Genomic DNA, 461,373 nt, shown 5'->3' with positions numbered 1-461,373 from the left:
ATGCACGTGCCAAATCACCTAAACTGATTGATTTTCAGTGGTTTATGTATTACTCAAATCAGCAGTTTGTACGAATTCGCAGCATTATTGAACACTTTTTATGTGCTCTTACCTTATAATAGATTCAAAAAACTATCAGAGGTTGCTTTCAGGTAAAAGAAAACGCCCACCAGATTAGAAGAAACTGAAGCGGAAGACGCAAAGCCAACACCCAAATCATCTTCTTTTTACGGTAACCTTTCATGAAGTGATAGATGTTTGCAGGATATACGGCAATTAGAAGAGCCACGATTCCCCAGGCAGCAAGCGATGTGAATGTAGGTATTAAAAGAAGTACACCTAAGATGATTTCTGCCAGGCCACTTATCCAATTGATCCATTTGGGATACGGCAATATTGGCGGAATGATGCTTTCATAGAATCGAGGCATCAAGAAATGATTGACACCTGCGATGACATATAGGATTGCCATAATCCAAAGGTTTATTGTTTCAATTGTCATAATGAGTAGGGTCATTCTGAATTTATTTCAGAATCTTTTCCGAAAAGTACGTAGATCCTGAAACAAGTTCAGGATGACCAAAAATATATTGGTCGTATTTGTTAATATATTTGATAAACATCAAATTCAACCCATTTAACCTATGTACAGAATTCTCACCCTCCTTTTCATTTTATTTATTGCCTGCACCCCTGAAACTTCAAACCCGGAAGTTGAAAAATGGGAAGCACAAGCCGAAAATATCACCATCATCCGAGACGATTTTGGTGTTCCACATATATATGGAAAGACCGATGCAGATGCCATTTTTGGTTTGCTTTATGCACAATGTGAAGATGACTTTAGAAGGGTTGAGCGAAACTTCACCTGGGCAATTGGCAGGCTTGCCGAAGATGAAGGTGAGGAAGCACTTTACAGCGATCTGCGCTCTCGACTATTCATGACCGAAGAAGAGGCTAAAGAAAATTATGCCAGCACGCCTGATTGGCTCAAAGATCTTTGTCAGGCCTGGGCTGATGGAATCAATTATTATTTAGAAACACATCCTGAGGTTCAACCAAAGGTTATCAAAAAATATGAGCCTTGGATGACCATGTATTTTACCGAAGGATCGATCGGGGGAGATATCGAGCGTGTGTCAACTCGGAAGATCAAGGCGTTTTATGAGAGTATGTCCCCCTCTGGAGGGGGCGAAGGGGGAGGTTTTCAACAAGTTTCACTTAATTCTGAGGACTATGTCCTTGAAGAACCACAAGGATCTAATGGTTTTGCCATTTCCGGCGATCTAACCGAGTCAGGAAATGCGATGCTGCTTATTAATCCACACACTTCATTTTATTTCAGAGGTGAAGTTCATGTAATCAGTGAAGAAGGCCTTAATGCCTATGGAGCAGTAACATGGGGACAATTCTTTGTCTACCAGGGGTTCAATGAAAATACCGGATGGATGCATACCTCCACCTACACAGATGTAATTGATGAATTCAAAGAAACGATCATCGAAAAAGAAGATGGCTTGTATTATCAATATGGTGAAGAAGAACGGCAGGTAGAAATGAAGGAAGTCACACTCAAATACAAAGACGGTAATGAACTGAAAGAAAAAACATTCCCAATCTACCGAACACATCATGGACCAATCACTCATACGGTAGATGATCAATGGACTGCCACTGCTCTGATGTGGGAGCCGGTAAAAGCTTTAGAGCAGTCATACACACGTACAAAAAAGAAAAACCTGGAAGAATTTCATGACATGATGAATATCAGAACCAATTCTTCCAATAACACAGTTTTTGCTGATTCTGAAGGGAATATTGCCTATTACCATGGAAACTTCATACCCATTAGGAATACAGAGTTTGATTATTCACAGCCGGTAAATGGCAGCAATCCAGCTACCGATTGGCAGGGTCTTCATGAGGTAGATGATGCAATTACCGTTTTTAATCCATCGAACGGATGGATACAGAATTGTAATTCCACTCCTTTCACTTCAGCCGCAGAAAACAGCCCTAAAAAGGAGAATTATTCGCGGTACATGTACAATGCACCAGAAAATTTTAGAGGTGTAAATGCAATCAGGTTGTTATCCGAAATTAGTAGCATCGACCTGGATGGGTTGATCAGCCTTGGTTATAATCCTTATCTCCCGGCATTTGAAAAAGTAGTACCCGGTCTGGTTGAGGCTTATGATGCTTTGGGAGATGAGTCTTTAAATGAGGAAATTGATCTACTAAGAAATTGGGATTTTGAGACAAGTGCAGAATCTAAAGCCATGAGTTTGGCCCATTTTTATGGTATGCTGCTCTATCGTCATGGCGAAATTCCTAATAATTTGAGTGGAGTAGAGCGTTTCGAATATTTTGGAACTGATATGCCAATGGGAGAAAGAATTGGGATATTTCAATTAGCCCTTGAGGAAATGAAGGAACGCTACGGAAAAACAATTATTCCATGGGGTGAGATCAATCGCTTTCAGCGTATTTCTGGTACAATAGATGCCACTTTTGATGACGATGCTCCAAGTATACCGGTAGGGTTTACGACTGCTAGATGGGGGCATCTGGCAGCCTATGGAATGAGGGGCAACCATGATGTGAAAAAAATCTACGGCACAAGAGGAAACAGCTTTGTTGCCGCCGTTGAATTTGGTGAAAAAGTGCGGGCTAAAACAATTCTTGCTGGAGGACAAAGTAGCGATCCAAACTCACCACATTTTAATGATCAGGCACAAATGTATGCTAACGGTCAATTCAAGGATGCAGCCTACTATCGAGAAGACGTTGAAGCTAGAGCAGAAGAAACGTATAAGCCAGGAAAAAGATAAGAAATATGAAGGTGAGAAATAACTAATAGACACATAACGTGCTATGAACTACTAAAGATGACGGTTCGTCTAAAATGAAATTGAAATACGACAGGATTACTTAGTTTAACCATACAGAAACAATCATCAAACCATCATGAACAACGAAAAAACCTTTCCTTCTCGCGCCAAAATGCTAAAAGCGACCAAAATAGAAATTTTCAGTTCACTCTCTGAGAAATTTGGTTCCGCTTACGGAATTCCTCAGAATGATGCTACCAAAGATCATACGATGAATTTTCAACTAGACCGGCTATTTACAATTATGCATGATAATTGAGTTCAGAGAATAAAAAAACCAGGGGGGTGCCCTGGTTTTGATTTGATAAATAAAGTCTGAAATTATGCCTCTGACCAGTTTTTAGCCATCGCATACATTTGGTCAAATAGGTGATTGACAACCGGAATCATTTCTGCTTTTAATTCCTCTGGTAATTGAGTTACCAGTTCTTCAATTTCATCATCACTAATTCCAGTTGAATGATTTTCTTCTGTTTCCTGATGCATTTTACCAAAATAATCCAATTGGTCATAAAGGTCTGCTCGCTTTAATGCCGGGTGAATGACTTCCTTGAATTTATCAAATGTGATTTCCAAAACTTCAATCATAAGCATACGAGCCACAGGATCGGTATATTGTTTTATGTACCTTGAAAAGGTATATATCGTGTCACGTACTGCCATTGATTCGTCAGTCCATACTTTCGAAATCAAATCAACGGATGAATCATTCTTGAATTCGCCACTCATAAAAGCAAGGTCGTTTAAGTACCATTCCCAATGATTAGAATCTTCATCACTGTGTGTATTTACGCTTTTTTCTAAATCATTGGTTGGATTTTCGTATCGCACCAATTGCATAAGGTCCTTGAACCCCATCACGAAGAATAGCATTTTAGGAACAAAGTTCAATTGCTTTCTAATTTCCAAGTTCTTTCCAAGCTTTTGATGCAAGGGGCTATTAGCAAATTTTTCAGCCCCAAGCTTAAATTCTTCTAAGAGCTTAAAGTTTAAATCAACTTCTTGTTGTTTTTCAATTGTTTTTTGAATGTGAGTAATCATAGCTAACTGTTTTAATGTTAAAAAATAAAATACGTTATAAGAGAATATATAAATAAACTCTATGATAACGCTGTTTGTTATTTATTATTGAAAATAATTTTGAATTACGTGTTTATCACCAGGTAATCCTAAATGTGCAGCGTTCTCCTCCTTCTCTTCGCGTTTCTTTGGTGGTATCTAATTGCACTTTAAGGAAAGAGCCTTCAGGCTTAAATTTTCTCGCAACTTGAACAATGAGGCCTTCTTCGAATTTACTAGGATAGGGGGTGTGACAAACAAGCAATGCTTCTTGATTTGCATCATCAAACCTCACAAGCTCATAATGACCTATTCCTTCAGTCATTTGTCCGGTATTTGGATCAAACATAGGCTTTCCATTCTTTCTATGATTCATATGATATGCTATGTCTATTGACTTTAATGCACTTTCGAGCCCATCCATTGGAGGAAATTTTGCGCCCTCCATTAGCTCTTTGCCTATCATAAAAAGATTCATTTCACCAATGGTATCAGCGATTTCTTTCATTGCATCCAGCAACGATTGTAAATCATTCCAAGCACCCTCTTGGGTATTCAATCCATACTTGTCAATGATCTCCTTCTTTCGTTGCTTACTCAATGTTCCAAGTGCTACGATAGGTAACTCATTACCTCCGGCTTCAATGCCGGACTCAAAGGTTTTATATTCAGCCATATTATAGTTTTTTGCCCAAAAAATACGGCATGATTTTCAGTAATACAAAATAACTGAAACCATTATTTATCGCTTATCAAATGATAACGGCCTGGAGCAATAATACCATTCGGATCAAGGTGTTTTTTAATATTTTCTTTAAGTGTAATGAGGGGATCATTCACATTTGATAAGTAAGGAATCATGTTTTCAATATCCAGTCGATAAGGATATATGCCTTCTTTCTTAAGCTCCTCGTAAAGACCTGATGCCCAGTTTCCGGCAAGATTTATTTCATCTTTATTATTTCTATCAAAATAAATTCGAGCAAAGACTTCTAGTGCATAATTATCTAATCCAATGATAGAAATGACCGGATCAAATTTGGTGCCTTTTGAAAACCCATAGATCAAGTCGATGATTTCCGCTCCTGATTGAGCAAATGGAATAACAGGTAAAACACACCTGAAACCTGGCAGCATTTTATGCATATCTATATCAGGATTATCAGTAGGTAAGTCAACTCCAAACGCTTTTGCTGTTGAAATCAGTGAATGATCGTTGGGAATACCACTGTATCGACTAATTCTTACTTGCACGGGTGCTGGAGTTGTGGAATGATTTTCATTCGATGGATACTTTTTGAGATCAGCTTTTCCTCCTAATTCTTTTGTAATGACAAAATCCTTTGCTTCAAGGATTTCATCCGTTCCGTAAATTGCAAACCAACAAATCCAATTACCCTCATTCTCCTTCTGGCTTTCAAACAACTCGAATATTTTTGGATCATTCTGACTATCTATTTCTAAAGTGTTTCCAACAACTCCATTTCTAACTAAGTTGGAAAAAGAGTGTAGAAAATCACCCAAGTCGTTTTTTGAAATAGTCCCTAAATAAAGATTAAAAGCTTGCTTTGGTAGCAAATTGATAACTGCTTCAGTGACAATACCCATATTTGATTGTGTAAAAAGATGCGTCAAATCAGGGCCTAAACCATACTTGTAAAATGAGCCTTTTGACTTGTTTGGAAATGACCCAAATCCTGTTGTGAATTCATCGCCAACACCATTCATTACTGTGAGTTCGCGAATGTCATTCGCTCTCTGCCCATTCTTTCCACTTCCTCTATCAATGGAGTTACCAAGTATTGAGGAATGCGCATCACTACCCGTAACATTTAATATTAACTGAGGGTGATGTTCTTGCAGGTATTTGGCAAGTTGAATTTGTGTAACTCCTGGCTGAATTCTGGCATATGCTAATGACTCATTTACTTCAATTATTTTGTTCAGCTTTTTTAAGTCAATGATGTCAGCATCGACAATAGGTAATTTTGACCCTAAACCCCAATTATGACCTGTGGAAATTGGGTAGACGGGAGTTCCTTTTTGATTGGCTGACAGAATGATCTCCTTAAGTTCTTGGATCGAGGAAGGGTTCCAGATTTTATTAATTTTTCGAATGGGAAACTCAGTCACATTGAGCGAGTACTCTGATGGTATGTTCATATAGCTTGGTTGAAATATTAAAGATAATGTTTTGAGTTTTTAAAACAACTTATTACATAAAATGGTATTGCACTATTTATATCCGAATCAGCGTTCTTACGTAAATTAGAGGAGGGATATGTCTCTACTTCCATAAAAATTCCAATATGAAGCGGCTTAAAGCACTTTCGTTTTTATTTATCATTTTATTACTGGTGAGCTGTAGTAATGAAACAGAGCTTATTCCAATCTCTGAAATGCATACTTATGATGTCATTCAGACTCAGGTTTGGGACACACAATGTGTAAGTTGTCACACTTCCGGCTCCACATTCGCAAGACAATCTGATCTTGTTTTAACGACAGGTGAATCCTATGATCAACTGGTAGGTAGACCCCCAAATAATAAAGCAGCTCTAGAGGATGGACTTGAGCTATTGGGAACTGAAGGTTTGCCAAGTTTATTTAAAAGTTTCTTGTGGGAAAAACTAAATGCCAATGATCTTGAGCACTTCTATTCAGATCATCCGTTGTATGGAGCCATTATGCCATTAGGTGCTGATTTTTTAACCAACGGCGAGTTAGAGTTTATTAGAGAATGGATCATAAACGGGGCACCTAAGACCGGCCAAGTGGCAGATGTTGCACTCCTTGACGATGAGACAAGATTTGAGGCCTTGCCTTTTGAACTGCTTGCAGAACCTGAAAGCGGATTTCAATTCCACTTGGGCCCATTTGAAATTGAGCCACAAACAGATCGCGAGTTTTTCTATTATGAACCGCCAGTCTCTGATGAGGATATCTACATCAATCAAATCGAAATAACAATGAGACAGGGTAGTCATCATTTTATTTTTTATGCCTTTGAAGATGCCATTCCTTCTGTTGCTATTCCGGAACCATTGGTCATTCGAGATTTATACGATGAAAACCAGCAGCCAATTACAAAAAATCTTATCCCTCTTTTATATCATGAATTCATTGCGGGTACCCAGTGGCCAAGAATGAACTATCATTATCCTGAAGGGGTGGCGCTAAAGTTTGATGCTGGAAAAGGGTTAGACTTAAATGCACATTATGCAAACAGAACTGATGATGTGATGATTGGTGAAGTATACGGGAATTTACACACCATTCCATCCTCAGAAGTGGAGCATGTGGCAGAAATTCTCAACCTAAACAACCAAAATTTTACACTTCCGGCAGGAAAAGTAACAACCATTAACAAAGATTATTTTTTCAATGAACGAATAAATATTTTCCAGCTTTTCTCTCATGCACACGAGCACATGACTGAATTTAAAGTATATCATGTCGGTGGACCAAGGGACGGTGAACTCATCTATATTTCCTATGATTGGGAGCACCCACCAATCTTGGAGTTCGACCCGCCCCATGTATTGGAACCAGGCGAAGCGTTAAGACTGGAAGCAACCTATGATAATTGGGAAAATAGAGATCTCAAATTCGGTTTGAGAAGCAGCGACGAAATGATGATTTTGTTCGGTGCGTATTATGTAGATTAACCTAAGAAAATATGAAAACCTTCGTTGCAATTTTTACAATCCTCTCCAGCCTTGCAGGATGGTCTCAATCACTCATTGGTGCCTGGCAATGGACAGAAACTGATGATAATGGAAGAGAGATAAAAGCTGTTGTGACTTTTACAGACGGCTTTCAAAGTGTTGCCTGGTTTGATGCTGAGACTGGAGCATTCATCGAAACAAATGGCGGAAGTTGGGCACTTGATGGAAACACCATGACAGAGGTACCAGAGTTTCATACCAGAGACACGTCCATGATTGGAAAGTCCGCTTCATTCGAAATTGAATTTGATGGAAATGACAAACTGCGAAAAGTAGGGCAAGAAACCTGGGCTACCCGTGTAGACGCTGGGGAGCCTGGAGACCTTGCTGGTGCCTGGTTAATGTCAGGGAGGAAACGGAATGGAGAGATCCAGGAAAGAGATACCAGCAGACCAAGAAAAACCATGAAGATCCTTTCTGGGACCAGATTTCAATGGATTGCTTACAATACAGAAACCAAGCAGTTCATGGGAACGGGTGGTGGAACCTACTCTACAGTAAATGGAAAGTACACGGAGAATATTGAGTTCTTTTCAAGGGACGATAGTCGTGTAGGTGCTAGCCTGGAATTCACTTATGAGCTCAAAGACGGCAAGTGGCACCACTCAGGTAAAAGCAGTAAGGGAGATCCCTTATATGAGATTTGGAGTGTGAGGAATTAGTGGTTTTGTTAATCGGGTTATTAGTTGATTTTCAATAGAAAATAATCTCATCCTCTACCTTAATCTTCCCCTTCTCAAGTGCCAGTGTATTCACTCCGAAAATGACTTCTTTTCCTTCTCTTCGATAAGTTGCAAGTGTCCTCAATGGCTCTGCCCCTTTTTTCCCTGTTTCCTGATCGATGGTCGTAAAGACACAACGCTTACATGGGTGGGTGACGTGGAATTTCACATTTCCAATTTGAATGTCCTTCCAATGATCCTCTTCATACGGCTCACTCCCTTCTACCACTATGTTTGGTCGGAACCTGCTCATCGGTAGATCCTCATCCATTCGTGAATTGAGATCATCAAGGGAAGCTTGACCAATGATCAGGTATGGATAGGCATCCGCAAAACTTACATTTTCTCCTTTGATTGCACGTTCTGCACTAACGGGTCTTGATGCGTTTTCAGGCATGTAAACCAGCTTGCATGGCTCACCAGCTATTTTTGAGAACCACTCATTGATAATTGATGGGGCTTGAATTGCTCTCACTTGATCATCCCAAACCATGACCTCAACATAATTTCCATTATCCAAAGTCAAAGGGATTTCTAAATCAGATAACCCTTTATGAGAAACCTTGATCTTCTTATCGCTCAACGTAAGGGCTATTTGAGAAAGTTGTGGGTGAGTGCGTTGAGTGATCCCAATATCATCCTTGTTTACCAGCATCCATCTACGATCATTTTTAAATCCGCGCTCTAATACCTCTGCTTCATTTAATGAAATACCTGCTAGAGATTTTATCGGGTATATAAAGATGCCTGATACTTTCATTTTAGAAAGTTAAACATGATAAAAGAAATCACTTTAGCCGAAAACTGTTGAGCATTCCCTGCCCATACTTTTTGAAATCTTCAAAAGCGCTCTCTTCTGCTGTAAATGTGATGACGTATACTTTCTGGTTACGAAAACGGTAATGCTGTATCAATTTCAGTTTCATCCCATTGATTTCTCCACTATATGCCATCTTGTGGAGCTCAAGGCTTCCAGACTTTAGTCGCTTACTTTGGGTGATTTCCACATTATCCACTCGGTCTACTATCTGCTCTTGAGAAAGTTGGATATAGCTATCCAAATTGAGATTGGTGCCTTCCAGGTCATGTATGACAAGGTTTACATACTCGTTGAACTCATCCTGATCATCCGTTTTAGGTGCAAGAATAAATAAGGAAGCTCCCATTTTATTTTCAGTTACACTCCATGATTCAGGATATTTTATGGAGTATTCATCCGTGATAAATTTTCCAGTAAGATCCTGTCCATGAAGCTGAAATGAAATCAGCAATACACTTATAATCAGAGCTGCATTCATTTTTTTGTCCAATTGTCTCTTAAAGTAATGGTTCGATTGAATACCAATTGATCAGGCGCTGAGTCCTCATCAACTCTGAAATAACCTATCCGCTCAAACTGCATCTGATCTCCAACTTTGGCATCCTTTAGAGATGGTTCAACCACTGCATTTTTGTTGATGCTTAGAGAATCGGGATTTAAGTGATTTTTGAAATCATCTTCAATGGTATTTAGGTTTTCCGTTTTGAAAAGACGATCATATTCACGCACCTCAACATTTACAGCATTTGGAACAGAAACCCATCCAAGTGTTCCCTTTACTTTTTTGCCACTGGTGTCCTGACCGCTACGAGTATCTGGATCATACTCCGCATAGAGTTCTTCAATACTTCCATCATTTGCTTTTTTGAAACCTGTGCATTTAATGATGTAGGCAAATTTCAACCTTACTTCTCGGTCTGGTCCCAAACGGTACCACTTCTTTGGGCTTGGAGGATCTTCAAGGAAATCAGTCTGGTCTACATAAACCTCTCGTGTAAAGGGCATTTCTCTGGTACCTGCTGACTCATCTCCGGGATTATTTACACCAGTCATCATCTCTACTTTATCTTCCGGCCAATTAGTGATGATCACCTTCAAAGGATTCATGATGCCAAATACGCGATTTGTATTCGCATTCAAATCTTCTCTAACTGCATGCTCCAGCACCGCAATATCTGTGATTCCATTTCGTCGTGCCACACCTATGGTGTCCGCAAATTTTCTGATTGATGCAGGAGTAAACCCTCTCCTTCGAATGCCAGATATTGTAGGCATACGCGGATCGTCCCAACCACTGACATGACCAAGCTCTACCAATTCCCTAAGGTTCCTTTTACTCACTATGGTATAGCTGAGGTTAAGTCGGGCAAACTCCGTCTGTTTGGATGGAAATATTTCTAGCTCTTCAATCAGCCATTCATACAGCGGTCTATGCACCTCAAATTCCAGTGTGCATAGTGAATGCGTCACTTTTTCAATTGAGTCAGACTGACCGTGAGCAAAGTCATAAGTAGGATAAATGCACCATTGATAGCCTGTTCGATGATGAGGTACCTGCTTGATCCTATAGAGAATTGGATCTCTCATGTGCATGTTTGGAGAACTCATATTGATCTTTGCGCGAAGTACCTTTTCCCCATTTTTAAATTCACCTGCCCGCATTCGAGCAAAAAGATCAAGATTTTCCTCTATCGATCTATTTCTAAACGGACTATGCGTTCCATTTTTTGTTGGAGTGCCTTTTATTTCATTGAACTCATCTTGAGAGAGATCACATACATAAGCCTTCTCCTTTTTGATCAGCCTGACAGCCATCTCATAGAGTTGCTCAAAATAATCTGATGCATAGAATTCACGATCTTCCCAATCAAATCCAAGCCATTTAATATTTGATTTGATAGAGTCAACATATTCTGTTTCTTCTTTTTCCGGATTTGTATCATCAAAGCGTAGATTACACTTTCCTCCATACTTTTCAGCCAGTCCAAAATTTAGGCAGATGGACTTGGCGTGACCGATGTGAAGATATCCGTTTGGTTCTGGTGGAAAACGAGTGACGATCGAATCATGTTTTCCTTCCTGCAGATCCTTCTCGATCATCTGTTCAATAAAATTCAGCGATACCACGCCGGATGATTTTTTAGCCTCCTCCATTCAAAAAAATTTTGGCGCAAAGCTAGGATGAATCGAGGTAATCTCTCAATCCATTTTCGCATGAATTGAGAGATCTGCTACAAAATCAATTCCCAATAACCCACATTTATCCATCGATCAAACTTATATCCGACTTCTTTGAATTCTCCGATTTTCTGAAATCCAAGTTTTTCATGCAAAGTGCAACTGGCTTCATTTGGTAATGCCATGCCGCCGATAATTGCATGATATCCAAAATCCTTAAGTTCTTTCATGAGTCGATAGTAAAGTGGCATCCCAAGACCCTTGCCCCCATGATCTTTGTTTAGATAGATGGATGATTCTGCGGTTTTAGCATAAGCAACTCTTGGCTTCCATTGAGAGGCATATGCGTATCCAATTACCTGGTCTTCCAATTCTGTTACCAACCAGGGAAGTTTGAAATCAACTTGAACTCTTCGAATCCTGTTAATCATTTCTTCAGTCGAAATAGTAGTCATTTCGAAAGTAGCATGAGAATATTCAATGTAGTGATTGTATATATCTACAATAGCTTTTGCATCATCGGGAACAGCTGAGCGAATCATGATTGAAAACTTAAATCAATGAAATTAGTTGATAATTTAAATGAATATAAAAATTTCTACACTTGTCGGTGCTGATTTAAATCAAGTGAAGGAGGGGTTTACTGAAGATCTGTTTCTAAAGCTTAATCCACCATTCCCACCAGTTGAGCTCCTTCGATTCGATGGTTGTAAGAAAAACGATGTGGTTGCTTTAGAACTTAATTTCTTTGTTTTCAAGCAGTATTGGATCAGCCTAATTACAAAAGATTTCTCTAATGAGAATGAATGGTATTTTGTAGATAAAGGTGTGAAACTTCCCTTCTTTCTAAAAAGATGGAAGCATCATCACGGCGTTAAATCATCTGAGAAGGGAGCTTTGATTGTTGATGATATTACCTACAGCACTGGAATAATTATATCAGACTTGTTGATTTATCCATTACTCTACTTCCAATTTCTATATCGGAAACCCTTCTATAAAAAGATATTTAGATAGCTCAATTATATTTTCTTCCATTCAGGAATTGTCCGATAAAAGTAGCTCTCACCATATAGTGATAGGTAACATAGCATAAGGTGGTAGTTCCTGTTAATACAAGAGCAAATTTTAATCCTACATGAATGTTTAAATCACCAATAAGTGCTGGAATAATTAATGTAAACGGCAAATGAACCAGGTATACCCAGTATGAAGAATCAGAAAGATATCTACCAAAGTCGGAATGAGTATTAAAATACCTCAAAAAAAGACCCATAAACCCAAAAACAAAACACCAACATATGATAGTGTTTAATCCTCCGTAAATGATGTCATCTATATGATCCGAAAAAATGAACTTCAAGGTGAACAATGCAGTAGCAAAGAGCAAAAAGGGTCGATCATACTTCATGAAAACTCCTAATATATTCTTTGACTTAAATAACACCCAGCCAAATAGATAAAACACAGAATAGAAAATGATAATCTTGATATTTGGCATAAAGGTTAATGGAGTAGATGCCCAATAATCCCACATCCACACGAGTAGAATAAATATCACTATGCTTAACAAGCAAATAAAAAGTAGCTGTCTTTCGAGAAGCCACTTGAATGACTTGTTTATTACTGAATTTATGTGTGAAGTATGCCTTAGTAAAGTTGCGACTAATACTGTAGTTGCTGTAATCATGATTAAATAATATAAAAACCAAAGATGATAGGTGATATTTGGAAACCACCTGAAAGGAATATCAGCAAACGCTTCCAACTCAAATGAGTCTATCATAAACTCGTAAGAATGGTAAATCACAGGGTGTAGTATTAGCAGAAAAATTACAAAAGGGAGTACAATGCGTTTTAATCGTTGTTTAATCATGACACGAGGAGACCTTTCATAGAAAAGCATTGCGCCAAAAAACCCACTTATCAGAAAAAAGGTGGGCATTCTGAAAATATGAATCATTGCAGATAGATATGTGAAAAAATGGCTGGTGGAATTTGGGTCTTTGGGCCACAATAAGTCAACTCCAATAGAATATGTTTCTGATGAGTGAAGCACGATACCTAACAACATCATGATGGCACGTAAAGCATCTAGAGAGTGTATTCTTTTTGAGTTACTAATATTGGTCATGTTGTAATATTTTGTCTAATGACAATGTTCTCTTCCATTGGTTTCAATAAGGAATGAAAACTAAAAATAAGATTTATTGCTCTCTGGACATACCCCTTCTGCTAATCTCACATTTAGATTAGTTTGGGTACTTTAGAAGATATGAAAATCTTAAAGTTTATCATTCCAGTTCTTGTTTTCGGTGGGTGTAACAAGCCTCGAGAACAGCAGCCAATCTTAATTGATCCTGTTGCTCCCGAACAATCCTTCAATGCTGCCTTCCTCATGATCGATGGTGTCTATAATTCGGAGCTCATGGCACCTTATGATATTTTTCAGCATACGATCTTTCACACAGAAGGAGGAATAAAAGTATTTACTGTCTCACAAACCATGGATACGGTTACCACTTTTGAGGGGCTTAGGATACTGCCCGATTATTCGTTTGATAGTGAAGATTTACCCGAAATCGACATCCTAGTGGTTCCGAGTGCTGAACACAACATGGACTCAGATCTGGAGAATGAACCATTGATCAATTGGGTTTCAAAAGTTGGAAACAAAGCAGACTATGTAATGTCACTTTGTGATGGAGCTTTTGTTTTGGCCAAGGCTGGCTTGGTAGATGGTAAAGAGTCAACAACCTTTCCAACTGACATTGACCGATATCGAAAAACTTTTCCCTTGTTGACTGTTCATGAAGGGGTCACATTTGTTCATCATGACAACCTTTTAACTTCTGCAGGAGGAGCTAAATCATACGATGTTGCTCTGTACCTTGTCCATCATCTATATGGTGATGATGTGGCAAAAGGTGTAGGAAGGGGATTAGTCATTGATTGGGATATCAACGATTATTCTTTTGTAAGAGTAGAATAACTGCCCAGACACAAGGTTTTTTTACAACGACTCAACCGTATTTATTTCTCACGGGTCTTAGCATAAATTTTATTATGAAAAGACTACTCCTTCTTAGTATTCCAATACTAATTCTAATTGGTTGCAGTGAAACAGAATGTGCACGTGCCTCATGTCTAGCGCCACCATCAGGCACGTTCAATAGGTCTGAATACAATATTGCCATCTATGAGGTTATGACTGAAGGGGATGAAAGAATCACGATCGATTCTGTATCAATAAATGGCAGCCTAATGGTAAAAGATTTCTATACATGGATTGCAATCGAAAATCCTGATCAGGTAACCACTTTTACACTTTATTCTGGAGATACTCAATATGTGGCTAATGATATGCTTGCGGATATAACGGGTGATCTCAAAGGGTTCATTTTTGGATTTGTTAAAAACGGTGATTCAATTGTGATAGAAGGCGGAGAAGCTTCTGAAGACCTAATCAATGGCGTTTGCAATGACGTGATCCATTGTTAATCACCAATCAATGATCCTTTTGTCTCTTAGGAATTTTCCATTTGGGACATCCCTTTCAGTGGCCAACCAGACTGCTGTTTCGGCTCCTTTTGCTACAGGTCTGGCAGCTCCAGATCCACCCATGTCGGTACGCACCCAACCCGGACACATGGCATTTACTTTTACACTGGAGCCAAGCTTGCCATGAATAATTAGTGTAAGCGCATTTAGGGCGGTTTTCGAAATTCGGTAGGCCGGATGGTTGGATGTCAAATCATCAATTACCCCCATTTCACTTGAAATGTTGATGATTCTGCCATCTTCTGATTTTTCTAATAATTGTGCCAGTTCCTGAATCAGGAGCCAAGGACCATAAACATTAGTATCGATAGTCTTCCGAACAACCTCAAGATCAATGTTGAGTACGTCTGTGCCATCACTAATCATTATCGCTGCGTTATTGATCAACACATCCAGTTCACCTACCTCTTCCTTGTATTTATAAACAAAGGCCTTGATGTTCTCCTGATTCGAAACATCCAATTCCCTGAATTTAGCTCCAACTTCAAGAGCTGCCTCTTCACCTTTCTCAATGGATCTGGCCGTCAAAACAACATCATGACCCAATTCAACAAGTTGTCTGCATATCTCTTTACCTATCCCCCTGTTTCCTCCGGTGACAATTATTGTTTTTCTCATCTCAAAAGTTTAAAAGCATGTGACCATTTGTTGTTCTTAAATCCTGGAATGCACCAAAGCATACAAAGTGGTTCAATGGCTCTTGCAGCTTCTGCTGTCCCCATGTCTTCGGTTTCCCAACCAAATTGATCTAGTATAGTTTTGACTTCATTTTTTGCGGATTCATCATTACCAGCAATAAACATCGAGGGCTTCATGCCTCCTGCCAGAATCGGATGCACCATTAAATGAGCACCGACTGAATTGAAGCATTTTACAAATTGGGCCTTGGGATATGAGTCCTGAAGGTCTTCCATTAGCGATCTGTTGATCTCTGTGAAAAACTGAAGGACGCCATTTACTGGCCCTGCTTTTTCATCAATCGGATTGGTAGCGTCCAAGATTGGTTTATCATTTATTCCTGTACCAGTCATCTTCAGAACATCAGCTGCTGCATGTCCTTTTACTGCCAATACCAGTACCTCCCCAAATTCTGCGGCGGCTTCAAAAGTCCCTGTACTGCCATTTTTCCCAGCTTCTTTGAGCCAGTCAGCTAGTTTACTTTCATCACGAGTTCCAATTTTTACTTGATACCCATTCTCAATAAATCCATCGGCCAGAGTGCGTCCAACAACCCCTGAACCTAAAATTCCAATTTTCTTCATGCTAGATTAGTGTTTTATTTGCCAAAAATTTGTGTAGATGCGCACCATTGAAGTTAAGGATAAAAAGTCAGCAAAGGAATTTTTACAGTTCCCAGTTAGGTTATACAAAGACGAAAAAAATTGGATTCGTCCGCTCGACAAAGACGTAGAAGGAGTATTTGATCCGAATGTTAACAAATACTTTCGCCATGGGGAATGTACACGATGGATTCTAGTTAATGATGAAGGTCATACCATTGGAAGAATTGCTGCTTTCATCAACAAAAAAACCATGGATAAGGATAATGATCAGTCAACAGGCGGAGTAGGTTTTTTTGAGTGCATCAATGATCAGGATGCTGCTAACCTGTTATTAGACACAGGAAAAAAATGGCTGGAGGAAAAAGGAATGGGGGCCATGGATGGCCCAATTAATTTTGGAGATCGAGATAAATGGTGGGGACTTCTCATCGACGGGTTTGACCGTCCTCCTAATTATCAATGCAACTACAATTTTTCATATTATCAGCAACTTTTTGAGAACTATGGATTCCAGGTTTATTTCAAGCAATTCACCTTCGGAAGGGAAGTCATGGATCCACTAAGTGATCGGCTGTATGAAAAGGCGGCTGTCGCACAGGCTGATAAGGACTATACATTCAAGCATATTGAAAAGAAGCATCTAAAAAAATACGCTGAGGATTTCAGGACCATTTACAATGATGCGTGGGCGAGACATCCGGGTGTAGCAGAAATGTCTTCTGTCCAAGCCAATGCCATTATTAAAAAGATGAAACCAATCATGGATGAGAAGATCATGTGGTTTGGTTATCACAAGGATCAACCCGTTGGTTTTTACATCAATATTCCTGAATTAAATCAGGTTTTCAAACATGTAAATGGGAAGTTGGATCTAATCGGAAAACTCAAGTTTCTCTATCATAAATTGATGAAAACCAATAAAAAAATGATTGGTTTGGTATTTGGTATATCGCCAGAACATCAGGGTAAAGGGGTAGATGGGGCACTAATATTGGCTATCCGTGATGTGGTCCAGGAAACCTACACCAGGTATGAGCAACTTGAAATGAATTGGATTGGTGATTTTAATCCAAAGATGATTAAGGTGGTAGAGCAAGTTGGAGGTGATGTTGTGAAAACTCACCATACCTATCGTTATCTGTTTGATCGAACAAAAGAGTTTAAGCGCATGCCTATTAAGACTTAGATCTTGTCTTCTTCTTTTGCTTATAAAACTCTTTATCGGCAATGTAAATCACTTTTTCAATTTCGCAGAAAAGCGTTCCTTCTTTGCTTTTTAAATGAACAGATTTAAAAAGTTCAATCTCATGTTTCTGCGATACTTCTGATTTGAGATCCTCAATTTCCTCCTCTGAAAACTCGAAGACTGTGTACGCATCGGCGTTGGCTGGTCGCTTGAATTTTATGGTGGAAGATTTATCCCAAACCACATAATCTCTCCCCAATATTTGTATGAGTTGTACCATATATAAAGGGTCGGTAGCGGCAAAAAGGCTGCCACCGAAAATGGTTCCAACGTAGTTTTTATTCTTATAAGAAATTGGAATTTTCACATCTATCCGTAAGAAGTCTGGAGTCACACGTGTGATTTTTCCTGTGGTTCTCCGATACATAGGAGAAAGATTAAAAAACCATTTAAAGAGTTTATGGCCATACTTACTAAAGTATTTATTTGATATACGTGAAAGAAATTGATACATATTGACAAGTTAAACTCTCTCTTACAATTCATCCGCTGAGATCGACAGTTCAGTCAATCAATTTTTTAAATTGAGCCATTTCGTTGTTGAATTGCTTAAAAAGTAAATGGAAAAGTTTCTCCTCTTCTCCCATGTCTTTTGTGGCGGCACGGTCCTCCTCCTGGGACTTATTCAAATACTAAACCGAAAGGGTAGTAAAAATCATCGCGCACTAGGTAAGGTTTATGTTGGAGCAATGTGGTGGATTTGTTTGAGTGCTTGGAGTATCATTCTTTTCTATCGATTTAGTGCCTTCTTGATGGTAATTGCCGTGTTGACTTTTTATGCTTCATTTACAGGTGTTCGTGTGTTGAAACGCAAACAGACTGGCAGTGAAAAATGGTATGATTGGGCGGTTGCAATAGTAACCATACTCTTTGGTGCGGGGCTCGTGATATATGCCGGGTACCTGTTGTATTTCAAGGAGAATTATATTCTGGCGTTTCTTTGTGGACTTTTCGGACTTTTTACGCTCCATGCTAGTTATCAGGATTTGCGGTTTTTTATGGTAAAACCAGATGTAGAAAAATCCTGGTGGATTAAACAACATATTGGAGCGATGGGTGGTAGTTATATAGCCGCTATCACGGCGTTTGCGGTTCAGAATCCTAATTTATTCATGCCTAATAGCTCATATCAATGGCTTTTATGGCTTTTGCCAGCTGCTATCGGAAGCCCGTTATTTTCATTGCTTTCCAAAAAGTGGGTGAAACGAATTGGCTGATTAGAATATAATGGAGGATGAATGTCCCTCGCTGACACAATGCTTGTAAATAAAAAGCCCTTCCTGACGAGGCAGACCTGTCAGGACAGGGTACGAGGACAAGCCTGTCAGGGCAAAAATTTGTTCCAAATTTTTGGGTTTATCAAGGCCCTGCGCCTTGATGAAAGAGCTTTAGGAGTATTTTTTAATAAATTCTTCGAGCCGTGACCTATTCAAATTTTTTAACTTTCTTTCTAATCTAACCGCTTCTGCTCGCGTATCTTTTGATGTCTGCCAGACCAACTCCCAAGGCCTGCATTTTGTAGTCGCATTTTCATATCCGGCATTGTGTCTCTTCAGTCTATCTTCAAGATCGTTGGTTTGGCCTTTATAGTACTTATCACACGAATTGGAGTATAGGATATAAACAAAGTACATTATGTTAAAATAAAAAGCCCTGACGAGGACGAGCCTGTCAGGGCAAAAATTTGTTCCAAATTTTTGGGTTTATCAAGGCCCTGCGCCTTGATGAAAGAGCTTTAGGAGTATTTTTTAATAAATTCTTCGAGCCGTGACCTATTCAAATTTTTTAACTTTCTTTCTAATCTAACCGCTTCTGCTCGCGTATCTTTTGATGTCTGCCAGACCAACTCCCAAGGCCTGCATTTTGTAGTCGCATTTTCATAACCTGCATTGTGTCTCTTCAGTCTATCTTCAAGATCGTTGGTTTGGCCTTTATAGTACTTATCACACGAATTGGAGTATAGGATATAAACAAAGTACATTATGTTAAAATAAAAAGCCCTGACGAGGACGAGCCTGTCAGGGCAAAAATTTGTTCCAAATTTTTGGGTGAAAGACCGGACTCGAACCGGCGACCTCCTGAACCACAATCAGGCGTTCTAACCAACTGAACTACAATCACCATATTTTTCCAGATTTCTCTGAAAAGGAGTGCAAAGGTAATACCTCTGAATAAATCTACAAACGTTTATTTTCGATCAAAAGTAAGACGCTGGCCCATCTTACGCTCATCCAATTTTCCATCGCTGTAAGCCAGATGCCCTGATACAAATGTTTTCTCAATAGATGATTTAAACGTATGTCCTTCAAACGGAGACCAGCCACATTTAGCACGAATGTTCTCTCTTTGAACAGTCCACGGTTTATTTAAATCTACTAATACTAAATCCGCCTTATACCCTTCACGGACATAGCCTCTATCCTTGACTTCAAAGCATTCCGCAACCGCGTGGCTCATTTTTTCAGCTATCCGCTCAAGCGTAATTTTTCCCTCATGATAAAAATCCAGCATAGCAGTTAGTGTATGCTGAATCAAAGGTCCTCCTGAAGGAGCCTTCATATATGGGTTTTGTTTTTCCTCTAATGTATGGGGCGCATGATCTGTTGCTATCACGTCAATGCGATTATCCAGTAAGGCTTTCCAAATTTGGTCTCGATCATTTTTCGTTTTTACAGCTGGATTCCATTTTATAAAAGCCCCTTTTTCATCGTAATCCTGATCTGAAAACCATAAGTGGTGAATGCATGCTTCAGAGGTTATTCGCTTCTCTCCAAGAGGTATTTCATTAGTAAATAATCCTGTTTCCTTACCTGTTGAAATGTGGAGAATGTGTAAACGTGTATTGTTCTTTTTTGCCAACTCGATGGCTTTCGATGAAGAAAGGTAACATGCCTCCTCGCTTCGAATAACTGGATGATATTTGAAAGGGATCTCATCTCCATATTTTTGTACAAATTCTTGCGTGTTGGCTCGAATCGTTGCTTCATCTTCACAATGAGTGGCAATAAGAATGGGGGCATTCCTAAAAATGTTTTTTAAAGTGTCCGGGTCATCGACCAGCATGTTCCCTGTAGATGAGCCCATAAAGATTTTAATCCCGCAGACAGTATTAGGGTCAGTTTTAAGTACCTCCTCCAAATTATCATTGGTACTCCCCATATAGAAAGAATAGTTAGCCAGTGAATTGGCCTTGCCTATTTGATACTTTGATTCTAATAATTCCTGAGTGGTCGTTTGAGGAATCACATTGGGCATTTCCATAAAGGAAGTAACCCCTCCGGCCACTGCAGCACGAGACTCAGTGAAAATATCTCCCTTATGTGTGAGCCCTGGCTCTCTGAAATGTACCTGGTCATCAATTACTCCTGGGAATAAGTGTAACCCACCTCCATCAATTTCTTGAAAGTTGCCATCAACGGACAAACCAGAACCAATTTTTACAATTTGATCATTGCTTATTAGGACATCTTCTGTTTTTACCTTCCCCTCATTTACAATATTAACTTCCTTAATTAAAATCATTTGTACTATTCTTATATTCTATATTGATAAACCGGAAACTTGATCGAATTTTTAAATTGAAATACGTCAAAATTACACATCATCTCCAATGATGGTGGGAATTGCTGAAATTAAAAATGAGCTCTTAATAAGCTCATTATCAGCATTTTTTAATTCTCCAATTTTCAAACAACCAGTTTTAGCAATTATTTTAAAGTAAAACTTTTAAGGAAACCACTTTAAATAATTATACTTGTATTAGAAAGATGGATTTTTAAGTCTTTCTTTCCATAGCTGGTTGAAAAGATCTTGTGGGGCGAATGCCCCACAATGATCAATTTCCTTCTCAACTAATCTTCATCAACTGATTTCTTATCTACTTTTATTCTCTCGTCTCTATTTGCAATTTCCCATGCCGTATGAAAAACCAGCTTCGCTCTTTTTTCCATGGTATCAAAAGCGATTTTTTCTACCGTATCTGTTGGTCGATGATAATCTGGATGTGTTCCGTTGAAATAGAAAATGATAGGAACATTGTTTTTAGCGAAATTGTAATGATCTGACCGATAGTAGAATCTGTTCGGATCATTCTCATCGTTGTAAGTATAGTCTAGATCAAGATTTGTATACGTCTTATTCACCTCTTCCGAAAGCTCGTGTAGCTCAGTCGATAATTTATCAGAACCAATGACATAGATATATTCTGGGCTCTCAGAATGTGCATCATCCACTCTGCCCACCATATCTATATTAAGGTTAGCAACGGTGTTCTCCAGGGGAAATATCGGGGCTGTATCCGTGTAGTATCTTGATCCTAGCAATCCTTTTTCTTCGCCTGTCACTGTCATAAATAGGATACTCCTTTTCGGACCTTTTTTCTTCTTCGCTGCTTCTGCAAATGCTTCTGCTATTTCTAAAACAGTGACCGTTCCGGAACCATCGTCATCTGCACCATTATTTATTTCTCCATTGGTAATTCCAATGTGGTCATAATGAGAGGTAACTATAAGTATTTCATCTGGTTTTTCAGTCCCTTTTAAAAAGCCCAGAACATTTTCTGTACCAATTGGCTTGTCCAGGTAATCCGCATTGAAAATAACTGTCGACGACTCGCCTGCTTTAATTTCTTCAAATGCTTTACCGAATATCCATGCAGTAAGGTCTTTATTGCCAAGAATTAACTTAGTTGAAGAATTATCTCTCTCCTCCAGACTGAGCGATGGGCGTTTCAAAAATGGGCCAAACCGAGTTAGCATGGATTTAAACTCTTCCTCATTTTCCAATGCAAAATAGACGCCAGCTGCACCGGACTCATTTGCTTTTTCAGCCTTTTCCTGAAGACCTCCTAGTTGATCGGCAACATATACGATGTATTTACCCTCGTAATCAATGTCTCCATCATCTTTTCCAGCAAAGACCAGTTGAATATATTCTTCACCAGAAGTTTCGGCATTGGAGTAATAAACGAAATCTTCATATCCGATTTTCTTATCATCGTCCTTACGGAAGTAAACGTTACCGATAGATGATTCTGTCAAATTGAATTGTTGTAAATAAGACCCATTGACTGGAGCTTCAAATCCTAATGACTGAAAATGATTGGCAATATATTCTGCAGCCATTTTCTGTCCCTTTTGACCTGTCTCTCGCCCTTCATACTCATCAGATGCGAGTACTGAAAGGTGTTCTTTTAAGTCTTCAGCCGTGATTGTCTTGGAAAACTTGAGGGCAGTTTTATCCTGAGCTAATAGTCCAAATGCTATAATTAAGCCCAAAGCGTAAGTTATCTTTCTCATTTTTGTATAACGGATTAAAAATCAGGCCTAAAACTACAGAATTTTAATTCCGGCAAACCATTTAATTACACTAATGGTTACCTCTAAAAATACTTTTTACCCTGACGGTCCTGACGTAAATTTGCGGCCTCTTAAAAGTACCCTTGATGAAATTGAATTTAAACGATCGCGTAGAATTTGAAAGACGGCATAATGGTCCTTCTGCTGAAGAAGTATCTAATATGCTGGAAACCATAGGATTAAAGTCCGTCGATGAACTTATATCAGAGGCTATCCCAGCTCCTATATTGAAGAAATCCCCCATGGATCTACCGCCATCTCTCAACGAGTTTGAATATCTCAACCGAATGCAAAAGGTGGCGGACAAGAACAAGGTGTTTAAATCATTTATCGGTCAGGGATACTATAACTGTGTGGTTCCAACAGTGATCCAACGAAACATTATGGAGAACCCCGGTTGGTATACAGCCTATACTCCTTATCAGGCAGAGATAGCCCAAGGCAGACTTGAAGCTCTTATTAATTTCCAAACCATGGTCATTGACCTAACTGGAATGGAAATCGCCAATGCCTCCTTATTAGATGAGGCAACTGCTGCCGCTGAAGCTATGAGTATGCTTTACGGGTTAAGGAAGGGGGAGAAAAAATCATCAAACAAATTCTTAGTTGATGAAGAGGTCTTTCCTCAAACATTGGAGGTCCTTAAAACTCGAGCGTTACCGTTTGGTATCGAGCTTGAAATTGTGGACCTGGCAAATTCAGACATTTCCGGCCCTGAAGTATTCGGGATTTTCTTTCAGTACCCAAATAATTCCGGAGCTGTTAAGGATTGGTCAGCAATCGTGGCTGCAGCCCAAGAGAATAATGTGTTTACAGCCTGCGCAACCGACTTATTGGCATTAACGCTTCTAACCGCACCTGGTGAGTGGGGAACGGATGTGGTTATCGGGACAACTCAGCGATTTGGTGTTCCAATGGGATATGGTGGACCACATGCAGCATTTTTTGCTACACGAGAAGCATTCAAACGATCAATTCCCGGAAGAATCATTGGAGCATCCAAGGATGCACATGGCAACAATGCCTATCGAATGGCTCTCCAGACCAGGGAGCAACACATCAAAAGAGAGCGTGCAACATCAAACATTTGTACCGCACAGGTTCTGTTAGCAGTTATGGCTGGGATGTATGCTGTTTATCATGGATCAAAAGGACTTAAGCAGATTGGTGCTCGGACACATGGATTGGCAAAAGAAACAGCAAATACGATTGCTCAGTACGGATTTGAAAATCAGAATACGTACTTCTTTGATACGCTTAGAATTCCATTAGAAGCAGAGCAAATCATTCACTTGAAAAAATTAAGTCATAGAAGTGAAATCAACTTCCGTTATTTTGAAGATGGTGTTGGGATCTCCTTCGATGAATCACATACGGTCGCGGATGCTAACGAGGTAGTAAAGCTTTTTGCACGATTGGGCAATGCTTTCGAAGCTCCAATAGTTGAAGATTTTGAAGTTGAATTTCCTTCATCGCTCAAAAGAAAAACTCCATATCTGCAGCATCCAATCTTCAATCAGTATCATTCTGAGCATGAGTTGCTCAGGTATATGAAGCATCTTGAAAACAAAGATCTTTCATTGGTTCATTCGATGATTTCGCTAGGTTCATGCACCATGAAACTCAACGCTACCTCAGAGATGATTCCGGTGACCTGGCCAGAATTTGCAAATATTCATCCCTTTGCACCAAAAGAGCAGGCGGAGGGTTATGGCATTCTTATCAATGAGCTTCACGATTGGCTTGTTGAGATTACAGGATTTCACTCAGTCTCATTCCAGCCTAACTCAGGCGCTCAAGGAGAATACGCTGGGCTAATGGTGATTAAATCTTATCTGGAAGGAACGGGTCAGCCAAACAGAAATGTGGCTTTAATTCCTTCATCAGCCCACGGAACAAACCCAGCAAGTGCAGTAATGGCAGGTATGCGAGTGGTCATTGTCAAGTGCGATGAGAATGGCAACATAGATGTGGAAGACTTAAGAGAAAAAGCAGAGGCTCACAAAGATGAACTGGCGGCTCTCATGGTTACTTATCCATCTACCCATGGAGTATTTGAAGAAGCCATTATTGAGATTTGTAACATCATTCATGAAAATGGAGGGCAGGTGTATATGGACGGTGCTAACATGAATGCGCAAGTGGGGCTAACCTCTCCTGGAATTATTGGTGCGGATGTTTGTCACCTGAATCTGCACAAAACATTCTGTATTCCTCATGGCGGTGGAGGTCCGGGCATGGGACCAATTGGTGTTGCTGAACACTTGACTCCATATTTGCCCGGCCATGTAACGGAGCACAATAGCAACCCGGCAGTTTCAGCAGCGCCCTATGGAAGTGCCAGCATTCTTCCAATCTCACATGCCTATATTGCCATGATGGGACCACATGGTCTGGCTAATGCTACGAAAATGGCGATTCTCAATGCGAACTACATTGCTGCAAGACTGCAAGATCATTATCCAGTGCTTTACGCAAATGACAAAGGCAGAAATGCTCACGAATTGATCATTGATTGTCGTGATTTTAAAAAATTCGGAATAGAGGTAGAAGATATTGCTAAAAGACTCATCGATTATGGGTTCCATGCACCCACCGTTTCATTCCCAGTACCTGGTACAATGATGATTGAACCAACAGAAAGTGAAGTACAAGATGAGCTGGATCGATTCTGTGATGCAATGATTGCTATTCGGAAAGAAGTTCAGGAAGTGATCGACGGAGTAGCTGATGCAAAAGACAACCCATTAAAAAATGCGCCTCACTCTTACAAAGTGTTAGTAGCAGATGAGTGGAATTATCCTTACTCAAGGGAGAAGGCAGCATTCCCAGCTCCATATGTGAAAGAAAATAAATTCTGGCCAGCAGTGAGCCGAGTGGACAGTGCTTATGGCGATAGAAACCTGATGTGCAGCTGCTTGCCTTTAAGTGAGTATGAGGAGGAGGAAGCTGTAGAGGCTTAAGAAAATGAAAGGGAGCAATTGCTCCCTTTTTTATTTTAAAGAGGAGAGATTGGGAATCTCATTATTTCTAAAAACATCAACAACTTTTCCGTTTTTATCCACAATTACTGTAAAAGGCATAGTGGTTACATTGTATCGATCATGAAAATTACCTCCATTCAGCAAGTAATGGAATTTTGTTCCCTTGGTTTCTAAAGGTTCTAGTTCATTATTAAGCCCAAGGAAGAAAATCACTCCAACAACTTCTTCTTCGAATTCTTCTGCTTCTTTTTGGAGGGATAATAAATGATCATTTTCGAAATCATATCCATCTGCAAACATCTCGAATCTAATTATCAAATGATTTCCTAGTAATTCATCGTAAAGAAGTTCCTCTCCATTCTCTGTGATGATATTGAAAGGCGGCAGATCCTCACCTATTTTCAGTTTTTCCTCTCTTTTTACAATAAATTTGGCACCTGTTGTATCATACAAAAACTTCGCAATTCTTCCATAGCTGTCAATTTTTCTACCAATTGTGAAAGATTCTTGGCCTACCATTGAAATGAATTTTTCTGCAGGAATCTTCTTTCCGGTATGATAATTATAAACTCGATTAGGATCTAATTCAAAAGTCTGCCTTACTAAAACATCTTCATTCCTTCTGTCTGTATCTGATGATTGCGCCAGAGCTGAAAGATTTATTAAAATAAGTGCTATTTGAAGGATTCTTAAAGTCATTCCTCTTACTGATCTATTCAGATTTATGTTATCAATCTAACCTAGCAGCTAGTTCTTCAGATTCGATTTTGGCCACAAACTCTTTCATTTTCTCAGTCTGTCCTTCGCATTTATAGCAGTAGGCTAAAATGAAATTCTTCATGTCATTCTCCTCCATTTTCTGGACTTTCTTCATCGCCTTCGCAGTTGCTCCTCGGTAAGCCTGGTTCAAAATCAAATTGAACTCTGCTTCTTTGGCCATTAATTCATTGTCTGATTTCCTGATTTGCTTGAAGTAGCTATCACTTTCAGTGATGAATGCCCTCGATACCGTCGGGTTTTCAATGCTTTTACCCGATTCCTGATACCATTGACCAAGTGCGTACAAAGCATTGTCGTCATCTTCAGCAACTTTTTTCAGTTGCTCTGCCGGCATTCGGTCTGAAGGGAAGCTTTTGAATGCCTCCATATAGGGTGATTCATTTGAAAACCCTGTACGCTCCCAAATGGAATTACCCAACGCATCCACGATGACTACCATTGGAATGGTTCTGGCGCTGTACTTCATGGCTAGTGTAGGATTAGAATCAACATCAACTTTCAGAAATACAAACTTGTCATTGTAGGCGTTCATGGACTCTTCGTTCCACATTTTTCTATCCATCACTTTACAAGGACCACACCAGATGGCCCAAAAGTCCATGACAATAAATTTGCCTTCGGCTGTGGCTTTTGCTTGTGCAAGCTCAAAATTGTTCATCCATTGCACCTGCCCAAAAGAATTAAAACCGATAAATAGGGTGATTAGTAATAGAAATTTTCTCATGATAATTTGTGATTAGGATCGCAATTATAAGCAATTTCAAATAACGTGCCAGCGTAAGTCGCTTTTCAATTACACAGCCGGATTTCGAAGGAGCCTTCCACTGTATTGTCATCATCCAGCACGGCTTGTAAGTATCCAATAATCACTTGATTATCGATCGCGTAGATTTCCATAAAACCACTCGTGGCTACCAGGTTCTGAGAAGTAGATAATTCAAAAGAGACTTGTACTTGATTGTTATCTATTGCCTGGGGGGTTACAAAATAGCTTCTTTCCGCCGGTCTAAATATTGCCTTTACGTGTGCACGTGTAGGAGAAGGAAGTGTGCATGGATCTGAAACATTCTCATCAGAAGAAAGAAAACGTACTTGATAGCGAAGGTCAGAGGACACTAAGTATCCGTTGGCAGATTTATAATTCCAATCCTTCCCATCAATGGATCCTTCCAACAAGTTATCAGGCAATTGGATTTCGTCTCCCGAACAACCAATGGTTATAAGTATCAGCGAACTGAAAATCAGATGGAAAGATTTTCTACTTTTATGGATTACATACTTAATCACTATGAAACAATTCTTGATAGTTCTTTTGGTCATTGTAGCTCTCGTAGCTGCATTCGTGTATTATACGTTTTCATCAACCGGCTTCTTCCGCGAAGTTAATAACACTGAAAGCTATGAGGTTATTGCAGAGATTCCGATGAAAGGAGCTGAGGACTTCACAATTAACTACGAAGAAGGGTTTATGATTATTTCTCAGGATGATCGAATGGGGCGGAGAGATGGAGATCCTTCGCAAGGACACCTTTATTACCTAGATCTAGATTCCGGTGATTTCAAACCCATAAAATTGACCGCTGATTATGATCTTCCGTTCTATCCTCATGGAATAAGTTTGCTAAAACTGGATTCAGCACGTTATCAAATCCTAGTGGTCAACCATGCCAGGGGTCACACCATTGAGAAGTTTGAGCTATTTGGGGAAGATAGCCTGGTATACATGGCTACATATCGAGATAATATCATGATCAGTCCCAATGACGTAGTGGCACTTGATGAGGATTCTTTCTATTTCACCAATGATCATGGATATACCAGTTATTGGGGAAAACTGGCTGAGAACTATTTAGGGCTAGGAGTTTCCAATGTGGTGTTTTATGATGGAAACTATCGTGAAGTTGCCAGTGGGATTAAATATGCAAATGGTATCAATATCTCAAAGGATCGATCTCAATTATTAGTGGCGTCTCCAAGAAGCTTTACGCTCAAATATTACAATATTGAAGAGACGGGTGCATTAAGCCATGATACCGACCTGTATGTAGGAACTGGTATTGACAATATTGAGTTGGATGAAAATGGAGACTTATGGATAGGTTCACACCCTAATCTCTTGGCTTTTACCGCCTATGCCGGTGGCAAAAATGAGATGGCTCCATCGGAGGTCATCCAGGTTAGCAATGGAACAGAACTAGAAAGCTTATTTGAAAATGATGGATCACTGGTCGCTGCAAGTAGTGTGGCTGCTCCATACAAAGACTTATTGTTCATAGGTACAGTAATGGATGATCGGTTGGTAGTGTTGAGGAAAAAGTGAGGGTGAGTCAAAACCCACCCCCACCCCTCCAAGGAGGGGATTTAGCCTTTTCTTAAATAAATATTTCCACTAATGGTTTCAAATGAAGACTCTACCCCTCCATCACTTACTCTGCCTCGTACATCCTGACCGACAATCTGTCTAAGTCCTTCTTTTCCGTAGGGATACTCTATTTTAATATCCGAATAGATCTCTCCGGAGATCGTCTTTGCTTTAAAGTCCATCCCTTTTCTTTCCGGAATCGTGGCATCTATATCTCCAGAGATCGTCTTAAGATTCATTTCTGATCCGAAATATTCAAAAGCAAAATCCCCTGAAATAGTCTCTGCACGCACATCTAAATTTTTTGGAAGATAAACGGTGTAGTTTATGGTGGAAGAGTAACTACAGTTATCCCACTTGCCATTTTTCTCCTTGCTGATTTTTTTCCACATATCCTCATCCATTTCGATGTAAATAGTATTAGTCGATTTGGATGAATTGAGTGTGAAAATATCATTATCCTCACCGTTGTTTATTTCCACCATCACTTCAACAAACACTTCGTTTTTGTCCCAGGTTTTAAAAGTGATGTCATCCGCAAAAGCAAATTCCAAATCCAGCATTTCCTGCCCGGTAACCGTTACAGATTCTGTTACTTTTTTAGGCTGAGCTGACAACCCGAAGGTTGCCAGGCAAAGCAAAATTGTTAGTCCTTTTAGTCCATTCATCTTATTCTGCTTTTCTAATGTAGATGTCTCCACTTATGGTCTTCAAAGACACTTCCACTCCACCACCATTTAGCTTACCAGTAGCGTTCTGGCCTCCTACTCTGCTCATCTTAGCATCTTCACCAAAGTCAAAATCAAAGCCTGTATACACTCCCCCTGAAATAGTCGACATTTTAAACGTTCCTTTTACAGAAGGTGGGAATGTGACATCAATATCACCACTGGTAGAGCTTAATGATGTAGGCGATGTACTTGAAAGTGACGAAAATGTCACTTCTAAGTCTGAGCTTAATGTGTGTGCTACAATCGGTCCGGTCACATCGATGAATTCCAAATCTCCAACCTGGCTCTTAGCCTCCACTTCTCCAGCCATCTTCTTTATGACAACATCTCCCGCCTGCCAGCTGTTGTAATCGATCTTTAACTTCATGTTCTTCGGTAAGTAAATGACATAGTCTGCGTTATCTGCCTCTCTATGAGCTCCAGAAAGTGATATGATATTGCCTTCTTGCTTTATGCTTAGCCCTATTCCAGTATTTTCTGGTCCTGATGCTGAAAGAGGTTTTAGTCCTTTCGCCTTTTCAGGAAGGCCTTTGTAGTTCTTGCTTTCAATCTTAATTTCTGTGCCAGAGGTTCCCTCAATGACTATGTCTGAAGATAAGTTTTCAATTGAAAGCCACGTTTCTGCTGCATTTCCCTTGATGGGATAGTTGAATGCTTTTTCCTGTGCCGTTACTTGAAGGCATGTCAAAAGTATTAGTCCTGCTATTATCGTTTTCATTTTATATTGATTTTGAATTTTGATTTAATATTTAATTAGTACCGGTATTTTTATGTTAAGACCTGAATGGCAACTTCTGCCTGTTGTTTTACTTCAGGTACTATTTCTTCATTTTCCATCATTTCTCGTAGTGGGGCAATCGCACTTCGCTCTTCAGCCTCCACCAAAATGGTGATCAATGAAATTTGAATGAGTGGATCAGACTGTGCCTCTAATGATTTTACCAACTCAGCTCTCACATCCTCATTATTTATGAATTTCTCCAAAGCCTTTAATGCTGCGTATCTCACATTAGGACTCTCATCCGCATTTAATGTGGTTATCAAGGTGGAAATCAACTCCCTGTTAAAAGTTCCTCTCTCCTCTATTCTGTTCACAGCCATGATTCGCTCGCTGGCTGAATGTCGCTGAAGGGTGTTTGTCAAAGTCACTTCTTTCAATGATTGTACTTCCTCTTTCAATGCTACCAACTCACTGGAAGCGTCTACTCCTGAAAACTTCCCTGCTCCAAAGCCAATGATGAGTAAGGCTACAGCTGCCGCGATTTGCATCCATGGTAACTGAACATTTTTGTTTTTCTCTTTTTCAAGTGCTGCTAGAAATCCTGCTTCCACATGGTATGGGACCTCAACTTCGTTTGAGTTCTCGATTGCTTCAACAACTTCCTTCAATTCATCATATCTCTTTTTCAATGTAGAATCTTCTGCAATCTGAGATTCCAGCACTTTGTTTTGTTCACCCTCGATGAGTGAGATCAATTGTTCATCTGTGATATTATTTTCCATCACTTTATTATTTAGGTTTCCTCTAATTGGAAATACACTTCCTTCAATTCCTTAATGGTGCGATGCACCTGTACTTTAATGTTGCTTACCGTAGTGTCTCTCAGCTTGGCTATTTGCTCGTATTTCATTCCCTGAAATTTGCTCAGAACCAACAGTTCCCGTTTTTCATCCGACAATTCATTCATCGCCTGATGCAGCTTCTTTTCTCTTTCGAAAAGTTCATCATCGCACGCATCCTCTGCCTCCGGCATTACATCCACAGGATTGAATTGATCTTTATGGATTTTCATTTTTCTGAAATGATCCTTGATCATATTCCTGGCTATTTGAAAGATCCAGAACTGAACGGAATGGCCTTCTTTATAGGAGTTTCTGTATTTCATCACCCGGATGAAAAGCTCCTGTGTTAAGTCGTCACTGTCGGCTCGTTCCAGTGTGGATTTAAGAAAGTAATTGTAGATGCGCTTACTATAGCGACTAAACAATTCATTCAAATAATCCAGCTGTCCAGCTTTTACCCAGGACATCAATTGTTCGTCTGTTATCTCCAAATTCAACCAGGTTGTGTCGGTAATGCAGATAAGTTACAAGGAAATGAAAGGAAGGTTACAGAATGAAAATAAAATTATTTTAAGCCTATTCTATTGAGCAGAGCTTTAAATCGAGGTGTGTCTCGTAAAGGCTTCCAAATGGGACTAATATGGATAAGTAATACCGCACCGATTTTTTGCTCAACTACTTTTTCCAGATAGTCCAAGGCCTTTTCATGATCACCAAGGCCTGTATATAGTGTGGCAAAGTTTAAATCATTGGCGCTCTCAGGGTGTGCTTTAGTGTCTTCAATCAACTGTGCTAAATACGAATGAGCTACATCCATTTCCCCTTTTAAAGCATATGCATAGCCTAACTGTACGAATGGTTTCATCGAGTGGGCTACTTGTCCATCTTCGAATGATTTAAAAATTTGAATGGCCTCATTGAATTGGTTATTCATTAAATAAGCCCAGGCTTTAAAATCGAGAGCAGATATAAACTCTGGATCTTGCTGAAGTAACCAATCATAGAGTTCAATGGCCATTTCATAATCACCTCTTAGGTAATAAATGTCCGCCAAGGTTCTATTAGTCAAAAGCGAAAGCGGATCAATATCTCTGGCGTTTTGAATGGCTTCAAGGCTCTTAGCGAGATCTCCAATTATTAAATAATAGAAAGATTTTGCTTGATTAGCTTCTGGTGATCTTGGATTAATTTCAAGTGCTTTTTCCAAAAACTCTTTCCCTGCTTCAAAATCCCAACGCTGAAAAAATTCTACAAATCCATGTGAAATATATCCGGTCTCAATTTCAGGGTTTAATTCGATGGTTTTTTTAGCTGCTTGCTCAGTAAGCTCATATCCTTTCTTTGTATCAATGAATCCTGTAAATGACATTAGAGAATAGGAGAGTGCAAGTCCACCATATGCTTGTGCATATTCCGGCTCCAGCTTAATGGCTTTATTAAAGGATTCCACAGCTTTCTGAGCGTTAGCTGGCGTCCACTTGTTATAATAAAATAGCCCTTGTAGGTAGGCATTGTATGCCTCGATGTTAATTGGGTTCGTTTTAGCTGTTTCTTCCAATGCGCTTTTTGATAGTCTTTCTTTCAGCTGTTGAGCGATCTTCAATGAGATCTCATCTTGCACATCGAAAATATCTTTCAACTCTCGATCGTAAGTCTCTGTCCAAAGTTGATATCCATCAAATGTGCTGCTTAGTTGTGCGACTATTCTCACCCTGTTTCCTGACTTTCGAACACTCCCATCCAAGATAGACTGTACCTCCAGTTGTTTTCCAATGGTTCTGGCATCTACATTTTTTCCTTTGAAAGAAAATGAAGAGGTACGGGAAATAACCCTCAAGCCTTCAACTTTCGCCAGGGCAGTAATAATCTCTTCGCTGATTCCATCACTGAAGTATTCGTTTTCCGGATCGGAACTCCGATTAACAAATGGCAGCACAGCAATACTCTTGATTCGTTCTTTCACCTTGCCCTTTAATTCCGTTCTCTGAGGTACCACCAGTCCATCATTGGTTAGTGCATAAACCTCCACTGGCTTCTTGACATTTTTAAGCTCAAACTCTCCCATTAAAATGGGTTGGAATGTTTGATGGTTTTTGATGTCATCAAATACTTTGTCCGAAATCATGACCGATCCCGGAACAGAAAATGATTCTATTCTGGATGCAATGTTTACCCCGTCACCGTATACCCCTGCCTCCTCTACTACCACATCACCACTATGGATGCCAACTCGAAGGGGTATTTTGTTTTGAATTGATGAAAGCTGAATCGAAAGTGCAGAATTGGTTGCTGAAATGGTACTATTAAAAATGGATAATGCGCCATCGCCATAATACTGCAATATTTCACCATCATGGTTTTTAATCTCCCGCTCCAGAATTTGTCGATGCTGATCCCGTATTCCTTTTGCATTGAATTCATCCTCCTGCATCATGGCAGTATAGCCTGCAAGATCTGTAAACATGATTGCGCTAAGCTGTCGTCGTGTTGCCCTCATACTTTTTTACTCTCTACCATCACATATGCAATAGCTGCGGACATAAAGGCCAGTCCGGCACTTATCCAGCACACCATTTTATAAATAGAAATAAATCCCTGATCGAAAATAGTATTCACTTGTTCTTTAATCTCATTTGATAAAATCCCAGGAGCACTCGCTTCACCCAGTTTGGATGCTTCTTGCATCACCTGATTTCTTAGTGGTTCTGACAATGCTATTCCCTCCATCGCTTCTATTACGTAATTCCCGAATATTAGTACAACAACAGCACCCAGAATGGCATTCATGAAGGTGCCGGATATTCGGGTCACACTGTTATTTATACCTGACGCGATCCCACTTTTACTGTCATCCACGCATTCCATTACCGCTGTTGTAAGCGGTACTACAGTGATTGCTATTCCTAAAGCAAATACCAAAAACGGCGGGAAATAAGTGGTCCAATATTCAGATGGGCCAGTTGTCATTTCAATGAATGAAAACCAAACCATTCCAATACCGGTTATTGTGGGTCCCAGTATCAAAAATCTTCTTGCACCATACTTACTGGTAAGTTCCCCCATTTTACGAGCAGCAAGCACCATGATTAATGAGAAGGGCAAAAAGGTGAGCCCTGCTTGAAGTTGAGAGTAGCCTTGAATCTGGATAATGTTGAGCGAAAGAAATAACATTACCGCTCCCATTCCTGCATAAAGAAAGAAGCTCAGAAGGTTTACTCCAGAAAACGTCTTATTCTTAAACATCTTCAATGGAACCATTGGCTGATTTACCCTGCTTTCAATGATGACGAATGCAACAAGGAAAATTGTACCAATTGCCAGACTAGCAATTACGACTGGGTGATCAAATCCCCATTCCGGCATTTCTAAAAACCCAAATGTCAAAGCTGCCAAACTCACTGTTAATGTAATAGCTCCTTTCCAATCGATGGAATTGCTGCCTGGTTCTTTACTTTCTGGCACTTTAAAATGAAGCGCTAAAATCGATAAGAGACCTAATGGTAAATTGATGAAGAATATCAGTCTCCACAGGCCCATGTCTGCTAACGCACCTCCCAATACCGGCCCACAAATCGTAACGATGGTGGTTGCCGCTGACCATGTCCCAATCGCTTTTCCTTTTTCTTCTTTGCTAAATACTGCAGAGATAATAGACAAACTTCCAGGGATCATGAATGCCCCTCCAATACCCTGTATCGTTCTGAAGATAATGAGCTGTTTGATGTCCTGAGATAGTCCACACAATGCTGATCCAACAGTAAAAATCAAAATGCCTGCCTTGAAAACATTGACCCTCCCAAGCTTATCTCCCAAGCTACCACCTACAATAATTAGAGCAGCCAGCATTAAAAGGTAACTGTTTAGCACCCAGAACAGGTCCACTCCATCCGCAGATAAGTCTTGTTGCAACGAGGGAAGGATGACATTGAGTGCGCTTCCATCAATAAATGCCATACTGGTTGCAAGTATGGTAGAAAACATGGTCCACCTACCCGTGGGACAATTGAGCGGATATTGATGTTGAGCTTGAGCAGACATCTACTCAAGATAATGCTAAAATCAGAGATAAAAGATCAGTGCACCAGCGAGGCTAAAAATGATCATTGCTGAAATAACGTAGAAGATATTTAATAGAAAAAGCTTGAGAATGGTCGTTAAAACTTTTTGTTCATACACTTTGCGAAGGGCAATCAGCAAATAAACTTCTAGTAAGAATATGGTGATCATAAAAGACCATTGACTAAGAAAGACACTCGAAGGAAAAATATAATCGATCATTATCACCATGATGGTCAGCAGCACAAACGCGAATGCATGAAAATGAATGGAAAAAATGAAATGAGTCAGATAAAAACGACCGGGTTTTCGAAAAAGGATGAAAAGGAAGAGTGCAAAGAGTGGGAGTAAAAGAAAGAAAAGTCTAGGAAACCAAATACTGAAAAAAGAATCAAGAAATTCAGCTTCCTCAGACTTTTCCAATCCTGCAGACTGATCCACAGGTCCAAGAAATAGAAAGAAAATGATACTAATGAAAATAAACATCCTCAATGGTGGAATGTATCGTACTCTTCTGCCGGCTATGAACTCCTTGGTCAGAAATCCAGGACTAAAAAGTAGCGGACGTACACTGCGAATGATCAATGAATCAAAGGTGAAATAGTCACCAAGAAAATCAAGGATAAACTGCTTGAAATGGACCACTTTGTCTTTGTGCTCCTGGCCACAGTTTGGGCAGAACTTGAACGTGTTTTCAAGTTTTGTTTCGCAGTTTTTACAAATCCTTTCCAATAATTACTTGTTTACGTTAATATTGATGATCATCGAAAATACTTCGTTGCATTGATTAACAAACTATTCATCACCAGTCTTTTGATCATTGGCCTTGGACTTTGTGCCAATGGCCAGCGTATTGTGGTGGATAGCTCTTCCACGCAGAAGTATTTAATTAAGCCATCGACACAAAATCAAGCTGCGGAACCTATTCAAACAGAAAATATGGAAGATGACCTGTCCTTTGGAGACCGTGCCATTTCAATAGGTTTGGGGATTGTCAATAGGTTAAAAGCACGACTAAACCTTGATGAAGCTGCAGAAAGTCTTAAAGAAAAGAAAGAAAAACTCTTGGGAAAAAGCGAAAATGAAGAAGAGGGTGACTAAGCAGCTCCATTAAGGTGTCTTTCTATCTCTGCTCGATCAAATGGCTTGGTAAAAAACTTTTGAATGGTGTTTTTTTTTATTGCATCGTCAATTTCATCATCGAATGCATAACCACTTAAGATGAAGTACGGTATATCCCCGGAGGTCTCTTTAGCTTTTTTGATGAATTGGACACCATTCATTTCAGGCATATGCATGTCGCTAATAACCGCTCGAATTCGCTCTTTGTTTTCTAATAGTTTTTTCAACCCTTCTTCCGGTGAGTTCGCTACCAATACTTCTCTTTCACCTTCGAAAGAAACTCTAAAAATAAGGAGATTAGCTTCCTCATCGTCAACATACAATATTGCCGGCTTCTCACTCATTCCATAAAGGTAACTTAATAATAAACTTTGAGCCCTCGTTCAAATTGGATTTTACATCTATACTTCCTCCATGTTCTTCAACAATTGAAAATGTAATGAAAAGGCCAAGCCCTGTGCCTTCACCCGGTGGCTTTGTTGTAAAAAATGGATCACTGATCTTTAGTAGGTTTTCTTCTGGTATTCCTTCTCCATCATCTTCAATCCATATTTCCATGTAGTCCCCAACCTTTTTCGTATTGATTTCAATCGTGCCTTCATCTTTGATTGCTTGTTCCGCATTGGCGATGATGTTCATCATCGCTTGATGAAGTCTTCCCTCATTTCCTCTCAGTTCAGTTGCTTCGCTTGTAAAGTTGGTCACTACACGAATCTTGTTTCTGATTTTGTTATGAAGAATTAGCAAGCAGTTTTCAATGATCTCATGAATATTGCATGGTTCATCCGTACTTGGACTTCTTCGGCTAAAATGGCTTAAGCTTTTAACGATATTTGTTGCTCGTTCAACTCCTTCATTGACAATTCTAAAATACGTTTTCATTTCATCGTCTGTCTTACCTTCCATTTTCTTAGAAAGGGCCTCTATGCCATTCTTAATGAAATTCAATGGGTTATTGATTTCATGACCAACACCAGCAGCAAGCACACCTAGTGATGCCATTTTTTCGGACGTAATAAGAAGCTTTTGCGTTTTTTTGAGTTCTTCATTATTCTTTTGAAGCTCCTTCTTCTTTTTTTCGTTCTTTCGAAAAAGAACAATCATTACTACTAATAAGGGGACCGTAATGATTATTATGGCTGTGAATAGCTGGTTTCGTATGACTTGATCCTTAAATTTTATCTGTTGCTCAGACATTAAATACCGATCCTGTTCTTCTTTAATTTTAATCGGGATCAAGCTTAGGTTACGTGAAATTACATCCTGAAACAAAGAGTCTCTTAACTGAATATATTGCTTCAGGTATTCATTTACTTTTTCAGTATCTCCCATCCTTTCGTAAATGTCAGCGTAGAGATGAAGGTTATCTAGTTGCTGTTGCCGTATTTGAATTTGATTCGCCCACCCTTCACATTTTGAAAGATGTGCTAAGGCATCCACAAATTCTTCATTGGATAGGGAGTTTTTTGCTAGTAGAAAATAGCCCTCAGCCAATCCTTTTTTATCATCAATAGATTCACTCGCTTTTATTGATTTTTCCAGAAAATATTGAATTGAATCTTTTACACCACTTAGCATCAATACTTCTCCAATGCCTCTTGCAGATACCGCTCCCCAGTTAATGTTTGCAATGTCCTCTCCAAGTATCAGCCCCCTTCTAAAATATTTAATCGCCACATCTAGGTTACCCTCTCTGAGATAAGTGATCCCAATATTATTGATACTGTATAATTCATTGTCTGTATTTTGAGTTTCAATTGCAACATCATACGCTTCTTCAAAATATTTCCTTGCTGTAGCATAATCATGAATCCTTTCGAAAACCAGACCTATGTTATTAAGTGTAGTAGATAGTCCATAAACCTCACCAATACGAGCTTTCATATCCTTAGACTTGAGTAAATATTCAAGTGCTGTTTGGTAGCTTCCGAGATTATAATACAGCAATCCTATGTTGTTGTATCCATTGTTTATCAGCGAAGAATCGTTCAAAGACAAAGCAATCTCTAGTGCTTTTAGATTGTATTCAAGTGAATGATCATAGTCCCCTTTGTAGTAATGAACCCCTGCAATAAGTCTTAAAGACTTAGATATAAGTGCAGAGTCACCGATTTGTCTGGAAACTTCAAAAGCCTCCTCTCCATATCCCATGGCCTGCTTAGGATAATTAAGCCAAACATTAATGATTATGTTGTGTAGAATTTCAACCCTCTCTCTTCCCTCAGCCTGATCCAGTTTCCTGAGAAGACTATCCTCTTGCCCATGGCACAAGAAGAAAGTCATAAATAACAATATGTATGTTAAGCCCTTCAAATCTCACAGTGGTTGATTATTTAAGTTAGCAATAAAAAGTTAAGCATATCTTCTTTTGATATGTCTCTATTCCTTATCAAAGCGCTCATATGCACCAATATCTGGAATATTATCCCGCTTTCTACCTGTCAGGTCTATTTCAACACCAATATCAAGTCCTTTGTTTCGGGCAAAGGCTAGTGAGTCTAATTGATAGTTATTTGAAAATGATTCCAGAAAGCCAGGAAAATTGAATTCTGTTGAAGTGAAGTTGTTTGGAATTTCTTGAACTGAACGTATTATATTTTTTTCTAACTGGAGGCTAATTTGCTCTCCTCCTCCATTATTAATTAACAGCTCTTCTTCAGCAGTCCCCCAGATAATGGTATTTATAACAGTGAGTGATAATTCATCCGTTAATAGATTATTTTCACTTATAACAATATTATCAGAAAACTGAACTGTTGGCTCATCCTGAACAAACAATGCTGGTTCATTAGAAAATGTGCAATGCCTAAAATCGTAGTTTCCACCGGCAAACCCTCCCACGAGGTAATTGCCGCAATTATAGATTAATGTATTCGTCGCAGAAACGTCTGAGGTAAAAGCCAAAATCCCAGCAACACTCATATTATAAATAGTCGTATTATTCACCACTAAATCGGGAATATCATCATCGTCAGGCGTTCCTACTCGCAATCCAATTTGGCCATTGAATATTTCAGTGTAATTAACCTCATTATTGGTGCTTCCTTCGAGGAAGTAAATCCCGTTCCACTGTCCCGGGACTTGATCAAAGACTCCATCGAATCGGGCATTTCTGAAAATAATATGATTTGCTGAGTCTCCATTCGCTTTTAATGTCCCTGCAATAAACATGACAGCATCATTTTCATAAAAGACTTGAGTGCCTGGGTCGATTAACAACTGACAATTTTGCTGAACCAAAACTGTATCAGAAATAATATATGGCCTGGAATTAGTCCACGTTTCATCACAAATAATCTGGCTTGAAATCGCTCTGGCATCTTGGCCATAAGATACCAGCTTAACATGCTCCTGATTTGAATTCCAACTGAAAATGATTGAGTCTTTTACTAGGTATGGAAGGTCTTCATTCCTTGACGTTACATTAACCTCCACAAGTATGAGCATACTATCTCCACCAAATATGCGCTCATTTGATACAGTATTCGTCTCTCTTCCATTAATGATTAGGGAATAATCAGAGTTTTGTTTCCCCAAACTAATTTCATCCAATCGAATGGCCTCTGCATTTGGATTATAGACAGTAAGTCTCCTGGTATTACTTCTTCTCTCTGATAATAGTGTGTCAAAGTTTACCGTGTCATTGCTAAAAAGAAGCTCCAAATCTGGATCAAAGGATACAGACTCTTCACGTGTAGAGCATCCAAGCCAGAAGAGTATGATTATTAGAAAGAGTAGTTTACTTCGCATGGGACATGTCAATGAAACGGACTACTCCTGAGTTTCTTTCATGATTTCAGCATTTTCTGCTATCCTCAGTTGTTCAATAAATTCTTCAATATCTCCATTCATCACATTTGGAAGATTGAAAACGGATACCCCAATTCTGTGATCAGTAACTCTTCCTTGAGGGTAGTTATATGTCCTTATTTTGTCAGACCTATCTCCGGAACCTACCATGCTCTTTCTTTGACTACTTATTTCTGCATTATGCTTTTGCAGTTCAATTTCATAGAGCCTGGATCTCAGTACTTTTAGCGCTTTATCATAATTGGCATGCTGGGAACGACCGTCCTGGCACTCAACAACTAACCCAGATGGTGCATGAGTTAATCTTACTGCAGATTCTGTTTTGTTTATGTGCTGACCTCCTGCGCCTGATGCACGAAAAGTATCTTTTCTGATATCTCCCATATTCAACTCTACATCAACCTCTTCTGCTTCCGGCAAAACCGCAACAGTGGCTGCAGATGTGTGGACCCGTCCTTGAGACTCAGTGGCTGGAACCCGCTGAACCCTGTGAACTCCTGATTCAAATTTTAGCTTCGCATAAACATCCTCTCCCTCTACAGATGCTACAATCTCCTTATACCCACCAGCACTCCCTTCATTAAAATTCAGAACCGAAAATCTCCAGTTTTGATCCTCAGCATAGGATTTGTACATCCTGAACAAATCCCCTGCAAAAATTGAGGCTTCATCCCCTCCTGTTCCTGCTCTGATTTCCAAAATCACGTTTTTACTATCATTTGGATCTTTAGGAATAAGCATGACTTTTAGCTCTTCTTCCAGTTCGTTGATCAATGGCTCGAGCTCATCTATTTCAGCTTTGGCCATTTCCCTGAATTCAGGATCTTTCTCATTGCCAAGCACTTCTTTGGCACTGTCAAGATTACTCTTTGCCTCTGAATATTCTTTATACTTAACTACAATCTTCTCAAGATCCTTATATTCTTTATTAAGCTTTCCATACTTGTCCATATCTGATACGATATCAGGCTGAACAATCAGCTGACCTACTTCCTCAAATCGGTGCTTTATTTCCTCGAGTTTGTCAATCATCCCTTTCTTATTAAAGGGGTAAAGTTAGCTTCATTAAAAGGATATGGTAAAAGCTATTGCTTGATGATTTTGAATGTTTTGCTTTTCCCAGTACTCCTCTCACTTTTAACCACATAAATTCCACGATTTAAATGAGATAAACTGATCGACTGATTTTCAACCTGAGGCGAAAACAAGAGTTTTCCTCCAAGAGAATAAATATCCACTTTACTAACTGGTTGGCTAAAGAATAGTCTGTCTGTGGTAGGGTTTGGGTAGACTGAAATAGCATCATTGGCATTTATAGACAAAGGATCATCAATCAATTCTCCCTGGTTGAATTTTCCAAGAAATGCACCTCGACCATGAGTGGCTACTGCCACTACGCTATCTGAAGCTCTAGCTTTTAACATGTCTACACGCACATTTGGAAATCCAGAATTATATGATTTCCATTGCTCCGTTTCATCAAGGATATTTTCTAGACCCCATACTCCCATTTCAGTCGCTAAAAGAATTTTCAGATCATCCAATGGATTAAATACGCCATACCTGACCGGAATATCTGGGAGGTTTCTTTCTAAATTGATCCATTCACCTCCTCTATTTGGCGTGTACCAAACAGACTCCACTCCGTAATTTGAAAGCGTTACCAAAATATCATTATTGGTATCACCAATATCTACTGAAGAAATGTATCCAACAGGTAAATCATCATTATCAATTTTAGTTGCCTGTGGGCTAAATGGTAGGCCCGTTACGAAATAAACATCCCCTAGCTGATTACCTAAAACCATGGATGCATCGAGCGCATCATCATGTGGTGAAACTTTTAATGCTGAAAAAGCTGCCGTGCTATTTGTGCCCAATCTTATTTCTGAATACTCCGGTAAGCCCAGTAAATCTTTGTTTAAGTAAGCATTGACATTGATAATGGCAAGGGTGTCTAAAAACCTACCAGCTAAACTTGGAATTAAAACTTCAAATCCTCCATCCACAGCCATATTGGTATAAAGCAGGTTTGATCTATCGTCGTATTCGGCAGGATTGATAAATGAGCCTGTGTTCGTTCCAAAAAATGATCCAATCCCATCTATGAAAAAGTTATAATTATTTACTTGAGATGAGGTAATTCGTAATGATGGATCATCTCTATCAAAGAAGCAGTAAGCCCCATCACCTCCTCCTATCATACTTCCATAGGTTATTTCGCCTGTTTCACTGGTATGTGTACTGTTGTCCTGAGAACCTACCAAAATTTCATTGTTGCCCTTATCCGGATGTAACGCAATTGTGTAATACTGAGTAGTCGCCAATGAATTATTAATGTGACCTAAAAGTGGATACTCTGTGAGCCTTTCTTCATTGAGCGGGTCGAAGGCTTTTGAAAAATCTGAAGAATAATAAACTCCACCGTCTGTTGCGGATAGAAGCTCATCCGTGGAGCCATTAACAAATTGAAAGTCATGAATATCCGCATGAATGAAATGGTTCTTAACACTGTCTACGTTTTGCAATCCATAATAGGGTATCAGATAATCGGAGAAATAGTACATCGAAGACCAATCACTTACACGCGCCCAGCTAAGAGTTCCTGCTGACTTTGCATTTGAAAGTGCATATCCATCAAGCCCTCCAGCAACTATTCGTTCATTGTTAGCAGGATCTATATCAAAGGCCAGCGCATGCCACGGTATGGAGGCCCAGGTTTCTGTTGGTCCGTCAAAGTTTATCCAATTTCCGCCCTCCTCATACATAAGTTGAGTTAGGTTTGGACTATCTCTAATCTGATTAAAGCTATTTAGCCATCCCCCTGTGCCTGCCGCATAAATCATATCTCCCTGAGCCGTCAGTTTTACTCTTCCTGGAAGTACATTCAACCCATTATCGTTTCCTATTTCGATGATTTCATCAGCAAAACTTGTGTTTATATTCCAGTTTAAGCCGTCACTTGACTGAAGGATTATTCCTCCTCCTTTTAATTCCAGGTTTCTCATGCTACCAACATATAACTGACCAGCATCAGTCACCTCAATATCAGATACTGCATACGGAACCGATGACCCTTCGATATTTGGTAAAACTTGCGTCCATGATTGACCTCCATCTGTGGATCTATAAAGTCCATCCGTAGGGTTGGAATCAAAAATGCCTCCCTGGTAAACGCCAGATGCTACTCCTGCATAAATCACGCTAGAACCATTTTCCTCTCTTACAACAATGTCATTTACATAGTCGAAATCTGTAGTAGATGAAAGTAATGACCAGGTGCTACCCCCATCCAATGATTGATAAATCCCCACACCAGCTGAGGATGACTCTCGGTAGATATTGACCGATGTAAACGATTCACCAGTGCCAACATAAAAAATGTTTGTATTAAGTGGATCATGTGAGATGCAGGCTATTGACATACTTTCCCAATCATCCGATACCGGAACCCACGCAGCGTTGTTTCGAAAATCTGGATTGAACCATAATCCACCTGTAACTGCCCCTGCCCATAGTTTATTTCCATCATTAGGATCTATCATTAGGGATCGTGTACGACCAGCAATTTCAGAATTGACTTGTTGCCATTTAAAGTCACGCGCTGAATTTACTCTTCCTTTACTCTCCCGTATTGCATGATGAAGATTTTTCCGAGGAACCTTTCCCGTCTTTGGATCCATCGTCATAATAACATCTCGGTAAGCTGATTTTTCAGGACCGTCAAGTTTAGTTATCCCTAAGCTCTTGATGTTCTCTAAGTAGAGGGATTCTTCTGAAGGGGTTTCTATTAGAAGTATTGAAATAGCCGATAAAACAGCAATTCCAAAAATTGTCAAAATATAATTTTTCATAGCAATGTGATTAGTGAGTATTATGATAACATTAATGAGGTAGAAGATCCTTATATCGGAAACAATCCGTTGTATGATCGTTGACCAACCCAATCGCCTGCATATGGGCATAAATGGTCGTGGAGCCCACAAACTTGAATCCTCTTTTCTTTAGGTCCTTGGATAGGGCGTCTGATTCTTTGGTAGTAACTGGAACCTCTTCCATACTTTTCCAGGCATTGATAATTGGCTTTCCATCAACAAACTGCCATATATAATTATCAAAACTTCCAAACTCATCCTTGATTTTTAAGAATTGCCTGGCATTATTTACCGTTGCTTCAATTTTTTGTCTATTTCGAATAATGGATGAATCCTGAATTAAATCCTCAATCATTCCTTGCTCATATGTAGCAACAGTGTCAGGATCAAAATCAGCAAATGCTCTTCGATAGCCTTCCCTCTTTTTAAGTATAGTTGCCCAACTCAATCCTGCCTGTGCACTTTCAAGTACGAGGAACTCAAAGTGTTTTTTATCATCATGTACAGGTACGCCCCATTCTTCATCATGATATCTTACATATTCTTCAAAAGAATTCTCACACCAAGTGCATCTTGTTTTCATACTTAATCACTTATACTAAATTGGGTCGTTATTGAGTTGAGGTTTATAAATTTAAATAATTCACATTCATTGTTTTATGAAGAGATTGATCTTCGTGCTTTTTTGCGGTTTTACTTTAACCGCTTTCTCACAGCGACCAATATATGATTTTGTTTCTTTTGAAAAGACAACAATCGTTCCCGAAGGGATAAATAATTCACGAAGCGCGGTTATATTTTCCTTTCCAGTTAAGACTAATGGGGAATTTGAAGAGGTTGAGAGCTATGAAAAAGTAATATCACAAGTTCACAAAGGACTTAGGACTATGGGAATTGATGCCATTCTCTACCTGAACGACATCAATCTACTGGCAAGTCAAAGTGCAAGAAAATCTTATGTAGACATCTTCAATAAGCGAAAAATTAACAACATCATTTTTCTAACCAAAACGAAAAATGGTTTTGAGCTGATAATTGCACGCTATAACGAATCCCCTGAAATGATAGCCGGTGGATCAAAGGTTTTCTATATGGCTTCAAAAGATTTGTACTCTCTCTTGTTGAATGTAGGTAAGGAAGTGAGAAGGGCAGATAATCAAATTACGAACTTTCTAATTCCGGAGCGACCTAATTACATTCAAGGGATGTCCATAGTAGAAAAGACTCTTCTAAAGAATTACCCTGGTATTTTGAGGAGAAGTGAGTTAGCCGTTGAGCGCTTCACCCCTTTGGATACTACAAACATTTCTGAAGATGGAATTCGCAAAAAAGTGCTAAGCTATAATTCCGATATCGCTAAAAAGAATCAAGAACTGGAAGAGATTATGAAGTCATATCCTTACAAGTATCTGATGATAGATCCTATGTCTGATGATGAGCTTAAAAGGAATCGTTATCAGTTTTTGCTGAGGTCTGCTTGTGCTCCTGCCCAAGTAGTGAAGCAAATGTTGGACTATGAAGTACTACCCAGCGAAACTGGGTTCGTATCAATTATTCCGATTATGCCTGATCAAACAAAGGTTAAGACCATTCCAAGGGAAGCGTTGGTGTGTAAGTTTTATATCCGCCAAAATATTTCTAAAAATGTACATGTCGGCGAATGGGATGCTGATGTGTCGTGGCAGGATGCGCTTAGAAATATGATCGGTAACCTTATACAAGAACATAACGTGGGAAATTGAAAAAGCTCAATGTTTTGCAAACTCGGTCAAAAGCAATACCGATTGATATTCGCACGTATCTCAATCGAATCGGAGTTAATCAAAAAGCTCCATCACTCAAGTATCTTAAAGAATTACAAAAAGCACATCTTTTAACGATCCCATTCGAGAATCTAGACATTCACTACAAAAACAAAATTATTCTTGATTATCAAAAAGTTTTCAACAAAATAGTAACGTCTGGACGTGGTGGCTTTTGCTATGAGTTAAACGGACTTTTTTATCACCTCCTTTATCATTTGGGCTTCAACTGTTACGTTATTTCAGGACGGGTTTGGAGCGATGAGAAAAAAGAATTTGGTAAGCCTTTCGACCACATGTTAATAGTTGTTGATTTTGAAGACGATAAATATCTGGTGGACGTTGGGTTTGGAGATGGTTTAATCTCTCCATTGAAGATTGAGGTTGCAAAACCTCAAATGGATTACACCAAGTATTGGCGGTTGGATCATGATCCTGATGAAAACTTCATACTCAAGGTATCTCATGACAATAGCTACTTCGAGCCCAAACTATTATTCACCCTTGATTCAAAGCAACTCATTCAATTTATGGAAATGTGTGATTATCATCAGACTTCTGCTGAATCAGCATTCACACAAAAAAAGCTGGTCACACAACTAACTTTCAATGGTAGGGTAACCCTAACCGATAGGTGTCTAAAAATTCAAGATATGGGACAAATCGCAGAGAAAGATATCATGCATGAGGATGATTTTCTTTCTAAGCTAAAGCATCATTTTGACATATCATTTCAACAACTGCTTCCAAGAAATGAATAAAAAAAATCCCGATGGAAACATCGGGATATTAAATCAGTTTCTGTGTTTTCTGACTTCCCGTTTTAGGGAAGCTACATCAGAAGCAATTGCAGGATCACTATATATCCTTGCTGAAAGCTCCGAAATAACATTTCTTTTGAAGCCTAGTTTTTCGGCCAGTTCCTCACAAAATTTTATTTCAGATAGATATACTTGACTATCAATTTTCATTAATTGAACTAAATGAAATAAATATTCAAACTTGTCTTCTTCTGACATTGTGCTAAGTGGAGGAAGTGGTTCTGGGTTCTCAACCATGTTATTAATTTCATCCGCACTAATGCCATTTGCTTTGCCTATCATGTAGATCAAATCTCTTTCTTCACCAGCAAAGTCGCCATCGATATTTGCCAACTGAACCAGCACACTAAGTTTTGCCTTGATGCTCATAATTTACGTTTACGTTACTTTAAAAATTTATTGGCCTCCTTCATTAAAGCCTCTCTGTTTCCGGTGATTGAAGGATCTCCATATATTCTGGAAGACATCTTTTTAACAACTTTTTTATCATAGCCAAGTTTTTCTGCAACCTCCTCACAATATCTGATTTCCGTTAAAAAAACTTCCCCATCGATTTTCATCAACTGAACTATGTCATATAGGTAGTCAAATCTTTCTTCTGATAGAAGCCCTTGAAAATTTACATCACTATTGTCTTTCGAGTTCAAAACTTCCTGTACTAGGTCATCGATTTCCTTTTCTTGAACACGGTTAGCTTTACCTATTGTATAGACGTATGACTTTTCCGGCTGACCAAAATCTCGATCAATAATTGAAAGCTGAATCAAGGCCCTAAGATGATTTTTAATATTGTCTTCCATTGGCTGTTTTGTATTTTGTCCTTCTAATTTAGGAATTAATCCATAAATAGAAACTCATTAATGTAAATAGCTACCCGCATTAATGTCAAAGGTGGCCCCAGTTGCATGATCGGCCATTCCACTCGCTATAAAAGTAACGAGTGGAGCAATGTCCTTCGGTTCGGTCAGTCTCTCAAGAGCCAAATCCCCTTTAGCATGATCCTCACCATATTGTTGCATAAATTCCTGAGACATGTCCGTCCTTACAAATCCCGGTGCAATAACAAATGCTTTCACTCCTTCTTTGCCGTATGACCTTGCGATCGATCGAGTTAAAGATACTAGTCCAGCTTTTGAAGCCGCGTAAGCGAAATACTCAGCTTCTTCACCGCGAAAGGCTGCTCGTGAAGCGATATTGATTATTCTGCCTGCGGCTTTACGACTCACAAAATGCTGTACCGCTTTTTTACAAATGATTGCTGCTGAATTCAAATTCACCATCATTGTTTCATTCCATGATTTCATCCATTCATCATCCTTTGAATCAAGCGTTGCAGGTTTTGCCAAGCCAGCATTGTTGATTACAATTTCTACACTCCCCATTTCAAGACTTACCCGTTCAAACAGTTTTGCCGCATCATCAGGCTTGGAAAAATCTGCTTGAAATGCTTTTGATTCGTTTCCAAGTATATGTGCGAGGTTCTCCGCCTCTCTCACATTTTTGTTGTAATGTACCGCTATTGTAGCCCCTGCCTCTGCGAGTTTGGTGGCTAAGGCTTTACCAATTCCTCTACTTGATCCGGTAACCAAAATATTGAGTCCTGACAGATTTATGTACATACAAGTAATTTTACAGTCGAAAAATTAGACAAATCCATTTTCAAGTTGACTTAATCTTATAAATAAAGATACCAGATGTTGTTTTCCTGAAGGAAAACTTTGTTAATTTAGGCCATTCCAGCAAAGTGGTCACCGCAAAATACACTTGAACGTAACTATAAATTCATGGGCATTATTATCCCCCTACTGCTAATAACGTTTTGTTGCATAATAATTTGGAGGGCAGGTGATGGTTTTATGACCGCATCAGAATATATTGGAAGGAACCTTTCTGAGGGTGTGAGAGGGGCAACAATCAATGCAATAGCTAGCTCAATGCCAGAGGTTTTTACCTCTTTATTTTTCTTGTTTGTTTTATCTGACGCTGAAGGTTTTTCCGGTGGAATAGGAACTACGGCTGGAAGTGCAATTTTTAATGGGATGGTTATTCCAGCTGTTGCTGTACTGGCAGTAATTGGTATGAAAATGACCAAAAAAGTTCAGGTTTCACGTAAAGTCTTATTAAGAGATGGAATCGCCTTAATAATCGCTGAATTAATATTTTTGATTCTTATCAGTGGTTCAACCTTACACTGGTATCACGGAATGCTTCTCATGCTAGTTTATGTAGTCTACATAGTCTACATGTTTGGTACCATGAAAAAATCTGAACGAGAAGAGTTGTTGGAAGATGGTCAACTTGATGAAGAAGATATTTTTGAAAGTGATGAAGAACCACAAGGACCTTTTGTGAAAGGCCTAATCACTTTTGACCTTGAAAGGGTATTCATAGGAAATAATAGAATTAGTAATATTCGTGCTTGGTCATTACTGGTATTTTCTACCGTTGCAATCGCATTGGTTTGTTATTTTCTTGTTCTTGCCTGTGAGTGGATAGGCTCAGAAACATACTCTGTGGCAGGAATGGGTGAGTTTGATGGGCTTAATATTCCTGTAATGTTTGTTGCTTTGATATTAGCTTCTGCGGCCTCAAGTTTTCCAGACACCATCATTTCAATAAAGGATGCAAAAAGAGGTCAGTATGATGATGCGATCTCAAATGCACTGGGAAGCAATATTTTTGACATTTGCTTTGCTCTGGGTTTTCCACTTTTCATTTTTACTATCATGAATGGGCCCATTCACATGCCTCCTGAGCTCGTGGATTTGAGTAGTGAGCTCCGATTCTTACTTTGGTTACTAACCGTACTTGCGGTGATAATTTTCACAAGCGGAAATTATTTCGGCAAACGAAAGTCCTATCTTTTGCTAAGCATATATGTGCTATTCGTTGTGTATATCGTTGGAAGAGGGTCTGGTAGTGAAATTGCACAGTACATAGCTGATTGGCTAGTTTCAGTTGTGAAGTTCTTCCGAATAGGATAATTACATTTCTATGAATATTCCATCTGTTGCACGGTGAATGGAATAGGTTTTTAACGCAGAACATCGATTTTCTGCCTCCTCGCCCGTTTTCATATTGAAACGATAGGTATGCAAAGGACAAACAATTTCCATAAGAAAATTAGTGTTTCCTTTATGCAGGCTTTCCCCCATATGTGCACATGCGTTTTGAAAAGCAAATAGTTCTTCTCCACACCTTACAATACAGATTTCCTTGTCCGAGGCAATAATTAATCTTGGGTGGCTATCCTCTAAGACCTCTTTTGCTTTATCTTCCGATTCAAATAATTTGATTCTCATTTAAGAGTAATTTTAGTTATGAAATGTCAACGACAAAAATTTTTTCTGCAGCGTAAGAATGCCTATTTAAACTGTGGGTACATGTCTCCACTGATGAAAAAAGTTGAAAAGGCTGGCAGAGAGGGGATTACAAGGAAGAGGAATCCTGCAAAAATTGGAGCTGATGACTTTTTTGATGAAACAGATCATCTCAGATTGAGTTTTTCGAAACTAATAGATTGTGATCAACCGAACAGAACCGTTTTGATCCCATCGGCATCATATGGCTTGGCCAATGTGGCCTATAACCTACCCTTTAATGATGGTAAAATTATCCTCGCTCATGAGCAATTTCCTAGCAATGTCTATCCCTGGTTGGCGCTTCAGGAAAAGGGGATGACTGTTGAAAATGTTAGCGCTCCAGATAGTCAACAAAGAGGTGACGCATGGAATAATGAGATATTGAACGCAATTGATAACAAAACTCGTGTGGTGGCTATTGGTCACATTCATTGGTCCGATGGAACACTTTTTCAACTCAAAAAAATAAGAGAGAAACTAGATGCTGTTGGTGGCTTGCTTATAATTGATGGGACCCAATCAGTTGGTGCTCTTCCATTTAGTATAAAGAATATTCAACCTGATGCACTTATATGTGCTGGCTATAAATGGCTAATGGGGCCTTACTCCATTGGTTTGGCATACTACGGGCCAGCATTTGATCAGGGGAGACCTGTTGAAGAGAATTGGATAAATAGGTTGGACAGCAACAACTTCAGTGCCCTTGTTAACTATCAAAATGATTATCGAGAACAAGCATTAAGATATGAAGTGGGAGAGCACAGTAATTTCATTCTCGTTCCGATGCTGAAAAAGGCGATTGATCAAATTAATAAATGGAATCCTCAGAACATCCAAGACTATACGAAGCACTTAATGTCTGATGCCATAGAGCAAATGAAAGAATGGGGGTATTTAATAGAAGATGAACAATCACGTGCCAGTCACCTTTTCGGAGCAAGGCTTCCTAAAAAGGTATCGCCGGATATGTTAAAAAATGTGCTTAAAAAGCATCGAGTAAGCATTAGTTTCAGAGGGGATGCCATTCGAATTTCTCCACATGTATATAATGATGAAATGGATGTAAGAAAATTGCTGAAAGCAATGAAAGAACCTATCTTCGCATAATCATTCAATTCTAAAAAGAAAACAGATGAATTTGACGAATCCAGCAGTAACAGACGGAGTGAATATTTTTATAAATATTGTGATCTTTCTAGTGGCTTTTGTTCACGCCCTTGCATTCGTGAACGCCAGAAAAGAAAATCAAAAGAAGGATTAAGACACCTCTTACTCAACGTGATCTCTTTCGTGCTTACTAACCGCTTTGTTCGGTAAGATGAATGGACAAATAATTGCCAATACAAACAGTCCGATAATTATTCCCAGCATTGCCATATTCTGATCATTTTTGAAGTGGACAGCAAATATAAATTGCTTCTTTCTACTTTGATCTAATTTCCTTCATTTGAATTCAAATTACTCCAGGTAAACTACCCACTTTAGGGTATTTTTCATTGGTTTTAATTCCATCACCTTTGATTAAAAAGAAGGCAAGAGTACCATTGTACCCAAACCAACTAAACCTTTATAGATATGGCAAAAAATAATGTCAGAAAAATCGGCAAGAAGATGAAAAGTTCTCAGGCCAAAAAATGGGTAAAACGATATCAAAAAGAAAATCCAGATGCTGAGGTAAATGGGTGGCTTTTTGGTGATGATATCATTGAAGCAATCCTGAAATATAAAGGGTGTGAAGGGATCTGGTTCTTCAAAGGAATCAATGATAATGGAGAAGAAAAATTGGTAATGTATCCCGCTGATGCTGATGGGAACATCCTGGCAAGCGGTGAAAATGATGATGCATCCAAAATGGCTCTTTTAAATGATGGAGGAATCGAGCCAGCAAACGAAAGTAGAATGTGCCCACCCATGTGCCCAAAAGAACTTTAATGAAAGGATAAACTATTTGATTTGATAGAAAACTTTATTCTAATAAGTGAATACTCTGCAGTCCCTGCGCTAGCACTCTTTTGTATTAACATTCGAAAGATGGATAGGATTGCTATGATTATTTTCTTTATCCTATTGGCAAGCTTTTTATCGGATCTTATAAGTAAAATCTATATCACACAATTTGAAGAAAACTCATACCGGATTTCTAATATCTGGTACGTAATAAGCTACTTCCTTTCAATTTGGCTTGCCTACCAATTGGTCCCTCAATTCAAAAAGTGGGTGGTCGCCTTATTGATTTTTTTTATTGTTGGAGGAGTTATAAGTTTTTTCTTCTATTCATTAAATGAATCGAATACTTTCATTAGAGTATACTCGAGTCTAACTCTCATCATCATTCCACTTATGATATACATGGGACTGCTTCGTCTCCCCAGTGGTCCACTATTTAGAAATCCTGTTTTTTGGATTGCAACTGCATTTTTTATCTATGGATGCATTACTCTTCTGAAAAACCTTTTCACTCAACTTTTAGTGTTTGATCTTAAGGTTTCCTATGAAGCTTTCTATGCTGTTGCAGTAGTCAACATCATTGCTAATATTACAAAGAATGTATTGCTTCTATATTCCCTCCTTTTAATAAAAAAAGAACACTCAACTGGAATAAAAACTTCCATGACAGATGATTGAGATAATTGTAAATATTGTCGTTTATGGTACAGCGTTAATTCTTGGATGTGTTCTTTGGTTCCTATATAATTTTTCAAAAGCGTATCATTCAAAAACCAATAGTCATTGAGCGCATCATATATTTCTTGGGTCTTTGACAAAAAAGATCGGATTCCCTCATGCCGTTTTTTATTGATCATTTATTGTATAATTTTTGCAATATTTGAGTGCACTTCTGTAATCCTTCGCTATTCGTTTTTTGAATCAAACCCAATCACCAATGTGTTTTTATCAACATCTTTTTTGCTTTTTGTTTTAGTACTTTTAGAAAAAGATGTCTTTGAGCCTTTTCTAATTCCTAATAGCTCACGAAATGGAAGGTAAAGTCATATTACTTGTCATAATTGGCACAATTGGAGTCATGCTAATGGCTTTTTCTGTTGTGTTCTTCGTGTTCCTATACAGGCGAAAGACTTTGGAAAGTAAACTTGAAATCCAGGAAGTGAAAACTAAGCACCAAGAGGAAATGCTTGCTGCTACCTTAAAATCACAGGAAAAAGAAAGAAACAGATTAGGAACAGAGTTACACGATAGCGTAGGAGCTATGCTTTCATCCATCAAAGTAAATCTTCAAGTTGCTAAAAGGAAGAAGGACGTTAACGTGCTAGGTGAGGTACTTAGCCATCTTGATGATACAATCGGTCAAGTGAGATCCATATCACATCAAATGATGCCTGTTATTTTGAAAAAGTATGGATTGAAAAAAGCGATTGAAGATCATTTTGATAAAATCTCGTCTAATAATTTAACTGCCTCTATTGAAGAATGGCAAGATTTTTCTCTCAATGATGATCATGAACTAATGCTTTTCAGAATCTTGCAGGAGCTTACCAATAACACTATTAAACATAGTAATGCTACCATCATTAGTGTCTCATTTGAGAAATCAAATGCAAAAAAAGTAATTTGTTATAGGGATAATGGCAATGGTTTCCCTGATGATATGCTTTTGGATACAGACGGAATGGGCCTATTAAATATTATGAATCGGGCCCAATCAATAGGAGCAACTGCAGAATTTTCGAATCTTGAAACGGGTGGAGCACAAGTTAATTTGGTTATAGACACATCAATTGATTAATTTGATCTCTCAACCTAGTGAGATGATTCAACCAGATAAGCTAAATATTCTCGTCACTGACGATCATACACTTTTTCGGCGTGGAACAATGATGCTCTTAGAGTCCTTTGGTGAAGTGGGGCAGATTGGAGAGGCTGAAAATGGAAAAGAAGCACTGGAAAAATTATCAGAAGATACATTTGATTTGATATTGCTTGATCTCGAGATGCCTGTTATGGACGGATGGGAAACGGCAAAGAAAATCACTTCTAAACACCCGGATGTCAAGATCATAATGATCTCAATGCATGACTCACTTCAGATAATTTCTGATTTAATTGAGATTGGCGTTCACAGTTACCTATTAAAAAATGCTGACCCAGAAGAAGTCCACAAGGCTATTCTGTCAGTAATCAACAACGATTTCTACTACAATCAACTCGTTTCCAAAGCACTTCATAAAAAGGTTCAAAAAGATGGGTTGGATAAAGGTCTTGCCAGAAGAGCAGATATCAGCCCAAGGGAAATCGAAGTTCTTCAATTGATCTGTCAAGAGCTTACAATGAAAGAAATAGGAGAAAAGCTTTTCTTGAGCGAACAGACAATTCATACCCATAGAAAGAATCTCATGAAAAAAACCAAAGCGAAAAACGCAGTAGGTTTAGTAAAGTTTGCCTTTCAAAATGGAATAGCCGCATTTTAGGCACTACCCCTTTTTGGGTATTCTACTCCCTTCTTTCTGGTAAAATACTCAACACTTGTAAAATATAAGTTGTTGATTAACAGTTGTTTACCTTTTCCACTTGTTTGATCACCGCTAGACTCTAAAATTTTTTAGTGTGTCAAATACCTAATTTCATAATGTCATTTATTTAACCAAATAGATGATATGCTCTTAGGTTGATGGTTAATCTATGAAGATACCGGGAGTCCAAGGTTTTCGCTTAATCCTTTGGTTTGCCAACTATCTCACTCACATAGTGGGCTCCCTGGTATTTTCAATTAAAAAAATTATTTGAAACCCCGAACTCACCACTAATCCTCTATTCAAAGTAAAAAGGCCCTTTCCGGGCCTTTTTATTTTTAATCTTTATAAAGTTCTTTCCCTGAGTCGTAGTATTTATCTCCTTTGATCCAAAAAGGTGCATTCTTGGAATTGCCAATCATTCGGCAAGCATATACATAACTCTTGAAGAATTTCTCCAGATAGACATAGTCTAATGTGTTGGGATTGTCTCCTGCCTGATGATAATATTTTGTTATCTCCTCATCAAAAGCGGTAAATCCTAAACTGAATGTTGGTGCTGGAATACCCTTGGAAGCAAAACGCACGTTATCGGACCTGTCAAACAACCCTTGCTCAGGCGCCTGATCTTCAATTGCTTCAAGGCCAAATGTTTTGCAAGCTTCGATGATCATTTCTTCTGCTGTTGTTCGTGTCAAACCGATAATCGTGGCTTTGGAAGTGTCATTGTAACCCCCATTGTCTGAGTTAAAACAATAAACAATCTCATCTAAAGGCACTGGTGAATTATCAACAAAGTATTTACTTCCAAGAAGGCCTTTTTCTTCAGCAGTAAAAAGAACAAATAGCCCAGATCTCTTGGTTGGGGTTTTTGCCAAGCTTTGCGCTGCTGACAATACAGTTACTGTTCCAACTGCATTATCTCTCGATCCATTATAAATGCTATCTCCATTTGCATCTGCCTGACCAATTCCAACATGATCATAATGTGCAGAATAAACAATAATCTCTTCTTTCAACTTTGGATCAGAGCCTTCAACATACCCAACCACATTCTGAGAATTAAACTTATCGTTGACCGCCCCAGCTATTGTTATGCTGGCATTTGTTTTTTCAGAGTTAAAGTCCTGTGCAGACCTGTTCATCCATAAGTGCGTTAGAGATTCTTCATCTTTGGATTCATCAAGTACAACCTGATCGCCAGAAAAGTATCTTACCAAAAAATTCCATGGAATTACCGGGGAATTATACAGCTCCACCAAGGCAATACCGCCCATTGAGGCAACTTTAAGTCGTTTTTCTATAGATTGGCTAAACCACTGTTGGGGGTTATCGGCTACTCCATCACCACATATCGCCACAACAATTTTACCCTCGACATCTACCCCGTCAAAGTCGTCTTCCAAACCATAATTTACGTATATGAACTCACCAGTCAACTCAGTATTCTCTCCTTCAAGCATTATAAAATCATCTTGAAAGTTATACTTTGAATCACCCAGAGTTAAAGTTCCTTCGTTAGGTGGACTTACTTTCTTCATCGGTACCTGCTGGATGTAGCTTTCCATTCCGGGTGCAACCTGCACACCATATTCTACAAACCTGCTTTCAATATATTTAGCTGCAATCTTTAACCCTTCTGAAGGAGTGTCTCTTCCCTTTAATTCATCAGAAGCCAAAAATCCAATATGGCTTTTTATCAAGTTTTGATCCACTGATTGTTCCGCTAACTCCTGGTCTGTTTGAGAGAGTGCTATTACGGAGAGGAATAGTAGTGTAAGTGATAGTGTATTTCTCATTCGAATAAAATTTGGTAACAAGTTAATCGAACTAACGGCATAATCATTTATGGTTGCCGATCAAAATAGGGAGTGGTAAGCTATTTATGCTAAACGGCAATAAAAAAGGCCACCAACGAAATGTTGATGACCTGATTATTTATTTAACCAAAAGGTTTTACTAGTTCAGAAACTCATAAATACCGGCAACTCCCTGGCCTCCTCCCACACATGCTGTCACCATACCATATTTGCTCTTTCTTCTCCTCATCTCATTGAATAGTGAAATGGATAGCTTGGCTCCAGTACATCCAAGCGGATGACCCAATGCAATTGCTCCTCCATTTACATTGAGCTTGCTCGTATCTAAATCCAAACCTCTGATCACTCCAAGAGATTGAGCCGCAAATGCTTCATTCAACTCGATAAGATCCAAATCATCTTGCTTCAAGCCTGCTTGCTTAAGTGCCTTTGGTACCGCTTCTACCGGGCCAATACCCATAATTCTCGGATCTACACCTGCTGCTGTATAGCTAATCATTTGAGCAATCGGTTCAAGATTGTGCTCTTTCACCATTTTTTCACTCATCACCATAACAAACGCTGCACCATCTGAAGTTGGAGAAGCGTTTCCTGCAGTCACCTGCCCTCCGTTCTTAAATGCCGGGCGAAGTTTTGCGAGTGTCTCCATGTTCGTTTCTTCTCTTACACACTCATCGGTATCTACTACGAATTCTTTCTTATGGCGCTTACCATCTTCACCAACAAAAGTTTCTTCAACCGTTATCGGCACAATTTCATCTTTGAACTTTCCATCTTTGATAGCTTTTGCAGCTTTCTGATGAGACTCCATGGCAAACTTGTTGGAATCCTCTGCTGAAATGTTGAAATCTTTGGCAACTTCCTCAGCCGTAAGACCCATGTTCAAATAGTATTCCGGGTGCTCTTCTGCAATCTTCCAGTTCAATGCCGCTTTGTATCCCATCATTGGTACCAAACTCATTGATTCTGTTCCTCCAGCAATAATACAATCAGCTGTACCTGAATGAATTCGAGCACATGCCAAATGAATTGCCTCTAATCCTGATCCACAGTATCGGTTGATAATCATACCCGGAACTGAGATTGGTAATGAAAGAAGGGAAATATACCTTCCCATTTGTAATCCTTGCTCAGCCTCAGGAATAGCGTTCCCAACAATCAGGTCGTCTACTCTTGTTGCGTCAAAATCTTTAATCGATCCAACAAGATGCTTGATAACATCCGCTGCTAAATCATCCGGACGATAAAAACGGAAGCCTCCTTTTTTGGCTCTCCCTACCGCCGATCTGTATCCTGCTACTATATATGCATTCATAATTTTTTATTTAATCTCTAACAAATCTTAGTTTCTCAAAGGCTTTCCTTTAAACAATATGCTTTGGATACGTTCCAAAGTTTTCGGTTCCCCACAAAGGCTCAAGAAAGCTTCTCTTTCCAAGTCCAATAAATACTGCTCTGAAACTTCTGTCGGTGCGGACAAGTCTCCTCCTGCCATAATCCAGGCAAGCTTCTGACCAATCTTCTGGTCGTGCTCAGAAATGTAGCTGCCATATTTCATTCCACTGATTCCCGCGTGGAACATTGCCAGTGCAGATTTGCCCTGAACTTTTATGTTATCCCTTGGAACTGGTTGTGTGTACCCAGCATCTGCTAGTGCTAACACTTTCTCTTTAGCATCAGTCAGAAGTCTTTTCCTATTGAGAGTAATTTCATCCGCTCCTCTCAGGATATTCATTTTTCTGGCTTCCGCCGCAGAAGTTGCTACTTTGGCAGTTGCAATATTCATAAAGTATTCCTGAAGTGTATTCAATTCAGGATCTCCTGGAGTAAAATCATCTGACGCTCGCAAAGTCATTTCTTTAGTTCCTCCTCCTCCTGGAATTAGACCTACACCAACTTCAACTAACCCAACGTACGATTCAGCATGTGCCTGGATGGCATCACAGTGAAGTGACAATTCACAGCCACCACCAAGTACCAGCCCAGAAGTTGCAGCAACTACCGGCACGCTTGAGAATCTTGCTTTCGTCATCGTGTTTTGGAAGGTTCGTACCATCAGGTCAATTTCATCAAATTCCTGATCTACCGCGTACATGAAAAGCATGGCCAGGTTTGCACCCGCTGAGAATTGTTGACCTTCATTTCCAATCACCACTCCACGATAGTCTTTTTCAGCCATGGTTATGGCCGTGTTGATTCCTTCGATTACATCTGCATCCACTGAGTTCATCTTCGTATGGAACTCAAGGTTTAGTACACCATCACCAATATCATAAATGGTAGCTCCTGGCTTTTGCCAAACCACATTGTTTTCTTTAAATGCATCCAGGAAGATGAGTCCTTCTGTACCCGGAATTACTTTGTATGATTTCGACGGGATATCATAGTAATGCTTCTTGCCATTTTCAAATTTGTAGAAAGATTTGTTTCCTGCATCAAGCATTTCTTGAATCCAGCTTGCCGGCTCGAAACCTGCTTCTTTCATTTTGGCCGCTGTTTCTTCCACTCCAAGCACATCCCACGATTCGAATGGCCCAACCTCCCAGGCAAAACCTGCTGCTACCGCCTGATCAATTCTGTAAAGCTCATCGGCTATTTCAGGAATTCGGTTTGAACAGTATCTAAAAAGATCATAAAATGTCTTTCTATAAAATTCTCCTGCTTTGCCTTCATCTTTAAGAAGAATAGGAAGTCTACCTCGTACATCTTCGACGTTTTTGGTTTTATCCATCACATCAAACTTCGCCTTGGATTTTGGCTCGTATTCAAATGTCTGAAGGTTCAGTTCCAAAATCTCTGACTTTCCATCCTTCTTAACTTTTTTGTAAAATCCCTGACCGGTTTTATCACCGAGCCATTTTTCATCAGAAAGTTTTTGAACCACACGAGGAAGTTTGAATTTATCTCTCGATTCGTCTTTCTCTAGGGCTGCATAAAGGTTATTTGAAACATTGACCAAGGTATCAAGTCCTACCACATCAGAGGTTCGGAAGGTAGCGGACTTTGCGTGACCAATGACTGGTCCGGTTAATTTATCTACCTCATTGACAGTAAGACCAAGCTCATCTGTCACATGGATGGTGGACATCATTCCATAAACCCCAATTCGATTGGCAATAAACGCTGGTGTGTCTTTACAAAGAACCGTCTCTTTACCCAAATAAAGGTCTCCGTACTGCATGAAAAACTCCGTTATCTCTGGATCCGTTTTTGCAGTCGGTATTATTTCTAATAACCTCAAATATCTTGGTGGGTTGAAAAAGTGCGTTCCACAGAAGTGTTTTTGAAAATCATCACTTCTTCCATCCAACATCAGGTGAATCGGAATACCTGAAGTATTTGATGTAATTAGTGTTCCGGGTTTTCTGTGTTTTTCGACTTTCTCAAAAAGTGATTTTTTAATTTCCAGATTCTCAACAACAACCTCAATGATCCAATCGACTTCTGCGATGCGCTTCAAGTCATCATCAAAGTTCCCGGTTTCAATCAATCGCGCCTTATCCTTATCATAAAGAGGTGATGGGTTTGATTTTATTGCTGTCTGCAATGCATCATTTACCAACTTGTTTTTTGCTGCTGGATTATTTTTTTGTTTTTCATCCAGATCCCTTGGAACAATGTCAAGCAATATCACTTCCACTCCGATATTTGCGAAGTGACAAGCGATTCTTGATCCCATAATTCCGGATCCTAAAACGGCTGCTTTCTTAATGGTTCGTTTCATTATTATTGGTTTCTGTATTCGTTTATTTCTATTGATTATGTACAAGTCCTGAATTAGCAAATTCCTCTGATATTTGATCTGCTATTTTATTGAACAACTTTGGGTCGTCAACAATTTCATTAATTTGTTGAGCAACCATAAAAAATGTATTTAGTTTTTCCTGATCGATTAGTGATCGTATTTTGGAATTGAACTCTCGTACAGCTCGCCTGGACAACTCCCTTTTCTCTTTTCCTAGTTCGGTTAGAAAAATTCTAACTGACCTTCCATCCGTCGGGTCCTTTTCACGGTATACCCATCTTTTTTCTTCCATGGATTTAAGCATTCGGGTAAGGCTTCTTGATTCCATGCCCAAAAGAGGAGCTATCTTAGTAGCTGGTGTTCCGTTTTCAACATCAATGTTTAGCATGACAAACCCAGTAGATGCAGTAATATCATATTGCGATCCAAACTGATTGTACATTCTGGATATGCTGTGCCAAAGCCCTTTGATGTTGTAATCGACTGTTTCTTCTCTTTTCATAGGCGGATACTGTTCTTCAAATATAGCAAAATTTGTTATGCATGCATACTATTTTTCGTGACTCCCTCTTTTAATTTTAGATTTGAAACATGAGTGAACACAACATTCCCAAAGATTTCTATTCTTTTGAAACCAATGCTCCATTTGAGCGATGCATAGAGTGTGAGAAATTTCTCTTGGATGATGAGACAGAGTATATCATCGAGAAAGCTGTGAAAAATTATGAGGGATACTCAGCCAAGGATGTGGTGTTTGATTATGCCATTTGTATGGATTGTGCAGAACGAATGAGAAAAGAAATATCAAAGGACTCTTGGCAAAAAATGATGCAATACTTTCAGGAAAACATGAACGTGCAAAACCGATTGGAGATGCAGGAGAATGACCCAAGAGAAAATTTGAAAAAATGCATGATCAAGAATACGGAGGTTGATCATTGTAGGGAGTATCAGATCTATGCCCATTGTAAAGGAGGAAAACTCAATATGCAAAACCCTCCCTATATGATTTCCGGAGAAGTGATCGAGGAATTGCTTCCGTTACTCTCTGATAAGACCATAGATGAAATGAATGGGTTTATGAATAAGCATTTCTCTCCGGATCCATCATTGATGGAGCCTACCCCGCCGAGACTGATACTGCTTTAAGCCTCCAGTGCTTGCTTGATATCCCAAATCAAATCATCGGCATTTTCCACTCCAACTGAAAGTCTAACCAGGTTATCTGAAATACCGTATTTTTTTCTATCCTCAGGGTCTACTCCGGCGTGAGTCATAGTGGCAGGGTGTTGTGCCAATGATTCAGTACTTCCTAAACTTACTGCTAGCTTGATCAATTTGAGATTATTCAAAAATTTGAAGCTTTCTTTTTCTCCTCCTTCCAGAATAATGGAAAGCATTGCTCCTGCCGAACTGTATTGTTTTTCGAAAATTTCGTATTGCCTCGTTCCTGGTTTAAGAGCTCCCAGGTAATGAATGGTTTTAACTTTAGGATGATCCTTAATTTGCTCGTAAACAATTTTAGCATTCCTTGCTTGCTGTTCCATTCGGACTTTTAATGTTTCCAAACTTCTAAGTAATAACCACCCGGTCCAAGGTCCAGCCATGTTTCCAAGAAACGTTCGCATTTCCTTGATCATAGCAATGTGTTCCTTACCTCCCAAACATGCTCCGGCAATCACATCACTATGTCCACCGATATATTTTGTGGCAGAGTACAAAACCAAATCGGCTCCATGTTTTAATGGATGCTGCCAAAGTGGGCCCATGTATGTATTGTCAACAGCTACCACCGGTCGCTCTTCTCCCTTTTGAAATTTGTCTGCGATCGCTCTACACATTTCAAGGTCAACCAATTGGTTTGTTGGATTAGCAGGCGTTTCTACGTAAACCATTTTCAGGCGATCAGCGTATCCAGAATCTTGAATCAATTTTTCAATTTCACTCTGACTGTCCATTGGGTCAAAACCCAGAATATTAATTCCAAATTTTGGGAGAACGTGTTTCACAAAATGATCTGTGCCACCATAGATCGGATTACTATGCACAAGTAAGTCCCCCGGCTCTAAAAATCTGAGCAGTGTGGTGGTAATCGCTCCCATTCCACTTTCGAAAACAGCTGCGTCTTCCGATTGATCCCAAAGTGTAAGTCTGTTTTCTAATATTTCAAGGTCCGGATTATTTAGCCTGCTGTAGATAAGTCCAAGCTCTTCTCCTTCATCTTTCTCTCTAAGTCCATATGCTTGCTCAAAAAATGCTTTCCCGTGCTCAGCGCTTCTGAAAACAAAAGTTGATGTTTGAAAAATCGGCGGTTTGATCGCTCCTTCTGATAGTTCCGGTTTAAAACCATATGACATCATCAAACTTTCAGGACTCATCTTCTTCATAGCAAAATCAATTATGAAACTAAGGTGGTTGATTTATCCATAAATTAAAATTGAAACAGAAAATTCATCTATATAAATATTAATATTTAGATTAATTTTCTATAATTATTGGAAATACAGGAGAGTAACAGAAAAACCATGGATGACATTGACAAACAATTGGTGCTTATGCTTCAGCAGAATGGCAAATTGACAATGAAAGAGCTAAGTGCAGAACTTGGCCTGAGTATCACACCAATCTACGAGCGGTTACGAAGATTAGAAGCCAAGGGACTTATTACCGGATATCATGCTTCTGTTGATCATAAGAAAGCCGGATTCGGATTTGAGGTTTTTTCATCTGTTACTCTGGAATCTCACAAGTCTGAGTATTTACGAGAATTCGAAATTGAGATTGCAAAGTTTAGTGAAGTTATGGAATGCTACCACCTGGCTGGAACGTTTGATTTTTTGGTTAAAGTGCTGGTTAGGGATATGGACGAATATGCAGATTTTGTAAACCGGAAGCTTGCTAAGCTCAACAACATTCGATTGGTTCAAAGTATGATGGTTCTCAAAAAAATTAAGCAGACTTCAGTTTTACCCTTAGTTGATAAAATCCCCTCTTAATCTTCGGAATCTTTTCCGAGCTTCTGCTGCATACATACTTCCGGGATAGTCTATTAAGAATTGCTGATATTGAGACTTGGCCTGTTCAATATCTTTGACATGCATATCAAATATTTCTGCTTTTTTGAATGCAGCATCATCTGCCAAAATATCATATGAATAAGAAGCCAAGATTTGGTCGAGGTAATTTATAGCCATTTCCGTATTTCCCGACTCAAGCTCTAGTTTAGATTTCAGCCAGTAAATTTCATCGGTGATCGAATGATGGTTGTACATCTCTAGCATGGTTGTCAATCTTTGATTGGCCTCACCTTTCTTATTTTGAAAAATGAGTAATTCAATATTTGCAAATTCTTGCATCACTGCATCGGTTGTATCAAGAGCGGTATTATCAGTAATAAGCATCCCTAGCGAAATCGCATCATTGGAAATTTCTCTTGTAGTATTCTTTTTTAGAATATCCAGGTGACCTTTGGCCAACGCAAAGTTACCAGTGAAATAGTGCAGACGAGCATTTCTTAATTTGGCATCATATCCTAAAGGGTGACTTTTATAAGCCTTTTCAACTTGAGAATAAAGGAGTGTAGCCTCCCATGGTTCTCCTTTCAGCAAATAGATATCGCCAAGATCCAATTTACTTTTGGAAATCAATTGTATCCCAGCTCTTGGATTTTGTACCAGCTTGTTCAGCAGCTGTGCCGCAAAATCAATTTCATTTAAATAAAAAGCATGAAGCAATGCTTTGCTTCGAAGTGCATCAAATGAAGTTTGTGATGGATAAAGCTCATCATAAAGCAATTGGTATTGACCTGCCAGCTCACGAATTTCTTCACGATTGATTGGATAAGTATTCTTTAGTTTTTCCTCTTTTGATTCCATCCATAATTTTCTTGCAAATTGATAGTTTCGAGAGTTAGGATAGGATTTCGCCACGTATTCAAAAATTTCTTCAGCATCCTCATAGGCTTTATTCTCCAGAGCAATCCGACCAATATCCATTGTTCGATCTCCTGGTCTTTGGTTTCTTTTGTCGATTGCCTTTGCCTGAACGAACGCCCCGTAAAAATTTTTCCGCTGTAACTCTACCCATAAGAGTAGCTCCGCAAATTTTGTGTCTTGCGGATTCTCTTGCATCTTTCTTATCAATGTAGATTCTAACTCATCAAGATCTTCTTCTTGCTGAATAAAGTTTTGGAGCAGATTTTTAATATAGCTTAATCTATTGGGGCTGTCTGAAGCATAATTGAGATACTCCTCAATCATGGAAGACTTATCATTTACCATTCGATAAATGGTCGCTAACTCCAGCGCATGAACCGAAGGATTGTTTCTGATTTCTCTGGAATCATTGAAGAATTTTATCGCCTCATAATAAAGCTGCTCGCTTGCTAGATATTGAGCAAGAATACCCAATTGGAACGGATTGGATTTTGATTCTTTTCGTAATTCTTTAATGTAGTTATCTAGTTTATCAATATCTCCGGATTCGTGATATACTGCAGCAAGGCTGGCTTGAAATTGCAAGTTAGATGGATAAGTCTTTATTGCTTTCTTTAAGAATTTTTCAGCTTCGTCAAATTCAGCAGTGGATTTAAGTAGAGTCAAATAATTACTTGCTATCAATTGAAGATTATATGGATTCTCAGCAAGCTCTTGATAACTCAGCTTAGCCTTTTCCAAATCTCCTTGCTGATAGTATTCATTGGCAATTTGAATCTGTGAATGATCCTGCGCCATTATAATTTGAAGGGGAAGTAAAATGAAGATTAAAAAGTTTCGAAGCATACGAAATGAAGTTCACTTATATACATACCTATATTATATATATAAAGTTTAATTAAATATTATTCTTATTATTAGAGCTGTGGATTCGTGGATAAGATTCTTGATTTTTATTTGTTATAGTAGAATGTTTATAAGGCTTAGGTTTGGGCAAGTTAAACTAACGGATAATTAACAATTAATTTACTGATTTATAATGTGTTATGATTTTTGTGGATAATGTAGTGTTTACTAATTGTTGGAAAATAATTGTCATAGCCTATTGTATAGATTGTAGATAATCTAATAAATATTAAAGTTATAAAATTGGCTTTGGTAATTTGATCAGTCAAGAGTCTATTGTAAGGAGTTTATTAACAATGTGAGTAGGAGTTATAAACAGTGTTTAGAAACTTATCCCCAATTCTATGACCCAATTTTCTCTAACTGAAGTTGACTCAGGATATAGATAGACTTGTTCAGGTTCCTGATTTTTAAGAAGATTTCCGTAAGACCAACTTCCATTATTGTCTTCATCTATAAGTACTCGAATATTATAAGTATCAGGTTTTATGTCGATGAATTGAAATTTCTTCTTATTCTTAAAAGCATATTTGACATCTCCAGATTCACTGATTAATTGAAATGTAAATGAATTGTAGTCGGTATTAATTGTGAGATCTATGGTTCCGCCAAGCTGTTTTTTCTTTGATTGAAGAGGAATTTCCACTTGCTTGGATGAATCATTTTCAACGGATATAAAAGCTGCAGGGTCAATTACTAATTTTAAATTATTTCCGGAGCTTCTCTTAAGTCCTGCACTCTTTGCTGCTTTAGTGGAATCTTGTGTTAAAGTATCTTTAGGTAATGATTGAGTATATTTTGCTAACAGCGAGTCTTTATCAATTTGAATAGTTGCTGTCAAAGAAGTTTTATTCAAATTCCAGATCTGTTTTAAATGCTTGATTGAATATGTGAATGTTGAATCTGCAATTATGTTGAAGGCTGCAGAATCGAATTCCTTGATGGGTTTATTAAATTGAAATTTAACTTTAATAGAATCTTGAAGTTCAAGCTTAGTAGGATTCGGGGATATACTAAACTTAGATGGTTTCCTATTAGATTCTAGAAACACAAATTTAATTGTATCTGATAATTGATTCCCCAAACTGTCCCTTACAGTAATGTACGATTCAATGCTGTCATTATAATTAAGCCGTTCTGATTTATATATTCTAATTACATCCTTATTGTCTCCTGTAATGTTATGATATAGATACTCTGGTAGTATGGTATATTGATCTGGTTTCTTATTGAATTTTATTTCAACATATGGTCCTGCAGGTCTTGCATTGATAAGCTCAATAGGTTTAACATTTTGTAGAATGCAACGAATGGGAGGCAATGCTATAGCAGTATCTAGTTGAATGGTTTGTTCTAAAAATCCATGTTGTTCAGTTTCCGGATCTAGTAGAAGATTTCCATTGTCATCTTCAAACGCTAGTATTTTGTATGTACCTGTTTTAATATATTCAATCGAGTATTCACCCGCTTCATTTGAACTAGTAAAGTACATGGGATTTTGAGTGAAATAATTAAGGGTATCTGTCAATGGATAAAGGCCTACGATAAATCCTTCGCCTGCTTCTTTTGTCATCAGTTCTTCTACTGATCCATTTATGGAGAGACTATCTATGAATGGCCCTGTGCTAAATGCCACTGATAAGTTAACAGCTGGGTTCTTCTCCGTAATATCTGTTACTCCTTCAGAGAAATTGAAATTATATGTTGTAGAATCAGGTAAAGGTTCTTCCAGTTTAATGTAGAGTTTGTTACGTTTTGCTATTGATTTGTATGTAATATCTGTTTTAGGAGTGATAATTAGTTCTTGTCTGAGTTTATCTGCATTTACAAATTCTGAGAATTCCAGTATTATTTCCTGACTATTGAAATTCGTTGTTCCTGATTTGGGAATGGAATTAATTAATATCGGAGGAATAGTATCTTTTGGACCACCAGTTGGGTTTCCTGGATTTGCACATCTTTGAAATGAAAGATCAATGCAAATGAATATAAATATTAAATAAACTAATTTCTTCATTTGCGAAGGATGTAAATCAGACTAGAGTATTGATTATTATTTTTTGCTTTTTGATTTGACTTGTAACCTATCTTCAGCGCGTTCATAAATCCATGATGTCCTTTATATTTCTCACTAAGTAGTGAAACGTAATATGAGTCGAATTTCTGTGGATGCACTTTTACCAATTTAAGTTTGTGCTTAGAAGCAAGGTTACTTAAAGATTCTTGATCGAAATGATACAGATGTCTAGGCACATCATACCCGGCCCAATATTCCTTATAGTATTCACTATCATATGATTTATGATTTGGAAGTGCTAAAATCATATGGCCCCCATCTTTAAGTTTCTTTTTTAAGCTTTTGATTGTCTGACTCAAATCTGATACATGCTCTATTACATGCCATGCTGTAATAATATCTACAGGTTGCTTTATTTCAGAAAGCCTTTCTATTATCGTATTATTTTTTGATTGTGCAATACTTCTTGCAATATCATCTGGTTCATATCCAAAAGCTTGCCATTTATTTTGGTTACAAAGCTTTATAAAATCACCAGTACCACAACCATAATCTAAAAGCAGTTTACTTTTTTTAGTGAGTGAATTGACCAGCGATAGTTTTTGCCTTAGTGTGTATTTCCTAACAAGCTTGTAGATAAGGTTGATAAGATTATTGGCCTTGTCAGTATGAGATATGTAGTTGTCGCTATTGTAATATTTATGTAAATGTTTCTCCTCTGGTCTTGGATTTGTAAATACCAGATTACATTTTGTACATTCCACTAATGCAAAGCTCTCTTTTGAGACAGAATGATCATCACAGATAATATGATTTTGAAACTGGGTATTCTTGCAAATTGGGCAAGCTTCTAGTTTTTCGTACATTATCTCCCTAGATATACCATGAGAACAGAAACATCTGATGGTGACACACCACTTATTCTGGATGCCTGACCAAGTGTCTCAGGTTTGATTTTTAATAGTTTTTCTTTTGCCTCGGCAGATAGTGAGGATAGGTTATTATAGTCAAAGGATTTTTTGATTTTCAAATTTTCTAAGTTGCTCATTTTCTCTGAGTTCTGTTGCTCTCTCTCAATGTACGTTTGATACTTAATTTGAATCTCTGTTTGCTCAATTACCTCAGCTGAGTAATTGTTAAGTGCTTTTTCTATTTCCTCCGAAAAAATCTTAAAGTCATATATGGTTATTTCTGGACGCTTTAAAATTGTTGCCAAAGAAGACTTATCTTTTATTGGAGCTGATGATAATGAGGCTAGATTTTCTTCAACATCATTCGGCTTGAACTGAAGTTTGTGTAACAGGTTAATCAGTTCATCAGTTTCTTGTCTTTTCTTATTTACAAGCTCTAGTCTTTTATTTGATGCCAATCCTAATTTATTACTGATTTCAGTGAGTCTTAAGTCGGCATTATCTTGTCTGAGCAAGAGCCTGAACTCAGCCCTGGAAGTAAACATTCGATAAGGTTCATCTGTGCCTTTATTGATTAGATCGTCTATTAGAACACCAATATATGCTTCATTTCTTTTAAGAATGAACGGTTGCTCTTCAGATATTTTGAGGTGCGCATTGATTCCTGCCATCATTCCCTGGCAAGCTGCTTCCTCATACCCGGTGGTTCCATTTATCTGTCCAGCAAAATAAAGGTTATCAATAAGGTTCGTTTCCAGTGTATTAGACAATTGAGTTGGAGGAAAGAAATCATACTCAATGGCATATCCAGGCCTAAACATTTTTACATTCTCAAAACCAGGAACTTTTCTTAGAGCTTTGAACTGAACATCTTCCGGAAGTGAGGTTGAAAATCCGTTGACGTAGATTTCAACGGTGTTCCATCCTTCTGGCTCTACAAATATTTGATGTCTATTTCGATTAGCAAATCGATTAATCTTGTCTTCTATGGATGGGCAATACCTTGGGCCAAGTCCCTGAATTCTGCCATTAAACATGGGAGATTTTTCAAATCCTGTCTGCAGTATCTCATGAACCTCCGGGTTGGTATATGTTATATGGCAACTTCTTTGTTGTGACAAAGGCCTAGTTGAGTCCAAATAAGAAAACTTACCTGGCAGTTCATCGCCCTCCTGTTCTTCCATTTTAGTATAGTCGAGTGATCTTCCATCAACTCTAGGCGGGGTTCCTGTTTTCATACGGCCTGCCTCAAAACCCAACTCTACCAATTGTTCGGTAATTCCTGTAGCAGCACGTTCACCAGATCTCCCTCCTCCAAATTGTTTTTCTCCAATATGGATAAGGCCATTTAAAAACGTTCCATTGGTAAGGATTACAGCCTTTGATTTAATTTCTAGGCCAATACCGGTTTTTACACCTACAACTCTACCATCTTTTACAATCAGGCCATTGACCATTTCTTGCCAGAAGTCAAGGTTTTCAATTTTTTCTAATGACAACCTCCATTCTTCAGCAAATCTCATACGATCAGATTGAGCACGCGGACTCCACATGGCAGGACCTTTGGATCTATTAAGCATGCGAAATTGAATCATTGATTTATCGGTGACTATTCCTGAATACCCACCAAGCGCATCAATTTCTCTGATTATCTGACCTTTTGCTATCCCTCCCATTGCAGGATTGCATGACATATGGGCAATGGTGTTCATATTCATGGTTACTAACAGAACCTTAGAACCCATATTGGCAGCAGCAGCGGCCGCCTCGCACCCGGCATGTCCAGCGCCAACCACTATAATATCGTACTCTTGTAGCATACTTTTGTAATGTTTCACGTGGAACCTTTCACCAGACCCCACAATTATGTTTCACGTGGAACTTATAATTTGAGCAAAGATAAACAGGCGTCTTCTTTTTCTCTCATCAATTCTTTTTCTTCGGGTGATTTGTCATCAAAACCAAGGAGGTGTAAAACACCATGAATCATGACTCGACACAGTTCTTTATCGAAAGGATGACCTTCGTTTTCTGCATTGTCTCTAACACGATCAATACTTATAAATATATCCGATTCAATTTTCCTGTCCTCTTCTGAGTTGTCGAAGGTGATGATGTCAGTGTAATAATCGTGATCTAAATGTTGCTTGTTGATGGACAAAAGATATTCGTCGGAACAAAATATATAATTAAGTTCCTCTAAATCGTAATGATGATCTGCAATGACAGAGCTTATCCACTTCGATTTCTCGTCGGTGTTTTCCAGTGAAAATTCTATTCCCTCAGAAAAGTAATGGATGTTCATTAAGATAGATAGAAGCTCAACTCTGCCACTCTTCCTTCCTTTTTAAAGGAGACTTCATCACATAGATTCTTCATAAGAAATATTCCTCGACCACCAGGTTTACTTAAGTTTTCGGGAAGAGTGGGATCAGGGAGGTTGCTATAGTCAAAACCAGTTCCTTCATCTTCTACAATAAATTTGATGAGAGACTCTTCCAAGGCGAGCTGAAGATGAACGTTCTTTTTACTATTTGATTGATTCCCATGTACAATTGCATTGTTTACAGACTCTGTAACAGCAATCATAATATTACCATAGATGTCATCATTAAGTTTGTATTGATCTTTTGCATTGTCAATAAAGCTTTCTACAATCCTTATGTTTTCAGGAAGTGATGGTATCTGTATCTGAATATTGTCAATCATTCTCTTGATCTGAACTTAAGCGTCTAAAATAGTCGTTTACTTCTTTTTTATAAAATGGATTTAACTCAACAGGAATAGTTTTTAATAATTCTATCTCTTTTTTCTTCAACTCCAGGTATTTTTCGAATCCTGGCGGGATTTCTCTTGTGATAACTGAAGGTTGTTGAGACTCTCTTTCTTCATCCATTTCTTGGTTACGTTGGGCTTTTTCTGCTTCCAGCATTCGAGTGGTAATTTGCTTCTGCCTGCTGATAAGTTGTTGTGTTAGTCGCTTATTAACAAGATCAACTTCATTTTGTTCCATCATGTCAATGGCGCGTTTAAGCTCATCTCCTCCTAATCCTCCACCAGGTTTTCCGTCCTGAGCTTCTTTTAACATTTCAAGTTGCCTTCTTATCAATTCCTGTTCCGCTGCAAGCCTGGCTAATTCTTCAGATAGTTCACGGCCTGACTTACCGGAACCTTTCAATTCATTTATTTTCTCACCTAGTTGATTTTGTAACTCCTGCAGATCAGGAAGGCCTTGTGATTGCTGTTTCTGATCTTGACTGGAATTTCCCATAGCTTCGGACATAGCCATTTGCATCTGTTGCATGGTATCATCCAATAGCAAGGCGAGATTATTGATGGAGGTCATGGCAAATTGCTGACTGGAAAGCGCTCTACCTCTATTTCTATCCTTTAAATAATCCAGAGTCTCGTCAATATTGTCGTTGATGGATCCAACCTCTCGTGTAATGAACGAAGAAATTTGAACCACCTTGGAAGCCAATGAAAGCAAGCTGTCCTGAATCACTTTGGCATCATCTTTAAGTTTAAGCTGATCTTGAGAAAGTTCGAGAAACCGAGGATCCGACTGACTTACTTCACGCATTTCTAACATAATCTCCTCTTGATTGAAGGATAGTTTTACAAGATTATCCAAGATATCTCTAAGTTGATCCAGGTTGGCCTGCATCATCTCCATTTGCATTCCGCCCTGCATATTATTGAGCTTTTTGCTCAAGTTTTTCATTCGCTGAGCTGCATTTTGTTGTTTCTGCTTAGTACTTTTAGATTGTTGCTGCTTCTGATCACTATTTGATTTGTCATCGCCTTCTTGACTGTCCTGACCATCTTGCTCTTCTCCTTGTTCGCGGTTCTCTTGATTTTGTTCGCCTTGATTTTTAGAGCCATCTTCCGAATCAGCTTCATTCTCTTTTTTCATTTGCTCCATAATTTCACGAAGTTCTTTAGCAATTTGCCGCTCTTCCAATTCAAAGTCTTCGAGAGCTTCCGGCCTTTTCAGCTCTTGATTCATCTCTTGAACCTCATCCATTTTTTCCCGAAACTTGTCAAACTCCTCATTTATTTGTTCTTGCTGCTCTTCACTAGAAGGATTTTCAGCTGCTCTCTCCTGTTGACTTCCTAAAGAGTCAAGTTTTTGTAGGTTTTGCTCTAATGCACTTTCCATTTTAAGACGTTTGAATAATTCGAGAGCTCTCTCCAGGTCACGCTCCAGATTTTGTTCATTTTTCTTCAAATTTTCTACCTCTTGACTGATTTGGTCAGTAGGAGCATTTTCCCTCATTAATTCTTTTAGCTTCTCATATAGCTTCTGAGTTTCTTCATCCATTAGCTGATCTAACAGCTCTTGCATTTTTTGGCTTTTATCTTGAAGTTGACTGCTTTGTTTTTTGAAACGATTGCTGGATTTCATTAAATCCTCATGTTTCTTCTTCAGCTCTTCTATCTGTTCAGTTAATTTTTCTCGATCTTCCATGACATCCTCGAGCAACTTTTTCTCTTGCCAATCAAAGTTTTGCTCTGATTTCAAACGCTTTTCGATTTCTTCAAGTCTCTGAGCAATTTCTTCAGCTCTCATCTCTGTTTCACCCAACTGATCTTCTACTCCACTTTGCTTATCAGAAATGATAGAATCAATTTCATCATCCGTTGGAATTCTCAAAATGAATGTTTTGGCTCTGGACTCCTTTGGCCCGTTGACACCATCATTATCACGAACACTAACAAAAACTTCAAGTGTTTCTCCAGCATTGATATTTAAAGTATCCAGGTTCCAGCTGGCATAATAGCTTTGATTTCCTGCTTTACGATTGATTTCCAATTGGATTCGAGTAAACGAACGTTTCCCTTCTTTTTTATAATTGATATTTAAAGAAGTGAATCCATAATCATCCGAAATAGAACCTGCTACCGTCAGAAATTGATAACCAATTGAATCAGGGAAATATTCTGCAATAATTTCCGGATATTGGTCCTTAATGACGTCTATTGAATAAGACAACTCTGATTTGTTTTGACTGTATTCGTTAAAGAGGTCAATTCGATAAGTTCCACCATTGGTTAGCCTTTCCTGTAAAGAATAGCTGTTTTCACCCATGCGAGGGAACTTTAACTTATCATTTTTTAATAGTAAATGAGCACTATCTGAAGCAATTGTATTTATTTCCCATAAAACTGTAGAACCTTCTAAGATTGTCAAATTTCCTGTATTTTCAATGGTTCTTCTTTGCCCTCCTGTGTATGCTGGTTCTTCTACCCGAATAAGCATGGAAACAAGGTCTGGACGGTCATTCACATTAATAGCATAGGTTTTTGATCTAAAACCGGCTGCTTCTAACAGAACCTTTTTATCAGATTGGATTTTCTCGAAATTATATTCAATTCCTTCATCAGTGACTTGGAGTCTAGAACCATTCTTTTTTCCATCTATAATCAATTGAACGAATTCTGGAATTTGGTCACCATCAATACCAATTTTTAAGCTGTAATCTTCACCTCTGAATGCGGTTAAGTCATCATTTATAATTGTGAAACTAAATGGAGCTTCTGGAACATACTCTTTCTTAAAATTTACAATTCTTGTTGGGCTATCTGTAATAATGGATGGATTGATGAATGAGACGAGAAGAAAAGCAGAAGCAACTAACAAAAGAGTAAACCCATATTTTTTAGCTACGCGAAAGTCTACAGCTTGAATAAATCTAATTTTTTTAAAATCGCTAGACTTTTTATTAATAGCAGCAATTAGGAATTCATTGTTTTCAAGCTTGCTTAACTGAAGCGTATTTATCAGTTTATCTTCAATTTCAGGAAAGTATTTGGATATTTCTACAGCGGCCTTCTCATCACTCAACCCTCGCTTCAAATGTGCCAGTTTTAAAATCGGTTGAACGATGAATGAATAAATGGAGATGAGCAGTAAAGAAAGGAATGTAAAAAACAGAATCGCCCTCCCCATAACCCCTAACCAGAATTGACTTTCAAGGCTATTGATTGCTAAAAAAGCAATGGAATTAATGATTAGAAAGCTTAGAATACCTATAATCAATTGTCTGATATGGTACCTTCGCTTAAAAGACTCAAGTTTAGATTTTACTTCTTCTAGACCACTCATATTGGAGTGTAAACGGACAATAAGAACCAAAGGTGCATGTTACCAACCAATTTCTTTCTTGAAATATTCTAAAATTTGAATTTTTAACAATTTTTCTTGCTCCAGAAGATCAAATCGAGGAAGTTTTTTGATGAGTTTCCAATGTGGCCAACCGTCCTTATCGTGTCCTTCTAAAATATAAAACCCTGCCAAGGAAAGAACTTTACAAATTGCAATATGCATAATGTCTTGCTTTTCCTCTTTAGAAAAATTTTTGGTTCCTTTTCCGAGCTCTTGAACTCCAATTAGGAAAAGAACGGCATTAAGATCTGCCGGTCGTTTTCCGGTTAGTTCCTTAAGCTTATAGAGTAAGCCAACCCATTCTTTTTGAAGATCTAGATCTTTTTTATAAACCATTATATATCATTGCTTTTAAATGATACGTGACTTTATATCTCTTATTTTCCCTGTAAGCTGTGTCGGGTGCAATCAATCGCTAATATCAGAAGAAAAAATTGTTTGTACTGCCTGCAAGGTTGATCTTCCTCGTACAAATGATCATCAAAATAAATCAAACGATCTTCTGAAAAAATTTGCCTTTGAACCAAAGATAAAATCGGCATCATCATTCTTGCATTTTAACCATAGAGGAATTGCTCAAACTTTACTTCACAACTTAAAATACAAGGGAAGAGGAGAGATTGGAAACTTACTTGGAGAATGGATGTCCGAAACATTAAATGATCTAGATATTGATGAAATTATTCCTGTTCCGCTACATCATCAGAAATTGCAAAGAAGAGGATATAATCAAAGCGAAAAAATAGCCGAAGGAATATCTGATCAACTGAAAATTTCAATAAACACCAATTGTATTTCAAGGTTAGTAAACACACAAAGTCAGACTCGAAAAAGCAAGGTAAGTAGATGGTCTAATATGAATAACGTATTTTCTAAGCCTCAAGTAAGCCTTTCTGGCAAATCGATTTTAGTAGTTGATGATGTCATTACAACAGGGGCCACTGTGGGAATGCTCTGTGAACGACTAGTCGAGGGAGACGTTAAAGAGATTCACATTACTTCTGTAGCAAGAGGAAAATAAAGTCAATAAAAAAAGGCCACTCCATTGGAGCGGCCTAAAATTATGTGAGAATTTTTCTTTAGAAATTAGATCCTGCCCGAATCATCGCGCATCTAAATCCAATTGTCGATGTTGCAGAATCTTCGAAAAGGAATCTTCTTGTTCCAGGAGATAACCAGTATGCAACATCAGCCCAAGACCCTCCTTTGTATACTCTTACTCTTCTGACCGGAGGGTTATCTGCATTATATGATTTCTGTAATCCAGAGGTTCTAACCCACTCATCTTCAGAGTATGAAGTTTCATTACCAATAAAAGAGAAATTAGCATCATATCCGCTTTCAGAGTCTAAAACTGCATCTCTTCTAGCAGGGTTTAAATCATCCATATCCTGGAAAGAAAGTGGACGATAAACGTCTTGTACCCACTCATTTACATTTCCAGCCATATTATAAAGGCCAAAATCATTTGGTGGATAATCGTAAATGTAAGTAGTGATCATGGCACCATCATTAAGCTTACCAGCTATACCGGCGTAATCACCTTTTCCTCTTTTAAAGTTTGCAAGGAAATAACCCATGCTTTTTCCATAAGGATTTCTTAAAGCATGACCATCCCATGGGTAAAGTCTTTTGTGTGTTTGATTTTCATCTAGCCACTGTGTTCCAATAAGAGCTTGAGCAGCGTATTCCCATTCAGCTTCAGTAGGCAATCTGTAACCAGGTAAAACAACTCCAGAAGATAATCCTGGTGCTGTTCCGGCTGATGCGGATAAGTCTCCTCCTTCTGCTCCCGCAAAAGCGTCATCACCAGAAGCAATTGGGTCTAAATAACCTGCTTCTTCAGCAAGTTTAAGATTAACTACAGTGGTTCTCCACTTGCAATAGTTTACTGCTTGTCTCCAGTTTACTCCTACAACAGGGAAATATCTAAAACCTGGATATCTGTAATAACTGTTTACATATGGATCATTATATGCAAGATCTTTTGCCCAAACGGTAGTATCAGGAAGGTTATTTCTCCAATAGTATTCGTCTGAGTCTTGCTTAATATAAAATTCGTACTCAAGCCAGTGGATGTTCGCAACTTCTGTTTCATCCATATAAAATGAAGCAACAGTTACAGCTCTTTCCACATTGTCATGAGCATAAATAACATCTTCTTCAAAAGAGCCTAGTACAGTTCTTCCACCTTCAATAAAGATTAGGTTGGGGCCATCTGGTTGACCTTGGAATTCATTGACGGAAAATCCACCTTCTTCGTTGAATTCCAAACCTGTAGCTGAGCTAGCATATCCGGGATTTTCGGCAGTAGGGACTCCTCCGCCTCCCCCAATTAGGTTACACGCGCTTATAAAAGCTGTAGCAATTGCAAAGTAGCCAACGCTCTTTGCTGCTCTCACATAATTTTTCATAACACCGTTTGAATTTGTCTTGAAACGTTTCAACGTACTAATAAACACAAATATTTCAAAAAACCCATCGTAAGTTCATGGATTTTAGACTAAACCTATTGATCTAATGCTTTTATTTCAACTTTTATTGTGCTGAAAGGCTAAAAAGTTCATGCCGGAGTTAGTGGTGAATGCATTTGGTCAATGACTATTCTTGCATTTTCTATAGAGCCTACATTGTCAATGCTGATCAAGAGTTTATTCTTTACTTCCTTCATTCTACTATCATGAGGATTGGATTTTATGAAACCTAAAACATTGCCAAAACGAGGTGATTGAAAATATTCCTGAGGCTTTTTGTCAGAAATGTAGCAACGCATTTTATTGCTCTTAATCGTTACTTTCTCAAAACCAATTTGTATCGCCTTCCATCTCAATCGAACGGTTTCAGTTAGGTTTTTCACACCATTTGGAAGTGGTCCAAAACGATCAATCAACATTTTAATAAAATCTATAAGTTCTACCTCTGACTTTAAATCATCCAATTGTGTATAAAGGCCAAGTCTTTCCGAGATGTTGCTCACATAATTCTCAGGAATAAGTGCCTCAAAGTCGGTTTCGATGTTACAATCTTCCACCATTTTATCTAAGGCCTCCTTGTTTTTCATTAGATCATTTTCAAAGAGCTGCTTATACTCACCTTCTTTTAGCTCTTGAATGGCTTCATCCAGAATTTTGTGATACATATCAAAGCCTATATCATTGATAAAACCGCTTTGCTCTGCACCTAATAAATTGCCGGCCCCTCTAATATCAAGGTCTCGCATAGCAACTTTGAAACCATCACCTAAATCAGAAAACTCTTCTAATGTATTTAAGCGTTTACGAGCATCACTGGTTAGTGCCGAAACTGGAGGGGTAAGCATGAAGCAATATGCTTTAGTATTTGACCTACCTACACGCCCCCTCATTTGGTGAAGATCAGATAAACCAAACATGTGCGCATTATTGATAATGATTGTATTTGCATTTGGGATGTCAAGACCACTTTCAATAATATTTGTAGAGACAAGCACATCATAATCTCCCTCAATGAATTTCAACATTGCTTTCTCTAACTGATGCCCTTCCATTTGGCCATGGGCAATACCTATTCTTGCATCTGGGACCAATTTAAAAATCAGATTGCCAACCTGCTCAATATCACTTACTCTATTGTGAACCATAAAAACCTGACCTCCTCTATGTAACTCATGACTTACTGAGTCACGAATTACTTCTTCATTAAACTCATGGAGTTCTGTTGTTACCGGTCTCCTGTTTGGTGGTGGAGTTGAAATGATGGAAAGGTCTCGGGCGCCCATCAAAGAAAAGTGAAGTGTTCGAGGAATTGGTGTAGCCGTTAAGGTGAGTGCGTCCACATTTACACGCATGTCTTTGAGCTTTTCCTTAACCTTGACTCCAAACTTCTGCTCTTCGTCAATGATCATTAGGCCTAAATCTTTAAACTCAATGTCTTTGTTGACAATTCTATGAGTTCCAATCAAGATGTCGATTTTGCCTTCCTTAACTCTTTTCTTAATGTCGGTAATTTGTTTTGAAGTCTTAAACCTGTTGATATAATCGATTGTGACCGGCATGTTTTCCAGTCTTGAAGAAAAAGTTCGATGATGCTGCATTGCCAAAATGGTTGTTGGAACCAAGACAGCAACTTGCTTTCCTGAATTAACAGCCTTAAAAGCGGCTCTTATTGCTATTTCTGTTTTGCCAAAACCGACATCTCCACAAACCAGACGATCCATCGGGTGCTCTTGTTCCATGTCGGCTTTTACATCAGCAGTTGCTAAAGATTGATCCGGTGTGTCCTGATACATGAATGAAGATTCAAGCTCTGCTTGCAAATAGTCATCTTCCGGAAATGCGAATCCTCGTGCAGCTTTCCTCTTGGCATAAAGATCAATCAGGTCTTTGGCAATATCCTTGACCTTTCGCTTGATTTTCTTCTTCTTATTCTCCCAGTCGGGAGAACCTAACTTATTAATCGACGGTGGCTCTCCTTCTTTGCCGGAATATTTTGAAATTTTGTGAAGAGCGTGAAGGCTGACATAAAGCAAATCATCATCACGATAGACCAAACGAATAGCTTCTTGCTTGTTTGATCCTACATCAACGGTATCCAAACCAGCAAAACGACCAACCCCATAGTCGATATGGGTCACGAAATCTCCAGGCTGAAGCGTTTTTAATTCTTTAAGCGTAAGCGCCTTGGTTTTAGTAAATTTTTCTTTGCCTTTGTATCTATGAAACCGATCAAAGATTTGATGATCTGTATAAATGGCTATTTCCTCCTGATCATCGATGAACCCTTCTCTTAAAGATGCAGTAATGCCTTTAAATGATAGATTAGGATCCACTTCTTCAAAAATGGTTTCTAATCTTTCGATCTGTTTAAATGCTTCTGCAGCAATTAACTTTTGAAAATTTGCTTGTTGTAGTTCTCTGAGATTATCTGCAAGTAATGAGAAATTCTTATGAAAAGAGGGCTGTGGACGTGTAGCCATAGTCAACTCCTCATCTGGAGGTAAGTAAAATCGTTTGCCAAACTCTACAATAGTGAATTTCTCTAATGATTCTGTAAATGAACTTTGAGTTTCGAAGAGTTGATCAGGAGAGGTTATAAGCGATGAACCACCACTCATTTCTTTTATTACCTGGAATTGTTCTTCTACTTTATGAAATGATTTATCAATAATGTCTAACGCCTGCTGGTAATCCTTCACCCATATGCACGTTTCTTTTGGGATATAATCCAGAAAAGATTGGCGTTCTTCGCTGACGAGCTTGGTTTGGACATTAGGTATTAGAGAAATATGATCCAACTCCTTGGTTGATAGTTGGCTTTCCGGATCAAACTCACGAATCGTTTCAATTTCATCTCCGAAAAGCTCCAATCGATAAGGTCTTTCGTGTGCATAAGAAAATACATCGATAATACCACCTCTCACTGAAAACTGACCGGGCTCATAAACAAAATCAGTTTTTTCGAAATCATAAGTAACTAATAAGTCTGATAGAAACTCAACATCAAGCTGTTCTCCGGGTTTGGCTGTAAACGTATTAGAAATAAGAGATCGTTTGTTGATCACCTTTTCAGATAAGGCCTCTGGATAGGAGATAATAACCACATTTTCACGATCATTGAGATGATTAAGAACTTCTGCTCTTTGAAGAATATTAGCATTTTCTATTTCCTCAAACTGGTAAGGCTTCTTATATGACGAAGGAAATGCGACATATTCATTTTCTAAAAAATTTGCTAAGTCATTTTGAAAATAGGAGGCTTCTTCGAAATCATGCAGAATGACAAGATGTACTCCCCCAGTAGATTTAAAGGAGGCGGCAAACATTAAGGCATCATAACTTCCTGAAATACCTTTTAGTCTGAGGCGCTTCTTGTTTTCAATAGAATCTACAATAGCTCTAATGTGAGAACTTTCTTCGTAATGCTTTAGTAATGTTTTAGTATCCAATCCCTCTAGTCAAAATTTAAATCGCAAAAGTAACCTTAATACTACATGCCTTTGATTAAAAAGGTTTTAGACAAGAGCAAGAATGTCTCATTGATAGATGTAACCAGCCAGTTCATCTAAAAAATGAACTATTTCAAGATACGATTGCAACATTTTGTGTGTTTGTAGTGTATTAATGACAAAGACATCATAATAAAATAAACTTCAAACGTTTATTAAGGACTTTCTTTTAGGTTAGGTTGGTGATTAGGCGTGTACTGTTTTACAGTCACGCCTTCTCTTTTTTTGTATGATTGATTGAAGTCAAATTCTCTTTCACCTTAACTTTAACCTATGAAAAAAATTATTCTTCCATTCCTCTCTCTAATTATTTGCTTGCAATCTTTTGGATGGGGCGCTACGGGTCATCGCATTGTTGGGCTGATTGCTGAGCGTCATTTATCAAAAAAGGCAAAAAAGAATATTGAAAAAGTGCTTGACTTTGAAACATTGGCCGAAGTAAGTAACTACATGGACTTTATTAAGTCCGACGCAACATATAGACATATGTCTTCATGGCATTATGCAACAGTTCCTGACGGAAAATCCTATGAAGAAGCAGGAACACCTGAAGAAGGGGATATAATTGTAACCATTCAGCGGTTGATGGGAGAACTTGAGACAAAAAACTTTACAGACATGGATGAAGCCTTTGCATTAAAATGTTTGGTGCACTTAATTGGTGACATCCACCAACCTCTTCATGTGGGTAATGGGGAAGACAGAGGAGGAAATGATGTGAAGCTTCAATACTTCTGGGAGAATTCCAATTTGCACAGAGTATGGGATAGTGAAATGATTGATGGGCAAAAATATAGCTACTCTGAATATGTCGATTGGATTGACCATCCTTCAGACCAACAACTTCTAGATTGGTCTTCCTTAGAGGTTTTACAATGGGCAAATGAATCAAAAGAAGTCAGAAGTCAGTGTTATGACACCATGCCAGACGACTTAAAGCTTAGCTATCGATATAACTTTGACAATGTGGATTTACTTAATCAAAGATTACTTCAGGCAGGCATTCGATTAGCCAATGTATTGAATGCCATTTACGGTTAAAGAATCGTCATTCTAAGTTTATTGGCTGCTTGTTCCATTTCAACAAGCGCTTCTATCGCCATGACAGTGTCCATCGGGACTTTTAAAATATTGGCAGCATGGTGTACTTGCTCTCTTTCGTCTTGTGCATAATCATCGTCAGCACTTGACATTCTGATTGCATCGTAAATAAGCAGCTTATTAAAGTTGGCGAATGATCGAGAATTGAAATTGTGAAATATTTCTTCAAGATCACCTTCTTCAAAATCATATTCTTCCCAGTCAGCCACAATATCCTCATCAACCCCAACAGCATCGGCACATTCAATGGTTAGCCATTCAAGTTCTGGATCAGAAACCTCACCATCCGAACCGGCTATTGTTAAAAGTGCATAACCATACTCACGCCAACTCTCTTTAGGTACCATGATGATACCATAAAAAGAAGAAGTAATTTTTATAATGTCTGAGCTCATAGTCAGATGATTTATTAAATGTAAACTTAAATTAAAGCGTTTTTAATTGAAATAGAACAACTTCGCTATTGATTAAATATTTAGAACAGATGAACTCTTTATCAGCAGAAGATATAAAACTCATTAACCAGAGAGGTCAAAACATTGAGGAAATTGAGAATCAGTTCATTCGGTTCCAAACAGGATTCCCTAATACAAAGCTAGACACGGCGGCTATTGTTAGTTCTGGAATTCTGAGATTATCCAAAGATCAAATTGAATTGTACCAAACTAAATATGAGCAAGCGAAAGTTGGTGTTATGAAATTTGTGCCGGCTTCAGGTGCAGCTTCCCGAATGTTTAAAGCCCTTTATGCATTTTTAGATAAATATGATGGAACGACACAAAGTTTTGAAAGCATTTCGAGAGAGGATAAAAAGATCGGAAAATTTTTTAGTGATCTAGATGAGTTCGCCTTTTACGACGATTTGAATGAAACTCTTCAAAAATCAATTGGCATTTCTATTCACGAAGCAATCTCCTCAAACAAACACAATGAGATAGTAAAGCATCTACTTAGTGAAATAGGGCTTAACTATGGGAATCTCCCAAAAGGGTTGCTTAAATTTCACAAAGAGCAAGGAGAGAAAAAGACCGCTGCTCAAGAGCATCTACACGAGGGAATAGCTTACGCAAGTAAAAGTGGTAAGTTAAAGATTCATTTTACCGTCTCGCCAGAACACCTGTTAGCCTTTAAGACTCACATATTAAAATCAATTGAATCGTTACAGAAAGACCTGAATACCTCCGTCACTTTTAGCACTCAGCATGCTGCCACTGACACAATCGCTGTAACAAGTGACTATAAACCCTTCAGGGATAAAAGCAAACAACTTTTATTCAGACCTGCAGGCCATGGTGCATTGCTTCAAAATCTCAATGATTTAGATTCTGATTTAATTTTTATCAAGAATATTGATAATGTCGTTCCTGATAGACTGAAAAAGGAAACCATACTTTTCAAAAAAGTTTTGGCAGGCGTATTGCTTTCATATCAGGAAAAAACATTTGACTTATTGAAGAAGAATGAGGAAGGCATAGATATCATTCAAGATGCAACGAATCTTCTTTATGAAATGGGAATACGGAATTTTAGTGAGAAGGAAATCGCCAACCTGCTCAACCGACCCATTAGAGTGTGTGGCATGGTTAAAAATGAAGGGGAACCTGGGGGTGGTCCATTTTGGGTAAAGTCTGAGGGTAAATCATCCTTGCAAATTGTAGAATCGGCACAGATTGATATGAAGGATGTCGAACAGAAAAAGATTTTCAAATCCGGTACTCACTTTAATCCTGTGGATCTTGTGTGTGGAGTAAAAAACCATAAAGGAGAGAAATTCGACTTGCTGAAATACAGAGATGATGAAGCGGGATTTATTTCCGAAAAATCATTTGGTGGGCAAAAGCTTCTGGCCATGGAACTTCCAGGATTGTGGAATGGAAGCATGGCAAATTGGAATACGATTTTTGTTGAGGTTCCTTTGATTACTTTTAATCCAGTTAAGACAGTCACGGATCTTTTAAAACCCGCACACCGTTAGAGAGTGTCCTTTAAAACAGAATCAATTTCATTGTAGTCAAACGGTTTTTTAAACATATAAACTACTTTTTTTGATGAAATGGCACCTTCAATTTGTTCATTTCTCTCGTATCCAGTAAGCAAAAAGCAGGGGATATCAATCAAACTGGGTTTGATTTTATCAATAAGTTGGAGCCCATCCATTCCTGGCATTCTTAAATCTGAAATTAAAGCGCTTATATTCTCCTTGTTTTCCTCAATCTTTTTTAAAGCTTCTTCACCAGATTCTGCAGTAAGGACATTGTAATCACCTTCGAACCTTTTTTCCAGAACGAATAGGTTTATGATTTCATCATCTACGAAAAGAATTGTTGGTCTCACTGCACGCTAAATGTAATTGTAAATTTAGAACCTTTCCCAAGCTTTGAAGAAACGTTAATCGAACCATTATGATCTTCGATTATTTTATATGTTATAGATAAGCCCAGCCCCGTTCCTTTTCCTACTGGCTTGGTGGTAAAAAACGGATCACTAATTTTCTTCATGTCTTCCTTGCTGATCCCGACTCCATCATCCGTGATTTCCACATCAACATACCCATCACTCTTTTTAGTTTTTACGCTAATTGTACCACCTTCCTCTATTGCTTGTACAGCATTAGCGATAATATTTAAAAATGCCTGATGAAGCTTTCCTTCATTTCCTGGGATGATAACCTTATCCTTCTCAAATTGTTTAATCACCGTTCCCTTATACTTTAGCTTTGGTTGGAGCATTACAAGACTGTTATCAATTATTTCATGCAAATCGCAACGTTCATCCATAGACTCTGTGTTTCTGCTAAAATGATTGAGGCTGTTTACAATAACAGATGCTCTATTAAGCCCCTCTTTGATGACATTAATACTTGGAGATGCTTCCAAGAGCAATTCCTTTTCTTCCTTCAAGCCATTCTCTAATATTTCAATACCTCCTTTGATAAAATTTAATGGGTTATTTATCTCATGAGCGACACCAGCAGAAAGCATACCTAATGATGCCATTTTTTCAGATTGAATCAATTTGTGTGTTGTATCCTTCAGCTGTTTCATTGATTCTCCAATTTGCTGGTTCTTGATGACGAGTGCATTTCTGAAAAGAAAAGTGTAAATCGAGACGATTGAAAAGACAAATACTGAACAAAGGACTCCATGTGCAGCTGTGAGGTTTGTTGGTATTAAGTTTTGCGTTAGTCCCAACTTAGTTAGTGGGTACATTGCGATCATACAAACGGCAGAAACAGCCATGAAAAAGTAGCGGTCTTTTAAAGGCCGATAGAAAAAAGCTAACAAAGGAGGGATCAAAAACTCTATTAATCCTGAGGAAACAATACCTCCGGTATAAAACACCTGATAGAAGAAAATAGCAATTGCAGTTAATATTGAAAGCCGAAAAAGTGTAATGAGGCTAACAGAGAAATTGGATAATATGCCATAAACAGCAAATAGTACGAATGAGCCAAAAATAGGAATGTACAACTTCGGGATATCAGCTATGTAATAAAAAACTCCAAATACCAGCGTCGAAACATAAGCCGAGATCATGAGAAAAAGGTAGAACCCTTGTTCTCGTTTGAGGTATTTGAGACTTTTCAAGGTGGTGACAGGATTATAAATCTAAATTAGAGACGAAAAATCAATTCTGCGTGTTCAAAATCAAACCTTCGATTAAATGGATATTTTAACCCTTGAATGACATTCAATCATCACCGGGACATCTCTATGCAGCCTTTGCTTCTTTTACAGAATTTTCAAGCAATGCATATACTTCGTTAATTTCTTCGCTCGGTTCAGCTTGTTCTGACTTAAACTGAAAAAGGGTAAGTTCTACTTTATTGATGAGTTGAACTCGAATTGAAATCAAATGTTCCTCTACAGAATTTCTCGCTGCGGTGGTATACTCATCTATAAACTGTGAGTGTAACGTAATAGAAGAGATCATTTTAAGTGGCTGATCTTCTTGATGATAAGTATCTATTATCGCGGTAAATGTTTTCTTATTAAGGTTTATCGCAAGACTGGATTTTTTTGAGAAGTAGATTCTACGAATAACAATTACTCCAATAACGCCACCAATCAATGCCACACCGTAAATCGCTCCTGCAGAAAAAACGGGAATAGAAAGAAAGACCGTAACGAACAAAAGGACGAGCGCTCCCATGACACCTGCTTTACGCTTAATGGTAATTGTTCCATCCTTGTATTTATAGGAATAACTATTTTCTTCAAGAAGGTCAATCGCCTTCCTGCTGAGATTGGGTGATTTCATATGTAATTCGTTAAGACCTATTTTATATAGCTGGCCTTAATTCTGATGATTAAGGTAAGAAAAAAATATTAGGAATCACTTGCCCTTCGACGAATTTGAAATTAAGGGCGCATTAGTTTAGGCTGCCGAGTACGCTTTTTCTTTTGATATTACAGAACTCAAGTAATCATAAACCTCGTTCATTTCTTTGGAAGGTTTAGCATAATCTGAAATGAGTTTGAACAATGGAATCTGATTTTCATTTTCATCTTCTAGTCCGATGGTTACTTGATGTTCTTCGCTAGTACTTTTAAACGCACTGGAGTATTCATCCACAAATTTTGAATGAATGTAAACACCTTTGATTTGTTCAAAGGAGAATGACTTGCTTCGATCATCTAATTCAAGTGTTTGTTTTTCCGGGTCAATAGCCAGTTTTAAGCTTCCGGGAATTCGTCTTACCAATGGTCTAAAAATCAGAAATGCTACAATGAGGGCACCAAGCCCTGCCAACCACTGGAGAGCAAAAAATAAGGCAATAAAGACTGCACTTATGATCATAACAATGATTAACCCTACTCGATCTGTTCCGGCTTTTTTGAAAAGTATCTGATCATTTTTTGATTTATATGAGTACCCGTTGTACTCAAGCATGTCAATTGCTTTGTTGCTTAGCATATGTATCATTACGTAACTGTCAAGCTAACTAAATTACTCATTCACCAATTCTAAATCAATGGTTCTTCGATCAATATCAGTCTTGGCAACTATCACTTTAAGTTTATCACCCAAAGTAATGATGCGTTTATTGTTTCTTCCAATTACTCGCATCTGCTTCTCGTCAAATTCATAGAAGTCATCATCCAGATCACTCATTCGGATCATACCTTCACATTTAGTTTGTATAATTTCTACAAATATTCCCCACTCTGTAACTCCCGAAACAATTCCTTCAAATTCTTGTCCGAGCATGGTTTCCATAAACTCTACCTGCTTGTATTTGATGGATGCACGCTCTGCATCGGCAGCTCGCTTCTCACGTTCGGAAGAATGCATACATAATGGCTCATATTCTTCATCTCCTACATTTTTACCACCTTGCAGGTAATGCTCGAGGAGACGATGCACCATCACGTCCGGATACCGCCTAATAGGTGAAGTAAAGTGTGTGTAGTGATCAAAAGCCAATCCAAAGTGACCCCTTGGATCGGTAGTATACTTGGCTTTTGCCATTGAACGTATGGCAAGAGATTCCAAAACGTTCTGTTCGGGCTTTCCTTGAATATCGTCCATTAGCTTATTCAATCCACCAGATAGGTTTTTACCAAGATCCATTTTGTGACCAAACTTCGCTGCAAAAGAGGCGAATGTGCTAAGCTTCTCAGGATCCGGATCATCATGCACCCTATAGACAAATGTTTTACTTCCTTCTTCCTTGCCTTTTTCCTTCCATTTGAAAATGTGGGTCGCCACTTCTTTATTAGCGAGCAGCATAAATTCTTCAATCATTTTATGCGCGTCTTTTCGCTCTTTTGGGATCACCTCAAGTGGTTTGCCATCTTCATCTAGTCGGAACTTTACTTCTACTGTTTCAAAATTTACAGCCCCATGCTGGAACCTCTTCTTTTTTAATTGCTTGGCAATGTTGTTGAGTGTGACAATCTCTTTTGTAAAGTCACTGTCCAGCCCTTCAATCCGTTCCTGTGCTTCTTCGTAGGTAAATCTTCGATCAGAATTAATTACGGTACGCCCAAACCATTTTTTGGAGATTGCTCCTTTTACGTCCATTTCGAAAACAGCTGAGAAGGTTAGCTTTTCTTCGTTTGGCCTTAACGAACAAAGACCATTTGATAGCCTCTCAGGAAGCATCGGTATGGTTCGATCTACCAGATAAACCGAAGTGGCCCTGTCAATGGCCTCTTTGTCCAATTCCGTTCCTTCATCCACATAATGAGAAACATCTGCGATGTGAATACCAATTTCATATATCCCTTTTTCTAATTCCTTAATGGAAAGGGCATCATCAAAGTCTTTTGCGTCATGCGGGTCTATCGTGAAAGTGGTGACGTCACGAAAATCATGGCGCTTTTTTATTTCTTCATCTGTGATAAGATCAGAGATTTCGTCAGCAGCTTTTTCGATTTTCTTTGGAAACCTAAACGGCAAACCAAATTCTGCCATAATCGAATGAATTTCAGCCTCATTTTCGCCGGCTTGTCCAAGTACTTCGGTGACAGTTCCTAGCGGACTTCTGTTTTTTCTGTCATGCCATTTGTCGATTTTAACCATCACCTTATCGTTCGGCTTGGCTTTCCCGATCTTTTCAGGATATACCATAATGTCGAAATGGATATTTCGACTATCCGGAACGACAAAGGAGAATTTCTGTGAAACTTCAATTCGTCCCACAAACTCGTCACGATTGCGTTTTAAAATGTTGACCACTTTTCCTTCTGGTCGGTAGCCTTTTCCGGATTGCTTAGTGATGACAACACTGACTAAATCCCCATGGATTGCAAAATTTAAGTCATCCGTTTTTACCCAGATATCCTCTTCTGAATCTGGTGTGACGACATATCCAAAATTTGGGTTGACATGATCAACGGTTCCCTGGATGTGTTCGCTTTCGGTATTGCTGACGAATCGTCCATCGCTGAGCCGTCTGATTTTTTCTTTACTCTCAAGACTGAAAAGCTGGCTTTTTAAATAGTCTTTAGATTTTTTATCTCGGAGTTGAAGCTTTCTGATTAAATCTCTGTAGCCATAAGACTTTCCGTCGTTTAGAGAGAAGATCTCATGGAGCTTAGTTTTTATTTGTTTTACGTGATTAGGTTGTTGTTTGGATCGTGATCCTAATTTCTTTTTTCGTTTTTTACTCATGTTAATTTTTTTGACCGTGCGGTCATTTTACGATGTTTATCTGATCTGGATCGATCAGAGGTAAATTATTGAGGCGGAGGTAGAGCTGTGCCGTAGCGATTACATCTTTCTTGCAATATTCCTCAATTTTTGTTAACCCATCTTTTTCTTCATAATATGTTTTTGTCACCATTGAGCCATCCAGGTCTGTTTTACTGGAAGGTATCCCAAAGATGTTGGTCAGTAAATCCAGTGAAGTGAAGCTTTTCCAGTCGCCAAACTTCCATAGTTCCATCGTGTCGATGTGGTTTACCTCCCAGGGTTTTTTTCCGGTCATATTTAGTGACCAAGGTATTTTAATGTCATTAATCAGCATACGCCTGCACACGTAGGGGAAATCAAATTCTTTTCCATTATGAGCGCAGAGTTTTAAGTTATCCTGATCAAATTTTGATTCTATAAAGTTTTTAAAGTCTATTAATAATTCTTTTTCGTTATCTGAGGCAAGCGTTTTAATTCTTAATGCAGGCTTTCCTCTTTGTTCATGATAGAAGCCCATTCCTATCACAATGATTTTTCCGAATTCCGCGTAAATAGCTGCCCGATCTTCGTAAAGCTCTTCTGGTGATTTTTCATCAGGATTACGAATAAATCCGGCTTTTCGTTCCCAATGTTTCTTTAAAGCTGGAGAAAGGTGCTCGATGTTCTCGTTTCCCGAGACCGTTTCAATATCTACGATAAGGAAGTCTTGAAAGTGATTTAGCAAACTTCAGAAGGTTTGATTAGGTATTAATCATGCAAGATACCTTTCATTTCCAATTCTTCAATGAAGATGAGATTTTCTTCAACGATGGAATCAGGCACAAATATAAATTTTTTGTCATACACCTGCCCGTCAATGAAATAGCTGACCCAATATTCATTATTTAAATGGAATACGGAATCATCGATAGGTTCAATCAATGCATACTCACTTGGATCAACAAAAGGAATCATGTGACGCAGGGTAGAGGTTTTTTGCTTTTCTGTCTTCGTTTCTCCATAGCCTCTTGAAGTCACCATTATATTTTCAAGTTTTTGATTGTTTCTGTTAATCAAAAACACTTTCCACCCTTCTTCATCTTTTGCGACTACCACATGCACATCTTTGACAGGAGAAAAATCAATGTCTTTTCGCATATTGCAAAATTGGTATCATTTCAGGATAAAATATGCTATCCACTTTCCTAATTCTTTCGGCTTGGTTTAGTTTGCTGCTTTATTTTCAATGAGCAACCTCGAAAACAATCGTATTTTTCCTTTTGTTTGGCCCTGGAAAGGATTTAACAATCAATCGTTAACGGTAAATCAAATTTTAAGTCAAAAATCCTTTTCGATATTATACCTGATTATCATTTGGTCTATAATAGGAATTTTAGGTTTTGCATCGACACGAAATTGTGAGGATACATGGCAATTGGCAATTCAATGTGATTATGCCTTCTGGGTAAAAAATCTTCGCGAAGATCCACTCATTTTTGTTAGGAACCTCTTCACCACACTGTTTCTACATAATAGCATTGATCATATTTTATTCGTTTCAGTCCTTGGATTTTTATTGATCGTACAATCCCATGAAGCAATATTTGGGTCAAAGACAACTGCACTAATATTTCTATCCGCTTATCTGACAGTTGCTCCATTTTTCGGAGTATTCTATTCAGTTGGATTAGATTTATTCCCAGACAGTAGATTCATTCAGTTTGCATTTGAACGGAACTGGATGGGAGGTTCAATAGGAATGTTCCAGGTTTATGGCGCTTTAGCAACCAAAAGTCGAAAGCCATGGGTGTTGCTAATTATCCCATTTATTTTTGAGGCGTTCAATTTGTCAGTCCTGGGAATTGATCTGCACATTTCATTGATGCATTTAATGGCCACTTTCCTTGGCTATGGTATTTCACTCTGGTTGGTGAAAAAGTAGCTATCCATCCAGATCCATTTCAAAAATAATGGCCAGATGGTGCTTTAGTTTTTCCTCCACTTCCTTTATGTCCATTTTCCGACCCAATTCTTTTTGTAGTGATGTCACTGCTTTGTCTTGAATACCACAGGGAACGATGTAATTAAAATATTCCAGGTTCGTATTCACATTGAAAGCAAATCCATGCATAGTGACCCATCGACTGCTTTTAACACCAAGGGCACAAATTTTTCTGGCTTTCTTATTATCATCACCATCCAGCCACACACCAGTAAGTCCTTCTACTCTGCCGGACTCAATGCCATATTCTCTTAAGGTGAGAATAACCGCTTCTTCCAGAAACCGCAGATACTTATGGATGTCCGTAAAAAAATGATCCAAATCTAAGATTGGATAACCAACAATTTGGCCAGGACCATGGTAAGTGATGTCGCCACCCCGGTTGATTTTGTAAAAAGTCGCTTCCTTTTCTTTCAGGAAGGCATCATTGGCGAGGAGGTGATTTTCATCGCCACTTTTACCAAGAGTGTATACATGTGGGTGCTCACAGAAAATCAGGTAGTTTTTGGTTTCTACTTGACTTGCTTCAGGAAGCTTTCGATTGGCAATTTTTTGATCAACTGTTTCCTTAAAAAGCTGCTCCTGATAATCCCAGGCTTCCTGATAGTCTTTGAGACCTAGATGAATGAATTGTGTTTTTTTATTCACTAGCTACAGTTCTATGTAGGTCTCCAACAATTCAAGTTCACCATCTGGTTCAATAGTAAACTTTTTCATGCAGGCTGGTACTAACATTACTTCACCAAACTTGATGGACACCCCTTCAATTTTTCCAGACCCTCCAACGGCAATATAGATTTTAAAGCAATCGAGCTCTGAACGGTTGATGGTTTTAGTTTGATTAAGAATTAGCTTATTCGTTGAGAAATAAGGAGATGAAACGATTGGGTTCGCCTGGTTTGGAACAGTTTCATATTGGCTTTTCAAGTTTTCAGGTTTTGAAAAATCGATTGCGTCTAAAGCTTGTTCTACATGTAATTCTCTCTGGTTTCCATGCTTATCTACCCGATCAAAATCGTAAATTCTATAAGTGATGTCTGAAGTCTGCTGGATTTCAGCAATCATAATGCCTTTACCTATCGTATGTACTCTACCTGCAGGCAAATAATAAACATCTCCGTCACCAACGTTTTCTGAATGTAACAAATCCAGGATTTTTCCACTGTTGAAATACTCCTGGTACTCCTCTCGATTTGTATCTTTCACAAATCCATTAATTAAGCTTGCTCCTTCATCAGCTTGAAGGATGTACCACATCTCAGTTTTTCCGGGACAGTTATGTCTTTCTTGAGCAAGCTCATCATCCGGGTGAACCTGAACAGACAAATCCTGATCCGCATCTATAAACTTTATTAAGAGAGGAAACTCATCTCCAAAATGCTGATAAACAGAACGACCAACCAAATCAGCCTTATTTCTCTTTATTAGATCAGTGAGTAACTGGCCTTTTAATGCTCCATTAGCTATCTCTGAAATATTTCCAGGGACACCTGATAGCTCCCACGTTTCACCGCAGTTGTCCAGCTCGCCAAAGTCCTTTCCAAGGATTGTTTTGATTTTCTGTCCGCCCCAAAGTTTTTCTTTGAAGATCGGATTAAACTTTAATGGATATAATTGTGACATTGAAATATAAAATGGCCAATGGCCTCACACATGGATCGCAAAACTAAAGGTATTCAGGGTGAAGAAATAGCAAAACAACACTATGAAAAGAATGGATGTGAAATTTTGGAATCAAATTATCGCTATAAACGAGCCGAAATTGATTTGATAGCCCTATTAAATGAAGAGCTTTTGATTTTTATCGAAGTAAAAAACCGAAGCAGAAAGGATTTCGGTGATCCTGAATCATTTGTCTCTGATGCCCAACAGGAACGAATCAAAGAAGCAGCTGAAGATTACATTTTTGCCATCAATTGGAAGAAAGACGTCCGATTCGATATCGTTTGTGTTGAATCCAATGATGTCATTGAGGTATTTGAAGACGCCTTCTAATTAGTTTTGTGTCCAATGAATAAGCAAATCAACCTGGCAATCTTCGCTTCTGGAAGTGGGACCAATGCAGAAAACATCGCAAAATATTTTGAAAACCATGAGCGCATTCAGGTCAAAGAAATCCTTTCGAATAAAAAGGACGCTTTTATGCATAAGCGCGCGGATGATCTAGACATTCCTTCCTGGACATTTTCAAAAGATCAGTTTCTGGACCCCTCATTTATCAAACGATTGGTAGATATTGATTACATCATTTTGGCTGGTTTCCTTTGGTTGATTCCTAAATTTTTAATTCAATCTTACCGTAACCGAATCATTAATATCCATCCAGCTTTACTTCCAAAGTTTGGTGGTAAGGGCATGTACGGAGATCGGGTGCATAAAGCAGTGATGGAATCAGAGGAAAAAGAATCCGGAATTACGATTCATTTAGTCAACGAAGAATATGACAAAGGAGAAATTCTTCACCAGGCTAAATGTGAGGTAGTGAAAGGAGAATCTCCAGACTCTCTTGCGAAAAAAATCCATGCGCTTGAATACGATCATTACCCCAGGGTTATTGAAGAGTATATTTTATCAGGTTCTAAATAAAAACCATCTACGATGGTACCTTTGCACTCCTTGAAATAAACCAACCCACATTCATGTCTAAGAAGAAGATTCAATCTGCACTTATCTCTGTTTTTCATAAAGATGGCCTTGAACCAATTGTTCGCAAATTAGATGAACAAGGAGTAAAAATTTATAGTACTGGAGGTACAGAAAAATTCATCAAAGAATTAGGGATTGATGTTATTCCAGTAGAAAGCCTGACAGATTATCCGTCCATTTTTGGCGGACGGGTAAAAACACTACACCCGAAGATTTTTGGTGGTATTCTTCATAGAAGGGATAATGAATCAGATTTGGCAGAGGCCAAGAAGTTTGAGATCCCTCCGATTGATTTGGTGATTGTAGATCTGTACCCTTTTGAAGAAACTGTAGCCAGCGATGCAGGTGAAGATGACATCATAGAAAAAATTGATATCGGAGGTATTGCGTTGATCAGGGCAGGAGCAAAAAACTACAAGGATGTTGTGATGGTAAGTTCTCGGGAATACTATCAGGACCTGCAGGATATTCTGGACAATCAAAACGGTGAGACTACTGAGGAGGAGCGTAAATTATTTGCCGCTAAGGCTTTTGCAACATCCAGCCATTATGATTCTGCTATCTTCAACTGGATGAATAGTGAAAAGCAAGTGCCAGCTTTCAGGGTTTCATCTGCGCCGGGCAGAGTACTTCGCTATGGTGAAAACCCACATCAGAAAGGGTATTTCTATGGAGATTTTCATGCATACTTTGACCAAATTAATGGAAAAGAGATTTCGTATAACAATCTGGTTGACATAGAAGCTGCTGTACAATTGATGGCGGAGTTTCGAGATAAAACTGCTTTTGGAATCTTGAAACATAACAATGCATGTGGCATAGCTACAGGGCATTCAGTGAAAGAAGCCTATCAAAGAGCGTTTGCTGCGGATTCAGTTTCCGCATTTGGAGGTATTTTAATTACCAATCAGGAAGTTGATAAAGCAGCTGCGGAAGAAATGAGCAGCCTGTTTTTTGAAATCCTGATTGCACCAACATTTGCGGTGGATGCCTTAGAGATACTTAAGAAGAAGAAAAACCGAATCTTGTTGATACAGAAAAAACCATGGCATCAGGAGGTTCAATACAAAAGCTTGTTGAATGGTACAATCGTTCAAGATTATGATTTGAAATCTGAATCAAAAGATGATTTGGAAGTAAAAACGCATAAAGCACCTTCTGCTGATGAGGTCGAGGATTTGATCTTCGCTTCTAAAGTTTGTAAGCAATCGAAATCAAACACCATTGTGCTTGCAAAAGAGGGACAACTACTTGCAAGTGGTGTAGGACAAACTTCAAGAGTGGATGCGTTAAATCAAGCAATTGAAAAAGCGGGCAAGTTTGGTTTTGACCTAAATGGTGCTGTAATGGCGTCCGATGCATTTTTTCCGTTTCCAGATTGTGTGGAGATTGCACACAAGGCAGGTATTACTGCTGTGATCCAGCCGGGTGGCTCCATAAAGGATCAGGATTCCATTGATTATTGTAATGCAAATGGCCTAGCTATGGTCATGACGGGGACAAGGCATTTTAAGCACTGATTTTTTAGTATTAACCACAAAGCACAATAACTTACACAAAGTACTTAGAGAGAGTTCGTAATATAGATTGCTCTGTGTCCATTGTGTCTACTCCGTGTCCTTTGTGGTTAAATTCTTAAGAAGTCAACTTCATCAACAACTCTACTAGTTCTCCTTTTTTCATATCACTAAAGTATTTTTTTCGCTCTGAATCACTCATATTTTGCATTTTTTTTACAAAATCACTTCCTAAAACTTCTACTGCATGATTCTCTGGAGCTCCAAAGATCTCAATTTCATCAATGGCTGTATTCAAAACTTCTCTGCCTTTGAGTTTTGCCGTTTCAACGGGTTTGTACTTAGAGCTAGAGTCTCGCAATGCCCAGCTACTGTAATCGATCTTTAGATTATCAATCTGCTTGGCACGGGGGTCGTTTTCTCCAAAAATGCGTTCAAGGACGGTGATCGCACTCGTTTTCCAGGCTTCCAGATCGAAGCTATCATTATCCAGCTTGCTGATCTGTTTTTTGAGGAGCTTTATATATTGAGATTTCATGAACTATCGACATGTATTTGGTTGAAACCTTCAAGATAATGACATTTCTAATCGGATCATATCCTTGGCTCGTTTTGTAACAAGTAGTGGAAGTTCAACCGGAATTGGATACTTACCTGTTTCTGTGCCAAAAACATCTTTCATGCTATGATATTTTATTATTACGGTATCCTGAAGAAATGGTCAAACATCCGGTTAATTTGCACTTTTAATTCAAATTATGGAGTCCTTCTTAAAGCTTTTAAAACGTTTTGATCAAAAGGGTCTGATCCTTATGATCTCCTGCTTATATGTTTTAGTGAGTCTTTACCTGTTCAATAAATATGGGGTCAAAATCATGAATGACTCTCCACGCTACCTTAATTATGCAGACAACCTTACGTCACAGGGAATATATTTCGATCCACTAAACTTTTGGTATATCAGTTATGTGTTTTTTGTCTATCTAAGCCAGTTGATAGAAAACAACCATTGGATTATAATTTTGAATCAATACGTGTTGGGTTATTTAGCTACTCTTGCGATATTTCTTACAACCAAGAGGCTTACCAATAGCTTGCTTGCAGCCACTCTTGCGGCAACTGTTTTCATTGTTTTTCCTGACAATTTGAACTGGCACTCTTACGTGCTCACAGAATCCTTCTATTGCAGCATTTTGTCCATCACTTTTTACATGCTCGTGAAGACATACCAGGAAAGAGGTTTGTCAAGCTACATCATGACAGGTTTGCTGCTTGTCGTCTGCTTTTTTGTAAAACCAACTTCACCAGCGCTATTTATTGCGCTTTCTTTTCCATTTGTTTGGAAGTGGTTGAATAAACCACCACACCAGATATTAAAATTTGCTTCATTAATGGTGATTGGAACCTTGTTTTTGTTTCTGGCCAACAAAATGATTAGTTCACACCAGGTAATGCTCATTTATGAAAATGGAGACATCATTTTTGCTATGCATGAGTTTCCATCCCACCCACACCATGACTGGATGACGGTGGACATACCGGAAGATCTGGTTAAATCATCCCCTGACCAACCGTTAATTCAGCAAATGGCCGGCTTTGTGATATCCAACCCTGTATACTTCGCCAAACTATTTTTTGGTAAAATGATCATGTTTGTAACGCATATAAGAACATACTGGTCCTGGTCTCACAATGTTGCCATGATTGTAATCCTTTGGCCACTATACTTTTTTGGTTTACGTGCGATTAGAAAAAGACTTGTTTCCAATTACCTAGGTACTTTCAGTATCGTATATTTTATCATCCATACTTAGTAGTAAGTAGCACCTGGGCAGATTGGGATGGCAGATTTTTTGTGCCACTAATTCCATTGATAGTTGTTCTAGGTTGTGTTGGAATCAACGATAAGTTTTTGAAAAGTCGAGGGACAAAGAGTTTTTTAGAACTCAATTAGCTATGTGGCATCCATTTTCATTCAACTAATCCTTCCCCAATTCACAGCATTCTTGCTAAATGAATCGATATGAGATTTAATCATTCGATGTTCTGCCTTCTGGAGATTAGGGTCAGATTTCAACAAATCCTGGGCAGCTATACGAGCAGTCTTTAAAATTTCCCCGTCTTCAACCAAGTCAGAGACTAGCAAATCTAAAACACCACTCTGTCGAGTGCCCATAAGGTCACCTGGTCCACGCAATTCAAGGTCCACCTCTGCGATCTTAAATCCATCAGTTGTATCAACCATAGTGCGCAAACGTTTCTTTCCTTCAGTACTCAGCTTCACTCCAGACATCAAAATGCAATAAGACTGATCTGCACCTCTTCCCACACGTCCTCTAAGTTGGTGCAATTGTGAAAGCCCAAAACGCTCAGCATTTTCAATGACCATAATCGAAGCATTGGGGACGTTAACCCCAACTTCAATCACTGTAGTAGCCACCATGATTTGAGTTTCCCCTTTCACGAAACGCTGCATCTCCCATTCTTTATCTTCAGCTTTCATGCGTCCATGGACAATGGATATCTGGTATTTTGGGAAACGGCGAGTGATGCTCTCATACCCATCCATCAGATCTTTATAGTCCAGTGAGGCTGACTCTTCTATAAGTGGATAAACGATATAGGCCTGCCTGCCTTTTTCAATTTCCTGCTCAACAAAGCCAAACATCTCCAAACGCTTAGTTTCGAAAAAATGCTTGGTCCCTACGGGTTTCCTTCCGGCCGGCAATTCATCGATTACTGATACATCCAGATCTCCATACAGGGTCATTGCTAAAGTTCTTGGAATAGGTGTTGCTGTCATTACAAGCACATGCGGATAAACGTCCTTCGTTTTCGTCCAGAGTTTAGCTCGCTGAGCTACTCCAAAACGGTGTTGCTCATCAATGACGGCTAGCCCTAGATTTTTGAACTTTACTTTATCCTCCAGCAAAGCATGTGTGCCAACTAATATGGTGACCACTCCAGACATCAGCCCTTCATGTATAAGTTTTCGTTCCGATTTTGGCGTAGAACCTGTAAGTCTTGCCATATGAATACCTAATGGCTTGGTCCATTCCTGCAACCCTTTGAAATGCTGCTCTGCCAAAATTTCTGTTGGAGCCATGAAAGCACATTGAAATCCAGATCCGATTGCAATGAGCATGGATAAAAAAGCGACCATCGTTTTGCCACTTCCCACATCCCCCTGAACCAAACGGTTCATTTGCTGACCTGACCTAAAGTCAGCGTAAACTTCTTTGACCACTCTTTTTTGAGCTCCTGTCAATTCGAAAGGCATGTGATTTTCATAAAACTGGTTGAGAAGATCACTTGTATTAATGATGGCACCTTTGTACTTCTCGGTTCGAGTAATTTTTAGCTTAATCAACCTGAGCTGAACGAAGAACAGCTCCTCAAACTTCATTCGATTTTGAGCAATGGCTAATTCTTCTGCATTGCGAGGGAAATGCATCGCCACGACCGCTGTTTTTTTATCAATCAAGTTAAACTGCTGAAGGAGCTTGTCTGGTAGTGTCTCCATAATATGGTTGACTGACTCAACCAGCAAGACTTTCATAGCTTTTGTGAGGAACTTACTATCCAGCCCCTTCTTTTTCATTTTTTCAGTGGTATGATAAACGGGAATCAGATAACCCCCTCGCGCATTTTTTTCGGTAAGCACTTCTACCTCTGGATGCGCAATGTTCATTTTACCACTGAATACGGTTGCTTTTCCAAAAGCCACATACCTTACACCGATCGAAAGACTTTTTTGTATCCATTGCACACCCTTGAACCACACCATCTCTATAGTCCCGGTATCATCCGCAAACACGCCAACAAGCCTGGACTTACGCCCGATACCGATTGTTTTGAAAGATTTAAACTCTCCAATAATCTGCACATACGGAAGGTCCGGCTGTAATTCATTGATTTTGTAAAACTTACTTCGATCCTCGTGCCGAAATGGGTAATGCTGGAGAAGGTCTCCAAAGTTGAAGATGCCCAATTCTTTATTAAGTGTTTCGGCCCTTTGCGGTCCTACTCCCTTTAGAAACTCAATGGATCGATCGAAGAATGGGTGCATGTCGCTAAGATAATTCGAAGCACAAAAAGAAAGGGAGCATTACGCTCCCTTTGGTTCACCATATCATCTTCTCATAATAAAGTGATGGTTAATCAACTTCGCAATATAATATTTTGTTGGCAAATGAAAGCACAAAAAAAGGGAGCAGTTATTCTGCTCCCTTCGGTACCCTTATTTGGTTTAGTTTTTTTGGTTAGTCAACCATTAGTATAGGTAATTCAATGCTGTTTTATCATCATTGTTGAATGGACGGTCGCCACCATCAGTACAAGCTAACATCCAAGACTTTTTAGATGCAGTAGCTCCTGTTGGAGTTCCTGGGATGTGGTTTGCCCCTACGCCTGCAGTACCTTCATTTGATGTACCACCACCGCAAGAAATGCTTCTGTCAAAGTAATCTGTGTGACGGAAGCCAACACAGTGACCCATTTCATGAGCAATAATGGTAGCAATACCGTTTGTGCTCAGGCCATAAGAAGACTCAAGGACTCCACTCATCTTGATTTCACCATAAGGATCACCACTGTTTGTTGGGAAGCCAGCTGATCCTAGAACACCTCTTCTCTCATCTCTTTTGCTAAGTCTTGTCATAACAATGTCAGCTCCTCCTGAGGAAGTTACTCTTTGGAAAGAAATGGAAAGGTTTTCAGAGTTGTATCGAGAGATAGCTTCATCAAGTCCGGCAATCATAGCAGGGCTGTAGCCTCCGCCACCGCCTCCACCTTTCTTACCTTTTCCGCCACCACCTCCAGAGCCTTCTTCCGGGGCATAAATGGTAATGACTCTTCCACCCCCTGCATTTACAAGGTTGTTGGTGCTGTACTGCTCAACTTCAGCAAGGGTATTTGGTCGCCCCATCTCTGCAATGGATTGGTCAGTCAGATAGATATCTCCTTCTACCAGGTATCCAGCTTCAAATATTTCTACTGTGAAATTCTCAACATCGAAACCTAACGCAGCAATTTGTGCTACTACATCATCTGGAGCAGAAAGATCTTCTGCAACAGGATCTTGTTCAGAACATGAAAAAAGAGTTACGCTTGTGATTAGTGCAAGCGATAAAATGTTATTAATTCTCCTCATAATAATTATTTTTTTGGTAGGGTACTTTTTACAACTTTGCAATATAACAGAATTTTCTATTGCAGAAGAAGTTCAAATCAAAATTCGATTAAATGTTTTGAATTTAATCCAAAATAAATAAACATAAGAGTATTATTAGGAAAAGAAGCTGAAATTCAATCTAATATTTGGTTGTTTACGCAAGCTTTTTTCTATTGCCACTTGAGGCTTGTCAGTAGACGAAGCATGTCTGCTTTTAAATAATCTATTACTGGAGCTAGGGAATCATTTTTTGTGGCTGTACGAAAATACAAAGCGCCTCTTAAAAAATGATTGGTGCTGTCTCTGTCGGTAATGTGGAATTGAGCTGGAGTGGGCACTTCACCTTCAAGCTCAGTAAAAGAAGCGTATAATCCGTTTGGCATCTCCAGGATGCTTTCCTCTATGGCGTAGGCTTTTACATTATGCTGAGATGTAAGCTTATATGAATCGCTTAGGTATTCACGAATGATTGAGTCGGTCACCGGCTTGTAGGTAATTTGAATAGTTGCCCCCATTTTAGGGTAGTGCAGGTTGATCCAAAACCGTTCGGTTATCCAACTGGAATCTCGTAATAGTTTGGCATGTTTGGAATATTCAAACGAATAGGGGAAGGAATCTGGAAGGAGCTGATACGCTGCTGTAGGAAGATCAATTCTATTATATCCCTTGGGCTTTGGGAGGTAATCACTCCCACATGCTAGGAATAAGAAGGCAACAATTATCAGCGAATATTTCATAGCTCACAAAGCAACCATTAATCTTCAAACCCTGCAACGTTGCTCTTGTCATTATTTATATAAACTCTGAGCCTTTTAATTCTGCGTTGATCCACCGCCACTACTGTGAAAACAAAATGACGAAAACGAATTTTTTCACCAGAACTTGGCAGTTTTGAATTGATCTCTAGAAGGAGACCACCTAGAGATTCGCTCTCACCTTTGACGGAATCAAATAATTGAATATCAGAATTAGTGATTTTACAAAAATCATTAAGTGATGTCTTGCCTTCGAAAATAAAAGTTTGATTGTCGAGCTTGTTATACGCAACATCGCTTTCATCATCAAACTCATCATTGATTTCTCCTACGATTTCTTCGATCACATCTTCCATAGTGATTATTCCGGCCGTACCACCATATTCATCAATGACCACAGCAATGTGAACCTGTTTCTCCTGAAAATCTTTAAAGAGATCATCAATTTTTTTACTCTCTGGGACAAAGAATGCAGGTCGTAAAAGATTCTGCCATTCAAAATCTTCTTCTTCACCAATGTGAGGGAGTAAATCCTTGATGTATAGGATGCCATCAATTTTATCAACAGTCTCTGTAAAAATCGGTATCCTGGAATAACCGGTTTTATTGATCTGATTCATGAGCTCATGAAAATGAGTTTCCCGATCGATAGCAGTAATATCCATTCTTGACTTCATGACTTGCTTTACCGACAAAGTTCCGAAGTTCACAATGCCTTTTAATATTCCTTTTTCCTCATCAGTTACTTCCTCTTTCTCCACAGAAATTTCCAAAGCTTGATTGATTTCTTCAACAGATAGGTTATATCCCTTCTTCTCCATTCTCCTTTCAATGAGTCCTGTAATACTCATGAGAAACCAGGAAATAGGTTTGAATACTTTATAGGAAAGTAGCAGCATCCTTGATGTCAGTTTAGCGAACGCTGTTCCATTATGGTTGGCATAAACTTTTGGAATGATCTCACCGAAGAAAATGATCAAAAGGGTAATGATCGAAGTGAGAATTATGATCGTTAACCCTTGCTTACCATCATCCCCGACGATCTGCCAGGTAGCAAAAGTGGAGATTGTAACGATAAAAATATTAACAAGATTATTTAGTATCAGAATAGTTGCAAGCAGCCTCTTCGGATGGTGTAGAAGGTGACTAATTCGCTGTTCTTTTACATCAGAGGAGGCATTAAATTCCTTGATCTGATTATGACTAAATGAAAAAAAGGCAACTTCAGATCCAGAGATCAACCCCGAAAGGCCAAGCAATATCAACACCACTATTCCATTTATCAGATAAAATGAAATGGGCATTTCTGCCATCATGTTTAATAAGATCGTGGGGAATGGATCGTCTAAAGATGTTTCCAAGTACTGTTATTTTAAATTAAAATGGCAAGTCATCTGTAGCGTCGCTACCTGCATCGGTGGATGGAGATGCTTCTTGCATAGGTTGACTTTGGTTGTAGTCAGACTGCTGATTGGAGCCACCACCTCCGCCACCACCGAGCATGGTCATGTTGTCACCCACTACTTCAGTAGTGTATCGGGTAACTCCATCTTTTTCCCATGAGCGAGTTCTAAGCTTTCCTTCTATATAAATCATGTCACCCTTCTTCACATATTTTTCAGCAACTTCTGCCAAACCTCTCCAAAGTACAACGTTGTGCCATTCTGTTTGCTCACGTTTTTCACCGGTTTGTCTGTCCTTGTATGTTTCAGATGTAGCCATTGAAAAATTAGCTACAGTTGCACCATTTTCAAGGTGTCGTACTTCCGGATCTTTACCAAGACGACCAACTAATATTACTTTATTTACTCCTGACATATTGATTTATTTGATACCTACTTTATGTAAGTAGTTAACGATTAGTTTAGGTTTTGGCAAATTTAGCATTTCCTCAATTGAATACGAGTTTAACGAACTGTTTTCTAATACGTTACTTCGGTCTTTATCAGAAATTATTATCTGATAAAATGATGCGCTGATTTTCTGATGACTAAGAATGTGCTTCATTGGTCCAGTGACCTCATCAAGAATCGGACAATCCATTTGGAAACTTTCTGAAGTTTTCTCAAGAATATTTTCAATTGAATGATCACCTTCCAACAGGAAAAAATCAAAAAGTCCTCCCCAGACATCTTTATCGATTCTTTGATTGAGCAAAAAATTGTTGCCGGATTTAAAAACCAAATAATGAAAGCGTCTTTCTCTGACTTTGGTTTTTCCAGTTTTCAATGGCAATGATTTTTGAAGATCGTTTTGGTATGCAAAGCAATCACTATGAAATTCACAGTTGCTGCATTGAGCTTTAGGAGTGCAAATTGTAGCACCATATTCCATCATTGCCTGATTGAATGTGCCAGGAGCCGTTTTTGAGATTTCATTTGAAAGGATTTCTTCAAATACTTTCCGGCTTTTTGCCTTTGAAATATCTTCTCGGATTCCAAAGTATCGGGATGCAAAACGAAACACATTACCATCCACGACAGGTTTGGGTTCATCATAACAAATTGAGGCAAGTGCCGCAGCGGTGTATGGCCCGACTCCTTTGAGGTCTAGTATTTCTGAATATGTGTTGGGAAAAATACCTTTTAGTTCGACTGCAATATGTTTTGCTGTTGCATGCAGGTTTCTTGCTCGTGAGTAATATCCGAGCCCTTGCCATAATCTAAGGACTTGGTCTTCCTTCGCATTGGCTAAATCTGAAATCGTAGGAAATGTTTCAATGAATCGTTCCCAATATGGCAAACCCTGATCTACACGTGTTTGTTGAAGAATAATCTCCGAAAGCCAAACAGGATATGGATCTTTTGTTTTTCTCCAGGGAAGATCACGCTTTCTCTCTGTATACCAATTAATTAGCCTTTCGGCAAATGTTTTCCCCTCGATGACTTAATAATTTAGAAATCCTTTTTTTATGTGAAGGTGCAAATTTAATTTTGGCCTCCCAATTTTTACACCCACCTATAAACCAGACAGTTGTGACTAAAGCTGATGTGATTAACGAGATATCCGACAAAACAGGCATTGACAAAGCAGATGTTCAAGCTTCCGTAGAAGCTTTCTTTACCGTAGTGAAGAATAACATGGCCAATGGAGAGAATGTTTATGTACGGGGCTTTGGAAGTTTTGTGAATAAAAAACGTGCAAAGAAAATTGCACGGAATATCTCTAAAAACACTGCCATAGTGATTGATGAGCACTACATTCCATCTTTCAAACCATCTAAGATTTTTGTTGAGAAAATCAAAAACTCTCCTAAGATCAAGTGACTAGAACCCAGTTGATTCTTGTGTTAGGAGCAGCGGCACTTGTTGTTGTTCTCTTTCAGCTCCCACGGAGTGTTGTAGAAAATGAGCAGCTCCAGGAGGTGACTGAGACTGAAAGTCACTCCATGGAAATTCCTCAAGAAGTTGAAAATCAGATCAATGAGTTAAGAAGATTAGTTGAAGAGGAAGAAAATATTGATAAAAAAGCTAACTTTGCGCACTCTTTGGCGAGACGCTATCTAGATTATGGGATAGTTGACAGTGCAGCGAGGTATGCCGAACAGATTCAAGGGTGGAAAGAAGGCCCATCAAATCTAGCGGCAGACATATATTTTACCGCTTATGAAAGATCCTCGGGACCTGAGCAAGCAAAGAAATATGCACAAGCAGCCAGAGAGATTTTACAAAATCTTCTGGATAAAGATCCGGAAAATCTGGTGGTGAAGAACCGATTAGCCATGACAATGGTTGTTTCGGAAAACCCGATGGCCGGGATCAGCATGCTTCGAGAAATTCTGGTTGCTGATGAGACGAACAGGCAAGCGATCCTTAACCTGGGACTCTTAGCCATTCAAAGTGGTCAGTTTGATCGAGCCAGAGAGCGTTTTGAAAATCTTATATCATTGAACCCTGCGGATCATGAAGCCAAGCTTTATCTCGCAGTTTCATTGATGGAAATAAATCAACAATCGCAGGCACGCCTGCTATTGGAGGAAATTTTGGCAACTCAGGATTCCATTCCAGCCATAAAAATGATGGCCGGGGATTATCTGAATAGCCTTTAAAACATTTTAAAATTTTAAAAAACAGAAATTATGCCTTGCGGTAAAAAAAGAAAGAGACATAAGATCTCCACTCACAAGAGAAAAAAGAGACTTAGAAAAAATAGACATAAGAAGAAGTAATTAGGGCACCTATAATCAATCGCTATGAGTAATGAACTAATCATTAACTCAACTCGCGAAGGATGTCGAATTGCTTTACTAAAGGATAAAAGGCTTGTAGAGTTTCACCAGGACGGAGGAGGACAAACCTTCAATGTAGGTGATATTTATCTTGGATCGGTGAAGAAAGTAGTTCAAGGATTGAACGCAGCTTTCATTGATCTTGGGTATGAAAAAGATGCCTTTTTACACTATCTTGATTTAGGACCACAAGTCCAATCACTTAATAAGTTCACCAAGCTAACACTGGCGAAGAAGCTTAACAGCACAAGGCTGGCAGGTTTCAAAACAGAGCCAGACATCAATAAGCTTGGGAAAATGAACCAAGTCCTTACCAAAGGACAGAAAATATTGGTGCAGGTAGTAAAGGAGCCTATTTCTACAAAAGGCCCACGACTTTCATGCGAGTTGTCATTAGCAGGTAGATACCTGGTAATGGTGCCGTTTTCAAATACGGTAAACGTATCAAAAAAAATAACTGATGGTCAGGAGCGTAAGCGCTTACAAAGACTAATCAGCTCAATTAAACCTGAAGGGTTTGGTGTGATCATTCGCACAGTGGCTCAAGGTAAAGATGTCAAGGAGCTTGATACCGATCTAAGGAATCTTGTTGATCGCTGGGATGAAGGCATGAAGATCTTGCCAAAAGCGAAAGTTCGGGATAAGATTATCGGTGAAATGAATCGCGCCAACTCCATTTTGCGCGATGTTTTAAACGAAAGTTTTGATAGTATTCAGGTTGATGATAAAGACCTGTATCAAGAGATAAAAACTTTTGTTAAAGGGATCGCTCCTGATAAGGAGAAGATTCTAAAACAATACACCGGAAAAGCTAAGATTTTTGAAGCTACCGGAGTAGAAAAGCAGATGAAGACCTCATTTGGACAATCTGTAAGTATGCTTAATGGTGGCTACATAATCATCGAGCATACGGAAGCGCTTCATGTCATTGATGTAAATAGTGGCAATAAATCTAATAAAGAAGATAATCAGGAAGACACTGCGCTGAAAGTAAATCTAGACGCTGCAGAAGAGATTGCCCGTCAGCTTCGGCTAAGAGACATGGGAGGTATCATAGTGGTTGACTTCATCGATATGCGTAAAATCGATAACAAGAAAAAACTTTACGCTAAGATGAAGGAGGCAATGAAAGACGATCGTTCTAAACATACCATACTGCCACTTTCAAAGTTTGGTTTATTGGAGATCACGCGTCAGCGAGTAAGGCCAGAGCTTTCCATTACTACTAAGGAAGTTTGTCCTACATGTAGCGGAACAGGGAAAATCTCAGCGTCCATACAGGTTGCAGATCAAGTGGAGAATACGATCAAGTACTTCTTTGAGTCGCAAAACGAGAAAAAGATCACGGTTGCCTTGCACCCATATTTGTATACCTATTTTACAGCGGGAGTTTTTTCACGACGTGTTAAATGGTTTTTCAAATATTTTCGTTGGGTTAATATGGTGGAGGATAGCTCTAAGGCACTCACCGAATTTCAAGTGCTCAACGCACAGGGAGAGCCTATTCAGATCTAGGTCTGATTGATCGATTCGACCAAATCGTTGAGATTATCACCTAAATTACTAACCTTTGGGTGGTACCGATTTGATGAAGAAGTTTCTAATCATAGCATTTTTAATTGGCACGGCGGTTTATACCGCCGATGCTCAATTAATAGAAGACTCTGATAGAAGACTAAAATCCCAAAAAGTAGAGCGTAAAGGGTTTTTGTTTTTTAGAAGCAAAAAGAAACCAAAAAACAGCACAGGCATTCAAGGAGCAGACGGTAGAACATCATCTCCACGCTATTCAAGTGCAGCATCACCATTTAAATTTTCCGGATCCGTTTCTCCTCGTTACTCACCAACAAGAGATCGAAGAAGAAGATATGCAACATCTCAGCCTCGTTATTCAGGAGGTAGTCCTTTTAAGGGAAGAGAGTATAAGGTAACTCCCAGGTATTCCTTTGGCAATCCTTTTCGAGGTAGTCAGTATAAAGTCTCACCTCGCTACTCAGGTGGGAACCCTTTCCGTGGGAGAGATTATAAAGTTACTCCTCGTTATTCACCGTCTAATCCGTTTAGAGGCAAAGATTATAAAGTTGCTGTGCGGTATTCTCCCGGAAACCCGTTTAGAGGACGTGATTATCGGGTAAGTCCACGGTACTCTCCCGGAAACCCGTTTAGAGGACATGATTATCGGGTAAATCCACGTTATTCTCGAGGCATGCCATTTAAGGCAAAAGATCATAAAATTTCTCCTCGATATTCTACTGGAAATCCATTTAGTGGCCAACGCTACCGTGTAAACCCTAGGTACTCTCAGGGGATGCCATTTAGCGGAAAGGATTTTAAAGTCAACCCGAGATATTCAGCAGGCAATCCTTTCAGGGGAGTCAACTTTAAAATACGCCCTAGATATACAGGAACAAAATTCGGCATTTTCAGAGATCGAGCGGAATGGGGTAATTCAAAGTATTTTCAGGAATCATCTATGTGGGAAGGTGATTTGAAAGTAAAGCGTAATAAAATAGGGGATCAACACCCAAGCAGCAATTATCATACTGCCATGAAGTTCAATAATCCCAAGGTGAGAAAGATGTTTAGAAAATGGAATGTTTATTGGACACGAATAAACGGGAACAAGCAGAACTCAAATGGGGTTAAAGAACCAGTTAAGAAACCGAAGTTTGATAAGAAGGAGCGAGTAATCTGGAATTAAGCAAACTTCCCAAAGTTTAAGATTAATATATGTTATCCGGTTTATTTTCAAAATCAGAAAAAACAGAGATCCCGTGGAAACAATTGAATAATGTTTCAGAGCTAATCGAAGTGGATGAAGTTTCAAAGCATAAACCTGTGTTGCTTTTCAAACATAGTACCAGATGCTCCATCAGCTCGATGGCACTCTCTAGATTTGAAAGATCGTATTCAGAAAATCCTCCATTTGAACTATATTTTGTTGATTTAATTGCATTTAGAGATATTTCCAATGCAATAGCAGAAAGATACGGAGTGAAGCATGAATCTCCTCAGACAGTGTTAGTAAAGGATGGAAAAGCTATCTTTAATTCCTCTCATATGGGAATTAATTATGATGAACTAAATAAAGTAGCTCAAAATCTTTAGGGGCTTGCGCATTATTTTTGTTATGGAATAACCAACATGAAGAAGGCATACATATTCATCTTACTTCTACTTCCATTTATTGGAAGCGCTCAGCTATTTGAGGGTGAGGATTTTGAATACACTTCTGAATGGATTTGGGGTATAAATAAAAATACAAATGGCGGCCTTATCGGAGGGCTTATGCTTAGGCATAGTCGTAAAAAAGCGAATGATGTTTATCAGACATTCGGAATTGAACTATCAAATGTAAAACACCCAAGTGAAGCCAGATATATCGGATTAAGTGGAGCCGGGTTTATATACGGGAAGTCAAATTATCTGTACGCTATCAGAACGAATTATGGCTTGGAAAAGCTGATGTTTAGAAAAGCAAATCAGCAAGGAGTTCAGATTAGCTTTGCTGCTGCTGGCGGCCCAACATTTGGCTTGGTTACGCCTTATTATGTGCTTAGTTCGGATCAACGATATTCCCAATTTGATTTGATAAAGCACCCCTCCCCTCAAAGTATAGCTGGGCCAGGTAAATTGTTTCAAGGCTTGGGAGAATCATCATTTGCACCAGGATTACATGCAAAAGGATCTATATTTTTTGAATTTGGAACTTACAGAAGCAATGTAGCTGGAGTGGAAGTTGGTGTAATGGCTGAGGCATTTACCAAAAAAATAATTCTGGTTCCTAGCCAGCCGAACAAATCTCTTTTTACTTCTGTTTTCTTCACATTATTCTGGGGGACTCGTAAATAAGAGTAATCAACCAGTCCTGATTAAATTTGCATTCTTATTACTGAATAGAAGCGTATGATAGATTTACCAGTTGTTGAAAAGCCGGAGAGAAAGAAGAAGCCAAATTGGTTACGGGTGAAATTACCCGTGGGAGAGAATTATGCAAAGGTTAGAAAGCTGGTAGATCAGCATAAACTTCACACCATTTGTGAAAGCGGCAACTGCCCAAACATGGGTGAGTGCTGGGGCGAAGGAACTGCCACATTTATGATCTTAGGAAATGTCTGCACCAGAAGTTGTACATTTTGTGCGGTTGCAACTGGGAGACCTCCAGAGTATGATGAAGAAGAGCCAAAACGAGTGGCTGAAGCAATCAAACTAATGGGTGTAAAGCATGCAGTATTAACATCTGTAAACAGAGATGAGCTCAAAGACAGAGGTGCAGAGATTTGGTTTCAAACTGTGGTGGAAACGAAGAAAGCCTCACCTGAGACAACCATTGAAACGTTGATTCCTGATGTAAAAGGAAACTGGGATGCATTGTATCGTATGATAGATGGCGGACAAGAGGTCGTTTCTCACAACATGGAAACGGTAGAAAGCTTGTACAGAAGGGTAAGGCCGCAAGCAAAATATAACAGAAGCCTTGAGCAGATTAAACTGACTTATGAGGCCGGTAAGCGAACCAAGTCCGGCATCATGCTGGGATTAGGAGAAACGGATGAGGAGGTATACAAAGCGATGGATGACTTGGTTGAGAATGGACTTCATATTTTAACGCTTGGGCAATACCTTCAACCGACAAAAAGACATATCGAAGTTGCCGAATTTGTTCATCCCGATAAATTTGATCATTTCCGGGAAGAAGGTTTGAAAAGAGGCCTTAAGTATGTAGAGTCCGGTCCTTTGGTAAGATCGTCGTACCATGCTGAAAGGCATGTGAACGTGCCTATTTAAGCTTTTCCCCCTCGAATAAGCTTTCTTAACCAATCGAAGTAAACAGCGATAAACAAAATGATAGTCATTACCCAAATGACAATCACATTAAAAACTTTGGTATCGATATACTGACCAGCAAAGTACTTTTCAGGATAATAAAAATTTGTTCTAAAATCCAATGCGTGATCCGGATGTTCATTTTTAGCAAAAATTGGATATAATTTTTGTACAAGCTCATTGCCTGAACGAACGACCCTTCGTTTGGTTTGAATGTTTTTAACCATCATCGTTAACCTTTCGTTTTCATATTGCAATCGCTTCTGATCAAAGGCCTTTTTTAGTTCTTCTGTTTTTGTATTTTGTTCGATATAGGCATCAAGTTCATCTTTTGCATTCTTTCTCCTTGTATTATAAACGGATCTAATTGCCGACAGAAAATCAGCCGTTTGTTCATAAACCGAATTATTTAAGCCATCAGCAGTTATCTGATCTGAAACAGACAGCTTATCCTGACCAAAAATGCTAAGCTGTTTTTTTACCTCATTTCTGATAAGGCTTAATTCACTCGCCCTTCCTTTAAAGTCTTTGTTTTGATAGCAATAATCTAGTCTTTCTTGCAAGTACTTTGTATAATAGACAGACTTATAGGTATTAATTCCTACTTCTTTATCCAAGGGATAGACTTCTTTGTTGTAAGGGTTGTCCCTGAATTGAGTGACTGCTAGTGCTTCATAAGCCCATCTTGATGCCATAGTCTCTCCAATGAATGGCACCTTTTCTCGGTTAGAAAACGACGAGTTAAGCTTATCAAAATCGACAACAACACCGCTCAGAATCAGTTGGGGAATAATTAACAATGGGATCAGGATATATACCGTAATGACTGAGTTAAATCCTGCAGAAATATTAAGACCCAGAATGTTGGCAAAACATGAAACTGAGAAAAGAATAATCCAGTACCATAATGTCATGCCCTGTATCTCCAGAATGACTGAACCAACCAATACAAAGAGGAGGGTTTGAATAGCGGAAAGCCCAAACAGTAAAAGTGTCTTGGAGGACAAATAACTCATTTTACTTAAGTGAAGAAATGCTTCCCTTTTAAGAATTTTTCTGTCTTTGATAATTTCTTCTGCACTGACAGTAAGCCCCATAAATAGTGCTACGATAATACTCATGAAGAAAAACACCGGCATGTTTTCATTCTTGTAGAACGTATAGGATGCTCCAGGGGGAGAATATTTAGTGATTAAGGCAAGTAGTAATGCCAGAGCAGGAGCTTCTAGCAGATTAATTAATACGTACTGTCTATTACTAATTTTTGACAGCAAATCTCTTTGAAGGAAAATTTTAGCCTGCTTAATTTTATTCGGTAAGTCAAGGGATTTTTCCGGTTTATCTTCCGTTTCTTCAGCTTTTTCAATCTCAATATTATTTTGAAATTGTTCATGCCATTGTTCAGGTGTATATTTTCTTTTATTGGTAAATCTTCCATATTCATCAACCACCTTCATTTCGATGATATTGAAGATCTGTTCAGGGTTTACATTGCCACACTCGATACATGAGCTCTGATCCCTATCGATCATATCCACAATGTTCTTAAAGTAAGTGACTGCTTTAACCGGATTTCCATAATAGATTTGATGACCTCCTGTATCCAGGATTAGCAACCGGTCAAACATTTTGAAAATCTCAGAAGATGGCTGGTGGATAACAACGAAAACCATTTTGCCGCGTAAAGACAATTCTTTTAGCAGATCCATGATGTTCTCAGAATCACGGGAGGACAATCCACTGGTTGGTTCATCGACGAAAAGTACTGATGGTTCCCGTAACAACTCCAATCCAATATTGAGTCGTTTTCTTTGACCTCCGCTGATGGTTTTTTGAAGAGGGTTGCCTACTTTGAGGTCTTTCGCCTCTGTAAGACCCAATGAGTCTAACGTTTTTGCTACTAAGTCGTGTAGTTCTGATTTTTCAGCATTATCAAAACACAACTTTGCTGCGTAATAGAGATTCTGATAAACTGTGAGATCTTCTATGAGAAGGTCATCTTGAGGGACATTACCTATGATTCCTTCAACTTCTTTTGAGTTGGTGTAAATGTCAATGCCGTTGATTCGAACGGACCCACTTGCTGGTGTTGAGGTGCCATTTAATACATTGAACAATGTAGACTTTCCGGCCCCACTGCCTCCCATTATGGCAAAGAGCTTTCCGCTTGGTTCTGCGATATTGATGTCAACCAAACCTGTTTCACCATTAGGAAACTTGTAAATTATATCTTCAGCAACAAAGGAAACACTGGTCTCTGTTACCTCATCTCTGAAGACGCTTATAATATCACTGTAGTATAATCGCTCAGTCTTTTTTCCCTTAATCGAGCTGCCTGTTGAAAACACTTTGATTTTACCGGGGGAAACCATCAAGCCATTCAATTGAAGAATATCCCCTCCGTAGTATTTAAAGAAGCAAGTATCAATTTTAGGAAGTTTAAAGAATGCGATGTGTCCTTTTAGACTTTCTAGATGAATTTGTCGGACTTTGTCTGGCTCATCAGCACCAGAAACTACGATTGATTGTAAGTCTGGGTAATTATTCGGATCACGATTGATCACAAAGTGAGTGATTGCATTTACCGTATCATGATCAAATTTAAAATGCTCACCAATTAAATTTAAAAGTTCCGTTTCTCTTTCAGTTATAATACCATCCGCTATGATCAACTCTAACAACCTGACCATTACAACCAACTTTTGCTGTTGAGTTAATTCGTTGTTTATGTTGGTAGTGATTTCTTCAATCTGGGCATAGTCATCCATCCCATTTCCAGTATCTATTTCCTTAACATAATCATCAAGAATTTTTAGATAATAGCGTGTATCATCCCGACTTACATTTTCATACAAAAAATCTCGGACACTGTCTTTTTCACTTTCATCGACTTCTCCTTCCTCTTTTGCAACAATTACGAGTAAGCGGATGATGGCTTTCAGAAGTTCTTCACTCATGGTGAGAGTTTGGTTAGTTGGTTGCGGATGTTAAAGTTAGGTTATTCTGGCTTCTGTAAACGAAAAAAAGCCGTTAGTAGAACTAACGGCCTTCAATTATTTTTTACACAATGTTATTCAACAATAGAACCTCTTATTCTTGCTACTTCCGCAGTGAGGTTGTTTAAAGTACTTGGTTTTAGTACAAAATCACCAGTATTTTCTGCTATTTGCTTTTCAACTTCTGCTAGTTCGCCATCATAAATAGCCTTTACTTTCTCAAGTTCAGCAATCATATCGGTTACATCTTTTGTACCCGGAACATCATTCATTACTTTAAGCAAATCGGTAAGAGAAGTTTTTTGATCCATCACAATCTTTACCAATGGCTCAAGAATTAGAGTTCTGGACTCTTCCGGCAGATCATCCGGATATGTATTTACGATGGTAGATGAAATGTAAACACCTTCTATCCAGCTTCCAGCAAGCAAAAGTGCTGCGCTATTCAGTTCATCCAGCTCACTGAGTCGTGCACCAGATTTTTTCATTACATCGTTGACAACTGCAGCTAGGCTATCCTTATTTTCCATGTTAGACTCAAAACGAGCAATCATACCATAGTCTATAGCTTCTGCAACACCTACAGGTGCAGCTAGCTTTTGACACTCGCCCATGTAATCAAGTGCTAACTCAGCTTTTTCGTAGGAAGCAAGGTATCCAATGTCAGTTGCATATACACCCAGGTTGAGTGCTGCTTTGGAATCACTAGATTGATACGATTGAATTTTGTCAAGAGAGTTTATAAGATCAGGATTGAAATCAGCTCCTGCACTCATTAACATGTAAGGAACCTCTGACGGAGGTGGTAAATCTTCCAATACTTTGGAAACATCTGCTGCTACCTGCTCTTTGGCGGCATCAAACTCTGATGAAGCATCAGAATCAGAAGACTTTTCTTGTCCCCCACCGCCACAGGATGAAATTAGGACTGCTGCCGAAAGCAATAAAGAGGCAAGTTTTAGTTGATTGAATTTCATTTTATTAGGTTTTAAGATTGCCAAGTTAGTTATTGTTAAAAATTTCTATAATGTTCTTTTTGATTTTTACACAAAGTTCGTCCAAAGGAAGGTCATTGATATCCTTACCAAAGGGGTCTTCAATTTCTTCCGAAATGAGCTCTACACTCATCAGAAAGTAAAAAGCAACGACCACTAATATAATAGACCAATACCCAAATTCCCCAATAAATGTCATGGGTAAAGTTATACAGTATATAAAGAGAAACTTCTTTATGAACATACTGTACGAGTAAGGAATGGGTGTAGATTTGATCCGTTCACATGCACCTATAATATCGGTAAAGCCTTTGATTTCTTTATCCAAAATGAAGAGCTTGTCAGCGGATATCAATCCACGTTTATTCATATCCATCACTCGCTCCATCAGAATCTTGTTAATTATGTTCGGGCGGTGTGAACTATTGATAATTCGCTCTTTGGCTTTCTCATCGTAGAAATCCATTTCACCCACAAGAATGCTGTTTCTCAAATGGTGTTTCATAGCAAAGGTGATATTTGGGATCATTTTTTTGAAAAACAATCGGTCCTCCTTGGCATCTTCTGGAATAAAAGTGGAGATTTTAATAGCTAACTGGCGTGTATCATTTACAAGTTGCCCCCAGAGTTTACGACCTTCCCACCATCTGTCATATGCTGTATTGGTTCTTAATACAAGGAATAATCCAAGTATTACCCCCAATATCGAGTGAAATGCTTTTGTGTCAATAATTGTGACGTGTAAAACGTCAATAAAGAGAAAACAGAGTACAGTGGTGAAGACTCCAGCAAATAATATGAGTGGAAACAAAGCTCTAATGACATACCTACTGTATACATCAAAGATTAATGAGAACCAAGATTTTGGATTGTATTGGATCATGGACTGGTGAAGATAGTAAAATCAGGTTTTATTCTGTCTTTAGTTGTGGGCTCTAAGCTTATTTTTCAATGAGCGGTAATAGTCTTCATCACACAATCCTGTTTCAGCTTTGAGCTTCATAATTCGATTATAGGAGTTGTAGATCCTATCACGAGTTATGATTCCTTCAAACAATAGATCCTTAATGATAGCATGCACGGTGCTAGCAGAGATCATATTATAGTCTTGCACATTGTTGGCAAACATGAGCATATCCACACCTGCTTCGAGTGAAAGTTTAATGGCTTCTCTTAACCCATATTCATTATTTATGGCTCCCATCTGCATATCATCAGAGATGATAACGCCATCAAACTGCAGGAATTCTCTGAGCATATTTGTGACAATTTTCTTGGATAGCGTTGCTGGATTTTTTGATTTATCAAGCGTTTTATTGACAATATGAGCAGTCATTATTGCTTTTACCACACCACTATCAATAAGTGCACGGTAAGGATACATTTCTTCTAGCTGCCATGACTCTGTGACATCAGTAAGGCCTAGGTGGGTATCACTCCTGCTACTTCCATGACCGGGAAAATGTTTTAAGACCGGAACTACTCCACGACGATTGTGAATTTTAATAACCTCAAATGCTTGTCTAATTACTTCATTGTAATCGGAAGAGTAACTTCTCTCAATTTTTCCGATAACCGGATTCTTAAGGTTGAGATTTACGTCAACTACCGGAGCATAGTTCATATTGATACCGAAGCTGCTAAGAAGTGATGCAGTTTGATTTGCATAATATCTCGTGGAATCTATGTTATTCATGTCACCCAAATACTGTGCGGATACATTTTTTGGGAAGCCATACCGTGTTTTCATTCGTGACACTCGTCCCCCTTCTTCATCAATACTTATAAAAAGGGGAATTGAAGCATTTTTTTGAAGGGTTTCTACTAGAAGAGCTAACTCTGACTTAGGACTTTCAAACAAAATGTTCTTTTCATATAAGACCACTCCGCCAACTTTCCCATTTCTAATTTCTTTGAAAACAGGTTCGTTTTCATCTACGATATCAAAATCACCTATACCGATCATGATCATCTGACCGATCATTGCATCAATGGTATCTTTTGGTGGATCGGTTTTGGCAAAAACTGAAGTGGCGAGAATTATAAGAAGCAGTGAAAGTGTTTTTTGCATTTATTGTTTGGTCATCTTTTCTATTCGATCTCCTGTAGTAGAGAGGTAATGTCCTTGTAAATCAGCAGTAAGGCACGAATGTACAGGAAGAATCCCAATTGTATCACCCACTTTTACATGAGCGATCTCTTCATCAGATAATTTAATGATGCCGTGTTCCTGAGATAAACGCTCAACATTGCCAAACACTTTGGTTTGCCACCCGGATTCAGTTAGCCTCACCATTTTACCAAAGCATTTATGTTCTCGGCCAACAATGTCTTTTTCAAGTACCATTTCCTTAGAGAGGTGAACTGCACCACCATAGACAACAATTTCATTTCGATCTTTGTGTATAGCAACTATTGGACAAGCTAGGCATACTGCTATTTGGTCTGTTGTGCAAGAACCAATTTGGTGTTGCATCCAGTCGTAAAACACAAAATTTCCCGGCCGCATCTCATCGCAGAAAGAAAAATCATCGATTAAACTGGCCGTAGGAGTATCACCATAGGAAATAATGCCTCCAAATTTGCTTTTTAGCTCACTCAAAACCTTTACCGACCCGTCAAATATCCATTGAATGCTATCCAGATCTCTGCAGCCATAAGTATGTCCGGCATGTGATAAGTAGCCTTTAAACCTGATGATATCATTTGAACCTTTGACTAAATCACTAATGAGGTCCTCCTTTCTGGGATCAATGCCTGTTCGGTGCGTTCCTACATCGATCTTAATGAAATAACCTATTTCGCTTTTGATATGCTCTTTGAGATGACCAAGACTTTCGATTGACTCGATAAGTACATTAAGGCTCACCTGATTTGCCAGCCGATTTATTTCTTCGTGCTCCAGAAGATTATATGGAAATGCAATGGTGATATCGTCCCATCCTTGGTTGGCAAAGTAATTTGCCATTGACACTGAACTGACAGTGCATTTTTTGATACCCAAATCTCTGAACCAATTTCCAATTTCAGTTGAAAAATGTGTTTTGAAATGAGGCCTTAGCTGGGCATTAGACTTTTGAGCCTTATCCAACATTCCTTGAATATTCCCAATAGCCTTTTCTTTGTCTACAAGGAGGGTGGGTGTCTTAATTTCCATAGCTGAAAGTTGTTGACTAGTGAAAAGATAAAAAGCAATCTTTGAAACTACTATTGATATATTAAATACATCCGATAGTCAAATGCATCGAAAGTGTTCAAGAGCTTTTGAACAAACTCAGGATCTGCAAGGTAAAAGTTGAGGAAATTATCCCTTCGCTCCTGGAGACTACCTCCCGGGAAAAGCACATCTTTTACGGATTCAATTTGTCTTCTTCGGTCTTCGTGTAGCCGTTTTTCTGCTCTTACTAATTTTTTCTCTGCTTTTCCGATTCGCTTTGAAAATGTAGCATGCAGTGCTTCAATATGCTGAGCCAAAGTAGGGTCTACCTCTCCGGCTTTGCCCTTGAGTGAACTTTCCAAATCTTTCAATTTTTTAAGTTCCTCATCATAAGAAATCTCATGATCGCAATTTGCCTTCACCCATTTTTCAAAGGCTTTTTCATTGCTAAGAAATAGCTCAGACTGTTCAAGTCCTGTTTTCTCCCATTTTGTAGCGGCTGTTTCTGGCACAACCAGTGCAAAATTTCTAGGCATTAATAATGGGAAGGCTGTTTCGAAGTGATCAAAAACACCTTTGAGCTGAAGCCAATAAACAGCCTCAGACGGACCACCGACATATGCCAGGTTGGGAAGAATGGTTTCCTGATATAGTGGACGAAGAATAACATTTGGACTAAAACGCTCCGGATGATCATTGATTAGTGACCGCATTTCCTCGTCGCTAAAGCTGAGGTCCGTTTCTAAAACCTGAAATCCACTCTCTGTTTTTTCTATCCGCTCCCGAACACCTTTATCCAGGTAGAAGAAGTTGATCAGACGAGCGTGAACCTGTGTTTTATAACCTATTTCATTTAATGAAGAAGAAGTTTTAGTTACCAGTTTTTCAGGGTTATGGTTAAAAAGATCATCCTCAATTACATGACTGAATATTGTTTTTAGTTTGGCGTGATCTGCATCAACAACCACCAGGCCCTCACCGCCAAAAAGATGATTGACGTATGCCCTCCCAGCATCTGCTAATGTTTTATGAGAATACGCCTCTTTGAAAAACTCAGCTCCTTTGGGAAGTTTAGTTGCGATTTCTTTTAGTCCACTCGGATCGAAATGACCAACAGCCCCCGTTTGATCTGTATGCCATTCATATTTTTTTCCTTCAAAATAGAAATGATTGATTTCTTCAAAATCGTGATCTTCACTGGCCATCCAGTAGACAGGGACAAAATTGTATGCCGGATATGTATGCTTCAGTGTTTTACATGCATTGATCACCGTCACGACTTTATAAATAAAGTAAAGAGGTCCGGTAAAAATATTGAGCTGGTGACCAGTCGTTATGGTGAAGGTATTTGAGTCAGCAAGCGCATCAATGTTTAGTGAAACGGTGTTGCTGATCTCAAGATCTTGATATTGTTCTTTAAGAACTTCAACTAAAACGCTTCTTCTATCATCTTTAAACTGACGGTTTTTGATGATTTTCTCAAAATCCCTGACCGTTGGGTAATCATTGTAGAAAGGAACCAGCTCCTTCTTTTGATTGATGTAGTCAATGAAAAAAGGGGAAAAACAGTCAGTCTCGTCTAAAGGGATGGTTTCGGTGCGCACGCTTATGTAAATGTATTAAGGCTTAATTGGTTCGCCGTACAGGTCAAATGCTGTAGCGTCGGTAATTTTTACCTGAGTAAAATCTCCAATTCGCAAGTATGAGTGGTCAGCTTGAATGATTACCTCATTATCCACTTCAGGGGAATCATGCTCGGTACGCCCGATGAATGTTCCGCTCTCCATTCGGTCGATCAGCACCTTGTATTCCTTTCCAACCTTACCTTCATTTATGCTCAATGAAATTTCTTCCTGCAAATCCATTACGGCATTCGCGCGCTCTTGTTTGGTTTCATCTGGCACATCATCTTCAAAATTGTATGAATGGGTGTTTTCTTCATGTGAGTAGGTGAAGATCCCCAATCGCTCAAATCGATTTTTTTCTACGAAATCCAGCATCTCCTCAAAATCCTCCTGGGTTTCTCCAGGATGACCGGCTATCAAGGTTGTACGGATGGCAATATCAGGAACTTTGGTTCGCATCTTGTCCAAAAGTGCTTCTGTCTTTTCTCTTGTTGTTCCTCTTCTCATCATCTTCAGCATGTTTGTGGAGGCATGCTGAAGGGGGATGTCCAGGTAATTACAAATGTTGGAGCGCTTGGCCATCACATCCAATACATCTTCTGGGAAACCTGTTGGAAATGCATAGTGCAAACGGATCCAATCCAATCCTTCCACATCAGCTAATCGATCCATTAGCTCCGCTAAATTTCTTTTTTTATAAAGATCTAACCCGTAATAAGTGGAGTCTTGTGCAATGAGTAAAATTTCTTTGGTTCCCTGTCTTACCAATGATTCTGCCTCTGCGATTACCTGCTCCATTGGTTTTGATACATGCTTCCCACGCATCAAAGGGATAGCACAAAAACTACAAGGACGGTCACATCCTTCTGCAATTTTTAGATAGGCGTAATGGTTGCTTGTGGTTAGAATTCGTTCTCCCAGTAATTCTTTTTTATAGTCAGCTTTGAATTTCTTCAAAAGCGCAGGGAGGTCGCCAGTACCAAACCAGGCATCTACATCAGGAATTTCATCTTTCAGCTCATCTTTATATCGTTGTGAAAGACATCCTGAAACATAAACCTTCTCTACTAATCCTTCTTGCTTAGCGTCCACATACCGGAGAATTGTGTCGATGGACTCTTGCTTGGCATTGTCAATGAATCCACATGTATTTACGACCACCACATTTGCATCATCTTTCGTTGATTCATGCGTGGCATCAATATTGTTTCCCCTCAGCTGTGTCAGCATCACTTCAGAATCCACCAGGTTTTTGGAGCACCCAAGTGTGACGATGTTGACTTTTGTTTTCTTTAACCCCTTCGTTTTCATGACTTTAATAAAGCAACACGATCATTTTTTAGTTCACATTCGAGTTGCAACCACAAAGCTAATGGAATATGAAGTGCTTTGTCGTTTAGTTAAGCTCCTTTTGTCTCCCTTTGGAGGGAGGAAGAGGGAGGAAACATTTAAAATGCTTAGCTAAACGACATTGAATGCTAAAGCTTAATTTTGCCAGCCTGTGAAAAAACTCGTAATCATATTACTCGGACTAATAATTATTTCCTGCCAGGATATAGAAAACTGTCGTACGGATGATAACCTCGACTATATGATATTGGAATTTCATGACCTGGAATCTCAATCAACCAAAAAGGTTGGATTTGTAATAACGGCTCTAGAATCACCTTATCGATATGCTCTTTCGGACGATTCAACCTTTGTTGCGCTCCCGCTAAATCCAGAAGATACCGTCACCACTTTCTTGTTTGACTCGGATACTTCGCATTTTGAAGTCGAAATGCGTTATGATCCTGAATTTTCAATCTTCGATCCCGCATGTGATCCATCAATTACTTTCCTGAATCTTGATACTGTTCGATATACTTTTGATTCATTGTCTATACCAGGAACTGTAACTAACAGACAAATAAGCACCAATGTTGAAGTATATTTTTAGCATATCATTGTTTGTTATAGGTGCCAGTGTTTTCTGTCAGTCAGAGAATCCTCAAGAGATAAAAGGGCCTAGTAAATTTAAACCCCATGAATTGAAAATTGGTCTAAACGCGATTCGAAGCGGAAGAACATTCAGCGCGAATGACCTAACCACCCACGAAATAGAAGCTGCCTTGGCGATGGGTCAATTTATCCTGATAATGGACTATGGGATTGAGGAACGTCAACGTGGTGAGTCATTTAATTATCAAAACAAAGGGAGTTTCTATCGACTGGGATTTGATCGCAATTTTACAAAAGATAAAGAGAGTGGAAACGCGCTAACACTGGGGTTACGATACGCACGGGCAAGTTTTGAAGACCAAATGTCATTCACAGCAGATCAGGGGTTTGGAGAGCAAACATATGTGCTAGAAAATAACGAACTGAGTGCAAGGTGGTTGGAGGTTGCATTCGGTATTCGCGGACGAGTTGTTTCAAATCTGTACATGGGCTTCACGCTTCGCTGGCAGTTTGCAAGGAAGATTAACGGAGAAGGCGAACTGAAAACGTACGATATCCCGGGATTTGGAAAAACAAGACGGCAGAACTCTACTGCTTTTGATTACTATTTGATGTGGAGGATACCGTTTCGGAATTAAAGAAACCTCACATCCTCTACCTCTCCTTTGCCGATCTCCTTTTCAATGAGTTCGATAATCTGAGTTTTAGAGTTTTGCATTTCATTTTTTAGTGGGGCGGAGGAAAGCTTGACAAAAAGGGTTTTTTGATTGAAAAACATTTTGGTAGTTCGTGAAGCGATGGTCTTACCCATGATTCGTTCCCAATCAGCAATTACTTGCTTTTGTTTGTAGGTATGCTCCAGGTTTTCCTCTTTAAGAAATCCCTGAAAGGCATTGCGGAAACTTTTAATGGGGTCTTCTTTCATTTAACTGCAAGTTCAATAAAATTCACCTCTTTCTGGCCCTTAAACAATTCTTTGCTTCGATCTTTCCTGGCATCTGTGATAAATATCTGCTGGAAACGATCATTATCTAGAAGCAATGAAACCAATAGTTGAATTCTAGAATCATCCAGTTTATCAAATATGTCATCTAACAAAAGGAGCGGTTTATTTTCTGTTTTTTCCATTAGGAAGTCGTAAAGTGCCAACTTCAATGCAATGATGAATGTCTTTTGCTGTCCCTGAGAACCAAATTTTTTGATTAGCTCTCCATCTAGCAAAAACTCAAAGTCATCTTTATGACTACCCATCAAGGTTCGTTGCATGATCTGATCCTTTTGACTGTTGGACTTGAATCGGTCTGCAAACTCCTCAGTAACATGTGTCTTGAAATTCAAACCAGGAACTTCGTCACCTTCATGCAGATCAGCATAATTCTTTTGTAAGAAGGGTAAAAAAACCTCTTTCATTTGCTTCCTCTTATCGGAAATATCCATTGCTAGTGGAATCAACTGATCATCGTATGTTTCCAAAAGTTTTTTATTGAGTCGTCTTCCTTCTTCGATTTTAAGGAGACTGTTTCGCTGTTTAAGTACTTTATTATACTTAAGTAATGCTTTTAAATACGCTGAATCAAATTGTGACAATGCACCGTCAAAAAACTTTCTGCGTTCATCACTTCCTTCTTTGATCATAGATGTATCGTCCGGAAGGACAATGACAAGTGGGGCTTTTCCAATTACATCACTTAGCCTCTCTGGTTCTTGCCCATCAATTTTGATGGTCTTCACTTTACCTTTTTCAAATTGGAGAGCAATGGTCTGGTTATCATACGTTCCAAAAAGTGTAAACGCTTGTGTTTCATGAGTGATGGCTAGCTTGTCTTGCGATCCAACCGCGCTCTTAGTGAATGACAAATAATAGATGGCATCAAGCAAATTGGTCTTACCTATACCATTTTTACCCAATACACAATTGATCCTTTCACTGAATTCAAAGGCTGAATCCGGGTGGTTCTTGAAGGACGTAAGCTTTAAGCTCTTTAGGATCATCGTTTTTTGAAGTAATTTCGCTATCCGTTTAGCAAAGTAAATCAAACAATTGGGTCATATGGCGGCTAAAAAGACAACAAAAAAATCTAGTGAGTTTTCAAAAGAGCAATACATGGAGTGGTTTCGCTCTATGCAGCTCATGAGGAGGTTTGAAGAGAAGGCAGGCCAGCTGTATGGCCAACAGAAAATTCGTGGATTTTGTCACCTATATATTGGTCAGGAGGCATGTGCTGCCGGTGCAGTTTCAGCATTAGAAAAAGATGACAAATGGATAACAGCCTATCGAGACCATGGTCATCCGCTTGCATTAGGAACAGATCCTGGAAAGGTGATGGCAGAACTTTTTGGCAAAGCCACAGGCGTCTCCAAAGGGAAAGGCGGTTCCATGCACATGTTTGATAAAGAGGTAAACTTTATAGGTGGTCATGGGATTGTCGGAGCACAGATTCCTTTGGGGGCAGGCATTGGATTTGCTGAACAGTATAAAGGCACTAAAAATCTATGCATTTGCTATATGGGTGATGGTGCAGTAAGGCAAGGTGCACTGCATGAAGCTTTCAATATGGCTATGACCATGAGAATGCCAGTAATTTTTGTAGTGGAGAACAATGGCTATGCTATGGGAACTTCCGTTCAACGAACTTCGAATGTCACTGAATTGCACACCCTTGCAGAAGCGTATGATATGCCTTCAGAGCCAGTTGATGCCATGAAAGTTGAGGATGTTCACCATGCGGTGGCAAGAGCAGCTGAGCGAGCTAGAAAGGGAGATGGACCTACATTCCTGGAATTCAGAACCTATCGATACAAAGGTCACTCCATGTCTGACCCAGCGAAATACCGTACCAAGGAAGAACTGGAAGATTACAAGAAGCAAGATCCGATTGAACAAGTGAAGGATGTAATTCTTAAAAAGAAATGGGCCACAGAGGATGATTTGAAAGAAATTGATAAAGAAATCAAGGCAGAGGTTCAAAAGGCAGTTGATTTTGCAGAGGAATCACCATGGCCAGACCCTAAAGAAGCATATACAGAGAATTATGTGGAGGATGATTATCCATTTGTGAACACATAATTCGCTGAGAGTCTTACACATCTGAACAAAAAATATATCTTTGCGACCGCATTTTTTATCGGCAATTATGAATTATGTCGAGTTCGGAGAAAATGCAATAGAAAAAATTAAGATTTTAGAATAAAATGGCAAAAGGAAAAAAGCAAGATGATGGTATTGAGATCCTTGAGGATCCGAATGCAATTGTTGAAAAAGCCAATGAATTTTTTAGCAGCAAAAGAAACAAAGCAATGGTCTTCGGTATTGGAGGAGTAATTGCATTGTTGATTGTAAGTTTTGCTGGATACAATTATTATATCACTAACCAGAATCAAACCGCACAAGAGGAGATTTTCCAGGCGCAATTTTATTTTGATGCAGACAGTCTTGGGCTTGCACTGAATGGCGATGGAAACAGCTATGGTTTTCTTGAAATCATGGATGAGTTTCCCGGAACAAAAGCTGCAAATCTTGCAAGCTTCTATGCAGGCGCTTCATATCTGAAACTAGGAGATTTTGATGGAGCAATCAGATATCTGAAAGAATTTAGTAGTGATGATTACTTGTTACAAGGAAGAGCGTATTCTCTAATTGGTGACGCTTACATGGAGATGGATGATTTTACTAACGCCATTTCATATTATAAGCAAGCGGTGGATTACAAGGAGAATGAATCATTTACTCCAATCTACCTTAAAAAATTAGCTATTGCTCAAGAACAAAATGGAGATTTAGCTGCTGCAGCTTCAACATATGGAATGATTATATCAGATTACCCAGCGGCCTCAGAAATCCACGATGCTAAAAAGCAGAAAGCGAGATTGGAAGCGTTGGCACAATAATATTTAGATGTGCTGAAATTGTTTCGGCATCTTTAATAAAGGAAGTTATCCATCGACATGCTCAGGATGACTTCCTTTTTTATTTTTACACCATGTCATCATCAGATAAAAACCTCAGCGACGTTAAAATCAGCTCATCCATTGACGTAAGCAAATTCAAATTTGGAATTGTAGTAGCAGAATGGAATGAGCAGGTAACCGAGTCCCTTTATTCAGGAGCCTATCAAACCCTCATAGGAGTAGGAGCCAAAAGAGACAATATTGAGCGTATTAATGTGCCCGGTACTTTTGAACTTAGTCTTGGAGGCCAATGGATGGCGGAGCGCAAAGATATTGATGCGGTGATATGTCTTGGTTGCGTGATCCAGGGAGAAACCCGGCACTTTGATTTTATCTGCGATGCAGTTGCCAATGGCATCACGAATGTTTCATTGAAGTTCAATAAGCCGGTCATTTTTGGTGTTCTCACACCAGACACCATGAAACAAGCCCTTGATAGAGCAGGAGGAAAACACGGTAACAAGGGAGATGAAGCAGCAGCTACAGCAATAAAGATGCTAGCGGTATTATCCTAATTCACAACCAGCTTTACCCCAAACCTAACCGTATCCTTAAACATCATTTTTTGATACCCATTGATCAGAAGTGAATTTAATACCCCTTCTTTGAAATCCATTTCTATGTCTCTGTGGTGGACATATACGTCCTTATCTTCATGGAAGGTGATCTGAATGAGCTGATAAGACCCGTTACGTTGTAAATACTTCACTTTTTTCAGTGGGCCACTTTCCTCCTCTTTCAATTCCAATACCTGAAAATCATATTCTATAGATTTTTCAAAGGCTCCCACATATTCCGGTTGGTTTGGGTTCACCTCTTTTAGAAAGAATAATTCATCTGCCCACATTATCGAATCCATCTCCAATGCCTGAACTTCATTCTTTCCCTCCAACCACACTTCTTTTTGGATGCTTGATTCAGCCAAAGCTTCTACTTGCTGATTCATCAGCTCTTTGAAGTCTGGATATTCAGGAATTAGAACATCTTCGGGTTGGAGCTTTTGACAGCTGCATATTACCAGTAGAATAACTATTATCTTTTTCACTAATCAACTAATTAACCAAAACCTCTCCAGTCATCTCTTCAGGGCTATCAAGACCCATAAATTTCAAGATGGTAGGAGCCAAATCCCCCAGTTTTCCATTTTTGAGATCACCTTTAAACTCATTGTCAACTACAATGAAGGGCACAAGGTTCGTCGTGTGAGCAGTATTTGGTGTTCCATCCGGGTTGATCATCATGTCTGAGTTGCCATGGTCTGCAATGATAATGGACAAATACTCATTTTCTAGTGCTGTATTCACCACAGCTTCTGTACACTGATCCACTGTCTCGCATGCCTTGACTGCAGCTTCAAAATCGCCAGTATGCCCAACCATATCCGGGTTGGCAAAATTGAGACAAATGAAATCTGCTGATTTTTCATTTAGTTCAGGAATAATCTTATCGCGGATGTCAAAAGCACTCATCTCAGGCTGTAAATCATAAGTAGCCACTTTGGGAGATGGACAAAGTATTCTTTTTTCACCATCAAATGGCTCTTCTCGTCCACCGGAAAAGAAGAATGTAACATGAGGGTATTTCTCAGTTTCGGCAATACGGATTTGTTTTTTGTTATTCTTTTCTAGGACCTCACCAAGGGTCATCGTTAGATTTTCTTTTCCGTACATGACATTGACTCCTTGAAAGGAATCGTCATAGTTGGTTAAGGTCACATAGTGAAGGTTCATTTTCTTCATCTCTTGCTCTGGAAAATCCTGTTGTGTCAATGCCTGGGTTATTTGTCGTCCCCTATCTGTTCGAAAATTGAAACAAAGCACAACATCTCCTTCCTGGATCTTAGCCTCTGCGCAGATAATTGGTTGAATAAATTCATCCGTTACATTATCCATATATGATTCTTCCATGGCTCTCAACGGATCTTGGACCTTTTTACCTTCACCATTCACCAGTGCATCATATGCCAGTTTCACGCGCTCCCAACGCTTATCTCGATCCATTGCATAATACCTTCCGGTAATCGTAGCTAATGAGCCAGTCGTTTCAGACATATGTTGTTGAAGGTCTCTTAAGTATTCGATTCCCCCCTTTGGGTCTGTATCACGCCCGTCGGTAAATGCATGAACATATACTTCATGAAGATCATTTTCATCTAGTGTGGTAAGCAGGCCTTTAAGATGATTTATGTGAGAGTGTACACCACCATCTGATACCAAACCAATCAAATGGATGGGTTTGTTGTTGGTTTTGGCATAATTCATTGCGTTTTGTAACGTATCATTATTAGCGATAGATCCATCTTCAACGGCGCTACTAATTTTTACAAGGTCCTGGTATACAACCCTACCTGCACCGATATTCATGTGTCCTACTTCCGAGTTCCCCATTTGGCCCTCTGGTAATCCTACAGCTAAACCGGACGCTTCAAGCGTATTATACGGATACTCATTGAACATTCTATCCATGAAGGGCGTTCTTGCCTTATCTATTGCAGAAACAGCTTTGTCTTTGGCAATGCCCCAGCCATCGAGAATGAGGAGGATAACTTTCTTATTCATATGGCAAATATAGAAGCGTCATTTTTTGAATGTGGGTTCTCTAATGAATAAATTGAGCATGGTTTTTACTACATTATGTACAAAGATTTGAGAAGGTGATGAAAATGGTACTAATAATAATTTCTTTTATGCTTCTGCCACAACAGGATGAAACCATGAAAGATATTGGAACAGCTATGAAGGCTGGGAGCTCTAAGGAGTTGATCAAGTTTTGTAATCAAACAGTAGAAATCAAAATAAATGGAGAAAGCTCCAACTATAGTAAAGCTCAAGCTGAGGTGATTTTAAAGAATTTTTTCTCTAAAAATGCTCCTAAATCTTTCGACTACATACATCAGGGTTCTTCTCCTGAGGGACTCAAATACACAATTGGAAGATATACGCATGAGAATGGTGCTTTCCGTGTTGTTATGGTAATAAAGAAGATAGGCGACAATTACCTAATTGATACTTTGAATTTCAGTAAGGAGTAGCTTATTTCGCTATTCACTCGCCTACTATTTTAAATCCGCCATGTTATGCAACTACCATATTTAACCACAAAAAATATCAATGCCTTTATAAAGGCAGCCCTTGCTGAAGACATAGGAGATGGTGATCACTCTTCATTAGGATCAATTCCTGAAAATGCTAAAAGCAAAGCTCACCTTATCATAAAAGGCGATGGGATAATAGCAGGGATTGAACTTGCGGAAAAGATATTTAATTACGTGGATAAGGACTTGATCCTTGATTTCAATAAACAAGATGGTGATCCCATTGAGAATGGGGAAATAGGTTTTTCTGTAGAAGGAAGCTCAAGGTCAATTTTATCTTCCGAACGATTGGTGTTGAATTGTTTGCAGCGTATGAGTGCAATAGCCACATACACTCATCATATGAACCTATTGATTAAAGGATCAAAAGCCCGCTTGCTGGATACGCGAAAAACCACTCCATTATTCAGGCTTGCTGAAAAATGGGCAGTGGTTATCGGAGGAGGTGTAAATCACAGATTTGGTCTTTATGACATGGTAATGCTCAAGGATAATCACATTGATTTTGCTGGAGGCGTAAAGAATGCAATCAACCAAACGGTTGAATATCTCAACAAGAATAATTTAAAATTGAATATCGAAGTTGAAGTGAGGAGTCTGCGAGAATTAGAGGAGGTTTTAGAAGTTGGCCAGGTTCACCGTGTGATGTTAGACAATATGCTTCCATCCGATATTAAGCAGGCAATCAAGATGATCGGGGGCCGATTTGAAACAGAAGCCTCTGGAGGAATTACTGAAAAGACGATCAGCGAAATTGCGGAAACGGGCGTGGATTATATATCCGTCGGAGCGCTTACGCACTCATACAAAAGTCTGGATATGAGTCTCAAAGCTATTTAAATTCTATATTCGCGGTAGAATATTTACGAAGAAGAAACGAGAGCGATTAGAGTCATGATAGTACGCACAAAAAAATATCAACTACCTACCAAAAAGTACATTGGAATTGCATTTAACTCAACATTAAAGCAGCAATGGTGGGTGTTCCTTATTTATGCTGCAATTTGTTCAGGCTACTTCTTAGCGCCCAGTCACTGGTGGATTACCGGAGCGTCAATCGCGCTGGCATTATATTTTTTATTTTGGTTGATTCAATTCGCTGGAATTACTCAGCTAGAGCAGGGAAAATTTATGTTCCAAAAGCTCTCTTATGAGATATCTTCACAACAGATCCTAATTAAAATGAATGCTAAACAAGGCATGCCAATGAAGTGGGATCAAATCAAGAGAGCGAAAAAAGGGAAAGACGCGTTCATCCTTTTTGCCAGCAAAGCACAGTTGGTGCATTTACCATTCAAGATTTTCAATAACGATAATGAAATTCGATTTCTTGAGACGGTACTAAAACGCAAAGGATACATCACTGAAAAATAATCATGCCTCGTAAAATCGGTGTAAAAGAAGCAAAACAGCGTGCAGGCAGGTTTTGTGCTTTTCGCGAACGATCACCGAATGAGCTTTTAGAAAAACTCCAAAGCTGGGGTATCTCTGAATTAGAATCTGTTGAAATTGTTGCAGAACTTTCGAAGGAAGGGTTTATTGATGAGCAGCGTTTTGCAAATGCGTTTTGTAATGACAAATTCCAGTTTAGTTCTTGGGGAAAGCAAAAAATCCGGGCACATATTTATTCTCATAAACTACCTGAAAACATAGTGGTCAACGCACTAGATCGAATCGATCCACAAGCTTATGAAGATCGCCTTTTTGAGTTAGCAAAATCGAAATGGCAAAAGCTGGAAGGAGAAGAAACAATGAAACGAAAGCAAAAAGTGGTTAGCTACATGGTTTCTAAAGGATTTGAGATGGACTTGATTTGGAGTGCTATTAATACTCTTGAAAAAAGTCTTTAAAACTACTTTTTCCTTGGATTTTAAAATCGGAAAGGAATAAAATCCGTAAGTTTATTTTTGGATAAATCTATTCTATGCTTCATTCATCAGCTAAGGACCTACTTTCTCAATTAGATCAGATCATTGAATCGTGCAAAGAGGAGGATTTTGCTCGCCCATTGGAAGAGCTTAACGGATCCACTTTTGGTCAACATATTCGTCATACCCTTGAATTCTTTATTTGCTTATTTGATGCAAAAAATGAGAGGATAGTCAATTATGATCGACGCAAACATGATTCGCTAATTGAGACAGATAAGAAGCTAGCCAGAAGTGTCATTCAATCCATTCAGCATTTCTTAGATAGAAATCAGGAGGACTTTGAACTAACCTTCGAAGCTAATTATAGTGAAAACGAAGGACAGGATCATGTGATGAAAAGCAGTTTTTATCGTGAACTAGCCTATAATATTGAACATGCCATTCACCACATGGCGCTATTGAAAGTAGCGGTGAATCAGACACTGAATTATATTTCTTTACCTCGCCATTTTGGAATTGCCAGCTCTACCGTGAGGTTCAGAGCAAGCACTAAATCTAGCTAGTGTGATCAAGAGGTTTTTAATCCGATTGACCAATTGGGAATATTGGCCTTTCTCAATTCTGTATTTTCCAGTTTTCTTTTATTACGGGTGGTTAATTATTAAGCATCGTTCATTTTTCTTTTTCACCGCCTCCAACCCAAGCATTGAATTTGGGGGTATGTTCGGTGAAAAAAAGTCAGATATTTTTAAGCTAATCCCAGAGCAGTATCTTCCTGAAACAGTTTTGATTGAGAAAGGAGACATAGAGCGGGCTTCTATTATTGCAGAGAAAATTGGGTTTCCGATAATAGCAAAACCAGATGTTGGGGAGCGTGGCAGTTGGGTTGAGAAATTGGAAGATCAAAGCCAGCTAAAGAAGTATGTTAAAGAATGTCCGGTGAATTTCCTGCTACAGGAACTCATTGATTATCCGATCGAGTTGGGTGTTTTTTATGTAAAGAATCCAGGACAAAAAGGGAGGATAACATCCATAGTAAGAAAGGACTTCTTAAGAATTACTGGAAATGGTATTAGTACGCTGATGGAGCTGCTAGAGAAGAATGACCGAGCCATTTTGACGGCAAATATGGACAGTGATTTTGTCAGGAAGAATGCCACCAGAGTTTTAAATGAAGGAGAGACTGCTTTGGTGGAACCGATTGGTAATCATTGCCGAGGAACAAAATTTTTGAATGATAATCAAGAAATAGACGAAGAACTAAATACTGTATTTAACAGTCTGGCAGACCAGATACCTGATTTTTATTTCGGAAGATTTGATTTGAAGTGCACTTCTTATGAAGATTTAAAACAACTTAAAAACTTTAAAATTCTAGAGTTAAATGGTGCAGGAGCTGAGCCAGGGCACATTTATCAACCTGGATATCCACTCTGGAGAGCATACAAAGACATTCTTTGGCATCTCAGTGTTTTATCAGATATTAGTGCTCTGAATCGAAAAAATGGTCATTCTTACTGGAGTTTTCGTTCGGGTTATCAAATGTGGAAGTCCCATCGTCATTATAATCGTTTGCTATCTAATTCATGATCGTCCAAACACTTATTGTTGCTTTTGTAGTGAGCTATGTTGGTTCTATCCCACCTGGGACAATCAATGTATCGGTGATGCAGTTGGCGATTCTCAATAAAAGAAGGGCAGCTGTATTTTTTGCATTGGCAGCTTCAGCTGTTGAGTTTATCTATGCTGGAATTACGGTTCAGTTTCATATTTTTCTCAACAACAATGAAGTGATTTCTGATTATTTCAAAATCATTACTTCACTGGCACTAATTGTCTTAGGCTTCTGGAACATTTTTTCAAAATCGACTTCCTCATCCGTTAAGGTAGATACTAAGCTGACCGGAAGACATGGTTTTGCACGAGGGTTAATATTGGGTTTTTTAAACCCTATGACCATTCCGTTTTGGCTGGCAATTACTACTTACTTGGAGAACGACGAATGGATCAATGTTGATGAGTATGGGTTTTGGATGTACTTAGTCGGGTTGTCATTGGGTACCTTTTGCTTACTTCTCACCGTCAATGCAGCGGGCAAACAGTTCACTAAAATTGCTGACAACACCTTTTTGGTTCACAAGGTACCTGGGTTAATGCTGTTTGGATTGGGTATTTATTTTTTATTGAAATTGGTGGTTTAATCACAAAAAAACCAGCTAAAAAGCTGGTTTTTAAGGGAGCACATTAATTGATCGGGATTTTGAAAGATATTGGTTCAGCTAAAGTTGTTTTCTCAACCACATCTTGGGCGTCCTTGGTCATGTATTCTTGCACTTCTATTAGAAGAATAGAACCCTTTTCAGCACCAGATAAGTTTGAGCCAAAATCAAACATTTCTTTGGCTTCAAGTGACCATCTACCAAGTCCGCCTGATACCAAAGTCGCTTGAGTTTTGTTTATCCTAAATGCAATATTCGGAGTTTCATCTTTTGGTAGCATTCTTACAAAAAGCTTATCCGTTGATTTTGGTATACCCTTTTTTAAATCAACTTCACCATTTGCTGTGTAGAATCGGATGTCAGGACCTTGATCGTTCAGCGCGTTTTCGATAATTGAAAATGAAGTCATTGATGCAACCAGCACCATAGCTACCAGAACTATTCCGGCAGGTAATAAACTAGTTCGAGTGTGAGTTTTCTTTTTTTCCATCATATTAAATCGTTGTTTTAAACTTGTTTGATTGCTGAGATAATTCACGGACTTAATAGAAATACCAGTTCGAGCCTCGAAGAGCAAATTCTGATAAGTCAACTTATCAAATCCTTTGGTTGATATCACATGGCTATCCGCCAAATATTCATGGCTGTCCTTTACATCTTTTTGAAGTAGCCAAATGAAAGGATTGAACCAAAAAATGATAGTAAGTATTTCAAACAGAATAGCATCAATCGAATGAAGTTGATCCCTATGGTACTGTTCGTGCACGATAATTGGAGCAAGTTCTATTTTATCTGAATCTCCTTTTTGAATGAATAGTAAATTGAAGAACGAAAATGGCGATGTGGGTGTGTCAGTTTCAACTAAAATGAATCCCCATCTTTTACTTACTTGTGAGTTGAAAACAAGCCGAGTTAGCTTAATTAAACCCACGAAAAATCGAATAGAGAAAAGGCACACTCCAATGATATAAATGACCATTAATGGATTCATTCCATTGGAAGGCACATAGGTGAGTGAGGATTGAACTGTGTTAGCTTGTTCTATTGCGCCAGTTATTACAAATGGGAGACTGTCAGATGAGTCAAATTGGAATGAAGGTAATAGGAGAAATGTTGAACAGAAAAGGGCAAGTGCAAGCCCAATAAACCTTTTAACTTGCTGATTATTTTCATACACAATGATTACTCGATATAGTATGTAAAATATTGTAAGTGCTATGCTGGATTGTAAAAGATAGGTCTCCATTATTCAGAATTTTTCTTTTCAATTTCTTTCTTGAAATGTTCAATCAAGTCTTCCATGTCCTCTGTACTCAATTGTTCAGTGGTTCCAAATGCGGATACCATACTTTTAAATGAGTCAGAGAAGTAACGCTTGATAAATGATTTCATGTATTTCTTTGTGTAGTCTTCCTCCTTTATCAAAGGATAGTATTCATAAGTATTAGCGATTGGACGTCTTCCTACAAAGCCTTTTTTCTCAAGAATTTTAAAAATGGTGGCAATAGTTGTATAGGCTGGTTTGGGGTCTTTGTATTTATTCACCACATCTCTGATTAATCCATTGTCAATGGACCATAAAATTTTCATTGCTTTCTCTTCTGCTTTGGTCAGTGTATCCATAAATATTACCTTCTAAAATCAAAACTACTAAATAATTAGTAAAACTACTATAAAATTAGTAGATAAAATATTTTGGTTTTATAAAACTCCATTTAACCGCCCGTATACTTTTACTAAGCTTCAATGCTTTTTTTCATTAGTATTAAATTTCTAGAGCCCTTCGTGCCTTACTTAACTAACCGAAAATTCATTTTATCATGAAACACTTCATTCTGATTCTATTAGCAATTCCACTATTTGGAATTTCGCAAACCAAAAAAGAACTTGATCATAATGCATACAATGAATGGCGCAGTGTCGAAAAGCAACTTGTCAGCAACGATGGAACCCTTATCGCCTATTCGTTAAAGCCGAATGGCTATGGAAATGAATCCTTGATGTTGCATCAATTTGATGGGGAATTGGTACTCCGGCATGATCGATCTTATAATCCCTCTTTCACCAATAATTCTCAGTTTTTAGTTTTTAAGGTTTCTCCTGACTTTAATGAGTTAAGAGACTTGAAAAGGAAGAAAACAAAGGAAGAGGATCTACCGGGAGATACATTAGCTATCTACAATATAGCATCAGGGAATCTTGAAAAGATCGCTGGATTAAAGTCATTCAAAGTACCAAAGAAATGGGATGACTATGTGGTTTATTTATTTGAACCGGCTCCTGATACGACAAAGAAGAAAGAGAAAAAGCGAAGTGAAAAGAATGGTTATGATCTTGTGTTGAAGAACCTTCAGGATCAATTAGAATATACGTTTTCTTATGTGCTGGATTTCGAAATCAGTGAAGAGGGCAAAAGTTTGGCGCTTACCACAACAGGAAACGACAGCACTATAAATGAGGGGGTGTATCGATTTGATTTTGAAGAAAAATCATTTGATCCAATTTATCGATCAAAAGGAAAGTATAGTCAGCTGGCATGGGATAAGATAGGTAGTCAGCTTTCATTTATTTCGGATACCGACACAACCAAGGCCTTAAGAAGAGACTATAACCTTCATTATTATAAAACAGACTGGGACAGTAGCAAAACCATAGTGAATAATGAAACATTGGATAAGCTGATGGTAAACAACGATTTCAATCCTTACTTTTCAGAATCAGGGAAACGATTATTTTATGAGGTCAAAGAGTTTCCGGTCTTACAAGACACATCACTACTCGAGGAGGAGATAGTGAATGTAGAAGTGTGGAACTATCAGGATCAAAGGCTCTATACTCATCAGGAAAATGAAAAAAATGATGACCTGAAGTTTGGTTATCTAAGCTACTATGATACCGTGAAAGATCAACGAATACATCTAGGAGGAATTGATTATTCCAGAGTTATAGTAAGTGATGAGGGAGATGGAAGTACCGCAATTGCAATGAGTGACTATAATTACCGAAAGCTTATAACCTGGGAAGGATATACATTGAATGATTTATACAGGATCGACCTCAATTCTGGAAATAAGACCAAAATTGCTGAGGGGGTTCGAGGTAATGTTTCACTTTCTCCAAAAGGAAAGTACGCATACTGGTACAATAACAGTGACTCTTCTTGGTTCGCGTATTCATTTAATGATGATGAGATAAGACAAATCACCACCAATCAGGAAGTTCCATTTTACAACGAAATTCATGATACACCATCCGATCCATGGCCATATGGAGTGATGAGTTGGACAGAAAATGATGAGCGTGTTCTCGTCTATGACCGATACGATATTTGGGAAGTTGACCCTTCGGGCAAATCAGCACCAAAAAGAATCACTCAAAATGGGAGGGTAGAAAAGCTCTCTTACAGATATGTTAAGTTAGATGAGGAGGAAAGATTCATTAAAAAGAATCAAAAGTTGCTGCTTTCAGGATTTTATGAGGAAGATAAAAGCGAAGCACTGTTTTCATTTGTTTATGGGAAAAACAAACCGGAGAAACTTGCCTCAGGAAATTATCACTATGATTCTTTTACCAAGGCAAGGGATGAAAATAATCTGATTTTTACTAAGGAAAATTTTCAGGTCTTCCCTGATATTCTGGCATCAGGCGTAGACTTTAAGTCAATAAATAGGATATCTGACATCAATCCACAGCAAAAAGAATATCAGTGGGGCACTATTGAGTTGGTGTATTGGACCTCTCTAGATGGCCAAAAAATGGAGGGAATGTTGGTGAAGCCTGAAGGGTTTGACCCTAACAAAAAGTATCCGATGATTGTCAATTTCTATGAGAAAAGCTCTGATGGACTTAATCGTCATCGAGATCCGTATCCTGGCAGGTCAACTATAACATATAGTTTTTATGCTTCTAGAGGATATCTGATCTTTAACCCGAACGTGAATTATAAAACAGGTTACCCTGGAGAAGATGCTTTCAATTGTGTGATTCCGGGTGTTACATCATTGATAGAAAAAGGATTTGTAGATGAAAATAATATTGGAGTACAAGGTCATAGCTGGGGAGGATATCAAATCGCTCATTTAATTAATGAAACCAACATTTTTAAGTGTGCTGAATCCGGCGCACCTGTTGTCAACATGATTAGTGCCTATGGAGGTATACGATGGGGTTCAGGTCTTAGTAGGATGTTTCAATATGAGCATTCGCAAAGTAGAATTGGAGGTTCATTGTGGGAGTATCCGCTTCGTTATATTGAAAACTCACCGATTTTCTTTGTTGACAAGGTCCAAACACCTGTGTTGATTATGCACAATGATGAAGATGGCGCTGTTCCATGGTACCAGGGCATTGAATACTTCGGAGCTTTAAGGAGATTGGGAAAACCCACATGGATGCTGAATTATCGAGGTGAACCACATTGGCCTGTCAAAGTTCAGAACCGAATCGACTTCAATATCCGCCTGGCGCAATTTTTTGATTATTACCTCAAAGGAGCACCAATGCCTAAATGGATGCGGGACGGAGTTCCCCCAACTGAATTGGGGATCAATCAAGGATATGAATTGCTAGAGGTTAAGGAGTAAAATGTAATAAGACCTGAGTTGATCCTCAGGTCTTTCAGTTTATTAGTTCTTTAATTCTCCTCCACCAAACATGGTAAAACCTTTGATATGAACTGTAGCTGAAGGTGTTTCGCTAACGTTTTTTCTAGCGTCACTGAAACCACCAAATATGGCTGTGGCATTCATATTGACTTTCCAATCTTCGGGAAGGGTAAGTTCTACTCCGCCAAACATGCAAAATACTTCTATGACAGCACCATCCTGAGCTTTGGATCCTCTCAGGTCAATTTCAGATCCACCAAAAAGACATGTAATTTTTCCACCCTGGAATTTTTCAGAAACGAATTTCTTCTCCGTTCCTCCGAATATGGCTACTTCATCAATAATGTCATCATTGCTTTCGGAGATGTTCCTTGCCTGACCTCTGCGTCTGAAAATGAATGATAGACCTATGATGATAAGAACGACAGGCCATATTTCTCCAATCCTGACCACATTGTAGTGATGGAGATAGAAAATAGCGGCTAAACCAAAGAAGATTAGTGAGGATCTACTATTGCCGGAGAGAAGATTAATAATTCCTAAAACCACAAAAACTGCAGGCCAGGAGAAAAGGTAGTAGGGCAGGTACATATCATATCCCATGTTGTCCAGGAGAAAAATAGTACCAAGTGCGATCAATATAATGCCAATAATGGCTCGTTTGCTGTTAGGTGAAGACATAGGTTTATTTAGTTTAGGTTTTATTAACGTGCTTGATTAATAGGGTGGAATGATAGCTAAGATTAACGGGAATTTAGTCCATTTTTCGGTTAATTAAACCATCCGAAAAGCAGGGAAATCCCAAAAGTTGGTCCATCATAATCTCCTGGATCAAAGTATGGTGAGTCTACCCCAATCGTTTTTTGGAAACCGACTCCTGCATTGATTTTAAACCAATAGGCAATGTTTGCCTCTCCAAAAAATTGTGGGTTGAAGACAAACACATCATCCTCATTTACTTCCTCGTTTGTTGCCTTGGATTTTGTGGTGATACCACCCCATCCCAGTTTTGTTTCTATACCAAAGTGTAGCAATTCATCAGATTTTATGTTGTAGCCAAGCCAAAAACCTCCATGACCAAAGCTTGAAGTGAAGTCTGTACCATCAAGTGAAGTTTCTTTATTGCTTGTTAGTCCTAATCCATATCCACCGATATAAAAAGTATTGTCAAAAAGCACCGCACCACCACCACCTGTTAGTGTGGAAAGCTGACCATCAATAGGCATAAAGGAAAAAAGCACCGCTCCAAAACCAGAAATTTCTTCAGGGTCATTTCCAATCAATGTTTTGGGTCTATCGCTTTGACTAGTGGCTAAAAATGAGATTGAGATAAATAAAATGAATAATGTCCTTTTCATTGTCTTATTATTTGAGTGTGAATTTATGTTCTCAGAATATTTCAAGGACAGATAAAAAGATGGAATGTTTCCTTTGTGGGATGAGTTGTCGAATATTGTGAACCAGCCATTAAGGCTTGAGGAATGTTCAAACTAAGACATACTGACATATGTTAAGGATTACATACATTGTGGAACAGCTTTTGACAAACTGAAGAAATATAATTGGAAGAGATGAGAGTAGATAGAGAAATAGCAAAGCGACTGGCGGAAACGGTTAATATTGTGAATACAATCAATGGAGGAGCAATCTTCCCAACGTTTAAGACCACCACAGAAAAAGACCACTATAGACTTGAGGTGAGCATTCCTTCAGTAAATCCGGATGATATCAAAGTAGAAGTCAATGGAACCAACCTCATGGTGTATCAAAACATTCATACGAATGCCTACACCTTACCAAATGTGATTGGTGAGGTTAAAATTTCTGCAGACGTAGAGTTGGAGAATATTTATGCAGAATTTGATGATGAGGTTTTGGTTGTCATCATGCCATTTGATGAATTATCAGGCGGATATCAAAAAGAAATTGATATCCGCAAACACTAATTTATTCATCATGTAAAGTTTCTGCAGGGTTTAGTCTGGCAGTTTTGGATGTATGAAATGCAACAGTGAAAACTGCAATAGCAACTATTACCAGTGCAGGGATCAGAAATATACCAACTCCCAACTTAATTCTGTTTTCGAAGCTTGACAACCAGTTTTTCATTAACCACCAGCTGAATGGAGCAGCGATGACAATGGAAATGGTTACCAGTTTTATAAAATCCCATGTAAGCAGTGTGAGCAGTTGTTGAAGAGATGCTCCAAGCACTTTTCTTATGCCAACCTCCTTCGAGCGAAGACTCGTGATAAATGATGCTAGGCCAAAAAGACCCAGACAAGCTACGAAAATGGCTAGCGCAGAAAACAAACCAAATATGGCTCCAAATTTTACTTCAGCCTGGTATTGGTCGTTGTAATAGTCATCTAAAAAGAAGAAATCAAAAACTTTGTTTTCAAATGCTGCTTCCCAATGAGATTGGATGTTATCAACAACCTCACCCATATTACCGGAACTCACTTTAAGTGAATAAAACCCTGAGGTCGAAGAAGAATACCTGAAAATTAGTGGGTCATAGGATTGCTTTGGAGACTCCTGACGATAGTTTTTCACCACACCTACGATATTGAAGGTATCTCCCCAAAAATAGATTTTTCGATTTAAAGCCTCAGTAGCTTCCTTAAATCCAATTTGCTTGATAGCAGCCTCATTAAAAAGGACATTCTCCTCTTCTGCGCCGAAAGAATCATCAAAGTTTCGACCTGTTACAATTTCCAGATCGAAAAAATCTACGTAATTGGCATTGGCAGCAATGATCCTGTACTGATTTGAAAGTGATTCATCTTGTGATAGAAGCCGAATCCCTCCGGCATTCCAATCTGGTGTTCTTCCCGGCACAGCAGATGAAGAAGTAAACCCAACTACTGATGGATCCGATTCAATTAGATTTTTGAATACAGCATCCTTAATATTCATAACAGAATCGCTGCTAAAATTTGGTGTTTTAATGACCATTGTTTGATCTATACTCACACCCAGATCCTGCGATTGTAGGTAATTCATTTGCTTATAGACTACAAATGTCCCGGTAATAAGAACTACCGAAGCTAAGAACTGGAAGGTCACTAATCCCTTTCTTAAATTATTGCCGCTGGAACTTGATGCGAACTTTCCTTTCAGCACGGAGATAGGCTTAAAGTTTGAAAGAACGAATGCTGGATAAAAGCCTGAGAGAATAAACCCAACAACAAATACTACAGCAAGGCCAAGCCAGAAAATAGGAGAATCTGGCCAGGTGTACAAAACATCTTTTCCCACGAAAGAATTGAATGAGGGAAATATAAGAATCACCAATATTGCTGCTACCGCAAGCGATATTAGATTAAGGAATAAAGATTCGAATAAAAATTGACCGATCAGCTGAGACTTGTATCCTCCCATTACTTTTCTAATTCCAACTTCTTTAGCTCGGCTCAGCGCTCTTGCAGTTGTTAGGTTTATGTAATTGATCCATGCAATGAACAAAACAAAAAGGCCTATTATCAACAAAAAGTAAGTCGTCTTTTCATCACCTGTGGGTTTTATTTCCATTCTGTAATTGGAAGTCAGATGAATTTTAGGAAGTGGTTGAAGAATAAACTCCATTCTAAAGTTGGATTGATCCTCCTCCCCTCTTAATTCAGTTAACCAAGGATCAAATTTTTCTGAAAGTACATTTGGATCCACATCCGGATGTAGTTTAACGTAGTTCAGAAATCCATCCCAGTCCCATTCGGTTCGGGAATTTTCACTTGTAAATGAAACATAAGTTTCAAATGAATAAAGAAGGTCAAACTTCATATGGGAGCGATCTGGAAAATCAGGAAAAACTCCTGTCACCTTAAAATCAGTTGCGTCATTCATCTTGATAATTTTACCCATTGGGTCTTCATCGCCAAAAATTTTATTGGACAAAGATTCGCTTAGAACAACTGTAAAAGGATCCTTTAAGGCGGTACTATCTACACCTCTTAGAAGTGGGTATGAAAAGAACTCGAAGAAGTTCTTGCCAGCATAATATGGGTGCGTTAATTCAAAATATTTCTGATCGTAAGATATCTGAGCTCTACTTGAGGTAAGGTTAACATAATCCAAAATCTCAGGAAAATCTCTATTCATAAGGTTTCCAGCACCGGCTGCCCCGGCAGCCCATTGGGTTGATAGCTCACCCTGATTATACCGATTGGTCTGAATTCGATAGATGTTTTCTTTATTCTCAATGAATGAATCATAAGTAAGTTCATGGTATACATATTGTAAAATGATGAACCCGGCAGCCATACCAATGGCCAGGCCTAAAATATTGATTGAGGCATAGAACTTATTTTTACTAAGATTCCGAATGGTTGCGGTTAAATAATTACGTAGCATAGCTTCTAAGTTTGAGTGTTTTGATCTTTTTCTAAATCTCGGTACTCAAGAAACCAATCACCTGAAATAGGTGAATTACTTTGGCTCTAAAGAGTCCTTTTTGATCCTTATTTTCATAAAAAGCTTCTTCCAAGTCACCAATGATCCCCTCTACGATGGAGGGTTTGCAAAATCTTTCTAAAAATTTGCTGGTAGTTGAAAGTAGCTTGGGTTTTTTATCCATTTGCAAGTGCTATATCTGGAATTGCCTCCCACATACTTTGACGCATTTCACGCATTTTCACAATCGCTGCTTGACCCGCCATCGTAAGTCTAAAAAGTCGCTTCCTCCTTCCACCACGTTCTGGAGTAGCCCCATCGTACCTTGCGTTTAGATACCCCTTTTCTTCAAGACGACTTGTCACAGAGTGAACGGTGCTAATGGTAATTGATCTTTTACATCGATTCTTAATCTCCTTTTGGATTGCTAATCCATACGCCTCATCATACAATATGCCCACAGAGAGCATCACTAGTTCTTCTAATTCGCCTAGGTTTGTTCCTTTCATTTACAGACTTACTACAAGTATTTAAAGAGGTTACACATTTGTTTCGATTTTGTCGGATTTGATTCGTTTCTTGATTATTATTTTACAGTATGACTTTTGATGAGATCAATAACTTTTTTGGGGACATGGATCTTTTCCTTATGGATTTGTTGCTTAAAGGAATGGTTCCTGTAAAGGCGAAAGTGTTGGATGTTGGATGTGGTGAGGGACGTAATGGTATTTTTTTTATCCGGAATGGGTACGAATACCATGGGTGGGATACAGATCAATCAAAGATTAAACTCATCGAATACCTTTCTAAATCAATCAAGGGAACAAATGCACGATTTGAAGTTCAAGATTTATTGTCTGTCATATCCGAAGAGCAATTTGATTTCATTATTTGCAGCAGAGTATTACACTTTGCTGACTCAAGAGAATCTTTTATCAACATGTGGAAGAAGCTAACTTCTTTTTTGAATCCTGAAGGTCTAATTTATTTCACTATGGATTCGGTTGTGGATAATTCTGTTGGAAAGCCGATTAGGAATGGTCAATATGAATTTCCGAACTCAAAAATTCGATTTGCTTTGACTACTGAACTCTATGATGATATAAAAAAAGGGTTCGAAGAAGTCGAACCCCTGAGAACGTTAGTGCACCACAATGAGCGGGCACAAAGTTTTATTGTTTTGAAAAAGAAGGATTAGACACAACCTTGTGCTAACATGGCATCAGCCACTTTCACAAAACCTGCAATGTTGGCGCCCTTAACATAGTCTACATAGTCTTTGCTAACCTGACCGTGATTGACACAATTTTCATGGATATCCTTCATGATGCCTCTTAGCTTCTGATCAACTTCCTCTCTTGTCCATGACAACCGTAGCGAGTTTTGCGACATTTCTAAACCAGAAGTAGCAACTCCTCCAGCATTGGATGCTTTTCCAGGGCTGAACATCATTTTGTTTTCTTTGAATAATTCTATTGCATCAGCTGTACACGGCATGTTGGCTCCTTCAAATACGCCAATACATCCATTGGAAATCAATGTTTTTGCATCATCAATTGGAAGTTCGTTTTGAGTGGCACACGGAAAAGCCAGGTCACATGAAATATTCCATGGAGCTTGATCTGCTCTAAATTTTGCGTTGCTGAACTTATCAGCATATTCACTGATTCTACCTCTTTTAACGTTTTTCAGTTCTTTTATGTAATCAAGCTTTTCTTCATCAATTCCATCCTTATCATAAATACTTCCACCAGAATCTGATACACTGACGACTTTAACTCCGCTTTGTATCAATTTTTCAATTGCAAACTGAGCAACATTCCCAGAACCAGAAACGGTAGCTACCTTTCCGTCTAATGAATCTCCCCGGTGATTTAATATCTCTTGGCTAAAGTAGACACAACCATATCCTGTTGCTTCAGGCCTAATTAAAGAACCACCATATTGAATTCCTTTCCCTGTAAGGACCCCTGTAAATTCACCTCGTACTCTTTTATACTGACCAAATAAGTATCCGATCTCTCTGCCCCCTACTCCTATGTCACCTGCAGGAACATCGGTAAACTGGCCAATGTATTTACTTAGTTCTGTCATGAAACTTTGACAGAATCGCATCACTTCATTATCACTCTTTCCTTTTGGATTAAAATCAGATCCGCCTTTTCCACCACCCATCGGAAGGGTGGTTAAACTATTTTTGAAGGTTTGCTCAAAAGCTAAAAACTTAAGAATACTAAGGTTTACAGTCGGGTGAAATCGCAAGCCTCCTTTATATGGACCGATAGCAGAATTCATTTGCACGCGATATCCCCTGTTCACCTGAATATTTCCCTTATCGTCCATCCAGGGCACCCGGAACATAAATACACGTTCAGGCTCACACATAGTTTCCAGAAGGTTTGTCTCCTTATATTTAGGCTTATCAGCAATGAAAGGAATAATTGTTTCTGCTACCTCTTCTACAGCTTGCAGAAATTCAGTTTCATGAGGGTTTTTGCTCGCAACCTTATCAATGAATTGAGAAATCTCTTTAGAGTGATCAGACATGGGTTAGTTTATTTAATGAGTTGAATTTAGGTGTTTTTTATGTATTAAACTCGCCTAAAAACATCGAATATTACAATCTGTTGATACTTATTGGAGTTCAATTTAATCGAAATACAATATTAGCCTAAAACCAAGGTAACATCTAACCCGTAAATTAGTTTAGATATAAACCACACGTACTATGAATTATTTAAAGCTAGAAAGCGAAATTATTTCTTCTGTACAGCATCTGAATGGTCATCAAAAGCATGATGTGCTTGATTACATCAAAAACATCAAGCCGACCAGTCACAATTCCAAGCTTTATAGAAGAAGAGCTATGAAGGAAATAAGAGAAGCGCTAATGAATTATTAATCCTCTGATAGAACGATTACCATATCGTTCTCTTCCAGGACAAATTCTTCGGACTTCTTAGGGTTGAGCACTACGCCATATTGTTCATCCGCAAGTTTCGCTTTCGCAATATTTCGGTAGCCGATAGCCACCTCATTTTTTCTTGCCGCTGATTCCAAAATCGTATAGAAATTCATAGAAACACCAGTCTGAACATACTCTTTTGCAGGCTTGATATAAATTTCAGATCCGTCAGCATCGAATAAATCCTCAAATACTCGCATCAAATCTTTATTTTCAGAAACCTGACTCATTAATAAACTGATTAACTTATCACTTACAATGAAGTCATCAGCACTGGTAATATCAGCAAGTTGTCGGTTTCTAATATCAAGCATCTCACTTACAATCTTATACTTACTTCCTTTAATCTCAGTAAAGTTTCTTAAGTGAAGTAGTGTAATAAGTGTTTGTGCATCAGCCTCTTGAATTGGAAAATAATTCTGGTAGCAAAGGAGTATGATGTAATCGTAGCTTTCAAGCCCCATAGACTCAAGCGTTTCTCTTCCTGTTGTATCCTTTACCTCAAATCTGATATTAATATTTTGAACCCTGTTTTTCAGAGCGTTTACTGTCTTTTCTGCATCAGGAAATTTTGATACTATTATTACCTCAGAGCCATGCGGAACATAATTATCTAACTCTTGAATGATGTATCGAGCTCTGTTATTCCAGCCCACAATTAGAAGTTTTTCAGGAGCTTGTGGTTCTGGCTCAGTGTATACAATCTTAGCTTCATGAGGATCAACCTCATTAAACAAGTTGGGGATAAGGGTATCATCATCTTCTGTAATTCCAATAACCTTGTCACCAGCGTTGAACACAGTTTCCATTGGAGGGTTTATTGCCACATGGCCATCTTCAAACTGAATGCCCATGATAGCAGAATCTTCGTATGCAAATAAGACTTCCCTGAATGTCTTTCCGGCAAGGGTAGGAGCAGATTCAAAATAAATTTCATCCCCATCAAAATCCATCAAATCCTGATAAACAACACTCAAACCAGACTGACGACTGGTTTGCACCATTATTTTGGAGATGATTTCATCCGAGAGAATTAATTCTACTTCATCTTTACCCACCATTTTGGCCACATCGAAGTTCTTTTTATCCTCCATTTCTGCAGTCACATGGTATGGACGTTCATCGGCAAGTCCTCGAAGTTTTTCCCTTTTTGGATCGGTTACTATCGCTACAATTGTCTTAATGATCTGGCTATCAGAATTTTCATTTTCCTTATCCAGGATAATGATTGACTTGGTATCGAATGGATTGGCAATTTTAAGGTCATGAACATCAATCGGATTCCCTGTTCTACAAATTACGTGAGTATTTCCGGTATTCCCCACCTTGTCTTTAATCTCATCTTCCATGAGCACCTTGTCCATATCGGCAAGGATGACGATTACTCCACGTTTTTGATTTTCGTTAGCTTCTACTATTTCTGGGATAATCGTAAAAATCTTTGATGACCATCCTAGAATAAGGACATGATCTTTTTCAATAACGAACGAACGTCCTTTTCTAAGGATTTCCAGTTTAGTAAGAATACCGTTCGATACCAGTCCAATCAGCGTTGATATAATAACCAGACCAATGACGGTGGTCAGGAGCATAAATAGTCTAAAAGGCCAGTTCTCATCATGATTACCAAGGACACCTGGATCCAGGGCATGCGTGAGGTTTACCCAGAAAGATTCGAAAATGTTGAAGTTGGCTTCATGGTCAGGATGCAAGCCAAGGGCAAGTAATGAAGCACCGAAAAGCACAATGACCACCAAGGTAATTATACCAAGGCCTTTAATCATTGACATAGTGCCCTGTGAAACAAAGCTGTCAAACCGGTAACTGAGCCTATCCTTAAAGGAAATGTTTTTCATGTGTCTATCAGTATTTTTTGCAGACGCAATTTTTAGGGTTATTTCTTATGGGTGATGACTTGCTTTCATTCAATAAATCATCACTCTTCTCCATAGGCAGCAAAACTACTCCTAAAATAATGCAAAATAATGACTGAAACTCATTTAGGTACAAAATGGCATGTGTCAACAAGCAGACATAAAAAATTAGCGGTATTTTTAATGTATGCGTAATATGCAGTTATGAAGAAGGTCATTCAAGTTTTAGGGGTCATTTTTTTGCTGACTTCATGCAATCCAACACTAAACAGTTTCACTTTTATATATAATAATGAAGGTCCTAACGAAGAAATTGCTCTGCGGATGGAGCAGCTATTGGAAAGTCAATTCTATAATGTGGATATTCAACTCATAGAGGGAATAAGCACAGAGGCGAATCTTGATAGTATTGCCTCAGGAAGTATAGATATAGGTCTGGTTGAAAATTACGTTAACTATCGTCCGGGTCTTAGTTCTGCCTTTTCAGTTTACTCGGAAGTACTTCACATCTTTCATCGAGAGGATATCGAAGGAAGCTCTTTTGAATCCATGGTTTACGCTGGGCCAATATATATAGGTAGGCCAGAATCCCCAACGTATAATATGATGATGGATTTATTTGATTTTTATGGATTGGATCCCGATCGAATCAATGTGACTTTTGCAATGGGTGAAGCTGTTGTTATTGTTGAATTTACCAATTTGTTCACTCTTGAGAAATTGAGAAATTATGAGGGTTTTAAGCTTTTTTCATTTGATGATATTCAAAATATTGGTAATGCATCGGTTGTAGAGGGGATCTCACTAAAATACCCAAGGTTATCACCTTTTATTATCCCCCAAAATTCTTATTGGGGATTTACAAAAGAACCAGTTGTGACTTTGTCTGTAGATCTGATTATGATCGTTAGGTCAGACTTATTGGAAGTTACAGTCAATGACTTTTCCAAAACGATGCTTAGAAACAGGCAAGTTTTTACTTCTATTGATCCATTACTTTTTAATGGATTACGTGAAGACTTTAATCAAGGAATTTTAAATATCCCACTTCATGAAGGAGCCCGAACTTTTTTAGATCGTGATGAACCAAGTTTTCTGGAGCGGTATGCTGAACTGGGGGGAGTTATCCTTTCCATTGTGATTGCTATTTTTAGTGGAATTGTATCGTTAACCAAATGGCAGGCTCAAGCTAAAAAGGATAAAATTGATGAGTTCTATGAGGATCTCATGCACATTAAAAACCTCATACCAAAAATTAATCAAATTCCAACGGCAGTAGAAAATGTCAAAAGGGTGCAAGCCGCACAGAATAAAGCATTTGAGATGTTGATAGCTGAAAAACTTGTGGCGAATGACAGTTTTAGAATTTATATGGAATTGTCAAAAGAGACCATCAATGAGCTACGTGGAAAAATGCGCTTTTTGAAAGCAAAAATGGACCGCACAACTTCTTAAAAATGAAAGTTTTATCACATTTTGTTGATGCTTTAGTTTTTATGCAAAATCGAACCTAAATTCGTGCTCAAATTCGAGTGAGCATTCATGGGTCTTTTTGATTTTTTCCAGAGCGACATAGCTATTGATTTAGGTACTGCCAATACACTGATTATCAGTAAGGATAAGGTAGTTGTAGATGAACCATCCATCATCGCGATTGACAAAAACACAAATAAAGTGTTGGCAATCGGGAGAGAGGCGATGCAGATGCATGAAAAAACCCACGAAAACATCAAAACGATAAGGCCTCTGAAAGATGGGGTAATTGCTGACTTCCATGCAGCAGAGCATATGATCAGAGGAATGATCAAAATGATGGATAAAGGCAAGAAAAGTTTTTTCCCTGCTTCTCATAGAATGATTATTTGTATTCCTTCAGGGATTACAGAAGTTGAAAAAAGAGCAGTTAGAGATTCCGCAGAGCATGCTGGTGCTAAAGAAGTTTATATGATTCACGAACCAATTGCAGCGGCAATTGGAATAGGAATAGACATTGATCAGCCAGTTGGTAGTATGGTGGTGGATATTGGAGGAGGTACAACTGAAATTGCGGTAATTGCTTTGAGTGGAATTGTATGTGATCAGTCGATACGAGTTGCCGGCGATTCATTTAATAAGGACATTTTAGATTACATGAGAAGACAACATAATCTTCTCATTGGTGAGCGCACAGCGGAGAAAGTAAAGATCGAGGTGGGATCGGCATTGACAGAATTAGATGAGGATGCGCCTGAAGATTTTGAAATTCGGGGCAGGGATTTAATGACTGGAATTCCAAAAGTTATTAAAATCTCTTATTCAGAGATCGCATTTGCAATAGATAAGTCTGTATCCAAAATTGAGGAAGCGGTTCTCAAAGCTTTAGAGATTTCACCTCCTGAACTTTCAGCGGATATTTATGACAATGGGATTTACTTGACTGGCGGTGGAGCGATGCTTCGTGGGTTGGACAAACGACTTGCTATGAAGACCAAGCTTCCGATACACATCGCCGAAGACCCTTTAAGAGCAGTTGTAAGAGGAACTGGTGCAGCTCTTAAAAACGTAAACCAATTCAAGGCAGTATTGATGACCTAAGAAGTGAATGCAAAGGCTTTTAGATTTCCTCTATCAACAACGAGAGATAGCCGTTTTTCTAGGCTTGGAAATTCTAAGTGTGTGGCTTCTCATCAATTTCAACAATCGGCAAAATGCCGCTTTCTTAAATTCAAGTAACGAAGTAGTAGCTTCTGTCTCTCAAACATCTGAAAATGTTGGCAATTATTTTCAGCTGACAGAAATTAATAAACAGCTCATGCAGGAGAATGAAATGCTGCAGCAAGAGCTAAGAATGCTACAGAATAAAAAAGGGGCAAGTACTGATACAATCAATCAGTATCTTGTAATCGGAGCGCGTGTTATCAATAATACTTTTGATAGGAGTACCAACTTTATCACCATCTCTGCAGGGAAAAAGGATAGTGTTCAGGTTGGCATGGGAGTCATTGGATCCTTTGGAGTAGTGGGCCAAGTAAAATCTGTGACCAATAACTTTTCGACCATTTACTCGCTTCTTCATCCTAAACTCATGATTTCTTCTAAAGTGAAGCGAACCGAAACAAATTGTACGGTTCAGTGGGACCAGGAAGCATTCGATCGTGCGGGCTTGAAGTATATTCCCAGGCATATTGACTTACAAGTTGGAGATTCGATTGTCACTTCTGGCTTTAACTCTGTTTTTCCAGAAAACATCTTGGTTGGAATTGTAGATGACTTAAACCTTGAAGATCATATGACATTTTATGAAGCGAAGATTAAGTTGGCGACTGATTTTTCTAGTCTTTACCATGTCTTTGTGATCAAAGATTTGTTGAAAGAAGAAAAAGATTCTTTAAAAGCCTTATGACAAGAGTTAATATAAAAGAGCAAATTGTTAATCTAATCCTGCTTTTGTTGGTGCAACTTCCTCTTGTTCATCGTATTACACTATTTAATCAAGCTTACTCTTTTTTTTATGTTGGTTTTCTTTTGCTTCTACCCCGGACTCTTGGAAGAAGCTACCTCATGGTGATTGGTTTTTTTTCTGGGCTTCTTGTTGACGCGTTTACAGATACTCCAGGAATTCATGCATCGGCATCTGTATTTATCATGTTCATTAGATCCTTCTGGCTAAATATTATCAATGACGATTTAGATGAACTTACCAATCTAAATATTGAAAGTTTAAAGAAAGCAGGCTTTGTTTTTTATATTTTTCCATTGGTCTTTATTCACCATTTTATCATCTTTTTCGTTGAAAATGGAGGGTTTCATTTATTCGGAATGGTAATTGGCAAAGTATTCTTTAGCGCTATTTTTAGTTCGGTAGTAATTTTTGCAATCAACTTTGCGATAACCCCAAAGAGAAGACGCATATGAGTGGTCGTGGGATTATCATACGAGGATTAATTGTTTTAGTAGCTATTACGTTTGCTGCTCGACTTTTTTACATTCAGTTGTTAGAAGAGGACTACAAGGTAGCGGCTGAAAATAATGTAGTACAAAAAATCACTCAATACCCGTTTCGCGGCTTGGTATATGATAGTAATGACAGTCTGGTCATTTACAATTCACCTGTTTATGATTTGATGGTGGTACCAAAAGAGGCAGAAATTTCGGATACCACGACATTTTGCCAATTACTTGAAATTGATAGAGAGGAATTGGATGCTCGCTTGCAGGAGGCTAAAAAATACTCACCCATTTTGGCATCAAAACTTGTGGAACAGCTGTCGGATGATCTATTTGCCAAGCTCCAGGATCAACTTATCAATTATCCAGGATTTTATGTTTTACCGCGTACAGTAAGATCATATAATACAGCATCACTAGCCAATGTGGTAGGATATGTTGGGGAAGTGAGTGGCAAGGACTTAAACAGAGATACCGCGAACTACTATCGATCTGGAGACTATATTGGAATAGGAGGAATAGAAAAATCTTATGAAAGATACTTAAGAGGAAAAAGAGGGGCCACTTATAAAGTAGTGAATGTACAGGGTATCATTAAGGATGATTATCGAGATGGGGAATATGATACCTTACCAAAGCCAGGTGAGAGCATTCACCTAACCATTGATTTGGAGCTACAGCAGTATGCTGAAAAGTTAATGGAAGGAAAGGTTGGGAGTGTAGTTGCTATCGAGCCTAAAACCGGAAGAATATTAGCGTTTGTATCAGCGCCATCATATGATCCTCAACTTTTAAGCGGTAAGAATCTAAGTAAAAATTTTCCTGAGCTTAATAGCAATGAAGATAAACCATTGTTTAATCGTCCGCTTCAGGCAATGTATCCTCCAGGATCCATGTTTAAAACCATCCAAGGGATAATTGCGATGCATGAAGGGGTAGTAAGACAAGATGAAATCATACGTACGGACGGATCCAACATTGGAGATTTAGCTCCTCCTGGGCCATATAATATGATTAAAGCAATTACTAAATCTTCCAATAATTATTTCTACTTGATTATGAAAAGAGTCGTAGAACAAGGCGAAGATGAAAGTCAATTTCTGGATTCAAGAATAGGATATGAAAAATGGAGGGAGCATGTGAAGCAATTTGGCCTTGGCAGAACTTTGGGTGTGGATCTTCCTAATGAGAAGCCAGGAAATGTTCCAAGTATAGAATGGTACGATAGAGTATATGGGAAAAACAGGTGGAAGTACTCAAACATTGCATCATTAAGTATTGGTCAGGGGGAACTATTAGTTACCCCACTACAGATGGCCAACTTAGCAGCTATTTTAGCTAATAAAGGATATTTTATCACTCCACATGTAGTTGATAAAATTGAAGGATGGCCAAATCCAAATATTGAAAAAGAGATATTACCCTATGATGAGAAACTATTCGATCCAATTATTCTTGGAATGGAGCAGGTGGTAAAAGCAGGCTCTGGCATTAGGGGGTACATGGATGCTTTAAAATTGGCGGGGAAAACGAGTACGGTTCAGAATCCACATGGAGAAGATCATTCAGGTTTTATGGGATTTGCACCAATGGATGATCCAAGAATCTCAATTGCATCTTATGTAGAAAATGCTGGTCAAGGTGGAAGAGCCGCAGTTTCTGTGGCAAGTTTGCTTGCTGAAAAGTATATACTTGGCAAAGTATCCCGGCCATGGCTGGAAGATTATGTGTTAGAAGAAAGATATTTACCTCAAAATGCGCCAAGACCCACTCTCGCAGAAAACTGACTGGCTCTCAGTCCTTTTATTTGGGTTGCTTGTGATCGCAGGCTGGCTGAATATCTATGCGGCAGAATATGACCCAGATCTTAACCAAAGCATATTTGATTTTAGCACAAGTGCTGGGAAGCAGCTAATTTGGATTGTAACATCCGTTGTTATAGCACTTACAATCTTCTTCTTTGATTATAAATTTTTTGATTCGTTCGCTTACTTGATTTATGGCGTGATTATGGCGCTGTTGTTGTTCATTTTAATAGGAGGCAAGGAAGTTGCTGGCTCAAAGTCATGGGTAGGGATTGGTGGTTTTGGACTTCAACCTTCTGAATTCGCAAAATTTGCAACGGCCTTTGCTTTGGCAAAATACCTGAATCATTCCACCAGGAAGCTTGCAAATCTTAATACACTCGCTGTTGCTTTTGCAATTATAATATTGCCGATGGCAATGACGGTCCTTCAAGGAGATACGGGGACTGCATTGGTATTTGCTGCTCTAGTAATACCGATGTTTAGAGAGGGAATGCCTCCATTACTCCTGATTGTTGGAATATCAATTTTTTTGGTTTTTGTATTAACACTTTTGTTGAGTCAGACGGTCTTGCTTGCAGGAATTGCCATACTAACACTTTTGGCATTGGGAATAAATGCAAGAAAACCAAAAAGGCTTCTTTACATTGTGGCTTCAGCTATTGTGGTGGTATTTTCTGTAAGAAGTGTTGACTTCATTCTTACTGATGTACTAAAGCCACATCAACAAAAAAGGGTTCTTTCACTAGTAAACCCTAACATAGACCCATTAGGTGCCGGCTGGAATGTGACTCAATCAAAGATTGCAATTGGCTCAGGAGGATTTGCTGGGAAAGGATACCTTGAAGGAACTCAAACCAAGTTTGATTTTGTACCGGAGCAAACAACCGACTTTATTTTCTGCACCATTGGAGAAGAACAGGGGTGGCTCGGTAGCATATTCGTTTTGGCCCTATTTACAACTTTATTAATAAGATTAACGCATCTAGCTGAACGTCAAAAATCCACATTCTCTAGAATTTATGGCTATAGTGTAGTGGGGATCATATTTTTCCACTTTAGTGTAAACATTGCAATGACAATTGGTCTCTTCCCTGTAATAGGAATACCTCTTCCATTTTTTAGTTACGGAGGCTCCTCATTATGGGCGTTTACTATTTTACTATTTAGCTTTCTTAAGTTAGACGCCCATAGAATGCAGGTTCTGCAGAGGTGGTAAGCCAATTAAATTTTAGAGGCTTTGTCTTGGGCCTCACTGATTAATTGATCTGCTTTTTGGTTTGCTTCCGCTTCAACAGCATTTGCCTTTTTATCTGCTTCTGATCTTAACTTCTTTGCTGTTTCTTCTGCAACTTTCTTTTTGATAGGATTTGAACCTGCTTCAGCCAGGACTTTATCAGCAGCAGCATATCCTTCTTGTCTAATCTTCTCAGCACTGGCCTTTCCTTGAGATCTTATTTGTTCGGCTTTAGTTTGTGCTTCGGACATGATTTTTTGTCTTTGTTCTTCTTTCTTTGCCACCAATTCGGCCTCTGCTTTTTCCTTCTCACCATCAACTTTTGATGTCAATTCCTGCTTGAAAGACTCTGTTGCACTTGTGCTTTTACCACCTGAAGCATCACTAGTACCAAGAAGTTTTACTGCAACATCATCGTAGGTCCCTCCAATTCCAAGGTTAAGATTAATCTTATCTGAGACCAGCTTTTTACCACCTGTTAAAGAACTCAAAGCGCTGTTTAGTGCATTACCGATTTGGCCGGTTGGGATATCTTTCAAAAGCATGGAATAATCAAGTTGACCATCAAGTGTGTTGTTGCCACCAACTAAGGCATTTTGACCACCTACATTCAACTCAAACGGCTCTATGAATAATCGGCCATCCTTTATTTCAGTTTGAATCAGCACATCTTTAAGAGAGATCGGATCCGCTTCTCCATCTGCAGATTTAGCTCCTGGCTTAAGTGATGTAACAGCTGATAGTTTTTGAACGAATTGACCTTTTTCTAATGATGCCTGAGCAATATTGACTAGACCTTGGAGATAAATTTCATCCATTAGAGGCATCATGTCATCACCAAGCAGTCCTTCAGTACTAAAGTCAGCTGAAAATTTGCCAGTCACCTGCTCTGCAATAGGCACATAATTTCGAACGGTTTCAAAGGTGTTAAACGCACTGGCAATTGATAGCCCTTGAATTTTAAATCCAAGATCATATTTAGGTTGATCAAGATCTTTGGTAACGTAAGAACCGGTCATTTCAAAGTTCCCGTCCAGCATGCTGAAAGTATTTTTTTCAAGTAAGATTGCACCATCCCGTATAACAATCTTGCCTTTAAAATCAGTGATAGGCATATTAGAGTATGCGATTTTGTCAATCGAGGAAGCTAGAGTAAAATCAATATTTTCAGGGATCCTAACAACTTCCAGCGGCTCGTCTGTAGTTTCTTCTTCTTCCAAACTCTCTTCTGGCATTAATTCATCAAGATCTATGAGTGATGATGAAAAATCTAAACTCCCAGCTAAAACACCATTTTCGGATAAAGCAAATGCTAAGAAATTGGTCACCTTCCCAGTTAGACTAAAATCAGAATTTCCAGATTTAGCAGAGAATTCAGAAAGACTAATTTCTGATGGGTTGAAAGAGAGATTCGCTTTAGAAATTTCAAAACCTTGAGGTAAATCGGCACTCCTGAACAAAAAGTCATTTATACTAAGATTACCTGAAGTAGGTAGGTTTTCATATCTACCAGCCTCAATTTCTGACATCATACCAGAACTTTTCAACTTTGCATTAATCTTGCCCATGAGAGTCACTCCTTCCAGTGGAACAACCTTTGTTATCTTTTCTAAATCTGCATTTCCTTCAAAGCCAAAATCCCATTGATAGTTTTCTAAGTTCTTGAATTTTAAGTAAGATGAAACTGATTCACCGTCAACCAACATCGAAAAATTATCAATGTTGAAGCTTGTTTCACTCAAATCTGCTGAGGGATAATCAAAGCTCGATTTTAGATTTATGTTTTCAATTGGGATATTAAAATCAGCATACTTGACACCACCATCGTCAATGGATAAATTGGCGGCAATTGCAGGCATTGAAGTTTCATTAAATGTACCTTTTACATATCCATTAAAACCAATATTGCCACTGGCATCTACTCCATCAAGATATTCTTGATAAACACCAGGAATTAATGATAATATACTAGTGAGACTAATATCACTACCACCAAAATTGATATCCATTTCAATATCATCACCAGGCATGCTGACAAACCCATCAATATTCATAGCGAATTGATTGACAGCAATTCGATTTTCCTTAAAGGTAAATTTCATTTGGCCGAGATCCATATTTAGAATGACAGCCAGATCTAGCGTTTTATTAGAAACATATTCCACACCTTCAAAGCCCAAAGAAGCGGCATCAACGGTTGTATTGGTAGACATGTCAAAAACATCAAGATTAAAATCACCGGATCCTTCATGATTTAAACCAATGAGTGTTGTATAGAAATTCAGTGACTGATCCAAGTACTTTAGACTAGCATTAGTTATGCTCCATTTATTAATACCAATGCTAACATTTCCTTCACTAGAGGTATCTATATTTTCTTCAACAGATTCTTCTTCAGTGCTTTTTGCTATGTCATAGTTTGCGGTACCATCTGGTAATACCTTCACCATTATTTTGGGTTGATCCAATGCTATTTCCTCAATGATGATCTGATCACCACTGATGACTGACATTAGATCTACAGTGACAAGAAAATTATTGACGCCCACGAGGGTGTCTTGTTCAAAGGCTCCTTTACCCACGATCCCAAAATCACTCATACTGACAGTGACGTCTGGAAAGTTTTTAATCAGGGATAAGCTAAAGCCATCTATATCATAGTATACATTGGCATCAATGCTTTCAGCCATAGAATCATCGATTGCTTTTCTAACATCATCTTTAAAAATGATTGGAAGTATGATGATTGCTGCTATCAGTATGACAACAACAACACCTAGAATGATCAAAACTTTTTTCATGGCACTATTAATTTACCACCAAATTAATGAGAAAGATGCCCATCTAATAAGTCAGGCTAAATATTTAATGAAATGAAACCTACTTTGAGAGGGTAACAAATATGTCATCCATAAGCTGTAGCTGGATTCTATTTTCAGATTTGGAAGCAACACGGTATGTCATTCCTGGGTTTTCAGGCTCATTAATCAGAAACAGCGTGTCATTGGAAACGTACCAGGACTGTGTATGTGATAAAGTATCTACAGCAAAAATGCAGCCCGGGTAACCATAAACAATTTTTGTAAGGCTGTCCTCGGTAAAGACAAATCGTCCTTCCATATAAAACTCCATGTCCTCTATTCCAGGATATGACTCTGGTGGTGTCTCCCATTCAGCTACCCATGTACCTTGCCATTCTAAAGGTCTCATATTGCCTTTCTCATCTGAATTTGTACCGCATGAGAAAGCAAGAACTAAAACAATTAATTGTAGTTTTTTCACAATCTCAAAAATACTTAACCATGAAGTCAATCATAAATTTTTTGAATGCAGAGTATGGAGGATATACACTTTTGGCCATGGTCCATCCAATTCGCTGTTTTACCACCGCTTTTTCATTGGAGAAAGCAATAAAGCCTGCATGACCATGGGCTTTACCTATCCCACTGTTGTTTACTCCACCGATCGGTAAATTTGGATGTGCGAATTGAAGAACCACATCATTAATTGTCATCATACCTGAACTAGTCTCTTTCTTCACCTTTTCGATCACTGAAGATTTTCTCGAAAATACATAAAGAGCCAATGGTTTAGGTTTTTGATTAATAAAGTCTATTACTTCATTCAATTCTTTGTACACCATTAGCGGCAGTATTGGTCCAAATATTTCTTCCTCCAACACGCGAGATTCGCTTGAAACATTCGAAAGTAGAGTTGGTGTAAAACGAAGATTAGCTCTATCAGATTTGCCACCGAATTCGATATCTGCACCTTTTTCTATGGCATCTGCCATTAAGTCGTTTATTCGATTATGATGATGCCTGTTTATTATTCCTCCATAAGTATCACTAGAACCATAGATTTTGTTGGATTGAACAACTAGTTCTTCTACCAACTTATCCTTAACATCTTCATGAACAAACAGATAATCTGGAGCGATGCAAACTTGACCAGCGTTTTGCCATTTGCCCCAGGCAATTTTTTGTGCAGCATCTTTTATGTTGGCACTTTTATCAACGATTGTTGGAGATTTACCACCTAGCTCTAAAGTAATAGAGGAGAGGTGCTTGGAAGCTGCTTCCATTACTATTTTTCCTACTTGAGGACTGCCAGTAAAGAAGATGTGATCGAAAGGGAGACTAAGAAGCTCTTGGGATTCATCAACGGCTCCCAACACCACAGAAACTTCTTCCGGTTTGAAAATCTCATTACACATCTTATGAATGATTTCGGAAGTATTTTCAGAGAATTCGGAAGGTTTAATAATTGCCGTATTTCCAGCAGCTATAGCAGAAACTAAAGGGCCAATAGCTAATTGAAAAGGATAATTCCAAGGTGCAACTATCAAGCATGCGCCTTTCGGCTCATAGAATGTTTCTGCTCGTGTCCCAAGATAGGTTATGCTGGTTGCCGCTGGCTTTGGCATAATCCATGACTTTAGATTCTTGCGAGCTTTTCTAATTTCTGAAAGGACTACAAAAACTTCCGTAAGTTCAGTTTCAAGAGGAGGCTTTTGGAGGTCTTTATGAACGGCTTCATGAATTTCAGTCTTATTCGACATAATCCAATCCTCCATTTTCTTTAAAAGTGCATTTCTTTCTTGAGCAGAGCTGGTTCGCAGTTCAATAGAATGCCTTTTTACTTGGTAAAAAAGGTCTCGAATGTGGGATTTTGTAGCTGTATCCATGGATTAAAAATAAAAAAAGTCAGCTTGGAAAAGCTGACTAATTTTCAAGTCTTTAATATTTCTATTGAATCTGAAATTCTACACGTCGATTCTTTTGTCTATTCTCAGGCGTATCATTAGCAACTTTTGGCTGTGATTCTCCAAATGCTTTAAACGATAATCTTTCTCTTGAAATACCATTTCTAATGAAGTAATCCATGACAGATTTAGCACGTTTACCAGAAAGTGTCATATTGTAATTTTCAGGTCCTACATTATCTGTATGGCCAGTTATATGAATTTTTTCAATGGTTCCTTCTTTGAGATAATCAAGTATACGATTCAATTCAGGATATGAGGCCGTTTTAAGCTCTGCCTTGTCAAAGTCAAAGAAAATGTTCTTTAACTCAATGGTTTCTCCTTTCTGAATCGGGAAGATTCGAATGTCTTGTTCAACCGTATCTGATTTTTCTAGCTTCACGAAATCTAGTCTTTCAGTTTCTGAGATGTAACCCTCTGCCTCACCAATTAATCCATACTGCCAACCTCCTTGTACTGAAAACCTGAAAGCACCCGCAGAGTCAGTTGCAGCATGTCCAATATCAAGACCGTCTGGAAGTCTTTCAATAAGTAAAGTGGCTCCTTGAACAGGCTTATTGGTATTAGCATCCAAGACAGAACCGGAAACTGTAGCAATTATTTCTTTTGGCGGCAGCAAATGGTCTACTGAGGTAGCCAATGGTGATTCAACCTGATCTGAAAACAGGTCTTCTACTTTAAAGCTAAATATGTCTGTGTCCTCACCCTTAGCGCCTCTTGTAAAATATAAATTTTGGCCAGTTGAAGGGATGCTAAAATATTCGTCATTTCCTTCTTTATTAATTCCAGGGCCAAGATTTTCTGGCTCAGACCATCTTTTCCAGCTATCATCAAGCTTAAATGATACATAAATATCAGCTCCGCCATATCCTGTATATCCATCAGATGAAAAATACAATGTTCTTCCATCATCAGCCATAAATGGGGATTCCTCTTCGCCAATGCTATTAATATCATTACCAAGATTCATTGGCTCAGACCATGAACCATCCTCCTTTTTGAAACATACATAAAGGTCACGATCACCATAGGTATCATCTCGCTCTGCTGACATGATCATAGCCTCGCCTCCAGAAACCAAAAAGAAATCTGCATTGGGTGAATAATTATATTCGTTTTCTATTTCAACGGACGTAGGCTGTGTAAACGAATCACCTTCTCTGAAAGCCATTGAAACACCCGTGTACATTCTACCTTTTTTACCATATCTATTGCCAAGAATCAGCACTTCTTTGTCACCCACTTTGGTGATAGAGCTGATAAAGTTTGGTCCTTGAGTGTTAAGAGGGGGTCCAACGTTTTTAGCCGGAAGCCATTCTCCGGTTTCAGGATCCATTTCAGAAACCCAGATATCTTCTGCATCATTAACGCCACCTACATTGTCTGGGTGAAACTGACGGCTGAAGTACAGCTTTTTGCCATCTGGAGAAATGATCGGGCTATGCTCTACATAGTCGCTATTGACATTAGTGCTTAATTTTTCTGCATCTACTTCGCTATTAACACCTTTGGCAAGATTGAGAAGGACATTTATCGGAATATTGGAAGCTGAAATCCCAATTGCGTCGATGGCATTATATCCCTCCGATATGCTGCAATCCAAAACGACACGAATAGCCTCTATTTTATACGGCGTTTCTTCAAAAAAGAGATTCAATAGCCTTGATTCTATGGGTAGATCCCTTGGTGTGAGTTCAAACAAGGTATATTCATTGTACTCGCTATCATATCCATAAACCGCCTTAACAGCACCCGGATTTTCAGATTCAGCGATGGCTACCTGTTTTGCTTTAATTGGGGTTTGAAAGGAGACCATAATGAACTCCTCTTTATTTGTACTCTTAGGCCTCCATGCATTTGGGTTTTCACCTCCGCTAGGTAACACATTCGGTCTGTGAAGTACCTGAATTGCGGAATATTCATATGGCGAATATTCAGACGAGACGTCTACTACCTGTGTGCCCCATGCAACAGTTTCTTGTGCATTGGCATATCCTATAAGGAGTAGTCCAATTATGATTGAGTGAATCTTTTTCATTTGCATCAATTTAGCGGCGGATGAAGCGAACTTCCACTCTTCTATTGAGTGCTTTGGCTTCATCGGTACGTTCTTGTGTTACAGGTTGAGTTCCTCCAAAGGCCTTGGTGAAAATTCTATTTTTTTTAACTTTTTTAGCGATAAGGTAATCTTTCACAGCCAAAACCCTGGCTTCTGAAAGGCGCATGTTAGCATCAGGGTTTCCGGCAAAATCCGTATGCCCTTCTAGTTGGATAATTAAAGTCGGGTTTTCATTTAGATACAGCGCTAACTCATCTAATTCCTGAAAGGAGCTGGATGAAATTTGATCACTACCTCGGGAAAAAATGAGGTTCTCAAGTTTCATTAATTCGACAATGTCTTCTATCAGATAGATATTAAATGTTTGATCTCCTTCGACTTTAATTTCCTGAGTAAATTTTTTGAACCCATTCTTAGTAACGGAAAGATTGTAACTTTCCCCTTTCACTAGATTCATCTCGAAGCTTCCGTCCGACTTAGCAGAAGTCATTCCCATGTCATCATAATATGGAAGCTTCTCATAAAGGATATTTCCCTCAAGAGTTGTCGAATCAGTAGCCTTCAGCATCTTACCTTTTACAATCACTAGCGTTTCATTGCTCTCCTGGGCTTTTGTGATAGTAAAAAAGACGAGCGAAAAAAAGGCTAATAGGTATATTTTTCGCATGTGTTTTTTGGATGATTTAAGCCAAAATAAGGTAAATAAATGCAAAATCTAAAGAATAGTTAGTCGGATTTAATTCTGACTAAGGATTATCCACTTGTTTCGAAGGTATTTTCGCCAGCATTGATCCTGGATCTTCAAATTCAATATTGTCTAATACTGACCGAATTGAGTCGGCAACCACCTTAAATTGTTGCAACTCTTCTTTAGCAATACCACTTGAAGAGGGGATGTCAACTTTGAGTGCATCAACCTGCCGTCCGTTCTTCCAAAACCGATAACATAAATGTGGACCATTTGCCAACCCAGTACTTCCTACGTAACCAATGGTTTGTCCTTGTTTTACAGTTACGCCTGGGCGCACTCCTTTAGCAATTTTGGACATATGCAGGTATTGGGTCGTATAATTACTGTTGTGCTTAATTTTCACATAGTTGCCATTGCCACCATGATATTTAGCTTCTAAAACTACCCCATCACCCACTGTTCTTATGGGCGTTCCTCTAGGGGCTGCATAATCTGTGCCCAAGTGCGCCTTATATCTTTTTTGAACCGGATGAAACCTCCGAAGAGAAAATCGAGAACTAATACGCGTAAAATCAAGCGGGGCTTTTAGGAGTGTTTTTCTTAAGCTGTTGCCCGCTTCATCAAAGAAGTCAAGCTTCTCCTCGGTTTCAAAAGGAATGGCATAGTACGATTTGCCCCAATGTTCAAAATATGCTCCTTTTATATTTCGGATTCCTATTACTTCTCCGTCTACTGTCTCCTCTTCAAAAACTAATTTGAATTTGTCTCCTTTGGCAATTCTAAAGAAGTCTACTTGCCATGCGAAAACATCTACCATACGATGTACTAATAGTGGAGAAGCACCGAGATCCATCAATGAATTATAAAGTGAAGACTCGATCTCAGCAGCCAGGGTGCGCTCAGCCACATTAATCGGCTTTTTTTCTAATCGAGCAAAGATGGAATCGGTAAGATTGTAAACAACATACTCAGATGGGGAGGGCTCGAAAATGAATTGACGAGCTGTTCTCAAAGAATCTCGGTTTAGGATTAATGAGTAATTAGAACCCGCTTTCAGTTTCCTTACATCATAAACGTCCTTTGCATTTTGTGCAAGCGTATGAATGTCCTTAAAGGAAATGTTGTATTTAGATAGAATTTCTGATAGGTTTTGGTTCCATTTTACGCGACCCTCTACCACTTCAAAAGAATCAATGGCATATCCATAATAAAGTGTTGGTAAGTGAAAGAAGGAAGAATCTATTTCAATTTCTTCAACAATATCAATCTGATCTTGCTTCGGAACAATAAAATAAATGCCTGAAATTAAAGCGATGGTTAGTCCGGTTATTACCAACCAATTTCTCGATTTTCTCATGCAAATGGTTTGATGACGCTACAAAACTGCGTGTTTTCGGTGGTTTTCCAATGCAATATCCAGAAAATCAACAAATTCAGAAATGTTCAGATTGTATGCTCGTGGTTCAATGATAAGATCTTCATCTTCATTGAGAATTACATAAAAAGGTTGTGCGTTATTATTGAATCGAGTGATTTGAAAATCAGCATTTTGCTGACCAATGGTTTTTTTTGTTTTACCATCATAAGATGAGGTATACCATGAATCATTCGAAAGAATGGTACGGTCATCCACATATAAGGCAACTAACACAAAATCTTCGCTTAGCCTTTTTAGCACCGCCGGATCCGACCAGACGCGTTGTTCCATCTCTCTGCAGTTCACACAACCATGTCCTGTAAAATCAATAAAGAGTGGCTTGTTTTGCTCTTGTGCACAGGACAAAGCTTGTTCATAATCAAAGTAGCCTTCTAATCCGTGGGGCCATTCTAATATGTTATCATATAAGGGTTCCTCACAAGTATTTCCACCAGCTTCTTCTTGCAATAGATTGAAATTATGAGTGGCCATAGGAGGCAAGAAACCCGACAATGACTTGAGTGGGGCACCCCATAAACCTGGAATGAGAGATATAGTAAATGAAAAAGTTATAACTGCCAGAATCAGCCTGAATACTGAAATCTTATCGGTATCAGGGTCACTCTTTAATTTGAGCTTACCAATTAGGTAAAGCCCAAGCAACCCGAAAATTGCTATCCAAAGTGCAATGAACACTTCACGATCTAAAATTCCCCAGTGATAAGCCAGATCTGCGACACTTAAAAATTTCAATGCTAATGCAAGTTCAAGAAATCCTAAAACAACCTTAACGGCATTGAGCCAGCCACCAGACTCAGGCATTGATTTGAGCCAAGCTGGAAAAACGGCAAATCCAGTGAAGGGTATAGCAAAAGCCAATGAGAAGCCGAACATTGCTGTAGTCCCTTCAATGATACTACCCCCACTTAAAGTGTTGATAAGGGCTGTTCCCACAATAGGGAATGTGCAAGAGAAACTGACCAACACTAAAGTGATGGCCATAAAGAAAATACCTATAAGTCCACCTCTATCTGCTTGATGGTCAATTTTTGTGACAAGACCTGACGGAAGAGTGATCTCAAAGAGTCCGAAAAATGAAAGTGCGAAAAGAATAAAAACAGAAAAAATAATCAGATTGAAAAGCCAGTGCGTACTAAGCTCATTTAATGCGGTGAATCCCCAAATAAATGAGATAAGAAACCCTAAGAGACTAAAAAAGATGATGATAGATAAGCCATAAATGAGTGCCTTACCCACTCCTTCCTTCCTTGACTTGCTTTGTTTCAAGAAAATTGAAACCGTAATAGGAATCATTGGATATACACAGGGAGTTAGAAGGGCAACTAGACCTGCTAGAAATGCTGTAATTAGAATTGACCAAAGGCTTCCTTCCTCTGGTTCATTCTTTTTTTTTAAATCTCCACCATTATTTGAGGTGTCACCAAGAGTGAATTCATCTTCAAACGGAATACACTTACCGTCAATATCAGAACAGACTTGATAAAAATATCCACCTGTTATTTTGAAGTCTTCTTTTAGAATTTTGACCTTCTGAATAAAAAGTCCTTTTTTCTTAAAGTAGGTGTATTCACCTTCCCATAGAGAGTCGTACTTTTTCTTCGGATTAACTGGGGTCAGTTCTCCAACTAATTCATAGGTGTCATTCTCATCAAAAGAAAACTCTGTTATTAAAGGACCCAGATCCGGATCAAAATCTGATGAGTATAAGTACCAGTCTTTCTCTATAGTTGCTTTAAACTTAATCTCAACCTCATCCCCAATTTCAGGGTTGGTTTTAGAAAACTCTATCTTCCACTCAATCGGTTTTAAAACCTGACTAAATGCCGAGAGTGTTAATAGAAGGAATGAAGTAAAAAAGAGTACTTTCTTCATCAATTATGATTTTGACATGTCAGTGAAAAACTGATAGAAATGAGAAATCGTTTCAATCCCTCTATAATAATTAAAAAGGCCGTAGCTCTCATTGGGTGAATGGATGGCATCCTCATTTAGTCCAAAGCCCATCAAAATCGAATCCAATGCTAATACTTCCTGAAAAAGCGCTACAATTGGGATACTTCCTCCTTCTCTCGTTGGAATTGGTTCTTTACCCCACGTTTTTTCCATAGCCTTTGCTGCCGCCTTATAACCGATTGAATCTGTTGGGATAACAGATGGCTCACCTCCGTGATGCGGAGTGATTTTCACAGAGACATGATCGGGTGCAATACTCTCGAAATGCTTAGTGAAAAGCTCTGTAATCTCATGACTATTTTGGTGTGGTACTAATCTCATGGAGATTTTAGCGTAAGCTTTTGATGGCAATACGGTTTTTGCACCTTCACCGATGTACCCACCCCAGATGCCATTCACATCTAATGTCGGTCGGATTCCTGTTCTTTCAATGGTGGAATACCCCTCTTCTCCCTTTACCGCTTTGATATCTAGATGCTTTTTGTATGCATCCAGATCAAAAGGTGCTTGATTCATTTTTTCACGATACTCATCAGATAGTTTCTCAACCTTGTCATAAAATCCAGGAATGGTTATTTCGCCTTTTTCATTGTGAAGTGAACCAATCATCTGACACAAAGTATTTATTGGGTTGCCAACTGCTCCTCCATATGTTCCAGAGTGTAAATCTCTATTCGGTCCGGTTACTTCAATTTCTAAATAGCTCAACCCTCTAAGGCCAACCGTGATTGATGGTGTATCATTACTGAGAATTGCCGTGTCTGAAATCAGAATGACATCTGCAGCTAGTTTTTCTTTATTGGCTCTGACAAATATTTCAAGGTTTTCAGAACCCACTTCCTCTTCTCCCTCGATCATGAATTTCACATTGCATGGAAGGCTGTCTGTTTTGAGAAGTGCTTCATACGCTTTTACATGCATATAAACTTGCCCTTTATCATCGGCTGAACCACGGGCATAGATCTTTTCATTTTTAATTACGGGTTCAAATGGGGGAGAGTCCCACAACTCATATGGGTCAGCAGGCTGCACATCATAATGCCCATAAACTAAAACAGTTGGTAAAGAAGGGTCTTTGATGTGTTCGGCATAGACAATAGGATACCCGGCGGTTTCACAAATTTCTACATGCGTGTCAAGCTCTTGGAACCTCGTTTTTAAAAATTCTGCAGCGTTTCTCACGTCACCGGCAAATTTCTTATCAGCACTAACTGAAGGTATTTTGAGAAGCTCTAAGAGCTCATTTAGAAATTGTTCTTTGTGTTCTTCGATGTAGTTAATGGCACTCATAAGATATTATTTTGAGGAGCAAACTTAATTCAGGAGAAGGAGCATTCCATATGAATGGGTCAGAAGGGTCCTTAAAATGATTTTACTAATCATTAGCTTTATTTAAGCATCATTTTAATAATGAAAAATTTATCGACTTTATCTATAAGGTAATCTCATGTGATTATGAAAGTACAGGATTTGAATAATCAGCAAACATGTTTTGGAAATCAAAAACAAACGGAATGTAAGGCAATAAGTGCCGATAAAAATAATCTTGTTTGGAAATTTGAAGAAGGTCTTGTTTGTTCTCCTCTGTTATCTGAAAATTGAACTAGTCAAACCCAAACCCATCGTCTTCATCTTTTTCGATGGTCTCAAAGTTTTCATCTTCCACATTGATTTCATCAGGTGAGACCAAATTGTAAGGTTCTTTAATTCCAAAATACTTTTCTCTAAAGTCATTAATAAAACCCAATGTCTCATTTGTGTCACCAACTGCTATTATCAATTCACCCGGTTTTGAGTTTTCTACATTGGACTTTTGTTTAATCAAATCATTAAACTCTGAATTGGAAGAATACAGAATCAGTTGGTTGAATGTATAACCGATGTAGTACCAAATGCCAGGAGCAGCCTGTATAAAAAGATTGACAACTTCTGCGCCTGATTCATCTTTTTTTATTTCTAAGAATCCATCAAGCTTTGCATTGAGATCATTTTCATAAATATTTGAGATAGCCAGTTTAGTGGTGTTGTGCCATGCTTTTTCATCTTTATTCCATTTCATTTTGACACCAGATATAAGCAGGGGTCGAATAAGATCTTTTGAAACAGAGGAAAGAGCCGTGTAATCTTTTAAACTGGACTGCTCATAAAGCTTGGCAGTTTCGTCATTGGTGAGATTAGCCAATTTGAATAGCAGCTCAAGCGAAATGTCATTAGCAAGAGGTGGGCCTATTCGTTCTATGATCTCAATCAGGTCTTCAGCCATAATCTCGAAAGCGCCAGCTGGTGCCGGAAATTCCATGTCTAGCATTGCGTTTGCAGTATATTCATTGGATTCTTTATTGCCAACTCCAAGTATGGACGCATTGATTTTTATTTGATCATTCAAAGGATTTATGAAGTTGGCTTTACCTTCAAATACAATTGACTTGGAGCTATCAGTGTATATCATAGTATGTCCTTGATAGGATTCACCTCTGGTTTTGGATGGCGTCTCAATGCGATACGTTTGAATAGTGTCTGTATAAAAGAGATCTCCGCTGGCGGTGAAAAAATCTAAATCTGACCCACTGGCCTTTGTTTCTGCAAAAGTTGTATAAAGCTCATCCCTTACATTCATATGAATGCCTGAATAAACCCTTTCACTGTTTTCAGTTAGTGCGTTATCGAAAGGCAGGTATACATCACGATCTCCTTCTACCCTTTTAAATTGAATCCAATGATTATAATCTGGATCTGCTAAATCTAGCTTGATATATCCGTCCAATTCAAGTGCAGGCTTGGATGCATACATAGTAACAGATCCTTTATAAAAGAATCCGGAAGAGATGACAAGGTTTTGATTTTCTAATACTTCACCACCGGAAACTGTCATGAGTCTGGTTTCAAAATTTCCTCGTTTGTCTTCGGTTCCAACAGGGACTTCTCTAAGTTCAAAACTATCGAAACGGATGTCGAAGGTGTCCTTATCTACTATTTGTTGATAGTATGCATTTCCTTCAAATTTTAATCTTGAAATGACTCTTATGTTTGCTCGATCCAGGTAATGATACCCATTAAGGGTGTCGATAATGATTTCAGCATTTTTAAACTCTTGTAAGACAGAATTTGCAAGGATGGTTGTTTCATTACCTTCAGGAATGATTTTGGAATCAGCTACTGTTATGTATGGAATCCCTTGAACAAGCAGCTCTTGTGTATTGATGTCATATTCAGCTCTTTCAGCATTAAAAGCAAGTGAGTCAAGGTCCTCACGTGTGGTATAAAAGTATGAGTCTTCAATTGAGATATTTTCAGGTTTTGTCATTACTACAACTGAATCCTCTAAATCCCACACAGCCTCTGTTATCGATGTTTTCATTTGAGCATATGGAAAGGAAATAGCCGCCACTCCTACTCGTTCTGGCCTTATAGTTGCCGTATTACTTGTTAAGTCAAAATCAAGCCTAATATCGTCTCCTTCCATTGCAGGCTTTTCAGGGTCGTCTGTCAAAACCTCAAATCGTGCATGCCTTGCTCCATATTCTAACTCTTTAAAGGTAAGATCTGATGAGACGGATTTTGAACCACGAGTCAACATCGTACCTCCACCATAAACCCCATTTGTTGTAATGTTAGCAAAACCTTCGAGCTCAGCAGTTGAATTATAAAACTTGAAAGGCTCACCAACGGATCTTAGGTACATACTGTCTTTTCTTGGAAGCCAATACATATCATAAGCACCTAATACAGCTTCAGGATAGCTGGCACCTTTATAATTTCCAGGAGAAATGACTCCACCCGTTCCGTCTGTTGTAACAGAATCTGGGTAGTAAATAAAATCATCTGAATAGATTGTAGTTGTCAGAAAGTCTATTTGTCCATATCCTCTCATTCCTTTATTACTCAATCGAATCTCTTCGTATGTTTTGGCTTCTGTGCCATAAAGATTGTATCCCTCATCTGGTATCTGGTGCGTAAATCCAAGTGATCTATCAGGCTGGATTTTTAATGTTTCGGGAAACGTTGGAAATATGCCACCAGAGTTGAATGTCCCTTCAAATGAAATACTTTCTCCATCTTCACGCTCAATGCTGTCCATCTCAAAAGGTGGTACTATAAATCTAACTGACTTATCATAAGCACCATTCAAAATTTCTTTACCGTCAAAATAAAAAACTGCATCACTGTCTGAATTGAAGTAGGGATATCTTCTATTTTCTTTTACTCCGGAATGGTTGTCACTGCTATTTATATGAAGAACTCCTGAAGTTCCTGTCATCTGATTATCAAGAGCAACCTTCTCGACATTTCCATCCGTACTTGTTGTGTCAACTAAAGGAATTGTTATCCTGACAGAATCAATTTGAGGCATATTGACTATGAATTCCTGGTAATCAAATTCATGGCCACTTCCTTTATATTGAAAATCTCCTGCATGGATCATTCCATCAAACTCGAGGTTTCTACCTTTAAGGATCGTTAGTGTACTGTCTTCAGGCTCAGCATAAATTTTGAAATCAGTAGTAAAATAAAACCTGCTAACTCCTCTTACCTTCAATTGACCACTATCTAGTACTAAATGGGCGTTAGAGCCATTTTTGATTTTTGAAGGCACCATTAAATTATCAAAATCAACTTTTTCAGCAGTTGCGTCATAATAGTGAAAAGCCTTAGGGTAGAGCTTCAATAAACCACTTGTAGCATTATAATCGGCAAAACCATATTGAGAAAGAATTTTACCTGCTCCTTGAGCGAAGCGCTCATCAATTCCGTATTCCATGGCTAGTTCTCCGACATAAAACTCTTGGGTATTGTACTTGCGAGAATAAAAAACAGCAGCATTGATGGGGTGAAAATCCAGAAATCGCCCAAGTTTTTGATACCGGACCAGATCAAAGAAATCTTCTGATTCGAACGTAGCAGGGATCATATCCTTTGCATTCATAATCTCTAAAGCAATAGAGTCCTGATCCATTTGCCATGAAATCATATCTACATTAATGTTTATGTCAAAGTATGAGGATTTATATGGAGTTAATGTTGAGTTTCTAAGTATGGTCAGCGTCTTATTTGGAATATCATATTTTGCTTTTACGGCCTTATGGAATATGGAGTCACTCCCATGCAATAAAACCATTGATCCGCTATTCATAGAGACCAGTGAATCTCCTATAAAAAATTCTTTGGAGGTTAATACTACTTCATTGCCTTTGCCATCTTTGATTTTAAGGGTTCCGGGTTTCCGAGAAACAGCTTTACCAAAAAGTTGATTTCCTTTTAGCTGAATACCTCCTGTGTAGCTAAGCTTATCATCTGATAGCTTAACAGTTACATCGGCATTATTGGATGTAAAGATTGGATATTTACTTTTAGCTCTTTTTGGTCGAGGAATACTTTTGAACTCAAATACTCCTTCGACTTGACCAGCACCAGTTAATCCTTCAAATTGTAAAGAGGCGTTTGGTGTCCAGAAGTCGGAACGATCTTTTTTAAGATGGAATTCTTTCAGTTGTATCGTTGCGCCTCTAAATTTTTCATTTTGACCTGGCCATTCCATTGACCCTTGACTTGCTGTTATCGTTCTGTTTTTTAAAATGAATGTGCCATTGATGCTTTTCATTTTGAGTGAATCATACGGTGTAGCAACGACTAATCGCGCGTTTTTAAGTTCAATGACGGGTCCTTCTGGTTCCGGGTGCAAGTATTGATATTGCTTTAAGGTTAAATAATCGGGGACTGTTGGTGTGTAACTAGGCCTCACGGCTTTAGGAGCTTCATAAACTGGTTCTTCTTCCTCTTCTGCGGAACCCCAAGAATCATTCCCCCAACTATCATTTGAGTCGCCCCAGGAATCGTCACTATCTCCCCAGGAGTCATTTCCCCAAGAATCGTCACTATCACCCCAGGAATCATTAGAGTTACCCCAGCTATCATCGGAGTTACCCCAGCTGTCGTTACTATTTCCCCAGGCATCATCTGCCGTATCTTCAATGATTTCCGGCATTTCATCTTCAGTAATTAAAGGAATAGAGTCTTCATCAACCACCTCTTCTAACTCTTCTACCTGCTGAATAGCGATGTATTCATCCAGAAGTTTAAACTCATAGCTGCCTTCAGGAGCTTGAATTACAAGATTTTTGTCTAAGCTGAGGTATCTACGGGCAAAATAGATATTCAAACCAAAAAGAAAGTCTTTGTATTCAGATTTAGGGAGTGTATGAACTACTTGTTCATTAATTTCCAATAACTTATCTAATTGATCTCTTTGAAGGTTTTCCTGAGCTACCGAATAAGCGAGGTAAGTAAAGAAATGGTAGAAATAAGGATAAAACTTATATCCCTTCTTTTGCATTGTAAGGGCTATCTGATGCGCTTTAGTCTGTTGTGCATCAGTAAATTTTCCATCCCATGCATTTTGAAAATCAAATGCGATCTTATTTCCTGATTCAGTCCCTATGGATTTCAATTTGGCAATAACCTGGGTTCGGAACGCTGTTTTATCATCAGAATACCGCTGTGCCTGAACTGAATTAAAGGCCAGAATGATTACAAGAATTGATAGTAGAAGCGAGCGCATCAAGCGTTAAAGATATTTATAAGTCCCCACTGTACCGTAAATAAACGATTCTTTTAGACGGAGCGTTTTTCAAAGGCGAGCATTGCCCAATTATCTCGGGTGGTTGAATGAATCAAATGCAACTTGAACTTGTTGGCCTCATTTTCTAAATCGCTGATATCTTCTTTATAAAAGCCACTTAGAATTAATTGTCCATTTTCTATTGTTTTGCTTGCATAATCCTTCATTTGATCCAATAGCACATTTTTGTTAATGTTGGCTATTACAATGTCAAAATCATTATCAATCACTTCATCAATTTGTCCTTTGATCAGCTTTACATCTTTCACATTATTCAACGCAAAATTCTCCTCACTATTTTCAATGCACCAATCGTCTATGTCTGAAGCTACTAGTTCATTAGCATCACGCTTTGAAGCCATGATTGCCAAAATCCCGGTTCCAGTACCAACATCAAGGACCTTCTTGCCTTTATGATCCAGATCCATTTGGTATGCAAGCACCTGATAGGTAGTGGCATGATGCCCTGTTCCAAACGACATCTTAGGGGTTACTATGATTTCATACTCGAAATTAGGCTGTGACTGATGAAATGATGCTCGTACGATGCATCGGTTACCCACGATGATGGGATCGTAGTTTTTTTCCCACTCTTCATTCCAGTTGATTTTCTCTTGCTCTTTCACTTCAAAAGTGACATTGGGAAATTGTGAAAAAACGATTTTAACTTTTTCTTCATCAAATTCAGATTGCTCACAACTTCCTTCGAATCCATCATCCAACTCTTGAAAGGAATCAAAACCAGTTTCAAAAAGTTCTGCAATTAATACATCAATGAGCTGAGGATCACAAGTCGCTTTGATGGTGACAAATCCCATCAATCAAAGGCCTTTACAATGTTTGTAAAGTCTCGGGACTTCAAGCTCGCTCCACCGATTAACCCACCATCTACATCTTGCTGCGAAAATATTTCTTTGGCATTGTCTGGCTTAACACTACCACCATATAATATTGGAATACTATCTGCTGTATCCTGTGAATATTTTGCTGCGATTTGATTACGGATAAATGCATGCATTTCTTGCGCTTGCTCCGCACTTGCCGTCACACCCGTACCAATGGCCCAAACGGGCTCATAGGCAATGACCACTTTTCTAATTTGATCTTCCGATAAATCAAACAATGCCTTTTCAACTTGAGTACCTACCAGTGATTCATGATCTCGCGCTTCTCTTACCTCAAGCTTCTCTCCACAACAAAAAATTGGAGTTAGCCCATTCTCTAAAGTGAAATTTACTTTTTCAGAAAGAAGCTCATCTGTTTCTCCAAAATATTCTCGGCGCTCACTATGACCTAGGATGACGTGAGTAACTCCACATGAAACAAGCATGGAAGCCGACACCTCCCCGGTAAATGCTCCACTTTGATTTTGATGACAGTTTTGAGCTCCAAGAAAAATTTTGTTTGAGGAACCTATTAAACTTTGAATTCCTGTCAGATGAATAAATGGAGGGATGAGAACTACCTCAGCCTCATTATTGACCTCATCTTCCACCATATGTATAACCTCAGAAGCAAGTTTTTTGCCTTCCGGTAATGTGCAATTCATCTTCCAGTTTCCAGCTACAATTTTTTTTCTCATGCCCGATGTAAGTTTTTAGATTGCAATGATACTAACTGACATGCATTATCGCCCCAAAACCTTATCTGAATGAATTTTTTCTACCTGAGGCATCACTATCAGTCGATTATCAGAAGTACCTCCTTTGATGGTGAAGTATTTGCTTTTTTTGTGTTAGCCATATTATTTGGTAGCACTATCTCACTTTCCTACGATCAGCTAGATTATTACGTTGAAACAACCACTAGACTTTTTGATCTAAAAGGAAAAAATTACTCTCTTTTTTTGGTGATCTATCTTTTTCTAGATCTGTTTATTCGACTGGTTTTCAGAAGACCTCTTCCAAAGCTGAAGTATTACGTTTTATGGAGCAATGCATCTAAAGAAATAGCTAGTCAATACCTAATTACTTCTTTCTTTGGAATTATTCCCTTTCTGTTAGTCATCTCAATGCTAATGGTAGCATTAAAAGCCTATGCCTGGCTTGGAGCTCCTGCTATGATCGGTGTGATCACCTGGTGGCTGGCTAATCATTTCATTGGACTGATCTCACAGTTTGCACATAAGAGGCTGAAGCTGATAATTGTTCTTCTTTTAGTGCTTTTGCTAGTAGTTCAATGGCTACTACCAGGACCAGATGTATCAATACATCTTATAAATCCAATTTTTACAATTGGATTATTGGTCGTAAGTGCTTGGACTGCTTATGCTAGGGTGAGACGGGCAATTGAAGAACGTGCTGTTAATGAAGAGGGGAGCAAAACAGGAATACTTGAATCACTGCCAGTTTTAAGCTTTAAAAATCCTGTTTTTCAGCTTGAGTGGGCATTATTGGTTCGAAACAAAAGAACACGAAGTAATTTATTAATGGGATTGGTTAGCGTGTTAATACTCCCATTTTTAATAGATGGCGAGACAGAATGGATGATAAGAACGCTAATATTTTTTATTACCACTGGGTTCTTTATCATTCAGCACGGAGTTTACTCGCTTGGTTGGGAGGGAAGTTATTTTGATTTTTTGATAACGAATATTTCTCCGAAAGTCTTTATTAAAACAAGGTTTCTGTTTTACGCAGGCACATGTGTCATTGGATTGTTGCTGGGGTCTATTGCAGTTCTTATAAATGGGTTAAGCTGGGGAAATTTATTTTTACTTTTTTTATACAATGTCGGAGTAACAATACCACTGGTATTGTACAGATCTACATTGAATAGTACCAAAATAGTGTTAACTGAAAATTCATTCATGAATTATAATGGAATGATGACGGGACCAATTTTTGTAACCAGCTTTTTGGTGACTCTACTACCTCTTTTTATTTATGGACTTGGACAATCTTTTCTAGGACAAAATGCAATATTTCTACTTGGTGCAATGGGAGTGGTGGGATTGCTATTATTTAATCCATTGACCAATATGATTGCAAATAAATTTCATATACGAAAGTATCATTTATCTCAAAGCTTTAAAGCATGATTAAGATTCAAAACTTAAGAAAATCATTCAATGGCGTGCCTGCGCTTAATATTGATAACCTGGAAATTAATCCGGGAGAATGTGTTGGAATTGTAGGTAATAACGGAGCAGGTAAAACGACATTTTTTAAATCTGTCCTAGATCTGCTGAAGCCGGATACCGGGTTTGTCTCTGTAGAAAATGTTCATGTAAACCTTTCAGCGAACTGGCAAAATCATTTGAATGCATTCATAGATGAGTCGTTTCTGATTGAGTTTTTGAAGCCGAAGGAATACCTCAGTTTTATATTGAAAATGAAAAATTCATCATTTGATGTTGAGCAGCTGTTGTCAGAATATTCTGAGTTTTCAAATAAAGACATTGATGAGAATAAGAAATACATTCGAGATTTATCCACTGGCACAAAGGTTAGAATAGGTGTTTTGTCCTTGCTTGCCGGAGACCCAAAATACATTATCATGGATGAGCCATTTGCACATTTAGATCCAACATCTCAAGCCAAACTGAGAAAGCTTGTCAGGTCTCAAAAAGAAAAAGGGAGATGTGTGATTGTCTCAAGTCACAACCTTCAAAACATAGCTGAGTCTTGTGATAGAGTGATTCTAATTGAGGCAGGGAAGGTCAAATATGATGTTGAAGTAAATGAGGAAAGCATGAAGATGTTAGGCACCTATTTTGAAAACTAAAATGCTGCAATCAGAGTAGTCAAAAAACTTATGGACTTTTGATACTAACCACAATTCTATGTGTCATTTAATTGAAGTCTTTTTGCTGAAATACAGAGAAGAACTTTCAAATGAATAAAACAGAAAAATTTCGTGCCCTTATTAGAATGGCATTGATTGATAACAGATTCGAAGAACAGGAACTGGAGCTATTGCGAGAGCTGGCCAAAGACAATCAAATTGATGAGCCTGTTCTGGAAAAATTAATCAAGGAAGAGCTGGAAAACAAAGACAACAAAAAACCGATTGAATTCAATTTAGATTTTGATGGTAAGATTGAAATTTTAGCAGATTTGATTAAGATTATGAAGGCAGATGGGAAAGTCTTTCTTAGCGAAATTAAGTTCTGTGAGATGATGGCTAAGATGTTTGGATTTGACGAAAAATCTATTGGATTCTTATCTGAGATGGTTCATAAGGATAAAAGTGTTCCTCCCAATTGGGAATTCATTCAAGCGAAAATGAAAGAATTCGCTAGTTAATCTCAAGTTATATTTAATTATTCTTTGGAGAGCATTTGACAAAATGCTTATGGCTCAATCGATGTACAAAGGGAACTCATCTATTAGTCGTTTAACTCTGGGAGTAAAATGACTATTTCTTATCATATTGTGGAATTCATAAAAGCTATAGATGTATGAAAGATGTTGTAAAATTCAGAGCTCTGGTGGGGATCGCTCAAGCGGATGGTGTATTTGATAATACCGAAAAGGAATTTATTCGCCATTTAGCTAGTCTTGAAGGTCTTTCCATGAGTGAGCTAAAAGAGCAACTGAAGGGTCCTGAAAAGACTGGCACCTTAATTAAAGATTTAAAATTTGATGATAAGGTGGATATTCTCATCTATATGGTGAAACTTATGAAGATTGACGGGAAGGTATTGTTAAGCGAAATTAAGTTTAGTGAAAAGGTTGCTAAAGCTCTGGGGTTTGAAGAAAAAGCCATTGGCTTTTTGTCTGGAATTATTGAAAGCAATCCCAATGACACCCCGAATATCGGAAGCATCAACCACCGAATGAGAAAATACATAATTGAATAAATTATACGCTACAACTTCTCTTTGAGATAATGTGCAGTATAGTTATCCTCTAATTTGATCATTTCTTCAGGGGTTCCTGCAAAGCAAACATTTCCACCTTCTTCGCCTCCTTCCGGACCAAGATCAATTATCCAATCAGCATTTTTGATCACTTCCGTATTGTGTTCAATGATCACCACCGAGTTACCTCCATCAACCAACGCATTGATTGCGTCTAATAATTTTTTGATATCATGAAAGTGGAGGCCAGTTGTAGGCTCATCAAAAATGAAAAGAATGTGATCAGTGTTATTCGCCTTACTCCCTTTTGAAAGGAATGATGCCAGCTTGACTCGTTGAGCTTCCCCTCCACTCAGAGAGTTTGACCCTTGGCCAAGTTTAACATATCCTAGCCCAACATCAAACAGGGGTTGAAGCTTGTTGGTAATTGCATTATGACCTTCAAAAAATCCCAAAGCTTCTCCTACTGAAAGGTTTAGCACATCAGCGATGTTCTTATCGTTGTATTTGACTTCCAAAATTTCCTTTTTGAATCGCTTACCCCCACAATTTTCGCAAGTGAGGTGAAGGTCTGCCATGAACTGCATCTCAATCTTTACAGTGCCTTCCCCCTCACACACCTCACATCGTCCACCATCTACATTAAAGGAGAAATGTGCCGGCTTGAAATTATTGGTTTTGGAAAGGGGCTGATCAGAGAATAATTGGCGTATAGCATCATATGCTTTTACATAGGTTACCGGGTTTGATCGTGAGCTTTTTCCGATTGGGTTCTGGTCTACAAATTCTACTTGTGAGATTTTCTTATAGTTACCGGTAAGGTTAGTAAATTTTCCGGAGGCCTCTCCCAATTGACCAAGTTGTTTTCCTATTGCTGGGTGTAGGATTTTACGCACTAAAGTTGATTTTCCAGATCCACTTACACCCGTAACAACCGTAAGCACACCAAGTGGTACTTCAACATCAATATTCTTCAAGTTATTTTCTCTAGCTCCTTCGATTTGAATGGAACTACGCCATGGCCTTCTTCTTTCCGGAACCGGAATGGTTTCCTTACCCTGAAGGTATTTGGATGTATAGGAATTAGTTTCTCCATTCATATCTGAGGTCTTGCCCTGGAAGACAAGCTCTCCACCAAATACTCCTGCATCCGGACCAATATCAATGATCTGGTCTGCTGCCTCCATCACTTTTTCCTCATGTTCGACTACTATTACGGTATTGCCAACATCCCGCAATGTTTTCAACACATCGATCAATCGGTCAGTGTCCCGTGGATGCAATCCGATACTTGGCTCATCCAAAATGTACATGGAACCTACTAAGGCACTACCTAATGAAGTGGCAAGTTTAATCCGTTGAAACTCCCCTCCGGATAGCGTATTTGTAAGCCGATTCAGCGTCAGGTATCCAAGCCCAACCTGCTCAAGGTAGGAAAGGCGGTTTTTGATTTCTTCAAGAATGCGCTTAGCTATTTTTTCATCATGTTTACCAAGCTTGATGCTATCAAAGAACGGGCGAAGTTTCTTTACTGGCATCAGCACCAGATCCGTAATTGATTTTTTGGCAACCTTAACATAACTCGCATCTTTTCTCAACTTGGTTCCTCGGCAATCCGGACACGTAGTTTTACCCCTGTATCTGGATAACATCACTCGATACTGAATTTTGTGAAGCTTCGATTCTAAATGTGCAAAGAACTTGTCTAGACCATCAAAATATTCATTGCCAGTCCAGAGGAGGTCGTATTGTTCTTGTGTAAGCTCAGCTATGGGTCTGTGAATTGGAAAGTCAAATCGTATACCATCTCTTAGCAAAGGCTCTGCCCACTTTTTCATGGTCTCACCTTTCCATGGTGCAATTGCTCCCTCGTAGACTGAGAGGTTCCTGTCCGGGATTACTAAATCAGGATCGATACCAAGTACTCTTCCAAATCCCTCGCACCTTCTACAGGCTCCATAGGGATTATTGAAGCTGAAGAAATTAACTGAAGGTTCTTCAAAGACCATTCCATCTAATTCGAATCGGTCGGTGAATTTCTTTTTCCCCTTCCCAACAATTGTGACAAAACAATCTCCTTCTCCTTCAAAGAATGCCGTTTGAACCGAGTCTGCCAATCTAAACTGAGTGGCTTCATCATTTTGAACGACTGCCCGGTCTATCAAAATTTCAATGATCTCTTTGGGGTTCTCCTTGTTCTTCAGAACGTCTTCAATGAAGGCCACCTCATCTCCAATCATGATACGAGTGTAGCCCTTACTCATCAGGATTTCCAGTTCCTTAGAAAGCGATCGTTTTTCTTTTTTCTTAAGGGGGGTTGTAACCATAAGTTTCGCACCCTCTTCGTGAGACAAGATGTAATCAACAACGTCCGTCACCGTATCTTTTTTCACCTCTTTGCCTGAGACAGGTGAGATGGTTTTTCCAATTCTGGCAAAAAGAAGTTTGAGGTAATCATAGATTTCAGTGGTGGTACCGACTGTTGATCGAGGATTCCTTGAAGAAACTTTTTGTTCTATGGCGATGGCTGGAGCGACTCCTTTGATGTAGTCCACTTCAGGTTTTTCCATTCGACCTAAAAACTGTCTGGCATAAGAACTCAGACTTTCCACATATTTTCTTTGTCCTTCAGCAAAGAGCGTATCAAAGGCAAGCGAGGACTTCCCTGAGCCAGACAGACCTGTGATAACCACAAGTTGATCTCTGGGAATAGCAACATCTAAATTTTTGAGGTTATTCACCCGAGCACCTTTGATAAGGATGTATTCTTTGGGATCTAATTTGTCGATATTTCCAACCATTTTAGGGGTACGCCTGTCTATGAAACACTAACTAAGGAATTCAGTTCGAGTGGCGCAAAAATAAGGTGCAGACTTTTCCAAGTTGTTGAATTTTTATATTCTTGTCCGCTTAAAATTATTTCAAACCCTAAACAGCACAATATGATATAGACCTCTACGTTAACAAACAGGTGAATTACATGAATAAGACAAGTTTGAACGATAGCGAATTGCTATCCCTCTACATTGGAGGAAACGAAGAGGCATTTGAGGAACTCCTCAATCGTCATAAAGACAGGGTTTTTACCACTATTTATTTAATCGTAAAAGACAGGTACACTGCGGAAGATCTCATGCAAGAGGCCTTTATTAAAGCAATTCGTACCATCAAATCCGGCAGGTATAATGAGGAGGGAAAATTTCTTCCATGGATTCTAAGAATCGCTCACAACCTGTCCATAGACCACTTTAGAAAAGCCAAGCGATATCCTATGATCGTAATGGAGGATGGCAGCAGCGTGTTTAATACGCTTGATTTCTCAGAGTCGTCAATTGAAGAAGAACATATCAAACAAGATACCTACAACCTTCTAAAAGCCTTCATCAAAGATTTACCGGACTCACAACGTGAGGTGTTGGTTATGCGACACTACATGAAGATGAGCTTCCAGGAAATTGCTGATGCAACAGATGTAAGTATCAATACGGCGCTAGGAAGGATGAGGTATGCTTTGATAAACTTGAGAAAAAAGTTTGAGCAAACCCAAAACGCGTATGACAAAAACCTTTACAGAAAATGATTTAGTAAGATTTCTATATGACGAGCTAAATGAGGACGAGCGATTAGAGATGAAAGAATCGCTGTGTGCTGACATGGAACTCCGAGCAAGACTGGATGAAATGGAAGAAGCAAAATCTGCTTTGGATGCTGTTACATTTAAGGCGCCAAATGCTGTTGTTTCAAGGATTCTTTATGCATCGAAAAACCTTTCGGTAAGTAGCTGAAAATTAAGAGACTTCCGAGGTTTCCAAAACCTCGGAAGTCTGCCTAATTTTAGGCGATGACCAAGAAAGAACGGTACGAAGCATTCGTCAAATACTTTTCAGAATCTTATCCCCAACCGGAAACCGAGTTGCAATACTCCAATCCGTTTGAGCTACTTGTAGCAGTGGTGCTGAGTGCCCAATGCACAGATGCAAGGATCAATAAAGTAACGCCTGCTCTATTCCGAGATTTCCCCACACCGGAGCACATGGCAGCCAGTCATTTTGATGAATTGTTTCCATACATCCGAAGTGTGTCGTATCCTAACAATAAAACGAAGCACTTGCTTTCACTAAGCAAAAAGCTTGTTGAAGAATTCAATTCTGAAATCCCCACAACGATAAAGGAACTCACCTCACTTCAAGGTGTTGGGAGAAAGACCGCCAATGTGATTGTATCCGTACTTTACAATCAACCGGCAATGGCAGTTGATACACATGTATTTCGAGTGTCAAAAAGATTAGGATTGGTAACTCAAACAGCGAAGACTCCTTTAGAAGTTGAGAAACAGTTAGTCAAGCATATTCCTGAGGAATACATCTCCCGAGCACATCACTGGTTGATTCTACATGGCAGGTATGTCTGCCTCGCCAGAAAACCGCAATGCGAGAAATGCGAGATCACTCAGTTTTGCAAATATTTTGAGAAGAACTACCTATGATTTTCCTTCTTTTTTTGAAGGTTGCCGATGCTTAAGTTGTTTTCTTCGAAATCTCCATTGATTTTTAAATAGAACCTTACAACTTTAAGGCGAGGTGAAAATACTCTACGTCCACCAATATTTTAAGACTCCTGAAGAAGGAGGTTCCATCCGATCCTACTACCTGGCTAAAGGACTAGTAGAAGCAGGTCATGAAGTTACCATGATTACTGCTCACAATGCTCCTTATGAAGTGAAAAAGATCGATGGAATTGATGTGCATTATTTACCAGTTCCCTACGATAACAGTTTCGGATTTGCACAACGATTATGGGCATTTTGGAGTTTTGTAAAACTTGCAAAAAGAGAAGCAAGAATTCTACAAAAACATGACTTGGCCTATGTGATGACGACTCCATTGACGACAGGCTTCATTGCGACATTCTTAAAGAAGGAACTAAACCTACCGTATTATTTTGAAGTTGGAGACTTATGGCCGGAAGCACCAGTCAGATTAGGCGTCATTAAAAACAAGTGGGTGAAAAAGTGGTTGTATTCACTCGAAAAGAAATTTTATTTTGAGGCAGATAAAGTAATAGCTCTTTCACCGGCTATCAGAAACTACATTGAAAAAGTTAGCCCAAACACAAAAGTGTACGTAATTCCGAATATGGCTGATTGTACATTTTTTGAGGCGGAATACAGTGTGGGGGATTTTAGTGAGCACAATAAATTTCAAATCACCTATTGTGGAGCTATTGGAAAGGCCAATCAATTGGAGTTTCTTATAAATGCTGCTGAGCAATCTAAAGCTGCTGATTTGCCCGTTCACTTCAACATCATTGGTTATGGCTCAGAATTAAAAAGATTGAAAAATGTAGCTAAAAGATTAAAAAACGTATCGTTCTATCCACATTCCAGTAAGAAGTGTGTAAAAAATCTTTTGGATAAAAGTGATGCAGTATATGTTTCTTTTAAGGATGTCAAAGTTCTTGGTACAGGAAGCCCAAATAAGTTCTTCGATTCATTGGCTGCAGGAAAACTTACCATTATAAATTTTGACGGGTGGATTAGAAATCTCATTACCAAAAATAAGTGTGGCTTTCACCATGATCCACATTCAAAATCCGGATTTGTACGGAAATTAAAAGTGTTCTTGGAATCTCCTGAGTTACTTGCTAAGTATCAGCGAAATGGAAGAAAGCTGGCAGAACTCTACTATGATAAGGACATTCAGATAACAAAGCTCCTAAAGATCCTCAATAACGAATACAAATTTGAAGTCACTGATTCTGAGGTGTATATATTGACAGCCTGATCAAAAGATCAGCTACCTGAAGGTTTGTATTTCGATTGCGAAAAGATTTTATTGAAATCAGTCTCTCTCATGATATCCTGAACGGATGCACCTGATTCCTCAGCATAGGCATTAACAATTTCCCAACCAATCCACCTTCCGATTCGTCCCGGGCATTTCTCTCCTATTTCATACACGTTAGGTCGTTCACCCAAAAAGCGTTGCTTCATGGAGTGCTCGGTTTCAAATAACCACTCATTTTGAATGAAGTTCGCCCAAATAATTTTCTCGTTTTCATAGATGTCGTTCCATTCTTCATTGGTGTATCCGATGAGAACATTACCTGGAGTACAAGGAAGAAGCTTACTCAATAAATAGTATGATTTTCCGTAGTTGATCATCTCAGCAAGTAATGCATCACTTTTGCTTGTATCTATAAACTGGCTTGAAATGAACTGGAGGATGCTAGCAGCAAGGTGATCAGTGGTGTATCGCTGAAGGATATATTGTGGGATTTGTTGTGGTTTATATGAAGCATTTGGTCCAATGAAAAAGTCCATACCGATCATAACATGTTCATTGGAAATGAAAAGGTCATTATATAAGCCAGTGACGCACGTCTGAATATATGGTGATGGGGCTTGAGGATAGTATACTTTAAGTCTGCCTAGTCCTCCCTCTAGTGTTTGAACCACCTTATCAAAATCTTGAAATGCTTTAACAGATTCCTGATACAGGGTATCTATGGATGGGTTTTGAATCAATCCAAACATGCGATTTGCAAGGATAGAATCTTGAGGATATTGGTCTGAATGGAGAAAAAACCTAGCAAAGTCAGGATGAGACTTTAAGAATTCTTCAACTTCTGCCGCGGACTCACTTTGGAAAAGTTCTTGTTCTAATCTATCTACTCTTAATACGACTGATTCCGGCTCCACGGAATCTCTGCATTGCTGGTTTGCACATGAGGACAAGAAAACAATACAAATCATTAGGAGGACTGCTCGCATACTATCTATTTTTGAGGTCAAATTTAGACAGGCAAAGCCTGTTTTTTTGGTCGACTCTCTTTTTTGTCTGATAAACGAATTGAAAAAACTAAAACGTAAATGAAGAAGATTATTTTTTCACTCCTCATTCTAACTTCGATTGGATCTCTTGCACAAGTAAAGCTAGGCTTAAAGCTGGCACCTGTTATCACTGCGAATCGTGCGAAGAATGATGCTCAGACTATTGAGAACGACGGATCAAAAATGAAATTTTCAGTTGGGCTAATCGCTGATAAATCATTTTCAGAAACTTACTTTTTAAGTACAGGACTGATTTATTTGCCAAAGCACGCAGCTTTTCGCTCTGCAGACAATACAGTAGAGGAAGAATATAAACTTCAATATCTTCAAATCCCATTAGGACTTAAGCTCTTTACCAATGAGATCGCACCTGATGTTCGTCCTTATATTCAAATTGGATCCGGATTGGAAATCAAAGTGTTTGATGAACCGGAAGACCCTTCTTATGTGACCATTGAAGAATTTACACCGGTTGATGTGCCGGTGATTCTAGGAGCAGGAATTGAATACCGGGCGGGTATCAACACTACTTTGTTTGGAGGCTTCTCTTACCAAAGAGGTCTAATTAATACGGTAAATGAGGCAGCAGCAGGTTTTGAAGATTTACAAATCAGAAATACGGTACTGTCTATTGATTTAGGAGTTAAGTTTTGATTTGTTGTTTGGAAAAGCAAGTGAAGCATCTTTTTGTAGAAGGATTATCTGCTAAAAATTAGTTTTACCCTATTTCATTTGGGATCTATCGAAATCATAGCGATTGATGTGGGTCTGTCAGATTTTATTTTTATCTTGATAGACTAACACATCCACTCACGCTTATGAAATCTCTACTTACACTCTGCTGTGCACTTATCCTTATTTTCAATTTGCAAGCCCAAAATATCTGGATTGCTGATAACCGTCCAACAGCCCCCACTGGAACCCACATCTTTGCAAACGTGACCGATGCAATCACTGCTGCGAGTCCCGGAGATATTATTCATGTGATTCCCAGTCAGTTCACTTATCCAAACTTCACTGTGAATAAGGATAGCTTGACCTTTTTTGGTATTGGATATAATCCTAATAAAGAGCAACCAAGTGTTACCTCTGTGAATACTGTAACAATCGACTTGGGAACCTTTGGAACTAGATTATCAGGGATCAATATTACTACATTAAATATTGGGACTAGTTCGACCGGTTCACTAGGAAATATTTTTATAGAGAATGCACGAATAGATCAAATAGAAGGTAGTTTCTGTTGTGGTCAGACAACAGTGAGTAGTATCATCATAAGGAATTGTATTCTAGGACTGAACCTTACAAGCACCTCTCATGCTATCAATTTAAGAGATACGTATGTTAGTAGTACCTCTGTTGTTATTACAAACAATATTATTATGGGGTCATCAACTACTTCAAGCGGTGGTTACGGATCCATCAGTGTGACTGATGCGATCATAAAAAACAATTTATTTATTGGTGATGGAGCAACCAATGATTTTGCGTTTAATGATGTACAGACAAGCACTATCTCAAATAATATCTTTCTAGGAAGGCAGCCTATTACTGATGCAACGGGAGGCGATGTTGCTAATTGTACGTTTAACAATAACATCACATTTGGGGCGAACACGAATGCACTCCCTACTGGAAATGGAAATACAGCTTCTGCTAATCAGGAAGGTGTTGACCCAGTACTTGTGAATGTTCCGATTGTCGATGACTGGGATTTCACCTACGATCCAAGCCCTGATACAGGATCGCCCGCATTAAGCGCTGGCAATGATGGAACTGATATCGGTGTTACTGGTGGAACAATACCTTACAGTCCAACCGGATCACCACTCCCTGTGATACAAGTCTTAAGACTTCCGGAAATAATACAAGAAGGCACGGACACCAATGCCGACATAGAAGCCGAGGGTAATTAATCAGACACTCTAATGAGATGGTCTAATTACCTTTCGAAGCTACTTTTAGCAAGTGGGATGCTGGTTGCATCACACATGATTTATGCCCAAGACACCTTGGAAATATTCGATATGGAATATTACTTTGATGTGGATCCTGGTTTTGGAAGTGCTACTGCAATTACAATAATTCCAGACTCTACTATTTCACTGACTGAGCTGCTCTCTACGTCAGGTTTACCAACGGGATTTCATACATTAGGACTAAGAGCGAGAAATGTACCATTCAGCCCTGAATTTAATGTTCTGGATACTGGGTCTCTAATAGAAGAGCCTTATTTGTATATCGACCCAGCATTGCGCGCCGCAGGCCAGTGGGGGATGACAGAGACACGATTGGTTTTTGTAGATCAATCTGATGCTGGATCTATTGTAAATGTGGACCAGATCGAATATTTCTTTGATGTAGATCCAGGTGTGGGAAGTGCCTCACAAGTGGCTCCATTTTCGGCCAATAACATGATATCAATTGTTGAGTCTCTTAATTCAGATACTTTATCATTTGGATTTCATGTGCTTGGTATGCGCGCAAGGGCTGTTGGAGGAGCCTGGGGTACTACAGAAACACGTTTGATTTTTGTTGATCAATCGGACGCAGGTGGCATCATTAATGTTGACCAGATTGAGTATTTCTTTGATGTAGATCCAGGGGTTGGGAGTGCCTCTCAAGTAGCACCATTTACGGCAAGTAATAGTGTGGGCATTGTTGAGTCTCTAAATACAGATACCCTATCGTTTGGCTTCCACACACTTGGAATGCGTGCACGATCAGAAGGGGGTGCATGGGGTACTACAGAAACACGGTTATTATTTGTAGACAAAACACAAGGAGTTATAAATGTAGATCAGATTGAATATTTTTTCGATACTGATCCTGGAGTAGGGATTGCGACTCAAATCACAGGATTTACGGCTGCAAATTCGATATCCATTGTAGAGAATTTGACAACAAATGCTCTATTACCCGGGTTTCATGTTTTAGGTATGAGAGCCAGATCAGAGAGTGGCTCATGGGGTACTACTGAAACAAGACTAATTTTTGTTGATAAAGCTGGGACTATTAGCAATGTATCAGAGTTTGAATATTTCATAGGAAATGACCCTGGTGTTGGAAATGCCACCTCAATTGCTGTTGGTGTGCCAGCACCGCAAGTGAATGAGAATGTAATGCTCAACACAGATACTGTAACCATTGGCAATTATCAAATTCACTTCAGGGCACGAAATTCAGATGGTGATTGGGGATTAACAGAGTCTAGACCTTTTCAGGTGGTAAATATGGCAGCACCGGTTATAACTAGTGCAGAATCAATACCCACCAATACAACACCATTAAATATGACTGTCAGCTTTGGTGAAGCTGTAAATGGGTTCGATCAAACAGATATTGCAGTTTCAACCGGGGGCTCTCTGCAAGGAGGCTCATTTACTACAGTAAATGATTCTACCTTCACATTTTTGCTGGATTTAACCACCGAGGGTTTGATTACAGTGGACATTGCTGATAGTGCGGCTACAGCTCAAGATGATGGCACTCCTTCTCCAACAGCAGAGACTTTTAAAGTAATATATGACGTTACTGCACCTGTAGTAACTGTAGACACAGTTTTTACCATTGACACAAGTCCTGCCCTATCAGGAACTGTTGATAATGATAGCGTATCAGTAGACATTACTGTAGATGGCGCTACTTATGCTGCATCCACCATTACTGGAGGGGTGTGGACACTAAATAGCGGAATTATAGCTCCACCATTACCTAATGGTATTTATGATGTGGTGGTTCAGGCTACAGACTCAGCCAGCAATGTAGGAACGGATACAACCACCAATGAATTGACCATTGACATACTGGAAGTAACGATTGATACATTATCAACGTCAGATACTTCCCCTGAATTAACAGGCATGGTAACGGATACAGCAGCAACAGTTGATGTCACAGTGGATGGTTCGACCTATGCAGCAACTGTAAATTCAGATAATAGCTGGACGCTAACAGCTGGAACGATTACACCTCCACTGGCAGAAGGAACTTACGATGTTGTAGCAGCAGCAGATCGGGGTGTTGAAGGTGTGATAAATGATATAACCACGGATGAGCTAATCATATTTAGCATCGATGTTTTGACATCAGTTGACCCACTTTCAACAAACAACAGGAGCCCCGCTCTTACTGGAGCAATAAATAACCCGTCTGCTACCATTGATATAACGGTTGATGGCTCTACCTATAGTGCTACAAATAATGGAGATAGTACCTGGACCTTAGTCGCAGGAACAATTACCCCTGATCTTCAAGATGGCGTTTATGATGTGGCGGTATTGGCAGATGTGGGCGGTACTCAGGGTGCTGATAGCACAGTGAATGAACTTCGGGTGGATGGAACAGCTCCAATAGTAACGGTAGATTTTCTTGCCACTTCAATTTCCAGCCCTGAGCTATCCGGAACGGTTGATGATCCTGATGCTACCATAGATGTGGCAGTAGATGGGAATAACTATGCAGCGGTAAACAATGGAGACAATACCTGGACGCTTGCAGCAACCACCATATCACCGGGATTGGTGGACAGTACATATTCTGTAGTAGCAACTGCAACTGACTCACTTGGGAATCAGGGAATAGATTCGACAGATGATGAATTGATCATCACATCTACTCTATTGGCTGTTTCAGCTACATCAATCACTTCAAATTCATTTACTGCCAGATGGAGTCAGGGAGAAGATGTACTCAATTATGAGTTAGATGTCTCAACTTCCAGTGACTTTTCAACATTTGTTCCTGGTTTTGAAAATGTGCAGACGGGAGCTACTTCTGCTTTGGTGGATGGCTTAGATTTTGCGACAAGCTATTTCTATCGAGTCAGACTCGTAAACACAGCCAGTGAGACATCAGCAAACTCAAATACTGTGTCGGTGAAAACGTCAATTGACCCAGAAACCATAGCTGATTCAACTGCACTGGTTCAGATTTATACTTCACTGGATGGACCTAATTGGACAAGCCCGGTAAACTGGGAGTCAGCACGGTTAAGAGCTTGGGATGGTATTACATTAGATGCATCAAAATTGAGAGTAGATCAAGTAGATATTAGCAGTGTTGGTGCTATTGGAGATATGCCAAATCCATTTACTGCTGGGGCAGAAGGAGGATTGACAGCAATCACTTCAATGAATTTGGGTGATAATCAAATCTCTGGTTTAATGGATTTTGATAGTACAAGCATCTCAAATTTAGATGTTTCAACAAATGCTCTAGATTTTGGTGACCTTGAGCCTTTATTGGGAATAGCCAGCCTCACATACACCCCTCAAGCGGACATCTTTTTTACTGAAGACACAGGTGGAGATCCAATCAAGACACCTCACCTTTCGGACACAACTTTAGCCATTGATATAGGAGGCACGACGAATGCATATTTATTCTTTAGAAATGGATCCGAAATTTCTCAAGGAGCAGATTTTAATATTGTGGATTCGGCGGTATCGATTTTATCTATTGATTATGATAACATGGGTGAGTTTTCAGCGACAGTAACCAATTCACAGCTTCCTGATCTTACTCTCGAGGTAACACCTCAAATTGTGTATGCAATTGCAGATTTAGATATGAGTATTGTCGATGGCAGTAGTAACCCTTTAGCTGATAACGTATCTGGATATTTATTAGAGGCAGTAAGAAGACAACAAGGATTTGACACATTAGAAGTTGCAGAGAACGTTGCGAGCACATTTACTTTCTCAGGAGTTGTTCTTGGAGACTATTTATGTGGGATTGATCCAAGTAACACAGACTTATTCATTGCAACATATTTTGGCGATGCATTTGAATGGACTTTTGCTGATACGCTTGAATTCAGAGCGGCAACATCCGTGGAAGTTGTAATGACTGAAGTTCCTCGTGAATTGGGACCTATTGATGGAGAGGGTACCTTGGATGTTTTAATTGAGGAGGATTTTGGAGATGAAAATGCCAGAGTTGATGCTCGAAGAAGAGCTGCTAAACGAAAGTGTGGTCTCAGGAGAAAACGATCCGGTGGTCGCACTGGGCAGGATGATGATGAATTTGAGTTGATTGCCTATGGTGAAACCGATGAAAACGGTGAGTTCAAATTTGGATTCTTACCAGAAGGAATCTATCGCTTCTTTGTAGAATATCCGGGGATTCCAATCGATGAGTCATCGTTTGTTCAATTTGAAGTTGGGGAGCAGGGCATCAGTGACACTGACTTTAAGCTAGAGGCATTTGCAACGGAAGATGGTATTGAAATTACCATTGATCGGGTACTTGGGCTGATTCTTTCATATTTCAAAAACCTAAAAGTATATCCAAACCCTGCAGATGATGTGGTTAAAATTCAATATCGCCATTTAAAATCAAAAGATGTATCGGCGCAACTGGTAGATCTATCTGGAAATATTATGTGGTCCAATGAGATTCAAAGTGGGTTTGATGGGTATCAGGAGATTGATGTTTCCAATTTATCCGAAGGTATCTATATGCTTCACATTTACGATCATTCAGATGCAAAAGGGACAGTCGTGAGCTACCGAATCATCGTAAACGAATAGTTCTTCGTTCAAGGACATTATGTCTTTTTTTAAGATCATACAGTAAATTATTCCAAAATTTATCAATTGATAATTGAATTATTCGCATTTATCGCTTGTATAATTCAATGATATTTGGAAAATACCACAATGTGGGTATTTGATATGCCCCCGGCCTCAACTATATTTAGAGTAACCAACTTTTAGTCTGGTTTAGCAGATGCTTTAGTTTTCACCAAAAACTCACCACATGAAACCGCTATTATCTACCCTCAGCAAAATCATTGTATCACTGATTCTAATTTTAATTGTTTTACCTGCTTCCTATTCCCAAAATCGTACGGCTGATTCGACGGCACTTGTAGCTATTTACAATAACTTAAATGGAGTAGGTTGGATTAACAGTAGTGGCTGGCCTGATACTGGACCTATCAATACCTGGTATGGGATTACTTTTAGTGGTAATAGAGTTGTAAAGGTAGAGCTTCAAGCAAATGGCCTTAATGGTCAAATCCCCATAGAAATAGGAAATTTAGATATGGCAACAACCATAGATCTTAGTGGAAACTCAATTGCTAGTACGATTCCAATTGAGATTGGAAATGCAGTTTCTTTGGATTCTCTTCGATTAAATAATAATTCATTATTTGGGCCTCTACCATCTGAAATTGGGAGTCTAACCAATCTAATTTATCTGGATGTTTCTTTTAATAACTTAAATGATTCCATCCCTGACACAATAACAAGTTTAACATCACTGGTTGAACTAAATCTTGCAACCAACCAATTCGACTACATTCCAGACTTAACAGTCATAGGTTCACTGACAGTTTTAGATATTTCGGAAAATGATTTTGAGTTTGATGATATACTACCACTTATAGGAATTTCGTCATTCACATACAGTCCTCAAAATGCGTTCGGTGTATCATTGGATACCGCAGTGGTTCTAGGGGATGATTTTAGTTTACAGCAAACTTCTCCAGGTGCTGGCAATGCCTATCAATGGTTAAAAGAATCAGTAGATATTCCTGGAGAAATTACTGAGCAGTTGCAAATATTCAGTTTTGCCCTGGCAGACACTGGTGTCTACAACCTAACCGTAACAAACTCATCAGCTCCCGGGCTAACTCTTACTAGTAGAAATATAAACGTATTTCAAGAAGATACATCTTATTTTAAGGTGGTGCCCGTAAGTGCTTTTGTCGGCGAGTCAGCAAACTTAGGTGCAGGCTGGGGAGATGTAAATAATGATGGTTTTGATGATTTAATTCCAACGGGATCGACAGGGCTTTATTTGAATAATGGAGATGGTACTTTTTCAGTAGGAGTTGGTGATTTAGTCACCAATGGAGGGGGTTTTGGTCCGACATCAGGTGACATTGATAATGATGGAGATATAGATGTCTTTGTTGCTAATTCGAGTAATCCACGACTTCTTATTAATGATGGCACAGGAAACATGTCCTTATCAGGAGGAGGAGATCTTTCAGCATTGACAGGTGATTTTCAAGACTATGCTTTTGCTGATTATGACAATGACGGTTTCATTGATCTATTTATTACTGCTGGGGCAAATGTCGTCAGTGAAGTAAATTATCTAATGAGAAATAATGGTGATGGAACATTTTCAACCATATCTGTAGGACCTGTAGCTACTGATATTGAAGGGTCAGTCAGTGCATCATGGTCTGATTACGATCACGATGGAGATCAAGATCTGTATGTGATGACACAAAACTCTCCTAATCCGAATAGTTTGTATCAAAATAACGGAGATGGAACCTTTACTAAAGTTGTAACCAATGAGCTGATCAATGACACTTTTGGCGCTTTTGGAAATAGTTGGGGAGACTACAACAACGACGGTTTTTTAGATGTGTTTGTGATAAACAATTTCAATGATCCGGTTTTATTTGAAAATAATGGAGCCGGAGATTTTACAAGAGTTGTAGGTGCCATAACCCTAGGTGATCCTTTCGGCAGTGCCTGGGGAGATATAGATAATGATGGATTGTTAGATTTATTGGTCTCTAGTTTTTCAAATAAGAACTTTCTATACCTCAATAATGGCGATGGAACATTTACTGAAATCACGGAAGGATCTTTTTTAACATCCCAGGGGTTTGCTCCAATTGCTCTTGTAGATTTCAATAACGATGGTAATCTAGACTTTGTAAACAGAAGAGGTGATTGGGTCCTTTATGAGAATACACAAGAAGGAAATAATTACTTGCAAGTAGATTTAGAGGGAACTATTTCTAACAGATCAGGAATTGGTGCTAAGGTTAGAGTTAAAGCTGATATTGGCGGGCAACCTACATGGCAGTTAAGAGAAATATCAGCCGGAACCGGTCTTTTTTCACAGAATAGTCTCACCGCTCATTTTGGAATGGGTGATGCTACAATTGCAGATACTGTGATAGTGGAATGGCCATCAGGCATTTTTCAAGAAATGATAAATGTCGGATTAAATCAACTCCATAACGTGATCGAACCTGACTTTGTCAATGTATCCGACTCACTCGCCTTAGTTGCTATTTATGATTCTCTTGGTGGTGGAAACTGGAACGATTCAACCAACTGGAAATTAGGACCCGTTAATACCTGGTTTGGTGTGGAGGTAATTGGTGACAGAGTCGTTGGGCTGAAGTTGCCGAGTAATAATCTCTCCGGGCAACTACCACCTGCAATCGGCGATTTAACTGCTATGACCGTCTTAGATTTAAATGGAAATTTTGGTGTTAATGGAGTTTTACCCTTAGAGATTGGTAATGCAATAGCTCTCGATTCTCTGATATTAGATAACCTGAATTTGCAAGATACCATTCCAATAGAAATCGGGGATCTTCCGAATCTGATATATTTAAGCTTAAATGGAAATTCTATTGTAGCCATACCTCCTGAAATCACCAATTTAAGCACATTAGATTACCTTGATTTAGCAAATAATAGACTTGAAAATATTCCTGATCTCACAGGATTTTCCGGGCTATCGTTTTTAGATCTGGTTGGTAATAATTTAACATTTGAAGATTTAGACATTAACTCTGGGATTCCAGGGATTTCTTATTCTCCTCAAGATCCAGTCGGAGCGGACAGCTTGGCTGCATTGGCAATAGGAGAATCCGGCACATTATTTACCCAAATTCAAAATTATAATGGCAATAACAGCTATCAGTGGTACAAGGACTCAAGCCCAATACCGGGGGAAACAGGCCCGACTTTAACGGCTCCTTCCTGGACAGTTGCAGATGAGGGTGTCTACTATCTGGAAGCAACTAACCCTGCGGTTCCAGGATTAACACTGACTTCAAACAATTTTACCATCTTCACAAAAGAACAAAGCCAGTTTACATGGATCGAAGTGTCAGAGTTTGTCGATGATGGCCTTCTGAGCGCCACATCCTACGGAGCAGCTGTTGGAGATTATGACAATGATGGCTTGGATGATATCTGGACCATAAATCTTGGTGACATTCCAAGTTACTTATACAGGAACTTAGGTGGGGGTACTTTTGAAAGAACCACAGCGGCTATACCAAATGGAGCTGATCACGGTACCTATGGGTCTGCCTGGGGAGATTATAACAATGATGGCTTTCTGGATCTCTTTGCATGTGATGTTCTTTTCACATCTACAAATACTGATGGAATAGCCTCCATTTACAGAAACAATGGAGATGGAACATTCACATCAATTTCATTGGATGAACCAGTTTATGGAGCCGCATGGGGTGACGTAAACAATGACGGCTTATTGGATGCTGCTGCCAATGTGAATGGGGATTCGCTTCATATCTATATGAACGTTGGAACAGACACCTTATTTAAACAAGCTGGAATTATCGATCTATCAGCTAATGGAGGCATTGTATCACCATTTTTAGTGGACCTAAATGGTGATAGCTATGTTGATTTATATTTAACTGGTACGCCAAATCAACTTTTTTTTAATGATGGGGCAGGCAATTTTATTGAGCAACCAACCAATGCCATAGTTACCACAACTTTTAGTGGTCCTTGGGGAGCATCATTCGAGGACTTAGATAATGATGGAGATATTGATGCGTTTGTAAGATCTTATTTGAACGGCCAGGACAGCTATATTTTTATCAATGATGGTGTTGGAAACTTTACAGGAACCTCCTGTTTCGACTTATTTGGTGAAGCGTGTGACAGAGGTAGAGCTAGCGCGCTTGCTGATATGAATAATGATGGGTATGTGGATATCATTTTCAATGAGGGTCAAGGAACTGATACATTGGAGATTTATTTTAACAATGCAAATGCAGGCTACTCGCAACTTACAGGGCAGAATTTCCTTGGAACATTCCCTGCTCATGGTATTTCAGTCTTTGATTATGACAATGATGGCAATCTAGACATCTACTCTCCGAGTAGTTTCAATTTTCGAGCTAATATGTTGTACCAAAATCAAGGGATTGGAAACAACTGGCTCAAAGTAAAATTAGAGGGTACTGTTTCCAATAGAGCGGGTATTGGTGCGGAAGTGTCTGTTTATGCTGGTGGATTACGAAATTCGAGAAGTGCAATAACGAATAGTGGACTACACGCTGGCGCCAGCAATTATCTGCATTTTGGGATGGGAGCCAATTCTCAGGCGGATTCAATTGTGGTGAAGTGGCCATCTGGGTTAGTTAATCGCATCAATAATATTGCGGTCAATCAAACGATTAATATTCTGGAGGAGCTAAAAGACCCTGTTGTCACATTAGACTCATCTGCTTTAGTTGCTTTATACAATGCGACCGATGGTGATAACTGGTTTAATAATACCAACTGGCTACAGCCTGGTCAATTTGTACAAGATTGGTATGGAATTACCGTGGAAAATAATCGGGTAACGAGGATTGAACTGTATTCAAACAATCTGATTGGGGCAATACCGGTAGAAATAGGGGATTTAACAGCACTCAAGTACTTAAATCTGGGAGATGAAATCAACGGGGGGAATGGACTTGAGGGAAATATTCCTGTTGAAATCGGAAACTTGGATTCACTTGAGTTTTTAGGACTTGCAAGCAATAACTTCATGGGTCCAATTCCTGATGCGATAGGAAATCTTTCACAGTTGAGAAAGATTGATTTTGCCTTTAATCAGTTAGAAGACCCTGTTCCTGATACCATCAGTACACTTTCTAATTTGAGTTATCTGGGAATTGCGTTCAATACCTTCACGGATGTCCCATTATCAATTTATACATTACCAGCACTTGACACCTTATTACTAAGCGGAAACCAAATCACTGGTCCAATCCCACCAGAAATTGGTTCGATGAGTACACTGAAATTCTTGAATATTGGAGGCAACCAATATGAAGGCCAGTTACCTCCAGAATTTGGAAACCTAACTCAGCTACAAGGAATCAGAATCTGGGATATGCCTGGAATAACTGGAAACATTCCACCTGAATGGGCTGCACTTACAGCCATCGAAGAATTTTCATTGGACAACCTTTCGTTGAGTGGGACCATCCCGGATTTTGTTGGAGATTATACCAATGCTTTTTATATAAGCTTGTCTCTTAATCAATTTTCAGGAGCCGTTCCTTCTACTTTTACAAATCTGACTGCAGATGTCAATCTTTTCGGAAATGCTCTGAGTTCTGTTCCGACATTGTCGAATTTATCATCTTTAGACGTCCGAAAGAATAGGTTGTTATATGAAGACCTGGTTCCAAATGACTCCATATCAGTTCAAGATATCGCTGAGCAAAATGCTCGTTATTCAGTAAATGTTTCAGGAATAGTCACCGCAGGTGGTACAGCCACTTTGACAGTAACAAACAGTATACTGGGGGATGCTGAATATCAGTGGGTTAAAGATGGTGAATTATTAAGTGGAGAAAATGCCATTTCACTCGTACTGACTAATCTGGATAACTCTCACGTGGGTGTCTATACCTGTTTGATACAAAGACCTGGAGGGAATGGGTCATATGAAGGAATCCCTTCTGAAAGTGTCAGCATTGATATCAATGAAACAAGCAGGAGATATGCTACAGCCGTCGATACGGTAACCAGTGAGGCCAGGTCAATTGATTATCAGGCAATCGAAATACTTGGACTTCCAAATAGAGGATTTGATGATAATGATGATCCTAACGACCAGATTGTTAGATTAAATGCTGAAGAAAGAGGGTGGACACCTGCTCTGGGTGATGATAATCCTTACATTGAGGTGAGTTTTGATAATCCTGCACCTATCAACTCAATTTGGTTATTTGGAAGTGCGCCTGTTTCTATTGAAGTTTTTAATCCAAATTCAGGGGAATTTGAAAGCTTCCTAAACTTTACCAGAAATGGAAATAACGGTGAAGAAATAGAGGTCAATTTTCCTACTACCACGTTTAATGTTTCACAGCTCCGAATTAACTCTTTTGCATCTGTCAACAGTGACTTTGGTCCATATAATTCGATTGATGCCATTGCAATTGGAGATAATGGTATTGAAATTAATACCCCTACCGATCTGTTTTTCGAATTAGTAACGGATACGGTCATTAATATTGGATGGTCGCAACTCAACTTTAATGATAGTACCAACTTCATCATTGAGCGTTCTATTGACGGCACAAATTTTTCTGAAATTGCTACCGTTGAAACGTTTACCAGATATTCTGACAGACAAGCTCCAAACATAGATTCCGTTTATTATAGAATCGCTGCTCAAAGTGGAGTACTTACTTCTGCATACTCAGAAGTGTTGGTTGCAGCTAAGTGCGACGGGTTAGAATTAATAAAAGAAGGAAGCTATACAGGAATCGCTACCGAATTGCAGCCAGGCTTTGATACAGATGGAGGTTTTGACGCCAATGTTCTATTTACTGCGAATCCTGATGGAACGATAACAATAGAAGATTTTCAAGCAGGCTATCTTGATAACTTTGGATCTACACCTGTTATTGGTACAATTTTTCAGAATTGTGATGGGACAATAAATGTTGAAGGTGAAACCGCTTTGGCTTGCGGAGGAGATGGAATCACATCAATTAATTACGCAGAGTTTTTCCCAGCGAATGATTCATTGGTTATTGAATACACGTATGATTGTGGCTATGATGTAAGACTTACTTATGTGAAGAACCTGCTGGACCCAATACCGAATGCACCTTATAATCTAACAGCCAATGTAGCCAGTAATTCCTCAGTTCACCTTTCGTGGAGTGAAAATTCTAAATTTCTTGAAGAATGGGTGATAGAACGATCGGATGATGATAGTACTTATACAGAAATAGCAACTGCTTTACCAAATAGACAAGCCGAGATCGAAGGAGATTTGGAGATTGAAGCATATGTTGATAACACGGTTGTTTCAGGGAACACTTATTACTATAGGGTAAGAGCCAGAAATGCGTCAGGAGATTCAGATCCTTCCGAAACATTTATGGTTACGGTGAATGATCCTCATTTCAATCAAATTCTCACTGGAGATATTTACAATGACATACCATCAAATTCATATCACGGTTCATTTGGGGATTATGATTCAGATGGAGATCAAGATTTGTACGTAACCAATTGGCATTTATTTGATGATCCGGCTATTGTTACTAAGAACAATTACTTGTATCAAAATGATGGTTCAGGGGTCTTTACTAAAGTGACTTCTGGAGATCTTGTTGCATTGGAATTTGGTAGCAGAGGGGCACTCTGGGCTGATTTTGACAATGATGATGACCTGGACATATTTGTGAATGGTCAAGGGACAAGCCAGTTTATCGATGACGCGAAGAGTTTCTTATTTGATAACACCGGTGGAGGCTCATTTGCAACGAACGATCAATTTGAATCAATCGGGTTGGGAATAAATAATGCAGACTTTGACAATGATGGCTTCCTTGATATAATTACCTCAAATAATGTAATATTTATTAATAATGGGGATGGTTCATATGATGAACAAACCAATCCTGATCATCGAAGTGATGGACAAGATATCCCGTTTGGATGGACTTACCTGACTCCAGATTTAAATCAGGATTTGCTACCCGATTTAATAGTAACTGGAGATGGATTCTTCCACATTTACGAAAACATTGGGGGATTCAAATTCGATCTGATGTATGAAGATAATGATGCACCATTGTCGAGAGGGGCAACTTTTGCAGATTTTGATGGTAATGGATATTTGGATGTGGTTATTGCGGGACAGAATCAGCCATCAAGATTGGTATTGTTTGATGCTTCTGGCATTTTAAATGAGCTAACGCCAGCAGAATTTTTAGACACGAATGTTAATACTCTCAGAGGTCTTACCAATTTGGATTTTGATAACGATGGAGACAAGGATCTAATTTGGATCATGGATGGGGGTGTTCCAGTATTACATGAAAATGCTGGTGATGGGACATTCAATAGGGTAAATCCTTTAGAATCTTCCAATTTCACAATGGTCTCTCCTTTCTCTCATCTAAGTGTTGCAGACGTTAATAATGATGGCTTCCAGGATATATTCGTTGCATCTCAGATTAACACTCAAGCGAATAATCTGTATATAAATAATGGAAACTCTAATAATTATTTGAGAGTCAACCTCGAAGGTGATGAAGTGAATAAAGTAGGCATTGGCACTCAGGTAAGAGCAAAAGCTGGAGGTACCTGGCGCATTGAGCAAGTGAATAATATGAATGGTTTGTTTAATGGGAATGAGATTACCGCTCATTTTGGACTAGCTGCTGCAACGGTTGTGGATTCCTTAGAGATAAGATGGACCTCTGGAAATGTGAATCGTTTTGCAAACATCCCTGCTAATCAGACCATTACCATTGTAGAGGATGTAACGCCTCCTGTAGTGGCTGTAGATGTATTGGGTACTTCAATTAGCAGTCCTGAGATCACAGGCACAATCGATGATCTAGCAGCGACCCTTGAATTGACAATTAGCGATAGCACATATTTGGTTACAATTATTAATGCTGATAGTACCTGGTCTCTACCAGCGGGAACGATTTCTCCAACTCTGGCAGATGGAGTTTATGATGTAATGGCGGTTGCAACCGATCAAAACGAAAATGAGGGAGTAGATGATATTGAAGGGGAGCTCACAATCACACAAGAATTGAGAGCGCTTGTATCCTCTAAAAGAACGTCATCGTCATTCCAGGCCAACTGGAGTGAAGCGTTAGATGTTCAGGAATATCTCTTGGATGTGTCTGAAGAAGCTGACTTTTCTACTTTCTTAACTGGATATGAAGACTTTTCTACAACACAGCGTAAGGCGTTGATCACAGATCTTGATTTCAACACAACCTACTACTATCGCGTCCGGTTTGTAAATACCGCATCTGAAACATCAGATTATTCTAATGACACAACAGCGGTGACTCGTATAAAACCTGAGACAGTATCAGACTTTAATGCGCTTGAAGCTATATACAATGCAACAGATGGGGAGAATTGGACGAATGATGGTGGTTGGACTACCGAGCCAAGACTTCAAAATTGGGAGTTCATTACTCTTGAAAATCAAAGGGTTACTGAAATAAGAGTACCAAGTAATAATCTATCAGGGACATTCCCACTAAGGGACTCGCTCACCGAAGTAAGTGTCATTGATCTTTCCGATAATGCTTTAACGGGGATTGATAGTCTTACTTATTTAGAATCCTTGACTGAATTAGATGTTTCAGCAAACTTGTTGGAGTTTGATGATTTAGAACCCCAAAGAAGCATTGCTAACTTTAGTTATTCTGATCAAAAGACAAGGATTTCATTTAATGAGACTGCTATCGCAGATTCCTTATTAGTACGTGTCTTTAGTGATACATCACTGACATTCAATGTGGGTGGTGAGTTCAATACCTATCAGTGGTTCAGAAATGGAACTTTGATAACAAGCGGTGCTGATTTTGATGTGAATGAAGATTCTCTGGGCATTCTATCCATCGATTATTCTAATATGGGCAAATTCAAAGCTGAAGCACGAAATGACAGTTTGCCAGATCTTACAATTGCAGTTGATTCAATGTTTGCATTTGCTGTGGCCGATTTTTCAGTGGATGTGAATGATGACAATGGAGAATTAATTCCTGACAATGTTGACGGATATTTATTATTGACAACACAAGTAAATCGTGGATTTGATACGTTGGCAGTCGCTAGCAATCAACCAAGTGCGTTCACATTCAATGATGTGATATTAGGTGATTACCTCATTTCGATAGATTCCGATCCTGAGAAATACATTCCTACCTACTATGCGGATGCGTTTGAGTGGGTAGAAGCTGATACAGTTTTATTTAGAGAAGATACTGCCTTCCAGGTGAGCATGACACTTATTCCTGGTGAATTGGATCCGAATGATGTTGGTACTTTAGAGGTATTAATTGAAGAGGATTTTGGAGATGAGAATGCCAGAATTGATGCGCGTAGGAGAGCCGCCAAGAGAAAATGTGGGCTTAGGAGAAAAAGGTCTGGTGGAAGAACTGGGCAAGATGATGATGAATTTGAATTGATAGCATATGGGGAAACAGATGAGAATGGAGAGTTCAAATTTGGATTCCTTCCTGAAGGCTTGTACAGATTCTTTGTTGAATATCCAGGCATTCCATTGGATGAATCTTCGTTTGTTGAATTTGAAATTGGGGAAGAGGGTATCAGCGATACTGACTTTAAGTTGACAGCTTTTGCAACAGAAGATGGAATCGAAGTAAATATCGAGCGAGTGCTCGGCTTAATTTTCAAATACTTTAAAAACCTGGAAGTATATCCAAACCCAACTACGGATGTATTGAAATTGAGCTACAGACATTTGACTGATAAAAAAGTAGGTGCGCAGTTGGTTGATTTAGCTGGAAATGTTTTGTGGACGCAGGATATCAGAAGTGGATATGATGGATACGAAGAGATCGATGTTTCTGGTTACAAAGAAGGAGTTTACATCCTCCATATCTTTGATAAAGAAGATAGAGAATCACATGTCGTGAGTTATCGAATTATGGTTCGTTAAATTTTGAATTTAAGTTAATGAAGCACTTGAGCTAGTACTCAAGTGCTTTTTTAATGCTTGCTTCTAGACGTTCATTTGGAAGAAAGTCTTTCTCAAGATTTGCAGCAAATGGGACAGGAGTATCCAAGCTTGCTACTCTGAAGACAGGGGCATCCAATGACTCAAACCAGTATTCTGAAATCCATGCTGAAATCTCAGCGCCTATTCCTCCTGTGAGACAATCTTCATGCAATACGATTACTCTGCCAGTTTTTTCTACAGAACCTTTTACAGTGTCTTTATCCCATGGGAGTAGGGTTCTGAGGTCGATGACTTCAATCGAATGACCTGATTGATTTGCGGATTGAAGTGCCCAATGAACACCCATACCATAAGTAATGATAGTCAAGTCAGTGCCTTCTTTGCATGTTGCTGCTTTTCCAACTTCAGTAGTGAAGTATCCGTCAGGAATATCTTCTGTCAATGAGCGATAAAGTGCTTTGTGTTCAAAGAAAAGGTATGGATTTGGATCTTCTATTGCGGCATTCAACAGCCCTTTAGCATCTTCAGGATTTGATGGGTATACAATTTTCAATCCGGGAGTATGGAAAAACCAGGCTTCATTGGATTGAGAATGAAATGGCCCAGCGCCAACACCCGCACCAGTTGGCATCCTTACTACTACATCGGCATTTTGACCCCAGCGATAGTGAATCTTAGCCAGGTTATTGATAATCTGATTGAATCCTTCTGTGACAAAATCTGCAAACTGCATTTCCACCACAGCCTTCATTCCTGTGATGCTGAGTCCGAGACCAGTTCCAACAATGGCAGATTCACATAAAGGAGTATTTCGTATTCTGTCTTTTCCAAACTGCTCCATGAAGCCTTCGGTAATTTTAAAGACTCCTCCATAATCTGCAATATCCTGCCCCATGATTACTAATTCAGGATATTTTTCTAATGATTGTTTTAATCCGTCTGAGATAGCGTCAACGAAGCGTCTTGAAGATTTTTTGCTATTTGGTTCAATGACTTCTTGTGCATATGGGTAGTACACATCTGCAAGCTCCACTTCTGGTGATGAAGTAATTGGTTCCTCTTCAAATGCTTCTTTTACAGCATCACTAATTTCTTTTTGGATCGTCTTTCTAATATCACCGATCTCATCATTGGTGCATACTTTTTCTTTAATAAGGTAGCTTTCAAATCCTTTCACTGGATCCTTCTTTGCCCACTTTTCCATCAATTCTTTTGGGACATATTTTGTGCCTGATGCCTCTTCATGTCCTCTCATTCGAAAGGTTTTCGCCTCGAATATGATTGGTCGTGGATTTTTCCGGATATCCGCTACTAGTGGCTCTAATTCATTTAGCACTTCAAGGATAGAATTCCCTTCAACACTGTACGCTTCCATACCATACGCCGGACCTTTCACAACAAAGGAATCGAAATTGAACTGTTCTCGACTTGGAGTAGACAACCCATATCCATTATTCTCAATCACGAAAATGACGGGTAATTTCCAAACCGAAGCGACATTCACTGCTTCATGAAAATCTCCCTCACTTGTTCCACCATCTCCCGTGAAAACCAGGCTTACCTTTTCTTCTTTTCTCAATAAATGTGAAAGGGCAATCCCATCCGCAATACCGAGTTGTGGACCCAAATGAGAAATCATCCCAACAATGTTATAATCCTGAGTACCAAAGTGGAAGCTTCTATCACGACCTTTTGTAAATCCATTTAATTTTCCCTGAAATTGAGAGAATAACCGTTGGAATGGTATATCTCTAGTCGTAAAAACCCCCAGATTTCGGTGCATTGGAAGAATATATTCTTCCTTATTTAGGGCCAAAGCAGCTCCTACAGAAATGGCTTCTTGCCCTATACCGGAAAACCATTTACTGATTTTACCTTGACGTAAGAGGATGAGCATTTTTTCTTCGATCAAGCGAGGAGTGACCAATGCTTTGTGGATAGCAATGAGTTCTTCGTCAGATCTGTTTTTTCGATCAAATTTCATGAGTAGTGTGAATTGATGTGCGAAATAAGTGCATCAGGCCCAAACCTTCAGCCCTTCGGTACAGTTTTTACAAATTTCTATTTCAGAGCGTGAGTTTAACAATGCATTTCGAAAATTTTGATATGCCTTTGAAAACCAGATATCTTCAAACGACTTTTCTGTAACATTTCCCATACTGTGGCTCGCATCCTTATCAAAACAGCAAGGAATTACCTGCCCATCCCAGGTGATCACGCACGATTGCCACATTTTCCAGCATTTATTTTCCAATTCATTCTTGATTGAAAATGTATCATCTGGACCTTTTCTATAGCGGCTGTATTTGTCTATTGTTGGAATAAGTTCATTACCATTTTTATAATCATATATCTGAGCGGTTTTGAAAACCACCTTATCTACTTCATATTCCTTCGCCAACAGCTTGATCTTAGGAATCTCGTGCTCATTAGGTCTAACTACCAAAAATTGCCAAACCACTTTTGGGTGATTTGATTTTAAGGATTTTCGCCATTTCAAAATGTTTTTAGTACCCTCTAGAACCTTAGTTAAATCACCTTCTTTTCGATAGGATTCATACGTCTCTTGTGAAGCGCCATCGATGGAAATGATCAATCGATTCAATCCACTTTCTACTGTTTTTTTAGCATTTTCATCATCCAGGAAATGAGCGTTTGTTGAGGTCGTTGTATATACCTTATGCTTGTTGGCTATTTGAACCATATCCAAAAAGGCTGGATTCAAGTAAGGTTCACCCTGGAAATAGAAGGTCAGGTAAAGCAGATGGCTGCTAACGTCTAGCATGATTTTTTCAAAAAGCACAAGATCTAGTTTTCCGGTGGGACGAGAAAATGAACGTAAACCACTTGGACATTCAGGACACCTCAAATTACATGCTGTTGTAGGCTCTATTGCCATACTTATTGGCAATCCCCTGACCGTTGCTGTACCACTGTGCTGAGACCTTTGATAGCTTCGCCAAATATTCCATGCATTGGATATTCTTTTTGGCGTTAGTTTTGAAGCTAGTGAGATGCTATCGTGCAGATTGATCAACATTGCAAAAACAAAGTAAACACTTGAATCATGAGATTCGTATTTCTGAGCCTTCTTATTTTCACATCCTCTCTTTTGCAAGCTCAAATTCAGCTATCAGAGAATGCTGAAATTGCTGTGATAACTGTAGGACCATATCAGGGCGAAGTTTGGTCTGCTTTCGGTCACAGCGGGATTAGAATTAAGGATCAGGATAGAAGAATTGACTGGTTTTATAACTATGGACTGTATGATTTTGAGCAGGAAAACTTCTTCTTAAATTTTGCTCAAGGCCTACTCAAGTACAAGGTTGGGGTAACCAAATATGATCGGGTATATCAATTTTATAAGAGTCAAAATCGATTTATTAAAGAGCAATACCTGAATTTGACGCAAGAAGAGAAACAACAATTTTTTGATTTTCTTCAAAACAATGTGAAACCTGAAAATGCCGAGTACCTCTATAATTATGTATATGATAATTGTGCTACAAAAATCAGGGATGTAGCTGAAGGGCTTTATCCCGGACGTATTGATTTTGATCTGAGTTATAAAGAAGAAAACAAAACAATTCGTGATCTGATGGATGATTATCTTGATTATCAACCATGGGGAGATTTTGGCATTGATCTGGGATTAGGAATTCAAATAGACCGGGAGGCTGAAGCGTACGATTACATGTTTTTACCTGACTATGTTAATAAAGCCTTTGCCGGAGCAACGATTTCAAGAGATAGCATCTCAGTTCCTTTAGTATTAAAGGAGATTGAATCGTTCACACCAGAAGAAGAATCTTTTGCGAATGGATTGTTAACACCATTCAATACCTTCGTCATCTTATTTTTTATTGTTGGGTTAATTACTCATAGAAACCTCAAATCAGGGAAGCGAACAAAATGGGTAGATGTCCTACTTTTTTCACTGGTTGGTTTTGCGGGTCTGTGGGTAACTTTTCTATGGTTTGGTACGGAACACCTTTCAAAGGTGAATCTCAACATCTTATGGGCAATACCTTTTCATATACCAATTATCTTTTTAGTGGGTAAAGAAAAATACAGGCAATTTATTGGACGGTATTTCAAGATTACGGCTTATTGGTATTGCCTGCTTTTAGTGATATGGATGTTATTACCACAACCACTGCATCAGTCTTTGGTACCGCTGGTTCTTACGCTTGTACTTAGAAGTTTTTACATTGGCTATGATCTGAGAAAACCTAAAGTCAAACTTTCAACCAATGGGAAGGCTTAATTCTCCATTTGCACTCCATTCCAGAAAGCGACGTATCCTTTAATGTTTTTAGCTAACTCGCTGGTTTCTGGATAGTACCAAGCTGCATCTTTGTTTTCATCACCATTTACTTCGAGGGTGTAATAGCTCGCTTTTCCTTTCCAGGGACACACAGTATGAGTATCTGTTTCTTTGAAGAATTCTTTTTTTATAGATGATGGAGGGAAATAATGATTTCCTTCAACAACGACAGTATCATCACTTTCGGCGATTACCTCACCATTCCAAATTGCTTTCATAAGATCAAGGTTTTTACAATAATCGAAAATAATACCTATTAGCTTGTAATAACATACGTAAATACATTTCAACTGTCGTGATCCTTCCTTTTGAAGTTATTGTAAAGCATCAAATTCAGTAAAAGTACCTTCCGGTACTTCATCTAATACCTCAATGCTTTGCAGCGTATTTCTACCTCTACTAGAGGAAAGCATAATCTCCCCATACTTTTTATAATCAGCCCATGGAGTAATAAAACTTGGTTCTAATGCAGATGAATCAGGATAATAAGCCCACTGAGTTACTAATTTGGAGTCTGTATCGATCCAAACTTCGTATACATTTTGAGGAGTAACTCCTACATCTTCAAAGGACAAGCTCACCACATCTGCTCTGGCGCCTGTCTGAGTGGTGTCTTCTCTTAGATATTTTAAGGTAACCCCGGAATCTTTTAGTTTGTAAGGCATCACCAACCAGTACGAATCATTGACCCACATTCCGTACCCTCTTTCAAGATAATATTCAACAGAGTCAGTTACTTCTACTCCGCGTTTCATTGCTTTCCCATCCTTTGTATTGATATTCATCAAAATTGTGAGATCATCCGCTGGCACTTCAATGCGAACGTCTCCAGTTGATTTATCCCAAATATGATCTCTCCTTCCAAAGAAGTTCCATCTGATGTAGCGTGTGTTGTCCCATGCTTTTCTTCCGCCCATTGCCAGCATGGTTTTGTCTGCAAGTAGCGTTGCAAGCAAATCGGAACCTTCCTGGTTGAATCCTTCCGCTGGTGGGTTATTATATTCTACAAATTCACCACCATCAACTGCTGTAGAATCAGCAGATTCTGAAGAGGTTGAACCCGTCGAACAAGATGAAAGAATTAGAATGACTAAGACCGTAGATAGAAGTGTTTTCATGTCTCTTAATGTTTGTTATAAATATAGGAATAAAAAAAAGGAGACCATTACAGTCTCCTTTTAGTTTAGGTTGGTTGTGTTTCGTTAGTCTTGTCCTTCTTTGAACTGCTCGAATCGATCTCCCTCATTTGATCTAGGGAAAACGTTATTATCCGTGTAAGCATCAGCAGTCATCTTATCTGGATCGATCACAATTTTAGTCACTTCTTTGTCCTTTATAAAGACTTTAGTCACTTCTTTCTCATTGATTCTCCAGATTTCAGCAGGAATTTTTTCTAATTCTGTAGTCCCATCTGCATACGTCCATTGGATGATAACCGGCGTTACAAGACCGCCTTGATTTTTCAAGGTAAGTTCATAAAAGTTCTTGCCTTCTGCTGACTTTTTGATTTTGTCCTGATCCATTGATTGGCGGTATTCACCTGATCCTCCATTCCATTCTTGGAATACAAATGGCTGTGGATCGCTACCAAAATCTTTTTGTCCATCATTTTGATTGTCAATTCCCTGACCAGCTCCTTTGATGTTTCTGGTCTCAAGACCATTTTCTTCAGTTTGCATCTGGAACCATCGAACATTTGCAAGATCTACATCTACATAATCCGTACCGTAGAACCACCCTTTCCAGAACCAATCCAGATCAACAGCCGAGGCATCTTCCATTGTTCTGAACAGATCTGCAGGAGTTGGGTGCTTAAATGCCCATCTTTCAGCATACGTTTTGAATGCCTTATCAAAAAGCTCAGGACCCATTACCGTTGTTCTTAGAATATTCAACGCAGTTGCTGGCTTGGCATATGCATTCGCTCCAAATTGGCGGATCTGCTCGGAGTTAGTCATAATTGGACGAACCAATCCATTTTCTCCACTCATGTACGGGACAATATTAGCTGCAGGTCCTCTTCTCGAAGGATATTCATAATCCAGGTAGTTCTCAGCAAACTCCTGCTCTGTCAAGTACTGTACAAAAGTATTCAAACCTTCGTCCATCCAGGTCCACTGTCGTTCGTCAGAGTTAATGATCATCGGGAAGAAATTATGTCCTACTTCATGAATGATTACCGAGATCATACCATGCTTCTTTCTATCAGAATATGTTCCATCAGGGTCAGGACGACCATAATTGAAGCAGATCATTGGGTATTCCATTCCAATCGAAGCAGTGTGAACTGAAATAGCTACCGGATAAGTATATTCAATGGTGAATTTTGAATACGTCTCAAGAGTCTGTTTCACAGCAAGTGTTGAAAAATCCTCCCATAGTGGGTTGCCTTCTTTAGGATAGTAAGACATAGCCAATGGCTCATTTCCATCACTAAGTTTTACGGCCATCGCATCCCAGATGAATTTTCTGGATGCACAGAAGGCATAATCTCTTACATTCTCTGCTTTATACTTCCAAGTTTTAGTATCACTTGCTTTTGTTTTCTCGTTTTTCTTTGCCTCTTTTTCTGTGACAATTATTACAGGCTGATCATACGATTTTTTAGCTTGCTCAAAACGCTCTATTTGTTCTGCTGTCAGCACTTCTTTAGCATTTTGGAGCATTCCTGTAGCCCCTACAACAAAATCAGAGGGAACAGTGAGGCTTACTTCATAATCACCAAAGGTCAGTGCAAACTCGCCACTTCCAAGGAACTGCTTGTTTTGCCATCCTTCATTGTCAATGTAAACGGCCATTCTCGGGAAGAACTGAGCGATCGTATAGATGTAGTTGTCTTCTTCTTCAAAGTACTCTAAACCAGATCTACCTCCATCAGTCATTCGGTTGTTGATGTTGTACATCCAGTCGATGCTGAATGTCATGTTTTCACCTGACTTTAAAGGCTGAGCCAAATCGATTCGCATCATTGTTTTATTAATGATGTAGCTCATGTCTTTACCTGCACTTTTTACGGATTTGATTTTAAATCCGCCATCATAATCTTGATCTCCGGTTAATCTAAAAACCGCAAACGAACTAAGTGTATCGCGCATACTTGATCTGCCTATAAGAGGTGTTTCAGAATCTCTTGCTCTTACATTTTGATCAAGCTGCACCCACAAATACTCGAGATCGTCTGGGGAGTTATTGTAATAAGTGATTGTTTCACTTCCGGTGATCGTTTGCTTTGTATCGTCTAGAACGATATCCATTTTGTAATCCGCTTTTTGTTGCCAGTACTGATGTCCCGGGGCTCCTGAAGCTGTACGATAGACATTGGGAGTTGGCAGCATGGTTCCAAGTTGCTCAAACTTTTGCTCCCATTCTGTGTCTTTTTGCTTTCGGTCTTGGGCCATGGAAATGGTCGCCACCAAAAAAGCTCCAATTAGTAGAATGCTATTCTTCATAGTTACGTTTAATTAATAAAATTTTTCAGTTTAAATAGTTAGTATCTAACATAAGCATTAGTGCTATTCCACCTACTGCTGATGAGATAATCATTTTCCAATCTCTTCGGCTTATTCCTCCTAATCCGACGAAAAAGAAACTAATGACAATGAATAATCCAACGACAATTATTTGACCTACCTCTAAGCCTACATTAAAGGCAAAAAGCTGTAGGATAATTGTTTTGTCTGTGCCTAGTAGGGCCCTCAAGTAATTAGAAAATCCCAATCCATGGATCAACCCAAAAAATCCGGCATAACCATAGTTTCTCCAGATTTTACCTTCTGCAATGCGTTCTTCTTTAGTGAAAAGATTCGAAATAGCTGTTATCAAAATAGTGACTGGAATGAGGAATTCGATCAGGTCTGCATTGATCTTGATGATCCGCATGGTAGCAAGGGCCAAGGTGATTGAGTGACCTATTGTGAATGCGGTTACCAAAATCAAAACTTTCTTCCAATCGGTTGATTGATAGAGGGCACAAAGGACCACTACAAATAATATGTGATCATAACCATTTACATCCAGTATATGGTCAAAACCTAACCCGTAGTACAACCTAAATTCACTCATGGGGTTGCGAATATAAAGCAAGGAGACGATCTCAATTATGATCAGTGACGATGATTTGATGAGCGGTATTGCAGTGGGGCACGCTGTTTGCCTAGATTTGAGCCATGATTACTGCAGCACTCATCGTATTTCAGTCATTTATACACCCATTTCATGTGAGTGTGTCAGACATCAAATACAAGGAAGACCAGAAAGTGATTCAAATAAGCACTCGTATTTTTCTAGATGATCTGGAGCTTGCATTGAGAGCCTATACTGGCAATGAAACGCTTGATATCATGGCTAAAGAAAACTGGGATTTTGTAAATAAAAACCTGGGAAAGTACTTGCTGACCAGAATGAAGCTCTGGGATGAAAAAGGGAAGGAATATGAGCTAAACTATATCGGTGCAGAGATTGAGGAGGATGTGATGTGGTGCTATGTTGAGATAGAAAAAGTGAAGAAGCTCAAGCAGGTAAAAGTTTGGAATAGCATCCTTCATGAAGTTTGGGGAGATCAGGAAAACCTGGTACACTTTCGCGCTTTTGACGATGTGCAAAGTGCGAGATTATACAAAGGAGAGGATACGGAGATATTTGACTGGGAGTGATTAGTTCTAATAATTTTCTAAAATACTAATTACTATTTCCAAACTCCTTTTCAAATAACACATAAAAAATCATCAGTTGGCGAACTGGTTTACTGTCAATTTTTCCTGGAGTCCATTTAGGCATACTCGCATATAACCTTATTGCCTCCTCATCGAGTCCAAAGCCAAGCTTTTTTACAACTTGAATATTTGTTAGACTGCCATCTTTTTCAACGATGTATTGAACAAAGACTCGCCCAGAAACATTTTCTTTTAATGCTTCTTCAGGATAATTCATTTCTTTCCTTAGAAAATCATGCATCTTATAAACACCTCCTGGAAATTGTGCCGGCTCATCAACTATGGTATAAGGTTTACCTATATGAACATCATTCAATGCTAATTCCTGACCGAAGGTCATTGAAATATTAGAAATAACTAAAAGAATTGTTAGAGGTGCTTTCATGGAGGTAAGCTAATCATAACTCGACTACATTCCATTTCTTGCCATCATGTTTTAAGAGTGTGATTTGAACCACTTTGAACGTAGATTTATAAGTTCGAGCTTCAAACTCCTGCTTTGCCTCATAAAACATCCGCTTTTTTAAGTCACGGAACCCAATAGTAATGTGAGGATGAAAGGGAAGGTTTTTGTAGTTGGCATTGTCCAGCTTGAGGTTTTTTCTGCAAATGTCTACTACCTTTTTTTGCAGTTTTTCCAGCTTATCATTTTCAACCACATTCACAAAGACCACTCGAGGTTCGAAGAAGTCAAACCCTTGAAGTTGAACTTCAAATGGCTCCAAATCTGAATTCAGATCTTTTATGACCTTTACCAAATCTTCAAATCGCTTGTCCTTCCATTTGAAGGGCATGTGCAGGGTGATGTGCGGAGGTGTTTTGAGTGCATGAGAACTTTGGTACTTTTCTACGATCTCATGCTTCAGCTTGGTGATCGCTTCCTGAATTTCTGTTGGGGGGACAACTGCTATGAAATATAGAGATTCACTCATCATTCAATACGTTTTCCATTTCTATCCAATAGTTATCAAAAGCTGCCAAATCATTGTGATGCCCCCCATCTATCGTAAAAAAGGTGGCTTGCTCTTCAACGGCTTCATACAGCTTTTGTCCGGATTCATAGGGGACTATCTCGTCTTCATTCCCATGAAAAATGAAAATAGGTGCTGTTGTTTGTTGCAAGTATTTATGATTTTCAAACCGGTAATTGAGAAGCCATGCTGCTGGATAGATGGGAAATAGTTTTCTGGCAACATCCGTCAGGCTGTAAAAAGGAGTCTCAAGAATCACTTTTTCAGGATTGTTTTTTGAGGCCAAATATGAAGCAAAAGCACACCCAAGAGATCGACCGAAAATGATAATGCGTTCTTCCCGCTCTAGTTTCTTGGCAAACTCATAAATCTCTTCCGCATCGCTCATCAATTTTTTTTCGGTTCGGTTTCCTGTACTTTTTCCATAGCCCCGATAGTCCGAAATCAGCACTTCATAGCCTAAATCAACAAATGGTTCAGCTACTTCCCCCCATCGCGCGAGATTTCCGGCATTGCCATGAAAATAGACAATCAGGCCTCTAGAATCCTTCATTTTAAAATAAAGCGCATTGATCACCGCTCCATCCTCCATGGTCAGATTATGCTCTTCAAAATCTTTATTGAAGGAATATTCATAATTGTCGGGTAAAGATTCAGGTAAGAAAATAAGACTTTCTTGGAGTAGGAAAATCGCCAATCCAATCAGCAAATAAATGCACAGTAAGGCTATTGCAAGAATTCGTAATGCAGACACTCTCTAAACTTTAATTTTTCTTACTGCTAAAGTTTAAACTGGATTTCTCAGGATCAATTGGTTTCAATTCAGCTGAGTTCAGTGCTTCCTCTAGCATGCGATGGTATTCTTCAAAAGTATGCAGATTGTTGTGACCACCACCAATCACTGAATAAACGCGCGTCAATGACGGGTTGATCCCTGCTAAAGCTAAACTGGATTTATAGGGAATGAGTTTGTCTTTCGTTCCATGGATGATTTTAATCGGACACTTGACGTACTTAATCCATTTGTATGTGGTTAGTGGAAATTTTAGAATGAGAGATGCAGGAAGGAAGGGAATGTATCGTTTAGCGACTTTCTTCATGCTGTAATATGGAGATTCTAAGATTAGCATTTTTGGGTTGTTATTGCTGGCTAGTTTGGCCGCAAATCCAGAGCCCATAGATCTCCCATAGATGATGACATACTTTTCCGGCACCTTACTTTTCAATATATCATACACTTTTTGAAGATCTCCCTTGATTTCTTTTTCTGACCTTCTTCCAGTACTTTTTCCAAAACCACGATAATCCACCATCACTACGTCAAAGCCCAAACGGTTGAAGTCAATGGCAAACTTTCCCCACCCTTTGATGGATCTTGAGTTTCCCTTTAAATACATGACTATGCCTTTCGGCTTTTCCACACTAAAGTGAACGCCATTGATGCGCACATCATCGCCAATGTAAAGGTTATGTTCCTGAACATTTTGTTCGGCATACTTGAATTGAAAGTCGGAGGGAAGTTTTTCTGGTTTGAATAAAAACTTCTCCTGTAAGAAATATGCCGCTACATTAACGATAACATAGATTGATACAATAATTAATATGATTGTGGTGATCAATGCTTTACTTTAATGAATTGATTATTCTGAATAGCTTTTATAAATATACAACAATGAGAACCTACACTTTTCTTACCTTAATTCTTGTCTCATTTATGGTTGGTTGCCAATCCACCAATGCACCGGCCAGTTCGTCATCCGATCAATCAAATTCGATTGCAGATTTTACAACAGGAATGCAGAAGCAAGAGGGTTTCTTTAACTTTTACTATGATAATGAAGTGGGTCGAATGTTCCTGGAGGTGGATAAAGTCAATCAAGAGTTTCTTTATGTAAATTCTTTAGCAGCTGGGATCGGGTCCAATGACATTGGGCTGGATAGAGGTCAACTTGGGAATGAAAGAGTGGTAAAGTTTGAAAAGCATGGAAATAAGCTGTTGCTGATTCAGCCGAACTATGATTATCGGGCAGTTAGTGACAATCAGGATGAGGTAAAATCAGTAGCGGAAGCATTTGCCAGTTCGGTAATAGGAGGTTTTGAGATCACCTCGAAGAATGAAAACGCATATTTAATTGACATCACTGATTGGTTGTTGAGGGATTCGCACGATGTAAGTGGAAGACTAAGAGGATCAAATCAAGGCAATTTTTCTGTTGATAAATCCAGATCAGCTATTTACATGGATGCGACATTCAACTTTCCCAAAAACACCGAATTTGAATCTATTCTCACCTTCAATGGAGATGCCAAAGGCTGGTGGTTGCGATCAGTGACTCCCACTCCAGATGCAGTAACTGTTAGGACGCATCACTCCTTCATTGAGCTTCCGGATGATAATTATACACCTCGAGTTTTTGATCCGAGATGCGGGTTTTTCAATATCTCTTATCAGGATTATGCCACTCCTATTGAGGAACCATTGGTAAAGCGATTTATCGTTCGTCACAGACTAGAGAAAAAAGATCCTAATGCTGAGATAAGTGAACCGGTAGAGCCGATCATCTACTATGTCGATCGTGGTGCTCCAGAGCCAGTACGTTCTGCTCTGATCGAAGGTGCCAGCTGGTGGAATCAAGCGTTTGAGGCTGCCGGATATAAGGATGCCTTTCAAGTAAAGGTAATGCCGGAAGGGGCACATCCATTAGATGTTCGCTACAATGTAATCCAATGGGTTCATCGCTCAACAAGAGGGTGGAGTTATGGCAGTGGAATTACTGATCCACGAACAGGTGAGATGATCAAAGGACATGTGAGTCTGGGGTCTTTGCGAGTAAGACAAGATTTTTTAATAGCTACGGGTCTTTTGCAGCCTTATGAAAATGGGGATGAAACCCCAAATGCCATGACCGAAATGGCACTTGCCAGATTGCGTCAGCTTTCAGCTCACGAGGTAGGGCATACGATTGGTCTTGCACACAATTTTGCAGCAAGCGTCAATGATAGGGCTTCAGTGATGGATTACCCTCATCCGTATGTGAAGATGGATGAGCAAGGAAATATTGATTTGAGTGAGGCTTATGATGATAAGATTGGTGCATGGGATAAGGTGACCATCACTTATGGCTATAGTGATTTTCCTGATGGAGAAAATGATGAAATGCTTAATGCAATTTTGGATGAAGCGTTTGACAATGACATGAGATACATCACCGATCAGGATGCTCGTCCAGCAAGTGGATTACATCCCGAAGCGCACCTGTGGGACAATGGTACCAATGCTGCTGTAGAGTTGAATCGCATGATGAAAATCAGAAGAACAATCCTGGATAAGTTTTCCGAAAAAGCGATAAAAACAGGGATGCCAATGAGCTCCATTGAAGAAGCACTCGTACCGATGTACTTGTTTCATCGCTATCAGGTGGATGGCACTTCCAAATTGATTGGCGGATTAAATTATAGCTATGCCATCAGAGGCGGTGAAGAGGTGGTGACCGAAATGCTTTCGTCAGATGAGCAGATGGCGGCACTGGAGGCCTTGCTGAACACCGTCAAACCAGAAAATCTAAAACTACCGGAACAATTGTTAGGTCGAATTCCACCACGCGCATTTGGATATGGTAGATCCAGAGAAACTTTCCAGTCGCGAACAGGTCCTGCATTCGATTACCTGGCAGCTGTGGAGACTGCAGCAAGCTTACCATTCGGATTCATTTTCAATGCAGATAGATTCAATCGATTATTGACTTATAAAGCAAGAGATGTAAAGCAGCCCGGTGTAGATGCTGTATTGGATCGGGTTATGGCAGTTACTTGGTTGAACCCTTCTTCAGACGGAATGGATCGAACGATTCAAAAAGTAGTGGAAATGGAAATGCTGAAACAACTTATGGGACTTGCGGTAAATGAGCGAGCTTATGGCGAGGTAAGAGCAAAAGCACTTGGAAAAATAAAGGCGATCAAGTCATACGCTTCTGGCCGAACCAGTAGAAGTGCCAATGATGATGGTGTGTACTATCAATACGTGGTAAGTCAAATCGATCGATTCTTAGACGAACCAGATGAGTTTAAAATTCCTGATCCAATCAAAGCACCGGATGGCTCACCGATAGGGAGTTGTGATATATTTTAGTTCAATTCTGACAGGTTTTGAAAACCTGTCAGAATTTTTTAAGAAATGGAAGCGGGCAAGTTTTATCACATTTACAATCATGCTAATGGAAGCGAGAACCTCTTTCGAAATGATGAGAATTACAATTTCTTTTTAAGAAAATGGAGTCATCATATTGAGCCAATTGCTGACTCTTATGCGTATTGCCTGATGCCAAATCATTTTCACTTTTTGGTTCGAATAAAGGATGAAGAAAATCTTGAAAAGTTAAATCAGACAGGTTTCCAAAACCTGTCTGATTTCTTATCCAAACAATTTAGCAATCTGTATGTGAGCTATGCGAAAGCGTACAACAAAATGTATGACAGGAGAGGGTCTTTATTTAGTCGTCCATTCAAGGCAAAGGAGATCGAGAATGATTCTTTTTTGACAAATGTAATTTTCTATATCCACCATAATCCCTTACATCACGGCTTCACTAAATCTATCGCTGATTGGGAGCATAGCAGCTATCATGCAGTTATTTCTGATAAACTGACCAGATTAAAGAGGAAAGAAGTTCAAAACTGGTTCGGTTCAAAAGAGGATTTCAGAAGGTTTCATGACCAAGCAATTAAAGGGCTTGAAAAACTGGAACTAGAATTCACTTGAGGTTAGATCTGACAGGTTTTAGAAACCTGTCAGATCTTTTCGATAGATTTTTTTTGTAAAAAGTTGCATTTAAAAAATTTCTCACTTCTATTTACTCACGTATGAACACACAGGTATCATTTTACATTAGCTACTATTTCTTTTATCCAGAGCGGATAATGGGGTGGCTATAGTATATCTGGTGTAAAGAAATTTCACAAAGGCCTCCCTAAAAGGGAGGCCTTTTTTTGTGTCGGCTGGGCCGACAGCCATTTAAAGAGATTGAACAAATGAAACGAATTGCAATACAAGGTCTGAAGGGAAGTTTTCATCATGAAGCTGCACTCCACTACTTCGGCGGTCAAATTACGCTGAATGAATGTGATACGTTCAGAGGTGTGGTCAATCAAGTACTTGAGAGCGAAGCGGACTTTGGTTTGATGGCCATTGAGAATTCGTTAGCCGGTTGCATCATTCCCAATTATGCATTGCTTCGTCAGGGTGGATTGACGATCTGTGGGGAAGTAATCCTTCAGGTCAAAATGAACCTGATGGTCTACAATGGAACCAGCATTACAAATGTAGAAGAGATCCAATCTCATCAAATGGCGATTCGTCAGTGCTCCAACTTTCTAGATAATCATGAAAAACTGAGAGTGGTCGAATCCTTTGATACCGCAGGAAGCGCTCGCCACATTAAAGAAAATAAGTTAAGTCAGGTGGCAGCCATTGCAAGTTCACTGGCAGCCAAAACGTACGGACTAACCATTCTACAGAGCGGTATAGAAAACAAGGAAAGCTTCACACGATTTCTCGTCTTGACCAAAGCACCAAACCAGCCAGAGGAAGAAACAGACAAAGCATCTATCTATTTGGAAACTAAGCATGAGCCGGGAGCTTTAGCCAAAGTGCTAATGGCTGTCAGTGATCTGGGGGTTAACCTTAGCAAGCTACAATCACATCCGGTTTCAGGTTGGGAGCGAACCTATGGTTTCTTCATGGATTTAGAATTCTCTGATTCTGACCAAGAGGATAAGGTTTTTCAGGAACTAGCAAGCCTGTCTGAGGTGATCGAAAATTTAGGGGTTTACAAAAAGGGTAAAATTTATGAATAATGTAGTTTCAGCACGTCGAATACAGGGTATTGGTGAATACTATTTCTCCAGGAAGCTTCAACAAATTGATGCCATTCGGAAGCAAGGAATGGAGGTGTTAAACCTGGGTATCGGAAGTCCGGATCTTCCACCACACCCGTCCGTGATTGCCGAATTTAACAGCGCCATTCTTGAAAATGGCGCACACCAATATCAAAGCTATAAAGGGCTTCCGGAGCTGAGGTCAGCAATAGCAAACTGGTACCAGCGGTTCTTTTACTGCCAACTTGATCCGGATAGAGAAGTTCTGCCGCTGATTGGATCTAAGGAAGGCATTACTCATATCTGCATGTCCATGCTGGATGATGGTGATAGTGTTTTGATCCCGAACCCCGGATACCCTGCATACGAAACAGCCTCCAAAATGGCGGGAGCTGACATTATCCACTATGACTTGAAGGAGGAAAATCAATATCAACCAGATTTTGATGCGTTGGAAGAAATGGATCTTACTTCGGTAAAAATCATGTGGGTGAATTATCCGCACATGCCTACCGGATCGTCAGGGTCACACGAACTGTTTGATAAATTGATTCACTTCACCCGGAAGCACAACATCGTGTTGATCAATGACAATCCCTATGCGTTCATTTTGACTGATCGTCCGATGAGTATCCTGTCAGCCTGCTCTCCAGATGATCTCGTACTTGAGTTGAATAGCTTGTCTAAGTCACACAATATGGCCGGATGGCGCGTAGGGATGCTGGTAGGAAACCAGGGGCTCTTAGAAACAGTTTTAACTTTTAAGAGTCAGGTAGATTCGGGTCAGTTTAAGCCGATGCTAAAAGCAGCAATAAAAGCACTGAGCCTTGATGAAAATTGGTTTTTTGAATTAAATGTAGCTTACCAAAAGAGAAAACGCATGGTGCATAAAATTCTGGATGCTTTGAATTGCAGCTATTGTACCAACTCCTCAGGCATGTTTGTTTGGGGCAGAATTCCTGATCCTGAAGAGGACGCGGAGCAATTTTCAGATATGCTTTTGGAGCAGCATAAAATCTTTGTTCCACCCGGTTCCATTTTCGGATCCAATGGAAAAAGGTACATTCGCTTTTCACTTTGTAGTCCGGAAAGCGTGTGGGATGAAACACTAAACCGCCTAAACGAAACAAAATGAAGACATCACCGATAGCAATTTTTAAAGAAAAACGACCGGTTATCATTTCTGGTCCATGCAGTGCAGAAACTGAAGAGCAGGTACTTGAAACCTGCATGACCATTGCAAAATCAGGGAAGGTGGATATCCTTAGAGCAGGTATTTGGAAGCCCCGAACACGACCCAATAGTTTTGAAGGGGTAGGAGTTGATGGGCTGCAGTGGCTGAAAAAAGCGAAAGAGGCAACAGGTTTACCCACTGCTGTAGAAGTGGCGAATTTTAATCATGTTTTTGAGGCATTGAAACACGGAGTAGATATTCTCTGGGTGGGCGCTCGAACTACCGTGAATCCCTTTTCGGTGCAGGAAATAGCAGACGCGCTGAAGGGGACCGACGCAACGGTGATGATCAAAAACCCGGTTCATGCTGACATTGAGTTGTGGACAGGAGCATTGGAGCGATTACATGGAGCGGGTATTACTAAGCTGGGGTTGATTCATCGAGGTTTTGCCCAATATGGAAACAGCGTTTACCGAAACGATCCGAAATGGCAGCTTGCCATTGAAATGAAGCGAAGGTTTCCGGAGATACCAATGGTTTGTGATCCGAGCCACATTTGTGGAAAAAGGGACTTGCTTCATGCCGTTTCGCAGCAGGCGTTGGACATGGATTTTGACGGGCTCATGCTGGAATCTCACATTGATCCGTCCAATGCACTGAGTGACAGAGATCAGCAACTTACACCCAAGGATTTAGAAACCATCATTGACAATTTGGTTGTCAGACGGCCCAACATTTCGGATGAAGATCTTTCTCAGAAACTGTCCATGCTAAGAAGTCAGATTGATCTCATTGACGATGATTTGATTAAACTCCTGGGCGAACGCATGAAAGTAGCAGAAGAAATCGGTCTAGTGAAAAGAGAAAAGGGAATTACGATCCTTCAAACCAATAGATGGGAAGAAATCATTGAAAAAGGCTCCTCAAATGGAGAGTTGCAAGGCCTTTCCAGAAATTTTATGATTCGCTACCTCAATGCTATTCATCAGGAATCAATCGAGCATCAAAACGAAGTAATGAATCGAACGGAGATAGAGGAAGAATAAAACAACCGAATGCGTTTGTGGTTTTATCTTGCAGCCAATGAAAGATCTGCTCGAAAAAATTGACTTGTCGCTTGCCAATTTACCACTTGGCAATCACCCTCAAAATCTATACGATCCGATAAGATATATTTTATCATTAGGTGGAAAACGCCTTCGACCCATGCTCGTGCTCTTAGGCTATGGATTGAAGAACGAGGACATTGAATCAATCATTGAACCATCTCTTACGGTAGAGATTTTTCACAACTTCACTTTAATGCATGACGACATTATGGACCTGGCTCCTATCCGTCGTGGTAAACCAACCGTTCATGAAAAATGGAACAACACGGTGGCCATTCTCAGTGGCGACACAATGATGGTGAAAGCGTACGATCAGTTGCTTACAGGCCCGAATGAATCTTTGGCACAGGCTATTCAGAAGTTCAATAAATGTGCAGTAGAAGTATGTGAGGGGCAGCAACTTGATATGAATTTTGAAGAATTTGAAACGGTAACAGAGGATCAATACATCGAAATGATTCGACTGAAAACTGCGGTACTGCTCGGTTTTAGTTTGGAATACGGCGGGCTTCTTGCAGGTATGAATGATGACCAATTAGCCAAACTAAATGCGATTGGAGAAAAGGCGGGTATTGGTTTTCAACTGATGGACGACCTGCTGGATGTATATGGAGATAAAGCCAAGTTTGGTAAACAGGTGGGCGGTGACATTGCTTCTAACAAAAAGACTTACTTACTAATCAAGGCGCTCGAGTTAGCTAACCCAAGTCAGAGAGAAGAACTAAATAACTGGCTCTCGGCCCCCGAGTTTGATGTTGAGGAAAAAGTAGAGGCCGTAAAGTCCATTTATCAAGAGATCGGCATATTCGAGTTGACTCAAACGAAAATGAATGGCTATTATGACGAAGCTTTCACACTCCTCAATGATTTAGATGCCAGGCAGGAAGGGAAACAGCAACTTCAGGATTTCTTCGACAAACTGATGAAGCGTGAGCGTTGAAAGTGAGCTGTGCCTAAACTATCTTTAATTTTAGTTGGTTAAATCTCAAAAGCATTGAATTATGATCGCAGTTGTTTCCCCGGCAAAGAATCTTGATTTCAAGACGAAATACGATACACCTACCTCACAGCCAAGATTGATGGAGTGCACCAATGAGCTGATTGATGTGATGCGGAAAAAGTCTGTGGATGAAGTGAAAGACTTGATGAGTATCAGCAGGCAATTGGCAGGACTTAATGTCCACAGATTCAAAAAATTTGAATCAGAACATACCACAGAGAATTCGAAACCTGCCGCTCTCGCTTTTAATGGAGATGTTTATCAGGGACTTCAAGCAGAGACTTTTGATGAAAAGAAAATGGAATTTGCTCAAAAGCACTTCCGAATTCTATCTGGACTTTACGGATTACTTCGGCCTTTGGATCTCATTCAGCCATATCGGTTAGAAATGGGCACAAAGCTCGCTTTTGATGATTACCATACACTCTATGAATATTGGGATCGAACGATTCTGGACTTACTTGTTGATGACTTGAAAGCTCAGGGTGATGACATCATATTAAATCTTGCTTCTAATGAATATTTCAAGTCTGTTGATAAAAAGGACATTCCTGCTCGGGTAATTGATGTTGAATTCAAGCATTTGAAGAATGGGAAGTACAAGATCATATCTTTTTATGCCAAAAAGGCTCGCGGTTTGATGTCCCGATTCATGATTGAGCACCAAATCACCAATCCGGAAGATTTGAGAGCCTTTGATTATGAAGGCTATTACTTTGATGAGGAGGCCTCAACCGAAAACAAGTTGGCTTTTAAGAGAGACGCGAAAAAGAAATAATCTCTTAGCTTCAAAAGCATTCCCGATATGTGATTGGAACTCTTCTTTAGCATCATTTCGGCTTTTTGATTGGCATATCCTAAATTTATATACGACCCATCCTCAACCAAAAAATGATAAACCATGAAATTTGAGGGACACATTGATATTAACAAACCCATTGATATGGTTGCCAAATATTTTGCAGACCCCAAATACCTTGGAGAGTATCAAGAAGGATTTGAAAAGAAGGTTTTAGAAGAGGGGGAGAAGGGTCAGGATGGCGCTGTTTCTAAGATGTACTATAAAAATGAAAAATATGAAATGGTGTTAACAGAGACCATCATCTCTAACAAATTGCCAAACTCATTTGAGGCATTTTATCATCACAAACACATGGACAACACGATGAAGTGTGAATTCAGAGCCCTAAGCGAAAATGAAACAAGGTATCAGGTCTTCGTTGAATACACACGCATCGATTGGTTTATGCCTAAATTGATTTCTATTCTTTTTCCAGGCATGTATAAAAAACCCGCACGCAAATGGATGGAGAATTTTAAACGATTCGTAGAATCCCGATCATCTTGATATACTATCGATATTCATTGTAATTTTTGGCTGTGTCTTAATGGTGATTTTTCATATTGTTGTTCTATTGAAGATTATGGTTTATTGATTGATGATAAGAGGTACAGTATTATGTACAATCCATCTCCTCGCCCCAGGACACCATTTGTGTCATTATCTAAACCGTCTGATGAAGAAACCATGGCTGGATTTAGAAGTATTGTTTTCAACACCGGCCCATATGAATTGATGGAAGATGATATAATGCTTGCTTTACCAGACCTGGCAAAGGTTCCGGGATTTGAAGGAGGTAAGCAGTTTTACAGATATCGAGTAGAGGATGACAAGCTTTATTTCCGCATGTACGATGAAACCTATCCAAATGGTGATAAACCAGAGTGGTTTGGAAAAGTGGAAGTACAATTTATCTTGACAAAAGAGTAATCCTTACAATTTATGAAACCATCCGAATAGCTCCATCAACCAGGCGACTCCCAAGTGGATAAAAATCCCACCCCAAATGTTTCGGCTGTTGTATGATATGATTCCAAGCACATACCCTCCAAACAATGAGCTTATGGTTTCTCCCATTGGCTTACCGAAATGGAGAAAGGCGTAGGTTGCTACCATGGGTAATACTGCGTATCCACCAAGTGTTCTGCTAAATGCGAAAATTAAAAAACCTCTAAAAATCAGTTCGACAGAGATAAAATTACTGCCGTAACACAACTCATAAATAAGGACAAGCCAGCTTTCATTAAGGTCAGGATTATCCCGTAAGTAGAGGTTACCTCCAGCAGTTCTATATCTGGGATAATAGTCTTGAATATCTCCTAGAAATGAGCCAATGCCAATGAATACGGCAGCTATTGCTAGTAACGCCAAATAGGGCCTGGCGTCAAATTTTCGCCAAACTAATCCGTAATAGTTTTTATGATTATCCTTTTCAAGTAAAGGGTATAGAAGCAGCATGGGTATTACCACCAGGATCAGACTTGAAGCCCAGTTGACACACCTAATAACAAAAGGATATTCCATTCTGGGAACCTCGCTGAGTAGATACTCAAAACCGTAGAAAGAACGATCAAATGAAAGTAATCCGAATCCGACAATGAATTTTATCCAATAATTTTTACTGGTAAGCCAATCTCGTTTTTTACCAAACGCATAGAGAATCAGGCACACGCAGAAAAATGGTGTCCCATGAAAAAGGAACATCCATAACCATTTGATAGGTTCTCCGCTATACGAGTCAATTACACCATCTTCAAAATCGTATCTGTAGTTAAAAAAGATACATGTTGCACAAAACAGGAGTATGACTGAGTACATTTCCCAGTTGAAATGCTCTTTTTGATATTCTTTCAAATACTGAATTACCTTCTTCATCTATCGGTTTATGGTTTCAGAAATCCTAAATTAGAAGAATCGAACAATATTAGATTCTATTTATGTGCTTAATCGCATTTGCTTATAAATCTCATCCCAAATACAAATTCATTCTTGTAGCGAATAGAGATGAGTTTTATGCCCGTCCAACAGCAGTAGCTCATTGGTGGATTGATCATCCGGAAATTCTGGGTGGAAGAGATCTTCAGGCAAAAGGAACATGGATGGCAATTAATAAAAAAGGTCGTTTTGCGGCTGTAACTAATTATCGGGACATCAAAAACATTAAACCAGATGCTCGGTCCAGAGGTGACCTTCCAGTCAATTTTTTACTCTCCAATGAAAAGCCATCCAAATATTCGAGACAGGTATTTGGTGAGGGGAGTCAATACAATGGATTCAACCTGATTACTCTTGACAAGGAATTAGCTCATGTAAGTAATTATGATAAAGAAGTTCGTTTGCTAGAACCAGGAATCTATGGTCTTAGTAATGCGCTTCTGGATACCCCTTGGTTTAAAGTAGAAAAAGCAAAGAGAGATTTCAATGTAATGATTAAACAACCATTTTCACTTGATGGACTTATAAACATGATGCAGAATACTGATCTGGCTGATGATAAAGACTTACCCGAAACAGGACTTGATTATGAACGTGAGAAAGCCATTTCAGCGATGTGTATCCGCACGCCAGATTATGGCACTTGCTGCTCAACAGCGTTAACCATTGATTACGATGGCAATGTCTCATTCATGGAAAAAAGCTATCCGGTAGGTAATCGAAAAGAAGGGACCGTATCGTTTGAATTTAATATTGAATAGGTATGACCAACGAGCATTTCAGAAAACTGGAACGAATGTACCTTTCAGCGAACGTCAATACAGATCTGTTCGATTCTACTACCGCACATATCACACAAGGGAAGGCTGAGATTGGGTTAGCCGTGGTTCCCAAATATTTTCATGCACTTGGGGCCATGCATGGTTCTGTTTATTTCAAGCTATTGGATGATGCAGCTTTTTTTGCGGTAAATTCTGTGGTAGAAGATGCTTTTGTATTGACAAAATCTTTTGAAATCCACTTCAAACGACCTGTCACTGACGGTCAAATTCTGGCCAAAGGAGAACTACTAACTGATGATAGTGGCTCCTATACTGCTAAATCAGAATTATTAAATGAGGGAGGAAAAGTAGTAGGTTATGGACAGGGAATTTTTGTAAAAAGTAAGGTGAAATTATCTCCTGAAATTGGATATAAATGAAAGGAATAAAAAAATATTTTGGCCCCAGTACACTCGTAACTGCAGCTTTTATTGGTCCGGGCACGCTAACTATATGCACGCTTAGTGGCGCCAATTTCGGATATACGCTACTATGGGTGCTGCTCTTCGCAACCATATCTACCATCATCTTACAGGAAATGACTGCTAGGCTGGGGTTGATCACCCAGAAGGGTCTTGGAGAAGCCATTCGGTCTCAAATTAGTAACACGGTAGCTAAATCATTCACAATTGCCCTGGTTTTCACTGCCATTATCATTGGAAATGCTGCATATGAGGCGGGAAATATTTCGGGAGCTGTTCTTGGTATATCGGGAATTTTTGGAGAAACTATTCCCTGGGCATTGATCATCGGCGCAATCTCATTTGGCATTTTGTTTATTGGAAAAGTGAAGATTATAGAACAAATCCTTATTGCGCTTGTGATCTTAATGAGCCTGGTTTTCTTAATCACAGCCGTGATGGTTCAGCCGGATTTTTCAGCCATACTCAAAGGCGTTTTCGTCCCTTCCTTAACGGATAAGAATCAATTAGCCATTCTCGGGCTCATAGGAACCACCATTGTTCCATACAATCTTTTTTTACATGCTTCGTCCGTCAGCCAAAAATGGAAGTCTGCGGATGATCTCAAAGATTTGCAAATAGAAAATGGTATTGCAATTGGGTTGGGCGGACTCATATCGATGGCTATTGTGATTACCAGTGCCGCTACCATTTTTGGAAAAGGAGTAAGTGGTATCAATGAGATGGCTATGCAGCTTGAACCGCTTCTAGGGAGCTGGGCAAAGTATTTTTTAGCGCTCGGGCTTTTTGCAGCAGGTATATCTTCAGCCATTACTGCCCCGCTGGCTGCTGCTTATACCGCCAGGGGTATTTTCGGTTGGGAAACCAGTTTTAAGAGTGGTAAGTTCCGGATGGTTTGGATGTTTATTCTTGCTGTTGGAACACTTTTCTCACTACTGGGATACAAGCCAATTGAAGTCATTCAGGTAGCTCAGATTGCCAATGGCATCCTTTTACCGGTCATCGTATTTTTTCTGATCTATCTCTGCAACAAAAAGGCATTACTCAATTCATATATCAATAAAAATTGGCAAAATGGTCTTGCACTTTTAGTGATAGCCGTCAGTTTAGTTGTTAGCTTCCGAAGCTTGAACAGTGTGTTTGGGCTTTTGGAATGAAGGTCTCTGTGATAGCCTATATTATATTAATCTCATCAATTGCTTTTTTAATTACTTCAGCTGATTGTAGAAGTCTTTCTTTTTCGTCAGTGTCCATGGATATTTCGAGCACTTTTTCAACCCCCTTATCACTAACCAGACAAGGCAGAGAAAAAGCTAAACCACTCAAACCAAATTGTCCTGAGATAGAGGTGGAAACATTAATTATCCTGCGATCACCTCTCAAAATCCACTTCAATAAGGTTGCTGTTACCAGCCCGATAGCATGATTAGTGGCGCCTTTACGTTTTATGATTTCCTGTGCGGCTTTTCTCACCTCATCTGCAATCTCATCTTCATAAGAGGTTTGCCATCCTTCCCAGTTTCTAAGGGGCTCACCACCGATACTTGCACTGGACCATAAAACAACCTCAGAGTCTCCATGTTCGCCAACTACTTGTGCATGAATACTGCGAGGGTCAAGGTTTAATTTACTTCCCGTTATAGATCGTAATCTAGCAGTATCTAACATGGTGCCGGTCCCAATTACCTGTGATGAAGGTAAGCCCGTAAATTGATGATAACAATAAGTAAGTACGTCTACAGGGTTAGAAACTATGATCAGTATTCCCTCATACCCAATCAATTGATTGGATATGTCTTTAGCAATTCCAATATTGTCTTTTAAAAGATCTAATCTTGTTTCGCCGGGATTTCCCCCTCTACCTGCCGTAATCACAATTGCATGGCATGAACGCATTTCTGTAATTGCGGCTGATCGAATTTTAGCAGTTGGGTAAAATGAAGAACCATGATTAAAATCCATGGCTTCACCCTCGGCCAATCCTTCTCGTGTATCATTAAGAAGAAGTTCTTTACATATGCCATTGTGAAGTATAGAGCTTGCGACACTAGATCCAACCCAACCCATTCCAATAATTCCTATTTGATTCGCTTTCATCGGCTAATGTTTTTCAGATTTAGTAAGATTAAAGTTGCCTAAATAATCAGGTACTTTCCAATATTCATTAAATTCAATTATGCATTTCATAGACCTAAACGCTGACCTGGGTGAACATCCTGGAACCAACCTAGATGATGCGATAATGCCTTTTCTTTCATCATGCAATATTGCGTGTGGAGGTCACATTGGAGACGAAACTTCTGTCAGGCGAACCATTCGCCTGGCAAAAAAATACAATGTGGCCATTGGTGCTCATCCATCCTATCCTGACAAGGAAAATTTTGGGAGACAAATCATTCAAATTGAACCAAAGGAGCTTGCTAAGAGTATATCAGAACAAATTTCATTGGTAAAAAGAATCTGTGATCAGGAGGAGGCTAACCTTCATCATGTAAAACCTCATGGAGCCTTATATAATCATGCTGCAAAAGAACCCTTTATCTCCAACTTGATATTGAAAGTTCTCGATGAGGTTGTTCCTAATGTCTTCTGGATGGGTCTGGCCAAGTCTATTTCGGAAGATGTTGCTCGAGAAAACAATCGTGCGTTTATTTCTGAAGGGTTCGCAGACAGAAAGTATGAATGGGATGGGACACTACGGTCGAGGAGCCTCGATAATGCCGTTTTAAAATCAGCAGAGGTCCTCAAGCAAGTTGAAGAACTGGCGATAAATCACAGAGTAAAAGCAGAAGATTGGATTCCAATGAAAGTTCAATCCATTTGCTTGCATAGCGATACAGAAGGTGCTGTAACTTTAGCTAAAGAAATTAACGCGCATCTTGTCAATAAAGGAGTCCAAATCGCTGCAGTTTAATAGTATTTCGTGGAGGGTTTCCCTTTTAGGGGAACAAGTGGTTTTACTTGAATGCACAAGTGAGATAGAAATATCTAAGATTCATAATTCGGTAAAGACCATTCAGGAGCTTTTTGGTAGTGAGTTAAAAGATGTGGTGCCATCATACAACTCAATTGCTGTTTTCAGTGAGCTTTCACTTGATGATATTATTGATGAGCTATCAGGAAAAGTGGCGTCTGCAAAAGAAGAAAAAGAAAAATCAGAAATTATAGAGCTTCCAATTTGCTATGAATTGGGGATGGATTTGGATCGGATATCTGAAAAAACAGGACTTTCCGTTGAGGCAGTAATGGATAAACATTTGAAGGGCATCTATCGGTCTATACTCATTGGTTTTACTCCCGGATTTATTTATGCTGATGGTTTGGATCCGTCTCTTGCTTGTCCCAGACTTGAGAATCCAAGAAAACATCTCCCGTCTGGATCTATTGGTATAGGAGGCGTTCAAACTGGTATCTATTCACTTTCAAGCCCGGGTGGGTGGAATATTCTTGGCCGAACACCAGCATCAATTTTTGATGCTGATAGGGAGCCTCCTATGCTTATAGACGTAGGAATGAACTATAAATTTTACCGAATCTCTAAATCAGAATTTGAGTCATGGGAAAATTAAAAGTGATCAGCACTGGACCCTTGACCACCATTCAGGATTTTGGAAGGTTTGGATTTAGGAGGTATGGTATTCCTCAATCTGGTGCGATGGACAAGGAAATGATGATTGCCGCTAACAGTTTAGTTGGAAATCCTGAAAGTTTCCCTGTGATTGAACTGGCTATAGCAGGCTTAAAACTGGAGGTCTTGGAACCAACCACCATTGCAGTGATCGGATCTGAGCTTCAGGTGAATGGAGTTGTAATCAACTCAATCGTAGATGTAACTAAAGGAGATCAAATCTCAATATCCTCACCAGAGTTTGTTTATGCTTATTTGGGTATTAAAGGGAGATTAACTGCAAAGAAAGATTTTGGGAGTGCCTCTACTTATGAACGCGCAGGATTTGGAGGGATAAATGGGAGAAGCATTCGCAAAGAAGATATTCTGGTGACTGATAGTCATTCCTCCGATAAGGTGAATGTACAAATACCTAAAAGAAGCTTTAATGAAGTGGTTAATGTTCGAATTATGAAAGGACCTGAATGGTCTCTCTTAAAAGAATTACCCGAATCAAAGATTTTCGAAGTTGACGTATCAAGCGACAGAATGGGCATCAGACTCAAAGGATCAAAACTTGATTGTGACTATAAAGAGATTACCTCGTCTGCAGTTATTCCTGGCACTATCCAACTTCCATCGGATGGCCATCCAATCATTTTAATGAATGATTGTCAAACAACTGGCGGATATCCTAGAATAGGAAAGGTGCTGGAATATGATATGGGAAAACTATCTCAAGTCAGAGCAGGCAGAGAAATTAAACTTCGGGTGGTTGATTATCATTAATTTCGAAGCATGAAAAAACTCACCCTCTTATTTTTTCTTATTTCTAATCAACTTTTTAGTCAAACACCATGCGAAGATGGCAAGGCTGGAAGCTATAAATGTTTAGGGCTTGACCTGCAGTCACGACTAACAGTTCTCGACCTAGGGGCTGAAGAATTAAATGGTATTTGGGTAAATGACATTTGGGGATGGGTAGACCCAGAGACTAATAAGGAATATGCGCTGGTCGGAATGACGAATGGGACTTCTTTTGTTGATGTAACTGATCCAGTTAATCCTGTAGTTCTTGGAATTCTAAAAGAGCATAATTCATTAGGTACGCAACTACTTCATGGAGGAGCTAAGTCTGTTTGGAGAGATATTAAGGTATATTCCAATCATGCCTACATCGTGAGTGAAGATCCTAATCACGGCATGCAAGTTTTTGATTTAACAGAACTCAGAAATGTCACCAATCCCCCTGTTGAGTTTGCTGAGTCCGGCTATTATCCAACAATTGGTAAGGCTCACAACATAGTTATTAATGAGGAAACCGGTTATGCATATGCTGTTGGATTTAATGCGAATGACGGAAGGTCTTGCTCAGTTGGAGGGCTGCACATTATCGATCTATCAGATCCTAAAAATCCAGTATTTGCAGGTTGCTATGATAGAGAAGGATACACTCATGATGCTCAATGTGTGGTTTATAATGGCCCAGATGAAGAGCATGTTGGAAAGGAAATTTGCTTCAATTCGAATGAAGCGGATATTGTAATAGTGGATGTTTCTAGCAAGACAAATGTCAAATTGCTTTCAAAATTTAGTTATGAAGGTTCTGAATATGTCCATCAGGGCTGGCTTACAGAAGATCATCGTTACTTCTTATCCAATGACGAGTTAGATGAGGTGAATTTGGGTCAAAAAACAAGAACTTTTATTTGGGATGTGAAGGACCTGAATAACCCAATCTTCCTTGGGTTTTATGAACATGAAAATGGATCCATAGATCATAACCTATACACAAGAGGCAAATACATTTATGAAGCGAATTATACAAGTGGTCTGAGAATATTGGATACTGCAGGAATTAGTTCTGGTGTACTAAGTGAAGCTGCGTATTTCGATACGTATGTTTCAGGAGATGGAGCGTTTTTTGATGGAGCGTGGAGTAATTATCCATACTTTCCTTCAGGGAATATCATTGTTAGTGATATATCTAATGGACTTTTTGTTCTAAAAATGCAATCACTCTTTGTATCACAACAACCTATAGATGTTACTGCCTGTGTCGGTGAGCATTTGGATATTCCCATTAAGGCAGTCGGTGAGAATCTTGAATATCAATGGCAAATCGATGATGGATCCGGATTTAAAAACATTGATGATTTTGAACGATACAAAAACACTCAAACTTCTTCAATGCATGCCCATACATTGAATTTAGAGCAGAGCGAAAATAAATATCGATGCGTAATTTCAAATGGCGAGACCGAGATTACTTCTGATGCCATGACGTTAACAGTCATTGATAGCCCAAGGGCCGAATTTACTTTTGATATCACAAGCATTACTGGAGATATATCATTCTCCAATACCTCTGTAAACGCGATAGATTATAAATGGGAGTTTGGAGATGGATCGGTTTCTGATGTTGAAGCTCCAACTCACAAGTTTCAGGAAGATGGAATATATGATGTTATGCTTATCGCCACCAACGAATGTACAAGCGATACTACGATTCAAAGCCTGGAGTTAATTGTGGCTGGAGCTAATATCTTGGATCAAAACATAAGCATTTATCCTACGATTGTTAATGAAAGTTTTTCAGTAGCTGCATCAGATGAGGATTCATTTACACTTACCATATACTCTTTATATGGTAATAAAGTATTACAGCAAGAAGGTAAAGGAAGCCATTCAATGGTTGATGTTAATTACTTGAATGCAGGCATGTACATTGTTAATATTCAAGTAGGAAATAAATTCTTTACCAAGAAAATAATAATTGAAAAGTAGCTATCTGGAAAACAGATCATTTACTTCAGCGGCTAATAGCTCAGCAGCCTTTTCATTCTTCCGAAACCACATTTCAGGTTCCACCAGTTCCAGTTCTGATACTGCTGGATTACCGTCATTATCGTTCACAATATCTACGCGAGCATAGAGGGGTTTGTACTCGCATGCTTTAACTGCTGCTATTGCCAACTCGATTTCCTTTTTAGTAGGCTTGTAGTCTTTTACTGAACCACCAAAGTCATCTTGAACCCTGAAATCACCCGGTTTAGCCACCTTTAAAACGGCATGAGTATATTCATCACCTATAAGCATCAAGGATAGTTCCCCTCGGTTAATGACATCATCCTGGAACGGTTGTAAAAGCATTGATTCATCTTTGATCAAATAGGCATACCGATCTTCATAATCAGAAAGCGTTTCAACGCTTAGCTTAAACGTATCTTTTGCAGAGGCGGAAATTGCAGGTTTCAATACAGTTTTTTGCCAGCCCAATTCTTCATGGAGTTCTTTCAATGAACGAGAATCACCAGGTTCTATAAAATAAGTTTCGACAACATTTACACCATTTGACTTAAGGTCTGATAAGTAGTGTTTGTCCAGATTCCAGATGATTGTTTCATAATTGTTGATGAGTTTGGTTTTCATAGAGACTTCCATCAACCAATCACTAAACGCAGAAAATTTTTCTGCGTAATCCCATGTGGTCCGAAAGATTGCTGCTTTCGTTTGTGTCCAATCAAATGAGCTATCTGACCATGCGACTTTCTTGCTTTTAAAGCCTCTTTTTTCCAAAGCCTCCATCACCAAACGGTCTTCAGTGATTACATTATTAATGTACTCGCTGGAGATCTCCGGATTTACATACCGCTCATCTGTAAGAATAACTACATCATACATGGGCTAACTGCGACTTTAAAATGGCCAATCCTTCCTTAAAAGTAACCGGTTCATAGCCTAATTCCATCCGAGCTTTATCTAAAATAAATCCTGTTCTTGCTGGTCTCTTAGCTGGCTGTGTGAATATTGATCCATCCACCTTCTCAATGAGCGACTTGTCAAGTTCAAAAAAATCGGCTGTTGCTATAGCCATGTCATAGGGTGTAAGCAGTTCTTTTCCTGAGATATGAAAGACCCCCTCTGCTTTCTTATCCGCAATAAGGATACATCCTTTCGCAAGATCTTCTGCTAACGTGGGAGTACGCCATTGATCATCAACAACTTTGATCTCCTTTTTTTCCTCCAGGCTTTTCTTCACCCACAAAATAATATTGGAGCGACTCATATCGTGAACAATACCATATACCAGCATGGTACGAACGATGGCATGCTTCAATCCACTCGACGCTAGCAATTTTTCTGATGCGAGTTTGCTTTCGGCATATTTACTCTGTGGATTAGGTGAATCGTCCTCAACATAAGGTCCATTCTTTCCATCAAATATGAAATCAGTAGAAAGATGAATTATAAAACTTTCTGTCTTTCTGCATGATTTGATCAGATGATCAACAGCATCAACATTGAGTTTCCAACAATCATCAGGATTTAACTCACAATGATCAACATGAGTCATGGCTGCAGTATTAATTACTACATCCGGTTTATGATTCGTAATAATGGCATCAACCTCATCTGAAGATGTGATATCCATTTGTTCATAAATGTATGAACCGGAAAGATTTCTATTCTCACCCCGAGCTGTTGCAATTACTTGTACATCAGAGCGATCCTCATATTGCTGCACAAGTTTTTGACCTAACAAGCCATTTGCACCGGTAATTAAGACCTTCATTTACTCAGCAGGATATTCATAACCGAATTTTTCGGTAATCTCTTTCTTTTTCATTTCGATCACCTCCATTGTCATCAGAACGGGCTGTTCAGGCCTGTCATTTCTCCCGGTTCTTACTGCAGCGATTTTGTCGATTACCTCAAGCCCTTCAATCACTCTACCGAACACCGTGTACTCGCCATCCAGATGAGGTGAACCTCCTTTGCCATGATATGCTTCAGGGTATTCCGAGATATCCATCGCAAGATCAACGTCAAATTTTTCTTCTACTAAGTCTATGTTTGCTAGAGACAGCTCATTCATTGCTTGTCCGTCTCTTTTTCTTGCCAGCTCCTGAAATTGCTTAAGCAAATCACTGTAAGCGGTATCCTGAAGCAATTCACTCATTTTAGTATTCAGCAATCGAATATCAATAGACATCATATCCCAAGACATGCCATCTACAATATAAAATTGAGAGGCAGACGATTTCCTCTCAGGATTTACATTATCTCCCATACGGGCAGCAGCTAAAGCCCCTTTCGTATGATAGAGCCCATCAACTATTTCTGCAGGAATAAGTGCTGCTTCCCCTTCATTGGCACCCTCTTTCTCAGCAACATTGCCTCCCTGAATCATGAAGTTTTGAATGACTCTGTGGAAAATGGTGCTATCATATTTCCCAGATTTTGCTAGCTCCAGAAAGTTTTTCTTATGTAGTGGCGTTTCATCATAAAGAACCACTGTCATATCTCCGTATTCCGTTTTGATCTTGACTAGGTAGTCTTTGTTTTTATCGCCACATCCTGCGATTACAGCAATAAATAATATGCTGATTACTATGTTTTTCATGTTTGATCCTATTTTCTAAGCTGCAAAAGTATCAAAGGAGAACCATACTTCATGAAATGAGAGGAATCACTCTCAGCATGGACTTATCCAAGCGTTGATCTGATGTCGTCTAATACTTTTTTACCACCACTCTGAAGTATTTCTTCAGCTAGCGAAGTTCCAAGTTCTACGGGGTTGCTACCATACATTGTTCGTTGTATGAGTTCTTTTCCATTTAGGCTTGCGATCCCTCCTTTAAGTATTATTTGTCCATCAACTTCCATTTGAGCGTGACCAAAGACAGGGATACTGCAACCACCATCCATACGTCTAAGAAAGGCTCTTTCAGTTAAAAGCATTTTCTCTGTCAGTGGATGGTTAGTCGCTGTTTTTATCTTTGAAGCAGTATCAGGATCAAGCTTCTCATGAACTTCGATTGCTACAGATCCCTGTCCTACCGGAGGGATAAACCGGTCCGTGTCAAACCAATATTTTACTAGATTATCATAGTTCATACGCTTGACTCCAGCATATGCAAGCACTAAACCGTCCATGATTCCACTTTTCATTTTCTCCAGTCGTGTCTGAAGATTACCTCTGACATCAATAGTAGTGATATGTGGATAGTAGTGTTTCAGCATGGCAATTCTTCGCGTACTAGAAGTGCCAAGGATTAACTTTGGATTGTTAAGATCTATTTCTTTATCAGAAACAATCACATCATCTGGCGATTCACGCTCACAAAATGAGAGCACACTGAAACCGAGTGGTAATTGAGATTGAAGGTCTTTTGCACTGTGCACGGCTATATCAACCTTTCCTCTTCTCAGCATCGATTCTAATTCTTCGGTAAATACGCCTTTGCTTCCAATTTTGGATAAAGCAACATTTTGGATTTTGTCACCCTTCGTTTCAATTGGGATTAATTGAGGTTGAAAGCCTCCAGCGTCAAGAAGGTCAGCTACATAGTTAGCCTGCCACATTGCCAACTTACTTTTTCTTGTGCCAATCTTGATAATCTTTCGCTCCATTCAGTTCTGATTTTTTTGGTCGTATGATAGGTTCTTTTGTGATACGTCTACGATAAACTTGTTGGTCAAGATCTTTCTTCCAATTAGCAGTGGATTTTTCATTTCACTTCTATCTGTCAGTGAAATGGAAGCCTTAAAGTTCTTCCCAAAAATCCTCATTCGAGTTTTGATGACATAACGCTTCTGGGCTTTTCCGTTAGAGCTCTTAACGATCTTTTGAGCCCAGTCTTTAGTGGCGTACTCGTGGAATCCGGTATCCGTATGCAGGGTGAAATAAAGGACTCCTTCTTCTTCATGTACCTTCTTACAGTGAAGAGATGAGCGATACGCACCAGTATCAATCTTGGCATGAATATCTTTTACTCCTAAGTCTGGGAGATCAATCACATCCAGCCGACCGATTACATACTTTTCCTTTTTAGCCATTCAATACCTGTATGATATCCAGGGATAAATTTAAATGAGTTATACGAGGGTTCGAATTTCTCTCTAAGTGTATCATAGCTTCATTGACTAATGCATAGACTTTTTCTAGCCTTTCAAGACCCAATTTATCTGAGTACTTGCCAATAAATGCACTCTCTGCTTCACTCTGAACCGGCGGCTTTTGACCAGAGGCATGAATAACAGCATTTCTCACGAGTGAAATGGCAAAATTCAATGTTGTTTTCTGATTGGCCTTACCTGACTTAGAGAAATCTTCACTTCTGCGAACAAGTCCCGTTAGATTCTTATTCCAACATTCCAGCATCCACTTTTGAAAATCTTCATATTCATGTGATTCTCCTATTTCAGCTATTTGTGTGGCCAGTCCAATTTTACCCTCTGATAATTTAGCCGTTTGCTCACCATTTGCTGGCTCTAATCCCTTTTCCTCCAGGTACTTTTTAACCTCTTCCATTGAATTTGGAGGGACATTCACCAATTGAGTTCTTGATGTAATAGTGGCAAGTAGGTTGTCATAATTGTATGAAACCAATAGGTAGAGGGTCTTTTCAGGAGGCTCCTCAAGTATCTTGAGAATTGCATTTGCTGAGCTAGGATTCATCAATTCCGGAACCCAGATAAGCAAAATTTTATAACCGCCTTCAACAGACCGCATACTGACGTTTTTAAGCATCTGTCTGCTGTCCTCTCTGCTAATAAGCAGATTCTTATTTTCTTGTCCGTACTTTCTTGTCCAAGTCTCTAAATCCCCGAAAGGGGTTTCGACAACAAATTCCCGAAATCGAGGGAGAGCTTCAGAAAGGACTTTTTCATATTTACTTTCACTGGCAGAGATTTTTGGAAAATGAAGATGAATGTCCGGGTGAATAAGTTTTTTTATGCGCACACAGTTTGGACATGTACCACAGCTATCTTCGTCTTGCTTGTTCTCGCACATGATGTAGCTGACATATCCTAATGCCATAGGTAATACTGCAGTGCCTTGCCTGCCTGCAAAAAGCTGGGCATGGGCAACTTTTCCTCTTTTGTGAGCAGAGATCAGTTGTTTTTTTAATTCATCAAGCCCTGGTATATCTGAAAATTGCATGTGTTACTTCTTCTCCCAAACCCGATTTTCGGCGGTGATCTCAAAGATATGCGAAAGCAACGCTTTGTCTTCTTCAGTAAACGTTTTGTTTCTTCTTTGCATCACTAGTTCTGCAGTTTCAAAAGCCTTCCTGGTTTGATAAGTAGTAAATCCTGAAGATCCTCCCCATGCAAATGAAGGAATAATGGTACGAGGGAATCCATCACCAAAGATGTTGGCCGAAACACCCACTGTCGTACCTGTGTTAAACATTGTATTAATCCCACACTTTGAATGATCACCCATGATGAGTCCACAAAACTGTAATCCGGTATCTTTAAATCTGCCAGCAGCAAAATCCCACATTTTTACGTTGGCATAATTGTTTTTGAGATTGGAATTATTGGTATCTGCCCCAAGATTACACCATTCTCCAATCACTGAATTTCCAAGAAAGCCTTCATGACCTTTATTAGAGTAACCAAAAATTACCGAGTTGGAGACTTCACCACCAACCTTACAATGCGGCCCAATGGTAGTGTCACCTTTGATTTTCGCGCCCATATTAACTGTGGAAGAATCACAAAGGGCAAAAGGTCCCCGAATGAGAGCGCCCTCCTGGACTTCAGCATCCTTACCGATATAAATGGGTCCTGACTCGGCATTAATAACTGCAGCTTTTATTTTAGCTCCTTCCTCAATAAAAATTTGATCACCGTAAGTTTTTGTATGAGGATCGTCAATTGATTGAGAGTTACGTCCATTTGTTATGAGGTTAAAATCACTCTTGATTTCTTCTCCATTACATCGAAAGATATCCCATGGGTGCATCACTTGATTTATGCCTTCAAGAAGGATTTTTTTTCTTTGACCCAACTCAAAAGATTCATTTGGGTCGTAATATCCAGCAATGACTTGTTCGTTTAATACGAGCGCCTCATCCTCCTTCAAATTTTGTATTGCATCGATGAGTGGCTTAGTTGGAAGAACATTACCGAGTATGGTTAAGCTTCTTTGAGAGGGAACACTGAAGAGTGCGTTGAGGTATTCTTGCGAACGAAATGACACTTTTTCTGTAGAGAGAACTCGACTCCACTTTTCATGCAATTTCAAAATTCCCACACGAACTTCTGCTACAGGGCGTGTGTAAGATATAGGGAGCATTTGCTTCCAGCTCTCTTCTGTATCAATGAAGGTTATTTGCATGAATCAAACTTAGTCCGTTTTGAGAAAAGGGCATAAAAAAAGTCTTCAGGCAGACCCGAAGACTTTTTAAATGTCTTAAATACAGAATTACTTCTTCTTGTATTTTCTGTTGAATTTCTCCACTCGACCAGCAGTATCCAAAAAGATTTTCTTTCCAGTATAAAATGGGTGCGAAGCAGAGCTTACCTCTACTTTAATTACAGGATATTCTTTTCCGTCTTCCCATTTGATGGTCTCCTTTGAAGTCATTGTTGATTTCGTTAGAAATTTGAAATCACTTGTTGTGTCTTGGAAAATAACTTCGTTGTACTCAGGATGTATGTCTTTTCTCATCTTTTATGTGCTCTTTTCAAAAAGGATGGCAAAGATAGGTATTATTTTATCTTCTTCAAACCCATTCATTCAACTAAAATGGAATATGTTTGAATTTATGAGACCAATACTCTGTATTCTTAGTCTACTCACAGCCAGTATTTTAAGTGCGCAATCTACTGATTTTACTATAGGGCACCCTGTGTATCGCATGATAGAGCTGAAAGAAATCCGCTCAGAACAAGGATATAGTAGTACAGTTAAGCCACTTTCTCGTAAATCGGTCTATGATTTTATCGGAAATGAAGGAGGCTTGTATTTGAGTAAAGAATTAAGAGAATACACCGCTGATTCCAGCCGATCAACTGTTCCAATCCTTGGGAGATTTTTCAGATATCCGGCAGATCTTTTTTATTATGAAGATCAAACACTTGACCTTCATGTAAATCCGGTTTTACAACTCTCTTATGGCAAAACAAGTGATGCGTTAGGGTCAACCTTTGTGAATAGCAGAGGAGCAGAGATCAGGGGACGAATTGATAAGAAAGTGGCTTTTTACACCATGCTTACTGAAAATCAAGCCCGATATGCTGAATATATAAACGATGTAAGAGATAGTACACTTGTTGTTCCTTATGAAGGTTTTTGGAAGCAATACTCCACAACGGGAGTTGACTTTTTTCGAGCTCAGGGATACATCGATTTTGGATTATCAAAAAGTATTTCTGCACAATTGGGGTTTGGAAAGCACTTTGTAGGCAATGGCATTCGATCATTAATTCTTTCAAATTATTCCAATAACTATCCATACCTAAGAATCAATACCGAAACCAAAATTTTTGATTATACGAACATATTCGCAGAGCAAATCGCGGGAGTTCGTGGCGGATCATTTGGATTAGAAGGAACGGGAAGCTTTCAGAAGAAATACATGGCGTTCCATCATCTGAACATGAAAATTAAGCCGAACCTTCATATTGGGCTTTTTGAGTCTGTGATGTACGGAGATTCTACGCAGGGATTGAAATTAGAGTATTTAAATCCAATTATTTTCTATCGCGCAGTTGAGCAACAAAATGGAAGCGAAGACAATGCGTTAGTCGGATTGGATTTTAAATGGAACATTCAAAACCGTGTTTCATTATATGGTCAACTGGTCATCGATGAAATGATCATTGGAGAAGTGTTTGCCGGTGATGGCTGGTGGGGAAATAAACAAGGATTTCAATTGGGTGTAAAATACATTGATCCTTTGGGATGGGAGAATGCCATGATTCAGGGGGAGGTTAATAGGGTACGTCCTTACATGTATGCTCATGAGGACGGTTTTACCAGTTACAGTCACTACAACCTGGCACTTGCTCACCCTTTAGGAGCTAATTTCACTGAATACCTGGGTCGAGTAAATTATCGTTTGAATGATCAATGGAATTTTGAAGGGGTATTGATGGTAGCCGGATATGGGAATGACATTGGAGATGTAAATTACGGCAGAGATATCCTAAAAGATTATACCGTGAGACGTCCGGATGGTAGTGGAGGCAGTTTGGAATTCGGGAATTCACATATGCAGGGTAATAAAACTGAATTAATGATCGCCTTTCTACGAACCTCATATATGTGGAGACACAACCTATTTTTAGATGCAGACATTACTTTTCGTAAAGAATCAGATGATCTGGGCGTGATAGATAACTCTACTTCTATTATTGGATTGAGTGTACGATGGAACGTGCCGACCAGAAGATATTTATTCTAATAAGGTAATCTTGAATTATGCTGGTTATATCATTAAATCGTCGGCTTTGCTCATATCCTTCTTTTAAAACTTCAAAAGTTTAATAACTTTCAGCCCTACTCAACTATTTATGAAAAGGTTTAAACTCATTTTCCACGGCATATACATATTAATATTCCTGGTAATCCTGTATTTCTCCGTGGATATCTTAATGAACACTGAGCAGTATCTCTCCAAGATCAAGCTCTCTTCATACATCAAATTCCCCAAGTATGTAATGAGCTTGTTTTTGTTCGTGTCCATTCTCATGGCTGTGGAATACATCATGCAACAGATGAGAATCCATAAATTGAAAAATGATATTGGAGAGTTGGAAGATGAGGTGGTCGGGTTGAAAGCTAAACTTTATGATAAATCTCAAGAAGTTCCTGCAATCGAAGACAATTCATTTGATGATGTTGATAAAGGAGATGAGGATGCAGATGAAGAGGATGATGACTAATTAATATCATCATTGATGAAACAGTTAGGTTCTGCTGTAATTCCTATATTTAGGCGCTTAATTGAGAACCAATTTTTTCCATGCTAGCTAAAACTTACGGAAGTGCTGTTTACGGTGTTGATGCGTACAAAATCACAGTTGAGGTAAATGTAGGACAAGGCACCAAGTTTTTTATGGTTGGATTGCCAGATTCAGCTGTAAAGGAGAGTGAACAACGTGTCGAGTCTGCCATCAAGAATTTTGGATTTAGAATGCCACGTCAAAAGGTGGTTGTAAACCTTGCCCCAGCCGACATTCGAAAAGAGGGCTCTGCTTATGATCTACCAATTGCACTTGGAATACTGAAAGCCTCTGAGCAAATCATAGCTGATGAGCTTGAAAATTATGTAATCATGGGTGAGCTGGCCCTGGACGGAGATCTACGTCCAATTAAAGGTGCACTACCTATTGCAATTGAGGCAAGGAAAAATGGATTTACTGGATTTATTCTTCCAAAAGAAAATGCATCTGAAGCAGCTATTGTGGATGGTCTCAATGTGATAGGTGTTTCAAACATTAAAGAGGCCATAGATCACCTCGAGGGAGATGAAGTTATTCAGCCCCTGGCGTACGATACCAGAGATGTATTTTACAGTGAGCTTGATGACTATGCTTCAGATTTTGCTGATGTACAGGGACAAGAAAACATCAAACGGGCTATGGAAATTGCCGCAGCTGGAGGTCACAATGTAATTATGATTGGTCCTCCTGGGGCTGGTAAAACCATGCTGGCAAAAAGGCTGCCATCCATCCTTCCTCCTTTAACTCTCTTCGAAGCACTCGAAACAACCAAGATTCATTCTGTGGCTGGAAAACTTGGTACTGATGCCAAGCTAATTTCACATCGTCCTTTCAGACAACCACATCATACCATTTCTGATGTGGCGCTAGTAGGAGGTGGCGGTATTCCTCAACCGGGAGAAATATCATTGGCGAATAATGGGGTGCTTTTTCTGGATGAGTTGCCAGAGTTTAAGCGTACTGTTCTTGAAGTGATGCGTCAGCCATTAGAAGAACGAAAAGTGACTATTTCGAGGGCAAAGGTATCCTTAGATTACCCATCCAACTTCATGCTTATTGCCAGCATGAACCCATGTCCTTGTGGCTATTACAATCATCCCGAGAAAGAATGCGTGTGCGCGCCGGGTGTCGTTCAGCGATACTTAAATAAAATCAGTGGCCCACTACTTGATCGAATTGACTTGCATGTTGAAGTGACTCCTGTCTCCTTTGATCAAATGACAGAAAATCGAAAGACAGAATCCAGTTCAGAAATTAGGGATCGCGTAATCCGAGCGCGAGAAATTCAAGAACAAAGGTTTAAAGAACAACCAGGTGTTTTCAACAATGCCATGATGAGTTCAAACATGGTCAAAGAAGTTTGTCAGATCAATGAAGCCGGGAAAACATTGTTAAAAACGGCAATGGAAAGACTGGGTCTTTCAGCCAGAGCATATGATCGTATTTTACGTGTATCAAGAACCATTGCCGATCTTGCAGGCTCTGATTCCATAGCCATTGAGCATTTGGCGGAAGCAATCCAGTATAGAAGCCTGGACCGTGAGGGTTGGGCAGGTTAAAATTGAAATATGATTGATCAAGTAATCAAATCAATTCATTCATTTGCCGAACTAACGGAAAAGGAAATTGAGGTTTTTGTTTCAAAGCTTCAGCTTAACGAATACAAAAAAGGGGAATCTCTCCTGAGTATTGGTGAGATCAATAGGGTCTGGGGTTTTATTGTGAAAGGAAGTTTCCGAGAATACTACATCGATGACGAACTGAATGAAGTAACGACTAACCTATTTCCAGTCAATCATTGGGTTTTAAATCATCAAAGTTTCACGGGACAAAAACCATCTAAAGTCAAAATTGAAGCCTTTGAAAATAGTTCGGTCTATGAAATCAACATCCATGATCTGCATAACTTGATCGGCAATTCACCGGCATATTTTGCGCTCGGCAAAATCATCGAGTCTGTGAACATCAATGCCAGTTTTAAGGGAACACCAGAAGAAAAATATCAATTACTTATTCGGTCCAAACCGGAAATAATCAAAACCTTCACCCTTAAATACATTGCGTCATACCTCGAGATGACCCCCGAAACTTTGAGTAGAGTAAGAAATAAAATCCGCTAGTTCATTTCTTGATTTCAATCAAGTGCACCTCCGGGACAATGCACTTAAGTTTGATAAAAAAAGCGATGGAATCTAAAAATTATCGAGGAGCAGGAGTGGCATTAGTAATTGCCTCCTTACTCATGATTGTCACAATGGTGTTACACCCAGTAGGTGGAAATTTTAACCATTTGCTCAAGATTGTAACTATTGGTAGGGTTACGCATGCAATGGCCATTCTCTCACTTCCATTTGTATCATTTGGATTTTGGGGGTTAACCGAAAAACTGGGCGCTTCTTCCATTGCCAAAATTTCTTTTCTTTTTATGCTGTTCGGGCTGATCGCAGTGATGCTAGCAGCAGCTGTAAATGGCCTAATTCTTATGGATTTTGTAAAATCATATGAGAATGCCTCAAAAGAAGTGATCGATTCACTGAAACCTATTTTTATATTAATCAGAAGCTTTAATCATGCTTTTGATTTTATCTTCATTGGAGCTGTTTGTGTTTCAACAGGTCTGTGGTCATATCAGATCATCCGAACCAAATTATTGCCATCGTTTATCGGATGGCTTGGGCTTTTCATCACACTGGTAGCAATAACCTCTTTGGTGGTTGGAATTGTTTTTGTTGATCTTCATGGATTCAGAATTTTCATATTCGGTTGGGTAGCCTGGGTGATAAGTATAGGAGTTTTCTTAATTAGAAAATAAATGCTTTCATTTCAGCTCAATCCTGATTTCTGTATCACTAGCTATCATGAAGCTTGCCCCATCAAAATCAGGAGGTCCGAAAGTGGTGGATGGGTTGGTTGAGAAGCCGTAGGGTTCGTTGGGAATTCTGAGAAAGTTTGTGTCAAGATCTTTATTTCCATTAAGATCCTGGATCACAATAGCTGCATACTTTCCGGCTGGCAGGTTTTCAAATGTATGAGATAGCTGATTACTTAAAACCTCTTTCCATATGCATGCTTTTGCCTTTGAGGAATTCATAAAACCTTTTCCTTCTTCATATACACATATCTCGACCTGGCCTTTGACTTTTGCAATGTTGGTCAAATTGATTGTCAATTTATGCTGACTGAAAACACATATTGAGCTAATAATCAGCAGGATAGTTATTGGGATTCTCATTATTCAGCTCTTAGTTGTTGTGAGGGATTGATATTACTTGCTTGATATACTTTGCCTCCGACTGTAAATAATACAATCACAAGAACAATGATCACCGTTTTAATAAAATGGCCCATTGACGGATCGATATGATAAGCGTATATGATATCAAATACGATCCCAAGTACCATTGTACTTCCTGCCAATCCGACTGTTGCTGCTATTCCGATCATCCAATACAAATCCTTTCCTAATAAGTGAATAATTACGCGGCTGGAAGCCCCTAATACTTTTCGAACACCAAATTCTTTGCTGCGTTTTTGAATTTTAAGAGAGATGAGCGTGTAGAGACCCAGAATGGAAATGAGGATAGAGATGAGTGCGATGAACAAATTGATCTGAATCATTATATAATTTGTTTCCCTAACACTTTCAAGAACATCGCTCTGAAGAAAACCTCGATAAAGCTCTTGAGGGAAGGCCTCATACCATAGTTTTTCAATCTCATCATGGGCTAGATTTGGATCACCATTAACACGAATGGTTGTGTAGTAGTATGTTTCACTTGGTGAATATTTAATAACCACTGGGGTTATTTTATTATCCATCATTATGTTTCTTAGATTAAAATCGTCGACTACTCCAATGACAGAATATCGTTCGCCATTTACTGTAATGGTTTTATTCAACAAGTCCTCACCAAATTGCCTTTCGAGCATGGAATTGATGATTACTTTATCCTCATTTTCTCCTAATTCTTTAAAAAATGAACCTTTATTTAATCGTAGACCAACAGTTTCCGGGTAATTATTACCGGTTTGAATAACTGCTACCTGATAGTCGTCACCCTCATAATTCATGAGTTTTTGTTCATTAGAAAACCCCACCAAATTAGCGGTACCGGAAACAGTGCTGACATAGGGACTTTGGCTCAAAGCATCCGCCAGCACTTGATGCTGACTGGTGCGGTACAGAGGGATATTAATTACTTTGTCTACATCGTACCCTCGGTCGAGTGATTCCTGATAATATGAATTATCAACATTGAGTAAAACCCCGAAAATGTTATAAAAACAAAGAGCAAACTGGAAGGTCAGCAAAATGGTCGTTAATCTATTTTTTCCTGATAAAACCACTTTATTTCTGAAAATCACAAGAGGTGAAAATTTTGAAACATGAAGGGAAGGATAAGCAGCAGAAAGAAGTGTGACGATAAGTACAATGACAATAGAAAATTGCAGAAGCGTACTAAATGGCACATTCTCAAGTTGAATCAATTCTCGCTCGAAAAGGGCATTATAACCAGGTATGAGAAGGTAGGAAATTCCAAAAGAAAGAATAACTGCCATGGTAATCATGAAAGTATTTTCAATCATGAATTGAGATATGGTGCTCTTACGATTACCACCCATTATTTTTCTCACAGCAATTTCTTTTAGCCGTTTACCAGAAAGAGCAATGCTGGTATTTATGAAATTGAAACATGCCAGAAGAAGTACCGAAATAGCAGCACCCGCTATACCCGCTACTGATGATGGGTGCAGGTGATGAACAAAATCTCCTCTATATAGAAAAGGCTCAATCTCTGGCCAGTATAGAATATTGTCTAAAGCATAGCTAGCAACGACAGTGGATGGGTTATTTTCATTTCTGATGGATAGCAAAGTATTTAAGTGATCCTTAATTCGATCTAACTCAGATCCTCTTGCGAATACAAATGTGGCATTCACTTCTTGAGACCAGTCACCTTCATCCAAATGATAAATATTAAAGTATTCCTCTATAGGGAGAAAGGCAGATTGCGAAAAGCTCGTATTGGAAGGCGGGACTTCAAATACATCCGAAATGATGAGTGATTTTTCTTTTTGGTTTGGAAATACAATTTTCACAATGCGACCCACCGGGTAAACCTCATTGAAAAGTTTCAATGCCAATCGCTCCGAAATTATTATTTGATTACCATCTGGGGATTTTACAGGTTTATCATCAAGGTTGTTTAGAGGAAAATACCTAAGAAATTCAGGGTCTGTAAATGCGATTCTTGAGCTGAATAATCGCTTTCCTTCCTTAATTGATAAACTATTTACTATGTAGCGAAAGGCCGGAATTTCATGAGCTTTTAATGCAGGTGCGAGTGCAATGGAAGAATTACCAAGTGTTGTTTCACCCATTCTTTCTCCATGGATTTTGTAAAGATTAGGTGCGCCCTCAAAATAGGTATTGAATGTCGAATTATATCGATAATTAAAATAGCCAATGGTGCAAATCGATAATGCCAAGGCCAATCCGAACACATTAGCAAAAACATAGAACGGGTGCAATTTAATGGCACGTAATGAGGTTTTGAGGTAGTTTCTTGGGAGGCTCAATGACTTTGCAAGTTTTACGTTGAAATTTTTGATTACAGAAGGACGAATCATTCGCAGCACCTCTTTTTTGTATCTGGATCGAGCTTTTGAATAACCTAGTTCTTCTGCATTCTCATAAAAAGCTTCTTCAAGATCTCCTTGTAACTCTTCGAATAGCTCAGGTTCGCAAAACCACTCGAATAGCTTCCTAAATCCTTTAGGTGGTTGCTGATCGTTCATTCCAAGCTAAATTTTGGTACCATGCTCCACATTTCTTCTCGTAGCTCTTTTGCCTGTCTCAAAGATTCTTTACCACTTGGAGTTAGGGAGTAGTATCTTTTTCTGCGCCCCCCACGCTCAGCGGTAGCACCCCCTACATGTGATTCTAGAAATCCTTTTTCTTCTAGCCTGGATAAGGCAGCATGTAATGCACCACGACTCATGTGTCTTTTCAGTCGCTGACTGATTTCTTTCTGGATTTTTAGACCATATGCCTGTTCATCCAAAATAAGAATTGAGAGCAAGACAATTTCCTGAAATTCTCCGAGATTAGTTCCTTTCATTTGTTTCAGTTTTGAAGACCAAACGTAAGAAAAATTTATTTGTTTCACAAATGAAGACTAAATCGAATTTTATTTTCATGAAATTGATAAACTATCAAGTTGGAAAACAAAATGTAAAAAATATTATACATATAGTAAAACATTTTTAACTTTATGTCCGTAATACTGTACATCTAGTAAAGTTAACCAGACATAAAAACGTAAAAATGGATTACTACGAAAGAAAGAGTATAGTGAGTATGCTGAGTACCATATTGGTATTGGGCATTTATTATTGGTCAGTATTCGAGCGATTTGATGCTCAAATAATGAATACTGATGAGCAGCTTCAATTTTGGTCCAAAGCTATTCTCATCGCTATCCCGATTTCCATTGTCACTAAAATTGTCGTATTGATTGCCTTTGCGATAATCAATTATATCATTACGAAAGAAAAAACTGCAGGCTTTGAGGATGAGCGGGACAAACTCATTGAGCTAAAATCAACAAGAAATTCCTATTTCATATTTGGTATGGGTTTCGTTACAGCGTTGCTGGTGCTCGCTTTTGGCTATCCACCCAAGTTTATGTTTATCGCACTAATTCTAGCGGGCATAGGATCAGAAATTTTTGATAACCTGTCCCGATTCTACTATCACAGAAAAGGGGTTTGATATGAGCACTCACAGCATTCAAAACAATATACGGAAGCTTCGATTCGAGAATGATGAGATGACCCAGCAGCAGCTTGCTGAGGAGGTGAAGGTAACCAGACAGACCATAGTGGCTATTGAAAAAGGGAAGTACTCTCCTTCATTGGAATTGGCATTCAAAATTGCGCACACGTTTGGAAAGCCTTTGGAAGAAGTGTTCTCATTTGATCCAAGTAAAAAGTAATATCACCATGAAATTAATTATCCTAAAAACAGACATTAAAACAAAAAGGCAACTGAATCAGCTAAAGCCAGCGCTAAGTCAAAATGATTGCATTGCCAGGTGGTCTATCGATATGGATGACGTAGATCGGGTGCTAAAAGTGGAAACAAAGAAAGATGCTCCTAAATCGGAAATGCTCCACTTTGTTCGTTCTCAGGGTGTTTATTGTGAAGAGTTACCTGACTAGCTATGATTACCAAATCCTACTTTAGAAAAGTTCTTTTGCAGTATCGAATGATACTGGATCGGGTAATGTATTCTCAGAGAAATGAACAACTCTGTGAATCTGTGGCCAATTTCCTTGAAAGAAAGGCCATTTCCAAGCTTCATATATTTCTGCCCATTCAAAAAAATAATGAACCGGATATTACTTCGCTCCTGCCAGCATTTTGGTCTGGCAACATTCAGGTCGTGGTTTCAAAAACCGATTTCATGTTTAAACAGATGAGACATTATTTAATGGAAGAGCAAACGGCATTGATTGAAAACCGAAAAGGGATTCCCGAGCCCGTTGATGCAGAAGAAATATCCATTGAAGATCTCGATTTAATTTTTGTCCCACTACTACTATCTGATCGAAATGGATTTAGGGTTGGTTATGGTGGAGGTTACTATGATCGCTTGCTGAAAGAAACAAAAGCACTCAAGGTAGGGTTATCTTTGTCTCCTCCGGTAGATGAAATATTGCAAACCGAGGACTGGGATGTTCCCTTAGATTATTTAATTACACCATTCAAAACCTACAATTATGGCTAAAATCACATTAGGAGGCACTGAGACCAATACTATTGGGAATCTACCAACTGTCGGAAGTGCTGCTCCGGACTTTACACTCGTAAGCAAAGACATGCAGGAGAAGACATTGGCAAGTTATCACGGACAAAAAGTAATTCTAAATATTTACCCTAGCATTGACACAGGAGTCTGTGCCATGTCTACCAAAAAATTTAATCAGGAGGCTTCAAAATTAGGAAATACAAGAATCGTTTGTGTTTCTAAAGATTTACCATTTGCACTTAAGAGATATTGTGATGCGGAGGGGATTGACAACCTCGATAACCTTACCAACTTCCGAGATGGAGGAAATTTTGGACAAAACTATGGAGTGGAAATTATCGAAGGAGCTTTTAAAGGCCTTAATGCCCGGGCTGTTGTTGTAGTTGATGAAGAAGGTTTGGTAAAGTATACAGAGTTAGTCCCGGAGGTAGGTCAGGAGCCCGATTATGAGAAAGCATTGGCTGCCCTATGAGAAAATGTGGTGAGTTTCACCTCACCACATATTATGCTATTTTCCAATTTCTTGGATATTGTACCAATCTATCTTACGAGTAAAGTACATAGTTAGTCCCAGGATTATAGTTAATCCAATACTACCCAGTAGCAATGCATAATCGGCTAATTGTAGTGTTATAAATACAAATCCATAAATACAAACTAGTATTACACTAAGAATCATTGACATTTTTTTATTTCTTAGAATACTCAAGGAGTAAAGTGTGATCATTGTAATAATTGATACGGAACTAATAAGATAGGAAAAGTTGAAATTTGAATGTTCTGATATTGAAACTAATAAGATGTAAAAGAGGCAGAGACCTAATCCTACCAATGTATATTGAAGAGGGTGAATTTTCTTCTTATTAAGGATTTCAACAATAAAAAATACTAAAAAAGTTAAAGCGAGTGTCATCACCGAGTATTTAGCCGACCGCATTGATTTTTGATAATCATCTAATGGTAAGAGCAGGTTTACCCCAAATTGGGAATTTTTAATTTGTTCAGGATTTTGGAATCCTAACCATTGTTGAGGGTAGTTTCTGTTTAATTGCAATACTTTCCAAGTTGCTTGAAAACCATTTTCATTGATACTTCTTTTATCTGGTAAAAAGTTTCCGTTAAAACTTGGAGTAGTCCATTTTGAAGCCAAATTTACGTCAGTAACACCACCTAAAGGAATGAAGGAGAGGTTTTGACTTCCTTGTAGTGAAAGGATAAATTCAAAATTCAACTTTTCCAGTGAGTCAATAATTTTTGGCTGAAATGAAACCCCCGATTTAATTAAGTCAGATTTTGATCCTGGTTTAACAGAATATCGTTTTTCATCGCATTCAAATATGACACCTTCTTTAATGCCTCTTAGGTCAGATATTCCTAATGTAATGAATGCATTATTCCACCTTACCTCTTTAAGGTTAGTTTTATCAACTTCTAAATCGAGAGCGAAACTCCCATTCACTTTTAATTCAGACTCATAAACTACTACTTCATAGATTCCCCTCTTTAGACTTTTTGGTGAAACTGAACCATTTACCTTCAATTGGTTTGGTAGGATAGTTAATATTTCAGTTTTTTCATATGTTACTATTTCAAGTTTATTGCTCTTTTCGTCTTTAACTTCATTTTGATATTCGTAAATAAGAGGAACATTTAAGACCGGCCCTGTCATTGTTTGCTCATCAGCCCACTTTGAGCTAACCTCCGATATTGCGGATAAACTTAAACTTTCCCTTTCATCAATAATTGATTTTATCATTGATGAAGGGATCAGGAGAATCAATATTAATATGCCGATTGTTCCTAGTTTTAAAGTGACCGAATTCTTAATCCATCTGTTTAAACGATCTAAAGATGCATTTTCATTTTCCATGTTATTTGATTTAAAAGTACTTTGTATTACAAAGTGGTAAGACAAAAAAATTATTCTAATAGTTTTTCAATAGCACTCAAGTGCCTTTTAAATGCCCTAGTACCTTCTGATGTTGCTTCATAGCTTGTATTTGGTTTTCGGTCAAGAAACTCCTTTCTAACACTTACATAGGATAATTTTTCAAGTGATTTTAAATGGCTAGCAAGGTTGCCATCTGTTACCCCTAAGAGTTCCTTTAAGGAATTGAAATCAAGTCTTTCATTTACCACCAACGCTGACATTATTCCAAGACGGGTTTTATTTTCAAATGCTTTATTTAAATCCTTCAGGATTTCCTTCATGATGCCTGTTGTTTTTGGATCAACATTCCATAAATTATGTGCAAAAGCCCAAAACCTAATGCCCAAAACAACAGGCCATATCCAATGTAGTGGGTGGCGATTAGGCCGAGAATTATTTCAAGAACTCCAAGGCTTTTAATTTGTGAAAGGGTGTATTTACTAGCATTGACTAATGCTAGACCATAAAATATTAATGTAAACGGAGCAACAAATCCAATATATCCTTTGATCAATAGCATAAGGCAAAGTATTCCTCCAGAGACAAGCGGAATCATAAAATTGCTTAAAAGTAGTTTTGCTCCCCTATCCCAGATGAGTTGATTTTGCTTTTTTGCTTGTCTTGAAGTGAAGTAAAGACCGGTTGCAAAAGACAGGACTATTACTCCCACAGCTATTAAAATGAGTTGAATAATACTGTCTATATCAAGAATAGCAACTTTATAACTAAGGTAATTCTGCTTATTATAAACAGTCACATAAGCGAGATATGCCCCAATCAAAGCGAAAGAGCCTGCCATTACTCCAGACCAACCGCTAAGAGAAATGAATCTAGTTGATTTGTTCATTATCTCTTTAATGTCTTTTAGATCTTCGAGATATTTTTCTTTTGTCATTTTAAAAGTACTTTGAAATACAAAGTAAATATACGTCATTTTTTTATTTCTGTTTCCGTCTGGCCAAACAAAGCAACCATTCACCATTTTTTTGCATTAAGTAATTGTTATTTACTCCTTCAGGCGAAACAATTTGAGCAGTTGTGCGTCTTTCGAGAGGTCAATCACTTAAAATACCACTGTTTTGAAAAAACTTTTACTGCTTTTGGCAGTCATTCCATTATTTCTGAATGCTCAGGAAAAGCATACCATTAATGGGAACGTAGTTGATGCCGCCAATGGAGAGGCATTAATTGGAGCGACTGTCCTAATTCAAGAACTAGGCACTGGAAATATTACCAATGTTTATGGATTCTATTCCATTACCCTTCCCCCCGGAGACTATACCGTAGAATACCGGTATATAGGTTTTGTCACCCAAACCAGGAAGATTTCACTTTCAGCAAATACTCGGATAGACATTGAATTAAGTGAGGAACAGACACAACTTCAGGAAGTTGTGGTGACGGCAAGGCCTGAGGACGAAAATGTGACCTCTACAGAGATGAGTGTCGCTGAGATTGATATTCAAACAATAAGAAAAATGCCAGCTATTCTTGGTGAGGTGGATATCATTAAAAGTCTTCAGTTACTTCCAGGGGTTTCTACGGTAGGAGAAGGAGCTTCAGGATTTAATGTAAGAGGAGGCACAGTTGGTCAGAATCTAATATTACTGGATGAAGCTCCGGTGTACAACTCATCGCATTTACTTGGCTTCTTCTCTGTATTCAACCCGGATGCAGTAAAGGATTTGAAATTATATAAAGGAGCAATTCCAGCTCAATATGGAGGCAGACTAGCTTCAATCCTGGATATCCGAATGAAAGAGGGTAACAATAAAGAGCTTGAAGTGAATGGTGGGATAGGAACAATATTTAGCCGGTTGGCGATAGAGGCACCTATTAAAAAAGAAAAATCATCATTTATAATAGCAGGTCGGAGGTCATACGCTGACATTCTTTCCAGACCATTCGTTCAGGAACTGAGAGATGGAGCTGCGCTGAACTTCTACGATCTGACAATGAAAACAAATTATAAGTTTTCAGATAGAAACCAGATTTTCCTCTCAGGATATTTTGGTAAAGACAATTTTAAATTTGATGCGGATCAGGGATTCAGCTGGGGCAACCGAACGACAACATTTCGTTGGAATCATCTTTTTAACGATCGACTTTTTTCAAACTTCACAGTCTTCTTTAGTGATTATGAATACGAGCTGGAATTTGGGGACAACCCCAGAGATCGATTTGAATGGAATTCAGACATAAATACACTCACATTCAAACCATCATTTACTTATTTCATTGATCAACGTAATGAATTAACGTTTGGTGGAGAAATTTTCAAATACGGATTTGAACCTGCCAGAGCAATTGGTATCAGTGATGGTGATGTCATTAATATTAGTGTTCCTGATAAACAGGCGATTGAATCAGCTGTTTACATCAATAATGATCAAAAAATAAACGACAAGCTTTCCGTTCAATACGGTTTACGATTCTCTTATTTCAACCTAATTGGAGAAGGAAATAAATTCATTTTGGGAGATACTATTCCTGGAAGAAGAAGGCCAATAGAGGATGTAATTGAGATTGGAAAAGGAAAATCTATTGCTAGTCATCATGGTTGGGAGCCACGGCTTTCATTTAGATACCAGCTAAATAAAACCACTTCTGTTAAGGCCAGTTACAACAGGATGTTGCAGTACATTCACCTGATATCCAATACCACAGCTGCGAATCCACTTGATGTATGGACTCCTAGCTCAAATAATCTTGAGCCTCAGGTCGGACAACAGTGGGCCATGGGTTTGTTCAAGAATCTTCGAAGTAATGATTATGAAACGTCCGTTGAAGTTTATTACCGGGAGACAGATAAGCAGCTCGAGTACATCAATGGAGCGGATCTTTTAATCAATGAATCACTTGAAACGGATCTTTTGGCTGGGATAGGAAGAGCGTATGGTTTGGAGCTATATGTCAAGAAAAATTCCGGCCGTCTCAATGGATGGATAAGCTACACGCTGGGAAGAACAGAACTGCAGACAGAAGGGATCAATAGAGGTGAATGGTATCCAACAAGGTTTGATCAAACACACAATTTTAAAGTGACAAGCTTTTACGAATTGAATGAAAGATGGACTTTGTCATCTACATTTTCGTACATCAGCGGAACGCCAACAACTTTTCCAACCAGCAGGTATGAAGTGCAGGGAATTACCATTCCGCACAATGCAAATGACTCGAGGAACAACGTTCGTCTACCTGATTATCATCGTCTTGATTTTTCAGCAACAATGAAAGGAAGAGCGGTTCGTAGAGATGGGACACCTCGTAAAAACAGAGATGAGCTTGTCTTTACTGTTTATAACATATACAATAGAGCCAATCCATTCTCAATTTACTTCTGGCAAGGAGAAGACCGGGTAGATCCAGGCGTTTTGGCTGATACTCGCGCTACTCAGGTTTCCATATTTGCATCATTTATTCCATCCATCACCTACAATTTCAAGTTTTAGATCATGAAAAAGCTTTTATACATACTATCAGTTTTTGTTCTTTTTTCGTGTGAAGACGACATCATAGTACAATTAGCAGATGCTGATCCAATTCTCGCATTTGATGCTTGGATTTACCGGAAAGCAGAAAAGCAAACCATTAACATCACAAGAACCAATGCATATTTTGATGGAACGGCTCCCGAGGGAGTAACCGGTGCATCCGTTTTGGTGGTGGATGCAGATGGAACCGTATATCCATTCAATGAGGAAGAGCCGGGAGTATATAGTTGGCTACCAGCAGATGAGGCAGATTCATTTGGAACGGTTGGTCAGACCTACTTCTTGGATGTTCAGATCGAAGGAAAGCAATACGGATCAATAAGTAAAATGGGTCGTGTACCAGAGATTGATAGCATCACCTGGAGATTTGAAGAAGGTTCATTCGGATTAGAAGATTTCTATGTTGCGGAGTTTTGGGCCAGGGATTTTGAAGGGGAAGGAGATGCATACTGGATCAAAAGCTGGAAGAACGGCACCTACTTGAATAAACCAACAGAAATTAATTTATCATTTGATGGTGCGTTCTCACCTGGTGGTAATGCTGATGGCTTGACATTTATTCAGCCGATAAGAGACAGTATAAATCCATTTGAAACGGATGAGGATGATGAGTTTATACCGCCCTTTACCGGACCAGAAGAGGAAGATAGTGTGTACGTTGAGATCAATTCCATCACTCCAGAAGCCTGGTTCTTTTGGAATCAGGTAATCATTCAGACAGATCGTCCTGGAAGTTTTGGTGAATTGTTTGCAACTAGTTTGGCCAATGTGGAATCAAATATTCAAACTACCGATGATGAACAAATCGTAGGATTCTTCTGTGTTTCTGCAGTAAAAGGGTTTGGAAGGAAGTTTACCGAGGATGCCATTCGAGAGGTACCAGAATGATTTGATCCTCAAATCATTTTTTTCTTGACTAAAGAAATCCAAACATCAACGGCCTTACGTAAGTAGTATTCACATTATAAATCGTGGTGACGATTTATAGCTGGTTGGTGATAGATGCCCTGGTCATGAAATGACCGGGGCTTTTTATTGAACGTCCTCGAGCATTGCAGCTCATATTATTCAAAAAAAATATCGGTTGATTTGAACCTCCTCCATATTTAAGTGTATGGCTTTCTGAATACTAATTTTATAAATCATGAAAATACTTTTAACAGTTTTAATCGCCTTTGTTTGCAATCAACCAAATCGCCCTAGCGATATTCCATCTAAAATCACAGAACTTAAAACCAACGCCTGGTATTCAGAAAAAGCCGAAGAATGGAAGAACTACATTGCTTCAGATGCTTCAGATGAGCAGTCCTGGCTACAATATTTTCTGGCTACCTCGTATGCTGGAAAGGATATTGAAATAATTCAAAGCATACGCAACCAAATTTTAGAAAAATTTCCAAATTCATTTACTGAATACTACACCAAATTCAGATTAGTTGGATGGAATAATGAAGGAGTGAAAGCATTAGAGTCGGCACTAAATATTGATGATAGTCAATTAGTAAGTTTTGAAGACCAGTTGGTATATGCAGATTTAACTGGAGCCAAAAATCGAGCAGTTTACTCAAAAAAGCTATTTGAGGCAGGACTGATACACTCGAGCACACTAAATTATAATTATAATCTTTTGATGTCTGTAAGTGACGAAGGACTCCTTATCACAGATGGCCTTCATACTACTATACCAATCTGGGTGCTTCAAGATGTGATGAATATACGCAAAGATGTAAGTATACTTAATCTTGAATTAGCTAGAAATCAACCCAAATATCTGGAAAGGGTTCTTCAAGAAAATGACCTAAGCGGGACTTTAGAAGAGCTTCTAGGTGAGGCCCAAGGACAAAACATTTATTACGCATTGACTTTGCCACGGACCAGCCTGCAAAAGTTGGAAAATAGACTTTATGTGGTAGGACTTGCCTCAACTGTTGGCACTAGTAATTTCAACCACTTTGAAACACTTCAAAAAAACATCGAGGAAAAGTTTCTAATGGACTACCTCACCATAGATTTTAATGGTGAGCCCAAGACCGCAACAGGGAATGTACTTTCCTCAAATTACATTGTTTCATTGATGTTACTTAAAGATTTTTATGATCAGCTAAACGATGAAGAAAGATCAACTGAGCTCAAAGATCAGATACTTTCCTTAGCAGAAAAATCACAGATCAGGACCAGAGTTGAACTTCTTTTAGATGCTAAGAAGTCTCCTCAAACTTTTAAGGTGGTAGATTTTGATATCAAAACCCTTGATAAGCGCATGCAGCCCATTAAAGAAGGTATATATGCCTCGGAAATTGAGCTTAGCAATCGTGAATTTTGGTTTTATATGGAATATCTAAGAGTAAATGGATATGAGGAACTCTATGAAAAAGGATTGGTAGACCTCTCAGAATATGACGAGGTAACGAGGGCACTATTGAGTAGTTATCACTATAGTCCTGCTAATGCTCAAATGGAAGAGAAAAAAAGACCTGGTGGAAGTTATTTTGATTATCCCGTGATGGACATCTCCTTCGAAGTGGCTAAAGATTATTGTGAATGGTTAACAGTCCAGTATAATGCACATCCAAAGAGAAAGTACCAGAAAGTACGCTTCAGATTGCCATCTCAGCAGGAGTGGACAATGGCTGCTCTTAGCTATGTCCAATTCACTTCATGGAATATAGAAGAGAATAAGCTGGAGGCATGGAGTAAAGAAACAGATGAAAAAAGCATCTACAATTTGAGCAAAGAGACTGTTTCCTATCCGTGGTATTATGAGTGGGGTATGAGAAATCAGATAACAAACGAAAAAGGCTGCTACCTTGCGAATGTTAAAGTCCCGGAAGAAGTAACATGTGCGGCAGGGATAAAAGGTGATGGCTATACGTTTACCTCACCGGTCGGTACGTATTTTTCTAACAACTTCAGTTTGTATGACGTGGTTGGGAATGTTGCTGAGATGACCGACACGGAAGGAATAGCCATGGGAGGAAGTTGGAGACACCTTCCGGAAGACTGCACGGTCACAAGCATTAACACTTATGAAGGTCGTGATTTGAGTGTTGGCATGCGCTTGTTTATGGAAGTAATTGAAGAATAATGTTCTTCACCAAACACATAAATAAAACAGATGAAGAGTTGATGGTCCTGATTAAAAAACGGGATAATCAGGCTTTTTCAATTCTGTATAGCAGGTATGCTGATAGGCTATGTGCTTTCTTTTATCGAATGCTTTGGGCAGATAGAGAAATGGCAGAAGATTTTGTTCATGACTTGTTTTCCAAAATTATAAACAAACCCGATCAGTACAATGAAGCATATCCTCTGAAACCATGGTTGTTCAGAATTGCATCAAACATGTGCAAAAATGCATATCGGAAAAAGAATTTCGAGAATGCTTACCGGGAAATGTATCAAGAAGAGACCTCATATGAAGAAAGTCATGATCTTTCTCTTGACGAGGTTGTACTAACGGATCAGGTACATGAACTTCTTGATCAAATGGAAGAAGAGCGTAAGTTGATCTTTTTGTTGCGGTACCAACAGGAGTTACCCATTCAGACCATAGCAGAAATGCTGGATATCTCAGAGGGAACCATTAAGTCACGGCTTTTTTATACCAGAGAAAAAATTAAAACTTCATTGAAGTATTGAATGTCATGAGTTCGACCGAAAAAAACGTTAGACAAATGAAAGAATTTAAAAAAATTGAATCCTTACTAAAAAGTAAAGCTTATTCGGAGCTTACTAAAGAAGAACGCGAGATAGTTGGCGAGGAGCTTACACAGGAAGCTTATGAAGAAATTAGAGTTGGAATCTATAAGCTTCAGGGAGAGAGGATTAAGGTTAACAAACGTGTTAAGCAATCACTCATGGCTGAATTTAGTCAGGGAAAAACTTTTGATATTGCTAACATCTTTCAAAGAAGAATACCTGCTTACAGCCTAATATTACCATTTATCTTGTTGATTGCTGTGTTTTTCTATCGCCCCACAAAAGAAGTACCGGTTATTCAAGATCGGATGGTTGAAGTGATGGTGCATGATACAGTTCGGGTAGTAAAGACAGATACACTATGGAGAGAAAAGATCGTTCAAGTGCAACAGCTGGTTTATGTGACAAAAACAGATGTTGAAACTACCTCTGATAAGCTTGAGGTGCCAAATCGATCACTTGAGGATCAAAAAGAAGTATTGGATCTTGTTATTAGAGGAGAATAAACATTAAGTCTCTACAGTTAGTCACTAAAGAGAAGTAATGGTTGGGAGAAATTTGATGCTGAAGGGTTTTTGGTCCACTGCATTTATTGAAAGGTGGGGATATGGACTGTATTTTATGTATTTCATTGGTGTGCTCGAATTCCTTGGAGGTATTGGCATTCTCATTCCAAAAGCCAATAAGTATGCTGCGTTTACTTTGGAAGTAGTGATGCTCGGTGCTGCTATTACTCGCATTGTGTTTGGAACAAGTCTGGATGATGTTATTTGGATCGTTTTTTCCATGGTTACACTTCTTTACATTTCACTAGAGAGAGGCATGGACTCAGAATTGCCAAGGCTTTACGGAATGATGAATAAGAAATAATCTAATAAAGGAGAGTTTAATAAATCCTCCTAACGAATTGTTAATGATTCTAAAATCGGTTGCTGTATAGCAAAGCTTTCGTATTTTTCGATTCAAAAGGTTAAACAAGTTGAAGAGACTAATCACTGCTTTGCTCATTATCCAAATTACTGGATGTGAACAGCAATCGCTAAATCATTCAGTGTTCAAGTATTTTCCATCTGAGAGGGTATTTGAAGATGGGTATGTCAGCAAGTATTACTACCATTTTTACCCTGATAATCCAGATAGGAGTCCAGTCACCCAAGTGGGTTATACGAAATATATCAAGCTGGATGATTCGCATTATATGACAGAAAGTTATAACGCTGGATTTGATCTGGAAGGAAATAAATATTACTCAGTCCAAGGGGATTCAATAATAGTTGAAAAAGGAATTTCGATCAGTTCACGAAGTGTAACCGACACCACTGAATTGAATCTTATTAATAAAACAATTTCCAATTGGAAAGGAGACTTTAAAAACCCTTATAAAATTAAATACACCTTTGGTGAGAAAGAATACATATATACAGAACACCAGCGATCTGTAGCTGATACAATCATCAACAATAAGCCAGCTAAAGTATTTTTCAATGAATGGGAATACCATGAAGTTGAAACTGGTTCAATCGCAGATTCAGGATATTCAAAATCATATTATGTAGAGGGATTGGGGTTTTTGGAATTAAAGAGCAAAGGGGCCAGCTATTCTAGGCATATTGAATTAGTGGAGCAAATGCCAATTGAAGAGTTTAATCAGCTAGCCAACCATGGTGAGCATCGAGTGGCATGGATTGATCCGGAAGAGACAATCAGTGATGATTCTGATTTTGTTCTATGTGGACATGAAAGAAGAATAGCCGACTATTATAATTCTACTCCTGACGGTAGATATCTTTATTCTAAGCGAGCCATGTTAGACACCATTTATTCCAATCTGGATAAGTCAAAACTTTTTGATCAATCTGGAAGATTAGTCTTCAGGTTTGTGGTGAACTGTGAAGGGAAACCAGGGAGGTTTATCACTAATGGTTATGATCTTGATTATCAGCCCAAGGCTTTTGACCAGGAGACCGTTGAACATCTATTTGAAATTCTCAGGAAATTAAAAGAATGGAGGCCAGTTGTTATAAATGAAAAATCCAGAGATGCATATTTCTACATCACATTTAATATTGAAAACGGTGAGATTGTTGATATCCTTCCTTAGCCTGACATTGTTTGCAGGTCTTCTTTCTTGTTCAGAACAGGAGTGGTACAAAAAATCGTTCTCAGAAGACGAGATGAAACAGTTAAGCCCACAGCTTCGAGGTGGTAGAACTTATTATTATCAAGGATCTGTTCCGGAGCAATTTCAACTCAAAGAGGCATTTAAAATGGATTCTACGGACGCTGACCTTTGGCGTGAATTTGGGACTGCACGTGTTAAACGGGGTATCCTGGATGAAATGTACTATTTCTACAACGAGGCTGTTAAACAAAAACCTGAAAAATGGGCAGGTTTTAGGGGGTACTTATATCTCTATTTTTATCGAGATTATAATAGAGCTATTGCTGATTTTAACCTTGGAGATGAGGTAAACGGTGAGGTCGATTATTCACAGGGGCAGAGCCATGATTACATGCGAGGTATCAGCTATTACGGCCTTGAGAATTATGAGACAGCATTAGATTATCTCAATCGTTACATCAATAAAGTTACCGAAGAAGAAGGCGAAGCATGGGTGGACGTTTACGCCATTTTGTACAAAGGTCTTTCATTATTAAAACTTAATCAGTTCGATGATGCGATGACCGAATTTAATCGTGCCTTAAAATATTATCCTACCCTATCTGATTGTTTCTATCACAAAGCTAGAATCTACATTGCAAGACGTCAATTTGATCTGGCTTTAAAGGAACTGGAATCCGCGGAGACCAATTTCAGAAAAGGATACTTTCACCAAAGACCTTATGTAGAGGTCTTGGAACAAATTTATTTACAAGACATTGAAGAGCTGAGGAAAGAGATTACAACGATCTAGCAGTAGTAAGTAATTTGTTGAAGTTTTTCTGGGATTGATCATTCTTCATCCAAAACTTCTATTTTGGGTTTTCATTAACTCATGACATCACAAGAAATCACAGATTCTTTCCAGCATCAAATTGAACTTCTCAAAAAAGAGAAGAATGCTGACTATGCGCTTTATCAAGAGCGGATGATGAACACCTCAATCCAGGAACGTGAAAAAAACGGTGTGACCTGGTATCCGATCCAAATGGTTAGTGACTTCATAAGTACCGGAGAACGAATCACCGTTGAAATAAGGAAACAGAAAAATGTAAAGCAGAAACATGCTTTTCAAGTTGGAGCTGTTGTAGGAATTTTCTCTGGTTCAGATGAGAAGGAGAAGACGCTCGGTGGTGTGGTAAGTTACTTAAAAGAGGATACCATGCGAATTGTTCTGAACCAATCATTTCTTCCGGATTGGGTAAAGGAAGCCAAGCTTGGAATAAATCTTCTTTTCGATGACGGGACTTATCGAGAGATGAATAAAGCCTTGCACCAAGTGAGCCATGCTAAAAACGATCGGCTAGCTGAGCTACGGAATATTTTTTATGGCTTGAAGCAAGCAAACTTTGAAAAAGGACATAGTTACAAGATTCCATCGTTGAATGATGTACAAAACAAAGCGTTTGAAAAAATTATTCATGCCCATGATGTCGCTTTCGTGCATGGTCCACCAGGTACAGGCAAAACCACTACACTGGTAAAATGTATCAAAGAAATAACAAGAGAAGAAAGGCAAGTACTGGTATGTGCACCTAGCAATGCTGCAGTGGACCTTTTGGTAGAACGGCTGATCAGTGAAGGATTGAATGTTCTTAGGCTCGGGCATCCCGCTCGATTGACACCAGAAGTAGTGGAAAACAGCCTGGATGTTCGCATCAGTAAACACCCTGATTTTAATCGACTCAGGGAGATGAGGAAGCAGTCAGAAGAGTATAGAAATCTTGCAGGAAAATACAAGCGCTCATTTGGAAGAGAAGAAAAGAAGCAACGTGATATGCTTTACAAAGAAGCCAAAGCTCTTAAAAGTGAATCGAGGCACCTGGAAAATTATATTTCCGAAAGTTTAGCAGACAAAGCTGAAGTAATCGCATGTACGTTAACCGGAAGTAGTCATTCGCTTATCAGCGATCGATTGTTTAAAACTGTTTTTGTTGATGAATCCTCACAAGCATTGGAAGCAGCTGCCTGGATACCGATAACACGCGCACAGCGCGTCATTATGTCTGGAGATCATTATCAATTACCACCCACTATAAAATCCTTTGAAGCAGCAAAAGAAGGGCTTGAGGATACTCTATTTGCTAAGGGCCTTGAGGCTCAAGCAAGTAGTGTTACCATGCTTGAGGTTCAGTACCGAATGAATCCAAAAATTATGGGATTCTCAAGTGAACAGTTTTATAAAGGCAAGTTAAAGGCTGATCAGAGTATTCTTCTGCGACCTAAACACTTCGACCATGTGGTGAGTATGATTGATACCGCAGGAGCGGGCTATGCAGAAAAGATTAAACAAGAAACCTTGAGTACTTATAATGAGCAAGAAGCTGAGGTATTGATTCGACTATTGGAAAAAGAAAAATTAGAAGGTTTATCTGTAGGTGTTATAGCTCCTTACAAAGCACAAGTGGAGGTATTGACACATTTATTAAATCAATCAGAAAAACTTGCACACCATAGAGAAATGATAGACATCAATAGTGTAGATGCATTCCAGGGACAGGAAAGAGATGTTATATATATATCGTTGGTAAGATCGAATAACGAGGGTGTAATAGGGTTTCTAAAAGAATATCGAAGACTAAATGTTGCAATAACGCGTGCTCGTCACAGACTGGTGATTATTGGTGACTCATCCACCTTAGGTATTGATAATTTTTACTCCAAACTCATTGAATACATACAGATCAATGGTCATTACGCTTCTGTTTATGAATATCCGGAATTGATGGAATACACCTAAAGCAGATTCTGACCTCTATACCAGTGTAGATTTCTTCACTAATCCAGTTTCAAGTGCATATACGACAAGCTCAGTGGGTGAATTCAACCCCAGTTTTTTAAGTGTATTTTTTCTGTGCGAGTTAATTGTATGAATGCTCAAATGGAGATGATCGGCAATTTGAGCAGTTGTTAACCCTTGGGTGATTAACTCTAAAACTTCAAATTCTCGAGGCGTCAAATTCGTAGGCTCACAGTTATCTACCTCATCTGGCCGATCGACCACTAATTCTAAAATATTATTACAAAAAAATCGGTTGCCTTGAGATACCGCCCTCAATCCGTTGATAATTTCTTCTTCACTGCAATTTTTAGTAAGGATTCCTTTAATCCCCATTGCCAGAAGTTGTCGGATGGATTCTTTGGTTTGGCTATTGGAGATCACCAGAAAACTGCATTCTGTCTCCTCTTTCAGCATTCTCAATGAAGGGATAAGTTCTTTATCCTTATCTGAAATATCTATTACTACTAGCTGAGGATTGACTGACTTAACATGTTCTATCAATTGATTCGGAGATTCAATCATTTTAACTAAATCAAAGCCAGGCATAGCTTTAATCAGCGAGGCAATGCCTTGCCTGGTTAAGTACTGAAAATCTGCAAGTAGAACGGATGTTATCAATAGCGCCTTATTTAGAATAATTCTAAACAAAAGTATGTCTGGAAATTCGATTACACAAAAACCTTACTTATTGAAATCCAAAAGCGTGATCCATTGTTAGATTTGTAGTAACAAAAATTTGAATCATGGAATACCGAATAGAACACGATACTATGGGCGAGGTGAAAGTGCCTGCTGACAAATATTGGGGAGCACAAACCCAACGATCAAGAGACAACTTTAAAATTGGTGGAGAGAAAAATCAAATGCCAATGGAAATAATTAGAGCATTTGCCATTTTAAAGAAATCAGCAGCTGAAACAAATCATGAATTAGGTGTTCTCTCACAAGAAAAAGCAGATCTTATCGGTAAAGTTTGTGATGAAATTTTGGAAGGAAAGCTAGACGATCAATTTCCATTAGTCGTTTGGCAAACTGGTTCTGGCACACAATCCAATATGAATTCAAATGAGGTTATTGCCAATCGTGCCCATGTCTTAAATGGAGGCTCGTTGGCAGATGATAAAAAAGTGATCCATCCCAATGACGATGTAAACAAAAGCCAGAGCTCAAACGACACCTTTCCTACTGCAATGCACATTGCGAGTTATAAAATGGTGGTTGAGAACACCATCCCCAAAGTGAAAAAGCTTCGAGATACGCTTCACAAAAAAGCGGAATCTTTCATGGATGTGGTCAAAATTGGACGAACACACTTTATGGATGCTACACCATTGAGTTTGGGGCAGGAGTTTTCAGGATATGTTTCGCAACTTGATCATAGCTTAAAAGCGCTTCATAATACATTGGATCACTTATCAGAGCTTGCTTTAGGAGGCACAGCAGTTGGTACTGGTTTGAATACACCAGAAGGTTATGCAGAATTGGTAGCCGAGAAAATTGCCAAGCACTCAGGAATGCCTATGCGAACCGCAGAAAACAAATTTGAGGCACTTGCTGCTCATGATGCGATTGTAGAAACGCATGGAGCACTCAAGCAATTAGCAGTTAGCCTGATGAAAATTGGGAATGACATACGAATGTTATGTTCTGGGCCAAGAAGTGGGATTGGTGAGATTCTGATTCCAGAAAATGAGCCAGGGTCTTCAATCATGCCTGGAAAGGTGAACCCCACTCAATGTGAGGCGCTGACAATGGTATGTGCTCAGGTGATTGGAAATGATGTAGCAGTATCAACTGGAGGTGCTACCGGTCACTTTGAATTGAATGTATTCAAGCCAATGATGGTCTTCAATTTGTTGAATTCGGCTAGATTAATAGGTGATGCATGTGAATCATTCAATGATAATTGTGCGATTGGAATAGAGCCAAATCATGAGGTAATTAAGGAAAAACTGGAGAATTCCCTCATGTTGGTGACTGCCTTAAACACGCATATCGGATATGAAAATGCAGCTAAAATTGCCAAAAAGGCCCACAAAGAAGGAACCACGCTTAGAAAAGCCGCCATCGATTTGGGACTTGTTACGGATGAACAGTTCACGGAATGGGTTAAGCCTGAAGATATGATTGGCTCCCTAAAAAGCTGATTCTTTATCCATTATCAAGAGATTTTTGTACTTTAGTAACATTAATGATTGCAGAAAAAACCAATTTCACAGGAAGATGAAAAAATTTATATCACTTATCGCATTGGCCCTCTGTTGTGTTTTTGCATTTGAAGCAAGTGCTCAAATGGACAAAAAGGAGCAAAAAGAGTGGAAGAAAAGAATTAAGAAATTAGAGCCGGAACAGTACAAGCAGTTGCTTGACGAAAATAAATCGTTAAAAGGACAAGTGACCAGTTTGAAAACTGAACTTGGAAATATCGATGATAGACTTGCTGAGAAGGATGAACAAATTCTTACGTATCAATCACAAATTGGGGATTTAAGAGAAGAATTGTCCAGGTTACAAAGCAAGCAACCAGCAGAAAATGTTGCAAGCAACAATACTGGAGGTAATATCGAGGAAAGCAAAGGAATTGTGTTTAAAGTCCAGCTTGGAGCTTATGGAAAGAAAGAAGATTTATCTAAATATGCGAATAATTCTCCAAATTTTGGAGCGGAAAATGCAGATGGACTTCAGAAATTCACAATAGGTGTTTTCCGAGATTATTGGGAAGCTGACAATTTCAAGAAGCATCTAAGGGCAATGGGAGTGAAAGACGCATGGGTTGTATCTTATAAAGATGGAGTTCGAGTTCCTATCAAAGATGTATTGGAAGGGGTGACTAAAAAGTCATAACAAACAGGAAATAAAAAACAATTAAATATGACCCTGGTTTCTCATTTGAGTAGCCAGGGTTTTTTGTTAGTATTTTTGCAAACTGATGATAAAGTACAAGACACGGGAAGAAATAGAAATAATGCGGGAGAGTGCTCTTCTGGTCTCCAAGACGTTGGGCTTAATGGCTGAAAAAATTGAGCCAGGAGTAACACCGCTTCAACTAGATAAAATTGCTGATGAATTCATCAGAGATCATGGAGGAGTTCCAGCTTTTCTAGGATTATATGATTATCCAAATTCGATTATCACATCAGTAAACGAACAAGTAGTTCATGGAATTCCTACTGAAAGACCGTTGGAAGAAGGCGATATTGTTGGAGTAGATATAGGGGTATTAAAAAATGAATATTACGGAGATCACGCGTATACATTTGCTGTTGGTGAAATTACTGACGATGTAAAGCAACTTCTTCGCGTAACGAAAGAATGTCTTGATCTTGGTATAGAACAGCTGGTAACTGGAAACAGAATAGGTGATTTGAGTTTTGCGATTCAACAGCATGCAGAAAATCATGGATACGGAGTGGTTAGGGAGTTGGTTGGCCATGGATTAGGGAAGAAGATGCATGAAACACCAGAAGTTCCAAACTTTGGTAAGAGAGGAAGAGGTAGTAAAATCCAGGAAGGATTGGTTGTGGCCATTGAGCCAATGATCAATATGGGTACTCGAAGGGTAATCCAATTGAACGACGGTTGGACCATTATTACAGCTGATAAAAAACCATCTGCACATTTTGAGCATGATGTAGCTGTAGTGGATGGTAAGCCTGAGGTTTTATCAACTTTTAAATTTGTCGAGGAGGCACTGGAAAAGAAAAACGCGGTAATTGTTTAACCCTTTTTCATTGACTCAATCTAAGTCATACCTTTGCCAGATCTTGTAAAATGGCAAATCAGGGGAAAAGTACATTCAGTTCATTACTTATGAAATTTCTGGTGTGGAGGATTCGACACATCGGAGATAATAACTTCCTGTTAATAACTGCCGGGCTCATTGGTATATTTTCAGGTCTGGCAGCTGTGATTCTTAAAAGTGCAGTTCATCTGATCATTCATTACCTCGAACTAAACCTTGACCTTTTTAGCTTTAACTACTTCTACCTTGGGTATCCCTTAATTGGTATTGTGTTGACAGTAATTGTCTCTAAATATCTATTCAAGGAAAATCTAGGACACGGCATCACGCAGATTCTCTATTCCATTTCTAAGAACTCTAGCATTTTACGGCGAACCAGGATGTATTCACGAATGGTAACCAGCGCTATAACTGTAGGTTTTGGTGGCTCAGTTGGTCTTGAGGCGCCCATAGTAGTAACTGGCTCTGCAATAGGTTCTAACCTCGCCAGGCTTTTTCATTTTGGATACAAAAACAGAACGATTTTGTTGGGTTGTGGTGCCGCAGGAGCTATCTCTGCCATTTTTAATTCTCCTGTGACTGGGGTGATTTTTGCAATGGAAGTAATTCTGGTTGAAGTGAAAATCAACAAGTTCATTCCACTTTTAATTGCTTCGGTTTGTGGCCAACTGGTGGCACTTGTGCTATTAGGAGAGGACATTCTATTCACGTTTAAGCTAACGGACATTTTCATAGCTAGCGAAACTGCGTACTATCTATTGTTTGGTGCTGTATGCGGAATGATATCACTCTATTTCACACGTATCATGTACTTTTTTGAAGGGAGAATTAAGAAACTGAAAAATGATTTTGGGCGTGCGGTGGTAGGTGGAATTTCTCTAGCCCTAATCATCCTTACTTTTCCCCCAATCTATGGTGAAGGATATGATACCATTAAGAGCTTACTTCAAGGTCAATCTGCTGAAGTGTTTTATCATAGCTTCTTTTATCAATTATCAGAGAATAAAGCTTCTTTAATCATATTTTTATTCCTTATCCTGCTTGTCAAACCAATAGCTACTGCTTTGACTATCGGAGCGGGAGGAAGCGGGGGAATCTTCGCCCCTTCATTATTTATGGGAGGCCTATCCGGATTTATTTTTAGCTCTACATCAAATTCAATTTTGGGCACCTCTCTAAGTACGAGCAACTTTACCTTAGTTGGAATGTGTGGGGTAATGAGTGGTGTATTGCATGCACCATTAACAGCTATATTTCTTATTGCCGAAATCACAAGTGGTTATATGCTTTTCGTTCCATTGATGTTAGTATCTGCAATTTCATTCAGTACCATCTCCTATTTTGAGAAGCATAGTATTTACACCAAAAGACTCATTGAAACTGGAGATCTCATTCAATACGATAAAGATCAAATTGTGCTGAGTCTAATTGACTTAAAGAAAATCATCGAAAAAGATTTATTAACGATCAGGCCAGAGGCAACACTGGATGATCTGGTAAAGCTTGTTATGAAAAGTAAGCGAAATATTTTCCCGGTTGTAGATGAAAACAAATCCCTCCAAGGTATTGTCACGCTTGATGACATTAGAGAAATGATGTTTGACGATGTATCAAGGCAAAATGTGCTAATAAAGACCATAATGCAAAAACCACCTGCTAGTGTATCTACTCAAGAAAAAATGCAATCAGTAATGAATAAGTTCGAGGTGACACAGGCATGGAATTTACCAGTTATTGACAATGGGAAATATATTGGCTTTATTTCTAAGTCCCGGATTTTTAATGCATATAGAAAAAAGCTCATCCGCCAAACTGCAGAATAATTATCATTTGATAAACCTCTGGTATTCAGCGCATTAAATACAGATTGTTCGAGTTATCAACAAAATCAAATAAGTGGATATTTATTTTAAATGACTGATAATCAAGTCATTAATTCACGACCCATCAAAAATGTGGATAACTTGACTCATTTGTGGATAAATAACGATGATAATATTTGGAGGCAATATTTTGAAGATTTCATTGCTGAGTTATATTATGCTTATCAAACTTTGAATCTCACAATTGTTCCCTCACGGTAAATCGATCAAGATAAGTGTAGAATTATTTTGAAGCCTGTTTTTCTATTATGTAGAATTTGGTAATCTTGGTTTTGTACAAATTAGAGATTTGAAGATTTTTATGAAAAACTTGTTTAAGCTATTTTCGTATTTGATATGATGAAAAAGATATTCTTTGCACTGTTCATTATACTTTCAGTGCATTTATCTGCACAAGAGGTAGAGGTAGTTAAATTTGCGGATCTCCAAAAAAAGATACTTTATACCGAAGCACCCTTGACAGTTTTTAATTTTTGGGCTACATGGTGTGCTCCATGTATCAAAGAATTACCTCACTTTGAAGAATTAGATAACAGTGAAAATGTGAAAGTATACTTGGTAAGTATAGATTTCCAAAGCGAACTTGATAGGGTTAAAAAATTTGTTGCTAAGAAAAATTTGAAAACTGAGGTACTTTTTTTGGATGAGAAAGATCCGGATAGCTACATGGGAAAGGTAAGCAATGAATGGTCTGGCGCTATACCTGCAACGTTGTTTGTGACAGATTTAGGTAAAACGTATTTCCATGAAAGTGCGTTTACTAAGGAAGAATTAGAAAAAGCAGTAAAAAAATATTTGAATTAAGTAAATGTCTAAAACCATGAAAAGAACATTCATCCTAATTGTAGGCATGCTGGCTGTAGTCGCTGTATTATTTATGAATGCCTCAAAACCTCTTGCAGGTTATGGAGTTGGTGATTATGCGAAAGATTTCAAATTGCCAAATGTAGATGGCAAAATGATATCTATGGCCGATTATACTGACGCCAAAGGTTTTATTGTAGTTTTTACATGCAATACATGCCCCTATGCAAAAGCATATGAATCTCGTATTTTAGAATTGGATAAAAAATATGCTGACAAGGGATTTCCTGTTATTGCAATTAATCCAAACGATATTACGCAGCAGCCAGGAGATTCTATGGATGAAATGAAGAAAAGAGCCAACAATAAAGGCTACACTTTTCCTTATGTAAGGGATGATAGTCAGGAGGTGACGAAAGCTTTCGGGGCTACTAAAACACCGCATGTCTATGTGCTTAACAAGGAGGCTGAGGGAAAATACAAGGTTGAATTTATTGGAGCAATAGATAATAGCCCTAATGATCCTTCTGATGTTTCTGAAACCTATGTAGAGGACGCAATCAATGCTGTTTTATCAGGTAGCAAGCCGAGCGTTACTCAAAAGAGGGCAATTGGGTGCACAATTAAGTGGAAGAGTTAAAGAAATATAAGGTCAAAAAAGAAGCCCCATTTACTACTGGAAATGGGGCTTTTTAATGCTATAGAAATTTTTAATGACTAATGTGCAATTACTTTTTCTTTGTGTTTTTTAAGTTGCCTTCTCAAGGCTTCTACAGCTGCATCAGTGCCTGCTTCAAATGAGCGAGACTTTTCTTTAGAAAAGAACTGGTTTTTAGGCCCATTCAGTTTTATCTCTACTATTTTATTCTCTTTGGAATCATCATTCTCAACTCTAAGAAAGACCTCCCCATCTATTATACGGTCATAAAAAGTCTCCAACTTATCAACTTTCTTCTGAATAAAATCGAGCAGCTTACCGTCTGCGTCGAAATGAATGGAATGCATCTGTAACTTCATATCTGTCACGTTTAAAAGGTTATACATTAAGCTTTAGGATGAGCCTGATCAAAGGCCGCCTTAAGCTTCTCTATTGAATTATGGGTATAAACCTGAGTAGCAGCTAGGCTGGTGTGACCCAGCAAATCTTTAACTGCATTCAGATCGGCCCCTTTGTTTAATAAGTGAGTCGCAAAAGTGTGTCGCATGACATGCGGACTCCTTTTGCTTAAAGTAGTTACCGCATTAAGGTATGATTTGACCTTGCGATAAATGTACATTGGGTATAATGCTGCTCCTGTATTTGTCGCTAATAATTTATCCCCTGTCATTCCCTGTTCTTTCTTTAGATTTTGATAGTTACCTATCAATTGTATTAACGAATTCCCTACAGGGATGATGCGTTCTTTATTCCTTTTTCCTAATACTCTTATGGTATTTTCATAAAAATTAACATCAGCTTCTTTTAAACCTTGCAGTTCGGCCAATCGGATACCCGTAGAATATAAGAGTTCTAAGATCAATTTATCTCGTACTCCGGAGAAATCATCTGAAAACTCAACTTGATCAAGAAGGTTGATAATCTCATCTTCTTTAACAAAAACAGGGAGATCTTTCTTGGTTTTTAAAGGCTTGATTTGGGAAGCAGGATTTATATCCAAATATTCCCTTGCCATCAAGAATTTATAAAAGGATTTCAGTGTGGCAATTTTTCTGTTTACAGATTTAGGTGAAAGACCCGAATCCATTAACGAAACGACCCAACCTCTGATATGAGTATGTGTTACATCACATATATCAGAAATTTCGAAATCAGTGTTTAAGTATTCGACAAACTGCTGAAGATCTTTCCTGTAAGCCTCAATGGTGTGATGGCTATAACGTTTTTCAAAGGAAAGATATTTAAGGAAGGTTTCGACCATAAGCAGTATACATCCCGAAGACTCGGGATGTATACTAACTTATTAAAATCTTGGGTGAAGAAGAAGAAGAAAGTATTATTTATTTTCCTCGTCTCTTATTTGCTGGATATACTTAGCTTTAATGAACTCCTCTCTTCTTGCCACTGAAGGCTTTTTGAAGTGAGTTCTTGATCTTAGCTCTCGAAGTACTCCAGTCTTCTCGAATTTCTTCTTGAATCTTTTTAGCGCTCTGTCTATTGACTCGTTCTCTTTAACGTTGATTATTAACATTTCAGAATTTTTAATGGGCCGCAAATATAGTAGCTATTTTATAGCATTACAATTATTGGTTCATTAAGGTTCGAGAAATTACTACCTTTTGTATTTCAGAAGTACCTTCTCCGATAGTGCATAATTTTGCATCTCGATAGTATTTTTCAGCAGGATAGTCTTTTGTATATCCGTATCCCCCAAAAATTTGAACTCCATCATTTGCTACCTCAACAGAAATTTCAGATGCATACAGTTTGGCCATTGCTGACTCTCTATTTACATTCTTTCCTTGATTTTTTAGTTCAGCAGCCTGATATGTAAGCAGTTTAGCGGCTTCAACTTTCACAGCCATGTCAGCTAATTTGAATGAAATTCCCTGAAATTTGGATATTGACTTACCGAATTGCTCCCTTTCTTGAGAATAAGCTATCGCAGCTTCCAAAGCTCCTTCTGCAATCCCACAACTCAGCGCTGCGATCGAAATTCTGCCACCGTCAAGCACCTTCAACGCCTGCACAAACCCATCACCTACTTCACCAATTAGATTTTCTGTTGGGATTCTACAGTCTTCAAAAATCATTTCAGATGTTTCTGAAGCACGCATTCCAAGCTTGTTCTCTTTTCTCCCTTGTTTGAAACCTGGATTGGTTCGTTCTACAATAAATGCACTTGCATTTCTCGAATGTCCTGGCTCACCTGTTCTAGCGATTACCACAGCAACTTCACCGGAATTCCCATGCGTGATGAAATTTTTAGCTCCATTAATCACCCATTCATCTCCTTCTTTTTCAGCAACTGTTTTCATATTTCCCGCATCAGAACCAGTATTTGGTTCTGTGAGACCCCATGCTCCGATCCATTCACCGGTTGCTAGCTTTGGCAGGTATTTTTTCTTCTGCTCTTCACTACCGTGCTGAAGAATATGGCCGGTACATAAAGAATTGTGAGCTGCCATCGATAATCCGATTGAACCATCGACCTTAGAGAGTTCGATAATTGCTGTCACATATTCATGGTAGCTAAATCCTGCTCCACCATATTCTTGAGGAACCAAAACACCCAATAAACCCAGTTCACCCATATGGTGGAACGTTTGTTTTGGAAATTCCTGAGATTCGTCCCATTTCATTTTGTGAGGTTCAATTTCTTTCGCACAGAAATCTCGCACCATTTGTGCGATCATTTCTTTATTCTCTTCTATCTCTTTGGGTGATTGTAATGCTGCTGTAGACATATTTAAAACGTTGCTTTATCTGGGAACGCAAAATTACACATCTTGTTCGTCTAAAAATAGGATATGTTAATTGTACGTAATTATTCCCTTATTACTTTTGCGGCCCGTTACGAAATAAAAAAATATGAAAATTGCTGTAGTAGGTACTGGATATGTTGGATTGGTTACAGGAACATGTTTCGCTGAAACCGGTAACCATGTAACATGTATAGATATAGATAAGGCAAAAGTTGATAAACTTAACAACAAGCAGATCACTATTTATGAGCCTGGATTAGAAACGCTATTTGAAAGAAATATAAGACAAGGCAGACTTGAGTTCACAACCAGCCTTGAGGAGGGAATAAAAGGTGCTAAAATAATTTTTCTGGCTCTTCCAACTCCTCCTGGAGAAGATGGCTCTGCCGATCTTCAATATGTACTAAGAGTGGCAGAGGACTTAGGGCCAATGCTTGAAGACTTTACTGTTATCGTTGATAAAAGTACTGTTCCTGTTGGAACGGCAGAAAAAGTAACAGCAAAAGTTCAGGAAGGCGCTAAAGTAGACTTTGAGGTGGTTTCCAATCCTGAATTTTTGAGAGAAGGTGTCGCAGTTGATGACTTTATGAAACCGGACAGGGTGGTAATCGGAGCAGAATCTGAAAAATCCATCAAGTTAATGGAGCAATTATATGCTCCATTCGTAAGGCAAGGAAATCCAATCATCTTCATGGATGTAAGATCTGCTGAGTTAACAAAATATGCTGCAAACTCATTCCTGGCAACTAAAATCACATTCATGAATGAGATCGCAAATCTGTGTGAACTCATGGGAGCGGATGTTGACAAAGTGAGGAAAGGAATTGGTACAGATACTAGAATTGGAAACAGATTTTTATTTGCAGGAATCGGATATGGAGGAAGCTGCTTTCCGAAAGATGTGCAAGCATTAGCAAAATCATCAACCGAGGTTGATTATGATTTCAAGATCTTGAATTCTGTAATGTCTGTGAATCAAAATCAAAAGCAAAAATTAATTGATCCGCTGAAAAAATACTTCGGAGGTGATCTTTCCGGAAAAACAATCGCAGTGTGGGGATTAGCATTCAAACCATACACGGATGATATTAGAGAGGCTCCAGCTTTAGAAAATATTAAAACTCTTTTGAGTTTAGGAGCAAAGGTTAAGGCTTACGATCCTGAAGCAATGGATAATGTAAAAAATATTTTTGGTGATGATATTTACTTCGCTAATGATCAATATGATGCAATTGATGATGCCGATGCTTTAATCATCATGACCGAATGGCCGATTTTCAGAACTCCTGAGTTTGAAAAGATTAAAAGTACACTTAAAAATCAAGTGATATTTGATGGTCGAAATCTGTATGATCTAAGTCAAATGAAAGAGCTTGGTTTTGAATACCACAGTATTGGTAGAAGAATCGTAAAATAGAAATACATCTTAAAATTTTAAAAATGCCCAATCCTAGCATAGCGATTGGGCATTTTTTTTGGATTTATTTCTGCTCATTTAATGCCCAATTGTAGTCTTTCCAATCAATATTAGCACCCTTATTCAGCTTAGTCGGAGCATATTGATTGATATATTCTATGAGCGTTCCATTATTGTTAAAATCACCACCATACCAATTGAAAATCTTTGAAAGGGTTGCTTGATTTGAGTTTTTGATTTGATTCTTAGATGGTGTCTCCAAAAACTCTTTGGCGGCCTTTGTTAATTGCTCATCCAATTTTTCTGGTAAGAATGCCCTATTCTGAAGTTTTGGGCAGGAAACTGCTGCACATACAAGCGCAAAATGGATTCTAGGCTCATCAAATTCTTTTCTGATTATTCCATGCTCAATGTTATTCAAATCATATTCCTCATCACCAATGTTGATAAATTTTATATCCCATGGTGTATTAACAAAAGGAATTTTTATAGTAGCTCCAATATCTTTTATGCTACTCACTGGGTAATGTTCTAAAATAAGCTCCAATGTAAATGCATTGTAAGCATTTATCCAGTAAGCCAACTTTTGATCTCTGGTCCAGCTTTTCTGTGGAGGATTGGACTCAAGCATATCTAAATATGATTTGAACTTTGGTCTATCTTTTTTAAGCCCTTTATAATCCACCATTCCTTCTTCATCAACATACTTTTGAAGCAAATCATCAAATGAAGCATGTGAAACATTGTCTTGAGCATGTAAACTCTGCCCAAAAATTACAGACAGAAAAAAAACTATGATTCTAAGCATATCGATTAATTATCCAATTGATTAAGATCAAAAACGTACTCTTGGCTGCTTTGATTCGCGTTAATGCAAATTAGCTGATAATACCACTACAAGATGTACGCCAAAAGACAATTATTTGGATTTAATCACACGAAAAAAGAGTTGGCAATTGAGATGATTATTGGGATTTTTTTGCATCCAAGAGAGTAGCCAACTCTTTGCCATACTCTATAAACTCAAGCGTTTCATCGGTCCGAGCCAGTTTAATTTTATTAAAAATGAGAAGTGCTTCACCATTGCTTTCTAAATGATAAATATGATGGTTTTCAAAAAAGCGAATCATTTCATCTGTAAAAAATGACCGAATCTCAGATTCACTGTTCCCCATAAGAAGGAATTTCTTAGAAAAATCAGGATATATCTCAAAATCAATGTCTTTATACCCTGTGAAAGCCATTACACGGTCAAATATTCTTTCAAATACTCCTTCTTTTTCTAAGGTGAAAATGGGTATTTGATTATTTAATTTTAAGACCATAAGCGTTGCGTTGAATGTCTCAGCTGTAAAAGCCTGGCCCTCATTGAAAGTTACATCGGTAATTTCCCAAGACACATTCAGTTCTTTATATACTCCTTTGAGGGAATTGGACTTTCTTTCTATCGGTCTAATTTCAAAAAAGTGGAATTCCTTTAAATAGGTGGTATTCCAATCTACTTGACTTGTGTATTGATAATCGTTCCTAGTCGCTAAATTTCGTAACCGTTTTTGTCTGTGCGATAATTTTGCAGAACTGGTTAGGCTAATTTTCAAAGCTCTATTATATGAAGATGATGAAACATGCGAATCCAATCCTGTAATGAAGACTTTACCTCCAGTATCCCTTTGCATCTTTAAGAATTCCACCAGATAGTCCATATAAGTCATGCCCACTAATCTGGTTTCTGATAAATCAATATTGACGTCTGCCCCGGAAGGAATTTGAGCTACCAATTTGTCGATCTTTAAGATTCCTAAAAAATTCCCAATGCCTCTAATTTTTAAATCGAAACCTCCATCTGGTCGCTTTATCAATTTTGTGCGTGAACGATAAATCATATTAAAAAATTCAGGAATGGACATTCTCGCCAGTAACATGTGGGAAATCAATGCCAATAATAATCCACCAAGCAACCCAATTAATAAATTAGTATACAGTGTCAAAATCATCGTTCCAACGAAGAAGATTAATTGCTCTGTTCCTTGATCATAAGCTTGTTTGAAGACTGCAGGTGATGCTAGTTTAAATCCGGTATAAACGAGTAAAATAGCAAAAGCACATAATGGTACTTGAGTCATTATTGGACTCAATACGACAATAAAGATTAGCAACAACAGTCCTTGATACAAATTAGACCACTTTGTTTTCGCACCATTATGGATATTGACAGTACTTCGAATAATCACAGCAATGATTGGCAAACCTCCAATTAAACCAGCTGCCACTGTACTCAATCCAATTCCTGTTAAATCTTTATTCAAATCCGTTTTTCGCTTGTAAGGGTCAATTTTGTCGACTGCTTTTGCGATGGCCAAGGATTCAATACTTGTGATAATCAAAATAGAAAAAACGGTTGTCCAGAATTCAAGCGTATCAATTTTGGCGAAATTCGGATGCATGATTGAATCCGCAATAGAATCAGGAATGTCCAATAAAAGATGAGGTCCGACCTCATACGTTTTTCCAAATAATGAAAGGTTTTGCTCCTCAAAGAAATTGAAGGCATATGCAAATGGAATGGAGAGGGCTATGACCCACATTGGAGCAGGCAAAAAATGAAAAAATCGGTTACTAATTTTGGAATGAAACAATAAGAGAAGTAAGCCCACCAACGAAATAATCAATACAAAAGGATTGGCTTGAGGTAAGAGTACAACCGCATCGATGAGGTTTTGTATAATACTCGGGCTATCAGATTGTGTGCCCATTGCCACGTGAATCTGTTTTGCAAATATGATAATCCCAATTGCTGCCAAAATGCCATGAATGACAGAAGAATGGAAGATCTCCGCTAATCGGCCCAATTTCAATAATCCCAACACAGCTTGCAAGGCACCTGAAACTACCACTGCCGCCAATATATAATTAAAGGCCTGGCCTGATCCATCGTCCATCAATGCTATACCTAATAGAATAACACCAATGACTCCCTTTGCTGGTCCGTTTACTGACACATGGCCACCCCGATAAAAGGTTGTCACCAAACCACCAACCACCGCTGAAATGATACCTGCCATGGCAGGCGCTCCTGCGGCCAAAGCAATACCCAATGAAAGGGGTAATGCAATCAGTGCCACACTAACAGCTGCGATTAAATCACTCTGCCAATTTTCAATTAATCCTTGAATACCTCTTTTGGGTACAGCTTCCATTTACTCAACTTAAGACGATTTGTAAAACAGTATCCTGATCATGAAAGTAGTGAATATTCGTAATAATTAGGAAAGAGCGTGAAGAACAATTAAAAAATCAGTAGAATGAAACGGTCTTAGACCTATGAATGGATATTGATAAAGGGATACCCTGACAGTTATGGGGCTCTATTGAAAATAAGTCAGAACTCCTGTTCAAATTTGACAAATAGCAAAAAAACTAAGACCACAAAAGCAAAAGAAAGGTCGTAAACATATCTTTGCGGCCTATGAGCAATACACCAGACGGAGGATCATTAAAAAATATCGTTTCTCATTGTAAAGAGTACGGATTTATTTATCCATCGAGTGACATTTATGATGGCCTGGGTGCCACATATGACTATGGTCCAAATGGATCTGAATTGAAAAATAATATCAAGGAATATTGGTGGCAGGCGATGGTCAGAATGCATGAAAACATAGTCGGAATTGATGCGGCGATTTTTATGCACCCCACCACCTGGAAAGCCTCAGGTCATGTAGATGCCTTTAATGATCCTTTAATAGACAATAAAGATTCGAAGAAAAGATATCGTGCGGATGTTCTTGTTGAAGAATATATAGGCAAAATTGAAGGTAAGATTGCAAAAGAAGTTTCCAAAGCTGCAAAGCGATTTGGTGATGCTTTTGATAAAGATCAATTCGAATCTACGAACCCAAGGGTCGTTGGTTATAAAGAAAAAATTCAGTCGATTGAAGAGCGTTTAGGGAAAGCTTTAGAATCAGGTGATCTGGCAGATGTAAAGGCTTTAATTGAAGAACTAGAGATAGCTGACCCTGTTTCTGGTTCTAAAAATTGGACGGATGTACGTCAATTCAACCTAATGTTCTCAACTGAAATGGGATCATTGGCGGATGGTGCAGATAAAATTTACCTACGTCCTGAAACTGCACAGGGAATATTTGTTAATTATCTAAATGTTCAAAAAACGGCTCGAATGAAGCCTCCTTTTGGGATAGCTCAGATTGGTAAGGCATTCAGAAATGAGATCATTGCTCGTCAGTTTATTTTTAGAATGCGTGAGTTTGAGCAAATGGAGATGCAATTCTTTGTAAAACCAGGTGAAGAAATGAAGTGGTATGAGCATTGGAAAGAAAAGCGAATAAACTGGCACAAAGCATTGGGTCTCGGTGATGAAAATTATCGATTCCATGACCACATCAATTTGGCACACTATGCCAATGCAGCTACTGATGTTGAGTTTAACTTTCCTATGGGATTCAAAGAACTTGAGGGGATTCATTCCAGAACTGACTTTGATCTAAAAGCGCACGAAGAACACTCTGGTAAAAAACTCCAATTCTTTGATCAAAACACAAATGAAAGTTACGTGCCATACGTGGTAGAAACTTCCATCGGACTTGACAGAATGTTCTTGGCGATCATGTCTGCTGCATATACGGAAGAAAAATTAGAAGACGGAAGCGAACGAACAGTACTAAAAATACCACGAGCCCTTGCTCCTAATAAAGTAGCAATTCTACCATTAGTTAATAAAGATGGACTACCTGAAAAGGCAGAAGAAATCCTCAATGAGGTAAGGTTCGATTTTTCGTTTCAGTATGATACAAAAGATGCAATCGGAAGAAGATACCGAAGACAAGATGCCATTGGTACTCCGTATTGTGTCACAATAGATCATCAAACACTGGAAGATAATACAGTGACAATTCGAGAAAGGGATACGATGAGTCAGGAGCGAGTATCTGTGGCAGAGTTGATAGAAAAACTACATGATAAAGTGGATCTAAAACATCTACTTAAAAAGATCTAAAGTTGGAGTTATTCCTTTTATTATTAATTCCATTAATCGCTCGGTTTGTCAATCGCTATCAGAAAACCGGTAGTGTTTTTCCAGCTTTTTATCTAAGCACAAAACACAAAGAATTTTTAAAGTCAAACTTTGAATTCTATCAAAAACTACCCCCGAAATCGAAAAAGATTTTTGAACGAAGGGTGGCGTTATTTATTAGCTCAAAAAAATTCATTCCCCGAAACATGGATCATGTGACCTGGGAAATGAAGGTATTAATTTCTGCTTCTGCCATTCAATTAACGTTTGGTTTTCCAAGAGTTAACCTCAGCTGGTTTCGTTACATATTGGTTTACCCTGAGTCATTCTATAGCCGTACCAATCAGCAACGTCACAAGGGAGAAGTAAACCCCAAAGCAAAGACGATTGTGCTTTCATGGAAGGACTTTGTGGAAGGATACTTAAAACCGGATGGAAGAAATCTCGGTCTCCATGAAATGGCCCATGCATTGAGACTCGAAAACCGAATCATGAATGAGGAATATAATTTCTTAGATCATGAGGTTTTAGCTGAGTGGGAATCAAGAGCACTAAATACGATGAAAGAAATCAAAAATGGAGTCGAAGAGTTTTTCAGAAAGTATGGTGCCACCAATAATGAAGAGTTTTTTGCTGTAGCAGTAGAAAATTTCTTTGAACGTCCAACAGAATTCAAAGCAAGACATCCACTGACTTACCAGACAATGTGTCGCCTTCTTCGACAAGATCCTGTATTATTAGAAAAGAACTAATTTTTCACAATGAACTGGCTTCAACTTCTTTCTCATAAGCGACCCGGTGAAACGGATTTAGTCAAGCATGATCAAACCAGAAGTCGGTTTGAGCAGGATTTTGATCGGATCATTTTTTCTCATCCTTTTCGCAAGCTTCAGGATAAAACACAGGTTTTCCCACTCCCGGAAGATGATTTTGTCCATACACGCTTGACTCATAGCCTGGAGGTCTCAGTGGTTGGCAGATCACTGGCAAAGAATGCTGGTAATCATCTGTTGGAAAAATACCCTGAGATCAAAAATGAAGGATACACAACACATGATTTTGGTGGAATTGTGGGTGCAGCTTGTCTGGCTCATGACCTGGGTAACCCTCCTTTTGGTCACTCCGGAGAGGATAGCATTTCATCATTTTTTCTAACCAATGAAGCAGGCTTATTTTTCAAGGATAAGGTCTCAGAATCAGAGTGGGAAGATTTGATCACCTTTGAAGGGAATGCTCAGGGATTACGAATTTTAAACGGCAAAGGAAATGGTGGTTTGAAGCTCACATTTGCAACTCTCGGTGCATTCACAAAGTATCCACTCAGCTCATCATCTGAAAAAGATAAAAGCCGAAAAAGTCAGAATAAGTTTGGCTACTATCAATGCAATGCCGCATTGTTTAGTGAGATGGCCAATGAAATGGGCTTGATATCGCTTGGGAAGAATAAATGGTGCAGACATCCTCTTGCTTTTTTAGTTGAGGCTGCAGATGATATCTGCTACCACATCATTGACCTGGAAGATGGGTGCAGACTTGGCCTTGTTCCATTTGAGACTGTTAAAGAGTTATTGGCTGAAATAATCGGGGATTCCTACTCAGAAGAGAAAGTTCAAAAAATACCATCACAGCATGAAAGACTTGGAACACTTCGAGCGATGGCGATCGGACAATTAATTAAAGAATGCTCAGAAGCATTTATTAATCATGAAGAAGCCATGCTGGATGGTTCTTTCGACGATGACCTTACTAGCTTGATCCCATCTGCACCAGCAATGAAGAAAATCATTGATCTTTCAATTGAAAAAATTTATCGTTCCAAGCTCGTACTAGAAAAAGAAGCGGGTGGATATGAAGTCATTGATAACCTGATAGAGTCGTTCGCCACGGCTGTTTATACTAAGAATTTTGATCAGCCTCTTCCAAAACATAAATCCATTTTAAGATTATTGCCGGAAGAATACGAGGTGCAATTAAAGTTTGTCAGTTCTGTTTATGATGCACTCCAAATTGTGATTGATTTCATCAGTGGGCTTACAGATTCACATGCCGTACGATTGTATAAGACAATCAAAGGTTATCGATTGCCTGTTTAGTCATCAAGAGACTTTCCATCGCTATCTAATATCTCCCAAAATAGCATGTAGCTAGCAGTGCTGTCTCTCTCAAGTAATGTCATAGTTGTTGAATATTTGCCGGGAGTGTCATCAACCTTGAACTTAAAAACGCCCAGCTTGTCATTTAGACTGACAAAATCATAGTCCCAAACTTCAATTTCATTCCACCCCTCATTAACATCTAAAACCATATTCACTTCTTCCACATCGCCGGTATCTACTCGGTGATATCGCTCACCTTCAGGCCAGATTTTATGATCGTTCATCTTCAGATACATTTCGTCCTTGTCGATTTCATCTGGAGTAGTACATTGGACTGATTTTATTAAGATTTTGGGCATGGCTGACATTTTTAGTCTAATAAAAATACGCATTCTAATAACAAAAAAGGCGACCTCCCTTTGGAGATCGCCCGCATTTGCCTAAGCTAATGCTGCCTTAGTTTGCCTTTATTATTCTTTTTGTAAATCGTTTGTTACTACTTAGGACTTCTAATAAGTATGTTCCATCTGCAAGATCAGAAATATCGATTCTACCTTTTACTTCATTTATCGTCTTCTTCAATTTTCCATCCAGAGAAAAGAATTTTATTGATGAAATTGATAATGACTCAACGGTTAGGTACTGTGTAGTTGGGTTTGGATAAATCCTCAGATCGTTTTCAAAATCTCCAGCAGATAGAGGAACTGCTACATTGAATGTTAATGTTGCTGAAACCTCATTATGATTGTTATCTCCTACTTGAGATACGATTATTGTGACTACTCCCTCTACGCCACTCAATGTTACTGTAAATTCTGATATAGTTGCCGGACCACTTATTTCATAAGTGAGAGGTAATCCTGAATCTACATTCGCAACAACTTCAAAAGGTTCATCTGTAGGTTCTTTATCTGTAATTGGTTCTAAAGAAATTACTTGATCCGCTTTGTTGATGGTTAATGTTCCATTTTCATGAATGAATTCATAATTGTTAGACGATCCCCCTGAAATAATGATATCATAAATTCCAGAACTTGTCTGACCTTCCTGGAACCCAAAATCCACCATCGCTATAGGTAACTCCTCCAAGTTTGTTTCATTTTCTCCATTCACAAATCCAACATATTTCATTGTTAATTCAGGTATTTCATCACCATATGTAAGGGTTTGGTTATCGGCAGAAACTGTCAAGGAGGCTTTTACAACCTCAAAACTTTGCTGAACTGGTTCAGCGGCTGCAAATGTGTCATCACCTTCCTGTTTCGCGCTAACTGTGACAATACCAGCTCCACCAATTGTCAATTCTGAACCATTCAATGATGCAGGGCCGCTTTCAACATTAAAACTTACAGCCAAACCTGAAGAAGACGAAGCTGATAATTCGAATGGGACATCTCCGTAAATTTTTGAATTGATTTGGCTGAAGGTTATTGTTTGCGCTTGCTTAAATTCTAAAACAGTAACAGTTGCTGTTGCACTAGCTGAATTCCCGGAATTATCGGTCACCGTAAGCAGGACTTCATTTGATCCTAGATCGCTTTCAGTAAATGTAATGCTGCTTGTATTTGTAGCCTTACGACTAGTAGCGGATGATCTGGATATTTCCAAAACCAAACCACTACAATTGTCTGATGATCCATTATCCACTTCTGAGGCAAGAACTTCAATTTCATTGTTTTCATTCAGCTGAACTTCAAGATTCTTAGCCATTGCTACTGGCGTGACATTATCTATCACATTAACTGTTATAGTGCTTGAAGAGGTGTTTCCACTTTCATCTTCCACTGAAATGACCACTGAATTGGATCCAAGATGATCACAGTTGAATGTACTTTGGGATAGAGCATATTCCAAGTTTGCTGGTGATGTACAATTATCTGATGATCCATTCTCAAGGTCCGAAGTTTCTAATATTGCATTACCTAGATTGTCAAGTTCCAGATCAAAGCTCTCTAGTGCCTGGATAGTTGGTGCAATTGCATCAACAACCGTAACGGTAACAGATGAAGACGACTCATTACCTGATCCATCCGCTACAGTTAGCGTAATTTGATTTTCACCTATATCAGAACATGAGAAACTCGATTTACTCAAAGAATATGTGAGTGATCCGGTGCAATTATCATAGGAATTATTATCTACATCTGATGCTGCAATGGATGCATTCCCGGAAGCATCAAGTTCTAAACTAATATCTTGAGCCAATGCTATAGGTGAAATTGAATCCTCAACCGTTATCACAACTTCTACAGAATCAATATTACCGGCACTATCTGAAACCTTAAACATGACAGTGTTGGCACCTAAATCGTCGCAAAAAAATGTATCCTTACTTAAGCTAAAGTCCAGGCTCTGAGACGTACAATTGTCCGTTGATCCATTGTCAAGATCAGAGGCAGCAATTGTAACTTGACCTGAATCATCCAATGAAGCAGTAATGTTCTGGACTGCAACTGTGGGAGCAGTATTATCCCCTATGGTTACTTCTGCAGACATTTGAACAGCACATGTAGATGAAGATGTTGTTGTCACTCCTTCTACTAAGTTTGCGGTGCTATATGTTCCTTTCCAAGTACCGTCATTGTTGTATGATGAGCGATCGGGTAGCACCATATTGGATGCTTCAAATGTGAGGTCATCAAAATCGAAGTACGCAACAAGACCACTTTCACTTCCAGATAAACTAATGTCTTTAGCATCATTGATTTGCTGAGCTGATCGCTCAACGTTCCAGATCCTAACTTCATCCTGATATATTCCCTGATTGATTTGATTATCATCTCCTCTTGCTCCTAACTTGATCGTGTGTGTGCTTCCCCGTTGATCAATTGTAGCATTGGCATTGGTTGCATCTAAAACACCATTGATGTAAATCTTGAGCTCATTAGTGGTTTCATTGAAAGAAGCTGCTACATGATTCCATTGCTGATCTACCAAAGGAGTACTTGAAGTAACTGTGTGAAAGCTGCCGGAACTAAACATGGCAAAAGCTTGGAAAAAACCTGAAGTAGTTGTCCTCAATATATATCCTCCGCTTGCATTGTAGGTCTCAACAATGCTGTAAAACTGATTGCCTTCCATTGGCTTAACCCAGGCTTCTATGGTCCAGTTTTCATCTAAGCGAAGTGATTCAGAGTTAGGAATTTCAACAAAACTACTTGTCCCTGTAAAGCTACCTACAGCAAGCCCCTTACTATCTACAGATTCTGTAGAATTCAATTCTCCGTACACGTTAAATGTGGTTGTTTCTGAGAGATTCCCTGTACTAAAATCGAGTGAAGTTCCAGTGCCTGTTATTGGACCATCTACGATGGAATTATCTTCGCTATTTCTTAAATAATAATCGATTCCTGATACGGATGACGCAATGGAAATGGTTGTTCCCGTGCTTCCATCTACGCAAAAATCTGTTTGCGCAGCAGTCACGGTTTCATCTTCAATTATTGAATTAACAGTAATAATTACCTCAGCCGATGAAACATTTCCATGTTCATCCTCTGCAGAAAATATTATCGTATTCTCGCCCAGATCAGAACAATTAAAAACAGTTTGAGATAAAGATAAATCCAGGCTTGACGAGCAATTATCTACAGTGCCATTATCTATCATCGCTGGAGTTACCTCAACAATTCCAGTAGTTTGATCGAGTTGAACCGCTATATTTTGGGCATTAATTGCAGGGCTTGTACTATCATAAACATTTATACTCATAGAAGATGTATGAGTTAAACCTGAGCCATAAGTTGCGGTAATGCCAACATCATGAAATCCTGTCTCGGTACAATCAAAAGTTGATTGATCAAGTGAATAAGTAATTGCCGAACATATGCTTGAACCTGTTTTATCGATATCATCAATTGCAATTGTCACACTGCCGGTTTCATCAAGATAAAGATCGGTTGCAGCAAATAAAATTGTCGGCTTGACAGTCACTGTGGCGCTTGCTGAATGGGTATTCCCTTCAGTATCTTCTGCTGTAAGCAACACCGTATTATCTCCTAAGTCATCACAGGTAAATGATGAAACATCAAGGCTTAGTGTAACAGGATCACCACAAGAATCAGCTGAGCCGTCATCAACATCTTCTGGAGTAATTATCATTTGTCCAGCGTCATCAAGAAAGACGGTAATATTTTTAGTTACTGCGGTTGCTCCTGTACTAGAAGCACACTGACTTCTGTAGTACACATTGTCAAAATTCGCCCGTCCTCCGGAGTTATACCCGGGAGATCGCAATGCAATGTATTGATTGGATCCGGTATAGCTCGATAAATCAAATGTATAGCTGGTAGGTGTAGTCGCAGTAGGTGTAAAACTTGTGATCGTCTGAAATGACGGATAACATGTTGGACAAGGCATTGTTCCAACATCAATTGTACCTGCTCCAAAGAAAGAATTAAATCTACGCGCATCAAGTGTTAATACACCTTGTGCATTATTTACAGCTGGCAGGACTGCAACCTGTTCAAAGTTTCCAGATGGCCACATTCTTAGTTCACCGCTGCTTAGGTATGCTCCTCCAGCTAAATTCCAACATGGATCTGTCGTGCTAAAATCTTCATCGACTACTGCGTTTGCACTGCATTGTGAGTAGCTCTGAATAGAGAATAGGATAGTAATAGTAAAGAGTAATTTTTTCATTTTGATCTTTTTTTAAGGCTTGATCAAAATTGAATAGATCATTTAGTACTCATAAGGTTCAACTTCCGAATTGAAGCTTTGGCTTTCCGAAAATGATGGTAAGAAATCCAGTCATCGATTAAGCTAATCGAATCATCGATAAGACTTAGACATTCTGCATTACAGTAAAAAATTCATCTTTCTTGTCCCTTGAGATACTGACATTTTCATCGTTATCCATAATAATGTAGCCTCCATCCTGTGTGACATACTGTTTGATAAATCTGAGGTTTATGATAAATGATCGATGAGGTCGATAGAATTCTTTGGCATCCATGAGCATGTCTTCGAAAAATTTCATGGGCTTACTTACGAGGATTGGGTCTTTATCCTTTAAATGTACTTCTGTATACATCCTGTCTGCTTTTAACAATACGATATCGTCAAACTTGACAAACAAGACACCATCGGCCACCGGGAGACCTATTTTTCTAATATTAGTTGACTTTAGGGTATTTCGAAGCTCTTCCAGACGCTCACTTACTTGAGATTTACCGTGGTGCACGCAAGCCTTCTCGACAGCTTGAGCAACTTGTTCATCACGCAGAGGTTTTAACAGGTAGTCAATCGCATTGAGTTGAAACGCTTTGATGGCATATTCACTATAAGCGGTCGTGAAAATGATCTCAAAATTGATTTGACTTGGTGAGAAAAAATCTAATAGCTGTATGCCAGAGTACCCGGGCATTTCAATGTCTAAAAAAACAATTTGAGGCTGAAATTCATTGATAAGCCGTACACCTTCTGGAAGATTACTGGCTTCTTTCAGTTCTTTTATTTGTGGGCAGTTTTCTTCCACTAAAACTCTAAGAAGTCTTTTGGCCTTTTCTTCGTCATCAATGATCACTGCTTTCATTGCAAGTCAAAAATATATTCAGACATTTATTTAATCGGTTCGAACTTCCGAAAGCGCGTTATGAGCTTCCATAGAAAGAGGTATTCTAATGATGACTTTCGTACCTATCGGATTACCTTTTTCATCAGCCAAATCCATCACTTCTTCTTCAATCGGTTTTCCCCTATCCAGATTCAAAAGCTCGAGACGACTTGTTGTTGCTTTAGTGGCAAAGGATTTATGTTCAGGGTTTCTCATTTTATTGATCTCCTGTGATTTCTTTCTACCTACACCATTATCAATCACCTCACAAACCAAAATATCTCCTTGATCTGACTTTACATTGATTGTCAAAATTCTTTCGGATTCCTTATGAAGAAGTCCATGCTTCACTGCATTTTCAACATAAGGCTGCAAGAGCAGAGACGGAATTTGTAGCTCTGTATTTACATCATCGCTAATATTGATTGAATAAGTGAGCGAATCCTCAAACCTTAATTTTTCTAGTTCAAGATAAAGGTTTAGTGCTTCTGTTTCTTCTCGTATGGTTACGGCTTTTGCTTGACTATGCTGAAGGTAGATACGCATCAAGTCGGCAAACTTCCCGAGATATTTTCCCGCAAGCTTTCGCTCATTTGTCATAATATACTCCTGAATGGAGTTCAATGCATTGAAAACAAAGTGTGGGTTCATTTGAGAGCGTAATGCTTTCAATTCTGAAGCTCTATATTGACGCTCTAAATCAAGTAGTTTCTGAGTTTCAGCCAGCTCAAGATCGGAGAGTGTTTTTTGTCTTTTAAGTTTTCTCTGGCGGTAAACAAGGGCAAGAGCCAGAATTAATAGAAGCAGAATAATAATCATCCCGAAAATTAAAAAGCGCTGCTGATCCAGCTTGGTTTGCTGAAGGCTTGTAGTTTGCTTTTCGGCTTTAAGCTCTTCTTCTTTTAGGTTTGCTTCATATCTTGCCTGCATAGAGGATAGCTTAGATACATTCCTGCTTCTCTGCGTTGAATCTGATTTCTGTGAATAGTATTCAAGGGCTTCAAGAGCCTCTTTGTATTTTCCTTGTGCCTTCAATACCTGGTATTTCAGCCTTGGATAATCCAGACTACCAGATCGTATTTTACCTGCTTCTTTCATATAAAAGAGAGCAGAATCATACATTTTCAGGTTTTTGAAGGCAAAACCCTGATTTGCAATAAGGTAATATCTGGTGATCAAAGGGAAATTATATTTTTCTGCATATCCCAATCCCTCTTTTGATAACTTAATTCCTCGTTGATTTTGTCCGACCCGAATGAATGGGGCCGGTGCGACTGATACTGCTAGAGCATAACCGTATTCGTAGTTTTCTTCCTCTGCAAGAGCTATTGCTTTTTCACCGTAGTAAACAGATGAGTCCAGATTCAACACAATCCACCCATTATAAACCTTACACAGTTGAATATTCGCTCGAACTTCAAGATCTATGTTGTTGAACTTGCTTGCAAGACTTGATGCTGAGCGATAATACTTGGCCGCCGTTTCTAGGTCGTTATTTTTCCTTACTACAGCGGCAAGATCAAAATATATTTCTGGCTCTAGCTCAACTAAATCATTCTTTTTGGCAAGATCAAGGGCTGTGTAGAATTCTTTTAATGATTCATCATTTTGATTTTGTTCACTTAGAATATTTCCTCTTATTCGGTGTAATTCTACCTGATCCAAAATATTTAAAGGAGTTGAGATGAGTTTTGTTAAACTATCTGCTTCTGCAAACTTGTTTAGCAGCAACAATACTCCCGCTTGTTTAATAATTGCCTTATCTCTTAAAGTTAAATCAGATTTCCCTTCGGCATTATTGATAATTCTCTGAAAGAACAGATTTATGGAATCGGGATCATTTGTTTCCTTAAGATCTAATTTCCCAAGAAGTTCATTAGGTTCTTGAGATTTTGAAAAATAGAATATGGTAAAAAACGTAACTATTAAGGTTAATCTCATTCGGCCTGATTGGGTAATTGCAACAATTTACCAAATTTGCGAAATCTCAACTCAAACCTGAGATTTATTGCGCCGATAACTCCCTGAAAATCTTGCCTCTAAGAGTAGGTTCATTACCTTTGCGCACTATTTTATTATGTGGTCTAAGCTCGCTCATACAATCCTCCGTTTTCGCGTTACATTAATGGTCTTATTGGCCTTAGTGACCGTGTTTATGGGTTACCAGTCGCAAAACATCAAATGGTCATATGACCTGGCGAATATCGTTCCCGAGAAGGATCCGGACATGGTCTACTTTCGACAGTTCCGTCAGACCTTTGGGGAGGATGGAAATATCATGGCTATTGGAGTAAAAGACAGCTCCATTTATCAGCTGGAAACTTTCAAAAAATTTCTTGATCTCACAGATGATTTAGAGTCAAAAGAAGGCATTCGAAATGTTCTTGGATTGCCAAATCTGCAAAAGCTTGAGAAGAACACTCAAAAGCGAGCCTTTGAATTGAAGCCAATCTTCGATGGAGTTCCTGAGAATCAGCAGGAACTTGATAGTCTTTTGCGAGGAGCTGCAAGTCTGAAATTTTACAGCGGCCAGTTGATTAATTCTGATAATGGAGCAACTCTGATTCTTATCACTATAAAAAAAGAAGTTCTTAATTCAAAAAATCGTGATGAGCTGGTTAACAGCATCATTGAATCTGGAGAAAAATTTGAAGAAGCAAGTGGTGTAGATGTACACTTTGCTGGTTTGCCGTATTCACGTTCCATAACCACGAGTAAAGTAAAGGCGGAATTGAATATGTTCCTCGGACTGTCATTGATAGTCACAGGCATTATTCTATTCTTGTTTTTCCGCTCTTTCAAGGCGGTATTTTTCCCTCTCATAATCATTGGAGTAGTAGTTATTTGGGTGTTGGGTACACTTGCATTATTAGAATATAAAATCACTTTGCTTACTGGGCTAATACCCCCAATTATTGTGGTGATTGGTATCCCGAATAGTGTGTATATGCTAAACCGATATCACCATGAATTCAGTGAGCATGGCGATCAGATGAAGGCACTGAGTCGGATAATAAGAAAAATTGGAGTTGTTACCTTCATTACAAATCTTACAACAGCAGTTGGGTTCTTTGTACTTGCAACTACACAAATAAATGTACTTGTCGAGTTTGGTATTGTGGCTGGCATCAATATCATGGCCACATTTGTTGTAAGCATCATTCTAATTCCAGGAGTATTCTCACTTTATAAGCCGCCATCTCAAAAGCATCTTAAACACCTTAAGTTCAAAATGCTTGACGCAGTGATCAAGTGGTTAGATGTGATTGTGCACAAATTAAGACCTGCAATTTTTATCGTCACTATAATTGTTGCTGCCATATCGGCTTATGGTCTTAGCCAGATCAAGGCTGTTTCATTTATGGTGGATGATATTCCTGAAAATAGCCCTTTGAAAAAGGATCTCCACTTTTTTGAAGAAAATTTCAGTGGTATTATGCCACTTGAAATCATTATTGATACCGGAGCAAAAAAAGGAGTTCAAAACCTGAAGAATCTTCGAAAGATTGATGAGTTTGAAAACTTCATTTCATCTATTGATTATATCTCACAACCAGTTTCCGTTGTAAGTTTTGCGAAAGCTGCAAGACAAGCATTTTATAATCAAAGCCCGGCATTTTATTCACTACCTACCAATAGGGACATGGCATTCATCATGCGCTATCTAAGTGAAGGTGAAACCGAAGATATTTCTCAATCATTTGTTGACTCTACTAGTCGGTATTTAAGAGTCTCTTTGAAAATTGCAGATATTGGGTCTAGTCGATTGGACTCATTGGTCAATGGTGTAATCGCCCCAAAGATTGATTCAATTTTTGTGGATTCTAAAATGGATGTGAATCTAACGGGAACCACACTCATGTTTATCAAGGGGAATAAATTCCTTATTAAAAATCTTTTGACCTCCATGATGATTGCATTTTTCATTATTGCCGTAATCATGGGGCTGTTGTTTAGAAACATTAAGATGATCATCATATCGATCATTCCTAACATTATTCCACTTTTGGTGACGGCTGGTATTATGGGCTACTTCGGTATTCCGTTGAAACCGAGTACCGCATTAATTTTTAGTATCGTATTCGGAATTTCGGTGGACGACTCTATCCACTTCCTCGCTAAGTATCGTCAGGAGCTTTTTGCCAATAAATTCGACGTATCGAAAGCAATCAGTAAAAGTATCAGAGAAACAGGATCAAGCATGATTTACACTTCGATCATCCTGTTTTTTGGATTTATCATTTTCGTCCTCTCTGAATTCGGGGGAACCATCGCATTGGGTAAACTAACCTCTATCACCTTGTTTTTTGCAATGATTACCAATGTGGTTGTCTTGCCAGCATTGATACTTCAATTTGATAGTGGTAAGCGGGATAGAACAAGGCACGCGTTGATTGAAAGTGTCCCTGAATTGGCCGAGGGAATCGATGATGACGAAGATTCTAAAAGTAGTAGTAAAAAAGCAGTTTAAGTTTAAGTAGTTAAGGACCGTGAAATATCCTGAATTTAAAAAAGTCAGTTATTCTCAAATCGCTAAAGACATCCTGAAATTTTGGGAAGACAACAAGATTTTTGAGAAGTCTGTGAGCACACGCGAAGGAAAAGAGACCTTCACATTCTATGAGGGCCCACCTTCTGCGAATGGGACTCCAGGTATTCATCATGTGATGGCACGTACGGTCAAGGATATCTTCTGCCGATATAAAACACTTCAAGGCTTTCAGGTAAAAAGAAAAGGCGGTTGGGATACCCATGGTTTACCCGTTGAGCTTCAAGTTGAAAAGCAGCTAGGCATTACTAAAGATGATATTGGAAAGAAAATCTCGGTAGAAGAGTACAATGCCAAGTGCCGTGAAGCCGTGATGAAATTCAAAGGCGAATGGGATGACCTTACCCGCCAAATGGGTTATTGGGTTGATTTAGATAATCCATATGTCACTTTCGAAAAAGAATACATCGAATCCGTTTGGAATCTTCTGAAACGACTATTTGATAAAGGACTGCTATATAAAGGCTATACAGTTCAGCCCTATTCTCCTGCTGCAGGTACCGGATTAAGTTCGCATGAGCTTAATCAGCCAGGAACCTATCGAGATGTAAAAGACACTTCTATTGTAGCACAGTTCAAAGTTAAAAATGATGAGAGATCATCATTCCTTTTTGATGAGGACGAGGAGGATGTAAGAATTCTTGCATGGACAACCACTCCATGGACTCTGCCTGCAAACTGTGCACTAGCCATAGGAGAAAAGATCACTTACGTGAAAGTGAAAACTTTTAATCAGTATTCTCATGAGGAAGTTTCAGTAGTGCTTGCTAAAGATTTGGTAGGAAAGTTCTTTTCTGAAAAAGCAAAAGATATTTCGCTTGCAGACTATAAAGCAGGTGATAAATTAATCCCTTTTGAAGTCGTTCAGGAATTCAAAGGATCGGATATTGTTGAAGTTCGATACGAACAATTAATGCCATATGTGACGAATCCTGAGCTGGAAGAAAAAGCTTTTCGAGTAATTCCAGGAGATTTTGTTTCTACAGAGGATGGAACAGGAGTAGTGCATACTGCATCTGTATTTGGAGCTGATGACTTTAGAGTTACACAGCAAGCTGGGGTGCCATCCGTGATGGTGAAAGATGAAAAAGATCAGGATGTTCCTTTGGTGGACAAGCAAGGAAAGTTTGTCAAGGAGGTTACTGATTTTGCAGGAAAATTTGTCAAAGAAGAGTATTACAGCGATGAGGAAAGGAAAGATCCGGACTTCAAGCCGACAGATGTATTAATTGCTATCAAGCTTAAAGAAGACAACAAAGCTTTTAAAGTAGAGAAATACGAACACTCTTATCCACACTGCTGGAGAACAGATAAACCGGTACTTTACTATCCATTGGATTCATGGTTCATCAAAACGACTGCACTTAAAGATCGACTGGTTGATTTGAATAAAACAATCAATTGGAAACCAGCTTCTACAGGTACGGGCCGTTTTGGAAACTGGCTGGAGAACCTTGTGGATTGGAACTTATCGCGATCCAGATTTTGGGGAACACCACTTCCAATTTGGGTGACAGAAGATCGCACAGAAATGAAATGTATCGGCAGCATTGAAGAACTTGAAAAAGAAGTTCATAAATCAGCTGAAGCAGGTTTCATGGAAGCTGATCTTCCTGAAGATTTTGACTTGCACAGACCATATGTTGACGATGTTATTTTAGTAAGTGATTCGGGCAAAAAGATGATGCGAGAATCAGACCTTATCGATGTTTGGTTTGATTCCGGAGCAATGCCTTATGCTCAATGGCATTTTCCGTTTGAAAACGAGGAAACGTATAAAGCTAACTATCCTGCTGACTTTATAGCAGAAGGTGTGGATCAAACACGCGGATGGTTTTTCACCCTTCATGCAATTGCAGTGCTCTTGAATGATTCTGTGGCATACAAAAATGTGATCGCTAATGGATTAGTACTTGATAAGGATGGAAACAAAATGTCTAAGCGATTGGGTAATGCCATTAACCCATTCGAAACACTGGATCAATATGGAGCAGATCCTACAAGGTGGTATATGATTGCCAATGCTAACCCATGGGATAACTTAAAGTTTGACCTAGAGGGTGTAGCAGAAGTTCAACGAAAGTTCTTTGGCACACTGACCAATACATATTCCTTTTTTGCGCTGTATGCCAATCTGGATGGGTTTCAAATGGACGAGAGTAGTGCTACTCCAGTAAAGGATCGTCCGAGGTTTGACCGATGGATTATGTCAGAATTACAGATTTTGATCAAAGACGTTACTTCATATTATGAAGAATACGAACCTACTAAGGCTGCTAGAGCAATTCAAGATTTTGTGAATGACCAACTTTCTAACTGGTATGTTCGGTTATCAAGGAAACGCTTTTGGAGAAGTGAATTGAATGGTGACAAGAAGGCTGCTTATGAGACACTGTATGAATGTCTATTGACAACCGCACAGCTTATGAGCCCAATTGCTCCTTTTTATGCAGAGTGGCTTTTTAGAAATCTCTCTGAAGGCAATAGTGAGATTGAGTCGGTGCACCTAAGTATGTTAGCTAAAGCTGATGACATTAAAATTGATCAGGCGCTTACGGATAGTATGCATTACGCTCAGAACATTTCTTCATTGGTTCATTCCTTAAGGAAGAAGGAAAAAATAAAGGTAAGACAACCATTGCAAAAGGTGTTGATCCCAATTCTGAAGCCGGAAGTTCAGGAGCGAATTGAAGCGGTGGAAGAGCTGATCAAGACTGAGATCAATGTTAAGGAAGTAGAGTATGTGGATGATGCTTCAGGCATTTTGGTTAAGAGTATTAAGCCAAATTTCAGAAAGCTAGGTCAACAATACGGACCAAAAATGAAAGCGATTTCCGGTGCTATTAATGGTTTTGGTAAGGAGGAAATTGCAGCCATTGAACGTGATCGCAATTTTGAAATTGACATTGACGGTGAAAAGATAAATCTTACTTTAGAAGATGTAGAGATTACTTCTCAGGATATTCCGGGGTGGTTAGTAGCCTCAGAAGGGGGACTTACAGTAGCACTAGACATTACCATTTCTGAAGAGCTTCGAAAAGAAGGTCTGAGCAGAGACATGGTGAATCGAATTCAAAACCTGAGAAAAGATAAGGGGTTAGAAGTTCAAGATAAGATCTCAATTAAGTACGCTACCGCAGATGCAATGATGAGTAATGCACTTTCTGATTTTGCCGATTACATCAAAACAGAGACACAAGCGTTATCTCTAGAATCGAATGGGGCAAATGGAGGAGAAAAATTTGACATTGATGGCATAGAAATAGATGTCAAAATAGAAGTTGTTAAAGGTTAAGCCTGCATTTTGCAGACAAAAGGACATTAATGAAGAATCAGGTAATAAAATACTTTTTTATAAGTCTCCTAGTCATTATTGTAGACCAGGTGGTTAAGGTTGTTGTTCATAACAATATGAGCATGGGTACGCAAGGTCAAATTATGATCTTTGGAGACTGGTTCAAACTTCATTACCTCACAAATCCTGGAATGGCTTTTGGGATGAAACTCAATTTTGAATATGGGAAGCTAATCCTAACTGTTTTTAGAATAGGAGCCATGTTCGCGATAGGGTATTATCTCTATTCGTTGATCAAAAAACAAGCAAATTCTGGACTTATTATCTGCATTGCATTGATTCTTGGAGGAGCTATTGGCAATCTTATTGATTCCATTTTCTATGGAATTTGGTTTGATAACGCTCCATATGATGCCCCAAGTCCTTGGTTTCATGGGCAGGTGATAGATATGTTCTACATAGATATTTGGGAAGGATATCTTCCTAGCTGGATTCCCCTGCTTGGCGATGACTATATGGCGCTTTGGCCGGTATTCAACATAGCAGATGCATCAATTTTTGTAGCAATCTGTTTCATCATCATCTTTCAAAAAAGATATTTCAAAAAAGAGGAAGATGAAGTATCTTCCATGAGCACTAAAGAACTGGAGCTACAGGAATAAGTTTGAACTACCACATTCTAAACGGTGATTCTCTAAAAGGTCAATTTCCGAAAGATCAAATTGAAGGAGAAATTGTAGTTGCCAGGGAATGCATGGTGGATGGTCCAGTGAGTGAGGTAAATCTGGAATCTCTTTTTGAAAAGCGAGCAAAATTTATAGCTGAATCATACGGCATTGATGATTATTTTGAGAAATCAGTTCCCGAGATAAATCAAATCATTCAGATTAAAGATGGAGCAAATGTATCTATCTGGTTTGAAGAAGATCTTTTTTGTCAGACTAACCTTTGGTTTGTGTGCAGCTTACTTTATCAAAAGAATATCAGTGTTTCACTGGTCTTGCCTAATGGGTCTAATCTAGCCTATGGATTTGGAGGGTTGGACAAACAGGGCCTTATTTCTGCCTTCGAGAACAGAAAATCGCTTACACCAATCAATGTCAATCAATTTGCTTTGCTGTGGTTTGCTTACAGAAACGATGATATAGAGAGACTTTTAAAATTGGGGGTGCAGGTACATTCTGATTTTCCATTTGTTATGAATGCGATAGAAGCTCATTTTGATCGGCAACCACAAGCCGGAAAGCCTGGGAAACCAGAACAAATCATTTGTGACATTATGAAAGAGGAAGCAACTCAAGATTTCAAAGTGGTCTTTCGTGAGTTCACAAAGAGAGCGCCCATTTATGGTTTTGGAGATTTACAGGTCAAAGCAATATTTGATCGTTTGAAATAAATTTTAAGCATGACCCTTGTCAAATTCTATATTTAAGTCTCGAAGCTTTTAATTTTCTTAAATATTTTTACTTTAGTCTCATGAATAGTAAGCCTCGAGTATTAAAAGCATTCGAAGCACTTGATCAGGAAATACAAGAGCAAATTAAACTTGCTTATCCTGAGGGCTTCAAAGATCACTTGATCAAATTTGTTAACAAAGACGGTGAATATCAAAGTGGACTTCCTTTTGAAACAGTCGATAAGTACTACTTAGTTAAAATGACATTAGCGGAAGCCAAGGAACTCATTGCAGAAGATGACGACTATGACGCTGATGGAAATCTGCGAGATGATGTGCGTGAAGAATTTGAGGATAAATATGATGATGAAGATGATTTTGAATAGTAGGCTCAACTATTCATAACATCACGCACCCAATGCAACCAGCAGTATAACGATCGTTAAAATTTTTATAAGCAGTCTCATAGCTTTTTAATTAATAGCAGAAGGCAACACAGGAGTTGATAGCCTGCATCACCAACCGCTAACAATTTGTCTTTTAAATCAGGGTTACTTTTTCTGCTCAGTATCTCTTTCTGTATAAAGAACAACTCCTTCAGTGACCTCAGGATCTACCATCTCAATTCGGCCACTTGATATATGATCAATCAAAAGATTATCTATAACACCATGATCGATTCCTCCTGAAATAATATTGTCTTTAGAATAGATAAAGCCAATTTGATTGGTTCCAGCTGGCACTTCAAACATAAATTTGAATGGACCACCTTCTCCCGAAATCCCATTTATAATTTCTCCATTAAGAGTCCATCTTAACCAATCGTAATTAGCCTCACTGGAAATAATTGCATCAAAAGACACGTATACTTCCGTTTCACTAACTACATCAATATAGATTTCGGTGTATTCGTTATGATTTAACGCCGTAGGCTGACCGCTATCCGGACTCCCAAGAGCAAGATTGGGTTTACTCTCGTTTACTCCAGGTGTAAAATCCATTTCATACCATAGCCAATTTGCATGGTCATCATCAGCTTGAATAATCCAGCTTGGGACATTATCCTGAAAATCTGCGAATAAAAAACCTGAACCCGTTCCTGGATCACCTTTATCGCCTTTGTCACCTGTATCACCCTTGTCGCCAGTATCGCCTTTGTCGCCTTTATTTCCCTTGTCTCCTTTATCTCCCTTGTCACCTTTAGGGCCTTCTGTTCCTTGAGTCCCTTGCTGTCCTTCCGGACCAACTAACTCCTCTGTGCATGAGAATACTCCCAAGCACAGCAGGATCATCATCGTTTTAATTACTTGTGTTTTCATAATGTTAGCAATAGTTTTTCTTGATTTTCCGCTAATGTATGAGCGTTATTCATTCGCATTTTGAAAATGGATGTGAACAAATACGACAGGGGTGTGAATGGCTTAAATTGTGTAGTGAACAACTTAGTGCTCACATCTTTTACGATAGTATAAAACAAAAAAGCAGCAAAGAGTGAATCCTTGCTGCCAATTGAAAAATGTTTAACCTAAATGATTAGAGGATTATAAGGCCCCATTCGCTTAGGTGCTACTAATGTATCGCCAGATGTTTCTGTAAAATTGAAACTTGTTGCGAATGGAATCGCTGATGCTGTGAATGGATATATTGATGAAGTGAATGAATTAATCTATCTTTCGGATTCGATTATTTTCGAATGACTCTTAGAAAACTCACCATACTTTTCTTGTGTTTTTGTGCATTATTCAGCGGGGCTCAGAACAATCAGCAACCATTAATTGATAGCCTGGAAAGCTACCGTCCGTTAGCCGAACCTGGTTGGGACGAACTGGATTTATGCCTTGGATTATATAGACTTTACCTTTTTGGTGGAAACGTGGAAAAAGCTGATGAACAGCTTGAACGTATTTATGAAATCGGTAGAGAGGAGAATATTCCCATAGCAGCGGCTTATGGTCGGATCATGGAAAATCTTCGCGCATATATCATAGAAAGCGATGACGACAAAGCAATCAGGATGTGTGAGGAAGCGATCGAAATTGCTAAGGATTTGGATCATAGTGAAGCGCTTGCTTACGCCAGATACCAGCTGGCTGAAAACTATTATTTCGAAAAGGGGGAACCTCAAAAAGCCATAGATATCATATTACTTTCTTTGGAGGAAGTAGACGATCGAGTAACCCTAAAAACAAAGGGGAACACACACAAAACCATTGGTCATGTCTATGGCCAAATCGGTAAATACGATGAAGGTATGAAGCATTTAAGTATTGCTTTAGAATACTTTAATGAATTGAACAATAATCCTCCTCTACATTCAAAAATTGGTAGGCGTAGTTCATTGGATGTTGCCTCTGAAATGCATATTACAAACACACTCAATTACATGGGTGATTTGTACGTAATGCAAGGAAAGATATTGGAGGCATTGGAATATAAAGTTGAGGGATTGGCCTTAATGGAAAAGATTCAAAACAAGGATATGATGGCCTGGATGTACTTTCAAATTGGAAAGCTATATGCTGAAATAGGTAGTTTGAATCTTGCTGTATCAAACTTTCAAAAAGCACGGATACTCTTTGAAGAATTGAACTTTCAGAAGGACATCCACCGTGTCAATGGAAGTATGATTCCGACGTTGGTTCGCATGAGCGAGTATCAGCTGGCTGAAGAACTTACAAATGATAATATTGACTTTTATATTGAAACCAGCGATACGGTATTTTTAGCATCATCTTATGTGCATGCCAGTGGAATATTTTTAATGTTAGAAGATTTTATACACCTCAACAAGGCAAAAAACTATTTGGATGCAGCTACCCCGTTGGTTGAAGTAATTTCAGATCCTAAAATAGAATCGCTTTATGCCAGAATGCAAGGAATGTATTCAAAAAGAAAGGGGGACCTTGAAAAAGCAAACACATATTTTAGACAGGCACTTGCTATTAGCACAGCATCAAATCAGCTTTTTAAGGCTCGGGTTACGTATGACATTGGTGACAATTTTTTACTCAGAAAAAACTATGATTCGGCCAAAATATATGCCACACAAGCGATGAATATGGCACAGGAACTAAAAGATCGCGACCTTTCAATGGATAGCTATAGGCTCCTTAGCAGAATTGGAGAAGCCTCTCGAGACTACTCTCAAGCTTATGACAACCACTTAAAGTTCTTCACTCTTTATGACAGTCTTTTTACTTCCACTGCACAAGCGAAGCTCAAAGAGGAGCAAGTTCGTCAGGGGATCTACAACTATCAACAAGATAAGGAGCTGGCTGAACAAAATGCTCAACTTTTGGAAGATAGAAATAACGTCTTTTTGATTGTTGGAGCGGTACTTATAGTCGTGCTTCTTTTTATGCTTTACCTATACATCAGTCTACGTAAAGTCAAAGCAAAAACACAATTGCAAAACCTTCAACTCACCCAGCTAAATCAAACAAAAGACAAATTTTTTGGCATCATTGCTCATGACCTAAGAAGTCCATTGATTGGATTACAGGGAGTGGGTGATCAGGTCGATTATTTTTTGAGAAAAGGAGATACAGATCGTCTGGAACAAGTCTCAAAAAGCATCAGTGACACCACCAAAAAACTGAACGAACTACTTGACAACCTTTTAAGCTGGGCGCTTCTTCAGAATGGTATGATCCCGTATGACCCTCAAAAAGTGGACATTAAACAAGCTGTGGAAATTACTTTTGACTTAATGAAACCATTGGCTGAACTGAAGGGAGTCGAACTTCAAAACCAAATACAATCAGAATCCTATGTTTATGCGGATGAAAAAGCTGTCCACACCATATTAAGGAATTTAATTTCCAACGCACTGAAATTTACAGAGTCCGGCGGAGCAGTTGTGGTAGATCTAGAGGAAAACGAGAATCAAGCTCGCATCTTAATCAACGATTCCGGCACGGGAATATCTGCAGAGCAGCTACCTGAAATCTTCGCGTTGGAGAATGAGAGTAAGCATGGTACACAAGGAGAAAAAGGAACTGGGCTAGGATTGATTTTATGCAAGGAATTGGTTGAACTTAATCGTGGCAATATCAGCGTAGAAAGTACGCTTGGTGAAGGTTCCACATTTGCCTTCAACCTTCCAAAAGCAGCATAATGGCAAAACTGGGAATATATATCGTTGAAGATGAATCGCTCTATGCCAATCAACTGGAAATGATGGTTGACGAGCTGGGCTATGAGTTGATGGGTATTACTGACAACAGTGATGCAGCAAAAAAGGAGCTCGAAGAGATGCAACCGGATTTAATATTGATGGATGTGAAAGTAAACGGATCCATGTCAGGAATCGATCTGGCAGCCTCATTGTCATTTAATGCCAATGTAATTTTCATAACCTCTTTTGAGGACGAAGCTACCTTCAACAGGGCAAAAGAAACCAAACCACATGCCTACATAACCAAGCCATTCGATTCGAAGAATTTACAACGAACAATCGAGTTGGTTGTCGGCAATTTGGATCAGGGATCAGAATGGCAAGAAGATAAAATTTTCGAAAAATCACTTTTCATTAAGAATCGCCAACATCTCGAGAAAATTGATATTGAAGACATTATCTATCTGGAAGTTGAAGACAGATACAGTACTGTATATACATCCTTTGGTAAAAAATATGTTCTCCGCATGAGCTTAGGAGATGTCCAGCAGAAGCTCCCTGAACAATATTTTATGCGAATTCATCGCAAGTACACCGTTAACCTGAAAGCCATTAAAAGCATTAATGTTCAGGATAACATGATCTCAATTGGAGAAACAGAAATACCCATTAGCCGCACCCATAAAGAAGAATTACTTCAAAAGCTGGAATGGCTGCAATAATTGTTATTTCACTTCCTCTGTCAGTATATCTGGTTTTCCTTCAAGTGTTTTGTGAACAGGGCACCTATCCGCAATCTCAATCAAACGCTTTCTTTGCTCATCAGTTAAATCACCGGTTAGCTTGATTTTTCTCTTTATCTGATCAATTTTTCCTTTTGAACTTTCACTGTTCTCACCGTCTAGCTTATGCACTTTATCATGAGTCAGCTTTACTTCAACCTCTTGTAAATCAATTTTTTTGTGATCAGCATACATTCTCAGCGTCATGGCTGTACAAGCGCCCAATCCTGATAAAAGATAACCATATGGAGTGGGTCCATAATCGTCACCTCCAACACTCGGTGGTTCATCGGCTATCATCTGATGCCTTCCTGAGATCACTTCTGTAGTAAATCCTTTCTCACCTACCCTCGTCCAAACTTCTCCTTCAGGAGCTTCTTCAGGGTCATTCTCTTCAATATACCTGCTAGACCAGCCTGCTATAATAGATCCAACATATTTAGCGTCAGCCTCCTTAGTCATTAAGTGATCCGATCCATCAAGGCTAATAAAGCTTTTTGGATGCATGGCTTCCACATATATTTCCTGTGCATTTTCAATACCCACGATATTGTCTTGAGGAGAGTGAATCACCAGGAGGGATTTCTTCAGGTTTTTGATGACACCCTCTCTTTCCTTCTCTTCAAGGTCATCTAAAAATTGCTTTTTCATTTTAAAAGTTCTTCCACCGATATTCACACTAGCTTCTCCTTTTTCTTCAAGATCTTTTCGTCCATTATCTAATAAATGAGTGACATGCTCAGGCGTAGATGGAGCTCCTATTGTAGCTACAGCTTTCACGTTTTCCAGCATTCCTGAAACATGTAAAACAGCTGCACCGCCAAGAGAGTGTCCTACCATAATTTGTGGTGCCTCATATTGTTGCTCCAGGTAGTCATATGCATCTTTTAAATCCGATAGATTGGATGAAAAATTAGTATCTGCAAATTCGCCTTTACTTTGACCCAAACCTGTAAAATCAAATCGAAGAATGGCCATGCCTTCCTGGGTAAATGCATGACTGATGTGATCTACCGATTTAAGATTTTTCGAGCATGTAAAGCAATGTGCGAAAAGCACAAAAGCCTTCGGTTTGCCAATTAATGGAAAATCAATTCTTCCTGAGAGCTCTTCACCTTGAGAATTTTTGAAAGTTACTTTTTTATATCGCATGATTGCATGTATTTTGATCTAACTTGAACCGGAAACAATTTGAATCCATTGTTGTCATTAAGCTAATGATTTCTACTCAGTGAAAAGGTGTCTAACCATAGTAATTCTGCTAATTGTCTGCACAGCTTCTTTTGCACAGACCCTCTATTATGATGTGGTCAAAGGAACTAAGAAGCTCGGAGATATGACTGTAGAAAGAATTTTGGGTGAAAATTCAGTGAGATATGAAATTGACAGCAAGGTTACATTTAGAATTTTATTGTCCTTTACTGTTGATTATGAATCAACCAGTGAATACAAATACGGTCAACTGATTAAGGAATTTACTCATAATGAACTGAATGGTTCTTCTCAGAAAAAGTCGACTGTTTGGTTTGATGGTGAAAAGTATACCCTTGATTTAAATGGAAGTCGAACAACATTTAAAGATCGTATCGAATACTCAGTAGCAACCATCTATTTTCAGGAACCCAAGGATGGGCAGAAAGTCTACTCTCCTCAATTTGGTGATTACCTGGTCTTTGAGAAAATCAATGATAACCAGTACGAATTGGATTCTCCTGATGGGTTAAATATATATACCTATATAAATGGCATTTGCACTGAGGTCAAGGTATCTCGTGATTTTGCAAAATTCTATTTTAGGATGACTCCAGAGTCCTTGAGGGAAATAAAGCAAAACCAAATTGGCGGCAGCACACCAGTTGTAGATTAATTCTCCAATCAGGAAAATTATTTTTAAAATATGTAAGTGGTGAAGTTGATTAACTATCAGAAATCTAACATAAAACATTCGGCAAAGAGCAGAAGCTATTTACTTTCTCAATTGATAAACAAGGGATAAAAGTGGGTAGTTTAGCAGCCTAAATCAATCATTAATGGTCACCTGCGTTGCAATAGATGATGATCCACTATTCCTACAATCTCTTCAAGCGTATTTCTGGGAGTATGAAGAATTAGATCTGATTGGAGTTTATAAAAATCCAGTAGATGGAATTATGAATGTGGTCAAAATGAAGCCAGATGTATTACTCCTTGATCTTGAAATGCCTTACCTAGATGGTTTTGAGACATTAGAAACATTGGATAAAAAGCCAAAGATCATTATGATTTCAGCGCATGTCAATCAACCCGCCAGAGATAGAATGCTTAAGGTGGATAAGTATGTTCGAAAGGTGAGTTTGAATAAGGATCTGCTGAAAAAATCTATCTTAGATGTAATGAGTTAAGACACAACTTTCTTTTTCTTAACATAATTTGAATCAAAGACAGGAAGACTTACACTGAAGGCAGTACCTTGACCTTCAACGCTTTCTACTTTTATTTCTCCGTTATTCATTTGGATAAACTCATTTACAAGCTGTAATCCTAAGCCTAATCCTTTTTCTCCAGCAGTGCCATAAGTCGTTTTACTACTTTCAGAGTTTAATAAATTTTCTGTGTCTTCTTTGGACATTCCGGTTCCAGTGTCAGAAATAGCTACCACAGCATACTCATGCGTAACAACAATGTTTGCTGAGATCTTACCTCGTTGCTCAGTAAACTTAATTGCGTTGTTGATTAAATTTCTAAACACGGTATGAATAGAATTTCTGTCAACCCAAACCTCGACATTAGTAGGGGCATCTAATGTAATGTCTATCTTTTTGCCAGCTGCCATGTTTGAAAACATTCCAATAACATCTTCAAGCATTTCCAAGAGGTTTACTTTTTCGGGTACATTAGGAAAATGACCTTGTTGCTGCATAGCCCAGCTAAGTAAATTGTCTAATAACGCGGTTAACTGCTCCACAGTCATTTCCATATGATCAGCCATTTTAAATAGCTCATCTTTATCTTCGTCTTCTACGCAATGACGGATAAGCTGACTAACACCCATTAACGAACTTATGGGGCCTCTCAAATCATGTGAGATTATAGAAAAAAATTTGTCTTTGGTCTCGTTTAACCTTTCGAGGGAAGATTTTTGCTCCCTCAGTAGATTATTGATTCGAATTTTTGATCGGTAGTAGATGTAGATGATTACTGCCAATACTGCAAAAGCGACTGTTACAACTATTGAAATAATGATAATTGACCGCTGATTTCTTCTTTGGGCTTTTAACAGCTCTACTTCAGTTTCTTTTTGTGAGAGCTCAAAGGTTGATTGCTGCTGAGCCATCTGTCGTATTACGTTCTTATTTTCTATCGAATCCTTAAAAGAAATGTATTGTAAATGATGGTGTATAGATTTTTCGAAATTGCTGGTTTCGAAATTTATCTTATAGAGTAGATGATGAAGGTCTCTTCTTAACTCCAAAAGACCGTATTTAATCGCCAATTCCAATGCTTCATTAGCATGGTTTTGAGCCTGATCTATTCTTCCTGTTTCAAACTCAATCTCCCCTAAGAATTTAATGAAATCTGCTACCGCATAATAATCTTCAATACCTCTAAGACTAGCAATGCTTTTTTCTAAAGATGCAATGGCCTGTCCTTTATATCCTTGGGCAGCCAGGGTGATACCCATATTTCCTCTAATGTATGCTAGCAATGCCTCTCTTCTGGATTCACTTACATTAGAAAAATTTGATACAAGGTTTTCCGCCTGTCTTCCGTAGAGCATCGATGTATCAAGCTTATTAATAGTATAGTAATCATAAGCAGTATTGAGTAATGCGATAGCAAGGTTCAATGTGTCGCTTTGGACTTCAAAAATGGCAATGGCCTTATTCATAAAATGAACAGAGGTGGGTATATCGCCCTGGCTGGCATATGTTGCTGCTATTTCTCCATTTGAGGTTCCAATTAATTTGTTGTCTTGATTATCCTCTGCAATTCTTAGTGAAATCAGTAGGTGCTCCAAACTTGCGGATAAGTCTCCTAAAAAGCGATATCCAATTCCGAGTTGTAATTCTGCAGCATGCTTAAAATAATATGAATCGTGTTGGATTGCCAGTTTCAGCAATTCTTCAGCATACTCGATTCTTTTGCTTGATTCAGGTTGTTCAGAAGTGATTACCCTCAACAAAGTCATTTTATCGATACTATTATCAGCAGCCTGATACTCCACTATCAGACTATCTAACAAGGAGGTTTGGCTAAAGCCAAATTGACTTATTAAAAAGAGTGCTGTAGCTAGATTATATTTAAAAAAGAAGGCGAATCTTTCCATTCACCAAAAAGTTAGTGCTAATTCTTGAAAAAAGAATCCACAAATTCTGTCTTATTAAAAACCTGAAGATCTTCGACTTTCTCACCCACTCCTATATACTTCACTGGAATTTTAAATTGATCAGAAATTCCAATGACAACACCACCTTTAGCAGTACCATCTAATTTCGTCACAGCTAAAGAAGTAACCTCGGTTGCTTTTGTGAATTCTTTTGCTTGGATAAAAGCATTTTGACCTGTACTTCCGTCCAGTACCAGCATTACATCATGAGGAGCTTCAGGAATAAATTTTTGAACAACATTTTTGATTTTGGAAAGCTCATTCATCAGATTAACCTTGGTGTGGAGCCTTCCTGCAGTATCAATGATCACCACATCAGCGTTTTCTTCTTTACCTCTTTTAGCAGCTTCAAATGCAACTGCAGCCGGGTCTGTATTCATCCCCTTAGATACTACAGGTACGCCCACTCGCTCACCCCACATGATCAGTTGATCCACAGCGGCAGCCCTAAAAGTATCGGCAGCTCCAAGAATGACTTTTTTATCCAGAGCCTTCAATTGTGCCGCAAGTTTTCCTATGGTAGTAGTTTTTCCAACACCATTCACCCCAACAACCAAAATCACATATGGACCATCAACCTTAGGAAGATCAAAATCAACCTGGTCTTTGGTATTGTTTTCTGATAATAGTCCTGCAATCTCTTCGCGTAAGATTTGATTCAGCTCAGATGTATTTAAGTATTTATCTTTTGCCACTCGCTCCTCAATACGGTCAATGATTTTCACTGTAGTTTCCACACCTACATCGGAGGTGATTAATACTTCTTCCAATTCATCAAGAACATCAGCATCAACAGTTGATTTACCAACTACAGCTTTATTGAGCTTGGTGAAGAAATTCTGTTTGGACTTTTCAAGACCCTTGTCGAGAGATTCCTTCTTGTCTTTAGAAAAAAAACTTTTTAGACCCATGGTATACTGGATTTAGATCGAATAGGTGAATATAAAAAAGGCCACTCTGACGTGTTCGTCGGAGCGGCCTTCTTTCTTTTAGGATTTAATTTCTTACTTAGCTAATGTATCTTTTACATCACCTTCAAGAACCATTTCCTCTCGGTAACTGTAAGATCCATTATCGCCTTTGATCGCTTTGATCACTTTAGCGTATTTTGCTCCACCTGGTTGCTTAAGAGTTGCTACTACTTTCTTTGCCATGGTTACTTAATTTCTTTGTGTACTGTATATTTTCTCATGATCGAGTTGTATTTCTTCAACTCTATTCGATCAGGAGTGTTTTTTCTGTTCTTCGTAGTGATGTACCGGCTTGTGCCTGGAAGACCACTGTTTTTGTGCTCTGTGCACTCGAGAATTACCTGGACTCTATTTCCTTTCTTCGCCATTTTATTTTGTCTTTTCCAAAAAGGAGTGCAAATGTAGAAAACTTAATGCTTTCAATGAAATTTTATGTGAAATTATATTAAGCATATTGTTTCACCTACATCACCTTATGGGTATAGACATAAAAATCGTCATCAAATGATACCTCACCTTTAGGTAATTCCATCACCTGATGTCTTGTTTTAGGAGATATCCATAATTCTTCTTCCCCAACTTTTATTCGCAGCGGCATGTCAAAACCTTCTATGCAGTTGGCCCAGCGATAGATCATTTGATTGTCTTTGACTACATACTCTAGTACTGGGATTCGAATATCTCTTAAGTACTGATCAAAGACTTTGGACAAATCCTTACCTGATTTCTCCGAGATATATGTTTCTATTTCTTGGGTGGTTACCGTCTGATGATAAAAATCTTTGTTTAGACCTCTAAGGATAGCCCTCCATTTTCCATCATCATTAACAACTTGTCGTATGGTGTGCAGTAAATTGCTCCCTTTGGCGTACATGTCACCAGAGCCTTCCTGATTAACATAATAATCTCCAATAAGCGGTTCATTATTACTTATACCAAATCGCAAACCCTGATTATATTCAGCTCCTGCTTCTTTACCATAGAAATACTCTATAAACAAGCATTCGGAGTATTGAGTAAAGCCCTCATGCACCCACATATCAGCTGCATCCTTATAAGTGATGTTATTTGCAAACCACTCATGACCAGTCTCATGAATGATGATGTAGTCCCATTTCAATCCCCAGCCGGTACCACTCAAATCTGATCCGAGATATCCTTTTTGATATTGGTTTCCATAAGTCACAGAGCTCTGATGTTCCATTCCTAAATATGGGACCTCAACCAACTTATAGCTATCCTCATAAAATGGATATGGTCCAAACCAATGTTCGAATGCTTCCAGCGTACGATAGGCATCCTTAAAATGCTCTTTGGCTTTGTCTTCATTGTACTTGAGTACCCAAAAATCAACATCAAGTTCTCCCTTTTCACCTTTATACTTTGAAGAGATATTCACATAGTCTCCAATGTTTACATTCACTCCATAGTTATTGATTGGATTCACTACATTCCAGCTAAAGGTTTTGGTACCATCCTTGTTCTTTTTGGATTTTATGAGCCTACCATTACCTACAGCCGTTAAATTTTCCGGAGCAGTAATGTTTAATGTAATGCCATTTTCTGGCTCATCGTACATGTGGTCTTTGCATGGCCACCATAAGCTTGCACCAATTCCCTGGTTTGAAGTTGCCACAAAATGATTTCCGTTTTCGTCTTTCTTCCATGAATAACCACCATCCCAGGGTGCGCGAATAGCTTCTCTTGGTTTACCCTCAAATGCAACAGTTACACTAGCTTCTTCACCCGCTTTCTGTTTTGGTAATTCAATGAAATAAGCATTTCCCTCACGATTTATTTTGAGCTCCTGATTTTCTTGAGTCGCTTGTGTAATTTTCATGGGCTCCTGAAGATCGATTTGAAGGACATTATTCTCATCCAACACTTCATATGTGATGATATTGGTGCCTGAAATGAATTTGTTTTCAGGATCTACCTTCACTGATAAATGATAATGTTTCAAATTCCACCAGGCCCTTTCCGGGGTTATAGAACCTCTGAGAGAATCTTGTCGTGTGTAGGATTCCTGCTTATCAAAAATGGCCGTTTGGGCATTTATCTGAAAACTAAGGATTACCAATAAGCAGATTGCAAGTTTTTTCATTATTTCGACTTTAGGGAAGGTGCTAAAATAGCAAGCAATGAATCGTTCTTAGTAACAAATACATTATTGGCTTACTTGTCAGATAAATGGCAAAAAAAATCCCCTACCTGTGCGGCAGAGGATTCTAAATTTCTTCCAGAATGATTTTACTTGATTACCATTCCGTTTGCTCTCGCTTTTTTAAGTACCGAAGTGATACCGTTTTTATTGATTGTTCTCAACGCTGAAGTAGAAACTTTCAGCGTGATCCACTTATCCTCTTCAGGAATGTAGAATCTCTTCTTCTGAAGATTCGGATTGAATCTTCTTTTGGTTTTGTTATTAGCGTGAGAAACGTTGTTTCCTACTTGTGGCCTTTTACCAGTTATATCGCAAACTTTTGACATCTTTCTATCCCGTTTTCAAAAATGGAGTGCAAATATCGGGATTTCAATACAATATGCAAACTATTGCTCCACATTTATATGATTATATGGACAATGTAGACACCCATTTCCACAGCAGTATCCCCTCTTGAGGAGATATTTTTCTGTAAGAACCATCTTTCCTTGATTATTGATGTAGAAATCTTCCGGTTCAAGTTGCATATTCATGGGCTTACAAAATTGGCGCTCATTAGTTAAATTATTAATCTTGTAATTAGAAATAAACGGCAAAATTATGATAGAAAACAAGACAATGAATAGTGAGGAACTAATTAGGCTGGAAGATAAGCATGGTGCGCATAATTATCATCCACTTCCGGTAGTGCTATCCAAAGGAGACGGTGTGTATGTTTGGGATGTTGAAGGTGAAAAATACTATGATTTTCTATCTGCTTATTCTGCTGTAAATCAGGGACATTGTCACCCTGCCATTGTTGGAGCAATGACCAGACAAGCAGAAACATTGACACTTACTTCCAGGGCATTTTATAACGACGTACTTGGTCCATATGAAAAATTCATTACTGAGTATTTTGGTTTCGATAAGGTTCTGCCAATGAATACGGGTGCAGAGGCTGTGGAGACTGCAATTAAACTGTGTAGAAAGTGGGCCTACGAGAAAAAGGGAATAGATGAAAATAAGGCTCAAATAATTGTTTGTGATAACAACTTCCATGGTCGAACTACAACAATCGTTTCGTTCTCGAATGACCCGGTAGCAAACAAGAACTTTGGTCCATTTACTCCCGGATTTATTCGGATTCCTTACAATGACCTAAACGAGCTAGAACGAGCCATTCAAGGAGAAAATATTGCAGGATTTTTAGTGGAGCCCATTCAAGGTGAAGCCGGAGTGATGGTACCTGATGAAGGATACATTAAGAAAGCAAAAGAGATTTGTGAAAAACACGGAGTACTTTTTATTGCAGATGAAGTTCAAACAGGAATAGGCAGAACAGGAGCATTATTAAGAGTTTGTGGGGATTGTTCATGTGCAGGGCATTGCGAAAAACAAGAAACTTACACGCAACCAGATATTTTGATTCTTGGAAAAGCGCTATCCGGAGGAGCGTATCCGGTATCAGCAGTATTGGCTAATGATGAAGTAATGGAAGTAATCAAACCAGGACAGCATGGGTCCACTTTTGGTGGTAACCCGGTGGCCGGTGCTGTGGGAATTGCAGCTTTGAACGTAATCCGTGATGAAAAACTAACTCAAAATGCCCGGCTATTAGGGAACCTCTTTAGAGATCGAATGAATCAAATGATTGAGAAAACAGATCTTGTAAAACTTGTAAGAGGTAAAGGGCTACTAAATGCGATTGTGATAAATAATGATGAGGAAAGCTCTACAGCCTGGGACATTTGTATGAAGCTGAAAGAAAATGGTTTGTTGGCTAAACCTACTCATGGCAACATTATCCGTTTTGCACCTCCTTTGGTAATGACTGAAGAACAGCTACATGATTGTTGTGATATCATAGAAAAGACAATTATGGAGTTTACGAAATAAAATTTTCTTTTTCATCGAAAACGCAAAAAGTGGTTGCCTGAAAAGGCGTCCACTTTTTATTTTAGTACAATGAAGCCCATCACCTACCTAATCGCTTTGTTGCTTTTTTCTAGTTTATTCTCTCAACGTCACGTGATTGACAGCATCAAAAATGAGTTGTCAACCCAAGAACCAACCGAGCAGATACAGTCTTTAAATGATCTTTCATGGCATTACAAAAACATAGACACTGATAGTGCCATGCAGTTTGCACAAAATGCGCTAGAGCTTAGTAAAAAAATCGAGTCAAGTGAAGCCATAGCTGCTTCATATAACAGTATTGCTAATGTCTTAGAAGCCACTGGTAAGCTTGATAGTGCACTTCAAATGCATAAGATGTCTTTAAGCATTAAAGAGAATCTTCAAGATACTTCAGGGATGGCTGATTCATATAATAACATTGGGATAGCATATGATGAACTGGGTAAATATAACCTCGCTCTTGAGTACTACTTAAAAGCTCTACGGCTGTATGAGTCACAGACCGATCAGGACTTCAAGATAGCAATGGTACTCGGCAACATTGGGATTGTTTATAAAAAACAAAAGGAGTATGATAAAGTTCTTTCATATTATCAACAGGCTTTAGCAATCTATGAAGAGGTGAAGTCGGATTTTGGGATTATGGTTACTAAAGGCAATATTGGCAGTGTCATGTTGCATACAGGTGACTATGAACAATCGATCCAATATTCCGAAGATGCAATGAAATCGTATAAGGAAAATGGATATATGCGCTACGTTCCATATATGAAAAGCAACATTGCAATAGCATATGATAGCTTACGAGAATGGCACAAAGCAAGATCATATTATTTAGAGGCTATCAATGAACATAAGGATTTTGATAATGATTACGAGCTGTCAAGTACTTATGTATTTCTTGCAGCAAACTATTGGAAGACCCAAGAGTATCAAAAAAGTGCAATAGCAGCACAAAAGGGATATGATCTAGCTAAAAAAATTAATGCTCTTGAATTTCAATCCACTGCATTGATGCATTGGTCAAAGGCGCTTGCAGGAATGAAAAAATATTCAGAAGCATTTAACAAATTAATGCAGCATAATATCGTCAAAGACTCATTGTTTGAAGAAACAAAAACGAAGCAAATATTTGAACTTCAAACAAAATATGAAACTGAAAAAAAGGAACAGCAAATTGCGCTTCAAGACGCACAAATTGCAGAGCAAGATGCCCAGCTTGAAAGAAATCAGATTCTGTTAGCAGCATCTGCAGTAGCTATTATATTGATCATTGCGATAGCATTGCTTCAAAGAAGCAGGCTAAGAAAAAAACAACTACTCAGATTGCAGGAGGAACAATTAAGAACCAGAGACGCTGAAATAAATGCAACAATAACATCCCAAGAAAAGGAAAGAGCAAGGTATGCCCGTGACCTTCATGATGGATTTGGACAAATGATCTCCATTCTTAATATGAACATTCAAAATTTAAAGGAAGGCGCAAAACCAGACGAACGTCAAAAAGTATTTGAAGAATCATCAAAAGTAATTGATGATATGTATAACGAACTTAAGAATATCTGCTTTGATCTAATGCCTCAAACACTGATAAAAAGTGGGTTAGAAGCCGCACTGAATGAATTTACAAGCAGGATTAATAAAGCCGGAAAAATCAGCATTGAGTTGAATGTATTTGGTTTAGATCAGCGATTAACAGAACTACAAGAAATCTCCCTTTATCGCATTTCGCAGGAATGGATCAACAATATTCTCAAATATTCAGATGCATCTAAGGTCACACTCCAAATCACGAAAGATGAGCAGGAAATTACGCTACTAATGGAGGACGATGGGACCGGTTTCGATCGCGAACTCCTAAGCAATGGTAAAGGCTATGGTTGGAAAAATCTTAATTCCAGAGCCAACCTAATCAGAGGGTTAATTGAATTGGAAACTCATAAAGGAGTAAAAGGTAATACGCTCATTCTTAATGCTCCAGCTACACCTTTTGCAAATGAGGAAGTAGACCAAAATACCATGGAGCTGGTATAGTATCCTTTTGTTTCCTTGTTCTTCTTTGGGTAGCTAAAGCGCAAGCCGGATGAATTTATTATCTTTCCTTAGCAGAGATAAAGCTGCTAAGATGAAAATATTTCTAACAGATGATCACGCTATCCTATTAGGTGGACTAATTAAGATTCTTTCAACAGAGGATGATTTGGAAGTAGTGGGTTCAGCAGGGTCAGTTCAAGAAACATTGGATCAACTAACTCATAAAAACGTCGATCTCCTCATCACCGATTACAATCTTCCGGATGATGATGGACTAACCCTCGTTAGAAGAGTAAAACAGAAGTATCCGAACATTAAAATCATCGTATTGAGCCAACACGATGAAGCTCATTTAATTAAGGAAATTCTCAAAGAAGGGATTGACAGCTATATACTGAAAAAAGATTCATATCAGGAGTTGGTGAATGCGGTACGAGCAGTGAAGAATGGCAAAGTATATCTAAGTTCAGACATTAATGCCATGCTCATGAAGGGCCTGAATGGAACAGAGGAGCAAAGACTTCTTACTGATAGAGAAAGAGAGATTTTAAAACTGATCTCTAAGGAATACACCAACAAGCAAATGGCAGAAGAACTATTTATCAGTGAGCGAACCGTTGAAACGCATCGTAAAAATATCTTCAGGAAAACAGGCACCAACAATCTGGTTGGTCTAATCAAGTTTGCTTACGCAAACAACCTTATCTAGAGCTGTTTAATCTGACCGTATTCCCAAGGGAATCTTTTACAAACCTAATCCCAGAGAACCATCGAGATCCCTCCAAGTCTCGTTCCAATGTCACTTGCAAGAGGATATGGGATACTCCTTTTGATTTAATAATTTATTCATCTACGGGTTTCACGGTATATAAATATCCCTCCTCCATTGGATTACATGGATCAAATAATTCATCAAATTTTGATATAACAAAATGTAACCGCGAATAAAATTACGACCCGACATGAAAAAATCAATCAAATTAATTCTAAGCCTGCTGCTAATAATAGCATTTGGACAGGCTAATTCTCAAGATGCCTTATGGCAGCTTGATTTGGACAGTGAAGTCGAATGGAACAGTATTACTGAAAGTGGAATCCTTTTAGTAGGTACCAAAGACTTCCAATTACATGGTGTTGATAGCCGAGATGGCAACATCCTGTGGACAAGCGAAGCTTTCGAGCAAGCAAAGAAAATGAAAGGAGCTGACGGCAAGAAGGTAGAGCCAAAGTATGCTTTTGAAAACTATATCAGAGTTCTTGAAGATGAGGAATACCAGGAGGTTTCAGACTACATAGAACTAAAGTTTTCAGATGCCACCGGTTCATTTAAGCAATATGCAATCATCAATATTCAGACAGGTGAAGAGGTGATAAGCCCTAAAATTGCTGAAATGCCAATTACTAAAGTTCCGTTGTATGGTGAAATGGCAACATTCAACTATGATGGCACTGGATACCTTCCTGATTTAAGAATGGTAATCATATCTACAAGCTACATTGATTACGTGACAAAGGGTAATCCAACCATTAATATCACAAAAATGGTGGATCTACTTTCTCAAAAAATCATCTGGACAAATGAAGAGATAGCAGTAAATGGTTTTCCGGCCATGCTGGATGATGGCGATATCGTTCTTCCTGGAACGACTCAGATTGCCAAACTGAACCCTAAAACGGGTGAAGTAAAATGGAAGTACAATACCAGTTTAAAGAACCAGACGTTCGAAAGTTTTGACCTCAGTCTTGACCTATCAAATGGTTATTTCTTTGAAAAGAAAAAGAACAGTGGTGCCTTATCAGCACTTGATATGAAAACAGGCAAAAAGCTTTGGGAGCAAGAATTAAAGCTTAAAGTGGTACCCGTAATGTCTGCTGTTAGTGATGGGGTAGTTGTGATAGACGACAAATGGTTTACTATGTATGACCTAAAAAATGGAAGCGTAAAATGGGAGGTGAAAAAGATAGACGGCTATATTGTAGATCTTGGAGAAAAAGGGATACTGGCTACCTCAAAAGGGAAGCAGCTGATGCTTCTAAACAGAGATAATGGCTCTGTTATTTGGGATCAAAAAATTAAAGGGATAAACATTGATCAAATTGCTGCCACCGGAGTAATGTACTCAGATCTGAAAGGAAGATTGGGATATATCCAATTCGATGGTGAATTGATTTGGAATAAAAAAGGAATGCTGGAAGTACCTTCTTTAAGATACAAGCCAGAGCTTACCAAAGAGATCATGCTGATCGATGGGGATTTATTTCAAGTGGATCTTTTGACAGGAGATTATGAAGTTCTTCACAAAGGTTTATCTAAAAAGTTTGAGGGGGATGATGCTGCTCCTGAAAGTGTGGAATTAGTTGCTGGAGGATACTTATTTATGGATGGAAATAATCTGGTGATGTTGGAACCAGACGGATCTGTAAGATTCGAAAAATATTGGGCAGCACCAGGTCTAAGTTTGGCAGCAAAGATTGCCCTTAGAGCGGCACAAGTATCTGTTATGGCAATGGGTGCAGCAGCCCAGGCTCAATCATCGTATGTTGCCAGCTACTCACGATACGGCACCAACGATTATTACAGTAAAATGTATGCTCAACAAGCGCAAGACCTTTTCAATGCTGCTGGTCAGGTTGGAGCAGAAGCTAAAAAGACCTTTCAAGCGAGTGTTAGTAAAGGGGACATACGTATGATCCTAACCAAAGTAGGTGAAGGAGGCCAAGGTAAAAGTTCTGGATTAGTAAAAGTGGACAGAAGAACGGGAGAAGAACTTGGAACGCTTCTTTTAGGAGATAAAGAGCCAATTTATGATTATGATCATGTTTCCGGACAGGTCTTTTTCAAAGCTGATAAGAAACAAATTATAAGCTACAGCTTCTAATTGAAGCATTTACTTGCCTGGCGATCAACCGTTTTCGGTTGATCGCTCTTTTAACTTAATACCCGCATTATCATGAGTAAGATCCTAACTCTCTTATCCGTTCTTTTAACCCTCAATGCTTTTTCACAAGGTGAGCTGATCATCCGACAAGGGCATACGGCCGGAATTAATATAGTTCAGTATTCTCCAACGGGAAAGCACGTTTATTCTGCAAGTGATGACAAATTCATCAAAATGTGGGATGTTCAAACGGGCATTGATGTAAATACTTTCAATGCACATAAAGCATCGGTCAATTCAATTCATTTATCACAAGATGGGAAACTATTAGTAAGTGCGGATCAGGCTGGAGAAGTCATACTCTGGGATGCCATTACAGGTGAAGTCAAAACCAAGATCCAGGCTCACGAGGGGTCAGCTAATACAGCTAAGCTCTCAAAGGATAATATGATGATAATTACAGGCGGAGAAGATGAAATATTGAAATTGTGGAATGCTGATGGTGATACTATCAAGACTATTAAAGGGTTTTCGGCTCCTATTATGAATCTTGCGATCTCACCATCCGGAGATCGGATAGTGACTGGAGGAGGTAAGAACAATGGAGTTGAAGTTAAGTTGGTGGATCCGGAAGGAGGAATAATTCTGGCTGATGCACTAGATAATGTAAAGGGGTCCGGTGCAGCACTGGTTTACACCAAAGCAATCATGACCGGCTTTGCAGTCGTTGGGAATGTGGCCAATGGCCGAGTTGGCAAAGAGTCAACAACGATTTTCGTCATGACCTATTCCAATATGCAGTTTACCAACGACGGTAAACGAATTCTGTTCTCGCAAAATGTTTTCGTTCCATTCCTGGCGGAAAAAGGGGATGAAGAGGAAACGGGTAGCGCAAGTGTTTCTTTAGTTGAGTTAAGTGATGATAGAAATCAGTTTGGAGAAGTCTCTAAGCCCATCCGCTGGCAGATCAATAACCCAAGAGGAGTCGCAGTTCTAAGCCAAGATCAAACTAAGGTGATCGTGAATGAAGAACGATCCATTAAGGTATACGACATTGAAAACGCAGACTTTCCTGAACCAGGAAATAAAGAGGCCATTAACTATGTTCCACCGATCGCTAAAGAAATTAAAAACATTACAAAGAATACCAATTGGTTGGCGCTATCACCAGATTACAGAACCATTGTAACCTCTGACCAAAAGAGACAACTCAAGCTTTGGGACTATGAAACCGGGCGTAAGATCAGAGACATGGAAGGGTATGTGCAGCCGGCGTTAGCAGTAGATGTGATGCCTGATGGGAAGCATATTCTAGTTGGTTCGCTGGATAGAGACATGACCATGTGGGATATCACGACCGGGACTCTGGTAAGAACGTTTGACAGATCATCAGACATCTCTCATATTGATGTTTCAGAGAACGGAAGGTACATGGCAACTGCGGCAGTCAACACCTCTTTTCTGAAAATATGGAATTTCAAGACCGGCCGTATTTATAAGACTTTAAAAGAGAAAAAAGACAACATCACCTGGGTGAAATTTGACCCCAATGACGATGATGTGATTTGGGCCCTGACCGATAAAGATGAGCTAAAAGAATGGTCAATCACTGACTACAAGAGTAAAAAATCTAAATCAAATAAGGAGTCACTCGAAGATAAATTCAATCGTGGCGATCTTTCAGTCTCCTTCAATGGATATGATATTTCCATAAAAAAAGGAAGTTCAGAAATAATTAAGGATACACAGCAAGGGTTGATAACCGATGCTGTATTTAGTATAGATTCAAAGTTTGCTATAACTACCAATGAGTCCGGTGAAATAGCACTGTACGATTTGGCCAAAAAGAAAAAAAGTGCAAGCATGGCCTTAATAGGTGAGAGTGGATTTATCACCTATACGCCTGATTACTATTATACTTCGTCTAAAAGTGCAGCCAAGGCAATCGCCTTTAAGCAAGAAAATAATGTGCTCCCTTTTGAGCAGCTAGAGCTTTGGTACAACAGACCTGACATCATTGCAAAAACGTTGGGATATGCTCCTGAAAAACTGAGCGCATCTTATGAAGCCGCATATAAGAAACGACTAAAGCGTTTAGGTTTTAGCAAAGATGATTTGTCGGCATCCGTAAATCTTCCAAAAGTCGAAGTGGATATCTTCTCTATACCACTAGAAACAGACCAGCGCGAACTGACTTTCAATGTAAAAGGAACAGATGACTTCCAGAATATTGACAGACTTCAAGTTTACATCAATGATGTTCCGGCATTTGGTTCTAGCGGGATTTCGGTTTCACCATCCTCTTCGATAACCAAAGATATTTCCGTGGAACTTGGCAAAGGACTTAATGAAATAAAAGTAACAGTCATTAATTCTCAAGGTCTGGAATCTTTACCACAGAGTTTTGAGGTACAATTGACTACTGGGTTCGATAAGCCGGACTTATACCTGGTTTCCATTGGTGTTTCTGAGTATCAGCAAACACAATACAATCTTGCATTTGCGGCCAAGGATGCAGCTGACATCATTGGTACGATGAAAGGGTCGGCAGCCTATGAAAATGTTTATGAAAAACTGGTTGTTAATCAGGAAGCCACAGATGCTAACATCAAAGCAATTAGAAGTTTTGTTGAAAAAGCAGGCGTGGATGATGTGGTCATGATATTTATCGCTGGGCACGGTGTATTGGATAAAAACTACACCTACTACTTTGCTACACACAACATGGATTTCAATGATCCTGCGAGTGGAGGCCTTTCTTATGAGGAACTGGAAGCAATCATTGATGGCATCAAATGCAGAAACAAATTGCTGATGATGGATACCTGTCATTCCGGTGAGCTGGATGAAGAAGATGTAGAGGAAGCTGAAGAATCTGTGAGCGCTGTTGGTTCGGTAGCATTTCGATCTGCTGGATCTTTAATTAAATTGAAGGAAAACAGCTTTGGACTCGAAAACACCCTTGAACTTTCAAAAACATTATTCAGCGACATGCGAAAAGGTACGGGGGCGACTGTAGTCTCAGCTGCCGGAGGAACTGAGTTTGCCGCAGAGGGAGTCAATTCAGAAAATGGTCTCTTTACCAGTTGTTTAATCAATGGATTTAAAACCAGAAGGGCCGATTTGAATAGGGATCGTGATTATACGGTCTCGGAGATCCGTGAATATGTAGGTGAGCAGGTTATCTTGATTAGCAATGGAAGGCAGGTGCCTACCTCCAGAGAAGAGAATATTAAAAACGATTTTAGAATTTATTAGTCATGAGAACGCTGTTCATCCTGTTGATATTGGTTGCTTTTGAAAGTCATTCGCAATCCTACACCGTCATTCATATCATTGGTAAAATCTACAATACCGAATCCGGAAGCTATCTAACTAAGGGTTCGAAAGTTTCTGAAAATTCCAGTTTGAAATTCGAAAGCGATGGAGCAAGAGCGGCAGTTTTGAGTTCCTCTCGGGGGAGGTTTGTTATTCAAAAAAATGCTGCTGCTTCCTCCCAAAGTGATGCATTATATGCATTGAGTTCCGTTATTAGTCCGGTAAGAGGTCGATTGAGCACACGTGCCGGAGCAATTAATAACTCACTAGATTTTCAAAAGTATTTTAATGAAGGTACAGTGGCTCTGATAGGAAATGAATATGAGGTGAAAGTTTCACCAGAAGCTTATCCTATCTCCGACTCAAAATTTTTTTATGCACAATATCAGCTTGGAGAAGAAACCATCAATAAAAAACTAAGGGGAGAAAGCGGAAAACTCAATATTAATCTGACAGATTTCTTCTCGGTCGATGGTAATCCAATAGATGCCTCTGCAATCAAAGAGGTCAAGCTTTATTATTATGACACGGAGGAGCAAAAGTCTGCTTTCATTACAGATATGAATATCAGTTACATTCCGGAAGAAGAGTTAAAAAGCTTGGTGGATCAATTTCCTGATGATAAAGAAGCGATGCTTGAGGTAATTAACTCTCTGTATGGCAAATGCACAGAAGAACAGCTAAGTAAAGCCATAGAAGATCTATAGGGTTTGAAAAAAGCAATTCTCATAGCGCTAATCATCGTCAATTCCATTACAATGATGGCGTTGACTTTTTATCTCATGAAGTTGCCCTGGCTTGCAAGCGATGAAAAATTTCTAATTTGGAGCACCACAGCACTCAATTTTTCCAATAGGGACCAACCTGATTCTGAAGAGTTCGCACTGATCAATACTTCATATGACCTGCAATTAATCGATCGGTACGACGAGTTTGGATTCCCTGTGGGCAATCAGGCAATTACTGATCGTCAGAAATTGACGCAACTACTTCAGGCCATCAATTCGGGTGAAGAAAAGCCTAAATACATCATTATTGATATCCATTTTGTTGACTCAACTTCTAGTGATGATCAGCTTGTTCAGGAATTGAGAAAGCTGGAAAATGTGATTCTATCTGCTCACATCAATGATGAAGGTGAATTGGAGAAACCAATATTTGAGGACATCAATTTTGGAATATCTGATTACCTGATAGGAAGTGCATTTGACGGAGTATATAAATATCAACTGGTCTACAATGACACACTCAAGCTTTTACCTCTTAAGGTTCATGAAGCAATTAGCGGTAAGCAAAGTGAAAAGCTTGGCCCATTTGTAAAAGTTGACTCTGAGTGGACGATGAATAATTTCATCATGAATTACCGAGTCATCCAAAAAGACATTTATGATCTCGAAGCAGGATTTAATCCCATCAGTATGGGAGAATTACTTTATTTGACTGATGAGGACATCCAAAAATTTACAGCTGATAAGATCGTAGTGATTGGAGATTTTTTTGAAAACGATATGCATGAAACAGTCTTAGAGATTACTGCTGGACCGTTAATTCTATTAAATGCATTAATGACCATTCAGCAAGGGGATACGATCGTAAACATTTGGTTTTTCCTGCTGATTATTACAGCGTATGCCTTGCTTAGTTATCTCGTTTTTGTAGAAGGAGACATGATCGAAAATTACATCAAGAAATTGCCTGGTAAGAAGCTGACTAAATACTTAGCCGGTTTTGCCAGCTATTTTATCATGTTGACAATTCTTTCTTTAATGACTTATTGGATGTTCAACATTCATCTTAACGTATTTTTCATTGCGATAGCTTTTTACTTAATGGATCGTTTTGCGGGTCTGATTTTATATAAATCTACTTAAGTAAAATAATCATGAATTCTGGTGAGACTAATTCATGACTGGCCCTGATTTCGAATATGAAATCGGGGTTTTTTATTGCCCTGCCTTGCGTATTATTGCAGCTACATACTAATCGACGATTTATGGCAGACGTAAGACACAATTGGACACTTGAAGAGATCTCAGAGATTTATCATAAACCTCTTATGGAACTTGTTTTCGATGCAGCAACAATGCATCGGAAATACCATGATCCAAAGGAGGTGCAGGTAAGTAGTTTGATTTCCATAAAAACTGGCGGGTGTCCTGAAGATTGTGCCTACTGTCCACAGGCAGCTCGCTATCATACAGACATTAAAGTCCATAAATTGATGGAAGTAGATGAGGTAAGGGCACAGGCTGAAAATGCAAAAGCTAATGGCGCCTCCAGAATGTGTTTGGGTGCAGCCTGGAGAGAAGTCAGAGACAATCGCGATTTCGATAAAGTCCTGGATATGGTGAAGACGGTGAATAGCATGGATATGGAAGTTTGCTGTACGTTGGGAATGGTAACAGAAGAGCAGGCAAAAAAATTGGCTGATGCAGGTTTGTACGCATACAATCATAACATTGATACCTCTGAAGCTTATTATGACGATATCATTTCTACCCGGGAATATGACGATCGTCTCAAGACCATTGACAATGTTCGAAAAGCAAAAATCAGTGTATGTTCTGGTGGTATCATTGGTATGGGAGAGTCTGCAGAAGACCGAATGGATATGTTGTTAACGTTGGCCAACATGGATCAGCATCCAGAATCTGTGCCGGTGAATGCACTGGTACCAATAGAAGGTACTCCATTAGCAGAGCAACCAAGAGTAGCCGCTCATGAACTGATCCGAATGATTGCAACAGCACGACTGGTTATGCCAGCATCAGTCGTTCGATTATCTGCCGGCCGTGAAGGGATGAGTCTGACGGAACAGGCCCTTTGCTTTATGGCAGGAGCCAATTCCATTTTCGCTGGTGACAAATTACTCACCACACCAAACCCGGACTTTAACGACGACAAGGAAATGTTTGACCTTTTAGGCCTGCAGCCTAGAGAAGCATTTAAGTACGAGAAGAAAGAGACAGAAGTGGAGGCATAGAAAAATTTCCCCCTTTGGAGGGGGTTAGGGGAGGAATGAATATCTACCAAAAAGCACTCGAAGAACGAAAAAAGCAACACCTGTTGCGAGCCCTTCCAATACTACCTGAAGGAATCGATTTTTATTCCAACGATTACCTTGGGTTGGCACAATCTCAGAGTTTGAGTTTAGCAATTGAGGAAGAATGTCGAAATGCACCAAAACTCAATGGGGCAACAGGATCACGCTTACTGAGTGGAAACAGTGAATATGCCGAGCAAGTTGAAAAGGAGATAGCTGAATTTCACAAGGCAGAAAGTGCATTGATCTATGCATCTGGCTATATGGCAAATGTTGGATTGATTTCCAGCCTGGCAGTAAAAGACACCACTTTGATCTGTGATGAACTCATACATGCCAGCCTCATTGATGGTGTCCGGTTAGGACATGCTAAAAAGCTAAGGTTTAAACACAATAACCTGCAAGATTTAGAAGAGAGATTAGAAAAAACTGGCGGTCAAAAAATTGTACTTGTTGAATCCGTTTATAGCATGGATGGGGACACTTGCCCCATTAAAGGGATATCGGACTTATGTAAAAAACAGGATGCACTCCTGATTGTGGATGAAGCTCATGCGGTTGGCATTTATGGTGAGGTTGGTGAAGGGTTGGTTCAAAGCCTTGGATTGGAAAATCAGGTTTTTGCCCGAATATTTACCTACGGTAAAGCCCCGGGTATCCATGGAGGTGCGGTTGTGGGTCCATCCTGGCTGAAAGAATATCAAGTCAATTTTTCAAGATCTATGATATTTTCAACGGCACCATCCAATCATCATTTTGCAAGCATTGCTGCCATGTACAAGTATCTTTCGAAATGTGGTGCGGACCGAAATCAACTGAAAGAAATTATCCAATATTTCAAGAAAAATAGAAATCCATCGAATGGACAATGGCTCGATTCTGGCACTCAAATTCAATCCCTGATAGTACCGGGAAATAAAGAAGTAGTTCAAACTGCTGAGAAGTTGAAAGATGCAGGAATTAACGCCCTCCCAATCAGAAGGCCAAGTGTAGCTGAAGGATCAGAACGCATTCGCTTCTGTCTTCATTCTTACAATACCAAAGAGGAAATAGATTTGCTATTCGAAACACTAAAATGAACATTTCCCCTTTTGGAGGGGGGTTAGGGGGAGGATATGAACCAAAAAATCATCATCTCAGGCATAGGCACAGATACTGGAAAAACAGTGGTATCAGCAATTCTATGCAAGGCGCTCAAAGCGGACTATTGGAAGCCCATTCAAGCAGGAGATCTCGAAAATACCGACTCGCATAAGGTGCATCGATGGTCACCGGAGACAACCATTTACCCCGAAGCTTATCGTCTTTCAGAGCCCATGTCGCCACATGCTGCAGCGGCTATCGACAGCATCTTAATTGAAGAATCTCAACTCCAAATACCAAAAACAGACAACAACCTAATCATCGAATTGGCTGGAGGTTTAATGGTGCCAATGAGAGAGGATTATCTGAATATTGATTGGGTAGCCTCCACAGGATTACCAGTGATCCTTGTTTCAAATTATTACCTGGGAAGTATCAATCACACACTTCTATCACTAAATGCGCTAAAGAACAGCAATATCCCTTTGCTGGGAATTATCTTCAACGGTGATAAAAACCCATCTACTTTTGAGGTAATTATGAAATGGTCTAATGCCAAGTGTCTGCTGGAGATTGAAAAAGAAGAAGAAATCAACGAAGAAATCGTAAATAAGTATGCAAAACAACTCACCATCTAATCCAAGCAATTTCCCTCTTTGGAGGGGGTCAGGGGGAGGATACGAAGAAGACCTATCCTTCGACCAAACCAACATTTGGCATCCGTATACCTCTCTGACCAAGCCACTACCAACTTATCCGGTAGTATCAGCAGAGGGTGTCAGGTTGAAACTTGCTGACGGCAGAGAACTCATTGATGGTATGTCCAGTTGGTGGACAGCCATTCATGGTTATAATGTACCTGAGCTAAACCAAGCAGCTCAAGATCAACTGGGAAAAATGGCTCACGTGATGTTTGGTGGCATCACACATGAACCTGCCATTAAACTTTGTCAAAAGTTGGTTGAAATTACACCAGAGGGATTAGAAAAAGTATTTCTAGCGGATTCCGGATCCGTTGCTGTAGAGGTTGCTATGAAAATGGCCATTCAGTATCAGCATGCAAAAGGCCAATCTCAGAAAAGCAAATTCATGACTATCCGTAATGGGTATCATGGCGATACAACAGGTGCCATGTCTGTTAGTGATCCTGAAGGCGGTATGCATCATTTGTTTGCCGAATTTCTTCCCAAACATTTCTTCGTTGATCAGCCTAAAAATAGGTTTGATGAAACCTATGAAGAGGAAGAATTGGCAAAGCTTGATCAGTTTTTTAGACTTAATAGCGATAAATGCGCTGCATTTATTCTGGAGCCTATCGTACAGGGTGCCGGCGGAATGTGGTTTTACTCTCCTGACTATTTAAGAAAGATTCGGGAACTCTGTGATGATTATGAAATACTTCTGATTGCAGATGAAATAGCTACAGGCTTTGGAAGAACAGGAAAACTATTTGCGTGTGAACATGCTAACGTAACTCCTGATATTATGTGTGTGGGAAAAGCCCTTACTGGTGGATATATGACCTTAGCCGCAACTATTACCACCCAACATGTCTCCGAAACAATCTGCAATGGAGAAGCTGGAGTCTTCATGCATGGACCCACCTTCATGGGTAATCCGCTGGCCTGTTCCATTGCAATCAAAAGCCTGGAATTGCTGCTCAATAGTAATTGGCAGAACAAGATAAAAGGCATAGAAAGGCAATTGATTAAAGAACTAATCCCACTTGCTAATGCATTGATAGTTGAAGACGTTCGAGTAATTGGAGCTATCGGTGTGGTAGAAATGAAAGATCCCGTTGATGTTCCAAAAGCGCAGAAATTCTTCGTAGACAAGGGAGTTTGGATCCGACCGTTTAGGAACCTAATCTATATTATGCCTCCATATGTGATTGATGAGACGGATTTGTCTAAGCTGACACAAGTAATAATTGAATATGTAAGCGAATCGAACACCTAAATGAATTCTAAATAATACATTAAGCTTAGAATTAATCCAATAAGTCCACTTGTGACTAGAATTCTTGGTAAAAATTCCAGCATAAAGGAATTGTCAATTTGTAAGTATTCAGGATTGTCAGGATCGTATATAATTTTAATTTTTGAACCTTCTTCTAAAGGCGGATTATAGCCAATTTCTAATTTCTTAGTAATCCATTCCTTTTCCTCAGTAAGGAATCGAACAACTGGAAAGTATAGTCCTATCTTATTATTTGTTGGATGATATTGATGTCTATTTGCGTAAACTAGAGCATCTACTTTTTTACCATTTAAAATGAGATGATTTCCCTTTCTCCACCAATACACTCCGAGAATAATTGTGCCCCCAGAAATCAAAGAAATAATAATCTCGGTTGACATCAAACAAATTTTTTTAAGGTTTCTAACATTAACTCAACCTCATTATCAGTATTCATCGGACCCACACTAAATCTTAGTGTACCTGTTTGAGCTGTGCCTAGTGCTTCATGCGCTAGCGACGCACATTGAAAGCCCAGACTACCGATGATTTTGTTTTCCTTTCTCAGTTTTTCTTTGATTTCTTGAAGTGGAATAGATAAGCTTTTAATTGACACGGCTCCCGTAAATCGATGATAGTCTTGATTGCCTACAATGTCAATTCCATCAATTTCGGAAAGGTCATTTCTCATTTTATTAACCAACTTATTTCTATGGCTAAGCAACTCATCCCAACCTTTTGCTTCCAACCATTTAATCCCGGCCGTTAACCCGGCAATCGTCATCATGGGAGCTGAGCCGATATCACAATAACTAGGAAAAGCCGATGGCTTCTTCTCTCCCGGAACAAGCTCACAGGCTGCACTTGGACATGTCATTGATACTCGTTCTGACAGGTATAATCCTCCAATCCCCTGAGTACCAAATGGGCCTTTATGACCTGCAAACACGAAGATATCCGGATCAAGTTCAGAAATATTAATTGGAATAATCCCTGCTGTTTGTGCGCCATCAAGTAAGCATATCACACCATTTTCTTTGCATAATCGAATAACTGCTTCAAAAGGGAGAATCTCACCGCTCACATTGCTCGCCATCGAAATGGCTACCATTCGTGCTCCTTTTTTCAATTCACTTTCAAAAACATTAAGATCAAATGGCCCATCCTCAGCTCTAGGGATGATCACTCCCTCAACACCTTGCTCATTCTGAAGTTTATAATACCACCTTGATAATGCATGATGCTCCATTGTGCTAATGATCAAACGATCTCCGGCTTTCCATTCAAAGTCGCTAAATGCAGTGGCAAGTGCTTGCGTGCAACTTTGAGCAAATAGAAATCGATCAGGATTTGTAATCCCAAAAAAGGATGTGACTGTTTGGATCCCTTCCTCAAAAACTTCTAACCATCGATCAGGCGGTAATTGGTTAAATCGAGCAATTGCTTCTGTAACGGATACTGGCTTTGGCCAGGTGGTACCGGCATTGTTGAGGTAAATCATAAAAACAAGTTTTCATCAAAGATATGGGTCAATCAATATAGCATTATTGAAAGATTCTCTCATATTGAATCAGTTATTCATTATTTATTGACCGTACCCTATTTGCTTTAAAATGTTAACAGAACTTATCAAGCATTGATGTATTTTGTTTCTAAATTTAATTGATGTGATAGGTAGGCGAAACATATCGTTATTGTTCCTACTCTTATTTCATTGCCTTGCTGCTCAACTACCTAACAAGGCTTTTGATGAAAAAATTGTAGATGCTATTCTTTTTGAAGATCCAATAAGAGTGGGGCTTCCTGAGAATGCAATAGAAAGGAACCTAATTTTATCAATTACCACAAGAAATTCCTCTCCAGAAGCATCGGCCGAAAATCTAATTGCAGCCAAAGAAGAGATACTTATTAGAAAACAAGTCAATTACTATCCAATCCTTTATCTGGCAGAGGGTTATTTCTACATGTTTGAAGATGTAGAAGCGGCAGAAAGCCAATTTATAAAGGCTGTGGAGGGTTTTGAAAAGCAAAATAATCAAGCAATGAGTTTTTTGACTCAATACTTTTTAGTCAGAACTTTGGCAATTGCTGATCAATGGAATGCAGCACATGAAGCCTATCTTAATTATCAGAAATCATTAAAAAGCGGGTTTGAGAGAAATACGCCCATAAGCGAAAAGATAGATTTACTTGGAAAAAACCTATTTGGAAGTATCCTTACAGCAGCTTGTAATTTGGATTCAACCAGAATCCCACAAACAGAAATCTTTCTGAATGAAGTAATTGAGGAATCAAAAGTTTATGATGTAGATGGTGTTTTATACAATGCCATTGGAAACTTAGCATTCATTTATTTCCTCAAAAATGACTATGAAAAAATGATACCATTAGCACTTCAGGATCTAAGTTATTCAAAGGAAAGTGGAAGAATTGAAAGTGCTTGTGGGCTACATATTACTCTTAGTTCTGCATATTCTGCTATCGGAGACATTGAAAATGCCAAGTATCATTTTCATGAAGCAGAAAAATTTATAAAGCAGGTTGATGGACTCTTTACTATTCAGGAATTTATAAAAAATGCCAAGAGGTTTTACGACCCTAAGGATTCAGATAAGCTATTTGAATTGTTAGATTTTACGCAAAGCCTATTAATAGCAAGATCTAATGCTTCGCCTGCAGTCAATTATGAATATCTGCAGGCGGAAAATAAACTTCAGGAAGCCGAGAACCAGATCGAATTCCTTATTGAAAGAAATAAACTTACCTCACGAAACAATCTCCTTTTAGGACTGCTTCTATTGGCCGTTTTACTACTGCTATTCTTCCTCTATCGACTCTTTCGAAACCAGAGAAAATTTAGAAGAGAGCTTGAAATAATCAATCAGAATCTAGAAAATGAGGTTCAGAAAAGAACCAAAAAAGTTTATGAACAAAATCAAAAAATAAGGCAATTCTCTTATAGCAATTCACATCTTACTAGAGCTCCTGTAGCGCGACTCATTGGATTAGCTGATTTGCTTGCTGATGACCCTGAAACAAATAAGGAGCTTCTTAAAGAAATTAAACTATCTACCATTGAAGTAGATAAAATCATACGCGAAATCAATGAAATGCTATCTGATGATACAACTGCTCCAATCATTAAAGATTAAGTGGTATCTGTCATACTCCAATAGGTCATTCATAAAGGAGATCTTATTTTTTTGGAGTGGTTTTTGCTATTAAGTTGTGTACCAACTTACAAGATCTTGATTAAATCAATACTCAAACGGCTTATTCAGCTACTCTTTTTGCTGATTATTTCCTATGCAGGAAGTTTTATCGTCGTTGAGGAAGGGTCTGAGAAAACTGAAAAGACCGAAAGATCTGAAGAGGCACTTCATTATCATTTCCACTCCAAAAGATATGGCCGGATTGTTAAACTGAATACTAAAAAACAATCATCTCAGGAATTAACAGCTACTGAACATTTTAATACTATTTCCATAGAAGGTGGGCAACACCCCTTCAATATTGACCATATGTATTTTACTAGTCACTTAAAACAGAGATTTAGACATAAGACTAACCACTTATAGCTATTACAAAATCAGTTTTAATACTCTAAATACAATCAAATGAAAACGTTAAAATATATTTTAGTGAGCACATCAATTGTGCTCATGATGAGCGCTTGTGCCATTGTAAGACAAGGTGAAGTAGGTGTAAAAAGGAAGATGGGTAAGCTTAGCTCAAAAACCATTGAGTCAGGTTCACAAGTTTACAACCCATTTACTTCAATCATTATTAAGCTTCCGATACGCACAGTTAATGTGGAGATTCTAAGTAATCTTCCCTCCAAGGAAGGACTCAACGTCCAGTCGATTATTTCGATTTTGTACCACATAAGAAAAGAAGAAGCATCGAACATTATTGAAAATATCGGCACCAACTATGAAGAGGTAGTAATTAAAAGTGTTTTCAGATCTGCATCGGCAGATGTATGTTCTCGCTTTTTTGCTAAGGATATGCATACTGTAAAACGCGCTGAGATTGAAGAAGAAATCAAAATCCGGATGCAGGAGTTGCTGTCTGAACGTGGTTTTGAAATAGAAGCTGTTTTGCTAAAAACCATTCAGCTTCCTCCTGGCTTGTATATGGCTGTGGAAGATAAGCTCGAAGCAGAACAAGAAGCTCAGCGTATGGAGTTTGTGCTTCAAAGAGAACGACTAGAGGCTCAGAGAAGAAAAGTTGAGGCAGAGGGTATTCGTGATGCTCAAAAAATACTTCAAGAAGGGATTAGTCCACAGATTATTCAGTGGCAAAGCATTGAGGCTTTTAAGCAGCTGGCAAATTCTCCTGGTACTCGAGTGATTATCACCGACGGGAAAACTCCTTTTTTAATTCAGCCAGATAGCGGAAATTAGCATACACTCACTATCGAGAAAAGCCGGAACTTCCGGCTTTTTTATTTTTCCAGTAATTCTTCGTCAAATAGGCATGAGCCTTCCCAATCACATCGAAAGACCATTGCAATCCAACACCAATAGAAATTGAGCGACAGTATTAATTTGAACTCCCATCAAATTCTGATTGGTTACCTATTTGGATTTGGCTAACTTGAGATAACACTAACCGATTCAAGTCATGCAAAGAAATCTCACCTTATGCCTCTTGGGAGGACTTATTTCATTTTCAATTTTCGCACAAGGCACACAATTACTTCGGCAACCAACTATATCCTCAACAGATATTGTTTTTGTCTATGCCAACGACTTATGGAAAGTCAGTCGGAATGGAGGAGATGCTGTAAGAATGACTACCAATGAAGGGTATGAATCCATGCCGCATTTTTCTCCTGATGAGAAGTGGATAGCATTTTCAGCACAGTATGAAGGAAATACCGATGTGTATGTGATGCCAGCTAAGGGAGGATCTCCGAAGAGAATGAGCTACCATCCTGGTGCTGACATTGTGCAAGGCTGGACTCCTGATGGCAAAGTAATTTTCCGTTCAACAAGAGCCGCATATCCAACCCGACTTAATCGGTGGTATACCATCGGAATGGAAGGAGGATTGCCTAATCTTTTTGAGATTCCTCGCATCGCAAGCGGCGAACTTTCACCTGATGGTAAGTATGTTGCGTATGAGCCAATTACCTATTGGGATCCGGAGTGGAGAAATTATCGAGGAGGTCAGGCACAGCCCATTTGGATTGTAAATATGGAATCCAAAGATTTAATAAGAACGCCACGTACAGACAATGAAAGACACCTCAATCCTGTCTGGTTTGACGGTAAGGTTTATTACTTATCAGAAAGGGATTTCTTAAGTAATATTTGGTCTTTTGATCCAGTATCGAAAGAAGAAAAACAAGTTACTTTTCACAAAAAATTTGATATCAAGTCACTGGATGCAACAAGTGATGCCATTGTTTATGAAATGGGTGGATACCTCCATCTGCTCAATCCAAATTCAGGAATTTCTGAGCAATTGGTCATCAATGTTTCCGGTGACATGAATTTTGCTCGCCCACGGTGGGATGACGTTAGTGGTCGTGACTTATCAAATCCGAATATCTCACCGAATGGTAAGCGAGCGATTTTTGAATACCGAGGAGAAATTTTCACTTTCCCGAAGGAAGAAGGTAGCTGGAGAAACATTACCAATACACCAGGTATTGCAGATCGATCACCTATTTGGTCACCCAAGGGGGTTCAGGTAGCCTGGTTTTCTGATAGAAGTGGAGAATACCAACTTGTTGTGGCCGATCAGTATGGTGGCAATCAAAAAACATATTCACTAGAAAACCCAACCTTCTACTTCCAACCAGATTGGTCGCCAGATGGAAAGCGTATTGCTTATACAGACACAGATTATAACATTTGGTCCATCGAACTTTCGTCAGGAAAAGTGACAAAGATCGATACTGATCGATATGCACATCCTAATCGGGCAATGAATCCTGTGTGGTCACCAGATAGCAAGTGGATTACTTATGCCAAGCAATTAGAAAGTCACTTCAAAGCGGTTTTTGCTCATAATGTAGAAACCGGAGAAAAAGTACAGCTAACAGATGGCATGGCAGATGCGATTACTCCGGTTTGGGATCAGAATGGAAAATATCTCTACTTCCTGGCCAGTACCAATTATGGTTTGAACTCTGGCTGGCTGGATATGAGTTCATACGATCCTCAGGTAACAAGGAGCTTGTACTGTCTAATCCTTTCAAAAGACACCCCTTCACCCACCATCGTGAAAAGTGATGAGGAGGAAAGCGAAAAAGCAGATGATGACAAGAAAGACAAGGAGGAAGATAAAGATGAATCGAAAAGTGTTGCTATTGATCAGGATGGACTATCTGATCGAATCATTGTTCTGGATATGCCAAACAGGAACTATGTTGGTTTGGTGGCGGGCAAGGAAAATTCGGTTCTTGTAGCTGAGGCAATCCCTAATGAATCTGGTCTGAAGGTGCACAAATTTGATTTGGATAAAATGGAGGCTTCAGAGTTCGGCACTGAAGTCAATGAAGCAGTGAGTTCTTCTAATGGACAATACGTCCTGCACAGGTCTGGAGGAAGCTGGTCCATTTCGGAAGCTGGCGGAAAAGCTTCCGGTGATGACAAAATCAGCACAAGTGCAAAAATTAAAATTGACCCTCAGGCTGAATACAAGCAAATATTTAGGGAAGGTTGGAGATACATGAGGGATTTCCTTTATGTAGATAATGTACACGGAGCTCCATGGGATCTGGTCTATGAATGGTACGCACCTTGGATCAAAGACGTCCGTCATAGAACAGATCTTAATTACATGGTTGATATTTTAAGCGGAGAAGTTGCTGTTGGTCATAGTTATGTCTCCGGTGGAGACATGCCAGATATCGATAGAGTTCCTGTTGGTTTGCTGGGTTGTGATTTTAGTCTGGAAAATGGCTTTTACAGAATCAAAACAATTTATGACGGTGAAAGCTGGAACCCTAACCTTTCAGGTCCATTATCTACTCCCGGCCTTAATGTCAGTGAAGGAGATTACATCACGGCTGTAAATGGGCAGGCATTAACTAGTTCGACTAATATTTATCAATTGCTGGAACAAACTGCTGGAAGAACTACACGATTGACTGTTAATTCTCAACCGGCAGCTGGAGGAAGTGATGTTTTTGTGGAGCCAATCCAAAACGAATATCAGCTGCGAACAGCAGATTGGATAGAAGGGAATCGTAAGAAGGTTTCTGATATGTCCAATGGTAAGCTGGCATACGTGTACATTCCCAATACGGGTGGAGGTGGATTCACCAATTTTAATCGATACTATTTTTCCCAGCAGGATAAGAAAGGAGTTATCCTGGACGAACGAAACAATGGAGGAGGTTCTGCAGCAGATTACATGATCGATGTGATGGCTCGTGAACTCTTCGGCTACTTCAATAGTAAAACCAATGACAATCGACCATGGACTACACCGATGGCTGGCATTTGGGGACCAAAAGTGATGATCATCAATGAGCGGGCGGGCTCTGGCGGTGACCTGCTCCCGTACATGTTTAAAGCGAAAAACCTGGGCCCATTGGTAGGCACACTTACCTGGGGAGGTCTGGTGGGCACCTGGGATACGCCACGATTCATAGATGGAGGACGGATGGTCGCACCACGTGGTGGATTCTATGATAATGATGGAAACTGGGCAGTTGAGGGAGAAGGGGTTGCTCCGGACATTGAAGTGATTCAAACACCGAAAGAACTAATGGCAGGAAAAGACCCTCAATTGGAAAGAGCGGTCGAAGAAGCTATGAAATTATTGGAGACTCAAGAATTTCAGATGAAACCAGAACCTCCAGCACCTGTTCGCTGGAAGCGTCCAGATGGTTGGGATAAAGATTAAAAGACTAAAAAGCTCCGAAAGGAGCTTTTGCTTTTCTTCCACAGTTTGCGATATTGTCAACTAAAATACTTGACCGCTTATGCCAAAACTGAAACTTGTTTCAATCACCTGCATGCAGACCGATGAATCTGATAAAGATGAAATCTATTTGAAAGTTGGAGAAAAGAAAATTTGGCCCGTCAAATCAAAATTTTATCCGATTGATACAGATGAGGAGGCCGCTATCAATTTGGGCTTCAATGTCAAAGCTGGAAAAGTATGCATTGACCTCTGGGAACTAGATTTCATTAGTAGTAACGAAATTTTAGGTTCATTCATTTTTGAGATCGATCAATCCGGGAGCTATTCAGAAATGATGAGTAACCTGAAAGGAGAGGCATCTTATATCCTGAATTATGATGTTCTTTAACGTAATAGATATAGATATTTCTCTGGTCCCATAAGCGCTTTTTTCTCACCATTCCAAACACTTGTCTGTTGAAAATATACGTGTGAAGACTTTCGATCGCTTAGACTCCACTCGATTTCCACAGCTTTTTGATCAGCATAATCCATCATGCCTCTACGCTCATCCACCAATCCGATGAATCCTGTTGGTGAGGTTCTATAAATCTTAGTCCATCCCTGATCTGCAACTAGCTGAAATCCTAAAACCTCCTCATAGAATTTTTGCATCTTCAACAGATCATGGTGATAGGTCCAGGTGATAGAACCGTAAAAATTTAAGTCTTCGATGCTAGTGGTGATGCGTGGAGCCTTCTCGAGGTAAGCCATGAATAGTTCATTTTCAGGATGTTGCTTGAATTCTTCAAATTCCAATAAATAACCGCCTGGATCGATCGCTACAAATCCATCATGCGGACCACCTTCACGGGGTTTGTACGTATATTTTATTGGAACTTCTTGGGCTTGAACATGATCATACCACAAGGGTAATTGATCCGTCAAGAAAGCTATTGCTGTAGATTTTGCCTGATCAGATGTATGTTCATCATCGAAAGCATTGATTTGTAACTGTGCCTCTTCGCTAATAATGAATCGATTCGAATCTGTTGTCTTTAAACCAAGCACTTCTCGATAAAATCTTTTCGCTTCTTCAGCATTTTCATAATAAAGGTGAGTGATCTGCCGCTCCACACCGAAACTATCCAATGTTCGAAAATCTGTATTCTTCATCAGTAGTTCGTTGATTCCTTGAGGACTATACCCCAAAAGCCGACCAAACCTTCTTGCAGCTTCCATTGGCTCAATTTTGTCAAGGTCTGTTTTGAGTTGCTCATATTGCTTCAGACGAGGTTCTCGATAAATGGCCACAACTTCTTTTCCTACAGTCACCTTTGCCGAAAAGAGCTGTGTGACTGGAAAGTTGGTTTCTCGGTAAATCGAGACATTCCATTTTTCAGCAATCTCTTCAAATGCATCCCAACGCTCATCCATTTCTTCAGTTGAGATAGGCTCAGATAAAGCAATGGGTTTGGCATCATTGGCTACCATTTCGCAGTAGGTATTGAAAGCAATAAGTGTTGCATTTTCCTTTGTGCTGCATGATATGGAAAATGCTAGTAGGCAAAGAGTCAAGACAGTATTCCGCATACCAGTAAATATAAACCACGGTGCTTCCATTGAGGAATTTATAGATCAAAAGACATTCCTCATGTAAAAGAAATTACTGACCTTAGAAGAATGTTGCTTACGAACAAATATTAATAAGGGCCAAACCTTATCTTAATCTTCGAAAGAAATATTTGCAATGAATAAAATATGTATTGTGCTCATGGCAGCTTTCATTTTCAGCTGTACTAAAAAACTTGAAAAGGAATCAAATCTCCCGGATCCACTAGAAGCAGGCTGGAATAACCAAGCAGTATGTGAGGTAATTGAGGATAACGAAAAGGTGAGAGTACTTCAATGCGTTTTTCCGCCTGGTGTGGGCCATGAGCGACATTACCATGATGCTCATTTTGGATATACATTGGTTGGAAGCACATTCAGAATAAAGGATACCACAGGAATTAGGGAAGTAAACGTACCCACCGGCTACTCCTTTTACAATGAGAAGATTGAGTGGCACGAGGTGTTAAATATTGGAGCAGACACTGCCGTCTTTTTGATTATGGAGCCGAAGTAGTTGGTTCTTATATTTTTAGTTTGCTTTGATTTCGTGGTTATTGAAATTGAATGTGGGGCCACTCCAACCTAAAAGTCCATTCACAACCACCCATGCCTGGAGAGTTGGCATTGCCGGCGCGTGCCTTGATTTTTTCTTCCTTTTGTAGACAAAAGGAAATCAAAGATTCACGGGAGGATAGTGGGGTGTGGCTCGGCGTATGAGTAGAGCCCAGCGGATGGAGCGATTATTGCCCATCTCCCCGTTTTCCGGTAAATTCAGGAGCCAACCTAATCATCCAATGAGATTTATCGCCTTCGTACTCTTTGTTGTTTTATCCTCGTTTTTGCTTGCCCAGGAGGAAGAGTATACTTACGATGAATACTCATACACAGAATTTTTTCAGCTGATTGAAGATACGGAAGATTCCGTTTTTCGGCTGGAAAAAGCGATCATAAAATATGATCCTTCTACAGATAGTCTGCACGGTTTTAACGGGAATTGGGATGAATTCCATTCCGGCAGAACTGACACCATTTTTGTGGACAAACAATTATTTCTCGATGATGTTCATTTTGAAGACTTGCACACGGAAGATGGAAAAGTCAATTCAGTCCTGCATCATATTTCTTTTAGCCGCAAGGTGCATATAAAAGACGCTATTAGTTTTCATTTTCGGTATTGTACTTTCAAGGAGCGTCTAAGTATTTCCTTTCGGGATCGTTCTCAGAATAGATTTGACGCTATCAAAGCAGTAAGCACAAGTTCGAGAAGTTTCATACTCATTAGAGACAACAGATTGCAAGGTGGGGTTATGTTTGACGGTGTATCCAATTATCAGGATAAGTACCCAACGCAGATTCTTTTTCTTAATAACCTTGTCTATGACTATCCAAAGAGCTGGAGATTTGAGGGAATTGTCCTAATTAATTTTACCACAGCTAATTTCATCGAAAACAAGTTTATCGGAAATGGAATTTTTCCAATCAGATTTGACAAACTCCAAATCTTAAGCTTTGATAAAAATGAATTCTCCGGACTTAAAGTAGTTCTTAACATAAATGAGCTTGATCATAACGCTAGTTTATCCGTGATGGATAATGAAATAGATGATCACGTTTTTCTCAATACTAAAATTCCAGCAACGTCGAATACCCTTGATTGGACTCAATTTGAAGGGAGGTTGATTAATGACTTCCCCTACAACATAGCATATGGAGAACATCTGTTGAAGAAATGGGGATATGATCTAGATGATTATTATAAAGTCCAATATGCCGACTCCAGCATTCAGTACTTTTTGGATCATTATCGAATAGAAAATGCGGCTGCTTATCGGGAAGAAACCAAAATGCGCTACGAACTCTACGCTTTCTACAAGGCACAAGGAAATATTGATTTCGCAAACTCTCTCTATGCAGAAATCAAAGACCTGCAGACAGAGCGGTTGGCGTATCTCTATCGAGAGAATCCCACTTTCGATTCCTATTTCACGTGGAAGATCAATCAGTTTTTAAAAGTCTTTTCCGCCTATGGCACACGTCCGGCAAAGGCCGTAATATTCGCCTTGTACGTCATTGCCTTCTTCGCATTGATCTACCTCTTCTTCCCCAACTCGTGGGATGCCCATGGTCGTACCCGCATCATGGATCGATATCGTTTCTTCTTGAAATACCTGAACCGAAACGAAGGAGCCAGTGAAGTATATCAGGAGGAAAAGGAAAATGAATTAATGCCCTTTCATGAGTTTAGGGATTACCTGGAGCAGCAAGGAAAAACAGCTCCTAAGTTTTTTTATGCCACTGCCCTGCCACTTTACAAATGGTCGGTTTCAGGCTCAAGACTTTCGGGTTGGTTTCTCTCCAAAATTGATGTGCTCAATGGCAAGTGGAGTGATGTGCCTGAGAAAGGAAGGTTCTTTAAATCTGTATTAGTCATCGGAGCATTCATCATCGCCCTGCTCTACGACCTCTTCATCAAAGTCCTCAATGCCATCATGCTCTCGATCAACACCTTCACCACGCTAGGTTTTGGAGAAATACCGATCAAAGGTCTGCCGAGGTACCTGGCGATTGTTCAAGGGTTTATCGGGTGGTTTATGTTGACGATATTTTCGGTTTCTCTAATCTCACAGCTGCTGAACTAGAACCCACCCCTGACCCCTCCGAGGAGGGGAATAGTTGAATTGAATGAGAATCCAATCCCCTCCCGGGAGGGGAGAAAGGGGTGGGTTGTGTCGTCCTAAAATAAGTTTACAATTAAACATAGTTAATCCTGACATATGTTGACAGTTTGATTATAGTCCTGTTTTACGTTGACAGTTGCACTTTTCCAATAATTCTTCCAAAGAGATTCCGGTTTAATATTCGTTAAGTGAACCTGGTTGGGTGTCATCATCCCACAGCTTAGATGAGGTCTTTCTTGATTGTAGCGTTTTACTACTTCACTTAAGAGGTCTCTGGCCTGTGAGAGACTTTTCACCTCATAATGCTGAAGATATTCTTCTTTGATTATCCCATTGACTCGTTCGGCAATAGCGTTTTCTAATGGATCCCCATTTTCAGTCATACTGATAAGCATACCTCTAGCGGATAACATTTCCACATATTCATGACTGCAATACTGGATGCCTCGATCTGAATGGTGGATCAGTCCCTTTAAAGATCCAGGTTGGCTTTCGATTGCCATGTGTAATGCTCGTTGGTTATTGATGGCTTCCAGATTATCAGATAACTCATAACCTACTATTTTTCGACTGTAAGCATCGGTGATTAGGCAGATGTAATGAAAGCGATCTCTCCACTTCCAATATGTAATATCACTCACCCAAACGTGATTCACATTTTGAATAGCCAGATCCTTAATCAAGTTAGGGTACTTCCTAAACCAGTGCCTGGAGTTTGTCGTCGATACCCGTCGTTTTCTTCGCTTTATCAGCAAATGATGGCTGGAAAGCAGATCAAAAAATGCATCTCTGCCTATACGGATACCTAAACGATCAAAATCCGACTGAAGCAGATGAAAGAGCTTCCTGCCTCCTAAATATGGATGAGATGCTCTTTGATCCAGAACCAATTGCAGTATCTGTTGATGAGTGGACTCCAATGATCTGTTTCTCGCCTGATACTGATAGTAGGATTGCCTGCTTATACCAAACAGCCCACAAATACGGCTCAGCCCTACTGATGGATAAATGTGCTTCATGGCTTTGACTGTTTGGTGGACAACTTTTTTCTGATCTTCAATGAAAACTTCTCCTCGGCTATGTCAATCATTTTTGAATAAGCTTCTGACTTTAGCTCAGCTAACTTCAGTGCTTCTTCTAGTTCCTTAATTCTTGCAGTTAAATCTTCAGGATTCTCCTGTTCCTTATTTGATTTAGACATATAAACACTGCCTTTTAATGGCTCCCTTATACCAAAACTACGCATCCAGTTGGTGATGGCACTATGGCCTTTGATTCCATACTTGCGCTGAGCTGCATCTTTACTAAGTTTACCTGATAGTACTTCTTGTATTATTCGTAGTTTCTCCGAATCACTTCGATAAATACGGCTTCCTGTTTTAATTCTCATTTCACACTTAAATTGTGTAAACCTATTTCAGGACAAGACAGGTCATGAATTGCCCTTCTCCCTGTTTTCCGGTAAATTCAGGAGCCAACCTAATCACCCAATGAGATTTATCGGACTTCTCTTACTTTCTCTTCTCGCTTTAAACTGTCTGGCGCAGAAGGAGGAGATTGAGTTCAAAGAATATTCTTACACAGAGTTTTTCCAAATGATCGAAGAGGAGACCGACTCGGTTTTTAGGCTTGAAAATGCGATCATAAAATACGGTGACCCCAAAGACTCGCTTTTCTTTTTAACCCAACTCGGAACCGAAAAAATTTTTCACAGAGAAGATACCATCGTTGTTACGAAGGAGGTTCGATTGGAAAATGTCCTTTTTAGCAATTCCGTACCAGATTCACTTAGTAATCCCAGTGGAGGGAAAGGAAGGCTCAGATCAACACTATATCAAATTCGATTCTTAGAAGAAGTATGGCTAAAGAATTGCGACCTGCTATCTGTGGATCGTTGTGTCTTCGATAAACTATTAAATGTGAAATACGATGATAAGTATCCGGATGTCAAAGACCAATGGATTCAATCAGGATTTGCGTCGTGGAACGATATCAAGAATTCGACTTTTTACGGAGGAGTGGACTATTCTTCGTTTACCAACGAATATATTAACACCAATTGGGGGTTAATATCATGTGTTATTCATCCGGCAAAAGATGGTTTAGGAAATAGCTTTTGGTACCGGAAACAAAATAACTTTTGGATAACAGATTGTACGTTTCTAGGAGAAGGACCACTTTTTATTCGTGCATGGGAGGGAGATCAACTCAACATTGATAGAAATCAATTTGGAAAGCAACAAGTCTCGATGCAAATAGGAACTGAGGGGCCTATCCAAAGAATTGAAATCAGCCAAAATAACTTCGACAATATTATTCTTATGACCCTTCCCGTCTTGAAGGAGGATGATAACGTCGATTGGGATCAGTTCAGGAATGGAATAGTAAATCGAGATGCCTATATTTTGTTTTATAATTACATAACCTTTTACAAGCTTGGTTCGATAGAAGATTTTATCCCCGATGAAGATGATCTTTTCTCGACAAAGAACATTGATTACTATTTCAATACGGCGAGAATCAAAGATGCAAAAGTGAACCGGGATGAGATGAAGTTGCTTGGGAAACTTTACAACCATTATCGTCTACAACATGCGGCCAAATTTGCCAATGGAGTTTTCATAGAAATGAAAGACCTGGAGACGGCCAATCTCGCCTATATCTATCAGGAGAATCCTACTTTCGATTCGTTCTTCCAGTGGAAAATCAATCAATTCCTAAAACTGTTTGCCGACTATGGAACGAGACCCTCCAAAGCGATCGTCTTTGCTGTTTATGTCATAGCTTTCTTCGCCCTGATCTATCTCTTCTTCCCAAATTCCTGGGATGCGCATGGACGAACCCGCATCATGGATCGATATCGATTTTTCCTGAAATACCTCAATCGGGATGAAGGGGCCAGTGAGGTCTATCAGGAGGAAAAGGAAAAAGAACTACTTCCCTTTCATGAGTTTCGGGAAGTGCTAGAAAGAGAAGGCAAAACAGCGCCTAAGTTTTTCTACGCCACGGCTCTTCCGCTGTATAAATGGTCGGTCTCGGGCTCCAGACTCTCTGGGTGGTTTCTCTCCAAGATCGATGTGCTTAATGGCAAGTGGAGCGAGGTGCCAGAGAAAGGGAAGTTCTTTAAATCAGCACTGGTTATTGGCGCGTTTATCATCGCCCTGATCTACGACCTATTTATCAAAGTCCTAAACGCAGTGATGCTTTCCATCAACACCTTCACCACGCTTGGTTTCGGTGAGATTCCGATCAAGGGTTTGCCGAGGTATCTCGCGATTATTCAGGGGTTTATCGGGTGGTTTATGTTGACGATATTTAGTGTGAGTTTGATCAGTCAACTTTTAAACTAGGCCGTCCTTCACTTCTTACTCATCATTCCTGATGAAGCGCAGCGGAGTTCAAGAATCTCTTGAAATTATTACAGATATGATTCATGAGATTCCGGTATTCCTTCGCTACTCTACGGAAACCGGAATGACGTTCAAAGTTTAGCAATTGCCCTTCTCCCTGTTTTCCGGTAAATTCAGGAGCCAACCGAATCACCCAATGAGATTTACCGGTCTGCTCTTACTTTCTTTTCTCGCTTTAAACTGCCTGGGTCAAGGGGAGGAGATTGAGTTCAAAGAATATTCCTACTCCGAGTTTTTCCAGATGATCGACGCTGAAGAGGACAGCATCTTCACTTTGAAAAACGCTGCGATCGTTTTTGATAGCCTCACAGATAAGGCCTATGCCAAAACCAGTGCTCACGTCCATGATAGTGTTTATATCAGAAAAGACACCATCCAGATTAATAAGGAATTACACTTTGAGAACGTCTTTTTTTATAGAGTGAGCGGGAGTTTTGATAATACTGAAACATTCTACTACATCGTATTCAATAAAGAAGTTCGCTTAAAGAATTCATTTGCCTTTTTTGAATCTTGCACCTTTAATCAAGCGGTTCGAGTTGAATTCGATCAAGGACTTGAGGAAGTGTATCACTCGTATTTAGGACGTGTGTGGTATCTCTCAATTACGTTTACTAAGTGTGTATTTAATAAGGGGCACCTCTTAAGAACTTCCTATGATCGAAATCAAAATGACATAATCCCAGCTCAATTTATCATAATGGAGTCCACTATTTATCCAATAGATCAATCTCTTTCGCAAAACGCCTACTGGGTTGGATCACTTTTAAATTTTTGGGTTTCTAATTGTGATTTTGAGGGAGATGGTCAAGTTCGCATTCTTGCACCTGGAGGTTCAATGTTCGAACTTGATGGCAATGATTTCGGCAAGAATCGGCTAGACATGGTAATTGGATCTGACCTTCCTTTTCAGACTTTAATCATGGAAGGAAATACAATTAACCATCCGGTTCGGTTACGTCTTTCGGAAATAAAACAGGAGAATAGCATCGCATGGCCACAGCTAAGTGCTGGCCTAATTAGCCATAGCCCATACTACGATTATCTGAGAAGTTTAGGGGCTTTAAGTCGAGAACAATTGGATCATCTTGGAAATATTGATTCTGTAATGACCAACTACCTGGAAGAATATCGACATCAAAATACGCAGGCATTCAAGGAAGAAACCAAATTACTTGGGAAGCTTCATGCACTATACAAGAGCCAGCACGATACAGAATTTGCCAATGCAGCCTTCCTCGAACTGAAGGATTTGGAAACCCAACGACTCGGTTATTTATATCAGCAAGACCAAAGTTTCAGGACGTACTTCAAATGGAAGGTCAATCAATTCCTAAGACTTTTTTCTGATTACGGTACAGAGCCATCCAAGGCCATCGTCTTTGCAGTCTATGTCATCGCCTTCTTCGCATTGATTTACCTCTTCTTCCCTAACCACTGGGATAGTCATGGACGCATGAGGATCATGGATCGCTTGCGTTTCTTTCTCAAATACTCTAAGCAGCAAGAGGGCGCCAAAGAAGTTTACTTAGAGGAGAAAAATGAAGAGTTAGTTCCCTTTGAAGAATTCAAGTCCTACTTCAAGGAGCATGGCAAAAAGGCACCCGGATTCTTCTATGGAGTGGCTATGCCGTTGTATAAATGGTCCGTGTCTGGAACGAGGTTGGTCTCGGCATTGCTTGGGAAAGTAGATGTCTTGAAAGGCACCTGGGAAGACACGCCGAAATCTCAGCGATGGCTAAAATCCTCATTGGTCATCGGCGCTTTCATCATCGCTCTGCTCTACGACCTCTTTATCAAAGTCCTAAACGCAGTGATGCTCTCCATCAACACCTTCACTACCCTCGGTTTCGGGGAGATTCCCATCAAAGGCTTGCCCAGATATCTGGCGATTATTCAGGGGTTTATTGGTTGGTTTATGTTGACGATATTCTCTGTTTCTCTTATTTCACAACTGCTGAACTAGAACCCACCCCTGACCCCTCCGAGGAGAGGAATCGTTGAATTGAATGATAATCAATCCCCTCCTGGGAGGGGAGAAAGGGGTGGGTGATGAATTGTCCTTCTCCCTGTTTTCAGGTAATTTGAGCAAACTAACCTGGCAATATGCGGCGAAATATCTTCCTTGTTTTTATCATCTTCTCATTTCAGCTCTTCGGGCAGGAGGTAAAAATCGATACACTTTCAATCAGCGAGTTGGTGGCTCAAATCCAGTCTACGGCTGATTCGGTATACCGCCTTGAAAATGCTTACATATCCATTAATCGATCAGCAGAAAGTCGGTATTTTGATACTTCTCCTTTTGATCAAAGAAGAGTCAGTGCCCTCCCTGACAGTCTGATTTTTGAGAGTGAAGTCTCACTTCACAATGTCTATTTCGACGAAAATATTTCTCTCAATACGGCTCGCTTCAACAGAGACGTAGATCTCAGTAATGTGAGTGGCTTACAGTTTTATCACTGTTTATTCTTAGGGAAATTCGAACTCTACAACATAGAAGGGTTTGGAGAAGATGGTGGTGGAAGTAGGACCAGAGTAATTAGCTCTGAATTTCGAAACTACGTGATGGGCTTTATTGGCGATGCGAACCCGGAGCATTCGTTTGAGTTTCAATTAATCAATAACCGAATTGACCTTAGTGATCTGGATGGTGATAATCCATGGGGAGTTATTCTGGGGGCAAGACATCCACGCTCTCAAATTGTACTGGAGGAGAATGTGTTAGACATGGGTGAATTAATGTATTGGCAAGTTATCGAGGTTGAAAATGATGATTCCGAATCGTCTTCTATTATCATCAACAACCAGTTCATTGTTGGCAAAGGGGCTTACATACATCATGAAGGTTGTAAGGACATAATCATCAGGAATAACCGACTCCCAACATACGTTTATTGGCAACTGACACTTGAGCGGACCCACCAGATTTCATGGCCTGACTTAGCCAACAGAATTGTCAACACATCTTCCCCATTGGCTGTATTTCTAGAAGACAACTATGCCGACTCGACCATTTATGACAACATGTATACACCGGAGGTAATGGAAAAAATATTTAACCAATACCGAGTTGAAATGGAGATGGTTTTCCAAAGGGAAATGGAAGTTAGGGGACAGTTTATAGATTTATATAAGTTACAAAGAAACACGACATGGGCGAACAGTGTGTTTATAGAATTGAAAGATTTGGAGACAGAAAGGCTGGCATATCTATACAGTCAAGGTCCTACCTTTCGGACCTATTTTAAATGGAAGGTCAATCAGTTCCTAAAGCTCTTCTCGGATTACGGGACCGAGCCATCCAAGGCCATTGTCTTTGGAGTTTATGTGATCATTTTCTTTGCTGCGATTTATCTATTCTTCCCCAATAGCTGGGACAGTCACGGTAAAAATAGAATCCTGCATCGTTTTGGTTTTTTCTTGAAATACGTAGACAGCAAAGCTGGTATGCATGAAGTATATATGGAGGATAAGAAAGGTGAGCTACTGGTTTATGAAGACTTCAAAAAACTGCTTCATGAAAAGGGTCAACGGGTTCCCCGATTTTTCATAACTGCGGGTTTTCCGCTATACCGATGGGCGGTTTCTGGAAGCAAAATCTCATCCTGGTTTTTAAGCAGAGTGGATGTATTAAAGGGAACCTGGGAAGAGACACCCAAATCCAAAAAATGGCTGAAGTACGTTTTGGTATTCGGAGCTTTCATCATAGCCCTGCTCTACGACCTCTTCATTAAAGTACTCAATGCGGTGATGCTCTCCATCAACACATTCACTACGCTTGGTTTTGGTGAAATACCGATCAAAGGTCTGCCGAGGTACCTGGCGATTGTTCAAGGGTTTATCGGGTGGTTTATGCTTACAATTTTCAGCGTTTCATTAATCTCACAACTCCTTAATTAGGAACGCACGGAATAAAAATCAATGAAAAGATGTCGATGCGGAAAATTGTTAGTCCAGATAACCGACAAAGGAGGTTCGTCGGGACTCACCATATTTTCCCTCAGCTTAATATTTCAATTGTTAAACTAATCCCGAATTCCAATCCAAATTCGAATCTTTTTGGGAAATCCCGACAGTACGACGAAGAAGGGCTCGTCAGGGTTGACGATTTTTAGTGTGTCGTTGATAAGTCAGTTGTTGGATTGATGTCCTCAAGCCGGACGGGCTTCTACTTTTTAGGCAAAAAGTAGACAAAAGCCTTCGCCAACTCTAAACCTATCCACCCGCTCTGTCCTTTTTAAACGGCTTACGCGTTACGGCCGCTTCAGCCTAAAAGTCCATTCACTCCTACGCACGCCCGGAGAGTTGGCCTTGCCGGCGCTCATGGGTTTGCCCAATGGCGCATGGCGCCAAAAAGTGGCCTTGAAGACATTTGCGTTAAGCGATTTCGATTTTGCACGGATTGGGATTGAAATCCGCTGTTTGAGGACTGGAAGGACGAGTTTGGATTTCATTAGGAACTCTAATCGAAATCGTAGCAAATGGATTCTCAGCCTTGACCTCTTTGTTACTTTCTGTGTCAAGACAGAAAGTAAGTAAACCTCATCAATTGCCCTTCTCCCCATTTTCCGGTAAAGTCAGGAACCAACCGAATCACCCAATGAGATCAATCGGACTGCTCTTGCTTTCTTTTCCTGTACTTTTTTTTCAATCTCAACGACTACAGTGTGTCAATCGATGACAGCAACAGCATCAATTTCTATGAGCCAATCAGGCAGTGCTAAAGATGTAACACCAACCAACGTACTTGCTGGTGTAATCTGAGCTGTGAATATTTCTTTTCGGACGTTTCGGAAAACAGCCAAGTCTTCGGGTTGATAATCGACAATGTAGGAGTTTATTTTTACGAGATGCTCATATCCTCCGCCTTCTGATTCCAGCAAAACCAATAACTTATCCAGCACGTCTCGCATTTGAGCTTCCAGGTTTTCGCCTTCACCGATTTGACCGGAGATATGGAGTGTCTTAACGCCATTTTGCTCGATGACGATCATTTGAGCGTACCCATTGATGGGCTGTATGATTCGTTTGCTAAACGATCCTGTACTGCAACTTATGAATAGTAGGATTGAAAAAAGGCTGATTAGTCTCATGTGTTCAATTTAAGTCATTGCAGCTTTGAATGCCATATTGATTAGATTTAAGTATTCACAACCTAACGTATTAACCCACCATGATTTTATCAATTAGCAGGTCTTTATGGACTCTAGTGTATAAAGCACTATTTATCATAAGTCTTCCCATCCTTTTTTGCAGTTGCAAATCGAGTATATCTGAAGATGCAGCTATTCCAAGGTTCAATCATGTCTATCTAACCGTAGCTGATATGGATCGATCTGTATCATTCTACACAACTGCATTCGATTTGGAGGTGAGCAAAGAAATAAAAAAGATTAAGCGTACACCTATTGGTGGCGAAACAAATGAATTTGATATCTATCTCTCGCTTTTAAGATTTCCAAGTCAAAAATTCTTGCTTGAAATTGGAGAAAGATCCGATCATCTAGCTGAAAATACCAAAGCGAGCTTTAATCATCTGGGGATAGAAGTACTGGACATTGAAGCAGCAAGCGAAAGAGTGTTGGCGGCTGGAGGAGTTCTGTTAAGACCTTTATCTCTTGTAGAAACGGAAGACATAAAAGCCAAGACCATATTCTTTAGCGGGCCTGATGGCGAAACCATCGAGCTCATGCAAATTATTTCAGGAGATTTTTAATCAGTTGTAAACGATTAGCTGTAACGCTCATCTGTCACAAAATTCTCTGGAAATTTGCCCTTGACGTCTTTATAGTAGTCCATGATCAGCTTCATGTCATCAGCCAGCACACCACTGGGCATAAAGCACATCCCAATTCCGGTCTGCATTTTTTCATAATCCATAAATGAACAACAGATAGGAACACCAGCCTCTAGCGCGACGTGATAAAAGCCTGTCTTCCATTTTGATACGGGAGAACGCGTCCCTTCAGGTGTCACTACTACCGTCAAGGGTTTATCATTTTCTTTGAACAAAGCAGCCATGTAGTGTGTCATGCCACCTTTCTTAGCTGCCGTACGATCAATCCAAAGTGCGCCCAGATTCGTGATCATTCGTCCTAATACAGGTACATTAAACTCTTTTTTTATGGTGAATCTCGGATCTAACCCCAGCTGATCCATAGCGCTGATGGCATAAACAAAATCCCAATTGCTCGTGTGAGGAGCCGCTATCATGACACAATTAAATGCTTCGCTGGGCGCAGGTTGAATAAGTTCCCATCCTTTTAATTTGAAGAAAAACTTAAATACTGCCTTTAGCATTGAAATGAATCTTTTTGTTAAGAATAAGGAACATGTAATTAACCTGAGAGTCTTCTAATGGTTTCTCCTAAATCAGATTCGAAATGGGTTTGTTGAATTTTATTGAATACCTAACAGATAGCAGCAGGATTTAAAACCCTGCTGCTTATCACTTAGTCTTTAATCTCAATAACCCTACCTGGCGTCCATGGTGCCTGATTCGCATCCAGCTCTGCATTGATCGCAGGTACATCTTCACTCATAATCTGCTTCAAACTGGCTACTACAGGATCCATGTATTTTTCGGCAATATTTTTCACCTGCTTCGAAGTTTCCGTAGGGTTTGACAAACTAGAGGTGCCTGTCCATATAGCTGTGTTTACTCTACTCGCCAATGATGGTGCCTGATCTATTTCCAACTGCCGCTTGATCGGATCTCCGAACATGATGGTCTGAATTTCTTCAAGCTTTCCTTCGAGCTCATCCAGCCTTTCATTCAATGATTGGCTGTCTACAACCCGAGCTGCTGCCCGATAATATTTCAATGCCTCTTGTAATTGATTATACGCACTCCTTGCACCGTTTGCTGATTTTGACAGCTTCATTAGCTGCTGATGAAAGGCCAACATAGCGGCGGGATCAGAAAGTGGTACGGTTTGATTATCCAGTGTTTTCACTTCAAACGAAACCGGTTCTACCAGTTGCGTCACTTCCCCATTAATGCTTTTCGATAACTCAACTGTATACCTACCCGGTAACACCATGATACCTGAAGAAAGATTTTTCGTTGGGTCAGCTAAGTTGGTTTTTACTTCATCTATCGATGGATATTTCAAATCCCAGTACACCCGATTAATTCCTTCTGACACACTGCTTCTAATTTCATTTACAAATTCACCATTTGCATCTTTAATCGTGAAGATCAGAAAAGGCTTCTCTTCGTCCTTCTCAGCTTGAAGCTGCTCATAGCTTGGATAGTAAACGGTCTCCCCATCTTTTCTTTTCTCACTCTCCTCTTTTTCTCGCTTTTCTTCAAGCGTCTCGTATTTCTCCTTTAGGTAATACGTGAAAGCTGCACCAAACGGAGGGTTTTCTCCCAGGTAATAGGTCTCACCCTGAAATCCTTTTGGCCCCAACCAGGAGATCGTTTTGCTTGCCGCTATTGGACTGTATGGATCATACTGTAAGGCCTCTGAAACCGGGAAAATATGTGCCTCTTTTTCCAGTAACTCATTCGACAAATCACGCAGGGCTGAATAGTCATCCATGATGTAAAAGCCACGTCCAAAAGTGCCCAGCACCAAATCCTTTTCTCTTTTCTGGATGTTGATATCACGTACAGCAATGGTCGGCAATCCTTTTGATAATTTTTGCCAATACGCCCCACCATCCAGCGTGGTGTAGCATCCAAACTCTGTCCCTACAAACAGCAGGTTTCGAGCCTCGGGATCCTCTGCTATAGCATAAACCGAACCACGGTCCGGAAGGTTAGCATTGATAGCGCTCCAGCTTTGTCCAAGATTGGTGCTTTTCAATAGATACGGCTTAAAATCACCCCGTTTGTGATTATTGAGAGCTACATAAACGGTGTTTTTATCATGTGCTGAAGCAATGATTTCATTGACATACGTCATATCAGGCACGCCGGGAAAATCACTATACTTCGTCCAGTTTTCACCCCCATCTGAGGAGATATGTACCAAGCCATCGTCCGTGCCGGCAAAAAGTAGGTTTTCATCCAATGGAGACTCGGCAATAGCAACGATATTACCAAATTGGGTAGTAGAAGCATTTTTTGCCACGGCATCCATTGGCCATACTTTGCCCATGACAGGAAGCTTGTTTCGATCAAGCTGCCTCGTCAGATCGCCACTTACTTCTTTCCAGCTTTGTCCCTGATCATCACTTCTATGTACCCGGTCAGAAGCATAGTAAAGTCTTTTGTTATCATGGCTGCTGATTAGCAGAGGCGCATCCCAGTTCCAGTTGTAGGAATAGTCTCCATCCGGCGGTTGAGGCACAATATTTTGGGTTTGTCCGGTCTTCCGGTCGAAGCGCGACAGGTTGCCGTACTGCGACTGACTGTAAATAATATCCGGGTTTTCAGGATCCACATGCGGCTCAAAACCATCACCTAATGTCGTCACAAACCAGTTTCGGTTGGTTATGCCTGTGGTCTCAGTGGTTTGAGATGGGCCGCCTAGTGTAAAATTGTCTTGCGTACCACCGTACACATAGTAAAACGGGTAATCTGTACTTACGCCTAGCTTATAAAACTGTGTCACCGGTAGGTTGGGGAAGAAACGCCAGGTTTTCCCCTGATCCCAGGATTCATAGACGCCACCATCATTTCCGTTGAGTAGGTAATTGTTGTTGTTTGGATCTATCCACAATGCATGATTATCGATGTGTTTATTCTTTTCTCCTACATTTTGAAAAGTTGTGCCCCCATCATAAGAAACGCCGGCAAACGTATTCATGACATAGACACGATCTACATCTACAGGATCGGCAATCACCTCCTGATAATAATTCCCGCTTGACGAATAGTCACTTCTTTTTTCCCAAGACTCACCAAGGTCTGTTGATCTATAAAATCCTCCTTTATCTTCCTGTGCCTCTACCACTGCGTAGATCACATCGGGGTTGGCGGGAGAAATGTCCAGCCCGATTCTACCCAGATCACCGCCCGGAAGTCCTTTGACAATTTTTCTGAAGTTCTTTCCTCCGTCTGTTGATTTGTATACGGACGACTCTGGCCCACCACTGATGTAGGTGAACACATGACGCCTTCTCTGGTGTGCTACTGCATAGATCACATCAGAGTTTCTGGGATCAAGGTGCACTTCATGAATTCCAGTATGCTCACTGATGTCCAGAATCTTCTCCCAGTTATCGCCACCGTCTGTGGTTTTATACAGCCCTCGATCACCCCCTGCACTCCAAACCGGTCCGGTTGCTGCTACATACACGACATTTGAATTGGTTGGATCAATGGCAATCATCCCAATGTGCTCCGAATTCTTTAGTCCCTTGTGCTCCCAGCTTTTCCCTCCATCCACACTTTTGTAGATGCCATCCCCATAGGAGACACTTCGCTGATTATTATTTTCTCCGGTACCTACCCAAATGACATTGTGGTTGTTGGGATCCATTTCAACCACGCCAATGGAGTAGGAGCCCTGGTCGTCGAAGATTGGGTCAAAACTGAGTCCCCGGTTGGTGGTTTTCCATACTCCGCCTGCCGCTGTGCCTACATAAAATTCACTTGAATTATTAGGGTTGACAGCAAAGTCTGCAATACGTCCTGAGGTAAAAGCTGGTCCGATGGAACGAAATGATAAACTGTTCCAGGCTACATCATAAACAGGAGGTTTCTTTTCTTCATCTTTTTTCTGAGCATGAACGCTAATAGCTGACAAACACAGAATGAATAATAGTGTAGGGGTAAAAATCGATTTTTTTAACATTAGGAATAATTCTGATTGATAGGATTAAGAAAGGTAGGGAAAAACCGAGAAAGTGTCAGGCCTGCTTACATGAATGGCAGAGTCAGGTTGACATTGGTTATATTTATTTCTGCCTATGAAACGCATCTTAATCACCTTCTATCAAAAATGGCGTAACCAATTCCCCTCCTTGGAGGGGATAAAGGGGTGGGTAATTACTCCTCATAAAATAATTGCGAACTATCATGCGAAAAATAATTCCATATAATCCTCGACTAATTCCTCTAGCGAAAAAACTCAGAATGGACATGACGTTAAGTGAAGTGCTGCTTTGGCAAGAATTGAAGAATAAGCAACTGGGGGTTAGATTCAGCAGACAAATTCCAATAGATGAATTTATAGTGGATTTTTATTGCAAGGATTTGATGCTCGCAATTGAAATCGATGGTAACAGTCACAACAATGAAGATAAGCCAGAAAAAGATCGATCGCGCCAAAAAAGACTTGAATCTCTGGGGATACTTTTCTTGAGATTTCACGATATTGATGTTAAAACAAAAATAAAATGGGTATTGAATGAAATTGATCATTGGATAAAAACCCACCCCCTGCCCCTCCAAGGAGGGGAGTAATTTCTCAAAATGAAACGAATCCTAACCACCCTCTCCCAAAAATGGCCGGAATATTTGCTCGAAATCCTGGTCATAACGATTGGTATTCTTGGAGCTTTTGCCTTGAATAATTGGAATGAAAATGTTCAGAAAAAAAAGGAAACAGCAAAGATTTATGAACTGATTGAAAATGATTTGGAATTTACCATTGGCGAGATGGAAAATATCATTGCTGACTATGATACTTCATTGACCTACATGAGAGCGCTTATAACGCAAAGTGTATCAAAGGAAGAAATCTCTTCGAATCGAAAGTACTTCACCTCACTAACGGGATTTGACGATCTCAGAATTAAGAAACGATGCTTGATACTTCTTGAAAATTCGATCGCATTAGACATAGACAGTAATGACTCTTTGTCAAATGCGATTAGTAATTTTTATTCAGAGAAGTCTGATGAAGTGGAAGTGGAATTGGAAGCGCTGAAGAACGTTTTCCTAGATTTTTTTGAGTTTTTAAGTGCTCAAGACTGGTTCTTGGATTTGATGTCAGGTAAGGGTCTGGAGGGATTTGCTGACGATGTAGCTGAAAACAAAATACTTCAAAAGAAGATATTGTATTATGCTCTAGCCTTGGATGCTCACCGATCCCAACTTGCAGATTTCAGGGATGGTGGTAAGAAAATTCTCGAGGAAATTAGCAATCATCAGAGAGAAAATTAGATGAAACGAATCCTCACCACCCTCACCCAAAAATGGCCGGAATACCTTCTCGAGATACTCGTGACTGTCATAGGTATTAGAACGATTAGAATATTAATAGCATGAAATTTGAAAAAATAGCCAACTCCGTCGGGACAATCGGTTTAATCATATCACTGGTATTTCTTGGGTATGAGACCCATGTGAACACGCAGACCGTACGAGCAACATCTAATGATGTGATTAACAATACCAACATTGAGTTCATTCGGATGCTGGCAGAAAACGAAAAACTTGGGATGCTGTTTGAAGAAGCTTCGGAATCCTGGAATGAGTTAGATGAAACAGGAAAACGCACTTCCAACTACCTATTCATTCAATACTTCCGACAAAATGAAAATATGTTTTATCAGAACAGGATTGGCGTTTTTGATGATGACTTGTGGTTAAGTCATAAAGTCATCGTAACCTCTTATTTTCATAAAAATGGTGTTCAGGAGTGGTGGGCAGTTCGAAGAGGTGCTTTCTCTGAGGATTTCAGAAATTTTCTTGAGTCATCCGATAAAAGTGCTGGTTTAAAAACGATTAAAGATCTGTAGTTAATTTATTCAAATGTCAATATGAAACGCATCTTCACCACCCTCGCTCAGAAATGGCCAGAGTATTTTCTCGAAATTCTGGTGATTACGATTGGTATTCTCGGCGCTTTTGCGTTGAATAACTGGAATGAGAATAGAAAGTCGAATTTTGAGAATGAAAGATTTTTGATCAATCTTAAAAACGAATTTGTTCTCAATCAGGAAGCTTTAAGGCTGAAAATTAATGATCACCGTATTGTAGATTCAAAATTGCTACAACTAGCAGAAATCATTGGGCCTAAGCCAACAATGGATGATCTTAAAAATGTTGATTCGCTGATATACGCCGTAATTTACCTTCCTGAATATCAGCCCTCCATCGTTACAGCAACATCATCAATTATCGAAGATATTCAAGATGATCAATTAAAAAGACTCCTTTCAAACTGGTCTAATAAATTAGAGGAGTATCATTACTCAACACAGATTACCTATAATCTCTATTTCAACTTTATATACCCCATTTTAAGTCAACATTATCAGTTGAAGAATATTAGGGGCGATTACAATTACTTTTCAACACAGAGTAAATTCAATTCCAATCACATGGTGATCTTATCAGATCCTGTTTTTGAAAATCACCTGTTCATGAGAAGCTTGAATGCAACGATCATCCTAAAACGGGCAGAAGAACTGGCCGATCTGCAAGAAGAAATTATCAATTATGTCAAAAATCAATTACCCTAAGTGAAACGCATATTCACCACCCTTAAAGAAAAATGGCCGGAATACCTGCTTGAGATATTGGTTATTACCATTGGTATTCTGGGGGCTTTTGCCTTGAATAACTGGAATGAAGCTTCAAAGGCAAGGAAAACCGAGCATGAGCTCCTTGTCGCAATGCATCATGATTTAGGTGAAAATGTAGATCAGATGAAAAGAGTCATTGCTTTTGACTCCACGATCTATGCAAGACTAAATGTTTTAATAGAAATCCTGGATTCAGAAGAGTCTGTATACCACGATAGTTTGAAGGTATATTTTGGATATTCGAATCGATCAGCAAGCTTTGATCCACAGCGCTTGGCCTACGAATCTATTAAGTCGATGGGCTTCAATGTAATTTCTGATCTGGAGGTTAGGAATAAGGTTATTGAGTTATACGACCAATACTATGGCCATTTCAAAGCTGCCGGAGAACATCAAAATGCGATGTACATTGAGTCGAGCAGAATTTATTTCAAACACCTAAGAGGAGGAGTAACACCCCTTGAAAAAATTCCCAATGATTTTGAATTACTGAAAGGTAATGATGAGTTCAAGAATGTGATAACCACTTTGGCTGCAGACATGAATTCAGTCATCTCCTTGCATAATTTAATTCTTCAGAAGACAATTGAAACCAGGAATCTCCTGTCTTCTAAAATCAATATCAATTAGAAATAAGATGAAACGCATCCTTACCACCCTTTCCCAAAAATGGCCTGAGTATTTACTTGAGGTTCTGGTTATCACCTTTGGTATTCTTGGTGCTTTTGCATTGAATAATTGGAATGAGAATCGAAAGACAAGAAAACAAGAAATAGAACTACTGACCAATCTTAGAAGCGACTTTGAAACACGTGTTGAGGAGATAAAAACCATTCAGGAAGTAAGGTCAAATATCCTGCAAGTCATTGACACCCTCTATCTGAGAATTGAAAATAAAGAATATGAGAATCGAAATAACGAACTGGATAGTCTATTGAGTTACCTCTATATTTCATATCGTTTTAATAATGAGTTTAGTAGTCTGGATATGCTCTTTAGTTCCGGAGGAATCATTAATCTTTCGAATAGTGAGCTCAAAGAAACTTTGATAAAATGGCCATGGCTGGTGGCCGAGATGCTGGAAGAGCAAGATCGCATTGAAAACCAAATGTCACTTACAACACAAGTTCTTTCCGAGTATGTCCTGGCCAATAATCTCTACAAAAACTGGGCTTTCAGTAAAATTCATGGAAATCTATCAGATGATTACTTTCCGAGTAATTATAAAGGACTTTTTACCGACAGGCGCTTCCTTGATGTGCTGGCACATCGAAAAGCGAATCTTGCTTTTAATGTCAGGGATGGAAAAGCAATCATTGAGCTGGGAAATAAGATTATCAAAACGATTGAACAAGAAATTTCAAATCAATGAAGCGAATTTTTCAAACCCTCGCCGAAAAATGGCCTGAATATCTGCTCGAAATTCTTGTGATCACGATTGGTATTTTAGGGGCCTTTGCCTTGAATAATTGGAATGAGAATAGAAAGGATATAGCACTGAAAGAAAGCTACAAAGAATCGCTAATTCTTGATCTCCAAGCGGATACTGCACGGGTAGAGGAAAGATTGCGTTCTTTGAAACAAAGCTTACCGGAAACAATAGCGCAAAAGAGAAGACTCTTAGGCTCTAAAATAACAATTGACTCCTTCGTTCAAGTTGCGAGCAAGGAATTTGAATTTCTCACCTCTGATATCGGACATTTTAATTCTGGTACTTATTTGTCTATGGTATCTTCAGGACACATCGGCCTCTTCACAAACGATCAGCGACGCTCTTTGGAACAGTTGGCCACTGTGCAAAAAAGGGCACTCGATGTAACGTCTCCTTTGTTTAATCAATACATCCAAAGCAGTAATCAATTTGCTCAGAAATACCCCATCGATTTTAGAAACCTGATGGAAATTGAGAGCGAAGTAGTTAAGGAACTGTGGGCAGAAGCAACGCTTTCAGAGTTGGGACCTCAGCTGCTGTCACTGCTGGGTTCCAAAATAGAATACGAGTATGTATTGGCTATTACATTGAAAGAGGCGCAAGATCACACGATTGAATTGTTGGAAATATTGCAACTGGAAGAATGAAAAGAATCCTTACCACCTTCTCACAAAAATGGGCAGAGTATTTACTTGAAATTTTGGTCATCACCATTGGTATCCTTGGGGCTTTCGCTCTTAACAATTGGAATGAAAACCGAAAAGAAAGAATATTCGAGAGAAATATTCTTGAGCAAGTAAAAATTGGTCTGGAGAAGGATGTGAGGGACCTTAATTACAATATTTTACAACATCAAAAGTCGGTAAACTCACAGCATAAGATCCTTAACTGGCTCAAGTCTGATGACCCCTTTGTGGACTCTCTTTGCCTTGATTTTGCAGCAACAAATGTTTTTACTGCCTTTGTCTCAAACGATGAGGCTTTTGAGACACTTAAAGCGAATGGTGTTGGCATTTTAAGCAATGATAGCCTCAAAAATGTGCTGGTACACCTTTATGAGAATACGTACGATTATCACGACGATATGGAGCGGATTTACAATGAGTGGCTGTTGATGAAATTGAAAACCATAGACCCATCATTTTTTGAAGGCTTCTTCGCAGACTCAACTAGTCCGGATTATGAGGGATGTCAGATACCTGTGGATGTTGAGCGACTGAAAAAATCGACGGAATATCGCTTTCACTTAAAGAACCTGATGGAGTTTAATATCATATTTATTCGGCTTATGAAAAGGTGTCAAACAGAAAGCTGAAGCACTTATAGATTTAATAAATATTGAATTAGAATGAAACGTATCCTCACCACACTTTCCCAAAAATGGCCGGAGTATCTACTGGAGATTCTGGTGATCACCATAGGTATTTTAGGTGCTTTTGCCTTGAATAATTGGAATGAAGAGAATAAAAATGAACGTTTGGAAGTTGCTTATTTGAACGATGTTCATGTAGAATTTGAAACAAACAAAAAGCAATTTCAGGAAATCTTAGCAACATACACTGAGCAATTTGAGCTAGCAGATAGCATCCGTAAAATGTTCCCAATTACCAATGAAAATTGGAATGCGATTTTTGAAATCTACGATAAGGTCTTTTTACCCGCATCTTTTGACCCAAGCAATAGCAGTATTGATGCATTAATTTATTCAGGGAAAATAGATCTTGTAAGAAATGATTCGCTTAAAAAATCCTTATTGGTCTGGAACGACCAATTCGAAGATTACAAAGAAGAAGAAAACAACCTACAGGACTGGTGGCCTTTCTATCAGGAGTTTTATCTCAGTGAACCAGCCTTGCATAGCCATAGAGCTGTCAAGTATGAGGTGTCAGATAAAGTGAAAATAAAACTGGAAAAATTGCTTTGGTCGAGAAGAGCAGACTTGGGGCTCGTTATTGCAAAATGGGTTAGATTAAACAATGAGTCGAATGAGCTGATGACTTTAATTGATTCCATCATTTCTTTATCAGAACAAGATAATAACCAGTCCCGCCGATGAGAAAACTCCTTGAAACTTTAAAACAGAAATGGGCAGAATACCTGCTCGAGATGATTGTGATTACCATGGGTATTCTGGGGGCCTTTGCTTTGAATAACTGGAACGAAAATAGAAAGGATCGGAATTTTGAATCGGAGTTGCAATCCGAGTTACTGGTTGGCATTCAAGATGAGCTATCCAGAATGAACGTTAGGATGAAAGGCAACCAAACTGCAAAGCGGTCCAGCCAAATCCTACTTGAACACTTAACTCAAGATTTAGCGAATCATGATTCGCTGGACTATCACTTTGTTAAAGCTTTCGCAATATGGCCTGCCAATATAAGATATAGTGCATTCGAAAATGCAAAAGAACATGGTTTGCAATTTTTGAGTGATTCCACCCGGTACTTGGTCTCTTTGACCTACGAAATGAGAACGAGACACCTTGAAGACTTGATATCAGGATACCAGCAGTATTACTATACCACCATAATCCCAGAATTAACAAAAAATTTTGACGCTAGTGCCAACTCGGATAACGGAGAGGGCATTGTACCAAACGATTATCAGGCAATCGTAGAAAATATGGAGTTCAGGAATATTCTTAAAACAAATACTTCATTTGTCATTAGAATCATTCGAGAACAAAAACGGATCATATTCAATCTGGAACGATTAGATGAAAGCCTAAGGTCAGAGATGGGTAACAATTAAACGCAAGCACTAACACATGAAAAAACTCCTTGAAACCTTAAAACAGAAATGGGCGGAATATCTACTGGAGATTCTGGTGATAATCATCGGTATTCTGGGAGCCTTTACTTTGAACAATTGGAATGAATCTAGAAAGGACATGATTTCTGAACGTGTCTACTTGGCGGCCATAAATCAAGAATTTAAAGCCAACAAAATTCAATTTGAAAAGGTAATGAGGACCTTTGACAGGCAGCACCATTTGGCTGATAGCCTCATGAATTTATTCCCAATAACAGTCGATAATTGGGCCGACATCAAAAAAATGTACGGACGTGTGTTTCATAGGTGGTCATTTGATCCAAAGCACGGAAGCATTGAATCGATTATCAACTCAGGTAAAATTGATTTGGTACAAAATACTGATTTAAGGATGCTGATTTCCACTTGGAATGATCAATACGATGACTACAAGGAAGAAGAAAACAAACTCCAAGAAAAGCGAGACATTTTTGATGACCTTTATCTAAACGAATTCTCAAATAGAAAAGAGAATGGTCGGGTAGTACCATTGGCTGATGAAGCCAGAGTAAAACTCGAGAAACTCATGAATATGAGGCGAGGGGATTTGAGGCGAATAACAGGTAACTCCCCAATAAATCAGGAAGCTGAAGAATTGATGATGACGATCGATTCAATCATTTCTCTGACTCAACCATATGTTCAATGAAAAAACTCATGGAAACCTTAAAACAAAAATGGGCAGAATACCTGCTTGAGATTTGATTGATTCGGAAATAAACCCTGACTAAAATTGAGAAAACTATTTTCCATTATCGGACTTTTTGTTTCTTGTCTCCTTGCGGCTCAAGAGGAGGAGTGGAGAGTAATACCTTCCGTCAGAGAATGGCTTGAAGAGATCAACAACTGGCCTGATAGTGTCTATCGTCAGGATAACCTGCATGTATTCTTTGATTATGAAAAAGATACCGGGCTGATCGCCACCACCTTCGAAGAAACAGACAGCCTACCCAGTGAGCCGCTTTTTATTGTTAACAAACCTGTAAGGGTCTCTGGGCTAAACTTCGCAGGAGATAGAAAAGGGCCTGGCACTATGCCCAGGCGCTTGACTAGTATCCAATTTAATGGGTGGCTAACCATATCGCGAATGGCTCAGAATCGTGCAGGTTTTGTTGGCTGTGTTTTCAAAGACGATATGAGCATGTGGGATATTCAAAGTAGAAATGTATTGCAGTTTGTAGACTGTGATTTCGAGAAATCATTGCATTTGTACGGGCCTCAAGAAAACATGGGATTCTACATCGCAAATACGAGCATCAAAGAGGACTTAATTATCACCTCCGGAAACACGGATGCAGGGATCCGAATCCTTAATTCAGATTTATCACAATTCTTTGTGAACGGAAAATTCACACAGTTTAGAATGGACAGCACCAACGTTCGTTATGGGATGAGATTGTCCAACGTTACGATATCCAACAGTTTCCAGTTGCAGAATACGAGCCTTCCAGCACTAGAGCTTATCGGCACAGACTTTCCAGAGCTTCATACCTACATTCCTTTTCACAACATAGAAAATGCTTTGGCATTGGATCTTCCCATAGGATGGGATCGCGACCAGGACTTAGTGAAATACAAAGCTGAAAGCAAAGAGGAAATTATGGATACCCAGCGATTCGACAACCTGATTGCTAGTTATTACACCTTGCTGGAAGTCTATAAATCTCGTGGCGAGCTCACCTCGTACAATGCTTGCTACATTGAAATGAGAGACAAGGTCACCGCTCGATCTAAGTTGCTATATAACCAGGATCCTTCATTCACTAATTTCTTTGCGTACCAGATCAATCGGTTTACACGAGCATTCAGTGACTATGGCACCCGTCCAGAAAAAGCGATTATCGTGTTCTTTCAGGTGGTCTTGGCTTTCAGTATATTCTACTTCTTCTTCCCGAGTAGTTGGAACACTACAAATAATCGCACGATGATGAGAAGGCTCTCTTACCTCGGAAGCTACTTCACATCAAAAGAGGGTCTGTCTGATTTGTTCGAAAAAGAAGCGAAGGAAGACTACAAAGACTATGAGGAGTTTCATCAATTCATTAGTAGTAGTGAGAAGAGGCTCCCCATCTATTTTCAATGGTTGAGTAAGCCGCTTTATCGTGTGTCTGTTAGCCGATTCAATCTATCCAGAAGACTCTTGGCCAGCGGCGACATCTTGAAAGGCGAATGGGATCAATTGCCAAAAGCCAAGCAAGTTAGAACCAGCATCCTGATTGGTCTTTACCTTGTGATCTATCTGATTTATGTCCTGATTATTCGATGTTTGAATGCGATCACACTTAGCTTAAATGCATTCTCCACTTTGGGATTTGGTGAGATTCCCACACGAGGTTTAGCTCGATATGTTACAATCATTCAGGGGTTCGTGGGGTGGTTTCTCCTCAGTATTTTCCTGGTAAGTTTAATTGGACAGATACTGAATTGATATGAAACGCATCCTATCCATCCTCTCCCAAAAATGGCCGGAATACCAGTCTGAAACACAGATGAACCTGATAATTGGATGAGCACAGATTTACTTCATAAAGACATTACTGAAAAGATAATAGGTGCATCATTCGATGTTCATTCTTTTCTAGGCAATGGATTTACTCATTTATTTAATTCTATTCTTTATAGAATTCGTGAATGCTGCGCATTTCAAGAGGTCATTTATCAGCGGGCCTTAGCCTATGAAATGAGTCAACGAAACCTTGAGTTCGCAAGAGAAATTGAACAAGAGATTTTTTACAAAGACTTGAGAGAACCCATTGGCACTCGTAGAGCTGATTTTGTTGTTGACGGAAAAGTCCTTGTAGAGATTAAGGCCATCAAAGAACTGGAAGATGTTCACCTAGCTCAAGCGCTAAATTATTTGAAAGCATATCGACTAGAAGTTGGTCTACTTATCAACTTCGGTTCAAAGAGCTTAACTTTCAAGAGATTGGTCTTATCTCCCTCCAAACATCTGCGAAATCAATAAATCCATCAAATCCGTGATTCAGACAATATGAAACGCATCCTATCCATCCTCTCCCAAAAATGGCCGGAATATATTCTTGAGATTCTGGTCATCACTATTGGTATTCTCGGTGCTTTTATGCTTAACACCTGGAATGAAAACAGAAAACTTCAAAATACCGCTGAAGTACACAAGCAAGTCTTGATTCAGGACATGAAAGCCGACTTGGAAGATTTAAAAGAGTTGAATGACCAAATGGAGGCTAACATTAACTCATGCATTCGTCTTTTTCGCCAGTTTAAAACACTGGAACCGATTGATTCGAACACAAGCAACTACATCGTCTCACTCATTCTTGAGTACAATTTTTCTCCCAACAAAACAGGATTCAATGCCCTCGATAATTCCGGCGGTCTCACACTTTTTGAAAATGAATTGCAGCAAAAAATCAGAGAGTACTACTCGCTCACCGAGAAAATCATTGCCAGAGAAAATATTTCCAACAACTTCATACGCGATAAATATGAGCCCTTGATTTTTGATAAATACGCCTACTTATGGAGCCAATCCAATACCTTCAGCTTTTCCAGTGAGCAATACAAAGATGACCCCAGACCCGCCCCTGAAATCGACACAAAATCCTTACTTGCAGACCGGACACTTGAGACATTAATCATCGCACGTCAATATCAGTCTGACACACAAAAAGAATTATATGCCGATGCGATATTGTCTCTCAATGAAATATTAACTCAGTTGGAAAAGCACAAATTTTAATTGTATGAAAAAGATCCTTACCACCCTCTCACAAAAATGGCCGGAATATCTACTAGAGATTCTGGTGATCACCATCGGCATTTTAGGAGCCTTCGGACTAAACCGATGGAATGAACAGGTACGGTTTGAAAATGAACAAGCTCAGATAATCGCCAACTTAAATGAAGAATTTACTACTAATGTTGAATCGCTAAATAGCCAAATTGCCAGGTTGGAACGAAAGATAAGAGCCTGTTCCCAAATAATGAGCTATATACATGCATCCAAGCCTTTACCGGATACGATCCTGGTGGATACTTTGGTCAATAGAATCTACGACAACCCTACCTGGAATCCGAGCACTTTTGTTCTCACGGATCTCAGAAATTCAGGCCAGCTGAAAGCTCTAAAGAATCAACAACTAAAGGCACTGCTTCATCAATGGGAGCAGCACTATGAAAATTTAAGAGAGTGGTATCAACTTGAAACGAGCATGTTTAACAGAACAATGGATTTCTTGACTGAAAATGGCTCAGCCCGAAACACCCTATTTTCAAGTAGATTTGGTCGGAGTACATTCCCACAAAATAATGAAATGCTTTTCCAGTCCATTGAATTTGAGAATCTGGTCGCTCATAATTTGATGTTAACCTCTGGATTATACAATATATATCAGTCTCAAACACTTGAGCTTATCAGTGAAATCTTAGAGGAGACCAAAACTGAATAATCAATCATCGTAAACTCACAATCATGGGACTATTTTGGGATTTAATACAGCAGGATCAAATTGAAAATCAAAAAGTGAAGTCAGCTTCGCTGGAGGAACGCGTCGAACTTCTGGAAAATGAATTGGTAGCCACTCGAAAGCTTCTCATGGATACCTTACATGTGCTGGAAAAACATGTAGGTCAGGACATTGATAAGGATGGAAAAATTGGTTAATGAAAGTCATTGTCGCTTCTAAAAATCCGGTAAAAATCAATAGTGCTCGTAATGGATTCAATCAAATGTTTCCTACTGAAGCAATTGAGATTGAAGGAATCTCGGCACCTTCTGGTGTCTCCGATCAGCCCATGACCAATTCAGAAACCTTACAGGGAGCTAAAAACCGTGCGGAATTTGTAAAAAAAGAAGTACCTGATGCCGATTTTTGGGTAGGCATTGAGGGAGGAATTGAAGACACTTCTGACGGTATGGAAGCCTTTGCATGGGTGGTGATTTTATCCAAAAACCAGAAAGGTCAGTCACGAACAAGCACGTTTTATCTACCACCCAAGGTGAGGGAATTAGTTCTTCAGGGCGTAGAACTTGGTCATGCTAATGATCAGGTGTTTGAAGAGCATAATTCCAAGCAAAAAGGAGGAGCAGTTGGATCATTATCAAACGGTTTGTTGGGAAGAACTGAATATTATGAACAAGCGGTTATTCTTGCCTTGATCCCTTTTGTGAACAAGAAGCTTTATTGAGACAGAAACCTCAATAGAATAGAAGAATTAGACCTTAATCCACCGGATAATTTGCTTCAAACTCATTGATATCGGTGTATCTTAGTAAGACTAACCTATCCTAAAATGAGAGATACCATTCTATTACTCCTGACATTTTCATGTCAATTCGCTGTATCACAATCACAAAACCAATCTGCCCTGACCATCGATCAGATAATGCAGGGAGAGGCCTTTGTCGGTTATCTTCCTACCAGTATTCGATGGACGGATGACAGTAAAGCGATTGATTTTAGCTGGAATCCGGAAATGGACACCATTCGGTCCACCTACCAAGCCGATATTACAACCAAAGAAATTACTAAACTGACTCCAGAGGAATTGCTTGCCAGATCAGCCGATGGAGATTATAGTGCCGATTATCGTTGGAAAGTTTATGAAAAAAATGGGGATCTGTTTCTGAAAGACTTATCCACGTATGAAACAAAGCAAATTACCAATACTTTAGAAAGGGAATCCAATCCTGTTTTTGCTTCAAATGATAGCCAAATCGTATACCAAATCGGGAACAACCTGTTTCAATGGAACATCAGTGAGGGTACGACTAGACAATTAACGGACTTTAAGGCTGGAAGCGAAAATGAACCTAAGGAGAGCGAACAGGATCAATGGCTGGAACAGGATCAGTTGGCCTACTTTGATATTCTGAGAAAACGCAAAAATGAATCAGATGCACGAAAATATCGGTCTGAACAATCAGCTCCTGATCGACCAGAGACCATTTACATAGGTTCTAAGCGCATGGTTGGGATGACCATTTCTCCCAACATGAAATTCATTGTTTACCGTTTGCAGGATGAAGCAAAAGAAAAACGAACTATCGTTCCTGATTATGTGACACAATCCGGCTATACAACAGACCTGAATGCCCGGACCAAAGTAGGAGGAAAACAAGACAAATTCGAAACCTGGGTACTCAATCTGGAAAACGATGAAAACACACAAATCGAAACCAAGGATATTGAAGGCATTTATGACAAGCCGATCTATAAGCAAGAATATGTAAAAGAGGGTGAAACCTGGAATCCAATGTATGAAGAGCCAAGGAGTGTTTCAATTGGGTTGCCGGTATTCTCTGAGGATGGCAAAGCGGTGGTGAACATCACCTCGGAAGACTACAAAGACCGATGGATCATGCTCCTGGACCTGAATACTGCCAAGCTAAGCTTAATTGACCGACAACATGACGATGCATGGATTGCTGGTGATGGAATCGGGTGGTTTTCGCGACCTACCATTGAATGGATTGACAATGATAACATTTGGTTCAAATCAGAAGAATCAGGATATGCCCATCTCTATACTGCCAATGTAAAAACCGGGAAAATTAAAGCATTGACAAAAGGTGAATTTGAAATTTTGGATGTTCAGCTCTCCAGAAACAAGGAGACGTTCTTCATCACCTCCAATAAGGTAAGCCCACATGAAATACACTTCTATCACATGCCGGTGAAGGGGGGTGAAATGACTCAAATCACTTCGTTGAAAGGAGGTCATCAAACAACCATCTCACCGGATGAGCAGCAACTAGCGATCCGATATGGGTACACCAACAAACCGTGGGAATTGTATGTCATGCCTAATCAGGCTGGCGCATCTATGACCCAACTGACCGAATCAACTACCGAGGCATTTAAATCATACAATTGGCTGGATTCGGAGATTATCCGATTTACAGCAAGAGACGGTGTGGAAGTGCCAGCAACTCTGTACGAGCCGGAAGCTGACAAGAAAAATGGAGCGGCAGTGGTATTTGTCCATGGAGCAGGGTATACCCAAAATGTTCATTACTGGTGGCCATCTTACTACCGCGAATACATGTTTCATAATTTTTTACGTGATAATGGCTACACGGTCTTGGCCATTGATTTCCGGGCGAGTAGAGGATATGGAAGGGACTGGAGAACTGGCATCTACCGACACATGGGCGGTAAAGACCTGGATGATCAAGTGGATGGAGTGAAATACCTGGTAGAGCAGAAAGGCATTGATGAGGATCGAATTGGAATTTATGGAGGGTCTTACGGTGGATTTATTACGTTTATGGCCATGTTTACCACTCCGGATGTTTTCAAAAGTGGTGCATCCCTAAGACCGGTTTCTGACTGGGCACACTACAATCATCCATATACAGCCAATATCCTTAACACACCGCTGGAAGATAGTCTTGCCTATGCCAGAAGCTCACCCATTTATTTTGCAGAGGGACTCAAAGGAAACTTGCTTATTCTTCACGGCATGATCGATACCAACGTGCACTTTCAGGATGTGGTTCGCCTTTCACAGCGATTGATTGAATTGAAAAAGGAAAACTGGGAGCTCGCTGTATTCCCACTCGAAGGTCATGGATTTAGAGAAGCCTCCAGCTGGTCAGATGAATACAGACGGATCTATAAGCTTTTTGATGAAACCCTAAGGAAATAGAAAAATCTATGCTCTTCCTCCTCCGAAAAATCAGACGCAAAACACTTATGAATAACAAATTCACTACCTATTTTTTGTATGCCATTGGAGAAATTATTCTCGTGGTGATTGGGATTTTGATTGCCGTCAGCATTAACAACTGGAACGACGTTCGAAAAAGGCGCGCATCTGAGCTTCACTACCTCACGAATATCAAGAAGGACCTTATCCTCAATAACGAAGAGTTGGACAGTTACATTGGTAACAGGGTACAACTAATTGAATATGCGTTGGAAATACTGGAGTATTACGAAGGCAAGGAGCTAGAAAACCCTGAACTCATTTTCGATAAGATGCTCCCCATCTACACATGGGAGCGTTTCTTTCAAACGAACAACACGTTCAAAGAACTGGTCAATACCGGGAATTTTGCACTAATATCCAATGAGGACATTAAAGCCGGCTTATTGAATTTGGAAGCTCAGTATTTACTCATGAAAGCCACAGAAGCCCATTTTCGATTTGATTCTGAGGTAGCCCTCTTTCTTCCATCTTACGAATCAGTGGATCATTACAAACTCTACAAAAATTACCTCTATCGTACCACCAACGGGCAAATGGGAGAGAATACCGAAATTAAAAGAGAAGATCTTGCTCAATTAGATGATCTCAGACAAAAGAATGGTTTTGTAATGGCATTGGCAGAATTTACCAAGATGAATCAGCAAATGGTGGAAATGAAGCAGATGTCATTTGATCTAATAGCGATCATCGATACAGAAAAAGCCAATTACTAAGTAATGCTCATCCTCCTCCGCAAAATCCGTCGAAAGCTTATGCAGAACAACAAGTTTACCACTTATCTCTTGTACGCTATTGGGGAGATTATGCTGGTGGTAATCGGAATATTGATTGCCGTGCAGATTGATACGGCCAAAGACTATGCAAAAGCAAGAATACTAGAGAAAAAGATACTTGCAGAAATTCGAAGTAATCTTCAGGCAGATCTCCTTGAAATTGATGAAGATTTAGGCATAATGGATGAAATTAACGAGGCTTGTATCGACATTGTGGAATTCCTTGATCAGAATGAAGCACCCACCGATCGTTTTCAATTCCTCGTCACAAACCTTCGGGTGACGCCACATTTTAGTCCCAATAAAAGTGGCTTCAGTTTGCTGCTCTCTAAGGGATTAGAACTTGTTTTAAATGATAGCTTGAGACTTAACATATCAACTCATTATGAAAGTTTATACCCCTACTACAAGAGGTATGAAGAAGAGCGAATTAGGTTTAATTCTCAGCATGTCCAACCTGTTTTGCACAAGTACTTCCAGATGCATCAGGATTTAAGTAAGCGGTTTTACATGAATTTTATGATTTCAAATGAAGATTACAGTACTCTAAAAACGGATGCTGATTTCATCAAAATTGTAAATGTCAAAGGCCTGGAAAACGCCTCAGTTCAGCTCAGGGCTCAGCGTGTAAGAGAAAGTATTATTGCACTCATTGAGCAGATCAATGGTGAATTAAAAGAAAACTGACGCTCTTCCTCCTCCGTAAAATTCGCCGTAAGCCAAACCCTATCAAATCTCCCCTAACCCCTCTCTAATATTAGAGAGGGTAAGGAATTTCTGAAGAAATTCAGGGGTGAGTTAGAATTCATTATCTTCAATCGAATAAATCTACCAATCGCCTAATCAACAAATCGGAACGTGCTCTTCCTCCTACGCAAAATCAGTGGAAAAACACTTATGAATAACAAGTTTACCACCTACCTGTTCTATTCCATTTGGAGAAAATATTCCTGTCGTGGAATAATAACTACCTCCTTCAACTTTATTAAAGTTTCTTTAACTCCTCTTCCAGCTCTTCCTCAAGGTTTCTTTTATTAACGATCGTAGGTGGTGCGACACGATGCTCACAGTCAGATATCGAACACTGCTCACAGGTTGTATGAACCGTCCGTCTTCTAAGGCCATCATCCTTCATGAAATTAAAAGCCCCCTTTAGCGTATCCGTCATAGACAGCCCGATGGTTACACTTGTACCATTCTGATTATCAAACCTACTTGGTTCGGCTATTGAAATACAGAAATAAGCATTATTCGACTGCCAGTACTCAGAAACCTGCGCATCAACAACATGATCTGATTTAGATCCATTGAGCTGCTTAATACTACTAATGGAAACCCACCGATGACACAAGTGCTCTTCGAGTTGATTCTGATACGGTTGATGTAAACCAGATAGATGTAGTTCTTTGGTAATTCGGTAATTGACAAGGCCTTTGGTGCTATCCAACCGAATGAAAAATAGGTCATCAATGCCAAAGTGTTTAGGCAATATGTTCGTCAATCGTTGCAGTAACGTTTCCGGAGTTACTTGATATTTTTTTATCAATCGCTCAATATGATTCGGACTCCAGGCAGTCGAAAGCGCCATTTCCTTAATGTCATTCACAAGTTCATCAGCATCCATCAAAAAAGCAGCACCAAAATAAGACGCTTTGAAGTTGTTAAGCAGCTTCTCAAACGATGCTTCCTTATTTAGTGTCGTTTCAAATGGGCGCTCTGCCAGTGCTAGATGTTGAAATCCGATTTCTTTCGCAATAACAAATTTCTGCTGTTCATCACTTAGTTGATTATTTAAATATAGCGTCCGTTTTTCTGTAGAATAAAAGGATCGAATCCGCTGCAGCATTTTATGCTCGCCGAGCCTTACCTCATCTATTTGAATTGCATAATTCTTAGCTAGTAATTTCTTTAATGTCGAGAGTGAAGGAGTTATACTTTTGATTCCAGCGCTTTTTCGAAAATCAGCTGCAGCCGATTCCAACGATTGAAAATAATTATCGTGCATGTCCTGATAGGACCGAAGTGCCACACGATAAAAGTGCTCTTTTTCAATCTGGTAGCTTCTGACCATTTTCAATATGGTACTTATGAATGCACTGATCTTATCCGGAGCGTTACTAAAAATATCAATTACCTTTTCCAGATTAAGGCCAAACTCTTCTGTAGGAAAGTATTTAAAAAACCCTGAATTTAATAGCTCTACAACTGGTCGCAGCTTTTTATCTGCCTGGGTACTTACCAGTTCATCATACGTTACCTCAAAAGCCTTGGCCAAGGCACGAATCTTATCCGGCTTGGGATATTTTTTCCCTTTTTCAATGTCATTGAGGTAAGAAACCGATAATCCTGTCTGATCGGACAATGCCTGATAAGAAATCCCCACCTTAGATCGCAAGTGCTTCACCTTAAACCCCAATATCAATTTCAAAATGTCATTATCCGAAATCATTCGGTGAATTTAGATATTAAAGAGTAAAAAATAATATTAGCGGAATTTCCGCTTATAGATAATTTTTATATATTTGATGAAAATTCAATTCTATGTCACAGCTACATATTCCCCCGGATCGATTAATTGCTTATCGAGATATCTACACAGATGATGCGCTAACTGCTCTTGAATACCTGGCCGTCTTTAATGCACAGCAGAAGGAGCTAATGAATCTTCGTTCGGATCGAAGAAAAGTTCGAATCGAGTCTGGTGATACGCCCCATTTTCTTCCAGAGGAAAAAATCATTGGCAACAGTTCACTTACTGTTAAAGATGCTCGTGATGGCAACTTTGAAGGAGCAACTATCCCTGAGGACTTGCAATGCCAGTGGATTCAGGGTACCGGACCGGCTGCCAAACCAAATGCTTCTTTAAAGTCAAGCATTCGAAATGTGGCCTACGCTCTTCTTTCTGGTGCAGACGGCTGGATGTTTGATGGAGAAGATGCGCTTGGACAAATAGACTCCATGTCTTTGGATAATATTCGAAATCTCAAACTAGCCATTCATCAAGATCCGGTTTTTCTTGAAGTTGCCAAACAAGTTGCTCAGGAAATGAACCATTGGTCAAATGGCTTTTTCGGAAAAGAAATTGTAGCTGACTCACAACAACAACTTGACTTTACTACCATCATTTACCGGGTGAGGGGACTTCACCTGGATGATCGACACATTACCATGGAGGATGGAGATTCTTTCTCTGCCTCTATCACAGACTTAACGCTTTATGTTGTCAACAACTATAAAAAACTTTTATCAAGAGGTCGATCTGTTGTGCTGTATTTCCCCAAAATTCAAACGGCAGATGAAGCAGCTTTTTGGAACGAATTAATAACTGCATTAGAAATTCATCTAGAGATTGAAGAGGGCACGATTAAAACGTATGTGCTTGTTGAGCAGTTGGAGGCCGCCATGCAGCTCATGGAAATACGAGCTGCCCTTGGCAAGCACTTTGTAGGATTCAATACCGGCCGATGGGATTACATAAATAGTGTATCCGATGCATTGGCTGGAGTACCGTACTTCATCAACCCAAACATCGAATCCATCACAATGGATTACAGCTATATGGCTGCCTATGAAGATCGGGTTCGACGAACGGTTAACACCCCTGACAAGAATGGGAATTTTGCATTGTGGCAAGGAGGAATGGAACCAAATATTCCAGTAGGTGGCGAAAAGGGTGTTGAAGAAAGCATGAAAAAAGCTGTAGCCGGAGCTGAACGAGAACAACAGGCCGGAGCATCAGGAAAGTGGGTTGCACATTGGAAAATGGTGCACATCATTCGTCCTGTCTGGGAAAAAGTAGGTGTCGCAAACCAGTTGGGAAGAACATTTGATCCGCTGACCTACACAGAAAAAGATGAAAAGGAACTCATGAACTTGGCAGATTCACCTAGAACCATTCGAGGAGCAAGAAATCTGTTAAGTGTTGCATTGCAGTACGGTAATGCCTTTTTACAAGGATTTCAGGCAGCTGCACTTAAGCCGGCAGACTTCTTCGGTGATGATAACATACTCTACCTCATGGAAGATATGGCAACAGGAGAAATTCGAGTGAGCGTCCTGTGGGAGTGGGTGCATAAAAAAGCCAAAATAACGGAAGCAGATAAAGAGGTCAACCTAGTAAAAGGAGAACCTTTTACAAGAGCATTGTTTGATCGCTTGCTTGAAGAAGAGTTTGAAAAACTGATGAAAGCGAACAATCGTGATGTTCATAATGACTCCAAATTGACAACCCTGCCGATTTCTAAGATGATTGTCTCACGGCTGGTTCATGACTCAACCAAAGCCCCGTGGTATATAGACCTGCTCAATTTGAACTTAAACAACACAGACTTCAAGATTGCTGAGGAACGTGTTGACGCATATTTCCAACAATTAAAAACTACTGGCCATCGAATCACAGCTAATCTGGATTTGGTGACGCTTAAACCAACATACGCATGAAAACTGAAACTACTATCATACAGAACGCAGTTGAAGAAGCAAATGAATTCTTCAATAGACCAAGATTTAAGGACATCAAACGCCTTTATACTGCCAGACAAGTAGCAGAGCAGCAAGGAACCATCTTTCAGGATTATTCAATAGCAAAAGCAGCTTCAAAAGATTTTTTTCAAAAGCTTAGGGAAAAATATTCAGAAAAGTCTTCCATAACCACTTTTGGCCCTTATTCACCTGGCCAGGCGGTCATGATGAAGCGTGCAGGAATCGAAGGAATTTACCTTGGAGGCTGGGCTACCTCCGCCAAAGGTTCCGCAGATGAGGATCCGGGTGCCGATCTTGCAAGCTACCCGCTAAGTCAGGTGCCAAATGAAGCCGCCTCAATAGTTAGGGCACTACTTGCAGCAGATAAAAATCAACGATTTCATCGGTGTAAAATGACTGAGGGCGAACGTAAGGAATCACCCATGATAGACTTTTCGCCATACATCATTGCGGATGCGGACACAGGTCACGGAGGTGATGCACACGTCCGAAACCTGGTTAGAAGATTTGTGGAGGCAGGTGTGCCAGGCTATCATATTGAAGACCAGAAACCGGGCACCAAAAAGTGTGGACACCAGGGAGGGAAAGTACTTGTTCCATGCGATGAGCAAATCAAGCGATTAAATGCAGCTCGTTTCCAATTGGATGTAATGCGTGTAGAGGGAATAATTGTGGCACGAACCGATGCTGAGGCGGCCACTTTGATGGAATCTATCAGTGATGAACGTGATCAGCCATTTGTACTAGGCGTTACGAATCCAAACATCCCAAGCTACAAATCGGTACTTATAACGCTACATGCCCTTTTAAATGAATATGGCATTGACACCTATGGGCATATGCTTTATAGTGAGCAAGTCATAGCTTCACAGGCAAGAAAATGGCTAAATGGCATTGGGATAGAACAAAAAATTGAGGAGTATTCAGAGATTCTTAAAACAGATGAGGCCATCACTTTTGAGAAAGCACTTAATGAGTTGATTGACTTTGTTGTGGGAGAATGGGAAAAAGATGCTGTAATAAAAACCATTGGTGATGCTGCAAAACAAGCCATCGTACTTGCCATGAGCGATGGCCTTGAATTGGACATTGCCCTTGGATGGGAGTGCGAGATAGAAAAAATGTCCATCGCTGATGTTAAGGCCTATCTTAAAGAATTGGGGATTTCATTTTACTGGAACTGTGATGCGATGCGATCTCCGGAAGGCTATTTTCAGATCAAAGGTGGCATCCCATTCGCCATTGCGAAATCTTTGGCTGTGGCACCCTTTGCTGATATTTTATGGATGGAAACAAAAACCGCAGACTTAGCAGACGCGAAAAAGTTTGCAGATGCCATTCATGCTGAGTTTCCAGATAAAATGTTGGCTTACAATCTTTCCCCTTCATTTAATTGGGATTCTACTGGTATGACGGAAGAAGAGATGATGGCATTTCCATCAGAACTTGCTAAAATGGGCTTTGTCTTTAATTTCATCACGTACGGAGGTCACCAAATTGACGGATTGGCCGCTGAGGAATTTTCAGATTCATTGAACAATGAAGGCATGCTCGCACTGGCTAAAGTTCAGCGCAAGCTTAGATTGCTGGATTCGCCATATAAAACTCCTCAGACCTTAGTTGGTGGAACCCGATTAGATGGAGCCCTTGCAGCATCATCAGGGCGAACTGCGACGACAAGAGCCATGGGTAAAGGTTCCACGCAATTTCAGCATCTGCTTCACACCGAATTGCCCCTATTGACTCTTAAAAAATGGCTACACGAATGGAAAACGATCAATGAAATTAATGTGGAACTAAAAGTGAAATTAAAGCCCCAAAGCATGGGATCGTCAACACTTGAACTTTCCGTTTCATCTAATAAAGAAATGATAGCCAATATCGTCTTCAGTACATTGGTTGATCGTAACAAGGTGGCTATCCTTTCAATCAGGGATCAAAACACGTTTGTCTCCAGCTATAGAAGAAAAAGATTGATGACACTGATCCATATCTTCTTGCTTAATCGATTCCACTCGGATAAAGTCCACTACCTCACGCCAACGGCAGATAATGTGAAGCAATGCGAGGCGATGGCCAAACGCAACATTTACAGCAATGTCCATGAGGAAGTTGGGAACATTATCGTAGCTGAAGTTCAAAGAGATGATGTGGTTGCCTATGTAAATCAGGAAAACAAGATCAAAGATTTATTGCAGATCGGTCAGCTTGTACTCTAAACAAATTCCTAATCTCTCCTTCTTTACTACGGATAGAGCGCCTCAATCATGAGGCGCTCTTTTTTTGCCGCTAATAAAAAGAGGAGCGGCTTTTATTTTGTCATTAGTGGCTATTAAGGCCGTATAGTTATGCAGGAATTTTGTCTATTAAGTTCCTTTTTTTCCTCTTTTCTTCTCGGTGTGGGTAAAACTTAGAATTATCGAAAGGATCGAGTCCCATCAAATGACTTTCATCAAAAAATGGACGGAAATTTTCTCTAATTCTATGTCTAAAACTCCGTGTGTGAATGTGATCTTTTTTTCCGATAAACATGACCTTTGCTATTTAAATTTGAACAAGTAAATTGGATAGAATCAAATCCATAAACAATGACTACCGTTAGCTCTTTAGATGATTTTTAATCCTGAAAATCATTTTAAAAGTAAAGCAATTCAACACAAGTTATCACCGGTGCATACTAGCTTTGAATCTCAATTCAAAAGCACATGGATTTAAGACAAATCATCAAGCAAATTGTATCATCACCAGAACTACATGCTAAGTGGCTCAACTCCCTTTCCATGATGGAGAATACTGGAGCGCGAAAGATCTCAGCTTGTGAGCATGATCAGTTAGTGGATGAAATAGTATTGAAGCATGCAGCGGAAGAAGCGCGTCATGCCTATTACTTAAAAAGTCAAATTAAAAAGACAGGGTTTCAGGGATGTCAAACGTATCAGGTGCACGAACTATTGGCACCAGTTCAAAGCTCTCAGTACTTACATACACTGGATACTTTTATAAGTAGGTATCTGAAAAATGAGCTTGGATTTTCAGGCAATGAACTTAGGTATGCAGCATATCTCTTAGTGACCTATGCGATTGAAGTTCGTGCTGACGAACTCTATCCAATCTATGAAGAAGTATTAAGGGAAACGGATAGCAAAATAAGCGTCCGTATGATTGTAGTTGAAGAGCAAGGACATCTGGAAGAAATGATTATGCAGATGGATAAATTCTTCGGGGACTGGAAACAACATGCACTATTTGTAGAATCACTGGAACAAAAACTTTTTGTAAAATGGATTTCTGCTATCCAAAATTCCATTCAAAACGAACCTCAACTTGTATGAAATATTTGTTCGTCCTGATCCCCATTTTATTATTGGCTCATTGTTCAACCAAACAGCTTGAGCCAACAATCGAACCACTGGATAGCCCCACCGAATCGTTACTTCAAGCCATAAGCATCGTTGATGAAAATACCACGTGGATCAGTGGTCATGATGCAACATTTGTGAGAACCAGGGATTCAGGAGAAAGCTGGGAGCTTTTCAATCATCCTACTGGGGATAGCTTACAGTTTAGAGATGTGCATGGATTTAATGAGAGCAAGGCGATTTTGATGAGTGCCGGTCCTGGTTCTCTTTCCAGAATCTTTACGTTCACTGAGCCTAATCAATGGGAAGAAAATTTTGTGATGCAAGATTCTTTAGGATTTCTTGACTGCATTGATTTTTGGGATGATGAAAGAGGCATTGCATACGGGGATGCCATTGATGATTACCCATACATCCTGCTTACCAGCGATGGAGGAAAAAGCTGGAATCGCGCTGACACAGTCAATATGCCCCTTGCTGGTAATGGAGAGGGAGGCTTTGCAGCCAGTGGTACATGTGTGACGGCCGGTGAAAATGGTAAAGCATGGATAGCCACAGGTGCAGGAGGTAACTGCAGATTTTTGATTACTGAAGATTATGGCCAATCATGGATGGAAATAAGTTCTCCTTTGGTAACCGGTGATGCTGCCGGAAATACTTCAGTTTCCTTCATTGGAGATATAGGGGTTGTTACGGGTGGTGATCTTTTAATTTCTGATGATTACACAAATAATTGTGCCTTTTCAATGGATGGAGGGGCAACTTGGAAACGGTCCAATCAACCACAAACAGTAGGTGCTTTTTATGGAAGCGCAATCACCAAAACTGACAATGAAACCCTTGCCTTTGTCTGTGGTCCTAACGGTATAGATTACACAGTTGATCTGGGTCAAAACTGGATTAACCTTGACTCAGCTAACTATTGGGCGATCTGCATAAAAGGAAAAGTTGGATATGCCAGTGGTACCGATGGCAAAATTTTGCGAATATCTTTGCAGCCATGAGGCGACCAAGAAGAAACAGAGCATCTGCGGCATTAAGAGACTTAGCTCAGGAAACTACGCTTACTACAAATGATTTCATCTTCCCGCTGTTCCTTTTGGAAGGAAGCAAAAAGAAATCTGAAGTAGAAAGTATGCCCGGTATTTTTCGTCTTTCTGAAGATCTGATACTGAAAGAGATCGAGGAATGTCTCAAAATGGGCATCAAAGGGTTCGATGTATTTCCTGTTGTGGAAGAGAAGTATAAAGATAAGACAGCCACCAAAAGCTATGATCCTGATTTCTTCTACCTGAAGACGCTCACTAAAATCAAAAAAGAGTTCCCTGAGGCACTCATCATTACTGATGTGGCTATGGATCCATATAGTAGCGATGGCCATGATGGCATTGTGGAAGATGGCAGAATCCTAAACGACGAGACGCTGGATATTTTAGGTCAGATGGCTCTCGCTCAGGCAGAGACCGGTATCGATATGATTGGTCCTTCTGATATGATGGATTTCAGAGTCGGTTACTTAAGAAATGTCCTTGATGAACAAGGTTATATAAACACAGGCATCTTGAGCTATACGGCCAAGTATGCAAGTTCTTTTTATGGCCCTTTCAGAGATGCACTGGATTCTGCTCCCAAGTTTGGGGACAAGAAAACCTACCAGATGAATCCTGCAAATAGCGATGAAGCAATTATTGAAGCAGAGCTTGATTTTAATGAAGGTGCTGATGTATTAATGGTTAAACCTGCGCTTGCCTACCTGGATATCATTCAACGATTGAAGTCAAGTTTTAACATTCCGATTGCTGCCTATAATGTTTCGGGAGAATATGCCATGATAAAAGCTGCGGGAGAAAAAGGATGGCTGGATGCCGAAAAGGCTATGATGGAATCTCTTTTGTCTATTAAGCGAGCAGGTGCAGATATGATCCTTACTTATTTTGCGAAAGAAGCAGCTGTACATCTTGACCACTAGCGCTAAGAATACTTTCATTTCTATTCAGAAATTTTATAAAAAGAGGCTTGTAGAATTCTCCATTGGGCATGGCCAATGCTTCTTGCCAGACAGGTAGTGCCAGATCAGGGCTATACTCCAAGTCCAGAGCTTTTAGAATTAAATCTGTTGCTTTTACCACATATTCTGTTCCTGCCTGAAGTTGAACCGTATAGGTTTTGGATTCCATAGTCTCACCCGCAAAGGAGCTACTTATTTTAAACGTAAAGACTCCATCACTTAAGCCATACGTTTCTGGCTTTAATGTATAATTATTATGACTCGTTCGAAAGTCTTGAATCTTATTGCCTTTGTTATCACTAACGGATAAGATGTAATTTAGAACTGGTTTGTCTTGTAGGTACCAGTACAAGGCAAATGACTCATTTTCGTTCCAGGTAATGAATCCAGTAGGGTCAAAAGGTGGATATAGGACAGTGATTACTTTCGCTGGATCAAGAATGGCATCATCCATATATAAAAGCTCAAGATTAGGCCGTTTGCTTCTATTTCTCAGCTCGTGTGGTTTTAAGTAAAAGGTGAAAATTGTTTCAGTGTGCTCATAAGTGGTGCCACCCCTATGAACCAAACTTACAAAGCCACCCTCTTTGATTTCAATGGAAGTTACGTCATCTATATAATGGAGAGCCTCAACCGGTGTGCCGTATACATTCGCGTTTTGTGCAACTAACACTTGAAACGGCTTATCACTGGTCTCTTGAGCTGGTAGATGTAAGGATATTGTTAGAATTAGAAGGCCAACAAGAATTCGCATCTTCTTATTCGGTTAATCTTCTTTAAAAGTAAGAATTAACAGAACATTATTTAAGAAAAAAAGGGAAAAATACAATTTTTAATCAAAAAGATCTTCCTCACGCTCCAACATCAAAATAGAAGATTGCGGAACGATATAATACTTTTCCTTATTGTATTGAATTTCAAATGCCCCTTTTTGTAAGAATAGTGCTAAGTCACCTTCTTTTGCTTGAAGTGGTATGTATTTGATTTTCTCATCCTCAGGTTTCCAATCTTCATCTTCCGCTGAATGGGGAATTGGATATCCTGGTCCTGCTTTAACAATATATCCGGATTGCACCTTCTCCTTCTCCTGTACTCCTGGAGGCAGGTAAATTCCACTATCAGTTTTTTGGGTTTCCTTTACTGGTTTAATAAGCACCCTGTCACCTACGACAACTATGTTTTTCAGTTTATTGTCTGCAGTCAGTTCCATCCTTTTGTCTTTAAAAATTCAAAAGTACTGTTAAAACAATTTTGGATCGTCATCTTCATCTTTAGCTCCTGCACGATATAGCAGTTTTTCATCCATGGATTTGGATGTTTTGGAGCCAAGCTCTTTCAAGCGTTCAGTTTTACGAATAAGATTGTCTTTGCCTTCCACAAGTTTGTTCATGGCTTGGCCATATTGATGCTTAGATTTATCTAAGGATTTCCCGACCTCTATTAAGTCATCTACAAATGCTTTAAACTTATCATACAGAGCACCACCTTGTCGTGCAATTTCTAATGCATTTCTGTTCTGATATTCATGTTTCCAAATGCTGGAAACAGTACGGAGAGTAGCAACCAGTGTAGCCGGACTCACAATAATGATACTTTTTTCATGTGCATCATTATAGAGTTCACCTCCATGTTGAACAACCAATGAAAAAGCAGATTCTATAGGAACGAACATGAGTACATAATCCAATGAACCACCATCAAATAACTGGTGATAGTTCTTCTCGGCCAATCCTTTGACATGTGCTTTAACGGATAAAATGTGATCTTTCAAATGTTGCTCTTTTTTTACCTCATCATCTTCATTCATGAATTTCTCATAGGCGATGAGTGACATTTTAGCATCAATGACAAGGTTCTTATTGTCAGGAAGTTTAATGATTACATCTGGACGCAATCTTCTGCCAGCTTCTGAATGCAAAGTTTCCTGAATGTGGTATTCTCTATCTTTCTCAAGTCCGGATTTTTCAAGGATACGTTCCAAAATCACTTCTCCCCAGTTACCCTGCATTTTTACATCACCTTTAAGTGCTTTGGTCAGGTTTTCTGCTTCTTTTGTCATGCGGTCATTCAATTCACGCAAGCCAATGATCTGTTCCCTTAAAGCAGTACTTCTTTCAAGACTCTCCTTATTAGTTTGCTCCACTTTCTTTTCGAATTCAGTCAATTTCTGACCTAGTGGATTCAGTAGTTCATGAAGGTTGGTCTTGTTTTGATCGGTAAACTTCTTGCTCTTCTCCTCAAAGATTTCGTTCGCCAAATTCTTAAATTCAGTGGCGAATTTTTCTTGAAGCTGTCCAAGCTCTCCTTTTTGTTCCTCTAGCCTGGTTTGTAAATTTTGATAATTTGCTTTTAAGGTACTATTCTGACTATTGAGGTGAATGATCTCCTCACGTTCTTTTCTTAGCTCGTCATTAAGTAGTTGCAGCTCACCTCCTAGCTTTTTGGATCGCTCAACCTCTAGCTTCAATTGGATCTTCAATTCGTCACTTTCAGGAACATTTTGATTGCTTCTCACTCTGTACAACAACCAACCCATTGGCAATCCAATTGCCAAACCAACAACCAAAAAAATCAAGCTCGAAATTTCCATCAATCAAAAATAGTCATTTTACTAAAATGTTTAGCAATTTAATTATTCAACTCACGTAAATACATCTGAATTGTATTTTCAAGTCCAAAATAGAGTGCATTACAAACCAGCGCATGCCCAATTGAAACTTCTTCAAGATACGGAATTTGTTGTTTTAAATAGTTTAGATTTTTCAAATCAAGATCATGACCTGCATTTAAGCCTAATCCAATTTCATGAGCATGTTGAGATGATCTCACATAATCTGAAATGGCTTGTAGCTTGTCTGCATTGTAAGCCGAAGCATACATTTCTGTATACAATTCAACTCTATCTGTTCCACACTTCCTGGCACCATCCATCAGTTTATTTTCTGGCTCAATAAATATGGAGGTTCGCACTCCCCAACTTTTGATTTGACCGATAATGTCTGTTAGCTTCTTTTCATTTTTAATGGTATCCCAACCAGCATTGGAAGTCAAAACATCCGGAGGGTCCGGAACCAATGTGGCTTGAGCTGGTCTAATGTCTTCAATAATTTTCATGAATCGATCATCCGGATACCCTTCAATGTTGAATTCTGTTGTCACTACCTCTTTAAGGTCATAAACATCCTTTTTCGTAATGTGACGCTCGTCCGGACGAGGGTGAACAGTAATGCCCTGAGCACCAAAACGTTCACAGTCTTTTGCTACCTGAACTAAATTCGGGTTATCACCACCCCTGGCATTGCGAAGGGTAGCAAACTTGTTGATGTTTACACTTAGTTGGGTCATAACTAAAGAATGTTTTTCTTCGCAAAGTTGTTCATTTAAAAACAATGAAATTATGAGTTTAAAACTGACTATAGAATCGGAAATAAAACAAGCGATGTTGAATAAAGACAAAGATCGCTTAAGAGCATTAAGAGCTATTAAATCTCAAATTTTACTAGCTGAAACCGAAAAAGGTGGTGGCGGAGAGCTGTCTGAAGACACTGAAATGAAGCTACTTACTAAGGCGGCTAAGCAACGAAAAGATTCCATTGAAGTATTCGAAAAACAAGGAAGAGACGACTTGGCAGCTACAGAAAAATCAGAATTGACAGTAATTGAAAGTTTCCTTCCAAAACAACTGTCGGAGCAAGAAGTTGAGGAAGAAGTAAAGAAGATAATCGATGAAGTAGGAGCAAGTGGACCTCAGGATATGGGCAAGGTAATGGGTGCAGCTACTAAAAAATTAGCTGGAAAGGCAGATGGTAAACTTATTTCTACATTAGCTAAAAAACTCTTAAGCTAATTTGGAAACAATAGACATCATTATTTTAGTACTTATCGGACTAGGTGCTTTTAAAGGCTATAGCCGAGGTTTTATTGTCGAAATTTTATCATTTGCTGCATTTTTTATAGGTCTTTTTTTAGCCTTAGAGTTAACTATACCCGTCTCAAAGTGGCTGTTTGGCGGAACTAGCTATTTTGAGATTACTGCCATTTTGGTATTCATTGGATTATTCCTGCTACTTAGCCTTGCAATTAAAGCAGGAGCTAAAGCACTTAAGAGTATGATTGATATGACCATTTTTGGATCGTTGGATAATCTTGTTGGTGCTTTTGCTGGAGCGATAAAATGGGCTTTTGTTATAAGCATAGTTTTTTGGCTTTTTGAATCGGTTGGGTTTGATATTGAAGGTAGATATGCGGATGATGCTGTCGTTTTTCCGTATATTGTAGATATAGGGCCAACCCTATTTAATTGGTTAAGTCAGGTTTTGCCTTTCATTAAAGATTTAATTGATTCTCTGGACAACCTATCTACGGGAAAGGATACATTTAGAACTTAAAATGATGACAATCAAATAATATGATTGCTGTACAGCTTATAAATTATATGGTTCCTCCACTCAAACCGAGCGATGATATTGCCCGTGCCAAACAATGGATGGATGAGTTTAGAGTAAAGGAATTACCGGTAGTTGATAACGAAAAACTATTGGGGTTTATCTCTGAGGATCTCCTATATGATGCAGAAATATTGAATTCAGAAGTGGGAGGTTATCCTTTAGTGGGCCAATCATGTATTGTATCTGCATCAAGTCACTACTATGACATTCTCAAAATCCAAAGTGATCATCACATGGATATGGTGGCCGTTTTAAATGATGACAAGTTTAAGGGGGTTGTATTGATTTCTGACATACTTCGAGAGTTTGCGAAAACCGCAATTGTGAATTCTGCTGGTGCAATCGTTACTATTCAGTCAAGCTTGAATGATTATTCCTTGTCAGAGATTTCACGTGTAGTTGAGATGAATGGCTCTACAATTCTTGGAGCGAATGTAAAACCGGATCTGGATGATCCCTCTCTTATTGAGATTGTATTAAGAATTAACCACCAGGATGTAAATCAAATTGCCACCGGACTAACCAAAAGTGGATATAAAGTCACCTCTTCGTTCAATACAGAAGATAACTCATTCGATGAAAAGGATAGATTTGGCCTCTTAATGAAATTTTTAGATCCATGAGTGAAGTCAAGAAAATAGCTCTTCATGGACTTACATTGGAGCCAAATTCTGAGAAATACCTTAGCCAAATCATTGATCGTCTTAACAAGGAAGGAGTTGAAATTTGGGTTACAACTCTTTTTAAAAGCAGGAATGGACAAATTGAAGATTGCAAAAATGTAATCGATGAGATCACAACTGATTTCCATGCTGTATTCAGTCTGGGAGGGGATGGTACTTTTCTTGAAACCCTTTTGTGGGTTGGTAAAACGGAGGTGCCAATTCTAGGAATCAATATGGGAAGGCTTGGATTCTTAGCCTCGATTGCTAAAGAGTATATTAAAGAATCCCTGTATCTATTCTTTAAGGGAAATTTTGAAGTGGAAAGCAGAGCATTGATTTCGCTTGAAACAAACCTTGATTTATTTAATGGTAAGACTTATGCACTTAATGAGTGTGCGATTTTAAGGAAAGATACATCTGCCATGATCATGGTTAAGTGTTACATCAATAACCAATACCTTAATACCTATTGGGCTGACGGATTGATGGTTTCTACACCAACTGGGTCTACTGGTTATTCGCTGAGCTGTGGTGGACCTTTGATGATGCCGGATTCAAAGGATTTTGTTATTACCCCTGTTAGCCCGCACAACTTAAATGTTAGGCCACTTATTGTTTCGGATGATTCGGAACTAAGATTTGAAATTGAGTCAAGAAATAGAAGCTTTCTTATCTCACTGGATTCTCGATCAGAAACGATAGAGAGTGATGTGAATATTGTCGTGAAAAAAGCTCCTTTTAGAGCCAAATTGATTAAGATAGAGGGCATTAATTTTCCTGATACAATACGAAACAAGCTGGGCTGGGGGTTTGATAAAAGGAATTAAAGGAATATATTTTCACGCATTTTTTGTCGAATGATCGTTTTATTTAGATGAAAAAGGCTTTGGATTGCATAGTTTTAAGTTTTGGTACCTGGCAATTTTATCCTATTTATGGTAAGATGAGTAAAATCTTACCTGTATTTTTGTGTTATAAAGAGTGAATTATGAAACTCAAAAGTTTTTTGGTAATCCTTCTTTCTGTTCTCATGTTTGGTTTGGCAGACAATGCCGAGGCTCAACGGAAAAATAAATACAAGAAACGAAGACAGACCAATCGAAAAGTATCACACTATAAAGGAGGATCCAGAGGATATGGTAGGTTTGAACCATATTTGTTTGTTGGTGCTCAGATAAACGCTGGAAACTATTTTGGTGATCTAGCTCCAGTTAATAAAGCTGCTAGTACAGATATCTCTTTTACGCGACCAGGCTTTGGTTTTTTGGCAGGATATAAATTTCATCACTCATTGGCAGTTACAGCTGAATTAAACTGGGTACGCTTATTTGGGGATGATTTTGCTTCAGATCCCGGAACCGAAGAGGGATTTCCAAGGTATGCTCGTAATCTTAGCTTTCGAAATGACGTAAAGGAATTTAGAATTTCTGCACAAATATTTTTAATACCTAACTATGGTGGCCCTAATCAAAGGCTACCAATAAATGCGTATCTATCTTTAGGAGCATCAGTATTTCATCATGAACCAATGGGAAAAGTCCCTGATTTCGATTATCAAAGTGAGGGTGTAAATGCGACCACTGCTGCACCGCAAGCTGGAGAATGGGTGAAACTAAGACCATTGGGCACGGAGGGTCAAAATCTTGGAGTTGTAGAACCCTACAAGTCAATAGCATTTGCAATTCCCGTTTCACTTGGAGCTCAAATGAGATTGCCTGGAACTGAATTTACTGCAGGTATTGAATTTGGAATCAGATATGCATTTACAGATTATCTGGATGATGTGAGTACTAACTATGTAGGGCTTGATCAATTTAGTGATCCATTAACAAGAATTATGTCTGATCGAGCAGCTGTTCCAGTAAGCTCAAAAGGTGAAGCAAGGGACTTATCTACATTAAGAATAATAAATAATTCTGGGGAGCACAATTACTACATTGAAGGGAACGTTGGTTCAGGAATAGACGGAACCAGACGAGGGAATCCTGATAATGATGATATGTTCTTCATGACTCAAATCAAATTGAGTTACTTACTGGGTGGTACTACACGCAGAAGAGCTAAATACAGATAAACATTGCGAAAAGCATTACTTTTTTTATTGGTGCTATCAAGTCTTACTTCATTCTCACAATTTATGGAGTTTGGAGGTGGAATCGGGACCATGAATTACTCTGGTGATTTGGTTAGAGGGTTCAGTTTCAGCACAAGTTCCTTAGCTGGAACGGGTTTCTACCGCATGAATTTTTCTGAAATTGTCACACTAAGGTTAGGACTTACACTAGGCAAAGTTCGAGGTTCGGAAACCCCAATTGATGCTTTTGCAACACAAAGAGGTCATTCTTTTAGTTCCACAGTATTGGAAATCTCATCTGTGTTTGAATACCATTTCCTTGATTTCAAGACAGAAAATGCCAGAATAAAATATTCACCATACATTTTTGGAGGTATTGGTTTTATCAATTTTAGTGATGCGCCTGCCAGCGAAGGTGTAGGGAAGATTCAACCAATTTTGCCTATAGGAGTAGGATTTAAACATCTCATTCAAAAAAAATATACCATTGCAATTGAAGCTGGAGCAAGAAAAACTTTCTTTGACTACCTGGATGGGGTTTCAGATAATGACCAAAGAATTAAAGACTACCAATATGGTAATCCAAAAGATGATGATTGGTATTTTTTCACGGGGGTAACCTTTAGCATAATACTGTTTAATGTGCCTTGTCCATTTCCTTATAGACCCAACCAATCAATTCTTTCCCGTTAATAGAAGTTAAATCATTGGTTACCATTCCCTTTAAGTAAAAAAAAGCCCATTTTTGTAGCCTTTTTGAAAAAGGAGTTGGAGGAACTGAGAAATCAAATATCAAGCGAGAACATCCCTAAGCACATTGCTGTGATTATGGATGGAAATGGAAGATGGGCTCAAAAACAGGGTGTGAAGCGATTATTCGGTCATCAAAATGCAATTGAAGCTGTGAGAGACACGACGGAAGGATGTGCAGAGTTGGGGGTAGATCATCTAACATTATATGCTTTTTCAACCGAGAATTGGGATCGGCCGAAATATGAAGTGGAGGGTTTAATGACATTATTGGTGAATACTATCAAAGATGAATTGCCTACACTTCAAAAAAACAACATTAAGCTGGCAGCTATTGGAGATATATCCATGCTACCAACTAAAGCTCAGGGTCGACTTGAAGATGCGATAACTAGGACAGGTGAAAATACAGGGATGGAGTTAGTGCTTGCATTAAACTATAGTGGTAAATGGGATTTGGTTCAAGCTATAAATTCAATGATTGAAAAAGGGCTGACTGCCATCGAACCTTCGGACGTTGATATGCATCTATCTACTAAGGGGATTCCGGACCCTGATTTGTTAATAAGAACGAGTGGAGAAATGAGGATAAGTAATTTTTTATTGTGGCAATTAGCTTATTCCGAATTACACTTTACTGATGTACTTTGGCCTGATTTTAGAAAAAGAGATTTACATGAGGCAATTGTCTCCTATCAAAGAAGAGAAAGAAGATTTGGAAAGACCAGTGATCAAGTGAAAGCATGAAGAAAGCATTAATTATAGTATTGGCAATTTTTGCCATGGAAGAAGCAAACTCACAAGTTGTCTTTGGGAGGAATCAGAATGATCAGGGAGGTGGCGTGTCAATTAACTATTCTAGCCCTCGAGAATATGAAATTGCAGACATTGAAGTAAGAGGAGTACAGTTTTTGGATAATAATGCACTTATTTCCCTATCTGGACTTAGAGTTGGAGATAAGATAAAAGTACCAGGAGATGAAATAACCACTGCAATTAAAAAACTATGGAATCAAGGTATCATAGGAAACGTATCCATATTCGCTTCTAAAGTTGAAGGAGACAAAATTTGGCTTGTAATTGAACTTACAGAGCGCCCTCGATTAACCAAATACATAATAGAAGGTGTTAGTAAGACCAAACAAGGAGAAATAGAAGAAAAAATTGGGCTTATACGAGGGAAGGTGCTTACCGATGTGGTGATTAAAAACACCGAGCTGGCAGTTCAAAAATACATGGAAAATAAAGGTTTCTTGAATGCTAAAATTGAAGTATTCCAGCAAAATGACACGATACTACGAAATAGCGCATTTTTAAAAGTTGTTATTGATCAAGGTCAAAAGGTTAAAATTAGAAATGTAAAATTTGATGGAAACGAAGAATTCACTTCAGCTAAACTGAGATCTAAGTTGAAGAAAACGGGAATGGTACCAAAGTTCTCACTACCTACTGAATTGATTAAGACAACCACAAAGCTCATTTGGCCCCCAAACCTGATCCACTTTGTGAAAAATTCTAATAAAGTATCCAAAGAGGAAGTGAGAGAATACATGGCCACTCACGTAAATTTGAATTTTTTCAAAGCCGCAAAATATCTTAAAGAAGATTATGAAGCTGACAAAGATCTTCTAATTGGTTTTTATAATTCCAAAGGTTACCGAGATGCTGAAATTGTGTCTGACACTATTTATGATATCTCCAATAAGTATATGAACGTCAACATTACTGTTGATGAAGGGAACAAATATTACTTCAGAGATATTTCATGGACTGGAAACTACATTTATACTGACGATCAACTACAGCGTATCCTTGGCATTGAAAAAGGAGATATTTATGATCTGGACCTTGTCAATCAGAAATTGAACTTTAATCCAAATGGCCCGGATATAAGTTCACTTTACATGGATGATGGATATCTCTTTTTTAGCATTAATCCCGTAGAAGTAGGTGTAACTCAAGATTCTATAAACCTTGAAATGCGAATCTATGAGGGAGCCCAGGCTACTATTGACAAAGTATTGATTAGTGGTAATGACAAAACGAATGATCATGTAATCCTTAGGGAGCTTAGAACTAGACCAGGAGATAAGTTTAGTAGAGCTGATTTGATTAGAACTCAACGAGAACTATCCCAGCTTGGATATTTTGATCCAGAGCAGGTCAATCCTAATGTTGTGCCAAACCCAGTGGCTGAAACTGCAGATATTGAATGGCAGTTGGTTGAAAGATCCAATGACCAAATCGAGCTTTCCGGTGGATGGGGTGGAGCCTTTGGATTCGTCGGAACTTTTGGAGTTTCATTCAATAACTTCTCTGTTAGAAATATTACCAAACCAGAACATTGGAGGGGACTACCAGTAGGAGATGGACAAAGTTTGTCAGTTAGATTTCAAGCGAATGGAAGAACGTTCCAGAGTTATTCTTTCAGTTTCGTAGAACCTTGGCTAGGAGGAAGAAAACCTAACTCATTCGGCTTGAGTTATAGTAAGTCTATCCAGCGATCCATCAATAGATTCACTAATGAAACTTTAGGATGGCTTAAAGTAACTGGAATTTCAGCTTCTTTAGGACGGAGAGTTAAATGGCCAGATGACTTTTTCACCGTAAGTACTGGGGTATCGTATCAGAGATATGATTTGTTCCAGTTTAACAGTAGATCATTAGGTTTTCAGACTGGCGAAGCAAATAGTATAACTTTCAATGCCTCAATTGGCAGAAACTCTGTGAGTCAGCCAATGTATCCAAGAAATGGATCAAGTATATCGTTAAGCACTTCATTCACCCCACCATTCTCACTTTGGCGTGATTTAGATTATGAAAATGCTCCACCTGAAGAACGATATAAGTGGTTGGAATATCATAAATGGAATTTTGACTCCAAATACTACCTCACCTTGGCAGGAAAACTTGTTCTGGCCGCAAGGGCTCACTTTGGTTACATTGGAGCTTACTCAAGTACAACTGATGTAGGACCGTTTGAGAGATTCCAACTTGGGGGTGATGGTTTGACTGGACAAAACTTCCTATTAGGAACTGATGTAGTTGGTCTAAGGGGTTATCCAAATAACTCAATTACACCTGTTGACAGAGAAAACAATATCGAAGGAGGAACGCTATTCAACAAATACGTTATGGAAATCAGGTATCCAATCTCCTTGGCTCAATCTGCTACAATTTATGCTCTAACCTTCGTTGAGGGAGGAAATAACCTAGATAGATTTGCCGAATTTAATCCTTACAACATGAAAAAATCTGCAGGTGTGGGCCTTAGAATCTTTATGCCAGCGTTTGGATTAATGGGAATTGACTGGGCATACGGATTTGATAGAGTTCCAGGCACATTTCAAAATGCTGGTCCACAGTTCCACTTCTCCATTGGCCAACAGATACGCTAATGAGAGAGCAAAACACAAATGCTATGAAAAAGATATCATTACTCCTATTTGGACTGTTTTTTACTGGGATTACATTTGCGCAGAAATTTGGGTATGTAGATACTCAATATATTTTGGAAAAAATGCCTGAGTATAAAGAAGCGCAGGCTGAGATTGAAAAATTAGCAAAAGGCTGGGAGAAAGAAATCCAGGAACTTTACCAGCAGGTAGAAGCAATGGAAGTGGAGTTAAAGGCTGAGGAAGTCCTTCTTACAAAAGAGATGTGGGAAGAGAGAAATGTAGAGATTGAAAGAAAATGGAAAGAAGTCAAAGAATATCAGCAATCCATTTTTGGATTTGATGGGCTCTATTTTCTAAAGAAGAAAGAGCTAGTAAAACCAGTTCAGGATCAAGTTTTTGAATCCGTAGAGCGGGTAGCGAAAAATAATAGGCTTCAAATTGTATTTGATAAATCTGGTGACCTGGTTATGATTTACACGGATCCCATCCATGATTACACCGATTTTGTACTAGAAGAACTTGGATTGGTAGAAAATCAAAGTGTCGGAAACAATTAAGCATAATAATTGAACCTTAACAACCATAAAGGGCGAAAGCCCAAACTATAAAAACGAATAAAGTTAATTTGATATGAAAGCTAGAATCTTACTAAGTACTGCCCTTGCTGTGATCGGTTTTGGAGTAATGGCGCAGTTAAAAATAGGCTATACAAATGTAGAGTATGTTTTGAGCCTTTTGCCTGAAGCAAAGCAAATCGAAAGTGAATTATCTCAGTATGATAAGCAGTTATCTGCTCAACTTGAAGCTAAATATGCTGATTACCAGGCTAAAGTGGCAGATTATCAGCAAAATGCAGCAAACTATACTGATGTGGTGCGTGCAGACAAGGAAAACGAGATCGTTAACCTTCAAACATCCATTCAGGAATTTGAGCAAAATGCACAAAACTCAATGCTGAATAAAAGAAACCAGTTGCTTCAACCAGCATTCGAAAAAATTGGAACTGCTATTGAACAAGTTTCAAAAGAAAATGGATACACGCACGTGTTCAATATGACTGCCAATGGACAAAGCATTCTTTTATATGCAAGAGAAGAAGATAACGTGACTAACTTGGTATTGAAAAAATTAGGTGTTGATCCACCAGCAGGAGGGAATTAGAAAATCATTGCTCCTAGAAAAACCTCATTAGCTATGCTAATGAGGTTTTTTTATGATAAGATAATTCCGAAAACAAGCCCAACCAGAATGATGATTGGAGTATGCACTTTAGTAAAGTGCATCATTCCAATAGTACCAAATAGCAAAATGAAATTAATGGGCTTTTGCTCCATCGGGGTGAATAATAGGAATGCGGCTGCAATTACCATTCCGGCGCTGACAGCAGTGATCCCTTCAAGGGATGCTTTTACAATTCGATATTTCTTTAATTGTTCCCAAAATCGAATAATAAAGAATATAAGGAAAGTTCCTGGTAAGAATATCCCAGCAGCGGCCACACTTGCTCCTAATATTTGACCGCCAATTCCAAATTCGCGCGCACTCATCGCACCAACATAAGCACTGAAAGAAAATACGGGTCCAGGAATCGCCTGAACAAAACCATACCCGGATATAAATTCTTGAGAGGTAAGGTATTCCTTAAACTCTACAAACTCGGTATATAGGAGAGGTACCAAAACCTGCCCACCACCAAATATTAAGCTGCCATTCCTGTAAAAATTCTCGAACAACTTTATCGGCTGATATTGTGTGACTCCCCCTAAGATTGCTGCAGCAACGAGAACCGATATCCACAGGATTAAGTTGGACCACTTGATGCTTATGCGCTCTTTTTCTTCGATTGGTTGACTCTTATACCTCCATGTGGTGGCAAGTCCCCCAAAAAGTATCAAGATGGGAAAAGCATATGGAGACTTAAAGACAAAGGAGGCAAAAGCAGATAAAATCATTAATCCAACACCAACCTTTGTATTCACCACCTTAATGGCGATTCGATAGGAGGAATATGCAACTATGCCTACGGCAATAGGCTCAATAAACCTGAGAAAGTCCAGTGAGATATTTAAGTCCTGAGCGGTGGTGACAAGTATGGCCAAAGAGGTCATGATGCAAAATGCTGGAAGCATCCATACAAGCAAGGTTAGGTATGCAAGAGTTGGTCCACCTATTTTGTAACCTAATGCAGTTATTGTTTGCGTAGATGTCGGTCCGGGTAATACCTGACAAAGAGCATATAGTTCAATTAAATCCTCTTCTGAAAGATACGCACGTTTTTCAACCAATAAGTCCAAATACATGCCAAAATGACCCTGTGGACCCCCAAAAGCTGTTAAGGATAATGCAGAGACATCTCTCAAAAAAATGATATTTCTAACCCGTCTGATCGACATCTGTTATGCCTTCAGCCCGATTTCTTTTAGTCGCTCATCCAAAAACTCTCCTGCAGTTATATCTTCAAAAGCTTTGGGATGCTCATCATCTATGCAATTTTGGAGACAAGTAAGATCCATTTCTGAAACAGGATGCATAAAAAACGGAATAGAAAAACGCGAGGTATGCATCAATTCACGAGGTGGATTTACTACCCGATGTATGGTTGATTTTAATTTACCATTGGTATGTCGCTCAAGCATGTCTCCAACGTTCACGACAATTTGTTCTGGAAGAGCTGTAATTGGAATCCACTTGCCATCTCTTCTTAACACCTGCAATCCATCTGCACTTGCTCCCATAAGTAGTGTAATTAAATTAATGTCACCGTGCTCAGCCGCTCTCACAGCATCAGGTGGCAATGAATCAGGATCTTCTATTGGGAAATAGTGGATTGGCCGAAGAATGCTATTTCCTTCTTTTACCTTGTCATCAAAATAATTCTCAGGGAGCTCTAAATAAAGAGCAATCGCTCGTAGCATTTGCATACCTGCTTTTAGCAATGTTAGATAAGCTTCAGTAGTATGCTTCTCTAATTCAGGAACTTCTTCAGGCCAAATGTTTTCTGGATAGTCTTCTCGCTGATTCTGCTCCGGTTGTCCAACATGGAAAAATTCTTTAAGGTCACCTGTATTTCTTCCTTTTGCCTTTTCTCTTCCCTTACTTATATATCCTCGTTGACCAGCTAGTTCAATGATTTCATACTTCTTTTTTATCTCATCTGGTAGACGAAAGAACTTTTCTACAGCAGCATATAAATTTTTAGTGAGCTCATCCGAAAGCCCATGATTTTTTACTGAAACGAATCCAATATTTGTATATGCCTCTCCTAATGAGCTTACAAATGCATTCTTTTGGTCGGGTGTTCCATTAGTAAAATCGGCAAGATCTAGCGATGGCACCTCCTCATATAATATATCAGCCATGATTCTTAGATTAGAACTACAATTTAATTCAGAATGAAATCAAGATGAAATGTCCACGAAGTAAACAACTTCAATTGAAACAAATGATAAAGAATATCAGGATGATTGCTGATTTACTTAGTGGATATAAATGGAAATTTAAAGTCTTTTAAAAAAAGCTAGTTCAATATACTCCTCAAAATCTCCAATGACTTTGGTTTTGGAATATGCGCATGGTGCTGATAATAATTAAGAATAGCATCAAGAATAGCATTTCGTGAGTTTCTGTTCATTTCAATCTTTGTCCCATAATCTTCTTTCATCAAACTCTCCATTCTATGAAACTCTTCTGAAGATGGTGTTGTCTGTTCTGTAGAACTAAATAAATGCTCAATTTCATCCACGGCATAGCCTAAATAAGGACCAACTTTCAATAAAAATTGTAAATGAAAATTGGCAACCCCTTCTTCCAGATAATCAAATTTCTTGATCGATTCTTCTGTGAAACTAAAGAGCTGGGGATTAGGGGACTGCTCTGACTGTAGCAGTTTTGAAAACACCTCCGTCAGAAATAAGGTAACTGCACTTTTTGAGGAGTCCGTATGCAGATGATGTAATGGGTAATTGTTTTTGAATTCTGAAATACGCTGTAAATCACGTGTTTCTTTGACATACATGACCAAATCCAAAATTGAAAATGGCTGAAAGTAACCGATGCTCTTTTTGGATTTTTGACTTCTAATGGAATTGACAATGTAGGATCCGTACCCATACTCCTCCGTGAAAATCCTGACTATGATAGAATTATCACCATATTTCAGGTACCCGAGAACGATTCCTTTAGACTTAACCACCATCAGCGGATCACTGCTATTTTGCCAATGTATGTCTCTTCCCCATCTGAAGAAGCACTGAAAAAAAGATAAACTCCTGTATTTATAGTTCCTCCCCTCATGTCCTGAAGATCCCAGGAGGCGGTACCTCCATTGGCATCAAGTTCTTTCACAAGATTCCCATTTATATCTGTCACTTTTACTTTTGCATTTCTAGCCAGACCTGTTAGTCCAACCAGCCCCAGGTAATCAGGTCGAACAGGATTAGGAAAAATATTGACACTTCGATGATTTCTTGATCCTATAGAAGATGAGCTTCTAAATGAAACCATTCCCTCATCAGTATAGATGAATACTTCTCCATTTCTTCTATTATATGCTAGTTGAATGATCCTGTTAGAAGGCAGTGGGCTGTTCTTTTCATCGAACACCGCTATTTGTTCAGAGGTGTTCTCGTCATATACCCAAATGCCATTGTTGGTACCAAACCAGATCCTGTTTCCACCATCAGTCATCACAGCATTTATTGCTTCATTTTCAAATAAAATCCTGTTTTCAAAAGTAGGCCTAATAGCTTCTGAGTTGAAGAAGATAAAAGAGGCATCTGGAAAAACTGCAGGTCCTCTTGGTGTCGCAACCCAGGCGTTATCATCAACCCCAATATCAATATCAATGAATGATGATGGCAATCCGTCAGCGGTATTAAGTACTTCTACATTTTGATCCAGTGGATCCAAAACAGTAATAAATCCAGAGGAAGAACCAAGCCACCCCAGTCCAGTCTCTGATAAGTCAATTGTTAAAAATTCGTTATCAAAAAGGAGGTCGTTTGAGAATGAGTTCCATTCATTCTCTTCAGAAAAAAGGTGAATTGGGTCTTCATTTTCAAAACTTGAAACCCATAAATTTTCACCGCTTGCAAGTGAGGAAATGACAGTGTCAAGGTCCGGTGAACTATTTGGGATATCTGTCATGATTTCACTAGCGGATTCATCATATAAACCTGCTCCAATCGAAGAAAAGTAGATGTTTCCATTGAATGAGGCAACATCGGAAACATTGTAAAATCCATCAATGGATTTACTTTCCCATGAGCCATTCTTAAAAACAGAGAATTCTAAATGCCTGACAGAACCATCATAAGAGAATGGAGAAGGTGCGTGGAAACCATAAAGGTCATTGTCGATTAATTTGAAGTTTGAGAAGGTATCAGAAACTGGTCCATCTGGTGATAAAATATTTCCATTTTGATCCAATAGTCCTTTGTCAGAATGGGCAAAATATAATAGAGAACCATCGCTAGTAATATCATTGATAGATCCTTCTTCTGACGAAGTTATTATTTCAAATGATGAATTATTTAATTGGTAGATATTGCCACTCATATCAGCTGTTATCAATGATTCTTCTATAGCAAATAGTTTATTCGCAGTTAATGGGAGGTCTATCCCGGTATCATTCCAATCAGTTGAAAATTGTAGTAGATTGGCTTGGAAAGTAGCAAATAGCTCATCACTCACAGCGATAAGGTTTGAATACTCTGAACTCCCAGGATATCTTTCCCAATTACTAAAGTCCAAAAGGTTTTTATTTAACTGACCGGATTGAATGCCTTCACTGGTTCTTATAAATAGCTCATCATCACCCAGGACAATTTCAAGTACCACCACTGATTTTCCACCCTCGCCGATATTCACAAAATTTTCTTTGATCTCAGCAGTTGATGTTTTTACGACCAGGATGCCAATGTCTGTTGCCAGATACGTCCTGTCTGCTCCAAAAGCAATGCCGTTTATTGTCTTATCAATATCTAAATTGGAATTCGCCAGATCTGCTATGGACAGAATCTTTTCTTCAAAAACAAAGTCGATAAATCCTGATCTGTAGCCAATAACAAGGACATTTTGAGACTCATCATATGCCAAAGCTGAAATTCCCGTATCAGATAAGCCATCAATTTTTGAGAGTTTTCGGGTTTCTCCTGTGGTGATAATCCTCGAAAAAAAACCATTTTCGCTAGCACAGAATATCTTTTCTGGTGTGATGGTCAAAAACTTAGCATCCAAATAGCTAAAATGAGTCCTCCAAGTTCCAATAGCAATATCTTGGGCGAATAGACTACAAAACAGGCAGATGAATAAGCTACTTAGTACCCATTGCCTCCTGGAAGCATGATCTGCAAAGTGCTTCATAAATATCCTTTTCACCTAAAACTATTGTTTTGTTGGATTTAGTACGTCTATGGGAATAAGATGCAACATTACCGCATTGCATACAAACTGCATGAACCTTAGTAATAAATTCTGCAATGGCCATTAGAGCATCCATTGGTTTAAACGGTCGTCCCTTAAAATCCATATCTAAACCGGCAACAATTACTCTTTTTCCTTGATAGGCTAGCTGATCCGCAACGCTGACAATTTCATCATCAAAAAATTGAGCCTCATCAATACCTACGACATCACAATTACCTGACCTTAATAAAATGTCATTTGCAAAGTTGACAGGTGTGGAAGGAATACTAGAATCTTTATGAGAAACTATTTTGACTTTATCGTAGCGTTTATCTACTGCAGGCTTGAAAATCTCCACATGCTGATTGGCAAGCATGGCACGATTTAAACGCCTGATAAGCTCTTCAGTTTTACCAGAGAACATCGATCCACAGACCACTTCGATCCATCCTCCACGGCGGAGAGTCCCTTTTCCAATTTGTGGTTCTACAAACATTATTCCGAGTAATTCAAATGTGGCAACTGTGTTTCTTTTGGAACAGCAACTTTTACGTCTCCAGATATTAGAGTCTGACAAGTTAGACGCTCATCTTCTCGCAATTTATTCAATTTAGTATATTGAAGTTCAGGTCTTGTTTTCTCAGAGAGATGTTCCTTCCCGGACAAAATTCTGGCCTTGCAGGTTGTACACCTTCCTTTCTTTCCGCATGCGTGCATCCAGTCAGTGGCTGAAAGCAAAATATCCAGCAAACTTTCCCTTTTATCCTCACAATGAATAGTTTTACTTTGTAGGTTAGCTATAACAACAGTTGGCATCCTTATCACATTAAAGAATGCAAAAGAAACTAAACGAAGACTTTATAGACGGCTATTGCGAGAAATTTGCATCCAAAGTGACTGCAGATTTTTTTCACCGTGGCAAAGATGTAATCACCGGAAAGGAAATACTGAAAGTAACTCCCTCCAAACAGGTCAATTTCTTTGTGATCAAACTGCTGTTTAGGTATTGGCAGGAAGAAACAAAAAAACTTGAAAGCCCATTTTTTAATTATAAACATGATGAGGTGCGTCAGGCAATGATTCAGTTTATGAATGTGCTATCTCAACATATCGAAATACACAAAGAAAAATTTGAGACTTTACTGAATCATGCAGTAAAAGATACTATTTACTTAGCTGCTATGCCTCAGGCATATGTGGAGATAGATTTAGATAGTCGTGGGGTTGAGCTGATCAAGGAGAAATCTGTCGAGGGAACTGTTAAGTATCTGAAGATTCATAAAAAGGAAATACAGAATTTCCTATCTGATATGAAAGGTCTCACGATTGATGATGTAATTGATGAGCTCCCTGAAGAATTTGATGATTTTGATACGACCGATGCGGTAAAAGCAGAATGTGAATTACTGTCTAAGGTTCTTGAAATCAATATTGATAAGGTCTTTTCTGATGATCCTGATATGGATGATTTTGATGAAGATGACCTTTTTGAACCTGGCGAAGAAGACCTTGTTGATGTAAAACCAACAGTAAAGAAAGCATCTGCGGAAGTTCACCAGGAAAGTGAAGGGGTGGAAGTAAGTGTTGAAGATGATGCCATGGCAGAAGAAGACATTGAAGATGATCGAGCTCCGATTGAATCTGAAGGAGAAAAGGAAATTGTCAATGAAAAAGAAGAAGCCATTGAAGCATCTGCTGAAGAAGAAGAAAAGGATACTTCGGAAGATGAACCAGAAGAAGAACCGATAAAGCAGATACGAACTCCAGTGATGCTCGAGGATGAGGAAAAAGAGGATGATTTTCCGGAGGAGACTATCAACAAGCAATTTGAAAAGGAAGAAGAAAGCCTGGCAGAGCATCATGAAAAAGCGCCAAAAGAAGGAAGCTTACTAAGTCTGATATCCCTCAATCATCGATATATGTTTATAAAAGAACTTTTTGTAAACGATAGGGATGATTTTGAAAGAGCACTGATTGAATTGGAAGAATATGACAGCTTTGATGAGTCAGTGGAGTTTCTTGTTCAGGGTTATGCTAAACAAAACGAATGGGATATGCAATCTGACGAAGTGAAGGAATTTTTAAAAGTTCTATTTAGAAGGTTTAGATAGTTAGTGATCCAAAGCCAACAAATCAATCAAGACCAACTGGTCGCTCAATTAAGGGCCAAACAACCTGAAGCGTTTAGTTATCTGTATGATAACTATTCTGCTGCGATTTATGGTGCAATTTCTAGAATCATCAATAATCAGGATGTAGCATCTGAAGTACTACAAGATGCTTTCATGAAATTTTGGGATAAGATTGAACATTACGATCCATCTAAGGGTCGACTCTTCACCTGGATGGTGAATATCAGTCGAAATCTTGCCATCGATAAACTCCGATCAAAAGAAATGAAGAAGTTCGGGAAAACCGACAACATAGAAACTTACGTAGCTGGTATTGAGCGTGACAAACTAAACCATATGCAAGTAGATAGCATTGGTCTAAAAGAAACGCTTACCTCCCTCCGAAATGAAGAACGTTTCATTTTGGAGATGGTGTATTTTAAAGGCTATACCCAATCAGAGATTTCGGATGAATTTGATATTCCTCTCGGCACAGTAAAAACACGCCTGAGGATGGGATTAAAGAATATGAGAAAAGTTTTGCAAGTAGAGTGAACATAGAAGAATACATATCGTCAGGCATACTTGAAGCTTATGTGATGGATCAGCTTTCATCTGCTGAAAGCAAAGAAGTTGAGAAGGCAATTACTGAGTATCCTGAGTTAAAAGTAGAGCTTGAGCTGATCGAACTTTCTATGGAGTCACTTGCATTAGCAACAGCCGCAAAACCTCCCCCAGGAATAAAGGAAAACCTTATGTCTCAGGTTGAGACCGAGACCAAGACCAATAATATGGGTGGAGAACAAGAAGTGCCAGTAATTCCGATGGGTAATCAGCAAAGCGCAAGTGTATGGAGATATGCAGCTGCAGCTTCCGTTTTAATTGCTTTGGGCTCAGCATTCATGGCTTTTAATTATTGGAACAAATGGCGCTCTGCTGAAGAACAGCTTTCAGATTTGATCGCACAAAATCAGCAGTTTGCGGATAATTATAACCAGGTAAATCAGCAATTAGATGATATTCAAAGCGCAGTAGCAATTATGAATAGCTCTTCTTATAAAAGAGTGGTCATGAATGGCACAGATAATTCCCCAGATGCGCAAGCCACGGTCTATTGGAATGAAGCGTCTGAGGATGTATATCTCAGCATTCAAAACCTTAAGGCACTTTCTCAAGATCAGCAATATCAATTATGGGCCATTATTGATGGAAAACCAGTGGACGCTGGGGTGTTTGATCCAGCCAATGATCGTTTCCTTGTTCAAATGAAAAATATAGGCCCAAATGCTGCAGCCTTCGCAGTAACTATAGAGCCTCGTGGAGGAAGTGAAAACCCATCGCTTGAGACAATGCAGGTAGTTGGAAACGTTTAATTAGGCTAGATTTTAATTATTAGGTAATAGCGTATTTCATCTTTTGTTAGTATTGCATTCTCCAAATTTGATTCACGAATGCTCAGCATATTCAGGAAGAAACCAAAAGAAAAGACTCCCCCTCAATTATTAGATATAGATGGTAATCTTATACGGGAAGGAGACGAAGTAATGTCCCATCGTTATGAACTAGGACAATGTATGGTTGAGCTTGAAGGTCTCCAGTTTTTCTATGTTTCTAAAGAGTCAGGTAACAAGGTTAGTTACGTCAAAATGATCGATGCGATTACTGGTCATCAAAAAGTGAAGAAAGTAAGCGAATAATCTTTCGCTATTTTTCAAGTTTAAATATCCTTCAAAAATAGTGAGTCACTAGCACTAGCTATTATTATCACTACTTCTAGTGATAAGAAATTTCCCCATCGATAGCGATTGTATGATTAGTGTGTCAAATTCAATTTTGCATTGTTTAGAATGATTCTAAACAAACAATTCAAACATATTTTTGCAAAACTTAAATACACAATGAGAAACAAACTATTCATACTTACGATCTTAGGTATCGTTATAGGCACAACCAGCTGTGGAGATAGCGACGATCCTACCCCTCAATTATCCATCCCAAGTGAATATGTATCAGCAAACTATGATGCGAATGTAACTGCAGAAAATACGGTTATTATTGAATTAGCAGAGTTAACTGATGCGGTGAATGATGCTGAGACCAACGCTCAATCAAGGGCAGTTTCCGCAATCAATTACCCGACAAGCCTTTCATCTGTTACTATTTCAAGCTATCAGTCCAAAGTATCATCGTGGCTACCAGAGCTTGTCAGCGCTGCAAATGATGACGACACATTTCAGAACCCTGGAACAGGCGCACCGGCTGAGGAAGAAGAGGGAGGTCTTTTAGGAACCAGACTTCTAGACGAATATGGCTTGGAGCTTGAACAAATGGTAGTGAAGGGTTCTTATGGAGCTGCACTTTACAATCATGCATTAACTGTAATTGATGGAGAATTATCGAGTGCTTCAATTGATCAATTGGTTGAGATATTCGGAACCGATCCGACATTCAATGTGGATGAAACAAGTTTCGCTTCTAAGTATGCGAAGCGAAGATCAAACCATACAACCGGTGAGGGATTCTTTTATGAGATAAAGAAGAACCTGATTACTGCAAAAGCTGCAATAGAGGCCGGTGATACATTTAATTCAGAGAGAGATCAAGCACTTGCGGATTTCAAACTGAACTGGGAAAAATCAAATTTTGCGACCGTAATTTTTTATTGCAACGCTAGTAAGACGCTTTTACAAACCGCATCAACAGATGAAGAGAAAGGAAACGCGATGCATGCATATGCTGAAGGAGTTGCTTTTGCACATGGATTTAGAGGAGTAGCGGATAAGCAGATTACCGATGCACAGATTGACGCTATTTTGAAATTACTGTTGGCTCCAGCAGGAGAGACACCTGAGAGTTATAAGTTTCTGAATGATGCCACATTATTGGCAAACTTCGATCAGGTAATCGAGGATATTCAAAATATTTATGGTTTCACTGATGAGGAAGTCACAAGCTTTTTTGTGAATGATCCATCATAAAAAAAATTGAATCAAAGCCCTGTAAGTTTTACAGGGCTTTTTGGACTAAAAAAAACAGACGGAAAAAAAATGAGAAGTAGGTATTTGATTCGGATATTATTTTTTCCAGTGATTCTTACATTAGTAAGTGTAACATCTTGTGGTGATGATGAACCTATTGAAGATGTGAGCTTTGATAGAGGAGCAATGCTAACCAGTCTTGCTGATGGGTTAATTATTCCAAATTTCGAACAACTGCAAGCGAGTGTTGATGACCTTTCAATAGCAGTTTCAAATTTTAACGAGACGACCACACAAGAGAATTTAATTACTCTGAGAGCATCCTGGGTAGAAGCGGTTACTAATTACCAGCATTGCTCTGCGTTTGGTTTTGGACCTGGCAGCTTGCCACTAGGTCCGTTTGCCACTGTGCTTGGTGTTTTCCCTGTAGACGAAACTCAAGTAGAATCAAATATCGAAGATCCAAACTTCAATCTGGCAGCCAGCTTTGATAGAGATGTAAGGGGATTTTTTGCCGTTGAGTATTTAATCTACGGTGATGGCGTATCGGATGAAGAAATCATTTCAGGATTTGATAGTAATAGAAAAGCTTATCTGAAGCTAATTGTAGATGAGTTGCAATCAACTTTCGTCATCATTACGTCAGAATGGAAAAGCACCTATCGCGAAGAATTTATTTCCAGTGAAGGCACCTCTGCCGGGAGTTCTATTTCATTGCTTTACAATGACTTTGTGAAAGATTATGAAAACCTCAAAAACTTTAAGGTAGAGCTTCCAGCCGGGTTGACAGCCGGACAATCAAGTGCCGATCCTACTTTGGTAGAGGCCTATTATAGTGGAATTTCGACCGACTTGATAGAAGCACATTTTGAAAGCTCAAAAAACATATGGTTTGGCCTCTCCAGAGATAATGAAGACCTGATTGGCTTTGAAGAGTATTTGAATGAAGTTGTGGGAGGACCGGAGCTAACCTCTCAGACAAAAACTGCGATTACGGCAATTGAAGAAGCGATTGAAAACTTGCCGGAAGGGGAATTATCTGCTAATGTGGAGGCACAAGAGGTGTTAACGCTCAGGGACTTGCTGCAAGTCAATACCCCCAATTTTAAAAGTTCCATGAGTTCTTTATTGGGCATAAGTATCACCTTTAATTCGGGAGATGGCGATTGAGTTATGTACTATCATATCGATCCATTATTAACTACCTGGAGCAACCGATTTCGATTGCTCCTTTAGTCGTTTTTAGGATAGCCTTCGGATTGCTGATGCTGTTCAGCACCATTCGCTACATGGCAATGGGCTGGGTGGATACGCAGCTGATTAATCCTTCTTTGCATTTTAGTTATTATGGTTTCGATTGGGTAAATCCACTGCCCGGACAATGGATGTATCTTGTCTTTGTCTTGATGACAGTGAGTGCCGTTGCTATCACACTTGGAGCTTTTTACCGATTGGCCACTGCCTTGTTTTTTATGTGCTTCTCCTATGTGGAGTTGATCGATATCACTTACTACCTCAACCACTATTACTTTGTAAGCATTGTCTCGTTCCTGTTAATTTTTGTGCCAGCAAACAGTCTTTTTTCGGTAGACGCAAAACGTAAACCACATATCAAAAGCTACACGGCAAGCTTGTGGACGGTTGGTGTTTTTAAGCTTCAAATCGCCATTGTTTATATCTACGCCGGATTGGCCAAAATCAATTACGATTGGTTGATTAAAGCCCTTCCTCTTTCTATCTGGTTACCTGCAAAAACAAGCATTCCTGTAATTGGATGGATATTTAAATTCAAAGCCACGGCTTATATATTTAGCTGGCTGGGAATGCTTTTCGACACTTTTATTGTGTTTGGGCTCATGTGGAAAAAGACCAGATGGTTATCCTACGCTGCAGTGGTGTTTTTCCATACCGTCACTGGTATCCTTTTTCAAATTGGCATTTTTCCGGTGGTCATGATTTTTGCGGTTACGATCTTTTTCTCAGCTTCTTTTCATGAAAGGTTGCTGAATAAGCTCAGTGTTCTGATAGGAGGCCAACCACTTTTTGTCACTGATTGTGATGATGAGCGAGAAGTCAGCAAAATTCAATCACCTTCTACCGTATTTTACTTTTTTCTTCTCATGTTCTTCACATTTCAGGTGCTATTTCCATGGAGATATTTACTGTATAGCGGCAAGGTTTTCTGGACTGAGGAGGGCTATCGCTTTGCGTGGCGAGTGATGCTAATGGAGAAGGCTGGTACTGCCACATTTTATGTAAAAGACGGACCTGATGGAAGGGAAGGGTCGGTGATCAACAGCCAATTTTTAAACATGCATCAGGAAAAGCAGATGTCCATGCAGCCTGATTTGATTTTGCAGTTTGCACACTATCTGGAGCAACACTTTCTTTCAAAAGGCATGACTGATCCTCAAGTCAGAGTTGAAGCTTATGTGACATTAAATGCCGGTCCTGCTCAACAACTTATCGATTCTAATATTGATCTCACACAAATAGAGGATGGCTGGCGAAAGAAAACATGGGTAAAACCTTATAACGCATCAATGAACCGATGAAGAGGATTTTATACATAACGACACTGATAATTTTTGTGGGCCAGGTTAGCGCACAAACGTATCGTGCGTATGGGAAAGTGTTGACTACAACAGGAGATCCAATTGAAAATGCTACTGTATTTGTTGAGGAGCTTAATGTGAAATCAAATACCAATGGTAAAGGGTATTTTCAGCTAGAATTGCCCGAAGGGTTGCATATTCTTGAAGTATTCAGCATGGGTAGTAATGCGGGAGCTCAGCAGCTAGACCTACGGTCAGATACAGAAATTCAATTTGTACTTTCAGAGTTCTCAGAAGATTTGGAGGAGGTTGAGATCGTAAGTCAGCGTCAAAAAACGAACGGAATTTCCAGGTTACGGGCTGTTGATGGATTTGGTATTTACGAGGCAAAAAAGAATGAGCTAATTGTCATGGATGACTTTGCGGCCAACAAAGTATCCAATAATGCAAGACAGGTTTTCGCGAAAGTGCCTGGATTAAATATCTGGGAAAGTGACTTTGCCGGGTTGCAGCTGGATATAGCCGCCAGAGGCCTAGGACCTAGCCGTACGGCAAATTTCAACACACGCCAGAATGGTTATGATATGAGTGCCGATGCGTTGGGTTATCCTGAGAGCTACTATATGCCGGCAATGCAAGCAGTAGATCGGATTGAAATTGTACGTGGAGCGGCTTCTTTACAATATGGAACCCAGTTCGGCGGCATGCTGAATTTCAGACTAAAACAAGCGCCTGACGTACCTATTCAACTGAATGTGGAGCAAGCAGCTGGTTCATTTGGGCTTTACAACTCTTTTATCAGTGCAGGAGGAACAGTTGGCAAGGCAGATTATTACAGCTACTATCAATACCGTACTGGAGATGGTTGGAGAGAGAACTCAGGATTTGATTCGCATCTGGCATTCTCGAGAATTGGTTTGCAAGCAACAGATAAATTAAAGCTTGGTTTTGAATATTCGTTTCTTGATTACAAAGCTCAGCAACCGGGTGGATTGACAGATGATGACTTTACAAGTGGAGATTTAAGTAAATCTCGAAGAAATAGAAACTGGTTTCAGGTAACCTGGAATTTGTTTGCAAACACGATAGACTACCGTTTTTCAGATCGAACGAAATTAAATATTCGCACTTTTGGACTATTCTCCGGTAGAGATGCATTAGGGAATCTGGAGCAGATTGATCGAATTGATGACCCGAATAGTAATCGAACGCTAATCAGCGATACCTTCAAGAATTTTGGATCAGAGGCTCGTCTGCTTCACTACTATGATGTGTTAGGAAAGCGCTCAGCGCTGCTATTTGGAGCTAGATTTTATAATGGCATGACCGATCGAATGCAAGGGAATGCAAGCAATGCATCAGATGCTGATTTTACATTTTTAAACCCCGAGGACCTGGAAGATTTTGATTATCAGTTTCCAAGTACCAATTACTCATTCTTTATGGAGAATGTGTTTAATGTGACTGACAGATTTAGCATCACTCCTGGTATTAGGGTTGAACACATTCAAACGGATGCAAAGGGTACCTGGAAGCAAACAGTAAAAAACTTTTCAGGAGAAGTGATAACAGAAAACACATTCTCAGATGATAAATCCGTGGTTCGGTCGCGTGCACTCTTTGGATTAGGTCTGAGCTACTACCTAACGAATGATTTAAACATGTATGCGAATTACTCCGATAATTTCCGGTCTGTCACTTTCAGTGACTTACGATTGAATAATCCCAATTTCTTATTGGACAGTCTCATATCGGATGAAAGTGGTTTCAATATTGATTTAGGTATAAGGGGTCAATTAATCAGCTGGCTGAATGTAGACTTAAGCATATTCTACCTCAAGTACAATGATCGTATTGGAGTAGTCCTACCTTCCGGAAGTACGTTGCTATTTAGAACCAATGTAGGAGACTCTAGGCATTTTGGAATTGAAACCTTTGCCGAACTTGATATTCTAAAAATGGTAGGGAAAGAACGTGAAAAAACCGCCCTATCAATCTTTTCCAATCTGTCGCTGATAAACGCTGAATACACAGCATCAGAGGATGCTTCAATCAGGGGTCGTAAGGTCGAATATGTTCCGGAAATGATGCTTCGTTTGGGATTAAATTACTCGTGGAGAGATCTGAAGGCTACTTACCAGTTTTCATATTTGAGCGATCAGTACTCTGACGCTACCAACTCTACTTTCAATCCGAATGCTTTGACAGGATTGATACCCGACTATCATGTTATGGATATCTCGGTGGAGTATGCGCCGGATCCTTATAAAGTTACCTTCGGAGTAAACAATTTGACGAATCAAAAGTATTTTACAAGGAGAGCAGAAAGCTATCCCGGACCGGGAATCATTCCAGCGACGATTAGAAGCTATTATGTCTCCTTGGGGATAAAAATTTAGATTAGAAATTGATGAAAAAAATGAATGTTTTTTTCCTGCTAGGAATGACTATGATTCTTGCATTCCAATGCGCACAAACGAATGCCAGAGAAAAGGAAGTGAAAGAATATCCCATTTTGGAGACCATGGGATACTATCAGCGATTTTCGAATAAGCTTTGGCTGGCTGGAACCAATGAAAACTGGGAGTTGGCTGATTTTTACACCCATGAATTAGAGGAGGTTACAGAGAAGCTCGTGGATGGAAATGTAATTCATGACGATTACAACATTAGCAATCTCTCAGAGGAGATGCTACTACCGAAAATTGAGAAAGTCGAGGAAGCTATCCGAAAGAAAGATCAGGTACTTTTTCTTGAAAATTATTCGCTAATGATTAGCTCCTGCAACCTCTGTCATAAGTCTACCCGACATGATTTCATAAAGATTACTGTACCGAATGACTCCTCTGTCTGGAATCAGGATTTTACAACCAATTAACAGTCACGCTGAACTTCTATTAGAGTATGAAATAAAATCAGCTTGACCAAAAATTTTATGATGGTTTGAGGCCCACCTGCCAGCGCCGGTGTGGCCGTTAGGATGGTGCGGTTGGGCGCCCGAAAAAGATTCGTCGAAACATGACAAAAATCATTTAGAATAATTCTAAATAAGCTTGGAACCTTTCGATTTCAGAACTACGTTTGTATTCTATTTAGAATCTATCTAAATAAGGATTGAATGAGTAGTATCCCTTTACAACAACTTCCGGTTTCTAAGCTCTATGAGGAGCACCTTCAGAATAAGAAAAAGAAGGGAAAGAAATTAAAGAAGGAGTGCTGTTTTAAGTATATGAAGAAAAAGGGAAAGTACTGTAAGTCATGTCCAACTTTACACGCAATGTGCCAGAATGCAGGAAGAGATTTATAAAACAAAAAGCGCTAAAATCGCCCAATGCGAGCTTACAGATTCGTTTTTGCTGACGTTTGATCAGGAAGAAATTCCGTTTAAGCTGTGTGATTTGTATGCATTCCGTAAGACGATCATGTCATTTGACATAGTGGAATTGCTGGATAGTGCTGCGCCGGATGTTGAGGTCGTACACCTTCCTCATTGCGATCGTTTTTTGGTTTTGTCCATCCGGGAGATACTGGAATTTAGAGAGCTTCTAAACGGAACGTTCGATACCTTAGCACTTAATAGCGCGGTTCAGAAGATTTTACGTAAGAACGTATTCAACTTCTGATCTGTTTATTATTTAAGAGCTAAATCAGAATCATAACTATGAAAGATATTTTAAGAAGACATCACGTACTCAAAGATGAGATCGTAGATATCATCAATCGTCAAATCAAAATGGAGGCACATTCATCTGCAGCTTATTTGGCAATGGCAGCATGGTGTGATGTGCGAGGCTATGATAACAGTGCTGAGTTTTTCTTCAACCAATCGGAGGAAGAGCGTAAACATCAGCTAAAACTTTTTCACTACCTGTGTGATATGGAGTGTGATGCTGTGTCTCCTACTGTTGGGGAAAGTCAGCACGATTTTGGAACGCTGAGAGAAGTGTTTGAAAAAGCACTAGAGCATGAAATTGCTGTTTCTGATGCGATTCATGAGATTGTTGGAGAGTGCAGAAAGTACAATGACATTGCAACAGAAGAATTCATGCGTTGGTTTGTGCAGGAACAAATCGAAGAGGAATACATCGCCAGAAGAGCCCTCGAACTATTCGATGTGTTAGGTGAAGATAAAATCGCACTTGGTATGTTCGAAGAACGTATCCTTGAGATTAAATACGAAGAGGGGTAAACCCTAACAGCGTTAGAACTTAAAGCTTCCTATTCAGGAAGCTTTTTTTGTTTACTCACAAAATCCCACAACACTACGCCAATACTTACCGAGATATTCAGTGAATGCTTGGTTCCATATTGAGGAATTTCTAAAACCGTGTCAGCCGTCTCAACTACTTTGTCATTCACTCCAAATACCTCATTACCGAATACAAAAGCATATTTAGCTTCCTTATTTATTTCAAAATCCAGCAATGACACGCTTTCATCTGCCTGTTCCACTGCCACAATCTGATACCCTCCTTTTTTCAGTTCAGAAATGCAATCAGAAATATGCTCGGCGTACTTCCATTCTACAGAATCTTGAGCACCAAGTGCCGTTTTATTAATCTCACGATGAGGGGGCTTGGCGGTAATTCCACATAAGTAGATTTTTTCAATACGAAAAGCGTCAGAGGTACGAAAAGCAGATCCCACATTCATGGCACTACGTACATCATCCAACACTAAAACAGTAGGTGTTTTTTCAGCTTCTTTAAATTCTTCTAGAGATAGTCGGCCCAGCTCGTCGTTCTTAATTTTTCGCATGGATTATTACCATTAATATTGCAAACTAAACCACAAAACTAAACCGATCCATCTGCATGGCAGGCACCAAAACGAAAGCGAAGGAAACCCCGCTGATGAAGCAATACAATCAGATCAAAAGCAAGTACCCAGGTGCGTTGCTGTTGTTCCGTGTGGGTGATTTCTACGAGACGTTTGGTGAAGATGCGGTTAAAGCAAGTAAAGCGCTTGATATTGTGTTAACTAAGCGAGCCAATGGCTCGCAAAAAGAAATGGAATTGGCTGGTTTTCCGCATCATGCGATGGACAATTACTTGCCAAAGTTGGTTCGTGCAGGATATCGGGTAGCCATCTGTGACCAGTTGGAAGATCCAAAATCTGTGAAGGGAATTGTCAAACGTGGAGTGACTGAGTTGGTCACCCCAGGCCTTTCACTCAATGACAATGTACTGGATCAGAGAAAGAATAATTTCCTTGCCTCCGTATATCCCGGCAAAGAAAAATGTGGTGTCTCCTTCCTTGACTTATCTACCGGGGAGTTTATGGTTTCGTCCGGAACTGAAGGTTATGTTGATAAACTCATACGCGGATTTCAGCCTTCAGAGATTATTTACCCCAAACCAAATCGGGATTGGTATGGAGCCAATTACGGAGATCACTTTTCGTCGTTTGCATTGGAGGAATGGATTTTCAGTAAGGAATACGGATACGAAAAGCTTACTACGCACTTCAATGTCCCTAACCTGAAGGGATATGGTATTGAGGAATTAAGTGAAGGAATATTGGCGGCTGGAGCCATTCTATACTACCTGGATGAAACCGAGCATAAAGAAACGAACCACATTAAATCCATTTCACGGATTGATGAAAACAAATATGTTTGGCTCGATCGTTTCACCATACGAAACCTCGAACTGATCCAGTCCGCTCAACCGGATGGAATCTCGTTGATTGAGACCATTAATCAAACGCTTACACCCATGGGCGGGCGGTTACTTCGTAAGTGGCTGGTTCTACCGCTTAAAAGCAAGGCTGAAATCGATCAACGGTTGGATGTGGTAGAAACACTCACCCAGAATGATGAGCTACACGATGAGCTTCGTGAACATCTTGAAAAGATAGGAGACCTGGAGCGTCTGGTAGGAAAAGTGGCAACCAGCAGAGTGAATCCACGGGAGTTGCTACAGCTAAAGAAAAGTTTACTTCAATTGGGCCCAATCCGTGACCTCATCACTGAGCACAAATCACTCAATGCTTTTTATGATTTATTAAATCCATGTGAAAAGCTGATCGAAAAACTTACCAGCGATCTCAATGATGATGCACCACTCCAGCTTCATCAAGGAGGAGTCATCAAAGAAGGAATTAATGCTGAGTTAGATGAACTTCGAGCGATTTCAACATCTGGCAAAGATTTCCTTTCCGGTATCCGCGATCGGGAAATTGAGCGAACAGGAATAAGCTCATTGAAGATCGCTTATAACAAGGTTTTTGGCTATTACCTGGAAGTATCCAATGTACACAAAGAAAAAGTGCCGGAAGAGTGGATTCGTAAGCAAACCTTAGTCAATGCAGAACGATACATCACGGAAGAACTCAAACAATATGAGGAAAAGATTTTAACCGCAGAATCTCAGATAGGTGTGCTGGAACACAGGCTGTATGCCGAACTAGTGGTCTTTGCGCACTCGTACATTGATGCCATTCAGCAAAATGCAAAAGTTGTAGCGCAACTTGATTGCTTGGCTTGCTTTGCTCAGCAAGCGCAATCTTATAGTTACTGTCGCCCGAATATCTCTGAGGAAAAATTGATCGACATCAAAGCAGGTCGCCACCCGGTGATTGAGCGAAATCTGGCGGATGGAGATGAATACATCGCCAATGATCTGTACCTGGACAATGAGTCCCAACAAGTGATGATTATCACCGGACCAAATATGGCTGGTAAGTCCGCTTTGTTGAGGCAAACAGCATTAATTACTCTCATGGCTCAAATGGGATCATTTGTGCCAGCAGGCTATGCCAAGATCGGTCTGGTGGATAAAGTCTTCACGAGAGTTGGTGCTTCAGACAATCTTTCAAGGGGTGAGTCCACTTTCATGGTGGAAATGACCGAGACCGCAAGTATTCTGAATAATCTGAGTGATCGTTCACTAGTCTTGATGGATGAGATTGGCCGAGGGACGAGTACCTATGATGGTATTTCCATTGCCTGGTCCATTGTGGAACATTTGCACAATCATCCAAAAGCCAAAGCCAAGACGCTTTTTGCGACGCACTATCATGAATTGAATGAGCTGGCAAAAGATCTACCTCGGGTAAAGAATTTCAATGTTTCTGTTAAAGAACTGGACAACAAGGTGATTTTTATGAGAAAGCTGGTTGAAGGAGGGAGTGAGCACAGCTTTGGTATACATGTAGCTCAAATGGCTGGTATGCCTAATGAGATTGTGATCCGGGCGAACGAGATATTGAAACACCTTGAGAAGGAGAAGCTGACGGATTCAGATCGTCAAAAGTTAGAGGAACTGCCTACGCAACAATTCCAGATGAATTTATTTGAAGCAGACCCGCGCATGGAACAAATGCTGGATATCCTTCGAAAAATTGATGTGAATACCACCTCTCCGGTGGAGGCATTATTAAAGCTCAATGAGCTAAAAAGTATTCTCAAATCAAGCTGATTGTCACACCTGAGACTATCTTCTAGCGAAATAATTCGTTCATTTATGGAGAGGATTGAATGGTCAGCTTAAATAATGAAACGATTTTTCTACATTTTATGTGCTATCAGTCTCAGTTCATGTGGAAGTGATGATAGCGTTCCAATAAATGATTCCCAGTTCAGTGTTGAGGCAAATGGGGTTTTATACGACTCATTTGATGAAAAGGATTTGGTTGTTTACGCAAATAGTCAATCAGGCATTATTACAGTTTTTGAGCGACCAAAGGATGGAGATAGTCTGAGAGATTTCTCCCCTCTAGATGATTTACCATATATCATGACGGATGAATTTGGAACCAAATACGATGTGTTTGGATCATCTTATAGCGAGACTGTTTCAGACCTTCAAAAGGTAGATGGGTTCTTTGGGTTCTGGTTTTCCTTTGCTGCATTTTATCCATTTCCTTCTCTCATTGACGATCCAGCACAGCTATCAACCTTACAGCGAGAAACGTTTACAGATTGGAATGTAGATCCGGAATTCATTATCCGAGGAGCACCTGATGGGGCTATCCCGGCCATTGATAATCCCAAGTTTAAAATCATCACAGATGCTGACAGATTTTTGAATGGCACCTTGGAACTTGCTAATGTTTTTCCTGCAGATGAGCGAATAATTCTATTTAAGCAGGGGAATAGCTACAAAGCATTTCCACATGCCATATTAAACTGGCATGAAATCGTTTTTGAAGATGACTACATGGTGAATTATTGTCCATTAACAGGAACCAGTTTTGTTGTAAATAATGACGGCATTGATTGGAACGTCTCAGGGTTACTCTACAACAATAACCTGATACTGGCTGATGGAACTACAAATAGCAAATGGTCTCAGATTTATCTTGAATGCGTAAATGGGGAGCGTAGGGATGAAACACTTGAACGTATTGAGAGCCAGGAAATGACGTGGGAAGGATTATTAGAATTTGCAGAAAAAAAGCAGGTGGCCTACCTAACAACGGAAACAGGTTTTGCCCGGGATTACACCTTTTATCCTTACGGAAGTTATCGTGAAAATCAGGGGGTCTTTCTATTTGACAATAAATATTCCGATGACCGTGTCCCAAACAAAGAGCTAGTCTATGGAATTATTTCTAATGGTGCAGCCAGAGTTTATAGATTTTCTGATTTTCAGTAATGCGATTTCAACAATCACTCGTATTTCTCTTCTTATGTTCAATGGGATATGCTCAGACTTGTTGTACAGCAACCAGTACTTCGCAAGAATTAATTAACCCTCAGCAACTGGAAAAAGGTACTTTACGCGCTCAGCTTCTTACAGATTACAATGTAATTGACAATATCAGTCTGAACTCAAATACATCCAGAAGCCAAACCATCGAGCGTGCCATTTTTTCTATTACTAGCCAGATGGAATATTCCTTATCACAAAGATGGTCACTTGGATTCTCACTTCCCTATCAAATAAATACAGAGGAAACCTCATTAGTAAGATTACAGGCCCGAGGTATTGGTGACCTGGTATCATTTGTAAAAATGTCGGATAGCCTGTCACAAAGTTGGCGCTACTCTTTAGGTATTGGAGTAAAAGTTCCAACCGGCGAAACAACCAATACAAGTGAAGGAATAATCATGCCGCCTACCCTTCAAAATGGAACTGGTTCTACAGACATGATTTTTTTTGTAGCTGTTTCAGGCTCACCCTTTGACAATCCTAACTCAATAGTTAATGTCTTACTTCGGTACAGAAAAAATGGAAATTCCGATGGATTGGCTGCTCATCGGGTTTTTAAGTTTGGCAATGAGTATGAGCTCTTTTTAGCTTATCAAAATCAGCTATTTATTTTCAGTCGGTTTATTGGGTATTCAGTCGGAGTTCGGACAATCGTTGCTGAGAAAAACAATATCAATCATCTGGAGGATGCGAATAGTGGAGGATATTGGCTCGCATTGGCACCACAAATCACCTATCCGATATCGCCTAAGGTGGGTGCTACTCTAGGTACACAAGTACCACTATTTTTTGATCTGAATGGTCTTCAATTAGTAACACGGATGAGATTAAATCTCGGTATCACCGCATTGTTTTGAGTTGGGGATAGTTGAATCCCCTTTTAATTGGATGCCTATGCCACTGCAAGCATATTGCTTTGCATATTGTCAGCATGGATGATCAGACAGTTTACGTACTGAAGTTTAGATTCCAATTCAGCATCTCTTCTTTTTTCCAAAATTCTTACTAGGTGCTTTCTGATTTTAATCGCACATTCTAGCGTCATATCGATCTCTTCGTTAAACATGTCTTTCTTATTTTAATGTTGTTATTAATGTTGTCTATTTCAGACATTACAAAGATGACCACCCATTGACCTCCTTTTCCTTGTGAAAAATCTCATTATTATTCTACGCAAAATTACTAGTGACTTTTTGCAGGATTTGGGAGTTCGATCAAAGAAGGAGTTTGATCGATTCTAAAGTGCTCATTGATCGAAAGGATTTGTATTTGTTGAATATGTTTTAGTAAAATCTATTGATGTTTTTTCCAAATAATTTGATTTTGGTCATATTATCAAGCGGATGCAATTTTGTTAATGATATAGTTGCAATTATTATAGCTTAATATAAATTTGCAGTCCTTTTCAAAGGAAGTAGGATAAGCGAGAGTAGCTCAGCTGGTAGAGCACAACCTTGCCAAGGTTGGGGTCGCGGGTTCGAATCCCGTCTCCCGCTCAAGAGTTAAATTTTGGAAAAGGCTGATTGTTTCAATTTGAACTATCAACCTTGACCAAGGTTGGGGTCGCGGACGGTCCGCCGCAGCGGTTCGAATCCCGTCTCCCGCTCAAGGACACACAATGTCATGCCGCACTTGATGCGGCATATTTTTTTGTGGACACCATGCCTCGGTGGTGGAATTGGTAGACACGCAGGACTTAAAATCCTGTGGGCATTGCGCCCGTGCGGGTTCAAGTCCCGCCCGAGGTACTAAAGCCCTGATAACGAATGTTGTCAGGGCTTTTTTGTTTTTCAGGGTATAATATTCTTCTTCAAGGCCATTCTCACTCCAAGTGTGCATTCATTTTATCTCTCATTCCCTCGCTTCCATACATGCGCTTTGCTAAGAAAAACAATAGCAAACCAATAAAGAGCCAGCCGCATACAATAGACCATTCGATGGCATTCAGTGCCGAAGCATTGCCGGGTAGATATAAATAAACAAGAACTAAACTGGATAGTATGGCAAGCATTCCAACCCACTTTCCAAGGATTACTTTAAATGGTCGAGTCATATGTGGTTCATTCTTTCTTAGTTGATAAAAAGAAAGAGCTACCAGACTCCAGGAGATTACAATCCCTAAACCACCAGCATTTACTAACCACCCCATAGCTTCTTTTCCAAAAAAAGTAGCCAGTATGGAAGTACATGTAACGAACACGATAGCTGTATCTGGGGATTTGAATTTTGGATGTAAGCGTGCAAATGCTTTCGGTAGCATTCCGGAGTGTCCCATCGCATAGATGGCACGTGTGGCGCCTACAAAAAAGCTATTCCAACTGGTAATTATACCTGCCAAACCTGCCAGAATTAATAATTTTTTAGCCCACTCACCCGCATAAATTTTTTGCATAGCCTCAGCAGGAGCGAGTGTGTTGCCCGCTAATTCACCGGCGGTAAGTGTCGTTCCCACACTGTAGATAATAGCTGTGTACCAACCAACAGCGAGAAGAACAGAAAGAATAAGGATCTTACCAATTTGCTTAAAGGGTAAATTGATTTCTTCAGCTGCTTGTGGGATTACATCAAAACCAACAAACATAAAAGGTGTCATGACCAGCACTGTCAATAAACCAGTGGAAATATTATCCATATCCCACACCTCATGTGTTGTAGCAGGCACGTTTGGTGAAAACAAACTGCCGAGGATCAACATAAGACCGGCGATAAGTATAAAGAGTGTGAAGACAGTTTGAATAAACGCTGCTGACTTTACCCCATAAAAATTGATTATTCCAATGAGCACAGCTCCCACCACACCTATAACGATCCAGTTCGGATATATGGGATTGTTCCGTATTGACCAAAGCGGATCACCTTGAGAAAGGTCTATGATGTTTCCCATTACTACCGGAAGAGCTACGGCCTCAAATGCGCAAACAGATACATAACCAAGAATGATAAACCAGGTGCAAAAAAAAGAGGCATTAAGACCAAGTCCACGGAAGCTAAAAACGTGTTCACCACCTACTTTGGGCATTGCAGAAGTAAGCTCAGAATAGGTGAGGCCTACGAGCGCAACTACCAGCCCACCGATGAAGAAGGCGGATATAGCTCCTATTACTCCCGCATTGAGAATCCATTCGCTTGTAAGAACGACCCAGCCCCATCCGATCATCGCACCAAAGGAAAGGGTGAAAATGTCCCATTTACCTAAGACCCGATTGAAATTGGAGCTCATTTCACATAAATCGTTTTCCGATTCATAAACTCCATCATACCGTCCTTGGCTAGCTCCCGACCATAACCGGATCGTTTAGTGCCCCCAAAAGGTAGACGTGGATCTGATTTTACCAGCTCGTTTATGAAGTATGCTCCATCGCTCACTTTGTCTGACATTGCCAAAGCTTTTTCAATATTGGTTGTGCAAACTGTTACTCCCAGACCATATTTCGACTGCTCTGAAAGCGCAAATGCTTCTTCTATGTCTTTTGCCTTGATCATAGCTGCCAATGGACCAAAGGTTTCTTCGTCAAAGGCGGGCATTCCGGGGGTCACATTCCCTAGCACAGTTGGTTCATGAAAGCACTCCTTCTGGTTCCCTCCAACGAGTAATTCAGCTCCGGCCTCAATGGATTTTTTGACCTGCGCCTGCAGTTGATCAGCCAGATCTTTTCTGGCTAGTGTGCCGATTTTCGTTTCCTCGTTCATGGTGTCTCCTGCATTCAACTTTTTCACCTCTTCGGTAAATTTCGAAACGAATTCATCATACACATTACCTACTAAAATGAAGCGTTTTGCTGCAATGCAGCTTTGGCCACAATTCATCATGCGTGCGGTGATGGCTGTTTTTACCGCTTTATCAATATCTGCATCTTCCCACACAATGAAGGCATTGTTTCCACCTAACTCCATTAAGGATTTCTTGAGGTACTTCCCGGCAAGCGCTGCAACAGCGGATCCTGCTCGTTCACTTCCTGTTAGAGTTACTGCTTTTATGGCATCATGGGCAATGATGTTTTCCGTTTGATCATGATGTACGATTAAGTTTTGAAAAACACCTTCAGGAAATCCAGCCTTTTTAAATACTCCTGCTATTTGTTCTGCGCATCCAAAGACGTTTGGCGCATGCTTCAACATGCCTGTATTTCCTGCCATTAAAGTAGGAGCAGCAAATCGGAACACTTGCCAAAATGGAAAATTCCATGGCATCACGGCGAATACACATCCAATGGGCTCGTGTTTCACAAGGCTCTTTTGAGCATCTGTTTTGATGGTCTCATCAGCAAGAAATTCTGCAGTGTTTTCAGCATAATAATCACATACCCATGCACACTTGTTCACTTCGCCTCTTGATTCTGAAATGGGCTTGCCCATCTCCAGGGTAATCATTTTGGCATATTCTTCTACATTGTCACGGAGTACCTGACCAGCTTTGGACATGAGCTTAGCCCTTTCAGCTATGGGCACATGTCTCCAACTTTCGAACGCCGCTTGAGCCTTCTCAAGCATGGCTTGAGTCTGTTCTTTCGTATGTGAAGTGTATTTTCCTACTTGCTCCCCGTTGTAGGGATTGATGCTCGTAAATTCCATTTTGTTAGTTTAATTGTCCGTCTGAAAACGCGGTAGATTCATAACTTTTAACTCCTTTCAATTGATCCACCCAATTCCAGGAAGTATGTATGGTGATCGTATTGGATCGATCTTCCGGATTGAACCCTTCTTCTTCCAGCTTCCAAATAATATGCGCTGATTCTTCAAACTTATTGGAGGCGATTTGTTCATCAAAAAGCCGATAGATAATGTTGTGATTATCCATTCCATCATTCAGCAATCGAGCGATAAAAGAGGGGGTTAATGTTTTGAGATTGACGTCTGAAACATTATTCTGAGAGATGATCTTCAGTTTTATTTTCACAATATCCGGTTCTGAAAACCTCTTGGGAAATCCCCAATAAAGCATGCAGCAGACATTAAAAAGCTCCTTGTGATAGGTGAGATCCGAATATTCTTCCCATATCCGATCATCCTGAAGTTCATCCACCAGGTTTTGTCGCTGACCCTTATTCAATCGGTCACCGAATCTAAATTCCATCACCTTATCAGAGGCTTCCTCTACATCAAAATCAGATAAAGCCATGCCTGCCATTTCCTTCAGCTCTTCCGATGCAATCGATTCTGCATCATCAAAGTCAAGATGATTTAACAACCCGACCAAGTCACTTGCGGTCCACGCATTCGGCAGCTCATGCACCTCCTTCATTTCGAGAAGCTCCACTTGATATTTGTTTTTCATATTTCAGAATTTTAGACCTCAAGCTTCCTTAAGCTGATCCTCTGTTTCAAATTTGACTGTTTTGACTCCTTCAGTAAAGTCATCGAATGACTGGAATAAACTATCATTTGGCCAATGCATTTGAACCATTCCATCAAGCGGCCGATACACCGCAGTATAAAGTGTGCCTAAGCCTCCTGAAAAAGTTGGATTATGCAATGGTGGCTTCAAGAAGGAGTTTGTTAGTGTTGCTCCATTCACTCCTTTGGATAGAATGTTTTTCAAAAATGCTGATCGCTCGGCAGTCTGAGTGAAGCTCGCATTTTCTGCCCACTCAATTGCTCCTTGATGATTGGTAGCAAAAGGATCATCCGTAACTACTGCACTTTTATCTGGCGCTATTTCGATTGTTTTAACCGACCCACTCTTATCTGTTACTGTCACATTATAAGACATATGAGAAGGAACACGAAGCAATGTGTCAATTGCTTCTTCCACATTAGAGCAAAATTCTAACACATAGCGCAATATGAATGGGATGCCAAACCCAAATCCTATAGCTTCTCGTCCCCCGAAAGTAAGAGAAACCGCTAATCCGTCTTCATTCATTCCATCTAAAACGCCCATCAGGCAGTCGCTATTGGCAATCACTTTCTTACCATTCCATTCGGTCATGAGCAACAAGCCTTCAAATCGATCGGGATGATAATCATAATTACGAACCAATTGAATCAGTCCCTTGGTAGTGACCGCTTGAGAGCAAGCACTATTATAAACCGGAGGTTGAAACCCTGTCAAAAAATTAATAGCTTCATCATCTGCTCGAACTAAACGGCACAAATGATCATGTGTATCCAGCATTTCAGGCATGTATTTTCCTAGCATGGCAACAGAGATGCTTGCATCTGCTATTGCGTCACTAGACTTTAACCATGCTCTATATGCAGGCCATCTTTCATTGAACAGCTTTTGCCATTTAAAATCTGCTATTGGTTCCTTTATGGACGAGAATTTGAGTTTCATACTTTTATCAATTCCAACCGAACTGACCTATTTTAAGATGTATCATAATAGCAAATTATACTTATTAGTTCAAGCGAACTGCCCTAATTTATTTGTATTTGTGTCTGAGCATTATTGATCTCGTCCAAACCTCCCCCAACCCCCTCCAAAGGGGGACTTAGGAGTGTTTTTAATGAATTAAAAGCTTACTCAATCATCCTAAATAGCTACAATTATTTAGTCAAACTTCCTTTCAACATCACTGGCTCACGCTTGTCTTCTACCATCTCAGATGAGTATTGTGATTTGATTGCCTTTATCCAACCTTTTGCTCTTGGTGTCAGTTTAAAATCATTCGTCATCATGCGACCTCTAGAAACCAAAATACCTAGATCTGCTCCTTCATATAGGTAATCTCCTGTTTTGGTAATTCTTAAGAAGAATGCTTCTTTTTCTGTTTCAACGGCTCTTCTATGCGTGTCCATTCTGTCAAATTGGATATGACCATTATCAAACATATGCCAGATTCCAGAATCTGGTGCAGCATTTACATACTCAATGGTATCCTCTGTATGCTTAATCACCATTTGACTCCAATCATCTACATTTTCTTGCTTCGCCCATCTATCATTGAGTGCTTTCACGCTAAAATTATAATCGTGATCCATCCACTCCAGAATATGGAAAAGATAAAGCGGCGCATCTGCCAAAGCGAAAACTGCATGATTTGTGATTGAACTAGCCCCTGTAACTCTTGGATTGAGTTCACCTAGATAAATCTCGCCATTATCCTGATCAATGAGGAAGTCCAATTCGAAATATCCTTTATATCCTTCTTTTTTCAATTGGTCACCAAAAAGCTGTGTGTATTTGCTGGCTTTCTTTCTGATGGCAGGAGTGAAAGCATCAGGATATATTTCGTTTCCGCACCAGCCACCTTTGTAAGGAGTCAGTTCTTTGAAACCAACCAATTCAGTCATCAACGGTGCGACGATGGTTCCATTTCTCGTCACACATGCTTCAATTGCTGATCCACGGCAATTGATGCGTTTCATGATCTTCACTTCATCTTCCTGCTCTATTTCTTCCGCATACTTCAGGTATTCTTTTTCATTAGAAATAAAGAAAGTTGTATGGCCGGAATCTCCAAATGGAGTTTGAATAACTAGATCGTCACCCAATTTCTTCTTGGAAACTTCTGTAAGGTGTTTATAACTCTTAACTGCTGACAAAACGTAAGGCACACATGGAACACCTGCCTTCTCAGCAATTCGGTTCGTATTTACCTTGTTATCCATTGCGTTCCTCATCTTGGCGCTTGGGAAAATAACTTCCAGTCCAAGCTTCTTAGCTAGTTTTTCTGTTTTCTCATCAAACATCAAAAACATAGCTTTTCCTGCCTTACCTCTCTTCTTTCTAGCATGGATATATTCCTGAACTTCAGGATGCTGTAAAAGGTAATTATTGATATCCTCAATGCTCTCAAATTCATCGTGTGGTACGACTGTTTTAGGAGCAAATACATTGGGATGTAACCCGTCGAAACATTCGATATTACAGATAAATTTGAAACCTTTGATCCACTCATCTGCTCCCAATAGATTAAAATTGGTTGCGCTGATAAAGTAAATAGGTGTTTCATTTTTATAGAAGAATCGTCTGATGTCTGAAATACCGTTTAGTGCAGATTTTACTTTTGATTTGGTTGGTTTTGCAGACTTTGTGGCTTTGGTTGCCTTGGCCTTTGTTTCTTTTGCGCTCATTATTTTTAGTTAAGTGTGTTAATTATTTATTGTTCTTTTTGGCAAGACCCATTGCTCCCATGGCCGTTGCTGTTTTTTGACGATTAAGGACAGATTCACGGAAGACGCGAAGACCTAAATCTGCTCGGTATCCATGAATTTCGGAGACATCCAGCGCCAGCATAAAGCGAATAATCTCTTTGCTCACTACTTGCCCCGGAACAAGAACAGGAAAGCCTGGAGGGTACGGAATAACAAAAGAAGATGCGACCATCTCTCTTCCTTGATCCAAGGCATCCTTGCAATCAAGCATGGAGATGTATTCGCAATTTTCTTCATGATAAGCAAGAAAGTAGGCAGCTCTCAGATTTCCTCCGGGGACACCTGGAACTGCAAGAAATGAAGAATGAAACCTACTGAAATCAGGTAGTGGGGGCACATCACGGGTAAGCGATTTGATGTGCGCATCGGCTATTTCTTTTTCCCTCTTATTAAGAGATTCATAATGCTCGTCTAGCTGCCTTGCAATTTTTAGTAATACCTTGGTAAGGTATGCCACACTCCCTCTTGTCGTGCCAATATTTGTCATAAAGAGTACTGAGTTTCTCGACGTTTTGTTGATCTGGATATTGTACTGATCCATGAGGTACTTGTTCTTGAATGTGTCCCCATCAATACCCGTCCTTCCAATAAACAACGTGATTTTGGTTGGATCAAGCATGAATTCATCTTTCTCCCAAGAATCTTCCATTCGATTCCAACCTGCTGTAGAATCATAGTATTCATTCAAACCACTCTCTCTGTATTTATCAGGTATAAAATCCTTCACGGTAAGCACATCAAAATATTTACTAAGGAGTGGGTTGTCAACCACTTTAGCTCTGAATACCATTGCCAGTTCCACGCTTCTTTCAACCATCTCATATCCTTCAAACTGAACTTGTCTTCTCCCGACATCAAGTGACGCCAACATCTGATAATTCGGTGAAGTGGAAGTGTGGGTCATGTAAGCCTCAAGAAACGTGCTCTCAGCTTTTTTCCTAAAGTCCTCATCCCAAATATGAACCATAGAACCTTGACGGAAACTACTCAATGTTTTATGTGTACTTTGGGTAGAATATACTCTTATACGTACTTTATCAGGATCAGGAAGCGTTGACTCCTCACCTGCTTTCAGTCCCTTTATATGATCTTTATATTGTTTTCGGTATGCTGCGGATTGATATTTATCATGCAGCTTATTGGCACTGAACATTCCTGTTCTTTGCTTATAAGTATAAGTGAACCCAGCAAATGCAAACCACGCTTCGTCCCATAAGAAAATCATGTCTGGCTTTATTGCCAAAACCCTTTCCATTACGCGCTGCACATTGTACACCATTCCGTCGAATGTGCAGTTGGTAAGCAGTAGCATTTTCACTTTATCTAATCGACCAGCGGCTTTCAATTCCAATAGTTTTTTGGTGATCTGCTCCAAAGGAACTGCACCATAAATGGAATACTTTTCAATAGGATAGGAGTCCAAATAGACCGGGTAAGCCCCAGATAATACCAATCCATAATGATGGGATTTGTGACAATCTCTATCGATCATTACCAAATCACCAGGCTCTACCAGTGCCTGTAGAACAATTTTGTTTGCAGTAGAAGTGCCATTTGTAACGAAAAATGTTCGCTGCGAACCATAAGCTTTAGAAGCCATTTCTTGCGCCTTTTTCAAAGGGCCTGTAGGTTGCAATAGAGAGTCCATTCCTCCAGTCGTAGAAGATGTTTCTGCGAGAAACATATTTCTGCCATAGAACTCTCCAAAATCTTTTATCCATTTGGTTTTAAAGACCGAGTTACCACGAGAAATGGGCATTGCATGGAATATCCCCGTTGGCTTTTGACTGTATTCTTTTAAAGCACTAAAGAACGGCGTATTATATCGCTCTCTGATCCCTCTGATGATAGCTAAATGCAATTCTTGCAAGTCTTCCTTGCGGTAGTAAATTCTTCTAAAAGTATTTAGTGTACTGTCTTTGAGGTTCCCCAGTGCCGTATCCGTAACGTAGTAGGTATCGAGTTCTGGTCTGAATTGACTGATTAGCTCACCAATTTTAGGTCCCAATTCAGCTTCCGGAACTTGATCCAGATTAATATTCAGTACGTTTTGAATATATGGTTTTATTAGGGGTTTGATATTCGTAGATCGATATGGTGGTGCATAGCGAACAACAACTGCCTGAATATTAGGGTTGAAGAATAGTGCGATTAATGCATCTTGAAAAGAATGCTGAATAGTGACATTGTAAGTAAACTGATCGTTTGGATCATGTAACTCTCGAAGTTTTTCATGTAAGGCAGTCTCATCCACTGAATTTAGATTTTCAAGGAAGAGTACTTCAAAATAATTCTTTCGAGTGTTTAGCGGAGTATCATTTACTGTGTCTACTTCCAACTGTTCCCCATCATCATCTTTTACAGAATATGGATTTCCGCTGTAAAAATCACTGATCAATTGACGGGTGGTTTTCTTAACAATATGTGCTAGAACTCCATGCTCCCGATTAGCTAATGATCTGTTGAGCTTATCAATGATAGCCTTACCGGGGATAGCGAAATATTGTTCTACACATGACAGGTCATGGAGTAAACGATCAATATTTTTTCTATGACTTGTTTCATTAGCCGACCCTTTTCTACAATGAGATAAGTCTTCGGTTTCATTCTTAAGTGCATTCCAGTTATCTAACCTCAGTTGACCAATGCTATAATAAGGTGCGCTTACTGCTTTTTTCTTACCAGCCATATTTTACGAATCGGAGTGAAGTGCGAGTTTATTGCCTTCTGTATCGATGAAAAGGGCAAAATAGCCAGCTTCTTCACTGATAAGGGTTTTGTCCATGATGACACGTCCTCCAGCTTCTTCCACTTTACTCAAAACTTTCGAAAGATCCTTACCTCCGTTTAAGTAAACCAACGTACCTGTTTCGCTTGGGATGCTCCCCTCTCCAACCACGATTGCACCACCGATTCCATTATCTGCTGGAAACAGCGCCATAGAATATCCACCAGCCTCTGTAGTCTCCATTTCTATGTCATAAATGAAATTGTAGAAACCTACGGCCCTTAGTAAGTTCAATGCTGGTATCTCAAACCAGCTTACATAGTGTCTTAGTTTTTTACTTTTCTTTCTTGTTGAGGGTAGTCCCATTATAATTGTGATTAAGGTGTATAATTGATTTTATTTAAGCCCTTTGAATGCAGTGATCGGTTCGTTCTGAGAAATTTCACTTTCCTTCAGTTTAAGTTTGGTCAGCTTATCCAATTTGGTCGGCTTGATCAGTGGCCCAAGGGATTCTAGATATGGAAGAGGCGCTCCTGCTTGATAAATACCAAACACGCCGATATGGTCGCGGAAACTTTTCAGCGGTTGACCTAATCTTAGGAGTCCAAGCTCTCTGCTTCGTTTTACTCGTTCAATATCTAGTTCAATTGGTATAATTTCCTCTGTACTTCCTGCCTGATAGATAACTCCTCCGTCAGGCCCGCAAACGATGGAGCGTCCACTACCTCCGGTATCCAATCCATTTACATCGAATAGAAAGCACTGATTAACACTGGCCATTGCTCTTGCAATCGAAAGTTCAATTTCACGATCGATAGTACCTGTCAGGGTTGGGTGAATAATTACTTCTGCCCCCATTACTGATAGTGTTCTGATAGTTTCCGGAAACCACATGTCGTAGCAAATGGAAATACCGAATTTTCCAACGTTTGGAACGTCAAATACACAAAATTGATCTCCTGGAGTCACACCAACTTCATACGGATAGAAAGGGAACATTTTACTGTATCTAGAAACCACCTCTCCTTGAGGATTGATCACAGAAGCTGTATTATAAATTTTACCTTCTCTCTTTTCGAAAATGGAGCCAGGAACTAACCAGATGCCATATTTTTTCGCCATTTTTTGCATCTCCTGCTCAAATAGTCCTGGCACTTCTTGGGCCGTGTGTAGCAATGGGCCAAAGCCACACAACTCACTAAAAACAACCATCTCCACCCACGGATAAAGGTTCATGGTAATATCCAGTTTCAGCTTCATCATTTCCACATTGGATTGAACCGCTGATACTTTCATTTGAATTCCTGCAATTGCGAATGGTTTCATTTATTGGTTTTTGAATTGTTTACTATTTCTTGTTCTAAAATGTCGAGTCCTTCATTCAGCTGCTCATTGGTAATAACCAGCGGAGAAAGGATTCGAATAATGTTTTTGTAGGTGCCGGCACTAAGTATGATCAAACCTCTGGCAGCACAGGCTTTGACGATCGCACCACACAGTTCCCCATTTGGTTGTCTTGGATCACCGTTTTTCACAAACTCAATGGCGATCATCGCGCCCTGACCTCTGACGTCCCCAATGTCTGAACATTTTTTCTTTAAAGCTTCAAGCCTGTCCGTGATGATTTTGCCGATTTCAGCTCCTCGCTTATTCAGGTTGATGTCCTTCATGTATTGAATGGTAGCTGAGGCTGCCACGCAGCTTATCGGGCTACCGATATACGTACCGCCGATCGTGCCGGGTGCTGCTGCATCCATCACTTCTGCTCTACCAAGTACAGCAGCAATCGGGAGTCCTGATCCCATCGATTTGGCGTACGTGCTGATATCAGGTGTCACATCATAGTTCTGCCAGCTGGCCCAGTTGCCTGTTCTGGCAAAACCACTCTGTATTTCATCAATAATAAGCATGATGCCGTGCTCATCGCAGAAAGCTCGTAAGCCCTCCATATATTTTTGAGGTACAGGATTAAATCCACCTTCGCCCTGGATAGGCTCGATAATGACTGCTGCCAGGCTTTTTGGATCAACCAGATTCTTTTCGCACGCCTTCAAGCTTTTAAGCTTCCATTCCACAAACTCATCCATGGATTTTCCTTCACTGTATCTGTAGAAATTTGGAAAAGGAATGCGGTATACCTCCGGTGAAAATGGACCACAATCGATTTTGTAGTCAATCTTACTGGTAAGTGTCATCGCCATCATGGTACGACCATGATACGCATCTGTGAAACACAATATACCCTGGCGTTTGGTAGCCTGACGTGCAATTTTGATCGCATTTTCTACGGCTTCCGCTCCCGTGCTCACCAACATTGCCTTGGTCTTTTTGCCATGCGGTAAAATCTCAGAAAGCTCTTCACACAATTTGATATAGGGCTCATACGTCACCACATTGAAGCTGGTATGGAGGTACTTGCCAGCCTGCTCTCTGATGGCAGCCACGACAGGTTCCGGACAGTGCCCGGCATTCACCACTCCAATACCACCGGCAAAGTCAATCAGCTCATTTCCATCCACATCAATCACCGTGGCTCCATGGGCCTCACTTACGGTGGCGGTGTTGAACACACCAACTCCATTTGCTACGATATTCTTTCTTCTTTCAAGCAGCGCTTGAGACTTTGTACTTTTCTTTATCATTAATTTAATTATTCAAAAAATTGACTGCTAATACTTCAAAAGCCACATCAAGGTTGTGCTATTGAAAAAAATATTTTTTTATCCAAATATTGACAGTCGGATGCCGTGAATTCTGAAGTTCAATTGATCTGGCTGAAATAGAATATTCTCAAAAGAGGATTGATCCCTAGCAAGAATTTAATATCTCTTAATATACCTAAAAAAATCCAAAAAGGGGGTATTTGTTGTTGAAGGGTGGGTCGAGAGCGTGCGAAGAGGTTCTGCTGGTTCAAGTCCCACTCAAGGTACCAAAGACCCTGATGACGCAAGTTTTTGGAGCTTGTAGTTGGTTGACAATTTCTGGTTCCTGGTCCATTTATTATCTTGTAAAAAAGAACCTAACCATGCGAACATTATTTTTTCTTCTCACAGCATCAATTGTTACATGCTTCTATTCAAATGGCCAAACCAAAGCTCTGGTAGGAGGAACCCTCATTGACGGATTCGGCTCAACACCGATAAAAAACAGCGTCATTATCATTGAAGGTGATCGCATTCAAGCCGTAGGCCAGGTTGGGATACTTAATATCCCCGATGATGCAGAGGTCATTTCTACAGAAGGTATGAGTGTCATGCCAGGCTTATGGGATATGCACGTTCATCTTATGATCAATGGGCATGCAGACTATACCTATTGGGATAAAACGTATCCGCCACTTTTTGAAAATGTAATTATGCCAGCCTCAGCGAAACAGTTATTAATGGCAGGAGTAACAAGTGCACGAGATCTTGGAGGCCCCCTAAAAGAAAGTATCAGTGTAAGAGACCGAATAAACGCTGGAGAAATTCCCGGACCTACAATGTATGTTTCCGGTCCATTTATTCAGAAAGAACCATACCCAGGTACAGAAATGTTCCGATGGGGTGTTTCTGACGAAAAAGATGCTAGAGAGAAAGTGAGAGAGTTAGCGAAAGGTGGGGTTGACTGTATTAAACTTATTGATCAGGATCAGATGACTCAGGCTGTTGTAAATGCAGTCGTAGATGAAGCACACAAATATGACTTAACAGTAGTTGCTCATGCCCACAGACCAGAAGAAATACGAAAAGGATTGATTGCAGGAGTGGATTGCTTCGAACATACGGGATTATCGAGTGCTCCGGAATATCCTCAGGATGTTATGGAAATGATCAAAGAGCGAACCGCTCAAATGAATCTAGGACCCCTATACTGGACTCCAACCGTAGAAGGCCTTTACAACTACGAATATGTGCGAGACAATCGCGAAAAACTTGATAACCCAAAATGGCACCTAGGACTTCCGGATACGGTTGTTCAGGACATAAAGCAATCCTTCAAATACCCGGATCGTTTACCCTATTTTCAGCTAACACCGATTCGCAAACCAACGCTCGAAAGAAAAGTAAATCAGCTAAAGGATGCTGGTGTGGTATTACTAATAGGTACAGACAGTGGAATACCGATGAAGTTCCACATTCAATCTACCTGGAATGAGCTTGATGTCTGGGTCAATGAATTTGATTTTGATCCCATGTATACCATCAGGGCTGCCACCTACTGGCCTGCTAAAATTATGGGTGTTGAAAATGATTATGGCACCATTTCAGAAGGAAAGTACGCAGACATCATTGCCGTCAATGGGGATGTCTTGCGATACATTTCTCTCCTACAGGATGTAGACCTTGTGGTGAAACATGGAAAGCGAGTAAAGTAAAACTCACTTTATATTATCCTTTCGGATAGACCTCTTTTGAAAATATGCAAAATAAAATAGTTTTATTAGTTCTTCTCTATTTCCCATATTTATCTTTTGCTCAAATAGGGATGCCTGGTTCTGTTGAGAGAATGCAAATTTCTGAACTTGGTCTTAAAACAAGTTCTTCAAATGAAGCTGTATTTTTAGATCATCCTCGTGCTCACATTCTCACAAAACTTGGTACTCCAAACTCGATAGAGGATTACTATTATGAAATGGATGAATTAATGGCAGAAAGATTTATATACAACACTAATTATGTATTTGTGTCAAACGATAAGTTGGACGCTTTTGAACTAACGGATAATTCACTTTCGGTATCCTATAGAGGTAAATCAATTAAGGTTGGTGATCACTACAATGAAGTTTCAGAAATGTATGTGTATGCTGATAACTATAAAGGTCCAAATTTCTATGCGATTAAGTTGTTTCATGAAGAGGTCGAACAGGATGGAAAAATGTTGATTGTACATTTCAATTCCAGCACCAATCTGATAACTAAGATTTTATTGCATGAATTATAATGCCATACAGTGTCAATGACCTATTCAAGCTAAAAACAGTAAAGCCACTTTTAATCGGGCCTTTAAACGGAAGATGAAATGCTCGCCTAAAGAATATCAGCTTTCGCTTTTTGAAAATCAATAATTCACATGCCGATCAATTACCTCTTGATGGATGTCATCAATCGTAACAAGAATGGCTGTTTCTTCCACATCTCCAAAGTCCGGGTTCTGTGCAGTACCAAATGTCATCATTGTGTCAGAAAGACTCATGTAAATATTGATTAAAGGAGGAACAAACTCGCCCCGTTCTTTCAGAAGCTTATGAAGCAGCTTGAATCCATCCTGATAATTCATTTCAGTGGTAAAATGCTCTTTGAACAATCCATCCTCAAATCCCGCCTTTAGTTCTGGTTTGGGTTCACACAGATTCATTTTATTAGGGAAGTAATGGGCCATAAAGGACAGCAAAATGTCCCGAGCCTCCTTGTTGTAGCTGGTGTACATCGTCACCTTACCAAAGAAGTATTTGATATCAGGGTAGTGCGTCACCAGGCACCCAAGTCCATCCCAGATATTCATGAGCGCAAATAGCCCTTTGCGAGGATTGTTGGAAGGTTGATAATCAGGCTGTACCCAAGATCTTCCAAGCTCGATTGAGTATGGAAGAAAATCTTCTTTCATTTGGTCCGAAAAATCGAAGTAATGAGCAGTAGATAAGTCAAAGTCTCCAGTATCAGGGTTTTCAGCTCTTTCACCGGTAATGAATCGATAGCCTCCGATGATCTCGCGATCTTCCGGACTATAAACTACCAGTTGCTCATAGCATCGTTCTCGGGTATCAGCGCTATCGATATCCACTTCCTCACCAGTACCACCCCCTGCGTATCTGAAAGAAACCTCTCTCAATCGTCCAATTTCACGCATGGTATTCGGTGAGTTGTGGTGATTCACAATGTAAATCTTGTTTCCACCCTTGTTTGTATCACGAACAAAGCGCTCCTCATTTAGCTCCTTTTCGAGCAGGTCACGATCTATTGGCGGTATGATATCCTTTTCTTTTTGCATTTTATAAATTTTCCCCTTGAGGGGATGAAAGGGTAACTTAGTAGGTAATTACAATGTCACACTCCTAACCTCCGACTCATCGGACCGCCTCAAGGGAGGAATTGTTAATTTAAAAGCTGACGGTTAATATCAACTATTCCTTTAATTTATACACTTCTCCTTTCATCCACTGAGCCCATTCTACATCCGTTTTATCCTTGGTGAATGTGGCAGGTGAAACAGGCGATCCCACAACAATGTTCACTTTCTTGTTTTGCTGCTTGAAAAGCTCATCAACAAGAAAGAACATTTCGATATTTAATTTAATGCCTAAAAACTTACGGATGTTGGACAATCGATAAAATCTGTTAGTCAGTCGACCATCAATGTGGACAGGAACGACTGGTTTGTTGTATTTCTTGGACTTTGTCACAAATGTTTTTTTCCATTGCAGGTCCATAATTTCACCATCAATCTTTCGACTGACCAACCCTGCCGGGAAGAGAAATGTGGCCGTGCCTGAAGCAAACTGCTCTTCAACTTTTTGTAAGGATTCAGCAGCGCTTTTTCCTACTTTATTCACACCAACGAATTTTTCTTTTAAATTCCGGACAGCCATTAGCAAATCGTTTACAATAAAAGTGATGTCCGGCCTAACGTCCTTTAGTAAATGGATGATTGTGATTGCATCCATTCCTCCAAAAGGGTGATTAGCTACAAAAATGCAAGGTTGAGGATACTCAGGGATGTTTTCTTTTCCCTTGATACTTAATTTTTGATGGAGTAATTTCATTGTAGCCTCAGAAAATTCGAAGGCATCTGCATCTTTATTGGCTGCCATAAATTTATTTAGATCATCCTGATGAATGATCTTTTCAATCCATCGAATAACAAATCCAGGCAACCATTTGAGTAGTGTGGGATTCTTGTCAGCAATCAGCTTTCGTACCTCTACAAATTTTTCCATCGAGTGTCGGCAATGATAAAATGGTTTATGGGTTTGAACAAGTGATATGATCAATCTCATAAGTTAATAAAATGTGGGATGAGTTATACTTAAATACACTAAGGAGGGTGGGAATGAAGATTTGGAGCGGTGGTGATGGGTTGTGCGTAAAAGCTTTAAAATCTTCTTGATTTTTTTGTTACTTTTTTTATCAAGAAAAAAAGTAAGGCAATCTTCTAATTGTTAGAGTCTCTCTGTTTCACTGTTTAAATTGAAATGTATAATAACTACTTTTTTTGTTAAGTTTTCTAGCATAGGTTTTAGTACAACGTGCGCATTCTCTCTCGTCTGTTCCAAAATACCCGATTTAAGTGCTGAATCTTCGATTTGTTTCTCAGCAACCTTATAAAGCTCTTGTACAAATGATTGTCGTTCATCACCCCTCATATAATCCGTTTTCAGATCATATAATCGAGATTTCTCCAGGTCAATTTTGAAATAGCAGATTTCGGGAGGAGGAAGCTTAATGATAATGGTATCACCGGAAGCAATTACATCCTGATTCCTGATTTTTGTGAAATCAATGCATCCTACAGCACTTCCCTGACTGATCAACACTCCTTTGGAATCTGGAACTGGTTTGTACTTAAAAAATTTAAGATCTATTTCTCCAGCAATTTTTTTCACTTCAGTGACTTCTTGAAAATTGTACTTCACCAACTCCATTTTCCCCATTTGCTCAACTCGGGTTAGAATTGTGTTTGTTTCTATTTCAGTTATTCGCTCCCTTGAGTTCGTGATTTTCTCCTGAAATAACATCCATGATAGCAGCCCCACAGTAAGCAACCATGGGAGGATTTTAAGAATGAGTTTGGTCAGATTGATCATAGGTTGAAGTTAATGATTTTGAGGTTGTGACTTAAAACAAAAAAAGCGACCTGTTTAGATCGCTTTTTTAAATTTCATATGCGTGGGTTTGACTACCGTTTAATCACTCTCTTTTTCAGTGTTTCGCTACCCATTTCTAACCTAAGGATATAAATACCTTGTGGTAGCTCGCTCATGTAAATACTAAAGGACTGGTGATTTGTATCCATGTTCATGATTTGTTTGTGTACGATTTTGCCTGCAGCATTAATTAGTACACTTTCAAGCTTACCCTGGAATGAATAGTCCACATCAAAATTGACTTTACTTTCAACCGGGTTTGGATAAACACGAAATACCTTCCCGGGATCATCAGTAGCTAAAGGTTCTTCTTGATCCAGAATTGTAATTATGAAATCTTCTTCGATAGCAAGACCTCCTGCATCAGTTGATCGAATGGTGACTTCATAGGATGATTGTTCTTCAAAATCAAAGGATCTATCCGCGAAAAGACTGTCATTCGAAAGTGAAAATGCAGAAACGCCTCGGATAACATACGTATAGCTATCATCTTCATCTTCGTCGATTGTACTTATTATCGCTACTAATAATCCTTCAGCTTCATCTTCATTTATTTCAGTATTGTCCAGGACGATCCCTGTTGGTGCTTCATTAACATCCGTTACTTGGATCGTAAAAATTTCAGTTACTGATGCTCCTTGCCTGTCCGTTGATTGAATTTCAACATTATACTCGGCTTGTTCTTCATGGTTAAATGTTCTTTTAGCAATCAAAGCATTTCCTTCAAGGGAAAAATCTTCTTCACCTTCAATAATTTCATAATTGTGCTCATCTTTTATGTTTGCATCAGTTGTGGTTAGCAATCCAACGGTTGAGTTTTCGGGAAACCCTTCTTCTATAGCAGCATTGGAAATACTTATGTCCGTAGGAGGTTGATTAATCTCAATTATTTTAATCGCAAAGCTCTTTGTGAGCGTATGGTTTGCCGAGTCTGAAACTTCCACTTCAATGGAATATTGATTTTGGGTTTCAAAATCAAATGTGACACTGCTATAAAGTTTATCGTTTTGAATGTTGAAAGAATCGGAGGCACTCAATAACGTATAGGTAAAGGACTCGTCAAAATCCTCATCTGTAGTTGTGAATGTGCCAATTAAAGTATTCTCGGTTTCACCCTCTAATATTTCATTATTATCCAGACTTAGTTCAGAAGGGGGCTCATTTATATCTTGAATTTCAATTTCAAACACCCTCTCAAAAGTTAACCCGTCCTGGTCTGTGGTTTGGAGCCTTATAGAATAGAGTGACTGTTCTTCATAATTAAATGATTCATTTGTTGTCAAAATCGATCCGGACACTGCAAAGAGGTCATTGTTTGTATCCCCATCTCCGCTAACCAATGCGTACTCATGAGTATCAGAAACGTTCTGGTCTATGGTGTAGAGTTCTCCCAGATCTACTGGCGCAACATTTTCTTTAACGAATCTGTTTTCGAGGATTATGTCTTCCGGCGCAACATTTTTTTCAGCTATTGGCAAATCATACCTGAGTATCTCAACAGGATAAATCGGGTCACTGAATATGTCTTCGGAATAGCTTCCAAGTCCAAAATAAATGGAGTTTCCGATCCGAAAACTCACACCGGCATGACGATCGGAACCTAGGTTGAATACATCTCCAAGATCGGTTATTTCATCGGTGTTTGGGTCATACTTGGTTACCTGCTCTTTATTGCCATAAAAAATGTAACCTTCTTCGTCGGATGCCGATCCAGTAGCCCCGGAAAAAGACAGGTTGATGCCATCAGCAAAAACCTTTTCTTTCCATTCGTTGGTTGCAGGATCATATTCCTGAACATCACTAAGCTGAGTGGTAGAGCCATCAAAGAAGACGCCCCCACTCACATATCCTTTGGTACCAATTGAAAAGGCAACTGCACTTGTTCTTGCGTCAGTTGGCATTGCAGTAACCTCTGTCCAGGAGTTAGTAGATGCATCATAGCTCCAAAAATCATTTGTTTCACTGGTATCATCTTTCCCAGTTCCAACAAAGGCAACACCATCTATTGTAAATGAGACAGCATCATATCTTGGGGTTCCCCCAAATTCACTGACTTGTGACCAACCTGCAGAGGGATCAAATACATAAAAATCACTGAAGGTATTGAATTCAGCATCCCGACCTAGCCCAACATATCCTATTCCGTCAATGGTAAATGCTACGGCATCAGTACGAGCGGTTCCTGGAAAATCTTCCAGACTTGTCCATGAAGCAGTTGCTGTATTATATTTCCAAAAATCAGTGTACAAGCTATCCGCATCCTTGCCCAGGCCGATGTACACCTCATCATTAATGACAAAGCTGATTGCACCAGTTCGTCCATTCCCGTCAAAGTCCATGATATCTGATCCACCACTTTGATCTTCTTCAATAGATATTTCAAACGTTTTGTCGAGGGTTCTACCACCTAGGTCAGTGGTACGTATCGTTATTTGATACGATGACTTTTGATCAAAATCAAATACTTCATTAGTTCGAAGTATATTCTCAGTGATAAAAAATGAATTGATATCGTCTCCACCTACTAATGCATATGTGTGCTCATCATTTTCTTCAGGGTCCACAGTTGAGAGTGTCCCTACCTTTGTTGCAGCCGACTGACCTTCAAGAACTATATGATTGCTAAGCTCGATATTTCTTGGGGTTACATCGTCCGAGGCTGTGACGTTTACGACGATATCGTGGCTCACAAGGAATAGATTTGGTAAAGCAGGGTTTTCCGCCAGATAGTAAATTTCATATGTCCCTGGTTCAACCGCATAAAACTCATAATTTATTTTGGTGGCTCCATCAATAAATGAATTATCTAATACCCATTTATAGGTGTTGTTACCGTCTGTATTTGGTGTGGCTGCTGTTAACATTAGGGCATCACCTGTTTCAATGTCAAATGTGTCCAGTTGATCAACTTTGCCCTGAGGAGCATACCCAGATAGGACGGTTTGATTTGGCAACAAATCATCAAATTCAAAAAAATTGTCCATTACGCTAAATGAAACAAGGCTTTCAATGCCTGATAAATCTGGCAAATTAATGAATCCGTTATTTCTTAAATCTAAACGCTCTAAGTTTATTAGTGTATTCAAGAATTCCGGGACATCACCAGATAAATTATTATCGTAAATAAGTAGCTTTCGTAAAGCCGTCAGATTTTTAAACTCTGTAGGAATTGAACCTTCAATGTTGTTTCCGTACAAATAGAGTTCTTCTATATTGGATAAAGAACCAATCCCAGCTGGGATGGTGCCTTCAAATTGATTCAGTGAAAAATCAAGCCCGACTAACTGCGTTAGCATACCTACCTCAGGAGGAATTGGGCCAGTTAAATTATTATCTCTTATAGAAAACTCTTCCAGAGCTGTCATTTGAGATAAATCAAATGGGAAGGCACCACTGATGCCGGAACCGTAAAGCATAAGATTCTTTAGGTTCACCAGATTACCAACTTCGTTTGGTAAAGTGCTTAAGTTTAAAGCGCCCAGGTGAAGATCAGTTAAGCTTACCAGGTTACCAATCTCTGAAGGGACACTGGTCAGTTCGTTAAAGGACAGATTTAATAATTCTAAAGCGGTCAGGTTTCCTATTTCAGATGGAATATCACCACTCAAATTATTTTGTGCTAAATCCAATTTTGTAAGATTAACCAGATTACCGATTCCTTGAGGAATAGGTCCTTCCAGCAAATTAAAATTTAAGTTAAGTTCTGTCAGGTTTGTTAAAGTGCTGATATCAGGTATTTGCCCGGTAAGCCGGTTTGACCAAAGCTCAAGTGTTTCCAGTTTCGTGAGGTTGGATAGCTCGGAGGGTAGGTCGCCTTGGAGGTTACAGCCTGTGATTTGCAGTTTCTTTAAATCTTCTAGCTCTCCGATTACCGCTGGTAATGTACCAGAAACATTATTATCAAAATTTAAAAAAATTCGCTCCACCTTATTGTTGACCACAATCACACCATCCCAAGTCTTTATCGGCTTGGTAAGATCCCATGGTGTATTCCAATTGGGACCATTGAGACTGTCATAAATGGCAATTAATGCAAGGGAGTCACTTTCATTTACCTGGGCTCTGGTAGGGGTTAACAATAAAAAAAAGGCAATAAGAAATACGAAAGAAAAGCAGGTTCTTTTGATGGTAGTCATTAAAAAAATGGTTTTAAAACGAGAAACTGGTTTTAATAAGGATAGCCTTATTCAAAGCTCGAATATAAAATTTCTAATAGATAGACAAAAAAATTAAGTGCAATTGTTTTTAAAATCTATCTATTCATTGCAATATTGCGATAAATAAATGAAAGCATGGAAAAATTAAGCTTTTTGGATAGGAATTTGACGCTGTGGATTTTCACAGCCATGTTGGTAGGCGTTGGAGTCGGTTATTTTTTTCCGGGTGTCGCAGATTCAGTTAACTCCATGAGTTCCGGCAGCACCAACGTGCCAATTGCAATTGGGCTTATTCTAATGATGTATCCGCCACTTGCTAAGGTCAATTATTCATTATTGCCTAAAGTGTTTCGAAATGTGAAGATCCTTTCATTATCACTTGTTCTTAATTGGATCATTGGACCATTATTGATGTTTGTTTTAGCCATCACATTTCTTCAGGATTATCCTGAATATATGATTGGTTTAATCTTGATTGGCTTAGCACGCTGCATTGCTATGGTGCTTGTTTGGAATGACTTGGCGGAAGGAAGCAGTGAATATGGAGCTGGTCTTGTTGCATTAAATAGCATCTTTCAAGTCTTTGGATACAGCTTTTACGCTTGGTTGTTTATCACAGTACTTCCACCCTACTTCGGTTTTGATGGAGCAATAGTGGATATATCCATTGCTACAATAGCGGAAAGCGTTGCGATATATTTAGGCATTCCTTTTTTAGCTGGAATAGTAAGCCGATGGTTTCTTGTGAAAATGAAAGGAGAAAAGTGGTACAAAGACACCTTCATCCCGACAATATCTCCTATTACATTAATTGCACTACTGTTTACAATCGTTGTTATGTTTTCACTGAAAGGCCAGCTAATTGTGGAAATACCTTTAGATGTATTGAGGATCGCCGTGCCATTACTCATCTACTTTGTGATCATGTTTTTAATTGGATTCTTTGTAAGCAAAGCAGTTGGGGCAGATTACGACAAAAACGCATCGGTCGCTTTTACAGCTGCCGGAAATAACTTTGAATTAGCGATTGCGGTTGCGATTGCTGTATTCGGACTAAATTCAGGACAAGCGTTTGCTGGAGTAATTGGGCCGCTAGTCGAAGTTCCTGCACTGATATTATTGGTTCGGGTAGCCTTCTGGCTAAGAAAAAAATATTATTTCACAACCAAATGAATTATTCATCGTAATATTACGATATGGGAGTTAGCAAAACAGATTTATTTACCTCCGAACAAAACGAATTGGCATTAGTGGCTAAGGCATTTGCACATCCTGCCAGAATAGCCATCCTGGAACATTTAATTCAAGCCAATAAATGTATCAACAGTGATTTGGTAGAAGAATTAGGTCTAGCTCAAGCCACCATCTCTCAGCATTTAAAAGAATTGAAAAGTGTTGGACTGATAGCCGGAACGGTTGAAGGAACTTCCATGTGTTATTGCATTAATCCGGAAGTATGGAACAAAGTGAAATCAAGACTAGAAGGGCTTCTTGAAAGTTTTGATCCGGCAAATTGTTGTTAAAAAAATTTGAATTAATTAATCGTAATAATACGATATATAGATGAAATTGATTAGGATCCAAAGTAGTAATCTGAATAATAGCCTGGTTTTTTATAGAGCGCTGTTAGATCGTATGCCTCAGGAGATTACCCCGTCTTGCATTCAATTCAAAGCAGAAAACTTTAATCTGGAAATAATTGAGTCAAAGGGAAAACATGAAAGGCAGACGAATGAATTTGAAATTCAGGATTCATTCGAGGTGGTTAAAATTTATCAGCGAATGAGCAGGTTTAATGCTATTGAAAAAATGAAGGAGGATTGTGAAGTAGTCGATCGAGCCATTGGACTTACCGATCCTGATGGAAATAGATGGGTTATAGGCGACCCGGATGTGCATGTGCACTTCGAAAAATGCTACATCGAATTAATAACTAATTAAACTACAATAATTATGGAACAGAAAAATGTATTTCCACGCACACATATCTCGCTATATGTTAGTGATATCAGTGAGACGGTGCAGTTTTATGATAAATTCTTCAATGAAGGAGCTGCTAAGGTGAAAGAAGATTATGCCAAATATGAGCTGGATGCTCCGGCATTAACCATTTCGTTCATTCAGAACCCTCAGAAAGTAAACAATGATGTGGGTCACTTTGGTATCCAGGTTGAAACCAAAGAAGAATTAAACGAAAAGCTCAATCTCGCAAGAGGTCAAAAATTGGTTCAATTAGAAGAAGCTGAAACAGTCTGTTGCTATGCCATTCAGGACAAGTTTTGGGTAAATGATCCAGACGGGTATGAATGGGAAGTATATCATTTCTTAGGAGATGTTGAACAAAATGAAGAGAAGCAAGCCGCAGCTTGTTGTTAAATATTTAATTCCCTTAAATTCCCCCTTAATAAAGGGGGGGTTAGGGGGTTGTTAAACTTATTCTAAAACGCACAAATGATCTACCCTCAAATAAAATCCTACCTCGACAAGGCAGAATCAGTCGAAATCACAAATGAAAGAAAATTGATTCTAAATCAAATTAGAGACTACATACAGTCAACTAATGATCCTAAACTTAATTTCATCTGCACCCACAATTCACGCAGAAGTCACCTAAGTCAAATCTGGGCTCAGACCATGGCTCATCATTTTGGAATTAATATATCTACTTTTTCGGGAGGTACAGAAGCGACAGCTTTTCATCCGAATGCAGTAGCTGCTATTGAAAGTGCTGGCTTTCATGTGACGAAAGAAGAGGGTGATAACCCTAAGTACAAAGTCCATTTCTCTGATGATGTGGCACCTATTATCTGTTTCTCTAAAACGTTTGATGATCCTTATAATCCTTCAACAGGATTTGCAGCAATTATGACTTGCTCAGAAGCTGATGCTGAATGTCCGATTGTCCATGGAGCAAATGCCCGAATCAAGCTGTTTTATGAAGATCCTAAAGTTTCTGATGGTACTGGAGAAGAGGCGCAAGTCTATGGAGAAAGATCCTCACAAATAGCAAAGGAAATGGTTTACATTTTTTCTTCAATTAAATAGTAAAGCAAAGAATTATTATTGGGGGATGTTGTTTAGTAAATAAAAAATAGACACATGCCAATTCCTGCTCATCTTTCTCTGGCCATTCCTGATAATGACCTACCTAGAATTGTAATTGTTGGTGGAGGTTTCGGAGGTCTTAATTTGGCTAAATCTTTGAGAAAAGTGAAGGCCCAAATTGTCCTTTTAGATAAGAACAACTTCCATACATTTCAACCGCTATTATACCAGGTTGCCACAGCCGGTCTTGAACCAGATTCGATTGCCGGACCACTTAGAAAGTCATTTGAAGGCAATCCGAACTATTATTTCCGAATGGTGAAAGTGACCGGTGTTGATTCGGAAAATAATGAAGTAGTGACGACCATTGGCAACTTATCGTACGACAATCTGGTATTAGCAAACGGTTCTGTCACCAATTATTTCAACAAGAAAGATTTTCGACCTAAGGTATTGCCACTTAAGCGAATCGTGCACGCGCTGGATGTAAGAAGTCACATCCTTCAAAATTTCGAACAGGCAGTCATGACTCAGGACAAGGGTGAGTTCGAAAAGATGATGAATATTGTGGTTGTTGGAGGAGGGCCTACTGGTGTAGAAGTAAGTGGTGCCCTAGCAGAGCTGCGAAAACACATTCTTCCTAAAGATTATCCGGATTTAGACTTCTCTCAGATGAAAATTTATCTGATTGAGGGGTCTGGTAGATTACTTAATGGGATGAGTGAATTTGCAGGTAAGGAGGCCCTTAATTACATCAGGAAAATGGGCATTGAAGTACAACTCAACACCTTTGTGGAGGACTATGATGGTGATACAGTCACATTGAATAATGGCACAATAGAAACAGCTACGGTTGTTTGGTCAGCAGGTGTTAGGGGAAATGTAGTGGAAGGCTTAAATGAGTCTTCAGTTGAAAAAAGCAGAATCTTAGTTGATGATTACAACCTGGTTAAAGGTACCAATAATGTTTTCGCAATTGGGGATGTTGCTATGATGCAAAATGAAGAATATCCTCAGGGTCATCCGATGGTGGCTGCAGTGGCCATGCAGCAAGGATGGCATCTTGCAAAGAATTTCAAAAACAGATTCGCTGGTAAAGAAATGGTACCCTTCAAGTATTTTAATAAAGGGTCAATGGCAACCATTGGTAAGAACAAAGCAGTGGTAGATATGCCTAATGGCATGCATTTTAAAGGATTTTTTGCATGGTTGATCTGGATGTTCGTTCACATTATGTACCTCATTGGTTTTAGAAATAAACTCATCACACTAAACAACTGGATTTGGAGTTACTTCACATATGACAAGGGGACACGATTGATCATTCGAACATTTAACAGGAAGTTTCTGAGGAGACCAGCTGGCGTTAACAAGATTTAACACCGAAAATCCTCCGTTTTTTCCTTACTTCAAATGGTTCTTTAATATTTGAATTCAAATCATATTTTTGCAAGCCAAACTCAAATGATAAACATGGAAGAGCAAGTAGTAGATAAGGATCTTCAAAAAGAGCATCAGGATAAAATCCAAAAGGTGATTTCTGAAGTGGGCAAAGTAGTGATTGGTCAGGAGTACATGGTCAATCGATTGCTTGTGGGTCTTTTTACGCAAGGACATATTTTACTTGAAGGTGTACCCGGTTTGGCAAAAACCTTAACAGTAAATGCTCTTGCCGATGTGTTGAAACTTGATTTTCAAAGAATTCAGTTCACCCCGGACTTACTGCCAGCCGATTTAGTAGGTACAATGATTTACAATCAGCAGAAAGCTGAGTTTGAAGTAAAGAAGGGACCAATATTTGCCAACCTGATACTCGCTGATGAGGTGAACAGATCACCTGCTAAAGTCCAGTCGGCTTTGTTAGAGGCCATGCAGGAAAAAACAGTTTCCATTGGTGAAACTACCTATAAGCTGGATCGACCATTTTTGGTAATGGCTACTCAAAACCCAATTGATCAGGAAGGAACCTACCCACTACCTGAGGCACAGGTTGACCGATTCATGCTAAAGATTCATGTGGACTACCTGAGTAAAGAAGATGAGTTGGAAGTAATGAGAAGGATTTCCAATATGAGTTTCAATCCGCAATTGGAAACCATCCTCACCAAAGACGATATATTCTCAATCAGAAATGAAATCAACCAGGTGACTGTTTCTGAATCTATTGAGAAATATATCATTGAGTTGGTTTTTGCGACAAGAAATCCATTGGACTACAAGCTCAATGATGAAGCCCAATACATTCAGTTTGGAGCATCTCCAAGAGCTTCCATCAATTTAAATCTGGCTGCTAAAGCAATGGCTTTCTTCAATGAGCGTGACTATGTCCTACCAGAGGACGTAAAGGAGATTGCTGACGATGTATTTAACCACAGAATTCTGCTCAACTATGAAGCTGAAGCGGACGAAGTGACGACTCACGACATCATCAAATCCATATTATCTAAGGTTAACATTAGCAAATAAAACCACCCTCAGAACATTCTTTGGAAGAAGGGCACTTTACAATTTCTTAACATTTGTAACAGTGCCCTAACAAATAAGCTTCTCATTTAATGATATCGTAACTGCTATTCCTAAGGCAGTTAACATACCACCTTCAATTTTGCAGTACAAATTGATCTAACTCATTAATTAAATCGCAAAATTGAAAATGAAAAACTTAAAGGCAATCGCAATACTTCTAGTGGGAACTCTACTGATGGTTTCATGTGGAAGTGATGATGGCGTAACTCCAACTGACAATAACAATACTCTTGAAGGTGGAATTGGGGTTTTGGTGAATAGTAATATTACTTCGGACAAAACCTGGTCCAATGACTCTATTTATGTTTTAGCAAGTAGAGTTACTGTAGAATCCGGTGCTACTTTAACAATTGAGCCTGGATGTATCATTAAAGGACGAGCAGGAACAGGTGCCAATGCTACGGCACTGCTAATTGCAAGAGGCGCCAAAATAATGGCAGAAGGAACGGCTTCTGCTCCAATCATATTTACTTCTGAGGCTGACCAGATCACACTTGGTCAGATTAATAGCCCAAACCTTACAGCTGACCTTAATGGTCTTTGGGGTGGACTTTTGGTCTTAGGAAATGCTAGGATTTCTGCAGACAATGAATCAGAACAAATCGAAGGAATTCCGGCAACTGATACAAATGGTCTTTATGGAGGAACGGATGATGCGGATAACTCTGGAGTTATCAGATATGTATCTGTTCGTCATGGAGGAGCAAACATTGGTGAAGGAAACGAAATCAATGGCATTACGCTTGGTGGAGTTGGTTCAGGCACCACCATCGAATACGTTGAAGTAGTAGGAAATCAGGATGACGGAATCGAGTGGTTCGGAGGAACTGTCAGCGTTTCTAATGCTATCGTTGTTGGTGCTGGTGACGATGCTATTGATACGGATCAAGCATGGGCTGGGACACTTAATAATTTCATAGTAATCAATCCAGGTGATGAAGCATTCGAATTGGATGGTCCTGAAGGAATTTACGCTGGAGCTGGACATACCATCACAAACGGAACTGTGAAAGCTGATGGAGCAACAGGTTTGATTGACTTTGACGCCAATACGGATGTGAATATGTCCAATATCTACTTTTTTGATTTAACATTTGGCCAGGACGTAGAAGAGTATGCTGATTATGCGGCTCAAGTTGGATTTGATGCTACTTCCATTGAAGCTGCCATCCCTACTGTAGATGCTGATGGTAATGCCGCCACATATACCACTGCAGATTTCTTTGTCGGAATGGGAGAGAATGTAACAGCAGTTGCAAGAGGTACTGTAGGGGCTAATGTCGATGTATTCGCTGACTGGACATTTGCAAGCGTAACTGGAGAATTATCTGACTTTTAAGAGACAGAACTGACAAATACCCGCGGGTGATGAGCTCGCGGGCTTACTTTTTTAAAACATCTATTGAATTTTTATCTGAAATGAAACGATTAAACTTTATCATGTTGCTAATGCTGATGACAATCAGTATAGCAGTGGTAGGACAAAATGGTACCATAAGGGGTACTGTTATTGAAGAGGCTACTGGTGAACCGCTTTACGGAGTTACAGTGGTAATCAAAGGAACTACTAACGGATCCATCACAGATTTTGATGGAAAGTTCCAAATTCCTGCAACTCCCGGATCTTATGACATTCAAGCATCATTTGTGTCTTTCCAAACGGTCACTATTAGTGGCCTTGAAGTGAAACCAAATGAAACAACAGTTATTGATCAAATCCCTTTGAAGGAAGATGTAGAGCTTCTTGAAGAGGTGGTAGTAACTGCTGAAGTGATCAAAACAACTGAGGCAGCTTTACTTACAGTAAAGAGAAAATCTGCAAACCTTCTGGATGGAATTTCATCAGCAAGTTTCAGAAAAATTGGAGATTCAGATGCTGCAGCTGCAGCCAAAAGAATTACAGGAGTATCTATAGAAGGAGGCAAATATGTTTTTGTTCGAGGATTAGGTGACAGATATACAAAAACACTCCTTAATGGGATGGATGTTCCGGGACTTGATCCGGATAGAAATACATTGCAAATGGACATCTTCCCAACCAATGTACTTGATAACATCATCGTTGCAAAAACATTTACTGCTGACCTTCCAGCTGATTTTACTGGAGGATTAGTGAATATTGAGACCAAAGATCTTCCGGATCAAAAAACATTGAATTTCTCTGCTGGATTAGGATATAATCCAAGCATGCACCTAAACAAGAGTAACCTTTCGTATCAGGGAAGCTCAACAGACTTTCTAGGGTTCGATAATGGAACGCGAGCGCTACACATCGATGATAGCGAGGTGATTTTAAATGGCCAGATCTATGCAGCTAATAGTCCAGTTGGACAGCAATATGCAGCACAGCTAAGAGGATTTAATAAAACACTTGCTGCTGAAAGATCCACAAACTTCATGGATTATAATCTTGGATCTTCTTTTGGAAATCAAAAAGAAACTTCGCTTGGAAGGCTTGGCTACAATTTTGCCTTGACTTACAGAAAGACATCTGAGTATTATGAAGATGCTGTTTTCTCTCGTTATGGAATTAACGATTCTGATGCATCAGATCTTCAATTGGAAAGAAGAGAATTCCAATCAGGTGATTATGGAGTTAATAATGTTTTACTAGGAGGCATGGCTGGATTCGCTCTTAAAAGAAATATGGCGAAGTACAGGGTTAATCTTTTAAGGTTACAAAATGGTGAAAGCAAAGCAGGTATCTTCGATTATGTAGGAAGCGATGAAGGTTCAGACTTTGTTGGACTTCAGCATAACCTTGAGTATAGCCAACGGTCTTTGTCAAATGTTCTCCTTGCAGGAGACCATTATCTAAAAAATGATTCATGGCAAATCAACTGGAGAGTTTCTCCAACCATTTCTTCTATTGAAGATCCGGATATCAGATTCACAAGATATCAAGTAGAAAGAGGCGAATTCCAAATTGGTAGTGGTGAGGCAGGTTTTCCAAGAAGAATTTGGAGAGAACTGAATGAGTATAATATCGCATCAACTGCATCTGCGCTAAAAGAGCACACACTTTTTGGAAGAGATGCGAAGCTTAAATTCGGAATTGGATCAACATTTAAATCAAGAGACTTTTCAATCAGAACTTTCTCGATCAATATTGGAGATGACAGTGGCTTAACTGGAAATCCGGATGAGCTTTTCTACGATGAAAATCTTTATCCAGCAGATGGAGGTAATTTCTACAGTGCTGATTTTGTTCCTAGAAATGTAAACTTCTTTGAATCTTCGATACTCAATAACTCAATGTATGTTTCCTCTGAATTTTCTCCTGCAGACAATCTGAAAGCAATCGTTGGGGTAAGAGCAGAAGATTACAGCCAGTTATATTCTGGTCAGAACTCAAGAGGTGAAGCTGTTCAAAACGAAAAAGTTATTGATGAGCTTAACTTTTTCCCATCGGTTAATATGATCTACTCATTGACTGATCGTCAAAACCTGAGAGCATCATATTCAAGAACAACCGCTAGGTTCTCATTTAAGGAAGCATCTTTTGCTGAGATCTTTGATCCATTAACAGGAAGAACATTCTTGGGAGCATTAAGTGAGGCGAGAAATAGTAGAAATGAAGTGATATGGGATGGCAATATTAAAAGCACACTCATTGATAATTTTGATTTGAGATGGGAAATATTCCAGGATAAAGGTCAAACAGTTTCTATCAGTGGATTTTATAAGAAATTCAATGACGCAATCGAAACGGTACAAAGTGCAACGGCTGATAACAACTTCCAGCCAAGAAACTTAGGAGATGCAACTGTAATTGGTACTGAACTTGAAGTAAGACAAAGTCTTGGTAAGATTAACCGAGCGCTTGAAAATTTTACAGTTAGTGGAAACTTCACTTACCTAAAATCAGAAATTACAATGGGCGATGAAGAATTTGAGTCACGCTCAAGAAATTTGAGAGTTGGTGAGAACCTTAATAGAACGAGAGTTTTACAAGGACAGGCACCTTATTTGATTAATGTAGGATTTGCTTACAATAAGCCTGAATCAGGCCTGGAAGCTGGTTTATACTACAATGTTCAAGGCGCTACGCTAACTTATACTGGTATCGCGGATAGACCTGATGTGTATTCTGTCCCATTCAACAGTGTTAACCTTTCTGTTAACAAAACATTTGGACAGAACGACAAATACCAGCTCAATATGAGAGTAAGAAATTTGCTGGGAGACAAGAGAGAATTGGTTTATAAGAACTTCGGTTCTGCTGATCAGCCATTCCAATCGCTTGATCCTGGCACAAGAGTTAGTGTTACCTTCAGGTACTCACTATTTTAATCGATAAATCGATAGATGTTTAGAAAAGGCCCTCATAAGAGGGTCTTTTCTTTTTTTGACGTTATTAACTTTTCTCAATCGATTTTATCTCAGCTTTCAATTGTTCGATTTCCTTCTCTATCTCATTAAGTTGATTGAGTAATTCTTCTTTTTTTGTTTCAAGCACCGCATCCCTGTATTGATCGCTAAGCCTGTCAGCTTTCTTTTGTTTTTTCTCAATTTGACTGACCAGATCGCCGATATAAAATTCTTTTTTAAAATCAAGAATCATGGCTAAGGCTTGATCTTTGTATTTTTCGTTCTCCAATCCTAGAAAAAAATCCGTTTTACCTTTTGCTCCTTCCGCTGATTGGGTGAATATTTCAAGATCTATATTTCCATCTGTAGTTTCCGATGGGATAGTTACCTTATAATAGGATTTCATATTTAGTGGTGTTCCAAATTTTCTCGCATATTGCCACCAACCTTTGCGAACTTCCTCCCAGTTAAAATCGAATGCTGTCTTATATCCGTTTAATGTTTTACCTTCCAGAATTACCGAAGAAGCACCAGCCTTTGCTTCATACTTTTTTTGAGCGAAACTCAAAGTAATCCCAAACAAAAGAAGTGATGCGAGAGTATGTTTATAAATAAGTTTTCTCATGTCTTCAACAAAACTAAACGACCAAATCAAAACAGTACTTATCACAGGCGGATCCGGACTTGTAGGAACCGAATTAAGTCAGATGCTAGAGGCAAATGGCTATAAGGTGACTCACCTTTCACGCAACCCAACGCAAAAACACTACCAGACATTTTATTGGGATGTAAAAAAGGGAGAAATAGATGAGGAAGCAATTACCACTGCTGACGCTATTATCCACCTTGCCGGGGCTGGTGTTTCAGATAAAAGGTGGTCTGATGGATGGAAACAAGAAATATATAATAGCAGAATAGACTCTACTCGACTACTTAGAGAAAAGGCTATTTCCCTAAATCCTAAATTGAAACATTTCATTTCTGCATCTGCTGTGGGAATTTATGGTTGGGATTCAGGAGATCAATTGGTCGATGAAAATTCTCCAAAGGGAGAAGGCTTTCTTGCTGATGTGGTGGAAGACTGGGAGAAAGAAGTTGATTTATTCAATGATCACAACATTAAAACGTCAAAAATTAGAATAGGTATAGTGCTAAGTGAAAAAGGTGGAGCATTGGTCGAAATGGCCAAGCCTATCAAGTTTGGGGTGGGTGCTCCACTTGGATCCGGTAAACAATACATGAGCTGGATTCACATCAAAGATCTTTGTGGAATATTTGCTCATGTCCTACAACATGCTCAAGCTGGAATCTTTAATGGAGTAGGCCCGTCTCCTAAAACCAATAAAGAATTTACTAAAGCAGTAGCAAATCAATTAAATAGGCCACTTTGGCTGCCGAATGTTCCTAAATTTGCGCTCCGATTAATTGTAGGTGAAATGTCGGACATCCTAATTGGAGGAAATCGTGTGTCAAGCAAAAAAATTGAAGATGCGGGATTTAATTTTCGGTTTACAGCGTTAGACGATGCGCTGAAAGATTTACTACACTAATACTATGGAAGAGAATAAAACGATAAGTAAAGAGGAAGAGGCACGGATTCTGGAAGCCTTCAAAGAAAAGGATTGGAACGAAATTAAGAGTGCTGATTCATGGGCCATCTTCAAAGTGATGGGTGAGTTTGTTCAGGGATTTGAGAAAATGGCTAAGATTGGGCCATGTGTATCGATCTTCGGATCTGCCAGAACAAAGCCAGATAACAAATACTATAAAATCGCAGAAGAAATTGCTGCCAAAGTTGTGCAACATGGATACGGAGTGATCACCGGCGGTGGACCAGGTATCATGGAAGCGGGTAATAAAGGCGCAAATGCTCAGGGCGGTAAATCTGTAGGATTAAATATTGACCTTCCATTTGAGCAAAACAATAACATTTACATTGATAGAGATAAGAGCATTGATTTTGACTACTTCTTTGTCAGAAAAGTAATGTTCGTGAAATACTCACAAGGGTTTATCGTGCTTCCGGGGGGATTTGGAACCATGGACGAACTTTTCGAGGCATTGACCTTAATTCAAACAAAAAAAATTGGTCGATTCCCAATCGTTTTGGTGGGAAGAGAGTATTGGTCAGGAATGGTTGATTGGCTCAAAAAAGTCATGCTGGAAATGGAAGGAAACATTAGCAAGACTGATCTTGAGTTATTCAATGTAGTCGATACCGCCACCGAAGCTGTTGAAGTGATCGATGACTTCTATAGCAAATACCACCTAAGCCCTAACTTCTAATTGGAAGTGTAAATTGAAAAAGCGCGAAGAAGTAATCGAAGTAATTGGTGCGCGAGAGCACAACCTAAAGAACATTGATGTCAAGCTACCTCGTAATAAGCTGATTACCATCACAGGAATTAGCGGGAGTGGCAAGTCATCTTTGGCCTTCGATACCATTTATGCTGAAGGTCAGCGCAGATACATGGAAAGCTTCAGTGCTTATGCCCGGTCATTTATTGGGGATATGGAGCGTCCGGACGTTGATAAAATTGAAGGACTCAGTCCTGTCATTTCTATCGAGCAAAAGACGACTTCCAGAAATCCACGCTCCACTGTCGGTACCGTTACAGAGATTTATGACTTCTTCAGACTTTTATTCGCAAGAGCGGGAGAGGCTTTCTCCTACCTTTCTGGCAATAAAATGACCAGACAGTCAGAAGATCAAATCATAGAAATGATTCTTAAGAATTATGATGGTAAAAAACTGGTATTACTCGCTCCTGTAGTGAAAGGTAGAAAAGGACACTACCGTGAATTGTTTGTACAGATTAGAAAGCTGGGGTTCACCAAAGTTAGGGTTGATGGAGAGGTGCAGGATTTGGTGCCGAAAATGCAGGTTGATCGCTACAAGACTCATGACATTGAGATCGTAACCGATAGAATAAAGGTTTCTGATAAGGACAGAAAAAGAATCCGTGAATCCGTAAATACTTCGCTTCGGCATGGTGATGGGGTGATGATGATCCAGATGGAAGACGAATCCATCGCACATTTCTCGAAAAATTTAATGGATGCGGAAACCGGACTGGCATATGATGATCCGGCTCCAAATACCTTTTCATTCAATTCGCCTTACGGAGCTTGTAAAGAATGCAATGGCTTAGGGGTAATTGAAGAAATATCCAAAGAATCAGTCATTCCCGATCCATCGATAAGCATTAGCCGTGGAGGTATTGCTCCATTAGGTGAGTATAGGGATATTTGGATTTTCAAAAAGATTGATGCGATTCTGAAGAGGAATAAAGTCAACCTTTCTACTCCTATTAAGAAAATTCCGAAGGAGCTCATAGATGTCTTGCTTTATGGTGACAGTGTTCCGGTGGCAGTTAGCTCTGTTAAATATCCGGGAACCGACTGGCACACAAAATTCGAAGGGATCATCAACTTCCTGGAAAAACAAAAAGATGGCGGTTCAGAGAAGATTCAAGCATGGGTAAAGGAATTTACCGATACCCGAACATGCCCAAGCTGTGATGGCTACCGATTGAAAAAGGAGGCGTTAAATTATAAAATTGGTGACAAGCACATCGGCGAACTTGCTGAAATGGACATCAATAGTCTGGGGACCTGGATCGAGAACATCGAAGAAAAATTAGATGACCGCCAATTGGTGATTGCCACTGAAATCCTGAAAGAACTTCGAAAGCGCATCGGATTCCTTCTTGATGTGGGATTGGATTATTTAAGCCTGAATCGTCCTTTGAAAACACTTTCCGGAGGAGAGGCACAACGAATCAGATTGGCAACACAAATTGGAACGCAGCTTGTAAACGTACTTTATATCCTGGACGAACCAAGCATAGGTTTACATCAAAGAGATAATGTGAAGCTGATCCAGGCGCTCAAAGATTTAAGAGATTTGGGTAATACGGTGATCGTAGTTGAGCATGATAAAGACATGATGCTAGCTTCGGACGAGGTTGTTGACATAGGACCGGGTGCTGGTAGACACGGCGGTCAAATCGTTGCTAAAGGAAATCCACAGGAATTTTTAAGGTTAGGAAGCTCCACAGCTGATTACTTAAATGGAAAAAGGAAGATAGAGATTCCAAAAGAACGACGAGGAACCAACGGCAAGTGGCTAGAACTTTATGGAGCAAAAGGGCACAACTTAAAAAACGTTGACCTGAAGCTGCCATTAGGCAATCTTATTTTAGTAACAGGTGTTTCCGGTAGTGGCAAATCCACACTCATTCATGAGACACTTTATCCAATCATTCGAAAGCACTTATACAAGAGCAGGCAAGAGCCTTTGCCATTCAAAAAAATTGAAGGAGTAGATCACTTTGATAAAATCATTGAGGTGGATCAATCTCCAATTGGTCGTACACCTAGATCGAATCCAGCTACCTATACCGGAGTATTCTCAGAAATACGAAGCTTGTTTGCGCAACTTCCTGAAGCAAAAATCAGGGGCTACAAACCGGGACGCTTTTCTTTTAATGTGAAAGGCGGTCGTTGCGAAACCTGCGGAGGTGGAGGCATGAGACTAATCGAGATGGATTTTCTTCCGGATGTTCATGTGCCATGTGAGACATGTAAGGGGAAACGATACAATCGAGAAACTTTAGAAGTGCGTTTCAAAGGAAAATCTATTTCTGATGTACTTGACATGACCGTGTCTCAGTCGGTTGAGTTTTTTGAAAATCAGCCACGTATCGTAAGAAAACTCAAAACCTTGGATGAGGTAGGCCTTGGATACATATCATTGGGGCAGCATGCTACAACACTTTCTGGAGGTGAAGCACAGCGAGTGAAGTTAGCAACCGAACTTTCTAAAAAAGATACAGGGAAAACCTTCTACATTTTAGATGAACCTACAACTGGGTTACATTTTCAGGATATAGAGCATTTGCTCGATGTACTACAAAAACTGGTAAACAAAGGAAATACAGTGCTTATCATTGAGCATAACATGGATGTGATTAAGGTTGCTGATCACATAATTGACCTGGGACCGGAGGGAGGTTATGCTGGTGGACAAATCATTGCCCAGGGCACTCCGGAAGAGATCATTAATGTCAAAGAAAGCTATACCGCTAAGTTTCTAAAAGAGGAATTGTCTATATCCTAGTTTAACATTTCCGGCAAGCCCTCTGCATCTCTAAAGTAGTAATAGTCACCTTGATGATCGAATGCAAAATCGCTTTCCTCCAGCACGATGTGATCAATAACACTGATTTTGTTATTCGCTACATCATTGAGAGGAAATTCTTTTACAAGCTCACCTTCATAGCTGTAGATTTTCACCATCTGTTGAAATTCCAGATCGGCATCAATTTGCATGTTCAATCCTTGATTGTCACGCATTGTAGCTTCGGCCGTGCCTAAAATTCCGGAGGCACTTAGCATTAGCAGTAAGAGTAGTGATTTCATATTTGTCTTTTTTAATTTGAGTTTAGTCCTGCTTTTTTTACGACGATTTAGACTTCAGGTTTGTTAATTCTCCTTAATTCCATGAGCGGAATAGTTAATGATTTGTTAAAAACCATTCATCATCAGATGCATTCACCCATGAAAAGTTTCAAAGAAGTGTGACTGCACTTGACTAGATTTATCGCCAATGACCAAGCAAAAAATATATTGGCTATGTCAAATTTTAGGTTGGGGAGTGTATGGCTTCATTCAGATATTTCTCTATACGATAGCCAATAGGTTTGATCCTTCTCAAGCATTGGGGGTACTCTATCAGGTAGGATACTTTATCGCTACTACTCATTTACTGCGTGCCATTATTCTGAGAAGAGGCTGGCTGAATTTACGTTTGAGTTTCTTGATACCACGAATTTTAATTGCCACTTTCATTTTAAGCTGTTTTAATTATGGATATCTACTCATCATAGAATACTTCTCAGGGAGCATTTCCAAACAGGATTTGATGTTTTTTACCGTCTTGATAAATACGTTTGGTTACTGGGTTATCTATTTTATATGGACCATTTTTTACTTCACCTTTCATTATGTAGAGCGATATAATAAGTCCTTGAAAGCTGAAACAGCAGCACGAGAAGTTGAACTCAATAATCTCAAAGCTCAACTCAACCCTCACTTCATTTTTAATGCGCTCAACAGCATAAGGGCTTTAGTCGATGAAAACCCTAGAAAGTCAAAAGAGTCAATCACACAATTGTCTCATATCCTAAGAAACTCACTAATCAGTGATAGAAAGAAACTCATTCCATTTACGGAGGAATTAAAGACCGTCATGGATTACCTGGCGCTGGAATCCATTCGGTATGAGGAGAGACTTACTACAAAGTTTGACATTGATAAAAACTCAGGAAAATACCAGATTCCACCATTGATGATTCAAACCTTGGTAGAAAACGGAATAAAACATGGTATATCTAATCTTAAACAAGGCGGTGAAATAAGTATTGAGACGACCATAAAAAGAAAACAACTATGTCTTCAAATCCGTAATACGGGGCAGCTGTTGGACAATCATGATAAAGAAGAGGGTTTTGGATTAGCCAATACCCGAAAACGACTAGAACTCATTTTTGGTGAGACGGCACGGTTTGAGATTAAAAACGAAAATAAAAATACAGTACTTACCTCTATTACTATCCCACAGCTGAACAGACCAAGGAGAGATGTGGAATAATTCCAGTATTTTAACCTATCAATTTATATGAAAGCGATTATTGTAGACGATGAAAGATTAGCTAGGAAGGAATTAATGTCTTTACTGGCCAACCACCCTGAGATTGAAGTGGTGGATGAAGCAGCCAATCCAGATGAGGCGGTTGAGAAGATTGAAAAGCATGATCCCGATGTAGTTTTTCTTGACATCCAGATGCCCGGGAAAACTGGATTTGAGATGTTGGAAGAAATGGAAAAAGTACCGCAAGTAATATTCACCACCGCCTACGATGAATTTGCCTTAAAAGCCTTTGACTACAATGCGCTTGATTATTTACTGAAACCAATTCAGCCAGAAAGGCTGACTGAAAGTTTAAATAAAGTGACCATTAAGGCTGCTAAAAATCCGGCGAAGGATCAAAAACTAAGCAGCAAAGATCAGGTCTTTGTGAAGGATGGGGATAAATGTTGGTTCGTAAAACTGGAAGATGTTCGGCTATTTGAATCTGATGGTAACTACATCAAAGTATATTTTGATAAGTTCAAGCCGATGATCCACAAATCTCTCAATGCACTTGACGAGCGTTTAGATGATCGACACTTTTTTAGAGCCAGTAGAAAACATATTATCAATCTTGGTTGGGTTGAATCCATTGACACCTGGTTTAATGGTGGTTTATTGGTTCAATTAAAAGGCGGAGAGAAAATCGAAGTGAGTAGACGTCAGTCTGCAAGATTTCGGGAGATGATGAGTCTTTAGTTCTTCACCGCCTCTAAAAACTGCTTCTCCACATGAAAGTCTTTGGATAAGGTCAGAATAGCAGTCGTTTCCATTTCGGTAACATATCCTTTTTTGTGCGTTTCTTCCCACACCTCCATCAGGTATTTGATTCTGTCAGGCTCACTCATCTTACAGAAGATTTTTGAAAGGAATTCTCTGGAACGCTCAAATGCAGATAAGTAATCTTCCGCAATAAATTTATTCGCCCATTCCATCTCATCACTTGCCTTCATTTCATTGGCGGATTTTTCAAGCATGTCGCGCTCTTCATCATCTAGTCCGTGGTAGTGAAAGATGAGGGATTTAAGTAGTAAAAGTGCCTTTTTAGTGGTCGTGTCCATTTGAATTTCAAAAGTAGAGCTAATCATCCATTATCCCTAGATTTTAATTAAGAGCATTGCTATTCAGGAATAAATAATCGTAAAGCGATTTCATCTGCAACCAGAAATCCCTTCGGTTTCAACCTTAGGTGTTGTTGGGAGAGCTCAATCATATCAAGAGCTAACATTTCATTTAAAAACATTTGGTGCTTCACTTTTAAATCAACTCCAATCTCTTTTTTATAGACTAGTAAATCGATTCCATTTTTTGTCCTCAGCTGGGTCAATATTTGTTCATTGATTCGTTGATTGGATGAAAGCATCTCTTCCTCCCAGTGCAGGGTACCAGATGAGATCGCCTTCAAATATTTGCTGTTATTTCTAATGTTAAACCTCCGTTTTGATTTACCATCAAATGAATGTGCCCCAGGCCCTACACCCAAATACGGCACCCCGGACCAATACGCATTATTATGTCTTGAGTAATATCCTTCTTTTCCGAAGTTGGAGACTTCATATTGGATATAACCTTTCTTTTTCAAAAATTCAATCGCGTACAGATACTGTTCTGCTGCTTCATCTTCCGGAACCTGAATAAGTTTGTCATCTCGCTCCCACTTACCAAAAACGGTTTTGTTTTCGATGGTTAAACCGTAAAGTGAAATATGTTCAGGGTTGAGGTCAATTACACGCTGTAAATCTTCTTTCCATCTTTTTGAATTATGATCTGGAATGGCATAAATAAGATCTAAAGAAACATTACTGAACCCTGCACTTCTCACATTATCAATCGCTTCCAAAGATTCTTGAGAGCTATGGATACGATTCATCCAATCCAATTTTTGATCATCAAAAGTTTGCATACCAACACTCAACCTATTTATTCCAAGATCATGGATGGATTGGGAATGGCTTTTCGTTAAATCCTCAGGATTAGCCTCCAAAGTAATTTCAGCAGATAGTGAAACGTTGAACGTATCCTTTACTGACTTTAATAAGATTTGAATTTGATCATGTGTTAGCAAAGAAGGTGTGCCGCCACCGAAGTAAATGGTCCGTATTTCTTCTGACAGATATTCCTTTCTATCAGATATTTCTTTTGCAATCGCATTCACCATTGCGTCCTGATTTTTCAGATTAGTACTAAAGTGGAAGTCGCAATAGTGACATGCTTGCCTGCAAAATGGAATATGGATATAGATGCCAGCCATGATTTGGGCTAAATTGCAAAGACCAATGCAAAGAATCTTAATTCTAATTGTATTTGTATATGCAGGCGCTCTCCGTGCTCAGATAAAATCACAAGTTTTTGTTGATTCTACGCTCTATTCTGAGGTACAATTCCCAGATTCATTAGCCTTATCTTCATATGTGAAAAACCTCCAGCTCAATTGGATCGATCAAGGACATTATTTCTCAGGTGTTGATTCGGTATTAGTAACAAATGACTGGCACAAAATTTATCTTCATAAGGGCAATAAATTCAATGCATCGATTCAAAATGTGAAAGGAAGGAAGCTCCATTCACAATTAAAAAGAGAGTTAAAAAACTATACGAACAATGGATATCCTTTTGCTTCCCTGGAGATTGATTCACTGAATCTCACAGAAGATCTGCTGACAGGTCGATTATTAATTGCTTCAGGTCCTGAAATCACTTATGACTCAGCATTTTTCTTCAATCCATTGAAGACGAACCATTCATATATTTATCAGTCACTCGACATTACCCCCGGTGATTCATTTAGTGAGAAGAGTTATCGGGGTATCAATAAAAAAATTAAGCGCTCTTCATTTCTTTCTCTAAAAAGCTCTCCGGATTTATCTTTTCACAGAGGCAAAGCCAAACTATATCTGGATATTGAGGAAAAAGCATCCAATACATTTCATGGAGTTATTGGGCTACAGCAGTCGGGTGCAGGCAATACTTCTTTCGTGGGAAATTTGAATTTGGATATTCAGAATCTTTTTAGATCAGGTAAGAAGTTTAAGTTCGCATGGGAACGTTTTTCTGAAGCATCCCAAGAGTTGGATGTCCGATACAAGCACCCTTTCATTTTTGGATCTAAAATTTCCCCATCGGGCCGCTTAATTATATTGAAACAGGACACAACATTTCTTACTCGGACAGCAGGTATTGGACTAAACACTTACATAGCACCTGGAGTAGAGTTGTCTTTCGAGGTAGAACAAACAGACGGAACGCTACTTTCAACAGACATTAAGGTAATTGGACAATCGGGTTTAGCAGATTACAGAAGAACCGCCTACCAGGTAGCATTTTTTAATGGTGATCGCTCCTCTCTCGAGACTTATAGTCAGGGATTTATATGGAGTTTGTCAGCTGCAGCTGGCAGGAAAACAATAGAACGTAATGTTAGTATTCCTGATAATTATTATGACACCATTCAGAGCAATACGGACTTTTACAGATTTGAGAATCATGCTGCTTACCAACTAAAAGTATTAAAGCGTCAAACTGTTTTTCATTCCATTAAAGGAGGACTGCTTTCTAATAAAGAATTGTTAAAAAATGAACTCTATCGGATTGGAGGTTTGACAACTCTGAGGGGCTTCAATGAGAAGTCAATTTTTGCTGAATCATATTTTTTAAGCCGGCTGGAGTTGAGATCTTTTTTTGAAGATAGTAGTTACGCATTTTTATTTTACGATCAACTTTTATTCAACAGAACAAGCTTTTCAGATAATCCTTTGGGATTAGGTTTAGGATTTACTCTGGGAAGCTCGTCCGGTCAATTTACTTTTGCATTTGCAATTGGTAAATCAAAAGCTCAACCAATTACTTTTTCAAATATGAAAGCACATTTCGGTTACATCACAAGATTTTGATGAGAAGTATATTTCTACTCATATTCATTTCGATTTCTAGCAGTGGTTTTTGCCAGCAGGATACCATTGTCATTATAGATTTCACAAAAGTTTTGATAGAGACCAATCAAAACAAGCGAATTTCACCTGTCACTTCGCTTGATCAGATAAATCGTGCCGGTTTCTTTTTGAATGGATATAAAAATGGATCAATACGGATATGCAATCCAGAACCCCTATCCATATGGACCAATGGTCAATTATTTGAAATCATAAAAGGCTGTCAGTTTATCGAATTGGAGAACTTGATGGAAAAAGAGGCTGATACTGTTTTTATTTCATTGAGCTCGCAAAATTCACTTAAGAATTTGAGGTGTGAGTTAGTTGTTTTCGAAGAATTGAAAATAATTAAAGAAGAAATATCAATGCCTCGTACTGCAAGAGATCTATTTCAAGAGTTTCTCATAATTGGCTGGATAATACTAATCCTTATACTAGGATTTTTTATATATAGGTTTCCTTCAAGGGTTGCATACTTGAAGAATAAAACTTTCACTTTTAAGATCAGCGCATACGAATTTATAAACACAAATTTTTTTGAGGGAGGAAGTATATACCTAACAATATTCTATTCGTTGGGCCTTGCTTTTGCTTTGTTTTATCTGAATTTTTCCTTATCACTTGATTTATTTAATTCGCCAATTTCGTTGATTCTTTTTTTATGGTCTTGGATTAAAACTGCTATAGTAATATTTGGATTGATTGTTTCTAAATGGGCAATAGTTTCAATCGTAGCTGGACTATTCAATTTTAAAGGGTTGAAGAATTATCAGTTATTTGATTTTCTAAATTTTCAGACTTTTCTTTTAATTCCCATACTCGGCTTAATTCTTCTCGACTTCATGTTTAGTCATTCAATCATTGGCTGGATTTCATTAGATGCTGTTTTTCTTTTTGCTGGAAGCCTGATCTTGTTTATCATATGGTTCACATTAAAATTTGTTAATAATTCTCCACGCAAAAAACTTATGATTATTTCCTACCTTTGTGCCACGGAAATTATCCCTGCCATTATTTTACTAGGCTTGTTCTATAAATAATTATAATAATCGGAGAATTACATGAGTGCCACTAATGACCTTTTGGAACTGAATAAAGAGCGATTGAAAGAAGTGAACAGTATATTAGTATCACAGCCTGAGCCTTCAGATCCTAATTCACCTTATCACAAATTAGCAGAAAAGTACAATTTGAAAATTGACTTCCGTCAATTTATTGAAATTGATCCTGTTGACATAAAAGAGTTTAGAAAGCAAAAAGTCAACATACTTGATCACACAGCAGTAATTTTTACTAGCAGAAACGCAATCGATCATTTCTTTAGATTGGCAACAGAGAGCAAGATTGAAATTCCAACAGATATGAAGTATTTCTGCATATCTGAGACAACTGCCAATTATCTGCAGAAATACATCGTGATCAGAAAGAGGAAAATTTTCACTGGAGAAAGAACGGCGGAGGATCTTTTGAATGTAATTAAGAAACACAAAGACGAAAAATTCATTTTCCCGTGCTCAAATATCCGAACAGAACACATTCCTGATTTTCTGAATGAAAACGGATATACATGGTCGGAAGCTACCATTTACAGAACTGTAGCATCTGATTTGTCAGATTTGGATGATGTAACATACGACATCATTGCATTCTTTAGCCCTTCAGGTATTGAATCACTTCTGCACAATTTCCCAAATTTTAAACAGAATAAAACCCGGATTGCCGCTTTTGGTCCTACTACTTCAAAAGCTGTAAAAGATGCAGGATTTGTTTTAGATATTCAGGCGCCACTTCCTAATGCTCCTTCAATGACCGGTGCTTTGGAGGTATATATCAAAGAAGCAAACAACATTTAATCAAAATAGGGGTATAAGGATTGTAAGAGTTATACTTACAATATGAAATCAAGCCTTAAGGTTTATTCATTCCTTTTTTTGTTAGGTGCAGCCAATTTAGGCCTTGCTCAAAATGATTATTTCTTTAATCATTACACATTCAATCCATCTTATTTCAATGCAGCATGGGTTGGCAATGAGAAGCAGGCATTTGTCGCAATGCATCATAGAACCCAATGGGCTGGATATGATGCTTCCTTTGATCCAGAAGGTGCACCATCAACTCAACTCTTGTCTTTAGTTGTACCAACAGAAGGTAAACTCTCAGGGGTTGGACTTTCCGTTTCTAACGATCAATCGGGACCTCTAAACTCAATTCAAGCAAGGTTCGCTATATCAGCGCGTCAAGAATTTAATTTTGGTGGTATTGCGATAGGACTATCGCCTGCAATTAATATTGCGTCAATAAATGCCAACTATAGATTTGTAGATCCTGGAGATAATTTAATCCCTGGTGGGAGTGAGTCACAATTCAAACCAAACCTTCACGCGAGTGTATTTTTTCAATCAAAGAAGGAATATTTTATTGGAGCTGGAGCTGAAAATATTTTACAACCAAAATTTAACTTTGGAACAGACGCATCAAATACAGTGCCTTTAAGCTACACTTTGATGGCAGGAACTTCAGTGGGATTTGCCAGGGAGCTCCTTTTTAAACCTTCCATTTTAATTAGGTCAGATCTTAAAGCATATACATATGATATTACAGCTATTATGGAGTATCAGGAAAGAATGTGGGGTGGTGTAGCATTTAGAAGAGGTGAGTCTATAAGTGTGCTGTTAGGCTATTCTTTTTTGGAAAATAATAAATTAAGAGCGGGCTATTCGTTTGATTACATAGTAAAAGATCAAGATGCTAAGCAGCCAACCTCTCACGAAGTATTTATTAGGTATAATTTACCAAGTTTAGTCTTTGGGGGACGAAAGGCTGTTAAAACCCCTCGATTCACTTTTTAGTCAGAATTAAAAAAGACTTCATCCAAAATTGGAAGCAAAACTTGTCCTAAATGGATTTATGATTATATATTTAGGTCGAATATCGTGCAATAATTCTTGCTAAAGTTTGTTTATTTTACATACTTGCATGTTCAATAAAGGTGTTATGAATAAAATGCGTGTTTTAACAATATCAAATTGTGTTATCATTTGCTGCGCCATAATTCTTTCAGGTTGTGGTCTTTTTGGCGGAGATCAAGGTGACAAAGGAGAGCTTATTGGAGCTCCTGATCGGCTAGGCTGGGAAATGACCAGGCCGTATGGAATGGTATCAGTTCCATCTGGTACATTTCACATGGGACAAGCTGATGAGGATGTAGCTGCTACTCAAATCAACTTCAATAAGCAGGTGACTATAGGTGCATTCTTTATGGATGATACCGAAATTACCAATAACGAATACAGACAGTTTACACAAAATCTTCAGGAAAGTTCTGAGATTGACTTGCCTACCGGGTATTCAATTGCAGATTTAATTCCTGATACAACAGTGTGGACAAGAGATTATACCCATCACATGGGAGACCCTCTTGTTGTTTATTATTGGTCACATCCGGCATTCGATGGATATCCTGTTGTGGGAGTCGATTGGAATGCTGCAAAATATTTCTGCGAATGGAGAACCAGCTACTTGAACGATTATAGATCAAGTGTTGGACTACCTGTTATGCCGAATTTCAGATTACCTTCAGAAGCAGAGTGGGAATATGCCTCTCGAGGAGGACGAGACATGGCTAAATATCCATGGGGGAACCCATACATTAGAAATGCAAAAGGATGTTTGCTTGCCAATTTCAAGCCTGGAAGAGGGAACTACTTTGATGATGGTTATGCATACACATCTCCAGTAGGTACTTATTTTGCAAATGAATATGGTCTTTATGACATGGCTGGAAATATAGCTGAGTGGTGTGAAGATGCATACAATCCATCTGCAATGCCTCTTACATGGGATTTAAATCCTACCTACTTTGATGAAAATATTCCTTTCAAGGTAATTAGAGGCGGTTCATGGAAAGATATCGCTTACTACCTAGAAACAGGTACTCGTTCATTCGAACATCAAGACACAACTAGAGCTTCTATTGGGTTTAGATGTGCTATGACTTATCTTGGTAGATCATCAGGATATGAATTTTAAAAAATCAAACGAATAAATTACTAACCTAAATATTATTAAAATGAGCAAAAAAGGCGGATTTTCGGAGCTTCTCTATTCCACTATAATGCCAAAGATTTATGGAATTGGAGCTGCAGTTGTAATTGTGGGGGCAATGTTTAAGATACTTCATATGCCAGGTGCAGCATTAATGCTTGGAGTAGGTTTGACTACAGAAGCAGTTATTTTCTTTTTAAGCGCTTTCGAACCAAAGCATGCTGAGCCAGATTGGGCTAAGGTATACCCTGAATTAGCAGATGACTATGATGGTCCTGCTTCAGCTCCAAGAAAAGCTGTTCCTCAGGCAACAGGTGCTTCTGCACAGATGGATAAAATGTTGGCAGAAGCCAAGGTTGGACCTGAATTAATAAAAAGTTTGGGAGATGGAATGAGAAACATGGCAGAATCAGCTAAGAAGATGTCAAATCTTAGTGATGCAGCAGTAGCTACAAATGAGTACGCTACTAATGTTAAGTCGGCATCAAGGTCTCTTTCTGAGATGAATAAATCTTATGCACAAGCAATGGAGGCTATGTCTGGAATGGCAGATGCAACAAAAGATACCAAAGAGTATCACAGTCAGGTTCAAAATGTTACCAAAAGCCTTGGAGCATTGAATGCTGTATACGAAATGGAATTGAAGGATGCTCAAAGTCATACGAAAGCACTTAATAAATTCTACTCAAATATTAGTGGAGCTTTAGAAAGTATGGCTGAAGCAGGTAAAGAAACCTCGCAGTTTCAATCTGAGTTGAACAAGCTTACTTCGAACATTACTGCTCTTAATAAAGTATACGGTAATATGCTTACCGCAATGAGAGGTGGCAATCAACAATAATCCTTAAAAAAAATTAAATTATGGCAGGAGGAAAAGAAACACCACGGCAGAAAATGATCGGCATGATGTATTTGGTGCTAACCGCATTGTTAGCGTTGAATGTAAGCTCCACGGTCTTAGATAAATTCGCCTTTATTAACGAAAGTTTGGAGCGAGCTAATGCTGAAACATCCGAAAGAAATGCTCGAACAATAAATGGTATGAAATCCGCTGCTAAAGATAAAGGCAACCGTGCCGACGATTTAAAAGTAGTAGCAGATGCTGAAGCCTTGAGAGCAGAGACAACTAGAATCTTAAGAGAGCTAGAGGAATACAAAGAAAGGTTTGTGGACATTACAGGAGGTTACATGGATGGTCATGAAGGAGATCGCAGGTTCATTGTGGGTAAAACAGATTACGATAAGGTTGGTAATTACATGATGCCCGTTGAAGAAGGAGGAGAAGGAAATGGAGCTGAAATGAAGGAAGCTCTTAATGGTTATGCCGATTATATTCAGGAGTTGCTTAAAAAGAATGGAGGAGATGAATCAAAATTAAAGCAATATCATAAGATAGCTCTTGATGCAGAGGAAGATCCAATTTACAGCAAAGATGAAAATCAAAAAGGTAAAAAATGGTCACAGTTAGCTTTTGAAAGTTCTCCAACTCATGCAGGTTTAGCTACAGTCAGTGAATTTCAAGCAAATGTGTTAGCATTTGAAACATCGGCACTTGATTTTTTAGTTAAAAGGGTAGGGTTAAAAGATATTACATTCGATCAGATCAAGCCTGTAATAATGCCTGAATCTAAGTACGTTGCTGCTGGCACACCCTATAGAGCAGATATGTTTATTGCAGCATCAGCTTCAGGCTTAAATGATAAAATGGTAATGACTTACAATGGTGAGAAGGCGCCTGTTGTCGCGGGTGTTGGAAAAGTGGAGTTTACTGCAACACCAGGTAATTACGACAAAGAAGGTAATGCTAGGAAAGAAATAATAGCTTCTATAACTGTTCCACAAGGTGGAGGAACAGATACAACTTTTACAGATACAATAGAGTATTATGTTGTAAGACCGGTAATTCAAATTCAGTCTCAATCAGTCAACGCTTTGTATTTCAATTGTGGTAATGCACTTGATGTTCAAGTTCCTGCCTTAGGAACTTCTTATAATCCATCATTTACTGCAAAAGGTGGTGATGCAATTAAAGGGTCTCAAACTGGTCAAGTGACTGTAGTTCCAAGATCTCAAAAGGTTACTTTAACAGTATCTTCAGGTGGAAATGTCATTGGTTCTAGGGATTTTAGTGTAAGAGGAATCCCTGCTCCAGATATTAAAGTATTTACAGGTGCCGGAGAAGTTAATCTTAAAGAAGGTATTTCAGCGCGAACACCAGAACTTTTCTTAAGAGCAATCCCCGATGAGAGTTTTGCACAATTCTTACCTAATGATGCTAAGTTCAGAGTAGCAGAAGCAGAAATTACATTAGTGAGTGGTGGATTAGGAAGAGGGTCAGTTAGGGCTGGTGAAAAAGTGAATTTAAGAGGGATGCAAGGTAGAAAGGGTGATCAACTAGTAATTGAGATAAAAAAGGTACAAAGACAAAACTTCAGAAAACAAATTGAAGATTTTAAGAAATTCCAACGATTCATTAATATCTCGCTGAAATAATTGTCAGAAAAATAGTGTTATGAAAAAATTAGGTTATGTATTTGTTTTCATTCTTGCCATCACTTCCGTGTATGGACAAGAAGAGTTAGCTCCATTGGTTAAACCAGAAGTGGATGACACTCAAGTTATGTTTAGAAAGACTGTTTGGAGAAGAATGAATATGAAAGAAAAGATGAACCGACCTTTTTTCTCATTGAACGGAGAAATATCCAGATTGTTGATTGAAGCGGTAGATGAGGGTTTGCTTACCCCATATAGATCTGATTCTTGCATAAACTTTATGCCAGACATCATTTTCACCTCTAACATATCAGTTGAAAGAGAGCAGAATCCATTTGTCGGTGGCGGATTCAATTCAGGAGGTTTTGATTCCTTTGATGATGAGTCTAGCAATGACTCAGCAGAGGAACAAAATGAAGAACCACGTCAAGAGGCTATCCCTTCAGATTTGTTTTCTATCCTCTATCTGAGAGAAGATGTAATTTTCGACAGAAATAGATCAAGAATGTACAATTACATTAGATCTTTAAGTCTTGCATTACCAAGAGATGCCGGTTCTCTCTACAATCCTGCTGGATTTGAGAAGAAAGTCGCGCATTTCAGATATGATGATGTTGTTGCATTATTTAGAGGTCCTTATGCTGATAAGGCTATTTATTACAATAATCAAAACCCTGGGCAGCATATGAATATGAGTGATGCATTTGAATTGAGGTTGTTTAGAGCACCAATTACTAAAATTTCAAATGCTAAAAATGATGATATTCGACAAATTTATGCAGATGAAATGGCCAAGGACCCAATGAGTGTAATAGTTATCCAGCAAAAGTATGAGTACGACCTAATGGAGTATGAGTCTGAGCTGTGGGAATATTAATTTTGTATTGTTGCTAAACCTAATCGATCTGAAAATGAAGATGAAATATTTACTCTCATTAATTTTGCTTGCTGGCTATTATATAATTTCAGCTCAAGAATTTGCTGAATTGACTGATTCCAGAGATGGGAAAACCTACAAGATAGTAACAGTTGATATAGAATTAGAAGGGGGAGTTATTATAAATAGGACTTGGATGGCTCAAAATCTGGCCTATGAAGTTCCAGATTCCTTCTGCTATAAAAATGAACCTGCATATTGTGAGGCATTTGGTAGACTCTATACATTTCAAGCAGCCCAAGCTGCATGTCCGGACGGATGGCATGTTCCAACGATAAGTGAATGGAACTTATTGTTTAAAACGTTCGGGGGTATTCATAATGCTGGCATTGCTCTTCAAAAAGGCGGTGAAAGTGGTATTGATCTTGCACTAGGAGGATTTGGTGATCCAGGTAGAGTTTTTAAGAATATTGGAATCAGCGGAAATTATTGGGATGCTGAAAAGAAGTCAGATAATACCTCCGGGCTCATTTCAGTTCAAAAAGGGTCAAAAGAAATTTATCATAGTGTAATAGGTGACTGGCATAGAAACAGTTGTCGATGTATAAAAGACTATAACTAATTAAGAAAGGGGATTAAATATCCCCTTTTTTTATTGCCTCTTGGATGAATGAAGCCTTAGAGGCTCCAATTAATTCAATTAGATCTTTTTGAGAGGACTGTTTCAATCGTTCAACACTTCCAAATTCTTGAAGGATTTGACTTTTAGTTTTATCCCCGATACCTCGTATACCATCAAGTCCTGACACAAGTGACGATTTACTTCTTTTCTGTCTGTGAAATGTGATGGCGAACCTATGTGCCTCATCTCTTAAATGCTGAATCAGTTTTAATGATGGTGACTTTTTGCTAATATGTATTGGTAAGCTATCCTCTGGAAAATATATCTCTTCCAATCTTTTGGCTATTCCCACTATTGGTATTTGGCCATAAATGTCAAGCGATTTCAACGCCTCGCAAGCAGCACTTAGTTGTCCTTTACCTCCATCAATAATAATTAGGTTGGGATAATTTATTTTTTCTTCTTTTAAATATGAATATCTCCTTCCGACAACTTCTTTCATTGAAGCAAAATCATCAGGTCCAATTACAGTCTTAATATTAAATTTTCTATAATCTTTTTTTGATGGCTTCCCATCTTTGAAACATACCATAGAAGCTACTGGATTAGATCCTTGCGTATTGGAATTGTCAAAACACTCTATATGCACGGGCAACTCTGAGAGTTGTAAATCTTCTTTAAGTTTTTTAAGTATTGATTCGTTTGGCTGTATACTTTGTTGAGAATGTCTTTCTTTTTTAAAATAGAGAGCATTCTTATAAGAGAGATCAATCAGTTTTTTCTTATCCCCAATCTTAGGGACAATTATTTCAATACCTTCCCATTCTTCCACATGGATATTGGTGAGAATAAATGGATTATTACTGCTATATTTTTTTCTTAAATCAAAAATCGCAAACCGAAATATATCTTTGTTTACTTCTTCTATCTTCTTTTTAACCTCGATAGTCTCAGAGTTCACGATAGCACCATGTTCGATTTTCATATAGTTTATGAACAGTGAATTACCTTTTTCTGATTGGGTCATTGTAAATACATCCGTTCCGGTAATTTTTTGATTTACGATTAATGATTTGGATTGAAACTTTTCTAAAAGATTAAGCTTTTCCTTGTAAGATTGGGCAAGCTCATATTTTAGTTTTTCTGCTGCAGTTTGCATTTTTTGCTTATAGGATTTACCTACAATACCAGTTTTACCCTTTAAAATCTTTTTAGCTTCTTCAATGTCTTTTAGATAATCACTCTCAGATTGAAGGCCCTCACAAGGACCAAGACAATTACCAATATGATATTCGAGACATATTTTAAATTTCTTTTTCCTAATATTTTCTTCGGAGAGGTTGTATTTACAGGTTCTAATTTTATGGAGTTTTCTAATTAAATCTAAAACTCCATTCATTGCCTTTACGCTAGTGTATGGGCCAAAGTAGTCACCTTTACTATGATCAATCCTCCTGGTAGAATATATTTTTGGGAACCTTTCGTTAGTAACACAAATGCTGGGAAAGCTCTTGTCGTCCTTTAGCAGTATGTTGTAGCGTGGCTGATGCTCTTTTATAAGATTGTTTTCAAGCAACAATGCATCAAATTCAGAAGAAACAATGACATATTCAATTTCTCGAATCTCTGAAACTAACTTGTATGTTTTTCTATTATCGAGATTGGCCTTTGTGAAGTAACTTGATACTCTTTTTTTAAGATTTTTAGCCTTACCTAAATAGATAATTATACCTTGACTATCAAAAAATTTATAAACACCAGGTTTATCAGGGAGCTTAAGGTAATCCTTTCTTGAATATCTATGGGCTTGCATTACATGAAATCATCTTCATCTACTACATCATATTCAACAGTATCTGAAGGATTAATGTTCTCATCATAAAGCTCACAATCTATTACAGTACGTAAGGGCTTGGTAGGTTTTTCGAAAAAGCCCTTTTGATACCCAAGAGACTCGTCATTATAAATCTTAAGCATGTATTTCTCCCAAATTGGCAATGCGGTTCTACCACCTTGTCCCAATACCCATTCACGAAATCTTATACTTCTATCATCACCACCAACCCAAGCACCGGAAACTAAGTCTTTAGTTGCACCTATAAACCATCCATCTGATGCATTCTGTGTAGTGCCGGTTTTCGCGCCAATTTCATTATCAATTTTCATGTTATAATCTAATGCTCGGCCAGTACCTATTTCTACTACTCCTTTCAACATATGAAGCATTAAATAGGCTGTTTCTTCATTGATGGCCTCTTGTTCCTCGGGAACAAATTGCTGAATAACATTTCCATTTTTGTCTTCAATTCTTTCGATAAAATATGGTTTAATATATGTGCCTTTATTGACGAAAGTAGAATACGCACCGACCATTTCATAGATGGAGACATCTCCACCGGCACCTAAACATAAAGAGGGTACTGCATCGAGCCTGCTCTCAATTCCTAATCTCTTCGCATAATCAACTACAGTTGATGGGCCTATTCTATTCATCATGAAGGCAGTGATACTGTTTACAGACTGAGCCATTGCCTGTCTGATTGTCATTACCTCACCAGTGAATCGGCCGTTTGAGTTTTGTGGAACCCAGGTTGGGGGATCTTGCCCAGGCAAACTAAATGATACTGGCGCATCTACAACTGGAAAGCAGGGTGAATAACCATTATCGATGGCGGCAGTGTAAACGATTGGCTTAAATGTAGAGCCTGGTTGTCTTTTCCCTTGCTGTACATGATCAAACTTGAAGTATTGATGATTTATGCCACCAACCCAAGCTTTAATATACCCAGTTCGTGGATCCATTGACATAAAACCAGCCTGAAGAAATCTTTTATAATAGTTTAAGGAATCGTAAGAGCTTAACAATGTATCTATTTCCCCTTCCCATGAAAAAACTGTCATTCTTTTCTTCTTGTTGAGATAATATTCGATGGAGTCATTTTCACTTCCAAATCTTGATCTCAAGCTTTTGTAGGCATTTGTGCGTTTAATTGCGGTCTCTAAAAACTCAGGGATTTCATTATTGTCATTATCAATCCATGGATTTTCTCCGCCCCAATGTTCATTAAATATTTGTTGTAACGTATCCATATGCTCGGCAACTGCTTCTTCTGCATATTGCTGCATTCGACTATCAATAGTAGTATAAATTTTCAAACCATCATCAAACAAATCATAGCCATTTTCTTTTGCCCAATTAACCAGATAATTTTTTGCAACGGTTCTGAAGTAGGTTGCTAAACCCTCGTTTTGATTTTCAACTTTATAATTAAGTTGAATTGAGTCTTTATTTAGTGTATCAAAGCGTATACGATTGATCAAGCCATATTTATGCAGGTTCCATAAAACCTCTGTTCTTTTCCTATGTGCATTTTCAGGGTTTAAAACGGGACTCCATCTTGTGGGTGCATTAATAGCGCCGACAAGTACAGCTGACTCTGGATAATTAAGCTGTGAAGGCAGTTTATTAAAGAATGTTTTGGCTGCTACTTTGATACCATATGAATTACTTCCAAATTCAACAGTATTTAAATACATGGCTAGAATTTCTTCTTTTGTATATGATTTTTCCAGCTGAACGGCAATAATCCATTCTTTCAATTTGGTGATTACCTGTCCAATTGTCCTAAACTTGTAAAGTGATCCTTGTTCTGCAGTATTGGTTTTGAATAGATTTTCAGCCAGTTGCATGGTGATTGTGCTACCACCGCCTTTAAACGAAAAGGTAAGCTTCCCTATTACTGCTCTTGCAAGCCCTCTGAGGTCAATTCCAGAATGATCTTTAAATCTTATATCTTCGGTGACAAGAAGCGTGTTCACAAGTTCCGGTGAAAGCTCATCATAAGTAACTGGTGTCCTGTTTTTTCTAAAATATTTACCAAGTGAAACACCATCAGAGCTTATTAACTCGGATGAAAGATCTGGATCTGGCCGCTCTAATGCCTGTAAACTTGGTAGTCCACCGAACCATCCGAAAGCATCATTTTTAACCATCAGGAAAATGGATGGAATTCCAATCACAGTTAGGATAAAAAGTACCCAGAATACCCTCAATGTGTATTTAATAATCTTGTCCTTCATTTATAATGCTTTTCAAAAAAGGTTACGTATGCTGAAATGTCTTTTGTTTTATAGAAAATGTCAAAATTATCCTCTGTAATAACAAAAACATCAAATTTCTGACCCTTAAATGTCTCACGAAGATCGATCTCATCATTAAACGTATTCATAAAACTTGTTGCTGTACCCTTACCTGGAAAAATATTAATTAAGAGCATTGATTTTTGCTCACTCAGAATAAGATTTCCTGTTTTTAAATTATTGAGGCTTTTCTCATCTAAATATTCATCTACAAGATTCGGCAGTTCAGTAGTCATTTTTGAATCCAAATCGTAAACAATTATGAAAAGATGTTTCTGATTAAA

General features: G+C 39.1%; 413 protein-coding genes and 3 tRNA genes (2 of these 416 cut by a window edge). 226 read left to right on the top strand and 190 right to left on the bottom strand.

Features of this window, described 5'->3' with window-relative positions; genetic code table 11:
• Nucleotides 1–2 carry a 2-nt sliver of an FtsX-like permease family protein gene (locus tag ACOMC3_RS18045; RefSeq protein WP_420317288.1) on the bottom strand. The gene continues 2,410 nt to the left of window position 1, outside the view, so only 2 of the gene's 2,412 nt are visible here; the start codon is cut by the window's left edge — 2 of its three bases fall inside, at nucleotides 1–2; its stop codon lies off the left edge, out of view.
• Between the two features lie 146 nt (nucleotides 3–148).
• Nucleotides 149–472, bottom strand: a complete 324-nt coding sequence (locus ACOMC3_RS18040; protein ID WP_420317287.1) for a DoxX family membrane protein — start codon at nucleotides 470–472, stop codon at nucleotides 149–151.
• Nucleotides 473–644: 172 nt separating this feature from the next.
• Here ACOMC3_RS18040 and ACOMC3_RS18035 point away from each other — a divergent pair, with 172 nt between their 5' ends.
• Together ACOMC3_RS18035 and ACOMC3_RS18030 are read left to right on the top strand one after the other, a co-directional pair.
• Entirely contained in the window at nucleotides 645–2,831 is a 2,187-nt protein-coding gene (locus ACOMC3_RS18035; RefSeq protein ID WP_420317286.1) for an acylase, read from the top strand.
• A gap of 136 nt (nucleotides 2,832–2,967) precedes the next feature.
• The gene (locus ACOMC3_RS18030) at nucleotides 2,968–3,150 is read left to right on the top strand and encodes a hypothetical protein (RefSeq protein WP_420317285.1); all 183 of its coding nucleotides are present in this window, start codon (nucleotides 2,968–2,970) and stop codon (nucleotides 3,148–3,150) included.
• A 62-nt stretch (nucleotides 3,151–3,212) separates the two neighbouring features.
• On the opposite strand, the gene ACOMC3_RS18025 is transcribed toward ACOMC3_RS18030, so the two are convergent.
• The 3 genes from ACOMC3_RS18025 to ACOMC3_RS18015 all read right to left on the bottom strand — a co-directional run bounded on the left by ACOMC3_RS18025 (nucleotide 3,213) and on the right by ACOMC3_RS18015 (nucleotide 6,113).
• Nucleotides 3,213–3,932: a hypothetical protein gene (locus ACOMC3_RS18025; protein ID WP_420317284.1), complete on the bottom strand. Its 720-nt coding sequence runs from the start codon at nucleotides 3,930–3,932 to the stop codon at nucleotides 3,213–3,215.
• Nucleotides 3,933–4,047: 115 nt separating this feature from the next.
• Nucleotides 4,048–4,626: a hypothetical protein gene (locus ACOMC3_RS18020; RefSeq protein ID WP_420317283.1), complete on the bottom strand. Its 579-nt coding sequence runs from the start codon at nucleotides 4,624–4,626 to the stop codon at nucleotides 4,048–4,050.
• A gap of 62 nt (nucleotides 4,627–4,688) precedes the next feature.
• On the bottom strand, nucleotides 4,689–6,113 hold the full coding sequence (locus ACOMC3_RS18015) for an FAD-binding oxidoreductase (protein ID WP_420317282.1): 1,425 nt from the start codon (nucleotides 6,111–6,113) through the stop codon (nucleotides 4,689–4,691).
• Between the two features lie 146 nt (nucleotides 6,114–6,259).
• Here ACOMC3_RS18015 and ACOMC3_RS18010 point away from each other — a divergent pair, with 146 nt between their 5' ends.
• Together ACOMC3_RS18010 and ACOMC3_RS18005 are read left to right on the top strand one after the other, a co-directional pair.
• Nucleotides 6,260–7,618, top strand: coding sequence for a hypothetical protein (locus ACOMC3_RS18010; RefSeq protein WP_420317281.1), 1,359 nt, complete (start codon nucleotides 6,260–6,262; stop codon nucleotides 7,616–7,618).
• Nucleotides 7,619–7,629: 11 nt separating this feature from the next.
• Nucleotides 7,630–8,340, top strand: coding sequence for a membrane or secreted protein (locus ACOMC3_RS18005; RefSeq protein ID WP_420317280.1), 711 nt, complete (start codon nucleotides 7,630–7,632; stop codon nucleotides 8,338–8,340).
• A gap of 31 nt (nucleotides 8,341–8,371) precedes the next feature.
• On the opposite strand, the gene ACOMC3_RS18000 is transcribed toward ACOMC3_RS18005, so the two are convergent.
• The 4 genes from ACOMC3_RS18000 to ACOMC3_RS17985 form a co-directional block, all read right to left on the bottom strand.
• Nucleotides 8,372–9,160 (bottom strand): MOSC domain-containing protein, encoded by a 789-nt coding sequence (locus tag ACOMC3_RS18000; protein ID WP_420317279.1) that lies wholly within the window; start codon nucleotides 9,158–9,160, stop codon nucleotides 8,372–8,374.
• Between the two features lie 28 nt (nucleotides 9,161–9,188).
• Nucleotides 9,189–9,698: a hypothetical protein gene (locus tag ACOMC3_RS17995; protein WP_420317278.1), complete on the bottom strand. Its 510-nt coding sequence runs from the start codon at nucleotides 9,696–9,698 to the stop codon at nucleotides 9,189–9,191.
• A complete protein-coding gene (locus ACOMC3_RS17990) occupies nucleotides 9,695–11,374 on the bottom strand; it encodes a glutamine--tRNA ligase/YqeY domain fusion protein (protein ID WP_420317277.1) in 1,680 nt (559 codons plus the stop codon). Before ACOMC3_RS17990 ends, ACOMC3_RS17995 begins: the two co-directional genes overlap by 4 nt.
• Before the next feature lie 77 nt (nucleotides 11,375–11,451).
• The gene (locus ACOMC3_RS17985) at nucleotides 11,452–11,940 is read right to left on the bottom strand and encodes a GNAT family N-acetyltransferase (protein WP_420317276.1); all 489 of its coding nucleotides are present in this window, start codon (nucleotides 11,938–11,940) and stop codon (nucleotides 11,452–11,454) included.
• 40 nt (nucleotides 11,941–11,980) lie between these two features.
• Here ACOMC3_RS17985 and ACOMC3_RS17980 point away from each other — a divergent pair, with 40 nt between their 5' ends.
• Complete coding sequence (locus ACOMC3_RS17980) at nucleotides 11,981–12,415, top strand: SRPBCC family protein (RefSeq protein ID WP_420317275.1); 435 nt, start codon at nucleotides 11,981–11,983, stop codon at nucleotides 12,413–12,415.
• A 1-nt stretch (nucleotide 12,416) separates the two neighbouring features.
• On the opposite strand, the gene ACOMC3_RS17975 is transcribed toward ACOMC3_RS17980, so the two are convergent.
• Nucleotides 12,417–13,532, bottom strand: a complete 1,116-nt coding sequence (locus tag ACOMC3_RS17975; RefSeq protein ID WP_420317274.1) for an acyltransferase family protein — start codon at nucleotides 13,530–13,532, stop codon at nucleotides 12,417–12,419.
• Nucleotides 13,533–13,673: 141 nt separating this feature from the next.
• On the opposite strand from ACOMC3_RS17975, the gene ACOMC3_RS17970 reads away from it, so the two are divergent.
• The gene (locus tag ACOMC3_RS17970; RefSeq protein WP_420317273.1) at nucleotides 13,674–14,390 is read left to right on the top strand and encodes a DJ-1/PfpI family protein; all 717 of its coding nucleotides are present in this window, start codon (nucleotides 13,674–13,676) and stop codon (nucleotides 14,388–14,390) included.
• Nucleotides 14,391–14,464: 74 nt separating this feature from the next.
• Nucleotides 14,465–14,899, top strand: coding sequence for a hypothetical protein (locus ACOMC3_RS17965; protein ID WP_420317272.1), 435 nt, complete (start codon nucleotides 14,465–14,467; stop codon nucleotides 14,897–14,899).
• Here the strand turns inward: ACOMC3_RS17965 and ACOMC3_RS17960 are convergent, their stop codons facing one another.
• Together ACOMC3_RS17960 and ACOMC3_RS17955 are read right to left on the bottom strand one after the other, a co-directional pair.
• Complete coding sequence (locus tag ACOMC3_RS17960; RefSeq protein ID WP_420317271.1) at nucleotides 14,900–15,577, bottom strand: SDR family NAD(P)-dependent oxidoreductase; 678 nt, start codon at nucleotides 15,575–15,577, stop codon at nucleotides 14,900–14,902.
• Nucleotides 15,574–16,221, bottom strand: a complete 648-nt coding sequence (locus ACOMC3_RS17955; protein ID WP_420317270.1) for an NADPH-dependent F420 reductase — start codon at nucleotides 16,219–16,221, stop codon at nucleotides 15,574–15,576. Before ACOMC3_RS17955 ends, ACOMC3_RS17960 begins: the two co-directional genes overlap by 4 nt.
• Nucleotides 16,222–16,258: 37 nt before the next feature.
• Between ACOMC3_RS17955 and ACOMC3_RS17950 the strand changes: the two genes are divergently transcribed.
• Complete coding sequence (locus ACOMC3_RS17950) at nucleotides 16,259–17,428, top strand: hypothetical protein (RefSeq protein WP_420317269.1); 1,170 nt, start codon at nucleotides 16,259–16,261, stop codon at nucleotides 17,426–17,428.
• On the opposite strand, the gene ACOMC3_RS17945 is transcribed toward ACOMC3_RS17950, so the two are convergent.
• Nucleotides 17,418–17,942, bottom strand: a complete 525-nt coding sequence (locus ACOMC3_RS17945) for a DUF4442 domain-containing protein (RefSeq protein ID WP_420317268.1) — start codon at nucleotides 17,940–17,942, stop codon at nucleotides 17,418–17,420. The genes ACOMC3_RS17950 and ACOMC3_RS17945 overlap by 11 nt on opposite strands.
• 106 nt (nucleotides 17,943–18,048) lie before the next feature.
• Between ACOMC3_RS17945 and ACOMC3_RS17940 the strand changes: the two genes are divergently transcribed.
• Entirely contained in the window at nucleotides 18,049–18,705 is a 657-nt protein-coding gene (locus ACOMC3_RS17940) for a hypothetical protein (protein WP_420317267.1), read from the top strand.
• Between the two features lie 171 nt (nucleotides 18,706–18,876).
• Here ACOMC3_RS17940 and ACOMC3_RS17935 read toward each other — a convergent pair whose 3' ends face one another.
• The 5 genes from ACOMC3_RS17935 to ACOMC3_RS17915 all read right to left on the bottom strand — a co-directional run bounded on the left by ACOMC3_RS17935 (nucleotide 18,877) and on the right by ACOMC3_RS17915 (nucleotide 22,785).
• Entirely contained in the window at nucleotides 18,877–19,122 is a 246-nt protein-coding gene (locus ACOMC3_RS17935; RefSeq protein ID WP_420317266.1) for a GIY-YIG nuclease family protein, read from the bottom strand.
• A gap of 101 nt (nucleotides 19,123–19,223) precedes the next feature.
• Nucleotides 19,224–19,469, bottom strand: a complete 246-nt coding sequence (locus ACOMC3_RS17930) for a GIY-YIG nuclease family protein (protein WP_420317266.1) — start codon at nucleotides 19,467–19,469, stop codon at nucleotides 19,224–19,226.
• A 65-nt stretch (nucleotides 19,470–19,534) separates the two neighbouring features.
• A tRNA-His gene (locus ACOMC3_RS17925) sits at nucleotides 19,535–19,610 on the bottom strand.
• A gap of 65 nt (nucleotides 19,611–19,675) precedes the next feature.
• Nucleotides 19,676–21,010 carry a dihydroorotase gene (locus ACOMC3_RS17920; RefSeq protein ID WP_420317265.1) on the bottom strand — a complete coding sequence of 445 codons (1,335 nt, stop codon included), beginning with the start codon at nucleotides 21,008–21,010 and terminating at the stop codon, nucleotides 19,676–19,678.
• 329 nt (nucleotides 21,011–21,339) lie between these two features.
• Nucleotides 21,340–22,785 carry a M28 family peptidase gene (locus ACOMC3_RS17915; protein ID WP_420317264.1) on the bottom strand — a complete coding sequence of 482 codons (1,446 nt, stop codon included), beginning with the start codon at nucleotides 22,783–22,785 and terminating at the stop codon, nucleotides 21,340–21,342.
• Between the two features lie 146 nt (nucleotides 22,786–22,931).
• Here ACOMC3_RS17915 and gcvP point away from each other — a divergent pair, with 146 nt between their 5' ends.
• A complete protein-coding gene (gcvP, locus tag ACOMC3_RS17910; protein WP_420317263.1) occupies nucleotides 22,932–25,808 on the top strand; it encodes an aminomethyl-transferring glycine dehydrogenase in 2,877 nt (958 codons plus the stop codon).
• Nucleotides 25,809–25,838: 30 nt separating this feature from the next.
• Here the strand turns inward: gcvP and ACOMC3_RS17905 are convergent, their stop codons facing one another.
• The 3 genes from ACOMC3_RS17905 to ACOMC3_RS17895 form a co-directional block, all read right to left on the bottom strand.
• Nucleotides 25,839–26,528: a TlpA family protein disulfide reductase gene (locus ACOMC3_RS17905; RefSeq protein WP_420317262.1), complete on the bottom strand. Its 690-nt coding sequence runs from the start codon at nucleotides 26,526–26,528 to the stop codon at nucleotides 25,839–25,841.
• 31 nt (nucleotides 26,529–26,559) lie between these two features.
• A complete protein-coding gene (locus tag ACOMC3_RS17900; RefSeq protein ID WP_420317261.1) occupies nucleotides 26,560–27,333 on the bottom strand; it encodes a thioredoxin family protein in 774 nt (257 codons plus the stop codon).
• A gap of 65 nt (nucleotides 27,334–27,398) precedes the next feature.
• Nucleotides 27,399–27,896 (bottom strand): hypothetical protein, encoded by a 498-nt coding sequence (locus ACOMC3_RS17895; RefSeq protein ID WP_420317260.1) that lies wholly within the window; start codon nucleotides 27,894–27,896, stop codon nucleotides 27,399–27,401.
• 1 nt (nucleotide 27,897) lies between these two features.
• Here ACOMC3_RS17895 and ACOMC3_RS17890 point away from each other — a divergent pair, with 1 nt between their 5' ends.
• The gene (locus ACOMC3_RS17890; protein WP_420317259.1) at nucleotides 27,898–28,929 is read left to right on the top strand and encodes a strictosidine synthase family protein; all 1,032 of its coding nucleotides are present in this window, start codon (nucleotides 27,898–27,900) and stop codon (nucleotides 28,927–28,929) included.
• 41 nt (nucleotides 28,930–28,970) lie between these two features.
• Here ACOMC3_RS17890 and ACOMC3_RS17885 read toward each other — a convergent pair whose 3' ends face one another.
• The 7 genes from ACOMC3_RS17885 to ACOMC3_RS17855 all read right to left on the bottom strand — a co-directional run bounded on the left by ACOMC3_RS17885 (nucleotide 28,971) and on the right by ACOMC3_RS17855 (nucleotide 36,053).
• Entirely contained in the window at nucleotides 28,971–29,639 is a 669-nt protein-coding gene (locus ACOMC3_RS17885) for a DUF4097 family beta strand repeat-containing protein (protein ID WP_420317258.1), read from the bottom strand.
• 1 nt (nucleotide 29,640) lies between these two features.
• Nucleotides 29,641–30,420 (bottom strand): DUF4097 family beta strand repeat-containing protein, encoded by a 780-nt coding sequence (locus ACOMC3_RS17880; protein ID WP_420317257.1) that lies wholly within the window; start codon nucleotides 30,418–30,420, stop codon nucleotides 29,641–29,643.
• Between the two features lie 50 nt (nucleotides 30,421–30,470).
• Complete coding sequence (locus ACOMC3_RS17875) at nucleotides 30,471–31,205, bottom strand: HEAT repeat domain-containing protein (protein ID WP_420317256.1); 735 nt, start codon at nucleotides 31,203–31,205, stop codon at nucleotides 30,471–30,473.
• 11 nt (nucleotides 31,206–31,216) lie between these two features.
• Nucleotides 31,217–31,756, bottom strand: coding sequence for an RNA polymerase sigma factor (locus tag ACOMC3_RS17870; protein ID WP_420317255.1), 540 nt, complete (start codon nucleotides 31,754–31,756; stop codon nucleotides 31,217–31,219).
• A gap of 74 nt (nucleotides 31,757–31,830) precedes the next feature.
• A complete protein-coding gene (locus tag ACOMC3_RS17865) occupies nucleotides 31,831–33,762 on the bottom strand; it encodes a TPR end-of-group domain-containing protein (RefSeq protein WP_420317254.1) in 1,932 nt (643 codons plus the stop codon).
• Nucleotides 33,759–35,303: an MFS transporter gene (locus ACOMC3_RS17860; protein WP_420317253.1), complete on the bottom strand. Its 1,545-nt coding sequence runs from the start codon at nucleotides 35,301–35,303 to the stop codon at nucleotides 33,759–33,761. The genes ACOMC3_RS17865 and ACOMC3_RS17860 overlap by 4 nt, the downstream gene beginning before the upstream one ends.
• A 21-nt stretch (nucleotides 35,304–35,324) precedes the next feature.
• Nucleotides 35,325–36,053, bottom strand: a complete 729-nt coding sequence (locus ACOMC3_RS17855) for a DUF3667 domain-containing protein (protein WP_420317252.1) — start codon at nucleotides 36,051–36,053, stop codon at nucleotides 35,325–35,327.
• 51 nt (nucleotides 36,054–36,104) lie between these two features.
• Between ACOMC3_RS17855 and ACOMC3_RS17850 the strand changes: the two genes are divergently transcribed.
• On the top strand, nucleotides 36,105–36,422 hold the full coding sequence (locus tag ACOMC3_RS17850) for a hypothetical protein (protein ID WP_420317251.1): 318 nt from the start codon (nucleotides 36,105–36,107) through the stop codon (nucleotides 36,420–36,422).
• On the opposite strand, the gene ACOMC3_RS17845 is transcribed toward ACOMC3_RS17850, so the two are convergent.
• The 6 genes from ACOMC3_RS17845 to ACOMC3_RS17820 all read right to left on the bottom strand — a co-directional run bounded on the left by ACOMC3_RS17845 (nucleotide 36,419) and on the right by ACOMC3_RS17820 (nucleotide 44,711).
• Complete coding sequence (locus ACOMC3_RS17845) at nucleotides 36,419–36,787, bottom strand: response regulator (protein ID WP_420317250.1); 369 nt, start codon at nucleotides 36,785–36,787, stop codon at nucleotides 36,419–36,421. The genes ACOMC3_RS17850 and ACOMC3_RS17845 overlap by 4 nt on opposite strands.
• The gene (locus ACOMC3_RS17840) at nucleotides 36,780–38,756 is read right to left on the bottom strand and encodes a tetratricopeptide repeat protein (RefSeq protein WP_420317249.1); all 1,977 of its coding nucleotides are present in this window, start codon (nucleotides 38,754–38,756) and stop codon (nucleotides 36,780–36,782) included. Before ACOMC3_RS17840 ends, ACOMC3_RS17845 begins: the two co-directional genes overlap by 8 nt.
• Before the next feature lie 66 nt (nucleotides 38,757–38,822).
• Entirely contained in the window at nucleotides 38,823–40,193 is a 1,371-nt protein-coding gene (locus tag ACOMC3_RS17835) for a right-handed parallel beta-helix repeat-containing protein (RefSeq protein WP_420317248.1), read from the bottom strand.
• Nucleotides 40,194–40,214: 21 nt separating this feature from the next.
• The gene (prfA, locus tag ACOMC3_RS17830; RefSeq protein WP_420317247.1) at nucleotides 40,215–41,285 is read right to left on the bottom strand and encodes a peptide chain release factor 1; all 1,071 of its coding nucleotides are present in this window, start codon (nucleotides 41,283–41,285) and stop codon (nucleotides 40,215–40,217) included.
• A gap of 53 nt (nucleotides 41,286–41,338) precedes the next feature.
• Nucleotides 41,339–44,107: a T9SS type A sorting domain-containing protein gene (locus ACOMC3_RS17825; RefSeq protein ID WP_420317246.1), complete on the bottom strand. Its 2,769-nt coding sequence runs from the start codon at nucleotides 44,105–44,107 to the stop codon at nucleotides 41,339–41,341.
• 31 nt (nucleotides 44,108–44,138) lie between these two features.
• Entirely contained in the window at nucleotides 44,139–44,711 is a 573-nt protein-coding gene (locus tag ACOMC3_RS17820; protein WP_420317245.1) for a DNA-3-methyladenine glycosylase I, read from the bottom strand.
• Between the two features lie 76 nt (nucleotides 44,712–44,787).
• On the opposite strand from ACOMC3_RS17820, the gene ACOMC3_RS17815 reads away from it, so the two are divergent.
• Nucleotides 44,788–45,870, top strand: a complete 1,083-nt coding sequence (locus ACOMC3_RS17815) for a hypothetical protein (RefSeq protein ID WP_420317244.1) — start codon at nucleotides 44,788–44,790, stop codon at nucleotides 45,868–45,870.
• Nucleotides 45,867–46,691, top strand: a complete 825-nt coding sequence (locus tag ACOMC3_RS17810; protein ID WP_420317243.1) for an arylamine N-acetyltransferase family protein — start codon at nucleotides 45,867–45,869, stop codon at nucleotides 46,689–46,691. Before ACOMC3_RS17815 ends, ACOMC3_RS17810 begins: the two co-directional genes overlap by 4 nt.
• A gap of 33 nt (nucleotides 46,692–46,724) precedes the next feature.
• Here the strand turns inward: ACOMC3_RS17810 and ACOMC3_RS17805 are convergent, their stop codons facing one another.
• The 3 genes from ACOMC3_RS17805 to ACOMC3_RS17795 are packed head-to-tail and all read right to left on the bottom strand — an operon-like array spanning nucleotide 46,725 to nucleotide 48,370.
• Nucleotides 46,725–47,120 carry a TerB family tellurite resistance protein gene (locus tag ACOMC3_RS17805; RefSeq protein WP_420317242.1) on the bottom strand — a complete coding sequence of 132 codons (396 nt, stop codon included), beginning with the start codon at nucleotides 47,118–47,120 and terminating at the stop codon, nucleotides 46,725–46,727.
• 14 nt (nucleotides 47,121–47,134) lie between these two features.
• On the bottom strand, nucleotides 47,135–47,551 hold the full coding sequence (locus tag ACOMC3_RS17800) for a TerB family tellurite resistance protein (RefSeq protein ID WP_420317241.1): 417 nt from the start codon (nucleotides 47,549–47,551) through the stop codon (nucleotides 47,135–47,137).
• A 57-nt stretch (nucleotides 47,552–47,608) separates the two neighbouring features.
• A complete protein-coding gene (locus ACOMC3_RS17795; RefSeq protein ID WP_420317240.1) occupies nucleotides 47,609–48,370 on the bottom strand; it encodes an SDR family NAD(P)-dependent oxidoreductase in 762 nt (253 codons plus the stop codon).
• Nucleotides 48,371–48,535: 165 nt separating this feature from the next.
• On the opposite strand from ACOMC3_RS17795, the gene ACOMC3_RS17790 reads away from it, so the two are divergent.
• On the top strand, nucleotides 48,536–49,735 hold the full coding sequence (locus ACOMC3_RS17790) for a sodium:calcium antiporter (protein ID WP_420317239.1): 1,200 nt from the start codon (nucleotides 48,536–48,538) through the stop codon (nucleotides 49,733–49,735).
• Here ACOMC3_RS17790 and ACOMC3_RS17785 read toward each other — a convergent pair whose 3' ends face one another.
• The gene (locus ACOMC3_RS17785) at nucleotides 49,736–50,053 is read right to left on the bottom strand and encodes a Rieske (2Fe-2S) protein (protein WP_420317238.1); all 318 of its coding nucleotides are present in this window, start codon (nucleotides 50,051–50,053) and stop codon (nucleotides 49,736–49,738) included.
• An 81-nt stretch (nucleotides 50,054–50,134) separates the two neighbouring features.
• Here ACOMC3_RS17785 and ACOMC3_RS17780 point away from each other — a divergent pair, with 81 nt between their 5' ends.
• The 6 genes from ACOMC3_RS17780 (at nucleotide 50,135) to ACOMC3_RS17755 (ending at nucleotide 54,540) form a co-directional block, all read left to right on the top strand.
• Entirely contained in the window at nucleotides 50,135–51,220 is a 1,086-nt protein-coding gene (locus tag ACOMC3_RS17780) for an aminotransferase class V-fold PLP-dependent enzyme (RefSeq protein WP_420317237.1), read from the top strand.
• 25 nt (nucleotides 51,221–51,245) lie between these two features.
• Nucleotides 51,246–51,374: a hypothetical protein gene (locus tag ACOMC3_RS17775; RefSeq protein ID WP_420317236.1), complete on the top strand. Its 129-nt coding sequence runs from the start codon at nucleotides 51,246–51,248 to the stop codon at nucleotides 51,372–51,374.
• Between the two features lie 314 nt (nucleotides 51,375–51,688).
• Nucleotides 51,689–52,045 carry a hypothetical protein gene (locus tag ACOMC3_RS17770; protein ID WP_420317235.1) on the top strand — a complete coding sequence of 119 codons (357 nt, stop codon included), beginning with the start codon at nucleotides 51,689–51,691 and terminating at the stop codon, nucleotides 52,043–52,045.
• Between the two features lie 99 nt (nucleotides 52,046–52,144).
• Nucleotides 52,145–52,738, top strand: a complete 594-nt coding sequence (locus ACOMC3_RS17765) for a hypothetical protein (protein ID WP_420317234.1) — start codon at nucleotides 52,145–52,147, stop codon at nucleotides 52,736–52,738.
• 352 nt (nucleotides 52,739–53,090) lie between these two features.
• Entirely contained in the window at nucleotides 53,091–53,858 is a 768-nt protein-coding gene (locus ACOMC3_RS17760; protein WP_420317233.1) for a sensor histidine kinase, read from the top strand.
• 22 nt (nucleotides 53,859–53,880) lie between these two features.
• Complete coding sequence (locus ACOMC3_RS17755; protein WP_420317232.1) at nucleotides 53,881–54,540, top strand: response regulator transcription factor; 660 nt, start codon at nucleotides 53,881–53,883, stop codon at nucleotides 54,538–54,540.
• Between the two features lie 380 nt (nucleotides 54,541–54,920).
• Here ACOMC3_RS17755 and ACOMC3_RS17750 read toward each other — a convergent pair whose 3' ends face one another.
• From ACOMC3_RS17750 to ACOMC3_RS17735, 4 genes are all read right to left on the bottom strand, one after another.
• Nucleotides 54,921–56,381 carry a M28 family peptidase gene (locus ACOMC3_RS17750; protein ID WP_420317231.1) on the bottom strand — a complete coding sequence of 487 codons (1,461 nt, stop codon included), beginning with the start codon at nucleotides 56,379–56,381 and terminating at the stop codon, nucleotides 54,921–54,923.
• A gap of 160 nt (nucleotides 56,382–56,541) precedes the next feature.
• Entirely contained in the window at nucleotides 56,542–57,717 is a 1,176-nt protein-coding gene (locus ACOMC3_RS17745) for a thiolase family protein (RefSeq protein WP_420317230.1), read from the bottom strand.
• 27 nt (nucleotides 57,718–57,744) lie between these two features.
• Nucleotides 57,745–60,126, bottom strand: coding sequence for a 3-hydroxyacyl-CoA dehydrogenase/enoyl-CoA hydratase family protein (locus tag ACOMC3_RS17740; RefSeq protein WP_420317229.1), 2,382 nt, complete (start codon nucleotides 60,124–60,126; stop codon nucleotides 57,745–57,747).
• Between the two features lie 28 nt (nucleotides 60,127–60,154).
• The gene (locus ACOMC3_RS17735; RefSeq protein WP_420317228.1) at nucleotides 60,155–60,649 is read right to left on the bottom strand and encodes a MarR family winged helix-turn-helix transcriptional regulator; all 495 of its coding nucleotides are present in this window, start codon (nucleotides 60,647–60,649) and stop codon (nucleotides 60,155–60,157) included.
• Between the two features lie 89 nt (nucleotides 60,650–60,738).
• Here ACOMC3_RS17735 and ACOMC3_RS17730 point away from each other — a divergent pair, with 89 nt between their 5' ends.
• Entirely contained in the window at nucleotides 60,739–61,296 is a 558-nt protein-coding gene (locus ACOMC3_RS17730; protein ID WP_420317227.1) for a hypothetical protein, read from the top strand.
• Here ACOMC3_RS17730 and ACOMC3_RS17725 read toward each other — a convergent pair.
• Entirely contained in the window at nucleotides 61,293–62,534 is a 1,242-nt protein-coding gene (locus ACOMC3_RS17725; RefSeq protein ID WP_420317226.1) for a cystathionine gamma-synthase family protein, read from the bottom strand. The two genes, ACOMC3_RS17730 and ACOMC3_RS17725, sit on opposite strands and share 4 nt — an antisense overlap.
• A 108-nt stretch (nucleotides 62,535–62,642) precedes the next feature.
• Here ACOMC3_RS17725 and ACOMC3_RS17720 point away from each other — a divergent pair, with 108 nt between their 5' ends.
• Nucleotides 62,643–63,143: an Lrp/AsnC family transcriptional regulator gene (locus ACOMC3_RS17720; RefSeq protein WP_420317225.1), complete on the top strand. Its 501-nt coding sequence runs from the start codon at nucleotides 62,643–62,645 to the stop codon at nucleotides 63,141–63,143.
• On the opposite strand, the gene ACOMC3_RS17715 is transcribed toward ACOMC3_RS17720, so the two are convergent.
• From ACOMC3_RS17715 to ACOMC3_RS17680, 8 genes are all read right to left on the bottom strand, one after another.
• Nucleotides 63,120–64,880 carry a tetratricopeptide repeat protein gene (locus tag ACOMC3_RS17715; protein WP_420317224.1) on the bottom strand — a complete coding sequence of 587 codons (1,761 nt, stop codon included), beginning with the start codon at nucleotides 64,878–64,880 and terminating at the stop codon, nucleotides 63,120–63,122. The genes ACOMC3_RS17720 and ACOMC3_RS17715 overlap by 24 nt on opposite strands.
• A gap of 430 nt (nucleotides 64,881–65,310) precedes the next feature.
• Nucleotides 65,311–67,005 (bottom strand): Ig-like domain-containing protein, encoded by a 1,695-nt coding sequence (locus tag ACOMC3_RS17710; RefSeq protein ID WP_420317223.1) that lies wholly within the window; start codon nucleotides 67,003–67,005, stop codon nucleotides 65,311–65,313.
• On the bottom strand, nucleotides 67,002–67,871 hold the full coding sequence (locus tag ACOMC3_RS17705; RefSeq protein WP_420317222.1) for a class I SAM-dependent methyltransferase: 870 nt from the start codon (nucleotides 67,869–67,871) through the stop codon (nucleotides 67,002–67,004). Before ACOMC3_RS17705 ends, ACOMC3_RS17710 begins: the two co-directional genes overlap by 4 nt.
• The gene (gene mnmG / locus ACOMC3_RS17700) at nucleotides 67,871–69,736 is read right to left on the bottom strand and encodes a tRNA uridine-5-carboxymethylaminomethyl(34) synthesis enzyme MnmG (protein WP_420317221.1); all 1,866 of its coding nucleotides are present in this window, start codon (nucleotides 69,734–69,736) and stop codon (nucleotides 67,871–67,873) included. Before mnmG ends, ACOMC3_RS17705 begins: the two co-directional genes overlap by 1 nt.
• A gap of 62 nt (nucleotides 69,737–69,798) precedes the next feature.
• Nucleotides 69,799–70,221, bottom strand: a complete 423-nt coding sequence (ybeY, locus tag ACOMC3_RS17695) for an rRNA maturation RNase YbeY (RefSeq protein ID WP_420317220.1) — start codon at nucleotides 70,219–70,221, stop codon at nucleotides 69,799–69,801.
• Nucleotides 70,221–70,625, bottom strand: coding sequence for an ATP-binding protein (locus ACOMC3_RS17690; RefSeq protein WP_420317219.1), 405 nt, complete (start codon nucleotides 70,623–70,625; stop codon nucleotides 70,221–70,223). Before ACOMC3_RS17690 ends, ybeY begins: the two co-directional genes overlap by 1 nt.
• Nucleotides 70,618–74,025 (bottom strand): hypothetical protein, encoded by a 3,408-nt coding sequence (locus tag ACOMC3_RS17685; RefSeq protein ID WP_420317218.1) that lies wholly within the window; start codon nucleotides 74,023–74,025, stop codon nucleotides 70,618–70,620. The genes ACOMC3_RS17690 and ACOMC3_RS17685 overlap by 8 nt, the downstream gene beginning before the upstream one ends.
• 39 nt (nucleotides 74,026–74,064) lie before the next feature.
• Nucleotides 74,065–74,421: a hypothetical protein gene (locus ACOMC3_RS17680; RefSeq protein ID WP_420317217.1), complete on the bottom strand. Its 357-nt coding sequence runs from the start codon at nucleotides 74,419–74,421 to the stop codon at nucleotides 74,065–74,067.
• 19 nt (nucleotides 74,422–74,440) lie between these two features.
• On the opposite strand from ACOMC3_RS17680, the gene ACOMC3_RS17675 reads away from it, so the two are divergent.
• A complete protein-coding gene (locus tag ACOMC3_RS17675; RefSeq protein WP_420317216.1) occupies nucleotides 74,441–75,106 on the top strand; it encodes a ComF family protein in 666 nt (221 codons plus the stop codon).
• A 58-nt stretch (nucleotides 75,107–75,164) separates the two neighbouring features.
• Here ACOMC3_RS17675 and gldJ read toward each other — a convergent pair whose 3' ends face one another.
• Together gldJ and mfd are read right to left on the bottom strand one after the other, a co-directional pair.
• The gene (gene gldJ, locus ACOMC3_RS17670) at nucleotides 75,165–76,499 is read right to left on the bottom strand and encodes a gliding motility lipoprotein GldJ (RefSeq protein ID WP_420317215.1); all 1,335 of its coding nucleotides are present in this window, start codon (nucleotides 76,497–76,499) and stop codon (nucleotides 75,165–75,167) included.
• Between the two features lie 149 nt (nucleotides 76,500–76,648).
• Nucleotides 76,649–80,008: a transcription-repair coupling factor gene (gene mfd / locus ACOMC3_RS17665; protein ID WP_420317214.1), complete on the bottom strand. Its 3,360-nt coding sequence runs from the start codon at nucleotides 80,006–80,008 to the stop codon at nucleotides 76,649–76,651.
• A gap of 333 nt (nucleotides 80,009–80,341) precedes the next feature.
• On the opposite strand from mfd, the gene ACOMC3_RS17660 reads away from it, so the two are divergent.
• Nucleotides 80,342–81,109 carry a S1/P1 nuclease gene (locus ACOMC3_RS17660; RefSeq protein WP_420317213.1) on the top strand — a complete coding sequence of 256 codons (768 nt, stop codon included), beginning with the start codon at nucleotides 80,342–80,344 and terminating at the stop codon, nucleotides 81,107–81,109.
• On the opposite strand, the gene ACOMC3_RS17655 is transcribed toward ACOMC3_RS17660, so the two are convergent.
• Entirely contained in the window at nucleotides 81,106–81,564 is a 459-nt protein-coding gene (locus ACOMC3_RS17655; RefSeq protein WP_420317212.1) for a hypothetical protein, read from the bottom strand. The two genes, ACOMC3_RS17660 and ACOMC3_RS17655, sit on opposite strands and share 4 nt — an antisense overlap.
• An 89-nt stretch (nucleotides 81,565–81,653) precedes the next feature.
• Between ACOMC3_RS17655 and ACOMC3_RS17650 the strand changes: the two genes are divergently transcribed.
• Nucleotides 81,654–83,144, top strand: coding sequence for a DUF4301 family protein (locus tag ACOMC3_RS17650; RefSeq protein WP_420317211.1), 1,491 nt, complete (start codon nucleotides 81,654–81,656; stop codon nucleotides 83,142–83,144).
• Here the strand turns inward: ACOMC3_RS17650 and ACOMC3_RS17645 are convergent.
• The 7 genes from ACOMC3_RS17645 to ACOMC3_RS17615 all read right to left on the bottom strand — a co-directional run bounded on the left by ACOMC3_RS17645 (nucleotide 83,141) and on the right by ACOMC3_RS17615 (nucleotide 89,446).
• Nucleotides 83,141–83,503 (bottom strand): response regulator, encoded by a 363-nt coding sequence (locus tag ACOMC3_RS17645; RefSeq protein WP_420317210.1) that lies wholly within the window; start codon nucleotides 83,501–83,503, stop codon nucleotides 83,141–83,143. The two genes, ACOMC3_RS17650 and ACOMC3_RS17645, sit on opposite strands and share 4 nt — an antisense overlap.
• Nucleotides 83,500–84,756, bottom strand: a complete 1,257-nt coding sequence (locus tag ACOMC3_RS17640) for a sensor histidine kinase (RefSeq protein WP_420317209.1) — start codon at nucleotides 84,754–84,756, stop codon at nucleotides 83,500–83,502. Before ACOMC3_RS17640 ends, ACOMC3_RS17645 begins: the two co-directional genes overlap by 4 nt.
• A gap of 124 nt (nucleotides 84,757–84,880) precedes the next feature.
• Nucleotides 84,881–85,429, bottom strand: a complete 549-nt coding sequence (locus ACOMC3_RS17635) for a hypothetical protein (protein WP_420317208.1) — start codon at nucleotides 85,427–85,429, stop codon at nucleotides 84,881–84,883.
• Nucleotides 85,430–85,546: 117 nt separating this feature from the next.
• Complete coding sequence (locus ACOMC3_RS17630) at nucleotides 85,547–86,086, bottom strand: hypothetical protein (RefSeq protein WP_420317207.1); 540 nt, start codon at nucleotides 86,084–86,086, stop codon at nucleotides 85,547–85,549.
• Between the two features lie 33 nt (nucleotides 86,087–86,119).
• The gene (gene rnr / locus ACOMC3_RS17625) at nucleotides 86,120–88,288 is read right to left on the bottom strand and encodes a ribonuclease R (RefSeq protein WP_420317206.1); all 2,169 of its coding nucleotides are present in this window, start codon (nucleotides 88,286–88,288) and stop codon (nucleotides 86,120–86,122) included.
• Between the two features lie 22 nt (nucleotides 88,289–88,310).
• Nucleotides 88,311–89,033 carry a 3'-5' exonuclease gene (locus tag ACOMC3_RS17620; RefSeq protein WP_420317205.1) on the bottom strand — a complete coding sequence of 241 codons (723 nt, stop codon included), beginning with the start codon at nucleotides 89,031–89,033 and terminating at the stop codon, nucleotides 88,311–88,313.
• A gap of 23 nt (nucleotides 89,034–89,056) precedes the next feature.
• The gene (locus ACOMC3_RS17615; RefSeq protein WP_420317204.1) at nucleotides 89,057–89,446 is read right to left on the bottom strand and encodes a hypothetical protein; all 390 of its coding nucleotides are present in this window, start codon (nucleotides 89,444–89,446) and stop codon (nucleotides 89,057–89,059) included.
• 88 nt (nucleotides 89,447–89,534) lie between these two features.
• Here ACOMC3_RS17615 and ACOMC3_RS17610 point away from each other — a divergent pair, with 88 nt between their 5' ends.
• A complete protein-coding gene (locus ACOMC3_RS17610; RefSeq protein WP_420317203.1) occupies nucleotides 89,535–90,230 on the top strand; it encodes a hypothetical protein in 696 nt (231 codons plus the stop codon).
• Here the strand turns inward: ACOMC3_RS17610 and lipB are convergent, their stop codons facing one another.
• Nucleotides 90,231–90,938, bottom strand: a complete 708-nt coding sequence (lipB, locus tag ACOMC3_RS17605) for a lipoyl(octanoyl) transferase LipB (protein ID WP_420317202.1) — start codon at nucleotides 90,936–90,938, stop codon at nucleotides 90,231–90,233. It abuts the gene before it with no gap.
• A 3-nt stretch (nucleotides 90,939–90,941) separates the two neighbouring features.
• On the bottom strand, nucleotides 90,942–91,913 hold the full coding sequence (locus ACOMC3_RS17600; protein ID WP_420317201.1) for a type I phosphomannose isomerase catalytic subunit: 972 nt from the start codon (nucleotides 91,911–91,913) through the stop codon (nucleotides 90,942–90,944).
• Between the two features lie 30 nt (nucleotides 91,914–91,943).
• Here ACOMC3_RS17600 and ACOMC3_RS17595 point away from each other — a divergent pair, with 30 nt between their 5' ends.
• From ACOMC3_RS17595 to purH, 3 genes are read left to right on the top strand one after another with little or no spacing between them, the layout of a single operon-like run.
• On the top strand, nucleotides 91,944–92,285 hold the full coding sequence (locus ACOMC3_RS17595) for a YraN family protein (protein WP_420317200.1): 342 nt from the start codon (nucleotides 91,944–91,946) through the stop codon (nucleotides 92,283–92,285).
• A gap of 15 nt (nucleotides 92,286–92,300) precedes the next feature.
• On the top strand, nucleotides 92,301–92,876 hold the full coding sequence (locus tag ACOMC3_RS17590) for a phosphoribosylglycinamide formyltransferase (protein ID WP_420317199.1): 576 nt from the start codon (nucleotides 92,301–92,303) through the stop codon (nucleotides 92,874–92,876).
• Nucleotides 92,877–92,929: 53 nt separating this feature from the next.
• Nucleotides 92,930–94,456, top strand: coding sequence for a bifunctional phosphoribosylaminoimidazolecarboxamide formyltransferase/IMP cyclohydrolase (purH, locus tag ACOMC3_RS17585; RefSeq protein WP_420317198.1), 1,527 nt, complete (start codon nucleotides 92,930–92,932; stop codon nucleotides 94,454–94,456).
• 115 nt (nucleotides 94,457–94,571) lie between these two features.
• Here purH and ACOMC3_RS17580 read toward each other — a convergent pair whose 3' ends face one another.
• Entirely contained in the window at nucleotides 94,572–94,991 is a 420-nt protein-coding gene (locus ACOMC3_RS17580; protein WP_420317197.1) for a hypothetical protein, read from the bottom strand.
• Between the two features lie 337 nt (nucleotides 94,992–95,328).
• On the opposite strand from ACOMC3_RS17580, the gene ACOMC3_RS17575 reads away from it, so the two are divergent.
• Nucleotides 95,329–96,267 (top strand): glycosyltransferase family 39 protein, encoded by a 939-nt coding sequence (locus ACOMC3_RS17575; RefSeq protein WP_420317196.1) that lies wholly within the window; start codon nucleotides 95,329–95,331, stop codon nucleotides 96,265–96,267.
• A gap of 161 nt (nucleotides 96,268–96,428) precedes the next feature.
• Here ACOMC3_RS17575 and recG read toward each other — a convergent pair whose 3' ends face one another.
• The 6 genes from recG to mutY all read right to left on the bottom strand — a co-directional run bounded on the left by recG (nucleotide 96,429) and on the right by mutY (nucleotide 103,264).
• Nucleotides 96,429–98,522 (bottom strand): ATP-dependent DNA helicase RecG, encoded by a 2,094-nt coding sequence (recG, locus tag ACOMC3_RS17570; RefSeq protein WP_420317195.1) that lies wholly within the window; start codon nucleotides 98,520–98,522, stop codon nucleotides 96,429–96,431.
• A gap of 204 nt (nucleotides 98,523–98,726) precedes the next feature.
• A complete protein-coding gene (locus ACOMC3_RS17565) occupies nucleotides 98,727–99,605 on the bottom strand; it encodes a M57 family metalloprotease (protein WP_420317194.1) in 879 nt (292 codons plus the stop codon).
• A gap of 191 nt (nucleotides 99,606–99,796) precedes the next feature.
• Nucleotides 99,797–100,363, bottom strand: a complete 567-nt coding sequence (gene gldD, locus ACOMC3_RS17560; RefSeq protein ID WP_420317193.1) for a gliding motility lipoprotein GldD — start codon at nucleotides 100,361–100,363, stop codon at nucleotides 99,797–99,799.
• Between the two features lie 17 nt (nucleotides 100,364–100,380).
• Entirely contained in the window at nucleotides 100,381–101,697 is a 1,317-nt protein-coding gene (gene gldE, locus ACOMC3_RS17555) for a gliding motility-associated protein GldE (protein WP_420319327.1), read from the bottom strand.
• A 61-nt stretch (nucleotides 101,698–101,758) separates the two neighbouring features.
• A complete protein-coding gene (locus ACOMC3_RS17550) occupies nucleotides 101,759–102,199 on the bottom strand; it encodes a single-stranded DNA-binding protein (protein ID WP_420317192.1) in 441 nt (146 codons plus the stop codon).
• Nucleotides 102,200–102,205: 6 nt separating this feature from the next.
• Nucleotides 102,206–103,264 carry an A/G-specific adenine glycosylase gene (gene mutY / locus ACOMC3_RS17545; RefSeq protein ID WP_420319326.1) on the bottom strand — a complete coding sequence of 353 codons (1,059 nt, stop codon included), beginning with the start codon at nucleotides 103,262–103,264 and terminating at the stop codon, nucleotides 102,206–102,208.
• A 92-nt stretch (nucleotides 103,265–103,356) separates the two neighbouring features.
• Between mutY and ACOMC3_RS17540 the strand changes: the two genes are divergently transcribed.
• The 7 genes from ACOMC3_RS17540 to lipA all read left to right on the top strand — a co-directional run bounded on the left by ACOMC3_RS17540 (nucleotide 103,357) and on the right by lipA (nucleotide 109,397).
• Nucleotides 103,357–103,647 (top strand): HU family DNA-binding protein, encoded by a 291-nt coding sequence (locus tag ACOMC3_RS17540; RefSeq protein WP_089355061.1) that lies wholly within the window; start codon nucleotides 103,357–103,359, stop codon nucleotides 103,645–103,647.
• Nucleotides 103,644–104,429, top strand: a complete 786-nt coding sequence (locus ACOMC3_RS17535; RefSeq protein ID WP_420317191.1) for a tetratricopeptide repeat protein — start codon at nucleotides 103,644–103,646, stop codon at nucleotides 104,427–104,429. Before ACOMC3_RS17540 ends, ACOMC3_RS17535 begins: the two co-directional genes overlap by 4 nt.
• Nucleotides 104,430–104,573: 144 nt before the next feature.
• Nucleotides 104,574–106,124 (top strand): Rne/Rng family ribonuclease, encoded by a 1,551-nt coding sequence (locus tag ACOMC3_RS17530; protein ID WP_420317190.1) that lies wholly within the window; start codon nucleotides 104,574–104,576, stop codon nucleotides 106,122–106,124.
• A gap of 73 nt (nucleotides 106,125–106,197) precedes the next feature.
• Complete coding sequence (locus ACOMC3_RS17525; RefSeq protein WP_420317189.1) at nucleotides 106,198–107,310, top strand: hypothetical protein; 1,113 nt, start codon at nucleotides 106,198–106,200, stop codon at nucleotides 107,308–107,310.
• A 29-nt stretch (nucleotides 107,311–107,339) separates the two neighbouring features.
• The gene (ytxJ, locus tag ACOMC3_RS17520; protein ID WP_420317188.1) at nucleotides 107,340–107,717 is read left to right on the top strand and encodes a bacillithiol system redox-active protein YtxJ; all 378 of its coding nucleotides are present in this window, start codon (nucleotides 107,340–107,342) and stop codon (nucleotides 107,715–107,717) included.
• Between the two features lie 36 nt (nucleotides 107,718–107,753).
• Entirely contained in the window at nucleotides 107,754–108,461 is a 708-nt protein-coding gene (locus tag ACOMC3_RS17515) for a hypothetical protein (RefSeq protein ID WP_420317187.1), read from the top strand.
• Between the two features lie 54 nt (nucleotides 108,462–108,515).
• A complete protein-coding gene (gene lipA, locus ACOMC3_RS17510) occupies nucleotides 108,516–109,397 on the top strand; it encodes a lipoyl synthase (RefSeq protein WP_420317186.1) in 882 nt (293 codons plus the stop codon).
• Here lipA and ACOMC3_RS17505 read toward each other — a convergent pair.
• The 7 genes from ACOMC3_RS17505 to rimO all read right to left on the bottom strand — a co-directional run bounded on the left by ACOMC3_RS17505 (nucleotide 109,394) and on the right by rimO (nucleotide 119,520).
• Nucleotides 109,394–112,393, bottom strand: a complete 3,000-nt coding sequence (locus tag ACOMC3_RS17505; RefSeq protein ID WP_420317185.1) for an ATP-binding cassette domain-containing protein — start codon at nucleotides 112,391–112,393, stop codon at nucleotides 109,394–109,396. The two genes, lipA and ACOMC3_RS17505, sit on opposite strands and share 4 nt — an antisense overlap.
• Before the next feature lie 113 nt (nucleotides 112,394–112,506).
• Nucleotides 112,507–113,409 carry a hypothetical protein gene (locus ACOMC3_RS17500; protein ID WP_420317184.1) on the bottom strand — a complete coding sequence of 301 codons (903 nt, stop codon included), beginning with the start codon at nucleotides 113,407–113,409 and terminating at the stop codon, nucleotides 112,507–112,509.
• Between the two features lie 25 nt (nucleotides 113,410–113,434).
• Nucleotides 113,435–114,310 (bottom strand): bestrophin family protein, encoded by an 876-nt coding sequence (locus tag ACOMC3_RS17495; RefSeq protein WP_420317183.1) that lies wholly within the window; start codon nucleotides 114,308–114,310, stop codon nucleotides 113,435–113,437.
• Nucleotides 114,311–114,349: 39 nt separating this feature from the next.
• Nucleotides 114,350–115,498 (bottom strand): glycoside hydrolase family 3 protein, encoded by a 1,149-nt coding sequence (locus tag ACOMC3_RS17490; protein WP_420317182.1) that lies wholly within the window; start codon nucleotides 115,496–115,498, stop codon nucleotides 114,350–114,352.
• On the bottom strand, nucleotides 115,499–116,584 hold the full coding sequence (locus tag ACOMC3_RS17485; RefSeq protein ID WP_420317181.1) for an alanine racemase: 1,086 nt from the start codon (nucleotides 116,582–116,584) through the stop codon (nucleotides 115,499–115,501).
• A 50-nt stretch (nucleotides 116,585–116,634) separates the two neighbouring features.
• The gene (gene bshC, locus ACOMC3_RS17480; protein ID WP_420317180.1) at nucleotides 116,635–118,188 is read right to left on the bottom strand and encodes a bacillithiol biosynthesis cysteine-adding enzyme BshC; all 1,554 of its coding nucleotides are present in this window, start codon (nucleotides 118,186–118,188) and stop codon (nucleotides 116,635–116,637) included.
• 15 nt (nucleotides 118,189–118,203) lie between these two features.
• Nucleotides 118,204–119,520 (bottom strand): 30S ribosomal protein S12 methylthiotransferase RimO, encoded by a 1,317-nt coding sequence (rimO, locus tag ACOMC3_RS17475; protein ID WP_420317179.1) that lies wholly within the window; start codon nucleotides 119,518–119,520, stop codon nucleotides 118,204–118,206.
• Between the two features lie 190 nt (nucleotides 119,521–119,710).
• Between rimO and ACOMC3_RS17470 the strand changes: the two genes are divergently transcribed.
• A complete protein-coding gene (locus ACOMC3_RS17470) occupies nucleotides 119,711–120,148 on the top strand; it encodes a hypothetical protein (protein WP_420317178.1) in 438 nt (145 codons plus the stop codon).
• Complete coding sequence (locus ACOMC3_RS17465) at nucleotides 120,129–120,788, top strand: DUF6048 family protein (RefSeq protein ID WP_420317177.1); 660 nt, start codon at nucleotides 120,129–120,131, stop codon at nucleotides 120,786–120,788. The genes ACOMC3_RS17470 and ACOMC3_RS17465 overlap by 20 nt, the downstream gene beginning before the upstream one ends.
• Here ACOMC3_RS17465 and ACOMC3_RS17460 read toward each other — a convergent pair.
• Together ACOMC3_RS17460 and recF are read right to left on the bottom strand one after the other, a co-directional pair.
• A complete protein-coding gene (locus tag ACOMC3_RS17460) occupies nucleotides 120,785–121,075 on the bottom strand; it encodes a DUF721 domain-containing protein (RefSeq protein WP_420317176.1) in 291 nt (96 codons plus the stop codon). The genes ACOMC3_RS17465 and ACOMC3_RS17460 overlap by 4 nt on opposite strands.
• Nucleotides 121,072–122,142 (bottom strand): DNA replication/repair protein RecF, encoded by a 1,071-nt coding sequence (gene recF, locus ACOMC3_RS17455; RefSeq protein WP_420317175.1) that lies wholly within the window; start codon nucleotides 122,140–122,142, stop codon nucleotides 121,072–121,074. Before recF ends, ACOMC3_RS17460 begins: the two co-directional genes overlap by 4 nt.
• Nucleotides 122,143–122,200: 58 nt before the next feature.
• Between recF and pdhA the strand changes: the two genes are divergently transcribed.
• From pdhA to ribH, 3 genes are all read left to right on the top strand, one after another.
• Entirely contained in the window at nucleotides 122,201–123,217 is a 1,017-nt protein-coding gene (pdhA, locus tag ACOMC3_RS17450) for a pyruvate dehydrogenase (acetyl-transferring) E1 component subunit alpha (protein ID WP_420317174.1), read from the top strand.
• Nucleotides 123,218–123,342: 125 nt separating this feature from the next.
• Nucleotides 123,343–124,038, top strand: coding sequence for a tetratricopeptide repeat protein (locus ACOMC3_RS17445; protein ID WP_420317173.1), 696 nt, complete (start codon nucleotides 123,343–123,345; stop codon nucleotides 124,036–124,038).
• A 92-nt stretch (nucleotides 124,039–124,130) separates the two neighbouring features.
• A complete protein-coding gene (ribH, locus tag ACOMC3_RS17440; RefSeq protein ID WP_420317172.1) occupies nucleotides 124,131–124,613 on the top strand; it encodes a 6,7-dimethyl-8-ribityllumazine synthase in 483 nt (160 codons plus the stop codon).
• On the opposite strand, the gene ACOMC3_RS17435 is transcribed toward ribH, so the two are convergent.
• Nucleotides 124,610–125,143 (bottom strand): hypothetical protein, encoded by a 534-nt coding sequence (locus ACOMC3_RS17435; RefSeq protein ID WP_420317171.1) that lies wholly within the window; start codon nucleotides 125,141–125,143, stop codon nucleotides 124,610–124,612. The genes ribH and ACOMC3_RS17435 overlap by 4 nt on opposite strands.
• A 7-nt stretch (nucleotides 125,144–125,150) precedes the next feature.
• Entirely contained in the window at nucleotides 125,151–126,656 is a 1,506-nt protein-coding gene (gene gpmI / locus ACOMC3_RS17430; protein WP_420317170.1) for a 2,3-bisphosphoglycerate-independent phosphoglycerate mutase, read from the bottom strand.
• A 128-nt stretch (nucleotides 126,657–126,784) separates the two neighbouring features.
• Here gpmI and ACOMC3_RS17425 point away from each other — a divergent pair, with 128 nt between their 5' ends.
• The 7 genes from ACOMC3_RS17425 (at nucleotide 126,785) to ACOMC3_RS17395 (ending at nucleotide 131,264) form a co-directional block, all read left to right on the top strand.
• Nucleotides 126,785–127,129 carry a DUF4783 domain-containing protein gene (locus tag ACOMC3_RS17425; RefSeq protein ID WP_420317169.1) on the top strand — a complete coding sequence of 115 codons (345 nt, stop codon included), beginning with the start codon at nucleotides 126,785–126,787 and terminating at the stop codon, nucleotides 127,127–127,129.
• A 45-nt stretch (nucleotides 127,130–127,174) separates the two neighbouring features.
• Nucleotides 127,175–128,032 (top strand): carboxylating nicotinate-nucleotide diphosphorylase, encoded by an 858-nt coding sequence (gene nadC, locus ACOMC3_RS17420; RefSeq protein ID WP_420317168.1) that lies wholly within the window; start codon nucleotides 127,175–127,177, stop codon nucleotides 128,030–128,032.
• Between the two features lie 54 nt (nucleotides 128,033–128,086).
• Complete coding sequence (locus ACOMC3_RS17415; RefSeq protein ID WP_420317167.1) at nucleotides 128,087–128,566, top strand: YcxB family protein; 480 nt, start codon at nucleotides 128,087–128,089, stop codon at nucleotides 128,564–128,566.
• Between the two features lie 2 nt (nucleotides 128,567–128,568).
• A complete protein-coding gene (locus tag ACOMC3_RS17410) occupies nucleotides 128,569–129,042 on the top strand; it encodes a regulatory protein RecX (RefSeq protein WP_420317166.1) in 474 nt (157 codons plus the stop codon).
• Nucleotides 129,043–129,116: 74 nt separating this feature from the next.
• On the top strand, nucleotides 129,117–129,626 hold the full coding sequence (locus ACOMC3_RS17405; protein ID WP_420317165.1) for a DinB family protein: 510 nt from the start codon (nucleotides 129,117–129,119) through the stop codon (nucleotides 129,624–129,626).
• A 157-nt stretch (nucleotides 129,627–129,783) separates the two neighbouring features.
• Nucleotides 129,784–130,653 carry a hypothetical protein gene (locus ACOMC3_RS17400; protein ID WP_420317164.1) on the top strand — a complete coding sequence of 290 codons (870 nt, stop codon included), beginning with the start codon at nucleotides 129,784–129,786 and terminating at the stop codon, nucleotides 130,651–130,653.
• Complete coding sequence (locus ACOMC3_RS17395; RefSeq protein WP_420317163.1) at nucleotides 130,650–131,264, top strand: LysE family translocator; 615 nt, start codon at nucleotides 130,650–130,652, stop codon at nucleotides 131,262–131,264. The genes ACOMC3_RS17400 and ACOMC3_RS17395 overlap by 4 nt, the downstream gene beginning before the upstream one ends.
• Before the next feature lie 43 nt (nucleotides 131,265–131,307).
• On the opposite strand, the gene ACOMC3_RS17390 is transcribed toward ACOMC3_RS17395, so the two are convergent.
• Complete coding sequence (locus tag ACOMC3_RS17390) at nucleotides 131,308–132,528, bottom strand: M56 family metallopeptidase (protein WP_420317162.1); 1,221 nt, start codon at nucleotides 132,526–132,528, stop codon at nucleotides 131,308–131,310.
• Nucleotides 132,528–132,905: a BlaI/MecI/CopY family transcriptional regulator gene (locus ACOMC3_RS17385; RefSeq protein WP_420317161.1), complete on the bottom strand. Its 378-nt coding sequence runs from the start codon at nucleotides 132,903–132,905 to the stop codon at nucleotides 132,528–132,530. The genes ACOMC3_RS17390 and ACOMC3_RS17385 overlap by 1 nt, the downstream gene beginning before the upstream one ends.
• Before the next feature lie 197 nt (nucleotides 132,906–133,102).
• Here ACOMC3_RS17385 and ACOMC3_RS17380 point away from each other — a divergent pair, with 197 nt between their 5' ends.
• Nucleotides 133,103–135,865, top strand: coding sequence for a prolyl oligopeptidase family serine peptidase (locus ACOMC3_RS17380; RefSeq protein WP_420317160.1), 2,763 nt, complete (start codon nucleotides 133,103–133,105; stop codon nucleotides 135,863–135,865).
• A gap of 42 nt (nucleotides 135,866–135,907) precedes the next feature.
• Here ACOMC3_RS17380 and ACOMC3_RS17375 read toward each other — a convergent pair whose 3' ends face one another.
• Nucleotides 135,908–136,567 carry a LiaF transmembrane domain-containing protein gene (locus ACOMC3_RS17375; RefSeq protein WP_420317159.1) on the bottom strand — a complete coding sequence of 220 codons (660 nt, stop codon included), beginning with the start codon at nucleotides 136,565–136,567 and terminating at the stop codon, nucleotides 135,908–135,910.
• Between the two features lie 89 nt (nucleotides 136,568–136,656).
• Nucleotides 136,657–137,244, bottom strand: coding sequence for a hypothetical protein (locus ACOMC3_RS17370; protein WP_420317158.1), 588 nt, complete (start codon nucleotides 137,242–137,244; stop codon nucleotides 136,657–136,659).
• Nucleotides 137,245–137,457: 213 nt separating this feature from the next.
• On the opposite strand from ACOMC3_RS17370, the gene ACOMC3_RS17365 reads away from it, so the two are divergent.
• The gene (locus ACOMC3_RS17365) at nucleotides 137,458–137,832 is read left to right on the top strand and encodes an Hsp20/alpha crystallin family protein (protein WP_420317157.1); all 375 of its coding nucleotides are present in this window, start codon (nucleotides 137,458–137,460) and stop codon (nucleotides 137,830–137,832) included.
• A gap of 1 nt (nucleotide 137,833) precedes the next feature.
• Here ACOMC3_RS17365 and ACOMC3_RS17360 read toward each other — a convergent pair whose 3' ends face one another.
• The 3 genes from ACOMC3_RS17360 to ACOMC3_RS17350 are packed head-to-tail and all read right to left on the bottom strand — an operon-like array spanning nucleotide 137,834 to nucleotide 140,787.
• Nucleotides 137,834–140,239 (bottom strand): ABC transporter permease, encoded by a 2,406-nt coding sequence (locus ACOMC3_RS17360; RefSeq protein ID WP_420317156.1) that lies wholly within the window; start codon nucleotides 140,237–140,239, stop codon nucleotides 137,834–137,836.
• Between the two features lie 31 nt (nucleotides 140,240–140,270).
• On the bottom strand, nucleotides 140,271–140,462 hold the full coding sequence (locus ACOMC3_RS17355) for a permease prefix domain 2-containing transporter (RefSeq protein WP_420317155.1): 192 nt from the start codon (nucleotides 140,460–140,462) through the stop codon (nucleotides 140,271–140,273).
• Nucleotides 140,455–140,787, bottom strand: coding sequence for a PadR family transcriptional regulator (locus tag ACOMC3_RS17350; RefSeq protein WP_420317154.1), 333 nt, complete (start codon nucleotides 140,785–140,787; stop codon nucleotides 140,455–140,457). Before ACOMC3_RS17350 ends, ACOMC3_RS17355 begins: the two co-directional genes overlap by 8 nt.
• A 125-nt stretch (nucleotides 140,788–140,912) precedes the next feature.
• Here ACOMC3_RS17350 and ACOMC3_RS17345 point away from each other — a divergent pair, with 125 nt between their 5' ends.
• On the top strand, nucleotides 140,913–141,476 hold the full coding sequence (locus ACOMC3_RS17345) for a class I SAM-dependent methyltransferase (RefSeq protein WP_420317153.1): 564 nt from the start codon (nucleotides 140,913–140,915) through the stop codon (nucleotides 141,474–141,476).
• Here ACOMC3_RS17345 and gdhA read toward each other — a convergent pair.
• Nucleotides 141,473–142,825: an NADP-specific glutamate dehydrogenase gene (gene gdhA, locus ACOMC3_RS17340; RefSeq protein WP_420317152.1), complete on the bottom strand. Its 1,353-nt coding sequence runs from the start codon at nucleotides 142,823–142,825 to the stop codon at nucleotides 141,473–141,475. The genes ACOMC3_RS17345 and gdhA overlap by 4 nt on opposite strands.
• Nucleotides 142,826–143,006: 181 nt before the next feature.
• On the opposite strand from gdhA, the gene ACOMC3_RS17335 reads away from it, so the two are divergent.
• Complete coding sequence (locus ACOMC3_RS17335; RefSeq protein WP_420317151.1) at nucleotides 143,007–143,180, top strand: hypothetical protein; 174 nt, start codon at nucleotides 143,007–143,009, stop codon at nucleotides 143,178–143,180.
• Here the strand turns inward: ACOMC3_RS17335 and ACOMC3_RS17330 are convergent.
• Nucleotides 143,177–145,099 carry a CASTOR/POLLUX-related putative ion channel gene (locus tag ACOMC3_RS17330; RefSeq protein WP_420317150.1) on the bottom strand — a complete coding sequence of 641 codons (1,923 nt, stop codon included), beginning with the start codon at nucleotides 145,097–145,099 and terminating at the stop codon, nucleotides 143,177–143,179. The two genes, ACOMC3_RS17335 and ACOMC3_RS17330, sit on opposite strands and share 4 nt — an antisense overlap.
• A gap of 222 nt (nucleotides 145,100–145,321) precedes the next feature.
• On the opposite strand from ACOMC3_RS17330, the gene ACOMC3_RS17325 reads away from it, so the two are divergent.
• From ACOMC3_RS17325 to rodA, 6 genes are all read left to right on the top strand, one after another.
• Entirely contained in the window at nucleotides 145,322–146,572 is a 1,251-nt protein-coding gene (locus ACOMC3_RS17325) for a TAXI family TRAP transporter solute-binding subunit (protein ID WP_420317149.1), read from the top strand.
• Nucleotides 146,573–146,659: 87 nt separating this feature from the next.
• Nucleotides 146,660–147,691 (top strand): rod shape-determining protein, encoded by a 1,032-nt coding sequence (locus ACOMC3_RS17320; RefSeq protein WP_420317148.1) that lies wholly within the window; start codon nucleotides 146,660–146,662, stop codon nucleotides 147,689–147,691.
• A 7-nt stretch (nucleotides 147,692–147,698) separates the two neighbouring features.
• Nucleotides 147,699–148,499, top strand: a complete 801-nt coding sequence (mreC, locus tag ACOMC3_RS17315) for a rod shape-determining protein MreC (RefSeq protein ID WP_420317147.1) — start codon at nucleotides 147,699–147,701, stop codon at nucleotides 148,497–148,499.
• Nucleotides 148,496–149,011, top strand: a complete 516-nt coding sequence (locus ACOMC3_RS17310; RefSeq protein ID WP_420317146.1) for a Rod shape-determining protein MreD — start codon at nucleotides 148,496–148,498, stop codon at nucleotides 149,009–149,011. Before mreC ends, ACOMC3_RS17310 begins: the two co-directional genes overlap by 4 nt.
• The gene (locus ACOMC3_RS17305) at nucleotides 149,008–150,831 is read left to right on the top strand and encodes a penicillin-binding transpeptidase domain-containing protein (RefSeq protein WP_420317145.1); all 1,824 of its coding nucleotides are present in this window, start codon (nucleotides 149,008–149,010) and stop codon (nucleotides 150,829–150,831) included. Before ACOMC3_RS17310 ends, ACOMC3_RS17305 begins: the two co-directional genes overlap by 4 nt.
• Nucleotides 150,800–152,068 carry a rod shape-determining protein RodA gene (gene rodA, locus ACOMC3_RS17300; RefSeq protein ID WP_420317144.1) on the top strand — a complete coding sequence of 423 codons (1,269 nt, stop codon included), beginning with the start codon at nucleotides 150,800–150,802 and terminating at the stop codon, nucleotides 152,066–152,068. Before ACOMC3_RS17305 ends, rodA begins: the two co-directional genes overlap by 32 nt.
• Nucleotides 152,069–152,073: 5 nt before the next feature.
• Here the strand turns inward: rodA and ACOMC3_RS17295 are convergent, their stop codons facing one another.
• From ACOMC3_RS17295 to tpiA, 11 genes are all read right to left on the bottom strand, one after another.
• Nucleotides 152,074–154,887, bottom strand: coding sequence for an AsmA-like C-terminal region-containing protein (locus tag ACOMC3_RS17295; RefSeq protein ID WP_420317143.1), 2,814 nt, complete (start codon nucleotides 154,885–154,887; stop codon nucleotides 152,074–152,076).
• Nucleotides 154,888–154,966: 79 nt separating this feature from the next.
• A complete protein-coding gene (locus ACOMC3_RS17290; protein ID WP_420317142.1) occupies nucleotides 154,967–155,368 on the bottom strand; it encodes a hypothetical protein in 402 nt (133 codons plus the stop codon).
• Between the two features lie 4 nt (nucleotides 155,369–155,372).
• Nucleotides 155,373–156,773 (bottom strand): aldehyde dehydrogenase family protein, encoded by a 1,401-nt coding sequence (locus tag ACOMC3_RS17285; RefSeq protein WP_420317141.1) that lies wholly within the window; start codon nucleotides 156,771–156,773, stop codon nucleotides 155,373–155,375.
• A 61-nt stretch (nucleotides 156,774–156,834) separates the two neighbouring features.
• The gene (locus ACOMC3_RS17280; protein WP_420317140.1) at nucleotides 156,835–158,889 is read right to left on the bottom strand and encodes an OmpA family protein; all 2,055 of its coding nucleotides are present in this window, start codon (nucleotides 158,887–158,889) and stop codon (nucleotides 156,835–156,837) included.
• A gap of 10 nt (nucleotides 158,890–158,899) precedes the next feature.
• Nucleotides 158,900–159,577: an OmpA family protein gene (locus ACOMC3_RS17275; RefSeq protein WP_420317139.1), complete on the bottom strand. Its 678-nt coding sequence runs from the start codon at nucleotides 159,575–159,577 to the stop codon at nucleotides 158,900–158,902.
• Nucleotides 159,578–159,656: 79 nt separating this feature from the next.
• Nucleotides 159,657–160,958, bottom strand: coding sequence for a peptidoglycan DD-metalloendopeptidase family protein (locus tag ACOMC3_RS17270; protein ID WP_420317138.1), 1,302 nt, complete (start codon nucleotides 160,956–160,958; stop codon nucleotides 159,657–159,659).
• Nucleotides 160,959–160,976: 18 nt separating this feature from the next.
• Nucleotides 160,977–162,911 carry a thioredoxin family protein gene (locus tag ACOMC3_RS17265; RefSeq protein ID WP_420317137.1) on the bottom strand — a complete coding sequence of 645 codons (1,935 nt, stop codon included), beginning with the start codon at nucleotides 162,909–162,911 and terminating at the stop codon, nucleotides 160,977–160,979.
• A 3-nt stretch (nucleotides 162,912–162,914) separates the two neighbouring features.
• Nucleotides 162,915–164,282: a dipeptidase gene (locus tag ACOMC3_RS17260; RefSeq protein ID WP_420317136.1), complete on the bottom strand. Its 1,368-nt coding sequence runs from the start codon at nucleotides 164,280–164,282 to the stop codon at nucleotides 162,915–162,917.
• A gap of 313 nt (nucleotides 164,283–164,595) precedes the next feature.
• The gene (locus ACOMC3_RS17255; RefSeq protein ID WP_420317135.1) at nucleotides 164,596–169,548 is read right to left on the bottom strand and encodes a hypothetical protein; all 4,953 of its coding nucleotides are present in this window, start codon (nucleotides 169,546–169,548) and stop codon (nucleotides 164,596–164,598) included.
• A 53-nt stretch (nucleotides 169,549–169,601) separates the two neighbouring features.
• Entirely contained in the window at nucleotides 169,602–170,426 is an 825-nt protein-coding gene (gene prmA, locus ACOMC3_RS17250; RefSeq protein WP_420317134.1) for a 50S ribosomal protein L11 methyltransferase, read from the bottom strand.
• Nucleotides 170,426–171,190: a triose-phosphate isomerase gene (gene tpiA / locus ACOMC3_RS17245; RefSeq protein WP_420317133.1), complete on the bottom strand. Its 765-nt coding sequence runs from the start codon at nucleotides 171,188–171,190 to the stop codon at nucleotides 170,426–170,428. Before tpiA ends, prmA begins: the two co-directional genes overlap by 1 nt.
• A gap of 69 nt (nucleotides 171,191–171,259) precedes the next feature.
• Between tpiA and ACOMC3_RS17240 the strand changes: the two genes are divergently transcribed.
• The 4 genes from ACOMC3_RS17240 to ACOMC3_RS17225 all read left to right on the top strand — a co-directional run bounded on the left by ACOMC3_RS17240 (nucleotide 171,260) and on the right by ACOMC3_RS17225 (nucleotide 174,412).
• Nucleotides 171,260–172,648: a DUF5687 family protein gene (locus ACOMC3_RS17240; protein ID WP_420317132.1), complete on the top strand. Its 1,389-nt coding sequence runs from the start codon at nucleotides 171,260–171,262 to the stop codon at nucleotides 172,646–172,648.
• On the top strand, nucleotides 172,645–173,334 hold the full coding sequence (locus ACOMC3_RS17235; protein WP_420317131.1) for an ABC transporter ATP-binding protein: 690 nt from the start codon (nucleotides 172,645–172,647) through the stop codon (nucleotides 173,332–173,334). Before ACOMC3_RS17240 ends, ACOMC3_RS17235 begins: the two co-directional genes overlap by 4 nt.
• 110 nt (nucleotides 173,335–173,444) lie before the next feature.
• On the top strand, nucleotides 173,445–173,855 hold the full coding sequence (locus tag ACOMC3_RS17230) for a hypothetical protein (RefSeq protein ID WP_420317130.1): 411 nt from the start codon (nucleotides 173,445–173,447) through the stop codon (nucleotides 173,853–173,855).
• A gap of 155 nt (nucleotides 173,856–174,010) precedes the next feature.
• Nucleotides 174,011–174,412: a hypothetical protein gene (locus tag ACOMC3_RS17225; protein WP_420317129.1), complete on the top strand. Its 402-nt coding sequence runs from the start codon at nucleotides 174,011–174,013 to the stop codon at nucleotides 174,410–174,412.
• An 8-nt stretch (nucleotides 174,413–174,420) separates the two neighbouring features.
• Here the strand turns inward: ACOMC3_RS17225 and uvrA (ACOMC3_RS17220) are convergent, their stop codons facing one another.
• Nucleotides 174,421–177,213, bottom strand: a complete 2,793-nt coding sequence (gene uvrA, locus ACOMC3_RS17220; protein WP_420317128.1) for an excinuclease ABC subunit UvrA — start codon at nucleotides 177,211–177,213, stop codon at nucleotides 174,421–174,423.
• Between the two features lie 179 nt (nucleotides 177,214–177,392).
• Between uvrA (ACOMC3_RS17220) and ACOMC3_RS17215 the strand changes: the two genes are divergently transcribed.
• From ACOMC3_RS17215 to ACOMC3_RS17200, 4 genes are all read left to right on the top strand, one after another.
• Nucleotides 177,393–177,992, top strand: a complete 600-nt coding sequence (locus tag ACOMC3_RS17215; protein WP_420317127.1) for an RNA polymerase sigma factor — start codon at nucleotides 177,393–177,395, stop codon at nucleotides 177,990–177,992.
• Nucleotides 177,967–178,197, top strand: coding sequence for a hypothetical protein (locus ACOMC3_RS17210; RefSeq protein WP_420317126.1), 231 nt, complete (start codon nucleotides 177,967–177,969; stop codon nucleotides 178,195–178,197). Before ACOMC3_RS17215 ends, ACOMC3_RS17210 begins: the two co-directional genes overlap by 26 nt.
• A 56-nt stretch (nucleotides 178,198–178,253) precedes the next feature.
• Nucleotides 178,254–178,898, top strand: a complete 645-nt coding sequence (gene nth / locus ACOMC3_RS17205) for an endonuclease III (RefSeq protein WP_420317125.1) — start codon at nucleotides 178,254–178,256, stop codon at nucleotides 178,896–178,898.
• A 94-nt stretch (nucleotides 178,899–178,992) separates the two neighbouring features.
• Nucleotides 178,993–180,195 carry a glycosyltransferase family 4 protein gene (locus ACOMC3_RS17200; RefSeq protein ID WP_420317124.1) on the top strand — a complete coding sequence of 401 codons (1,203 nt, stop codon included), beginning with the start codon at nucleotides 178,993–178,995 and terminating at the stop codon, nucleotides 180,193–180,195.
• Nucleotides 180,196–180,203: 8 nt separating this feature from the next.
• Here the strand turns inward: ACOMC3_RS17200 and ACOMC3_RS17195 are convergent, their stop codons facing one another.
• Nucleotides 180,204–181,184 carry a gliding motility lipoprotein GldB gene (locus ACOMC3_RS17195; protein ID WP_420317123.1) on the bottom strand — a complete coding sequence of 327 codons (981 nt, stop codon included), beginning with the start codon at nucleotides 181,182–181,184 and terminating at the stop codon, nucleotides 180,204–180,206.
• A 99-nt stretch (nucleotides 181,185–181,283) separates the two neighbouring features.
• Between ACOMC3_RS17195 and ACOMC3_RS17190 the strand changes: the two genes are divergently transcribed.
• The 4 genes from ACOMC3_RS17190 to ACOMC3_RS17175 all read left to right on the top strand — a co-directional run bounded on the left by ACOMC3_RS17190 (nucleotide 181,284) and on the right by ACOMC3_RS17175 (nucleotide 198,731).
• Nucleotides 181,284–181,898 (top strand): porin family protein, encoded by a 615-nt coding sequence (locus ACOMC3_RS17190; RefSeq protein ID WP_420317122.1) that lies wholly within the window; start codon nucleotides 181,284–181,286, stop codon nucleotides 181,896–181,898.
• Nucleotides 181,899–182,062: 164 nt separating this feature from the next.
• Nucleotides 182,063–183,160, top strand: a complete 1,098-nt coding sequence (locus tag ACOMC3_RS17185; protein WP_420317121.1) for a hypothetical protein — start codon at nucleotides 182,063–182,065, stop codon at nucleotides 183,158–183,160.
• A 12-nt stretch (nucleotides 183,161–183,172) separates the two neighbouring features.
• Nucleotides 183,173–187,777 (top strand): Ig-like domain-containing protein, encoded by a 4,605-nt coding sequence (locus ACOMC3_RS17180; RefSeq protein WP_420317120.1) that lies wholly within the window; start codon nucleotides 183,173–183,175, stop codon nucleotides 187,775–187,777.
• Between the two features lie 229 nt (nucleotides 187,778–188,006).
• A complete protein-coding gene (locus ACOMC3_RS17175) occupies nucleotides 188,007–198,731 on the top strand; it encodes an FG-GAP-like repeat-containing protein (protein ID WP_420317119.1) in 10,725 nt (3,574 codons plus the stop codon).
• 31 nt (nucleotides 198,732–198,762) lie between these two features.
• On the opposite strand, the gene ACOMC3_RS17170 is transcribed toward ACOMC3_RS17175, so the two are convergent.
• A complete protein-coding gene (locus ACOMC3_RS17170; protein ID WP_420317118.1) occupies nucleotides 198,763–200,736 on the bottom strand; it encodes an alpha-ketoacid dehydrogenase subunit alpha/beta in 1,974 nt (657 codons plus the stop codon).
• Between the two features lie 33 nt (nucleotides 200,737–200,769).
• Nucleotides 200,770–201,792, bottom strand: a complete 1,023-nt coding sequence (locus ACOMC3_RS17165; RefSeq protein WP_420317117.1) for an SPASM domain-containing protein — start codon at nucleotides 201,790–201,792, stop codon at nucleotides 200,770–200,772.
• A 27-nt stretch (nucleotides 201,793–201,819) separates the two neighbouring features.
• Here ACOMC3_RS17165 and ACOMC3_RS17160 point away from each other — a divergent pair, with 27 nt between their 5' ends.
• Entirely contained in the window at nucleotides 201,820–203,019 is a 1,200-nt protein-coding gene (locus tag ACOMC3_RS17160) for a DUF4105 domain-containing protein (protein ID WP_420317116.1), read from the top strand.
• On the opposite strand, the gene ACOMC3_RS17155 is transcribed toward ACOMC3_RS17160, so the two are convergent.
• From ACOMC3_RS17155 to ACOMC3_RS17140, 4 genes are all read right to left on the bottom strand, one after another.
• Nucleotides 203,016–203,297 carry a DUF427 domain-containing protein gene (locus tag ACOMC3_RS17155; RefSeq protein WP_420317115.1) on the bottom strand — a complete coding sequence of 94 codons (282 nt, stop codon included), beginning with the start codon at nucleotides 203,295–203,297 and terminating at the stop codon, nucleotides 203,016–203,018. The two genes, ACOMC3_RS17160 and ACOMC3_RS17155, sit on opposite strands and share 4 nt — an antisense overlap.
• Before the next feature lie 96 nt (nucleotides 203,298–203,393).
• Nucleotides 203,394–204,197, bottom strand: coding sequence for a hypothetical protein (locus ACOMC3_RS17150; RefSeq protein WP_420317114.1), 804 nt, complete (start codon nucleotides 204,195–204,197; stop codon nucleotides 203,394–203,396).
• 84 nt (nucleotides 204,198–204,281) lie between these two features.
• Nucleotides 204,282–206,528: a M1 family metallopeptidase gene (locus ACOMC3_RS17145; RefSeq protein ID WP_420317113.1), complete on the bottom strand. Its 2,247-nt coding sequence runs from the start codon at nucleotides 206,526–206,528 to the stop codon at nucleotides 204,282–204,284.
• Nucleotides 206,529–206,553: 25 nt separating this feature from the next.
• On the bottom strand, nucleotides 206,554–207,141 hold the full coding sequence (locus tag ACOMC3_RS17140; protein WP_420317112.1) for a HupE/UreJ family protein: 588 nt from the start codon (nucleotides 207,139–207,141) through the stop codon (nucleotides 206,554–206,556).
• Nucleotides 207,142–207,245: 104 nt separating this feature from the next.
• Between ACOMC3_RS17140 and ACOMC3_RS17135 the strand changes: the two genes are divergently transcribed.
• The gene (locus tag ACOMC3_RS17135; protein ID WP_420317111.1) at nucleotides 207,246–207,731 is read left to right on the top strand and encodes a DUF6702 family protein; all 486 of its coding nucleotides are present in this window, start codon (nucleotides 207,246–207,248) and stop codon (nucleotides 207,729–207,731) included.
• A gap of 25 nt (nucleotides 207,732–207,756) precedes the next feature.
• Here ACOMC3_RS17135 and ACOMC3_RS17130 read toward each other — a convergent pair whose 3' ends face one another.
• The 4 genes from ACOMC3_RS17130 to ACOMC3_RS17115 are packed head-to-tail and all read right to left on the bottom strand — an operon-like array spanning nucleotide 207,757 to nucleotide 210,381.
• Entirely contained in the window at nucleotides 207,757–208,176 is a 420-nt protein-coding gene (locus tag ACOMC3_RS17130; protein WP_420317110.1) for an energy transducer TonB, read from the bottom strand.
• A gap of 13 nt (nucleotides 208,177–208,189) precedes the next feature.
• Nucleotides 208,190–208,723, bottom strand: coding sequence for a 2'-5' RNA ligase family protein (locus ACOMC3_RS17125; protein ID WP_420317109.1), 534 nt, complete (start codon nucleotides 208,721–208,723; stop codon nucleotides 208,190–208,192).
• Nucleotides 208,716–209,516, bottom strand: coding sequence for an alpha/beta hydrolase (locus ACOMC3_RS17120; protein ID WP_420317108.1), 801 nt, complete (start codon nucleotides 209,514–209,516; stop codon nucleotides 208,716–208,718). The genes ACOMC3_RS17125 and ACOMC3_RS17120 overlap by 8 nt, the downstream gene beginning before the upstream one ends.
• A gap of 10 nt (nucleotides 209,517–209,526) precedes the next feature.
• Complete coding sequence (locus tag ACOMC3_RS17115) at nucleotides 209,527–210,381, bottom strand: alpha/beta hydrolase (RefSeq protein ID WP_420317107.1); 855 nt, start codon at nucleotides 210,379–210,381, stop codon at nucleotides 209,527–209,529.
• A 53-nt stretch (nucleotides 210,382–210,434) separates the two neighbouring features.
• Between ACOMC3_RS17115 and ACOMC3_RS17110 the strand changes: the two genes are divergently transcribed.
• The 9 genes from ACOMC3_RS17110 (at nucleotide 210,435) to ACOMC3_RS17070 (ending at nucleotide 219,690) form a co-directional block, all read left to right on the top strand.
• A complete protein-coding gene (locus ACOMC3_RS17110; RefSeq protein ID WP_420317106.1) occupies nucleotides 210,435–212,891 on the top strand; it encodes a zinc-dependent metalloprotease in 2,457 nt (818 codons plus the stop codon).
• A gap of 45 nt (nucleotides 212,892–212,936) precedes the next feature.
• Nucleotides 212,937–213,521 carry a transposase gene (locus ACOMC3_RS17105; RefSeq protein ID WP_420317105.1) on the top strand — a complete coding sequence of 195 codons (585 nt, stop codon included), beginning with the start codon at nucleotides 212,937–212,939 and terminating at the stop codon, nucleotides 213,519–213,521.
• Between the two features lie 269 nt (nucleotides 213,522–213,790).
• Nucleotides 213,791–214,615, top strand: a complete 825-nt coding sequence (locus ACOMC3_RS17100) for a prephenate dehydratase (protein ID WP_420317104.1) — start codon at nucleotides 213,791–213,793, stop codon at nucleotides 214,613–214,615.
• Complete coding sequence (locus tag ACOMC3_RS17095; protein ID WP_420317103.1) at nucleotides 214,608–215,771, top strand: pyridoxal phosphate-dependent aminotransferase; 1,164 nt, start codon at nucleotides 214,608–214,610, stop codon at nucleotides 215,769–215,771. The genes ACOMC3_RS17100 and ACOMC3_RS17095 overlap by 8 nt, the downstream gene beginning before the upstream one ends.
• A complete protein-coding gene (locus ACOMC3_RS17090) occupies nucleotides 215,768–216,856 on the top strand; it encodes a chorismate mutase (protein WP_420317102.1) in 1,089 nt (362 codons plus the stop codon). The genes ACOMC3_RS17095 and ACOMC3_RS17090 overlap by 4 nt, the downstream gene beginning before the upstream one ends.
• 37 nt (nucleotides 216,857–216,893) lie before the next feature.
• A complete protein-coding gene (locus tag ACOMC3_RS17085; protein WP_420317101.1) occupies nucleotides 216,894–217,859 on the top strand; it encodes a polyprenyl synthetase family protein in 966 nt (321 codons plus the stop codon).
• A gap of 61 nt (nucleotides 217,860–217,920) precedes the next feature.
• Nucleotides 217,921–218,697 (top strand): peroxide stress protein YaaA, encoded by a 777-nt coding sequence (gene yaaA / locus ACOMC3_RS17080; protein WP_420317100.1) that lies wholly within the window; start codon nucleotides 217,921–217,923, stop codon nucleotides 218,695–218,697.
• A 123-nt stretch (nucleotides 218,698–218,820) separates the two neighbouring features.
• Nucleotides 218,821–219,267, top strand: a complete 447-nt coding sequence (locus ACOMC3_RS17075; protein WP_420317099.1) for an SRPBCC family protein — start codon at nucleotides 218,821–218,823, stop codon at nucleotides 219,265–219,267.
• 111 nt (nucleotides 219,268–219,378) lie between these two features.
• On the top strand, nucleotides 219,379–219,690 hold the full coding sequence (locus ACOMC3_RS17070) for a hypothetical protein (RefSeq protein WP_420317098.1): 312 nt from the start codon (nucleotides 219,379–219,381) through the stop codon (nucleotides 219,688–219,690).
• 3 nt (nucleotides 219,691–219,693) lie between these two features.
• Here ACOMC3_RS17070 and ACOMC3_RS17065 read toward each other — a convergent pair whose 3' ends face one another.
• The gene (locus tag ACOMC3_RS17065; protein ID WP_420317097.1) at nucleotides 219,694–220,635 is read right to left on the bottom strand and encodes a CPBP family intramembrane glutamic endopeptidase; all 942 of its coding nucleotides are present in this window, start codon (nucleotides 220,633–220,635) and stop codon (nucleotides 219,694–219,696) included.
• 62 nt (nucleotides 220,636–220,697) lie between these two features.
• On the opposite strand from ACOMC3_RS17065, the gene ACOMC3_RS17060 reads away from it, so the two are divergent.
• Genes ACOMC3_RS17060 through ACOMC3_RS17050 form a run of 3 tightly spaced genes read left to right on the top strand, consistent with a single transcriptional unit; the run spans nucleotide 220,698 to nucleotide 223,095 of the window.
• Entirely contained in the window at nucleotides 220,698–221,456 is a 759-nt protein-coding gene (locus tag ACOMC3_RS17060; RefSeq protein WP_420317096.1) for an NRDE family protein, read from the top strand.
• A 2-nt stretch (nucleotides 221,457–221,458) separates the two neighbouring features.
• Nucleotides 221,459–221,896 (top strand): PaaI family thioesterase, encoded by a 438-nt coding sequence (locus ACOMC3_RS17055; protein WP_420317095.1) that lies wholly within the window; start codon nucleotides 221,459–221,461, stop codon nucleotides 221,894–221,896.
• Nucleotides 221,893–223,095, top strand: a complete 1,203-nt coding sequence (locus tag ACOMC3_RS17050) for an Nramp family divalent metal transporter (protein ID WP_420317094.1) — start codon at nucleotides 221,893–221,895, stop codon at nucleotides 223,093–223,095. Before ACOMC3_RS17055 ends, ACOMC3_RS17050 begins: the two co-directional genes overlap by 4 nt.
• 16 nt (nucleotides 223,096–223,111) lie before the next feature.
• On the opposite strand, the gene ACOMC3_RS17045 is transcribed toward ACOMC3_RS17050, so the two are convergent.
• Complete coding sequence (locus tag ACOMC3_RS17045) at nucleotides 223,112–224,035, bottom strand: L-lactate dehydrogenase (protein ID WP_420317093.1); 924 nt, start codon at nucleotides 224,033–224,035, stop codon at nucleotides 223,112–223,114.
• A 79-nt stretch (nucleotides 224,036–224,114) separates the two neighbouring features.
• On the opposite strand from ACOMC3_RS17045, the gene pxpA reads away from it, so the two are divergent.
• Genes pxpA through ACOMC3_RS17025 form a run of 4 tightly spaced genes read left to right on the top strand, consistent with a single transcriptional unit; the run spans nucleotide 224,115 to nucleotide 228,332 of the window.
• Nucleotides 224,115–224,852, top strand: coding sequence for a 5-oxoprolinase subunit PxpA (pxpA, locus tag ACOMC3_RS17040; protein ID WP_420317092.1), 738 nt, complete (start codon nucleotides 224,115–224,117; stop codon nucleotides 224,850–224,852).
• Nucleotides 224,818–225,507 (top strand): 5-oxoprolinase subunit PxpB, encoded by a 690-nt coding sequence (pxpB, locus tag ACOMC3_RS17035; protein WP_420317091.1) that lies wholly within the window; start codon nucleotides 224,818–224,820, stop codon nucleotides 225,505–225,507. Before pxpA ends, pxpB begins: the two co-directional genes overlap by 35 nt.
• The gene (locus ACOMC3_RS17030; protein WP_420317090.1) at nucleotides 225,495–226,334 is read left to right on the top strand and encodes a biotin-dependent carboxyltransferase family protein; all 840 of its coding nucleotides are present in this window, start codon (nucleotides 225,495–225,497) and stop codon (nucleotides 226,332–226,334) included. Before pxpB ends, ACOMC3_RS17030 begins: the two co-directional genes overlap by 13 nt.
• A gap of 9 nt (nucleotides 226,335–226,343) precedes the next feature.
• On the top strand, nucleotides 226,344–228,332 hold the full coding sequence (locus ACOMC3_RS17025) for a choice-of-anchor B family protein (RefSeq protein WP_420317089.1): 1,989 nt from the start codon (nucleotides 226,344–226,346) through the stop codon (nucleotides 228,330–228,332).
• Here the strand turns inward: ACOMC3_RS17025 and ACOMC3_RS17020 are convergent, their stop codons facing one another.
• From ACOMC3_RS17020 to ACOMC3_RS16985, 8 genes are all read right to left on the bottom strand, one after another.
• Complete coding sequence (locus ACOMC3_RS17020) at nucleotides 228,333–229,229, bottom strand: ATP-grasp domain-containing protein (RefSeq protein WP_420317088.1); 897 nt, start codon at nucleotides 229,227–229,229, stop codon at nucleotides 228,333–228,335. It lies immediately after the preceding gene.
• Nucleotides 229,222–230,121: an SDR family oxidoreductase gene (locus ACOMC3_RS17015; protein WP_420317087.1), complete on the bottom strand. Its 900-nt coding sequence runs from the start codon at nucleotides 230,119–230,121 to the stop codon at nucleotides 229,222–229,224. The genes ACOMC3_RS17020 and ACOMC3_RS17015 overlap by 8 nt, the downstream gene beginning before the upstream one ends.
• Complete coding sequence (locus ACOMC3_RS17010; protein ID WP_420317086.1) at nucleotides 230,122–230,952, bottom strand: peptidylprolyl isomerase; 831 nt, start codon at nucleotides 230,950–230,952, stop codon at nucleotides 230,122–230,124.
• A gap of 83 nt (nucleotides 230,953–231,035) precedes the next feature.
• On the bottom strand, nucleotides 231,036–231,962 hold the full coding sequence (hemC, locus tag ACOMC3_RS17005) for a hydroxymethylbilane synthase (protein ID WP_420317085.1): 927 nt from the start codon (nucleotides 231,960–231,962) through the stop codon (nucleotides 231,036–231,038).
• Nucleotides 231,963–232,388: an ATP-dependent zinc protease gene (locus ACOMC3_RS17000; RefSeq protein ID WP_420317084.1), complete on the bottom strand. Its 426-nt coding sequence runs from the start codon at nucleotides 232,386–232,388 to the stop codon at nucleotides 231,963–231,965.
• A complete protein-coding gene (locus tag ACOMC3_RS16995; RefSeq protein ID WP_420317083.1) occupies nucleotides 232,381–233,496 on the bottom strand; it encodes an ATP-binding protein in 1,116 nt (371 codons plus the stop codon). The genes ACOMC3_RS17000 and ACOMC3_RS16995 overlap by 8 nt, the downstream gene beginning before the upstream one ends.
• Nucleotides 233,497–233,499: 3 nt before the next feature.
• Complete coding sequence (locus ACOMC3_RS16990) at nucleotides 233,500–234,681, bottom strand: GlmU family protein (protein ID WP_420317082.1); 1,182 nt, start codon at nucleotides 234,679–234,681, stop codon at nucleotides 233,500–233,502.
• An 87-nt stretch (nucleotides 234,682–234,768) separates the two neighbouring features.
• Entirely contained in the window at nucleotides 234,769–235,014 is a 246-nt protein-coding gene (locus ACOMC3_RS16985; RefSeq protein WP_420317081.1) for a type B 50S ribosomal protein L31, read from the bottom strand.
• A 97-nt stretch (nucleotides 235,015–235,111) separates the two neighbouring features.
• Here ACOMC3_RS16985 and ACOMC3_RS16980 point away from each other — a divergent pair, with 97 nt between their 5' ends.
• The 5 genes from ACOMC3_RS16980 (at nucleotide 235,112) to ACOMC3_RS16960 (ending at nucleotide 240,105) form a co-directional block, all read left to right on the top strand.
• Nucleotides 235,112–236,752 carry a hypothetical protein gene (locus ACOMC3_RS16980; RefSeq protein WP_420317080.1) on the top strand — a complete coding sequence of 547 codons (1,641 nt, stop codon included), beginning with the start codon at nucleotides 235,112–235,114 and terminating at the stop codon, nucleotides 236,750–236,752.
• 109 nt (nucleotides 236,753–236,861) lie between these two features.
• Nucleotides 236,862–237,233 (top strand): hypothetical protein, encoded by a 372-nt coding sequence (locus ACOMC3_RS16975; RefSeq protein WP_420317079.1) that lies wholly within the window; start codon nucleotides 236,862–236,864, stop codon nucleotides 237,231–237,233.
• 80 nt (nucleotides 237,234–237,313) lie between these two features.
• On the top strand, nucleotides 237,314–238,852 hold the full coding sequence (locus ACOMC3_RS16970; RefSeq protein WP_420317078.1) for a YifB family Mg chelatase-like AAA ATPase: 1,539 nt from the start codon (nucleotides 237,314–237,316) through the stop codon (nucleotides 238,850–238,852).
• 9 nt (nucleotides 238,853–238,861) lie between these two features.
• Nucleotides 238,862–239,413 carry a Crp/Fnr family transcriptional regulator gene (locus tag ACOMC3_RS16965; protein WP_420317077.1) on the top strand — a complete coding sequence of 184 codons (552 nt, stop codon included), beginning with the start codon at nucleotides 238,862–238,864 and terminating at the stop codon, nucleotides 239,411–239,413.
• Between the two features lie 65 nt (nucleotides 239,414–239,478).
• Nucleotides 239,479–240,105, top strand: a complete 627-nt coding sequence (locus ACOMC3_RS16960) for a hypothetical protein (protein WP_420317076.1) — start codon at nucleotides 239,479–239,481, stop codon at nucleotides 240,103–240,105.
• Nucleotides 240,106–240,111: 6 nt separating this feature from the next.
• Here the strand turns inward: ACOMC3_RS16960 and ACOMC3_RS16955 are convergent, their stop codons facing one another.
• The 3 genes from ACOMC3_RS16955 to ACOMC3_RS16945 are packed head-to-tail and all read right to left on the bottom strand — an operon-like array spanning nucleotide 240,112 to nucleotide 243,415.
• Nucleotides 240,112–240,525, bottom strand: a complete 414-nt coding sequence (locus ACOMC3_RS16955; protein WP_420317075.1) for a DUF2141 domain-containing protein — start codon at nucleotides 240,523–240,525, stop codon at nucleotides 240,112–240,114.
• Nucleotides 240,525–243,092 carry an FtsX-like permease family protein gene (locus tag ACOMC3_RS16950; RefSeq protein WP_420317074.1) on the bottom strand — a complete coding sequence of 856 codons (2,568 nt, stop codon included), beginning with the start codon at nucleotides 243,090–243,092 and terminating at the stop codon, nucleotides 240,525–240,527. Before ACOMC3_RS16950 ends, ACOMC3_RS16955 begins: the two co-directional genes overlap by 1 nt.
• Nucleotides 243,089–243,415 carry a PadR family transcriptional regulator gene (locus ACOMC3_RS16945; RefSeq protein ID WP_420317073.1) on the bottom strand — a complete coding sequence of 109 codons (327 nt, stop codon included), beginning with the start codon at nucleotides 243,413–243,415 and terminating at the stop codon, nucleotides 243,089–243,091. The genes ACOMC3_RS16950 and ACOMC3_RS16945 overlap by 4 nt, the downstream gene beginning before the upstream one ends.
• A gap of 206 nt (nucleotides 243,416–243,621) precedes the next feature.
• Here ACOMC3_RS16945 and ACOMC3_RS16940 point away from each other — a divergent pair, with 206 nt between their 5' ends.
• The 5 genes from ACOMC3_RS16940 to tpx are packed head-to-tail and all read left to right on the top strand — an operon-like array spanning nucleotide 243,622 to nucleotide 245,579.
• Nucleotides 243,622–244,068: a hypothetical protein gene (locus ACOMC3_RS16940; RefSeq protein WP_420317072.1), complete on the top strand. Its 447-nt coding sequence runs from the start codon at nucleotides 243,622–243,624 to the stop codon at nucleotides 244,066–244,068.
• A 1-nt stretch (nucleotide 244,069) separates the two neighbouring features.
• Complete coding sequence (locus ACOMC3_RS16935) at nucleotides 244,070–244,291, top strand: helix-turn-helix transcriptional regulator (RefSeq protein WP_420317071.1); 222 nt, start codon at nucleotides 244,070–244,072, stop codon at nucleotides 244,289–244,291.
• A 7-nt stretch (nucleotides 244,292–244,298) separates the two neighbouring features.
• Nucleotides 244,299–244,517: a hypothetical protein gene (locus ACOMC3_RS16930; protein WP_420317070.1), complete on the top strand. Its 219-nt coding sequence runs from the start codon at nucleotides 244,299–244,301 to the stop codon at nucleotides 244,515–244,517.
• A 2-nt stretch (nucleotides 244,518–244,519) separates the two neighbouring features.
• Nucleotides 244,520–245,086 carry a 5-formyltetrahydrofolate cyclo-ligase gene (locus tag ACOMC3_RS16925; RefSeq protein WP_420317069.1) on the top strand — a complete coding sequence of 189 codons (567 nt, stop codon included), beginning with the start codon at nucleotides 244,520–244,522 and terminating at the stop codon, nucleotides 245,084–245,086.
• Nucleotides 245,079–245,579, top strand: coding sequence for a thiol peroxidase (tpx, locus tag ACOMC3_RS16920; RefSeq protein ID WP_420317068.1), 501 nt, complete (start codon nucleotides 245,079–245,081; stop codon nucleotides 245,577–245,579). The genes ACOMC3_RS16925 and tpx overlap by 8 nt, the downstream gene beginning before the upstream one ends.
• A 36-nt stretch (nucleotides 245,580–245,615) precedes the next feature.
• On the opposite strand, the gene creD is transcribed toward tpx, so the two are convergent.
• Genes creD through ACOMC3_RS16905 form a run of 3 tightly spaced genes read right to left on the bottom strand, consistent with a single transcriptional unit; the run spans nucleotide 245,616 to nucleotide 247,932 of the window.
• Nucleotides 245,616–246,977 carry a cell envelope integrity protein CreD gene (creD, locus tag ACOMC3_RS16915; protein WP_420317067.1) on the bottom strand — a complete coding sequence of 454 codons (1,362 nt, stop codon included), beginning with the start codon at nucleotides 246,975–246,977 and terminating at the stop codon, nucleotides 245,616–245,618.
• Nucleotides 246,978–247,027: 50 nt separating this feature from the next.
• The gene (locus ACOMC3_RS16910; protein ID WP_420317066.1) at nucleotides 247,028–247,318 is read right to left on the bottom strand and encodes a winged helix-turn-helix domain-containing protein; all 291 of its coding nucleotides are present in this window, start codon (nucleotides 247,316–247,318) and stop codon (nucleotides 247,028–247,030) included.
• On the bottom strand, nucleotides 247,315–247,932 hold the full coding sequence (locus ACOMC3_RS16905) for a hypothetical protein (protein WP_420317065.1): 618 nt from the start codon (nucleotides 247,930–247,932) through the stop codon (nucleotides 247,315–247,317). Before ACOMC3_RS16905 ends, ACOMC3_RS16910 begins: the two co-directional genes overlap by 4 nt.
• A gap of 184 nt (nucleotides 247,933–248,116) precedes the next feature.
• On the opposite strand from ACOMC3_RS16905, the gene ACOMC3_RS16900 reads away from it, so the two are divergent.
• The 9 genes from ACOMC3_RS16900 (at nucleotide 248,117) to ACOMC3_RS16860 (ending at nucleotide 259,131) form a co-directional block, all read left to right on the top strand.
• Nucleotides 248,117–250,489 carry a TonB-dependent receptor gene (locus ACOMC3_RS16900; protein ID WP_420317064.1) on the top strand — a complete coding sequence of 791 codons (2,373 nt, stop codon included), beginning with the start codon at nucleotides 248,117–248,119 and terminating at the stop codon, nucleotides 250,487–250,489.
• Between the two features lie 3 nt (nucleotides 250,490–250,492).
• A complete protein-coding gene (locus ACOMC3_RS16895) occupies nucleotides 250,493–251,419 on the top strand; it encodes a DUF4249 family protein (protein WP_420317063.1) in 927 nt (308 codons plus the stop codon).
• A gap of 256 nt (nucleotides 251,420–251,675) precedes the next feature.
• Nucleotides 251,676–253,616 (top strand): formylglycine-generating enzyme family protein, encoded by a 1,941-nt coding sequence (locus ACOMC3_RS16890; protein WP_420317062.1) that lies wholly within the window; start codon nucleotides 251,676–251,678, stop codon nucleotides 253,614–253,616.
• A complete protein-coding gene (locus ACOMC3_RS16885) occupies nucleotides 253,616–254,170 on the top strand; it encodes an RNA polymerase sigma factor (protein WP_420317061.1) in 555 nt (184 codons plus the stop codon). The genes ACOMC3_RS16890 and ACOMC3_RS16885 overlap by 1 nt, the downstream gene beginning before the upstream one ends.
• Before the next feature lie 35 nt (nucleotides 254,171–254,205).
• Nucleotides 254,206–254,736: a hypothetical protein gene (locus ACOMC3_RS16880; RefSeq protein WP_420317060.1), complete on the top strand. Its 531-nt coding sequence runs from the start codon at nucleotides 254,206–254,208 to the stop codon at nucleotides 254,734–254,736.
• 37 nt (nucleotides 254,737–254,773) lie between these two features.
• Complete coding sequence (locus ACOMC3_RS16875) at nucleotides 254,774–255,100, top strand: DoxX family protein (protein ID WP_420317059.1); 327 nt, start codon at nucleotides 254,774–254,776, stop codon at nucleotides 255,098–255,100.
• A 109-nt stretch (nucleotides 255,101–255,209) separates the two neighbouring features.
• Nucleotides 255,210–256,331, top strand: a complete 1,122-nt coding sequence (locus ACOMC3_RS16870) for a hypothetical protein (RefSeq protein WP_420317058.1) — start codon at nucleotides 255,210–255,212, stop codon at nucleotides 256,329–256,331.
• The gene (locus ACOMC3_RS16865) at nucleotides 256,306–257,145 is read left to right on the top strand and encodes a tetratricopeptide repeat protein (protein WP_420317057.1); all 840 of its coding nucleotides are present in this window, start codon (nucleotides 256,306–256,308) and stop codon (nucleotides 257,143–257,145) included. Before ACOMC3_RS16870 ends, ACOMC3_RS16865 begins: the two co-directional genes overlap by 26 nt.
• A gap of 81 nt (nucleotides 257,146–257,226) precedes the next feature.
• A complete protein-coding gene (locus ACOMC3_RS16860) occupies nucleotides 257,227–259,131 on the top strand; it encodes an IGHMBP2 family helicase (protein WP_420317056.1) in 1,905 nt (634 codons plus the stop codon).
• 15 nt (nucleotides 259,132–259,146) lie between these two features.
• On the opposite strand, the gene ACOMC3_RS16855 is transcribed toward ACOMC3_RS16860, so the two are convergent.
• Nucleotides 259,147–259,791, bottom strand: a complete 645-nt coding sequence (locus ACOMC3_RS16855) for a response regulator transcription factor (RefSeq protein ID WP_420317055.1) — start codon at nucleotides 259,789–259,791, stop codon at nucleotides 259,147–259,149.
• A 125-nt stretch (nucleotides 259,792–259,916) separates the two neighbouring features.
• On the opposite strand from ACOMC3_RS16855, the gene fumC reads away from it, so the two are divergent.
• From fumC to ACOMC3_RS16825, 6 genes are all read left to right on the top strand, one after another.
• A complete protein-coding gene (gene fumC / locus ACOMC3_RS16850; RefSeq protein WP_420317054.1) occupies nucleotides 259,917–261,320 on the top strand; it encodes a class II fumarate hydratase in 1,404 nt (467 codons plus the stop codon).
• A gap of 76 nt (nucleotides 261,321–261,396) precedes the next feature.
• Entirely contained in the window at nucleotides 261,397–262,017 is a 621-nt protein-coding gene (locus tag ACOMC3_RS16845) for an Ezrin/radixin/moesin family protein (protein WP_420317053.1), read from the top strand.
• Nucleotides 262,018–262,102: 85 nt separating this feature from the next.
• On the top strand, nucleotides 262,103–262,894 hold the full coding sequence (gene map / locus ACOMC3_RS16840) for a type I methionyl aminopeptidase (RefSeq protein WP_420317052.1): 792 nt from the start codon (nucleotides 262,103–262,105) through the stop codon (nucleotides 262,892–262,894).
• Nucleotides 262,895–262,983: 89 nt separating this feature from the next.
• Entirely contained in the window at nucleotides 262,984–264,738 is a 1,755-nt protein-coding gene (locus ACOMC3_RS16835) for a chloride channel protein (RefSeq protein ID WP_420317051.1), read from the top strand.
• 396 nt (nucleotides 264,739–265,134) lie between these two features.
• Nucleotides 265,135–265,602 carry a TlpA family protein disulfide reductase gene (locus ACOMC3_RS16830; RefSeq protein WP_420317050.1) on the top strand — a complete coding sequence of 156 codons (468 nt, stop codon included), beginning with the start codon at nucleotides 265,135–265,137 and terminating at the stop codon, nucleotides 265,600–265,602.
• A 16-nt stretch (nucleotides 265,603–265,618) separates the two neighbouring features.
• Complete coding sequence (locus tag ACOMC3_RS16825; protein WP_420317049.1) at nucleotides 265,619–266,242, top strand: thioredoxin family protein; 624 nt, start codon at nucleotides 265,619–265,621, stop codon at nucleotides 266,240–266,242.
• Nucleotides 266,243–266,319: 77 nt separating this feature from the next.
• Here ACOMC3_RS16825 and hpf read toward each other — a convergent pair whose 3' ends face one another.
• The 4 genes from hpf to ACOMC3_RS16805 form a co-directional block, all read right to left on the bottom strand.
• Nucleotides 266,320–266,619 (bottom strand): ribosome hibernation-promoting factor, HPF/YfiA family, encoded by a 300-nt coding sequence (gene hpf, locus ACOMC3_RS16820; protein WP_420317048.1) that lies wholly within the window; start codon nucleotides 266,617–266,619, stop codon nucleotides 266,320–266,322.
• A gap of 26 nt (nucleotides 266,620–266,645) precedes the next feature.
• Nucleotides 266,646–267,521 (bottom strand): site-specific tyrosine recombinase/integron integrase, encoded by an 876-nt coding sequence (xerA, locus tag ACOMC3_RS16815; RefSeq protein ID WP_420317047.1) that lies wholly within the window; start codon nucleotides 267,519–267,521, stop codon nucleotides 266,646–266,648.
• 75 nt (nucleotides 267,522–267,596) lie between these two features.
• Nucleotides 267,597–267,791: a 30S ribosomal protein S21 gene (gene rpsU, locus ACOMC3_RS16810; RefSeq protein WP_420317046.1), complete on the bottom strand. Its 195-nt coding sequence runs from the start codon at nucleotides 267,789–267,791 to the stop codon at nucleotides 267,597–267,599.
• A gap of 52 nt (nucleotides 267,792–267,843) precedes the next feature.
• Entirely contained in the window at nucleotides 267,844–269,007 is a 1,164-nt protein-coding gene (locus tag ACOMC3_RS16805) for an acyl-CoA dehydrogenase family protein (RefSeq protein ID WP_420317045.1), read from the bottom strand.
• 124 nt (nucleotides 269,008–269,131) lie between these two features.
• On the opposite strand from ACOMC3_RS16805, the gene ACOMC3_RS16800 reads away from it, so the two are divergent.
• Nucleotides 269,132–270,442: a UDP-glucose dehydrogenase family protein gene (locus ACOMC3_RS16800; protein ID WP_420317044.1), complete on the top strand. Its 1,311-nt coding sequence runs from the start codon at nucleotides 269,132–269,134 to the stop codon at nucleotides 270,440–270,442.
• Nucleotides 270,443–270,506: 64 nt separating this feature from the next.
• On the opposite strand, the gene ACOMC3_RS16795 is transcribed toward ACOMC3_RS16800, so the two are convergent.
• The gene (locus ACOMC3_RS16795; RefSeq protein WP_420317043.1) at nucleotides 270,507–271,250 is read right to left on the bottom strand and encodes a DUF547 domain-containing protein; all 744 of its coding nucleotides are present in this window, start codon (nucleotides 271,248–271,250) and stop codon (nucleotides 270,507–270,509) included.
• 157 nt (nucleotides 271,251–271,407) lie between these two features.
• Nucleotides 271,408–273,639 carry a SulP family inorganic anion transporter gene (locus ACOMC3_RS16790; RefSeq protein ID WP_420317042.1) on the bottom strand — a complete coding sequence of 744 codons (2,232 nt, stop codon included), beginning with the start codon at nucleotides 273,637–273,639 and terminating at the stop codon, nucleotides 271,408–271,410.
• A 260-nt stretch (nucleotides 273,640–273,899) separates the two neighbouring features.
• Between ACOMC3_RS16790 and ACOMC3_RS16785 the strand changes: the two genes are divergently transcribed.
• The 3 genes from ACOMC3_RS16785 to ACOMC3_RS16775 are packed head-to-tail and all read left to right on the top strand — an operon-like array spanning nucleotide 273,900 to nucleotide 277,567.
• Nucleotides 273,900–275,456: a glycine--tRNA ligase gene (locus tag ACOMC3_RS16785; protein ID WP_420317041.1), complete on the top strand. Its 1,557-nt coding sequence runs from the start codon at nucleotides 273,900–273,902 to the stop codon at nucleotides 275,454–275,456.
• Nucleotides 275,457–275,458: 2 nt separating this feature from the next.
• The gene (locus ACOMC3_RS16780) at nucleotides 275,459–276,226 is read left to right on the top strand and encodes a zinc-dependent peptidase (protein ID WP_420317040.1); all 768 of its coding nucleotides are present in this window, start codon (nucleotides 275,459–275,461) and stop codon (nucleotides 276,224–276,226) included.
• A 9-nt stretch (nucleotides 276,227–276,235) separates the two neighbouring features.
• A complete protein-coding gene (locus ACOMC3_RS16775) occupies nucleotides 276,236–277,567 on the top strand; it encodes a deoxyguanosinetriphosphate triphosphohydrolase (protein ID WP_420317039.1) in 1,332 nt (443 codons plus the stop codon).
• Here ACOMC3_RS16775 and ACOMC3_RS16770 read toward each other — a convergent pair.
• From ACOMC3_RS16770 to ACOMC3_RS16755, 4 genes are all read right to left on the bottom strand, one after another.
• Nucleotides 277,564–277,929, bottom strand: a complete 366-nt coding sequence (locus ACOMC3_RS16770) for a hypothetical protein (RefSeq protein WP_420317038.1) — start codon at nucleotides 277,927–277,929, stop codon at nucleotides 277,564–277,566. The genes ACOMC3_RS16775 and ACOMC3_RS16770 overlap by 4 nt on opposite strands.
• A gap of 97 nt (nucleotides 277,930–278,026) precedes the next feature.
• Complete coding sequence (locus tag ACOMC3_RS16765; protein WP_420317037.1) at nucleotides 278,027–282,211, bottom strand: LamG-like jellyroll fold domain-containing protein; 4,185 nt, start codon at nucleotides 282,209–282,211, stop codon at nucleotides 278,027–278,029.
• Nucleotides 282,212–282,356: 145 nt separating this feature from the next.
• Nucleotides 282,357–283,106, bottom strand: coding sequence for a LytR/AlgR family response regulator transcription factor (locus tag ACOMC3_RS16760; protein WP_420317036.1), 750 nt, complete (start codon nucleotides 283,104–283,106; stop codon nucleotides 282,357–282,359).
• Nucleotides 283,107–283,136: 30 nt separating this feature from the next.
• Nucleotides 283,137–285,068: a tetratricopeptide repeat-containing sensor histidine kinase gene (locus ACOMC3_RS16755; RefSeq protein WP_420317035.1), complete on the bottom strand. Its 1,932-nt coding sequence runs from the start codon at nucleotides 285,066–285,068 to the stop codon at nucleotides 283,137–283,139.
• Nucleotides 285,069–285,282: 214 nt separating this feature from the next.
• Here ACOMC3_RS16755 and ACOMC3_RS16750 point away from each other — a divergent pair, with 214 nt between their 5' ends.
• The 5 genes from ACOMC3_RS16750 (at nucleotide 285,283) to ACOMC3_RS16730 (ending at nucleotide 292,753) form a co-directional block, all read left to right on the top strand.
• The gene (locus ACOMC3_RS16750; RefSeq protein ID WP_420317034.1) at nucleotides 285,283–287,598 is read left to right on the top strand and encodes an efflux RND transporter permease subunit; all 2,316 of its coding nucleotides are present in this window, start codon (nucleotides 285,283–285,285) and stop codon (nucleotides 287,596–287,598) included.
• A 19-nt stretch (nucleotides 287,599–287,617) separates the two neighbouring features.
• The gene (gene ileS, locus ACOMC3_RS16745; protein WP_420317033.1) at nucleotides 287,618–290,971 is read left to right on the top strand and encodes an isoleucine--tRNA ligase; all 3,354 of its coding nucleotides are present in this window, start codon (nucleotides 287,618–287,620) and stop codon (nucleotides 290,969–290,971) included.
• Between the two features lie 29 nt (nucleotides 290,972–291,000).
• Nucleotides 291,001–291,633, top strand: a complete 633-nt coding sequence (locus ACOMC3_RS16740; RefSeq protein WP_420317032.1) for a lipoprotein signal peptidase — start codon at nucleotides 291,001–291,003, stop codon at nucleotides 291,631–291,633.
• A gap of 2 nt (nucleotides 291,634–291,635) precedes the next feature.
• Nucleotides 291,636–292,367 carry a DUF1835 domain-containing protein gene (locus tag ACOMC3_RS16735; protein ID WP_420317031.1) on the top strand — a complete coding sequence of 244 codons (732 nt, stop codon included), beginning with the start codon at nucleotides 291,636–291,638 and terminating at the stop codon, nucleotides 292,365–292,367.
• An 80-nt stretch (nucleotides 292,368–292,447) separates the two neighbouring features.
• On the top strand, nucleotides 292,448–292,753 hold the full coding sequence (locus ACOMC3_RS16730) for a hypothetical protein (RefSeq protein ID WP_420317030.1): 306 nt from the start codon (nucleotides 292,448–292,450) through the stop codon (nucleotides 292,751–292,753).
• A gap of 165 nt (nucleotides 292,754–292,918) precedes the next feature.
• Here the strand turns inward: ACOMC3_RS16730 and ACOMC3_RS16725 are convergent, their stop codons facing one another.
• Complete coding sequence (locus ACOMC3_RS16725; RefSeq protein ID WP_420317029.1) at nucleotides 292,919–293,686, bottom strand: hypothetical protein; 768 nt, start codon at nucleotides 293,684–293,686, stop codon at nucleotides 292,919–292,921.
• A gap of 374 nt (nucleotides 293,687–294,060) precedes the next feature.
• Here ACOMC3_RS16725 and ACOMC3_RS16720 point away from each other — a divergent pair, with 374 nt between their 5' ends.
• The gene (locus tag ACOMC3_RS16720) at nucleotides 294,061–296,484 is read left to right on the top strand and encodes an ATP-binding protein (RefSeq protein ID WP_420317028.1); all 2,424 of its coding nucleotides are present in this window, start codon (nucleotides 294,061–294,063) and stop codon (nucleotides 296,482–296,484) included.
• Nucleotides 296,484–297,206, top strand: a complete 723-nt coding sequence (locus tag ACOMC3_RS16715) for a LytR/AlgR family response regulator transcription factor (RefSeq protein WP_420317027.1) — start codon at nucleotides 296,484–296,486, stop codon at nucleotides 297,204–297,206. Before ACOMC3_RS16720 ends, ACOMC3_RS16715 begins: the two co-directional genes overlap by 1 nt.
• A 3-nt stretch (nucleotides 297,207–297,209) precedes the next feature.
• Here ACOMC3_RS16715 and ACOMC3_RS16710 read toward each other — a convergent pair whose 3' ends face one another.
• Nucleotides 297,210–298,418: an alpha/beta fold hydrolase gene (locus ACOMC3_RS16710; RefSeq protein ID WP_420317026.1), complete on the bottom strand. Its 1,209-nt coding sequence runs from the start codon at nucleotides 298,416–298,418 to the stop codon at nucleotides 297,210–297,212.
• Nucleotides 298,419–298,497: 79 nt separating this feature from the next.
• Here ACOMC3_RS16710 and ACOMC3_RS16705 point away from each other — a divergent pair, with 79 nt between their 5' ends.
• Entirely contained in the window at nucleotides 298,498–299,133 is a 636-nt protein-coding gene (locus ACOMC3_RS16705) for a DUF6134 family protein (protein WP_420317025.1), read from the top strand.
• A 163-nt stretch (nucleotides 299,134–299,296) separates the two neighbouring features.
• Nucleotides 299,297–299,647, top strand: a complete 351-nt coding sequence (locus tag ACOMC3_RS16700; RefSeq protein ID WP_420317024.1) for a LytR/AlgR family response regulator transcription factor — start codon at nucleotides 299,297–299,299, stop codon at nucleotides 299,645–299,647.
• Here the strand turns inward: ACOMC3_RS16700 and ACOMC3_RS16695 are convergent.
• The 7 genes from ACOMC3_RS16695 to ACOMC3_RS16665 form a co-directional block, all read right to left on the bottom strand.
• On the bottom strand, nucleotides 299,644–301,572 hold the full coding sequence (locus tag ACOMC3_RS16695; protein ID WP_420317023.1) for an ATP-binding protein: 1,929 nt from the start codon (nucleotides 301,570–301,572) through the stop codon (nucleotides 299,644–299,646). The two genes, ACOMC3_RS16700 and ACOMC3_RS16695, sit on opposite strands and share 4 nt — an antisense overlap.
• Before the next feature lie 17 nt (nucleotides 301,573–301,589).
• Entirely contained in the window at nucleotides 301,590–302,543 is a 954-nt protein-coding gene (gene ftsY / locus ACOMC3_RS16690) for a signal recognition particle-docking protein FtsY (RefSeq protein WP_420317022.1), read from the bottom strand.
• A 93-nt stretch (nucleotides 302,544–302,636) separates the two neighbouring features.
• Nucleotides 302,637–302,786, bottom strand: coding sequence for a DUF4295 family protein (locus ACOMC3_RS16685; protein WP_348279825.1), 150 nt, complete (start codon nucleotides 302,784–302,786; stop codon nucleotides 302,637–302,639).
• 2 nt (nucleotides 302,787–302,788) lie between these two features.
• Entirely contained in the window at nucleotides 302,789–302,971 is a 183-nt protein-coding gene (gene rpmG, locus ACOMC3_RS16680; protein WP_348283304.1) for a 50S ribosomal protein L33, read from the bottom strand.
• A gap of 95 nt (nucleotides 302,972–303,066) precedes the next feature.
• Nucleotides 303,067–304,707, bottom strand: coding sequence for a M1 family metallopeptidase (locus ACOMC3_RS16675; protein ID WP_420317021.1), 1,641 nt, complete (start codon nucleotides 304,705–304,707; stop codon nucleotides 303,067–303,069).
• Nucleotides 304,708–304,853: 146 nt separating this feature from the next.
• A complete protein-coding gene (gene rpmB / locus ACOMC3_RS16670; RefSeq protein WP_348279823.1) occupies nucleotides 304,854–305,093 on the bottom strand; it encodes a 50S ribosomal protein L28 in 240 nt (79 codons plus the stop codon).
• 60 nt (nucleotides 305,094–305,153) lie between these two features.
• On the bottom strand, nucleotides 305,154–305,294 hold the full coding sequence (locus ACOMC3_RS16665) for a DUF5522 domain-containing protein (protein WP_420319325.1): 141 nt from the start codon (nucleotides 305,292–305,294) through the stop codon (nucleotides 305,154–305,156).
• 73 nt (nucleotides 305,295–305,367) lie between these two features.
• Between ACOMC3_RS16665 and rocD the strand changes: the two genes are divergently transcribed.
• From rocD to bioA, 11 genes are all read left to right on the top strand, one after another.
• A complete protein-coding gene (rocD, locus tag ACOMC3_RS16660; protein WP_420317020.1) occupies nucleotides 305,368–306,645 on the top strand; it encodes an ornithine--oxo-acid transaminase in 1,278 nt (425 codons plus the stop codon).
• Nucleotides 306,646–306,714: 69 nt separating this feature from the next.
• Nucleotides 306,715–308,700, top strand: a complete 1,986-nt coding sequence (locus tag ACOMC3_RS16655) for a tetratricopeptide repeat-containing sensor histidine kinase (RefSeq protein WP_420317019.1) — start codon at nucleotides 306,715–306,717, stop codon at nucleotides 308,698–308,700.
• Between the two features lie 49 nt (nucleotides 308,701–308,749).
• Nucleotides 308,750–309,409: a response regulator gene (locus ACOMC3_RS16650; RefSeq protein ID WP_420317018.1), complete on the top strand. Its 660-nt coding sequence runs from the start codon at nucleotides 308,750–308,752 to the stop codon at nucleotides 309,407–309,409.
• Between the two features lie 253 nt (nucleotides 309,410–309,662).
• Entirely contained in the window at nucleotides 309,663–311,579 is a 1,917-nt protein-coding gene (locus ACOMC3_RS16645) for a PQQ-binding-like beta-propeller repeat protein (protein ID WP_420317017.1), read from the top strand.
• Between the two features lie 72 nt (nucleotides 311,580–311,651).
• Nucleotides 311,652–314,837, top strand: coding sequence for a caspase family protein (locus tag ACOMC3_RS16640; protein ID WP_420317016.1), 3,186 nt, complete (start codon nucleotides 311,652–311,654; stop codon nucleotides 314,835–314,837).
• Between the two features lie 2 nt (nucleotides 314,838–314,839).
• Nucleotides 314,840–315,604 (top strand): hypothetical protein, encoded by a 765-nt coding sequence (locus ACOMC3_RS16635; protein WP_420317015.1) that lies wholly within the window; start codon nucleotides 314,840–314,842, stop codon nucleotides 315,602–315,604.
• 3 nt (nucleotides 315,605–315,607) lie between these two features.
• The gene (locus tag ACOMC3_RS16630; RefSeq protein ID WP_420317014.1) at nucleotides 315,608–316,768 is read left to right on the top strand and encodes a CHASE2 domain-containing protein; all 1,161 of its coding nucleotides are present in this window, start codon (nucleotides 315,608–315,610) and stop codon (nucleotides 316,766–316,768) included.
• Between the two features lie 122 nt (nucleotides 316,769–316,890).
• Nucleotides 316,891–317,880, top strand: coding sequence for a biotin synthase BioB (gene bioB / locus ACOMC3_RS16625; RefSeq protein WP_420317013.1), 990 nt, complete (start codon nucleotides 316,891–316,893; stop codon nucleotides 317,878–317,880).
• Between the two features lie 14 nt (nucleotides 317,881–317,894).
• Complete coding sequence (locus tag ACOMC3_RS16620; protein ID WP_420317012.1) at nucleotides 317,895–319,019, top strand: aminotransferase class I/II-fold pyridoxal phosphate-dependent enzyme; 1,125 nt, start codon at nucleotides 317,895–317,897, stop codon at nucleotides 319,017–319,019.
• 36 nt (nucleotides 319,020–319,055) lie between these two features.
• A complete protein-coding gene (bioD, locus tag ACOMC3_RS16615; RefSeq protein WP_420317011.1) occupies nucleotides 319,056–319,661 on the top strand; it encodes a dethiobiotin synthase in 606 nt (201 codons plus the stop codon).
• Complete coding sequence (gene bioA / locus ACOMC3_RS16610; RefSeq protein ID WP_420317010.1) at nucleotides 319,639–320,982, top strand: adenosylmethionine--8-amino-7-oxononanoate transaminase; 1,344 nt, start codon at nucleotides 319,639–319,641, stop codon at nucleotides 320,980–320,982. The genes bioD and bioA overlap by 23 nt, the downstream gene beginning before the upstream one ends.
• Here the strand turns inward: bioA and ACOMC3_RS16605 are convergent.
• Together ACOMC3_RS16605 and ACOMC3_RS16600 are read right to left on the bottom strand one after the other, a co-directional pair.
• Entirely contained in the window at nucleotides 320,979–321,383 is a 405-nt protein-coding gene (locus ACOMC3_RS16605) for a DUF3592 domain-containing protein (protein WP_420317009.1), read from the bottom strand. The two genes, bioA and ACOMC3_RS16605, sit on opposite strands and share 4 nt — an antisense overlap.
• Nucleotides 321,383–322,483, bottom strand: a complete 1,101-nt coding sequence (locus tag ACOMC3_RS16600; RefSeq protein ID WP_420317008.1) for an aminotransferase class V-fold PLP-dependent enzyme — start codon at nucleotides 322,481–322,483, stop codon at nucleotides 321,383–321,385. Before ACOMC3_RS16600 ends, ACOMC3_RS16605 begins: the two co-directional genes overlap by 1 nt.
• A gap of 193 nt (nucleotides 322,484–322,676) precedes the next feature.
• Between ACOMC3_RS16600 and ACOMC3_RS16595 the strand changes: the two genes are divergently transcribed.
• The 4 genes from ACOMC3_RS16595 to ACOMC3_RS16580 all read left to right on the top strand — a co-directional run bounded on the left by ACOMC3_RS16595 (nucleotide 322,677) and on the right by ACOMC3_RS16580 (nucleotide 329,257).
• Nucleotides 322,677–324,134: a hypothetical protein gene (locus ACOMC3_RS16595; protein WP_420317007.1), complete on the top strand. Its 1,458-nt coding sequence runs from the start codon at nucleotides 322,677–322,679 to the stop codon at nucleotides 324,132–324,134.
• Between the two features lie 465 nt (nucleotides 324,135–324,599).
• On the top strand, nucleotides 324,600–325,388 hold the full coding sequence (locus tag ACOMC3_RS16590) for a prohibitin family protein (protein ID WP_420317006.1): 789 nt from the start codon (nucleotides 324,600–324,602) through the stop codon (nucleotides 325,386–325,388).
• Between the two features lie 220 nt (nucleotides 325,389–325,608).
• Complete coding sequence (locus tag ACOMC3_RS16585; protein WP_420317005.1) at nucleotides 325,609–328,848, top strand: S41 family peptidase; 3,240 nt, start codon at nucleotides 325,609–325,611, stop codon at nucleotides 328,846–328,848.
• Between the two features lie 79 nt (nucleotides 328,849–328,927).
• On the top strand, nucleotides 328,928–329,257 hold the full coding sequence (locus ACOMC3_RS16580) for a hypothetical protein (RefSeq protein WP_420317004.1): 330 nt from the start codon (nucleotides 328,928–328,930) through the stop codon (nucleotides 329,255–329,257).
• Here ACOMC3_RS16580 and ACOMC3_RS16575 read toward each other — a convergent pair.
• Complete coding sequence (locus ACOMC3_RS16575) at nucleotides 329,254–330,471, bottom strand: VOC family protein (protein WP_420317003.1); 1,218 nt, start codon at nucleotides 330,469–330,471, stop codon at nucleotides 329,254–329,256. The genes ACOMC3_RS16580 and ACOMC3_RS16575 overlap by 4 nt on opposite strands.
• A gap of 151 nt (nucleotides 330,472–330,622) precedes the next feature.
• On the opposite strand from ACOMC3_RS16575, the gene ACOMC3_RS16570 reads away from it, so the two are divergent.
• Both ACOMC3_RS16570 and ACOMC3_RS16565 read left to right on the top strand, forming a co-directional pair.
• Nucleotides 330,623–330,976: a hypothetical protein gene (locus ACOMC3_RS16570; protein WP_420317002.1), complete on the top strand. Its 354-nt coding sequence runs from the start codon at nucleotides 330,623–330,625 to the stop codon at nucleotides 330,974–330,976.
• A 280-nt stretch (nucleotides 330,977–331,256) separates the two neighbouring features.
• Nucleotides 331,257–333,101, top strand: coding sequence for a potassium channel family protein (locus ACOMC3_RS16565; protein WP_420317001.1), 1,845 nt, complete (start codon nucleotides 331,257–331,259; stop codon nucleotides 333,099–333,101).
• Between the two features lie 122 nt (nucleotides 333,102–333,223).
• Here ACOMC3_RS16565 and ACOMC3_RS16560 read toward each other — a convergent pair whose 3' ends face one another.
• Together ACOMC3_RS16560 and ACOMC3_RS16555 are read right to left on the bottom strand one after the other, a co-directional pair.
• Nucleotides 333,224–334,159: an IS3 family transposase gene (locus ACOMC3_RS16560; protein ID WP_420317000.1), complete on the bottom strand. Its 936-nt coding sequence runs from the start codon at nucleotides 334,157–334,159 to the stop codon at nucleotides 333,224–333,226.
• Nucleotides 334,156–334,530: a hypothetical protein gene (locus tag ACOMC3_RS16555; protein ID WP_420316999.1), complete on the bottom strand. Its 375-nt coding sequence runs from the start codon at nucleotides 334,528–334,530 to the stop codon at nucleotides 334,156–334,158. Before ACOMC3_RS16555 ends, ACOMC3_RS16560 begins: the two co-directional genes overlap by 4 nt.
• A gap of 100 nt (nucleotides 334,531–334,630) precedes the next feature.
• Here ACOMC3_RS16555 and ACOMC3_RS16550 point away from each other — a divergent pair, with 100 nt between their 5' ends.
• The 3 genes from ACOMC3_RS16550 (at nucleotide 334,631) to ACOMC3_RS16540 (ending at nucleotide 340,450) form a co-directional block, all read left to right on the top strand.
• A complete protein-coding gene (locus tag ACOMC3_RS16550; protein ID WP_420316998.1) occupies nucleotides 334,631–336,490 on the top strand; it encodes an ion channel in 1,860 nt (619 codons plus the stop codon).
• Nucleotides 336,491–336,686: 196 nt separating this feature from the next.
• Complete coding sequence (locus ACOMC3_RS16545) at nucleotides 336,687–338,516, top strand: ion channel (RefSeq protein WP_420316997.1); 1,830 nt, start codon at nucleotides 336,687–336,689, stop codon at nucleotides 338,514–338,516.
• Nucleotides 338,517–338,656: 140 nt separating this feature from the next.
• Nucleotides 338,657–340,450 carry a potassium channel family protein gene (locus ACOMC3_RS16540; RefSeq protein ID WP_420316996.1) on the top strand — a complete coding sequence of 598 codons (1,794 nt, stop codon included), beginning with the start codon at nucleotides 338,657–338,659 and terminating at the stop codon, nucleotides 340,448–340,450.
• A gap of 770 nt (nucleotides 340,451–341,220) precedes the next feature.
• Here ACOMC3_RS16540 and ACOMC3_RS16535 read toward each other — a convergent pair.
• Nucleotides 341,221–341,643, bottom strand: coding sequence for a RidA family protein (locus ACOMC3_RS16535; RefSeq protein WP_420316995.1), 423 nt, complete (start codon nucleotides 341,641–341,643; stop codon nucleotides 341,221–341,223).
• Between the two features lie 80 nt (nucleotides 341,644–341,723).
• On the opposite strand from ACOMC3_RS16535, the gene ACOMC3_RS16530 reads away from it, so the two are divergent.
• Nucleotides 341,724–342,266, top strand: a complete 543-nt coding sequence (locus tag ACOMC3_RS16530; RefSeq protein WP_420316994.1) for a VOC family protein — start codon at nucleotides 341,724–341,726, stop codon at nucleotides 342,264–342,266.
• Nucleotides 342,267–342,280: 14 nt separating this feature from the next.
• Here the strand turns inward: ACOMC3_RS16530 and ACOMC3_RS16525 are convergent, their stop codons facing one another.
• On the bottom strand, nucleotides 342,281–342,850 hold the full coding sequence (locus tag ACOMC3_RS16525) for a 1-acyl-sn-glycerol-3-phosphate acyltransferase (RefSeq protein ID WP_420316993.1): 570 nt from the start codon (nucleotides 342,848–342,850) through the stop codon (nucleotides 342,281–342,283).
• 152 nt (nucleotides 342,851–343,002) lie between these two features.
• A complete protein-coding gene (locus ACOMC3_RS16520; protein WP_420316992.1) occupies nucleotides 343,003–346,251 on the bottom strand; it encodes a WD40/YVTN/BNR-like repeat-containing protein in 3,249 nt (1,082 codons plus the stop codon).
• 272 nt (nucleotides 346,252–346,523) lie between these two features.
• Between ACOMC3_RS16520 and ACOMC3_RS16515 the strand changes: the two genes are divergently transcribed.
• The 20 genes from ACOMC3_RS16515 (at nucleotide 346,524) to ACOMC3_RS16420 (ending at nucleotide 362,377) form a co-directional block, all read left to right on the top strand.
• Nucleotides 346,524–346,910, top strand: coding sequence for an endonuclease domain-containing protein (locus ACOMC3_RS16515; protein ID WP_420316991.1), 387 nt, complete (start codon nucleotides 346,524–346,526; stop codon nucleotides 346,908–346,910).
• 9 nt (nucleotides 346,911–346,919) lie between these two features.
• Nucleotides 346,920–347,612 (top strand): hypothetical protein, encoded by a 693-nt coding sequence (locus ACOMC3_RS16510; RefSeq protein ID WP_420316990.1) that lies wholly within the window; start codon nucleotides 346,920–346,922, stop codon nucleotides 347,610–347,612.
• Between the two features lie 101 nt (nucleotides 347,613–347,713).
• Complete coding sequence (locus tag ACOMC3_RS16505) at nucleotides 347,714–348,190, top strand: hypothetical protein (RefSeq protein ID WP_420316989.1); 477 nt, start codon at nucleotides 347,714–347,716, stop codon at nucleotides 348,188–348,190.
• A 21-nt stretch (nucleotides 348,191–348,211) separates the two neighbouring features.
• On the top strand, nucleotides 348,212–348,916 hold the full coding sequence (locus tag ACOMC3_RS16500) for a hypothetical protein (RefSeq protein ID WP_420316988.1): 705 nt from the start codon (nucleotides 348,212–348,214) through the stop codon (nucleotides 348,914–348,916).
• The gene (locus tag ACOMC3_RS16495) at nucleotides 348,917–349,609 is read left to right on the top strand and encodes a DUF6090 family protein (RefSeq protein WP_420316987.1); all 693 of its coding nucleotides are present in this window, start codon (nucleotides 348,917–348,919) and stop codon (nucleotides 349,607–349,609) included.
• Nucleotides 349,610–349,616: 7 nt separating this feature from the next.
• Nucleotides 349,617–350,351 carry a DUF6090 family protein gene (locus ACOMC3_RS16490; protein ID WP_420316986.1) on the top strand — a complete coding sequence of 245 codons (735 nt, stop codon included), beginning with the start codon at nucleotides 349,617–349,619 and terminating at the stop codon, nucleotides 350,349–350,351.
• Nucleotides 350,348–351,058, top strand: coding sequence for a DUF6090 family protein (locus tag ACOMC3_RS16485; protein ID WP_420316985.1), 711 nt, complete (start codon nucleotides 350,348–350,350; stop codon nucleotides 351,056–351,058). Before ACOMC3_RS16490 ends, ACOMC3_RS16485 begins: the two co-directional genes overlap by 4 nt.
• On the top strand, nucleotides 351,055–351,726 hold the full coding sequence (locus ACOMC3_RS16480; RefSeq protein WP_420316984.1) for a DUF6090 family protein: 672 nt from the start codon (nucleotides 351,055–351,057) through the stop codon (nucleotides 351,724–351,726). The genes ACOMC3_RS16485 and ACOMC3_RS16480 overlap by 4 nt, the downstream gene beginning before the upstream one ends.
• A gap of 33 nt (nucleotides 351,727–351,759) precedes the next feature.
• The gene (locus ACOMC3_RS16475; protein WP_420316983.1) at nucleotides 351,760–352,467 is read left to right on the top strand and encodes a DUF6090 family protein; all 708 of its coding nucleotides are present in this window, start codon (nucleotides 351,760–351,762) and stop codon (nucleotides 352,465–352,467) included.
• Nucleotides 352,464–353,162: a hypothetical protein gene (locus ACOMC3_RS16470; RefSeq protein WP_420316982.1), complete on the top strand. Its 699-nt coding sequence runs from the start codon at nucleotides 352,464–352,466 to the stop codon at nucleotides 353,160–353,162. The genes ACOMC3_RS16475 and ACOMC3_RS16470 overlap by 4 nt, the downstream gene beginning before the upstream one ends.
• Before the next feature lie 16 nt (nucleotides 353,163–353,178).
• Nucleotides 353,179–353,871, top strand: coding sequence for a DUF6090 family protein (locus ACOMC3_RS16465; protein ID WP_420316981.1), 693 nt, complete (start codon nucleotides 353,179–353,181; stop codon nucleotides 353,869–353,871).
• An 84-nt stretch (nucleotides 353,872–353,955) separates the two neighbouring features.
• The gene (locus ACOMC3_RS16460) at nucleotides 353,956–355,650 is read left to right on the top strand and encodes a hypothetical protein (protein WP_420316980.1); all 1,695 of its coding nucleotides are present in this window, start codon (nucleotides 353,956–353,958) and stop codon (nucleotides 355,648–355,650) included.
• 78 nt (nucleotides 355,651–355,728) lie between these two features.
• Nucleotides 355,729–356,187 carry a GxxExxY protein gene (locus ACOMC3_RS16455; protein WP_420316979.1) on the top strand — a complete coding sequence of 153 codons (459 nt, stop codon included), beginning with the start codon at nucleotides 355,729–355,731 and terminating at the stop codon, nucleotides 356,185–356,187.
• A 27-nt stretch (nucleotides 356,188–356,214) separates the two neighbouring features.
• Nucleotides 356,215–356,943 carry a hypothetical protein gene (locus ACOMC3_RS16450; RefSeq protein ID WP_420316978.1) on the top strand — a complete coding sequence of 243 codons (729 nt, stop codon included), beginning with the start codon at nucleotides 356,215–356,217 and terminating at the stop codon, nucleotides 356,941–356,943.
• A 4-nt stretch (nucleotides 356,944–356,947) separates the two neighbouring features.
• Nucleotides 356,948–357,652 (top strand): DUF6090 family protein, encoded by a 705-nt coding sequence (locus tag ACOMC3_RS16445; protein WP_420316977.1) that lies wholly within the window; start codon nucleotides 356,948–356,950, stop codon nucleotides 357,650–357,652.
• Nucleotides 357,653–357,675: 23 nt separating this feature from the next.
• A complete protein-coding gene (locus tag ACOMC3_RS16440; protein ID WP_420316976.1) occupies nucleotides 357,676–357,867 on the top strand; it encodes a hypothetical protein in 192 nt (63 codons plus the stop codon).
• The gene (yjjX, locus tag ACOMC3_RS16435) at nucleotides 357,867–358,391 is read left to right on the top strand and encodes an inosine/xanthosine triphosphatase (protein WP_420316975.1); all 525 of its coding nucleotides are present in this window, start codon (nucleotides 357,867–357,869) and stop codon (nucleotides 358,389–358,391) included. Before ACOMC3_RS16440 ends, yjjX begins: the two co-directional genes overlap by 1 nt.
• Before the next feature lie 105 nt (nucleotides 358,392–358,496).
• A complete protein-coding gene (locus ACOMC3_RS16430) occupies nucleotides 358,497–360,854 on the top strand; it encodes an alpha/beta fold hydrolase (protein ID WP_420316974.1) in 2,358 nt (785 codons plus the stop codon).
• A gap of 47 nt (nucleotides 360,855–360,901) precedes the next feature.
• Complete coding sequence (locus tag ACOMC3_RS16425; protein WP_420316973.1) at nucleotides 360,902–361,630, top strand: DUF6090 family protein; 729 nt, start codon at nucleotides 360,902–360,904, stop codon at nucleotides 361,628–361,630.
• A gap of 39 nt (nucleotides 361,631–361,669) precedes the next feature.
• Nucleotides 361,670–362,377, top strand: a complete 708-nt coding sequence (locus ACOMC3_RS16420; RefSeq protein WP_420316972.1) for a DUF6090 family protein — start codon at nucleotides 361,670–361,672, stop codon at nucleotides 362,375–362,377.
• Nucleotides 362,378–362,675: 298 nt separating this feature from the next.
• Here the strand turns inward: ACOMC3_RS16420 and ACOMC3_RS16415 are convergent, their stop codons facing one another.
• Nucleotides 362,676–364,139 (bottom strand): helix-turn-helix domain-containing protein, encoded by a 1,464-nt coding sequence (locus ACOMC3_RS16415; protein ID WP_420316971.1) that lies wholly within the window; start codon nucleotides 364,137–364,139, stop codon nucleotides 362,676–362,678.
• Between the two features lie 92 nt (nucleotides 364,140–364,231).
• Between ACOMC3_RS16415 and ACOMC3_RS16410 the strand changes: the two genes are divergently transcribed.
• The 5 genes from ACOMC3_RS16410 (at nucleotide 364,232) to hemB (ending at nucleotide 371,500) form a co-directional block, all read left to right on the top strand.
• The gene (locus ACOMC3_RS16410) at nucleotides 364,232–366,130 is read left to right on the top strand and encodes a malate synthase (protein ID WP_420316970.1); all 1,899 of its coding nucleotides are present in this window, start codon (nucleotides 364,232–364,234) and stop codon (nucleotides 366,128–366,130) included.
• A complete protein-coding gene (locus ACOMC3_RS16405; protein ID WP_420316969.1) occupies nucleotides 366,127–368,391 on the top strand; it encodes an isocitrate lyase/phosphoenolpyruvate mutase family protein in 2,265 nt (754 codons plus the stop codon). Before ACOMC3_RS16410 ends, ACOMC3_RS16405 begins: the two co-directional genes overlap by 4 nt.
• A gap of 486 nt (nucleotides 368,392–368,877) precedes the next feature.
• On the top strand, nucleotides 368,878–369,504 hold the full coding sequence (locus ACOMC3_RS16400; protein WP_420316968.1) for a hypothetical protein: 627 nt from the start codon (nucleotides 368,878–368,880) through the stop codon (nucleotides 369,502–369,504).
• Nucleotides 369,501–370,535, top strand: coding sequence for a WD40/YVTN/BNR-like repeat-containing protein (locus tag ACOMC3_RS16395; protein ID WP_420316967.1), 1,035 nt, complete (start codon nucleotides 369,501–369,503; stop codon nucleotides 370,533–370,535). The genes ACOMC3_RS16400 and ACOMC3_RS16395 overlap by 4 nt, the downstream gene beginning before the upstream one ends.
• Complete coding sequence (hemB, locus tag ACOMC3_RS16390; protein WP_420316966.1) at nucleotides 370,532–371,500, top strand: porphobilinogen synthase; 969 nt, start codon at nucleotides 370,532–370,534, stop codon at nucleotides 371,498–371,500. Before ACOMC3_RS16395 ends, hemB begins: the two co-directional genes overlap by 4 nt.
• Here the strand turns inward: hemB and ACOMC3_RS16385 are convergent.
• The 4 genes from ACOMC3_RS16385 to ACOMC3_RS16370 form a co-directional block, all read right to left on the bottom strand.
• A complete protein-coding gene (locus ACOMC3_RS16385) occupies nucleotides 371,457–372,293 on the bottom strand; it encodes a hypothetical protein (RefSeq protein ID WP_420316965.1) in 837 nt (278 codons plus the stop codon). The genes hemB and ACOMC3_RS16385 overlap by 44 nt on opposite strands.
• Nucleotides 372,294–372,371: 78 nt before the next feature.
• Complete coding sequence (locus ACOMC3_RS16380; RefSeq protein WP_420316964.1) at nucleotides 372,372–372,749, bottom strand: co-chaperone GroES; 378 nt, start codon at nucleotides 372,747–372,749, stop codon at nucleotides 372,372–372,374.
• A 30-nt stretch (nucleotides 372,750–372,779) separates the two neighbouring features.
• Nucleotides 372,780–374,129 carry a DNA recombination protein RmuC gene (gene rmuC / locus ACOMC3_RS16375; protein ID WP_420316963.1) on the bottom strand — a complete coding sequence of 450 codons (1,350 nt, stop codon included), beginning with the start codon at nucleotides 374,127–374,129 and terminating at the stop codon, nucleotides 372,780–372,782.
• A 38-nt stretch (nucleotides 374,130–374,167) separates the two neighbouring features.
• The gene (locus ACOMC3_RS16370; protein ID WP_420316962.1) at nucleotides 374,168–374,884 is read right to left on the bottom strand and encodes a pyridoxine 5'-phosphate synthase; all 717 of its coding nucleotides are present in this window, start codon (nucleotides 374,882–374,884) and stop codon (nucleotides 374,168–374,170) included.
• 52 nt (nucleotides 374,885–374,936) lie between these two features.
• Between ACOMC3_RS16370 and ACOMC3_RS16365 the strand changes: the two genes are divergently transcribed.
• From ACOMC3_RS16365 to ACOMC3_RS16320, 10 genes are all read left to right on the top strand, one after another.
• The gene (locus ACOMC3_RS16365; protein WP_420316961.1) at nucleotides 374,937–375,386 is read left to right on the top strand and encodes a GatB/YqeY domain-containing protein; all 450 of its coding nucleotides are present in this window, start codon (nucleotides 374,937–374,939) and stop codon (nucleotides 375,384–375,386) included.
• Between the two features lies 1 nt (nucleotide 375,387).
• Nucleotides 375,388–375,927, top strand: coding sequence for a CvpA family protein (locus ACOMC3_RS16360; protein WP_420316960.1), 540 nt, complete (start codon nucleotides 375,388–375,390; stop codon nucleotides 375,925–375,927).
• A gap of 20 nt (nucleotides 375,928–375,947) precedes the next feature.
• The gene (locus ACOMC3_RS16355) at nucleotides 375,948–376,610 is read left to right on the top strand and encodes a cbs domain containing protein (protein WP_420316959.1); all 663 of its coding nucleotides are present in this window, start codon (nucleotides 375,948–375,950) and stop codon (nucleotides 376,608–376,610) included.
• On the top strand, nucleotides 376,607–377,479 hold the full coding sequence (locus ACOMC3_RS16350) for an NAD kinase (protein WP_420316958.1): 873 nt from the start codon (nucleotides 376,607–376,609) through the stop codon (nucleotides 377,477–377,479). The genes ACOMC3_RS16355 and ACOMC3_RS16350 overlap by 4 nt, the downstream gene beginning before the upstream one ends.
• Nucleotides 377,480–377,640: 161 nt before the next feature.
• Nucleotides 377,641–378,726, top strand: a complete 1,086-nt coding sequence (locus ACOMC3_RS16345; RefSeq protein WP_420316957.1) for a hypothetical protein — start codon at nucleotides 377,641–377,643, stop codon at nucleotides 378,724–378,726.
• A 3-nt stretch (nucleotides 378,727–378,729) separates the two neighbouring features.
• Entirely contained in the window at nucleotides 378,730–379,419 is a 690-nt protein-coding gene (locus tag ACOMC3_RS16340; protein ID WP_420316956.1) for a DUF6089 family protein, read from the top strand.
• 84 nt (nucleotides 379,420–379,503) lie between these two features.
• A complete protein-coding gene (locus tag ACOMC3_RS16335) occupies nucleotides 379,504–380,223 on the top strand; it encodes an isoprenyl transferase (protein ID WP_420319324.1) in 720 nt (239 codons plus the stop codon).
• Nucleotides 380,220–382,874, top strand: coding sequence for a BamA/OMP85 family outer membrane protein (locus ACOMC3_RS16330; protein ID WP_420316955.1), 2,655 nt, complete (start codon nucleotides 380,220–380,222; stop codon nucleotides 382,872–382,874). The genes ACOMC3_RS16335 and ACOMC3_RS16330 overlap by 4 nt, the downstream gene beginning before the upstream one ends.
• A 23-nt stretch (nucleotides 382,875–382,897) precedes the next feature.
• Entirely contained in the window at nucleotides 382,898–383,431 is a 534-nt protein-coding gene (locus ACOMC3_RS16325; RefSeq protein WP_420316954.1) for an OmpH family outer membrane protein, read from the top strand.
• A gap of 73 nt (nucleotides 383,432–383,504) precedes the next feature.
• Nucleotides 383,505–384,035, top strand: a complete 531-nt coding sequence (locus ACOMC3_RS16320) for an OmpH family outer membrane protein (RefSeq protein WP_420316953.1) — start codon at nucleotides 383,505–383,507, stop codon at nucleotides 384,033–384,035.
• Between the two features lie 50 nt (nucleotides 384,036–384,085).
• Here the strand turns inward: ACOMC3_RS16320 and chrA are convergent, their stop codons facing one another.
• The 6 genes from chrA to ACOMC3_RS16290 form a co-directional block, all read right to left on the bottom strand.
• On the bottom strand, nucleotides 384,086–385,267 hold the full coding sequence (gene chrA / locus ACOMC3_RS16315) for a chromate efflux transporter (protein WP_420316952.1): 1,182 nt from the start codon (nucleotides 385,265–385,267) through the stop codon (nucleotides 384,086–384,088).
• Between the two features lie 3 nt (nucleotides 385,268–385,270).
• Complete coding sequence (locus ACOMC3_RS16310) at nucleotides 385,271–386,233, bottom strand: isopenicillin N synthase family dioxygenase (RefSeq protein WP_420316951.1); 963 nt, start codon at nucleotides 386,231–386,233, stop codon at nucleotides 385,271–385,273.
• Nucleotides 386,234–386,391: 158 nt separating this feature from the next.
• Nucleotides 386,392–387,069: a DNA repair protein RecO gene (gene recO, locus ACOMC3_RS16305; protein ID WP_420316950.1), complete on the bottom strand. Its 678-nt coding sequence runs from the start codon at nucleotides 387,067–387,069 to the stop codon at nucleotides 386,392–386,394.
• The gene (locus ACOMC3_RS16300; protein ID WP_420316949.1) at nucleotides 387,069–389,237 is read right to left on the bottom strand and encodes a hypothetical protein; all 2,169 of its coding nucleotides are present in this window, start codon (nucleotides 389,235–389,237) and stop codon (nucleotides 387,069–387,071) included. Before ACOMC3_RS16300 ends, recO begins: the two co-directional genes overlap by 1 nt.
• Entirely contained in the window at nucleotides 389,188–389,775 is a 588-nt protein-coding gene (locus ACOMC3_RS16295) for a thymidine kinase (protein ID WP_420316948.1), read from the bottom strand. Before ACOMC3_RS16295 ends, ACOMC3_RS16300 begins: the two co-directional genes overlap by 50 nt.
• Nucleotides 389,775–390,095 carry a 2Fe-2S iron-sulfur cluster-binding protein gene (locus ACOMC3_RS16290; protein WP_420316947.1) on the bottom strand — a complete coding sequence of 107 codons (321 nt, stop codon included), beginning with the start codon at nucleotides 390,093–390,095 and terminating at the stop codon, nucleotides 389,775–389,777. Before ACOMC3_RS16290 ends, ACOMC3_RS16295 begins: the two co-directional genes overlap by 1 nt.
• 17 nt (nucleotides 390,096–390,112) lie before the next feature.
• On the opposite strand from ACOMC3_RS16290, the gene ACOMC3_RS16285 reads away from it, so the two are divergent.
• The 12 genes from ACOMC3_RS16285 (at nucleotide 390,113) to ACOMC3_RS16230 (ending at nucleotide 401,112) form a co-directional block, all read left to right on the top strand.
• On the top strand, nucleotides 390,113–391,390 hold the full coding sequence (locus ACOMC3_RS16285; RefSeq protein ID WP_420316946.1) for a hypothetical protein: 1,278 nt from the start codon (nucleotides 390,113–390,115) through the stop codon (nucleotides 391,388–391,390).
• Nucleotides 391,391–391,393: 3 nt separating this feature from the next.
• The gene (locus tag ACOMC3_RS16280) at nucleotides 391,394–391,945 is read left to right on the top strand and encodes an RNA polymerase sigma factor (protein WP_420316945.1); all 552 of its coding nucleotides are present in this window, start codon (nucleotides 391,394–391,396) and stop codon (nucleotides 391,943–391,945) included.
• Nucleotides 391,942–392,763, top strand: coding sequence for an anti-sigma factor (locus tag ACOMC3_RS16275; RefSeq protein ID WP_420316944.1), 822 nt, complete (start codon nucleotides 391,942–391,944; stop codon nucleotides 392,761–392,763). The genes ACOMC3_RS16280 and ACOMC3_RS16275 overlap by 4 nt, the downstream gene beginning before the upstream one ends.
• A 78-nt stretch (nucleotides 392,764–392,841) precedes the next feature.
• Nucleotides 392,842–393,087, top strand: a complete 246-nt coding sequence (locus tag ACOMC3_RS16270; protein WP_420316943.1) for a hypothetical protein — start codon at nucleotides 392,842–392,844, stop codon at nucleotides 393,085–393,087.
• 201 nt (nucleotides 393,088–393,288) lie between these two features.
• The gene (locus ACOMC3_RS16265) at nucleotides 393,289–394,368 is read left to right on the top strand and encodes a hypothetical protein (protein WP_420316942.1); all 1,080 of its coding nucleotides are present in this window, start codon (nucleotides 393,289–393,291) and stop codon (nucleotides 394,366–394,368) included.
• Between the two features lie 69 nt (nucleotides 394,369–394,437).
• Nucleotides 394,438–395,538, top strand: coding sequence for an imelysin family protein (locus ACOMC3_RS16260; RefSeq protein WP_420316941.1), 1,101 nt, complete (start codon nucleotides 394,438–394,440; stop codon nucleotides 395,536–395,538).
• On the top strand, nucleotides 395,535–396,923 hold the full coding sequence (locus tag ACOMC3_RS16255) for an HTTM domain-containing protein (protein ID WP_420316940.1): 1,389 nt from the start codon (nucleotides 395,535–395,537) through the stop codon (nucleotides 396,921–396,923). The genes ACOMC3_RS16260 and ACOMC3_RS16255 overlap by 4 nt, the downstream gene beginning before the upstream one ends.
• Nucleotides 396,920–399,322, top strand: coding sequence for a TonB-dependent receptor domain-containing protein (locus tag ACOMC3_RS16250; RefSeq protein ID WP_420316939.1), 2,403 nt, complete (start codon nucleotides 396,920–396,922; stop codon nucleotides 399,320–399,322). The genes ACOMC3_RS16255 and ACOMC3_RS16250 overlap by 4 nt, the downstream gene beginning before the upstream one ends.
• A gap of 11 nt (nucleotides 399,323–399,333) precedes the next feature.
• A complete protein-coding gene (locus tag ACOMC3_RS16245; protein WP_420316938.1) occupies nucleotides 399,334–399,801 on the top strand; it encodes a hypothetical protein in 468 nt (155 codons plus the stop codon).
• Between the two features lie 240 nt (nucleotides 399,802–400,041).
• Nucleotides 400,042–400,230 carry a hypothetical protein gene (locus tag ACOMC3_RS16240; RefSeq protein WP_420316937.1) on the top strand — a complete coding sequence of 63 codons (189 nt, stop codon included), beginning with the start codon at nucleotides 400,042–400,044 and terminating at the stop codon, nucleotides 400,228–400,230.
• On the top strand, nucleotides 400,211–400,546 hold the full coding sequence (locus ACOMC3_RS16235; RefSeq protein WP_420316936.1) for a hypothetical protein: 336 nt from the start codon (nucleotides 400,211–400,213) through the stop codon (nucleotides 400,544–400,546). Before ACOMC3_RS16240 ends, ACOMC3_RS16235 begins: the two co-directional genes overlap by 20 nt.
• 38 nt (nucleotides 400,547–400,584) lie before the next feature.
• Entirely contained in the window at nucleotides 400,585–401,112 is a 528-nt protein-coding gene (locus tag ACOMC3_RS16230; RefSeq protein ID WP_420316935.1) for a ferritin, read from the top strand.
• Nucleotides 401,113–401,141: 29 nt separating this feature from the next.
• Here ACOMC3_RS16230 and ACOMC3_RS16225 read toward each other — a convergent pair whose 3' ends face one another.
• Nucleotides 401,142–401,681 (bottom strand): RNA methyltransferase, encoded by a 540-nt coding sequence (locus ACOMC3_RS16225; RefSeq protein WP_420316934.1) that lies wholly within the window; start codon nucleotides 401,679–401,681, stop codon nucleotides 401,142–401,144.
• A 56-nt stretch (nucleotides 401,682–401,737) separates the two neighbouring features.
• Here ACOMC3_RS16225 and mutS point away from each other — a divergent pair, with 56 nt between their 5' ends.
• The 3 genes from mutS to ACOMC3_RS16210 all read left to right on the top strand — a co-directional run bounded on the left by mutS (nucleotide 401,738) and on the right by ACOMC3_RS16210 (nucleotide 406,437).
• On the top strand, nucleotides 401,738–404,344 hold the full coding sequence (gene mutS / locus ACOMC3_RS16220; RefSeq protein ID WP_420316933.1) for a DNA mismatch repair protein MutS: 2,607 nt from the start codon (nucleotides 401,738–401,740) through the stop codon (nucleotides 404,342–404,344).
• A gap of 75 nt (nucleotides 404,345–404,419) precedes the next feature.
• Entirely contained in the window at nucleotides 404,420–405,523 is a 1,104-nt protein-coding gene (locus ACOMC3_RS16215; RefSeq protein ID WP_420316932.1) for a DUF3179 domain-containing (seleno)protein, read from the top strand.
• Complete coding sequence (locus tag ACOMC3_RS16210; RefSeq protein ID WP_420316931.1) at nucleotides 405,523–406,437, top strand: hypothetical protein; 915 nt, start codon at nucleotides 405,523–405,525, stop codon at nucleotides 406,435–406,437. Before ACOMC3_RS16215 ends, ACOMC3_RS16210 begins: the two co-directional genes overlap by 1 nt.
• A 35-nt stretch (nucleotides 406,438–406,472) precedes the next feature.
• Here ACOMC3_RS16210 and ACOMC3_RS16205 read toward each other — a convergent pair whose 3' ends face one another.
• Nucleotides 406,473–406,646, bottom strand: coding sequence for a hypothetical protein (locus ACOMC3_RS16205; protein WP_420316930.1), 174 nt, complete (start codon nucleotides 406,644–406,646; stop codon nucleotides 406,473–406,475).
• Nucleotides 406,647–407,003: 357 nt separating this feature from the next.
• Between ACOMC3_RS16205 and ACOMC3_RS16200 the strand changes: the two genes are divergently transcribed.
• Both ACOMC3_RS16200 and ACOMC3_RS16195 read left to right on the top strand, forming a co-directional pair.
• Nucleotides 407,004–407,076, top strand: a tRNA-Gly gene (locus ACOMC3_RS16200).
• A 167-nt stretch (nucleotides 407,077–407,243) separates the two neighbouring features.
• Nucleotides 407,244–407,328: transfer RNA gene (locus ACOMC3_RS16195), tRNA-Leu, on the top strand.
• A 74-nt stretch (nucleotides 407,329–407,402) separates the two neighbouring features.
• Here the strand turns inward: ACOMC3_RS16195 and ACOMC3_RS16190 are convergent.
• The 9 genes from ACOMC3_RS16190 to ACOMC3_RS16150 all read right to left on the bottom strand — a co-directional run bounded on the left by ACOMC3_RS16190 (nucleotide 407,403) and on the right by ACOMC3_RS16150 (nucleotide 419,050).
• The gene (locus tag ACOMC3_RS16190) at nucleotides 407,403–408,800 is read right to left on the bottom strand and encodes an APC family permease (RefSeq protein ID WP_420316929.1); all 1,398 of its coding nucleotides are present in this window, start codon (nucleotides 408,798–408,800) and stop codon (nucleotides 407,403–407,405) included.
• Entirely contained in the window at nucleotides 408,797–410,152 is a 1,356-nt protein-coding gene (locus ACOMC3_RS16185) for an NAD-dependent succinate-semialdehyde dehydrogenase (RefSeq protein ID WP_420316928.1), read from the bottom strand. Before ACOMC3_RS16185 ends, ACOMC3_RS16190 begins: the two co-directional genes overlap by 4 nt.
• A gap of 4 nt (nucleotides 410,153–410,156) precedes the next feature.
• Nucleotides 410,157–410,855, bottom strand: a complete 699-nt coding sequence (locus ACOMC3_RS16180; RefSeq protein WP_420316927.1) for a hypothetical protein — start codon at nucleotides 410,853–410,855, stop codon at nucleotides 410,157–410,159.
• 18 nt (nucleotides 410,856–410,873) lie between these two features.
• On the bottom strand, nucleotides 410,874–411,857 hold the full coding sequence (locus ACOMC3_RS16175; RefSeq protein WP_420316926.1) for a C45 family autoproteolytic acyltransferase/hydolase: 984 nt from the start codon (nucleotides 411,855–411,857) through the stop codon (nucleotides 410,874–410,876).
• Between the two features lie 212 nt (nucleotides 411,858–412,069).
• On the bottom strand, nucleotides 412,070–413,599 hold the full coding sequence (locus tag ACOMC3_RS16170) for a biotin carboxylase (RefSeq protein ID WP_420316925.1): 1,530 nt from the start codon (nucleotides 413,597–413,599) through the stop codon (nucleotides 412,070–412,072).
• Between the two features lie 22 nt (nucleotides 413,600–413,621).
• Nucleotides 413,622–416,369 (bottom strand): aminotransferase class I/II-fold pyridoxal phosphate-dependent enzyme, encoded by a 2,748-nt coding sequence (locus tag ACOMC3_RS16165; RefSeq protein WP_420316924.1) that lies wholly within the window; start codon nucleotides 416,367–416,369, stop codon nucleotides 413,622–413,624.
• Between the two features lie 3 nt (nucleotides 416,370–416,372).
• A complete protein-coding gene (locus tag ACOMC3_RS16160) occupies nucleotides 416,373–416,774 on the bottom strand; it encodes a VOC family protein (RefSeq protein ID WP_420316923.1) in 402 nt (133 codons plus the stop codon).
• A 30-nt stretch (nucleotides 416,775–416,804) separates the two neighbouring features.
• Entirely contained in the window at nucleotides 416,805–417,734 is a 930-nt protein-coding gene (locus ACOMC3_RS16155; RefSeq protein WP_420316922.1) for a carbon-nitrogen hydrolase family protein, read from the bottom strand.
• On the bottom strand, nucleotides 417,731–419,050 hold the full coding sequence (locus ACOMC3_RS16150; protein ID WP_420316921.1) for an aspartate aminotransferase family protein: 1,320 nt from the start codon (nucleotides 419,048–419,050) through the stop codon (nucleotides 417,731–417,733). Before ACOMC3_RS16150 ends, ACOMC3_RS16155 begins: the two co-directional genes overlap by 4 nt.
• Nucleotides 419,051–419,433: 383 nt before the next feature.
• Between ACOMC3_RS16150 and ACOMC3_RS16145 the strand changes: the two genes are divergently transcribed.
• On the top strand, nucleotides 419,434–420,765 hold the full coding sequence (locus ACOMC3_RS16145; protein ID WP_420316920.1) for an amidohydrolase family protein: 1,332 nt from the start codon (nucleotides 419,434–419,436) through the stop codon (nucleotides 420,763–420,765).
• 44 nt (nucleotides 420,766–420,809) lie between these two features.
• Nucleotides 420,810–421,331, top strand: coding sequence for a hypothetical protein (locus tag ACOMC3_RS16140; RefSeq protein WP_420316919.1), 522 nt, complete (start codon nucleotides 420,810–420,812; stop codon nucleotides 421,329–421,331).
• A gap of 117 nt (nucleotides 421,332–421,448) precedes the next feature.
• Here ACOMC3_RS16140 and ACOMC3_RS16135 read toward each other — a convergent pair whose 3' ends face one another.
• The 4 genes from ACOMC3_RS16135 to ACOMC3_RS16120 form a co-directional block, all read right to left on the bottom strand.
• Nucleotides 421,449–422,378 carry a GNAT family N-acetyltransferase gene (locus ACOMC3_RS16135; protein ID WP_420316918.1) on the bottom strand — a complete coding sequence of 310 codons (930 nt, stop codon included), beginning with the start codon at nucleotides 422,376–422,378 and terminating at the stop codon, nucleotides 421,449–421,451.
• 133 nt (nucleotides 422,379–422,511) lie between these two features.
• Entirely contained in the window at nucleotides 422,512–423,384 is an 873-nt protein-coding gene (locus tag ACOMC3_RS16130; RefSeq protein ID WP_420316917.1) for a 1-acyl-sn-glycerol-3-phosphate acyltransferase, read from the bottom strand.
• Between the two features lie 162 nt (nucleotides 423,385–423,546).
• Nucleotides 423,547–424,191 (bottom strand): DUF4230 domain-containing protein, encoded by a 645-nt coding sequence (locus tag ACOMC3_RS16125; RefSeq protein WP_420316916.1) that lies wholly within the window; start codon nucleotides 424,189–424,191, stop codon nucleotides 423,547–423,549.
• Between the two features lie 92 nt (nucleotides 424,192–424,283).
• A complete protein-coding gene (locus tag ACOMC3_RS16120) occupies nucleotides 424,284–428,387 on the bottom strand; it encodes a leucine-rich repeat domain-containing protein (RefSeq protein WP_420316915.1) in 4,104 nt (1,367 codons plus the stop codon).
• Nucleotides 428,388–428,543: 156 nt separating this feature from the next.
• On the opposite strand from ACOMC3_RS16120, the gene arsB reads away from it, so the two are divergent.
• From arsB to ACOMC3_RS16075, 9 genes are all read left to right on the top strand, one after another.
• Nucleotides 428,544–429,581 carry an ACR3 family arsenite efflux transporter gene (gene arsB, locus ACOMC3_RS16115; RefSeq protein ID WP_420316914.1) on the top strand — a complete coding sequence of 346 codons (1,038 nt, stop codon included), beginning with the start codon at nucleotides 428,544–428,546 and terminating at the stop codon, nucleotides 429,579–429,581.
• A 23-nt stretch (nucleotides 429,582–429,604) separates the two neighbouring features.
• Nucleotides 429,605–429,931, top strand: a complete 327-nt coding sequence (locus tag ACOMC3_RS16110; RefSeq protein WP_420316913.1) for an ArsR/SmtB family transcription factor — start codon at nucleotides 429,605–429,607, stop codon at nucleotides 429,929–429,931.
• A 40-nt stretch (nucleotides 429,932–429,971) separates the two neighbouring features.
• Complete coding sequence (locus ACOMC3_RS16105) at nucleotides 429,972–430,349, top strand: hypothetical protein (protein WP_420316912.1); 378 nt, start codon at nucleotides 429,972–429,974, stop codon at nucleotides 430,347–430,349.
• Between the two features lie 12 nt (nucleotides 430,350–430,361).
• Nucleotides 430,362–430,784, top strand: a complete 423-nt coding sequence (locus ACOMC3_RS16100) for an ArsI/CadI family heavy metal resistance metalloenzyme (protein ID WP_420316911.1) — start codon at nucleotides 430,362–430,364, stop codon at nucleotides 430,782–430,784.
• Between the two features lie 75 nt (nucleotides 430,785–430,859).
• Complete coding sequence (locus ACOMC3_RS16095) at nucleotides 430,860–431,453, top strand: low molecular weight phosphatase family protein (RefSeq protein WP_420316910.1); 594 nt, start codon at nucleotides 430,860–430,862, stop codon at nucleotides 431,451–431,453.
• A gap of 54 nt (nucleotides 431,454–431,507) precedes the next feature.
• Nucleotides 431,508–432,833: an NAD(P)/FAD-dependent oxidoreductase gene (locus ACOMC3_RS16090; protein ID WP_420316909.1), complete on the top strand. Its 1,326-nt coding sequence runs from the start codon at nucleotides 431,508–431,510 to the stop codon at nucleotides 432,831–432,833.
• A 93-nt stretch (nucleotides 432,834–432,926) separates the two neighbouring features.
• Nucleotides 432,927–433,919: an AAA family ATPase gene (locus ACOMC3_RS16085; RefSeq protein ID WP_420316908.1), complete on the top strand. Its 993-nt coding sequence runs from the start codon at nucleotides 432,927–432,929 to the stop codon at nucleotides 433,917–433,919.
• A gap of 187 nt (nucleotides 433,920–434,106) precedes the next feature.
• On the top strand, nucleotides 434,107–435,318 hold the full coding sequence (locus ACOMC3_RS16080; RefSeq protein ID WP_420316907.1) for a hypothetical protein: 1,212 nt from the start codon (nucleotides 434,107–434,109) through the stop codon (nucleotides 435,316–435,318).
• Nucleotides 435,319–435,398: 80 nt separating this feature from the next.
• On the top strand, nucleotides 435,399–438,272 hold the full coding sequence (locus tag ACOMC3_RS16075) for a TonB-dependent receptor domain-containing protein (protein ID WP_420316906.1): 2,874 nt from the start codon (nucleotides 435,399–435,401) through the stop codon (nucleotides 438,270–438,272).
• 64 nt (nucleotides 438,273–438,336) lie between these two features.
• Here ACOMC3_RS16075 and ACOMC3_RS16070 read toward each other — a convergent pair whose 3' ends face one another.
• On the bottom strand, nucleotides 438,337–438,915 hold the full coding sequence (locus tag ACOMC3_RS16070; protein ID WP_420316905.1) for a hypothetical protein: 579 nt from the start codon (nucleotides 438,913–438,915) through the stop codon (nucleotides 438,337–438,339).
• Here ACOMC3_RS16070 and ACOMC3_RS16065 point away from each other — a divergent pair.
• The 3 genes from ACOMC3_RS16065 to uvrA (ACOMC3_RS16055) are packed head-to-tail and all read left to right on the top strand — an operon-like array spanning nucleotide 438,914 to nucleotide 443,412.
• Nucleotides 438,914–439,840 (top strand): TIGR01777 family oxidoreductase, encoded by a 927-nt coding sequence (locus tag ACOMC3_RS16065; protein ID WP_420316904.1) that lies wholly within the window; start codon nucleotides 438,914–438,916, stop codon nucleotides 439,838–439,840. The genes ACOMC3_RS16070 and ACOMC3_RS16065 overlap by 2 nt on opposite strands.
• A 4-nt stretch (nucleotides 439,841–439,844) precedes the next feature.
• Nucleotides 439,845–440,576 carry a TIGR00730 family Rossman fold protein gene (locus ACOMC3_RS16060; protein ID WP_420316903.1) on the top strand — a complete coding sequence of 244 codons (732 nt, stop codon included), beginning with the start codon at nucleotides 439,845–439,847 and terminating at the stop codon, nucleotides 440,574–440,576.
• 13 nt (nucleotides 440,577–440,589) lie between these two features.
• Nucleotides 440,590–443,412, top strand: coding sequence for an excinuclease ABC subunit UvrA (gene uvrA, locus ACOMC3_RS16055; protein WP_420316902.1), 2,823 nt, complete (start codon nucleotides 440,590–440,592; stop codon nucleotides 443,410–443,412).
• Here uvrA (ACOMC3_RS16055) and ACOMC3_RS16050 read toward each other — a convergent pair.
• Nucleotides 443,409–443,714, bottom strand: coding sequence for a hypothetical protein (locus ACOMC3_RS16050; protein ID WP_420316901.1), 306 nt, complete (start codon nucleotides 443,712–443,714; stop codon nucleotides 443,409–443,411). The genes uvrA (ACOMC3_RS16055) and ACOMC3_RS16050 overlap by 4 nt on opposite strands.
• Nucleotides 443,715–443,901: 187 nt before the next feature.
• On the opposite strand from ACOMC3_RS16050, the gene ACOMC3_RS16045 reads away from it, so the two are divergent.
• Nucleotides 443,902–444,945: a sensor histidine kinase gene (locus tag ACOMC3_RS16045; protein WP_420316900.1), complete on the top strand. Its 1,044-nt coding sequence runs from the start codon at nucleotides 443,902–443,904 to the stop codon at nucleotides 444,943–444,945.
• Between the two features lie 27 nt (nucleotides 444,946–444,972).
• On the top strand, nucleotides 444,973–445,683 hold the full coding sequence (locus ACOMC3_RS16040) for a LytR/AlgR family response regulator transcription factor (RefSeq protein WP_420316899.1): 711 nt from the start codon (nucleotides 444,973–444,975) through the stop codon (nucleotides 445,681–445,683).
• Here ACOMC3_RS16040 and ACOMC3_RS16035 read toward each other — a convergent pair.
• Nucleotides 445,680–446,072 (bottom strand): hypothetical protein, encoded by a 393-nt coding sequence (locus tag ACOMC3_RS16035; protein WP_420316898.1) that lies wholly within the window; start codon nucleotides 446,070–446,072, stop codon nucleotides 445,680–445,682. The genes ACOMC3_RS16040 and ACOMC3_RS16035 overlap by 4 nt on opposite strands.
• 32 nt (nucleotides 446,073–446,104) lie before the next feature.
• Nucleotides 446,105–447,235, bottom strand: coding sequence for a radical SAM family heme chaperone HemW (gene hemW, locus ACOMC3_RS16030; protein ID WP_420316897.1), 1,131 nt, complete (start codon nucleotides 447,233–447,235; stop codon nucleotides 446,105–446,107).
• Between the two features lie 25 nt (nucleotides 447,236–447,260).
• On the opposite strand from hemW, the gene ACOMC3_RS16025 reads away from it, so the two are divergent.
• The 9 genes from ACOMC3_RS16025 (at nucleotide 447,261) to ACOMC3_RS15985 (ending at nucleotide 456,949) form a co-directional block, all read left to right on the top strand.
• Nucleotides 447,261–448,874: a hypothetical protein gene (locus ACOMC3_RS16025; RefSeq protein WP_420316896.1), complete on the top strand. Its 1,614-nt coding sequence runs from the start codon at nucleotides 447,261–447,263 to the stop codon at nucleotides 448,872–448,874.
• The gene (locus tag ACOMC3_RS16020; protein WP_420316895.1) at nucleotides 448,874–449,953 is read left to right on the top strand and encodes a DUF4271 domain-containing protein; all 1,080 of its coding nucleotides are present in this window, start codon (nucleotides 448,874–448,876) and stop codon (nucleotides 449,951–449,953) included. Before ACOMC3_RS16025 ends, ACOMC3_RS16020 begins: the two co-directional genes overlap by 1 nt.
• 21 nt (nucleotides 449,954–449,974) lie before the next feature.
• Complete coding sequence (locus ACOMC3_RS16015; protein WP_420316894.1) at nucleotides 449,975–450,766, top strand: uroporphyrinogen-III synthase; 792 nt, start codon at nucleotides 449,975–449,977, stop codon at nucleotides 450,764–450,766.
• 42 nt (nucleotides 450,767–450,808) lie between these two features.
• Complete coding sequence (locus ACOMC3_RS16010) at nucleotides 450,809–451,762, top strand: PorP/SprF family type IX secretion system membrane protein (protein ID WP_420316893.1); 954 nt, start codon at nucleotides 450,809–450,811, stop codon at nucleotides 451,760–451,762.
• Nucleotides 451,763–451,907: 145 nt separating this feature from the next.
• Entirely contained in the window at nucleotides 451,908–452,942 is a 1,035-nt protein-coding gene (locus ACOMC3_RS16005; protein WP_420316892.1) for an SUMF1/EgtB/PvdO family nonheme iron enzyme, read from the top strand.
• A 40-nt stretch (nucleotides 452,943–452,982) separates the two neighbouring features.
• On the top strand, nucleotides 452,983–453,798 hold the full coding sequence (gene gldL, locus ACOMC3_RS16000; protein ID WP_420316891.1) for a gliding motility protein GldL: 816 nt from the start codon (nucleotides 452,983–452,985) through the stop codon (nucleotides 453,796–453,798).
• Nucleotides 453,799–453,818: 20 nt separating this feature from the next.
• A complete protein-coding gene (gene gldM, locus ACOMC3_RS15995; protein WP_420316890.1) occupies nucleotides 453,819–455,450 on the top strand; it encodes a gliding motility protein GldM in 1,632 nt (543 codons plus the stop codon).
• 19 nt (nucleotides 455,451–455,469) lie between these two features.
• Complete coding sequence (gene gldN / locus ACOMC3_RS15990; RefSeq protein WP_420316889.1) at nucleotides 455,470–456,327, top strand: gliding motility protein GldN; 858 nt, start codon at nucleotides 455,470–455,472, stop codon at nucleotides 456,325–456,327.
• Nucleotides 456,328–456,361: 34 nt separating this feature from the next.
• Complete coding sequence (locus ACOMC3_RS15985; protein ID WP_420316888.1) at nucleotides 456,362–456,949, top strand: FISUMP domain-containing protein; 588 nt, start codon at nucleotides 456,362–456,364, stop codon at nucleotides 456,947–456,949.
• Nucleotides 456,950–456,962: 13 nt separating this feature from the next.
• On the opposite strand, the gene uvrC is transcribed toward ACOMC3_RS15985, so the two are convergent.
• The 3 genes in view from uvrC to ACOMC3_RS15970 are tightly spaced (each overlapping or abutting the next) and all read right to left on the bottom strand, a layout consistent with a single transcriptional unit that may run on beyond the window.
• Nucleotides 456,963–458,762: an excinuclease ABC subunit UvrC gene (gene uvrC, locus ACOMC3_RS15980; RefSeq protein ID WP_420316887.1), complete on the bottom strand. Its 1,800-nt coding sequence runs from the start codon at nucleotides 458,760–458,762 to the stop codon at nucleotides 456,963–456,965.
• Complete coding sequence (locus ACOMC3_RS15975; protein ID WP_420316886.1) at nucleotides 458,762–461,029, bottom strand: penicillin-binding protein 1A; 2,268 nt, start codon at nucleotides 461,027–461,029, stop codon at nucleotides 458,762–458,764. Before ACOMC3_RS15975 ends, uvrC begins: the two co-directional genes overlap by 1 nt.
• Nucleotides 461,026–461,373, bottom strand: the 3' portion of a protein-coding gene (locus tag ACOMC3_RS15970) for a tetratricopeptide repeat protein (protein WP_420316885.1). The gene runs 2,199 nt beyond the window's last position; the window shows 348 of its 2,547 coding nt (coding positions 2,200–2,547); its start codon lies off the right edge, out of view; it ends in the stop codon at nucleotides 461,026–461,028. The genes ACOMC3_RS15975 and ACOMC3_RS15970 overlap by 4 nt, the downstream gene beginning before the upstream one ends.

The organism is Ekhidna sp. (assembly GCF_965212185.1).
In the GTDB taxonomy this organism is placed as follows: domain Bacteria; phylum Bacteroidota; class Bacteroidia; order Cytophagales; family Cyclobacteriaceae; genus Ekhidna.
The sequence above is the reverse complement of the archived record's forward strand: the minus strand, read 5'-3'. Positions and strand labels throughout refer to the sequence as shown.

What these genes read in the sequence shown, in the direction of transcription:
- ACOMC3_RS17230 (WP_420317130.1), top strand. Translation starts at nt 173,445, where the DNA reads ATGAATAAAACAGAAAAATTTCGTGCCCTTATTAGAATGGCATTGATT.
- uvrC (WP_420316887.1), bottom strand. Translation starts at nt 458,762, where the DNA reads ATGCAAGCCCATAGATATTCAAGAAAGGATTACCTTAAGCTCCCTGAT.
- ACOMC3_RS17550 (WP_420317192.1), bottom strand. Translation starts at nt 102,199, where the DNA reads ATGTCAGGAGTAAATAAAGTAATATTAGTTGGTCGTCTTGGTAAAGAT.
- ACOMC3_RS16570 (WP_420317002.1), top strand. Translation starts at nt 330,623, where the DNA reads ATGGCAGCTTTCATTTTCAGCTGTACTAAAAAACTTGAAAAGGAATCA.
- ACOMC3_RS17530 (WP_420317190.1), top strand. Translation starts at nt 104,574, where the DNA reads ATGAGTAATGAACTAATCATTAACTCAACTCGCGAAGGATGTCGAATT.
- ACOMC3_RS17215 (WP_420317127.1), top strand. Translation starts at nt 177,393, where the DNA reads ATGAATAAGACAAGTTTGAACGATAGCGAATTGCTATCCCTCTACATT.
- ACOMC3_RS17590 (WP_420317199.1), top strand. Translation starts at nt 92,301, where the DNA reads ATGAATAAGCAAATCAACCTGGCAATCTTCGCTTCTGGAAGTGGGACC.
- map (WP_420317052.1), top strand. Translation starts at nt 262,103, where the DNA reads ATGATAAAGTACAAGACACGGGAAGAAATAGAAATAATGCGGGAGAGT.
- ACOMC3_RS18035 (WP_420317286.1), top strand. Translation starts at nt 645, where the DNA reads ATGTACAGAATTCTCACCCTCCTTTTCATTTTATTTATTGCCTGCACC.
- arsB (WP_420316914.1), top strand. Translation starts at nt 428,544, where the DNA reads ATGGAAAAATTAAGCTTTTTGGATAGGAATTTGACGCTGTGGATTTTC.
- ACOMC3_RS16970 (WP_420317078.1), top strand. Translation starts at nt 237,314, where the DNA reads ATGCTAGCTAAAACTTACGGAAGTGCTGTTTACGGTGTTGATGCGTAC.
- fumC (WP_420317054.1), top strand. Translation starts at nt 259,917, where the DNA reads ATGGAATACCGAATAGAACACGATACTATGGGCGAGGTGAAAGTGCCT.
- ACOMC3_RS17075 (WP_420317099.1), top strand. Translation starts at nt 218,821, where the DNA reads ATGAAATTTGAGGGACACATTGATATTAACAAACCCATTGATATGGTT.
- ACOMC3_RS16825 (WP_420317049.1), top strand. Translation starts at nt 265,619, where the DNA reads ATGAAAAGAACATTCATCCTAATTGTAGGCATGCTGGCTGTAGTCGCT.
- ACOMC3_RS16290 (WP_420316947.1), bottom strand. Translation starts at nt 390,095, where the DNA reads ATGCCAACTGTTGTTATAGCTAACCTACAAAGTAAAACTATTCATTGT.
- ACOMC3_RS17350 (WP_420317154.1), bottom strand. Translation starts at nt 140,787, where the DNA reads ATGAAAGGAACAAACCTAGGCGAATTAGAAGAACTAGTGATGCTCTCT.
- ACOMC3_RS16070 (WP_420316905.1), bottom strand. Translation starts at nt 438,915, where the DNA reads ATGAGAAAACTTATTTATAAACATACTCTCGCATCACTTCTTTTGTTT.
- ACOMC3_RS17595 (WP_420317200.1), top strand. Translation starts at nt 91,944, where the DNA reads ATGGATCGCAAAACTAAAGGTATTCAGGGTGAAGAAATAGCAAAACAA.
- gldJ (WP_420317215.1), bottom strand. Translation starts at nt 76,499, where the DNA reads ATGAAAAATTATGTGAGAGCAGCAAAGAGCGTTGGCTACTTTGCAATT.
- ACOMC3_RS17525 (WP_420317189.1), top strand. Translation starts at nt 106,198, where the DNA reads ATGAAGAAGTTTCTAATCATAGCATTTTTAATTGGCACGGCGGTTTAT.
- ACOMC3_RS16765 (WP_420317037.1), bottom strand. Translation starts at nt 282,211, where the DNA reads ATGAAAAAATTACTCTTTACTATTACTATCCTATTCTCTATTCAGAGC.
- bioA (WP_420317010.1), top strand. Translation starts at nt 319,639, where the DNA reads ATGCAAAACAACTCACCATCTAATCCAAGCAATTTCCCTCTTTGGAGG.
- gcvP (WP_420317263.1), top strand. Translation starts at nt 22,932, where the DNA reads ATGAAATTGAATTTAAACGATCGCGTAGAATTTGAAAGACGGCATAAT.
- ACOMC3_RS17845 (WP_420317250.1), bottom strand. Translation starts at nt 36,787, where the DNA reads ATGAGTGAGAAGCCGGCAATATTGTATGTTGACGATGAGGAAGCTAAT.
- ACOMC3_RS17805 (WP_420317242.1), bottom strand. Translation starts at nt 47,120, where the DNA reads ATGAGCATCAAGGCAAAACTTAGTGTGCTGGTTCAGTTGGCAAATATC.
- ACOMC3_RS17920 (WP_420317265.1), bottom strand. Translation starts at nt 21,010, where the DNA reads ATGATTTTAATTAAGGAAGTTAATATTGTAAATGAGGGGAAGGTAAAA.
- ACOMC3_RS17100 (WP_420317104.1), top strand. Translation starts at nt 213,791, where the DNA reads ATGAAACGAATTGCAATACAAGGTCTGAAGGGAAGTTTTCATCATGAA.
- ACOMC3_RS16910 (WP_420317066.1), bottom strand. Translation starts at nt 247,318, where the DNA reads ATGAAGGAAATCCTGAAGGATTTAAATAAAGCATTTGAAAATAAAACC.
- ACOMC3_RS16240 (WP_420316937.1), top strand. Translation starts at nt 400,042, where the DNA reads ATGAGTAGTATCCCTTTACAACAACTTCCGGTTTCTAAGCTCTATGAG.
- ACOMC3_RS16300 (WP_420316949.1), bottom strand. Translation starts at nt 389,237, where the DNA reads ATGAAGCACTTTGCAGATCATGCTTCCAGGAGGCAATGGGTACTAAGT.
- ACOMC3_RS17865 (WP_420317254.1), bottom strand. Translation starts at nt 33,762, where the DNA reads ATGAGGGCAACACGACGACAGCTTAGCGCAATCATGTTTACAGATCTT.
- ACOMC3_RS18020 (WP_420317283.1), bottom strand. Translation starts at nt 4,626, where the DNA reads ATGGCTGAATATAAAACCTTTGAGTCCGGCATTGAAGCCGGAGGTAAT.
- ACOMC3_RS17310 (WP_420317146.1), top strand. Translation starts at nt 148,496, where the DNA reads ATGACAAGAGTTAATATAAAAGAGCAAATTGTTAATCTAATCCTGCTT.
- ACOMC3_RS17380 (WP_420317160.1), top strand. Translation starts at nt 133,103, where the DNA reads ATGAAACACTTCATTCTGATTCTATTAGCAATTCCACTATTTGGAATT.
- ACOMC3_RS16260 (WP_420316941.1), top strand. Translation starts at nt 394,438, where the DNA reads ATGAGAAGTAGGTATTTGATTCGGATATTATTTTTTCCAGTGATTCTT.
- ACOMC3_RS16715 (WP_420317027.1), top strand. Translation starts at nt 296,484, where the DNA reads ATGGCAAAACTGGGAATATATATCGTTGAAGATGAATCGCTCTATGCC.
- ACOMC3_RS17235 (WP_420317131.1), top strand. Translation starts at nt 172,645, where the DNA reads ATGATTAAGATTCAAAACTTAAGAAAATCATTCAATGGCGTGCCTGCG.
- ACOMC3_RS17130 (WP_420317110.1), bottom strand. Translation starts at nt 208,176, where the DNA reads ATGAAAGCACCTCTAACAATTCTTTTAGTTATTTCTAATATTTCAATG.
- ACOMC3_RS17950 (WP_420317269.1), top strand. Translation starts at nt 16,259, where the DNA reads ATGCGCACCATTGAAGTTAAGGATAAAAAGTCAGCAAAGGAATTTTTA.
- ACOMC3_RS17775 (WP_420317236.1), top strand. Translation starts at nt 51,246, where the DNA reads ATGAATTTGACGAATCCAGCAGTAACAGACGGAGTGAATATTTTTATA.
- ACOMC3_RS16635 (WP_420317015.1), top strand. Translation starts at nt 314,840, where the DNA reads ATGAGAACGCTGTTCATCCTGTTGATATTGGTTGCTTTTGAAAGTCAT.
- ACOMC3_RS17065 (WP_420317097.1), bottom strand. Translation starts at nt 220,635, where the DNA reads ATGAAGAAGGTAATTCAGTATTTGAAAGAATATCAAAAAGAGCATTTC.
- ACOMC3_RS16940 (WP_420317072.1), top strand. Translation starts at nt 243,622, where the DNA reads ATGGATTACTACGAAAGAAAGAGTATAGTGAGTATGCTGAGTACCATA.
- ACOMC3_RS16350 (WP_420316958.1), top strand. Translation starts at nt 376,607, where the DNA reads ATGAGTGAAGTCAAGAAAATAGCTCTTCATGGACTTACATTGGAGCCA.
- ACOMC3_RS17165 (WP_420317117.1), bottom strand. Translation starts at nt 201,792, where the DNA reads ATGTTGATCAATCTGCACGATAGCATCTCACTAGCTTCAAAACTAACG.
- ACOMC3_RS17125 (WP_420317109.1), bottom strand. Translation starts at nt 208,723, where the DNA reads ATGAGTGAATCTCTATATTTCATAGCAGTTGTCCCCCCAACAGAAATT.
- ACOMC3_RS16965 (WP_420317077.1), top strand. Translation starts at nt 238,862, where the DNA reads ATGATTGATCAAGTAATCAAATCAATTCATTCATTTGCCGAACTAACG.
- ACOMC3_RS16140 (WP_420316919.1), top strand. Translation starts at nt 420,810, where the DNA reads ATGCAAAATAAAATAGTTTTATTAGTTCTTCTCTATTTCCCATATTTA.
- ACOMC3_RS16180 (WP_420316927.1), bottom strand. Translation starts at nt 410,855, where the DNA reads ATGAAAAACAAATATCAAGTGGAGCTTCTCGAAATGAAGGAGGTGCAT.
- pxpA (WP_420317092.1), top strand. Translation starts at nt 224,115, where the DNA reads ATGCATTTCATAGACCTAAACGCTGACCTGGGTGAACATCCTGGAACC.
- ACOMC3_RS17730 (WP_420317227.1), top strand. Translation starts at nt 60,739, where the DNA reads ATGAGTGAACACAACATTCCCAAAGATTTCTATTCTTTTGAAACCAAT.
- ACOMC3_RS17630 (WP_420317207.1), bottom strand. Translation starts at nt 86,086, where the DNA reads ATGCTAAGCAACAAAGCAATTGACATGCTTGAGTACAACGGGTACTCA.
- ACOMC3_RS16105 (WP_420316912.1), top strand. Translation starts at nt 429,972, where the DNA reads ATGAAATTGATTAGGATCCAAAGTAGTAATCTGAATAATAGCCTGGTT.
- ACOMC3_RS17930 (WP_420317266.1), bottom strand. Translation starts at nt 19,469, where the DNA reads ATGTACTTTGTTTATATCCTATACTCCAATTCGTGTGATAAGTACTAT.
- ACOMC3_RS16655 (WP_420317019.1), top strand. Translation starts at nt 306,715, where the DNA reads ATGAAGCCCATCACCTACCTAATCGCTTTGTTGCTTTTTTCTAGTTTA.
- ACOMC3_RS17790 (WP_420317239.1), top strand. Translation starts at nt 48,536, where the DNA reads ATGGGCATTATTATCCCCCTACTGCTAATAACGTTTTGTTGCATAATA.
- ACOMC3_RS16665 (WP_420319325.1), bottom strand. Translation starts at nt 305,294, where the DNA reads ATGCAACTTGAACCGGAAGATTTCTACATCAATAATCAAGGAAAGATG.
- gdhA (WP_420317152.1), bottom strand. Translation starts at nt 142,825, where the DNA reads ATGTCTGATCACTCTAAAGAGATTTCTCAATTCATTGATAAGGTTGCG.
- ACOMC3_RS16060 (WP_420316903.1), top strand. Translation starts at nt 439,845, where the DNA reads ATGGAAGAGAATAAAACGATAAGTAAAGAGGAAGAGGCACGGATTCTG.
- ACOMC3_RS17980 (WP_420317275.1), top strand. Translation starts at nt 11,981, where the DNA reads ATGAATATAAAAATTTCTACACTTGTCGGTGCTGATTTAAATCAAGTG.
- ACOMC3_RS16100 (WP_420316911.1), top strand. Translation starts at nt 430,362, where the DNA reads ATGGAACAGAAAAATGTATTTCCACGCACACATATCTCGCTATATGTT.
- ACOMC3_RS17255 (WP_420317135.1), bottom strand. Translation starts at nt 169,548, where the DNA reads ATGCGCTCGCTTCTACTATCAATTCTTGTAATCATTCTGGCCTTTAAT.
- ACOMC3_RS16165 (WP_420316924.1), bottom strand. Translation starts at nt 416,369, where the DNA reads ATGGCTGGTAAGAAAAAAGCAGTAAGCGCACCTTATTATAGCATTGGT.
- ACOMC3_RS16675 (WP_420317021.1), bottom strand. Translation starts at nt 304,707, where the DNA reads ATGAAAAAACTTGCAATCTGCTTATTGGTAATCCTTAGTTTTCAGATA.
- ACOMC3_RS17780 (WP_420317237.1), top strand. Translation starts at nt 50,135, where the DNA reads ATGTCTCCACTGATGAAAAAAGTTGAAAAGGCTGGCAGAGAGGGGATT.
- ACOMC3_RS17685 (WP_420317218.1), bottom strand. Translation starts at nt 74,025, where the DNA reads ATGAGTGGTCTAGAAGAAGTAAAATCTAAACTTGAGTCTTTTAAGCGA.
- hemW (WP_420316897.1), bottom strand. Translation starts at nt 447,235, where the DNA reads ATGGCTGGCATCTATATCCATATTCCATTTTGCAGGCAAGCATGTCAC.
- ACOMC3_RS16985 (WP_420317081.1), bottom strand. Translation starts at nt 235,014, where the DNA reads ATGAGAAAAGACATACATCCTGAGTACAACGAAGTTATTTTCCAAGAC.
- ACOMC3_RS17365 (WP_420317157.1), top strand. Translation starts at nt 137,458, where the DNA reads ATGAGAGTAGATAGAGAAATAGCAAAGCGACTGGCGGAAACGGTTAAT.
- ACOMC3_RS16455 (WP_420316979.1), top strand. Translation starts at nt 355,729, where the DNA reads ATGAGCACAGATTTACTTCATAAAGACATTACTGAAAAGATAATAGGT.
- ACOMC3_RS16925 (WP_420317069.1), top strand. Translation starts at nt 244,520, where the DNA reads ATGATTACCAAATCCTACTTTAGAAAAGTTCTTTTGCAGTATCGAATG.
- ACOMC3_RS17045 (WP_420317093.1), bottom strand. Translation starts at nt 224,035, where the DNA reads ATGAAAGCGAATCAAATAGGAATTATTGGAATGGGTTGGGTTGGATCT.
- ACOMC3_RS17020 (WP_420317088.1), bottom strand. Translation starts at nt 229,229, where the DNA reads ATGTATGATGTAGTTATTCTTACAGATGAGCGGTATGTAAATCCGGAG.
- gldE (WP_420319327.1), bottom strand. Translation starts at nt 101,697, where the DNA reads ATGATGGCAGAAATGCCCATTTCATTTTATCTGATAAATGGAATAGTG.
- ACOMC3_RS16580 (WP_420317004.1), top strand. Translation starts at nt 328,928, where the DNA reads ATGCCAAAACTGAAACTTGTTTCAATCACCTGCATGCAGACCGATGAA.
- ACOMC3_RS17390 (WP_420317162.1), bottom strand. Translation starts at nt 132,528, where the DNA reads ATGGAGACCTATCTTTTACAATCCAGCATAGCACTTACAATATTTTAC.
- prfA (WP_420317247.1), bottom strand. Translation starts at nt 41,285, where the DNA reads ATGATTGACAAACTCGAGGAAATAAAGCACCGATTTGAGGAAGTAGGT.
- ACOMC3_RS16945 (WP_420317073.1), bottom strand. Translation starts at nt 243,415, where the DNA reads ATGAAAGGAACTAATCTCGGAGAATTTCAGGAAATTGTCTTGCTCTCA.
- ACOMC3_RS17285 (WP_420317141.1), bottom strand. Translation starts at nt 156,773, where the DNA reads ATGGATACAGCTACAAAATCCCACATTCGAGACCTTTTTTACCAAGTA.
- gldD (WP_420317193.1), bottom strand. Translation starts at nt 100,363, where the DNA reads ATGAAATATTCGCTGATAATTGTTGCCTTCTTATTCCTAGCATGTGGG.
- ACOMC3_RS17610 (WP_420317203.1), top strand. Translation starts at nt 89,535, where the DNA reads ATGAGCAACCTCGAAAACAATCGTATTTTTCCTTTTGTTTGGCCCTGG.
- purH (WP_420317198.1), top strand. Translation starts at nt 92,930, where the DNA reads ATGTCTAAGAAGAAGATTCAATCTGCACTTATCTCTGTTTTTCATAAA.
- ACOMC3_RS16555 (WP_420316999.1), bottom strand. Translation starts at nt 334,530, where the DNA reads ATGAGAATTAAAACAGGAAGCCGTATTTATCGAAGTGATTCGGAGAAA.
- bioB (WP_420317013.1), top strand. Translation starts at nt 316,891, where the DNA reads ATGGCAGACGTAAGACACAATTGGACACTTGAAGAGATCTCAGAGATT.
- ACOMC3_RS16565 (WP_420317001.1), top strand. Translation starts at nt 331,257, where the DNA reads ATGAGATTTATCGCCTTCGTACTCTTTGTTGTTTTATCCTCGTTTTTG.
- ytxJ (WP_420317188.1), top strand. Translation starts at nt 107,340, where the DNA reads ATGTTATCCGGTTTATTTTCAAAATCAGAAAAAACAGAGATCCCGTGG.
- ACOMC3_RS16470 (WP_420316982.1), top strand. Translation starts at nt 352,464, where the DNA reads ATGAGAAAACTCCTTGAAACTTTAAAACAGAAATGGGCAGAATACCTG.
- ACOMC3_RS17915 (WP_420317264.1), bottom strand. Translation starts at nt 22,785, where the DNA reads ATGAGAAAGATAACTTACGCTTTGGGCTTAATTATAGCATTTGGACTA.
- ACOMC3_RS16500 (WP_420316988.1), top strand. Translation starts at nt 348,212, where the DNA reads ATGAAACGCATCTTCACCACCCTCGCTCAGAAATGGCCAGAGTATTTT.
- ACOMC3_RS16955 (WP_420317075.1), bottom strand. Translation starts at nt 240,525, where the DNA reads ATGAGAATCCCAATAACTATCCTGCTGATTATTAGCTCAATATGTGTT.
- mreC (WP_420317147.1), top strand. Translation starts at nt 147,699, where the DNA reads ATGCAAAGGCTTTTAGATTTCCTCTATCAACAACGAGAGATAGCCGTT.
- ACOMC3_RS17885 (WP_420317258.1), bottom strand. Translation starts at nt 29,639, where the DNA reads ATGAATGGACTAAAAGGACTAACAATTTTGCTTTGCCTGGCAACCTTC.
- ACOMC3_RS17795 (WP_420317240.1), bottom strand. Translation starts at nt 48,370, where the DNA reads ATGTACATAAATCTGTCAGGACTCAATATTTTGGTTACCGGATCAAGT.
- ACOMC3_RS16170 (WP_420316925.1), bottom strand. Translation starts at nt 413,599, where the DNA reads ATGAGCGCAAAAGAAACAAAGGCCAAGGCAACCAAAGCCACAAAGTCT.
- ACOMC3_RS16430 (WP_420316974.1), top strand. Translation starts at nt 358,497, where the DNA reads ATGAGAGATACCATTCTATTACTCCTGACATTTTCATGTCAATTCGCT.
- ACOMC3_RS16830 (WP_420317050.1), top strand. Translation starts at nt 265,135, where the DNA reads ATGATGAAAAAGATATTCTTTGCACTGTTCATTATACTTTCAGTGCAT.
- ACOMC3_RS17965 (WP_420317272.1), top strand. Translation starts at nt 14,465, where the DNA reads ATGAAAAGACTACTCCTTCTTAGTATTCCAATACTAATTCTAATTGGT.
- ACOMC3_RS16015 (WP_420316894.1), top strand. Translation starts at nt 449,975, where the DNA reads ATGAGTGCCACTAATGACCTTTTGGAACTGAATAAAGAGCGATTGAAA.
- ACOMC3_RS17265 (WP_420317137.1), bottom strand. Translation starts at nt 162,911, where the DNA reads ATGAAGAAAGTACTCTTTTTTACTTCATTCCTTCTATTAACACTCTCG.
- mutS (WP_420316933.1), top strand. Translation starts at nt 401,738, where the DNA reads ATGGCAGGCACCAAAACGAAAGCGAAGGAAACCCCGCTGATGAAGCAA.
- ACOMC3_RS17015 (WP_420317087.1), bottom strand. Translation starts at nt 230,121, where the DNA reads ATGAAGGTCTTAATTACCGGTGCAAATGGCTTGTTAGGTCAAAAACTT.
- ACOMC3_RS16185 (WP_420316928.1), bottom strand. Translation starts at nt 410,152, where the DNA reads ATGGAATTTACGAGCATCAATCCCTACAACGGGGAGCAAGTAGGAAAA.
- ACOMC3_RS17990 (WP_420317277.1), bottom strand. Translation starts at nt 11,374, where the DNA reads ATGGAGGAGGCTAAAAAATCATCCGGCGTGGTATCGCTGAATTTTATT.
- ACOMC3_RS17905 (WP_420317262.1), bottom strand. Translation starts at nt 26,528, where the DNA reads ATGACTTTAAGAATCCTTCAAATAGCACTTATTTTAATAAATCTTTCA.
- ACOMC3_RS16420 (WP_420316972.1), top strand. Translation starts at nt 361,670, where the DNA reads ATGCAGAACAACAAGTTTACCACTTATCTCTTGTACGCTATTGGGGAG.
- ACOMC3_RS16080 (WP_420316907.1), top strand. Translation starts at nt 434,107, where the DNA reads ATGAAAAACTTAAAGGCAATCGCAATACTTCTAGTGGGAACTCTACTG.
- ACOMC3_RS17025 (WP_420317089.1), top strand. Translation starts at nt 226,344, where the DNA reads ATGAAAAAACTCACCCTCTTATTTTTTCTTATTTCTAATCAACTTTTT.
- ACOMC3_RS16650 (WP_420317018.1), top strand. Translation starts at nt 308,750, where the DNA reads ATGAATTTATTATCTTTCCTTAGCAGAGATAAAGCTGCTAAGATGAAA.
- ACOMC3_RS16550 (WP_420316998.1), top strand. Translation starts at nt 334,631, where the DNA reads ATGAGATTTATCGGACTTCTCTTACTTTCTCTTCTCGCTTTAAACTGT.
- ACOMC3_RS16135 (WP_420316918.1), bottom strand. Translation starts at nt 422,378, where the DNA reads ATGCAAAAAGAAAAGGATATCATACCGCCAATAGATCGTGACCTGCTC.
- ACOMC3_RS16370 (WP_420316962.1), bottom strand. Translation starts at nt 374,884, where the DNA reads ATGACCCAACTAAGTGTAAACATCAACAAGTTTGCTACCCTTCGCAAT.
- ACOMC3_RS16345 (WP_420316957.1), top strand. Translation starts at nt 377,641, where the DNA reads ATGAAACTCAAAAGTTTTTTGGTAATCCTTCTTTCTGTTCTCATGTTT.
- ACOMC3_RS16950 (WP_420317074.1), bottom strand. Translation starts at nt 243,092, where the DNA reads ATGAACGATCAGCAACCACCTAAAGGATTTAGGAAGCTATTCGAGTGG.
- ACOMC3_RS16150 (WP_420316921.1), bottom strand. Translation starts at nt 419,050, where the DNA reads ATGATAAAGAAAAGTACAAAGTCTCAAGCGCTGCTTGAAAGAAGAAAG.
- ACOMC3_RS17815 (WP_420317244.1), top strand. Translation starts at nt 44,788, where the DNA reads ATGAAGAGATTGATCTTCGTGCTTTTTTGCGGTTTTACTTTAACCGCT.
- ACOMC3_RS17335 (WP_420317151.1), top strand. Translation starts at nt 143,007, where the DNA reads ATGAATTATTTAAAGCTAGAAAGCGAAATTATTTCTTCTGTACAGCAT.
- hemB (WP_420316966.1), top strand. Translation starts at nt 370,532, where the DNA reads ATGAGGCGACCAAGAAGAAACAGAGCATCTGCGGCATTAAGAGACTTA.
- ACOMC3_RS17800 (WP_420317241.1), bottom strand. Translation starts at nt 47,551, where the DNA reads ATGGAAGACAATATTAAAAATCATCTTAGGGCCTTGATTCAGCTTTCA.
- ACOMC3_RS16090 (WP_420316909.1), top strand. Translation starts at nt 431,508, where the DNA reads ATGCCAATTCCTGCTCATCTTTCTCTGGCCATTCCTGATAATGACCTA.
- ACOMC3_RS17900 (WP_420317261.1), bottom strand. Translation starts at nt 27,333, where the DNA reads ATGAGAAAATTTCTATTACTAATCACCCTATTTATCGGTTTTAATTCT.
- rnr (WP_420317206.1), bottom strand. Translation starts at nt 88,288, where the DNA reads ATGAGTAAAAAACGAAAAAAGAAATTAGGATCACGATCCAAACAACAA.
- ACOMC3_RS16640 (WP_420317016.1), top strand. Translation starts at nt 311,652, where the DNA reads ATGAGTAAGATCCTAACTCTCTTATCCGTTCTTTTAACCCTCAATGCT.
- ACOMC3_RS16750 (WP_420317034.1), top strand. Translation starts at nt 285,283, where the DNA reads ATGGGTTACCAGTCGCAAAACATCAAATGGTCATATGACCTGGCGAAT.
- ACOMC3_RS17295 (WP_420317143.1), bottom strand. Translation starts at nt 154,887, where the DNA reads ATGAAAAAAGTTTTGATCATTCTAGGTGTTGTTGTTGTCATACTGATA.
- ACOMC3_RS16560 (WP_420317000.1), bottom strand. Translation starts at nt 334,159, where the DNA reads ATGAAGCACATTTATCCATCAGTAGGGCTGAGCCGTATTTGTGGGCTG.
- ACOMC3_RS17755 (WP_420317232.1), top strand. Translation starts at nt 53,881, where the DNA reads ATGATTCAACCAGATAAGCTAAATATTCTCGTCACTGACGATCATACA.
- ACOMC3_RS16590 (WP_420317006.1), top strand. Translation starts at nt 324,600, where the DNA reads ATGAAAACGTTAAAATATATTTTAGTGAGCACATCAATTGTGCTCATG.
- ACOMC3_RS17515 (WP_420317187.1), top strand. Translation starts at nt 107,754, where the DNA reads ATGAAGAAGGCATACATATTCATCTTACTTCTACTTCCATTTATTGGA.
- ACOMC3_RS17400 (WP_420317164.1), top strand. Translation starts at nt 129,784, where the DNA reads ATGTTCGGTGAAAAAAAGTCAGATATTTTTAAGCTAATCCCAGAGCAG.
- ACOMC3_RS16065 (WP_420316904.1), top strand. Translation starts at nt 438,914, where the DNA reads ATGTCTTCAACAAAACTAAACGACCAAATCAAAACAGTACTTATCACA.
- ACOMC3_RS17945 (WP_420317268.1), bottom strand. Translation starts at nt 17,942, where the DNA reads ATGTATCAATTTCTTTCACGTATATCAAATAAATACTTTAGTAAGTAT.
- ACOMC3_RS17875 (WP_420317256.1), bottom strand. Translation starts at nt 31,205, where the DNA reads ATGGAAAATAATATCACAGATGAACAATTGATCTCACTCATCGAGGGT.
- ACOMC3_RS17010 (WP_420317086.1), bottom strand. Translation starts at nt 230,952, where the DNA reads ATGAAAAACATAGTAATCAGCATATTATTTATTGCTGTAATCGCAGGA.
- ACOMC3_RS17735 (WP_420317228.1), bottom strand. Translation starts at nt 60,649, where the DNA reads ATGAAAAGAGAAGAAACAGTCGATTACAACATCAAAGGGCTTTGGCAC.
- ACOMC3_RS16585 (WP_420317005.1), top strand. Translation starts at nt 325,609, where the DNA reads ATGCAAAGAAATCTCACCTTATGCCTCTTGGGAGGACTTATTTCATTT.
- ACOMC3_RS17785 (WP_420317238.1), bottom strand. Translation starts at nt 50,053, where the DNA reads ATGAGAATCAAATTATTTGAATCGGAAGATAAAGCAAAAGAGGTCTTA.
- ACOMC3_RS17185 (WP_420317121.1), top strand. Translation starts at nt 182,063, where the DNA reads ATGAAATCTCTACTTACACTCTGCTGTGCACTTATCCTTATTTTCAAT.
- ACOMC3_RS17490 (WP_420317182.1), bottom strand. Translation starts at nt 115,498, where the DNA reads ATGCAAAAAACACTTTCACTGCTTCTTATAATTCTCGCCACTTCAGTT.
- gldM (WP_420316890.1), top strand. Translation starts at nt 453,819, where the DNA reads ATGGCAGGAGGAAAAGAAACACCACGGCAGAAAATGATCGGCATGATG.
- yjjX (WP_420316975.1), top strand. Translation starts at nt 357,867, where the DNA reads ATGAAAGTCATTGTCGCTTCTAAAAATCCGGTAAAAATCAATAGTGCT.
- ACOMC3_RS16355 (WP_420316959.1), top strand. Translation starts at nt 375,948, where the DNA reads ATGATTGCTGTACAGCTTATAAATTATATGGTTCCTCCACTCAAACCG.
- ACOMC3_RS16885 (WP_420317061.1), top strand. Translation starts at nt 253,616, where the DNA reads ATGTTCTTCACCAAACACATAAATAAAACAGATGAAGAGTTGATGGTC.
- ACOMC3_RS17060 (WP_420317096.1), top strand. Translation starts at nt 220,698, where the DNA reads ATGTGCTTAATCGCATTTGCTTATAAATCTCATCCCAAATACAAATTC.
- ACOMC3_RS16440 (WP_420316976.1), top strand. Translation starts at nt 357,676, where the DNA reads ATGGGACTATTTTGGGATTTAATACAGCAGGATCAAATTGAAAATCAA.
- ACOMC3_RS18025 (WP_420317284.1), bottom strand. Translation starts at nt 3,932, where the DNA reads ATGATTACTCACATTCAAAAAACAATTGAAAAACAACAAGAAGTTGAT.
- ACOMC3_RS16890 (WP_420317062.1), top strand. Translation starts at nt 251,676, where the DNA reads ATGAAAATACTTTTAACAGTTTTAATCGCCTTTGTTTGCAATCAACCA.
- ACOMC3_RS16035 (WP_420316898.1), bottom strand. Translation starts at nt 446,072, where the DNA reads ATGATTAGCTCTACTTTTGAAATTCAAATGGACACGACCACTAAAAAG.
- ACOMC3_RS16005 (WP_420316892.1), top strand. Translation starts at nt 451,908, where the DNA reads ATGAATAAAATGCGTGTTTTAACAATATCAAATTGTGTTATCATTTGC.
- ACOMC3_RS17135 (WP_420317111.1), top strand. Translation starts at nt 207,246, where the DNA reads ATGATTACTGCAGCACTCATCGTATTTCAGTCATTTATACACCCATTT.
- ACOMC3_RS17460 (WP_420317176.1), bottom strand. Translation starts at nt 121,075, where the DNA reads ATGAAAGAAGACCCCATTAAAAGTTTCCGCAATGCCTTTCAGGGATTT.
- ACOMC3_RS16645 (WP_420317017.1), top strand. Translation starts at nt 309,663, where the DNA reads ATGAAAAAATCAATCAAATTAATTCTAAGCCTGCTGCTAATAATAGCA.
- ACOMC3_RS16740 (WP_420317032.1), top strand. Translation starts at nt 291,001, where the DNA reads ATGAAGAATCAGGTAATAAAATACTTTTTTATAAGTCTCCTAGTCATT.
- ACOMC3_RS16475 (WP_420316983.1), top strand. Translation starts at nt 351,760, where the DNA reads ATGAAACGTATCCTCACCACACTTTCCCAAAAATGGCCGGAGTATCTA.
- ACOMC3_RS17425 (WP_420317169.1), top strand. Translation starts at nt 126,785, where the DNA reads ATGCTTCTGCCACAACAGGATGAAACCATGAAAGATATTGGAACAGCT.
- ACOMC3_RS17085 (WP_420317101.1), top strand. Translation starts at nt 216,894, where the DNA reads ATGAAAGATCTGCTCGAAAAAATTGACTTGTCGCTTGCCAATTTACCA.
- ACOMC3_RS16515 (WP_420316991.1), top strand. Translation starts at nt 346,524, where the DNA reads ATGCGAAAAATAATTCCATATAATCCTCGACTAATTCCTCTAGCGAAA.
- pdhA (WP_420317174.1), top strand. Translation starts at nt 122,201, where the DNA reads ATGGCGGCTAAAAAGACAACAAAAAAATCTAGTGAGTTTTCAAAAGAG.
- ACOMC3_RS18010 (WP_420317281.1), top strand. Translation starts at nt 6,260, where the DNA reads ATGAAGCGGCTTAAAGCACTTTCGTTTTTATTTATCATTTTATTACTG.
- ACOMC3_RS16410 (WP_420316970.1), top strand. Translation starts at nt 364,232, where the DNA reads ATGTCACAGCTACATATTCCCCCGGATCGATTAATTGCTTATCGAGAT.
- ACOMC3_RS17635 (WP_420317208.1), bottom strand. Translation starts at nt 85,429, where the DNA reads ATGAAATCACCCAATCTCAGCAGGAAGGCGATTGACCTTCTTGAAGAA.
- nadC (WP_420317168.1), top strand. Translation starts at nt 127,175, where the DNA reads ATGCAACTACCATATTTAACCACAAAAAATATCAATGCCTTTATAAAG.
- ACOMC3_RS16225 (WP_420316934.1), bottom strand. Translation starts at nt 401,681, where the DNA reads ATGCGAAAAATTAAGAACGACGAGCTGGGCCGACTATCTCTAGAAGAA.
- ACOMC3_RS16215 (WP_420316932.1), top strand. Translation starts at nt 404,420, where the DNA reads ATGAAACGATTTTTCTACATTTTATGTGCTATCAGTCTCAGTTCATGT.
- rodA (WP_420317144.1), top strand. Translation starts at nt 150,800, where the DNA reads ATGCGCCAAGACCCACTCTCGCAGAAAACTGACTGGCTCTCAGTCCTT.
- ACOMC3_RS16695 (WP_420317023.1), bottom strand. Translation starts at nt 301,572, where the DNA reads ATGGAAAGATTCGCCTTCTTTTTTAAATATAATCTAGCTACAGCACTC.
- ACOMC3_RS16385 (WP_420316965.1), bottom strand. Translation starts at nt 372,293, where the DNA reads ATGCGAATTCTTGTTGGCCTTCTAATTCTAACAATATCCTTACATCTA.
- ACOMC3_RS17280 (WP_420317140.1), bottom strand. Translation starts at nt 158,889, where the DNA reads ATGAAAAAGATTCACTCAATCATAATTGGACTACTCCTTATAGGATAT.
- ACOMC3_RS17345 (WP_420317153.1), top strand. Translation starts at nt 140,913, where the DNA reads ATGGATCTTTTCCTTATGGATTTGTTGCTTAAAGGAATGGTTCCTGTA.
- ACOMC3_RS17090 (WP_420317102.1), top strand. Translation starts at nt 215,768, where the DNA reads ATGAAGACATCACCGATAGCAATTTTTAAAGAAAAACGACCGGTTATC.
- ACOMC3_RS17890 (WP_420317259.1), top strand. Translation starts at nt 27,898, where the DNA reads ATGAAACAATTCTTGATAGTTCTTTTGGTCATTGTAGCTCTCGTAGCT.
- ACOMC3_RS17860 (WP_420317253.1), bottom strand. Translation starts at nt 35,303, where the DNA reads ATGTCTGCTCAAGCTCAACATCAATATCCGCTCAATTGTCCCACGGGT.
- ACOMC3_RS17195 (WP_420317123.1), bottom strand. Translation starts at nt 181,184, where the DNA reads ATGCGAGCAGTCCTCCTAATGATTTGTATTGTTTTCTTGTCCTCATGT.
- ACOMC3_RS17325 (WP_420317149.1), top strand. Translation starts at nt 145,322, where the DNA reads ATGAAGAAGGTCATTCAAGTTTTAGGGGTCATTTTTTTGCTGACTTCA.
- ACOMC3_RS16535 (WP_420316995.1), bottom strand. Translation starts at nt 341,643, where the DNA reads ATGAGACTAATCAGCCTTTTTTCAATCCTACTATTCATAAGTTGCAGT.
- ACOMC3_RS17375 (WP_420317159.1), bottom strand. Translation starts at nt 136,567, where the DNA reads ATGTCTTCACCTAACAGCAAACGAGCCATTATTGGCATTATATTGATC.
- ACOMC3_RS17825 (WP_420317246.1), bottom strand. Translation starts at nt 44,107, where the DNA reads ATGAAAAATTATATTTTGACAATTTTTGGAATTGCTGTTTTATCGGCT.
- ACOMC3_RS16960 (WP_420317076.1), top strand. Translation starts at nt 239,479, where the DNA reads ATGGAATCTAAAAATTATCGAGGAGCAGGAGTGGCATTAGTAATTGCC.
- ACOMC3_RS17415 (WP_420317167.1), top strand. Translation starts at nt 128,087, where the DNA reads ATGATAGTACGCACAAAAAAATATCAACTACCTACCAAAAAGTACATT.
- ACOMC3_RS16405 (WP_420316969.1), top strand. Translation starts at nt 366,127, where the DNA reads ATGAAAACTGAAACTACTATCATACAGAACGCAGTTGAAGAAGCAAAT.
- ACOMC3_RS17940 (WP_420317267.1), top strand. Translation starts at nt 18,049, where the DNA reads ATGGAAAAGTTTCTCCTCTTCTCCCATGTCTTTTGTGGCGGCACGGTC.
- ACOMC3_RS16930 (WP_420317070.1), top strand. Translation starts at nt 244,299, where the DNA reads ATGAAATTAATTATCCTAAAAACAGACATTAAAACAAAAAGGCAACTG.
- ACOMC3_RS16365 (WP_420316961.1), top strand. Translation starts at nt 374,937, where the DNA reads ATGAGTTTAAAACTGACTATAGAATCGGAAATAAAACAAGCGATGTTG.
- ACOMC3_RS17050 (WP_420317094.1), top strand. Translation starts at nt 221,893, where the DNA reads ATGAAAGGAATAAAAAAATATTTTGGCCCCAGTACACTCGTAACTGCA.
- ACOMC3_RS17225 (WP_420317129.1), top strand. Translation starts at nt 174,011, where the DNA reads ATGAAAGATGTTGTAAAATTCAGAGCTCTGGTGGGGATCGCTCAAGCG.
- ACOMC3_RS16710 (WP_420317026.1), bottom strand. Translation starts at nt 298,418, where the DNA reads ATGCGATATAAAAAAGTAACTTTCAAAAATTCTCAAGGTGAAGAGCTC.
- ACOMC3_RS17445 (WP_420317173.1), top strand. Translation starts at nt 123,343, where the DNA reads ATGGCAAAAGGAAAAAAGCAAGATGATGGTATTGAGATCCTTGAGGAT.
- xerA (WP_420317047.1), bottom strand. Translation starts at nt 267,521, where the DNA reads ATGGTCGAAACCTTCCTTAAATATCTTTCCTTTGAAAAACGTTATAGC.
- ACOMC3_RS16175 (WP_420316926.1), bottom strand. Translation starts at nt 411,857, where the DNA reads ATGAAACTCAAATTCTCGTCCATAAAGGAACCAATAGCAGATTTTAAA.
- ACOMC3_RS17385 (WP_420317161.1), bottom strand. Translation starts at nt 132,905, where the DNA reads ATGGATACACTGACCAAAGCAGAAGAGAAAGCAATGAAAATTTTATGG.
- uvrA (WP_420317128.1), bottom strand. Translation starts at nt 177,213, where the DNA reads ATGGTTGGAAATATCGACAAATTAGATCCCAAAGAATACATCCTTATC.
- ACOMC3_RS16905 (WP_420317065.1), bottom strand. Translation starts at nt 247,932, where the DNA reads ATGACAAAAGAAAAATATCTCGAAGATCTAAAAGACATTAAAGAGATA.
- ACOMC3_RS18015 (WP_420317282.1), bottom strand. Translation starts at nt 6,113, where the DNA reads ATGAACATACCATCAGAGTACTCGCTCAATGTGACTGAGTTTCCCATT.
- ACOMC3_RS16730 (WP_420317030.1), top strand. Translation starts at nt 292,448, where the DNA reads ATGAATAGTAAGCCTCGAGTATTAAAAGCATTCGAAGCACTTGATCAG.
- ACOMC3_RS16310 (WP_420316951.1), bottom strand. Translation starts at nt 386,233, where the DNA reads ATGGCTGATATATTATATGAGGAGGTGCCATCGCTAGATCTTGCCGAT.
- ACOMC3_RS18040 (WP_420317287.1), bottom strand. Translation starts at nt 472, where the DNA reads ATGGCAATCCTATATGTCATCGCAGGTGTCAATCATTTCTTGATGCCT.
- ACOMC3_RS16530 (WP_420316994.1), top strand. Translation starts at nt 341,724, where the DNA reads ATGATTTTATCAATTAGCAGGTCTTTATGGACTCTAGTGTATAAAGCA.
- ACOMC3_RS17485 (WP_420317181.1), bottom strand. Translation starts at nt 116,584, where the DNA reads ATGGAAATTAAGACACCCACCCTCCTTGTAGACAAAGAAAAGGCTATT.
- ACOMC3_RS16575 (WP_420317003.1), bottom strand. Translation starts at nt 330,471, where the DNA reads ATGGAAGCACCGTGGTTTATATTTACTGGTATGCGGAATACTGTCTTG.
- ACOMC3_RS16875 (WP_420317059.1), top strand. Translation starts at nt 254,774, where the DNA reads ATGGTTGGGAGAAATTTGATGCTGAAGGGTTTTTGGTCCACTGCATTT.
- ACOMC3_RS17955 (WP_420317270.1), bottom strand. Translation starts at nt 16,221, where the DNA reads ATGAAGAAAATTGGAATTTTAGGTTCAGGGGTTGTTGGACGCACTCTG.
- ACOMC3_RS16880 (WP_420317060.1), top strand. Translation starts at nt 254,206, where the DNA reads ATGAAAGAATTTAAAAAAATTGAATCCTTACTAAAAAGTAAAGCTTAT.
- ACOMC3_RS16725 (WP_420317029.1), bottom strand. Translation starts at nt 293,686, where the DNA reads ATGAAAACACAAGTAATTAAAACGATGATGATCCTGCTGTGCTTGGGA.
- ACOMC3_RS16505 (WP_420316989.1), top strand. Translation starts at nt 347,714, where the DNA reads ATGAAATTTGAAAAAATAGCCAACTCCGTCGGGACAATCGGTTTAATC.
- ACOMC3_RS16095 (WP_420316910.1), top strand. Translation starts at nt 430,860, where the DNA reads ATGATCTACCCTCAAATAAAATCCTACCTCGACAAGGCAGAATCAGTC.
- ACOMC3_RS16485 (WP_420316985.1), top strand. Translation starts at nt 350,348, where the DNA reads ATGAAGCGAATTTTTCAAACCCTCGCCGAAAAATGGCCTGAATATCTG.
- ACOMC3_RS16605 (WP_420317009.1), bottom strand. Translation starts at nt 321,383, where the DNA reads ATGTCAACCGAGATTATTATTTCTTTGATTTCTGGGGGCACAATTATT.
- ACOMC3_RS17960 (WP_420317271.1), bottom strand. Translation starts at nt 15,577, where the DNA reads ATGAGAAAAACAATAATTGTCACCGGAGGAAACAGGGGGATAGGTAAA.
- mnmG (WP_420317221.1), bottom strand. Translation starts at nt 69,736, where the DNA reads ATGCTACAAGAGTACGATATTATAGTGGTTGGCGCTGGACATGCCGGG.
- creD (WP_420317067.1), bottom strand. Translation starts at nt 246,977, where the DNA reads ATGGAAAATGAAAATGCATCTTTAGATCGTTTAAACAGATGGATTAAG.
- recG (WP_420317195.1), bottom strand. Translation starts at nt 98,522, where the DNA reads ATGCACCCATTCTTCGATCGATCCATTGAGTTTCTAAAGGGAGTAGGA.
- ACOMC3_RS16155 (WP_420316922.1), bottom strand. Translation starts at nt 417,734, where the DNA reads ATGAAACCATTCGCAATTGCAGGAATTCAAATGAAAGTATCAGCGGTT.
- ACOMC3_RS16110 (WP_420316913.1), top strand. Translation starts at nt 429,605, where the DNA reads ATGGGAGTTAGCAAAACAGATTTATTTACCTCCGAACAAAACGAATTG.
- bioD (WP_420317011.1), top strand. Translation starts at nt 319,056, where the DNA reads ATGAACCAAAAAATCATCATCTCAGGCATAGGCACAGATACTGGAAAA.
- ACOMC3_RS17095 (WP_420317103.1), top strand. Translation starts at nt 214,608, where the DNA reads ATGAATAATGTAGTTTCAGCACGTCGAATACAGGGTATTGGTGAATAC.
- ACOMC3_RS16540 (WP_420316996.1), top strand. Translation starts at nt 338,657, where the DNA reads ATGCGGCGAAATATCTTCCTTGTTTTTATCATCTTCTCATTTCAGCTC.
- ACOMC3_RS16800 (WP_420317044.1), top strand. Translation starts at nt 269,132, where the DNA reads ATGAAAATTGCTGTAGTAGGTACTGGATATGTTGGATTGGTTACAGGA.
- rpmB (WP_348279823.1), bottom strand. Translation starts at nt 305,093, where the DNA reads ATGTCAAAAGTTTGCGATATAACTGGTAAAAGGCCACAAGTAGGAAAC.
- ACOMC3_RS15985 (WP_420316888.1), top strand. Translation starts at nt 456,362, where the DNA reads ATGAAGATGAAATATTTACTCTCATTAATTTTGCTTGCTGGCTATTAT.
- ACOMC3_RS17835 (WP_420317248.1), bottom strand. Translation starts at nt 40,193, where the DNA reads ATGCGAAGTAAACTACTCTTTCTAATAATCATACTCTTCTGGCTTGGA.
- ACOMC3_RS16990 (WP_420317082.1), bottom strand. Translation starts at nt 234,681, where the DNA reads ATGCAAATAACCTTCATTGATACAGAAGAGAGCTGGAAGCAAATGCTC.
- gldN (WP_420316889.1), top strand. Translation starts at nt 455,470, where the DNA reads ATGAAAAAATTAGGTTATGTATTTGTTTTCATTCTTGCCATCACTTCC.
- ACOMC3_RS17660 (WP_420317213.1), top strand. Translation starts at nt 80,342, where the DNA reads ATGAAAAAAATTATTCTTCCATTCCTCTCTCTAATTATTTGCTTGCAA.
- ACOMC3_RS16755 (WP_420317035.1), bottom strand. Translation starts at nt 285,068, where the DNA reads ATGAGATTAACCTTAATAGTTACGTTTTTTACCATATTCTATTTTTCA.
- ACOMC3_RS17970 (WP_420317273.1), top strand. Translation starts at nt 13,674, where the DNA reads ATGAAAATCTTAAAGTTTATCATTCCAGTTCTTGTTTTCGGTGGGTGT.
- ribH (WP_420317172.1), top strand. Translation starts at nt 124,131, where the DNA reads ATGTCATCATCAGATAAAAACCTCAGCGACGTTAAAATCAGCTCATCC.
- ACOMC3_RS16600 (WP_420317008.1), bottom strand. Translation starts at nt 322,483, where the DNA reads ATGATTTACCTCAACAATGCCGGTACCACCTGGCCAAAGCCAGTATCC.
- ACOMC3_RS17745 (WP_420317230.1), bottom strand. Translation starts at nt 57,717, where the DNA reads ATGAATGCATATATAGTAGCAGGATACAGATCGGCGGTAGGGAGAGCC.
- ACOMC3_RS17395 (WP_420317163.1), top strand. Translation starts at nt 130,650, where the DNA reads ATGATCGTCCAAACACTTATTGTTGCTTTTGTAGTGAGCTATGTTGGT.
- ACOMC3_RS16380 (WP_420316964.1), bottom strand. Translation starts at nt 372,749, where the DNA reads ATGGAACTGACTGCAGACAATAAACTGAAAAACATAGTTGTCGTAGGT.
- ACOMC3_RS16050 (WP_420316901.1), bottom strand. Translation starts at nt 443,714, where the DNA reads ATGAAATCACTACTCTTACTGCTAATGCTAAGTGCCTCCGGAATTTTA.
- ACOMC3_RS17140 (WP_420317112.1), bottom strand. Translation starts at nt 207,141, where the DNA reads ATGAGTGAATTTAGGTTGTACTACGGGTTAGGTTTTGACCATATACTG.
- ACOMC3_RS16245 (WP_420316938.1), top strand. Translation starts at nt 399,334, where the DNA reads ATGAAAAAAATGAATGTTTTTTTCCTGCTAGGAATGACTATGATTCTT.
- ACOMC3_RS17210 (WP_420317126.1), top strand. Translation starts at nt 177,967, where the DNA reads ATGACAAAAACCTTTACAGAAAATGATTTAGTAAGATTTCTATATGAC.
- ACOMC3_RS17145 (WP_420317113.1), bottom strand. Translation starts at nt 206,528, where the DNA reads ATGAAGAATAGCATTCTACTAATTGGAGCTTTTTTGGTGGCGACCATT.
- hemC (WP_420317085.1), bottom strand. Translation starts at nt 231,962, where the DNA reads ATGGAGCGAAAGATTATCAAGATTGGCACAAGAAAAAGTAAGTTGGCA.
- ACOMC3_RS16425 (WP_420316973.1), top strand. Translation starts at nt 360,902, where the DNA reads ATGAATAACAAATTCACTACCTATTTTTTGTATGCCATTGGAGAAATT.
- ACOMC3_RS17150 (WP_420317114.1), bottom strand. Translation starts at nt 204,197, where the DNA reads ATGAAAACACTTCTATCTACGGTCTTAGTCATTCTAATTCTTTCATCT.
- ACOMC3_RS16805 (WP_420317045.1), bottom strand. Translation starts at nt 269,007, where the DNA reads ATGTCTACAGCAGCATTACAATCACCCAAAGAGATAGAAGAGAATAAA.
- ACOMC3_RS17170 (WP_420317118.1), bottom strand. Translation starts at nt 200,736, where the DNA reads ATGAAATTTGATCGAAAAAACAGATCTGACGAAGAACTCATTGCTATC.
- ACOMC3_RS17160 (WP_420317116.1), top strand. Translation starts at nt 201,820, where the DNA reads ATGAGATTCGTATTTCTGAGCCTTCTTATTTTCACATCCTCTCTTTTG.
- ACOMC3_RS16545 (WP_420316997.1), top strand. Translation starts at nt 336,687, where the DNA reads ATGAGATTTACCGGTCTGCTCTTACTTTCTTTTCTCGCTTTAAACTGC.
- ACOMC3_RS17330 (WP_420317150.1), bottom strand. Translation starts at nt 145,099, where the DNA reads ATGAAAAACATTTCCTTTAAGGATAGGCTCAGTTACCGGTTTGACAGC.
- ACOMC3_RS16510 (WP_420316990.1), top strand. Translation starts at nt 346,920, where the DNA reads ATGAAACGAATCCTAACCACCCTCTCCCAAAAATGGCCGGAATATTTG.
- ACOMC3_RS17355 (WP_420317155.1), bottom strand. Translation starts at nt 140,462, where the DNA reads ATGGATAAAAAACCCAAGCTACTTTCAACTACCAGCAAATTTTTAGAA.
- ACOMC3_RS17770 (WP_420317235.1), top strand. Translation starts at nt 51,689, where the DNA reads ATGGCAAAAAATAATGTCAGAAAAATCGGCAAGAAGATGAAAAGTTCT.
- ACOMC3_RS17820 (WP_420317245.1), bottom strand. Translation starts at nt 44,711, where the DNA reads ATGAAAACAAGATGCACTTGGTGTGAGAATTCTTTTGAAGAATATGTA.
- ACOMC3_RS17155 (WP_420317115.1), bottom strand. Translation starts at nt 203,297, where the DNA reads ATGAAAGCAATTTGGAATGGTGAGGTAATCGCCGAAAGTGATGATACT.
- ACOMC3_RS16265 (WP_420316942.1), top strand. Translation starts at nt 393,289, where the DNA reads ATGAGAAACAAACTATTCATACTTACGATCTTAGGTATCGTTATAGGC.
- ACOMC3_RS16040 (WP_420316899.1), top strand. Translation starts at nt 444,973, where the DNA reads ATGAAAGCGATTATTGTAGACGATGAAAGATTAGCTAGGAAGGAATTA.
- ACOMC3_RS17500 (WP_420317184.1), bottom strand. Translation starts at nt 113,409, where the DNA reads ATGAAATTCAATCAACTAAAACTTGCCTCTTTATTGCTTTCGGCAGCA.
- ACOMC3_RS17765 (WP_420317234.1), top strand. Translation starts at nt 52,145, where the DNA reads ATGGATAGGATTGCTATGATTATTTTCTTTATCCTATTGGCAAGCTTT.
- ACOMC3_RS16250 (WP_420316939.1), top strand. Translation starts at nt 396,920, where the DNA reads ATGAAGAGGATTTTATACATAACGACACTGATAATTTTTGTGGGCCAG.
- ACOMC3_RS16995 (WP_420317083.1), bottom strand. Translation starts at nt 233,496, where the DNA reads ATGCAATTTTCAGATATACCAGGGCTTGATGAATTAAAAAAACAACTG.
- ACOMC3_RS16525 (WP_420316993.1), bottom strand. Translation starts at nt 342,850, where the DNA reads ATGCTAAAGGCAGTATTTAAGTTTTTCTTCAAATTAAAAGGATGGGAA.
- ACOMC3_RS17055 (WP_420317095.1), top strand. Translation starts at nt 221,459, where the DNA reads ATGACCAACGAGCATTTCAGAAAACTGGAACGAATGTACCTTTCAGCG.
- ACOMC3_RS17575 (WP_420317196.1), top strand. Translation starts at nt 95,329, where the DNA reads ATGAATGACTCTCCACGCTACCTTAATTATGCAGACAACCTTACGTCA.
- ACOMC3_RS16490 (WP_420316986.1), top strand. Translation starts at nt 349,617, where the DNA reads ATGAAACGCATCCTTACCACCCTTTCCCAAAAATGGCCTGAGTATTTA.
- chrA (WP_420316952.1), bottom strand. Translation starts at nt 385,267, where the DNA reads ATGTCGATCAGACGGGTTAGAAATATCATTTTTTTGAGAGATGTCTCT.
- ACOMC3_RS15975 (WP_420316886.1), bottom strand. Translation starts at nt 461,029, where the DNA reads ATGAAGGACAAGATTATTAAATACACATTGAGGGTATTCTGGGTACTT.
- ACOMC3_RS16465 (WP_420316981.1), top strand. Translation starts at nt 353,179, where the DNA reads ATGAAAAAACTCCTTGAAACCTTAAAACAGAAATGGGCGGAATATCTA.
- ACOMC3_RS16760 (WP_420317036.1), bottom strand. Translation starts at nt 283,106, where the DNA reads ATGAAAGCAGTGATCATTGATGACGAAGAAAAGGCCAAAAGACTTCTT.
- ACOMC3_RS17715 (WP_420317224.1), bottom strand. Translation starts at nt 64,880, where the DNA reads ATGGCGCAGGATCATTCACAGATTCAAATTGCCAATGAATACTATCAG.
- ACOMC3_RS16895 (WP_420317063.1), top strand. Translation starts at nt 250,493, where the DNA reads ATGAAAAAGCTTTTATACATACTATCAGTTTTTGTTCTTTTTTCGTGT.
- ACOMC3_RS16045 (WP_420316900.1), top strand. Translation starts at nt 443,902, where the DNA reads ATGACCAAGCAAAAAATATATTGGCTATGTCAAATTTTAGGTTGGGGA.
- ACOMC3_RS16445 (WP_420316977.1), top strand. Translation starts at nt 356,948, where the DNA reads ATGAAAAAGATCCTTACCACCCTCTCACAAAAATGGCCGGAATATCTA.
- ACOMC3_RS16325 (WP_420316954.1), top strand. Translation starts at nt 382,898, where the DNA reads ATGAAAAAGATATCATTACTCCTATTTGGACTGTTTTTTACTGGGATT.
- ACOMC3_RS16205 (WP_420316930.1), bottom strand. Translation starts at nt 406,646, where the DNA reads ATGTTTAACGAAGAGATCGATATGACGCTAGAATGTGCGATTAAAATC.
- ACOMC3_RS16795 (WP_420317043.1), bottom strand. Translation starts at nt 271,250, where the DNA reads ATGCTTAGAATCATAGTTTTTTTTCTGTCTGTAATTTTTGGGCAGAGT.
- ACOMC3_RS16230 (WP_420316935.1), top strand. Translation starts at nt 400,585, where the DNA reads ATGAAAGATATTTTAAGAAGACATCACGTACTCAAAGATGAGATCGTA.
- ACOMC3_RS17650 (WP_420317211.1), top strand. Translation starts at nt 81,654, where the DNA reads ATGAACTCTTTATCAGCAGAAGATATAAAACTCATTAACCAGAGAGGT.
- ACOMC3_RS17000 (WP_420317084.1), bottom strand. Translation starts at nt 232,388, where the DNA reads ATGGCTAAAAAGGAAAAGTATGTAATCGGTCGGCTGGATGTGATTGAT.
- ACOMC3_RS17505 (WP_420317185.1), bottom strand. Translation starts at nt 112,393, where the DNA reads ATGAGTGAAGAACTTCTGAAAGCCATCATCCGCTTACTCGTAATTGTT.
- ACOMC3_RS16845 (WP_420317053.1), top strand. Translation starts at nt 261,397, where the DNA reads ATGAAAAAATTTATATCACTTATCGCATTGGCCCTCTGTTGTGTTTTT.
- ACOMC3_RS16320 (WP_420316953.1), top strand. Translation starts at nt 383,505, where the DNA reads ATGAAAGCTAGAATCTTACTAAGTACTGCCCTTGCTGTGATCGGTTTT.
- ACOMC3_RS17740 (WP_420317229.1), bottom strand. Translation starts at nt 60,126, where the DNA reads ATGAAACGAACCATTAAGAAAGCAGCCGTTTTAGGATCCGGAATTATG.
- ACOMC3_RS17655 (WP_420317212.1), bottom strand. Translation starts at nt 81,564, where the DNA reads ATGAGCTCAGACATTATAAAAATTACTTCTTCTTTTTATGGTATCATC.
- tpiA (WP_420317133.1), bottom strand. Translation starts at nt 171,190, where the DNA reads ATGAGAAAAAAAATTGTAGCTGGAAACTGGAAGATGAATTGCACATTA.
- recO (WP_420316950.1), bottom strand. Translation starts at nt 387,069, where the DNA reads ATGGTGGTTAAGTCTAAAGGAATCGTTCTCGGGTACCTGAAATATGGT.
- ACOMC3_RS16130 (WP_420316917.1), bottom strand. Translation starts at nt 423,384, where the DNA reads ATGAGATTGATCATATCACTTGTTCAAACCCATAAACCATTTTATCAT.
- ACOMC3_RS16025 (WP_420316896.1), top strand. Translation starts at nt 447,261, where the DNA reads ATGCAAAGAATCTTAATTCTAATTGTATTTGTATATGCAGGCGCTCTC.
- ACOMC3_RS16395 (WP_420316967.1), top strand. Translation starts at nt 369,501, where the DNA reads ATGAAATATTTGTTCGTCCTGATCCCCATTTTATTATTGGCTCATTGT.
- rmuC (WP_420316963.1), bottom strand. Translation starts at nt 374,129, where the DNA reads ATGGAAATTTCGAGCTTGATTTTTTTGGTTGTTGGTTTGGCAATTGGA.
- ACOMC3_RS18005 (WP_420317280.1), top strand. Translation starts at nt 7,630, where the DNA reads ATGAAAACCTTCGTTGCAATTTTTACAATCCTCTCCAGCCTTGCAGGA.
- ACOMC3_RS17995 (WP_420317278.1), bottom strand. Translation starts at nt 9,698, where the DNA reads ATGAATGCAGCTCTGATTATAAGTGTATTGCTGATTTCATTTCAGCTT.
- ACOMC3_RS16020 (WP_420316895.1), top strand. Translation starts at nt 448,874, where the DNA reads ATGAGAAGTATATTTCTACTCATATTCATTTCGATTTCTAGCAGTGGT.
- ACOMC3_RS17750 (WP_420317231.1), bottom strand. Translation starts at nt 56,381, where the DNA reads ATGAGAAATACACTATCACTTACACTACTATTCCTCTCCGTAATAGCA.
- ACOMC3_RS16770 (WP_420317038.1), bottom strand. Translation starts at nt 277,929, where the DNA reads ATGCCCAAAATCTTAATAAAATCAGTCCAATGTACTACTCCAGATGAA.
- ACOMC3_RS17405 (WP_420317165.1), top strand. Translation starts at nt 129,117, where the DNA reads ATGCTTCATTCATCAGCTAAGGACCTACTTTCTCAATTAGATCAGATC.
- ACOMC3_RS16295 (WP_420316948.1), bottom strand. Translation starts at nt 389,775, where the DNA reads ATGTTTGTAGAACCACAAATTGGAAAAGGGACTCTCCGCCGTGGAGGA.
- yaaA (WP_420317100.1), top strand. Translation starts at nt 217,921, where the DNA reads ATGATCGCAGTTGTTTCCCCGGCAAAGAATCTTGATTTCAAGACGAAA.
- ACOMC3_RS16330 (WP_420316955.1), top strand. Translation starts at nt 380,220, where the DNA reads ATGAAGAAAGCATTAATTATAGTATTGGCAATTTTTGCCATGGAAGAA.
- ACOMC3_RS18000 (WP_420317279.1), bottom strand. Translation starts at nt 9,160, where the DNA reads ATGAAAGTATCAGGCATCTTTATATACCCGATAAAATCTCTAGCAGGT.
- gpmI (WP_420317170.1), bottom strand. Translation starts at nt 126,656, where the DNA reads ATGAATAAGAAAGTTATCCTCCTCATTCTCGATGGCTGGGGCATTGCC.
- ACOMC3_RS17410 (WP_420317166.1), top strand. Translation starts at nt 128,569, where the DNA reads ATGCCTCGTAAAATCGGTGTAAAAGAAGCAAAACAGCGTGCAGGCAGG.
- ACOMC3_RS17465 (WP_420317177.1), top strand. Translation starts at nt 120,129, where the DNA reads ATGTTGAAGTATATTTTTAGCATATCATTGTTTGTTATAGGTGCCAGT.
- ACOMC3_RS16160 (WP_420316923.1), bottom strand. Translation starts at nt 416,774, where the DNA reads ATGGGACTACCCTCAACAAGAAAGAAAAGTAAAAAACTAAGACACTAT.
- ACOMC3_RS16270 (WP_420316943.1), top strand. Translation starts at nt 392,842, where the DNA reads ATGCTCAGCATATTCAGGAAGAAACCAAAAGAAAAGACTCCCCCTCAA.
- tpx (WP_420317068.1), top strand. Translation starts at nt 245,079, where the DNA reads ATGGCTAAAATCACATTAGGAGGCACTGAGACCAATACTATTGGGAAT.
- ACOMC3_RS17175 (WP_420317119.1), top strand. Translation starts at nt 188,007, where the DNA reads ATGAAACCGCTATTATCTACCCTCAGCAAAATCATTGTATCACTGATT.
- ACOMC3_RS16120 (WP_420316915.1), bottom strand. Translation starts at nt 428,387, where the DNA reads ATGACTACCATCAAAAGAACCTGCTTTTCTTTCGTATTTCTTATTGCC.
- ACOMC3_RS17935 (WP_420317266.1), bottom strand. Translation starts at nt 19,122, where the DNA reads ATGTACTTTGTTTATATCCTATACTCCAATTCGTGTGATAAGTACTAT.
- ACOMC3_RS16975 (WP_420317079.1), top strand. Translation starts at nt 236,862, where the DNA reads ATGAAAAGGTTTAAACTCATTTTCCACGGCATATACATATTAATATTC.
- ACOMC3_RS16775 (WP_420317039.1), top strand. Translation starts at nt 276,236, where the DNA reads ATGAACTGGCTTCAACTTCTTTCTCATAAGCGACCCGGTGAAACGGAT.
- nth (WP_420317125.1), top strand. Translation starts at nt 178,254, where the DNA reads ATGACCAAGAAAGAACGGTACGAAGCATTCGTCAAATACTTTTCAGAA.
- ftsY (WP_420317022.1), bottom strand. Translation starts at nt 302,543, where the DNA reads ATGGGTCTAAAAAGTTTTTTTTCTAAAGACAAGAAGGAATCTCTCGAC.
- ACOMC3_RS18030 (WP_420317285.1), top strand. Translation starts at nt 2,968, where the DNA reads ATGAACAACGAAAAAACCTTTCCTTCTCGCGCCAAAATGCTAAAAGCG.
- rocD (WP_420317020.1), top strand. Translation starts at nt 305,368, where the DNA reads ATGATAGAAAACAAGACAATGAATAGTGAGGAACTAATTAGGCTGGAA.
- ACOMC3_RS17360 (WP_420317156.1), bottom strand. Translation starts at nt 140,239, where the DNA reads ATGCTACGTAATTATTTAACCGCAACCATTCGGAATCTTAGTAAAAAT.
- ACOMC3_RS17985 (WP_420317276.1), bottom strand. Translation starts at nt 11,940, where the DNA reads ATGATTCGCTCAGCTGTTCCCGATGATGCAAAAGCTATTGTAGATATA.
- ACOMC3_RS16125 (WP_420316916.1), bottom strand. Translation starts at nt 424,191, where the DNA reads ATGATCAATCTGACCAAACTCATTCTTAAAATCCTCCCATGGTTGCTT.
- ACOMC3_RS16235 (WP_420316936.1), top strand. Translation starts at nt 400,211, where the DNA reads ATGCAGGAAGAGATTTATAAAACAAAAAGCGCTAAAATCGCCCAATGC.
- ACOMC3_RS16980 (WP_420317080.1), top strand. Translation starts at nt 235,112, where the DNA reads ATGAGACCAATACTCTGTATTCTTAGTCTACTCACAGCCAGTATTTTA.
- lipA (WP_420317186.1), top strand. Translation starts at nt 108,516, where the DNA reads ATGATAGATTTACCAGTTGTTGAAAAGCCGGAGAGAAAGAAGAAGCCA.
- ACOMC3_RS17275 (WP_420317139.1), bottom strand. Translation starts at nt 159,577, where the DNA reads ATGCGAAAAATATACCTATTAGCCTTTTTTTCGCTCGTCTTTTTTACT.
- ACOMC3_RS16285 (WP_420316946.1), top strand. Translation starts at nt 390,113, where the DNA reads ATGCAAAAGAAACTAAACGAAGACTTTATAGACGGCTATTGCGAGAAA.
- ACOMC3_RS16685 (WP_348279825.1), bottom strand. Translation starts at nt 302,786, where the DNA reads ATGGCAAAGAAAGTAGTAGCAACTCTTAAGCAACCAGGTGGAGCAAAA.
- ACOMC3_RS17880 (WP_420317257.1), bottom strand. Translation starts at nt 30,420, where the DNA reads ATGAAAACGATAATAGCAGGACTAATACTTTTGACATGCCTTCAAGTA.
- ACOMC3_RS17105 (WP_420317105.1), top strand. Translation starts at nt 212,937, where the DNA reads ATGGAAGCGGGCAAGTTTTATCACATTTACAATCATGCTAATGGAAGC.
- ACOMC3_RS17260 (WP_420317136.1), bottom strand. Translation starts at nt 164,282, where the DNA reads ATGAGTGCCATTAACTACATCGAAGAACACAAAGAACAATTTCTAAAT.
- ACOMC3_RS16935 (WP_420317071.1), top strand. Translation starts at nt 244,070, where the DNA reads ATGAGCACTCACAGCATTCAAAACAATATACGGAAGCTTCGATTCGAG.
- rpmG (WP_348283304.1), bottom strand. Translation starts at nt 302,971, where the DNA reads ATGGCGAAGAAAGGAAATAGAGTCCAGGTAATTCTCGAGTGCACAGAG.
- ACOMC3_RS16085 (WP_420316908.1), top strand. Translation starts at nt 432,927, where the DNA reads ATGGAAGAGCAAGTAGTAGATAAGGATCTTCAAAAAGAGCATCAGGAT.
- ACOMC3_RS16860 (WP_420317056.1), top strand. Translation starts at nt 257,227, where the DNA reads ATGACATCACAAGAAATCACAGATTCTTTCCAGCATCAAATTGAACTT.
- ACOMC3_RS17495 (WP_420317183.1), bottom strand. Translation starts at nt 114,310, where the DNA reads ATGATCCAATACAATCCAAAATCTTGGTTCTCATTAATCTTTGATGTA.
- ACOMC3_RS16145 (WP_420316920.1), top strand. Translation starts at nt 419,434, where the DNA reads ATGCGAACATTATTTTTTCTTCTCACAGCATCAATTGTTACATGCTTC.
- ACOMC3_RS17240 (WP_420317132.1), top strand. Translation starts at nt 171,260, where the DNA reads ATGAATTTTTTCTACCTGAGGCATCACTATCAGTCGATTATCAGAAGT.
- ACOMC3_RS16010 (WP_420316893.1), top strand. Translation starts at nt 450,809, where the DNA reads ATGAAATCAAGCCTTAAGGTTTATTCATTCCTTTTTTTGTTAGGTGCA.
- ACOMC3_RS16835 (WP_420317051.1), top strand. Translation starts at nt 262,984, where the DNA reads ATGAAATTTCTGGTGTGGAGGATTCGACACATCGGAGATAATAACTTC.
- ACOMC3_RS17760 (WP_420317233.1), top strand. Translation starts at nt 53,091, where the DNA reads ATGGAAGGTAAAGTCATATTACTTGTCATAATTGGCACAATTGGAGTC.
- ACOMC3_RS17180 (WP_420317120.1), top strand. Translation starts at nt 183,173, where the DNA reads ATGAGATGGTCTAATTACCTTTCGAAGCTACTTTTAGCAAGTGGGATG.
- ACOMC3_RS17690 (WP_420317219.1), bottom strand. Translation starts at nt 70,625, where the DNA reads ATGATTGACAATATTCAGATACAGATACCATCACTTCCTGAAAACATA.
- prmA (WP_420317134.1), bottom strand. Translation starts at nt 170,426, where the DNA reads ATGGGATTTGTCACCATCAAAGCGACTTGTGATCCTCAGCTCATTGAT.
- ACOMC3_RS17270 (WP_420317138.1), bottom strand. Translation starts at nt 160,958, where the DNA reads ATGAGAAAATCGAGAAATTGGTTGGTAATAACCGGACTAACCATCGCT.
- rpsU (WP_420317046.1), bottom strand. Translation starts at nt 267,791, where the DNA reads ATGTTAATAATCAACGTTAAAGAGAACGAGTCAATAGACAGAGCGCTA.
- ACOMC3_RS16210 (WP_420316931.1), top strand. Translation starts at nt 405,523, where the DNA reads ATGCGATTTCAACAATCACTCGTATTTCTCTTCTTATGTTCAATGGGA.
- ACOMC3_RS16700 (WP_420317024.1), top strand. Translation starts at nt 299,297, where the DNA reads ATGGTCACCTGCGTTGCAATAGATGATGATCCACTATTCCTACAATCT.
- ACOMC3_RS17705 (WP_420317222.1), bottom strand. Translation starts at nt 67,871, where the DNA reads ATGTACGAAAAACTAGAAGCTTGCCCAATTTGCAAGAATACCCAGTTT.
- ACOMC3_RS17725 (WP_420317226.1), bottom strand. Translation starts at nt 62,534, where the DNA reads ATGAAGAAGATGAGTCCTGAAAGTTTGATGATGTCATATGGTTTTAAA.
- ACOMC3_RS17370 (WP_420317158.1), bottom strand. Translation starts at nt 137,244, where the DNA reads ATGAAAAGGACATTATTCATTTTATTTATCTCAATCTCATTTTTAGCC.
- ACOMC3_RS17110 (WP_420317106.1), top strand. Translation starts at nt 210,435, where the DNA reads ATGAGAACCTACACTTTTCTTACCTTAATTCTTGTCTCATTTATGGTT.
- ACOMC3_RS16400 (WP_420316968.1), top strand. Translation starts at nt 368,878, where the DNA reads ATGGATTTAAGACAAATCATCAAGCAAATTGTATCATCACCAGAACTA.
- hpf (WP_420317048.1), bottom strand. Translation starts at nt 266,619, where the DNA reads ATGAAGTTACAGATGCATTCCATTCATTTCGACGCAGACGGTAAGCTG.
- ACOMC3_RS17190 (WP_420317122.1), top strand. Translation starts at nt 181,284, where the DNA reads ATGAAGAAGATTATTTTTTCACTCCTCATTCTAACTTCGATTGGATCT.
- ACOMC3_RS17675 (WP_420317216.1), top strand. Translation starts at nt 74,441, where the DNA reads ATGATACGTGACTTTATATCTCTTATTTTCCCTGTAAGCTGTGTCGGG.
- recF (WP_420317175.1), bottom strand. Translation starts at nt 122,142, where the DNA reads ATGATCCTAAAGAGCTTAAAGCTTACGTCCTTCAAGAACCACCCGGAT.
- ybeY (WP_420317220.1), bottom strand. Translation starts at nt 70,221, where the DNA reads ATGAACATCCATTACTTTTCTGAGGGAATAGAATTTTCACTGGAAAAC.
- ACOMC3_RS17305 (WP_420317145.1), top strand. Translation starts at nt 149,008, where the DNA reads ATGAGTGGTCGTGGGATTATCATACGAGGATTAATTGTTTTAGTAGCT.
- ACOMC3_RS17710 (WP_420317223.1), bottom strand. Translation starts at nt 67,005, where the DNA reads ATGAAGAAATTAGTTTATTTAATATTTATATTCATTTGCATTGATCTT.
- gldL (WP_420316891.1), top strand. Translation starts at nt 452,983, where the DNA reads ATGAGCAAAAAAGGCGGATTTTCGGAGCTTCTCTATTCCACTATAATG.
- ACOMC3_RS17680 (WP_420317217.1), bottom strand. Translation starts at nt 74,421, where the DNA reads ATGGTTTATAAAAAAGATCTAGATCTTCAAAAAGAATGGGTTGGCTTA.
- ACOMC3_RS17615 (WP_420317204.1), bottom strand. Translation starts at nt 89,446, where the DNA reads ATGCGAAAAGACATTGATTTTTCTCCTGTCAAAGATGTGCATGTGGTA.
- ACOMC3_RS17975 (WP_420317274.1), bottom strand. Translation starts at nt 13,532, where the DNA reads ATGACCAATATTAGTAACTCAAAAAGAATACACTCTCTAGATGCTTTA.
- ACOMC3_RS16480 (WP_420316984.1), top strand. Translation starts at nt 351,055, where the DNA reads ATGAAAAGAATCCTTACCACCTTCTCACAAAAATGGGCAGAGTATTTA.
- ACOMC3_RS17600 (WP_420317201.1), bottom strand. Translation starts at nt 91,913, where the DNA reads ATGTCACAATTATATCCATTAAAGTTTAATCCGATCTTCAAAGAAAAA.
- ACOMC3_RS17580 (WP_420317197.1), bottom strand. Translation starts at nt 94,991, where the DNA reads ATGAAATCTCAATATATAAAGCTCCTCAAAAAACAGATCAGCAAGCTG.
- ACOMC3_RS17070 (WP_420317098.1), top strand. Translation starts at nt 219,379, where the DNA reads ATGTACAATCCATCTCCTCGCCCCAGGACACCATTTGTGTCATTATCT.
- ACOMC3_RS16415 (WP_420316971.1), bottom strand. Translation starts at nt 364,139, where the DNA reads ATGATTTCGGATAATGACATTTTGAAATTGATATTGGGGTTTAAGGTG.
- ACOMC3_RS17320 (WP_420317148.1), top strand. Translation starts at nt 146,660, where the DNA reads ATGGGTCTTTTTGATTTTTTCCAGAGCGACATAGCTATTGATTTAGGT.
- ACOMC3_RS16720 (WP_420317028.1), top strand. Translation starts at nt 294,061, where the DNA reads ATGACTCTTAGAAAACTCACCATACTTTTCTTGTGTTTTTGTGCATTA.
- ACOMC3_RS17565 (WP_420317194.1), bottom strand. Translation starts at nt 99,605, where the DNA reads ATGAGGAGAATTAATAACATTTTATCGCTTGCACTAATCACAAGCGTA.
- ACOMC3_RS16790 (WP_420317042.1), bottom strand. Translation starts at nt 273,639, where the DNA reads ATGGAAGCTGTACCCAAAAGAGGTATTCAAGGATTAATTGAAAATTGG.
- ACOMC3_RS16075 (WP_420316906.1), top strand. Translation starts at nt 435,399, where the DNA reads ATGAAACGATTAAACTTTATCATGTTGCTAATGCTGATGACAATCAGT.
- ACOMC3_RS17030 (WP_420317090.1), top strand. Translation starts at nt 225,495, where the DNA reads ATGGGAAAATTAAAAGTGATCAGCACTGGACCCTTGACCACCATTCAG.
- ACOMC3_RS16190 (WP_420316929.1), bottom strand. Translation starts at nt 408,800, where the DNA reads ATGAGCTCCAATTTCAATCGGGTCTTAGGTAAATGGGACATTTTCACC.
- rimO (WP_420317179.1), bottom strand. Translation starts at nt 119,520, where the DNA reads ATGAAAACGAAGGGGTTAAAGAAAACAAAAGTCAACATCGTCACACTT.
- ACOMC3_RS16450 (WP_420316978.1), top strand. Translation starts at nt 356,215, where the DNA reads ATGAAACGCATCCTATCCATCCTCTCCCAAAAATGGCCGGAATATATT.